Source organism: Arthrobacter sp. P1_H7, from assembly GCF_056405215.1.
The window spans coordinates 57,672-510,184 of sequence record NZ_JBFUCO010000004.1 but is presented as its reverse complement, the minus strand read 5'-3'; the positions used below and the strand labels follow the sequence as shown (position 1 = coordinate 510,184).

At 67.1% G+C, this 452,513-nt stretch carries 412 protein-coding genes, 7 tRNA genes and 5 pseudogenes (2 of these 424 cut by a window edge); 249 read left to right on the top strand and 175 right to left on the bottom strand.

Annotated elements, in window-relative coordinates:
• A protein-coding gene (locus AC1DXI_RS06110) for an ABC transporter permease (protein WP_476937859.1) crosses the window boundary here: on the top strand, positions 1-1,038 show its 3' portion. The gene continues 72 nt to the left of window position 1, outside the view; 1,038 of the gene's 1,110 nt are visible here — the last part of the coding sequence; its start codon lies off the left edge, out of view; it ends in the stop codon at positions 1,036-1,038.
• A 41-nt stretch (positions 1,039-1,079) separates the two neighbouring features.
• Complete coding sequence (locus tag AC1DXI_RS06105; RefSeq protein WP_476937858.1) at positions 1,080-1,808, top strand: ABC transporter ATP-binding protein; 729 nt, start codon at positions 1,080-1,082, stop codon at positions 1,806-1,808.
• Here the strand turns inward: AC1DXI_RS06105 and AC1DXI_RS06100 are convergent.
• The 5 genes from AC1DXI_RS06100 to AC1DXI_RS06080 form a co-directional block, all read right to left on the bottom strand.
• Positions 1,805-3,253, bottom strand: a complete 1,449-nt coding sequence (locus tag AC1DXI_RS06100; RefSeq protein WP_476937857.1) for a phytoene desaturase family protein — start codon at positions 3,251-3,253, stop codon at positions 1,805-1,807. The two genes, AC1DXI_RS06105 and AC1DXI_RS06100, sit on opposite strands and share 4 nt — an antisense overlap.
• Positions 3,250-4,728, bottom strand: coding sequence for a glycosyltransferase family 87 protein (locus AC1DXI_RS06095; protein ID WP_476937856.1), 1,479 nt, complete (start codon positions 4,726-4,728; stop codon positions 3,250-3,252). The genes AC1DXI_RS06100 and AC1DXI_RS06095 overlap by 4 nt, the downstream gene beginning before the upstream one ends.
• 232 nt (positions 4,729-4,960) lie before the next feature.
• Complete coding sequence (locus tag AC1DXI_RS06090; protein WP_275450888.1) at positions 4,961-5,095, bottom strand: hypothetical protein; 135 nt, start codon at positions 5,093-5,095, stop codon at positions 4,961-4,963.
• Between the two features lie 758 nt (positions 5,096-5,853).
• Complete coding sequence (locus AC1DXI_RS06085) at positions 5,854-6,438, bottom strand: histidine phosphatase family protein (protein ID WP_018775308.1); 585 nt, start codon at positions 6,436-6,438, stop codon at positions 5,854-5,856.
• On the bottom strand, positions 6,439-7,917 hold the full coding sequence (locus AC1DXI_RS06080; protein WP_018775307.1) for a CCA tRNA nucleotidyltransferase: 1,479 nt from the start codon (positions 7,915-7,917) through the stop codon (positions 6,439-6,441).
• Positions 7,918-8,088: 171 nt separating this feature from the next.
• On the opposite strand from AC1DXI_RS06080, the gene AC1DXI_RS06075 reads away from it, so the two are divergent.
• The 5 genes from AC1DXI_RS06075 (at position 8,089) to trxA (ending at position 14,109) form a co-directional block, all read left to right on the top strand.
• Entirely contained in the window at positions 8,089-8,637 is a 549-nt protein-coding gene (locus tag AC1DXI_RS06075; protein ID WP_476937855.1) for an NUDIX hydrolase, read from the top strand.
• A gap of 62 nt (positions 8,638-8,699) precedes the next feature.
• Positions 8,700-10,763, top strand: a complete 2,064-nt coding sequence (murJ, locus tag AC1DXI_RS06070) for a murein biosynthesis integral membrane protein MurJ (RefSeq protein WP_476937915.1) — start codon at positions 8,700-8,702, stop codon at positions 10,761-10,763.
• A gap of 171 nt (positions 10,764-10,934) precedes the next feature.
• Complete coding sequence (locus AC1DXI_RS06065; RefSeq protein ID WP_476937854.1) at positions 10,935-12,503, top strand: ABC transporter substrate-binding protein; 1,569 nt, start codon at positions 10,935-10,937, stop codon at positions 12,501-12,503.
• A gap of 285 nt (positions 12,504-12,788) precedes the next feature.
• Complete coding sequence (trxB, locus tag AC1DXI_RS06060) at positions 12,789-13,745, top strand: thioredoxin-disulfide reductase (RefSeq protein ID WP_476937853.1); 957 nt, start codon at positions 12,789-12,791, stop codon at positions 13,743-13,745.
• A gap of 37 nt (positions 13,746-13,782) precedes the next feature.
• A complete protein-coding gene (gene trxA / locus AC1DXI_RS06055; RefSeq protein ID WP_018775302.1) occupies positions 13,783-14,109 on the top strand; it encodes a thioredoxin in 327 nt (108 codons plus the stop codon).
• A 6,140-nt stretch (positions 14,110-20,249) separates the two neighbouring features.
• Here trxA and AC1DXI_RS06050 read toward each other — a convergent pair.
• The 8 genes from AC1DXI_RS06050 to rpmH all read right to left on the bottom strand — a co-directional run bounded on the left by AC1DXI_RS06050 (position 20,250) and on the right by rpmH (position 25,964).
• Positions 20,250-21,512 (bottom strand): ParB/RepB/Spo0J family partition protein, encoded by a 1,263-nt coding sequence (locus AC1DXI_RS06050; RefSeq protein ID WP_476937852.1) that lies wholly within the window; start codon positions 21,510-21,512, stop codon positions 20,250-20,252.
• Between the two features lie 68 nt (positions 21,513-21,580).
• Positions 21,581-22,648, bottom strand: coding sequence for a ParA family protein (locus AC1DXI_RS06045; RefSeq protein WP_476937851.1), 1,068 nt, complete (start codon positions 22,646-22,648; stop codon positions 21,581-21,583).
• An 87-nt stretch (positions 22,649-22,735) separates the two neighbouring features.
• The gene (rsmG, locus tag AC1DXI_RS06040; RefSeq protein ID WP_476937850.1) at positions 22,736-23,386 is read right to left on the bottom strand and encodes a 16S rRNA (guanine(527)-N(7))-methyltransferase RsmG; all 651 of its coding nucleotides are present in this window, start codon (positions 23,384-23,386) and stop codon (positions 22,736-22,738) included.
• A gap of 16 nt (positions 23,387-23,402) precedes the next feature.
• Positions 23,403-23,993, bottom strand: coding sequence for a Jag family protein (locus tag AC1DXI_RS06035; protein WP_476937849.1), 591 nt, complete (start codon positions 23,991-23,993; stop codon positions 23,403-23,405).
• On the bottom strand, positions 23,993-24,970 hold the full coding sequence (yidC, locus tag AC1DXI_RS06030; protein WP_476937848.1) for a membrane protein insertase YidC: 978 nt from the start codon (positions 24,968-24,970) through the stop codon (positions 23,993-23,995). Before yidC ends, AC1DXI_RS06035 begins: the two co-directional genes overlap by 1 nt.
• A 16-nt stretch (positions 24,971-24,986) precedes the next feature.
• A complete protein-coding gene (gene yidD, locus AC1DXI_RS06025) occupies positions 24,987-25,382 on the bottom strand; it encodes a membrane protein insertion efficiency factor YidD (RefSeq protein WP_476937847.1) in 396 nt (131 codons plus the stop codon).
• Positions 25,375-25,785, bottom strand: a complete 411-nt coding sequence (rnpA, locus tag AC1DXI_RS06020) for a ribonuclease P protein component (RefSeq protein WP_026266811.1) — start codon at positions 25,783-25,785, stop codon at positions 25,375-25,377. The genes yidD and rnpA overlap by 8 nt, the downstream gene beginning before the upstream one ends.
• 41 nt (positions 25,786-25,826) lie before the next feature.
• Positions 25,827-25,964 carry a 50S ribosomal protein L34 gene (gene rpmH / locus AC1DXI_RS06015; RefSeq protein WP_003800212.1) on the bottom strand — a complete coding sequence of 46 codons (138 nt, stop codon included), beginning with the start codon at positions 25,962-25,964 and terminating at the stop codon, positions 25,827-25,829.
• Positions 25,965-26,428: 464 nt separating this feature from the next.
• Here rpmH and dnaA point away from each other — a divergent pair, with 464 nt between their 5' ends.
• The 11 genes from dnaA (at position 26,429) to AC1DXI_RS05960 (ending at position 38,798) form a co-directional block, all read left to right on the top strand.
• Entirely contained in the window at positions 26,429-27,850 is a 1,422-nt protein-coding gene (dnaA, locus tag AC1DXI_RS06010; protein WP_018775671.1) for a chromosomal replication initiator protein DnaA, read from the top strand.
• A gap of 586 nt (positions 27,851-28,436) precedes the next feature.
• A complete protein-coding gene (gene dnaN, locus AC1DXI_RS06005; protein WP_018775670.1) occupies positions 28,437-29,561 on the top strand; it encodes a DNA polymerase III subunit beta in 1,125 nt (374 codons plus the stop codon).
• A 99-nt stretch (positions 29,562-29,660) separates the two neighbouring features.
• Positions 29,661-30,545 (top strand): phosphogluconate dehydrogenase (NAD(+)-dependent, decarboxylating), encoded by an 885-nt coding sequence (gene gnd, locus AC1DXI_RS06000; RefSeq protein ID WP_026266810.1) that lies wholly within the window; start codon positions 29,661-29,663, stop codon positions 30,543-30,545.
• Between the two features lie 45 nt (positions 30,546-30,590).
• Positions 30,591-31,817, top strand: coding sequence for a DNA replication/repair protein RecF (recF, locus tag AC1DXI_RS05995; RefSeq protein WP_476937846.1), 1,227 nt, complete (start codon positions 30,591-30,593; stop codon positions 31,815-31,817).
• Positions 31,814-32,374: a DciA family protein gene (locus tag AC1DXI_RS05990; protein WP_018775667.1), complete on the top strand. Its 561-nt coding sequence runs from the start codon at positions 31,814-31,816 to the stop codon at positions 32,372-32,374. Before recF ends, AC1DXI_RS05990 begins: the two co-directional genes overlap by 4 nt.
• A gap of 413 nt (positions 32,375-32,787) precedes the next feature.
• On the top strand, positions 32,788-34,887 hold the full coding sequence (gyrB, locus tag AC1DXI_RS05985) for a DNA topoisomerase (ATP-hydrolyzing) subunit B (protein WP_476937845.1): 2,100 nt from the start codon (positions 32,788-32,790) through the stop codon (positions 34,885-34,887).
• A gap of 61 nt (positions 34,888-34,948) precedes the next feature.
• Entirely contained in the window at positions 34,949-37,663 is a 2,715-nt protein-coding gene (gene gyrA, locus AC1DXI_RS05980; RefSeq protein WP_476937844.1) for a DNA gyrase subunit A, read from the top strand.
• Positions 37,660-38,292, top strand: coding sequence for a DUF3566 domain-containing protein (locus tag AC1DXI_RS05975; RefSeq protein ID WP_476937843.1), 633 nt, complete (start codon positions 37,660-37,662; stop codon positions 38,290-38,292). Before gyrA ends, AC1DXI_RS05975 begins: the two co-directional genes overlap by 4 nt.
• A 98-nt stretch (positions 38,293-38,390) precedes the next feature.
• Positions 38,391-38,464 (top strand) — tRNA-Ile (locus tag AC1DXI_RS05970).
• Positions 38,465-38,527: 63 nt separating this feature from the next.
• Entirely contained in the window at positions 38,528-38,650 is a 123-nt protein-coding gene (locus AC1DXI_RS05965) for a DLW-39 family protein (RefSeq protein ID WP_331271128.1), read from the top strand.
• Between the two features lie 72 nt (positions 38,651-38,722).
• Positions 38,723-38,798, top strand: a tRNA-Ala gene (locus AC1DXI_RS05960).
• Between the two features lie 58 nt (positions 38,799-38,856).
• Here the strand turns inward: AC1DXI_RS05960 and AC1DXI_RS05955 are convergent.
• Complete coding sequence (locus AC1DXI_RS05955) at positions 38,857-39,225, bottom strand: cupin domain-containing protein (protein ID WP_476937842.1); 369 nt, start codon at positions 39,223-39,225, stop codon at positions 38,857-38,859.
• A gap of 131 nt (positions 39,226-39,356) precedes the next feature.
• Here AC1DXI_RS05955 and AC1DXI_RS05950 point away from each other — a divergent pair, with 131 nt between their 5' ends.
• Positions 39,357-40,286: a DMT family transporter gene (locus AC1DXI_RS05950; protein ID WP_476937841.1), complete on the top strand. Its 930-nt coding sequence runs from the start codon at positions 39,357-39,359 to the stop codon at positions 40,284-40,286.
• A gap of 76 nt (positions 40,287-40,362) precedes the next feature.
• Here the strand turns inward: AC1DXI_RS05950 and AC1DXI_RS05945 are convergent, their stop codons facing one another.
• Positions 40,363-41,235: a glycosyltransferase family 2 protein gene (locus AC1DXI_RS05945; RefSeq protein ID WP_370116818.1), complete on the bottom strand. Its 873-nt coding sequence runs from the start codon at positions 41,233-41,235 to the stop codon at positions 40,363-40,365.
• Positions 41,236-41,424: 189 nt separating this feature from the next.
• Positions 41,425-42,423, bottom strand: coding sequence for a hypothetical protein (locus AC1DXI_RS05940; protein WP_476937840.1), 999 nt, complete (start codon positions 42,421-42,423; stop codon positions 41,425-41,427).
• Positions 42,424-42,578: 155 nt separating this feature from the next.
• Between AC1DXI_RS05940 and AC1DXI_RS05935 the strand changes: the two genes are divergently transcribed.
• Positions 42,579-43,124 (top strand): peptidylprolyl isomerase, encoded by a 546-nt coding sequence (locus tag AC1DXI_RS05935; RefSeq protein WP_476937839.1) that lies wholly within the window; start codon positions 42,579-42,581, stop codon positions 43,122-43,124.
• Between the two features lie 9 nt (positions 43,125-43,133).
• Positions 43,134-44,003, top strand: coding sequence for a rhomboid family intramembrane serine protease (locus tag AC1DXI_RS05930; protein WP_476937838.1), 870 nt, complete (start codon positions 43,134-43,136; stop codon positions 44,001-44,003).
• 1,163 nt (positions 44,004-45,166) lie between these two features.
• On the opposite strand, the gene AC1DXI_RS05925 is transcribed toward AC1DXI_RS05930, so the two are convergent.
• Both AC1DXI_RS05925 and AC1DXI_RS05920 read right to left on the bottom strand, forming a co-directional pair.
• Entirely contained in the window at positions 45,167-45,772 is a 606-nt protein-coding gene (locus tag AC1DXI_RS05925; RefSeq protein WP_476937837.1) for a DNA-3-methyladenine glycosylase I, read from the bottom strand.
• A 104-nt stretch (positions 45,773-45,876) separates the two neighbouring features.
• Positions 45,877-46,131: a cell division protein CrgA gene (locus AC1DXI_RS05920; protein ID WP_026266806.1), complete on the bottom strand. Its 255-nt coding sequence runs from the start codon at positions 46,129-46,131 to the stop codon at positions 45,877-45,879.
• A 176-nt stretch (positions 46,132-46,307) separates the two neighbouring features.
• Here AC1DXI_RS05920 and AC1DXI_RS05915 point away from each other — a divergent pair, with 176 nt between their 5' ends.
• Positions 46,308-47,075 carry a class E sortase gene (locus tag AC1DXI_RS05915; protein ID WP_476937836.1) on the top strand — a complete coding sequence of 256 codons (768 nt, stop codon included), beginning with the start codon at positions 46,308-46,310 and terminating at the stop codon, positions 47,073-47,075.
• A gap of 170 nt (positions 47,076-47,245) precedes the next feature.
• Positions 47,246-47,887, top strand: coding sequence for an anthranilate synthase component II (locus tag AC1DXI_RS05910; protein ID WP_018775653.1), 642 nt, complete (start codon positions 47,246-47,248; stop codon positions 47,885-47,887).
• A 62-nt stretch (positions 47,888-47,949) separates the two neighbouring features.
• Here the strand turns inward: AC1DXI_RS05910 and pknB are convergent, their stop codons facing one another.
• Genes pknB through AC1DXI_RS05875 form a run of 7 tightly spaced genes read right to left on the bottom strand, consistent with a single transcriptional unit; the run spans position 47,950 to position 57,682 of the window.
• Positions 47,950-49,920, bottom strand: a complete 1,971-nt coding sequence (pknB, locus tag AC1DXI_RS05905; protein ID WP_476937835.1) for a Stk1 family PASTA domain-containing Ser/Thr kinase — start codon at positions 49,918-49,920, stop codon at positions 47,950-47,952.
• A gap of 6 nt (positions 49,921-49,926) precedes the next feature.
• Positions 49,927-51,768, bottom strand: a complete 1,842-nt coding sequence (locus AC1DXI_RS05900) for a protein kinase domain-containing protein (protein ID WP_476937834.1) — start codon at positions 51,766-51,768, stop codon at positions 49,927-49,929.
• Complete coding sequence (locus AC1DXI_RS05895) at positions 51,765-53,222, bottom strand: peptidoglycan D,D-transpeptidase FtsI family protein (protein WP_476937833.1); 1,458 nt, start codon at positions 53,220-53,222, stop codon at positions 51,765-51,767. Before AC1DXI_RS05895 ends, AC1DXI_RS05900 begins: the two co-directional genes overlap by 4 nt.
• Entirely contained in the window at positions 53,219-54,664 is a 1,446-nt protein-coding gene (locus AC1DXI_RS05890) for an FtsW/RodA/SpoVE family cell cycle protein (RefSeq protein ID WP_476937832.1), read from the bottom strand. Before AC1DXI_RS05890 ends, AC1DXI_RS05895 begins: the two co-directional genes overlap by 4 nt.
• On the bottom strand, positions 54,661-56,451 hold the full coding sequence (locus tag AC1DXI_RS05885) for a PP2C family protein-serine/threonine phosphatase (protein WP_476937831.1): 1,791 nt from the start codon (positions 56,449-56,451) through the stop codon (positions 54,661-54,663). The genes AC1DXI_RS05890 and AC1DXI_RS05885 overlap by 4 nt, the downstream gene beginning before the upstream one ends.
• A 2-nt stretch (positions 56,452-56,453) precedes the next feature.
• Positions 56,454-56,936, bottom strand: a complete 483-nt coding sequence (locus AC1DXI_RS05880; protein ID WP_018775647.1) for an FHA domain-containing protein FhaB/FipA — start codon at positions 56,934-56,936, stop codon at positions 56,454-56,456.
• Positions 56,933-57,682: an FhaA domain-containing protein gene (locus AC1DXI_RS05875; RefSeq protein WP_018775646.1), complete on the bottom strand. Its 750-nt coding sequence runs from the start codon at positions 57,680-57,682 to the stop codon at positions 56,933-56,935. The genes AC1DXI_RS05880 and AC1DXI_RS05875 overlap by 4 nt, the downstream gene beginning before the upstream one ends.
• Positions 57,683-58,066: 384 nt before the next feature.
• On the opposite strand from AC1DXI_RS05875, the gene AC1DXI_RS05870 reads away from it, so the two are divergent.
• Positions 58,067-58,149 (top strand) — tRNA-Leu (locus AC1DXI_RS05870).
• A 123-nt stretch (positions 58,150-58,272) separates the two neighbouring features.
• Here the strand turns inward: AC1DXI_RS05870 and AC1DXI_RS05865 are convergent.
• Entirely contained in the window at positions 58,273-58,965 is a 693-nt protein-coding gene (locus tag AC1DXI_RS05865) for a TetR/AcrR family transcriptional regulator (protein WP_476937830.1), read from the bottom strand.
• A gap of 193 nt (positions 58,966-59,158) precedes the next feature.
• On the opposite strand from AC1DXI_RS05865, the gene AC1DXI_RS05860 reads away from it, so the two are divergent.
• The 4 genes from AC1DXI_RS05860 to AC1DXI_RS05845 all read left to right on the top strand — a co-directional run bounded on the left by AC1DXI_RS05860 (position 59,159) and on the right by AC1DXI_RS05845 (position 63,709).
• Positions 59,159-60,547, top strand: coding sequence for a flavin monoamine oxidase family protein (locus tag AC1DXI_RS05860; RefSeq protein WP_476937829.1), 1,389 nt, complete (start codon positions 59,159-59,161; stop codon positions 60,545-60,547).
• 53 nt (positions 60,548-60,600) lie between these two features.
• Complete coding sequence (locus tag AC1DXI_RS05855) at positions 60,601-61,539, top strand: universal stress protein (protein ID WP_476937828.1); 939 nt, start codon at positions 60,601-60,603, stop codon at positions 61,537-61,539.
• Positions 61,536-63,098, top strand: a complete 1,563-nt coding sequence (locus AC1DXI_RS05850) for an APC family permease (protein ID WP_476937827.1) — start codon at positions 61,536-61,538, stop codon at positions 63,096-63,098. Before AC1DXI_RS05855 ends, AC1DXI_RS05850 begins: the two co-directional genes overlap by 4 nt.
• Before the next feature lie 128 nt (positions 63,099-63,226).
• Positions 63,227-63,709 (top strand): pyridoxamine 5'-phosphate oxidase family protein, encoded by a 483-nt coding sequence (locus AC1DXI_RS05845; RefSeq protein ID WP_476937826.1) that lies wholly within the window; start codon positions 63,227-63,229, stop codon positions 63,707-63,709.
• A gap of 54 nt (positions 63,710-63,763) precedes the next feature.
• Here AC1DXI_RS05845 and AC1DXI_RS05840 read toward each other — a convergent pair whose 3' ends face one another.
• Positions 63,764-64,402, bottom strand: a complete 639-nt coding sequence (locus tag AC1DXI_RS05840; RefSeq protein WP_476937825.1) for an NADPH-dependent F420 reductase — start codon at positions 64,400-64,402, stop codon at positions 63,764-63,766.
• 52 nt (positions 64,403-64,454) lie between these two features.
• Positions 64,455-65,087, bottom strand: a complete 633-nt coding sequence (locus AC1DXI_RS05835) for a hypothetical protein (RefSeq protein ID WP_476937824.1) — start codon at positions 65,085-65,087, stop codon at positions 64,455-64,457.
• Between the two features lie 197 nt (positions 65,088-65,284).
• On the opposite strand from AC1DXI_RS05835, the gene AC1DXI_RS05830 reads away from it, so the two are divergent.
• On the top strand, positions 65,285-65,662 hold the full coding sequence (locus AC1DXI_RS05830) for a VOC family protein (protein WP_476937823.1): 378 nt from the start codon (positions 65,285-65,287) through the stop codon (positions 65,660-65,662).
• A 28-nt stretch (positions 65,663-65,690) separates the two neighbouring features.
• Here AC1DXI_RS05830 and AC1DXI_RS05825 read toward each other — a convergent pair.
• Together AC1DXI_RS05825 and AC1DXI_RS05820 are read right to left on the bottom strand one after the other, a co-directional pair.
• Positions 65,691-65,849, bottom strand: a pseudogene (locus AC1DXI_RS05825) (ACP phosphodiesterase); the annotation flags it as partial.
• A gap of 46 nt (positions 65,850-65,895) precedes the next feature.
• Entirely contained in the window at positions 65,896-66,300 is a 405-nt protein-coding gene (locus AC1DXI_RS05820) for a DUF5997 family protein (protein ID WP_018775636.1), read from the bottom strand.
• Between the two features lie 122 nt (positions 66,301-66,422).
• Here AC1DXI_RS05820 and AC1DXI_RS05815 point away from each other — a divergent pair, with 122 nt between their 5' ends.
• Complete coding sequence (locus AC1DXI_RS05815; protein ID WP_476937822.1) at positions 66,423-67,178, top strand: LysR family substrate-binding domain-containing protein; 756 nt, start codon at positions 66,423-66,425, stop codon at positions 67,176-67,178.
• A 459-nt stretch (positions 67,179-67,637) separates the two neighbouring features.
• Here AC1DXI_RS05815 and AC1DXI_RS05810 read toward each other — a convergent pair whose 3' ends face one another.
• Positions 67,638-67,907: a hypothetical protein gene (locus tag AC1DXI_RS05810; protein WP_476937919.1), complete on the bottom strand. Its 270-nt coding sequence runs from the start codon at positions 67,905-67,907 to the stop codon at positions 67,638-67,640.
• Here AC1DXI_RS05810 and AC1DXI_RS05805 point away from each other — a divergent pair.
• From AC1DXI_RS05805 to AC1DXI_RS05795, 3 genes and pseudogenes are all read left to right on the top strand, one after another.
• On the top strand, positions 67,803-68,126 hold the full coding sequence (locus AC1DXI_RS05805) for a M23 family metallopeptidase (RefSeq protein WP_476937914.1): 324 nt from the start codon (positions 67,803-67,805) through the stop codon (positions 68,124-68,126). The genes AC1DXI_RS05810 and AC1DXI_RS05805 overlap by 105 nt on opposite strands.
• A gap of 204 nt (positions 68,127-68,330) precedes the next feature.
• Positions 68,331-68,850, top strand: a pseudogene (locus AC1DXI_RS05800) (Type 1 glutamine amidotransferase-like domain-containing protein).
• Between the two features lie 93 nt (positions 68,851-68,943).
• Entirely contained in the window at positions 68,944-69,276 is a 333-nt protein-coding gene (locus AC1DXI_RS05795; protein WP_476937821.1) for a hypothetical protein, read from the top strand.
• Positions 69,277-69,384: 108 nt separating this feature from the next.
• On the opposite strand, the gene AC1DXI_RS05790 is transcribed toward AC1DXI_RS05795, so the two are convergent.
• Positions 69,385-69,798, bottom strand: coding sequence for an HAAS signaling domain-containing protein (locus AC1DXI_RS05790; RefSeq protein WP_476937820.1), 414 nt, complete (start codon positions 69,796-69,798; stop codon positions 69,385-69,387).
• Complete coding sequence (locus AC1DXI_RS05785) at positions 69,795-70,145, bottom strand: PadR family transcriptional regulator (RefSeq protein WP_476937819.1); 351 nt, start codon at positions 70,143-70,145, stop codon at positions 69,795-69,797. The genes AC1DXI_RS05790 and AC1DXI_RS05785 overlap by 4 nt, the downstream gene beginning before the upstream one ends.
• Positions 70,146-70,468: 323 nt before the next feature.
• On the opposite strand from AC1DXI_RS05785, the gene AC1DXI_RS05780 reads away from it, so the two are divergent.
• Positions 70,469-70,639, top strand: coding sequence for a hypothetical protein (locus AC1DXI_RS05780; protein ID WP_018775632.1), 171 nt, complete (start codon positions 70,469-70,471; stop codon positions 70,637-70,639).
• A gap of 104 nt (positions 70,640-70,743) precedes the next feature.
• On the opposite strand, the gene AC1DXI_RS05775 is transcribed toward AC1DXI_RS05780, so the two are convergent.
• Positions 70,744-71,079 carry a hypothetical protein gene (locus AC1DXI_RS05775; RefSeq protein ID WP_476937818.1) on the bottom strand — a complete coding sequence of 112 codons (336 nt, stop codon included), beginning with the start codon at positions 71,077-71,079 and terminating at the stop codon, positions 70,744-70,746.
• A 96-nt stretch (positions 71,080-71,175) separates the two neighbouring features.
• On the opposite strand from AC1DXI_RS05775, the gene AC1DXI_RS05770 reads away from it, so the two are divergent.
• From AC1DXI_RS05770 to AC1DXI_RS05735, 8 genes are all read left to right on the top strand, one after another.
• On the top strand, positions 71,176-71,496 hold the full coding sequence (locus AC1DXI_RS05770) for a DUF6221 family protein (protein WP_018775630.1): 321 nt from the start codon (positions 71,176-71,178) through the stop codon (positions 71,494-71,496).
• A gap of 127 nt (positions 71,497-71,623) precedes the next feature.
• Positions 71,624-71,926, top strand: a complete 303-nt coding sequence (locus tag AC1DXI_RS05765) for an urease subunit gamma (RefSeq protein WP_018775629.1) — start codon at positions 71,624-71,626, stop codon at positions 71,924-71,926.
• 8 nt (positions 71,927-71,934) lie between these two features.
• Complete coding sequence (locus AC1DXI_RS05760) at positions 71,935-72,300, top strand: urease subunit beta (RefSeq protein ID WP_476937817.1); 366 nt, start codon at positions 71,935-71,937, stop codon at positions 72,298-72,300.
• Entirely contained in the window at positions 72,297-74,072 is a 1,776-nt protein-coding gene (gene ureC / locus AC1DXI_RS05755) for an urease subunit alpha (RefSeq protein WP_476937816.1), read from the top strand. Before AC1DXI_RS05760 ends, ureC begins: the two co-directional genes overlap by 4 nt.
• 19 nt (positions 74,073-74,091) lie before the next feature.
• Entirely contained in the window at positions 74,092-74,574 is a 483-nt protein-coding gene (ureE, locus tag AC1DXI_RS05750; protein WP_018775626.1) for an urease accessory protein UreE, read from the top strand.
• A 141-nt stretch (positions 74,575-74,715) separates the two neighbouring features.
• Positions 74,716-75,381, top strand: a complete 666-nt coding sequence (locus tag AC1DXI_RS05745) for an urease accessory protein UreF (RefSeq protein WP_476937815.1) — start codon at positions 74,716-74,718, stop codon at positions 75,379-75,381.
• Positions 75,382-75,426: 45 nt separating this feature from the next.
• A complete protein-coding gene (ureG, locus tag AC1DXI_RS05740; protein WP_476937814.1) occupies positions 75,427-76,044 on the top strand; it encodes an urease accessory protein UreG in 618 nt (205 codons plus the stop codon).
• A 203-nt stretch (positions 76,045-76,247) separates the two neighbouring features.
• A complete protein-coding gene (locus tag AC1DXI_RS05735) occupies positions 76,248-77,078 on the top strand; it encodes an urease accessory protein UreD (RefSeq protein ID WP_476937813.1) in 831 nt (276 codons plus the stop codon).
• Between the two features lie 116 nt (positions 77,079-77,194).
• Here the strand turns inward: AC1DXI_RS05735 and galK are convergent, their stop codons facing one another.
• The 6 genes from galK to AC1DXI_RS05705 all read right to left on the bottom strand — a co-directional run bounded on the left by galK (position 77,195) and on the right by AC1DXI_RS05705 (position 85,157).
• Positions 77,195-78,367: a galactokinase gene (galK, locus tag AC1DXI_RS05730; RefSeq protein ID WP_476937812.1), complete on the bottom strand. Its 1,173-nt coding sequence runs from the start codon at positions 78,365-78,367 to the stop codon at positions 77,195-77,197.
• Positions 78,364-79,500 carry a galactose-1-phosphate uridylyltransferase gene (gene galT / locus AC1DXI_RS05725; RefSeq protein ID WP_476937811.1) on the bottom strand — a complete coding sequence of 379 codons (1,137 nt, stop codon included), beginning with the start codon at positions 79,498-79,500 and terminating at the stop codon, positions 78,364-78,366. Before galT ends, galK begins: the two co-directional genes overlap by 4 nt.
• Before the next feature lie 66 nt (positions 79,501-79,566).
• Positions 79,567-81,732, bottom strand: a complete 2,166-nt coding sequence (locus AC1DXI_RS05720) for an alpha-galactosidase (RefSeq protein ID WP_476937810.1) — start codon at positions 81,730-81,732, stop codon at positions 79,567-79,569.
• Between the two features lie 109 nt (positions 81,733-81,841).
• Complete coding sequence (locus tag AC1DXI_RS05715; protein WP_476937809.1) at positions 81,842-83,185, bottom strand: ABC transporter substrate-binding protein; 1,344 nt, start codon at positions 83,183-83,185, stop codon at positions 81,842-81,844.
• Between the two features lie 70 nt (positions 83,186-83,255).
• A complete protein-coding gene (locus AC1DXI_RS05710) occupies positions 83,256-84,188 on the bottom strand; it encodes a carbohydrate ABC transporter permease (RefSeq protein WP_476937808.1) in 933 nt (310 codons plus the stop codon).
• 12 nt (positions 84,189-84,200) lie between these two features.
• Positions 84,201-85,157 carry a carbohydrate ABC transporter permease gene (locus AC1DXI_RS05705; protein ID WP_476937807.1) on the bottom strand — a complete coding sequence of 319 codons (957 nt, stop codon included), beginning with the start codon at positions 85,155-85,157 and terminating at the stop codon, positions 84,201-84,203.
• A gap of 171 nt (positions 85,158-85,328) precedes the next feature.
• Between AC1DXI_RS05705 and AC1DXI_RS05700 the strand changes: the two genes are divergently transcribed.
• Together AC1DXI_RS05700 and AC1DXI_RS05695 are read left to right on the top strand one after the other, a co-directional pair.
• Positions 85,329-86,579 carry a Gfo/Idh/MocA family protein gene (locus AC1DXI_RS05700; RefSeq protein WP_476937806.1) on the top strand — a complete coding sequence of 417 codons (1,251 nt, stop codon included), beginning with the start codon at positions 85,329-85,331 and terminating at the stop codon, positions 86,577-86,579.
• A gap of 1 nt (position 86,580) precedes the next feature.
• On the top strand, positions 86,581-87,570 hold the full coding sequence (locus AC1DXI_RS05695; RefSeq protein ID WP_476937805.1) for a LacI family DNA-binding transcriptional regulator: 990 nt from the start codon (positions 86,581-86,583) through the stop codon (positions 87,568-87,570).
• 113 nt (positions 87,571-87,683) lie between these two features.
• Here AC1DXI_RS05695 and AC1DXI_RS05690 read toward each other — a convergent pair whose 3' ends face one another.
• Positions 87,684-88,376, bottom strand: coding sequence for a GntR family transcriptional regulator (locus tag AC1DXI_RS05690; protein WP_476937804.1), 693 nt, complete (start codon positions 88,374-88,376; stop codon positions 87,684-87,686).
• A gap of 106 nt (positions 88,377-88,482) precedes the next feature.
• On the opposite strand from AC1DXI_RS05690, the gene AC1DXI_RS05685 reads away from it, so the two are divergent.
• The 4 genes from AC1DXI_RS05685 to AC1DXI_RS05670 all read left to right on the top strand — a co-directional run bounded on the left by AC1DXI_RS05685 (position 88,483) and on the right by AC1DXI_RS05670 (position 94,167).
• Complete coding sequence (locus AC1DXI_RS05685; RefSeq protein ID WP_476937803.1) at positions 88,483-89,241, top strand: LamB/YcsF family protein; 759 nt, start codon at positions 88,483-88,485, stop codon at positions 89,239-89,241.
• Between the two features lie 94 nt (positions 89,242-89,335).
• Entirely contained in the window at positions 89,336-90,676 is a 1,341-nt protein-coding gene (locus AC1DXI_RS05680) for an MFS transporter (protein WP_476937802.1), read from the top strand.
• A gap of 66 nt (positions 90,677-90,742) precedes the next feature.
• On the top strand, positions 90,743-92,416 hold the full coding sequence (locus tag AC1DXI_RS05675) for a 5-oxoprolinase subunit B/C family protein (RefSeq protein WP_476937913.1): 1,674 nt from the start codon (positions 90,743-90,745) through the stop codon (positions 92,414-92,416).
• Positions 92,416-94,167 carry an acetyl/propionyl/methylcrotonyl-CoA carboxylase subunit alpha gene (locus tag AC1DXI_RS05670; protein ID WP_476937801.1) on the top strand — a complete coding sequence of 584 codons (1,752 nt, stop codon included), beginning with the start codon at positions 92,416-92,418 and terminating at the stop codon, positions 94,165-94,167. The genes AC1DXI_RS05675 and AC1DXI_RS05670 overlap by 1 nt, the downstream gene beginning before the upstream one ends.
• Before the next feature lie 77 nt (positions 94,168-94,244).
• Here AC1DXI_RS05670 and AC1DXI_RS05665 read toward each other — a convergent pair whose 3' ends face one another.
• From AC1DXI_RS05665 to AC1DXI_RS05640, 6 genes are all read right to left on the bottom strand, one after another.
• Positions 94,245-95,471: a glycosyl hydrolase gene (locus AC1DXI_RS05665; RefSeq protein ID WP_476937800.1), complete on the bottom strand. Its 1,227-nt coding sequence runs from the start codon at positions 95,469-95,471 to the stop codon at positions 94,245-94,247.
• Between the two features lie 151 nt (positions 95,472-95,622).
• A complete protein-coding gene (locus AC1DXI_RS05660) occupies positions 95,623-96,051 on the bottom strand; it encodes an ATP-binding protein (RefSeq protein WP_476937799.1) in 429 nt (142 codons plus the stop codon).
• Entirely contained in the window at positions 96,044-96,376 is a 333-nt protein-coding gene (locus AC1DXI_RS05655; protein ID WP_370116945.1) for an STAS domain-containing protein, read from the bottom strand. Before AC1DXI_RS05655 ends, AC1DXI_RS05660 begins: the two co-directional genes overlap by 8 nt.
• Entirely contained in the window at positions 96,360-98,330 is a 1,971-nt protein-coding gene (locus tag AC1DXI_RS05650; protein ID WP_476937912.1) for a glycosyltransferase family 2 protein, read from the bottom strand. The genes AC1DXI_RS05655 and AC1DXI_RS05650 overlap by 17 nt, the downstream gene beginning before the upstream one ends.
• A gap of 92 nt (positions 98,331-98,422) precedes the next feature.
• Positions 98,423-99,712, bottom strand: coding sequence for a PP2C family protein-serine/threonine phosphatase (locus AC1DXI_RS05645; RefSeq protein WP_476937798.1), 1,290 nt, complete (start codon positions 99,710-99,712; stop codon positions 98,423-98,425).
• 89 nt (positions 99,713-99,801) lie between these two features.
• Positions 99,802-101,016 carry a PP2C family protein-serine/threonine phosphatase gene (locus AC1DXI_RS05640; RefSeq protein ID WP_476937797.1) on the bottom strand — a complete coding sequence of 405 codons (1,215 nt, stop codon included), beginning with the start codon at positions 101,014-101,016 and terminating at the stop codon, positions 99,802-99,804.
• 431 nt (positions 101,017-101,447) lie between these two features.
• Between AC1DXI_RS05640 and AC1DXI_RS05635 the strand changes: the two genes are divergently transcribed.
• Complete coding sequence (locus tag AC1DXI_RS05635) at positions 101,448-103,058, top strand: CYTH and CHAD domain-containing protein (RefSeq protein WP_476937796.1); 1,611 nt, start codon at positions 101,448-101,450, stop codon at positions 103,056-103,058.
• A gap of 16 nt (positions 103,059-103,074) precedes the next feature.
• Here AC1DXI_RS05635 and AC1DXI_RS05630 read toward each other — a convergent pair whose 3' ends face one another.
• Positions 103,075-103,665, bottom strand: a complete 591-nt coding sequence (locus tag AC1DXI_RS05630) for a phosphotransferase (RefSeq protein WP_476937795.1) — start codon at positions 103,663-103,665, stop codon at positions 103,075-103,077.
• 325 nt (positions 103,666-103,990) lie between these two features.
• Here AC1DXI_RS05630 and AC1DXI_RS05625 point away from each other — a divergent pair, with 325 nt between their 5' ends.
• Entirely contained in the window at positions 103,991-104,929 is a 939-nt protein-coding gene (locus AC1DXI_RS05625; protein ID WP_476937794.1) for a 5'-3' exonuclease, read from the top strand.
• Between the two features lie 83 nt (positions 104,930-105,012).
• Here the strand turns inward: AC1DXI_RS05625 and AC1DXI_RS05620 are convergent, their stop codons facing one another.
• From AC1DXI_RS05620 to AC1DXI_RS05585, 8 genes are all read right to left on the bottom strand, one after another.
• The gene (locus AC1DXI_RS05620) at positions 105,013-105,189 is read right to left on the bottom strand and encodes a CsbD family protein (protein WP_476937793.1); all 177 of its coding nucleotides are present in this window, start codon (positions 105,187-105,189) and stop codon (positions 105,013-105,015) included.
• Between the two features lie 236 nt (positions 105,190-105,425).
• On the bottom strand, positions 105,426-106,031 hold the full coding sequence (locus tag AC1DXI_RS05615) for a PadR family transcriptional regulator (protein ID WP_476937792.1): 606 nt from the start codon (positions 106,029-106,031) through the stop codon (positions 105,426-105,428).
• A gap of 187 nt (positions 106,032-106,218) precedes the next feature.
• Entirely contained in the window at positions 106,219-107,295 is a 1,077-nt protein-coding gene (locus AC1DXI_RS05610) for a cation diffusion facilitator family transporter (protein ID WP_476937791.1), read from the bottom strand.
• Positions 107,292-107,594 carry an ArsR/SmtB family transcription factor gene (locus AC1DXI_RS05605; RefSeq protein ID WP_476937790.1) on the bottom strand — a complete coding sequence of 101 codons (303 nt, stop codon included), beginning with the start codon at positions 107,592-107,594 and terminating at the stop codon, positions 107,292-107,294. Before AC1DXI_RS05605 ends, AC1DXI_RS05610 begins: the two co-directional genes overlap by 4 nt.
• Before the next feature lie 149 nt (positions 107,595-107,743).
• On the bottom strand, positions 107,744-108,943 hold the full coding sequence (locus AC1DXI_RS05600) for a fumarylacetoacetate hydrolase family protein (protein ID WP_476937789.1): 1,200 nt from the start codon (positions 108,941-108,943) through the stop codon (positions 107,744-107,746).
• Positions 108,943-110,427, bottom strand: coding sequence for an aldehyde dehydrogenase (NADP(+)) (locus AC1DXI_RS05595; protein WP_476937788.1), 1,485 nt, complete (start codon positions 110,425-110,427; stop codon positions 108,943-108,945). The genes AC1DXI_RS05600 and AC1DXI_RS05595 overlap by 1 nt, the downstream gene beginning before the upstream one ends.
• The gene (locus AC1DXI_RS05590) at positions 110,424-111,770 is read right to left on the bottom strand and encodes an L-fuconate dehydratase (RefSeq protein ID WP_476937787.1); all 1,347 of its coding nucleotides are present in this window, start codon (positions 111,768-111,770) and stop codon (positions 110,424-110,426) included. The genes AC1DXI_RS05595 and AC1DXI_RS05590 overlap by 4 nt, the downstream gene beginning before the upstream one ends.
• Before the next feature lie 135 nt (positions 111,771-111,905).
• A complete protein-coding gene (locus AC1DXI_RS05585; protein WP_476937786.1) occupies positions 111,906-112,589 on the bottom strand; it encodes a GntR family transcriptional regulator in 684 nt (227 codons plus the stop codon).
• A 267-nt stretch (positions 112,590-112,856) separates the two neighbouring features.
• On the opposite strand from AC1DXI_RS05585, the gene AC1DXI_RS05580 reads away from it, so the two are divergent.
• Positions 112,857-114,194, top strand: coding sequence for an MFS transporter (locus AC1DXI_RS05580; protein ID WP_476937785.1), 1,338 nt, complete (start codon positions 112,857-112,859; stop codon positions 114,192-114,194).
• 111 nt (positions 114,195-114,305) lie between these two features.
• On the opposite strand, the gene AC1DXI_RS05575 is transcribed toward AC1DXI_RS05580, so the two are convergent.
• The 6 genes from AC1DXI_RS05575 to AC1DXI_RS05550 form a co-directional block, all read right to left on the bottom strand.
• The gene (locus tag AC1DXI_RS05575) at positions 114,306-114,839 is read right to left on the bottom strand and encodes a DinB family protein (protein ID WP_476937784.1); all 534 of its coding nucleotides are present in this window, start codon (positions 114,837-114,839) and stop codon (positions 114,306-114,308) included.
• A 126-nt stretch (positions 114,840-114,965) separates the two neighbouring features.
• On the bottom strand, positions 114,966-116,156 hold the full coding sequence (locus AC1DXI_RS05570; protein WP_476937783.1) for an MFS transporter: 1,191 nt from the start codon (positions 116,154-116,156) through the stop codon (positions 114,966-114,968).
• 29 nt (positions 116,157-116,185) lie between these two features.
• Positions 116,186-116,608 (bottom strand): arsenate-mycothiol transferase ArsC, encoded by a 423-nt coding sequence (locus AC1DXI_RS05565; RefSeq protein ID WP_476937782.1) that lies wholly within the window; start codon positions 116,606-116,608, stop codon positions 116,186-116,188.
• A 15-nt stretch (positions 116,609-116,623) separates the two neighbouring features.
• Positions 116,624-118,033, bottom strand: a complete 1,410-nt coding sequence (locus tag AC1DXI_RS05560) for an FAD-dependent oxidoreductase (RefSeq protein WP_476937781.1) — start codon at positions 118,031-118,033, stop codon at positions 116,624-116,626.
• A 182-nt stretch (positions 118,034-118,215) separates the two neighbouring features.
• Positions 118,216-118,638 (bottom strand): arsenate reductase ArsC, encoded by a 423-nt coding sequence (locus AC1DXI_RS05555; RefSeq protein ID WP_476937780.1) that lies wholly within the window; start codon positions 118,636-118,638, stop codon positions 118,216-118,218.
• Positions 118,639-118,808: 170 nt separating this feature from the next.
• The gene (locus AC1DXI_RS05550; protein ID WP_476937779.1) at positions 118,809-119,483 is read right to left on the bottom strand and encodes an arsenate reductase/protein-tyrosine-phosphatase family protein; all 675 of its coding nucleotides are present in this window, start codon (positions 119,481-119,483) and stop codon (positions 118,809-118,811) included.
• 45 nt (positions 119,484-119,528) lie between these two features.
• Between AC1DXI_RS05550 and AC1DXI_RS05545 the strand changes: the two genes are divergently transcribed.
• From AC1DXI_RS05545 to AC1DXI_RS05535, 3 genes are all read left to right on the top strand, one after another.
• Positions 119,529-120,269, top strand: a complete 741-nt coding sequence (locus AC1DXI_RS05545) for an aquaporin (protein ID WP_476937778.1) — start codon at positions 119,529-119,531, stop codon at positions 120,267-120,269.
• A 117-nt stretch (positions 120,270-120,386) separates the two neighbouring features.
• Positions 120,387-120,737 (top strand): ArsR/SmtB family transcription factor, encoded by a 351-nt coding sequence (locus AC1DXI_RS05540; protein ID WP_476937777.1) that lies wholly within the window; start codon positions 120,387-120,389, stop codon positions 120,735-120,737.
• 17 nt (positions 120,738-120,754) lie between these two features.
• The gene (locus AC1DXI_RS05535) at positions 120,755-121,255 is read left to right on the top strand and encodes an N-acetyltransferase family protein (protein WP_476937911.1); all 501 of its coding nucleotides are present in this window, start codon (positions 120,755-120,757) and stop codon (positions 121,253-121,255) included.
• On the opposite strand, the gene AC1DXI_RS05530 is transcribed toward AC1DXI_RS05535, so the two are convergent.
• A complete protein-coding gene (locus AC1DXI_RS05530; RefSeq protein WP_476937776.1) occupies positions 121,252-121,869 on the bottom strand; it encodes a MerR family transcriptional regulator in 618 nt (205 codons plus the stop codon). The genes AC1DXI_RS05535 and AC1DXI_RS05530 overlap by 4 nt on opposite strands.
• 71 nt (positions 121,870-121,940) lie before the next feature.
• On the opposite strand from AC1DXI_RS05530, the gene AC1DXI_RS05525 reads away from it, so the two are divergent.
• A complete protein-coding gene (locus tag AC1DXI_RS05525; protein WP_026539048.1) occupies positions 121,941-122,417 on the top strand; it encodes a DUF4188 domain-containing protein in 477 nt (158 codons plus the stop codon).
• Between the two features lie 16 nt (positions 122,418-122,433).
• Here the strand turns inward: AC1DXI_RS05525 and AC1DXI_RS05520 are convergent, their stop codons facing one another.
• Positions 122,434-122,664, bottom strand: coding sequence for a zinc-ribbon domain-containing protein (locus AC1DXI_RS05520; protein ID WP_476937775.1), 231 nt, complete (start codon positions 122,662-122,664; stop codon positions 122,434-122,436).
• Between the two features lie 28 nt (positions 122,665-122,692).
• Positions 122,693-123,406 (bottom strand): TetR/AcrR family transcriptional regulator C-terminal domain-containing protein, encoded by a 714-nt coding sequence (locus tag AC1DXI_RS05515; protein WP_476937774.1) that lies wholly within the window; start codon positions 123,404-123,406, stop codon positions 122,693-122,695.
• 274 nt (positions 123,407-123,680) lie between these two features.
• On the opposite strand from AC1DXI_RS05515, the gene AC1DXI_RS05510 reads away from it, so the two are divergent.
• The 5 genes from AC1DXI_RS05510 to AC1DXI_RS05490 all read left to right on the top strand — a co-directional run bounded on the left by AC1DXI_RS05510 (position 123,681) and on the right by AC1DXI_RS05490 (position 130,274).
• On the top strand, positions 123,681-123,938 hold the full coding sequence (locus AC1DXI_RS05510; protein WP_018775597.1) for a hypothetical protein: 258 nt from the start codon (positions 123,681-123,683) through the stop codon (positions 123,936-123,938).
• A gap of 745 nt (positions 123,939-124,683) precedes the next feature.
• Complete coding sequence (locus AC1DXI_RS05505; RefSeq protein ID WP_476937773.1) at positions 124,684-125,739, top strand: iron-containing redox enzyme family protein; 1,056 nt, start codon at positions 124,684-124,686, stop codon at positions 125,737-125,739.
• 31 nt (positions 125,740-125,770) lie between these two features.
• On the top strand, positions 125,771-126,019 hold the full coding sequence (locus AC1DXI_RS05500; protein ID WP_476937772.1) for a CDGSH iron-sulfur domain-containing protein: 249 nt from the start codon (positions 125,771-125,773) through the stop codon (positions 126,017-126,019).
• 655 nt (positions 126,020-126,674) lie between these two features.
• Positions 126,675-128,291, top strand: a complete 1,617-nt coding sequence (locus AC1DXI_RS05495; RefSeq protein WP_476937771.1) for a glycoside hydrolase family 68 protein — start codon at positions 126,675-126,677, stop codon at positions 128,289-128,291.
• A 3-nt stretch (positions 128,292-128,294) separates the two neighbouring features.
• Positions 128,295-130,274, top strand: coding sequence for a glycoside hydrolase family 32 protein (locus AC1DXI_RS05490; RefSeq protein ID WP_476937770.1), 1,980 nt, complete (start codon positions 128,295-128,297; stop codon positions 130,272-130,274).
• A gap of 245 nt (positions 130,275-130,519) precedes the next feature.
• Here AC1DXI_RS05490 and AC1DXI_RS05485 read toward each other — a convergent pair whose 3' ends face one another.
• The 4 genes from AC1DXI_RS05485 to AC1DXI_RS05470 all read right to left on the bottom strand — a co-directional run bounded on the left by AC1DXI_RS05485 (position 130,520) and on the right by AC1DXI_RS05470 (position 134,721).
• On the bottom strand, positions 130,520-131,551 hold the full coding sequence (locus AC1DXI_RS05485; RefSeq protein ID WP_476937769.1) for a carbohydrate kinase family protein: 1,032 nt from the start codon (positions 131,549-131,551) through the stop codon (positions 130,520-130,522).
• 100 nt (positions 131,552-131,651) lie between these two features.
• Positions 131,652-132,446: an ATP-binding cassette domain-containing protein gene (locus tag AC1DXI_RS05480; RefSeq protein WP_476937768.1), complete on the bottom strand. Its 795-nt coding sequence runs from the start codon at positions 132,444-132,446 to the stop codon at positions 131,652-131,654.
• Positions 132,443-133,489 (bottom strand): ABC transporter permease, encoded by a 1,047-nt coding sequence (locus tag AC1DXI_RS05475; protein WP_476937767.1) that lies wholly within the window; start codon positions 133,487-133,489, stop codon positions 132,443-132,445. Before AC1DXI_RS05475 ends, AC1DXI_RS05480 begins: the two co-directional genes overlap by 4 nt.
• A 113-nt stretch (positions 133,490-133,602) precedes the next feature.
• Positions 133,603-134,721 (bottom strand): substrate-binding domain-containing protein, encoded by a 1,119-nt coding sequence (locus tag AC1DXI_RS05470; protein ID WP_476937766.1) that lies wholly within the window; start codon positions 134,719-134,721, stop codon positions 133,603-133,605.
• A 165-nt stretch (positions 134,722-134,886) separates the two neighbouring features.
• Here AC1DXI_RS05470 and AC1DXI_RS05465 point away from each other — a divergent pair, with 165 nt between their 5' ends.
• The 3 genes from AC1DXI_RS05465 (at position 134,887) to AC1DXI_RS05455 (ending at position 139,131) form a co-directional block, all read left to right on the top strand.
• Positions 134,887-135,885 carry a LacI family DNA-binding transcriptional regulator gene (locus tag AC1DXI_RS05465; protein ID WP_476937910.1) on the top strand — a complete coding sequence of 333 codons (999 nt, stop codon included), beginning with the start codon at positions 134,887-134,889 and terminating at the stop codon, positions 135,883-135,885.
• Between the two features lie 53 nt (positions 135,886-135,938).
• Positions 135,939-136,232, top strand: a complete 294-nt coding sequence (locus AC1DXI_RS05460) for a putative quinol monooxygenase (protein ID WP_476937765.1) — start codon at positions 135,939-135,941, stop codon at positions 136,230-136,232.
• A 274-nt stretch (positions 136,233-136,506) separates the two neighbouring features.
• The gene (locus AC1DXI_RS05455) at positions 136,507-139,131 is read left to right on the top strand and encodes a GH32 C-terminal domain-containing protein (protein WP_476937764.1); all 2,625 of its coding nucleotides are present in this window, start codon (positions 136,507-136,509) and stop codon (positions 139,129-139,131) included.
• Between the two features lie 156 nt (positions 139,132-139,287).
• On the opposite strand, the gene AC1DXI_RS05450 is transcribed toward AC1DXI_RS05455, so the two are convergent.
• Together AC1DXI_RS05450 and AC1DXI_RS05445 are read right to left on the bottom strand one after the other, a co-directional pair.
• Positions 139,288-140,166, bottom strand: coding sequence for a PhzF family phenazine biosynthesis protein (locus tag AC1DXI_RS05450; protein WP_476937763.1), 879 nt, complete (start codon positions 140,164-140,166; stop codon positions 139,288-139,290).
• Positions 140,167-140,349: 183 nt separating this feature from the next.
• A complete protein-coding gene (locus AC1DXI_RS05445) occupies positions 140,350-140,811 on the bottom strand; it encodes a hypothetical protein (protein ID WP_476937762.1) in 462 nt (153 codons plus the stop codon).
• A gap of 522 nt (positions 140,812-141,333) precedes the next feature.
• Here AC1DXI_RS05445 and AC1DXI_RS05440 point away from each other — a divergent pair.
• Both AC1DXI_RS05440 and AC1DXI_RS05435 read left to right on the top strand, forming a co-directional pair.
• Entirely contained in the window at positions 141,334-141,660 is a 327-nt protein-coding gene (locus tag AC1DXI_RS05440; protein WP_476937761.1) for a hypothetical protein, read from the top strand.
• Positions 141,657-142,067, top strand: a complete 411-nt coding sequence (locus AC1DXI_RS05435; protein ID WP_476937760.1) for a hypothetical protein — start codon at positions 141,657-141,659, stop codon at positions 142,065-142,067. Before AC1DXI_RS05440 ends, AC1DXI_RS05435 begins: the two co-directional genes overlap by 4 nt.
• 57 nt (positions 142,068-142,124) lie before the next feature.
• Here AC1DXI_RS05435 and AC1DXI_RS05430 read toward each other — a convergent pair whose 3' ends face one another.
• From AC1DXI_RS05430 to glyA, 9 genes are all read right to left on the bottom strand, one after another.
• Positions 142,125-142,718, bottom strand: coding sequence for an NADPH-dependent FMN reductase (locus AC1DXI_RS05430; protein WP_476937759.1), 594 nt, complete (start codon positions 142,716-142,718; stop codon positions 142,125-142,127).
• 91 nt (positions 142,719-142,809) lie between these two features.
• Positions 142,810-144,084 (bottom strand): N-acetylglucosamine-6-phosphate deacetylase, encoded by a 1,275-nt coding sequence (locus AC1DXI_RS05425; RefSeq protein WP_476937758.1) that lies wholly within the window; start codon positions 144,082-144,084, stop codon positions 142,810-142,812.
• Between the two features lie 93 nt (positions 144,085-144,177).
• Positions 144,178-145,053: a formyltetrahydrofolate deformylase gene (gene purU, locus AC1DXI_RS05420; RefSeq protein ID WP_476937757.1), complete on the bottom strand. Its 876-nt coding sequence runs from the start codon at positions 145,051-145,053 to the stop codon at positions 144,178-144,180.
• A gap of 2 nt (positions 145,054-145,055) precedes the next feature.
• Positions 145,056-146,471 (bottom strand): L-serine ammonia-lyase, encoded by a 1,416-nt coding sequence (locus AC1DXI_RS05415; RefSeq protein ID WP_476937756.1) that lies wholly within the window; start codon positions 146,469-146,471, stop codon positions 145,056-145,058.
• Positions 146,471-147,106, bottom strand: coding sequence for a sarcosine oxidase subunit gamma (locus AC1DXI_RS05410; RefSeq protein WP_476937755.1), 636 nt, complete (start codon positions 147,104-147,106; stop codon positions 146,471-146,473). Before AC1DXI_RS05410 ends, AC1DXI_RS05415 begins: the two co-directional genes overlap by 1 nt.
• Entirely contained in the window at positions 147,099-150,065 is a 2,967-nt protein-coding gene (locus tag AC1DXI_RS05405; protein WP_476937754.1) for a 2Fe-2S iron-sulfur cluster-binding protein, read from the bottom strand. The genes AC1DXI_RS05410 and AC1DXI_RS05405 overlap by 8 nt, the downstream gene beginning before the upstream one ends.
• On the bottom strand, positions 150,062-150,406 hold the full coding sequence (locus AC1DXI_RS05400; RefSeq protein ID WP_476937753.1) for a sarcosine oxidase subunit delta: 345 nt from the start codon (positions 150,404-150,406) through the stop codon (positions 150,062-150,064). Before AC1DXI_RS05400 ends, AC1DXI_RS05405 begins: the two co-directional genes overlap by 4 nt.
• Positions 150,407-150,420: 14 nt before the next feature.
• Positions 150,421-151,641 carry a sarcosine oxidase subunit beta family protein gene (locus tag AC1DXI_RS05395; protein ID WP_277525147.1) on the bottom strand — a complete coding sequence of 407 codons (1,221 nt, stop codon included), beginning with the start codon at positions 151,639-151,641 and terminating at the stop codon, positions 150,421-150,423.
• Positions 151,638-152,978, bottom strand: coding sequence for a serine hydroxymethyltransferase (glyA, locus tag AC1DXI_RS05390; protein ID WP_476937752.1), 1,341 nt, complete (start codon positions 152,976-152,978; stop codon positions 151,638-151,640). Before glyA ends, AC1DXI_RS05395 begins: the two co-directional genes overlap by 4 nt.
• 143 nt (positions 152,979-153,121) lie before the next feature.
• On the opposite strand from glyA, the gene AC1DXI_RS05385 reads away from it, so the two are divergent.
• The 4 genes and pseudogenes from AC1DXI_RS05385 to AC1DXI_RS05370 all read left to right on the top strand — a co-directional run bounded on the left by AC1DXI_RS05385 (position 153,122) and on the right by AC1DXI_RS05370 (position 157,935).
• Complete coding sequence (locus AC1DXI_RS05385) at positions 153,122-153,793, top strand: GntR family transcriptional regulator (protein ID WP_476937751.1); 672 nt, start codon at positions 153,122-153,124, stop codon at positions 153,791-153,793.
• Between the two features lie 625 nt (positions 153,794-154,418).
• Positions 154,419-155,828 carry an MFS transporter gene (locus AC1DXI_RS05380; RefSeq protein ID WP_476937750.1) on the top strand — a complete coding sequence of 470 codons (1,410 nt, stop codon included), beginning with the start codon at positions 154,419-154,421 and terminating at the stop codon, positions 155,826-155,828.
• A gap of 61 nt (positions 155,829-155,889) precedes the next feature.
• A pseudogene (locus AC1DXI_RS05375) lies at positions 155,890-157,065 on the top strand (aminopeptidase P family protein); the annotation flags it as partial.
• A 45-nt stretch (positions 157,066-157,110) separates the two neighbouring features.
• The gene (locus AC1DXI_RS05370) at positions 157,111-157,935 is read left to right on the top strand and encodes an IclR family transcriptional regulator (protein ID WP_476937909.1); all 825 of its coding nucleotides are present in this window, start codon (positions 157,111-157,113) and stop codon (positions 157,933-157,935) included.
• Between the two features lie 30 nt (positions 157,936-157,965).
• Here AC1DXI_RS05370 and AC1DXI_RS05365 read toward each other — a convergent pair whose 3' ends face one another.
• A complete protein-coding gene (locus AC1DXI_RS05365; protein ID WP_476937749.1) occupies positions 157,966-159,510 on the bottom strand; it encodes a PucR family transcriptional regulator in 1,545 nt (514 codons plus the stop codon).
• 107 nt (positions 159,511-159,617) lie between these two features.
• Here AC1DXI_RS05365 and AC1DXI_RS05360 point away from each other — a divergent pair, with 107 nt between their 5' ends.
• Both AC1DXI_RS05360 and AC1DXI_RS05355 read left to right on the top strand, forming a co-directional pair.
• A complete protein-coding gene (locus tag AC1DXI_RS05360; RefSeq protein WP_476937748.1) occupies positions 159,618-161,144 on the top strand; it encodes a purine-cytosine permease family protein in 1,527 nt (508 codons plus the stop codon).
• Between the two features lie 15 nt (positions 161,145-161,159).
• Positions 161,160-162,131, top strand: coding sequence for a polysaccharide deacetylase family protein (locus AC1DXI_RS05355; protein ID WP_476937747.1), 972 nt, complete (start codon positions 161,160-161,162; stop codon positions 162,129-162,131).
• A gap of 106 nt (positions 162,132-162,237) precedes the next feature.
• On the opposite strand, the gene AC1DXI_RS05350 is transcribed toward AC1DXI_RS05355, so the two are convergent.
• Positions 162,238-162,714: a M28 family peptidase gene (locus tag AC1DXI_RS05350; protein ID WP_476937908.1), complete on the bottom strand. Its 477-nt coding sequence runs from the start codon at positions 162,712-162,714 to the stop codon at positions 162,238-162,240.
• The gene (locus tag AC1DXI_RS05345; protein ID WP_476937746.1) at positions 162,599-163,087 is read right to left on the bottom strand and encodes a M28 family peptidase; all 489 of its coding nucleotides are present in this window, start codon (positions 163,085-163,087) and stop codon (positions 162,599-162,601) included. Before AC1DXI_RS05345 ends, AC1DXI_RS05350 begins: the two co-directional genes overlap by 116 nt.
• 521 nt (positions 163,088-163,608) lie before the next feature.
• Here AC1DXI_RS05345 and AC1DXI_RS05340 point away from each other — a divergent pair.
• The 14 genes from AC1DXI_RS05340 (at position 163,609) to AC1DXI_RS05275 (ending at position 178,876) form a co-directional block, all read left to right on the top strand.
• Positions 163,609-164,703 (top strand): extracellular solute-binding protein, encoded by a 1,095-nt coding sequence (locus AC1DXI_RS05340; protein WP_476937745.1) that lies wholly within the window; start codon positions 163,609-163,611, stop codon positions 164,701-164,703.
• A gap of 1 nt (position 164,704) precedes the next feature.
• Entirely contained in the window at positions 164,705-165,592 is an 888-nt protein-coding gene (locus AC1DXI_RS05335) for an ABC transporter permease (RefSeq protein ID WP_476937744.1), read from the top strand.
• Entirely contained in the window at positions 165,579-166,406 is an 828-nt protein-coding gene (locus AC1DXI_RS05330; RefSeq protein ID WP_026539571.1) for an ABC transporter permease, read from the top strand. Before AC1DXI_RS05335 ends, AC1DXI_RS05330 begins: the two co-directional genes overlap by 14 nt.
• A gap of 9 nt (positions 166,407-166,415) precedes the next feature.
• On the top strand, positions 166,416-167,537 hold the full coding sequence (locus tag AC1DXI_RS05325; protein ID WP_476937743.1) for an ABC transporter ATP-binding protein: 1,122 nt from the start codon (positions 166,416-166,418) through the stop codon (positions 167,535-167,537).
• Between the two features lie 270 nt (positions 167,538-167,807).
• Positions 167,808-168,602 (top strand): IclR family transcriptional regulator, encoded by a 795-nt coding sequence (locus tag AC1DXI_RS05320; protein ID WP_476937742.1) that lies wholly within the window; start codon positions 167,808-167,810, stop codon positions 168,600-168,602.
• A gap of 153 nt (positions 168,603-168,755) precedes the next feature.
• A complete protein-coding gene (locus tag AC1DXI_RS05315) occupies positions 168,756-170,033 on the top strand; it encodes a cytochrome P450 (protein ID WP_476937741.1) in 1,278 nt (425 codons plus the stop codon).
• A 5-nt stretch (positions 170,034-170,038) separates the two neighbouring features.
• The gene (locus AC1DXI_RS05310; RefSeq protein ID WP_476937740.1) at positions 170,039-171,232 is read left to right on the top strand and encodes a PEP/pyruvate-binding domain-containing protein; all 1,194 of its coding nucleotides are present in this window, start codon (positions 170,039-170,041) and stop codon (positions 171,230-171,232) included.
• A gap of 67 nt (positions 171,233-171,299) precedes the next feature.
• Entirely contained in the window at positions 171,300-173,186 is a 1,887-nt protein-coding gene (locus AC1DXI_RS05305; RefSeq protein WP_018775005.1) for a PEP-utilizing enzyme, read from the top strand.
• 7 nt (positions 173,187-173,193) lie between these two features.
• Positions 173,194-173,982 carry an SDR family NAD(P)-dependent oxidoreductase gene (locus AC1DXI_RS05300; RefSeq protein ID WP_476937739.1) on the top strand — a complete coding sequence of 263 codons (789 nt, stop codon included), beginning with the start codon at positions 173,194-173,196 and terminating at the stop codon, positions 173,980-173,982.
• Positions 173,983-174,042: 60 nt separating this feature from the next.
• On the top strand, positions 174,043-174,363 hold the full coding sequence (locus AC1DXI_RS05295; protein WP_476937738.1) for a 2Fe-2S iron-sulfur cluster-binding protein: 321 nt from the start codon (positions 174,043-174,045) through the stop codon (positions 174,361-174,363).
• Positions 174,364-174,365: 2 nt separating this feature from the next.
• Positions 174,366-175,688: an NAD(P)/FAD-dependent oxidoreductase gene (locus AC1DXI_RS05290; protein WP_476937737.1), complete on the top strand. Its 1,323-nt coding sequence runs from the start codon at positions 174,366-174,368 to the stop codon at positions 175,686-175,688.
• A gap of 31 nt (positions 175,689-175,719) precedes the next feature.
• Complete coding sequence (locus tag AC1DXI_RS05285) at positions 175,720-176,478, top strand: HD domain-containing protein (RefSeq protein ID WP_476937736.1); 759 nt, start codon at positions 175,720-175,722, stop codon at positions 176,476-176,478.
• Complete coding sequence (locus AC1DXI_RS05280) at positions 176,475-178,055, top strand: aldehyde dehydrogenase family protein (RefSeq protein ID WP_476937735.1); 1,581 nt, start codon at positions 176,475-176,477, stop codon at positions 178,053-178,055. The genes AC1DXI_RS05285 and AC1DXI_RS05280 overlap by 4 nt, the downstream gene beginning before the upstream one ends.
• Before the next feature lie 401 nt (positions 178,056-178,456).
• Positions 178,457-178,876: a DUF7793 family protein gene (locus AC1DXI_RS05275; RefSeq protein ID WP_196802376.1), complete on the top strand. Its 420-nt coding sequence runs from the start codon at positions 178,457-178,459 to the stop codon at positions 178,874-178,876.
• Between the two features lie 19 nt (positions 178,877-178,895).
• On the opposite strand, the gene AC1DXI_RS05270 is transcribed toward AC1DXI_RS05275, so the two are convergent.
• Positions 178,896-179,792, bottom strand: a complete 897-nt coding sequence (locus AC1DXI_RS05270) for a helix-turn-helix transcriptional regulator (RefSeq protein ID WP_476937734.1) — start codon at positions 179,790-179,792, stop codon at positions 178,896-178,898.
• 143 nt (positions 179,793-179,935) lie between these two features.
• On the opposite strand from AC1DXI_RS05270, the gene AC1DXI_RS05265 reads away from it, so the two are divergent.
• Positions 179,936-180,979 carry an NAD(P)-dependent alcohol dehydrogenase gene (locus AC1DXI_RS05265; RefSeq protein ID WP_476937733.1) on the top strand — a complete coding sequence of 348 codons (1,044 nt, stop codon included), beginning with the start codon at positions 179,936-179,938 and terminating at the stop codon, positions 180,977-180,979.
• 88 nt (positions 180,980-181,067) lie between these two features.
• Positions 181,068-181,541, top strand: coding sequence for a (R)-mandelonitrile lyase (locus AC1DXI_RS05260; protein WP_476937732.1), 474 nt, complete (start codon positions 181,068-181,070; stop codon positions 181,539-181,541).
• Here AC1DXI_RS05260 and AC1DXI_RS05255 read toward each other — a convergent pair.
• Positions 181,474-181,794, bottom strand: coding sequence for a GYD domain-containing protein (locus AC1DXI_RS05255; RefSeq protein WP_018774995.1), 321 nt, complete (start codon positions 181,792-181,794; stop codon positions 181,474-181,476). The two genes, AC1DXI_RS05260 and AC1DXI_RS05255, sit on opposite strands and share 68 nt — an antisense overlap.
• 226 nt (positions 181,795-182,020) lie before the next feature.
• Between AC1DXI_RS05255 and AC1DXI_RS05250 the strand changes: the two genes are divergently transcribed.
• The gene (locus AC1DXI_RS05250) at positions 182,021-182,350 is read left to right on the top strand and encodes an antibiotic biosynthesis monooxygenase family protein (protein WP_229994887.1); all 330 of its coding nucleotides are present in this window, start codon (positions 182,021-182,023) and stop codon (positions 182,348-182,350) included.
• Between the two features lie 57 nt (positions 182,351-182,407).
• Here AC1DXI_RS05250 and AC1DXI_RS05245 read toward each other — a convergent pair whose 3' ends face one another.
• Positions 182,408-183,010, bottom strand: coding sequence for a DUF6919 domain-containing protein (locus AC1DXI_RS05245; RefSeq protein WP_476937731.1), 603 nt, complete (start codon positions 183,008-183,010; stop codon positions 182,408-182,410).
• Entirely contained in the window at positions 183,011-183,550 is a 540-nt protein-coding gene (locus AC1DXI_RS05240) for an SRPBCC family protein (protein ID WP_476937730.1), read from the bottom strand.
• A gap of 283 nt (positions 183,551-183,833) precedes the next feature.
• Here AC1DXI_RS05240 and AC1DXI_RS05235 point away from each other — a divergent pair, with 283 nt between their 5' ends.
• A complete protein-coding gene (locus AC1DXI_RS05235) occupies positions 183,834-184,817 on the top strand; it encodes an ABC transporter substrate-binding protein (RefSeq protein ID WP_476937729.1) in 984 nt (327 codons plus the stop codon).
• Between the two features lie 238 nt (positions 184,818-185,055).
• Here the strand turns inward: AC1DXI_RS05235 and AC1DXI_RS05230 are convergent, their stop codons facing one another.
• From AC1DXI_RS05230 to AC1DXI_RS05200, 7 genes are read right to left on the bottom strand one after another with little or no spacing between them, the layout of a single operon-like run.
• Positions 185,056-186,528 carry an NtaA/DmoA family FMN-dependent monooxygenase gene (locus tag AC1DXI_RS05230; protein ID WP_476937728.1) on the bottom strand — a complete coding sequence of 491 codons (1,473 nt, stop codon included), beginning with the start codon at positions 186,526-186,528 and terminating at the stop codon, positions 185,056-185,058.
• A 10-nt stretch (positions 186,529-186,538) separates the two neighbouring features.
• Entirely contained in the window at positions 186,539-187,708 is a 1,170-nt protein-coding gene (locus AC1DXI_RS05225) for an LLM class flavin-dependent oxidoreductase (RefSeq protein ID WP_476937727.1), read from the bottom strand.
• Positions 187,705-188,625: a DUF1684 domain-containing protein gene (locus AC1DXI_RS05220; RefSeq protein WP_476937726.1), complete on the bottom strand. Its 921-nt coding sequence runs from the start codon at positions 188,623-188,625 to the stop codon at positions 187,705-187,707. The genes AC1DXI_RS05225 and AC1DXI_RS05220 overlap by 4 nt, the downstream gene beginning before the upstream one ends.
• Positions 188,609-189,769: an LLM class flavin-dependent oxidoreductase gene (locus AC1DXI_RS05215; RefSeq protein WP_476937725.1), complete on the bottom strand. Its 1,161-nt coding sequence runs from the start codon at positions 189,767-189,769 to the stop codon at positions 188,609-188,611. Before AC1DXI_RS05215 ends, AC1DXI_RS05220 begins: the two co-directional genes overlap by 17 nt.
• Positions 189,766-190,803 carry an ABC transporter substrate-binding protein gene (locus AC1DXI_RS05210; RefSeq protein WP_476937724.1) on the bottom strand — a complete coding sequence of 346 codons (1,038 nt, stop codon included), beginning with the start codon at positions 190,801-190,803 and terminating at the stop codon, positions 189,766-189,768. Before AC1DXI_RS05210 ends, AC1DXI_RS05215 begins: the two co-directional genes overlap by 4 nt.
• Before the next feature lie 11 nt (positions 190,804-190,814).
• Complete coding sequence (locus tag AC1DXI_RS05205; protein WP_476937723.1) at positions 190,815-191,675, bottom strand: amino acid ABC transporter ATP-binding protein; 861 nt, start codon at positions 191,673-191,675, stop codon at positions 190,815-190,817.
• Positions 191,672-192,748: an amino acid ABC transporter permease gene (locus AC1DXI_RS05200; RefSeq protein ID WP_476937722.1), complete on the bottom strand. Its 1,077-nt coding sequence runs from the start codon at positions 192,746-192,748 to the stop codon at positions 191,672-191,674. Before AC1DXI_RS05200 ends, AC1DXI_RS05205 begins: the two co-directional genes overlap by 4 nt.
• A 240-nt stretch (positions 192,749-192,988) precedes the next feature.
• Here AC1DXI_RS05200 and AC1DXI_RS05195 point away from each other — a divergent pair, with 240 nt between their 5' ends.
• The 3 genes from AC1DXI_RS05195 (at position 192,989) to AC1DXI_RS05185 (ending at position 196,290) form a co-directional block, all read left to right on the top strand.
• A complete protein-coding gene (locus AC1DXI_RS05195) occupies positions 192,989-195,028 on the top strand; it encodes an FAD/NAD(P)-binding protein (protein WP_476937721.1) in 2,040 nt (679 codons plus the stop codon).
• On the top strand, positions 195,025-195,633 hold the full coding sequence (locus AC1DXI_RS05190) for a GNAT family N-acetyltransferase (protein WP_476937720.1): 609 nt from the start codon (positions 195,025-195,027) through the stop codon (positions 195,631-195,633). Before AC1DXI_RS05195 ends, AC1DXI_RS05190 begins: the two co-directional genes overlap by 4 nt.
• A gap of 81 nt (positions 195,634-195,714) precedes the next feature.
• On the top strand, positions 195,715-196,290 hold the full coding sequence (locus tag AC1DXI_RS05185; protein WP_476937719.1) for a LacI family DNA-binding transcriptional regulator: 576 nt from the start codon (positions 195,715-195,717) through the stop codon (positions 196,288-196,290).
• A 6-nt stretch (positions 196,291-196,296) separates the two neighbouring features.
• On the opposite strand, the gene AC1DXI_RS05180 is transcribed toward AC1DXI_RS05185, so the two are convergent.
• Positions 196,297-197,379: a bile acid:sodium symporter family protein gene (locus AC1DXI_RS05180; protein ID WP_476937718.1), complete on the bottom strand. Its 1,083-nt coding sequence runs from the start codon at positions 197,377-197,379 to the stop codon at positions 196,297-196,299.
• 228 nt (positions 197,380-197,607) lie between these two features.
• Here AC1DXI_RS05180 and AC1DXI_RS05175 point away from each other — a divergent pair, with 228 nt between their 5' ends.
• Both AC1DXI_RS05175 and AC1DXI_RS05170 read left to right on the top strand, forming a co-directional pair.
• On the top strand, positions 197,608-199,128 hold the full coding sequence (locus tag AC1DXI_RS05175) for a SulP family inorganic anion transporter (protein WP_476937717.1): 1,521 nt from the start codon (positions 197,608-197,610) through the stop codon (positions 199,126-199,128).
• 144 nt (positions 199,129-199,272) lie between these two features.
• Complete coding sequence (locus tag AC1DXI_RS05170; RefSeq protein ID WP_476937716.1) at positions 199,273-199,557, top strand: DUF1540 domain-containing protein; 285 nt, start codon at positions 199,273-199,275, stop codon at positions 199,555-199,557.
• Positions 199,558-199,733: 176 nt separating this feature from the next.
• On the opposite strand, the gene AC1DXI_RS05165 is transcribed toward AC1DXI_RS05170, so the two are convergent.
• Positions 199,734-200,840, bottom strand: a complete 1,107-nt coding sequence (locus AC1DXI_RS05165) for a GTP pyrophosphokinase (RefSeq protein WP_476937715.1) — start codon at positions 200,838-200,840, stop codon at positions 199,734-199,736.
• A 307-nt stretch (positions 200,841-201,147) separates the two neighbouring features.
• Here AC1DXI_RS05165 and AC1DXI_RS05160 point away from each other — a divergent pair, with 307 nt between their 5' ends.
• The 10 genes from AC1DXI_RS05160 (at position 201,148) to AC1DXI_RS05115 (ending at position 210,411) form a co-directional block, all read left to right on the top strand.
• On the top strand, positions 201,148-201,945 hold the full coding sequence (locus AC1DXI_RS05160) for an alpha/beta hydrolase (RefSeq protein ID WP_026539543.1): 798 nt from the start codon (positions 201,148-201,150) through the stop codon (positions 201,943-201,945).
• A 161-nt stretch (positions 201,946-202,106) separates the two neighbouring features.
• On the top strand, positions 202,107-203,480 hold the full coding sequence (gene nhaA / locus AC1DXI_RS05155) for a Na+/H+ antiporter NhaA (RefSeq protein WP_476937714.1): 1,374 nt from the start codon (positions 202,107-202,109) through the stop codon (positions 203,478-203,480).
• A 139-nt stretch (positions 203,481-203,619) separates the two neighbouring features.
• The gene (locus AC1DXI_RS05150; RefSeq protein ID WP_018774974.1) at positions 203,620-203,922 is read left to right on the top strand and encodes a rhodanese-like domain-containing protein; all 303 of its coding nucleotides are present in this window, start codon (positions 203,620-203,622) and stop codon (positions 203,920-203,922) included.
• Positions 203,923-203,953: 31 nt separating this feature from the next.
• Positions 203,954-205,315, top strand: coding sequence for an MBL fold metallo-hydrolase (locus tag AC1DXI_RS05145; protein ID WP_476937713.1), 1,362 nt, complete (start codon positions 203,954-203,956; stop codon positions 205,313-205,315).
• Positions 205,316-205,417: 102 nt separating this feature from the next.
• A complete protein-coding gene (locus tag AC1DXI_RS05140; RefSeq protein WP_476937712.1) occupies positions 205,418-206,371 on the top strand; it encodes a carbohydrate kinase family protein in 954 nt (317 codons plus the stop codon).
• 13 nt (positions 206,372-206,384) lie between these two features.
• Positions 206,385-206,897 (top strand): YbhB/YbcL family Raf kinase inhibitor-like protein, encoded by a 513-nt coding sequence (locus AC1DXI_RS05135; protein ID WP_476937711.1) that lies wholly within the window; start codon positions 206,385-206,387, stop codon positions 206,895-206,897.
• 160 nt (positions 206,898-207,057) lie between these two features.
• Positions 207,058-207,876: an HAD family hydrolase gene (locus tag AC1DXI_RS05130; RefSeq protein WP_476937710.1), complete on the top strand. Its 819-nt coding sequence runs from the start codon at positions 207,058-207,060 to the stop codon at positions 207,874-207,876.
• A gap of 181 nt (positions 207,877-208,057) precedes the next feature.
• On the top strand, positions 208,058-208,321 hold the full coding sequence (locus AC1DXI_RS05125) for a hypothetical protein (protein WP_018774969.1): 264 nt from the start codon (positions 208,058-208,060) through the stop codon (positions 208,319-208,321).
• Positions 208,322-208,443: 122 nt separating this feature from the next.
• The gene (locus AC1DXI_RS05120; RefSeq protein ID WP_476937709.1) at positions 208,444-209,238 is read left to right on the top strand and encodes a glycerophosphodiester phosphodiesterase family protein; all 795 of its coding nucleotides are present in this window, start codon (positions 208,444-208,446) and stop codon (positions 209,236-209,238) included.
• A 48-nt stretch (positions 209,239-209,286) separates the two neighbouring features.
• A complete protein-coding gene (locus AC1DXI_RS05115) occupies positions 209,287-210,411 on the top strand; it encodes a glycerate kinase (protein ID WP_476937708.1) in 1,125 nt (374 codons plus the stop codon).
• Positions 210,412-210,451: 40 nt separating this feature from the next.
• Here the strand turns inward: AC1DXI_RS05115 and AC1DXI_RS05110 are convergent, their stop codons facing one another.
• Together AC1DXI_RS05110 and AC1DXI_RS05105 are read right to left on the bottom strand one after the other, a co-directional pair.
• Complete coding sequence (locus tag AC1DXI_RS05110; protein WP_476937707.1) at positions 210,452-211,159, bottom strand: DUF6766 family protein; 708 nt, start codon at positions 211,157-211,159, stop codon at positions 210,452-210,454.
• Positions 211,156-211,656: a DUF6328 family protein gene (locus AC1DXI_RS05105; RefSeq protein WP_476937706.1), complete on the bottom strand. Its 501-nt coding sequence runs from the start codon at positions 211,654-211,656 to the stop codon at positions 211,156-211,158. The genes AC1DXI_RS05110 and AC1DXI_RS05105 overlap by 4 nt, the downstream gene beginning before the upstream one ends.
• A gap of 221 nt (positions 211,657-211,877) precedes the next feature.
• On the opposite strand from AC1DXI_RS05105, the gene AC1DXI_RS05100 reads away from it, so the two are divergent.
• Both AC1DXI_RS05100 and AC1DXI_RS05095 read left to right on the top strand, forming a co-directional pair.
• On the top strand, positions 211,878-212,789 hold the full coding sequence (locus AC1DXI_RS05100; RefSeq protein ID WP_476937705.1) for an SDR family oxidoreductase: 912 nt from the start codon (positions 211,878-211,880) through the stop codon (positions 212,787-212,789).
• A 59-nt stretch (positions 212,790-212,848) separates the two neighbouring features.
• A complete protein-coding gene (locus AC1DXI_RS05095; RefSeq protein WP_476937704.1) occupies positions 212,849-213,370 on the top strand; it encodes a hypothetical protein in 522 nt (173 codons plus the stop codon).
• A 151-nt stretch (positions 213,371-213,521) separates the two neighbouring features.
• On the opposite strand, the gene AC1DXI_RS05090 is transcribed toward AC1DXI_RS05095, so the two are convergent.
• Positions 213,522-214,877 (bottom strand): uracil-xanthine permease family protein, encoded by a 1,356-nt coding sequence (locus AC1DXI_RS05090; RefSeq protein WP_476937703.1) that lies wholly within the window; start codon positions 214,875-214,877, stop codon positions 213,522-213,524.
• Positions 214,878-215,121: 244 nt separating this feature from the next.
• On the opposite strand from AC1DXI_RS05090, the gene AC1DXI_RS05085 reads away from it, so the two are divergent.
• The 3 genes from AC1DXI_RS05085 to AC1DXI_RS05075 all read left to right on the top strand — a co-directional run bounded on the left by AC1DXI_RS05085 (position 215,122) and on the right by AC1DXI_RS05075 (position 217,886).
• Positions 215,122-215,727, top strand: a complete 606-nt coding sequence (locus AC1DXI_RS05085; protein ID WP_018774961.1) for a malonic semialdehyde reductase — start codon at positions 215,122-215,124, stop codon at positions 215,725-215,727.
• Between the two features lie 244 nt (positions 215,728-215,971).
• Entirely contained in the window at positions 215,972-216,559 is a 588-nt protein-coding gene (locus tag AC1DXI_RS05080) for a hypothetical protein (protein WP_476937702.1), read from the top strand.
• 178 nt (positions 216,560-216,737) lie between these two features.
• Complete coding sequence (locus AC1DXI_RS05075; protein WP_476937701.1) at positions 216,738-217,886, top strand: GGDEF domain-containing protein; 1,149 nt, start codon at positions 216,738-216,740, stop codon at positions 217,884-217,886.
• Position 217,887: 1 nt separating this feature from the next.
• On the opposite strand, the gene pgm is transcribed toward AC1DXI_RS05075, so the two are convergent.
• Positions 217,888-219,549 carry a phosphoglucomutase (alpha-D-glucose-1,6-bisphosphate-dependent) gene (pgm, locus tag AC1DXI_RS05070; protein WP_476937700.1) on the bottom strand — a complete coding sequence of 554 codons (1,662 nt, stop codon included), beginning with the start codon at positions 219,547-219,549 and terminating at the stop codon, positions 217,888-217,890.
• A gap of 149 nt (positions 219,550-219,698) precedes the next feature.
• Between pgm and AC1DXI_RS05065 the strand changes: the two genes are divergently transcribed.
• Positions 219,699-220,424, top strand: a complete 726-nt coding sequence (locus AC1DXI_RS05065) for a DUF4190 domain-containing protein (RefSeq protein WP_476937699.1) — start codon at positions 219,699-219,701, stop codon at positions 220,422-220,424.
• Positions 220,425-220,455: 31 nt separating this feature from the next.
• Here the strand turns inward: AC1DXI_RS05065 and AC1DXI_RS05060 are convergent, their stop codons facing one another.
• The 3 genes from AC1DXI_RS05060 to AC1DXI_RS05050 all read right to left on the bottom strand — a co-directional run bounded on the left by AC1DXI_RS05060 (position 220,456) and on the right by AC1DXI_RS05050 (position 224,127).
• On the bottom strand, positions 220,456-221,310 hold the full coding sequence (locus AC1DXI_RS05060) for a phosphotransferase (protein WP_476937698.1): 855 nt from the start codon (positions 221,308-221,310) through the stop codon (positions 220,456-220,458).
• Between the two features lie 4 nt (positions 221,311-221,314).
• A complete protein-coding gene (locus AC1DXI_RS05055; RefSeq protein WP_026539524.1) occupies positions 221,315-222,784 on the bottom strand; it encodes a peptide MFS transporter in 1,470 nt (489 codons plus the stop codon).
• Between the two features lie 173 nt (positions 222,785-222,957).
• Complete coding sequence (locus AC1DXI_RS05050) at positions 222,958-224,127, bottom strand: alcohol dehydrogenase catalytic domain-containing protein (protein ID WP_476937697.1); 1,170 nt, start codon at positions 224,125-224,127, stop codon at positions 222,958-222,960.
• A gap of 136 nt (positions 224,128-224,263) precedes the next feature.
• On the opposite strand from AC1DXI_RS05050, the gene AC1DXI_RS05045 reads away from it, so the two are divergent.
• Positions 224,264-226,429: a sialate O-acetylesterase gene (locus AC1DXI_RS05045; protein WP_476937696.1), complete on the top strand. Its 2,166-nt coding sequence runs from the start codon at positions 224,264-224,266 to the stop codon at positions 226,427-226,429.
• 315 nt (positions 226,430-226,744) lie between these two features.
• Here AC1DXI_RS05045 and AC1DXI_RS05040 read toward each other — a convergent pair whose 3' ends face one another.
• Positions 226,745-228,220 carry an amidase gene (locus AC1DXI_RS05040; protein WP_476937695.1) on the bottom strand — a complete coding sequence of 492 codons (1,476 nt, stop codon included), beginning with the start codon at positions 228,218-228,220 and terminating at the stop codon, positions 226,745-226,747.
• Positions 228,221-228,507: 287 nt separating this feature from the next.
• Between AC1DXI_RS05040 and AC1DXI_RS05035 the strand changes: the two genes are divergently transcribed.
• From AC1DXI_RS05035 to AC1DXI_RS05025, 3 genes are all read left to right on the top strand, one after another.
• The gene (locus AC1DXI_RS05035; protein WP_476937694.1) at positions 228,508-228,834 is read left to right on the top strand and encodes a rhodanese-like domain-containing protein; all 327 of its coding nucleotides are present in this window, start codon (positions 228,508-228,510) and stop codon (positions 228,832-228,834) included.
• A 31-nt stretch (positions 228,835-228,865) separates the two neighbouring features.
• The gene (gene pheA, locus AC1DXI_RS05030) at positions 228,866-229,849 is read left to right on the top strand and encodes a prephenate dehydratase (protein WP_476937693.1); all 984 of its coding nucleotides are present in this window, start codon (positions 228,866-228,868) and stop codon (positions 229,847-229,849) included.
• Positions 229,850-229,942: 93 nt separating this feature from the next.
• A complete protein-coding gene (locus AC1DXI_RS05025; protein ID WP_018774949.1) occupies positions 229,943-230,164 on the top strand; it encodes a hypothetical protein in 222 nt (73 codons plus the stop codon).
• 66 nt (positions 230,165-230,230) lie between these two features.
• On the opposite strand, the gene AC1DXI_RS05020 is transcribed toward AC1DXI_RS05025, so the two are convergent.
• The gene (locus AC1DXI_RS05020) at positions 230,231-231,295 is read right to left on the bottom strand and encodes a diacylglycerol/lipid kinase family protein (protein WP_476937692.1); all 1,065 of its coding nucleotides are present in this window, start codon (positions 231,293-231,295) and stop codon (positions 230,231-230,233) included.
• 78 nt (positions 231,296-231,373) lie between these two features.
• On the opposite strand from AC1DXI_RS05020, the gene serS reads away from it, so the two are divergent.
• Together serS and AC1DXI_RS05010 are read left to right on the top strand one after the other, a co-directional pair.
• The gene (gene serS, locus AC1DXI_RS05015) at positions 231,374-232,654 is read left to right on the top strand and encodes a serine--tRNA ligase (protein WP_476937691.1); all 1,281 of its coding nucleotides are present in this window, start codon (positions 231,374-231,376) and stop codon (positions 232,652-232,654) included.
• 146 nt (positions 232,655-232,800) lie between these two features.
• Positions 232,801-233,736, top strand: coding sequence for an HAD family hydrolase (locus AC1DXI_RS05010; protein WP_476937690.1), 936 nt, complete (start codon positions 232,801-232,803; stop codon positions 233,734-233,736).
• A 42-nt stretch (positions 233,737-233,778) separates the two neighbouring features.
• Here the strand turns inward: AC1DXI_RS05010 and AC1DXI_RS05005 are convergent, their stop codons facing one another.
• The 3 genes from AC1DXI_RS05005 to AC1DXI_RS04995 form a co-directional block, all read right to left on the bottom strand.
• Positions 233,779-234,378: a hypothetical protein gene (locus AC1DXI_RS05005; protein WP_476937907.1), complete on the bottom strand. Its 600-nt coding sequence runs from the start codon at positions 234,376-234,378 to the stop codon at positions 233,779-233,781.
• An 80-nt stretch (positions 234,379-234,458) separates the two neighbouring features.
• Positions 234,459-235,214 (bottom strand): DUF429 domain-containing protein, encoded by a 756-nt coding sequence (locus tag AC1DXI_RS05000; RefSeq protein WP_476937689.1) that lies wholly within the window; start codon positions 235,212-235,214, stop codon positions 234,459-234,461.
• A gap of 115 nt (positions 235,215-235,329) precedes the next feature.
• Positions 235,330-235,821, bottom strand: coding sequence for an inorganic diphosphatase (locus tag AC1DXI_RS04995; RefSeq protein WP_018774943.1), 492 nt, complete (start codon positions 235,819-235,821; stop codon positions 235,330-235,332).
• A 142-nt stretch (positions 235,822-235,963) separates the two neighbouring features.
• Here AC1DXI_RS04995 and dacB point away from each other — a divergent pair, with 142 nt between their 5' ends.
• The 15 genes from dacB (at position 235,964) to AC1DXI_RS04920 (ending at position 251,424) form a co-directional block, all read left to right on the top strand.
• Positions 235,964-237,457, top strand: coding sequence for a D-alanyl-D-alanine carboxypeptidase/D-alanyl-D-alanine endopeptidase (gene dacB / locus AC1DXI_RS04990; protein ID WP_476937688.1), 1,494 nt, complete (start codon positions 235,964-235,966; stop codon positions 237,455-237,457).
• Between the two features lie 140 nt (positions 237,458-237,597).
• Positions 237,598-238,749, top strand: a complete 1,152-nt coding sequence (locus AC1DXI_RS04985; protein ID WP_476937687.1) for a zinc-dependent metalloprotease — start codon at positions 237,598-237,600, stop codon at positions 238,747-238,749.
• 98 nt (positions 238,750-238,847) lie between these two features.
• Positions 238,848-239,882, top strand: a complete 1,035-nt coding sequence (gene tilS / locus AC1DXI_RS04980; protein ID WP_476937906.1) for a tRNA lysidine(34) synthetase TilS — start codon at positions 238,848-238,850, stop codon at positions 239,880-239,882.
• A 30-nt stretch (positions 239,883-239,912) separates the two neighbouring features.
• Positions 239,913-240,464: a hypoxanthine phosphoribosyltransferase gene (gene hpt, locus AC1DXI_RS04975; protein WP_018774939.1), complete on the top strand. Its 552-nt coding sequence runs from the start codon at positions 239,913-239,915 to the stop codon at positions 240,462-240,464.
• 197 nt (positions 240,465-240,661) lie between these two features.
• Positions 240,662-242,737, top strand: a complete 2,076-nt coding sequence (gene ftsH, locus AC1DXI_RS04970; RefSeq protein WP_476937686.1) for an ATP-dependent zinc metalloprotease FtsH — start codon at positions 240,662-240,664, stop codon at positions 242,735-242,737.
• 9 nt (positions 242,738-242,746) lie between these two features.
• Entirely contained in the window at positions 242,747-243,391 is a 645-nt protein-coding gene (gene folE / locus AC1DXI_RS04965; protein WP_026266692.1) for a GTP cyclohydrolase I FolE, read from the top strand.
• Between the two features lie 11 nt (positions 243,392-243,402).
• Entirely contained in the window at positions 243,403-244,353 is a 951-nt protein-coding gene (gene folP / locus AC1DXI_RS04960) for a dihydropteroate synthase (protein ID WP_476937685.1), read from the top strand.
• A 13-nt stretch (positions 244,354-244,366) separates the two neighbouring features.
• The gene (gene folB, locus AC1DXI_RS04955) at positions 244,367-244,726 is read left to right on the top strand and encodes a dihydroneopterin aldolase (RefSeq protein WP_476937684.1); all 360 of its coding nucleotides are present in this window, start codon (positions 244,367-244,369) and stop codon (positions 244,724-244,726) included.
• Positions 244,723-245,292, top strand: coding sequence for a 2-amino-4-hydroxy-6-hydroxymethyldihydropteridine diphosphokinase (folK, locus tag AC1DXI_RS04950; protein ID WP_476937683.1), 570 nt, complete (start codon positions 244,723-244,725; stop codon positions 245,290-245,292). Before folB ends, folK begins: the two co-directional genes overlap by 4 nt.
• Positions 245,289-245,816: a DUF3180 domain-containing protein gene (locus AC1DXI_RS04945; protein ID WP_018774933.1), complete on the top strand. Its 528-nt coding sequence runs from the start codon at positions 245,289-245,291 to the stop codon at positions 245,814-245,816. Before folK ends, AC1DXI_RS04945 begins: the two co-directional genes overlap by 4 nt.
• A complete protein-coding gene (locus tag AC1DXI_RS04940) occupies positions 245,797-246,309 on the top strand; it encodes a PH domain-containing protein (protein WP_476937682.1) in 513 nt (170 codons plus the stop codon). The genes AC1DXI_RS04945 and AC1DXI_RS04940 overlap by 20 nt, the downstream gene beginning before the upstream one ends.
• Before the next feature lie 18 nt (positions 246,310-246,327).
• Positions 246,328-247,926: a PH domain-containing protein gene (locus tag AC1DXI_RS04935; protein WP_476937681.1), complete on the top strand. Its 1,599-nt coding sequence runs from the start codon at positions 246,328-246,330 to the stop codon at positions 247,924-247,926.
• Positions 247,919-248,839, top strand: a complete 921-nt coding sequence (locus tag AC1DXI_RS04930; RefSeq protein ID WP_476937680.1) for a Rossmann-like and DUF2520 domain-containing protein — start codon at positions 247,919-247,921, stop codon at positions 248,837-248,839. Before AC1DXI_RS04935 ends, AC1DXI_RS04930 begins: the two co-directional genes overlap by 8 nt.
• Before the next feature lies 1 nt (position 248,840).
• Positions 248,841-249,743: a pantoate--beta-alanine ligase gene (panC, locus tag AC1DXI_RS04925; protein ID WP_476937679.1), complete on the top strand. Its 903-nt coding sequence runs from the start codon at positions 248,841-248,843 to the stop codon at positions 249,741-249,743.
• 181 nt (positions 249,744-249,924) lie between these two features.
• Complete coding sequence (locus AC1DXI_RS04920) at positions 249,925-251,424, top strand: MDR family MFS transporter (protein ID WP_476937678.1); 1,500 nt, start codon at positions 249,925-249,927, stop codon at positions 251,422-251,424.
• Positions 251,425-251,527: 103 nt separating this feature from the next.
• Here AC1DXI_RS04920 and AC1DXI_RS04915 read toward each other — a convergent pair whose 3' ends face one another.
• The 3 genes from AC1DXI_RS04915 to AC1DXI_RS04905 form a co-directional block, all read right to left on the bottom strand.
• A complete protein-coding gene (locus tag AC1DXI_RS04915) occupies positions 251,528-252,361 on the bottom strand; it encodes an alpha/beta fold hydrolase (RefSeq protein ID WP_476937677.1) in 834 nt (277 codons plus the stop codon).
• Between the two features lie 128 nt (positions 252,362-252,489).
• Positions 252,490-253,116 (bottom strand): thymidine kinase, encoded by a 627-nt coding sequence (locus AC1DXI_RS04910; protein ID WP_018774926.1) that lies wholly within the window; start codon positions 253,114-253,116, stop codon positions 252,490-252,492.
• A gap of 56 nt (positions 253,117-253,172) precedes the next feature.
• Positions 253,173-254,150: an alpha/beta fold hydrolase gene (locus AC1DXI_RS04905; protein WP_081627339.1), complete on the bottom strand. Its 978-nt coding sequence runs from the start codon at positions 254,148-254,150 to the stop codon at positions 253,173-253,175.
• A gap of 100 nt (positions 254,151-254,250) precedes the next feature.
• Between AC1DXI_RS04905 and lysS the strand changes: the two genes are divergently transcribed.
• The 10 genes from lysS to dhaM all read left to right on the top strand — a co-directional run bounded on the left by lysS (position 254,251) and on the right by dhaM (position 265,390).
• Positions 254,251-255,783: a lysine--tRNA ligase gene (lysS, locus tag AC1DXI_RS04900; RefSeq protein WP_018774924.1), complete on the top strand. Its 1,533-nt coding sequence runs from the start codon at positions 254,251-254,253 to the stop codon at positions 255,781-255,783.
• 2 nt (positions 255,784-255,785) lie between these two features.
• Positions 255,786-255,956, top strand: coding sequence for a hypothetical protein (locus tag AC1DXI_RS04895; protein ID WP_018774923.1), 171 nt, complete (start codon positions 255,786-255,788; stop codon positions 255,954-255,956).
• Positions 255,957-256,110: 154 nt separating this feature from the next.
• Complete coding sequence (locus tag AC1DXI_RS04890; protein WP_018774922.1) at positions 256,111-256,437, top strand: histone-like nucleoid-structuring protein Lsr2; 327 nt, start codon at positions 256,111-256,113, stop codon at positions 256,435-256,437.
• Positions 256,438-257,002: 565 nt separating this feature from the next.
• On the top strand, positions 257,003-259,495 hold the full coding sequence (locus tag AC1DXI_RS04885) for an ATP-dependent Clp protease ATP-binding subunit (RefSeq protein ID WP_476937676.1): 2,493 nt from the start codon (positions 257,003-257,005) through the stop codon (positions 259,493-259,495).
• Positions 259,496-259,743: 248 nt separating this feature from the next.
• Entirely contained in the window at positions 259,744-261,867 is a 2,124-nt protein-coding gene (locus AC1DXI_RS04880; protein WP_476937675.1) for a S9 family peptidase, read from the top strand.
• A 61-nt stretch (positions 261,868-261,928) separates the two neighbouring features.
• Positions 261,929-262,462 (top strand): amino-acid N-acetyltransferase, encoded by a 534-nt coding sequence (locus AC1DXI_RS04875; RefSeq protein ID WP_476937674.1) that lies wholly within the window; start codon positions 261,929-261,931, stop codon positions 262,460-262,462.
• Between the two features lie 187 nt (positions 262,463-262,649).
• Positions 262,650-262,931: a hypothetical protein gene (locus AC1DXI_RS04870; protein ID WP_476937673.1), complete on the top strand. Its 282-nt coding sequence runs from the start codon at positions 262,650-262,652 to the stop codon at positions 262,929-262,931.
• 154 nt (positions 262,932-263,085) lie between these two features.
• Positions 263,086-264,087, top strand: a complete 1,002-nt coding sequence (gene dhaK, locus AC1DXI_RS04865; RefSeq protein ID WP_476937672.1) for a dihydroxyacetone kinase subunit DhaK — start codon at positions 263,086-263,088, stop codon at positions 264,085-264,087.
• Between the two features lie 2 nt (positions 264,088-264,089).
• A complete protein-coding gene (gene dhaL / locus AC1DXI_RS04860; RefSeq protein WP_026266688.1) occupies positions 264,090-264,722 on the top strand; it encodes a dihydroxyacetone kinase subunit DhaL in 633 nt (210 codons plus the stop codon).
• The gene (dhaM, locus tag AC1DXI_RS04855) at positions 264,719-265,390 is read left to right on the top strand and encodes a dihydroxyacetone kinase phosphoryl donor subunit DhaM (RefSeq protein ID WP_476937671.1); all 672 of its coding nucleotides are present in this window, start codon (positions 264,719-264,721) and stop codon (positions 265,388-265,390) included. Before dhaL ends, dhaM begins: the two co-directional genes overlap by 4 nt.
• A gap of 3 nt (positions 265,391-265,393) precedes the next feature.
• On the opposite strand, the gene AC1DXI_RS04850 is transcribed toward dhaM, so the two are convergent.
• Positions 265,394-265,891 (bottom strand): hypothetical protein, encoded by a 498-nt coding sequence (locus AC1DXI_RS04850; protein WP_476937670.1) that lies wholly within the window; start codon positions 265,889-265,891, stop codon positions 265,394-265,396.
• Between the two features lie 16 nt (positions 265,892-265,907).
• On the bottom strand, positions 265,908-266,744 hold the full coding sequence (locus AC1DXI_RS04845; RefSeq protein ID WP_476937669.1) for an HhH-GPD family protein: 837 nt from the start codon (positions 266,742-266,744) through the stop codon (positions 265,908-265,910).
• 293 nt (positions 266,745-267,037) lie between these two features.
• Here AC1DXI_RS04845 and AC1DXI_RS04840 point away from each other — a divergent pair, with 293 nt between their 5' ends.
• Entirely contained in the window at positions 267,038-267,754 is a 717-nt protein-coding gene (locus AC1DXI_RS04840; RefSeq protein ID WP_476937668.1) for a hypothetical protein, read from the top strand.
• Positions 267,755-268,026: 272 nt separating this feature from the next.
• Here AC1DXI_RS04840 and disA read toward each other — a convergent pair whose 3' ends face one another.
• Positions 268,027-269,103: a DNA integrity scanning diadenylate cyclase DisA gene (disA, locus tag AC1DXI_RS04835; RefSeq protein WP_018774911.1), complete on the bottom strand. Its 1,077-nt coding sequence runs from the start codon at positions 269,101-269,103 to the stop codon at positions 268,027-268,029.
• Between the two features lie 376 nt (positions 269,104-269,479).
• Here disA and AC1DXI_RS04830 point away from each other — a divergent pair, with 376 nt between their 5' ends.
• Together AC1DXI_RS04830 and AC1DXI_RS04825 are read left to right on the top strand one after the other, a co-directional pair.
• On the top strand, positions 269,480-271,093 hold the full coding sequence (locus AC1DXI_RS04830) for a peptide chain release factor 3 (protein WP_018774910.1): 1,614 nt from the start codon (positions 269,480-269,482) through the stop codon (positions 271,091-271,093).
• Positions 271,094-271,269: 176 nt separating this feature from the next.
• A complete protein-coding gene (locus AC1DXI_RS04825) occupies positions 271,270-272,628 on the top strand; it encodes a protein kinase domain-containing protein (RefSeq protein WP_476937667.1) in 1,359 nt (452 codons plus the stop codon).
• Positions 272,629-272,653: 25 nt separating this feature from the next.
• On the opposite strand, the gene AC1DXI_RS04820 is transcribed toward AC1DXI_RS04825, so the two are convergent.
• The gene (locus AC1DXI_RS04820) at positions 272,654-273,862 is read right to left on the bottom strand and encodes a PucR family transcriptional regulator (protein WP_018774908.1); all 1,209 of its coding nucleotides are present in this window, start codon (positions 273,860-273,862) and stop codon (positions 272,654-272,656) included.
• A gap of 97 nt (positions 273,863-273,959) precedes the next feature.
• Between AC1DXI_RS04820 and AC1DXI_RS04815 the strand changes: the two genes are divergently transcribed.
• Together AC1DXI_RS04815 and AC1DXI_RS04810 are read left to right on the top strand one after the other, a co-directional pair.
• Positions 273,960-275,039, top strand: a complete 1,080-nt coding sequence (locus AC1DXI_RS04815; RefSeq protein ID WP_476937666.1) for a ferredoxin reductase — start codon at positions 273,960-273,962, stop codon at positions 275,037-275,039.
• Positions 275,040-275,052: 13 nt separating this feature from the next.
• Positions 275,053-276,264, top strand: a complete 1,212-nt coding sequence (locus AC1DXI_RS04810) for a fatty acid desaturase family protein (RefSeq protein ID WP_243178328.1) — start codon at positions 275,053-275,055, stop codon at positions 276,262-276,264.
• A gap of 111 nt (positions 276,265-276,375) precedes the next feature.
• Here the strand turns inward: AC1DXI_RS04810 and AC1DXI_RS04805 are convergent, their stop codons facing one another.
• The 3 genes from AC1DXI_RS04805 to AC1DXI_RS04795 all read right to left on the bottom strand — a co-directional run bounded on the left by AC1DXI_RS04805 (position 276,376) and on the right by AC1DXI_RS04795 (position 281,247).
• The gene (locus AC1DXI_RS04805; RefSeq protein ID WP_476937665.1) at positions 276,376-278,520 is read right to left on the bottom strand and encodes a copper-translocating P-type ATPase; all 2,145 of its coding nucleotides are present in this window, start codon (positions 278,518-278,520) and stop codon (positions 276,376-276,378) included.
• 149 nt (positions 278,521-278,669) lie between these two features.
• Positions 278,670-280,043 (bottom strand): DNA repair protein RadA, encoded by a 1,374-nt coding sequence (radA, locus tag AC1DXI_RS04800; protein ID WP_026266683.1) that lies wholly within the window; start codon positions 280,041-280,043, stop codon positions 278,670-278,672.
• 76 nt (positions 280,044-280,119) lie between these two features.
• Positions 280,120-281,247 (bottom strand): FUSC family protein, encoded by a 1,128-nt coding sequence (locus AC1DXI_RS04795; RefSeq protein WP_026539482.1) that lies wholly within the window; start codon positions 281,245-281,247, stop codon positions 280,120-280,122.
• A gap of 258 nt (positions 281,248-281,505) precedes the next feature.
• Between AC1DXI_RS04795 and pstS the strand changes: the two genes are divergently transcribed.
• The 4 genes from pstS (at position 281,506) to pstB (ending at position 285,705) form a co-directional block, all read left to right on the top strand.
• A complete protein-coding gene (pstS, locus tag AC1DXI_RS04790; RefSeq protein WP_476937664.1) occupies positions 281,506-282,627 on the top strand; it encodes a phosphate ABC transporter substrate-binding protein PstS in 1,122 nt (373 codons plus the stop codon).
• Positions 282,628-282,836: 209 nt separating this feature from the next.
• A complete protein-coding gene (gene pstC, locus AC1DXI_RS04785; RefSeq protein ID WP_476937663.1) occupies positions 282,837-283,769 on the top strand; it encodes a phosphate ABC transporter permease subunit PstC in 933 nt (310 codons plus the stop codon).
• Positions 283,770-284,879, top strand: coding sequence for a phosphate ABC transporter permease PstA (gene pstA / locus AC1DXI_RS04780; RefSeq protein WP_476937662.1), 1,110 nt, complete (start codon positions 283,770-283,772; stop codon positions 284,877-284,879).
• Positions 284,880-284,925: 46 nt separating this feature from the next.
• Positions 284,926-285,705 (top strand): phosphate ABC transporter ATP-binding protein PstB, encoded by a 780-nt coding sequence (gene pstB / locus AC1DXI_RS04775; protein WP_018774898.1) that lies wholly within the window; start codon positions 284,926-284,928, stop codon positions 285,703-285,705.
• Between the two features lie 72 nt (positions 285,706-285,777).
• On the opposite strand, the gene AC1DXI_RS04770 is transcribed toward pstB, so the two are convergent.
• The 3 genes from AC1DXI_RS04770 to AC1DXI_RS04760 form a co-directional block, all read right to left on the bottom strand.
• Positions 285,778-286,791: an inorganic phosphate transporter gene (locus AC1DXI_RS04770; protein WP_476937905.1), complete on the bottom strand. Its 1,014-nt coding sequence runs from the start codon at positions 286,789-286,791 to the stop codon at positions 285,778-285,780.
• A 4-nt stretch (positions 286,792-286,795) separates the two neighbouring features.
• A complete protein-coding gene (locus tag AC1DXI_RS04765) occupies positions 286,796-287,413 on the bottom strand; it encodes a DUF47 domain-containing protein (protein ID WP_476937661.1) in 618 nt (205 codons plus the stop codon).
• Positions 287,414-287,847: 434 nt separating this feature from the next.
• Positions 287,848-288,501, bottom strand: coding sequence for a hypothetical protein (locus AC1DXI_RS04760; protein WP_229995112.1), 654 nt, complete (start codon positions 288,499-288,501; stop codon positions 287,848-287,850).
• Positions 288,502-288,703: 202 nt separating this feature from the next.
• Here AC1DXI_RS04760 and AC1DXI_RS04755 point away from each other — a divergent pair.
• Positions 288,704-288,776, top strand: a tRNA-Lys gene (locus AC1DXI_RS04755).
• Between the two features lie 93 nt (positions 288,777-288,869).
• Here the strand turns inward: AC1DXI_RS04755 and AC1DXI_RS04750 are convergent.
• Both AC1DXI_RS04750 and AC1DXI_RS04745 read right to left on the bottom strand, forming a co-directional pair.
• Complete coding sequence (locus AC1DXI_RS04750; protein ID WP_476937660.1) at positions 288,870-290,123, bottom strand: tyrosine-type recombinase/integrase; 1,254 nt, start codon at positions 290,121-290,123, stop codon at positions 288,870-288,872.
• Between the two features lies 1 nt (position 290,124).
• Positions 290,125-290,712, bottom strand: coding sequence for a helix-turn-helix domain-containing protein (locus AC1DXI_RS04745; RefSeq protein WP_476937659.1), 588 nt, complete (start codon positions 290,710-290,712; stop codon positions 290,125-290,127).
• A 769-nt stretch (positions 290,713-291,481) separates the two neighbouring features.
• On the opposite strand from AC1DXI_RS04745, the gene AC1DXI_RS04740 reads away from it, so the two are divergent.
• The 4 genes from AC1DXI_RS04740 to AC1DXI_RS04725 all read left to right on the top strand — a co-directional run bounded on the left by AC1DXI_RS04740 (position 291,482) and on the right by AC1DXI_RS04725 (position 295,083).
• Positions 291,482-292,414, top strand: coding sequence for an AAA family ATPase (locus AC1DXI_RS04740; protein WP_476937658.1), 933 nt, complete (start codon positions 291,482-291,484; stop codon positions 292,412-292,414).
• A gap of 79 nt (positions 292,415-292,493) precedes the next feature.
• Positions 292,494-292,748 (top strand): hypothetical protein, encoded by a 255-nt coding sequence (locus AC1DXI_RS04735; RefSeq protein ID WP_476937657.1) that lies wholly within the window; start codon positions 292,494-292,496, stop codon positions 292,746-292,748.
• Positions 292,749-293,095: 347 nt separating this feature from the next.
• On the top strand, positions 293,096-294,274 hold the full coding sequence (locus AC1DXI_RS04730) for a phage major capsid protein (protein WP_476937656.1): 1,179 nt from the start codon (positions 293,096-293,098) through the stop codon (positions 294,272-294,274).
• 179 nt (positions 294,275-294,453) lie between these two features.
• On the top strand, positions 294,454-295,083 hold the full coding sequence (locus AC1DXI_RS04725; protein ID WP_476937655.1) for a hypothetical protein: 630 nt from the start codon (positions 294,454-294,456) through the stop codon (positions 295,081-295,083).
• Between the two features lie 189 nt (positions 295,084-295,272).
• Here AC1DXI_RS04725 and AC1DXI_RS04720 read toward each other — a convergent pair whose 3' ends face one another.
• Both AC1DXI_RS04720 and AC1DXI_RS04715 read right to left on the bottom strand, forming a co-directional pair.
• Complete coding sequence (locus tag AC1DXI_RS04720) at positions 295,273-295,458, bottom strand: hypothetical protein (RefSeq protein WP_476937654.1); 186 nt, start codon at positions 295,456-295,458, stop codon at positions 295,273-295,275.
• A 24-nt stretch (positions 295,459-295,482) separates the two neighbouring features.
• A complete protein-coding gene (locus AC1DXI_RS04715) occupies positions 295,483-296,424 on the bottom strand; it encodes a hypothetical protein (RefSeq protein WP_476937653.1) in 942 nt (313 codons plus the stop codon).
• Positions 296,425-296,534: 110 nt separating this feature from the next.
• Here AC1DXI_RS04715 and AC1DXI_RS04710 point away from each other — a divergent pair, with 110 nt between their 5' ends.
• Positions 296,535-296,924: a hypothetical protein gene (locus AC1DXI_RS04710; RefSeq protein ID WP_476937652.1), complete on the top strand. Its 390-nt coding sequence runs from the start codon at positions 296,535-296,537 to the stop codon at positions 296,922-296,924.
• 71 nt (positions 296,925-296,995) lie between these two features.
• Here AC1DXI_RS04710 and AC1DXI_RS04705 read toward each other — a convergent pair whose 3' ends face one another.
• Complete coding sequence (locus tag AC1DXI_RS04705) at positions 296,996-297,928, bottom strand: AbiTii domain-containing protein (protein WP_476937651.1); 933 nt, start codon at positions 297,926-297,928, stop codon at positions 296,996-296,998.
• Between the two features lie 616 nt (positions 297,929-298,544).
• On the opposite strand from AC1DXI_RS04705, the gene AC1DXI_RS04700 reads away from it, so the two are divergent.
• Positions 298,545-299,039, top strand: a complete 495-nt coding sequence (locus AC1DXI_RS04700; RefSeq protein WP_476937650.1) for a MarR family winged helix-turn-helix transcriptional regulator — start codon at positions 298,545-298,547, stop codon at positions 299,037-299,039.
• A gap of 64 nt (positions 299,040-299,103) precedes the next feature.
• Positions 299,104-299,421, top strand: a complete 318-nt coding sequence (locus AC1DXI_RS04695) for a hypothetical protein (RefSeq protein ID WP_476937649.1) — start codon at positions 299,104-299,106, stop codon at positions 299,419-299,421.
• 65 nt (positions 299,422-299,486) lie between these two features.
• Here the strand turns inward: AC1DXI_RS04695 and AC1DXI_RS04690 are convergent, their stop codons facing one another.
• Positions 299,487-300,587 carry a lactonase family protein gene (locus tag AC1DXI_RS04690; protein ID WP_476937648.1) on the bottom strand — a complete coding sequence of 367 codons (1,101 nt, stop codon included), beginning with the start codon at positions 300,585-300,587 and terminating at the stop codon, positions 299,487-299,489.
• 224 nt (positions 300,588-300,811) lie between these two features.
• Here AC1DXI_RS04690 and AC1DXI_RS04685 point away from each other — a divergent pair, with 224 nt between their 5' ends.
• Positions 300,812-301,642, top strand: coding sequence for a putative protein N(5)-glutamine methyltransferase (locus AC1DXI_RS04685; RefSeq protein ID WP_476937647.1), 831 nt, complete (start codon positions 300,812-300,814; stop codon positions 301,640-301,642).
• A 37-nt stretch (positions 301,643-301,679) separates the two neighbouring features.
• Here the strand turns inward: AC1DXI_RS04685 and AC1DXI_RS04680 are convergent, their stop codons facing one another.
• From AC1DXI_RS04680 to AC1DXI_RS04660, 5 genes are all read right to left on the bottom strand, one after another.
• Positions 301,680-302,111 carry a hypothetical protein gene (locus AC1DXI_RS04680; protein WP_476937646.1) on the bottom strand — a complete coding sequence of 144 codons (432 nt, stop codon included), beginning with the start codon at positions 302,109-302,111 and terminating at the stop codon, positions 301,680-301,682.
• A 169-nt stretch (positions 302,112-302,280) separates the two neighbouring features.
• Entirely contained in the window at positions 302,281-302,544 is a 264-nt protein-coding gene (locus tag AC1DXI_RS04675) for a GlsB/YeaQ/YmgE family stress response membrane protein (protein WP_018774889.1), read from the bottom strand.
• A 151-nt stretch (positions 302,545-302,695) separates the two neighbouring features.
• On the bottom strand, positions 302,696-303,667 hold the full coding sequence (locus AC1DXI_RS04670) for an aldo/keto reductase (RefSeq protein WP_476937645.1): 972 nt from the start codon (positions 303,665-303,667) through the stop codon (positions 302,696-302,698).
• Between the two features lie 100 nt (positions 303,668-303,767).
• Complete coding sequence (locus AC1DXI_RS04665; RefSeq protein WP_011690139.1) at positions 303,768-303,977, bottom strand: dodecin; 210 nt, start codon at positions 303,975-303,977, stop codon at positions 303,768-303,770.
• Positions 303,978-304,029: 52 nt separating this feature from the next.
• Positions 304,030-304,992: an SGNH/GDSL hydrolase family protein gene (locus tag AC1DXI_RS04660; RefSeq protein WP_476937644.1), complete on the bottom strand. Its 963-nt coding sequence runs from the start codon at positions 304,990-304,992 to the stop codon at positions 304,030-304,032.
• A gap of 137 nt (positions 304,993-305,129) precedes the next feature.
• Between AC1DXI_RS04660 and AC1DXI_RS04655 the strand changes: the two genes are divergently transcribed.
• Positions 305,130-305,387, top strand: coding sequence for a metal-sensitive transcriptional regulator (locus AC1DXI_RS04655; protein ID WP_018774886.1), 258 nt, complete (start codon positions 305,130-305,132; stop codon positions 305,385-305,387).
• 58 nt (positions 305,388-305,445) lie between these two features.
• On the opposite strand, the gene AC1DXI_RS04650 is transcribed toward AC1DXI_RS04655, so the two are convergent.
• Positions 305,446-306,156 (bottom strand): FadR/GntR family transcriptional regulator, encoded by a 711-nt coding sequence (locus AC1DXI_RS04650; protein ID WP_476937643.1) that lies wholly within the window; start codon positions 306,154-306,156, stop codon positions 305,446-305,448.
• 191 nt (positions 306,157-306,347) lie between these two features.
• On the opposite strand from AC1DXI_RS04650, the gene AC1DXI_RS04645 reads away from it, so the two are divergent.
• The 8 genes from AC1DXI_RS04645 (at position 306,348) to AC1DXI_RS04610 (ending at position 314,770) form a co-directional block, all read left to right on the top strand.
• On the top strand, positions 306,348-307,835 hold the full coding sequence (locus tag AC1DXI_RS04645) for a four-carbon acid sugar kinase family protein (RefSeq protein WP_476937642.1): 1,488 nt from the start codon (positions 306,348-306,350) through the stop codon (positions 307,833-307,835).
• Positions 307,836-307,887: 52 nt separating this feature from the next.
• The gene (locus AC1DXI_RS04640) at positions 307,888-308,787 is read left to right on the top strand and encodes an NAD(P)-dependent oxidoreductase (RefSeq protein ID WP_476937641.1); all 900 of its coding nucleotides are present in this window, start codon (positions 307,888-307,890) and stop codon (positions 308,785-308,787) included.
• A 130-nt stretch (positions 308,788-308,917) separates the two neighbouring features.
• Complete coding sequence (locus AC1DXI_RS04635; protein ID WP_018774882.1) at positions 308,918-310,384, top strand: GntP family transporter; 1,467 nt, start codon at positions 308,918-308,920, stop codon at positions 310,382-310,384.
• Entirely contained in the window at positions 310,384-311,280 is an 897-nt protein-coding gene (locus tag AC1DXI_RS04630) for a class II fructose-bisphosphate aldolase (RefSeq protein ID WP_476937640.1), read from the top strand. The genes AC1DXI_RS04635 and AC1DXI_RS04630 overlap by 1 nt, the downstream gene beginning before the upstream one ends.
• 110 nt (positions 311,281-311,390) lie before the next feature.
• Positions 311,391-312,731 carry an acyltransferase family protein gene (locus tag AC1DXI_RS04625; protein ID WP_476937639.1) on the top strand — a complete coding sequence of 447 codons (1,341 nt, stop codon included), beginning with the start codon at positions 311,391-311,393 and terminating at the stop codon, positions 312,729-312,731.
• Positions 312,728-313,072, top strand: coding sequence for a GNAT family N-acetyltransferase (locus AC1DXI_RS04620; protein ID WP_018774879.1), 345 nt, complete (start codon positions 312,728-312,730; stop codon positions 313,070-313,072). The genes AC1DXI_RS04625 and AC1DXI_RS04620 overlap by 4 nt, the downstream gene beginning before the upstream one ends.
• Positions 313,073-313,197: 125 nt before the next feature.
• Entirely contained in the window at positions 313,198-313,962 is a 765-nt protein-coding gene (locus AC1DXI_RS04615) for a hypothetical protein (protein ID WP_476937638.1), read from the top strand.
• A 25-nt stretch (positions 313,963-313,987) separates the two neighbouring features.
• Positions 313,988-314,770, top strand: coding sequence for an SDR family NAD(P)-dependent oxidoreductase (locus AC1DXI_RS04610; RefSeq protein ID WP_476937637.1), 783 nt, complete (start codon positions 313,988-313,990; stop codon positions 314,768-314,770).
• Between the two features lie 94 nt (positions 314,771-314,864).
• Here the strand turns inward: AC1DXI_RS04610 and AC1DXI_RS04605 are convergent, their stop codons facing one another.
• Entirely contained in the window at positions 314,865-316,355 is a 1,491-nt protein-coding gene (locus tag AC1DXI_RS04605) for a helix-turn-helix domain-containing protein (RefSeq protein ID WP_476937636.1), read from the bottom strand.
• Between the two features lie 120 nt (positions 316,356-316,475).
• Here AC1DXI_RS04605 and pxpA point away from each other — a divergent pair, with 120 nt between their 5' ends.
• From pxpA to AC1DXI_RS04575, 6 genes are all read left to right on the top strand, one after another.
• Positions 316,476-317,231 (top strand): 5-oxoprolinase subunit PxpA, encoded by a 756-nt coding sequence (gene pxpA, locus AC1DXI_RS04600; protein WP_476937635.1) that lies wholly within the window; start codon positions 316,476-316,478, stop codon positions 317,229-317,231.
• Between the two features lie 44 nt (positions 317,232-317,275).
• Positions 317,276-317,521 (top strand): acetyl-CoA carboxylase, encoded by a 246-nt coding sequence (locus tag AC1DXI_RS04595; RefSeq protein ID WP_018774875.1) that lies wholly within the window; start codon positions 317,276-317,278, stop codon positions 317,519-317,521.
• Positions 317,518-318,873 carry an acetyl-CoA carboxylase biotin carboxylase subunit gene (locus AC1DXI_RS04590; protein WP_476937634.1) on the top strand — a complete coding sequence of 452 codons (1,356 nt, stop codon included), beginning with the start codon at positions 317,518-317,520 and terminating at the stop codon, positions 318,871-318,873. Before AC1DXI_RS04595 ends, AC1DXI_RS04590 begins: the two co-directional genes overlap by 4 nt.
• The gene (locus tag AC1DXI_RS04585; RefSeq protein WP_476937633.1) at positions 318,870-319,781 is read left to right on the top strand and encodes a 5-oxoprolinase subunit B family protein; all 912 of its coding nucleotides are present in this window, start codon (positions 318,870-318,872) and stop codon (positions 319,779-319,781) included. Before AC1DXI_RS04590 ends, AC1DXI_RS04585 begins: the two co-directional genes overlap by 4 nt.
• The gene (locus AC1DXI_RS04580; RefSeq protein WP_476937632.1) at positions 319,771-320,730 is read left to right on the top strand and encodes a 5-oxoprolinase subunit C family protein; all 960 of its coding nucleotides are present in this window, start codon (positions 319,771-319,773) and stop codon (positions 320,728-320,730) included. The genes AC1DXI_RS04585 and AC1DXI_RS04580 overlap by 11 nt, the downstream gene beginning before the upstream one ends.
• Before the next feature lie 95 nt (positions 320,731-320,825).
• Positions 320,826-322,157, top strand: coding sequence for a purine-cytosine permease family protein (locus AC1DXI_RS04575; protein ID WP_476937631.1), 1,332 nt, complete (start codon positions 320,826-320,828; stop codon positions 322,155-322,157).
• 87 nt (positions 322,158-322,244) lie between these two features.
• Here AC1DXI_RS04575 and AC1DXI_RS04570 read toward each other — a convergent pair whose 3' ends face one another.
• The 3 genes from AC1DXI_RS04570 to AC1DXI_RS04560 form a co-directional block, all read right to left on the bottom strand.
• Complete coding sequence (locus tag AC1DXI_RS04570; RefSeq protein ID WP_476937630.1) at positions 322,245-323,285, bottom strand: FUSC family protein; 1,041 nt, start codon at positions 323,283-323,285, stop codon at positions 322,245-322,247.
• A gap of 218 nt (positions 323,286-323,503) precedes the next feature.
• Positions 323,504-325,105, bottom strand: a complete 1,602-nt coding sequence (locus AC1DXI_RS04565; RefSeq protein WP_476937629.1) for an MFS transporter — start codon at positions 325,103-325,105, stop codon at positions 323,504-323,506.
• 367 nt (positions 325,106-325,472) lie between these two features.
• On the bottom strand, positions 325,473-328,181 hold the full coding sequence (locus AC1DXI_RS04560) for an ATP-dependent DNA ligase (RefSeq protein ID WP_476937904.1): 2,709 nt from the start codon (positions 328,179-328,181) through the stop codon (positions 325,473-325,475).
• Positions 328,182-328,248: 67 nt separating this feature from the next.
• On the opposite strand from AC1DXI_RS04560, the gene ku reads away from it, so the two are divergent.
• Positions 328,249-329,250: a non-homologous end joining protein Ku gene (gene ku, locus AC1DXI_RS04555; protein WP_476937628.1), complete on the top strand. Its 1,002-nt coding sequence runs from the start codon at positions 328,249-328,251 to the stop codon at positions 329,248-329,250.
• A gap of 35 nt (positions 329,251-329,285) precedes the next feature.
• On the opposite strand, the gene AC1DXI_RS04550 is transcribed toward ku, so the two are convergent.
• The 6 genes from AC1DXI_RS04550 to AC1DXI_RS04525 form a co-directional block, all read right to left on the bottom strand.
• The gene (locus AC1DXI_RS04550) at positions 329,286-329,573 is read right to left on the bottom strand and encodes a DUF7218 family protein (RefSeq protein ID WP_476937627.1); all 288 of its coding nucleotides are present in this window, start codon (positions 329,571-329,573) and stop codon (positions 329,286-329,288) included.
• Between the two features lie 328 nt (positions 329,574-329,901).
• Positions 329,902-330,183, bottom strand: a complete 282-nt coding sequence (locus tag AC1DXI_RS04545) for an HPr family phosphocarrier protein (RefSeq protein WP_018774864.1) — start codon at positions 330,181-330,183, stop codon at positions 329,902-329,904.
• Between the two features lie 67 nt (positions 330,184-330,250).
• Positions 330,251-332,329: a PTS fructose transporter subunit IIABC gene (locus AC1DXI_RS04540; RefSeq protein WP_476937626.1), complete on the bottom strand. Its 2,079-nt coding sequence runs from the start codon at positions 332,327-332,329 to the stop codon at positions 330,251-330,253.
• Between the two features lie 2 nt (positions 332,330-332,331).
• On the bottom strand, positions 332,332-333,318 hold the full coding sequence (locus AC1DXI_RS04535; RefSeq protein ID WP_018774862.1) for a 1-phosphofructokinase family hexose kinase: 987 nt from the start codon (positions 333,316-333,318) through the stop codon (positions 332,332-332,334).
• The gene (locus tag AC1DXI_RS04530; RefSeq protein ID WP_476937625.1) at positions 333,315-334,133 is read right to left on the bottom strand and encodes a DeoR/GlpR family DNA-binding transcription regulator; all 819 of its coding nucleotides are present in this window, start codon (positions 334,131-334,133) and stop codon (positions 333,315-333,317) included. The genes AC1DXI_RS04535 and AC1DXI_RS04530 overlap by 4 nt, the downstream gene beginning before the upstream one ends.
• A gap of 511 nt (positions 334,134-334,644) precedes the next feature.
• Positions 334,645-334,908, bottom strand: a complete 264-nt coding sequence (locus AC1DXI_RS04525) for a DUF6458 family protein (RefSeq protein WP_018774860.1) — start codon at positions 334,906-334,908, stop codon at positions 334,645-334,647.
• Positions 334,909-335,178: 270 nt separating this feature from the next.
• Between AC1DXI_RS04525 and AC1DXI_RS04520 the strand changes: the two genes are divergently transcribed.
• The 4 genes from AC1DXI_RS04520 (at position 335,179) to AC1DXI_RS04505 (ending at position 340,297) form a co-directional block, all read left to right on the top strand.
• Positions 335,179-335,796, top strand: a complete 618-nt coding sequence (locus AC1DXI_RS04520; protein WP_476937624.1) for an alpha/beta hydrolase — start codon at positions 335,179-335,181, stop codon at positions 335,794-335,796.
• Between the two features lie 204 nt (positions 335,797-336,000).
• Positions 336,001-337,047 carry a LacI family DNA-binding transcriptional regulator gene (locus AC1DXI_RS04515; RefSeq protein WP_476937623.1) on the top strand — a complete coding sequence of 349 codons (1,047 nt, stop codon included), beginning with the start codon at positions 336,001-336,003 and terminating at the stop codon, positions 337,045-337,047.
• A gap of 118 nt (positions 337,048-337,165) precedes the next feature.
• Complete coding sequence (locus AC1DXI_RS04510; RefSeq protein WP_476937622.1) at positions 337,166-337,909, top strand: HAD family hydrolase; 744 nt, start codon at positions 337,166-337,168, stop codon at positions 337,907-337,909.
• Positions 337,910-337,966: 57 nt separating this feature from the next.
• The gene (locus AC1DXI_RS04505) at positions 337,967-340,297 is read left to right on the top strand and encodes a glycoside hydrolase family 65 protein (protein WP_476937621.1); all 2,331 of its coding nucleotides are present in this window, start codon (positions 337,967-337,969) and stop codon (positions 340,295-340,297) included.
• Positions 340,298-340,355: 58 nt separating this feature from the next.
• Here AC1DXI_RS04505 and AC1DXI_RS04500 read toward each other — a convergent pair whose 3' ends face one another.
• Entirely contained in the window at positions 340,356-341,699 is a 1,344-nt protein-coding gene (locus AC1DXI_RS04500) for an MFS transporter (protein ID WP_476937620.1), read from the bottom strand.
• Between the two features lie 126 nt (positions 341,700-341,825).
• Here AC1DXI_RS04500 and AC1DXI_RS04495 point away from each other — a divergent pair, with 126 nt between their 5' ends.
• The 7 genes from AC1DXI_RS04495 to AC1DXI_RS04465 all read left to right on the top strand — a co-directional run bounded on the left by AC1DXI_RS04495 (position 341,826) and on the right by AC1DXI_RS04465 (position 351,774).
• A complete protein-coding gene (locus AC1DXI_RS04495) occupies positions 341,826-342,731 on the top strand; it encodes a hypothetical protein (protein WP_476937619.1) in 906 nt (301 codons plus the stop codon).
• On the top strand, positions 342,722-343,471 hold the full coding sequence (locus AC1DXI_RS04490; RefSeq protein ID WP_476937618.1) for a 5-oxoprolinase subunit PxpA: 750 nt from the start codon (positions 342,722-342,724) through the stop codon (positions 343,469-343,471). Before AC1DXI_RS04495 ends, AC1DXI_RS04490 begins: the two co-directional genes overlap by 10 nt.
• A 127-nt stretch (positions 343,472-343,598) precedes the next feature.
• The gene (locus AC1DXI_RS04485) at positions 343,599-347,309 is read left to right on the top strand and encodes a nitrate reductase subunit alpha (RefSeq protein ID WP_476937617.1); all 3,711 of its coding nucleotides are present in this window, start codon (positions 343,599-343,601) and stop codon (positions 347,307-347,309) included.
• Positions 347,309-349,033 carry a nitrate reductase subunit beta gene (gene narH, locus AC1DXI_RS04480; RefSeq protein WP_476937616.1) on the top strand — a complete coding sequence of 575 codons (1,725 nt, stop codon included), beginning with the start codon at positions 347,309-347,311 and terminating at the stop codon, positions 349,031-349,033. The genes AC1DXI_RS04485 and narH overlap by 1 nt, the downstream gene beginning before the upstream one ends.
• Positions 349,030-349,650, top strand: coding sequence for a nitrate reductase molybdenum cofactor assembly chaperone (narJ, locus tag AC1DXI_RS04475; protein ID WP_476937615.1), 621 nt, complete (start codon positions 349,030-349,032; stop codon positions 349,648-349,650). The genes narH and narJ overlap by 4 nt, the downstream gene beginning before the upstream one ends.
• Before the next feature lie 2 nt (positions 349,651-349,652).
• Complete coding sequence (gene narI, locus AC1DXI_RS04470) at positions 349,653-350,489, top strand: respiratory nitrate reductase subunit gamma (protein WP_476937614.1); 837 nt, start codon at positions 349,653-349,655, stop codon at positions 350,487-350,489.
• A gap of 61 nt (positions 350,490-350,550) precedes the next feature.
• Positions 350,551-351,774 (top strand): MFS transporter, encoded by a 1,224-nt coding sequence (locus AC1DXI_RS04465; protein WP_476937613.1) that lies wholly within the window; start codon positions 350,551-350,553, stop codon positions 351,772-351,774.
• Positions 351,775-351,798: 24 nt separating this feature from the next.
• On the opposite strand, the gene AC1DXI_RS04460 is transcribed toward AC1DXI_RS04465, so the two are convergent.
• Complete coding sequence (locus AC1DXI_RS04460; RefSeq protein WP_476937612.1) at positions 351,799-353,136, bottom strand: DUF445 domain-containing protein; 1,338 nt, start codon at positions 353,134-353,136, stop codon at positions 351,799-351,801.
• Positions 353,137-353,186: 50 nt separating this feature from the next.
• Between AC1DXI_RS04460 and AC1DXI_RS04455 the strand changes: the two genes are divergently transcribed.
• The 5 genes from AC1DXI_RS04455 to AC1DXI_RS04435 all read left to right on the top strand — a co-directional run bounded on the left by AC1DXI_RS04455 (position 353,187) and on the right by AC1DXI_RS04435 (position 356,099).
• Positions 353,187-354,086: a glycerophosphodiester phosphodiesterase gene (locus AC1DXI_RS04455; protein WP_476937611.1), complete on the top strand. Its 900-nt coding sequence runs from the start codon at positions 353,187-353,189 to the stop codon at positions 354,084-354,086.
• A 96-nt stretch (positions 354,087-354,182) separates the two neighbouring features.
• Positions 354,183-354,629 (top strand): DoxX family protein, encoded by a 447-nt coding sequence (locus tag AC1DXI_RS04450; protein WP_476937610.1) that lies wholly within the window; start codon positions 354,183-354,185, stop codon positions 354,627-354,629.
• Positions 354,590-355,399, top strand: coding sequence for an AzlC family ABC transporter permease (locus AC1DXI_RS04445; RefSeq protein WP_476937609.1), 810 nt, complete (start codon positions 354,590-354,592; stop codon positions 355,397-355,399). The genes AC1DXI_RS04450 and AC1DXI_RS04445 overlap by 40 nt, the downstream gene beginning before the upstream one ends.
• The gene (locus tag AC1DXI_RS04440; protein WP_026266674.1) at positions 355,396-355,707 is read left to right on the top strand and encodes an AzlD domain-containing protein; all 312 of its coding nucleotides are present in this window, start codon (positions 355,396-355,398) and stop codon (positions 355,705-355,707) included. The genes AC1DXI_RS04445 and AC1DXI_RS04440 overlap by 4 nt, the downstream gene beginning before the upstream one ends.
• Before the next feature lie 107 nt (positions 355,708-355,814).
• On the top strand, positions 355,815-356,099 hold the full coding sequence (locus AC1DXI_RS04435; RefSeq protein WP_476937608.1) for a hypothetical protein: 285 nt from the start codon (positions 355,815-355,817) through the stop codon (positions 356,097-356,099).
• Positions 356,100-356,141: 42 nt separating this feature from the next.
• Here the strand turns inward: AC1DXI_RS04435 and AC1DXI_RS04430 are convergent, their stop codons facing one another.
• Positions 356,142-356,558: a YkvA family protein gene (locus tag AC1DXI_RS04430; protein ID WP_476937607.1), complete on the bottom strand. Its 417-nt coding sequence runs from the start codon at positions 356,556-356,558 to the stop codon at positions 356,142-356,144.
• 17 nt (positions 356,559-356,575) lie between these two features.
• On the bottom strand, positions 356,576-357,208 hold the full coding sequence (locus tag AC1DXI_RS04425) for a TetR/AcrR family transcriptional regulator (RefSeq protein ID WP_476937606.1): 633 nt from the start codon (positions 357,206-357,208) through the stop codon (positions 356,576-356,578).
• Positions 357,209-357,386: 178 nt separating this feature from the next.
• Here AC1DXI_RS04425 and AC1DXI_RS04420 point away from each other — a divergent pair, with 178 nt between their 5' ends.
• The 8 genes from AC1DXI_RS04420 (at position 357,387) to ppsA (ending at position 367,754) form a co-directional block, all read left to right on the top strand.
• The gene (locus AC1DXI_RS04420) at positions 357,387-357,752 is read left to right on the top strand and encodes a thiamine-binding protein (RefSeq protein WP_476937605.1); all 366 of its coding nucleotides are present in this window, start codon (positions 357,387-357,389) and stop codon (positions 357,750-357,752) included.
• 84 nt (positions 357,753-357,836) lie between these two features.
• Complete coding sequence (locus AC1DXI_RS04415) at positions 357,837-358,514, top strand: O-methyltransferase (protein ID WP_370117409.1); 678 nt, start codon at positions 357,837-357,839, stop codon at positions 358,512-358,514.
• Between the two features lie 216 nt (positions 358,515-358,730).
• Complete coding sequence (locus AC1DXI_RS04410) at positions 358,731-359,837, top strand: acyl-CoA dehydrogenase family protein (RefSeq protein WP_476937604.1); 1,107 nt, start codon at positions 358,731-358,733, stop codon at positions 359,835-359,837.
• A complete protein-coding gene (locus tag AC1DXI_RS04405) occupies positions 359,831-361,339 on the top strand; it encodes a PIG-L family deacetylase (protein ID WP_476937603.1) in 1,509 nt (502 codons plus the stop codon). The genes AC1DXI_RS04410 and AC1DXI_RS04405 overlap by 7 nt, the downstream gene beginning before the upstream one ends.
• Complete coding sequence (locus AC1DXI_RS04400) at positions 361,336-362,130, top strand: glycosyltransferase family 2 protein (protein WP_476937602.1); 795 nt, start codon at positions 361,336-361,338, stop codon at positions 362,128-362,130. Before AC1DXI_RS04405 ends, AC1DXI_RS04400 begins: the two co-directional genes overlap by 4 nt.
• A 42-nt stretch (positions 362,131-362,172) precedes the next feature.
• Positions 362,173-362,391: a three-helix bundle dimerization domain-containing protein gene (locus AC1DXI_RS04395; RefSeq protein ID WP_018774834.1), complete on the top strand. Its 219-nt coding sequence runs from the start codon at positions 362,173-362,175 to the stop codon at positions 362,389-362,391.
• A 175-nt stretch (positions 362,392-362,566) separates the two neighbouring features.
• Complete coding sequence (locus tag AC1DXI_RS04390) at positions 362,567-365,275, top strand: cation-translocating P-type ATPase (RefSeq protein WP_476937601.1); 2,709 nt, start codon at positions 362,567-362,569, stop codon at positions 365,273-365,275.
• Between the two features lie 58 nt (positions 365,276-365,333).
• Entirely contained in the window at positions 365,334-367,754 is a 2,421-nt protein-coding gene (ppsA, locus tag AC1DXI_RS04385) for a phosphoenolpyruvate synthase (protein ID WP_476937600.1), read from the top strand.
• A gap of 10 nt (positions 367,755-367,764) precedes the next feature.
• On the opposite strand, the gene AC1DXI_RS04380 is transcribed toward ppsA, so the two are convergent.
• Complete coding sequence (locus AC1DXI_RS04380; RefSeq protein ID WP_476937599.1) at positions 367,765-369,699, bottom strand: heavy metal translocating P-type ATPase; 1,935 nt, start codon at positions 369,697-369,699, stop codon at positions 367,765-367,767.
• A gap of 213 nt (positions 369,700-369,912) precedes the next feature.
• On the opposite strand from AC1DXI_RS04380, the gene AC1DXI_RS04375 reads away from it, so the two are divergent.
• From AC1DXI_RS04375 to AC1DXI_RS04365, 3 genes are all read left to right on the top strand, one after another.
• Entirely contained in the window at positions 369,913-371,004 is a 1,092-nt protein-coding gene (locus AC1DXI_RS04375) for an SDR family oxidoreductase (protein ID WP_476937598.1), read from the top strand.
• 76 nt (positions 371,005-371,080) lie between these two features.
• Positions 371,081-372,031 carry a polysaccharide deacetylase family protein gene (locus AC1DXI_RS04370; RefSeq protein ID WP_476937597.1) on the top strand — a complete coding sequence of 317 codons (951 nt, stop codon included), beginning with the start codon at positions 371,081-371,083 and terminating at the stop codon, positions 372,029-372,031.
• A 57-nt stretch (positions 372,032-372,088) separates the two neighbouring features.
• Positions 372,089-375,292 (top strand): HAD family hydrolase, encoded by a 3,204-nt coding sequence (locus AC1DXI_RS04365; RefSeq protein ID WP_476937596.1) that lies wholly within the window; start codon positions 372,089-372,091, stop codon positions 375,290-375,292.
• Positions 375,293-375,347: 55 nt separating this feature from the next.
• Here AC1DXI_RS04365 and AC1DXI_RS04360 read toward each other — a convergent pair whose 3' ends face one another.
• Together AC1DXI_RS04360 and AC1DXI_RS04355 are read right to left on the bottom strand one after the other, a co-directional pair.
• The gene (locus AC1DXI_RS04360) at positions 375,348-376,355 is read right to left on the bottom strand and encodes a zinc-dependent alcohol dehydrogenase family protein (protein ID WP_026266670.1); all 1,008 of its coding nucleotides are present in this window, start codon (positions 376,353-376,355) and stop codon (positions 375,348-375,350) included.
• A 55-nt stretch (positions 376,356-376,410) separates the two neighbouring features.
• The gene (locus AC1DXI_RS04355; RefSeq protein WP_476937595.1) at positions 376,411-377,322 is read right to left on the bottom strand and encodes a universal stress protein; all 912 of its coding nucleotides are present in this window, start codon (positions 377,320-377,322) and stop codon (positions 376,411-376,413) included.
• A gap of 200 nt (positions 377,323-377,522) precedes the next feature.
• On the opposite strand from AC1DXI_RS04355, the gene AC1DXI_RS04350 reads away from it, so the two are divergent.
• Positions 377,523-378,482 carry a spermidine synthase gene (locus AC1DXI_RS04350; RefSeq protein WP_476937594.1) on the top strand — a complete coding sequence of 320 codons (960 nt, stop codon included), beginning with the start codon at positions 377,523-377,525 and terminating at the stop codon, positions 378,480-378,482.
• A gap of 28 nt (positions 378,483-378,510) precedes the next feature.
• On the opposite strand, the gene AC1DXI_RS04345 is transcribed toward AC1DXI_RS04350, so the two are convergent.
• A complete protein-coding gene (locus AC1DXI_RS04345; protein WP_043423423.1) occupies positions 378,511-379,428 on the bottom strand; it encodes a LysR family transcriptional regulator in 918 nt (305 codons plus the stop codon).
• Between the two features lie 131 nt (positions 379,429-379,559).
• On the opposite strand from AC1DXI_RS04345, the gene AC1DXI_RS04340 reads away from it, so the two are divergent.
• Both AC1DXI_RS04340 and AC1DXI_RS04335 read left to right on the top strand, forming a co-directional pair.
• Positions 379,560-380,906, top strand: coding sequence for an MFS transporter (locus AC1DXI_RS04340; protein WP_476937593.1), 1,347 nt, complete (start codon positions 379,560-379,562; stop codon positions 380,904-380,906).
• Between the two features lie 16 nt (positions 380,907-380,922).
• Positions 380,923-381,615, top strand: a complete 693-nt coding sequence (locus AC1DXI_RS04335) for an SDR family NAD(P)-dependent oxidoreductase (RefSeq protein WP_476937592.1) — start codon at positions 380,923-380,925, stop codon at positions 381,613-381,615.
• A gap of 56 nt (positions 381,616-381,671) precedes the next feature.
• Here the strand turns inward: AC1DXI_RS04335 and AC1DXI_RS04330 are convergent, their stop codons facing one another.
• Positions 381,672-382,307, bottom strand: a complete 636-nt coding sequence (locus tag AC1DXI_RS04330) for a LysE family translocator (RefSeq protein WP_476937591.1) — start codon at positions 382,305-382,307, stop codon at positions 381,672-381,674.
• Between the two features lie 58 nt (positions 382,308-382,365).
• Entirely contained in the window at positions 382,366-383,862 is a 1,497-nt protein-coding gene (locus tag AC1DXI_RS04325; RefSeq protein ID WP_476937590.1) for an amino acid permease, read from the bottom strand.
• A 266-nt stretch (positions 383,863-384,128) separates the two neighbouring features.
• On the opposite strand from AC1DXI_RS04325, the gene AC1DXI_RS04320 reads away from it, so the two are divergent.
• Complete coding sequence (locus tag AC1DXI_RS04320) at positions 384,129-385,100, top strand: NAD(P)-dependent alcohol dehydrogenase (RefSeq protein WP_476937589.1); 972 nt, start codon at positions 384,129-384,131, stop codon at positions 385,098-385,100.
• Between the two features lie 62 nt (positions 385,101-385,162).
• On the opposite strand, the gene AC1DXI_RS04315 is transcribed toward AC1DXI_RS04320, so the two are convergent.
• On the bottom strand, positions 385,163-385,603 hold the full coding sequence (locus AC1DXI_RS04315) for a protein-tyrosine phosphatase family protein (RefSeq protein WP_476937588.1): 441 nt from the start codon (positions 385,601-385,603) through the stop codon (positions 385,163-385,165).
• Positions 385,604-385,899: 296 nt separating this feature from the next.
• Here AC1DXI_RS04315 and AC1DXI_RS04310 point away from each other — a divergent pair, with 296 nt between their 5' ends.
• The 5 genes from AC1DXI_RS04310 (at position 385,900) to AC1DXI_RS04290 (ending at position 392,237) form a co-directional block, all read left to right on the top strand.
• Positions 385,900-386,775, top strand: a complete 876-nt coding sequence (locus tag AC1DXI_RS04310) for an IclR family transcriptional regulator (protein ID WP_476937587.1) — start codon at positions 385,900-385,902, stop codon at positions 386,773-386,775.
• A gap of 270 nt (positions 386,776-387,045) precedes the next feature.
• Positions 387,046-388,743: a urocanate hydratase gene (gene hutU / locus AC1DXI_RS04305; protein WP_476937586.1), complete on the top strand. Its 1,698-nt coding sequence runs from the start codon at positions 387,046-387,048 to the stop codon at positions 388,741-388,743.
• A gap of 95 nt (positions 388,744-388,838) precedes the next feature.
• Positions 388,839-390,431 carry a histidine ammonia-lyase gene (gene hutH, locus AC1DXI_RS04300; protein WP_476937585.1) on the top strand — a complete coding sequence of 531 codons (1,593 nt, stop codon included), beginning with the start codon at positions 388,839-388,841 and terminating at the stop codon, positions 390,429-390,431.
• Positions 390,432-390,583: 152 nt separating this feature from the next.
• Positions 390,584-390,820 (top strand): hypothetical protein, encoded by a 237-nt coding sequence (locus AC1DXI_RS04295; RefSeq protein ID WP_018774814.1) that lies wholly within the window; start codon positions 390,584-390,586, stop codon positions 390,818-390,820.
• A 112-nt stretch (positions 390,821-390,932) separates the two neighbouring features.
• Positions 390,933-392,237 carry a cation:proton antiporter gene (locus tag AC1DXI_RS04290; RefSeq protein WP_476937584.1) on the top strand — a complete coding sequence of 435 codons (1,305 nt, stop codon included), beginning with the start codon at positions 390,933-390,935 and terminating at the stop codon, positions 392,235-392,237.
• Positions 392,238-392,268: 31 nt separating this feature from the next.
• Here AC1DXI_RS04290 and hutG read toward each other — a convergent pair whose 3' ends face one another.
• Positions 392,269-393,228 (bottom strand): formimidoylglutamase, encoded by a 960-nt coding sequence (gene hutG / locus AC1DXI_RS04285; protein WP_476937583.1) that lies wholly within the window; start codon positions 393,226-393,228, stop codon positions 392,269-392,271.
• Between the two features lie 226 nt (positions 393,229-393,454).
• Positions 393,455-394,897 carry an NCS2 family permease gene (locus AC1DXI_RS04280; RefSeq protein WP_476937903.1) on the bottom strand — a complete coding sequence of 481 codons (1,443 nt, stop codon included), beginning with the start codon at positions 394,895-394,897 and terminating at the stop codon, positions 393,455-393,457.
• Positions 394,898-395,018: 121 nt separating this feature from the next.
• Between AC1DXI_RS04280 and AC1DXI_RS04275 the strand changes: the two genes are divergently transcribed.
• Positions 395,019-395,612, top strand: coding sequence for a copper resistance CopC family protein (locus AC1DXI_RS04275; RefSeq protein ID WP_476937582.1), 594 nt, complete (start codon positions 395,019-395,021; stop codon positions 395,610-395,612).
• Between the two features lie 40 nt (positions 395,613-395,652).
• On the opposite strand, the gene AC1DXI_RS04270 is transcribed toward AC1DXI_RS04275, so the two are convergent.
• Positions 395,653-396,282 (bottom strand): NAD(P)/FAD-dependent oxidoreductase, encoded by a 630-nt coding sequence (locus tag AC1DXI_RS04270; RefSeq protein ID WP_043423421.1) that lies wholly within the window; start codon positions 396,280-396,282, stop codon positions 395,653-395,655.
• A gap of 472 nt (positions 396,283-396,754) precedes the next feature.
• Between AC1DXI_RS04270 and AC1DXI_RS04265 the strand changes: the two genes are divergently transcribed.
• From AC1DXI_RS04265 to AC1DXI_RS04240, 6 genes are all read left to right on the top strand, one after another.
• Entirely contained in the window at positions 396,755-397,792 is a 1,038-nt protein-coding gene (locus AC1DXI_RS04265) for a universal stress protein (protein WP_476937902.1), read from the top strand.
• Between the two features lie 43 nt (positions 397,793-397,835).
• Positions 397,836-400,586, top strand: a complete 2,751-nt coding sequence (locus AC1DXI_RS04260) for a PEP/pyruvate-binding domain-containing protein (protein WP_476937581.1) — start codon at positions 397,836-397,838, stop codon at positions 400,584-400,586.
• A 62-nt stretch (positions 400,587-400,648) separates the two neighbouring features.
• A complete protein-coding gene (locus AC1DXI_RS04255; protein ID WP_476937580.1) occupies positions 400,649-401,416 on the top strand; it encodes a hypothetical protein in 768 nt (255 codons plus the stop codon).
• Positions 401,417-401,525: 109 nt separating this feature from the next.
• The gene (locus tag AC1DXI_RS04250; protein WP_476937579.1) at positions 401,526-402,614 is read left to right on the top strand and encodes a LolA family protein; all 1,089 of its coding nucleotides are present in this window, start codon (positions 401,526-401,528) and stop codon (positions 402,612-402,614) included.
• Between the two features lie 40 nt (positions 402,615-402,654).
• Positions 402,655-403,731, top strand: a complete 1,077-nt coding sequence (locus AC1DXI_RS04245) for an ABC transporter ATP-binding protein (protein WP_476937578.1) — start codon at positions 402,655-402,657, stop codon at positions 403,729-403,731.
• 139 nt (positions 403,732-403,870) lie between these two features.
• Positions 403,871-404,683: an ABC transporter permease gene (locus AC1DXI_RS04240; RefSeq protein WP_476937901.1), complete on the top strand. Its 813-nt coding sequence runs from the start codon at positions 403,871-403,873 to the stop codon at positions 404,681-404,683.
• A 51-nt stretch (positions 404,684-404,734) separates the two neighbouring features.
• Here AC1DXI_RS04240 and AC1DXI_RS04235 read toward each other — a convergent pair whose 3' ends face one another.
• From AC1DXI_RS04235 to AC1DXI_RS04215, 5 genes are all read right to left on the bottom strand, one after another.
• On the bottom strand, positions 404,735-406,210 hold the full coding sequence (locus AC1DXI_RS04235) for a C40 family peptidase (protein ID WP_476937577.1): 1,476 nt from the start codon (positions 406,208-406,210) through the stop codon (positions 404,735-404,737).
• A 190-nt stretch (positions 406,211-406,400) separates the two neighbouring features.
• A complete protein-coding gene (locus AC1DXI_RS04230; protein ID WP_476937576.1) occupies positions 406,401-407,321 on the bottom strand; it encodes a cation diffusion facilitator family transporter in 921 nt (306 codons plus the stop codon).
• A 10-nt stretch (positions 407,322-407,331) separates the two neighbouring features.
• A complete protein-coding gene (locus AC1DXI_RS04225; protein ID WP_476937575.1) occupies positions 407,332-407,793 on the bottom strand; it encodes a metallopeptidase family protein in 462 nt (153 codons plus the stop codon).
• A 9-nt stretch (positions 407,794-407,802) separates the two neighbouring features.
• Entirely contained in the window at positions 407,803-408,783 is a 981-nt protein-coding gene (locus AC1DXI_RS04220) for a DMT family transporter (protein ID WP_476937574.1), read from the bottom strand.
• An 86-nt stretch (positions 408,784-408,869) separates the two neighbouring features.
• Entirely contained in the window at positions 408,870-409,751 is an 882-nt protein-coding gene (locus tag AC1DXI_RS04215) for an ArgP/LysG family DNA-binding transcriptional regulator (RefSeq protein WP_476937573.1), read from the bottom strand.
• Between the two features lie 68 nt (positions 409,752-409,819).
• On the opposite strand from AC1DXI_RS04215, the gene AC1DXI_RS04210 reads away from it, so the two are divergent.
• Positions 409,820-410,422, top strand: a complete 603-nt coding sequence (locus tag AC1DXI_RS04210; RefSeq protein ID WP_476937572.1) for a LysE/ArgO family amino acid transporter — start codon at positions 409,820-409,822, stop codon at positions 410,420-410,422.
• A 128-nt stretch (positions 410,423-410,550) separates the two neighbouring features.
• Positions 410,551-411,096, top strand: a complete 546-nt coding sequence (locus AC1DXI_RS04205; RefSeq protein WP_476937571.1) for a methyltransferase family protein — start codon at positions 410,551-410,553, stop codon at positions 411,094-411,096.
• Positions 411,097-411,106: 10 nt separating this feature from the next.
• Here the strand turns inward: AC1DXI_RS04205 and AC1DXI_RS04200 are convergent, their stop codons facing one another.
• Both AC1DXI_RS04200 and AC1DXI_RS04195 read right to left on the bottom strand, forming a co-directional pair.
• Complete coding sequence (locus AC1DXI_RS04200) at positions 411,107-412,066, bottom strand: IS481 family transposase (RefSeq protein ID WP_476937570.1); 960 nt, start codon at positions 412,064-412,066, stop codon at positions 411,107-411,109.
• 196 nt (positions 412,067-412,262) lie between these two features.
• The gene (locus AC1DXI_RS04195; protein ID WP_476937569.1) at positions 412,263-413,282 is read right to left on the bottom strand and encodes a PHP domain-containing protein; all 1,020 of its coding nucleotides are present in this window, start codon (positions 413,280-413,282) and stop codon (positions 412,263-412,265) included.
• A gap of 178 nt (positions 413,283-413,460) precedes the next feature.
• Between AC1DXI_RS04195 and AC1DXI_RS04190 the strand changes: the two genes are divergently transcribed.
• From AC1DXI_RS04190 to AC1DXI_RS04180, 3 genes are all read left to right on the top strand, one after another.
• Positions 413,461-413,533, top strand: a tRNA-Glu gene (locus tag AC1DXI_RS04190).
• Between the two features lie 105 nt (positions 413,534-413,638).
• A tRNA-Asp gene (locus AC1DXI_RS04185) sits at positions 413,639-413,712 on the top strand.
• 48 nt (positions 413,713-413,760) lie between these two features.
• Positions 413,761-413,836: transfer RNA gene (locus AC1DXI_RS04180), tRNA-Phe, on the top strand.
• Between the two features lie 390 nt (positions 413,837-414,226).
• Here the strand turns inward: AC1DXI_RS04180 and AC1DXI_RS04175 are convergent.
• Positions 414,227-415,570 (bottom strand): S8 family peptidase, encoded by a 1,344-nt coding sequence (locus tag AC1DXI_RS04175; protein WP_476937568.1) that lies wholly within the window; start codon positions 415,568-415,570, stop codon positions 414,227-414,229.
• Positions 415,571-416,468: 898 nt separating this feature from the next.
• Positions 416,469-417,191: an HNH endonuclease family protein gene (locus AC1DXI_RS04170; RefSeq protein WP_476937567.1), complete on the bottom strand. Its 723-nt coding sequence runs from the start codon at positions 417,189-417,191 to the stop codon at positions 416,469-416,471.
• 237 nt (positions 417,192-417,428) lie between these two features.
• Here AC1DXI_RS04170 and AC1DXI_RS04165 point away from each other — a divergent pair, with 237 nt between their 5' ends.
• From AC1DXI_RS04165 to AC1DXI_RS04155, 3 genes and pseudogenes are all read left to right on the top strand, one after another.
• Positions 417,429-417,608, top strand: coding sequence for a hypothetical protein (locus tag AC1DXI_RS04165; RefSeq protein WP_476937566.1), 180 nt, complete (start codon positions 417,429-417,431; stop codon positions 417,606-417,608).
• A 60-nt stretch (positions 417,609-417,668) separates the two neighbouring features.
• Positions 417,669-418,016, top strand: a complete 348-nt coding sequence (locus AC1DXI_RS04160; protein WP_476937565.1) for a hypothetical protein — start codon at positions 417,669-417,671, stop codon at positions 418,014-418,016.
• 495 nt (positions 418,017-418,511) lie between these two features.
• Positions 418,512-419,030, top strand: a pseudogene (locus AC1DXI_RS04155) (transposase); the annotation flags it as partial.
• A gap of 670 nt (positions 419,031-419,700) precedes the next feature.
• Here AC1DXI_RS04155 and AC1DXI_RS04150 read toward each other — a convergent pair.
• Together AC1DXI_RS04150 and AC1DXI_RS04145 are read right to left on the bottom strand one after the other, a co-directional pair.
• Positions 419,701-420,786: a serine hydrolase domain-containing protein gene (locus AC1DXI_RS04150; RefSeq protein ID WP_476937564.1), complete on the bottom strand. Its 1,086-nt coding sequence runs from the start codon at positions 420,784-420,786 to the stop codon at positions 419,701-419,703.
• Between the two features lie 472 nt (positions 420,787-421,258).
• Positions 421,259-422,119, bottom strand: a complete 861-nt coding sequence (locus AC1DXI_RS04145; protein ID WP_476937563.1) for an SGNH/GDSL hydrolase family protein — start codon at positions 422,117-422,119, stop codon at positions 421,259-421,261.
• 413 nt (positions 422,120-422,532) lie between these two features.
• On the opposite strand from AC1DXI_RS04145, the gene AC1DXI_RS04140 reads away from it, so the two are divergent.
• The 5 genes and pseudogenes from AC1DXI_RS04140 to AC1DXI_RS04120 all read left to right on the top strand — a co-directional run bounded on the left by AC1DXI_RS04140 (position 422,533) and on the right by AC1DXI_RS04120 (position 429,452).
• Positions 422,533-425,031 carry an ankyrin repeat domain-containing protein gene (locus AC1DXI_RS04140; protein ID WP_476937562.1) on the top strand — a complete coding sequence of 833 codons (2,499 nt, stop codon included), beginning with the start codon at positions 422,533-422,535 and terminating at the stop codon, positions 425,029-425,031.
• Positions 425,028-427,985 (top strand): leucine-rich repeat domain-containing protein, encoded by a 2,958-nt coding sequence (locus tag AC1DXI_RS04135; RefSeq protein ID WP_476937561.1) that lies wholly within the window; start codon positions 425,028-425,030, stop codon positions 427,983-427,985. Before AC1DXI_RS04140 ends, AC1DXI_RS04135 begins: the two co-directional genes overlap by 4 nt.
• A 22-nt stretch (positions 427,986-428,007) precedes the next feature.
• Complete coding sequence (locus AC1DXI_RS04130) at positions 428,008-428,307, top strand: hypothetical protein (RefSeq protein ID WP_476937560.1); 300 nt, start codon at positions 428,008-428,010, stop codon at positions 428,305-428,307.
• A 601-nt stretch (positions 428,308-428,908) separates the two neighbouring features.
• Positions 428,909-429,254 (top strand): annotated as a pseudogene (locus tag AC1DXI_RS04125) (recombinase family protein); the annotation flags it as partial.
• Positions 429,231-429,452, top strand: coding sequence for a helix-turn-helix domain-containing protein (locus tag AC1DXI_RS04120; protein WP_476937900.1), 222 nt, complete (start codon positions 429,231-429,233; stop codon positions 429,450-429,452). The pseudogene AC1DXI_RS04125 and the gene AC1DXI_RS04120, both read left to right, overlap by 24 nt.
• Positions 429,453-429,491: 39 nt before the next feature.
• On the opposite strand, the gene AC1DXI_RS04115 is transcribed toward AC1DXI_RS04120, so the two are convergent.
• Positions 429,492-430,112 carry a hypothetical protein gene (locus AC1DXI_RS04115; RefSeq protein ID WP_476937559.1) on the bottom strand — a complete coding sequence of 207 codons (621 nt, stop codon included), beginning with the start codon at positions 430,110-430,112 and terminating at the stop codon, positions 429,492-429,494.
• A gap of 830 nt (positions 430,113-430,942) precedes the next feature.
• Between AC1DXI_RS04115 and AC1DXI_RS04110 the strand changes: the two genes are divergently transcribed.
• Positions 430,943-431,473 carry a hypothetical protein gene (locus AC1DXI_RS04110; RefSeq protein WP_476937558.1) on the top strand — a complete coding sequence of 177 codons (531 nt, stop codon included), beginning with the start codon at positions 430,943-430,945 and terminating at the stop codon, positions 431,471-431,473.
• Between the two features lie 469 nt (positions 431,474-431,942).
• On the opposite strand, the gene AC1DXI_RS04105 is transcribed toward AC1DXI_RS04110, so the two are convergent.
• The gene (locus tag AC1DXI_RS04105; RefSeq protein WP_476937557.1) at positions 431,943-432,434 is read right to left on the bottom strand and encodes a hypothetical protein; all 492 of its coding nucleotides are present in this window, start codon (positions 432,432-432,434) and stop codon (positions 431,943-431,945) included.
• A gap of 118 nt (positions 432,435-432,552) precedes the next feature.
• Between AC1DXI_RS04105 and AC1DXI_RS04100 the strand changes: the two genes are divergently transcribed.
• Positions 432,553-434,286: a DUF7662 domain-containing protein gene (locus AC1DXI_RS04100; protein ID WP_476937556.1), complete on the top strand. Its 1,734-nt coding sequence runs from the start codon at positions 432,553-432,555 to the stop codon at positions 434,284-434,286.
• 194 nt (positions 434,287-434,480) lie between these two features.
• Here AC1DXI_RS04100 and AC1DXI_RS04095 read toward each other — a convergent pair whose 3' ends face one another.
• The 3 genes from AC1DXI_RS04095 to AC1DXI_RS04085 form a co-directional block, all read right to left on the bottom strand.
• Positions 434,481-435,119 (bottom strand): hypothetical protein, encoded by a 639-nt coding sequence (locus tag AC1DXI_RS04095; protein ID WP_476937555.1) that lies wholly within the window; start codon positions 435,117-435,119, stop codon positions 434,481-434,483.
• A gap of 316 nt (positions 435,120-435,435) precedes the next feature.
• On the bottom strand, positions 435,436-435,645 hold the full coding sequence (locus tag AC1DXI_RS04090; RefSeq protein WP_476937554.1) for a hypothetical protein: 210 nt from the start codon (positions 435,643-435,645) through the stop codon (positions 435,436-435,438).
• Positions 435,642-436,427, bottom strand: a complete 786-nt coding sequence (locus AC1DXI_RS04085; RefSeq protein WP_476937553.1) for a PIN domain-containing protein — start codon at positions 436,425-436,427, stop codon at positions 435,642-435,644. Before AC1DXI_RS04085 ends, AC1DXI_RS04090 begins: the two co-directional genes overlap by 4 nt.
• 885 nt (positions 436,428-437,312) lie before the next feature.
• Between AC1DXI_RS04085 and AC1DXI_RS04080 the strand changes: the two genes are divergently transcribed.
• The 12 genes from AC1DXI_RS04080 (at position 437,313) to AC1DXI_RS04025 (ending at position 446,404) form a co-directional block, all read left to right on the top strand.
• Complete coding sequence (locus tag AC1DXI_RS04080; protein WP_476937552.1) at positions 437,313-438,017, top strand: class I SAM-dependent methyltransferase; 705 nt, start codon at positions 437,313-437,315, stop codon at positions 438,015-438,017.
• Between the two features lie 457 nt (positions 438,018-438,474).
• Positions 438,475-438,918 carry a hypothetical protein gene (locus AC1DXI_RS04075; RefSeq protein WP_476937551.1) on the top strand — a complete coding sequence of 148 codons (444 nt, stop codon included), beginning with the start codon at positions 438,475-438,477 and terminating at the stop codon, positions 438,916-438,918.
• 196 nt (positions 438,919-439,114) lie between these two features.
• Positions 439,115-439,636 (top strand): Asp23/Gls24 family envelope stress response protein, encoded by a 522-nt coding sequence (locus AC1DXI_RS04070; protein WP_476937550.1) that lies wholly within the window; start codon positions 439,115-439,117, stop codon positions 439,634-439,636.
• A complete protein-coding gene (locus AC1DXI_RS04065; protein ID WP_026266861.1) occupies positions 439,633-439,824 on the top strand; it encodes a hypothetical protein in 192 nt (63 codons plus the stop codon). Before AC1DXI_RS04070 ends, AC1DXI_RS04065 begins: the two co-directional genes overlap by 4 nt.
• Positions 439,821-440,204: a hypothetical protein gene (locus tag AC1DXI_RS04060; RefSeq protein ID WP_476937549.1), complete on the top strand. Its 384-nt coding sequence runs from the start codon at positions 439,821-439,823 to the stop codon at positions 440,202-440,204. Before AC1DXI_RS04065 ends, AC1DXI_RS04060 begins: the two co-directional genes overlap by 4 nt.
• Positions 440,201-440,860, top strand: a complete 660-nt coding sequence (locus AC1DXI_RS04055) for a hypothetical protein (RefSeq protein WP_476937548.1) — start codon at positions 440,201-440,203, stop codon at positions 440,858-440,860. Before AC1DXI_RS04060 ends, AC1DXI_RS04055 begins: the two co-directional genes overlap by 4 nt.
• The gene (locus AC1DXI_RS04050) at positions 440,857-441,468 is read left to right on the top strand and encodes a hypothetical protein (RefSeq protein WP_476937547.1); all 612 of its coding nucleotides are present in this window, start codon (positions 440,857-440,859) and stop codon (positions 441,466-441,468) included. Before AC1DXI_RS04055 ends, AC1DXI_RS04050 begins: the two co-directional genes overlap by 4 nt.
• A 267-nt stretch (positions 441,469-441,735) precedes the next feature.
• The gene (locus AC1DXI_RS04045; protein WP_018775977.1) at positions 441,736-443,019 is read left to right on the top strand and encodes an ABC transporter substrate-binding protein; all 1,284 of its coding nucleotides are present in this window, start codon (positions 441,736-441,738) and stop codon (positions 443,017-443,019) included.
• Positions 443,020-443,026: 7 nt separating this feature from the next.
• Positions 443,027-444,064 carry a carbohydrate ABC transporter permease gene (locus AC1DXI_RS04040; RefSeq protein WP_026266860.1) on the top strand — a complete coding sequence of 346 codons (1,038 nt, stop codon included), beginning with the start codon at positions 443,027-443,029 and terminating at the stop codon, positions 444,062-444,064.
• Positions 444,061-444,960: a carbohydrate ABC transporter permease gene (locus AC1DXI_RS04035; RefSeq protein ID WP_476937546.1), complete on the top strand. Its 900-nt coding sequence runs from the start codon at positions 444,061-444,063 to the stop codon at positions 444,958-444,960. The genes AC1DXI_RS04040 and AC1DXI_RS04035 overlap by 4 nt, the downstream gene beginning before the upstream one ends.
• A gap of 10 nt (positions 444,961-444,970) precedes the next feature.
• The gene (locus tag AC1DXI_RS04030) at positions 444,971-445,225 is read left to right on the top strand and encodes a hypothetical protein (protein ID WP_476937545.1); all 255 of its coding nucleotides are present in this window, start codon (positions 444,971-444,973) and stop codon (positions 445,223-445,225) included.
• A gap of 111 nt (positions 445,226-445,336) precedes the next feature.
• Positions 445,337-446,404, top strand: coding sequence for a LacI family DNA-binding transcriptional regulator (locus AC1DXI_RS04025; protein ID WP_476937544.1), 1,068 nt, complete (start codon positions 445,337-445,339; stop codon positions 446,402-446,404).
• 3 nt (positions 446,405-446,407) lie between these two features.
• On the opposite strand, the gene AC1DXI_RS04020 is transcribed toward AC1DXI_RS04025, so the two are convergent.
• The gene (locus AC1DXI_RS04020) at positions 446,408-447,319 is read right to left on the bottom strand and encodes a DUF8083 family protein (RefSeq protein WP_476937543.1); all 912 of its coding nucleotides are present in this window, start codon (positions 447,317-447,319) and stop codon (positions 446,408-446,410) included.
• Between the two features lie 31 nt (positions 447,320-447,350).
• On the bottom strand, positions 447,351-448,157 hold the full coding sequence (locus AC1DXI_RS04015; RefSeq protein WP_476937542.1) for an exodeoxyribonuclease III: 807 nt from the start codon (positions 448,155-448,157) through the stop codon (positions 447,351-447,353).
• 131 nt (positions 448,158-448,288) lie between these two features.
• Here AC1DXI_RS04015 and AC1DXI_RS04010 point away from each other — a divergent pair, with 131 nt between their 5' ends.
• The 4 genes in view from AC1DXI_RS04010 to AC1DXI_RS03995 are tightly spaced (each overlapping or abutting the next) and all read left to right on the top strand, a layout consistent with a single transcriptional unit that may run on beyond the window.
• Positions 448,289-449,788: a CoA-acylating methylmalonate-semialdehyde dehydrogenase gene (locus tag AC1DXI_RS04010; protein ID WP_476937541.1), complete on the top strand. Its 1,500-nt coding sequence runs from the start codon at positions 448,289-448,291 to the stop codon at positions 449,786-449,788.
• A complete protein-coding gene (locus AC1DXI_RS04005) occupies positions 449,788-450,915 on the top strand; it encodes an enoyl-CoA hydratase/isomerase family protein (RefSeq protein WP_476937540.1) in 1,128 nt (375 codons plus the stop codon). Before AC1DXI_RS04010 ends, AC1DXI_RS04005 begins: the two co-directional genes overlap by 1 nt.
• The gene (gene mmsB / locus AC1DXI_RS04000) at positions 450,908-451,855 is read left to right on the top strand and encodes a 3-hydroxyisobutyrate dehydrogenase (RefSeq protein WP_476937539.1); all 948 of its coding nucleotides are present in this window, start codon (positions 450,908-450,910) and stop codon (positions 451,853-451,855) included. Before AC1DXI_RS04005 ends, mmsB begins: the two co-directional genes overlap by 8 nt.
• Positions 451,852-452,513, top strand: partial view of an enoyl-CoA hydratase gene (locus AC1DXI_RS03995; protein ID WP_476937538.1) — the 5' portion only. The gene runs 115 nt beyond the window's last position; only the first 662 of its 777 coding nucleotides appear in the window; its start codon is at positions 451,852-451,854; its stop codon lies off the right edge, out of view. Before mmsB ends, AC1DXI_RS03995 begins: the two co-directional genes overlap by 4 nt.

The following is a 452,513-nucleotide window of genomic DNA, read 5'->3' as shown; positions in this document are numbered from 1 at the left end:
ATTACCCTCCTGCTCGTCATGCTTTCCGGACTGACGGCCGGACTCGGGAACCAGTCGACGTCGGCCCTCGCCGCCCTCCCGGCCGACCAGCTGGTCTTCGGCGCCCCGGCCGGGAGCGTGCCCAAGGCCTCGTTTACCGAATCCGAAGTCACGCGCGCCCAACAGAGTCAATGGACGGCGCGCGAGGGCGTCGCCCGGGCCGACGCCGTAGGGATCAGCCAGAGCCGCTTCCAGGCTTTGGGCGCCGGAGGCATCCCGGCACGCACGGCCAGCGTTGCGGTGTTCGGCACCGAGCCCGGCGCCGGCCTGGCTCCGGCCCCTCTGGCCGAGGGAACCATCGCTGTCGGAGCCGGACTGGCGGAGGACCTGGAGCTCAGCATCGGCAGCCATGCCTCGGTGGGCGGTACCGACCTCGTTGTGACAGGCGTCGTGCCGGAGCAGTGGTATTCACACGCCGGAGTCGTGTGGACCACGCTGGCCGATTGGCAGAAGCTGGCACATATCCAAGACGCGGGATCCGCGGGCGCCGCGACGGTGCTGGCCGTGACGTTTGACTCCACGTCCGGAACAGAGGTGGATCTCGGTGCCGCCAACACGGCCGCGGGAACCGTCAGCACCACGATCGACGGATCCTTCCAGGCCCTGGGCTCCTACAAGAGCGAGAACGGCTCGCTGCTGCTCATGCAGGCCTTCCTCTACGGCATCTCAGCCCTCGTGATTGTGGCCTTCCTGACGGTCTGGACGGTCCAGCGCACAAGGGACATCGCCGTCCTGAAGGCACTCGGCGGGTCCGCGCGCTACATCCTCCGGGACGCCATGGCGCAGGCAGCCCTGGTCCTGCTGGCCGGCGCAACGGTGGGCGGGCTGGCCGGCGTGGCCGGCGGGGTCCTCGCGTCGCAGGCGGCGCCGTTCCTCCTTACGCCCTGGACAACGCTGCTGCCCATCGCCGGAATCGTACTCCTTGGCCTGGCCGGCGCAGCCCTCGCGGTCCGCAGCGTCGCCCGCGTCGATCCGCTCATCGCCCTCGGCGGCAACTGAACAATTCCGGCCGCCCATATATTCTCCGAAAGGCATATCTTGTGAACCATACACTCAGCAACACCGCCCTGAACCTCGTCAACGTCACCTTGGAGTACCCGGACGGAGACGGCACCCTCAAGGCCCTGGACGACGTGAGCCTCAAGGTGCACTCAGGCGAATTCGTGTCCCTGATCGGCCCCTCGGGGTCCGGTAAGTCGTCCCTGCTGGCTGTCGCCGCCACCCTCGTCCGGCCCAGCGCCGGCCTGGTGGTGGTCGACGGCGAGGACGCCGGCGGATTGCCCGACTCGGGCCGCACCACACTGCGGCGGGACAAGATCGGCATCATCTTCCAGCAGCCCAACCTCCTGCCCTCCCTCACCGCGGTGGAGCAGCTCGTGATCACCCAGCGCCTGCGCGGCGGGACGGCCCGGGCGGCCGGGGAACGCGCCGCGGGTCTGCTGGATCTTGTGGGTCTCGGGCACGCGCTGGCGAAGCGGCCCCACCAGCTCTCCGGCGGTCAGCGCCAGCGCGTCAACATTGCCCGGGCACTCATGGGAGACCCTTCCGTGCTGCTCGTGGACGAGCCGACCGCGGCCCTTGACCACCAGCGCAGCGAAGCGATCATCCGGCTGCTGCGGCGGGTCACCGACGAGTTCAGCGTGGCAACGGTCATGGTCACCCACGACACTGATTTCGTCCCGCTCACCGACGCCGTCGCGAGCATGCGCGACGGACGGCTGTCCGCCATGGCGGCGACGGGGGCCCCTGCGGCGCCGCGCGGGGGCTAGGGGGACCGGTACCCGAGGTCAGGGACGCCGAGACCGAACATGTCCTTGAGGGCATGCCGGGCGGCGTGGAAGCCGGGCATCCCGGTGACGCCGGGACCGGGCGGGGTGGATGACGAGCACAAGTACACCCCTGGCAGCGGCGTCCGCCAGGGAACCGGGCTCAGCACGGGCCGACGCAGCATGCCCCAAAGGTCCATGCGGCCGGCGCCGAAGTCCCCACCGACGTAGTTCTCGTCGTACGCCGCCAGCCCTGCGGCCGTGGTCACCTTGAACTGCAGCACCAAATCCCGGAACCCGGGCGCGAAGCGCTCCAGTTGCGCCATGACCGCATCGCTCATGTCCACGGTGGAACCGGCCGGAACGTGGCAATAGGTCCAGAGGATGTGCCGGCCGGCCGGCGCGCGGCCGGCATCGAAACGCGAGGGCTGGGAGACCAGAACGTAGGGCCGGTCCGGGTGCCGTCCCGAGGCAACCTGGCGCTCCGCTTCAGCGGTTTCCGCTCGGGTGCCGCCCACGTGCACCGTCCCGGCGTCGGCGAGGCCGTCCGCCGCCCACGGCACCGGTCCGGAGAGGATGAAGTCGACCTTGCACGAGGCATTCCCGAAGCGGAAGGACGCCAGGGCGCTCCGGTAGCGTGCCGGGAGCATGCCCTCTGCCAGGTGCAGCAGCGCGGGGGGCGCCACATCCAGCAGCGTGGCCCGGGCCGGCGGCAGTTCGGCGAACGATGTGATCCGCCTCCCCGTCTCGACCACGCCGCCATGGGCTTCGATGTCGGCGGTCAGTGCCCGGGCAATCGCGGCCGATCCGCCGCGCGGAACCGGCCAGCCGCCGGCATGGCCCAATGCGCCCAGCATCAGCCCGGCGCCGGCGGCGGTGATCGAGGGCAGCGGCGCCACGGCGTGCGCGGCGACGCCGCTCAGCAGTGCGGGAGCCAGGTCCTGGCTGAACCTCGCATTCCACAGCGGCGAGCCTTGTTCGAGCGCGCGGCGCCCGAACGCGGCGGCCGCCACGGGATCGGCCGGAATCCGCAGCAGCTGGTTCAGGGTCAGGTCCGCGACGCCCTCCACCCGCCGCACGAGGGGCTCCATGAGCCGGCGGTAGGCGGCGCCGTCCCGCCCGAGTTCCGCAACGGTGCGGTCCAGGGAACGGTAGGCCAGTGCCGCGCGGCCGCCGTCGAGCGGGGATCCGTAGGAGAGCTCGGGCACCTCCAGGGGCACGCGCCTGGACAGCTCGAACCGGCGGAAAAAGGGTGAGGCCAGAACCATGGGGTGAACGGCCGAACAGACGTCGTGGAAGTGGCCCGGTTCCATCAGTTCGGCGGTGCGCAGCCCGCCGCCGGGCGTCCCGGCCGCCTCGAACACGTGGACTTTGAGTCCGGCCCGCGCCATGGTCACCGCAGCGGCCAGCCCGTTGGGGCCGGAACCGACGACGGCGACGTCAGTCATGCGCTGTGGCCTTCCGTCACGGCACTCTTCCGCCACGGCACCAGGGACGCCGCAGGCCGGCGGAGATTAATCCTCAGCCAGTCCGGGGCACCGTCGAAGGGGCCGCCATGCGGATCATCGATGCGGTGGCGGCGGATCACGTCGGAGGACGGGTCCCAGATGTCCCAGGCGACACGCGCCATCAGGTACGCGGTGGCGAGCATGTGGGCAACCACGGCCAGGACGTAATAGGGCATGTCGATGTTGTGCTGGGTCGAGCCGCCGCTGGTTGCCTGGCCGAGGTACATCCAGATGGCGCCCCAGTGCAGCGCCTCGATGGCCTGCCAGATGACGAAGTCACGCCAGCGGGGCCGGGCGAGGGCGATCAGGGGGATCAGCCACAACACGAACTGAGGCGAGTACACCTTGTTGGTCAGGATGAATGCGGCAACGATCAGGAACGCCAGCTGCGCGATCCGCGGCCGGCGGGGTGCTGTCAGTGCCAGGACCGCAATCAGGATGCAGGCCAGGAGAAACAGGTCCAGTGCCAGGGAGTTGATGGCCTCGGCCTCAAGCGGATTCCAGCCCAGCCGGGCGGCCACCAGGTTGTAGGCGAACCAGGGCGAGCTGTAGCCCGCCGGCCGCTCCTGTGTGAACTGGTAGAAGTACTTCCAGCCGTCCGGGTTAGTCGCGGCTACCGGGACGTTGACCGCCAGCCAGGCCGCGGTTGCGGCACCGGCCGTGATAAAGAGCGCCCGGATGCGTCCGCTCCGGAGCGCCAGCAGCAGGACGGCGCCGAGGATCAACAGCGGGTAGAGCTTGGTGGCCGTGCCCAGGCCGATGAAGATTCCGGCGAGGACGAGCTTGTTCCGCGAAAAGAAGTACATGCCAAGAGCCAGCATGCACACGGCCCACATGTCCCAGTTGATGACGCCCGCCAGGACAATGCCGGGGGCGAGGGCAACCATCGCCCCGTCCCAGGACCGCCGGCGGTTCGTCCGTGCCGTGGCCAGCACCGTGATGATCCAGACGGCGGCGATCAGGGTGGCGTTGACGTCGAAGTAGCCAAGGACGCGGGGATCGTCGGTGCCGGCGCCGGGCACAAGAAGTGCGGTGGCACCCGCGATGAACCCCATCAGCACGGGGTACTCGAAGAGACTTCCCTGGGTGATGAAGGGGAAGGCGCCATCACCGAGGCCGCGGTTGCGGAACAGCTCCGGGAAGTCCGAGTAGCACGTGGCGTAGAACTGCCCGGGGGTTTCCCAGCCGTTGGTGCGGCAGAAGTTCTTGAGCAGAATCCCGGCCAGGGCGGCGACGACCGTGAGGATCACCAGAACGCGTTCCACCGTAAAGAACCCCGGCGAAACGATCCCGGGCGCCGAGCGGCGGCCCAAAGGACCGCCTACCAGTTCCGTGAAGTTTCGGAGAAAAGGGTCGCTGCGGCTCGGGATGACCAATCGGACCCGTTTGCGCTCCGGCGGCTTTGTCTCCTGCATGACCTTGAGCTTACCGGGGGCCATTGCCCCATGCCGCGCCGCGCCCTTCGCTGGCACGTCGTATCGCCGGCCGCCCCACCGGCGTGTCGTAACGGGCGGCTTTAAAAGGGGGAGCCCGTGCGGCGTCGCACGGGCTCCCAGGGATCGGTTCCAAGGTCAGGCATCAGGTCCTCCTTCGCTGCGGACAGTCCTGCCGGAAATGGAAGTGTCCGGTAGTCAGCAGATCAGGGATTCAGCGAATCAGGCCGGCCTGATGCATGGCGAGGAACGTGTCGTCCCGCCTTTGGTCCAGGAGTTGGCCGTTGAAGCGGGTTGACTCCCTGCGTGCCAGCTTTCGGAACAGGACCGTATAAAGCTTGTTCATCATGGTTCTTACCTCCCTTCGGGGACTTGACCGATGCGCCTTTGTGGCGGGTGGGGCTGTGCGGTGGGTTGGAGCGGTGGTTGCGGTGGTCACGAGGACCTTTCGTTGGTGGGGGATCGCGGCCGGCCGGGCACACCGGGTCAAACACTAGGCAGCAGGAATGGCCGGATGAAAACGGGCGGGCGCATTTTTGGGCGCGACAGATAGAGCCGTAGCCGAATTGAATTCGAATAGCCTTTTTCCGGGCACGACAATTAGCCGAGAAATCCACGGGCTTTAATTAAGCCGTAATTCCGGATAGGAAGAAGTTATTCGATGGAGAATGGCCCCTGGACGCGGTGGCGCCGAAGCCCCAACTAGAAGCTGGGTTCCGAACTATGGGGAGTCTGCGCAACCGCGTGGTTCCGCCTGTTCAGGCTGCCGTCTCTAAGCTTTCCGTTGAGGAAGCCAGCTGCCGACGTCCCCAGGATGCATTACCTGGGACGGGAAAGCGGTCAGGAAACAGTCAGTCCGACATTTGGGCGCGGCACAGCGAACGAGGCCGGGTTGGCGGTGGTGGAGTACATCCATCCGCTAGTCAAAGTAATCATCATTTTCCCAACCTCCTTTTCTGTTCTGCCGTGGCTCCGGCTGACTGGCCGGGCGACGCGCGCCGTGACCCCGGCAAGTCGCCCTGGGGTCAGAAATAAAAATACACTACGAATGCGGCAGTTGCCTACCGAATTCATAAACTTTTTTCGACTTTGTTTTAAAAACCGGTTTTAGAGTCCCCAGCGCACGATTGCCGGCGTCTTCTTATCCCATCCCAGCGTGCAGACTTTGGCAGTCCCCAACACGAAATGCCGACCCTCGTGGGGGTCCAGTCCGAGCCACCGGGCCGTCAGGATGCGGGAGAAATGCCCGTGCGCGACGATCAGCACATTGTCCAGGCCCGATTCGAGCACCCGGGCCACAATCTTGTCCGCCCGGGCGGCGACGTCGTCGAGTGCTTCACCGTTGGGCACGCCGTGCGTCCAGATCAGGTATTCGGGGTTGTCCTTGCGGATGAGGTCCGAGCTGATGCCCTCGTAGTCGCCGTAGTCCCATTCCACCGCGAGCGGCTCCAGCTGGGCGTCGGGGTAGCCGGCGAGTTCGGCGGTCCGCCGGGCGCGGCGCAGGGGTGAGGTCAGCACGAGGTCGAAGTCGACAGTCTCGAGCACCCTGCGCGCCTCTACGGCCTGCTGCTCGCCTTCCACCGTGAGGGGCATGTCCGTGAGCCCGGTGTATTGCCCGCTCTTCGACCACTCTGTTTCACCGTGCCGCAGGATCCACAGTTGGGGGCGGGGGCCGTTGGATGGTGCAATCACTTAGGACTCCTCAGTGGTGGAAAGTTCGGCGCCGGCGGGCGCCGCCTCGGGCTGTGCCGCCCACCAGTCCCGCAAGCGGGATTCGGCGACGGCGGGATCGAGCGGGCCGTGCTCCATGCGTTCTTCCAGCAGGAATTTATAGGCGCGGCCCACCACGGGACCGGGCTTGAGACCAAGCAGCGCCATGATCTGGCCACCGTCCAGGTCGGGGCGGACGGCGTCGAGGGATTCCTGCTCCCGCAGCGCCGCAATCCTGTCCTCGAGGTCGTCGTAGGCGAAGGACAGCCGGTCCGCCTTGCGCTGGTTCCGGGTGGTGACGTCGGAGCGGGTGAGCCGGTGCAGGCGCTCCAGGAGGGGCCCGGCGTCGGTGATGTAGCGGCGGACCGCGGAATCGCTCCAGCCGGCCTCACCGTAGCCGTAGAAGCGCATGTGCAGCTCCACAAGCCTGGCCACGGCCTTGATGGTGTCGTTGTCGAAGCGCAGCGCCTTCATCCGCTTGGCGGTCAGCTTGGCGCCCACCATGTCGTGGTGGCGGAAGCTCACTGCGCCGCCCGGTTCAAAGCGGCGCGTGGCCGGCTTGCCGACGTCGTGCATCAGGGCCGCGAACCGCAACACAAAGTCCGGGCCGGGAACCGGGCCGTCCGCCTTCGACTCCAGCGCCGCTGCCTGCTCCAGGACCTGCAGCGAGTGCTGGTAGACGTCCTTGTGGCGGTGGTGTTCATCGGATTCCAGGCGCAGGGCCGAGACTTCCGGCAGGACCAGGTCCGCGAGTCCGGTATCGACCAGGAGGTCCACGCCGGCCCGCGGCTGCGCGGCGCAGATGAGCTTGATCAGTTCATCGCGCACGCGTTCGGCCGAGATGATGCTGATCCGTTCCGCCATCCGGACCATGGCCTCGCGGACCTCGGCGTGCAGCGACACGCCCAGTTGGGCCGCGAACCTCGCGGCGCGCATCATGCGCAGGGGGTCGTCGGAGAAGGACGTTTCCGGCGGCCCCGGCGTGTTGAGGATTGAGGCGTGCAGGTCGCGGACGCCGCCGAAGGGATCGACGAGCTCCAGCATGGGCAGTCGCAGGGCCATGGCGTTGATCGTGAAGTCCCGCCGCAACAGGTCATCCGTCAGGGATGTTCCGAAGGCCACTACCGGCTTGCGGGACTCCGGATCGTAGGCGTCGGCCCGGTAGGTGGTGATTTCGATCTGGAAGTCGTCCTTGCGCATCCCGATGGTGCCGAAGGCGCGCCCGATCTCCCAGTAGTTGTCCGCCCATCTCTTGATCAGGGCAACCGTCTGGTCCGGAGTGGCGTCAGTAGTGAAGTCCAGGTCGGGCGAGACCCGGCCAAGAAAAAGGTCACGGACGGGCCCGCCCACCAGGGACAGCTCGTGGCCGGCGTCGACGAAGCGCTGCCCGAGCTCCAGAACCACCGGATCCACCTGGAAAGAAACGGTGTGGGAGTCAGTCTTGTGATGTGCGTGCGCCATAGTTACTTAAGCTTGTCAGAAAACCGCGCCAGCACCACACTGGAACCCTCAAGGATCCGGCGGGTTCGTCACGATCGCGCACGAACCGGCGCGGCCCAACTTTCCCGGCCGTCCACTTTCCGGCCATGTTTAGGTCATCAACAGCGGGCAAGAGTCGTTAGAGTGGACCTCATGGCCCATCCCGTACCGAGCGCTCCCGGCAGGAGGACAAACGCACCGTTGCCGTCGGCAATAGGTGCCAATGTCGCGCCTGTCCAGCACACGGGCCACGCCTCCCTGCCCACCGTGGAGGAAATCTCTGCCGGCGGCGTCGTGGTGGACATGTCCGACGCCGACCTGCGGGTAGCGATCATCGCGCGCCTGAACCGCGGCGGACGTCTCGAGTGGTGCCTGCCGAAGGGCCACCCGGAAGGCAAGGAAAGCAACGAGGAAGCCGCGGTCCGCGAGATCGCCGAGGAAACCGGGATTGAAGGCAAGATCCTGGCACCGCTGGGAAGCATCGACTACTGGTTCACCGTGAGCGGGCACCGCGTCCACAAGACCGTGCACCACTATTTGTTGCGGGCCACCGGCGGGGAACTCACCATCGAAAACGATCCGGACAAGGAAGCCGTGGACGTCGCGTGGGTTCCGATCCAGGAGCTGGCGCGCAAGCTGTCCTTCCCCAATGAACGCCGGATCGCGGATCTGGCCAGGGAAGTCCTCCCGGAAGACCGCTGAAGGCCGCCGGTGCTGCCGGTCACGTCCTTGGAAAGCGACTAATGCCCCGCGCGGGTGAGACGATGAAGACGATGTCATCAGCCAAACCCGCCCCCGTACCCTCCGGCCCCGCCGATTCCAAAGCGGCCCAATCCGGAGAAGCCCGTTCCAGCGCCATCATGGCTGCCGGAACCCTCGTTTCGCGGTTCCTTGGCTTCGCCAAGACCTGGATGCTGGCCGCCGCCCTGGGCCTGGGCTCGACGGTCAACGACACTTTCATCAACGCCAACAACCTTCCCAACCTCATTTTCCTGCTCGTGGCGGGCGGGGTGTTCAATGCCGTTCTGGTGCCGCAGATCATCAAGGCAAGCAAAGCGCCGGACAAGGGAGCGGATTACATCAGCCGGCTGCTGACGCTGGCGGTGCTGGTGCTGCTGGTGCTCACCCTGCTGGTCACCCTGCTGGCGCCGTCGGTCATTCAACTGACCACCCAGGGTTATTCGCCGCAGCAGAAGGCCCTCGCGGTGTCGTTCGCGTTCTGGTGCCTTCCGCAGATCTTCTTCTACGGCCTGTACGCCCTGCTGACCCAGGTCCTCAACGCCCACGGGGCCTTTGGGCCCGCGATGTGGGCGCCGATCATCAACAACGTCGTGGCGATCGCCGGGCTGGGCATGTTCATCGGCATCATGGGGGCCAATGCCGCCAACCCGCACACGATCGACAACTGGGGCTCGTTCCAGACCATCCTCGTCGCCGGGTTCTCCACCATCGGCGTCGTCGCCCAGACCGCCGTGCTGCTCATTCCCGTGTTCAGGCTCCGGCTGGGGCTGCGGCCGCGCTTCGGCTGGCGCGGGGTCGGGCTGGGCCATGCAGCGAAGCTGAGCGTCTGGACCCTGGCGACTGCCGCCGTCGGGCAGTTCGCGTTCCTTTACGTCATGCGCATCGCGACGATCCCGGGCGCGGAACGGCTCCGCCTTCAGCAAGCGGGGGACCCCGCGGCGACCAGCATCCCGGGCAACGCGGTGCTGGAGGTGGCCAGCCAGCTGTACCTGCTGCCACACTCCATCATTGCCCTGTCCCTGGCCACCGTGCTGTTTAACCGGATGACCCGGGCGTCCCAGGACGGAGACCGGGCTGCCCTGCGCAACGCGCTCTCCCACGGGCTGCGGACCATGGCCGTGGCAACCGTCTTCGGCGCGCTGGCGCTCTTCGCACTGGCCGGACCGCTGGGCATGTTCTTCTCCGGCGGGCAGCGCCAGGACGGTGTCATGCTGGCCCAAACCCTCACGATCCTGGCCCTCAGCACCCCGTTCATGAGCGCCAACTTCATGATGTCGCGGGTGTTCTACGCCAATGAGGACGCCCGGACGCCGTTCTTCATCCAGCTGGTCCTGGCTCTGGTGAACCTGGCGGCCGCGTTCGCGATCCAGTTCCTGCCGTTCGATCAGATCATCTTCGCCATCGCGATCCTCTACACGGCCGGCAATATCCTCTCCGTGATCGTCAGCGCGACCTTCCTGCGCCGGCTCCTGGGCCACCTCGACGGGCCCCGCATCGCCAGCTCCTACATCCGCATGGGGTACGCGGCCCTGGGGTCCGCCCTCGCCGGAGCCGTGGCGTTGTGGCTGCTGGGCAGCTACAACCCGGACGGCTACGCCTGGAGCGACCGGATCGCTGCTCTGGTGACAATCGTCGTCGTCGGTCCCGTCATGCTGGCCGCCTACTTCCTGCTGCTGAAGCTCTTCCGGGTCACCGAACTGCAGGACCTCCTGCAGCCGCTGCTTGGGCGGCTCCGGCGCCGGGCCGCCGCAGAGCCGGGCACTGAGCCGCAGGCAGGCGGCGCGGCAGAGGTGCGAAGGGCACCGGAGCGGGCCACCGTCTCGGTGGACACGGGCCTGATTCCGCGAATCTCCGGCGAGTTCGACGCCGAGTCCTTCCGTGCAGGTCCCGACATCCGGGAAGAGGATTCGTTCCCGTACGGCCGTCCGGCGGGCCCGGACGGCGGCTACCTGCCGGCCGAAGACCTCCCCAGCACCGCGCAGGGCGGCTTGGGCAAGGGCGATGTTCCCCTGCCGGGCCGCCGCACCTACCAGGGCCCGGCCGGCCACAACCCCTACTTCCCGTTCGGCGGGAAAAAGAAAAAATGAGCCCGGCCCCGTTTCTAACTGCCGTGCTCACGCGGCCCGGACAGAGCATCGGCTAGGATCGAAGACTAACAAGGGAAGTTGCGGACCAGCGGTCAACCGGCTTACCGGAGGGCACACGGTCGCTCTCGGAGCGACCACGTCGGCAGGTCCCGGACAGTCTAGGAGGAGCCCGTGTCCCACCCGATCGATGTCGGATCAGTACTCGGTGGCCGCTACAAGGTCACTGCCACCGTACTGACCTCACATGACCAGGATCTGGTGCTGGACGGTGTGGACCAGGTGCTTAACCGTCCCGTGAGCATCCTCGTCGCAGGCCCGGGCAACGCCGACCAGGTGGCCCAGAGCGCCCGCGAAGTGGCCACGGGCGAACGGCCCGGCAACGTGCAGATCCTGGATCTTGGCGTCAGCGATGCCACCACATACCTGATCACCAACCACACCTCCGCGGCGGACCTCCTGGATCTTGTGGTGTCTTCCAACCCGCCGTACGTCGAACCCTTCTTCACAGACACTCTCGGCAGCGAGATCTTTGGGCAGGCCCGCTCCCACGAACCCGAAACCTACGACGGGCTTTACGACGACGAGGAAGTCGACGCCGGGTACATCAACTATGGCCAGGCCCAGGGCACAGCCGGCCAGCCGCCGGTTTCCCCGGCGGTACCCCCCGCCGGAGTACCGTCGCGGCCCGCGTCGGCTCCTGCTGCCGCGGCMGGCGTCGCGGCAGCAGCCGGGGCGGCMGCGGCGGCCGCCAGGGCCCCCAAAGCCCCCACAACCGCGCCGCAGGAGACCGCGGCGCATTCGACGGCGCCGCAGCCCGTCCAGAACAGCGCCCCACCCCGCCAGGCCGAACCGGCCGCGCAGCAGCCGGCAACCGCCGCGGCACCCAAAGTTTCCTTGTGGTCCGACGACGACCACACCGGTGATGATCAGCGCGGCGGCGAGCACGACCGCGGCGCAGCCGCAGCCGCCGGAGTGGCCGGTGCCGGCTTCGACTCCGCGGATCGGGCTCCGGGCAACTTCCCCGCCTCCGCCCGTGCCGCCGTCGACCAGGATGAAGACGAGTACGAGTACGAAGACGAAGACGCGCCCAACCGGGAGCCGCGCTCCATGCGCTGGCTGGTGGGCGGGCTCCTGGCTGCTGTGCTGGTGGTGGGCCTGATCTTCGCGGTCACCAACCTTGGCAGCCTCTTCAAGAGCAGCCCGCAGACCAACGCCGCAACCTCCGCCTCGTCCAGCGCGCCGGAACCGTCCACCGCGCAACCGTCGTCGACCGCCACCGAAGCGCCGGCGGCCGGTCCGCCCGTCATCGAGGACGTGACGCGGCTCGGCAACTTCGATTTCGCCGGGAATTACGATTCCGACCTCGCAAAGACTTTTGACGGGAACGGCGCGAGCTTCTGGTCCGACATGGAGTTCGCCACGGACGACTGGGGAGGTCTCGCCTCCGAAGTTCCGCTCGTGGTCAAGCTGAAGGACCCTTCCAAGGTCTCCTCCGTCACCCTGAGCCAGCTGGGGGCCTCCGGTGGCAACATCAGCGTCTTCACCAATGACAGCCCGACCCTGGACGGTGCTAAGCAGATTGGCAGCAACAGCTTTACGTCACCGGACCTGACCATGCCGCTGTCTGAACCCGTCACGGCGCAATACGTGATCGTGTCCATCAAGAAGCTTCCGAAGCTGGCCGCTCCCAAGACCCGCTATGGGTACGGCCTGCGCTTGGCCGAAATCAAGGTCCAGTAGCGGATCTGCCCTGGCTCCTCTGCGCTGTAAAGCTGCCGCTGCGCTCGAAGGCTGCGGTGTAAGGATGCGCTGTAAGGATGCGGCCGTGCAGCGGCGGCCCTGCGCGCCGACGGCCCTGTAATCCGGGGCAGTCTCCGACTCCGGCCGCGGCAACCCGGTACCCTTTGTAGTGGTGTTGCTCCGTGACGCCCATTTCGGCCGGAATATTCAATGCCCGGCAATAGTTGTGCCATGTGGCCGGCCATCGAGGCGGGCGCATCGACAAAGGAAGAGGTTCACCGTTCAGTGAGCAACGCAGAAAACACTGCCTCCGAAGTACGTGATGTCATCATCGTCGGCTCCGGCCCGGCGGGCTACACCGCAGCGGTGTACACGGCGCGCGCGAACCTGAAGCCGCTGCTCTTGGCAGGCTCGGTTACGGCCGGCGGCGAACTGATGAACACCACGGACGTGGAGAACTACCCAGGCTTCCCCGACGGCATCATGGGCCCGGACCTGATGGAGAATTTCGAGAAGCAGGCCGCCCGCTTCGGCACGGAGATCCAGTTCGAGGACGTCACCGACTTGGACCTCGACGGCGACGTCAAGACCGTCACCATCGGCACGGGGGAGACCTTCAAGGCCCGTTCCATCATTCTTTCCACCGGCTCCGCCTACCGTGAGCTTGGGCTGCCGAACGAGAAGAGGCTTTCGGGCCACGGTGTGAGCTGGTGTGCAACCTGCGACGGTTTCTTCTTCAAGGACCAGGACATTGCGGTCATTGGTGGAGGCGACTCCGCCATGGAAGAGGCCCTTTTCCTCACCAAGTTCGCCAAGTCCGTCACGGTGGTTCACCGCCGCGACACCCTTCGCGCTTCAAAGATCATGGCTGACCGCGCCTTGGCCCACGAGAAGATCAACTTCGTGTGGAACACCGGTGTGGAAGACGTGTTGGGACAGGACAAAGTCACCGCATTGCGGTTGAAGAACCTGGTGGACGGCACGGAAACCGAACTGGCCGTGACCGGAGTGTTCGTGGCAATCGGCAACGATCCGCGCACCGATCTGGTCAAGGGCAAGCTCGAGCTGACCGCAGAGGGAACCATCGCTGTGGACGGCCGCACCTCGAAGACAAGCGTCCGAGGCGTCTTCGCTGCCGGCGACGTGATTGATCCGACCTACCGCCAGGCGATCACCGCATCCGGTTCCGGCTGTGTGGCGGCCCTCGACGTCGAGCACTATCTCGCAGATTTCCACGCCTAAACGGCGCGCAGCAACCAACGGAAGAGAGACAAAGGTTATGAGCAACGCAAAAGACGTAACGGACGCCAGCTTCAGCACTGATGTACTGGCCTCCGAGAAGCCCGTCATTGTCGATTTCTGGGCCGAATGGTGCGGCCCCTGCCGCAAGCTCGGTCCGATTCTTGACGAGATTTCGGTTGAGTACAGCGAGAAGGTTGACGTGGTCAAGGTGAACGTTGACGACAACCCGGCCATCGCTGCCGAGTACGGTATCACCTCCATCCCGGCCGTTTACCTGTTCCAGGGCGGCGAGGTCAAGAGCACCGTGATCGGTGCCCGGCCCAAGCAGTTCTTCGAGAAGGAATTTGCGGACGTCCTGTCTTAGGCTGACTGAAAGTGGCCCCCGCTTCTGGCGGGGGCCACTTTTTTGTTGTGATCCACGGCCGCAGCAGGGGAGTGGGACTACGTCGACCTAGCGGGAGTCTGTCAGAACTGGTATTGCAACTTTTACCGGGTGGCTACGGGTCTTATTTTCTACCTGCGGTCAAGTCACCTCTTCCGTGGACGCCCGCCGTCCGGGGGGCTCCCGTGAGCGTTGAAACAGCCGCAGTTCCCAACTTACCTGGACGCGTGTCGGGTAGCCGGTCGGTGCAGCACGTCACCGGAGACTTGTTTCACGTGAAACATGAGGCTTGCAATGCACTGCACAGTAAGTGCAATGGCTCAGTGAAAAGCACTTTTGTTGACAGGGATTTCCCGAAAGTTGCGTTGCACCGATTTCCCGTTGCGTGGGCGGATCCCGACTGGGTGTTCGTTGGAATTCCACCGACCGCGATGCTCACCTCGTGCGCACGACGTGTTTCACGTGAAACACCAACTCACGCGTGGATAGGATCTGCGGCGACGAGCCCGGACTCGAAATGCACTCGACGCGCTGTTAGGTTGGGCGGCGGAGTGATGGTGTAGGGCACACTCAAATCAGAAGGGTCGTCTTCAGAAGTGAGCTGCCCGGCGATTTCCCGTTGGCGCCGCATGCACCGCTGCTGACACGAGATCGGGCAGGGGCTGAGTGTTCCCCTCAGGGCAGCGCGCTGCGGCAGTTCCTGCACGTCCGCCGGTGGAACGGAGCGGATTAGAGCGAACCGAATCCGGGGTGACATGGGCCCAGGCGGCGGATGTCCAGGAATGCGCGAGATTGCCACATATTCGTCCACACCGCCCTCAAGCGGCGATCATGCTGCCAGTCAGCACCGTCCCCAGCGACTGGGAGTCGGATCGGAAGCTGTTTCACGTGAAACACTGCGTGTTCGCCACCTGAGCGTTAAAGGCTTGCCGGCCCAATCCGCCTTTCCATGTTTCACGTGAAACCACGACTTGGGTCGACTCGTGCAAATCAAACTGTTCGAACAAGTGACAGTAGACTATTAGATAACCTGGGGGACGCAGGTCTGAGCACAGCGCTGCCGCCGGTCGCGAGGGGTGGAGGAGGTGCGCAAGTGCGCTTCCTGACGTGCGTCTCTCCGATCGACGGCCTGAGCGGCTCCGGGCCGAGCAACCGAAAGATGCTCCGCGAACGCCAACAGCAGAAGTCCTTGCCTAACACTCGATGTGGCTGGCTGCGACTCACACTTCGCACTACAGGCGGTGCTTCACGCAGATCGCCACGACATCCGACCCGGTGGCAGCATCTCCAGGCCTACAAGTTTCACGTGAAACATGTCCGCAGACTCTGACCAGTCTGCAGCGAGGCAGTCACAAATTCCCCTGCGTAGACCCCGATGGGGGACTGCCCTCCGCCGTTAAGGACTCTGCAGGCCGGCTGCACGCGTCAGCATTCAAACCTGAGGCCCTGCTACGGCCAGCAATGGCAGCCGTTTGGGCGCAGTTGGATGTGGGTCAGCTGCCTGGGGCTGGGGGCAGAACGCCAGCTGGAGGTCTCAGGCGAACGTCCACTCCGACGGCCTATGTTGTCTGATTTGATGACCGATTTTGGGCCGCCGCGGCAGGAAGCCATCGAAAGTACTCGTCCCGCCGCAGTTACGGCCAGCACATAGCCTGCACGCCACGAGACGTCAGACGCGGGGGACAGGGCTCACAGTCCATCGCCCAACCGATCAGACAGGAGTCTTGGGACAGTTCCATCCGTTGGGCGCGAAGCTTCTTGCAGGGCGTGGCAGGTCTGGGGATCGGGCCATACGGTGTCTCCGGTCCTCAGGCCCTCACCCTACCTGAGTCGACGCTCCGCTGGTCCAGGGACCCTGTAGCACTCCCAAGGTCAGCCCGCCATACCTCTGCTGGTCGTCCCGTCAACCATCATCTCAGTTCAGTTCCTGGCATGGCCGTCTCCGTCTTGACTACTCCTGGCTGTCCCGGCCCCATCGACTGCGCGCTGACTATTGCCTGCTATCCCCGGGCGCGGTTCGGTCTCAAGCTCACTCAACCCGCATGGAGTTTGCCCAGACCTCCGTGCCGTCGGCAGCCGGTCGCGTCTTTCTGCTGAAGGGGGACTGGCATTGAGCCGGCCCTTATGTTTCCCGGTTTGGTCCAGATCGCGATGCAGGAGGATGTATTTCTTCCTCGTTGCCATCTTCGTTTCCATGCGTTGCTAGCCGGAATGCAGCGGGGTGGACTCCTCTGCGACAACGCAAGGAACGCTGCACTTGCGGCTTGTCTCCCCCGCCCCCGGCAGGCACCACCGCTGTCGGCCGGGGATGACCTTCGAGCTCTCGCGTATCCGTCCACAAATCGCCACCATATTGATGACGCGGTGCTGGTCCCACGGCCATCGCGCGCGCCGTCATGTCTGCCGCCCCAGGGCTCAGACCAAGGTCAATGGCGGCCCATATTGAGCGGTTACAGGCACTCCCAGGGGACTGTCGAATCCGGTGCTTCCTCGATATCCACCAGTTTCTCCACAGAAGTTATTCACATCGTTATCCACAGGCCCTGAGAGATTGTTCACATGCCTCTCTTCGTGAGCTGCGAAGCGCGGTTGGAGTCTCTGGCATTGGATTCCTGACCAGCTTTCCACCTTGCAGTGGATGTGCCCTGGCCAACCAATCATCATGCTCGCGCCAATCACAAGGGGGAGGCCGAATACCTTGAAAAATTAACCGTAGAGCGGCGATTTGAGACAACTTCACGAATGTTTCGGCCAGCGTCGCTGCCTGAACTGACCATGTTTCACGTGAAACGAAAAGTTGGCCCGCAAGGGAGCTTCTGGGCAGATATCACGGACGCCGTTGGAGCATGATCCTGTCGGCACGAGCTGGCTACAGTCGGCCACTAATCCACAAAGTTATCCACAGCAATATCCACCGCTCTATCCACCGCTCCGTCCACGGGCCGCTGGCTAAAGTTCGAGCTGTGGACGGCCCTGCCAACCGCGCCTGGATTCTGCCTTGACCTGCGGTGCAGCAGTCTCGGGAAGGGGTCGTCCAACAGTTGGCCGAAGCCCTAAATCCAGGTGGGCCGAACCATGTCACGTCGAGCGTCAGGGCCGGCTGGGTTAGATTGCGTCGTCTGGCCCCTCCGTCGGAGCGTGCTGTCCCACAGGGCAATGTCGGACTTCGAGACCACCAGGGGAGTGCAGCCGTTCCAGCCTTTTCGTCTCCAAGCACCGTGCCGATCATGGGATCGCCTCGTCGTGCCATGCCGCCCCGACGGCGCCACGCGTACGATGAGCTTCGCAGGGCCTCGTGAGTTTCTGGGTCGTGAGAGCTTCGGGACAGCACGTCCTCGGTGGTTCTTCCTGGATCAATCATTCTCTACTCTTATGAGCTCGCGACCGCCGCCGTGCCCGTTGGTCGGTGCATGCCCGATGTCCGACGTCGACTATGTGGTTTGCCAGGCGTTGTTTAGATTGCGACGGTACTGGATTTATCCCGGCTGAACGCATGCCGGTGGGACTGGGGGATCCGGGCAGAGGAAGCGGTCCACCCGAGGAACCGGTCGAGCCGGCACTGTACACACTCGCATGCCCGAGTCCAGAACCCAACCAGACTGACCCGGCTGCCGACGTGCCTTCTTTGTGGTTCGGTCCCCTCGGGTCGCGGTATCCACTTGCGGCTTCGGTGCGATCAGCGAATCGAAGCCTGCAGCACCCCGCGCCCGCTGCCCGCGACTCGAAGTCGCAGGTCGCACGTCGCAGGTCGCGGACTGTGATTCCCTCCCTGGGCCTTGACGAATCCGGCCGCCGGAACCACCGTGAACCGGTGTGGCCGTGCCGGGCAGGGGAGACTGTGTAGTTGGGCATGCAGCAACTTGAGCACTCTCCCGAGGATGGCGGCGGGCGCGCCCACACAGCGGCCAGCCAGATAATCCAAACCACGCTTAGTGCGCTGCAGGCGTGAACGACCCATGGTCTCAATGGACACGACACCGGCGCCTAGTTCTCACAGGCTCCACCCGACCTTCCGAGAGGGAGAGCATTGCTGGCTCGGCTCACAGTTCCTGCAGGAGGGCTCTTACAGACCTTCCGCCAGCGAGGGCCGTGGGCGTGCGGCCAAACAAGTTCAGTGCTGCTCTCTCCTAAAGCACGCTCTAGCGGGCTGACGGGTACGGCAGCAGCGTCGAACTGTGAGGGGGAGCCGTCGTGTCACGTGCCAGGCATGCCGACATGGCGCCATCTGCATCTGAATGCGGCGGCCGGATTGCGGGTGCGAGCTGTCGGGTACGGCGCGAGGGGCCAATTGTTTGCTGACCTATGAGAGGCAAGTGTCTGGTTCCGATTGCTGGGGTTCCGGCGAACTGACACGGCGTATACGGGACCTGGATGCGGAATCAGGGATGTGAGTGGAAGTTGACGGATGGGTCGAACAGCAACTTGGCGGGGGAGCCGAAGGACGCAGTGATCCGTGAAGCTAGGAAGTCTCGTTCAGCGTCGGCGATCAAACTCCCATGAGTGGCACTCTGCTGCGTGACAAAGTCCAAGTTCCTGCGGCGCCGACGCGAGTGCACAGCGCATATCGAGGCCCATGTCCATGCCCACGCGAAGGCCGCTTCCAGGCCGGCGTCGAGGTCCGCACTGCCCAGTAGCTTTGTCGAGCGCCTTGTGCAGGCCCCTACCAAACCCACATCCAGACCACGGTTCAGGGATCGCGTAGAGGCGCATGTCGAGGCCAACAGTCCACCAACCACCGCCAGACCAACGTCGAATCTCATCGCCCGAACCCACCAAACCACGGGCCTCCAGGCCAGGGGCATGAATGGTCGGCCGCGGAGCAAGCGCCCAGTGCCAAGCACCGAGCGTACAGCTTCGCCAAAGAGCCGTCACGCAATAGACGGCTTTCCACAGCAAAGCTGCGGCAGCACCTGACCACATGGGCACGATAGCTGGGTTCACCCACCCCAATGCCCCTTCATGAAGGGCGCCTCCGTGAACAAAGACCGCAAGCAGCGAGGGTGCATGACCTATCCCGGACGATGAACAGTGGCCCCCCGACGCACCTCACGGCGTCCAAGGCCTCAGCGCCCTGCAGCCTGCTTCGCGGTCACGGAACCAACTACGCGCCATCGCAACGCACCAGCGGCGCGTATGGCGCTTTGGGAGGCGTCCCAGGAGGTGGCGGCTGCCCCCACCAGCCCTGCTCGCACATGAAGCTACGGCCGCCCGGAAGATCGTCTGTTGCTGCGGCGAGCTCTCACCCTCCCAGGAACCGGCCAAGCCGTACGAGGCCGTTCTCCCTGCTTCAGGTTACGGATGGACGAATGTGCTCGAATAGCCCACAGGCAGCCTGGCCGGCCGCTGGGCAAGTGGGTTCCGGGATGACCATTGCCGACCGACCTGCAGCCGTTGACCGGATTCATCCGCCTCCATTCGTCTCCGCCTCATGGCCAGCCATCTGACCTCGCATTAGATGGGTGCCAAAGCCGAAAATTTGGCCACCCCGTTTCACGTGAAACATCGATCGAAAGCCAAGGGCAATCCGTGAACACGGGGAAGCGGGCCGCCAATTGTTTGTCCTGATAAGCGCGATCGTCGTGGCAGGACTGTAGGCGCCGTTCAGTCCGGGCGGGATCCGCTTAGCTGCTCCTTCGATCCGTGCAGGAACCGCCCTGATGGAAACCTGGGGGATGCCGACATAGCGCCCGGTGCCACCGGAATTCCGCTGGCGCCGTGGGCCAACCGGGTGGTTCATGCGATCCACAAGTTTGTCCCCGGAGGAACAGCGGGGACAGGGCGGGGACCGGAGACGTGGCGGTCACCAGGGACAGGAGTCTCCGCTTGATGCAGGGATAGCGCCCGGCCTCCCACCAACGAGTCGGGCTGCACTTACGCCCCGGTCTCGCCGAAGCCGGGCAGGAAAGGGGAGCCCTGAATCCACCAAAGAGTCGAGCGATGCCTCCATCCCACTCCCAAAGCCTCAGTACGCAAGAAGCCCGGGCCAGGACGACGGCGGGTGCGAGCCGTCCGGAAGTCGTCGCCGGCAACGCTCTCGCCGGCATCAGGGGCCGGGAGCAACAAAAAGGGAGGGCCTGTTTCACGTGAAACAGACCCTCCCGGAGAACTCAGAGAATCGCGCGCTAGCTGGGCGCACCTGGCGTCAGGACGTCCATGATGCGGTTCAGGTCCTCGACGCTGGCGAACTCGATGCTGACACGACCCTTGCGGGCACCAAGCGAGATCTTGACATTCGTATCAAGGCGGTCAGAAAGCGACGAAGCCAAGTAGTCCAGTCGCTCGTGGCGGGCTCCCGGCCGCGGGATGTTGTTCTTGGCCGGCGAGGCGGGGCTCTGATACAGAGTCACAGCCTCTTCGGTCGCCCGGACCGACATACCCTCTGAAACAATCTTCTGCGCCAGGCGCTCCATGGCCGCTGCGTCCGGAAGCGCCAACAGCGCGCGGGCGTGCCCTGCGGAGATAACGTTTGCCGCAACCCGGCGCTGCACCAGCGGGGGCAGCTTCAGCAGCCGCAGGGTGTTCGACACCTGGGGACGCGAACGTCCGATCCGATCCGCCAGCTGTTCGTGCGTAGTCCCAAAGTCCTCGAGCAGCTGCTGGTAGGCCGCCGCCTCTTCAAGCGGATTCAGCTGGCTGCGGTGCAGGTTCTCCAGCAACGCGTCGCGAAGGAGGTCGTCGTCGGTCGTGTCACGGACAATCGCGGGGATAGTTTCCAGGCCCGCGGCCTGTACTGCACGCCACCGTCGTTCACCCATGACGAGCTCATAAGGTTCGCCACCCTCTTCGGTTGAGGTACGGACCACAATTGGCTGGAGGACGCCAATTTCCCGCACGGAGTGCACCAGTTCCGCCATGTCGTCCTCATCGAAGACCGATCGGGGCTGCTTGCGGTTGGGGTGGATGTCCGTGACCGGGATTTCGGCAAACCTGACACCGGGCACCTCTACGAGTTCAACAGATCCCTCGTCGCTGTGCTCGGGTGTGGAGTCAAACGCCAGCTGTTCGCCGGGTTCGGCCGCTTTGGCAGCAGCGTGCGCCGACTTGGTGGCAGCCGACTTCCGGGCGGGAGTTTTCTTGGTCGCTGCGGGGGCAGTCACGTCGACTTTGCCGGCAGCTGTGTCGACTTCAGCTTTTGCGGCTTCCGTGGTGTCACCAGTCAGATCAGACCGACCGCCGTTGTTGACGGGTGTGGACTCCGGCTCCTTGGCCTGCGCGGCATTGGTGTCCGGGAGCGCCTCGGCGTCGGCTGTCTTTTTTCGGGCTTCAGGAAAGAAGAGGTCCACGGGCCGGGATGGGGCAGCACCGTTTCCGGAGGCGTTAGCCGCGGCGGAACTTGGAATGAGTGCGCCAAGTCCACGGCCGAGGCCGCGTCGCTTATCGCTCATGGATAAATCCCTCCAGTGGAAGAGCCGGGATTCACCTGGCTCTGGTTAGTGCAATTCTCGAAAAAATTCTAACGTTCCGCGATTTCCGCGGCGGCTTCCAGGTAGGACAGGGCACCGCTGGAAGAAGGATCATACGTCATGACAGTTTGCTGGTAGCTCGGTGCCTCGGAAATACGCACCGACCTCGGCACCACAGCGCCGAGCACCTGCTTCGGGAAGTGCTCCCGGACCTCGGCCGCCACCTGGGCAGCGAGATTCGTGCGGCCGTCATACATGGTCAGCAGAATCGTGGAGACAACCAGATCGGCGTTCAGGTGCTTCTGGATCATCTCGATGTTCTTCAGGAGCTGGCTGAGGCCTTCGAGGGCGTAGTACTCGCACTGGATCGGGATGAGAACTTCGCCGGCCGCGCAGAAAGCGTTTACCGTCAGCAGCCCGAGGCTCGGCGGGCAGTCGATGAAGATGTAGTCCAGCCGCTCCTCGCCATTCTTGGCGCGCTCCTTGGAGTACACATCGATTGCGCGGCGCAGCCGTTGCTCGCGGGCCACCAGGCTGACGAGTTCAATTTCGGCACCGGCAAGATGAATGGTGGCGGGCGCACAAATCAGGTTGTCGATGTCGGGGCACGGAGCCACGACGTCCTTCAGCGGGACATCGTTGATCAGCACATCGTAGATGCTGTCAACATCGGCGTGGTGTTCGATTCCCAGGGCGGTCGAGGCGTTGCCCTGCGGATCGATGTCGATCACGAGCACGTTCAGGCCGGCGGCCGCCAGCGCGGCGGCGATGTTCACGGTCGTCGTCGTCTTTCCGACGCCGCCCTTCTGGTTGGAAACGGTGAAGACCCGGGTTTTCTCCGGCTTGGGGAGCTGGCGGCCCAGCAACCGCTCGCGGCGCTTGTTTTCGTGCGCGAGTTCGCGGGCGATGGGGCTGGAATCGTCGATGGAATCCAGCACGTTCCCCGTGTGAGGGAGGGATGTTTCACGTGAAACACCGGCCATCCCGGTCGCCTTCGCAACCGAAGCCGTGTGATTTCCGGAGTAGTCAAAAGCTACTGCAGGAGCCGTAAACGCCCGTGCGGACCCCAGGGACACAAACGGCGGGATCCGTTGTGTGGAGGCTTCGCTACTGCTCACTATGACACGCTCACTCTCATTCGGCTCTTACTGCCGGTTACTAGCCTAACCTCTTCCCCTCAGACTCCCCGGGCACCGGGGCCGGTGCTAGGTAATCTTTTGAGGCTTGTTCACTACGATTCGCACAACGGTGGTGGGTTCCTCCAGCAGGTCTTCACCCACCACCACCACGGACGTCTGAATGCCGCCCAGTTTGCGGATAACCTTGGCGGCCTTTTCGATTTCCTCGCCGGCACTGCGTCCCTTGATGGCGACGACTTCACCCTTGCCGGCCAGGAGCGGAATGGTCAGCCCGGCGAGATTGGACAGCGCAGATACCGCGCGGGCCGTCACGACGTCGGCGTTCACGAGTCCCACCGCGAGTTCCGCACGGGTGCGCATGATCGTGACGTTCTCGAGGCCAAGATCGTCCACCACTTCCTGGAGCCAAATGACACGGCGCTCCAATGGTTCGATCAGGGTCAGTTCCAGGTCCGGCCGGGCGATGGCCAGGCACAGGCCGGGCAGGCCGGCGCCGCTGCCGACGTCGGCCACATGGCTTCCGTGGGCAATCTGGCTCTCGATGACGGCGCAGTTAAGCACGTGCCGGCTCCACAGCCGCGGCACTTCGCGGGGCCCGATCAGGCCCCGTTCGGTCCCGGACGTCGCCAGATGCCCGACGTAGCGTTTCGCCAGTTCCAGGCGGTCACCGAAGATGGACTCTGCTGCCTTGAGTTCTGGGGCGGTAATTTCAACCATCAAGCTAGTCAACGGTTCAGTCTGCGGAGACAACGATGTGCCGGTCGGCACCTTCGCCTTCGGACTCGCTCACGAGTCCCAAATCGGCGACGGCGTCGTGCACGATCTTGCGCTCGTAGGCGCTCATCGGAGCCAGGGCAACTGCCTCACCGGAATCCTTCACAGCGGCGACGGCGTCTTCCGCGATCTTCTGCAGATCGCCGGCACGCTCGGCACGGTAGCCGTTGATATCCAGCACCAGGCGGGACCGGTTCTCCGTCGCGGAGAGGACCGCGAGCCGCGTCAGCTCCTGGAGGGCCTCAAGGACCTCGCCGTCAGGGCCCACCAGGCTGTCCAGCCCGGCGGCTTCTTCTTCGGCGACGATCGAGATATAGGTGCGGCCGTTGCGGACCTCGATGTCGATGTCGCCATCGATATCCGCGATGTCCAGAAGTTCCTCGAGGTAGTCCGCAGCGACGTCGCCTTCTTCTTCGAGGCGGCTGGCGGAAACACTCTTGCCGGTGCCGGCCTCCGCACCCTCTGAGGAGTCGTCGGCTGCGTTCTGGGCGTCGTCCCGGTCGTCGTCAAACTCGGGGGAAATAGCGTGTTCGGTGCTCTCGGCGGACATTACTTCCTCTTCCTGTTCTTACGTTGCGGCTGGACGCGCTGGGTCTTGGCTTCGACGGCGGCCGCGGCCGAGGCTTCGGCTGCCTCGGCGTCGACCTTCTTGCCGCCCAGGAGGGGCAGGGCGGGCAGACCCTTGGCTGCCCTGCGGTCGGCGAGGGCCTTGGCTGCCGGCGATCCGGGCGTGGGCATCCGGCGGATCACGAAGAACTGCTGCCCCATGGTCCAGAGGTTGGTGGTGGTCCAGTAGATGAGGACACCGATGGGAAAGTTGATGCCACCCACGCCGAAGACGATCGGCAGGATGTAGAGCATCATTTTCTGCTGGCGCATGAACGGGCTCGCGAGGGCCTCTTCGGACATGTTCTTGGCCATGATCTGCTTCTGGGTGATGAACTGCGAGGCCGTCATGGCCAGGATCATCACGATGGAGAGAACCCACACCGCAACTTCGCCTCCCGCGGTGCTGCCGTGGAGCAGGGAGGCAGAGAGAGGGGCACCGAAGATGGTGGATTTATCGAACTGCTCGACCTGTTCGGCGCTCATGGCGCCGATGCCCTTGCCGCTGGTGGCCGCTGCCGTGATGCCGGAGAGGACCTGGAAGAGGGCAAAGAAGAACGGCATCTGGATCAGCATGGGCAGGCAGGCCGAGAACGGGTTGGTGCCGTGCTTCTTGTACAGGGCCATCTGCTCCTGCGCCATGGCCTGGCGGGAGAGCTGGTCGGTCTTGCCCTTGTACTTGTCCTGCAGCTTCTTCAGATCCGGCTGCAGCAGCTGCATGCCCCGCTGGGCCTTGATCTGCTTGACGAACACGGGAATCAGGGCGGCACGGATCACCAGCACCAGCCCAATGATCGACAGGGTCCACGTCCAGCCGCTCGCGGCGGGCATGCCGATGGCGCTCAGGCCATCGTGGAAGACCACCATGATGGCGGACACAAGCCACTTGAACGGAAACATGATTGTTTCAAAGAAGTCCATACGATATCCCTATTCGTTAGGCCGCAGAGCGGCCTTCTCCATCAGTCTGAGCAGCCAAGTACTTGTCCGGATTGTTCAGCACAACAATTGTGGGGGTGCGGTCTGCGGGCCACTCGCATTTGCCGGCGGGGACATGGTCCACACCACCGGCGTTCCAGGGATGGCAGCGCAACAGGCGCCTGGCAGCCAGCCAGCTTCCCTTCACCGCGCCGTGGACGGTGATCGCTTCAAGGGCATAGGCCGAGCAGCTGGGGAAGAAACGGCAAACCTGGCCGTACAGCGGTGAGATCACCTTGCGGTACGCCAGGAGCAACAGAATGAGGATATTGCGGGGCAAGTTCCAGACTGCCCGGCCCAACCATGCTGCTGCGGATTTTGCGGGAGGGACGACGGCGGCAGTTGAGTTATGCACGCGGGGTCCCTTCCTGTGTCGTCTCGTTAGAACCTGGTGAAGCAGCCTTCGGAAGGCGGTTGCCCAGCCGTTTCATGGTTGTTTCCAAAGCGGTGTCATAGTCGGCGAGCAGCTGGTCCCAGCTGGCTCCCGCCGCGGCGGGCAGTGCCCGGACCACAATGGCGAACCCGCTGCCGTATTTCTGCAACGACAATGCACCGGCTTCTCTCAGTCTCCTCTTAACGAGGTTCCTGACAACAGCGTTCCCGACACTCTTGGAAACGATGAATCCGATCCGGCTTGGTTCATCGGCAGCAATAGCTGCCGTATATAACACTACGTTCCGGCGTCCATTGCGGACACCGGAACGTACAGTTGTTGAAAAATCGGTTGATGTCCGCAGACGGTTCCTGGTGGCTAGCACCGTTCAACTCGCACAGGGATGTGGACCGACGAGTCAGTTATTTAGGCCGACAGTTCGGTGCGGCCCTTGCCACGACGGGCTGCCAGGATGGCACGGCCGGCACGGGTACGCATACGAAGGCGGAAGCCGTGCTTCTTGGCTCGACGGCGGTTATTCGGCTGAAAAGTCCGCTTGCTCACGTTAGTTACTCCAGTGGATCAAAGGTGCGCCCACCCGATCAAGGGGAAGAACTGGCCGACGCTAAGTTTTGGTATGTGCCGCTTACCTCTGTAATTCACGCAACGCGGGGCGTCAGGAGAGATTCAGATGAGGCGAAAAGCGTACACATGGGACTTCACAACGTTAGGGCTTGCCGACCTCCCGAGTCAAACCGGGGGTCGCTCCGCAGGCTATCCCCAGCTGTGGCTAACTGCTCCCGCAGCCTGTGGATGAAGTGCGTCACGCGCCCCATTTGAGAACCACAACGGTGTAATTATCCACAGGACTCAACCCAGCTATCTTCTGGCGTTTTCATCCCCTACAGTGTCTCAGTAACCCCTTATCCACGGACTGTGCATAACCCTGTGGATTGAGCCGGCCGGTGGACAGCTCCGGACCGCGCGGATGCACGTAATGCAGGCCAGCAAGTTTGAGGAACTGATTGATGACAGTAGACGAAGCCAACCAAGCCAACACTGTCGGAAGTTCCTGGCGGCGGGTAGTGAGCCTCCTGGAGAACGACCACCGTGTCTCTCCCCGGCAGCGCGGCTTCGTCATCCTCGCCCAGGCGCAGGGGCTGATTGGTTCCACCCTCCTGGTGGCCGTCCCCAACGAGCTCACCCGCGAGGTGCTGCAGACCCAGGTCAAGGAAGCCCTCGACGACGCCCTCCGCAGCGTGTTCTCCGACGAAATCCGCTGCGCGATCGACGTCGACACGGATCTGGTGCCGCTGCACACAGAGCCCGAACCCGCCGTCGAACTTTCCCTGGCCGCCGACCCGACCGTGGAGTTGAAGCCGCAGCCGATGCTGCCGAGCACCTCGCACGAATTCGGCCGCCTGAACCCGAAGTACGTCTTCGACACCTTCGTGATCGGGTCCTCCAACCGGTTCGCCCACGCAGCCGCCGTGGCTGTGGCCGAGGCGCCGGCGAAGGCCTACAACCCGCTGTTCATCTACGGCGACTCCGGACTCGGCAAGACCCACCTGCTTCACGCGATCGGCCACTATGCGCGCCGGCTCTACAGCGGGATCCGGGTCCGCTACGTCAATTCCGAGGAATTCACCAACGACTTCATCAACTCCATCCGCGACGATGAAGGCACCAGCTTCAAGACCACGTACCGCAACGTGGATGTGCTGCTGATCGACGACATCCAGTTCCTGGCAGGCAAGGACCGGACGCTGGAGGAGTTCTTCCACACGTTCAATGCCCTGCACAACAACAACAAGCAGGTGGTCATCACCTCGGACCAGCCGCCGAAACTGCTCGCCGGCTTCGAGGACCGCATGAAGTCGCGCTTCGAATGGGGCCTGCTGACCGACATCCAGCCGCCCGAACTGGAGACCCGCATCGCGATCCTCCGGAAGAAGGCCCTCAGCGAAGGCCTCTCCGCGCCGGACGATGCGCTCGAATACATCGCCTCCAAGATTTCCAGCAACATCCGCGAACTTGAGGGAGCCCTCATCCGCGTCACGGCCTTCGCCAGCCTGAACCGGCAGCCGGTGGATGTGGCCCTGGCCGAGATGGTGCTCAAGGACCTCATCACCGATGACGGTGCCCAGGAAATCACCTCGGCCCAGATCCTCACGCAGACGGCCGACTACTTCAAGCTCAGCATGGAAGAGCTCTGCAGCAAGTCGCGCACCCGCACGCTGGTGACCGCCCGGCAGATCGCGATGTACCTGTGCCGGGAACTGACGGACATGTCCCTGCCCAAGATCGGGCAGGAGCTGGGCGGCCGCGACCACACCACCGTGATCCACGCCGACCGCAAGATCCGCGAACTCATGGCCGAGCGCCGGGTCATCTACAACCAGGTGACCGAGCTGACCAACCGGATCAAGCAGCAGCAGCGTAATTCCTGAGCCATCGGCCGGCGCACTCTTACCTTATTAACAGGGCCCTGTGGACAACCCTGTGGATACTTAAGGGGACAACCGCGGTTAATGGGCTTAAAACCCTTAAGGCGCCTGTGGATTGGCCAGTCGGCCAAAAATCTTGTCCCCATCCACACCCTGTTTAAAACCTGCACCGCCCACAGTCCATGAACAGGGCTTAACCGCGGGTTCGTGCGGCAGGATCGAGTTATCCACAGTTTCCACAGCAGTTATTAACACTACTAATCCCAAGAAAATGAAATTCCCTCAAACAACAATCTCCTTCCCACCTCCGAGCAGCGCCCAGGCCCGTTCCGGACCGGCGCAGGAGACCGGCCCCGCGAACAACACTGATGTAACCCGGGGATGGGAGAAACGCTCACCTTGGGGCTAAGCTGTCTGCAGTGTGTCCGTCCCGGACATCTTTTGTGGTTCCTACCGGGCCATGGGGCCCGGGCTGGGCGGACGATTCCCTTGTTGACGGAATTCGGCGTCCCTGCCGAGGTCCGCCGCAGCTTGAGCAGTTTCAGCGATTTTCAGCACTAACAGCAGCAATGAAAGGCGGCACCCTTCCGTGAAGTTCAGAGTCGAACGGGACGTCCTGGCAGAAGCCGTGACATGGACCGCCCGGTCGTTGTCTCCGCGGCCGCCCGTTCCCGTACTTTCAGGCCTGCTCCTGAAGGCTGAAGCCGGTACCGTCAGCCTGTCGAGCTTCGATTACGAGACCTCCGCGAGGCTCGAAATCCCTGCTGACATCAGCGCTGAGGGCACGATCCTGGTATCGGGCCGCCTGCTCGCGGACATCTGCCGCAGCCTGCCCTCCGCCCCCGTCGAGGTCGAAACCGACGGCAACAAGGTCACGCTCACCTGCCGCCGCAGCAGCTTCCACCTGGCCACGATGCCCGAGGCCGAATACCCGCCGCTGCCGGCCCTGCCGACGATCAGCGGCACCGTGCCCGGCGATTCGTTCGCCCAGGCCGTATCCCAGGTGATCATCGCGGCCAGCAAGGACGACACCCTGCCGATCCTGACCGGCGTGCGGATGGAAATCGAGGACGACCTCATCACCCTCCTGGCCACCGACCGCTACCGTCTGGCCATGCGCGAAGTCCCGTGGAAGCCTGCGACTCCGGGGATCTCCACGAGCGCCTTGGTCAAGGCCAAAACCCTCAACGAAGTGGCGAAAACCCTGGGCAGCAGCGGCGACATCAACATCGCCCTCGCCGACGACGACAGCCGGCTGATCGGCTTCGAGAGCGGCGGCAGGACCACCACCTCGCTCCTGGTGGACGGCGATTACCCGAAAATCCGTTCGCTCTTCCCGGACTCAACCCCCATCCACGCCACCGTGCAGACCCAGGAACTGGTCGAAGCCGTGCGCCGCGTCTCGCTCGTGGCCGAACGCAACACGCCTGTCCGGCTCGCTTTCACCCAGGGCCAGCTGCACCTGGACGCCGGCACCGGCGAGGACGCCCAGGCCTCCGAAGAGCTCGAAGCCCAGTTGTCCGGTGAGGACATCACCGTGGCCTTCAACCCGCACTACCTGATCGAGGGCCTGAGCGTCATCGAAACCAAGTTCGTGCGCTTCTCCTTCACCACCGCACCGAAACCGGCCATGATTACGGCCCAGCAGGACGCCGAGGGCGAGGACCAGGGCGACTACCGCTACCTCGTCATGCCCGTCCGGCTGCCCAACTAGCCCGCCACCGCCGTGTTCCGGACCTCCGGAACACAGCACCTGCGGGCCGTCACGGCCGTCCTCAACGAAGCACCCCAGCGCAGAAAAGAGTTCATCTAAGTGCACATCGGACTAATCGGCCTTGGAAAAATGGGCTTCAACATGCGCGAACGGCTGCGCAACGGCGGGATCGAGGTCACTGGATTTGACCGCAACCCCGACGTTGCCGACGTCGCCACCCTGGACGAACTTATCGCCGCCGTCCCGGCGCCGCGCCTCATCTGGGTCATGGTCCCCTCGGGCGAGATTACCGACGCCGTGATCACCGAACTGGGCACCAAGCTCGACGCCGGTGACCTCGTGATCGACGGCGGCAACTCCCGCTTCACCGAAGACCAGAAGCACGGCGCCGCACTGGCCGAAAAGGGAATCCGCTTTGCGGACTGCGGCGTATCCGGCGGAGTCTGGGGCCTCCAGAACGGCTACGGCCTCATGGCGGGCGGCGATGCCGCGGATATCGAACGGGCCCTCCCCGTCTTCGACGCGCTCCGTCCCGCAGGCGACCGGGCCGACAGCTTCGTGCACGTCGGCGGCGTCGGGGCCGGGCACTACGCCAAAATGGTCCACAACGGGATCGAATATGGCCTGATGCAGGCCTATGCCGAGGGGTACGAACTCCTGGCCGCCAAGGAGATCGTCGCCGATCTTCCCGGCACATTCCGGGCCTGGCAAAAGGGGACGGTTGTCCGCTCCTGGCTCCTGGACCTCATGGTCAAGGCCCTCGACGAGGATCCCGGACTGGAATCGATCTCCGACTACGTCGAGGACTCGGGTGAAGGCCGCTGGACCGTCGAGGAGGCAATTGCCAACGCGGTGCCGGCCCCGGCCATCACGGCTGCGCTGTTCGCCAGGTTCTCCTCCCGCGAGGACAACTCGCCGGCCATGAAGATGGTCTCGGCGCTGCGCCACCAGTTCGGCGGCCACGCGACCCGGCCGGCCAAGTAATCCTGCCCGGCAAATTAATCCGTCCCGTGAAGTCCTGAATCCCGCGTGTACCTAGAAAAACTCTCGCTCACAGATTTCCGCAGCTACGCCCAGGTCGATCTCAGCCTTGAGCCCGGAGTCACCGTCCTGGTGGGCTCCAATGGCATCGGCAAGACCAACCTGATGGAAGCGATCGGGTATCTGGCCACGCTCACCTCGCACCGGGTCAGCACGGACGCGCCGCTGCTGCGGTTTGGTGCCGAGCGGGCGATGATCCGGGCCAAGCTGGTCCGTGGCGAGCAGTCCACCGTGCTGGAGCTGGAAATCAACGCGGGCCGGGCCAATCGCGGACGGATCAACCGGAGCAATCCGGTCCGTGCCCGGGACTTGCTCGGGATCTGCCAGACGGTGCTCTTCGCGCCGGAGGACCTGGCGCTGGTCAAGGGCGATCCGTCCAGCCGCCGCCGGTTCCTGGACGAGCTCCTGGTCAGCCTCATGCCGCGCCACGCCGCGACCAGGAGCGACTATGACCGGGTCCTGAAGCAGCGCAACGCGCTGCTCAAGTCGGCCCGCGCCGGAAAATTCAGCACCGGCCACGAGGCAACGCTCGATGTCTGGGACCAGCATATGGCCCGGGCCGGGGCCGAACTGCTGCACGCGCGCCTGGAGCTGGTGGACCGGCTGCAGCCGCACCTGAAAAACGCCTATGCGCAGCTGACCGACGGCTCCAAGGAGGCCACCGCGGTGTACCGTTCCACGCTGCAGGACAGCCTGGACGACGACGGCGCCACCTCAAGACCAGCGGAGTCCAGGCCGGCGGACGGAACCGCTGTCGATGAGACCGCACCGGCGGAAGACCTGCGGCTGCTCTCCGTCGAGCAGCTCACCGACCGCTATATCCAGGCCTTCGCCGCAGCCCGGCGCAAGGAACTGGAACGGGGCATCTCGCTGGTCGGGCCGCACCGCGACGAGCTTGAGCTCGTGCTTGGCTCGGCGCCGGCCAAGGGCTACGCCTCCCACGGGGAAACCTGGTCCATGTGCCTGTCACTGCGCCTGGCCTCCTACTACGTCATGCTCGACGATGCCCGCACGGGCGGCTCGCCCCCGATCCTGATCCTGGACGACGTTTTTGCCGAACTCGACGTCCAGCGGCGGCGTAAACTGGCGGCAATAGTATCCGGCGCCGAGCAAGTGCTGGTCACTGCCGCCGTCGAGGACGATATCCCGGCGGAGCTGACCGGACGGCGGGTGAAGGTCATCCCGGGAGGAATCGATGAGCAGGAAAATCGATGAATAAGGATACCGACGGCGGCCTGCAGCCCGGCCGTGACCCCGACGACATCGACGCCGCGCAGGCCGCATTGAACCGGATGCGCGACGCCGCCGCAGCCCGGGGCGAAATCCGGCGGGCGGTGCCGCGCTCCGGTGCCGGCAGCCAGAAACCCGCCCGCGCCGCCCGGGGAACCCGCGGGTTCTCCCAATTCCACGGCACCGGCAGGGATCCGCTGGGCCTCGGAAAAGTCGTGGGACGCCTCGTGGCCGAACGCGGCTGGAGCTCGCCGGTGGCCGTCGGCTCCGTCATGGCGCAGTGGGCCGTGCTGGTGGGCCCCGAGATCTCGGCGCATTGCACACCCGAGAGTTTCACCGACACCACCTTGCATGTGCGGACCGATTCCACGGCCTGGGCCACCCAGCTGCGGCTGCTCAGCAGCAGTCTGCTGGAAAAATTCCGGACCGAGCTTGGCGATGGCGTCGTCACCAGTATCCAGGTGCTCGGACCCGCCGCCCCGAGCTGGCGCAAGGGCCTCCGGACGGTCAACGGCCGGGGTCCCCGCGACACGTACGGATAGCCCCCGGCCCCCGACGGGCACCGGATCTGAAGCACTTCTTGCAAAAACCCTTGAAAAATCCGCAAGCGGCGTGTAGGGCGCTTGAACGCCCCGGAGTCGTATAGGAACCCTAGGGCTGGACCCCGAAAGCCTTGCAGGGGGAGCCAGCGCCCTCCCAGCGGCACTTTCCCGCCCGTTTGGCGCCCTGGAATGCAGGTTTGGCCCCTATAACACGATAGAATCGGTGTAGATAACTGGGCGCCGGTGAAGCGTTGACTGAGTCCGTTTCCGACGCAATTTCAGCGTGCGGCGGACGCGATCCCAAGTCAGCGGAAACACCCGGCGTCGTCAGTGACGTGCCTGTTGGCAGGAGCCTTTTCCACGGAAGGGGCAACGGCCGGCCTTCAACGAACATAGAGGAGTCGAAAGCGCCTGTGGCTAACGACAATGCAGAGATCCCGGCAGTGGAAGACGTAGCGGAAGCGGTGGAACAAGAGGCTGCGGCAGCGGCGCCGTCGGGGACCGCGACATCGCGCGAATACGGCGCCAGCGACATCACCGTACTTGAAGGCCTGGAAGCTGTCCGGAAACGTCCCGGCATGTACATCGGCTCCACCGGCCCCCGCGGTTTGCACCACCTGGTCTATGAAGTGGTGGATAACTCGGTGGACGAGGCTCTGGCCGGCTACTGCACGCACATCGAAATCGTGCTCCAGGCCGACGGCGGGGTCAAGGTGGTCGACAACGGCCGCGGCATCCCCGTGGACATGCACCCCACCGAGCTCAAGCCCACCGTGGAAGTCGTCATGACGATCCTGCACGCCGGCGGCAAGTTCGGCGGCGGCGGATATGCCGTCTCCGGCGGCCTGCACGGCGTCGGCATTTCGGTGGTCAACGCGCTCTCCAGCCGGGTCGACACCGAGGTCCGCCGCCAGGGACACGTCTGGCGAATGTCCTTCGCCGACGGCGGCAAGCCGCAAGGCGGCCTGGTCCAGGGCGAGGAAACCACCGAGACCGGCACCACCCAGACGTTCTACCCCGATGCCAGCATCTTCGAGAGCACCGACTTCGACTTCGAAACACTGCGGGCCCGCTTCCAGCAGATGGCCTTCCTCAACAAGGGCCTGCGCATCACGTTGACGGACGAGCGCCGCGCTCCGGAGGAACCGTCCGAGGATGACGACCTGGATCTGGACACCGTCCCCACCGAAGGCGAGATCCCTGCGGAATTCCACACCGTGGTCTACCAGTACGACGACGGCCTGCTGGACTACGTCAAGCACCTGAACTCGGGCAAGAAGGTTGATGTGGTCCACGAGGACGTCATCGCCTTCGAGACCGAGGACACGGAACGGCACATTGCCCTGGAAATGGCGATGCAGTGGACCAACGCGTACTCCGAGAGCGTCCACACCTACGCCAACACGATCAACACGCACGAGGGCGGTACCCACGAAGAGGGTTTCCGCGCCGCGATGACCTCGCTCATCAACCGCTATGCGCGGGAGAAGAACATCATCAAGGAAAAGGAAGACAACCTCACCGGAGACGACATCCGCGAGGGCCTGACGGCAGTCATTTCCGTGAAGCTCTCCGAGCCGCAGTTCGAGGGCCAGACGAAGACCAAGCTCGGCAACTCCGAGGTCAAGGGCTTTGTCCAGCGCGTTGTCACCGACGGCCTGGGCGACTGGCTCGAGCGCAACCCCGGCCCCGCCCGGGACGTTATCCGTAAGGCCATCTCGGCGGCCCAGGCGCGCATGGCCGCGCGGAAGGCCCGGGACAACGCCCGCCGCAAGAGTCCGCTGGAATCCTTCGGTATGCCCGGCAAGCTCTCCGACTGCTCCTCGAAGAACCCGGAAAGGTGCGAGGTCTACATCGTGGAGGGCGACTCGGCCGGCGGCTCCGCCAAGCGCGGCCGCAACCCGGAGACCCAGGCCATCCTGCCGCTGCGCGGCAAGATCCTTAACGTGGAACGGGCCCGGCTGGACAAGGCGCTCGGCAATGCCGAGGTCCAGTCCATGATCACGGCCTTCGGCACCGGCATTGGCGAGGACTTCGACATCGCCAAGCTGCGGTACCACAAGATCGTGCTCATGGCCGATGCCGACGTCGACGGCCAGCACATCACGACGCTGCTGATGACCCTGCTGTTCCGCTACATGCGCCCGCTGATCGAAAACGGCTACGTCTACCTCGCGCAGCCGCCGCTGTACCGGATCAAGTGGTCGAATGCCCCGCACGATTACGTCTACAGCGACCGCGAACGCGACGCGAAGCTGGTCTCGGGCCAGGCCGCCGGCCGCCGCATCCCCAAGGACAACGGCATCCAGCGCTACAAGGGCCTCGGCGAAATGGACTACACGGAACTGTGGGACACCACCATGGACCCGGACCACCGGACCCTGCTGCAGGTGACGATGGACGATGCCCTGGCAGCGGACCAGATCTTCTCGGTCCTGATGGGCGAGGACGTTGAATCGCGCCGAAACTTCATTCAGCAGAACGCCAAGGACGTTCGGTTCCTGGACATCTAGCGGGCCGCCACGCCCCGAATATGCCAGAGCTGATATATACCTGAAACGGAAAATATAGACTATGAGTGACGAAACACCCGAGGTGCCGGCTGGCTCCGAGCCTGTCCTTGAAGGCGCCATCCTCGACGGCGACGTACTGACCGACCGCGTCGAGCAGGTTGACCTGCAGACCGAAATGCAGCGCTCCTACCTCGACTACGCCATGGCCGTGATCGTGGGCCGTGCCCTGCCGGATGTCCGCGACGGCCTCAAGCCCGTCCACCGCCGCGTGCTCTACGCGATGTTCGACGGCGGCTACCGCCCGGACCGGTCCTTCAACAAGTGCGCCCGCGTGGTGGGCGAGGTCATGGGCCAGTACCACCCGCACGGCGACACTGCGATCTACGACGCCCTGGTCCGCCTCATCCAGGACTGGACCATGCGCTACCCGCTGGCGCTCGGCCAGGGAAACTTCGGCTCGCCCGGCAACGACGGTGCGGCCGCCCCGCGGTACACCGAAACGAAGATGGCGCCGCTCGCCATGGAGATGGTCCGGGACATCGACGAGGAAACAGTCGACTTCCAGGACAACTACGACGGGAAGAACCAGGAGCCGACCATCCTGCCGGCCCGGTTCCCCAACCTGCTGGTCAACGGCTCCTCCGGCATCGCCGTCGGCATGGCCACCAACATCCCGCCGCACAACCTCCGCGAAGTCGCCGACGGCGTCCAGTGGTACCTTGCGAACCCGACGGCCAGCCGGGAGGAACTGCTCGAAGAGCTCCTCCTGCGCATCAAGGGACCGGATTTCCCGACCGGCGCCACGATCCTAGGCCACAAGGGCATCGAGGATGCGTACCGCACCGGCCGCGGCTCCATCACCATGCGCGCCGTGGTCAGCGTCGAGGAGCTCCAGGGCCGCACATGCCTGGTGGTCACCGAACTGCCGTACCAGGCCAACCCGGACAACCTGGCCATCAAGATCGCCGAGCTGGTCAGGGACGGCAAGATCTCCGGCATCGCCGACCTCCGCGATGAGACCTCGGGCCGCACCGGCCAGCGCCTGGTGATCGTGCTCAAGCGCGACGCTGTGGCCAAGGTGGTGCTGAACAACCTCTACAAGCACACCCAGCTGCAGGACAACTTCGCCGCCAACATGCTCGCCATCGTCGACGGCGTGCCGCGCACGCTCAGCCTCGACGCCTTCATCCGCCACTGGGTCACCCACCAGATGGACGTCATCGCCCGGCGTACGCGCTACCGTTTGCGCAGGGCCGAGGAGGAAGCACACATCCTCCGCGCCCTGCTCAAGGCGCTGGACGCGCTCGACGAGGTCATCGCCCTCATCCGCGCCTCCACCACCACCCAGGCCGCTCGCGACGGGCTCATGGAACTGCTTGACATCGACGAGGTGCAGGCCGTGGCCATCCTGGACATGCAGCTGCGCCGGCTCGCCGCCCTGGAGCGCCAGAAGATCCAGGACAAACATGCCGAACTCGAGGCCCTGATCACCGAGTACAACTCGATCCTGGCCTCCGAAGAGCGCCAGCGCGAGATCATCAGCACGGAACTGGGCGAAATCGTGGCCAAGCACGGCGACGACCGCCGCACCAAGGTGCTCATGGGCTTCGACGGCGACATGTCGATGGAGGACCTGATCCCCGAAGAGGAAATGGTGGTCACCATTACCCGCGGCGGATACGTCAAGCGCACCCGCAGCGATAACTACCGCTCCCAGCAGCGTGGTGGCAAGGGCATCAAGGGCGCCCAGCTGCGCGGGGACGACGTCGTGGAGCACTTCTTCGTCACCACCACGCACCACTGGCTGCTCTTCTTCACCAACCTGGGCCGGGTCTACCGCGCCAAGGCGTACGAGCTCGCCGAGGCCGGGCGGGACGCCAAGGGCCAGCACGTGGCCAACCTGCTGGCCTTCCAGCCGGATGAGCACATCGCCCAGGTGCTGGACCTGCGCGACTACCAGCACGCCCCGTACCTGGTGCTCGCCACCAAGCGCGGCCTGGTCAAGAAGACCCGGTTGGAGGACTACGACACCAACCGGTCCGCTGGCGTGATCGCCATCAACCTGCGCGACGGCGACGAGCTCGTCTCGGCCCAGCTGGTCTCCGATACCGACGACCTCATGCTGGTCTCCCGCAAGGGCCAGTCCGTCCGCTTTACCGCGACGGACGATGCGCTGCGCCCGATGGGCCGTGCCACCTCGGGCGTGACCGGCATGAAGTTCCGCGAAGACGACGAACTGCTCGCGGCGGACGTCGTCAAGGACGGCTCGTACGTCTTCATCGTCACTGAGGGCGGCTTTGCCAAGCGGACCGCTGTGGAGGAGTACCGTCTCCAGGGCCGTGGCGGCCTTGGCATCAAGGTCGGCAAGTACCAGGAAGAACGCGGCCACCTCGTCGGAGCCCTCATTGTCAACGAGGAAGACGAAGTGCTGGTGGTCATGGAGGGCGGCAAGGTGGTGCGTTCCTCGGTGACCGGAGTCCCCGCCAAGGGCCGCGACACCATGGGCGTGATTTTCGCCAAGCCGGACAAGAACGACCGCATCATCGCGGTGGCGCGCAACAGCGAACGCGGGCTGGAAGGCGAGGAATCGACCGAAGGCGAAGCGGCGGGTGAGGACGTAGAAAATCGGGCTTCCTCCCCGGATGACGTAACGTTGGCTGAAGATGGCGGACAGCAGGACGAGTCCGCAACGGCAGAATCAGTACCGGCCCCGGAGTCAGATGAGTCATCAGGCAATGCCGAGCTGGACGAAGACAACACCGGAGGTAACGAGTGAGTAATTCCGACTCATATCCCAAGCCGAGCAGCGGCGTGCCGAGCGGGGTGCGGCAACCCGCCGCCGCGCCGCGCGTAGGCGCCCCCTCGCGTCCGCAGCAGCGCCCCGGCGTATCCGGCGCAGCAACGGGAACGGGACAGCGTCCCCCCGCACCTGGCCAGCGCCCCACGGTCCCCGGCCAGCGCCCCGCCGCCCCGGGCCAGCGCCCCGCCCAGTCTGGGGGGCAGGGCACTCCCGGGCTGATTAAGCCCGCTCCCAAGGCCAAGGTGCGCCGTGCCAGGCTGCTGGTCAGCAAGGTGGACCCCTGGTCCGTGTTGAAGATGGCCTTCCTGCTCTCCGTGGCGCTGGGAATCGTCACCGTCGTGGCGGCGATCGTGCTTTGGACCGTTTTGGACCTGACCGGGATCTTTGACCAGGTGGACAGCCTGCTCGGGACCCTCGCCGGCTCCGAGGGCGGCGGCTTTGAATTGAAGAAGGTCGCATCCCTGGGGCAGGTGGCGTCATTCGCCACCATCATCGCCGTGATCAATGTGGTGCTGCTGACGGCGCTCTCGATGCTTTCGGCGGTGCTGTACAACATTGCCGCGACGCTCGTCGGCGGCATCGGCGTGACCCTCACGGACGACTAGTTCCCGTACTTTTCCGCGGAATCCCGCGGAAAAGGGCCTCGATTTGAGATCGGGCCGGGATGTGCTGTACAGTCATATCTCGGCCCGATGAGGCATCGGGGCGTATAGCTCAGGCGGTTAGAGCGCTTCGCTGATAACGAAGAGGTCCCAGGTTCAAGTCCTGGTACGCCCACGGAACCGGTACTGGTTCTGGCAGAGGTAAGTGAAGGTTCGTCCATGACTGAACCGGAACGGGGTGCATGTGAAGAAGTTGCTGGTTATCGCAGCCACGGTCGCAGGCGTCTTCCTCTACAGGAAAGTGCAGGAATCCGAAGCCCGGAAAGTGATCTGGAGCAATTCAACCGATACGGTTGACTAGCCCGGAGCCCGGGGATGGAAGCTGGAAATCAGCTCTCCGGACCTAGGGTATGATTGTCGGGTTGCTTCTTATGGGGGCATGGCGCAATTGGTAGCGCACCTGCTTTGCAAGCAGGGGGTTCGGGGTTCGAGTCCCCGTGCCTCCACCATAGGAAAAGCCCCGGACCGCGGAAACGCGGTTCGGGGCTTTTTTGTGCCTTCCCCCACTCACTCCTTCGGCTTGGCGTAGTCCGCCATCCCTTGCCAGTCGATAAACACGTAGGGCTCGTCGCCGAGCACCCAGGCGTCGTGCCCTGGCGGAATCACGCCGAAGTCGCCGGGCCCGAATTCGAGTTCTTCGCCGTCGTCCATGACGACTTTGATGCGGCCGGAAATCGTGTAGCCGGTGTGGCTGGCCATGCAGCTGTCCGTCTTGGCGATCGGCTTGACGTGATCGGACCATTTCCACCCCGGAAGGAAGGTGGCCCGGCCAACCGGGCCGGCCTCGAGGTTGACGAGGTCCACCTGACCCATGCCCTGGGCAACAGGGCGTGTCTCTTCGGGATCGTCCAGGCTCTTGCGGATCATTGACGCCATGATGGTCTCCTTCTGCGATGATGGCGAGATCGGAACGCGAGACCGCGCCTTAAGGTTGGCACCGCGGTATCCACCGGTCAAGGAGCGGCGGCTGCAAGGGCCCCTGCGGTCCGTCCCACTAGTGTTGGAGCGTGAACTTCTTACTTGCGGCCGTAGGGGTGCTGGGGGTGGCCTCGTCGGGGCCCCTCATTGCCGCCACGCTGGGCGCCACGTCAGTCAGTGCCCTCGCCATCGCCTTCTGGCGCAATGCGATTGGCGCGGCGGTGATGGCCACTCCCGTGGCGGTCCGCAACCCCCGTCAGTTCGGCAGGGTGACCGGAGCGGAGTTCCGCTGGTCACTCGCCGCGGCGGTGGCACTGGCCCTGCACTTCGCGTGCTTCATTACCTCCCTGCAGCTGACGTCGGTCGCGGCGGCCACGGCACTGGTATGCCTGCAATCAGGCTGGATCGCGATCTTCCAGCTTTTGAGGGGAACCCGACACCGCTGGCCGGTCCTGGTGGGGCTGGGGCTCGCCTTCGGCGGCGTGGTGACAATTACCGGGTTCGATATGGGCTCCTCGCCCGGGGCGCTCATGGGCGATCTCCTGGCTGTCGCCGGCGGCGCCCTGGCGGGCATCTACACGCTCGCCGGAGGCAAGGCGCGGCAGAGCATGAGCACCGGCGTCTACACGACCCTGTGCTACGGCATGTGCGCCGCGGTTGTGGCGGTCATGGCGCTGTTGGCCAGACAGCCGCTGGGAGGATTCGAGGCAGCCGGCTGGCTGGGGATCCTCGCGATCACCGTGTGCGCACAACTGGTGGGACACTCCGCGTTCAACCACCTGCTGGCGACCATGAGCCCGCTGCTCGTGTCCATGATCATCCTGCTGGAAATCCCGGGAGCGGCGCTCCTGGCCGCAGCCTTCCTGGACGAGACGCTGCCGGCCGGGACCTACGTGGGGCTGGCGATGATCCTGGTGGGGCTCGCCGTCGTGGTCCTGGGGCAGCGAGGCTCGCGCTCCGCCCGGAGGAGGGCCGAGGGAGCCGGTGAAGAGCGGCTGGCGGAGCTCGGCACCGATTAGGCCGCTCCCGGCGGCCGCATCTCTTGACGGCCTCTTGACGGTCTCTTGACGGCCTGCTGGCCGCCGCTATCGGCCGCTATTGGCCGCCGCGGCGGGCTGGCTGGGGAACGTTGACCGTGTGGATGGCGCGGAGGAGCTTCGCCGGGAAGTAGACCGAGAAGAAGACCACCATGGGTGCCTTCAGTGCCATCTTCTTGACGTTGTGGGCCTTGTAGGTGCGGTCAAAGCGCGTCACGTAGTAGCGGTAATCGCGCGGCGAGTCCTCCAGCCGCCGGGCCGACATGCCCGAGATCATCTGCGGCCAGTACTGGATCCGGAGCTCGTGGTCTGCCAGGTGCAGCGAAAGATCGATGTCCTCGTGCATCTCGTCCCGCTCGTCGCGGCAGGTTTCTGCGCGGATGGTCTCCCAGGCCGAGCGGCGCAGAGCCATGTTGGAACCGAAGAGGAAGTGATACTGGTGCTTGGCGAGCCTGAGCATCAGCTGGCGCATTTTGTCGTCGGCCTTGAGCCCGAACCGGCGCATGGGCATGTCGTAATAGACCACCGGACCGGTCGCAGCGTGCACAGACTCGTCGGCGAAGGCTTTCTGCACCTGCTCCACCCAGTCCGGTTCCAGCACTGAATCGGCGTCGATCCGGCCGAGGATATCGCCCGTGGCGTGGTCCAGACCGAAGTTGCGCGTGGGAATGAGCCCCTGGTCGCGGTCCTGGCTGAGCAGGATGATGGGGCTCTCCGGATATTCGAGCTGCATCTGCCGCACGATCTCCGCCGTGCGGTCCTTGGACAGGTTGTCCACCACAATGATTTCGTGGGCAGGCACCGACTGGTAGACCGCGGCGATCAGGCACTGCCGGATGACGCTTTCCTCGTTGTAAGCCGGGATCACAATAGACACAGCCGGTGGCGGAGCAAGGAGCAAGGCATCCTGGGGTGATCTATGGGGTGACATCACCACAAATTTAGCACCTGGCCTGAGGTTTGAAGACGGACCGTGACGCGCCGTGGGCAGGCCGCGTCAAACAAAAGGAGGGATCCCGCACTGTGGCGGAATCCCTCCCTTGGAGAGTGCAGGACACCTGCCGGCAGCCGGCCTGCCCGGGGCAAGGTCTCGACTCAGCCGGCCTGTGCCAGCCAGGTTCTACTTGCCGGGCTTGTCTGCGCCGTTGTTCAGGCTGGCCGCGATGTTGCGTACGGCCGTTTTGGCGTCGGTGGCAACCTTGTCGGCGGCCTCAGCGGCGTTGCCGGCGGCGTCCTTGGCCGTTTCCTCGGCTTTGTCCGCCGCGGTGGCTGCGGAATCGGAAGCCTCCTTGGATGCCTCAGCCGCGGAGTCCGCTGCCGCGACGGTCGCGGAACCGGCCTTGTCGGCGGCGTCCTTCAGCGATTCGCCGACCGGGGCGGCCGTGGGGGCGGGCGTTACCGGCGTCGGTACCTTCCAGGGGTCCTCCACCGGCCTGGACGCCCGCCAGGCGGCGACACCGGCTGCAACGGCGGCAGCGATGATGCCGAAGATCAGCAGGCCGCGGTGCTTGGGCTTCTGCTGCTTGGCGAGCTTGGCATTAGCCGTCTTGGTGACCTCGTTGGCGGCCGCCTTGATGTTCTTGCCTGCCTTCTTGCCTGCCTTCTTGGCGTGTCCCTTGACTGCCTGGGCCTGCGCCTGGACGCCGGTGACAACACCGGAATCTACAAGCTTCTGTGCGACGGCGTCGACGTGGGCCGGGGCGTTTTCCAACGTGCGGTGGACGGCCACGGAAGCCTGCCCGATCTGGTCGGAAAGCCTGGGCAGGTACTCGACAACAACCCGGTCGCGTGCGTTGGCGATGACCGGGGCTGCCTTATCCACAGCTTCGTGCAGGCGCGGAGTCGCGCTGTCCGCGGCATCGTGGATCCTCGGCGCCAGCTGGGCCAGGCCATCCTGAAGACGGGGAGTGACAGTGGCAACGCTGCCCGCCAGATTGTGGGCCGCCGACTTGAGCCCCTCCTGGATTTTGGGAGAGGCGGTGTCGAGTCCGTGCTGCAGCCGCGGAACAGCCCAGTTCACGGCAGCCTCAACCCGCGGGGCCGCCCAATCCTTGGCGCTGTCCACTCCGGTGCTGACTGACTGCTCCAGGTCACGGGCAATACGATCCGTTTTCTTCACAACTACCTCCCGATTAATGTGACGGTTCTGCTGTTAGCCTACGTGTCTAGGAACGCACCGGCTATTCTTCAGACCGATTTCCAGTGGATTTCACCCAGCGCGGAACTGACTGTGCGGCCCTATGCGGGCGGAGCCGTCATGGAAGAATGGGCGCTATGACTGCCAACGCAACCGCAAAAGCCACTATCCACACGAGCCTCGGCGACATCGTCGTCAACCTCTTTGGCAACCACGCGCCGAAGACCGTCGACAACTTCGTCGGACTGGCCACCGGTGAGAAGGCCTGGACCCACCCGGAATCGGGCGAGGACAAGACCGGCACGCCGCTCTACAACGGCACCATCTTCCACCGCATCATCAAGGACTTCATGATCCAGGCCGGCGATCCCCTGGGCCGCGGCACCGGTGGACCGGGCTACAAGTTCGACGATGAGATCCACCCGGAACTGACTTTCAACGAGCCGTACAAGCTGGCCATGGCCAACGCCGGTGTCCAGATGGGCCGCGGCACCAACGGTTCGCAGTTCTTCATCACCACCATCCCCACCGGCTGGCTGCAGGGCAAGCACAGCATCTTCGGTGAGGTCGCCGATGACGAATCCAAGAAGGTCGTCGACGCTATCGAAGGCGTCCGCACCGGCATGGGAGACCGCCCCGTCGAGGATGTCACCATTAACAGCATTGACATCGAAAAGCTCTAACCCCACACCATGAGCTACGGAATTCCGGCGGCAGAGCCGTCCGCAGAGGTCCCGGTATGCCCCAGGCACCCGGACCGGCCCGCTTATGTGCGTTGCCAGCGGTGCGGGCGCCCTGCGTGCCCCGACTGCCAGCGGGCGGCCGCCGTCGGATTCCAGTGCGTTGACTGTGTCAACGAAACCAAACGCACGACGCCGGCCGTCAGGACCGTCTACGGCGGCGCCGTGACCGCCGGCAAACCCGTGGTCACGTACGTGATCATCGCGCTGTGTGCCCTTGTCTATGCGCTGCAGTGGATAGTCCCGAACGACGGGATCTACCAGCAACTGGCCTACGCCCCCGCCCTGACTGGCGTTGAACCGTGGCGGATGCTCACCTCGGCGTTCCTGCACTCGCAGGGATTCCTGCTCCACATCGTCCTGAACATGTACACGCTGTGGATTTTCGGCCAGATTCTTGAGCCGCTGCTGGGCCACGCCCGATTCCTGGCCATCTACCTGCTCTCGGCCGTCGGCGGCTCCGTAGGCTTCCTTTTGCTGACCCCGGTGTATCCGGCGAACGGCCCGGTGGGCCTCGTCGGCGCCTCCGGCGCCATCTTCGGCCTGTTCGGCGCCCTGCTGGTGGTCCAGCGTCAACGCGGCGGCGAAGTCCGCCAGCTCCTGGTCCTGATTGCCATCAACGGCGTCATCGGCTTCATGGTCCCGCAGATCGCCTGGCAGGCCCATCTCGGCGGCCTCGTCACCGGTGCCCTGAGCGCCGCCGTCATTGCCTACACCCCCCGCGGCCCCCGGCAGACCCTGCTGCAGGCCATCGGCCTCGCCGTGGTCCTGGCCCTGGTGATCTCCGTGTCCGTCGTACGGATGGCCGGCGCCGGCGTCTAGTCCGGTCCTGCCGAAGATCCAGGCCGCAAACGGCCGCCCGGGTGCCCTTCACTGTTCCCTGGTGTTTCTCTCGCTGTGTTCCTCGGCCGTTCCCCCGCTGGTCCCTCCCTCTGTGGATCTTTCCCGGTGCACACACTGTCCGAGCCACCACGTCTGAATTCACAGGCATGGATCCGAAAGTTTTCCACAGCGGTTATCCACATTGTTAATAACTTACAAGCGTGTAGTTCGCCGTGACGACCCGGGTCTGACCGCCCGGGCTGGCGATTTTCCAGCCTGCAGGCGATGCGGCGGACCAGATCTCCACACCTGTGGATAACTTCTGTGGGTTGCCCTGTGAGTAAGTGGACAACTTTGCGCGCTGAGGGCCTGTTGCCTTGCACGGGCGGCGCCAGGCCTGACCCGGCCCGCCGCCGCCCCACAGCACCCGCCGCAGTGCCCGCCGCAGGGCCCCTCCCCGAGCTCCGTCCAAGGCTCCCGAACCGGACCAGCTCTGTCGCGTTCCGGACCGGACTTCCCCTGCCGCACACCCGCGCTCTCCATGCGGCCCAGCAGCCGGCCGCCGGAGCGCTGCAAGCGCGTGCGGTGTGTCCCCGCCCGCAAGCCCGCACGCCAAGCCCGCCCGCGGCCGGGGCCGGACAAGACGGGCCGCGGGACTGCCGCGGTGTGTTTCAACAGGGTTATTCACAGTGTTAATAACTTGATGGTCTGAGCATCTGCGGGATTTAACCCGGCTCATGGCCCCGCAGCGGAGATTGCGGCTCCGAATCCCCGAACCTTATCCCCAGCTGTGGATAACTTGTGGGTAGTGGGCTGTTATTAAGTGGATAACTCGTCCGGTGCGGTAGGTGTCGGGACAGGCCACATTGTTGGGTGGCCGCCCTGCTCCAAGGCGGACGCGCGTGCGGCGTGCGGCCGGGGCCGCGGCGCCATCCGGGGCCTGTTGCCCGGACCGGTGAGCTTGTCCACAGGAAATCCACACTGTTAATAACTTACAAGGATGTAATTCAGGTCCGGCCGGAAATCTCATCAGTGGCTTTGCTCCCCGCTGTGGCCTCGGAACTCAGCCGAACCGCAGGAAGACCCGGAAACTTATGAACAATGTGGATAAGTTTCCCCAGACTTGTGCACAGCTGTGGATAAGGAGGCGGGGCGCCGTCGGGTCACTGCGGCCAGACGCCCGATGACCCGCGCCGGTGGCTGTCCAGCAGATGGGTGTCCACCATTCCGATAGCCTCCATGAGCGCGAACATCGTGGTGGGTCCGACGAAGGCGAAGCCCTTCTTGCGCAGCGCCTTGGAGAGCGCGATGGACTCGGCCGAGGTGGTGGGGACCTGGTCGAGGGAGCTCGGCCGGGGCGTGTCGGCCGGCTGGAACGCCCACACGAAGTCAACCAGGCCGCCGTCGTCCCTCAACGCCAGAGTTGCCCGGGCATTGGTGATGGTTGCCTGGATCTTCAGCCGGTTCCGGACGATCCCGGCATCGAGCATAAGCCGCTCCACATCGGCGTCCGTGAAGAGCGCTACCAGTTCCGGGTCGAAGTCCTTGAACGCCGCGCGGAAAGCGGGCCGCTTGCGCAGGATCGTCGCCCAGGACAGCCCCGCCTGGAACCCCTCGAGGCTGATGCGTTCGTAGAGGCCCTGTTCATCCCGGACGGGCATGCCCCACTCAGAGTCGTAATACTCGCGCAGCATGGGATCCACGGACGCCCACACCGGCCGCGCCAGTCCGTCGTCGCCAATGGTTGAGCCGCTTACTGCCGGGGTCATCTGGATTCCTTCGCTGGGCCGGGAATAATGCCGTGGATTAACGGCGGCGGGCCGGCACACTGTGTGTACCGGCCCGTCAGGGATGTCCGCCGCGCGGGCCTGGTTCAGGAACGCCAGCGTGTGGTCATCAGGAAGCCGATGATCGCGATTCCGAAGCCCGCGACGATGTTCATCGAGCCCCACGCCTGAACCGGGAAGGCGCCCTCGGTGATGTAGAACGTGATGATCCAGAGCAGGCCAATGATCATCAGGCCAAACATGACGGGCTTGAACCAGACCGGATTGGGCTTGTAGGCCTCCGCGGCAGAAGTCTGCGGGGCCACACGGGCAGTCCTTTTACGCGGCTTCGACTCGGGCACTGATCCTCCTTGGCGGGCTGGAACAAGAGCGGCAAACGTGGCTTGGTATCCTGCAGGAATCGAGTCCCCACCGGCCAACGCGCTCTTGGTCAAGTTTGAATTCTTTTGTCGCCCAATTCTAGCTGTAGTTCCGGCCACGCCGTGGACCCCGCAACCGCCTTGGAGGAGAACCCGCAGTGCTGGAGTTGGAGCAGGAATCCTGCCGGACGGCTCGCGGCCGCCGCGGGCCGCTCCTGCGCACCATCCAGGTCGCGGGCGAGCTGCTCATGACCGCGGGCGCCATCGTCCTGCTCTTTGTGGCGTGGCAGTTGTGGTGGACGAATGTGGCCTCCGATGCCCGGCAACGCGAGGTGGTTCGCGACTTTGCCCACGGGATTGAAGCAGCCGCTCCCGCGGCGCCCGGGCTGCCGGCGGCTGGTGCCGCGGAACCCGCCGTCGCGCCCGAACCGGCGGAGGGCGCGACTATCGGCATCCTGTATGTTCCCCGTTTCGGCGCCGAATACACGCGTCCCATCGTTCAGGGAACCACTCCGGCGGTGTTGGACACCCTGGGCATCGGACACTATCAGGGCACGGCCATGCCAGGGGCTGCGGGAAACTTCGCCGTGGCCGGGCACCGGCAGACCCACGGCGCCGTCCTGGACCATATCGACGCCCTGGTGCCCGGCGACCGGATCTACGTCCAGACCCGTGAGGGCTGCTATGTCTACGTGTTCCGGAACAGCCAGACAGTCCTCCCGTCGCGGACCGACGTCCTGTTACCGGTGCCAATGCGGCCGGGAGCGGCGCCGGCGGAGAGCTACCTGACCATGACGAGCTGCAACCCGCGGTTGGGCTCGGAGGAACGCTTTGTGGCCTACGCCCTGCTGGAGCGGTGGCAGTCCCTTTCCGCCGGCCCGCCGGCTGAAATTTCCCGGGCGGCCCGCGCGGCCGGGGCAGGCTGACGAATGTATGGCTGGCTTTTCCGCCGCCTTCCCGGGCCCTTGTGGCTCAGGATTGCGACCGCGCTGGTGCTGGTGGCCGGAGCACTGGTATTGATGGTTCAGTTCCTTTTTCCCTGGCTGGCGCAATTCACCCAGTTAACAGATTCAACGATTGGTTCAGCAAGGCACCCATGAGCACAACCAAGATCCTGGTCGTAGACAACTACGACAGCTTTGTCTACACCCTGGTCGGCTATCTGCAGGAGCTCGGTGCGGAGACCACCGTAGTTCGCAACGACGACGTCACGCTCGCCGAGGCGATCGAAATGGCCGAGGCGCGGGACGGGGTCCTCATCTCCCCCGGTCCGGGGAATCCGGCGGGGGCCGGCGTCTGCATTGAGCTGATCAAATGGTGCGGCAGCCACGAGAAGCCCATGCTGGGTGTGTGCCTGGGGCACCAGGCGCTGGCGGAGGCCTACGGCGGAACCGTGACGCACGCTCCCGAACTGATGCACGGCAAGACCTCCCTCGTCGAACACCATGGAACCAGCGTCTTTGCGGGACTCCCCTCGCCCCTCACGGCCACCCGTTACCATTCGCTGGCCGCTGTCCGCGAGAGCATCCCGGAGGTCCTGGAGATCACCGCGGAAACGGGCACCGGTGTGGTGATGGGCCTGCAGCATCGCACCGCCCCGCTGTGCGGCGTCCAGTTCCACCCGGAATCCGTCCTGACCGAAGGCGGCTACCAGATGCTCGGCAACTGGCTGGAGTCACTCGGCATGGCGGGCGCTGCCGAACGGGCAGCGGACCTGAGCCCGCTCATCAAGCACTGACCCGGCAGGCACTGCACGCGCCGGCGCGGCGGTAGCCGGTACTTTCGGTTCTCCCGGCCGGATTAGGGGAACAATCCGCCCAGGGCCGCGTCCTCTTTCGACGCGCTCTTGGTGGGCGACGGTGTGGGCGACGGCGGGGGAGGCGGCGCCGGTGCCTTCGCCACGGTCACGGTGATGGTCTTACCCTGTTCCACGAGCGAATCCGCGGCATCGGCCTGGCCTGTCACCTTGCCCGGAGCCACCTGGGAATTCTCCACTTCGGTGGCCTTGAGCAACAGGCCCTGCTCCTTCAGTTTCGCTTCCGCTTCCGCCAGCGGCAGCCCGATCAGCTGCGGCACAGCCACCTTGCCCGTGGAGACGACGATTTCGACCGCGTCCGCCACGGCCACAACCTGGCCCGGGGCCGGGTTGGTGGTGATGACAATGCCGACCGGAACCGTGGGATTGTTGGACATCTTGGTGGTGAGGGCACCTGTCAGCCCTGTTTGGTGGAGGAGATCGCGGGCTGCGGCCTCGGTCCGGCCGGGCAGGTCCGTCGGGATGGTGATCGCGCTGGGGCCTTCGGAGATGTTGAGGATGATGTCCGAGTTGGCGTCCATGGAACTCCCGGACGTCGGCACGGTGCCAATCGCGGTGCCTTTGGGGATGCTCTCGTGCTGCAGCCGTTGGAGTTGTGGCTTGAAGCCGGCGTTGTACAGCCTTTGCAGGGCCTCCGATTCCGTCAGTGACGTCACCGTGGGAACCAGCACCTTGGTTGCCTGTGGCGGGGCCTGATTCATGAGGTTGTACAGCCAGAGGCCGCCGCCGGCCAGCACCAGCAGTGTGAGGACCACGAGCGTCGCGATCCATGTGCGGCGGCGCGTCTTCTGGCGCGGGGTGTGCTCGCGTTCGACCGGCAGCGCCAGGGGCAGGCTGCCGGTGTCCGCAATGCCATAGAGTTCGGTGCCTGCCGGCTGCAGGACTTCCTCGTCGTCGGGCGTTTCTTCGGCGGGCCGCAGCCGGCCGCCGGGGGAATCGTCGAGGAACTTGGCTCCGGTCAGGGAGAAAGCCGCCGTGGGCGCCAGGGGGTCGTGCCGGGGAACCGCGTTGGTGGGGTCGGTGGGGGCCTCGCTGGCGGACGGCGCCGTCACCGGCACGCCGCTGCGCGCGGCCCGCAGGGCGCGGCGGAAGGCGGCGGCGTCCTGGAAACGGTCGGCGCGGTTCTTCTGCAGGGCCTTCATCAACACGCTGTCCAGCGCGGCGGAGACGTCGGGGTTGAGGCTGCTGGCGGGCTCGGGGATCTCGCGAACGTGCTGGTAGGCCACGGAGACGGGGCTGTCGCCGATGAACGGCGGCCGGCCGGTCAGCATCTCATAGAGAAGGCATCCTGCGGAGTACAGGTCGCTGCGCGCATCGACGGCTTCGCCCCGGGCCTGTTCCGGGGACAGGTACTGGGCGGTGCCGACGACGGCCTGCGTCTGCGTCATGGTGGCGGACGAGTCCGCCATGGCGCGGGCGATTCCGAAGTCCATGACCTTGACGCTGTTTGAATCCGGGCAAAACATGACGTTGGCGGGCTTAATGTCGCGGTGCACGATTCCGGCCTTGTGGCTGTAATCGAGCGCGGACAGCACACCCAGCGTGAAATCGATCGCCTGATCGATGGTCACGTCCTTGGCCCGCACCATGTCGCGTATGGTCTTGCCGGAAACGAACTCCATCACGATGTAGGGCACCCGGACGCTGTCGTCGTGGTCACCGGGGACCGCATGGTCCCCGGTGTCGAAGACAGCCACGATCGACGGGTGGTTGAGTGCCGCGACGGCCTGGGCCTCGCGCTTGAACCGGGCCTGGAACTGCGGGTCCCGGGCCAAGTCCGGGCGCAGCAGTTTGACGGCCACGGTGCGTCCCAGCCGGGTATCGAGGCCGCGGAAAACATCCGCCATGCCGCCACGGCCGATCAGCTCACCCAGCTCATAGCGCCCGCTGAGGACGCGCTGCGTGTTCGCCGGGCGTTCCTCCCTGTGCGACGGAGTGCGGGGTGTATTGCTCATGATCGTTTAGGGTCCGGACTTGGTAGCTGAAGGTGAAGGTGAGGTGGCCGTGGCCTTGGCGAGGTGGTAGGTCACGACGCTGCCGGCGGTCACTTTGGACCCGGCAGGAGGCTGCGAGCTCACGAAAGTGCCCGGATCTTCCTTCTTGTCCGTCGGACTGACGTCGGCTCCCTTGGCCCAGCGCAGCCCGGCGTCCTGGATGGCCTGCTGGACCGCAGACTCGCTTGCCCCTGCCTTGATGGACGGGACCTCGACCATTTCCGGGCCCTTGGAGTAGCTGACGGTGATGGTGGTGCCGGGCTGGACCGCACCGGAAGGATCGATGTTGGTGACGGTGCCCGGCGTCGCGTCGTTGACGACCTCGACACCGGTGACTTGGAGCCCCTTGCCGATCAGCTCGTTGCGGACATCGTTGTACGGACGCCCCAGGTAGGCATCCGGGATCAGGTTGATCGCTGCCGGGGTGGATTCGGTGGGTGTGGCGGAGCTGGGCGTGGGGGTGGGGGTCTCAGACGGGGAAGCGGACGATGCCGAGGGCGTGGCACTGCTCGGTTTCGCGATGCTGGATGTGGCACTGCTCGTGGCCGGACCCTGCGACGGGAAGAGACTGCCGGCCTGGCTCAGGACCACACCTACCAGGGCGAACACCACGAGCAGGATCAGCGCAATCAGGGGCCAGGTCCACGGGCTGCGTCCGCGGCGCTTCGGCTCCTCCGGTTCGTCGTAGTCTTCCTCTTCCTCTTCCTGCACCCAGCTCCGCTCGGCGGCCAGGGCATCGGCGCGGTTGAGCGCGTTGCGGGCGCCGTAGCCGCTGGCGGCGGCAGCGCCGGCTGCCAGGCCAGCGGCTGCACCTGCACCGGCGGCGCCCACGACGGGCAGCGCGGATGTCGCGGACGTGGATTTGTCCTCTGCCGCGCTGGAGCCAATGACGCTGGTGGCCGCTGTGGGGACGTCGACGGGGGCCGTGATGGGTCCGGTGGCTGCCTCGAAGAGCAGCATGCCCGGCACAGCTGCGTGTGCGGCGGCGATATCACCGTTGCGGATGGCCTCGGCTGCCTCGGAGAGCTTGATGGCGTCGGCCGGGCGGTTCTTCGGATCCTTGGCCAGCATGGACATCAGCAGGGCGCGGACGGGCCTGGGCAGCGTGTCCGGCAGCGGCGGCGGCGCGTCGTTGACCTGGGCCAGCGCGATGGCGATCTGGGATTCCCCGGAGAACGGCCGGTGGCCGGTGAGGCATTCGTAGCCGATCACACCGAGGGAGTAGATGTCCGAGGCTCCGGTGGCAGTCTGCCCCGTGGCCTGTTCCGGTGCCAGGTACTGGGCGGTGCCCATCACCTGGCCGGTCTGGGTCAGCGGAACCTGGTCGGCCAGGCGCGCGATGCCGAAGTCGGTGACCTTGACGCGGCCGTCGGGGGTGATGAGCAGGTTCCCCGGCTTGATGTCACGGTGCACGAGGCCCTGCGCGTGGGCGACGGCCAGGGCACGCGCCGTCTGCGCGATCATCGAAAGGGTGCGGTCCGGGGACAGCACCTGTTCGTGCTCGATGATGCTGCTCAGCGGCTGCCCCGGAACCAGTTCCATGACCAGGTAGGCGGAACCCTCTTCCTCGCCGTAATCGAAGACGTTGGCGATACCCACGTGGTTCAGGAGGGCGGTATGGCGTGCCTCGGCGCGGAAGCGCTGCAGGAATCCGGGGTCGCCCGTGTATTCCTCCTTAAGCACCTTGATGGCGACAATGCGGCCAAGGATCAGGTCTTTGGCTTTCCAGACTTCTCCCATGCCGCCGATCGCAATGCGCGTGGTCAGCTGGAATCTGCCGCCGAGGGTGATTCCCGAAGTAGGCCTCACTTATTCAACACCGCCTCAAAAATCTTCTTCGCGTTCGGACTGGTTAGGTTTGCGCCAGTGGTGATGTCTACGCCTTCCATGACGATGGTGACGGCCACTTGCGGGTCATTTGCCGGGGCAAACCCGGTAAACCAAGAATTGTTCAGGCCGTTGCCGAGTTCCGCGGTACCGGTCTTGCCGGCCACCTGGACACCGGGCACAGCCGCACGGTGTGCGATGCCGTCGTCGACGACGCTGACCATCCACTCGTTGATCTGCCGTGCGATCTCCGGGGTCGTTGCGGTGCGCAGGGCCTGTGGTTTCGGTTCGTTGATTGTGCGCAGGTCAGGGGCGCGTACGGCCTTGATCAGGTTCGGCTGCATCTGCACTCCGTCGTTGGCGATCGCCGCCGTCATGGTGTTGATCTGCAGTGGCGTGGCGCGGACGTCGCGCTGGCCGATCGAGGACTGCGCCAGCCCGGCGTCGTCCAGGGGTTCGCTCGGGAAGAAGCTTGGGGCGCTGTCCAGCTTGAGCTGGTCGCCGAAGTCCTGGCCGAAGCCGAATTTCCCGGCCTCGTCTCCGATGGCCTTCTGCCCCAGGTCCAGGGCGATGCTGGCGAACGGTGTGTTGCAGGACTGCTGCAGGGCAAACGCGAACGACGCCGTCGTGCGCGTGTAGCAGTTGCCGCCCGCGTAGTTGGGCAGCTTGTAGTCGATGCCGGGGAAGGACATCTCGGCCGGGTTGGGCAGGTCGCTGTCCTTGTTGTACTTGCCCGATTTCAGCGCCGCAGAGGTGTCGATGAGCTTGAACACCGATCCCGGTGCCAGCAGCTCGCCCGTGGGTCCAGAGACGTTCTGGTTCAGGTTGATCCCGGGGACCTGGTTCAGCTCGGTGTAGTTGGCCTGTTCGGCGGCAGCGTCCTGGGTGGCAATCAGGTTGGGGTCATAGGACGGCTTGGACACCATGGCCAGGACCGCGCCGGTCTTCGGGTTGGTGACCACGATGTGCCCGCGAATGCCGTCCGGGATGAGGTCGTACGCCAGCTTCTGGAGCTTGGGGTCCAGGGTCAGCTCCACGGACGCGCCCTTGGGCTGGTTGCCGAGGAACAACTGGCCCACCCGGTCCAGGAACTGCTGGTCCGAGCTGCCGGCCAGGACATCGTTCATGGACTTCTCGAGTCCGGTGAGGCCGTAGTTCTTGGAGAAGTAGCCGGTGACGCCCGCGTAGAGCTCCGGCTGGGAGTACGTCCGCTGGAATTTGCAGCTCTCCGTGGCGGGCACGGACTCTGCCACCGGGGTGCCGCCGACAATGATCGCACCGCGGTCGTTGCAGTAGTTCTGCAGGATGGCGCGCCTGTTCCAGGCATTGGCCTTAAGCTCGTCGGCGCCGACCACCTGCACATAGCTCAGCGCGCCGAAAACCAGCACGAACATCGCGATGGCGGCAATCCATGAATTGCGGATGGCCTGGTTCACAGCTGTTTCACCGCCTCGGTGGGTGCGTCGGGACTGTTTCGGGGATCCGGCGCCGGTTTGGACGGCAGCACGGGGAAGTTCTTGCGGGCACCCGGTTCCTGGCCGGGCGGCAGCGGCGTTGTATCCACCGGGCCGCGCGCGGAGTGCGAAATCATGAGCAGCAAACCCACAATGATCCAGTTCGCCAGGAGCGAGGATCCGCCGGCGGCGAGGAACGGCGTCGTAAGTCCGGTCAGCGGGATCAGGCGCGTCACACCGCCGATCACCACAAAGCACTGCAGCGCGATCGCGAACGAGAGCCCGGTGGCGAGCAGCTTGCCGAACGCGTCGCGGGTGCCCAGCGCGGCGCGGAAGCCCCGGGTGAACAGCAGCAGGTACATCAGGACGATCGCGAAGACGCCGATCAGGCCGAGTTCCTCACCAAAGGAGGCGATGATCATGTCGCTGTTGGCGAAGGGAACCAGGTTCGGCCGGCCCTGGCCGAGGCCGGTGCCGACCAGGCCGCCGTTGGCCATGCCGAACAGGCCCTCGACAATTTGGAGGCTGCCGCCGAACTGCCGGCCGTAGACCTCATCGGTGAAGGCGTTGAGCCAGCCGTCGATCCGCAGGGCCACGTGCGAGAACACGCGGGCAGCGACGAAGCCGCCGACGATAATCAGCACCAGGCCGATGATCACCCAGCTGATGCGGCTCGTGGCGACGTAGATCATGACGAGGAACAGGCCAAAGAACAGGATCGAGGACCCGAGGTCGCGCTGGAAGACCAGCACGCCGATGCTCACGAGCCAGGCGGTGATCATGGGCCCCATGTCCTTGAACCGCGGGAACTGTACCGGGCCGATCTTGCGGCCGGCCAGCAGGATCAGGTCCCGGTTCGACGACAGATACCCGGCAAAGAAGATGGCCAGCGTGATCTTGGCGATTTCACCCGGCTGGAAGGTCATGGAACCGATCTTGATCCAGACGCTCGCACCCAGGACCTCTCCCGCCGAGATGCCAGGAACCAGCGGCAGGATGAGGAGCACGGCGCTGATGGCCAGCGAAATGTACGTGAACCGGCGCAGGATCCGGTGGTCCTTGAGGAACCAAATGACCGCGATCGCGACCGCCATGGCCACCAGGGTCCAGCGCAGCTGGTTGTTGCCGGTGTCTTCGCCCACCCTGTCCAACCGGTGGATCATGGCCAGGCCCAGCCCGTTAAGGGCGACCACGAGCGGAAGTATTACCGGATCGGCATATTTTGCGCGGAGCCGCAGCACCACATGGAAGGCGAGTGCGGCCAGCGCGAGGAGTCCGGACTGGAACCAGAAGTCGGTATCGAACGCTTTCTGCCGGTCCACGCCCACGAGTGCCTGGGCGCCAATCCCTACAGCGAGGGCGAGGACCAGGAGGACGAGCTCCACGTTTCGTCGTGGCCTGGGCACGGGGTCGATGGGTGTCATTTGGCCCCCTCGCAATTCGTAGTGGGGGTGGCGGATGGCGACGGCTTGGCCGTTCCAGGGGAGGCCGCGGCACTGGGCGTCGCCGTGGAGCCCGGCTTGGCAGTCGTGCCGGGGGAGGGGGTGGCGCCGGCGGCCGTCGCTGCGGGGGACGGGGTGAGGCATTCATCGGCCGGGGCGGTCGTGCCGGTGCGTTCCAGGTTTTTGACGATCCGCTGCGCGTCGTAGAGATCGCGGGCGGGCACCGTCTGGCGCACCCGCTGCTGCGAAAATTCGGGAAGGTCGGACATCTTGATATCGGTTACCGCTTCGAGGGTGGAAAGCTGGATGGGCCCGAGACGCTGGGAGACGCCGTTGAAGATGGCCACATGCTGATCGTGTTCGCCGATGTAGTAGCGCGTCTGGGTCCAGGCGTAGCCAAGCCAGAGCCCGACGGCCAGCAGCGCGACAATCGCTGCGGCAATGGATACCGTGAGCCACCGGCGCGGCCGTCCGGCGGGCCTGAAGTCGTCGGCCTCCTCGCGGTCCTGTTCGGACTTGTGGGTGAGGACTGTGGCCGCGCGCCGGGCCACTGTGCGTCCGGCGATGGAAGGAATGGACCCTGATTCCGCTGCTGCTGCGGCGGCCCCGACAAGTTCGTGGGGGCGCATGGAGAGTTCTTCACGCAGGACTTCGGCCGAGAGGTGTTCGCCCAGATGCGGGTCGGTGGTGGTCTCGGGCTCCTTGCCCTCGGCAGCCTTCTGCGCGGAGGCGCCCGGCGGTGTACCGCCGGCCGGGGACCCTGGGGCAGGGTCGGCCGGCGGCGTGCCGGATGCTCCTGCCGCCGCGGCCGGCGCGGCGGACCCCGTGTCCTGAGCGGAGTTGTCCTTTGTTCCGGACTCGCCGGGGGTCTTCGCGGCACCGACGGTGCTGCCGGCCAGGGGTCCGGCCGGGGCGGCGGGCGCTGACGTCCCGGCGGCCGCTGCGGGCGCGGGGACGACGTCGACGGCGGCGGTCCGGACGTCATCGCGGGTCGGCTCGGCGATGTCGAGTACCACCACGGTCACGTTGTCCGGGGAGCCGGCTTCCAGCGTCAGTTCAATCAGCAGGTCGGCGCATTCGCCCAGGTCCTTCGTCTCCCGGACGGTGCGCTCCACGACGTGGCCGGCCACGTAGTTCAGGCCGTCCGAGCAGAGCAGCCAACGTTCCCCGGCCTGGACAGCCAGTGTGTCGAGATCCAGCTCCGGGCTGGCATCGACGTCCCCCAGCACGCGCATGAGGACGTTCTTGTGCGGATGCGTTTCGGCCTCTTCGGGGCGGAGCCTGCCCTCATCGATGAGGCGCTGGACGAAGGTGTGGTCGACGCTGACCTGTTCGAACTCGCCGTCGCGCAGCCGGTAGGCCCGGGAGTCGCCGATGTGGGCGAAGTGGAGCTTTCCTTCGGCGAGGAGCAGGGCCGTGACCGTGGTACCCATCCCGGCGAGCTTGGGATTGATGTGGACCAGCTCGGACAGCAGGGAGTTGGCCGTCTGGATTTCGTCGGCGAGGACGGTGCCGGCGTCGCCGTCGTAGTCATCATGGTCCAGATGGATCATGTCCAGGACGGTCGCGGCGGAGGCGACGTCGCCGCCGGCATGGCCACCCATGCCGTCGGCAACGACGGCGAGGTGCCGGCCGACGTAGGCGGAGTCGTCATTCTTGGCGCGTATTCGGCCGACGTCTGAACGCGCGGCGTAGCGCATGATGAGCGGCCGCTTCGGGGCAGGTGTTTTGCCTTCGGCCCTGTCTGCGGGAAATTCCGGGGCAGCCATGGCTACGGCCTCAATTCGATGACCGTCTTGCCGATTCTCACGGGGACGCCCAGCTCCACCGGGAGGGCCCGGGTCAGCTGCTGGTCTGCCAGATACGTGCCATTAGTGGAGCCAAGGTCCTCGATGAACCAGCGGCTGCCCTGCGGGAACAGGCGGGCATGGCGGCCCGAGGCGTAGTCGTCCTCCAGGACGAGAGTGGCTTCCTGTGCCCGGCCAAGGAGGATGGGGCTCGCCGCGAGGGCGATGGTGGTGCCCTTCAACGGTCCCTCGGTCACGATCAGCTGGCGGGCCTGCTGTTTGACGGGGGCCGGCGGCGGTTCGGCAAGGGAAGGATTCTTGCGCACCTGGCGTGCCGTGGGGGCTCCGGCCGCCGCCTTGCGGCCGATCATCAGATCGCGTCGCATGGCCGAGACAATGCTGAAGATCAGCACCCACAGGAGGATGAGGAACCCGAAACGCAGGGCCGTGATGGTCAATTCGCTCATGCGCGGCCGCCTGGGTGGGCGGGCAGTAGGCGGAAGATGATTTTGGTTCGTCCCATCATGATCGTGGCGCCGTCAGCGAGATCCGAACTGCCCACGATCTTTTGGCCGTTGACGTAGCTGCCGTTCGTGGAGCCGAGATCGATCGCCTGGGCCGTACCAGGCCCAGTCCGGATTTCCAGGTGGCGGCGCGAAACGCCGGTGTCGTCAATAAGGATGTCTGCCTCGGAGGACCGTCCGAGGACGATTGAGGGCGCGTTCAGCGAATAGCGCTGGCCGTCGATGTCCAGTACCGGCTGAAGCTGTGCCGGCTGGCGCGTCGGAGCCGCCGGTACGTTGCCGTGGACACCCGGCTGTGCCGGGACGGAAGGGGCGGAGGCTTTCTCGGTCCGCGACGTGATGTCGAAATTCCCGGCGCGCTGCTCCTCATCGCGGCGGAAACTGATCCGGACCGGGCCCTGGAGAGTGTAGCCCTGGCTCCGGACATGGTTGATGACGACGTCGCACAGTTCCTCCGCGAGCGGTGTGCCCCATTCCTGGGCGCGCTGGAAGTCGTCGCTGCTGAGGAGTACGTCAAAAACGTTGGGGGCCAGGGTACGTCCCGCGGCGATCGTGATGGCCTTGTTGTCCACCTCGGTGCGGAGGCGGCTCGCGATCTCGACAGGCTCAACCTGGGCGCGGGAACCGGTGGAGAAGACTCCGCGGACGGCCTTTTCGATGCCGCGCTCGACTTTGTCCAGCAATCCCATGGTCCTTCTCCTTTCCTGTTGGCTGCAGGGCAGCGCTCGTTCGGGAACTCGGTTTCCAACTTTTGCGAGCCCGCGCTCAGCGGACACTCCTACATCAGATACTACTGGGCGTGTCTGGGAATGGCCTCAACGGACGCCGCGGTGGCGGCGTCAAAATGAGCGGCTGCCGCGCCCTGACGTGCGCGGACACCGCCGGCCGGGCTGCCTCACCGGGTCCCCACGTGACGCCCGGCGGCCGGGCAAATGTGGCCGCCACACGACCCCAATCAGTGGGCTCTTGGGCTCGATTGGTGTTTTCCGGCAATTGTCCGTTATGCTTGATCTCGCTGCTTTTACGAGGTTGGCGGTCCGGGAAACCGGCCCTATCCGAGTGGAAGAAGTTGCGCGCGAGTGGCGGAACGGCAGACGCGCTGGCTTCAGGTGCCAGTGTCCGAAAGGGCGTGGGGGTTCAAATCCCCCCTCGCGCACGCAAATCGAAAGAACCCCGGTCATGGACCGGGGTTCTTTTGTTTAACCCCCGCGGAGGCAGCCGGCGTCGTCCGTCAAAAGTGGGGAAACTCCGCGGCGGACCAACCCCAAGGACACCCGCGCTAAGCTGCGCGCAGGGCCCCGAGCCCGGCGAGGAGTGCCTCGAGTCCCAGGCTAAAGGCGACGTCGGCCGGTTTTTCATGGCCTTCCTCGGCCAGGCGCTGGACGGCGGCGGTGAAATGCGGTGTCGACGCGGCCATGGTGCCGGAATCGAAGATGTCCGCCGGCGCCGTGACGTCGTAGGCGGAGCCAAAGATGAACGATTCGATCGCGACAATGGCCGGGACAATGCGCTCCTGCGGAAAGCCTGCGCGGCTGAAACCGGCGCTGACCGCCTCATACATGGCCAGTGTCTTGGGCGCGTCGGTCACGGGCAGCACGGCAATGACGGGGATCAGCGGGGTGTGCTTGGAAAATACGTCGCGGTAGCTCCAGGCCCAATCCCTCACGGCCTGTTCCCAGTCCCCGGCCTCGAAGGCGGTGACGTCAACGAACGAGGTCAAGTGGTCTTGGACGAGGACCAGCACATCCCGTTTGGACGAGACATGGTTGTACAGCGCCGAGGGCGCCACATTGAGGGTCCTCGCCAGGGCAGCCATGGTGAACCCGTCGTAGCCGCTCTTGCCAATCAGCTGCAGGGCCGCCGAAGTGATGCCGTTCTGGTCCAGCACGGCCGCGGCGGGCCGTCCCGCGCGGCGGCGGGGCCTGGCGGCGGGTCCGTGCGGATCGGCGGGGGCGCTGGTTGCTGCCGTCATTCCGGGCCTTTCTTTTCTGCTTGTCTACTCGGCTTGGTTGGCGGTTTCGGGGTGACCCCGTTCTGCCCTACTTTACGGGCGAAATTCATTAGGCGGAGGGTCTTCCCCGAAGGGCGCGGAAGGTCTATCATTCTAAATGAACGCCATTCATTTAGTGGTCCGCATCACTCTAGCGGCCACGGGGAGGAACATCATGCTGGAACTTGACCGCGACGTCGTCATCGTAGGAGCCGGTCCGTCAGGCTTGACCGCCGCCCGCGAGCTGAAGAAGGCCGGGCTCAGTGTGGCGGTGCTCGAGGCGCGGGACCGCGTGGGCGGCCGGACCTGGACCGACACGGTTGACGGGGCCATGCTCGAGATCGGCGGCCAGTGGGTCTCGCCGGACCAGACGGGGCTCCTGGGGCTCCTGGATGAGCTCGGGCTGCAGACCTATTCCCGCTACCGCGACGGCGAATCCGTCTACATTGGCGCGGACGGCAAGCGCACCCTGTACACCGGTGACACCTTCCCGGTCAGCGAAACCACCGCCGTCGAAATGGACAAGCTCACGGCCCTGCTGGACTCCCTGGCCGCGGAGATGACTCCCGAGGAGCCGTGGGCACACCCCAAGGCCCGCGAGCTGGACACCATCTCCTTCCACCACTGGCTACGGCAGAACTCAACAGATGAGGAAGCCTGCAACAACATCGGCCTTTTCATCGCCGGCGGCATGCTGACCAAACCGGCCCACGCCTTCTCCGCCCTGCAGGCCGTCCTCATGGCTGCCTCGGCGGGGTCCTTCACCAACCTCACGGATGAGGACTTCATCCTGGACAAGCGGGTTGTCGGCGGGATGCAGCAGGTTTCGCTGCTGCAGGCCGCGGAACTGGGCGACGACGTCGTCCTCGGCAGCCCGGTCCGCACCATCAACTGGGCCGACGACGCGAGCGGAGGCTACCGTGTCACGGCCGTCTCTGACCGGGCCACGGTGAACGCCCGTTTCGCCATTATGGCCGTGCCGCCGAACCTCTACACCCGGGTGTCCTTTAACCCGCCGTTGCCCCGCCGCCAGCACCAGATGCACCAGCACCAGTCACTTGGCCTGGTCATTAAGGTCCACGCCGTCTACAGCAGCCCGTTCTGGCGCGAAGACGGCCTGTCCGGAACCGCCTTCGGCGCCGGCGCCATAGTGCAGGAGGTCTACGACAACACGAACCACGAGGACCCGCGCGGCACACTGGTGGGCTTTGTCTCGGATGAGAAGGCCGACGCTATGTTCGAGCTCAACGCGGAGGACCGCCGCCGCACCATCCTCGAATCGATTGCGTCCTTCCTCGGCGAAAAGGCCCTGGAGCCCGAGGTCTACTACGAGTCCGACTGGGGTTCGGAGGAATGGACCCGGGGGGCCTACGCCGCCAGCTACGACCTTGGCGGACTGCACCGCTACGGCAAGGACCAGTTGACGCCGGTCGGGCCGATCTACTGGTCCTGCTCGGACCTTGCGGCCGAGGGCTACCAGCATGTTGACGGCGCCGTCCGGATGGGGCAGCTCACGGCGGCCAGGATCGTCGCAGCCGCGGACCGTGCGTCCGTCGCCTCGTAGAAATCCCACCAATTCAGTTCAATGCAGTCCAGAACAGACAGGAGAGCGGCCAGATGCGTTACGTAGTGGGGTATTCAGCCAATGCCAGAGGCCATGATGCGGTCAATCTGGCCGTCTCCCTGGCGCTCGGGCGGGGGGCGAGCCTGGACCTTGTGCTGGTGGTGCCCGAAGTGCAGCACTCCGGGCACGCCCTCGCACCGAAGGCTGGCTTCGAAAATCTGCTCAATGAGCAAGCCCAGGAGTGGCTCGACCAGGCCCTGGCGCTGGTTCCATCCAGTGTCCCGGCGCAGGCCCACATCCGCAGCCATGATTCCGACGCGCACGCACTGATCGAGGCAGCCGAGGAACTGGGCGCGGACATGCTCATCATCGGAGCCACCAGCACCGGGATCTTCAAACGGTTCACGATCGGGTCGGTGGCCAGCGCCCTGCTCCACGCCTCGACCGTTCCGGTGGCCCTGGCACCGCACGGCTACTACCGCAAGGAGGCCCTGACCCGGATCAGCTGCGGGCTCGGAACCCGGGCCGGCGCGGAGAAACTGCTCGATTTCGCCCTCGGCATGGCGTCGAACCGGGACGTGCCGCTGCGCGTGGTGTCGCTTCTGGCCCTCGACGGCGGCGATGCGGCCGATTCAGCCGACGCTGCCCGGGAGTATGCGGCCAAGTGCCTTGCCGACGCACTGTCTGCCGGCGGGCCGGAAGTCCCGGGGGAGGCGAAGGCGGAGGCCCAGGTGGAGGCGAAGACGGAAATTGTCGTCGCCCACGGGCGCAGCATCGAGGAAGCCGTGGACCGTCTGGACTGGGAAGACGGCGAGGTCCTGTTGATCGGATCCAGCCGGCTTGCCAAGAGCCGGTCCATCTTCCTCGGCAGCACAGCGGGCCGCATTCTGCGCGCCCTGCCGGTGCCGATGATCGTGGTCCCCAGCGACTATGAACTCAAGCACGTCAATCATTCAGCGTCGAGTGACACCCCCCGAGAGGCACAACAATGAGCGCAGACCATGCGATGCCCAAGCCGTCGCAGACAGGACAGCACACGGGACAGCACGCAGGACAGCACACCGAACAGCAGCACGGACTGAGTGAAAAGGGCCTGAAAGCCGGATCGGTGGGGCTCATTGGCGCCGTCGTCATCGGCATTTCCTGTATCGCCCCGGCGTACACCCTCACGGCGGCCCTGGGTCCCACCGTGGCCGAGGTCGGCGTGCAACTGCCGGCGATCTTCCTGGTGGGCTTTGTCCCCATGCTGCTGGTGGCCTTCGGTTACCGGGAGCTGAACAACGCCATGCCCGACGCCGGGACCTCCTTCACCTGGGCCTCGCGGGCGTTCGGCCCCTGGCTTGGCTGGATGGGCGGCTGGGGGCTCATCGCCGCGACCATCATCGTGCTCTCGAACCTGGCCGCCGTCGCGGTGGACTTCTTCTACCTCATGCTGGCGCAGATCTTCGGCAATCCCGAACTCGCCGACCTCACGACGAACCTGCCTCTGAATATCGCGACCACGCTGGTGTTCATCGCCCTCGCGTGCTGGATCTCCTACCGCGGCATGGAAACCACCAAGTCCGTCCAGTACGTGCTCGTGGGATTTCAGCTGCTGGTCCTCGCCTGGTTCTCGATCGCAGCGTTCAGCCACGTCGCCAGCGGAACCGCCTTTGACGCCACGGCCATCTCCCCGGACTGGTTTAACCCCTTCGCCGTGGGATCCTTCTCCGCCTTCGCCGCCGGCGTTTCGCTGTCCATCTTCATCTACTGGGGCTGGGACGTCACGCTGACCATGAACGAGGAGACCAAGAACCCGGAAAAGACCCCGGGACGTGCCGCCACGATCACCGTGCTGGTCATCGTGATCATCTACATGACGGTTGCCCTGGCCACGCTGAGCTACGCCGGCGTCGGCGACACGGGGCTGGGCGCCGGAAACCCGGAGAACCAGGGAAGCATCTTCGCCGTCCTGGCGGGACCGGTGATGGGCCCGTTCGCCATCCTGATGTCCCTGGCCATCCTGAGCAGCTCCGCCGCGTCCCTGCAGTCCACATTTGTCTCGCCGGCCCGCACCCTGCTGTCCATGGGCCATTACAAGGCCCTGCCGCAGAAGTTCGGCAGGATCAGCCCCACATACAAGTCGCCGAGCTATGCCACGATCGCCTCGGCCGTCGCGGCCGCCGCGTTCTATGTCATCACGCGGACCACGTCGGAAAATGCACTGTGGGACACCATCACGGCCCTGGGCATGATGATCTGCTTCTACTACGGCATCACCGCGTTGGCTTGTGTCTGGTTCTTCCGCGCCGAGGCGTTCAGCGGAGCGAGGGCCTTCTTCTTCAAGTTCCTCGCGCCACTCCTGGGCGGCGTCATCTTGCTGGTCATGTTCGTCAAGACCGCTTACGACTCCATGGATCCCGCGTACGGATCAGGCTCGTCGATCGGCGGTGTGGGGCTGGTCTTCATCCTGGGCATGGGCGTCATCCTGCTGGGCGTTGTGCTCATGCTGGTCATGGCCAAGCTCCGCCCCGAGTTCTTCAGGGGCAAGGTCCTGACCCGCGGGCACTGAGTCCACTGCCGTTTCAGGGAAGGTCCCGGGAAGGTCTCCGTCCGGCAGCCATTGGAAAGTAAGCACACTTACCAATAGGCTGTCCGGAGGGGGACCTTCCTCCGTTGGAACCAGAACGAGGTGAGAGCATGTCGGATGCCGAAAGCATCAGCAAGGTCACGGACATTATCAACGATTCGCACATCGGAATGTTCACCACCATCAACGAAACAGGCGCCCTCGTCAGCCGGCCGCTGGCCGTCCAGGAGGTCAAGGACGACGGCGACATGTGGTTTTTCACGTCGGCGACCACCTCTCAGGTGGCCCACATCCGCGCCAACCCGGCGGTGAACGTCTCCTTCGGCAAGCGCACCGAGTGGGTTTCGGTGGCCGGGACCGCTGAAGTGGTCACTGACCGGCAGCTGATCCACGACATGTGGAATCAGGTGGTGGAGGCCTGGTTCCCCGATGGGCCGGATACCCCGGAGGTGGTCCTGCTCCACGTCGACTCGGACTCCGCCGAGTACTGGACCAGCCCGGGCGGCACGGCGGCCACCGTGCTGCAGTGGATCAAGTCCAAGGTGACCAACAGCCGGATGAGCGTCGGCGACAGCGGAACGGTCGAGCTGTAGCGCGCTGAACCTGGTCCGTCGCGCTGAGCCGGACCGGCGTGGGCCGCTGTCTGCCTAGTCGGTGATTTTCAGGCCGGTGCCCCAGTTGAAGGTTGGGTACGCGGGGTTAGCCTGCAGCGCCATGACCAGCAGCTGGAAGCCCTCGAGTTCGCGGGCGTGGCGCAGTCCGCCCACTTGGAGCGGACGCAGCCCTGCGGCTTCGGCGAAGACCGCAACCTCGTTGCGGGCCTCTTCGGAGTCCGAGGCGATGAAGACATCCATCGGCTGGCCACCGGCCGCACCGGACCCGAGCGGGCCCGCTAAGGTGGTGTTGAAGGCTTTCACCACCCGTGCGCCGGGGAGCAGTGCGGCGATTTCTTCGGCCGCCGACGTCCCCGGGGCAACCACCAGCGAGTCGAAGGTTTCGGTGTCGATCGGATTGCAGATGTCCACGACCGTCTTGCCGCTGAGCGTGTCGCCGAAATGCGTGGCAACTTCCTTGGCCGGGCCGAAGTACAGCGCCAGGACGACGATGTCGCCCTCGGGAACCTCGCTCAGGCCGCCGGAGCTGGTGGTGCCGCCAAGTTCAGCAGCGAGCTTGGCGGCATTCTCCGGCGTCCGGTTCAGGATCTGGACGGAACGGCCGGCGGCGACAGCCCGGGTGCCGATCGCCCGTGCCATGTTTCCACTGCCGATGATCGTGATGTCAGTCATGATGGAACCTTTCGAAGGTGGCGGCGAAGTGCCGGATCGGCAATTCCGGGAATCAGCCGTGCGCGTGGTCAGGGCCAGGCAGCCCGGCGGCGCTGACACCGGCCGCGCGTTCGGCGGCAGCCAGGGCATGTTCCAGCCGTTCAACGGCCGGGGCGTAGGCGGCATCGGTGCAGGCGCGGTCCGTACGGCCGCCGAGGCCCTCGGCGGCCTTGATCGCCCGAATCAGTGCCGCGGTTTCCGGCTGCCGGGTATCGCTCATCGCGGGATAGTCAATCGAGAACCCCGGGTCCAGTTCGTACCGCTGCCACCGGGCGAGGGCGCTCCGGTGCCGTGCGGCGGCCGCCTCGTTCATGAGCCGGGTCTCCCGGCTGGCCCGGCGGGCTTCCTGCCGGCGGAGCAGCCGGGGTGTCGCTGCCAGGGCCGCCAGGGCAACCCCCGCGGCCAGCATCCCGAGCGCCAGGCCGGCCCAGGGCCATGTGGAGGAAGCCAGGACGATGGCGGGCACAATGACGGCGAGTCCGGCGAACGCGTCCCAAAACGCGCCGTCCGCGCCTTCGGAGGGTCCGTCGTCGGCCGCCAGATGTTTGCGGGCGAAATAGACCGAGGCGAACGCTGCCCCGGCAACCAGAATGGCGAGGGCCAGGAACTGCCAGGCCGCGAGGGCTCCGGATAGTGAAAGCGTCATTGCACACCTCCCCGGAACGGTCCCGGGCGGGCGCTGTTCCGCTAGTTCCATTGGAATCCCTGGCGGCGGGGCCGTCAATGCCCCGCCGGTCGAGGTGATGCCCGGCGCCGGCGCGGACGCAAACCCAGGCGCCAGGGCCAGGCGCGAAGGCCGCGTCGCGGTTCCGCCGCCGAGCCTCCCGGCGTAGCCTAGGGGCCATGCGACTGAAAATGTGCAGCATCCACGTCAAGGATCCAGCCTCGGCCCATGAGTTCTACACCGGCACGCTGGGGTTCGAAACCCTGATGGCCATGCCGGAGCACAACCTCTTCATCGTGAAGGACCCCGATGGTACCGGGGGCGCCGGACTGCTGCTGGAGCCCAGTGACAACCCGATCGGTGCGGCCTACATGAACGGCCTGCACGACGCCGGGATTCCCGCGATTGTCTTTGGCGTGCCGGACGTGCGCGCCGAATACGAGCGGCTGGCGGCCAAGGGCGTGATGTTCCAGGGGGAACCGTCCGAGGGGCCCGGCGGGACCAGCGTGGTGCTGGATGACGGCTGCGGGAACTTCGTGCAGCTGCACCAGGACTAGGTGCCGGACCACCGCAACCCGGACGGGCCTAACGGCTCACCTTGTCTTTGTCCGGGTGCTCGTCGCCGATATGGCCCGGTGCGTTGGCGGCCAGGACCCGAGCCACGAAGGAGGCATACTCCTCCATGTAGTGGCGCAGCAGACCGGCCGTGGCCTCGTCCTTGACCTCGCCGTCCTCGCCGTAGACCTGCGTCCGCGGGATGAAAAGAGGGGCCGGGAGAAAGCGCGTGCCGCTATTCGGCCTTGGCGCGGGCTTTCTTGGCGTCCTTCTTGGCGGCCTCGTCCTTGACCCGCTGGGCCTCGGCGCGGACGGCGGCGTGGGTGGCGCGCTCGGCGACCAGCCAGGCCGGGGGAGCCTGGAGCAGTGCGGTGATTTCCGCCGTCGTCAGGGCTTCCTCAACACCACCGCGGGCCAGGCCGGCGATGGAGACGTTGAGCTTCTGCGCCACCACGGGGCGCGGGTGCGGGCCGTTGCGGCGAAGTTCCGCGAGCCACTCCGGCGGGTTGGCCTGGAGATCGGCAAAATCAGCGCGGGTGATGGTTGAATCCTGGAACTCCTGGGGTGTCGCCGGCAGGTAGATGCCAAGCTTCTTGGCAACGGTGGCCGGTTTCATGGACTGGGAGTTTGCAGAGGTCATAGTCCAAGGGTATCTGGCGGGATGACCGCAGGGCACCAACCCAGTACCAAACCGGCACCGGATCAGCACGGTGCCGCCATCCCTGCGGACCCCCGCGCCACCCCGGGCGGTACTGTGAACATGTGTCCGCAGCAGAAGAAGCACCCCAGACCCCAGACGAAACCGCCGCCGTACCGGTAGAAGCTTCCGGGCGGGAGCTGCGCTTCGCGTACGTCGCCGGTGTGACGCCCGGCAAATGGATCCGCCGCTGGGAGGAACGGATGCCCGATGTTCCGCTGCACGCCTTTATGTCCGACGACGGCGCGCAGCTGTCCGTGCTCCGCGACGGTTCCGCGGACCTGAGTTTCGTCCGGCTCCCGGTGGAACGCGAGGGCCTCAGCGTGATCCCGCTCTACGAGGAGCAGCCCGTGGTGGTGGCACCGAAGGGGCACGAGGTCTCCTTGTTTGAAGAAGTGGATCTGGCGGACCTGTCCGCCGAGACGTTTCTCGATGTGCAGGAGCTCGGCGGCCCGGCGATGGCGCTGCAGGTGGTGGCGTCCGGTGCAGGGCTGGTGATCCTGCCGATGTCCGTGGCCCGGCATTTCAACGTCAAGGACACCGTGGCGCGGAAACTCACGGGGGCGCCCGGCACGGAGATCGCCCTGGCCTGGCCGAGCGACGCCACGGACGAGGTCATCGAGGAATTCATCGGTATTGTCCGCGGACGCACCGCGGCGAGTTCCCGCCAGCCCTCGGCGCAGCAGGAGAAACCCAAACGCGAGCCCAAGCCGGACCGGCGCGGCACCGGAGCCGCGAAGAAGCCCAAGGTGGCGCAGCGTTACGCTCCCAACCCGGACAAGGGCCGTGGCAAGGGATCCCGGAAAAAGGGGAAACGCTAGGCCTGTGGAGTTGGACGCTCTTTGGCGGCGTTCTGTGGTCGCTGGGTGTCTCCTTCCGGGGGACGCGCCGAGCGGCCGCCGAGGAGGCCAGAGGGTTGCGAGACGATCTGGCGTGCAGCGTTTAGGGCACCTTCACCGGGCGGTTTTGCGGGCAGGTCTGACGGGAATCGACCGACCGCGGAAACGCGGAGATCGTGATCTGGAAATTTAGGGTGGCGCTTTCGCCGGTGAGGGAACGGCTTCCGGGCGGGCGTGGTCTAGTTTTCGTGAAGTACGAGCACGAGAATGAAACGCATGATCCCGCTCCCAAATAACCACGGTCCAGTCGTGCTGAAGTACCCGCTGGCGGGCAGGTTCCGGGCGCGGAATAGCCCCGCTCGACGGGTGCCAAGTCATGGTACGGATTTGATGGGGACCACCTTCGCCATCGACTTCATCCCCGTGGACTTTCACGGGCGGTCAGCTGCGTGGACCTGGCGGGCGGTTGTAGCGACGGAACGCCCCGACAGGTTCGTCGGATTTGGTGCTGCCGTAATGGCACCTGGTACCGGCAGCGTGGTCATCACTCATGACGGCGAAGACGATCACGAAGCTCGACGATCGCAACTGACGCTCGTCGCATACATGGCGGGGCAGCCACAGCGTATCCAGCGCGGGGCGGCTGCCATAGCTGGCAATCATGTCGTAATCGCCCTGGGCTATGACGGACCGTTCGTGCTGATTGCCCACTTGCGCAAGGGGTCGGTCTGCGTCGAGGTCGGTGAAGCGGTCGAGAGCGGCCAGATAATCGGTCAGTGTGGAAACTCAGGGAACAGTACTCAACCACATGTCCATGTGCAGGTTACCGACAGCATTCAATGGTCACGAGCGAGGGGCCTGCCCATCGCGTTCGAGACCCCGACAGGTGTTGAGCTTCCATCCGAGTCACAGATCATCCGCGTGTCCTGAGCAGAAGCATCTGTACGCTGGAGGATCCCTTACCAACGTGAGGTCTGCATCCATGCCGAACTGTGGACAAAGTTTTACTGGGTTTGTACCTATTGAAGGGCCGAGCACCAGACGGGCGTGCTTACCGGATCTGTCGGTGAGTTCCAGCCCGGTCCCGCGTCTTCAGCAACATCCACCATCCGCGCGCGAACTTTGGGGGCACGTTTGAAACTCTTGCTTACATCAGGCGGCGTGACGAACCCCAGCATCCACTCCGCGCTCGTGCAGCTTCTCAACAAGCCGATCGCCCAGTGCCACGCCCTGGTCGTCCCGACAGCGCAGTGGGGTCACCCGATGTGCGGGCCGGCATCGGTGCGGGGCCTCCTGGCCGCCGCGCCCGACTTCCGTCACTTGTCCGGCCTGGGCTGGGCGTCGCTCGGCGTTCTCGAGCTCACCGCGCTGCCCACCATCGGCGCGGAGCGATGGGTCCCCTGGCTTCGGGAGGCCGACGTGCTCTTGAGCGACGGCGGCGACGCGACGTACCTGTGCCATTGGATGCGGGAGTCCGGGCTGGCCGAGCTGCTGCCGTCGCTGCCCGACACGGTGTGGGTGGGAGTGAGTGCCGGAAGCATGGTGATCCGACCTCGGCGGCCCGGCCTATGCCATCGACGAGCAGACAGCTATCAAGGTCGTCGACGGCTCCGTCGAGGTGGTTTCCGAAGGACAATGGAAGAAGTTCGGGTGATAGGTGCCCAGCATTGTTGACTCCTTCACCTAAGGCCGCAGCGCCCGGAAATGGATCCTCGACGGGGACGCTCAGTGTCACTACTCTGAGCAGGTGAATGAACGCATCATGTACGTCCAGCTGAAGACAGGCCATGGAACGGACAAAGGCCCGTCATGGATCTCGCGCGTGCGCTTCAGTAAGACCTGGCGCACCGCGTATCTTCAGGGGCGCACACTGCATCGGGTGACGGGTACCTCTCGCGCAAATTTCGACTCAAACTTCTACGACGTCGATTCGGGCGATGAATACTGGCTCTCAGGACCCAAGCGTGACCGAACTGACGGCCGCTACAGCTCGCAACAACCCATGGTGGAAGAGGATGCCCGCGAAGCGTATGAGGCATTCTTGCACGGGGCACCGCTTCCTGGACGTGAGAACGGGTAGAGCCAGACCGGTGCCAGCGTCCCGTACGAGGATCCGCCACCGGGCGCATAAGGCCGGGTTGACGAACCCACCAGGATGCTGTCGTGGATCTTCTTCCATACCCCTTTTTCAACTGTCCTGCCGGCTGAGATCCTCAGCTATCCGTTCGGGGAGCCGCCGCTGCAGCACATTGCTCCACGCGACCAGGGCAAATGTCACGAGGACGGTCGCCCCAAAATAGATCAATGTCCCGGGGAAGCCCAGGGAGATGCCGAGGACCTGGCCTGTAAAGACCTTTGCGCCGATCAGGACCATCAGCACGGCGGCAGCAAGGTAGCCGACCTTGGATCCGCGGGAAACCGTGCGCCCCTTCGGAAACCGTTCTGCGTACTCCTTGGGGCTGCCGAAAGCATCTTCAGGACGCGCACCTGTCTCCTGCAGGTGGCTCTGGAGTTCCCGGAGCAAATCGGCGACCTGGTCCTCGCTGAGCTTACGCTGGCGGAGTCCCAGCGCAAGGGCTCTAAAGTACCCCAAGGTGGTCATGCCGGGTTCCCTTCCATTGTCAGTATCGCCGCTACTCTTGCCGTGAATTCCTGCCAAGCACCGGAGGTCTCGCTTAGCCAGGTCTCCCCTTCGGGGGTGATGGTGTAAAACTTGCGGCCTGGACCTCCATTGCCTTCGCGCCATTCGGAGCGGACCCTTCCGTCGGCCTCGAGCCTGTTGAGTACCGGGTAGACGGTGCCGCCGCCGATGCCAGGCAGGCCCCGCGCGCCGAGATCCTGCACAATCTGGTAGCCGTAGGACTCGTTCCGGGTCTGGACCTGTTGCAGGATGCACGGTGCCAGGACAGCCCGGATCCAATCGCTGGGCCACCTTGGATCATCACTCATGGCTAGACGGTAACATCGTCTAGTTTGCCTGGCCATCTAGTATGGCGGTCGGGATCGCTCTCCGCGCATAGGTCACGGACGCCATTTAGCGCTGCGAAAACACCGCCATTTACTGCTGCAACTTACAAGCGTTCTGGTGCGGCACCCCATCGGCAAATCTGTTCCGCTCAGCGTTCCTCCAGCGGGACGTTTGAACGGTCTGTAGGTCGCCTTTCAACGGAACGGGGCATTGAAGCTGCTGGGAGGGGCGCAGCTGCATTCGTATGGGATTCGCGTACTAGCCACGTAGGCTACCGCGAAGACACAACCATTGGGGGTAATCAGTGAACAACATCGAAGTCTTTGGCATCTCGTACGTCCTCTATCTGATCTTCACTGCCGTGCTGATCGGCTTGGCACTGTACGTTCTGATCCTCGTGATCGTCTTTCTCCGGCTGCGTATTGCCGAGCTGAAGCGCGCCCTACCTCCCAAAGGACACGCAGAGCGGCAATGACTGAAGTCAGGCGCACTGGCCCCTCACCCTCCTCATTCCGAGACAAGGCGATCACAGATCGCCGCCACGAGGCGCCGAACTCCACACGCTAGGGGTGCTGCCCGCTACTTGGCGCAGGCGTCCTGAAGGGCCTTGACGGATTCGGCCGGAACCTGGTCGCCGGAGTCGGCGATCTGGCGCAGCGGGGTGGTGATCTCGGCGGGAGTACCCGCGGCTTCCGCGCTGGTGACAAGACCGCCCAGCAGTTCCTTGTCCTTGGCGCTGACCAGACCGTTCTCCACGATGGCGCAGGCCTGCTTCTTCACTTCATTGCCGGCCGCCGTCGCAGCCTGTGACGCCCCGTCGTTGACGGCCTTTTCGGTAGCGTCCTGCACTTGCGCACAGCCGGTCAGTCCGATCAAGAAGGCGGCAGCGGCAAGGGCGGCGAGACGTAGTTTCATCCATCCACCCTAACAAGCGCGGCTTGTGCCGCCCGAGGAAAAAGGGCAAACACCAGGCCGTAGCCGTGTGAGCACCGGCGCGCATAGGCTCGGTGAGTGGACATCGTCGAGTTCCTGACCGCACGCATTAGAGAAGACGAAGCCGCCGCCCTGAAGCTGCTCGGCGATCCCACGCTTGCCGTCTCCGGCGAGTGGTATGAACGCCGCCTGCTCCGCGAGTGCGAGGCCAAGCGCCAGCTCATCGGCATCATTGAATCCGCACGCCAGTCCGTGCTGGCCGCCTTGGTCAGCCAGGAACCCGCCGACGCCGGATGGGTGCCGGACGTCATCGAATGGACCACGCTCTCCCTGCACACCCTGGCGCTTCCGTATGCAGACCACCCCGAATTCCAGGCGCACTGGCGGATCACGGGATAGCCGTTAGCGGTTGACCCCGGAGATGTTCACGGGTCCCGGAAACCTGCAGGAAATCTCCGCGGCCTACGCTGGTCACACCGCGGCGTCTGCGGTCCGACAGCCGGCTGGTTCTTGAAGGGATACCGTCATGCACCTCTTGCCCCGTGAGCAGGAAAAGCTCATGATCGTGGTCGCGGCGGATCTCGCCCGCCGCCGCCAGGCCCGCGGACTGAAGCTGAACTTCCCCGAGGCCGTCGCGGTGATCAGCTACGAACTGATCGAGGGCGCCCGGGACGGCCGGACCGTGGCGGAGCTCATGAGCTACGGAACCACCCTCCTTGGCCGCGACGACGTGATGGAGGGCGTGCCGGAAATGATCCACGACGTCCAGATCGAAGCTACCTTCCCGGACGGCACCAAGCTCGTCACCGTCCACGACCCGATCCGCTAGGAGCTTCGATGATTCCGGGAGAATACGTTCTCAGTTCCGCGCCGCTGGTCATCAACGCCGGCCGTGAGGCGGTGGACGTCGCGGTGACCAACACCGGCGACCGTCCCGTCCAGGTGGGCTCGCATTATCACTTTGCCGAAGCCAATTCGGCGCTGCAGTTTGACCGGGCGGCCGCCTACGGCCGCCGGCTGGACATCCCGGCCGGCACCGCCGCGCGGTTCGAACCTGGGGACAGCAGGACCGTCAGGCTGATCGAGCTCGCTGGCGGCCGTGAAGTGTACGGACTCAGCAACGCCGTCAACGGCCCACTCGACGAGACCGGACTCCATGTTTCCGAACTCCACGTTTCCGAACGGAAAGGTGACGCGCAGTGAGCTTCGAGCTATCCCGCAGGCAGTATGCGGACCTCTACGGCCCGACGACGGGCGACACCATCCGCCTGGCCGACACCGACCTGTTCCTTGAGATCGAGCAAGACCTCACCGTCTACGGCGAGGAAGTGGTGTTCGGCGGCGGCAAGGTGATCCGCGACGGCATGGGCCAGAACGGCCAGCTGACCCGGGACGGTGCGGGTTCCGGCAGTATTGGTTCCGGCGGCGGAGTCCCGGACACCGTGATCACCAACGTCGTCGTGCTGGACTACACCGGCATCTACAAGGCCGACGTCGCCCTCCGGGACGGCCACATCTTCCGGATCGGCAAGGCCGGCAACCCGCAGATCACCGACGGCGTGGACATCGTGATCGGTGCCAGCACCGAGATCATTGCCGGCGAGCGGAAAATCCTGACGGCCGGCGGGGTGGACTCCCACATCCACTTCATCTCCCCGGACCAGGTCGCGGCCGCCCTGTGCAGCGGCGTGACCACGATGGTCGGCGGCGGCACCGGTCCCGCCGAGGGCACCAAAGCCACCACGGTCACCCCGGGCGCATGGCACATCGGCCGGATGCTGCAGGCCGCCGAGGGGCTCCCCATCAACATCGGGCTGTTCGGCAAGGGCCACGCGTCCGCGGTCGAACCCCTGGCCGAGCAAATCCGCGCCGGCGCGATCGGGCTCAAAGTCCACGAGGACTGGGGCTCCACCACGTCCTCCATCGACACGTCGCTGCAGGTCGCGGACCAGTACGACGTCCAGGTGGCCATCCACACCGACACCCTGAACGAGTGCGGCTTCGTGGAGGACACCATCCGGGCTATCGACGGCCGCGTGATCCACACCTTCCACACCGAAGGCGCCGGCGGCGGCCACGCCCCGGACATCATCAAGATCGCTGGGCTGCCCAACGTCCTGCCGGCCTCCACCAACCCCACCCTGCCGTACACGCGCAACACCATCGAAGAACACCTGGACATGCTCATGGTCTGCCACCACCTGAACCCGGACATCCCGGAGGACGTGGCATTCGCGGACTCCCGCATCCGCGCCGAGACCATCGCCGCCGAGGACGTCCTGCAGGATCTGGGCATCTTTGCGATCACGTCCTCGGACTCCCAGGCCATGGGCCGGGTGGGCGAAGTGGTCATCCGCACCTGGCAGGTGGCGGACAAGATGAAGAAACAGCGCGGCGTCCTCAAAGACCCCGACGGCGGCAGCCACGGCGCCGCGTCCGGCCTGGGGGCGGAGAGCGACAACTTCCGGCTGAAGCGCTACGTGGCCAAATACACGATCAACCCCGCCATCGCGCAGGGCATGGCCGACTCGATCGGCTCGGTGGAGGTCGGCAAGTTCGCGGACCTGGTGCTCTGGGACCCCGCGTTCTTCGGAGTGAAGCCGGACCTTGTGCTCAAGGGCGGCCAGATCGCCTACGCCCTCATGGGGGACGCCAACGCCTCCATCCCCACTCCGCAGCCGCGCACCATGCGGCCGATGTTCGCCGCCTACGGCAAGGCGCTCCAGCAGTCCTCTATCACCTTCCTGTCCCAGGCGGCGATCGACGCCGGGGTCCCGGCGGAGCTTGGACTGGAGAAGGTCATCCGGCCGGTGTCCGGCATCCGCAGCCTCACGAAGGCGGACCTGAAGTACAACGGCTCCACCCCTGCTATTGAGGTGGACCCGGAAACGTATCAGGTGAGCGTCGACGGCGAGGACGTCACGTGCGAGCCCTCAGACGTGCTGCCCATGGCCCAGCGCTACTTCCTTTTCTAGGCTTCCAGAGGAGACCACCATGATCATCGAAAAGGTGCTCGGCAACACCCACGACCTCCCTCCGGGTCCGGACCCCTATTTGGGGCTCCACCGGGAAAAGGTGGTGCTGCCCAGCGCCCAGCTGGTCAAACGCATCCAGCGCGTCACCACCGACCACGGGAAGGAACTCGGCATCCGCCTCCCCGCCGGTTCCGGGGACCTGCGCGACGGGGACATCCTGCACGTGGCCGACACCAACATGATCGTGGTCTCGGTGCTGGCCACCGACGTCCTGGTGATCGCCCCGCGCTCCATCCACGAGATGGGGGTGGTGGCGCACTCCCTGGGCAACCGGCACTTGCAGGCCCAGTTCTTCGACGCTTCCTCGGAGTACGGGGCGGAGGTGATGGTCTGTCAGTACGACCACACCGTGGAGGACTATCTCAAACACGTCGGAGCGCCCTACGACCGCCAGGAACGCGTGATGCCCGTCCCCTTCCGCCATGCCGAACACTCGCACTAGCCTCTGCCGTTGCGGCTGGGGCGCCGTGGGCGCTGCGGCGGGTGATAGGGGTCGTGCCCGCTTCGCGGTGCCCGCCACGCCGCGACCCCTATCACCCGCCTTCGCATGTTCGACAGCTTGCCTTGCGTCGTGGGGACCGTTATGACTTACCAGTTGGCATTGCAGCAGCTGACGGACTCGGCGCTGCCTACCGGGGCTTTTGCCCACTCGCTGGGGTTTGAGACGTATGTGGAGCGCGGCCTGGTGCGGGATGAGGCGAGCTTTGGGGTGTGGCTGGCGGCGTTCATTTCACAGCAACTGACATATTCGGACGCACTGGCCATCCGGTTCCTGTACGAGGGTGTCACTGTTGCCGAACTGGATGCGTTGCTGACCGCCCAGTTGCTGCCCCGGCAGCTGCGCGAGGCCAGTACCAAGATGGGCGGCCGGCTGCTGGAGATCGGCGCCGAGATCTTTCCGTCCGCTGAACTGGCGGAGTACCGGGAGCTGGTGGGTTCCGGCCGTGCCGCCGGGCATCAGCCGCTGGCGTTCGCCGTCGTCGCCCGGTCCCTGGGGGTCCCGCTGCCGGAGGCCCTCGCCGCTTACCTGTTCGCCGCCGTCACGTCATTGACGCAAAACGCCGTCCGGGCGATCCCGCTGGGGCAGAACGCCGGCCAGCGGCTGCTGCGGAACGCCGCCGACGACGTCGCCTCCGCGGTCGAGCGGGTCAGTCACCTCACGGCTGACGACTTCGGGGCGGTCAGCCCCGGTCTCGAAATTTCGCAGATGCGGCACGAACGCCAGCGCGCCCGCATGTTCATGAGCTAACTGATCTGTACAAAAATGCCTTACGAAATATGTCTGGAGAAGAATATGTCTGAGCCCGTCAAGATCGGCATCGGCGGCCCGGTGGGTGCCGGCAAGACCCAGCTCGTGGAGCGGCTCACCCGTCACATGAGCCGGGAGATCTCCATGGCAGCCATCACCAACGACATCTACACGATCGAGGACGCCAAGATCCTCGCCGCCAACGGGATCCTCCCCGTCGACCGGATCATCGGCGTCGAAACCGGCGGCTGCCCGCACACCGCCATCCGCGAAGACACGTCCATGAACACGGCCGCCATCGAAGAGCTGAAGCAGCGGCACCCTGACCTGCAGGTGATCTTTGTGGAATCCGGCGGCGACAACCTCTCCGCCACGTTCAGCCCCGAACTGGTGGACTTCTCGATCTACATCATCGACGTGGCCCAGGGCGAGAAAATCCCGCGCAAGGCAGGCCAGGGCATGATCAAGTCCGACCTGTTCATCATCAACAAAACCGACCTCGCGCCGCACGTCGGCGCGGACCTGGCCGTCATGGAGCGGGACTCCAAGGAATTCCGGGGCGAGAAGCCGTTCTGCTTCACGAACCTCAAGACCGACGAAGGGCTGGACCGTGTCATCGAATGGGTGCGGCGGGACGTCCTGATGCTCGACCTGGCGCCATGACGGCGACCACACCTGCTGCGGTCCCCTCTGCGGCGACAGGCCCGTCTCCGGGTGCTTCGTCGGGGATAAGGGGCCGTGCCCGTCCCCAGCCGCTCCCAACTCTCGCAAGCTCGAGTCGGGGCCCTCGCGGCAGTGGGCCCCCCGCGGTGCCCGCCACGCCGCGGCCCCTTATCCCCGACTCCGCTTCTGCTGTCGAGTCACCGATGGGGGAACTGGAACTCGTCGTCGAAAATCGGGGCGGACGTTGTGTCGCCACGCATCAGTTCCATCGCGGGGCTTTGCGGGTTCTGCGGCCGCACTACTTGGATGCGAGCGGGCAGGTTTGTTATGTGCTCGTCAATCCTGGCGGGGCCTATCTTGGCGCTGACCTGTATGTGATTGATGTGGAGGTGGCGGACGGGGCGAAGATGCTGCTCGCCACGCAGTCGGCCACCAAGATCTATCGGACTCCGGGATCCTTTGCCGAACAGCGGATGCGGCTGCGGCTCGGGGAGGGCGCACAGCTGGAGCTGGCCCCGGATCAGGTGATCGCCTACCGGGAGGCCAGCTACCGGCAGAATACGTGCGTTACGGTGCGGCCGTCCTCGAGCCTCATCATGGCTGAAATTGTGACCCCGGGGTGGTCGCCGGACGGGGCCACGTTCCGGTACGAGGAGCTGCGGCTCCGGACCGAAATCCGGGTCGAGTCCGGGGGAGCGGGCGGGCTGCTGGCCCTGGACAACGTGCTCATCCGCCCGCCCCTGGGCGATGTGACGGGGATGGCGTTCATGGAGGGCTACAGCCACCTGGGGTCGCTGATGGTGGTGGACCCGCGCGTGGACCAGGCCCTTGCCGACGAACTGCACGAGATTACGGCCGGGTACGGCGCCCATACCGGCATTTCGCTGACGGCCGCCGTGCTGGGAACGGCCGGGCTGGTGCTGAGATCGCTCTCCAACAGCACGGAGGAACTCAAACGCGTGCTCGGGGCCGCCACCGCTTTGCTGCGCAAGCGCTGGTACGGCCAGGATCCTTTGGATCTGAGGAAGTACTGAAGGCCACGACCGGGCAGAAGGCCGCGCTGCACCGGCCAAGGGCTGGTGTTCGATACCGCCACCACGATCGGGCTGTTGGTCATGGCGACGACGGCCTCGGCGACCCGCGCCGCTGATCACAGCCGGCGCGCGCCCTCTGCCGGCAGGACAGAAAAGACATCCGGTGCCCGGAGCCCGCGCGCGGCGAAGCCAGCCAGGACTGCGGTCCTGACCCGAGCGGCGTCGTTTACCGGAACCAGGGCGATGGCGGACCCGCCGAACCCGCCACCTGTCATCCGGGCCCCGATAGCCCCGCTGGCGCGCGCGGTGTCAACGGCCAGGTTCAGTTCCGGGCAGGAGATCTCGAAGTCGTCCCGCATGGAACGGTGGCTGGCGTCCAGCAGGTCCCCGATAGCCCGGGGCCCGTGGGACGTGAGCAGTTCCGCGGTCCGGGCGACCCGTTCGTTCTCGGTGACGATGTGCCGGACTCGGCGGAAGGTCACGTCGTCGAGGATGCGCTCCGCCCGGGGCAGATCGGCGGCGTCGAGATCGCGAAGGGCGCCGACGCCCAGGGCCCGGGCGCCCCGGACGCAGGAGGCCCGGCGTTCGGCATACCCGCCGGTGGCATGGGCGTGCGAGACCTTCGTGTCAATCACCAGGCAGACCAGCCCGGACTCCTCCAGTCCGAGCGGCACCGGGCGGGAGCTGAGGTCACGGCAGTCCAGGTAAACGGCGCAGTCCTTGGTGCCGAGCATCGAGGCGGACTGGTCCATGATGCCGGTGGGGGCGCCGACCACGTTGTTTTCGGCCCGCCGTCCGATGGCCGCCAGTTCGGCGCGGCCCAGGCCGGCCCCGGTGAGATCGGACAGAGCCAGGGCGACGGCGCATTCCAGGGCGGCAGAGGAGGACAGCCCGGCGCCGACCGGGACATCGGAGGACACGAACAGGTCAAAGCCCGGCACCGTGATGCCGGCGCGTTCCAGCTCCCACGCCACCCCGGCCGGGTACGCGGACCAGCCGGCCGCCTGATCCGGGACGAAGGTGTCGAGATCGAATTCGACCGGGTCAGCGCCCGCGAACGCGGAGGCCAGCCGCACGGTGCGGTCCGCCCGGACCGCCACGGCCACGGTGGTGGTGCGGTTGATGGCGAACGGCAGGACGAGGCCGTCGTTGTAGTCCGTGTGTTCGCCAATCAGGTTGACCCGTCCCGGTGCCTGCCAGACGCCGTCGGGCTCGTGGCCGAAATGGCCAGTGAAGGCGCGGGTCAGCGCGTCCGCCAGGGCCGTTCCGGTGGTGTCGGTGGTGGTCATGCCGTTCCTGTCCTGGCGTCCCGGAGCCGGGCCGCGACCTCTTCGGGAGTGGTGTCGTTGATGAAGGCGCCCATGGCGGCCTCGGAGCCGGCCAGGAACTTGAGTTTGTCCGCGGCCCGCCGCGGGGAGGTGAGCTGCAGGTGCAGGTACCCGGACCGGCGCAATACCGGGTCAAGGGGGGCCTGGTGCCAGGCGCTGATGTACGGCGTCGGGCTGCCGTAGAGCCTGTCGAGGCGGCCCAGCAAGTCCGGATACAGGACGGCGAGCTCGTCACGCTCGCCGCCGGTCAGCGCGGCGAGGTCCGGAACCTGGCGGTGCGGGACCAGATGGACTTCCAGCGGCCAGCGGGCCGCGAACGGCACGTAGGCGCTGAAGAATTCGCCCTCGAGCACCATCCGGGCGCCGTCGGCACGTTCATTCGCCAGAATGGTTCCGGTCAGGGTGGCCGTCCCGCGTGCCGCCTCATGGAACTGCCGGGCGGCCGCGGCCATGACCGCGGCCCGCGGCGTGACGTAGGGGTAGGCGTAGATCTGGCCGTGCGGGTGGTGCAGTGTCACGCCGATGTCCTGGCCGCGGTTCTCGAAGCAGAACACCTGCGCCACGCCGGGCAGGGCGCTGAGGGCCTCGGTCCGGTGCGCCCAGGCGTCGATCACGGTGCGCACGCGCCGGTTGCTGAGCGCGGAAAAGGTTCCGGTGTGCGCAGACGTGAACGCCACCACTTCGCACCGGCCGCCGGCCACCCCGCGGCTGCCCCAGCCCGGCGCTGCCGGGGCGGCAGCGAGATCCGGGCCGAGCGAGGGGAAGCGGTTTTCAAACACGGCGACGTCGTAATCCGCCGGGATCTCCGAGGGCCGCGCGTCGGTGCTCGGGCACAGCGGGCACTCGTCCGCCGGCGGAAGATGCGTCCTGTGTTGCCGGTGCGCGGCGACCGCCACCCATTCCCCGGTCAGCGCGTCGTACCGGATTTCCCCGGACGGGCCCCGCTCGGGAAGGTCACGGCGGTCCCTCGACGGGCGCTGCAGGGGATGGGCGGTGTCGTCGAAAAACAGGAGCTCGCGCCCGTCGGCGAGGCGTGTACTGGTCACCGCGGACACCGACGCCGGGGCGTCAACGCGGCTGATGATGCTGGTCATGGGGTTCCTTCGAAAGTGAGGGGACGTGCGGTGCCCGACCCCGAAGCAGGGGGCGGGGCCGGACGGTCAGAGGGCCTGGACGTGCAGGAGCAGGGCGTGCTCCGGGTTCAGGACCGGCAGGGGCAGGCCGACGTGCTGCAGGAAGGCGCCGGTGGCGACGGCCCCGTCTTCCAGCCAGGCGGGCGGCCGGATCTGGGTGAAGGTGTGCGCGTAGTCGCCGTCGAGAGGGGTGGGCAGTTCGGCCCGGACGCGGTAGTTTCGCTTCGGGTCAAGGCCCGGAAGCGAGGCCAGTCCGGGGACCTCGGCGGGGGCGGACGCCAGGGACACCGCCGCGAACAGGGCCTCGCCGGCGTCGTGCGCCACCACACCGTGGACACTCAGGGTGGGTTCGGCGGTGTCCGCGTTGACGCGCTTGCCGGAGTGGATCAGTGCGCGGTGGCGCTTGTACAGCGCAATGGCGCGGCGCAGCGTGGCCCGCTCCTCGTCCGTGGCTGCGCGGATATCCCACTCCATGCCGAAGTGGCCAAAGAGGGCGGTGATGGCGCGGAAGGAGATGTCGTGCGTGCGGGCGGTGGTGTGCGAGGTGGTGGGGCCGATATGTGATCCGACGAGTTCCGGCGGCAGGACCGACTGGGTCCACCGCTGGATGGTCTGGCGCTCCAGGGCGTCGTTGCAGTCCGACGCCCACACGCGGTCGGTTCGCTGCAGGATGCCGAGGTCCACACGGGCCCCGCCGGAGGAGCAGCTTTCGATCTCCACATCCGGGTGGGCTGCCTTGAGCGCGTCGAAGAGGCGGTAGGCGGCCAGCGTCTGCTCGTGAACGGACGGGCGGCCGCCGCGGCCGTGCTCGGTGAGGTCCCGGTTCTGGTCCCACTTGAGGTAGGCGATGGCGTTCTCTCGCAGCAGGGCGTCGAGGCGGCCGAAGATGTACTGCCAGGCCTCCGGGTTGGCGAGGTCCAGGACGTGCTGATGGCGCCAGGGGTGCGGGAGCCGGCCGCCGTCCTTGTAGGAGAGCACCGACGGGCCCACGATCCAGTCCGGGTGCTCGCGCGCGACGTCGGAGTCCAGGTTGACCATCTCCGGCTCCACCCACAGGCCGAACTCCATGCCGTGGCCGGTGACCGCGTCGATCAGCGGCGTGAGGCCCGCGGGCCACAGGCCTTCGTCGACGTACCAGTCGCCGAGGCCCGCATGGTCATCGCGGCGGCCGCGGAACCAGCCGTCGTCGAGGACGAACCGTTCCACGCCGAGCCCGGCGGCCGCTTCGGCGAGTTCGAGCAGCGGCTCGAGGCGGTGGTCGAAGTAGACCGCTTCCCAGGTGTTGAGCACCACGGGGCGGACCCGGCCGGACGTGGTGTCCACATGCTGCGGCCGGGCACGGAACCAGTCGTAGAAGGCCTCGGTGATGCCGTCCAGGCCATGGCCGGAGTAGGCGGCGAAGAGCGACGGCGTCCGGTAGCAGCCGCCGGGCGGCAGGACCACTTCGCCGGAGCCGAGCAGCTCCGCGGCGCCCAGCATCCGCCGGCCGTCGGTGAGGCTGTCGAGGTACTGCTCGTGGTTGCCGCTCCAGCCAAGATGCGTGGCCCAGACCTGGCCTGAGCGGTTGGCGAAGCCGGCGGTCCCGGCTGCCACCAGCAGCGAGGAATCGTGGCCGGTCCGGCCGTGCCGGCCGGTGCGGACCCAGGTGCCCTGCTGGACGGCGTGCCGCTGCGGGTGGTTTTCGCGGCACCAGCGTCCGGTGAGGTCGAGCAGTTCTGTGGCGTCCCGCGGCACCGGCAGCACCGTGGCGAGTTCGTCGAGCTGGTATTCGGCCGTGCCGCTGTTGGTCAGCGTGTGCGCCAGCTCCAGGAGGCCGCCCGGGTGAAGGGTGAGCTCGGATCTGACGTCGAGTCCGGCGGCGGCATCCCGGTGGATGATCAGTACGCCGCGGCCGCCGTCCTGCATCTGGGCGGACACCACCCGCAGGGCCGGCGAGAAGTCCAGGCCGGGGCCGCCGTCGGCGTTCCGGTGCCCGCGGAGGCCCGGCCGTCCGGCCCAGCCGGAGGAGGCCTGCGGGAGCAGCCCGGCGGTGACGGGGATGTCGAGGGCGGAGTGGGGTACTGGCCCGCGGAGGATCGCCAGATCGGGGAGGTTCTCCCCGAGGTCGGCGCCCCAATGGACGATCTCGGCCTCGCCGGAGTCGAAGGCCAGCAGGACGCTGGTGCCGGCAGAACGCAGGTGCACGGGGTGCATGGGGATTCGCTTTCGGTAGTGCGGAAGTCAGGTGCTGGTGCGCGGGATCCCGGCTCGGGGACCCCGCGCACCGGGCGCCGCCGCGGCGGGCGGTTGTGGCTTCGAACGCTTACTTGTTGAAGAGGGCGTTGACCTGGTCGTTGGCTTCGGTGAGGGAGCTGGCAGGCTTCTTGCCGGAGAGGACGGCGTCCATGGCCGGCTTCATGATGCCGTCCACCTTGGCTGCCTTATCCGCGATCGGGAACAGGAACGTGGTTCCTTCCTTGACGTGGGTGGTGAAGGCGGAGACGTCGGTGCCCTTGGCCTTGAACGCTTCGGCTGCCTTCTCGGAGGAGCTGGTGAGAGCGGGGAACACGACGGCCTTGGAGGCTACGACGTCCTGGCAGGCGGTGGAGGCGAGGTATTCGACCCACTTGACCGAGGCTGCCGGGTTCTTGGTGCCCGCCCAGACGGAGTCGGCCAGGCCGTTGAACATGCTGGCGCGCTTGCCTTCGGGGCCCTTCGGGGTGGGGGCGAACGCGGTCTTCACGCCCTTGTAGCTCTGGTACTGGCCGATCAGCCAGTCACCGGTGGTGTTGATGGCAGCCTTGCCGGCGCCGAAGTTGTCCGCCAGGCTGGCGCCGACGGTGGTTTCGAGCTTGGGCATGTAGCCCTTCTCGGTCAGTCCGGCCCACCAGGCGATGGTCTCCTGGAACTTGGGGTCGTCGTAGTTGAACTTGGTGCCCCAGGGGTTCTTGTCCGTGGCGGTCCAGCCGGTGGTGGCGCTGAGGAAGCTCCACTCGGTCTGGCCCTGCCCGGAGCCGCTTCCGGCCAGGCCGAGGCCGTAGACGGCCACGTTGTTCTTGTCGAAGCCTGCCTCGTCGCCGCGCACGCCCTTCTTGTCCACAGTCAGGTGCGCGATTGCCTTCTCGTAGCTGCCGCCGTCCTGCGGGTTCCAGTCCAGGTTGGCCATCTGCTCGGCGGTCAGGCCCGCGGAGTCCGTCATGGCCTTGTTGTAGAAGAGGCCTACGGTGTCCCAGTCCTTGGGTAGTCCGTAGCGCTTGCCGTCCTGGCCCACCCAGAGCTCGGGGAGTCCCTTGGTGTAGCTCTCCAGCTTGATGCCGTCCTTGGCCACTGCCTCGTCGAGGGAGAGCAGTTGCTTCTTCGCGGCGTATTCGGGGTACTTCGAGAGGTGGTTGGTGAAGACGTCGGGGGCGGTGCCGGCGACGAAGCCGTTGGTCAGCGTGGTCCAGTAGTCGTCCCAGCCGCGCTGGGTGATCTTGACCTTGATGTCCGGGTTGGCCTTGGTGAAATCGTCCGCGCACTGCTTGTAGGCCGGGAGCTGGTTGGCGTCCCACAGCCAGTAGTTGATTTCGCCCTTGGCCTCGGTGGAGGCCGGGGCGGACCCGCCACAGGCGGAGAGGGAGATGGCGATGGCTGCGGCGGCAGCGACGGCGCCTAGGGTCTTCTTCATGGTGGACCTTTCGTGGAAATGCTTCTTTGAGGGAACGCTTGTTGACGGGGGAGTGCGTGTTGGGTCGGGGCTATTTGATGCCGGAGAAGCCGATGGAGTTGACCACCCGCTTGCCGAAGGCGATGAAGAGCAGGAGGACGGGCAGGGCCGCGATCAGTGTTGCGGCCATCAGGCCGGACCAGTCGGGGGCGCCCTGCGGGGACTGGGACTTGAAGACGCCCAGGCCCACGGTTAGGACGCGGACGCTTTCGTCCTGGCCCACAAGAAGCGGCCAGAAGTACTCGTTCCACTGGCCGATGAAGGTCAGCAGCGCCAGCGTGGCCAGCGGGGCCGCGGCGTTCGGGAGCACGATTTGGAAGAAGATCCGCACGTGCTTGGCGCCGTCGAGCATGGCGGCCTCTTCCACCTCGCGGGACATGGAGAGGAAGAACTGGCGCAGGAAGAAGATGGCGAAGGGGGTCATGAACAGGAACGGCAGGGCCAGGCCGGCGAAGGTGTTGAGCAGGCCGAGGTTCTTGATCATCAGGAAGTTGGGCAGGGCTGTGAAGATCGGCGGGACCATCATGGTGGCCAGGAACAGGCCGAACACCACGTTCCGGCCCGGCCAGCGGAGCCGGGAGAAGGCGTAGGCGGCCATCGCGCTGAAGAACACCTGACCGGCGGTGGTGACGGTGGCGAAGATGACGGAGTTCCGCAGGTACAGCCAGAAGTTGATAGCGGCGCCGGAGCCGCCCTCGGCGATGGCTTCCTCGGGGCTCTGCAGCCCCAGGACCCGCTTGAAGGCGCCGAGGCTGAAGTCGGCCGGCAGCAGGTTGCTGGCGTTCGAGGCCAGGGAGGCGTTGCTGGACAGTGCGGTGCGGAGCATCCAGAGGAACGGCGCGATCGTCACGGCGACGGCGACGGCGACGAGGGCCCAGGCGCCGACGCGGCGCCAGTTGACCGGCTTCCTGGGAGTGGGAACGGTGGTGGCGGGCTTCGTGCGGGAAGGGGCGGAGGTAGTCATGGCTGGGGTTCCTTAGTCCAGATCCGATTCGTTGCCCTTGAGGAACTTCATCTGGACGAAGGCCACAAGAGCGAGAATGACGAAGAGAATGACGGACAGGGCCGAGGCGTAGCCGAAGTCGGATTCACCGAAGGCCTTCTGGTAGATGTACATCTGGATGACGCGGGAGGCATTGATCGGGCCGCCGCCCGTGGTCACTGCCACGGTGTCGAAGACCTGGAAGGAGCCGATCACGGTGACCACCAGGACCAGCACCAGCACGGGGCGCAGGAGTGGCATCGTGATGCTCCAGAAGGTCCGGGTCGGGGAGGCGCCGTCGAGCGAGGCGACCTCGTACACGTGGTTGGGGATGGACTGCAGGCCGGCGAAGATCAGCAGGGCGGTGTAGCCCATGTGGCGCCAGACGTTGACGCCGGCGATGGTGGGGATGGCCCATTGCTCGCTGCCGAAGAAGGCGATGCGCGGCAGGCCCAGCCAGTTGATGACCTCGTTGACGATTCCCAGCTGGTAGTCGAGCATCCAGAACCAGAGCAGTGCAACGATCACGTTCGCCACCAGGAAGGGCAGCAGCAGGGCGCCGCGGATGAGCGTGGACTTGGCGACGTTGTGCATCAGCAGGGCAAGTCCGAGTGCGATGGCGGTCTGGAAGCCGATGTTCAGTGCCACGTACTGGACCGTCACGGCCATGGCGTTCCAGAAGAGATCGTCCGCGAAGATCGCTGTGTAGTTCTTGGTGCCGATCCAGGTGGGATCCCCCAAAACGCTGTACTCGGTGAAGCTGAGGTAGACGCCGCGGATGCTCGGCACCAGGTAGAAGGCAACGAAGCCGAGCAAAGCCGGGGCGATGAAGAAGAGGGCGACCCTCAGGTCGCTGCGGGTTCGGCGCCGGCGGCGGGGGGCAGCGTTGCCCGTTCCCGGGCCGGCCGCCTTGCGGGCCGGGGCGGCTCCGCGGGCAGTTGTGGTGGTCATTGGTGGTTCCTCCGCAGTTACATGGATGCTGTGACGTGGATTACAACTGAGGCCTGAATCTACACGAGTAACTTTCCAATACGCAACCGTTTCTTTTATGTTTCCGGGCGGAAACTTTCTGCTCATCATCTGCTATTGACTCGAGTAGAAACTGGTGTGAAACTTGCGTGCATGACTTTCTCACTAGGCATCGTCGGCGCCGGACAGTTTGCAGGCGCCTTCGCCAAACTCTTCGACGCCCATCCCGCGATTTCAGAAGTCCATGTCACCGACGTCCTGCCGGAACGGGCCGAGGCCCTCCGGGAGCGGCTCGGCCTGGCGGGGACCTATCCCAGCTTTGAGGCCATGCTCGACGGCGACCTCGACGCTGTGGCGATCTTCACCCAGCGCTGGACGCACGGCCCGCTGGTGCTGCAGGCGCTCCGGGCGGGCAAGCATGTGTATTCGGCAGTACCGATGGCCATCAGCGAGGACGAGATCGCCCGGATCATCGAGGCTGTCCGGGAGACGGGCCTGACCTACATGATGGGCGAGACAAGCTACTACAACCCCGCCACCGTCTATGCCCGCAAGCGCAAGGCTGAAGGCGCCTTTGGCCGCATCTTCTACGCCGAGGGCGACTACGTCCACGACATGGATCTCGGCTTCTACGAGGCCTACCAGTACAGCGGCGGGGAGGACTGGAAGAGCACCGCCAGCTACCCGCCCATGCTGTACCCGACCCACTCCACCGGCGGGGTGCTGGGCGCGATCGGCGGCCATGCCGTCAGCGTCAGCTGCATTGGCGTCCCCGACGAGCGCGGGGACGGTGTGTTCGACAAGGACGTCAGCATGTTCGGCAACGACTTCTCCAATGCCACCGCGCTGTTCGAGCTTTCAACCGGCGGGTCCATGCGCATCAATGAGATGCGCCGCGTCGGCTACCCCTCCCACCTGCGCGAAAGCCGCTTCCGTTACTTCGGCACCGAAGCCAGCTTCGAGCAGCTGGCCCTGGTCAGTGTGTGGCAGGACAAGGAGTCCGTGACCGATGTCAGCGACGAACTGGCCACCCGGGCCACGCTCGCCGCGGACGATCCGGCGCTGGCGGACGTCGCGCCGGCACTGCGGGACGCCTTCAGCTCCGGGCTGGCCGCCGTGCACGACGCCGGCCGGCTTCCGGCCGAGTTCCGCGGACTTCACAACGGGCATGAGGGCAGCCACCACTTCCTGGTGGATGACTTCGCCACGGCCGTCGACACGGGAACGCTCCCGCCCGTCAACGCCTGGGAGGCCGCCCGCTACACGCTGCCGGGGATCGTGGCGCACGAGTCCGCCCTCCGCGGCGGGGAGCGGTTGCCCGTGCCGGACCACGGCGACGCCCCTGTTCGGCTGCCTATGCAGGGAACCAATGGGGAGGGCTTTGCCGGGGAACTCCGGCGGTAGCATGGTCACTGTGCCACACTCGCCCGCCTCCGCCAGGCCCACGATCACCCGCAAAGACGTGGCCAGGCTGGCGGGCGTCAGCACCGCCGTCGTCAGCTATGTGGTGAACGGCGGCCCCAAGCGGGTCTCCCCGGTGACGGCTGCGAAAGTCCGCGAGGCCATCAGCGCCCTGGGGTATCGTCCGAACGCCGCGGCGAGGGCACTGAAACTTGGCTCCAGCGAGATGCTCGGCATGGTGGTCCCGGACACCACCAACCCCTTCTTCGCCACTTTGGCCCGCGCCGTGGAGGAAGCCGCGGCGGCGCGCGGCTATGCCCTGCTGCTGGCGAACTCGGGCGGATCGGCGGCCAATGAGCGCCGCCAGGTCAGGAACCTCGCGAGCCGCCGCGTTGACGGGGTCTTCCTCTCCAGCGTGCTGTTCGAACCCGACCTGACCGAGCTGGAGCATTCGGAGATCCCCGCCGTGCTGCTCAACCACAGCACCGAGGTGCCGGGCTTCAACTCGGTCGGCGTGGAGCTGCTGGAAGGCTCCCGGCGTGCCGTCGAGCACCTGGTGGGCCACGGCCACCGCAACATCGCTCTGGTCATGGGCATGAACGCCGGCAATGATCTGGACGCCCGAGAGGTCGGCTGGCAGCAGGGCCTCGCGGAGGCAGGTCTCCCGGAAGGGCCCATTCTGCGCTGTGACTTCGACCGGCAGGGCGGCTACCGGGCCGGGCAGCGGCTGCTCGCGGCCGCGGACCGCCCCACCGCCGTGTTTGTCAGTTCCGACTTGCAGGCTGTCGGGCTGCTGCGCGCGGTGTCCGAGGCCGGGCTGCGGGTCCCCGAGGACCTGGCGGTCTTCTCCTTCGACGGCTCGGCTGAAGCGGAGTTCAGCTGGCCGCCGCTGAGCACCGTGGCGCAGCCCGTGCAGGCCATGGCCGAGGCCGCTGTCGAGGCGCTCATTGGCTTCCAAGAGGCCGACCCCGGTCGGACGTATATTGCGCCCTAATTTGTGCGGGTACCCGGTGCGCGGCTACCGGGCAGCCGACGGCGCCGTCCGATCCTCCGCGGCAGCCGCGTCGCGGGCTGGCTGCGGGTCGCGGAGCTTGCCCGGCGGCCGGCTCACTCGCCGTGGACGGCGGCCTGGCGCTCCTCGGACCGGTTTAAATAGGCCAGCAGCAGCTCGCCGGCGCGGTCCAGGTCTCCGGCTTCCAGGGCGGTGCAGATTTCCTCGTTGTCCGGCAGCCAGCCCCGGTAGAAGTGAGCATCCATAGTGGCCTTGTGGAAGAACAGCCGCATCTCGGCGAGGACCTGAGACATGATCGTGTCCAGCCGCCGGCTGCCCGCCAGGGCCACGATCGCGCCATGGAAATGCTGGTTGGCGCTGCCCAGGCCTTCCTCGTCATTGGCGGCGGCTGCGGCCTTGCCCTCTTCAACGGCGGCCCGGACCGCGGCCACTCGCTCCGGGCTCCCGCCGCCGCGGATCGCACTGACTTCAATGGCGCGGCGCACGGTATAGACGTCGTGGATGTCGCCGGCCTCGAGCCTGGCCACGAAGACGCCGCGGTTCGGGTGCCGGACCACCAGGCGCTCGGCCGCCAGTTCGGCGAAGGCCTCGCGGACCGTGTTGCGGGAGACGCCCAGGTCTTCGGCGATGGTCGACTCCGTGAGCCGGGCTCCCGGCAGGAGCAGGCCCTCCGCCAGTTGCAGGCGCAGCTCAGCCGCCACCCGGTCCGCCACGGAGGGGAGGGCCACGCGCAGCCGCGCGGCAGCTGCGCCGAGGGCGGAGCCGGCAGTCCCATCGGGAGTCGTCATAGTGCCGAATCTACACGATTGTTCCGATGTTTAATCGTCGGATTGTTGAACAATCCGACGAAGTGATGCATCCTAGTAGGGGGCTATCATGAGACGAGGATCACAAATGGCAACCATTGACCTGAACAGCGACGTTGGCGAGTCTTTCGGACGCTGGACCCTGGGCGACGACGCAGCGATGTTCCGCTCGGTTTCCAGCGCCAACGTGGCGTGCGGATTCCACGCGGGCGATCCCAGCGTCATCCGCCGGACCTGCCGCGAGGCGGTGGCCGCCGGCGTCGTGATCGGCGCCCACGTCGGCTACCGCGATCTGGGCGGGTTCGGCCGGCGCTTCCTGGACATCGATCCAATCGAACTGGCGGACGACGTCGTGTACCAGATCGGTGCGCTGCTCGCGCTGGCCGCTGCCGAGGGTGGCACGGTCAAGTATGTGAAGCCGCACGGCGGCCTCTACAACGCGATCGTCTCGCACACCGCCCAGGCAAGGGCCGTCGTCGACGCCGTGAAGTCGGTGGATCCCAACCTGCCGATCCTTGGCCTGCCGGGCTCGGAAGTGCTGCGTCTGGCCGAGGCTGCCGGGCTCAGGGCTGTCACCGAAGCTTTCGCGGACCGGGCCTACAACCCTGACGGCACCCTCGTATCCCGTTCGCTCCACGGCGCCGTGCTGGAGAACCCTGCTCTCGTCACTGAGCATGTCCTCCGGATGGCCACCGACTCCGCTGTCCGCACCATCGACGGCTCCATCCTGAAAATCCGCGCCGAAAGCATCTGCGTGCACGGTGACTCCCCGGGAGCCGTGGCCATGGCCGCCGCCGTCCGCGAAGCGCTCAACGCCGCGGGCATCACCACCGCCGCTTTCGCCTGAGCCGGAGCTCCAGCACTTCACACCCCGGCCCCACCGGGACCACCCTTACTTCAACCCAAGCAACAGGCAGCACCCGCACACCTGGAGGAAAACCATGACTGCAGCACCGCATCAGGCCACCCCGGCCGCCGGCAAGAGGAGGATCCCGCCAGGCGCCCTCAAGGCCTACATCGCGAGCCTCACCGGCACCTCGCTGGAGTACTACGACTTCGCGATCTACTCAGTGGCCTCGGCTTTGGTGTTCCCCAAGGTCTTCTTCCCGGGCAACGACGAATACGTCGGGCTGCTCCTGTCCTTCTCGACCTTTGCAGTGGGCTACCTCGCCCGTCCCATCGGCGGCGTGATCTTCGGCCGGCTCGGTGACAAGATCGGCCGCAAGCACGTCCTCGTGACCACCCTGTTGCTGATCGGCATCGCAACGGTGGTGATCGGCGTGCTCCCGGGCTACGCCACCATCGGGATAGCCGCACCCATCATCCTCGTTTTGCTGCGCCTGGCGCAGGGCATCGGCGTCGGCGGCGAGTGGGGCGGTGCCGTCCTGCTCTCGAGCGAATTCGGCGACGCCAAGCGGCGCGGCTTCTGGTCTTCCGCCGCGCAGATCGGCCCGCCTGCCGGCAACCTGATGGCCAACGGCGTCCTGGCCGTGCTCGCCGCGACCCTCAGCAACGAAGACTTCCTCTCCTGGGGCTGGCGCGTGGCCTTCCTTGCCTCGGCCTTGTTGGTGGGCTTTGGCCTGCTGATCCGGCTGAGGCTCGAGGAAACCCCCGTATTCAAGGCCATCCAGGCCCACGGCGAACAGCCCAAGGCCCCCATCAAGGAGGTTTTCACCAAGGAGCCGCGCGCCCTCGTGTCCGCCGCCCTGTCCCGCATCAGCCCGGACGTGCTGTACTCCCTGCTCACCGTCTTCATGGCCGTCTACGCCACCAAGGAACTGGGCATGAGCACCAGCAACGTACTGACCGCCATCCTGATCGGCTCCGCCTTCCAGCTGGTCCTGATCCCCGCGGCGGGCGCCCTCACGGACCGCATCAACCGCCGCCTCGTATACGGCATCGCCGCCGTCGGAACCGCCATTTACATCCCGCTGTTCTTCGTCATGATCCAGGACAAGTCGGTCCTCACCCTGACCATCGGCATCGTGATCGGGCTGGCCTTCCACGCCTTCATGTACGGCCCGCAGGCCGCTTACATCACCGAACAGTTCCCGGCCCGGCTGCGCTACGCCGGCAGCTCGCTGGCCTACACGCTGGCCGGCGTAGTCGGCGGCGCCATCGCACCTTTGGTCTTCACCGCCCTCTTCGCCGCCAGCGGCCACTGGTTCCTGATCGCCGGCTACCTGGCGGTCGCCTCGATCGTGACGGTGATCGGGCTCGCCATCGGGCGCAACCCGCATACCGACGAAGAAGAGCGGCTCCTGCAGGAAGCCCACGCCTGAGCACTTTGGATCCTATTCAGCGGATCCTGTCCACCGGCACCGGCACAATGAGTGAGGCACCTCGTGATTGAGACAGCAGGGGAACCCCCGAAGGTAGAGAACACAACAGTTCAACGGGTCCGCTCCGTGCGGGCCGTGGGAACGCGCGCGGTCCTGGCCGAGCTCTCCGGCACCCAGGACGTGCTTGCCCTGCAGGCGCTGCTGCTGGAGACGCCGCTGGCGGGCCAGCAGGACGTCCTGGCCGCGGCCGAGACCGTCCTGGTCAAGGCCGATTCCCCGGCATCGGCCCGGCGCATCGCCGCCCGGCTGCTGCAGCTCGACCTCACCGCCCCCGTGCAGCTCGACGGCGGCCTGGTTGTCATCGAGACCGTGTACGACGGCGAGGACCTCGCCGAAGTCGGGCGGCTCACCGGCCTCGGAACCGACGGCGTCATCGCCGCCCATTCCGGCCAGGTCTGGACCGTGGCCTTCGCGGGCTTCGCGCCCGGATTCGGGTACATGGTGGGGGACAACCAGCAGCTGGAAGTGCCCCGGCGCAGCTCGCCGCGCACCGCCGTCCCCGCAGGCTCCGTGGCGCTGGCCGGCAACTATTCGGCCGTGTACCCGCGCCGCTCCCCGGGCGGCTGGCAGCTGATCGGGCGCACCAACGCCAGGATGTGGGACCTGGGCCGGGAGCAGCCGGCCTTGGCCGCCCCGGGCCACCGGGTGCAGTTCCGGCCCGTCCGGGACGCGGTGCTCGTCGCGGAGCCCGCGGCTGAGCATGCGGGCACAGAGCCGGAACCGGCTGCGGGGGACGTCGCCCGCGGTCTCAGGATCGTTTCACCGGGGCTCCAGAGCCTGATCCAGGATCTCGGCCGGCATGGCCACTCCGGCCTGGGTGTTTCCGCCGCCGGCGCGCTGGACCGGGCCTCGCTGCGCCGGGCCAACCGCCTGGTCGGCAACGCCCCCGGCGCAGCCGGCATCGAGACCGTCGCGGGCGGCCTCAAGGTCCAGGCCGTGGGGGACCAGGTCCTCGCCGTCGCCGGGGCGCCGTCGGAACTGAGCATCGCCTCCGCGCCGGACGACGCCGGCGATACGTGGCAGCGCACCGTGCCGGTGGCCACTCCCTTCGCGCTGCTCGAAGGCGAAACGCTCAGCATCGGTGCGCCGCAGAGCGGCTTCCGCAGCTACCTCGCGGTCCGCGGCGGGGTGGATGCGGCCCCGGTGCTGGGCAGCCGCTCCACGGACACGATGTCCGGGATCGGCCCCTCGCACCTGGCCGCCGGGCAGGTGCTGGCCGCCGGCGGCGAGGCCGAATCCGGCGTCGTCGGGGCTCCCGAACTGCAGCCGGACTACCCGGGCACCGGGGTGACCGTCCTCGCCGTCGTCCCCGGCCCGCGCGCCGACTGGTTCGATCAGGCGGCACTGGACTCCTTCACCGCCCAGGACTGGGACGTGCTGCCGCAGTCCAACCGCGTCGGCATGCGGCTGGACGGTACACCGCTGGAGCGCAGCCGCCAGGGCGAACTGCCCAGCGAAGGCACCGTCGCCGGCGCCCTGCAGGTTCCGCCGGAGGGCCTTCCCGTGCTCTTCCTGGCCGACCATCCGATCACCGGCGGCTACCCGGTAATCGCCGTGGTGGTCGACTCCCAGCTGGACCTCGCCGCCCAGGTCCCGATCGGCGGCAGGATCCGCTTCCGCTGGGCCGAATCCGCCACCACCACCGAACACGCCACCAATAACGAAGAAGCGAGTAACTGATGCGCAAGGTCCTGATCGCCAACCGTGGAGAAATCGCGGTCCGCATAGCCCGGGCCTGTGACGACGCGCAGCTGGCGTCCGTCGCTGTCTACGCCGACATCGACGCCGACGCCCTGCACGTCTCGGCCGCGGATGAGGCGTTCAGCCTGGACGGCAACTCGCCCGCGGACACGTACCTGAACATCCCCAAGCTCCTCGCCGTAGCGGCCCAGTCCGGTGCGGACGCCGTCCATCCCGGCTACGGTTTCCTCTCCGAGAACGCCGACTTTGCCCAGGCCGTGCTCGACGCCGGGCTGACCTGGATCGGTCCGACGCCGGACGCGATCCGGCTGCTCGGCAACAAGATCACGGCCCGCGACGCGGCCGTCCGGGCCGGCGCACCCCTGGTGGCCGGCAGCGACGGTCCCGTCGACACGGCGGCCGAGGCCCGCGCCTTCGCCGAAGAGCATGGCCTGCCGATCGCCATCAAGGCCGCCTTCGGCGGCGGTGGCCGCGGCATGAAGGTGGTCCGGGTCATCGACGAGGTCGAGGAAGCCTTCGACTCCGCCGTCCGGGAAGCCGTTGCCGCCTTCGGGCGGGGCGAGTGCTTCGTGGAGCGCTACCTGGACCGTCCGCGCCACGTCGAGGCGCAGGTCCTGGCGGACGCGCACGGCAACGTCGTGGTCGTCGGAACCCGCGACTGCTCCCTGCAACGCCGGCACCAGAAGCTCCTGGAAGAGGCCCCCGCGCCGTTCCTGACCGACGAGCAGACCGCCCTGATCTACGACGCCGCCAAGGCCGTCTGCCGGGAAGCGGGCTACTCCGGCGCCGGCACGGTGGAATTCCTCGTCGCGGCGGACGGCACCGTGGCCTTCCTCGAGGTCAACACCCGGCTCCAGGTGGAGCACCCCATCACCGAGGAAACCACCGGGATCGACCTCGTCCAGGAACAGTTCCGGATCGCCTCGGGCGAGCCCCTGCGCCTGACCAAAGACCCGGCGCCGCGCGGACACGCCTTCGAATTCCGGCTCAACGCCGAGGACGTGGGCCGCGGCTTCCTGCCCTCGCCCGGCACCATCGGCGAATTCGCCGGCCCCACCGGCCCGGGCATCCGCCTCGACACCGGCGTCCGCTCCGGCTCCTTCGTCGCACCACAGTTTGATTCCCTGCTCGCGAAGCTGATCGTCACCGGCGCGGACCGCCAGCAGGCCCTGCGCCGCGCCCGCCGGGCCCTCGCCGAAATGCACATCACCGGCGTCGCCACCGTGCTGCCGTTCCACCGGGCCGTGCTGGAATCCCCGGACTTCACCTCCGAGGACGGCCTCGGCATCCACACCCGCTGGATCGAAACCGACTTCGCGGACAGCATTTCTGCCGACCCCGATTACAGCACCACCGCCCCCGACGGCGAACGCCGCACCATCACGGTCGACGTGGACGGCAGGCGCCTCGCCGTCGGCCTTCCGGCGGATTTGCTCGACGGCTGGGCCCGCGCAGGCGGTCCGCTGCCCGCGGGCGTGTCTTCGGTGTCCGACGCCGGTGCCGCCGCCGCTGCCGACCCGGGGGAGTTGCGCGCGGACATGGCCGGGACCGTGGTCAAGTGGCTTGTCGAGCCGGGAGCCGAAGTCTCGGCCGGGGACCCGGTAGTGGTCCTTGAAGCCATGAAGATGGAAACCCAGGTCTCCGCGCACCGGGACGGCACCGTCACGGACGTCCGCACCGAAGCGGGCGGGGTTGTCACCGCCGGGGCCGTGCTCGCGCTGATCGGGTAGCCGGATTCTGCAGATATTTGGCGAGTCAGTGGGCCGTTTCCGCCGCGCGGAAGCGGCCCTTTGCCCTCCGTGTTTGGCTATTTGGGCCGCGCTGCCAGGGCGGATGCCAGGGCGGTGGCCGAGCCGGGGCTGCTGTCGATCCGCCAGTCTGTTTCCTTGTTGAAGTTGAACCAGACAACTGCTGTGACGTCGGGCTGGGCAGCCAGATAGCTGATCAGTTCCGTGTTCCAGTCGGCTTTGGACCCGCCTTGTTCGGCAGATGACGTCTCTGCCACGAGCACGTGTTTGCCTGGGGCAAGTCGTCTCAGTTCGGACAGGCCCGGGCCGAAGAGCTCCGATGGCCAAAGCCAGCTGCTCCAGGCTGCTGATGTACCCCAGTTGTAACCGTCGAGGGCTACTTCATCCACGTAGGCGGAGCCCGGATACAGGCCGTCGAGCGGGGTTGACCCCCAATACGGAACGTTGGGATTCCAGACCCAGGAGATGTTGGAGGCGCCGGTTGCCGCTACGACGTCATGGACGTGCCGCCACGCCGCAGCGTAGTCGCCGGGTTCGTTGCCGTTGACTCCTTCAGACCAGGGGTACCAGTTTCCGTTCATTTCATGCCCGAAGCGCACCATCACTGGATGTCCCCAGGCCGCCAGCGCCTGGCCCCACTGCCGCAGGTAGGGGTCGAAGTTACCGGCCGTAATGCGGTCCAGGGCATAGGCCGGCTGATCGGTTCCGCCGCCCCAAGCCCATGGCTCCCAGGTCAGCAGGGTTACGGCGCCTCGGCTGCGAACAGCATCCAGCTCCGTGATGGGCGGGCCTTGATTGAAGTCCTTGTAGGACAGAATGACCGACGGCGCCTCCCCGGTGAGGGACGCGGCCCCGTCCAATTCCGCCTGGGCCAGCGGCCCGCCGGGCGTGCCGACGCCGAAGCGCAGCGGCGAGCCGTTGATGACGGGCGGCGCAGGTTCCGCCACCGGCGCGGCCGCGACGACCGTAAAGCCCGTCGACGCCTTGACGGTGCCGGATACGGCTTGGACGTCAAGGACCGGCTGGGACGTCTGCGGGATAACGACGTCGGCGGTGAAGTATCCGGAGGCACTGACCTTGAAGGCGGCGGAACTGGCTCCGGCGCTCACGGTTCCGGAGCCCTTCTTGGGAAAACCGGTGCCGGTGACGGTCACCGCGGTTCCGGCCGGGCCCTTGGCCGGGCTGAGGCTAAGGGACGGGGAGGCGGCCTGGGCGGGTACCGCCGCGAACAACAGGGCCGAGGCCGCCAGGGCAAGTATGCAGGCCAGGCTTCTCAACGGCTTCATCGTGACTCCTGGGCCGGGCCCCGGCGAAGCGGGGCATCCTGACGGGACGCAGCTTGCCTACCGGAAGCCTTAATATCCAGTGTCCGTCAGGACGGTTCCGCTCCGGGGCCAAAAAGAGCAGGAGATCCCGAGGATTGTCCAAGGATTCCGCTCAGTCGTGCAGCGGGGACTTTGACAGGATCCAGGTGTTGGTCCCGTCCTGGCGCTTGAATGTCACGGTGGTGACCAGGGCGCGAATGAGAGCGAGCCCGCGCCCTGATTCAGCCTCGCCGTCCGGCATGGCGGCGTCAGTATCAATGGGGTCGGGGCAGGCGGCATTGAAGGCACTGACCCGGGCCTCCAGCCTGACGGACGTAGCGCTGATGTCCACCCCGAGTTCCACCGGTTTCGTGGATTCGGGAACGGCGTGCTGCACCACATTGCTGGCAGCTTCGATCACGGCCGTGGCGAACGTCATGCGGTCCATGTCCGGGACGAAGGAAGCGTCTTCCCACAGTTTGTCGAGCTCGGTATGCACGGACTCAATGGCCTCCGGAAGTGCCGTCTGGCGGAGCGTCCGCCGGGCGAGAATGTCAGTCATCCCCGAAAGCTTCAGCCGCGGAGGGGTACGAAGTCAGGACTTTGTCCATGCTGGTAAGGCCCAGGACCATTTGAACCTGGGGCTGGACGGCCGCGATCCGAAGGTCGCCGCCGGCTTGCCGGGCGGCCTTGAGGCACCCGATGAGCGCTCCCAGCCCGGACGAGTCCATGAACGCTGTCGCTTCGAGGTTGATCACGATCCGGGCGGAGCCCGAAGCGACAACTTCCGCCACCAGTTCCCGCAGTTTCGGCGCCGACACCATGTTGAGCCGGCCGGCGGCTGTTATCTCGGCGTAGCTGTCTTTCACTTCATAGCTCAGGTCCACGGAGGGCCCTTTCGGTGGAGGTCTCGTTGCTGGTGTCGGGGTCATCGCCGGAACTGCCGGCAGGGTATCCGCGGTACAGGACGGCCCGCACCAGGATGCTCATGACGATCAGGTCAAACACCACCCAGAATACGTTGACGAGTGTGCCGACCGGCTCGGACATTCCGGCAACGAGCCGCCCAATCCCAACAACCGACGCGATGAACAGTACGACCGACACGGCGATCTGTGGGCGGATCAGGCTCCATCGTGGACCTCCGGACTGGCGGTCCTTCGGCGTGACGGCGAAGCCGAGGGGGTGTCCGAACCAGACATTCCGGGCCGCCGTCGTACATGCTTTGATCCAGGTGGGGAACAGGGCGAGGCTGTATTGCTGACCGCGCCAGGTGGGGATGCCCCTGCCGGCAACGGCAAAGAGGAGCTGGTTGACCACCATGAACGGAATGAATCTCAGGAAGAAGTCGGCGCTGAGGCTGGTGACGGGCAGGATCCCGAAGATCAGGTAAATGATCGGCGCGGCGAAATAGACGACGGCGGCGAAGCCGCTGAGGTAGGTCCACATCGTTGCGAAGTACATGAGCCGCTGGCCCAGCTTCAGCCCGCGCTGAAGGAGCGGGTTCTCCCGCAGGAACACCTGGATGGTGCCCTGGGCCCAGCGCAGGCGCTGGGTCAGCATGGTGCCGATGTCTTCGGGTGCCAGCCCGTAGGCCAGGACCTCGTGGTGGTAGACGCTTTGCCATCCCATGGCGTGCATGCGCATGGACGTGGCCATGTCCTCCGTCACGGAGATCGTGGCCAGCGGCATGACCGGCTGAGCCTCGTCGGTCCGTTCGACCGACAACGCGTCCAGCACCGCCTGCACGGACTCGATTGCCCCGAGCGGAGACCAGTCCCGGGCCGCCATGCGCTGCACAGCATCGTCGGTAACCACGGGTACTCCGGCGTCACCGAACTCCACCGGCGACATTGCGGCAATCTCCTCCAGGTCGGCCTGAAGGGCGGACACGTCGGCCAGCACCAGTGCCTGGACGGCCTGGTCCACCCGGCGTCGTGCCCGGTACGTGATTTCGCTGAGCGAGTCGCCGGCGTCGAGCCGGCGGCGGGCCTCTTCGGTTGCCGCTTCGACCTCGTCGAGGGTGCGCTGCATAAGCATGGACTCGCCGGTTGCCGCTTTGCGTGCCTTGCGGATGGCGGCCTGGGATGCGCTGAGGGCGCGCCGGATACTCTTCTCGGTTTCCCTGACGTACCCCAACAGTCCCAGCTGCATGAGGGCCTCCCGGCGGAGGATGGCGTTGGAGCCGCAAAAGAAGGCAGCGTTCCAGCCGTCCTTGCCCTGCTGGATGGGGCCGTAGAACAAGGGCGCCTGGCTGCCCAGGGGATCGTCGGCCGGGACGTTGCTGAAATATTGGGGCGTTTGGACGAGGGCGACTTTGCGGTTGTTGAAGTAGCCCAGCGTCCTGTCCAGAATGTCCGGTTCGGGGATCTGGTCCGCGTCGAGGATGAGCAGGAACTCGCCCTCGGTTTGCATCAGGGCGTTGTTCAGGTTCCCCGCTTTCGCGTGCCGGGGCATCCCGCTCCATTCCGCGCTTCGGGTCACGTACCCCAGTCCGCTCGCCGCGGCCAGTTGCCGGAGCGCGGGCCTGTCACCATCGTCAAGGATCCAGGTGCTGTGCGGGTGCCGGATCTTTTGGGCGGCAAGCGCCGTCGTCATCACCAGCGCCAGCGGCTCGTTGTACGTCGTTATGAAAACGTCAACTGTGGCGTCCGCGGGGGCCGGTGCGGGCGGTGTGCGGGACTTTAGCCGCCAGACTGTCATCCCGAAGAGCAGCACGTCGATCAGGCTGTAGGTCTCGGCGGCGACCAGCGGCACGGCGATCCACCACGCGTCCCAGTTCAGTGACGCGAGCCAGCGCCAGGCCACGTAGTTGACGCCGGCCAGCAACGTCAGGAGCACGAGGAGCCGTACCCCGAAGAGTTGCGCGGCGCTCCCGGAGCGTTGCTGTGGCGCGTCGGCGCCGTCGGGGTCTGGGTAGCGCGGCGTTTCGGTCACACGAGCGTCCTTTCGCGAGGGGTGAGTGGGCGTTGGCCGTCCCGCCGGACGGCGAGGATGGTGACGTCATCGGGATTGGAGGTGCCCTGTGCCCGCCGGTGCACGGAGTCCACGAGGTCTTTCGCGGACTCCGCGGCGACGCCGAGTTTTCCGATCTCGTCGACGGCGGCAAGGGTTCCGTCGTAGAGGTCCAAGACGCCGTCACTGAAGCTGACAATCATGTCTCCCGGGTTCAGCCGGGTCTCGAACGATTCCCACCGGCTGTCCGGAAGCAGGCCCACCGGCATGTTTTCCGAGGAGAGCCTCTCCCAAGTGCCATCTGTCCGGATAACCAGGGTCAAGCCGTGGCCGGCGTCCGAGAACAGGATCCGCCCGTCGGAGGCCCGGAGCCGGGCGTGGAACAGTGTCGCGAACGAGCCGGCCTGGCTCAGGTCGGTGGCAAGGCAGTCCTGCGTCAGTGTCAGCGCCGTCACAGGGTCTTCGCTGTTTTTGGCGCTGCGGATGACGGCGCGGGTGGTCGCGGCAATCATGCCGGCCCCGGCGCCCTTGCCCATGACGTCGCCGAGGGTGAACCCAAGGCCGTCCTCGATCAGGTACCAGTCGAAGAAGTCTCCGCCGACGGCCTTGGAGGGGATGCAGGCCCCGGCAGTCTGGTAACCGGGCAGGGGAGCGGCGTTCTTCGGCAGCAGAAAGCGCTGGATCTGGGCGGCCCGGCTGAGTTCCGCCGTCGCCGCGGCCGCCTGGGCCCGTGCGGAGTGCAGGCGGCGGCGTGCCCGCCGCGCCAGCTCGTTGACCACAAAGGCGCCCAGGACAAAGATGAGCGTGCTGTAGAGCCCGCGGAAAAGTTCGTTCGGGTTCGCATCGATGCTGGAGCCGAGGGCGAACGGGACCATGATCGCCACCGTGGCGCCCACAGCCGCGTAGCCAACATTGTGGCGGCCCTCCCTGGCCGCGAACCAAAGTACCGGCAGCAGGACGATCGAGGCATAGATTGAGTGGCTCTCTCCGGTGCCGTGGCGCAAAGCGCCGGCCGCCAGGAAATCCAGGGACGGTACGATCGCTGCAAATCGTGCCGGACCTGGCTGGGCCGCCGCCGCGGCGTACCCGGTCGCGGCAGCCGTCAGGGCCGCTCCGGCAACCAGGGCACCCCAGTCACTCACCGTGAGGGTCGGGATGGTGCTGCTCATGACCGCGGCCACGATGAAGAACACCAGGAATGGGACCTGCTTCCAGAACGGTGAGAGTTCGTCCACACCCGTCAGGACGGCTTCACGCGTTACAGCCACTGACTCCCCCTTGATCCGCCAAGTGTTGCCCGGCGTTCGTCCCGAAGGCATCCTACCGGGCCTCGGTGCGGCGCACACGGCGGGCGCACTTAGACGGATTCTGGTTCGCGCTGAAGCAGGACCGCCGTGATGTCGTCCAGGATGCCGCGCTTCCCCCGCCGGTCGCACAGTTTCTTCACAGCGGTGTCCGGATGATCCCGGGCCTGGCGGCTGTCCAGGGCTGCGGCGAGACGGCCGAGGTCGCCGCCGTGCAGGTCCAGGAGGCCGTCGGTCGGAATCAGGATGGCATCACCCGGGGCGAGCCTGAACGCGTGCGTGTCCCAGCTTTGACCGGGTATCAGGCCCAGTGGCGGCCCGGTCGGGGACAGGCGTTCAATCGTGTTGTCGGAACGGAGGATGTAGCTCAGTCCCTGGCCGGCGTCGGCATAATGGCCTGTGCCGGTGGCAGGGTCTATTAGCGCATGGAACACCGTCGCATAAGACCCCACACGGGCCAGGGTATCGTCGAGGCTCCCGGCCACGTCCTCGAAGATGCGGGACGGCTCGGCTTCCCAGCCGGTGTGGGCGAAGGCGGACCGAACGGTGCCGGCCACGATGCCCGGACCGATGCCTTTGCCCATGGCGTCGCCGACGGTAATGCGGAATTGGCCGGCCGCTGTCGTGCCGAGCTCGTAGAAGTCACCGCTGAGTCCGGAGGCGGGGTAGAAGCAGGTGCCCAGCGAGTAGCCGGCCGGCGCGGGGGGAGTGGGCGGAAGCAGGGCCCGTTGCACCCTGGCTCCGTTGTCGATGTCCCACGAAAGGTTCATTTCGCGCTGGATGATTTCAGTGAGGTCCTCGAGGATCTTCTGCTGCTCTGCGCTGAATGCCCGGGGCGCCTGGTCGATGATGCAGAACGTTCCGACGTGCGTCCCGCCGGGCCCGGTGAGGGGATGGCCTGCGTAGAACTGGATGTGGGGATTGCCGGTCACGAGCGGGCTCTGCCGGAAGCGTTCGTCGGTGAGGGCGTTCTCCACGATCATGGTTCCCGGGGACTTGATCGCCTCGGTGCAGAACGTGTCACGCCGCTCCGACTCGCGGGCGAGCGGACCGACGAAGGATTTCAGGAACTGCCGGTTCTCGGCGATCAGGGAGATGCTGGCCGCACTGACGCCGAAAAGCCCCTGAGCGAGCCGCGTGATCCGGTCGAAGCGCTCCTCCGAGGGTGTGTCCAGAAGGCCGGTTCTGGAAAGGTCCTCCAGCCGCGCCCACTCCGGGGCTTCAGCTCCACGGAGTCGGGATTCGGATTCGTAGCCCGTGCTTGTCATACGTCCTTCACACATCTGAGGCGATTGAGCCCAACGAGGCTGTCACGGCCGTTTGACGTGGGAGTACGCTGCCCCCGCGGCGGGCTCCCACCCTTCGATCGAGCTCATCGCCAGCCGGCGGGACCTCGGTCAGGCTACCCTACCGTCGATCGGGGCCCGGGGCGTTGTCGCGTCTTAAATGTTCGTTCCCGTGCAGTCCGCAAATACTTTGAACGGTGAAACGCCCGCCCGGGCAAGTCCAGGGCGTTCCTGTCTCACGCGGCGTGGGGGCAGCCGCAGGAGGCCTGTCCCGATGTCTTTGCCGAACGGGCCAAACAGCCGTCGACGACCGGTCTGGTCGCCGATTCGCGCAGAGCCTAGAATCGGGCTGGGCGCACCGCCAAGGCACCGGCCGGACACGCCCCCCGCAGAACCAAGGCCATGTTCCAGCGGTGCCAGTAGAGGAGGCCCGCCATGACGGTCATCAACAGGCCCATGAGTTCGCTGCCGCGGGAACGCGCGTCCCGTGGGGAGTCCTGACCGCCATGGACACCCCGGGAAAACTTGAATCGGAACAAAAGTACGACGCCGGGATCTCCGCGCCGCTGCCGGATCTGCAGGAAATCGAGGGTGTGGACCACGTCGCCGAGCCTGTGACGGATCAGCTTGAGGCTGTGTACTTCGATACGCCGGCCCTGGCCCTCGCGGCACGGCGCATGACCCTGCGGCGCCGCACGGGCGGAGCCGATGAGGGCTGGCACCTCAAGCTTCCCGCCGGAACGGACCAGCGGGAGGAGATCCATGCGCCGCTGGGCCAGCCGGAGACTGTTCCGGAAGAACTGTCCGACCATCTGCAGGTCTTCATCCGGGGCGAGGCACTCGTGCCCGTCGCCCGGCTGAGCACGCGGCGCACCACCTACCGGCTCTATGGGCCTGGCGGTGAGCACCTGGCCGACTTCGCCGACGACCACGTTCGTGCCGAGGCCCTGCGGCCGCCCGGACCCGCCGTAGATTGGCGTGAATGGGAGCTCGAACTCGTCCACGGCACAGCGGGGCTCTTCGAGGCTGCCGCCGCAACCCTGACATCTACCGGAGCCAGCCACTCCGCTTATCCTTCCAAAGTCGCCCGCGCCCTGGGCGATGCCTGGCCGGCCGAGTTCAGTCCCCGGACTCCGAAGCCCCGGAAGAAGGGACCGGCAGTCGACGTCGTGACCGCCTACTTGGACGCGCGGATCGGCGACTTCATCGCCAATGATCCGGGCGTGCGGATGGGGACACCGGATTCCGTCCACAAGATGCGGTCCGCGACCCGCCGGGCGCGGTCCGCCCTGGCCACCTATCGCAAACTCTTCAACCGGTCAGCGGTGCGGGAACTCCAGGCCGAACTGAAGTGGCTGGGCCAGGTTCTGGGTCCGGCCCGCGATGCCGAAGTCATGCTGGAGCGGCTCCGCCAGCACATCCTGGAGCTCCCCGAAGTACAGAGGTCCGGCCTGTTGACCCAGATGATCGAGCAGGAACTGGTCGCAGCCCATGACGCGGGCTACAGAAACGTCCTGAAGACCCTCCGGACCGGCCGCTATTTCCGTCTCCTGGGCGCCCTGGAGGACTTCCGGGACCACCCCCCTGCCAAGCCCCGCGCCTTCCGGCCCGCGCGCAAGGTGACGGCCAAGCTGGTGAACAAGGCCGCACAGCGGGTGGAGCGTGCCCGGAAGGCCGTCAAAGGCTCCGCCGACACGGCCGCACGCGACACGGCGCTGCATGAGGTCCGAAAAGACGCCAAACGCCTGCGCCACGCGGGCGAATCGGTCACGGAGATCCACGGCAAACGCGCCGCCAAACTCACTAAAGCGGCCGGACGGCTCCAGACAGTACTCGGCGACCATCAGGACAGCGTCATGGCGACCGACCTCCTGCACAGACTCGCGGCCACCCCGGACCGGCCCGCCGATACCGACCTCGGCTTCGAGAGCTTGCTGGCGATGGAAGAACGCATTGCCCGCAAGACGGAGACCAAAGCCCGCAAGGCAGGGAAAAAGCTTCGCGGCCTGCGGCTGCGACCCTGATCCGGGATGCGTCGAGCTACCGGACGGACAGCCTGCGGGCCATCGCGGACACTCTGCCGCGATCCTTGCGGTACATGGCGGAGTGATCGAGAAAATCCTCCCGTCCGGTAGCCGCAGCGCGGCCGTCCGTCAGCTCCGCCAGTTCGTCCAGCCTCGCCGCCAGGGTTTGGAACACTTGCCCGTGTCCGAAGCGGACACCATACGCGTCAATGAGGGCATCCAGACGGGACAGCCGCTGCTGCTCGTCCGGGGCCCCGGGGCCGCCGTTCTCTCCCAGCGGCACGAGCCGGTAGGCCAGGTAGGCAAAGTCCCAGATCCGTGGCCCCGGCGAGGCCGTGTCGAAGTCGATGAGCGCGGTCAGCCGCCCGTCGGCAAACACCATGTTGTACGGCGCAGCGTCGTTGTGGCACACGACTTCTGCGGGCTGGTGCGTGGGCAGCTGCCACGTGAGATCCGCCCGGGCCAGTCCGACGGTGGCGTCGTGGATGCGGCGGAGTAGGGCCCCGGCGTCACGCAGAAGGCAAGGTTTCCAAATCCAGTCCGGCAGCGGGTAATGTGCTGCATCGCCGTCGAGGAAGCTGAGGACCTCCCGGCCATGTTCGTCCATGCCCAGTGCCTGGGGGACCTCAGTGATGCCAGCATGCCGAAGCGTTTCGAGGAGCGAATGGACGGCTGGCGTCCACGGTCCTGCGGTCCGGCGCACTGTGTCACCGACCCGCGTGACGAGAGTCGAATTGCCTCCGGCCAGAACCTCTTCCCCATCCATCCGCCCAAATCTACCCGCGTCGACCCCGCCGCAGGCTAGGGGGCAAGGGCCCGCCCCGGCATCACAGGGCCCGGACATCGGCGTCGACTGCGTCACTTTGTGCCCCTTCCGAAGATGGAACCGGGACGGTCTGCCGCCAGCGGGCGCATCCGTGTCAGGATCAGTCATGACCGACCGCCTGATGCTCCTCGACACTGCGTCGCTGTACTTTCGTGCGTTCTACGGCGTGCCCGACACGATCCGCCGCGGGGACGGCACCCCGGTGAATGCCGTTCGCGGGCTGCTCGACATGATCGCACGGCTCACCACCGACTACGGGGCGACGCATCTCGTCGCGTGCTGGGATGATGATTGGCGCCCGCAGTGGCGGGTGGATCTCATCCCGAGCTACAAGTCGCATCGGGTCGCCGAGGCGGTGGCGGGCGCCCCCGATGTGGAGGTGGTGCCGGACGCGCTCGAGGCGCAGATTCCGATGATCCGCCGGGTGCTCGAGCTCGCCGGCATCGCCGTCGTCGGGGCTGCTGACCACGAGGCCGACGACGTCATCGGCACCTATGCCAGCCACGCCGAGCTTCCGGTCGATGTGGTGACAGGCGACCGCGACCTCTTCCAGATCGTCGACGACGCCCGTCAGGTGCGGGTAATCTACACCGCGCGCGGCATGAAGAACCTTGAAGTCCTGACCGACGTCGTCGTCGTCGGCAAGTACAGCGTGTTGCCCGGGCAGTATGCCGACTACGCGACCCTGCGCGGTGACACCTCCGACGGGCTGCCGGGCGTTGCCGGCATCGGCGAGAAAACCGCCGCGTCGCTGCTCGGCGAGTACGGCACGCTCGACGGGCTGCTCGCGGCTGCCGCGGACGCAGGGAGCGGGCTGTCCACCGCCGTGCGGTCGAAGCTCGCCGCGGCGGCCGACTACCTCACGGTCGCGCCCGCCGTCGTGAAGATCGTGCGGGACCTGGAGCTGCCGACGCTCGAGGAGGCGGGCGCGCAGCTGCACCCTGTCCCAGGCGGTTCGCGCGCCGAGCTTGAGCGTCTCGCCACAGAGTGGAACCTCGGCGGCTCGGTCCGGCGGCTCCTGGAGGCGTTCGACCTGCGTCGTTAGGGGGAGTCCCCTGGATTGTGGGGGCAAATGGCCGGGGCGGAAGTGCGATCCGGACCGCACCTCCGCCCTCCGCCGGCCTGTGTTCAGTGTTTCTTGAAGGCGTCCTTGACCTTTTCGCCGGCCTGCTTCAGGTCTGCTTTGAATTGGTGGCTTTTGCCTTCGGCCTTCATCTTCTCGTCACCGGTGGCTTTGCCTGCCGTCTCTTTGCCTTTGCCGTGGAGTTTCTCGGTGGCGTTGTGGATCTTGTCACCCAGGCCCATGATGATCCTCCTTATTTGGTCGCCCCCGCGACGTGAATGCCATGGAGGCCACACTTAATTGTAGGGACAGAACCGTGGAAAGCGGGGGCCATTTGGGGCGGTCCGGGCGCTCCTCGGCTCCAGGACAACAATCGAAATCAGGCGATCACGGGGCCGGAATGCAATTCCCGCCAGGCGGAGATATTCGGGCAGGGACCATTGGCAGGGATGGCTGCGCGCCAGCTGAAGCGGCGGTGTTAGTCGGCAAGGATGCGGTAGAGCGCGCGGCGGGTGTCATCGATTACCGTCATTGCGGCATTGCGTTGTTCCTCGGTTGCCGAGAAGCGGAATTGGTGGATGACTCCCACGAGTTTTCCGACGCTCTGGTGGAACGCAGGTCCGGATCCCTCGGGGTCGGTGTTCCAGGCGTTCCCCAGCTCCTCGGCGTGATCGGCCACGTAGGCCTTGCCGGAATCGGTGAGGGTGAACTCGGTGCGCCGGCCATCGCCTACGGGCGCAATGAGCTCTTCATCAACGAGCTGCTGGAGCGTCGGGTAGACGGACCCCGGGCTCGGCCGCCAGGCTCCCGACGTCTTTTCCGCAATGGTCTTGATCAGCCCGTAGCCGTTGGACGGTGATTCGGCCAAGAGGGAGAGAATCGCCGAACGAACATCGCCCCTGCTGGCCCGCCGTGACCCGCCGGGGCCGAAACCTGGTCCGAAACCCGGGCCGAAACCCGGCCCAAACCCGCGGCCCGGGCCGAAACCGCTGTGTCCGTGGGGTCCGCGGCGGCTCCTGCCGCGCCCGAAGCGTGCCTGGGCGGGACCGCCATCCGTGAATTTGTCGTCATGCATGCCTTTCATAGCGGCATCGACCTTCCAAATCAGGTGAAATCAATGATGGTCGCCGATCATTCGGCGATAATTAACGATATATCGGTGAATATCATCGGTCAAGGGTCGATCCACTTCGGTGTCCGTTGACTCAGGGAGGTTGCCGGCCGCCGTCGGGCACGTCCCGGAGAGAGCAGGTCTTCCGGGACGGCCGCCGTTATCCGTGGCCCGGGCGAGGCGGTGGTCCGGCCGGCGCTGCCCGGTCGAACGTGGGCACCGTTGTCACCGATCCCACGTTCGGGAGTGCGTGGCGGGTGGCGTGGTCGATTTCGTCGTGGACTGTGGCAAGTTCCCCCAGGTCGGTGATCGTGGTCAGGGGAATGGAGACCTCGACGTGAAGCCGGTGGCCGGACCAGCGCAGCCGGGATGTTGCGCCCGCGGGGGCGTGGGCGGTGACAACCGCTGCCAGGCGTTCCGTCAGGTTCGGGTCGACGCCGTCCATGAGCCTGCGCCCGATGTCGCGGATGGTTCCCCAGAGGAGCATGGCGATGGCTGCGGAAATGAGCAGTCCCACGATCGGATCCGCAAGCGGAAATCCGAGCCAGATGCCGATGACTCCGGCGACGACGGCCAGCGACGTGAAGCCGTCGGTGCGGGCGTGAATGCCATCGGCGACGAGTGCGGCGGAACCGATCCGCCGTCCCACGCGGATCCTGTAGATCGCGACAAGTTCGTTGCCGGCAAAGCCCACGAGTCCGGCGGCGAGCACCCAGCCCAGGTTCTGGACGGGCTGGGGTTCAAAGAAGCGGCGGATGGACTCGACGGCGGCCACCACGGCGGAGAGTGCGATCATCGCCACAATGAACAGTCCGGCGAGGTCCTCGGCACGGCCGAATCCGTAGGTGTACGTCCGGGTCGCGCGGCGGCGTCCGAGCAGAAAGGCGATCCACAGCGGTACGGCGGTCAGGGCATCGGAAAAATTGTGGACCGTGTCCGCCAGCAGTGCCACGGAGCCGCTGATGAGGACGATGACCAGCTGGAACAGCGACGTGGCCCCCAGTCCGAGCAGGGAGACCTTGACAGCGCGAATGCCTTGGGAGCTTGTCTCCAGGACTGAGTCGATCGAGTCGGCGGAGTCATGGGAGTGGGGCACGAAGAGCTCCTGCAGCCACCCCTTGAAGCCGGTCGCGTGGACATGACTGTCCGGCCCGTGGTGGTGGTGATGGTCGCCGTCGTGAGCATGTCCGTGCGCGTGCGGGTGGACATCGTGGCCGGGGCGCAGGGGCTGGTTCATGCGCCGGCCTCCCTCTTGAGGCTGTGCGGGGCGGTGCTGTGATGCGGAGCCGTGCCGAGCGTGTGTTCGGCCTGGTGAATGGCGTCGGCCACGAGCTGCCAGGCGTGCCCGTCCTGCAGACGGTAGTAGACTTTGGTGCCCTCCTGGCGGGTGGCGACCATGCGCGCCAGCCGCATCTTGGCCAGGTGCTGGGAAACCGCGGCCGCCGATTTCCCGGCCTTTTCGGCCAGCACGTTGACGGGCAGCTCGCCGTGGCGCAGGGCCAGGATGAGCCTGACCCGGGTGGCATCGGCCAGCATGGCAAAAACCTCCACAGCCAGTTCGACGTACTGGCTGTCCTCGGTGAGCCCCCCCCCCCCCCCCCCCCCCCCCCCCCCCCCCCCCCCCCCCCCCCCCCCCCCGCCCCTCCTAGCGGGTCGAGCCGGGACTTTCGGACGGGCGGGACATGCTACCGCCCGCCGAGGGATACGGCTTGAACATGCTGCTGGGACTGCAGATAGCCGAACAGTTGCCGCAGCCCGAACGACCATTCCGGCAGCTCTTCCGCAGCGCCCACGGGATTGATCAGGGCCCCGAGATGGCTGCTTCTGATCGTCACTCGGTCGCCCATGTGGTGGGTGAATCCCTGCCCCGGCTCGTCGCGGTCCTGGGTCGGGGCGAACAGGGTGCCGGTGAACAGCGCGAACCCGTCCGGGTACTGATGGTGCTTGCCGAACGTCGCCGCCACGAGTTCCTCGAACGGCCGGCTGATCCGGGCCACGGAGTTCCGGCCCTCGAGCGAATAGCCGTCCTGGCCCTCGACCCGCAGCAGGATCTCTTCCTGGCGCAGCGTTTCCAGGCTGAATCCGGCATCGAACAGCCGGATCAGGGGGCCCAAAGCGCTGGACGCGTTATTGTCTTTCGCCTTTCCCAGCAACAGGGCGCTCCGGCCCTCCACATCCCGGAGGTTCACGTCGTTGCCAAGTGTCGCGCCCACAACCTTGCCGGCCGAGGTGACGATCAGCACCAGTTCCGGCTCGGGGTTGTTCCATGCGGAAAAGGACGGGATCCCGATTCCCGCGCCAAGTCCCACCGAGGACAGGACCGGGGCCTTCGTGAAGACCTCGGGGTCCGGTCCGATGCCCACCTCCAGGTACTGCGACCAAAGACCCTCCGCGATCAGGACCTTTTTGGCCTGGGCCGCTGCCGGGGAGCCCGGGCGGATCGCGCCGATGCTGCCGCCGAGGGCGTTGCTCACCAGCTCCCGCACCTCGTTGGCCTTGCTGGCGTCCCCGCCGCAACGCTCCTCGATCACGCGCTCGATCATGCTGTCCACGAAGGTGACGCCGCAGGCTTTAATGACCTGGAGGTCCACCGGCGCCAGGAAGTGGGGCCGCGTTGGGTCCTGCGCCAGGGACGCATCGACCACGTCGGAAGTCTTCCAGCGCGGCGCAACCATCGCGGCGCGGACGTCCGCCACAACATCCGGGCGTTCTAGGAGTTCGGAGACCGTGCCGGCCAGCTGGTGGAGATCGAACACCCCCTCCTCCTGGACCGCGACCACCCGCGGTCCCGAGGTTTCAACGTCCCAGACGCGACCGATCAGCAATGCCTGCGCCGCATCGTCCGGGAGCACGGACGCGCCGCCGATGTTCAGGGGTGAGTTCATCACTGGGCCTCACTCTCAGGAAGTCCCTCGGAGATGACGGGACGCCGCCAGACTCCGTCCACCCGCTGCGGCACGTTCCAGCGGTTGGCGTCCTGCAGCGGTTCGGGCAGCCGCCCCTCCGGGAACGACTGGTAGGCCACGGGCCGGAGGAACCGGCGGATTGCGGCCGTTCCCACCGATGTGGTGGCGGACGTCGTGGCAGGATAGGGTCCGCCGTGGTGCTGGGCGTAGCTGACGGTGACTCCCGTGGGCCAGCCGTTCCAGAGCACCCGGCCACTGATGTCCGTCAACCGTTCGGCGAGGTCGGCGACGTCGTCGCCGGGCTCCGCCTGGAGGGTGGTGGTCAGCTGTCCCTCGAGAAGTTCCGCGATGGCTGGGAGTTCCGACTCGTCGTCGTACTCCACCACCAGGCTGGCCGGTCCGAACATTTCCTGCCGGAGGATCGACGGATCGCTGCGCACGGCAGCTGCCGTCGTGTGAAGCACAGTCGGCGCCGGAGCCTCGGCGAAGTCTCCTTCCACCAGGACATCCACGCCTGCGCTGTTCTGCAGATCGGTCACTGACTGCCGGTATCCGTCGTGCAGCCGGGAGCTCAGCAACTGGGTTGCCGCGAAGTCCGTCAGGGCGCCACCGAGGACCTGCCGGACGAGATCGGTCTGTCCGCGGGGAACAAACAGCAGCCCCGGCTTGGTGCAGAACTGGCCCATTCCCATCGTGAATGAGCCGGCGTAGCCGCTGAGGATTTCCTCGCGCCGGGACCCCCAGGCACTCTCGGTGACGAAAACGGCATTGATGCCGCCCAGTTCGCCGAAGAACGGAATGGGTTCGGGCCGGGCCGCGGCACGGTTGAACAGGGCACGTCCTCCCGCCGTCGAGCCCGTAAACCCGATGGCCTTGACCGCCGGGTGGTCCACCAGGGCCTCCGCCGCGGGTCTGCCGGTGACGAGCGAGAAAAGGCCTGACGGTGCTCCAGCCGCGTCGAGTGCGGCGATCACCGTCTCGGCCGTGCGAACCGCAAGGTTCAGGTGTCCGTCGTGTGCCTTGTGCACGACGGCGCAGCCGGCGGCCAGGGCCGAGGCGCTGTCGCCGCCCATGACGCTGAAGGCGAAGGGGAAGTTGGACGCCCCGAAAACCCCCACGACGCCGATCGGCACGTTGAGCCGGCGCAGGTCCGGTCGCGGCCCCATGCCCCAGTCCGGGTCTGCGTGGTCGATGGTGGCGTCGAGGTGCTCGCCCTGGCGGATTTCCGCCGCGAAGAGCCTGAGCTGGAAGACGGCGCGTTTCAATTCGCCCCGGAGCCGGGCCTCGCCCAGATGCGATTCCTGGTGGGCGATTTCCACCAGCGAATCCGCATCAGTTTCCAGGCCGGCGGCTGCCGCCTCCAGCCATGACGCGCGGGTGTGGGGATCGGCCGCGCGGCCCTTTTCGAACGCGGCCTGGGCCGCGTCGATGCACGCATTGAGGTCCTCAACCGTGGTTGTCATCGGACCGCCCCGGCTTCGGTCAGGGACGCGCCCGTGACGGCGGCGCGGCTTCCCACTTCCACCCACCCTGCTCCGGCGGGGAACTCCCAGCGGGAGCGGGAGGCACTGAACATTTCGGCGCCGGTGCCCGGCAGTTCCGGGGCGGCGTACCGGCCGTTGATGATGCGGACCGGCTCGGCGAAGTGCTCGTGAAGGTGGTCCACGTATTCGATCATCCGTCCTTCCTGGGTTCCGGTGATGGCCGCGTAGTCGAAGAACGAGAAGTGCTGGACGAGTTCGCACAGTCCCACACCGCCGGCGTGCGGGCAGACCGGCACGTCGAAGCGGGCGGCGAGCAGGAGGTTGGCGATGTTCTCGTTCACGCCTCCCACCCGCGTGGAATCCAGCTGGAGGACGTCAATGGCCCCGGCCTGCAGCAGCTGCTTGAAGACGATGCGGCTCGCCACGGCCTCGCCGGTGGCGACCCGCACGGGTGCAACACCCTTCCGGATCTCGGCATGGCCCAGAATGTCGTCCGTGCTCGTGGGCTCCTCGATCCAGTAGGGGTTGAACTCTGCGAGCTGGTTGACCCATTCGATGGCCTCGGAAACTTCCCACCGCTGGTTGGCGTCGATCGCGATCGGGAGATCGCCGACGGCCTCCCGGGCCAGGGCCATGCGGCGGCGGTCATCGTTGAGGTTGCCGCCCACCTTCAGCTTGATCATGGAGAAACCGTCGGCGGCTGCCTTCTTGCTCAACCTGACGAGTTTCTCGTCGCTGTAGCCGAGCCACCCGGGCGACGTGGTGTACGCGGGATATCCCTCCACTTTCAGGGCCGCGATCCGGGCAGCTTTTCCGTCTTCGCCGGCCCGCAGGATGTCCAGCGCCTGCTCCGGGCTCAGGGCGTCGCGAATATGCGTGAAATCGACGACGTCGACAATTTCCTCGGCAGGCATCTCGCTGAGGAGGAGCCACAGGGGCTTGTTTTCGCGCCGGGCGCGGATGTCCCAGAGGGCGCTGACGAGCGCACCGCAGGCCATTTGTGTGACGCCCTTTTCCGGGCCGAGCCAGCGCAGCTGGGAATCGTGGATGAGGCGCTTTGATGCGCCGCCGAGGTCGTAGATCAGTTCGTCGATGTCCCGGCCGACGAGCAGGCGGGCGTAGGCGTCGATGGCATGCGTGAGGATTTCGTTGCCGCGTCCGCAGCTGAACACAAAGCCGTGGCCCTCGTCCCCCGCATCGGTGCGGATGACGACATAGGCGGCGGAGTAGTCGGGGTCAACGTTGACCGCGTCGGAGCCATCGAGTTCCAGCGACGTGGGGAAGCGTACGTCCTGGGTGTGGATGGAGATGATGGAAGGCATGGATATCTTCTCTCAGGTCAGTTCAATGAGTGGACACGATTCCTATATGAATTTCGATAATCATATAGGAAACGTGATCCAGATCAAGTGTTCCGGAGAGAAAAGAAGCCCCGGCCAAGAGGCCGGGGCTTACCTTCAGCCGACGATGTGCGGCTTTGGTGGTCCGCTGTCCTCCAGCGGCGAGAGGGCCGTGTTGTCCTCGAAGGCCTGGGCAAAACGGGTGAAGGAGTTTCTGATGTGCTCGGCCATGGCCTCCTCGGCGCGTTCCGGTTGGCATGTCCGGATGGCCTCCCGCACGGCCGAGTGCTCGGTCACGGTGATGGCGCCGTCGACGTCTGCGGGGTAGAGGCGGAACGTGTGCAGATGGCAGTGGGTTTGCGCGAAGGCGTGCCGCACAACCGGGTTTCCAGCCGCCGCGAGGATGGTGTCATGAAAGCGGGTGTCATGGGCCACGAGGTCCTGCCGAAGGTCGCCGCTGTTCTGCATCCTGTCCCGGAACGCCGACAGCTCCTTTTCCAGGGCTGCGGCCGGATTGGCGAGCCGGTCCACGGCGGCGGACCGGGCCGCCCACGGCTCGACCAGGAGCCGGAATTCAAAAAGGGAGCGAAGCTCGGCCAGGTCCAGCAGGGGCGTGGTGCTGTAACCGCGCCCCGGCGTGTAGACCACCAGGTTGTCGCCCTCCAATCGTTGGAGCACTTCCCGGACCGGAGTCTGGGAGACGCCCATGCTGCGGGCAACGGCATCGATGTTGATCCGCGTGCCGGGTTCGATTTCGCCCGTGAGGATGGAGGCGCGCATGGCCGAGTAGACATCACTCACGGCTGCCTTGCCTCTGGTTGGATCGGACGATTGACGTGGGGGCACGCGGTTACCTCTTTGTGTGGGGTGGTGGGAGTCGCTGTGGGAATCATAAGCCACAGGGCGTCAGGGGGTGGTCTGAAAGTTTTTCCGGCGGGGGACTTGTCGTGGATCACATTCTCTATATGATTAACCAGATTCCTATATGATTTTGGCGCTGGCACTCTTGGCGTCTGACCCTCCCGGTGCCCAGGCACCCGAAGCCATGTTTATGTCAAAGGAGACCGCATGACTGCGCTCGGCAGTAAGCTCGCCCCCAAGTCATCCCTCAATTCGCCCCGCACCATGACCCGCAAACGCTGGATGATCATTTGGCTCGCCTTCATCGGGCTGAGCATCAACTATCTGGACCGGTCCAGCCTCAGCGTGGCCTTGCCGTTCATGGGCAAAGACTTTGAACTCTCGGCAACCCAACAGGGACTCATCTTCGCCGCCTTCTTTTGGGCCTACGACTTCTGCCAACTGGCAGCCGGCTGGTACGTCGACAAGGTGGGGCCGCGGAAGTCGTTCTCCCTTGCAGCGGTTTGGTGGTCCGTCTTCACCATGATCACCGCCATGTCCACGAGCTTTTGGTCCCTTTTCGCCGCCCGGTTCCTGTTGGGCGTGGGTGAAAGCCCGGCGCCGAGCACCGCGGCCAAGGTGGTGGCCACCTGGTTCCCGGTCCGCGAGCGGGCCTTTGCGACCAGCATCTGGGATTCGGGCTCCCGTGTGGGTGCGGTCATCGCCCTGCCCATCGTCACTTTGATCGTGGCGTTCACCTCGTGGCACGCGGTCTTCATCATCATCGGCATTGCCGGCCTCGTCTGGGCCGCCGTGTGGTGGAAGACGTACCGCAGCCCCGCGGAACACCCGACTGCCAATGCCGCCGAGGTGTCCTACATCCAGGAAGGTGGTGCCCGGAGCGAGGCGAACGACGACGCCGGCGCAGCGAAGCTGCCGTGGCGGTCACTCTTCAAGTACCGCACCATACTCAGCATGATGTTCGGCTTTTTCTGCCTGAACGCCGCTATCTACTTCTTCATCACGTTCTTTCCGAGCTACCTCGTGAAGGAGCGCGGGTTCGACCTGCTCAAGCTCGGGTTCTTTGGTGCCATCCCGGGCATCTGTGCCGTGGCCTTCGGCTGGCTGGCCGGCTATGTCGCCGACCGTGCGGTACAGCGCGGCGTCTCGGTGACCCGGGTCCGCAAGACCGCCATCGCCGGTGGCCTGATCGGCGGTTCGGTCATCATGTTCGCTGCCGTGGTGCCGGAGGCATGGATGGCCCTGGCGCTTCTTTCAGTAGCGTATTCCAGCCTCACTGTCGCCGCCACCGGCATCTGGTCCCTGCCGGCCGACGTCGCCCCGAGCTCCCGGCACGTAGGATCCATTGGCGGACTCCAGAACTTTGCCTCCAACCTGGCCGGCATCTTCACACCGATCCTGATCGGCGTCCTGGTGGATCAGACGGGATCCTTCGTGGCGCCGCTCGCGGTCATTGGAATCGTTTCACTGATCGGGGCCGCGAATTACCTGTTCGTCCTTGGCAAGATCGAGCCCCTGAAGGTCCCGGCAGCAGTCTCGGTGTAGGTAACTTGGGGCCGCCACTCAGTGTTTCGGGTGGCGGCCCGTCCGACGTCGGGCAGTTGGCTGGCACGGTAGCGGACGCTGGTGAACCCCGATGCTATTTCGGCTTGAACGTTAGGACTCGACCGGTGCGTCCGGATGCCGAAGACTCAACTGCCCGGCGTGAAAGTCGAAATGAAGGGAGGGGTACGCGTAAACGTCGTTGAGCGTCATCCGCGGCGTGAAGAAAGGGTCCCACCTGTCGGGGAACGGCATCGACCTCGCGAGGGATTGGGAGCTCTCGAGTTCGAGCCGGCGGGACAGTGCAGTGATGGTTTTGTCCAGTTTCCGGCCCATCCGGCGCCTGTTGTAGACCCGGGCGGCGGCCCGGGAACCCCAGTAATTCACCACATCAAACGGACCGGTGCCCGCGTTGAGGACGGCAGCGAATGCCCGGCCAACCGGGCGGGGGAGCCGGCTGACGACGTGGACGAGCGGAAGCAGGGCACGGACCACCATGTAGCCGAAGACCATGTGGAAGAGCAGCTCCTCGTTGGTCCAGCGGGTCCCGTCGCTTCTGCGGTCGAGATCCTTGGGCGCAGCGTTCTGCAGCACGGCGTCGAGGTGACGGCGGGCGTGGCTGTACCCGGCCAGGATCTCTTCCCTCATCGGCTCCACGATGTGCCCTTCGTCGTCTCTCGTCGTCAGCCGGCAGCGGCCATGAAATGGTCCGCATTCATGGACGCGTGCCTTCATTATGTCCCGCGTCGATCAGCCGCAGGCGCAGAGGATCTCTCAGCCGATCGCGGAAGGCCTGAGCTTCCGCACGCTTCCGGCGGCAGCGAGAACGGCGGCCGTGGCGGCTGAAGCGGTCATGGCGTACGCCATGCCCGCGTAAGTGCCGAGCCAGGCTGCCAGCAGTGGACCCGCGGCCGGGGCGACGGCCGTAACAGCAGTGAGCGGTGCCACGAACAGTCCCTGCAAAGTGCCAAGTCTCTGGGTTCCCCAGCGGTCAGCCACGATGGTGGCCTGCAGCAGTGTCTGGCACCCGCGGACCGCGCCGGCGAGCATTCCCGCCGCGATCAGCGCCGGCATCGGGCCGGGCAGTGCAGCGAGCAGGAAGACGGCGCAGGCCGCCGTTCCGGTGATGACCTGCAGCCGGGCGCCGGCCGGGATGGCCGCGAACAGTAGCCGGCCGCCGACCTGGCCGGCGCCCACGAGACCGAGACCGAGCGCGGCCGTGGCATAGTCGGCGCCTTTCTCTACGAGCAGCGGAATGATGTTCAGCGTCACGGTGTAGAGCCCAAGGCAGAGCAACACCATCAGCGCCTGCAGGCCCAGGAATTCCGGACTGAGCCGCACGCCCCGCACCATCACCCGTTGGTCCGTGGCGGGGATTCCGGGGGCGGCCGTGGCCCAGTTCCGGTTCAGGTATCGGGCGTGCAGCGGCACGGTGATGATTCCCATGATCCCGGCGAGGATGATGAAGGCGCCTCGCCAGCCGAACGCGGATGTCAGGGCAGCGGTGAGCGGGGCAAAAATGGTGGATGCGAACCCGGCGACAAGGGTCAGGACTGTCAGGGGCCGTACCCGGGCGCGTCCGTACCAGCGGCTGATCACCGTAAAGGCCGGCTGATACAGCACCGCGGCCTGCGCGGTCCCGGCGACGAGCCAGGCCGCAAAGAACACTGGCAGATTGGGTGCCAGTCCCACCACGACCAGGGCCAGCACTCCGAGCAGGGATCCGGCGATCATCAGCCCACGCGGCCCGGTCCTGTCCAGCATCCTGCCGACGGCGATCCCGGCCAGCGCGGAGACCAGCAGGCCGGCGGAAAAGGCTCCCGTCACGAGCGCCGGGTCCCAGCCGGTGTCCTCGCTGATGGGCCGGACTGCCGCGATCAACGAGTAGTAGAGCACGCCCCAGCCGGTGGTCTGGGTGATGCACAACGCGGCGAGGCCGCCGCGCGGTGCACCCTCCGCGACCAATGTCCTCGATATCGCCGGGGCGGGCACGGCTAGTCCCCGGTGAGCTCCGCATGCAGCTTCCGGACCCGGGCCCTGATGTCGTCCCGGACCAGGCGCATGCGCTCCAGGCCTTCGATGCCGCGTTCGGAGGGCTCGTCCGTATCCCAGACCTCGAGCCGCTTGCCCTCGCGGGGTTCGAGCTTGGCTTCGTTGCCCAGGACGATGACGACATCGACCGCGTCCAGGACCTCGTCGGTGACGGGTTTCGGGTGTTCGCCGGTGATGTCGATGCCGAGCTCTGCCAGGGAGTCCACGGACTGGGGGTTCAGCGATTCAGCGGGTTTGGTCCCGGCAGAGTGCACCGTGACGGTCCCGTTGGCGAGCTGGTTCATCAGTCCGGCGGCGAGCTGCGATTTTCCGCCGTTCTTGCTGCAGACGAACAGGACGCTGGGTGTTTTCGTGGTCTCGGTCATGCGTTCGATTCTTCCTTATCGGCGCTCGGGCTGCTGAGCTGATGCTGCCAGTGGGTCTTCGCCGGAGCGGCCGTGGGACAGGCCGGTGGGGAAGCCGACGAGCACCGGCTCGGGAGCGGCGCAGCACGAGGGCTCTGATGCGACGGCGACGGCCGCCGGAACGTCGCAGCTGGTGCCGGCGTCGGAGGAGCAGACGCCAGTCTCCGGGAGTTCCAGCTGGACGGTGTCCGCGGCCTCGCGGTCACCGGCCAGGGCGGCCGCGACGGAACGGACCTGCTCGTAACCGGTGGCCAACAGGAAGGTCGGCGCCCGGCCGTAGGACTTCATGCCGACGATGTAGAAGTCCTTTTCCGGGTGGGCCAGCAGTGCTGCGCCGTGCGGGGGGACGGTGCCGCAGGAGTGGAACTCCGGGTCGATGAGCGGACCGAGTTCGGTGGGTGCTTCGACGGCGGGGTCCAGGTTCAGCCGGAGTTCACGCAGGATGTCCAGGTCCGGGCGGAAACCGGTGCAGGGAACGACGACGTCGGCCTCGAGGGTCCGGCCGTCAACGGACTCGACGGTCACGTGCGAGGCGAGGGACTTCAGCGAGCCAATGCCGAAGCCGGTGTGCAGTTCGATGGTCCCGGCCTCGACGAGGCGGCGCAGGCGGGCCCCGAGCTGGCCGCGGGCGGGCAGCCCGTCGGCGTCGCCGCCGCCGTAGACCTTCTCGGCGGACGCGCCGCGGACCGCCCAGAGGATCCGGGTGCCCGGTTCGACCTTGGCCAGGTCCGCGAGGCTGATCAGGGTGTTGGCGGCGGAGTGGCCGGCGCCGACGACCAGGACACGGCGGCCGGCGAAAGCGCCACGGTCACGGCCCGTGACGTCAGGGAGCGGCGAGGAGATCCGGTCCGCGGCGGAGTCTTCGCCGATGGCGGGAAGCCCGGAGGTCCCCAGCGGGTTGCGAGTGGACCAGGTGCCGGAGGCGTCAATGACCCCGGCCACGGTGTGGTCGCGGATTTCGCCGTCCTCGTGCTCAACCCGGACCACGAACGGTGTGCTCTCGCGGTCACGGGTGTGGGTCTTGTCCATGCCGGCGCGGGTCGCGGCGATGACCCTGGCTCCGGTCTGCAGACGCGAGGCGATCTCGGGAAGGGCAGCCAGCGGTGTCAGGTAGTCGTCGATCAGTTCCCCGCCGTAGGGCAGGGCCGTCGGCCGAGGCGACTCCCAGCCGTCGGCTTCGAGCAGGCGGACGGCGGCGGCATCGACGTTGAACCGCCACGGCGAGAACAGCCGGATGTGGCGCCACTGCTCGATCGCGGCGCCCGCGGACGGGCCGGCTTCGAAGATCAGCGGTTCGAGTCCGCGTTCGATCAGGTGGGCCGCGGCGGCCAGGCCCACGGGGCCGGCGCCGATCACGGCAACGGGAAGGTTCTTCGCTGAATCCATGTTTGTCCTCTTTCTTATCAGTGAGTGGTTCGGGCCGGTCCGCCGGTCCCGAAAGGGGGCCGGCGTGCAGGGGCGTCAGCAGCAGTCCTGATCCTCGTCGTCGCAGCATCCGTCGCTGCAGCATCCGGTGTTCATTCAGCTCACCCCCTCTCCGTCCTCTGTCAGACGTGTGGTGCTGCCCCTTACTTGGCGGCAGGGGTCAGGGACCCGATCAGAGCCTCAATGCGGGTCTTGATTTCGTCGCGGATGGGCCGGACGGCTTCCACGCCCTGGCCCGCCGGATCCTCCAGGACCCAGTCCTCGTAGCGCTTGCCGGGGAAGTAGGGGCATTCGTCGCCGCAACCCATGGTGATCACGACGTCGGATTCCTTCACGGCCTCGGTGGTGAGGATCTTCGGGATTTCGGCGGACATGTCGATGCCGAGCTCCGCCATGGCCTCCACGGCTGCCGGGTTGACCTTGTCCGCGGGCTGGGATCCGGCGGAGCGGACCTCGATCCGACCCTCCCCGAGGGTGGTGAGGAAGGCGGCGGCCATCTGGGAGCGGCCGGCGTTGTGGACGCAGACGAAGAGGACGGAGGGCTTCTTGGCGGTTTCGGTGCTCACGGGGTTTCTCCTGGAATCAGTCGGGTGGCGGGGACTTCGCGGGCCGGTTGCGGTCCCGCGCCCGACACGTGCAGCGCTCGGCGGAACATTGATAAGGATCGATGTACAAAGTATTGGACCATAGATTGATGATTGTCAATATTTACTGTAGGAGGTTCTTTGCGCCGGACCTAGGTGGCGGTTACGCGGGGTGCAAGGTCTTTGATGCGGCGGGTGATGTCGTTGAACGCTGTGTCGAAGGCTTCCTTCGTGCCCAGGCGCAGCGGGTCCGGCACCGACCAGTGGATTCCACCCAGCCCGGGCAGTTCCTCGTGGGCCTTGTCGCAGACGGTCACGATGAAGTCGTCCTCGCCTGCCACCTGCTTCAGGAAGCGCGGGGGAAGGTCCGCAAGGTCCAGGCCGTGTCGGCGGGCGACCTCGATGGCTCCCCGGGCGATGCGGTCCGCAGGGTGGGTCCCGGCAGAGGTTGACGGAATGTCGCTGACCTGCTGCCAGAGGGCGGCGGCCAGTTGAGACCGGGCGCTGTTGTGCGTGCAGACGAACAGGACGCGGCGGGCACCGTGCTCCGCCCCGGGAGCGAGGCCGTTCAGGGCGCCGGTGGCGAGGCGGATATAGCTGCGGCGCCGGTCAGCTTCGGAGCGGCTGCGCGTTGCCAGGCCGGCATCTTCGAGCGTCCTCAGGTGGTGGGAGAGGAGATTGGACGGCATGCCCAGCTCTGCTTGCAGTTCCGTTGGGGAAAAATCCCCGAGGGTGAGCAGGTCTACGATGCGCAGCCGCGCGGGATCTGCGAGGGCAGCGTGCCTGGCTACCCGCCTTCGGAGCGAGTCAACTGCTTCAATACTCATTGGTTCAATTTTGACTGAGTTAATTCTTTGGATCAAGCTGTTGCCATGACTTCCAACCAGCCGCCGCTGTGGCGCCGCGCCGTGGCCGAACTGCTCGGCACCAACCTGCTCGTGGCCATCGTCGTCGGCTCCGGGATCGCCGCCCAGCAGCTCTCCCCCAGTGACGTTGGCCTGCAGCTGCTGCAGAACAGCACCGCTACGGTGCTGGGCCTGACGGTGCTGATCCTGATGCTCGGGCCCGTGAGCGGCGCGCACTTCAACCCCGTGGTCTCCCTCGCCGACTGGATCCTGGGCCGACGTGGCGGTACCGGCTTGACCCTGCCGGAGCTGGGCACCTACGTAGTCGCCCAGACCGTGGGCGCGGTCAGCGGCAGCATGGTCGCGAACGCCATGTTTGAGGTGGGCACCTCCATCTCGTCCAAGGAGCGCGCAACCCCGGGGCATCTCCTGGGTGAAGTTGTCGCCACTGCGGGACTGGTCCTGCTGATCTTCGCCCTGGCTGCCACAAAGCGTGGCGTCCTCGCCGCGCCGGCGGTGGGCGCCTACATCGGAGCCGCGTACTGGTTCACGTCCTCGACCTCGTTCGCGAATCCGGCAGTGACGGTGGGCCGCATCTTCAGCGACACCTTCGCCGGCATCGCACCGGCCTCCGTTCCCGGCTACGTTCTGGCGCAGCTGGTCGGCGCCGCAATAGGACTTGGCCTCCTCCTCATCCTGTTCCCCTCCGCGGCCCGCACCTCCGGCGGCGTCGTCCTGGCGCACAGTTCCGAACCGGCCCGCTCCTAGCCTTAGCCGGCGGCCAAGCAATAGGGCCTCCACATAAACAGATCTGCGCCAAGTCGCCGACCCGAGCTCTCACGGATAATATATTGATGATTGTCGATATCAGGGCATAATGGGTACATGAAATTGTTGCCTGTACTCGAGCCGGCCACGGATGAATCCTGCTGCACCCCGGCAGGGCCCCCTGCCCTGGGCGCTGAGGAGGCGAAGCAGAGGGCCCTGGTTTTCAAGGCGCTGGCCGACCCGAACCGGCTCCGGCTGCTCTCCATCGTCAAGGCCGGCGAGTCAGGGGAGGCATGCGTCTGCGACCTCACCGAGCCCCTGGACCTGGGCCAGCCCACGGTCTCCCACCACCTGAAGATCCTGGTCGAGGCCGGGCTGCTGCACCGTGAAAAGCGCGGCACGTGGGCCTACTACTCCCTGGTGCCAGGGGTGCTCGAGCAGACGGCCGGGCTCCTGGCGACGCTGTGACCGCGCAACGGTCCGCGGTGACGATCCGCTCCATGCGTGAGGACGACTGGCCGGCCGTCCAGGGGATTTACCGCGAAGGAATCGCCACCGGACACGCCACCTTTGAAGCAGACGTGCCGGACTGGGAACGCTTCACCAGCTCCCGGCTGCCCGGCCACCGTCTGGTCGCCGAGGCGCCCGAGGGCGGGATCCTTGGCTGGGCGGCTGTCTCAGCGGTGTCCGCGCGGCCCGCGTATGCCGGCGTGGTCGAACACTCCGTCTACGTCGCCGCTGAAGCCCGCGGCAGGGGAGTCGGAGCCGCCCTGCTTCAGGCCCTGGCCACATCGACCGAGCAATGCGGGATCTGGACCATCCAGGCCAGCGTCTTCCCGGAAAACGAAGCAAGCCTGAAGCTCCACCTGGCGAACGGATTCGCCGTCGTCGGCCGGCGGAGCCGCATCGCCCGCATGAGCCACGGCCCCAGCGAAGGCCAATGGCGGGATACGGTGCTGATCGAGCGGCGCTCCCCGGTCGTCTAGGACCCCGCCCCGCCAAACCGCTGGAAGGATGCGCTTTGCTGGGCAAGCCGGCGCATGGCCAGGAGCACCGGTTCCATCAGGAGCGTCCCAAGGACTACGTGCCGCATCGCGGCCTCGGAGGAATCCGTGGGAACACTTTCGACGTCGGCCTCCGCGATGTCCTGCATTGCCGCGGCGTAGCGGTCCAAGAGCGCCGCTGGCGCCTCGAATCCCGCCTCCGAGAGCCCGTGCAGGGCCTTTGCCAGGGCCGCCTGGGTATCGCGGTCGCAAGTCTCAGCGCCCCAGCCCCAACGGTCCAGGAGCTTTTGTGCTGAGGAGAGGTCGACGTCGTCCGGTGCAGTCCGGGAGACCGCATGGTGCGCGATTCCGAGCAGGTCGTGGCCCGACTCCGGCGGGTTTTCCAGGCCAAGCAGTACCTCGCGGGTGGCGCTGACGCTGAGCCCGGCGGTGCCAATGAGTGCCCGGATCAGCTTCAGCCGCCGTACGTGCGAGTCGTCGTAGCGCGCCTGGGTCGCGGAGGTCAGGACGCCGTCGTGAAGCAGTTTTTCCCGAAGGTAGTACTTGATGGTGGCCACAGGAACATCCGTGGCCGCGGCCAGCTGTGAGATGCGCAAAGTTTCTCCTTGACTTAGATAGTAGCACTCGCCAATATTGGAGAGTATAAGTATCTAGTTAGGAGGAAAGTATGGCACGCATCAATGCTGGACGTTTCACGCACCGCCATTCCGGTGACTTGGTGGTCTTCCTCATCGGCATGCGCATCAACAGTCCCTGGCGACCGGATCTGTGGCTTCCAGTCTTCTTTGCGATGCCCCGAATGCTGACCGAGCTCCTTAAGGAGCCGGGTTCCGGCCTTCTAGGCTTTCGATTTGCCCTCGGAGCCGGCGGGCCGGTCATCGTGCAGTACTGGGACTCGCTGGACAAGCTGTATGCCTACGCCAGTGCGCCCGAATCCGAGCACAGGCCGGCCTGGACTGCCTTTAACCGCCAAGCCAGGAAGGCCCCCAGGGCCGTCGGCATCTGGCATGAGACATTCCAGGTGAGCCGGGCCGAGAGCATGTACGTCTCGATGCCTACCGAAGGTCTCGCGCAAGCCACGGAGCTGGTGCCTGTCGGGCCCGGAAGCCATCACGCGAAGGATCGGCTGTCTAAGCCCCGCTGATGCGGCGCAGGCTTTCCTAGCGCAGGAGCGTGTTTTTCTGCCGCGGCTTGACGATCGAGTTCTGACCGCAGTTGGTGCAGGTGATGTCGTAGGTCCTGGAAGTCGTGAAGACGGGGATGAAAAACACGGTGAATTTGGTGGCGCGTTCCTGCAGTTGATGCTGCGCGAATTGGTGGCAGTACTGGCACGTTGCCTTCCGTTCGGGATGGCCACGCAGCACGGTCTTGAGGCTGAGGAGGACAAACATGGCGCATCCTTTCAAAGCAAGTTCCGGATCAGGGTTTGGCCGGAGCCTCCGGCAGCGGGAGGCGGGCCGCGAGCCCCGAGAGCAGGATGGTGATTCCCTCATCCAGCTCGGCCATCCCGTCGTAGTCGGCGAGAACCGGGGCGAGGGCGCGGAGGCGGGGGAATTCCTTCGGCGGCAGGCGGTGCAGGCCCAGGCGGAGTAGGGCCTCATTTTCCTCGGGGTCGACGACGAATTCCTGCAGTTCGTTGAGGATGTGCCCGTAGAGGTATCCGTAGTAGGCGCGGTAGACGTGCAGTGCGTCAACGGGGGCGAATCCGGCGTCGATCAGCAGGGACAGGATCTGCTCCAGCGGACGCAATGTTCCCAGCGGCCGCAGTCCCAGGGGCGTTGACAGGGGGCGGGTCACGAGGAGGGGCACGACGTTGGGGTGCCGGAGCGCCAGGAGCCGCAGGTCGTGGGCAATGCGCCGGAGCTGCGACTGCCAGTCGGGATCATCGGGAATGATGGCCAGTTCATTCAGTACGAGTTCTGAGACGCCGTCCAGCAGGGCTGCGCGGTTGGCGGCGTAGCGGTACAGGCTCATGGGGTCCCGCCCGAGTTCCTGCCCGAGCCTGCGCATGGTGAGGGCGTCGAGTCCTTCGGCGTCCACCAGTGCCAGTGCCGTCGACAGGACAATCTCCTGGCTGAGGCGAGCCTTCTTGCCGGGAGCCGCAGGGGGCGCCGGATGCTCTTCGGGCGACATGGTTTTCCGTTCGGGTCGATACAGGGTGGTGGCATTTTCGGGATGAAAAGCCGGTTGCTTAATGTGTAGTCTACGCATACAGTCTACATCGTAGAGTAGTTGCATTGACTGGTTTCCGCAGGATGTGGACCCCCAGCCCAGTAACGCTTTATCCCCGGATCTGCGGTGACGCAGCAGTGCGGGATCTTGCTTCATCGCCCCGTGCATGGCCTTGACGCTCAGCTGCTGTAGCCACACGGCGGCACACAATGCACCGCGAAGAAACGAGCCACTCATGGCAACTTCCCAATACGACCAATTCCTGCAGGAAGCCACCACCCGGGACCCTGCATCCGACCACGCCCTGGGCAGGGACTGCCTCTACGGGCTCTACACCAGCTGGTGTTTCCTGAGCCAGACCACGCCCCGCTCCGAAGATGCCTTCTGGGCGGCCATGAAAGAAAAGCAGGTCCATCCCAAGCGCAACGGCCTCCGCATGAAAGGACCAGCCGCGGCGGACTACATCCTGGCCAGCTACCCGGGCCTGGTCTGACCCGGATGACCATCACGTCAAGCACGTACTTGCCCCGGGATGCCCACCAGCCCCGAGGGCGCCGGCCTTGGTGTGCGACATGTGAGACCGACCGGCACCTCCTTCTGGACTCTGTCGCCACCATGAATCCTCAGCAGGAAACCCTCGCGGCCGCCATCAGCTGTACCAACTGCGGCAGCTCGCACGTGGTGGCTACGACTGCGGCGTTTCTCGCAACCATCCCGGCGCGGAACGGGAACAGCGGCGGTGCCGTGCACCGGGAGGACGCCTACCGCCACTGCCAGGAGCCGATGTCCGCAGTGGACCCCGAGCGGCGAAGTCCGCACCGGGCGGTTTCCACTCACGCCGGGAGTCCGGATTTTCTGGGCGAATATCTCCGGACGCGTGTTCTCCGGTGCCGGTGCGGGTTCCAGATGGAAATACCCCGCCCGTGACAGGCAGCACCCTCCAGGGTCTGTATCCAGCAAAGTTTTAGGGGCACACCGTTTCCAGCCACAGCACTGCCACCACCGGACCCTCCGCGGCCCACAAACAACGACCCGGGCTTATGGACATGGATCTGTCCCCGCAGGGACTCGCAGATGCCCCGGCGAATGAAGTCGACCCGGACAGCCTCGTCTACACCGGCAACAGCTGAGGGGCTGCACCCTTGGGCCCCTCCGGCCGGTACCCCGGGCCGGGCTCGCATCGACGCACTTTTCACCGGCCGCAGCCAGTATCGCTGAGGCCCACGTAGGAGAAAAACATGAAGATCCCTGACGCGCGCGGACCCATCAGCGGTGGCCTATTCCGGCTTCTGGCCGACGGGACCGGAGATGATTCTGCAGCCCAGGGCACGCTGCGCGATCTTATCGAGGGACAGCTGGCACTCACCGATGACATCATCGACGACGGCGATGTGCAATTGACCCTGTTCTGCCTGTACGAGCTGCATTACGGCGGCTTGGATGGGGTGGACAACCGCTGGGAATGGAACCCGGGGCTGATCACACTCCGGCAGCTGCTGGAGGGACCGTTCGAACTCGCGCTGCGGTCCGCGGCCCGCTCGTCCGCCGGGTCAGTCCAGCCTGCTCCTGCCGCCCGCCGGGACAGCGATGCGGTGGCGGACATTCTCTTCGGGCTCGCGGGCCAGGACGGTGGACCGGGCATGTCCCGCCATGTGGCGAAGAAGGCAACCCTCGGGCAGCTCCGTGAATTCCTGGTCCACAAATCGATCTATCAGCTCAAGGAAGCCGATCCGCACACCTGGGCGATCCCGCGGCTGACCGGGCGTGCCAAGGCTGCGCTGGTGGAGATCCAGGCTGACGAGTACGGCGGAGGCCGTCCGGACCGCATGCACAGCGCAATGTTCGCCCGGACCATGCGGGGGCTGGGGTTGGACGATGTCTACGGCGGATATGTGGACGCCGTCCCGGCCGTCTCTCTCGCCGCGGTCAACATGATGTCCCTTTTCGGCCTGAACCGCAGACTACGGGGGGCCATCGCAGGGCATCTGGCGATTTATGAGATGACGTCCTCCCGGCCGAACCAGCTCTACGGCAACGGTTTCCGGCGGCTCGGGTTCGGGGCCGATGTGACCGCGTACTTCGATGAGCACGTCGAAGCGGACGCCGTCCACGAACAGATCGCGGGCCGGGATCTCGCCGGAGGGCTCGTGGAGGCAGAACCGGACCTTCTTCCGGACGTCCTGTTCGGCGCGACGGCGGCGCTTGCCATCGACGCCCGGCTCGCCGCGCACATCATGGGGGCATGGGAAACCGGCACGTCCTCGCTGAAGCCGCCTGTCCCCGCCGGGGTCTGACCCGGGCATGAACCCCAGACAGGGAGCACGAATGAACCAAAAACAACAGGAATCCTCCAATGACGGCGCCATTGTTATTTGTCCCGACGGACCGATCCTGGTCCGCGGCGAATTTGAGATCGTCACCCCGTCCGGGGGAGCAGTGCCGCGGACGCGCAAAACAGTCGCCCTGTGCCGCTGCGGCGCGTCCGCGATCAAACCCTACTGCGACGGCACCCACAAATTGATCGGGTTCCGAACCGAATTCCCCGCCACCCCGGGGACGAAAGAAGCGACGTGAGGCACCCTGCGGGGAGTGCCCGCCACCAGCCGGGATCCTGACGGCGCCAGGACCTCTGGGGCGGCGTCCGTCTCGCCGCCGGCATGCCGGGGCTCGTGTACACGCTCGTTTCGGCACCGGGGGAATGCTGCTTCGGCGCCGGGGAATGGTTGGGGATCTGTGGCAATTATCGCCGGATTCGTGGCCTCCGTTGGGCGAAGTACCAGCGCCTTAGGCAGCCCGGCGCCTTACTCAAGGCGCGGGCGTCGTGCTCCGCAGTGGTGGGCTGGGCAAAGGGGGCCGCGGGGCAACGAACGGGTAAACAACGGGCGACGGAAAAAATAAAGCATATTTTTTAGGAAATATTTGACTCAATCTTTGAGGCGTGGCACGCGCGCGGAGAGTTTGTGCAAGCGCTTACATCGACCGGGGTGTGAGGCGTTTTGGTGCTTGAAATGTGGTTTTGATTCCTCGCCGGCACTGTCTACGGTGATGAACGTCCAGGAGGTCAGCACCCTCCCGGGCCACAGGCGGGGCCCTACCGAGGTCCCGTCCCCTCGACACGATGGCGTCCTCGATGACGCCTGCGGTGTCATTCGGGGCTGCCGGAGTTTCGAGGAATGAGGGCATAAGCCCGTCTTCCACGAATGGTCTCAACTCCGCGAGAAGAGCAAAAATGCACGAGCACCCCAATACACACCGGAAGCTGCGGTGGCGTTCTGTCGCCGCGGCACTGGCGGCGGCCGTGGCGGCCTCCGTCTTCCTTGCCGTTCCGTCAGCCCAGGCAAACACGCCCTCGGATCCGCCGAGCGGCGGGCAGATGCCGGCGCCGACACCCGGCTTCCCCCTGCCCACGAAGCACACGCAGCAGGCGTTTGATCCGGCAGCGGCCTTCACCTCCAAGTGGACGCGTGCCGATGCCAAACAGATCATGGCCCAAAGCAGCACAGCCGTGACCCCGGGCCAGAACTCCATGAGCCCGAACGTCACCATGCCGGAAATCCCCCAGGACTTCCCGGCCATGAACAACGACGTGTGGGTTTGGGACACCTGGTCCCTGACCGACGAGAACGCAAACCAGATCAGCTACAAAGGCTGGGACGTCATCTTCTCACTCGTCGCCGACCGTCACGCCGGCTACGGCTTCGACCAGCGGCACTGGAACGCCCGGATCGGCTATTTCTTCCGCAAGACCAACGCCGACCCGGCCAAGGACAAGTGGAACTACGGCGGACACCTGTTCCTGGACAACACCTCCGTCGGCAACACCGAATGGTCCGGCTCCACCCGCCTCATGCAGGGCAACCACGTCAACGTCTTCTACACGGCAACCACGTTCTACGACGTTGCCGAGCGCAACGCCGGCGGCGGCGGCATCGCCCCGGATGCCGTGATCGCCAAGGCGCTGGGCAACATCCACGCCGACCAGAACGGCGTGAGCTTCGACGGCTTCGAGCACACCAAGCTCCTGGAGCCCGACGGCGTCATGTACCAGAACAAGGCCCAGAACCCGGGCTTCGCCTTCCGGGACCCGTACACGTTCGCAGACCCGGCGCACCCGGGTAAGACCTTCATGGTCTTCGAAGGCAACACCGGCGGCAAGCGGGGCGACTACAAGTGCACGGACGGGGACCTGGGCTACCAGCCCGGCGATCCCCACGCCGAAGCCACGAGCACCGTGAACTCCACCACCGGTTCATGGTTCCAGACCGCCAACGTGGGCCTGGCCGTGGCCGACAACAAGGACCTGACCAAGTGGCACTTCCTGCCGCCGATCCTGTCCGCCAACTGCGTCAACGACCAGACCGAGCGTCCGCAGATTTTCATCCAGAACGAGGCCGGCAAGAACAAGTACTACCTTTTCACCATCAGCCACCAGTTCACCTACGCGGATGGGATGCGCGGCCCTGACGGCGTCTACGGCTTTGTCGGCGACGGCGTCCGTTCCGACTTCCAGCCCATGAACAACAGCGGCCTGGCTCTGGCATCCCCCACGGACCTCAACATGCCAGCCAATGCTCCCGAAGGGCCGGATCCCCGCCAGAACGGCCGCCAGTTCCAGGCTTACTCGCACTACGTGCAGCCGGGCGGTCTCGTGCAGTCCTTCATCGACAACGTGAACGGTGTCCGCGGCGGTTCCCTCTCGCCCACCGTGAAGATCAACTTCCGCAACGGAGTTTCGGCAGTTGACCGCACCTTCGGCCAGCGCCCGGATTCTCCGGGCGCTTCCGTCTCCCGCACCTGCAGGCCCCAGCTGAGGCGGGATAGCTTTCACCAGAACCAGGAATGTTGAATCATGAAAAACCTCGTACGCCCGCCGGCGCTGAAACACGGAAGGCCGAGCCGCCGGACGATCTGGATAGTGGTGGCAGCAGCGGCCGCGGCCGTCCTGGTCGCGCTGGCGCTGGTCCCTTCGGCGGCAACCCGTCCGGGTGCCCAGAGCCACGCCGAGCAGGCACTCCGGAGCATCGCCGACGCCCAGACCGAAGCCAAGGAATCCCGGGGGATTTACGGCTCCTATTGGCTCAGCAGCGGTGACCGCACCCTTGAGCAGCTGGCGCATCCGATCCAGACCGAGGGTGTGGCGGACGTGCGAAGCATCGCATGCCCCGACGGGTGGGTGGCAGCCGCGCGGACCGGAGATGACGTCGACGTGATGTCCAGCCAGGAGGACCGGGTGGTCCGTGCGGGATCCGGTGAGGTCGTCCGCCCGGACTGCATGACCTCCGAAGCCGTCGGGTCAATGCTCGCGGATCTGGGCGGTCCGCCGCAGATGCCGGCGGCCGCGGCTTCATCCTTCGACCGGCCCGAGGGGGCATCCGCGTTCCGGCCGGGCTATCACATCACCCCCGGGAAGAACTGGATGAATGATCCGCAGCGTCCGATCCTGCTCGACGGCGTGTGGCACTACTACTACCTCTACAACGCCGGGTACCCGGAGGAGAACGGCACCGAGTGGTACCACCTGACCAGCACAGACCTGGTGCACTGGAAGGACGAGGGGGTGGCGATCGCCAAGTACAAAAACGGGCTGGGCGACATCGAGACCGGAAGCGCCGTGGTGGACCGCGACGACTCGGCCGGCTTTGGCAAGGGAGCCGTCATCGCGGTCATGACGCAACAGGACCAGGGAATCCAGCGGCAATCGCTGTTCTATTCCACCGACAACGGATACTCATTCACCGCGTATGCGCAGAACCCGGTCATGGAAAACCCCGGCGAACCGAACTGGCGGGATCCTAAGATTATTCGCGATGAAGCCCACGGCCAATGGGTGATGGCACTGGCCGAAGGTGAAAAGATCGGCATGTATACGTCGACGGACCTGAAGAACTGGCACTACGCGTCCGGCATCGAACGCACCGGTCTTGGCACCCTCGAATGCCCGGACCTCTTCCAGTTGGATCTCGACGGTGATCCATCCCAACGGACCTGGGTCCTGGCCGCCAGCGCCAATGGCAGCGACGAGGGCTTCACCACCGGCGTTGCCTACTGGACTGGAACGTGGGACGGAACCCGGTTTACCCCGTCCGACGAGCCGCACCAGTGGCTCGACGCCGGCGCCGACTTCTACGCCGCCGTGACGTGGGATGATCCGAGGCTCACCGAAAGCCAGCGGATGTCCTCCCGGCACGCCCTCGGGTGGATGAACAACTGGGCGTACGCGCGGCAGCTGCCCACGGAGGACTGGCACGGCGGCGCCGACTCCCTTGTGCGCGACATACGGCTGGAAACAATCGCGGGAAAGCCAACCCTGGTGTCGAGCCCCTCCGCCGCCATCAAGTCTATTGAAGGTCCGGTGGAAACCACCGGGGAACGCCGAATGACGCCGGACGGCGCAGGACAGCTGCCGGCTCCGCAAGGCGGGGCATACCGGCTCGATGTGACTCTTGAGCGGACGGCGGAAGACGACGGTTCCGTTGCGAGGATCGAGCTCGGAAGCGACGCGGGAACGTTCGCGACTGTCGGATACGACTTTGCCAACGAATCGGCCTTCATCTCCCGCGAGACGGATGCTGCCGCCACCGGCAGGGCCGAACTCAGCCCGGGCTACCGGGCCGTGCGACGCGCAGCCAGCCCAGCGCGGGACGGGAAAGTGGAACTAACGATATTCGTCGACTATTGCTCGGTTGAAGTTTTCATCAACGGCGGCGAAAAGACCCTGACCTCACTCGTTTTCCCCACGGCGGGGACGCCGGGCATCAAAGCCGTCACCGCAGGCGGCACGCTGACGCTGAAGTCCTTCAGCTACCGGCGGTTGGCCTCCACCCAGTGAACAGCACTTAGGCAGCTCGTCCTTCCGGGCTTTGGCGACGACGGACGGGACTTTGCCTCCGTCGTCGGACGCCGTCACGTCCGCGAACGTAGCTGCAGCCTTTTCCGCGCCTCGCAAACCGCCAGGCCCGTCCAAAGAGCACCTTATGACCCGCCACGCACCCCTCTGCCTCGAAAAACCGGACGTGATCGTCGTCGGTGAATCGCTCATGGAGATCGTGGTGCAGACCGAGGGCTCCATCTGCTTCATTTCCCGGCCGGGGAGCAAGGTGTGGCGGTGGGGGACCATACGGGCCGCGTTAGGACTGGGCATGTGCTTCGGGAGCCGGTGTACTGGGCCAAGGGATGGGCTTCGACGGCGATGTCGAGTTCTTCCAGGGTCGGGGGGTTCGCTCCCGGGCGCTGAACGGTAATGGCCGCGGCTGCAGCTGCGGTGTGTCCAAGCTGCTCCAGGACAGCCGGGGCGAAGCCTTCGGTTCCTCGGGTGAGAAAGCCCAGGATCAGGGCGGACATGTAAGAGTCCCCGGCGCCGATGGTGTCGGCAACCTTGGACTTCACGGCAGGAATGCTGATGTTAGCGGCGGAGGTGGTGAATTGTGAGCCGTCGGCGCCCTTGGTGATGACGGTAAGTCCGGTGCCCAAACCGAGGATGTGGGCCGCGATTTCGTCCAGGCTTTTTTGGGGGTACAGCCATTGGGCGTCTTCGTCGCTGAGTTTGACGACGTCGGTTAAGGGCACGAGCTCTTCGAAGGTGGCTTTCGCTTCTGCATGGCTGCCGAGCAGGGCCGGCCTGATGTTGGGATCGTAGGTGATCATGCAGTCTCTGTGGGCCTGTTCGAGCAGTGATCTCACCGCACCGGCACCGGGTTTGAGGAAAGTGGCGATGGATCCGGTGTGCAGTATTTTCGGGAAGTAGGCGGGGGCCGTTGGGGCAAGGTCCCAGGAGATGTCGAAGTTGTATCTTGCGGAGCCGTCGGGTTCAAGGGTTGCTGTTGCCGATGCGGTCCGGCTGAGTGATTTTGATCCCGGCAGAAGTGTGACTCCTGCGCTGCGGAGATGGTTTTCGATGGAGATCCCTCGGGCGTCCGGGGCGATGGCCGTGAGCAGGCCTGTGGCTACGCCCAGGCGGCCAAGTCCGTAAGCGACATTGGCCGGTGAGCCTCCTGGGTGTTCCACTGTGTCGTGCGACGTTGTGACCACGTCAATCAGCGCTTCGCCTACCACCATGACGTCGAGCGGCTGGTGGGCGTCGTGCCGGGCTGTTTTGAGGTAATCCATGGTCTGTCTCTCGTGGGGTCTGATGGCGGGGTCTGTCCGAGGTGCATCAGTCCGCTGACCGGCAACCCGGTCAGCGGACTGATGCAGGGGCAGCAGTTGTTCAGGCGGTGGCTGCACCGGTCATGATCGCAACTGCATCGGTCATGGTGTGTGATTGCGGGGTGATGGTGGCGGCGCACTTGCCGAGGCGCTGGATGTGGATCCTGTCCGCCACGTCAAAGACGTGGGGCATGTTGTGGCTGATCAGGATGACCGGCAGGCCGCGGTCCCGGAGATCCCGGACCAGCTGCAGGACCTGGTTCGATTCCCGCACGCCGAGTGCCGCCGTCGGTTCATCCAGCACGACGACTTTGGAACCGAACGCTGCGGCGCGGGCCACGGCAACGGCCTGGCGCTGGCCGCCGGAGAGGTTCTCCACCGGCACTGTCACGTCCTGCAGGGTGGAGATGCCCAGCCGGGTCAGCTCATCCTTGGCCTTGGTGCGCATGCCTTTGGTGTCGAGCATCCGGAACACGCTTCCGAGGAGTCCCGCACGCCTTTCCTCCCGACCCAGGAACAGGTTGGAGGCGACGTCGAGGGCCGGTGAGACGGCGAGGTTCTGGTACACGGTTTCGATGCCGTGGACACGGGCGTCCTGCGGCCGCTTGAAGTGCACCGGCTGTCCTGAGACGAAGAGTTCTCCTGTGTCGGGAACTTCGGCGCCGGTGAGGCACTTGATCAGGGTTGATTTGCCTGCACCGTTGTCGCCAATGATGGCCAGGACTTCACCCGGGTACAGGTCCAGGCTGACGCCGTCCAGGCCCACGACACGGCCGAAAGTCTTGACGAGGTTCCGGGCCTGCAGGATGGGCTCGCGCGTGGCGACGTGGGGGGCTTCAAATTCAGTCATGGTCATGACTTGACCTTTCGGATCCACTGATCGACGGACACAGCAACAATGATCAGGACGCCCACGGCGAGCGTCTGGTAGAGCACGTCCAGCCCGGCGAGCGAGAGGCCGTTGCGGAAGACGCCGACGATCAGGGCGCCGAGGAGGGTTCCCCAGACGGAGCCGCGGCCGCCGAAGAGGCTGGTTCCGCCGATGACGACGGCGGTGATGGAGTCCAGGTTCAGGTCGACGCCGCCATTGGGGCTGGCTGCGTTGGTGCGTCCGATCTGGATCCAGGCGCCGACGGCCAGGACGGCGCCGGCGGCGAGGTAGACGCTCATGAGAACCCGGTTCACCGGGATGCCGGCCAGGCGGGCGGCTTCCTTGTCATCGCCCACGGCGTAGACGTGCCGGCCCCAGGCCGTCTTGCCCAGGATGAACGCGACTGCGATGTAGAGCAGGAGCATCATGACGACGCCGGTGGAGATCCTGACCGGGCCCACCGGGAAGGTGGTTCCTGTCCAGGTCAGCAGGGGCGGCATGGCCGAGCCGCGCACTGTCGCTCCGTTGGAATAGAGCAGTGTCAGGGCGATGAAGATGTTCAGCGTGCCGAGGGTGACGATGAACGGCGGGAGCCGGAACCTGGTGACCAGGAATCCGTTCAGGGCTCCGGCGGCGAGTCCGACGACCAGACCGGCGAGCAGGGCAAGAGGGGCGGGTATTCCGTTGTTGACGGCGAGCTGGGCCATGACCATGGAGGACAGGATCATCACGGCCCCGACGGAGAGGTCGATGCCTGCCGTGAGGATAATGAGGGTCTGGGCGATGGCTAGGGTGCCGACGACGGAGACCTGCTGGGTGATCAGGGAGAGGTTTTCAACCCGCAGGAACCTGTCATTGAGGAGGCTGAACACCACCACTGCGATGAGTAGCACGAGGGCGGGGCTGACGGCGGGGTAACGGTGGAGGATATTGCGTATCCGGCTGAGCGGTGTCTGGCGGTCGAGGAATTCCTCGGCCAGGTCGGCCTGCCCGGCGCTGGGCGGTCCGGCGGTCTGTTGCTGGGTCACGATTGGTCCTGATCTTCGGTGATGGTTGCTAGGGCGGAGCTAGCTCGGTATATGAAGTGCGGGGAGGCCGACAGCGAACTCCGGCCTCCCCGCCCGCAGTGACGCTGGGTGGGTTACTTTCCCCAGCAGATGTCGGAGGCTTGGGTGGTGGTGATGCTCTTGACGCCGTCGACCGGCTTGTCCGTAACGAGCTCGACGCCGGTGTTGTAGAAGTCCAGCCCCGGTGAGTTGGCCGGCTTCTGGCCGGTCTTGGCGAGGTCAACGATGGCCTTGACACCCAGTTCGGCCATCTTGACCGGGTACTGCTGGGCCGTGGCACCGATGACGCCCGACTTGACGTTGTTGACGCCCGGGCAGCCGCCGTCCACCGAAACGACCAGGACGTCTTTTTCCTTTCCGGCGGCCTTCAGTGCCTCAAAGGCGCCGGCCGCGGCGGGTTCGTTGATGGTGTAGACGACGTTGATGTTCGGGTTCTTGGACAGGAGGGTTTCCATGGCGGTGCGGCCGCCGTCCTCGGCGCCCTGGGAGGCCTGGCTGCCGACGATCTCGTAGTCGCCGCCCTTGCCGCCGGTGTACTTGCCGGTCTTGGCTTCGTCGCCGTTCTTCTTTTTGTCCGCGGTGTCGATACCGAGGCCGGTCAGGAAGCCCTGGTCCCGGTTGTAGTCCACCGAGACCACCTTGTCGTCAAAAAGATCGACGAGGGCAATAGTGGCTTTTTTCCCCTCCAGCTGAGCCGCGGTCCACTTGCCGATGAGCTCACCCGCGGCGAAGTTGTCTGTCGCGAACGTGATGTCAGCGGCATCGGCAGGGTCCGGCGGCGTGTCCAGGGCGATGACGAACAGGCCGGCATCCTTTGCCTTCTTCAGGGCATCCACGACGGACGGGCCGTTGGGGGTGATCAGGATGCCCTTGTCGCCCTTGGAGATTGCGTTCTCGATGGCCTGAATCTGGGTGTCCTCATCGCCGTCAGCCTTGCCGGCTGCCAGCTTCAGGTCCACACCCTCGGCCTCGGCTGCCTTCTTCGCGCCGTCCTGCATGGCGACGAAGAAGGGGTTGGTGGTGGTCTTGACGATCAGCGAGACGCCGACCTTTTCACCGGACGCGCTACCGGTTGATGAGGTGGACGGGGAACTTCCGCCACAGGCTGAAAGACTGAGCGCTCCCAAGGTCAGCACTGCTCCCGCAGCGAACAGGCGGGTGGCCGTTGAACGGGGTGCTTTGGAACTCAACATTGAATCTCCTGGTGTTTGAGGCCCTCACTGGCCTCGACAACGATGTCATGTACGATGTAATCAGCATCACACCGAAGAGTCAATAGATGCAACTTAGAAGGAGCGATTTTTTTGACAACGATGTCCGATCGTAGCCAGCCGGCCCTTTCCGCCAGCCGCCCGACAATGCGCCACGTGGCTGCTCTTGCCGGCGTCGGGATTAAGACCGTGTCCCGGGTGATCAACGACGAACCTGGCGTGTCGGACGCTACCCGGGAAAAGGTGCTCAGCGCTTCACGACAACTCAACTACCAGCTGGACATGGCCGCCGGCAGCCTGCGCCGCGCGGGCAGAAGAACGCTCTCCGTCGGGCTCCTGCTGCCGAGTGTTTCCAACCCGTTCAGCGGCGAGATCAACAGGGCAATAGAAGATGCGCTGGGAGCCAGGGGAATCGCGGTTTTTGCGGCCAGCCTGGATGACGACCCCGAACGGGAGCGGGCCATTGTTGCGGCGTTTCTTGGCCGGCGCGTCGATGGGCTCATCCTCACACCGATCGCCAGGAGCCAGGCGTATGTGATCCCGGAGCATTCCCGTGACCTGCCTGTGGTCTTCATCGACCGTGAACCGGTAGGAGTGGAAGCAGACGCCGTCGTGACCGACAACGCCGCAGGCTCCGCGAGGGCGGCCGCCCACCTGATCAGCCGCGGCCACACCAGGCTTGCCTACCTGGGGGACCGCACCGACATCCAGACCGCCCGCGAACGCCGTCGGGGGTTCATGGAAGAGATTGGCCGGCAGGGAATTCCCACCTCAACGGTTCCCGTCCGTGAAAACCTTCACGACGAGGAATCGGCCAGGTTGGCCGCGTTGGAACTTCTCACTGCTGCCGAACCACCGACGGCGATCTTCTCCAGCCAGAACCTCATCACATTCGGCGCCATGCGTGCTCTGAGAGAGCTCGGGCTCAGCAAACGCGTGGCCTTGATAGGGTTCGATGACTTCACGCTTGCCGACATGATGGATCCCGGCGTGACAGTCATCGCCCAGCATCCCGAGCGGATCGGGAAGCTGGCAGCAGAGCGGCTCCTGGCCAGGATCGATGGCGACCAGCAGCCCCCGCATACCTATGTTGTCCCGTCTGAGCTGATACAAAGGGGCTCCGGGGAACTCCGCCCTCCGGCCTGACGGGGTGCTTCCTGAACCATGTTTTCGAACCCATTGACCTGAAAGGGATCACGATGACCAAAACCCTCTACGCCGAATTCACCGTCAAGCCAGGCAGCGAAGCCCGTGTTGCTGAGATGATGCTCGAGCTGACCCGGCACGTCCGCCAGGAACCGGGCAACGAACTGTTCCTTCCCTATACACGGGAAGAAAATCCCCGGGAGTACTTTGTCTTCGAGGTCTACCGCGACGAAGCCGCGTTCCAGGAACACATCGGCGCCGACTACGGCGCCAGATTCAACGAGGAACTGGCCCGCCACATCGAAGGCGACGCCTCGGAGCTGACTTGGCTCCAACCGGTGCAGTAGGCCTCGGCCACGTCGTCCCCGCGGACCCAGGTTTGCGGGACCTGCCGCATCCTGCTCCCAGCACCGCGTACCGGAAAAGATCCTTCCAAGCCGTCTGTTGGTGGGGAACTTCGTGCTGCCCGTCCATCGCTTCACCTGCCTGAGCAGAGGGCTCGTTCGTTCTCAACTCGAGTCGCCAAGAACCGTTGACTTGTCTGATGGACATCACTTAGTGTCCTTCGCACTGACAACGTTGTCTACCGTAGACACGCGCGATGAAGGGCGAAACTAGCAGATGAAGAGAACGACCACCAGCAGAACGCATGCAGTTTCTGCACTGACACTCGCGGGACTGACGCTGGCCGCGGCACTGGCAGGTTCCCTGCCGGCGTCGGCCGCTACAGGCCTCGGAGACGAACCCTACCGGCCGGCCTTCCACTACACGCCCGCAAAGAACTGGATGAACGATCCCAACGGAATGGTCTTCCACAAGGGCGTCTACCACCTCTACTACCAGCACAACCCCTCCGGAAACACCTGGGGGAACATGTCCTGGGGCCACGCCACGTCCACGGACCTGACTCATTGGAAGGAGCAACCGCTGGCCATCTCCACCGATGACCAGGAAGATGTCTTCTCCGGAAGCGTGGTGGTGGACAAGGACAATTCCTCGGGGTTGGGCACTGCGGAGAACCCGCCCCTCGTGGCCATCTACACCAGCGCGTACAAGGACGCCTCTGCGCACCGCGGCCTGCAGGCGCAGTCCCTGGCCTACAGCCTGGACGACGGCCAGACGTGGACCAAGTACTCCGGCAATCCCGTGCTCAACCGGAACTCTGCCAACTTCCGCGACCCGAAGGTGGTTTGGTACGACAACCCGGCCGGCGGCGGCTACTGGGTGATGACCGCGGTCGAAGCGCAGGAGCACAAGGTGGTCCTCTACAAGTCCGCCAACCTCAAGGATTGGTCGGCGTTGAGCGAATTCGGGCCAGCCAATGCCACCGGGGGACAGTGGGAATGCCCGGACCTGTTCCCGCTCGCCGTGGACGGTGACCCCAGCAACGTCAAGTGGGTCATGGTTGTGAACATCAATCCCGGCGGCGTGGCCGGCGGATCCGCCGGCCAGTACTTCGTCGGAAACTTCGATGGCACAACCTTCACGTCCGAGTCCACCAAACCGGCCGCGGCGCTTCCTCCCGGCACGGTCCTGGCCGGGTTCAACGACGGAAACTACAACGGCTGGACCGTCAACAACGAGCCCGGCAACTGGAAGAACGGTCCCTTCGGTGACACGCCCGCCTCAGGCACCCTTCCCGGCCAGAGTCCCGTGACCGGCATTGGCGGCAGCGGTCTGATCAATTCCTTCAACGACGGCGACTGGCCGCTCGGGTCCACGCAGTCACCAACCTTTACGGTGTCCGATGACTATTTGAACTTTCTCGTGGGCGGCGGCAAGCACCCCAGCGTCTCCGACAAGCTGGATAACGCACCACCCGCGGGGGAGCTCAAGTTCGACGGCTTCGAGGGTCCTGGGGGGACAACACTGGCCGACGCCGGCTGGACCGGAACCGGTGACCTCACCCCCAACTTCCAGCCCGCCAGCAGCGGCGGGGACTTCTATATCGGGGCCAAACGGGTCAACACCTTCGAGACCGGCAGCGCGCCGGGCGATGACCGGCAGGGCACCCTGACATCACCGGAATTCCCCATCACCAAGAATTTCATGAGCATGCTGGTCGGCGGCGGCAACCGCTCCGCGGACTCCGGACAGATCCTGGCGGCCCAGTTGCTCATCAACGGCAGCGTGGTCCGCTCCCTCGCGGGAGACAATTCCGGAATCCTGAACTGGAAGGGCTGGGACGTCTCCGAATTCGCGGGACAGAATGCCCAGTTGCGGGTGGTCGACCAGGCTACCGGCGGGTGGGGACACCTGACCCTTGACCATGTCATGCTCACCGACAGCGCCGCTGTTCCCAGGTCCGACGAAGAATCCGTAAACCTGGTAGTCAACGGACAGGTGGTCCGTACGGCCACCGGAAACGACAGCGAAACGCTCGACTGGGCATCCTGGAACGTCAAAGAATTCGTTGGCCAACAGGCGCAAATCAAAGTCGTCGACAACAACCGATTCGGCTGGGGGCATATCCTCGCTGACGAGTTCATAGCGAGCTCCACAGCGGCCACAACCCGGCTGCAGTCCTATGACTGGCTGGACTACGGCCGCGACTACTACGCCGCCGTGTCGTTCGCCAACATGCCCGAAGGCAAGCGGGTCATGCTGGGCTGGATGAACAACTGGGACTACGCCAACGCCATCCCCACCAACCCGTGGCGCAGCGCCATGTCACTGCCGCGTGAAGTGAAACTGATCCAGACCCCGGCAGGTCCCCGACTCACCCAAAGCGCCGTGAAGCAGGTCGACAAGCTGGCCCAAAAGCCGCGCTACTCGACCACGAACGGCATCCGGATCGCGGAGGGGGCAGTCCCGTTGCCGGCGGCCGCCTCCGGCCAGGTCCAACGAGTCGACATCACGTTCGCTCCGGGCACGGCCAAGAAATCCGGCATCACCGTGCTGGGCGACGGGACATCATCCACCGTCATCGGCTACGACGCCACGACCGGGAAGCTCTTCGTTGACCGCACCAACTCCGGCAACAGCGCGTTCCACCCGGCCTTCGCTTCCATCGAGGACGCCCCCGTCACCCTGGACAGGAAGGGCAACATCACCCTGCGGATCTACCTCGACCGCTCTTCAGTCGAGGTGTTTGCCCAGGACGGTCTGCGGACCATCACCGACCAGGTATTCCCCAACGCCGGAGCAGACAAGATGGCCCTCTTCGCAGAAGGCGGGACCGCCCAGCTCAAATCACTCACCGTGACACCGCTGGAAAAGGCAATGTTCCTCCCCGAAAGGAAGTAACCCGGCCCACCGTCTGGCCTGCTCCCAAGGAGTTGGAACTGAAGGGACTGCGTCCGGCATTGCACCGGGCGCAGTCCCTTCAGCGTGTCCGTCACCGCAGGGGGCACGCTGACGCCCAAGTCCTCCGGCTACCGGCGGTTGGCCGCCACCCAGTAATCAGCTGTTGCCCGCGGGGCTGGGGATCCGGACGGCCCTGCCGCTGACCACTATTCCGCCGGCAGCGGGAATGTCCACAGTGAGCAGGCCCGGCCGGCCGACGTGCCTTCCCTGGTGGATGAGGACCCTGGACGGGGGAACGACCAGGCCCAGGATGCGCAGGTAGGCGCCGACCGCCGCCGCGGCGGCCCCGGTGGCGGGGTCCTCCGTGATGGCACCGACAGGGAACAGGTTCCGGGCCTCGAATTCGCCATCTGCGATCGGGTGCAGGACGGCCACCGTCGCGGCCCAGCCCTGTTTGTCCATGAGCCGGCGCACGGCCTCCGGATCGAAGGAAAAGGAGTCGAAAAGTTTGCGGTCCGCGACGACCAGCACCGGATGCCAGTTCCCCGAATACGCGATCCGCGGCGGATAGCCCGGATCGAGATCGTCCCGGCCGATGCCGAGCAGGCCAAGGAGGTCGGCCAGGACGTCGTCGTCGAAGGCGGCCAGCTGTGGTTCAACGCCCGTGAATGATGCGGTGATGTCGGCGCCGTCGCCCGCTGTTTCGATGCGGACGGGGCCGACAGGGGTCTCGAAGGTGAAGGCGCCTACCCCGTCGCGTGCGCTTAGCGCAACGGCCAGCGCAATCGTCGCATGGCCGCAGAATGGCACCTCGGCGATTGGCGAGAAGTACCGAACCCGGCTCCGGCGCGGGTCCCCGCCGACGCCGGGCTCCGTCACGAAGGCCGTTTCCGCGTACCCGACGGCGGCCGCCACCGCCAGCATCCCGGCGTCGTCCAGGTGGCGGGCATCCAGCACCAGGCCGGCAGGATTGCCGCCGGTGGGCGTCGTGGAAAAGGCCGCGTAGCGCAGGACCTCCGGGGTGGTGTTTTCCATACACCGATCCTCCCATGCCGGGTCACCACATCAGGGGCCCGCGTTGTGGCTGTCGAACAGGGTTAGTGAATCGCAGACAGGCCCGTCGGCGGGAGCCCAGTACGTGTCGGGAGGATTCGACTACGACCATTCCTGCATCTGAGGGCTCAACGGGCCCCGATTGGGACAAGACATGTCAGACCGCTAGTACTTGACCTCGGTCCTGAGGTCGCGGATCGCTGCCTCGACGTTGGAGGCTTCGTCCCGGAGGGAATCAGCGGCCTGAGCCAACGTGGCGTCGTTCGGCACCGCGGCGACGGCGGCATTGAACTTGGCTTCGGCTGCCTTAACCGCATCCGCCCGTTGTTGGGCGAGGTTCTCGCTTGCCTTGGCCAGATCCTCATAGGTCGCCGTGACCTGGTCTTGGGCGGAGTGGACCTGCTCGATGGTGGCGTCCGGCTTCAGCGTGGCCTTGAAATTCGCCAGGGCCGCGGCATGGGCATCGGCAGCAGGGCAGACTTCCGACACGCTCGCGGGCGGGCTCGAGATGGCCGCGGTGGGGCTCTGGGTGGCAGCCGGCGGACTGGTTTGGCCGCATCCGGTGAGCAGTACGACGGCGGTCGCAAGCGCGATGGATCCCACGACGATTGCGTGCGGTTTCGACATTTGGAGGCTCCTCTCCCAGCTGGGCTCGCCCCCGGGCATTGGGCACCGAAGGGCATATCCATCGTCTGCCCGGACGCCGGTGCGGACCTCATCCGCCGGGGGTGAAATGGGTGGGAGTGCACGGCCGGCACGGGCCCAAAGGCCCTTTTGGGACCGGCGGAACGCGGGTATTAATGGTTGTGCCACGGCGGGACGGGTCCTCCGCGACTGGTGTTGAAGCCGGGGCGGGCGGTCCAGGGCGGATGTCACAAACTTCCCTGGGCCGCCGCGGCGCTGATGCGGTTCGCCGCTGTTCCGGCAATAGCTTGCCGGAACAGCTCTCGGGAATAGCTCAGCGGAACAGCTCAGCGAAACAGGTCGCCGGGACAGCCCGGAACCATACCAATGCGACAGGGCCTTTGGCTTTGACAAAGACGGGGCCTTTGGCTCTGACAAATGGGAGGCGCGGCGGTGTCCGCCCGGACGTATGCTGTTTTCATCGGTTCAGCAGTGAGCTGCGTGCTTTGATTTCGAGCGTGGAACATGACCCAAGGAACTGCAAGAGACGGCCGGCAGGATCGTTATGCCTCCTTCTGGGAGCTGCACTTCAACGACCCGGATGTCGGTGCCTTCCTTAGCGAAGCCGTGAGTGAGTTTGTCGACGACATCGGTGGTCCCGGCCGTGGGATCAGCTGGGCAGTCACACTGGTCTGGTCCGCGGAGGCCCTCACGCTGACCGCGGGCAGCGCACCGGCGCGGGCCGCCGACGAGGGCGCTGGCCCGGGTACGCCAGCGCCGCCGCAGCCTTCGGGGTCCGGTCCCTCGTGTCCGTTCCACTGGTCCCGCAAGCGGTCTTCCATGCCGCAGTGAACCTGTACGCCCCGTGGCCGCACGTCTTCACCAGCGCAGACATCATCGCAGCGGCTCGACTGGCCCGCTACATCTCCCGCGCACTGCGTTTGGTCCAGGAGCTGGCGCTGCGGTCCGGGGGCGGCGCAGATCTCTCCTCGGCGCAACTCTCCCGGGCACTGGCCGGACTGGCGCTGCGGACGCTGGTGCGGGAGTACGGGTTTAGCGAAGAGGGGGCCCTTGACTACCTTCGCAGCGTTGCGGGCGGAGCCGCGCGGGAATCGTCCGGCGGCACGGTCCACGTCCTGGTGCCCGATTCCGTTCCGGCCCAGAACGTGCCCCAGCCCAGTCCCTATGCCGCGGTGCCACGCGGCGGAGACACGCCTCCCGTCCGTCGACGGCGGCGCAGGACGGGAACTCCGGCCTAGGCGGACATCGGCACGGGCCCACCGGCCCCGGCAAACCGGGCTCAGCCAGGGCAACGGTCAGGCCGCGCTGGCGTCTTCTGTCCCGTGGGCGTGGTCCGGCCGGAGGATCTTCAGTGCGCCGGCCCACGCGATCACTTGGTCAAACAGGGTCTGCAGGCTTCTTTCCGCGGCCGCCGTCGGGATGAAAGTGCGGTAATTCGCGAACTCCGTGGCCAAAGGAAGCGCCACCTGGGCCCGGACGTCGGCCATCTGCAGCTCTGCGGCCACTGCGCGGAAGTGTTCGACGGCGCGGATGCCGCCGCTGCTTCCGTAGCTGACAAACCCGGCGGCCTTGTTGTTCCACTCCTTGTAGAGGTAGTCCACAGCGTTTTTCAGCGCTCCGGGGATCGAGTGGTTGTACTCGCCCGTGACGAAGATGTAGCCGTCGAATCCGGCGACAGCTTCGGACCAGGCCTTGGTGTGCCCGAGGCTGTACCGGCCCAACGAGGGCGGCATTGGCTCGTCCAGCAGCGGAAGATCAAAATCGGCGACGTCGAGGACGTCAAAGGTGGCATCGCCGCGTTCTGATGCCCGGGCATTTACCCAGTCGGCGACGGCCTTTCCGAGGCGTCCGGGCCGGGTGCTCCCGAGCACGATAGCGATGCGGATCATGGCGGGCTCCTTTCCGGAAGTTGTGTTTGCCCACACTCAGAACAACAAAACGGGGGGCCCGAAACTTCCGCAACCGCCGCGGCCCCGGGGTTCAGGGCTTGCGCGCGGCGCGTCGATGGTCTGGCAGGATCCGTCCGCCCCGCAGGACGGTCACGAGGTCGAAGCCCGGGTCAACGGCGATGATATCGGCGCGCATACCAGCCCGGAGGCCTCCGATCTCGGTCTCCAGGCCCAGGACCCGGGCCGGAACCAGGGTGGCCGCCGCGACGGCGTCCGCCGGACTCACGCCCGCCGCGATGGTGGTGCGGACAACCTCCAGCAGGGTGGCCGTGCCCCCGGCAAGAGCACCGCCACTGCGCAGGGTGGCCACGCCGTCGTGCACCACAACATCCGCGGCGCCGAGTTCGTAGTTCCCGTCGGGCAGCCCGGTCGCCGCCATGGAGTCCGTCACCAGCGCGATGCCCCCGGCTCCGACCAGGTCAAACACCATCCGGACCGTCTCCGGGGCGAGGTGGACGCCGTCGCCGACGAGCTCGACCACGACCGTGCCGGCGGCCGCCMGCCGCAGGCACGCGGCCACCGGTCCGGGACTCCGGTGATGCAGGGGAGGCATGCCGTTGAACAGGTGGGTCACCGTGGGCCGGGCCCGCGGGCCGAAGGCCCCGGAAGCCGCGCCCGTGCCGATGAGGTCCGCGGCTTCCGCCAGCGATGCGGCGGCGACGGGGGCAGCGGCATCGGTATGGCCCAGCGAGGGGGTCACGCCGTGGTCCGTGAGAATCCGGAGGAGCTCACTCGCGCCTGGCAGTTCCGGGGCGTACGTCATGGTCCGCAGGGCGCCGCCGGCCGCCGCCACCAGCCGCCGGAGCAGTGCAGGATCGGGGTCGCGGAGCCAGCGCGGGTCCTGCGCGCCGCAGCGGGCGGCGGCGAGGAACGGCCCCTCGGAGTGGACGCCGGCGATCAGTCCCTCGGCTGCCAGGACCTTGAGTACGCCGAGCGACCGCACCAGCTCATCGTCCGGGGCGGTGACGAGGCTGGCCAGGAGCGTGGTGGTCCCGTTGCGGTGCAGGAAGTCCACGGCCGCCCGGCACGCCCTGTCATTGCCGGCCGGGAATCCGCCGCCCGCGGCGCCATGGCAGTGGAGGTCGACAAGCCCGGGAAGCAGGGAGCTGCTGGGCGGCAGTGGCAGCTCCTCCGCATCCGGGAAATGAGCGGCGTCAAAGCCGCCGCTGGGTCCCGCGTAGGCGATCCGGCCGCCTTCCACTGCCACCACGCAGTCCGGTGTGCAGGCGCCGTCCGTGATGAGGGCGCCCCGCAGGAGGTAGGCAGGAGCGGGGGCGGCGTCGCGGTCCTCGAGGGGCAGGATCATGGTGCCTGGTTTCTGTGTGGCCGGGCGTTGGCGGGCAGGTACGGCTAGTTGAAGACTAGCTTGGCAGGTTCCGGAGCCAACTCCGTGCCAGACCTAGCGCAGCACCACTGTCCTGTTGCCCTGCAGGATGACGCGTCCCTCGCAGTGCCAGCGGACGGCGTTGGAGAGTGCCCTGCATTCGGTATCGCGTCCGGCGGCCACGAGATCGTCCGGGCTGAAGGTATGGTCCACCTCCACCACTTGCTGGGAGATGATGGGCCCTTCGTCCAGCTCCGCGTTGACATAGTGGGCGGTGGCGCCGACCGTCTTCACGCCCCGGGCATGCGCCTGGTGGTACGGCTTCGCGCCCTTGAAGCTGGGCAGGAAGGAGTGGTGGATGTTGATGGCGCGGCCATCCAGCTGGCGGGTGAGGTTGTCGCTGAGGACCTGCATGTAACGGGCCAGGACCACCAGTTCCACGTCCATCCGGTCGATCAGTTCCAGGAGCCGCTGTTCGGCCGCAGGCTTGGTGTCCGGGGTGATCGGCACATGGAAGAAGGGGATGCCGTGCCATTCGACGGTCCGTCGGTGGTCGGGGTGGTTGGAGACGACGCCGACGATCTCGATGGGCAGCTCTCCGGTGCGTGCCCGGTACAGCAGATCGTTGAGGCAGTGCTCGAATTTCGAGACCATGATCAGCACCCGCCGTTTGGTCCCGTGCCGCCGCAGCTCCCAGCGCATGCCGAACTTTTCGGCGACCGGCACAAACGCATCCCGGAGCAAATCCAGCGTGGTGTGGTCTCCGGCGGACGCGAAGTGGACCCGCATGAAGAAATGGCCGTCCAGTTGAGAGTCGAACTGTTTGCTCTCCAGGATGTCGCAGCCCTGGTCCAGCAGGAAGCCGGACACGGCGTGGACAATCCCGCGCGTTTCCGGGCAGTCCAGGGTCAGGACGTGCTCCACGGTGTCGGGTGTCTGGTCCGCGGCCATGGTCAGCACTCCACGACGTTCACGGCGAGGCCCCCGCGGGAGGTTTCCTTGTACTTGGTTTTCATGTCTGCTCCTGTTTCGCGCATGGTCTTGATTGCTTTGTCCAGCGAGACTTTGTGGCTGCCGTCGCCGTGGAGGCACAGGCGGGCGGCGTTGATGGCTTTGACACTGGCGATCGCGTTGCGTTCGATGCAGGGTATCTGCACGAGCCCGCCGACGGGGTCGCAGGTCAGCCCGAGGTTGTGCTCGATCCCGACTTCGGCGGCGTTTTCCACCTGTTCCGGGGTGCCGCCCAGCACTTCGCAGAGTCCCGCCGCCGCCATGGAACACGCCGATCCGACTTCGCCCTGGCAGCCGACCTCCGCCCCGGAGATGGAGGCGTTGATCTTGAACAGGATCCCGACGGCGGCCGCCGCCAGCAGGAACCGGATGACGCCGTCGTCGTCGGCGCCCGGGACAAACTTGACGTAATAGTGCAGCACGGCCGGCACAATGCCGGCGGCGCCGTTGGTGGGAGCGGTGACGATCCTGCCGCCCGCGGCGTTTTCCTCGTTGACGGCCAGCGCGAAGAGGTTCACCCATTCCATGGCGAGCAGCGGGTCGGCAGGCACGTGGACGAGCGAAGGGTTCCGGGCATCCGCCTCGGCGCTGAGCGCGGATGCTGCCAGCGTCCGGAACAACGCCGGGGCGCGGCGTTTGACGTTCAGCCCGCCGGGCAGGATGCCCTCGGCAGCGCAGCCGTTGTCCACGCATTGGCGCATGACGGCCCACAGTGCCAGGAGTTTTTCCCGGAGGTCGGCCTCGCTGCGCCAGACGAGTTCGTTGGCCAGCATGACGTCGGAGACGGACATATTCTCGCGGTGGCATATTTCGAGGAGTTCGTCGGCTGTTGTGAACGGGTAGGGCAGCACTGTCTCGTCGGCCACCACGTGGTCAGCGCCCTGTGCGTTGCCATCGACGACGAAGCCGCCCCCAATGGAATAGAAGCTCCGCTCGCTGAGGACGTCGCCGGCGTGGTCAAGCGCCCGGAAGGTCATGCCGTTCGGATGGGCCGGCATCGACTTGCGGCGGTGCAGGACCACGTCCTCATCCCAGTTGAAATCCACCCGGTGATGGCCGGCGAGCTGCAGCTCGGCATCCAGGGCAGCGGCAGCCACCTGGTCATCAGCGGTGCCTGTGTCCACGCTCTCGGGATCCTGGCCCTGAAGGCCCAGGACGACGGCCTTGTCCGAACCGTGGCCCCGGCCGGTGGCGCCGAGAGAACCAAACAGCTCGGCCTGCACCCTCGCCGTTGAGCTCAGCTGCCCGTCGCTTTTGAGCCCGTCCGCGAACCGTTTGGCCGCCCGCATCGGGCCGACCGTGTGGGAGGAGGACGGCCCGATGCCAACAGAAAACAGGTCCAGGACGCTGAGCGCCATCAGGGAACCTCGGTGGACGCATATTCGCGCATGGCGTCGAGGAGCCAGCGGCCCAGGAACTCCGCGAAGGATGCCCGCGGGAAGATCCGGTAGGTCTCGTCCCCGGTCTTCCACAGAATGGCGGGGATGCCGCCGATTTCCGTGGACAGCGCCGTCCCGGGCTTGAAGACCCGGGGGTGCAGGTCCAGGGCGCAGCCCTTTTCCAGCACGGCACTGGCCCGCGGCCCGGAGAGCTCAAGCGTGGTGCGGTTGGCGGAGAGATCCACCACCTGGCCCTCGCCGTCGCCCAGTGCTGCGATGAGCGCCCGGGGGAGTTCGCCGCCCAGGTTTTCGTGGGATTCGGCGGGGGCCACGAGCAGGAATTCTGCCGGGCCCAGCCACAGCACCGCGGTGTCGCCGCTGCCGCGGACTTCCCCCGAAGCGGAGGGCAGCCCTCCGGTCACAGTGCCCAGCCGCTCCCCGGCCTCGCCGGCCGGATCGACCCGGAGCCCTGCCATGGTCAGAAACGGCACCTCGCGCAGCTCCACGGTGCCCGCAACGGATCCCGCTTCAAAAGCTGTCCTCAGGACCGACGCCGGACTCTTCCTAAGGGTCTGGATCTTCTTGGAATTTTCGAGTGCTGCTGTGTCAGCCATCTTTACGGGCCCCTTCAGAGTCAAAAAGTACTGTTTCTGCGACGATTACGTCAACCAGCTGGTCGCCGGCGGCGGCCACCAGGGTTTCGCCGATGCGGTTGCGCCCGTTCTTGATCAGGGCCAGCGCAAACGACCTGCCCAGCGCGGCGCTGTGGTAGCTCGAGGTCACGAACCCCTGCATCGGCACGGGGCCGTAGGCGGGGTTGACGGTGATGCCCTGTTCCACCAGCTGGGTGCCTTCGGGGAGCCGGATGGTGCCGTCCACGGGGAGGACGCTGACCAGGTGTTTCCGGTCGGTGCGTCCGGCGTCCTTGCGGGTGTAGGAACGTTTGCCGATGAAGTCCTTGACCTTGGACACCACCCATTCCATGCCGGCGTCCTGCGGAGTTACGGTCCCGTCAGTGTCCTGACCGACGATCGGATAGCCTTTCTCCGCCCGCAGCACGTGCATGGTCTCGGTGCCGTACGGGGTGATGTTGAACTCCGCGCCTGCCGCCGCCACCGCCTCCCAGGTGCTCAGCCCGTACCAGGACGGAACATTGATTTCGTAGGCCAGTTCGCCGGAGAACGAGATCCGGCAGACCCGGGCCTGGACACCGGAGGCCAGGGTGGTCTCGCGGAACGTCATGAACGGGAAAGCCTCGGCGTCCAGGCCGCCGCTGACTGCCAGTTCCGGCGCCACTTTGGCGAGCACGGCGCGGGATTTCGGTCCGACGACGGCGATGGTGGACCACTGCTCCGTGACGGAGGTGCAGTGCACATCCAGTTCAGGCCACTCGGTCTGCAGCCATTCCTCCAGCCAGTCCAGCACCTTGGCCGCGCCGCCGGTGGTGGTGGTCATGAAGTACCGGTCCTCGTCCAGGCGGAGCGTGACGCCGTCGTCGAAGATCATCCCGTCCGGGGTGCACATGACGCCGTAGCGGGCCGAACCCGGAGCGAGTTTCTTGAACGCGTTGGTGTAGATGCGGTTCAGGAACTCGCCGGCATCCTTGCCGCGGATCTCGATCTTGCCCAGGGTGGTGGCGTCCATGAAGCCCACGGATTCCCGGACGGCGGCGCATTCGCGAAGGACCGCGGTGTCCATGTCCTCGCCGTCCTGCGGGTAGTACCAGGGCCGCTTCCACTGGCCGACATCTTCGAAGAGGGCGCCCTGGTCGACGTGCCAGGGGTGGATGGAAGTGAGGCGGGCGGGGTCGAAGAGTTCACCGCGCTGGCGGCCGGCCAGGGCGGCGAACGCCACGGGCGTGAAGGGGGCACGGTACGCGGTGGTCCCGATTTCGCCGATGCTGGGTGTGCCATCGGCAGGTTCACCGCCGCCGTGTTTCAGCGCGGCAGCGATCACTCCGATCGCGTTCACCCCGGAGGTCTTGCCCTGGTCGTTCGCGGTGCTGATCGAGGTGTAGCGCTTGACGTGTTCCACCGAGCGCATGCCGGCCCCGGTGGAGCGGAGGACATCCGCCACGGACTGGTCGCGCTGGGAGTCGACGAAGTGGTGGTGCCAGTCCGCCGGACCGCCGTCCTCCCCGGGAACCAGCCACAGCTGGCGGGTCGGGGCGGCGGCGCGCGGCGGCGCGGGCGTTGAAGGCTCGACGTCGGAGTCGAAGCCCGCGGCCAGGACCGCTGCGGCCCCGGCGGAGACGCCGTCGGCCACGCAGTCGTCCAGGGCGAAGGTGCCGCGGCCGGAGCCGGCCACCTGCTGGTTGGGAACCATGCTGTTAGGGACGAAGGCGGCGAGGTCGTCGTCCCAGCGGAGCCTGCCCTGGCGCTGGGAGTGCAGGTGCACCACGGGTGACCAGCCGCCGGAGACGGCGAGCAGGTCGCAGGCGAGCTGTTCGATGCCCGAGGTGAGTTCGCCGGCGTCGTTGATGCTCCGGACGGTCACGCCGATGAGCCGGCCGTCGCCGGACGCATCGGCCGTCGTGTTGGCGACGGCGCTGCCGATCAGCACCCGCGTGCCGGCCGCGGCGGCTGCCGCGGCGGTTTCGCTCAGCTGTGCGCGGGCGTCCACGACGGCTTCGACGGCGATGCCGGCGGCGCGGAGGTCGGCGGCCAGGGCGTAGGCGCTGTCGTTGGTGGTGCTGATGACCACGCGGGAACCGGCGGCGACGGCGTAGCGGTTGAGGTAGCTTCGGACCGCGGAGGCCAGCATGATGCCGGGGCGGTCGTTGTTTTCGAAGACCAGCGGGCGCTCATGGGCACCCGGGGCCAGGATGACCTGGGCGGCGCGGATGTGCCAGATCCGTTGGCGGGACACGCCGGGTGCGGCCGGGGTGAGGAGGTGATCCGTCCGGTTCTGGGCCGCGATGACGTAGTTGGAGTCGTAGGAGCCGAAGGCGGTGGTGCGGTTCAGTACCGTGCACTCGGCTGCGGAGATCAGTTCGGCTTCAACATTGGCCACCCATTCCAGGGCGGGCTGCCCTTCGATGGTCTCCGCGAGGGCGGGATCGGTGGATCCGGACAGCAGTGATCCGCCGAGCTCGGGCTGGTCGTCAATGAGGATGACCCGGGCACCGGCGCGGACGGCTTGCCGCGCTGCGGCCAGGCCTGCGGGCCCGCCGCCGACCACGAGGACGTCGGTGTGGACGTATTTCTTGTCGTATTCGGCGTGGTCCTCGGCCGGGTCCAGTTTTCCCAGTCCGCTGAGGTACTCGGCGCTGAGGCCGTCCACGAGGGACACCGTGGTGGCGGGGAGCATGGATTCGGCCACGTGGCCCGGGAACCGGGCGGCGACCTTGACCAGGGCGTTGGATTCCTCCACCCCGGCGGACATGATGCCGCGGGGCCGTCCCTCATACAGGGAGTCACCCGCGCGGAGCCGGCCGTTGGCCAGCAGCGCGGAGGCGAGGGTGTCGCCGGGGTGGCCCGTGTACTCACGGCCGTCCAGGGTGAAACGCCAGGTGACGCTGCGGTCGATGCGGCCGCCGGTGCTAAGACGCGCGGGCTGCGGCTGAGCGGTCATTTGACTGCTCCTTCCGGGGATACGGGGCTGGTGAGGGTGGGGGCTGTGGTCCCCGTGGCTGCATTTTCCTTGTCAGGGCGCGGTTGGCCCATCGGGTAGACGGCCTGGATGTCGTAGGTGACGGTGTCGCGGAGCATGTTGAACCATTGCCGGCACCCGGTGCTGTGCAGCCAGCGTTCGGCGAAGGCGCCCTTGGTGTTGTCGCGGTAGAACAGGTACTCGGCCCATTCGCGGTCTGTGAGCTCTGCCGGGTTTTCGGGGTAGGCCACGTGGGCCTGGCCGCCGTAGTGGAATTCGGTCTCGTCGCGGGGACCGCAGTTGGGGCAGGGAATCAGGAGCATGTCCTTACCTCTTTCTAATGGGCCACGGCGGCGGCGCCGTGTTCATCGATCAGGGCGCCGGTTTCGAAGCGCTCGAGTGCAAAGGGCTGGTTGAGTTTGTGCGGTGTTCCGGTGGCGATCGTGTGGGCGAACGTCAGCCCGGCGGCCGGCGTGCCCTTGAATCCGCCGGTTCCCCACCCGCAGTTGACGAACATGTTCTCCACCGGGGTGGTGCCCACGATCGGGGAGGCATCCAAGGTGGTATCCACAATCCCGCCCCATGTCCGGAGCACGTGGGCCCGGGCAAAGATCGGGAAGAGTTCGACGGCGGCTGCCATCTGGTGCTCGATGACGTGGAATGATCCGCGCTGGCCGTAGCCGTTGTAGGAGTCCACTCCGGCGCCCATGACCAATTCACCCTTGTGCGCCTGGGAGACATAGACGTGGACGTGGTTGGACATGACCACGGTGGGGTGGACGGGCTCGTGGAGCTCGGACACCAGTGCCTGGAGGGGGTGGGACTGGATGGGGAGCCGGAACCCGGCCATTTCGGCCAGCACCGAGCTGTGTCCCGCCGCGCAGAGTCCCACCTTTTCGGTGTTGATGGTGCCGCGGTTGGTCTTGACGCCCACCACCTTGTTCCCGTCCTTGACGAAGCCGGTGACTTCGCAGTTCTGGATGATGTCCACGCCCAGCTCATCGCACTTGCGGGCGAACGCCCACGCGACGTGGTCGTGCTTGGCGATGCCGGCGCGCGGCTGGTAGGTGGCGCCCATGACCGGGTAGCGGATGTTGTCGTTGATGTTCAGGATGGGGCAGAGTTCCTTGACCTGCTGCGGGTCCAGCCACTCGGCGTCGACGCCGTTGAGTTTGTTGGCTCCGACGCGGCGGACGCTTTCGCGGACGTCGCCCAAGGTGTGGGCCAGGTTCATGACCCCGCGCTGGCTGAACAGGAAGTCGTATTCGAGTTCTTCGGGCAGGATCTCCCAGAGCTTCAGGGCGTGCTCGTAGATCGCGGCACTCTCGTCCCAGAGGTAGTTGGAGCGAATGATGGTGGTGTTCCGGGCCATGTTGCCGCCGGCGAGCCAGCCTTTTTCCAGGATGGCGATGTTGGTCATCCCGTGGTTCTTGGCCAGGTAATACGCCGTCGCCAGTCCATGTCCGCCGCCGCCGACAATCACGGCGTCGTAGGAGGACTTGGGGTCCGGGTTGCGCCAGAGGAAGTCCGGGTGCTCGGGCAGGTGTTCGGTGGTCATTGTGCTGCTCCAATCAGTTCTGCCTCAAGCCCGGTCGCCGCTGTGCTGGTGCCGAGATGCGGGTAAAGGGGGAATCGGTCCGCGAGGGCGCTGACGCGTCCGCGCAGTTCAGCGGCGGTTTGGTCGCTGAGTTCGTCCCCCGGCGCCTGCGAGATGAGGGCGGCGGCGATGATGTCCGCCACCTCGGTGAACTCCGCGGCACCGAAGCCGCGGGTGGCCAGGGCGGGGGTGCCGATCCGCAGCCCGGAGGAGACCATGGGCGGGCGGGGATCGAACGGGACGGCGTTGCGGTTGACGGTGATGCCGATCCGGTGGAGCCGGTCTTCGGCCTGCTGCCCGTCCAGTTCCGAGTCCCGCAGGTCCACCAGGACCAGGTGCACGTCGGTGCCGCCGTTGACCACGGAGATCCCGGCCGCCGCGACGTCGTCCTTCAGGAGCCGGGACGCGAGAATCCCGGCGCCTTCGAGCGTGCGCTCCTGGCGTTCCTTGAACTCGGGGGACGCCGCGATCTTGAAGGCCACGGCCTTGGCCGCGATCACGTGTTCCAGCGGGCCGCCCTGCTGGCCGGGGAACACGGCGCTGTTGATCTTGCGTGCGTACTCCTCCTTGGCCAGGATCACGCCGCCGCGCGGGCCGCCGAGGGTCTTGTGCGTGGTGGTGGTGACGACGTCGGCGTAGGGGACCGGGTTCGGGTGCAGCCCTGCGGCGACCAGGCCGGCGAAGTGGGCCATGTCCACCATGAGGTAGGCGCCCACGAGGTCGGCGATGCGGCGGAACTCGGCGAAGTCCAGCTGCCGGGAGTAGGCGGACCAGCCGGCCACGATCATCTTGGGCCGGTGCTCAAGGGCCAGGGCCTCCACTTCGGCCATGTCCACCAGGTGGTTGTGTTCGCTCACGTGGTACGGGACCACGTTGTAGAGCTTGCCGGAGAAGTTGATCTTCATCCCGTGGGTGAGGTGGCCGCCGTGCGCCAGGGCGAGTCCCATGATGGTGTCGCCCGGTTCCAGGAGGGCGAACATGGCGGCGGCGTTGGCCTGCGCGCCGGAGTGCGGCTGGACGTTGGCGTACTCGGCGCCGAACAGGGCCTTGACCCGGTCGATGGCGAGCTGTTCGATCACGTCAACGTGCTCGCAGCCGCCGTAGTAGCGCTTGCCCGGGTAGCCCTCGGCGTACTTGTTGGTCAGCACCGACCCCTGTGCCTCCATGACCCCGGCGGGGGCGAAGTTCTCGGACGCAATCATTTCCAGGGTGGACTGCTGGCGCCTCAGTTCCCTCGCCACGGCCTCTTCGACCTCGGGATCGACTACGGAAAGTCGCTCGTTCAACTGCTCAACCACGGTTGCTCCTTTGAAATACCACTATTGCTATGACTGATATATCAGTGTGAGAACAATGGTATGATTGAGATTACACCAGAGTCAATAGCCGGAAGCCGAGTGGAACCAGGCTTCCGGTTGAAATCCAGAAACGGAGCCGAGCTGTGAATGCACTCACCGTCCTGCCGCCCGCAGAGGACGAAGCCATCTCGCAGGCGGAGGCCGCGTACCGGCAGCTGCGCGACAAGCTGATCATGCTCGAAATCCGGCCGGGCGAACCCATCAATGACGGGCAGCTCGCCGCCGAGCTCGGGTTCGGCCGCACTCCCGTGCGCGAGGCGATCAAGCGGCTGGAAGTGGACCACCTGGTGGTTTCCTATCCGCGACGGGGAACCTTTGCCACCGGGGTGGACTTCACGGAACTGGCCGACGTCTCGGAAATCCGGGAACTGCTGGAACCGCTGGCGGCGCGCCGGGCGGCAACGCGGGCCAACGCCGCCATGCGCCGCGAACTGCTGGATGTCGCCAAGACCATTGCGGAACTGGCTCCGAGTCCCGCAGAGTCCCGGGAGCTGATGCGCTACGACCTGACGGTGCACCGCCTGATCTACCGGGCCGCGGCCAACCCGCACCTGGAGGACACTCTGATCCGCTACGACAACCTGGCCACGCGCATCTGGTGCCTGGTCCTGGACAAGGTCCCCTCGGTCAGCGGCCACATTAGCGAGCATGTGGAGCTGCTCAGGGCGGTGGCCGAGGGTGACGCGGACAGGGCCGGTGAACTCGCCCTGCACCACGTCACCAGCTTCGAGGAGACCATCCGCAAGGTCCTCTAGCCGCCGGCTGGCCGCGCAGGCCGAGGGCTAGTCCGACGCCCTTCGTGCCTGGCGTTGCGCAAATTACCCACCGACACCCGAACGCGGGCGAGTCGGGTATTTGCCGCGTCGCCGAACAGAATGCGCGTCGAGGCTCGGCTTTATTTCTTCCAGCGCTTCGGCCACGTCACGTTCATCAGGAGTAGTCCCAGCAGGAGCGAATCGACGGTCATGATTGCCGCCATGAGATAGGCCCACCCGGCCATCATGGCTGGACCGCCGTCCGGCGGCCGGAAGTGCCCGTGCGTACCAGAATGCCCATGACGATCTCCTGACGTGGACCCCCCAGTCACTCGATTGTCCACCCAGTTTGCCACCGCGTCGGTCGGGGCGGAACTGCCGCGCTTCCCGGCTCAAGCTTTTCCCAAGCTGACGCGCACACGTCGCAAATGTGCAACTCTGTCACGCTGAATGCAACTGTCATAGTGTCGCCCCCCGGGCATCTACCGCGCGGCTGCAGCGGCGCCTCTCTTCCAGGCGGTCGGCAAAGTAGGCAACAAAAAAGCATTGACTGTGTCATGCGTCACGCCTAATCTGGTGCAACAGCGTTGCACTGATTGCAACTCCAAAACACTTTGGTGGACACATGAGTAACGAAACTTCCTCCCCCGCCACTCTTGCGGGGCAGACCAGCCCGGAGTCGAATAACGGGCATGGCAGTACTTCCTCGGGACCAACCACGTTGAGAGGCCATGCGGCCCCTGGCGGCCACGATCCCGCAGTCAGCAGGGAAACCCGACGGCGGGTGGTCGCCGCCAGCTTCATCGGGAACTTCGTCGAATGGTTCGACTACGCCGTTTACGGCTACCTGGCCGCAACAATCGCCGCGGTCTTCTTCCCCGAGTCCAATCCCCAGACCGCGCTTTTGCTGACCTTCGCCTTGTTCGCGATCTCATTCCTGGTGCGGCCGCTTGGCGGCGTCGTCTGGGGCCACATTGGCGATCGGGTGGGGCGCCGTACCGCGCTTTCCCTGTCAATCCTGATCATGTCCGGAGCGACCTTCTGCATCGCCCTGATCCCGGGATACAACGCCATCGGCATCTGGGCACCGATCCTTCTCCTGGTGGTGCGCGTCGTCCAGGGCTTCTCCGCCTCGGGCGAATATGCCGGCGCGTCCGCCTTCCTGGTGGAGTACGCCCCCGCGAACAAGCGCGGCCTGTACGCGGCCGTGGTTCCGGCCAGCACGGCCGCGGGCCTGCTGCTCGGCTCCCTGCTCGCGGGCCTGCTGACCGTCCTGCTCAGCGCAGAGGCGATGCAGAGCTGGGGATGGCGCCTGCCGTTCCTGCTCGCCGCCCCGATGGGCCTGATCGGACGCTATATCCGCACCAAGCTCGAAGACACGCCGGTGTTCCGCGAACTGGCAGAGGAGGACCAGGCCATCAAGGCCCCGGTATCCAGCCTCTTCCGGAACCACTGGCGGTTGCTGCTGAAGGCCGTCGGAGCCGTGCTGCTCAACGCCGTCGGGTTCTACGTGATCCTGAGCTACATGCCCACGTACCTGTCCTCGGAGCTCGGTCTCGGTGCGGCCGAATCCTTCCTGGCCACCACCATCGCCCTGGTGACATACATCGGGTTCATCTTCCTGACCGGTATGCTCTCGGACCGCTACGGCCGCAAGAAGGTGCTGATCGCTGCATCCCTGAGCTTCATCCTGCTGACGGTGCCGGCCTTCGCCCTGCTGGGCACCGGGAACTTCCTGGTGATCGTCTTGGTCCAGATCCTGCTGGGCGGCATGCTGACGCTCAACGACGGCACGCTCCCGAGCTTCCTGGCGGAAATGTTCCCCACCCGCGTCCGCTACAGCGGCTTCGCCGTCAGCTTCAATCTCTCCAACGCGCTCTTCGGCGGCACTGCACCGTTCATGGCCACCCTCCTGATCGCCGCGACGGCCAATGACCTGGCGCCGGCCTGGTACCTGGCCGGCGCCGCGGCCATCTCCCTGATCGCCGTGGCGCTCTCCCGGGAAACCAGCAAAGAACCGCTGCGCCACGAGTAGTCCCGGCCGGCCCCCAAATTTTCCCCTCCAAAGAACAGCACTGCAGAAAGGCACCACCACCATGACCATCGCAACCTCCAACAACGCTTCGTCCATCGCCGAACTGGAGCGACTGAAAGTCCTGCACAACGGGCAGAAGGAAAAGCTGACCTTTTCCAACGCCGAATTTGAGCGCCGGCTCGGCGGACTGCGCCGCATCATGGCCGAGAAGGACCTGGACGCCGTCGTCCTGACCAGCTACCACTCCATCAAGTACTACTCGGACTTCCTCTTCACTTACTTCGGCCGGTCCTACGCCATGGTGGTCACCAAGGACGACACCGTGACAGTCACGGCCAACATCGACGCCGGCATGCCGTGGCGGCGCAGCTACGGCGACAACGTGGTGTACACGGACTGGCGCCGGGACAACTACATCTTCGCCATCCAGGAGGCGCTTCGCACCCGCGGAATCAACCCCCGCCGGCTCGGCGTCGAAGACGATTCGCTCCCGCTGGACAACCGGAACAAGATCCAGGCAGCCTTTGCCGGGGCCACCCTGGTGGACGTGGCCCAGGCCGCGATGCGCCAGCGGATGATCAAATCGGCCGAAGAGATCGAGGTGATCAAGCACGGGGCCCGCATCGGTGACCTGGGCGGCGAAGCCATCCGCAACGCCATCACCGCCGGCATCACCGAATATGAGGTCGCCCTGATCGGCACCGAGGCCATGGTCCACGAAATCGCCCGGACATTCCCGGATTCGGAAATTCGTGACACCTGGGTATGGTTCCAGTCCGGCATCAACACCGACGGAGCCCACAACTGGGCCACCACTCGCAAGATCCAGGAACACGACATCCTGTCCCTGAACTGTTTCCCCATGACGTCCGGGTACTACACCGCACTGGAGCGCACTTTGTTCTACGGCGAACCCGACGCCCGCTCCCTGGAGCTGTGGAACATCAACGTGGAGGTCCACAAGCGCGGACTCGAGCTCATCAAGCCGGGAGCTGTCTGCAAGGACATTGCCGCCGAGCTGAACGAGATCTACGTGGGCCACGGACTCCTTGCCAACCGGACGTTCGGCTACGGACATTCGTTCGGCGTCCTGAGCCACTACTACGGCCGCGAGGCCGGACTGGAACTCCGCGAGGACATCGATACCGTGCTCGAGCCCGGCATGGTGGTCTCCATGGAACCCATGATCACCGTCCTGGACGGCCAGCCAGGCGCCGGCGGCTACCGCGAGCACGACAGCCACGTCCACCGTGGCGCCGCTTTTGGGCCCTCATGCGGAATGATGGTAGACACCATGACCCCAGCAGAATCTCCCGGGACCACCGGAAACGGCGACACCAAGGGCACCTCCGTCATCGTCAACGCCATCGCCGTGCTGCGAACCTTCACGGCGGACGAACCGTTGCTCGGGGTCACCGAGATCGCCAACCGGGTGGGCCTGCACAAGAGCACCGTTTCCCGGATCCTGGCCACCTTCGAACAGGAACACCTGGTGGAACGCGACCCGGAAACCCGCCGCTTCCGGCTGGGGCTGGGGCTGATCGCCGTCGCCGGACCGTTGCTCGCCGAACTGGAAGAACGGCGCGTGGCGTATCCGGTCCTGCGCGAACTCACCGAACAGACCGGCGAAACCAGTGCCCTCATGGTGTGGAACGGCGCCGAGTCGATGTGCGTGGAGCAGATCGCGAGCCACCACCAGATCAAGCACACCACCCCGCTGGGAGCCCGGTACACCGACGCCATGAGCGCCTCCGTGCAGGTCTTCCTGGCCGCAGCGCCCGTCGAACGCGTCCGAACCCTCCTGCGCAGCGGAGCGATCAGCTACCCGGGACTTGATGACGCGGGCCTGGATGGCTACCAGATCAAGCTCAAGGATGTGACGGCCCGCGGCTGGGCCATCAACTACGGCGAATCCTCCATCGACGAAGTGGGCGTGGCCGCTCCCGTCCACGACCACCGCGGCAACATCGTGGCGGCCGTCCTGATCTCGGCGCCCCGGTTCCGCGTCTCACGCGAAGGACTGCAGAGCCTGGGCGAAGCGTGCACGGCTGCGGCTGATAAAATCACCAGCCGGCTGGGCGGCCGCGGGTCCCGCGGCAACGACTAACGCCGGGCCGGCAAGCAACACCCACCCGCCTCAGCTGAGCCGGGCCAGCCGCGTGGCCAAATGCAACGCCGCAAGCCGGCCCGTCCGCCGGGGGTCGCCGCCGCACAGCTCGAAGATCCGCTGCAGCCGTTGATGCATCGACTGCCGTTCCACGTGCAGCTCCCTGGCCGCCTGCGCGGTGTTGCATCCGGAATCCAGCCAGGTGGCCAGGGTATCGAGCAGCCGCGAATTGCGTTGGGCGTCATGGTCCAGGAGTGCGCCCAGCTGCTGGCGCACGAAGTTGCGCCGCTGCCTGGTCTCCAGGCTTCCCACCGCAAGGCGTTCGACGGCGAATGCCTCGGAATCGATCACGGGACAGTGCGGGCCGGTTGCCCCCGCCGGTGAATGTCCCAGCGCGTCCGCCAATTCCAGCGTGAGCTTGGCTTCCGACAGGGACCAGGGAGCTTCGGAGATCCCGGCGGCCAGCGGGCCAACGGCAACGAGCGTATCGGCCAGCGCGGGCAGCCCCCGCAGGCCGGCCAGGAGCGTATCCCGGCTTTCGCGCGGATTATCGCCCGGCAGGACGGCCACCGCCAGGAGCTCGGCGTTGTCGACGTAGGTGGCGCTCGGCTGCGCCCCCCGGGTCAGAAGGCGCTCCACCGGCGCCCGGAGCTGTTGGAGCATGTCGGAGCGGATCACGATGGCCACGAGCGCGGCGCCCGGCGGAATCCCGGCCGCGGAAGCCAGCTGCTGGAGCCGCCAGGTCTGGCTGCCCGAATCTATCGCGCGGAGCAGGGCCGCCCCGGCGACTTCCTTGAGCCCGGGAGACATCCGCTGGAGCAATGCCAGGGCCAGAATGTCCACTGAGCGGTTCCCGGCTGTCCGGGCCAGGTTCTCGTCCTCGCCGGCCGGGACCCGGAGCAACAGCTGGGCAGCGAGAATGCCGCGGATCGGCACGTCGATGTGGATCAGGCGTGCCTGCTCCTGCGGCCCAAGGGAGGAGGCGTCGGCGTCGGAAGCCTCTGCCTGCCCCGGGGTTGCGCTGGCCAGGGTCGCGCCCGCTATGGACGTCAGGGTCACCTCGGCATTGATGATGCCGGCCAGCACGGCGAGGATCCGGTCCAGGCCTCCGCCGTGCGCCAGCTCGACTGCCATGGCGTGACTGGCCTCGTCCGCCCGCCGCAATTGGGACACCGAGTCACTGACCAGCATCGAGTTTATGGCCTGCATGACGCCGACGAACGGCACCACCCCGCGAAGTTCGATCAGCGGCAGCCCGGCTGCTTCGGCGGCCGCCACCATTGAGGACGGCAGAGACGGAAGGGCCACCCCGGTTTCGATGGCTACGGCCGCCACACCCCGCTCTGCCAGTTGGCGAACGTAGTTGACCTGCCGCTCCTCGGAGGCCTGGGCGAGAGCTTCTCCGCCGGTCAGCAGCAGCTCCCCGCCGGCAAGCAGCGGCGCGATGTCGATGATTTCGCTGGAGTGGATCCACCGCAGCTGGGTCCTGGCGGCAGCCCGGGCCGCCGCCCGGATGACGGGATCGGCGGCCGCCAGCGTCGGATGGTTCAGGGCGTCTTCAAGACGAATGGACATTACACTCCGTCACGTCGCTCTACGTTTGTTTAGACACATTGTATATGGCTGAATGTGGCCTGCGACACATAATCTTGAGGAATCCCACACATCCTCGGAGGCTCCCCATGCGACAAAAATCCCCAGCGGCCCCAGCCGGCACCGCGCCGGAAGCCAGTGAAGACCACGAAGCGTGGCTCCACCCCATCCCCGAATCAGAGCGGACGCGCAAAGTGTCCGGCCAGTTCTGGATCTGGGCTGGCGCCAACCTCGCCCCGATCAACTGGGTGCTCGGAGCGCTCGGCATCCAGCTCGGCTTGGGGTTCGCGGACACGGTCACCGTCCTTGTCCTTGGCAACCTGATCGGGATGCTGCTCTTCGGATGCTTTGTCCTGCTGGGGCAAAAGACGGGGGCGACCGGCATGGTCCTGGCCCGCGCCGCCTTCGGCCGGCGCGGAAACTACCTCCCGGCGGCGATCCAGGCCCTTCTGGTGATCGGCTGGTGTGCAGTCAACACCTGGATCATCCTGGACCTGGTCATGGCACTGTTCGGAACCCTGGGGTGGGTTGATCCGGAGGCCCACAACTATGCGTGGAAGATCGCCATTGCCACCTTCATCATGGCCGCCCAGGTAACCATTGCCTGGTTCGGCTACAAGGCCATCGCCGCCTTCGAAAAATGGACCGTCCCGCCGACCATCATCATCCTGACCGTGATGTCGGCAGTGGCCTGGTTCGGCATGAAGATCAACTGGACCTACGCCGGCCCGGCAGGACACATCCTGGAAGGCTCGGAACGCATCGCTGCGATGAGCGCTGTCATGACGGCGATCGGCATCGGCTGGGGCATCACCTGGTTCACCTACGCCGCAGACTACTCGCGCTTCGTCAGCACCACGGTGCCCAAGCGCAAGGTCTACCTCGCGTCGGTGCTGGGCCAGTTCATCCCCGTCGTCTGGCTGGGCATTCTGGGGGCCAGCCTGGCCACCAACACAGGGGAAATCGACCCCGGCAAGCTCATCGTCCTTAACTTCGGCGCGCTGGCCCTGCCCGTGCTGCTCATGGTGCTGCACGGCCCCATCGCGACCAACATCCTGAACATCTACACCTTTTCCGTAGCCACACAGGCGCTGGACATCTCCATCAGCAGGCGCAAGTTGAACCTGTTCGTCGGCGTCTTCTCCCTTGCAGTCGTGATTTTCTTCATCTTCCAGGAGGACTTCGCGTCCGTGCTGGACGCATGGCTGATTGGGCTGGTCGCCTGGGTGGCTGCCTGGGGCGGAGTCATGCTGGTCCACTACTTCTGGATCGAAAAGCGCTGGCCTGGTAACCCGGCCAGGCTGTTCGACGCCGTCGGCACCAAGCGGCTGCCGGGCGTGAATCCGGCCGGCATCGCCTCGTTGATCATCGGCATCTTCGCCACCTGGCTGTTCATGTACGGGCTGGTGCCGGCAATGCAGGGACCCATAGCGGTCGCCCTGGGCGGGTGGGATTTGTCCTGGCTCGCCGGGGGACTGTCCAGCGCTGCCGCCTACGCCGTCCTCGGCCCGCGTTTCCACCGCAAGTTCCTTGATGTTCCCGACAGCGAACAGGCCGCAGATGCGCCTCACGCCAGCGACCTCGCGGTCCCGTCAACCACCCGCACCGCCCTCTAGCAGGAGACCAGCCCCGTGAACTTCCCCGCTTTCGCCGACACCGCCCATCCCATCACCTGGCCCGAAGGTCATCGGGCCGCAGCGTCCTTCACCTTCGACGTCGACGCCGAATCCTGCACCATCGCCCATGACCCGCAGAGCACCAGGCGCATGTCACTCATGACGCACCAGTCCTACGGGCCCAAGGTCGCCGTCCCGCGGATCCTGCAGATCCTCGAGCGCCAGCAGATCCAGGCGACGTTCTTCGTCCCGGGATTCACCGCCGAATGCTACCCGGACGTGGTCCGGCGGATAGCCGACGGCGGCCACGAGATTGCGCACCACGGATACCTGCACGAACACATGCAGGGCATCGACGCCGCCACGGAGGCGCGGTACCTCGACCGGGGCCTGGATGCCCTGGCCAAGGCCGCCGGCGTCCGGCCGACCGGCTACCGTGCCCCGTGGTGGGAGCTCAACTGGCATTCCGCGACGCTCCTTGCCGACCGCGGGTTCCTCTATGACTCAAGCCTGCTCGACGGCGACGCGCCGTACCGCTTCAGCGTTGCCGAGGCAGACCCCCGCGATCTCGTGGAAATCCCTGTCGACTGGGCTCTGGACGACTGGGAGCAGTATGCCTTCTATCCGGGCGTCACCGGAAGCGGCGTCATCGAAAGCCCGGCCAAGGTCCTGGAAATGTGGACGCTGGAGGCCGAGGCCCACCACGCTGCCGGGAGCTGCTTCGTCCTGACCAACCACCCCTTCATTTCCGGCCGGCCGTCCAAGGCCGTGGCACTGGAACAGCTGATGGACCGGGTCAAGTCGATGGACGGCATGTGGGTCACCACCATGGAGAAGATCGCGCAGCACACGCGCGACTCCGTCGAGGAGATCCACACCCATGCGCGCATTGCCGTGCCCGGGTTCCCGGATACCGGCGCACAGTTCACGCCGGCCGCCGTGCGGCAGCCCCAAGGAGCCCCGGCGCGGCGCGGGGCCGGAATCTAAGGCACAATTCGGCCCTTGCAAGGTCCCCGGCCCGGCCCCTCAACAGAAGGTGGTTGGGCCGGGGACCTTCCTGTGGGACGCTCCGGAGGCTGCGGCGAAGAGGTGTTTAGCCGGTCTTGGCCATCGCGTAGGCCACGGTGCCGTAGGCCAGGGCCCCGGACATCTCGGTGAGCAGTTCCGGGTTGGTGTTGGCGATGGTGTCGCAGGCCTCGTGGTAGCAGGGATCGAGGTCTTTGCCGGCCTCCCCGCCATAGGTCTGGGCCTGGGCCTGGGTCTTCCTCTTCTCATCGCCGGTGAACAGCCCACCGCCGGGAATGCCGGCCGAGAGGAAGGCGTCGTAGTCGGACCCGCCGTCAAAGGGCGTGGTCTCGGCCGGCAGCGCGTTCTCCTGGAAGTAGCGGAAGAAGATGTCCTCGATCGCCTTGGACCCGGCCGGGCCGGCGTGGCCGAAATCCGTCCCGTCCCCGTCATGGACCGAGCGCACCCCGTTGGGCGAGGCCACCATGTCCACGTTCAGGTTCGCCGCGGTCTGGCCGATCTCGGCCGCGCTGAGCTCGTCGACGTAGTGCTGTGACCCGTACAGGCCGTCCTCCTCGCCGCCCCAGAACGCGAACCCGGACCCGGTTGGCCGGCGTGATCCCGGCCTCCTTCATCCACCGCGCGGTCTCCAGGACCGCCGCGACCCCGCTGCCGTTGTCATCAATGCCCGGTCCCTCCTGCACGGAATCCAGATGCGCGCCCACCGCCACGGTGTGCTCGGCACTGCCCCCGGTGTCGGCCAGGATGTTGAAGGACTCCACCGTCTTGCCGCGCCGGCCATCCTCCTTGAACGTGAAGCTTTGCCGCACCGGCGCATGCCCGGCCGCACGCAGCTGCTCCTCAACATAGCGCCGCGACCCCGGAGGTACAGGCCGACGTCGAGAGCAGGACCAGGGCCAGGACTGAGGGAAGTACATGCTTGCGGAGAGTGATCATGCCGGGAGCCCATCACTAGTCGGTACAAGTTCGCTTGTTTCCGGCTCGACTGGTCACAACGCTCGCCACTGACACTCCAGTAAGTCGCGGCCACCATCGCCCGGCAAATACTCCTATCAGGTCGAACCATTGTCGGTCGCCCCGCTGTATCCGCAATAGCGCCTCGCTGTGAATTTCCTGTGCAAATCAGGCCCCGGTAACCGGCAGCCGGGGGACCATCCGGGGCCGAAGCCCGGGAGTTTCTTAAAGCAATACAACTGTTGACTAGTGAGCAACTTCACAGTTACAGTTGCGAAACCGAAAAGCCGCCGGAAGGCGGACTCGAGATCTCCAGGTGGAGTGGATGGCGCGCGCGAACCGCGGCCGTCACTTCTTCTTCTCACTCCACTGTTTCTTCTCATTTCACTGCGCCACACGCAATGACACGCACCGCACCCCACCACGCCCGCAATCCTGCACGCCTTCTTTTGGCGTGCCCGCGTCCATGAGAGGCACTTCCCCCATGACAGCATTCCGTTCCACTCCCTTTGACCGCAGGCAGCTCCTCAAAGCGGCAGCGCTGACGCCATTTGCGGGTCTGGCGCTGTCCGGCTGCGCGGTGAAGCCCGCCGAAAGTGCCGCCGCCAACAAGACGGTGACGGTCACGTCCTATGGTGGCTCGTACAACGACCAGCTGACCCAGACCATCCTGGACCCGTTTTCCAAGCAGTCGGGAATCCAGACGACGCTGTTGGCCAACACCTCCCTGGCCGCGCTCAAGGCCCAGGTCCAGTCCGGCGACGTGCAGTGGGACCTCGTGGAAATCACGGCGCCGGAGTATGAGGTGGCCGTGGCCGAGGGGCTGCTGGAGAAGTTCGACTATGACATCATCAGCGACAAGGGCCTGCCCGGATACGCGAAGGCTGAATACGGCATCAAGTACCTGAGCTTCCTGTTTGTCATGGCGTGGGACCAGAAGGTCATTTCTGACGCGCAGGCACCGAAAGACTGGGCCCAGTTCTTCGACCAGGGCAAGTACAACACCAAGCGCTCGGTGTACAACCAGCTCTCCGACAGCTCCGTCCTGGAAGCCGCATTGCTGGCCGACGGTGTCCCGTTCGACAAGATCTACCCGCTCGACGTCGACCGGGCCCTGAGGGTCCTGGGCCAGCACCCGGGCAAGGACCGGCTGCTGTACCACGCCGCCAACCAGGAGCCCATCCAGCAGCTCACCTCCGGTGAGGTCTCGCTCTCAACGAGCTTCAACAACCGCATTAACGCAGCCCGCAACGACGGCGCGAAACTGAACTTCTCCGCCGAAAACGCCGTCCTCGCCGGCGACTACTTCGTGGTTCCGAAGGGCGCCAAGAACAAGGAAGCGGCCTTCAAGCTGATGAACTTCATGTCCAACGACGCCGAGGCCGGCGCAGCGTTCGACAAGGTCACCAACCTGACCCTGGCCAACACTCCGGCGCTGTCCAAGCTGCCGAAGGAAATCGCCGACACGCTTCCCACCAGCCCCCGGCTCGCGGACAAGATCCTGGTCCGCGACGACAAGTGGTGGTCGCAGAACCTGAAGAAGACCGAGCAGCAGTTCAAGCTCTGGCAGGCCAGCTGACATGAGCAACGCAACTCTCGAACGTCCACGGCCGCGGGGCCGCGGGGCGCCGGCCTCCGCTGAGGCAGCACCCCGACGGCGGCGCAGCGGCTGGTGGCTGCTGCTGGCTCCGATCCTGGCCTTCGACGTCGTGCTGTTCCTGACGCCGCTGGGCAAACTGGTCGGCGCAAGCTTCGCCGACAACGCCTACCAGCGGGTCCTCGAGGACCCGTTGGTGGTGCGCGCACTGGTCAACACCCTGACCATCAGCCTGGCCAGCACCATTGTCACTGTGGTGCTGGGCTACATCATCGCCATGGTCCTGTGGCGGGCCGGCAATGTCACCCGGGTGATCCTGTTCGCCGTCGTACTCCTGCCGTTCTGGACCGGCATCCTGGTGAAGAACTTCGCCTGGGCGGTCCTGCTCCAGGACAACGGCATTGTGAACGCATTCCTGCAGGGAATCGGGCTTACAGGTGCGCCGATCCCGTTGCTGCACAACCGGTTCGCCGTGATCGTCGGCATGGTGCACTGCCTCCTGCCATACGCGGTGTTCCCGATCTTCTCCTCGCTGACATCAATTGATGACCGGCTGGGGCTCGCGGCCCGCTCGCTTGGCGCGCGGGAAGGATCCGTCTTCCGCAGGATCACGCTGCCGCTGAGCATGCCCGGCATCTCCGCGGCCGGGCTGCTGGTCTTCATCATTAGCACGGGCTTCTTCATCACCCCGGTGGTGATGGGCGGACCCGGCGACATGATGATCGCCAACCAGATCGACTACTACGCCCGACAGCTCACGGACTTCTCCGGGGCCGCTGCGCTGGCCGTCATCCTGACGGTCATGGTCAGCATCCTCGTAGCCGTCTACCAGCGCGTCCTCAAGGCAGGAGGCCAACATGAAGACAACTAATCCGCAGCACCGCCTGCTGGCGCTTCTTTCCATCCCGGCCTTCCTGTTCCTCGTCATTCCGACGGCGATTGTGGTGCCGGTCGCGCTGAACGACAGCCGCTACATCACCTTCCCGCCGGAGGGAATCTCCTTCGCCGCCGTGGCCGGATTCTTCGCCGACCGGGCCTGGACCTCCGCCCTGACGGCCAGCCTGCAGTCGGCGGCGATCGCCGTCGTGATCGGCGTGCTGCTGGGCGCCACCGCGGCGATCGGCCTGCACGGGCGCAAGTTCCCTGGCCAGCCCGCCGTGGTGGGCCTGATCCTCGCACCGATGATCGTGCCGACCGTGGTGCTGGCGCTGGCGTTCTACCAGTTCTTCATCTCGATCGGCATGGTGGGCAGCATCGTCCCCATCGGCCTGGCGCACGCCGTGATCGCGACCCCCTACGTGTACCTGACCACCCGCGCCAGCCTCGCCGGGCTCAACCCGGCCCTGGTTCGGTCGGCGCAGAGCCTCGGGGCCGGACCGCTCTCCGTCCTCCGGCACGTGTATCTGCCGATCATCCTGCCCGGCCTGATCTCCGGGGCGCTCTTCGCGTTCTCGGTCTCCATCGATGAGACGGTGATGTCCCTGTTCATGCAGTCCCCGGGGGCCACGACCTTGCCGGTGAAGATGTTCACGGATATCCAGTTCAACCTGACCCCGAAGATCGCGGTGTCTTCCGCCCTGCTGGTCAGCGTCGCCACCATCGGGCTGCTGCTCCAGGTCTTGTTTGTCCTCAAGCGCCGCTCTTCAACCCGGATGCTGCCGCTGGCCGTGTCCGCACAAACGTAAGGAAAGTCGATGACCGCATCAGTGATTTCCGCGGAGTCAATTCCCGGCACGGCCAGGGCCGCCCGGGGCGCCATTGAGCTCCGCCAGGTCAGCAAGCACTACGGCGACGTCGTTGCCGTGGACGAACTGGACCTGACAGTCCAGCCCGGGGAGTTCGTGACCCTCCTGGGCCCCAGCGGCTCGGGCAAAACGACCACCATGATGATGGTTGCGGGCTTTGAAGACCACACCGCCGGAACCGTCCTCATTGACGGCAAACCCGTGGACTCGCTGCCGCCCCGGGACCGCAATCTCGGTGTGGTGTTTCAGAACTACGCCCTGTTCCCGCACATGAGCGCGCTGGAAAACGTGGAGTTTGCGCTCCGCATGAGGAAGGTGCCGCGCGAGGAACGCCGCCAGCGCGCCGAGGAAGCCCTCGACCGGGTGGGACTGGGCAAGATGGGCGGCCGCAAGCCGCTCCAGCTCTCCGGCGGACAGCAGCAGCGGGTGGCGCTGGCCCGGGCACTGGTCTTCAACCCGGCCGCGCTGCTGCTCGATGAGCCGATGGCGGCCCTGGACAAGCGCCTCCGCGAGCAGATGCAGGAAGAGATCAAGACCCTGCAGAAGGGCCTGGGCATCTCCGTGCTGTTCGTGACGCACGACCAGGACGAGGCCATGGCCATGTCGGACCGGATCGTGGTGATGAGGGACGGGAAGATCGTGCAGTCCGGCCCGCCGGAGGAGGTGTACAACCATCCCATGACCGACTGGGTGGCCAGCTTCCTGGGCGACACGAACCTCATCCCGTGCACCATCGTGGAGCGCAACGGCGAGGAAGCCGTGGTGGACCTCGGCGGACTGGGGCTGGCGAAGGTCCGGGACCGCGGGGCAAGCGGTGAGAACTACGCCGTCTCCATCCGCCCGGAGCACCTCAAATTCAGGACACGGGCCTCCGCGGGCAACGGATGCGCCGCGACCCTGATGTCCTCCACGAATCTGGGCGCCACGGTCCGCCACCGCCTCACGGCCGGCGGCCACGAACTCCAGCTCCGTGAGCTGAGCTCGGACAGGGGCGCCGGGATCCGGCCGGACGAGGAACTGTGGGTGGGCTGGGACGCGGACAAGGCCCAGCTGCTGGTCCTGGAGTCCTGACCGCGGGACATGCCCCCCTCTGGCGCCCAGGGATGGACATAGGCCCACTATGTCCATCCCTGAGCCGCGCCGGGGGACATGTCCCCGCGGGACCCCGGGACTTGCCCACTGCCGAGGTCCGCCACGGGACATGTCCCCACGGGGCCGCGGGACATGTCCACGGCTGAGCGCCGGCAAGGTGCGGGACTTGCGGACTACACTCAATTCCGGGCGGCCACGTGGCCCTTGACGGCCAGAAACAGGTCCAGTGCCCGCGACGAGGAGGCCACCATGGCCGGCGGCAGCCGCGAACCCGGCAGGACGGTGACCTCGAAGGTCCTCTCCATCCTGGCGGCCTTCGAACAGTCCCGGGGCGCCCTCAGCCTGACCGACATCGCCGAAAAGTCCGGCCTCCCCTTGAGCACCGCCCACCGGCTGGTCAACGAGCTCACCGACTGGGGCTTCCTTTCCCGCGAGCCCAACGGCCGCTACCAGCTGGGCATCCGCCTCTGGGAGCTCGCCCAGAATACCGGCCGCCAGCTTCGTGACGCGGCCCGGCCATACGTCCAGGACCTGTTCTCCCTCACCGGCGAAACCGCGCACCTGGCCGTCCGGACCGGCCACGAAGTGCTGTACATCGACCGCGTCTACGGCTCCAAACGGGTACCTCGGGCGTCCCGCGTCGGCGGTCGGCTGCCCATGCACGCGACCGCCGTCGGGAAGGTCATCCTGGCCTTCGAGGAGGACTGGGTCCGTGACGCCTACCTGAACCGGCAGCTGGAACGGCACACCGCGCACACCCACGTGGACCCTAAAAAGCTGGCCGCGGAGCTGATCCAGATCAGGGAGCAGGGCTACGCCACCACCCTCGAGGAAGTCCGGCTGGGTTCCTGCTCCATCGCCGTTCCGGTCTTCCATACCGGCAGGATAGGTGCCTCGATCGGCCTGGTGCTGCCCACCAATCAGGCCGCCACGATGACCCGGCACCTGCCGGTCCTGCGGGGAATCGCGGCGCAGATCGAACGCGCCACTGCGCGGATCCCGCTGGAAACCCTGCTGGGCAGCCACGTCGCGGGAACGGACTAGGCCGTATCCCCGCCCCCGCAAGGGCGCTAGTAACTGGCTTCCGCTCAGTGGAAGTCAGCCCTGCCGTTCCGGGGTGAGGGGGGCCACACTGGTGAATAAGAACCCCCGGCATGCACTGGCGCTGCCGGCGGGACCGAAAACCAAGGAGCCCAGATGTCATCGTCGACTGAAACGGCCGGCCGCTGTCCCTTTGGCCACGGCGCGGACGCCCCTGCCGGGCACCACGGCTACGAGCCGTTCCAGATGAAGGATCCCTTCTCCGCCTACGCCGAACTCCGGGCCGAGCAGCCCGTCATGTTCGACGAGCGGATCGGCCTCTATGTCGTCTCCCGTTACGACGACATCAAGGCCGTCTTCGAGGACTGGGAGACCTTCTCCAGCGAAAACGCCCAGGCCCCCGTCCGCGAACGCGGCGCCGCCGCCAAGAAGATCATGGACGACGGCGGTTTCACCGCCTACTCGGGGCTCTCCGCCCGCCGGCCGCCGGAGCACACCCGCATCCGCGCCGTGGTCCAGAAGGCCTTCACGCCCCGCCGCTACAAGGCCCTGGAACCGTTCATCCGGCAGAACGTCGTCGAACTGCTCGAAAAGATGCTCGCCCGGCCGGAACGCCGCGGCGACATGGTCAAGGACCTCGCCTACGACGTCCCCACCATCACCATCCTGACCCTGATCGGCGCGGACGTCTCCCAGGTGGACACCTTCAAGCGCTGGAGCGATTCCCGAGCCGCGATGACCTGGGGCGACCTCAGCGACGAGGAACAAATCCCGCACGCCCACAACCTCGTGGAGTACTGGCAGGAATGCCTGCGCCTGGTCAGGGTTGCCCACGAGGAAGGCGGCGACAACCTCACCGCGGACCTCGTGAAGTCGCAGCAGGAAGGCGCCGAAATCTCGGACCACGAGATCGCCTCCGTCCTCTACAGCCTGCTCTTCGCCGGCCACGAGACCACCACCACCCTGATCTCCAACGCCCTCCGCGAACTCCTCGCCCGCCCCGAGCAGTGGCAGCAGCTCGTGGAGGACCCCAAGAAGATCCCCGCCGCCATCGACGAGGTCCTGCGCTACGCCGGCTCGATCGTCGGCTGGCGCCGCAAGGCCCTCAAAGACACCGAAGTCGGCGGCGTCGCCATTGCAGAGGGCTCGCAGCTGCTGCTCCTCATGGGCTCCGCCAACCGGGATGACACCAAGTTCGACGCCGGCGAGGACTTCGACATCACCCGCCCCAACGCCCGCGAGCACCTCTCCTTCGGGTACGGCATCCACTACTGCCTGGGCAATATGCTCGCCAAGCTCCAGGCCAAAATCGCCCTCGAGGAAGTGGCCCGGCTCGCCCCGGAGCTGCAGCTGGAGAACCCGGAAGCCATCGCCTTCCGCGAGAACCTCTCCTTCCGCGTCCCCGAGACCGTCCCCGTCAGCTGGAAGGCCTGAGAAATATGCACAGCAACGAATACATCCAGTTCTTCGACGGCGGCATCGAACCGAAGCTCGAAAACCTTGGCGGCAAGGGCGCCTCCCTGGTCACCATGACCTCCGCCGGCATGCCCGTCCCGCCCGGCTTCGTGGTCACGACGGCCCAGTTCGACGCCTTTATGGAGGAAGCCGGCATCACCCGGGACATCCACGAGCTCCTGGCCGGGCTGGACCCCGAGGACATGGGCCAGGTGGACAAGGTCTCCGCCGCGATCCGCGAGGACATCCGTTCCCGCCCGGTGCCGCCGGCCCTGCGCGAGCTCACCGTCACGGCCTACGAGTCCCTGATGTCCCGCTTCGACGCTCCCGTCCCGGTGGCCGTCCGCTCCAGCGCCACCGCCGAGGACCTGCCGGACGCCTCTTTCGCCGGCCAGCAGGACACCTACCTCTGGCTCGACGGCGTCAAGGCCGTCACCGAACACATCCGCCAGTGCTGGGCCTCGCTCTTCACTTCCCGCGCCATCATCTACCGGCTCAAGAACAACATCCCCAACGAAGGCCTCTCGATGGCCGTCGTGGTCCAGAAGATGGTCAACGCCCGCGTCTCCGGCGTCGCGATCACCATGGATCCCACCAACGGCGACCGCTCCAAGATCACCATCGACTCGTCCTACGGGGTGGGCGAGATGGTGGTCTCCGGCCAGGTCACCCCGGACAACATCATGCTGGACAAGGTCACCCTGACCGTCATCTCCGAACACCTCGGCGATAAGCACGCCGAACTCGTCCCGGACGCCGTCGCCGGCCGCCTGGTGGAGCGGGAGGTCGACGCCGAACGCCGCGGCCGCCGCAGCCTCAGCGACGCCGAGCTCACCGCCGTCGCGCAGATGGCCAAGCGCGCGGAGAAGCACTACAAATGCCCGCAGGACATCGAATGGGCCCTCGACACGGACCTGCCCGCCGGCGACAACCTGCTCCTGCTGCAGTCCCGTCCGGAAACCGTGCATTCCTCGAAGCCGGTTGTCCCGTCCTCGGCATCCGCCGGCGGCTACTTCAGCGGACTCAGCCCCGCAGGCTCTTCAGCCACATCCGCTTCCACGACGGCGCCGGCCAGCTCCACGCCGTCGTCCACCACGCCGTCGTCCACCAGGCCGTCGTCCTCCAGCAGCTTCAACCTTGGCAGCATCACAGCCTCCCTGCTGAAGCCCTCCTTCTAAGAAGTTTGACCCGCTAGTCCGCTGCGTCACCCAGGCTCAACGCCGAGCCCGAATTGAAAGGACCGCCATGTCCCTGAAGTCCTTCCCCAAGCCCTCCGAGCTTCCGGTTCCCGCCGGGGCCGAGGGCTGGGAAAAGATCTACCCGTACTATCTGGTCTTCCAGGACAAGCTCAAGGAGCAGGAGGACGCCAAGTTCTGGTTCTGCGACAGCCAGCACTGGCCCACCGTGTTCAAGCCCTTCGAGACCATCGGCGGCGAGTTCGCGGTCAAGTGCCTGGGCCAGTACAACGCCCGGCACCTGATGATCCCCAACGCCAACGGCATCGAGTTCCGTGTCCACCTGGGCTACCTCTACATGTCGCCCATTCCGGTACCGGAGGGCCAGATCGCGGCCCGCGTGCCCCTGTTCGAACAGCGCGTGGGCCATTACTTCCAGAACTGGGACCAGCTCCTCAAGCAGTGGCACGTCAAGGTCAAGGGCACCATCGACGAGATGGAAACCATCTCCTTCCCCAAGCTCCCGGACATGGTCCCCATGGAGGACATCCTCTCCGGCAAGGGCAAGGACGGCTCCGAGAAGCTGTTGGAAAGCTACGACCGGCTGATCCAGCTGGCCTACCAGAACTGGCAGTACCACTTCGAGTTCCTCAACCTCGGCTACATCGCCTACCTGGACTTCTTCAACTTCTGCAAGCAGGTCTTCCCCAACATCCCGGACCAGTCCATCGCCACCATGGTGCAGGGCGTGGACATGGAGCTCTTCCGCCCGGATGACGAACTCAAGCAGCTCGCCAAGCTCGCTGTCGAACTGGGGCTTCAGCCGAATTTTGGCAACACCGACGACGTCGACGTCACCCTAGGCGCCATCGCCGCAGCCCCGGGCGGGGACCGCTGGGTGGCCCAGTACGAGGGCGCCAAGGACCCATGGTTCAACTTCACGGTGGGCAACGGCTTCTACGGCCACGACAAGTACTGGAACGAACACCAGGAAATCCCGCTCGGCTACATCGCGGACTACATCCGCCGCGTGGACGAGGGCCAGGAAATCATGCGCCCGGTGGAAGCCCTGATCACCGAACGTGACCGCATCATCGAGGAATACCGGGACCTGCTGGAAGGCGAAAACCAGGCCCTCTTCGACGCCAAGCGCGGACTCGCCGCCACCGCCTACCCGTACGTGGAAAACCACAACTTCTACATTGAGCACTGGACCATGGGCGTCTTCTGGCGCAAGATCCGCGAGCTCAGCCGCATGATGCAGGCCGAGGGTTTCTGGACCGAACCGGACGACCTCCTGTACCTGGGTCGCAACGAGGTCCGCGACGCGCTGTTCGACCTCGTCACCGGCTGGGGCGTCGGCGCCAAGCCGATCGGCCCGGACTACTGGCCGGCCGAGATCGAGCGCCGCCGCGGAATCGTGGACGCGCTCAAGACCGCCCGGCCGGCCCCGGCACTGAACACCCCGCCGGAATCCATCACCGAACCCTTCACCCGGATGCTCTGGGGCATCACCACCGAGCAGGTCCAGCAGTGGCTGGGCGCCGGCGAAGCGGTGGAAGGCGGCGGCCTGCGCGGCATGGCGGCCTCTCCCGGCGTTGTCGAGGGCCTGGCCCGTGTCATCACCGACGCGGACCAGCTCTCCGAGGTGCAACAGGGGGAGATCCTGGTCGCCACCGTCACCGCGCCGTCCTGGGGCCCGATCTTCGGCAAAATCAAGGCCACGGTCACGGACATCGGCGGCATGATGAGCCACGCCGCCATCGTCTGCCGCGAATACGGCCTCCCGGCCGTGACCGGAACCGGCTCGGCCTCCACCACGATCAAGACCGGCCAGCGCCTGCGGGTGGACGGCACCAAGGGAACGGTCCAGATCCTCGACGCGCTGATTCCCGACGCCGGGGAGCCGGAGCTGCAGGTCACCGGACCCGGGGCGCACAGCCACAGCCATGTCTGATCCGAACATGCCAGCTTCAAATATGTCTGCTGCGGAATATGACGGTGCGGACCGGCCCGCCCGCACCGTCCTGATCACCGGTGCCGCCGGCGGGCTGGGCCGGGCGTTCGCGCTCGGCTTCGCCCGCCGCGGATACCGGGTGGCCGTAGCGGACGTCAACCTCGAGGGTGCGGAGGAAACCGCCAAGCTGGTCCTGGACACCGGGGCCGAGGCGGCAGCCTTCTACGCCGACGTCACCAGCGTCGACTCCACCGAGGCCCTCGCGAAAAGCTGCGCGGACTTCGGCAACGGGAGCATCGACGTCGTGCTCAATAACGCGGCGGTGTATGCGGGGGTAACCCGGAGCCCGTTCGAGGACATCGACCCGGCCGAATGGGACCTGGTGATGAACGTGAACCTCAAGGGACCCTGGCTCGTGACCCGGGCCGCAAGCCCGTACCTGCCCGAAGGCGGGCGCGTCATCAACCTCTCCAGCGCCACGATCTTCAGCGGCTCCGAACAGTGGCTGCACTACGTCGCCTCCAAAGGCGGGGTGGTGGCGCTGACCAGGGTGATGGCCAAGGAACTGGGTCGGCGGGGGATCACGGTCAACGCGATCGCCCCCGGCTTCACCCTCACCGAGGCTAGCTACGGGCTGATGGCGAACGCCGAGAACTACGGCGTGGACCGCGGTGCCATCAAGCGGGCCAGCCAGCCGGAGGACATCGTGGGCGCGGCGCTCTTCCTGGCCGGGCCGGACAGCTCCTATTACACGGGGCAGACCATGGTGGTCGACGGCGGCCGCCAGTTCATCTGACCGCTCTGTCCCACTCAACTTTCCGACTTCTACCCCGACTTCAACCCCCAAGGAGGACCAATGCCAACGGTTCATTTCACCGACGCCGAGGGCGACGTTCGCGACGTCCAGGGCAACTCCGGCGACTCCGTCATGGAGACCGCGGTGCGCAACGGCGTCCCCGGCATCGTCGCGGAGTGCGGCGGCTCGCTGTCCTGCGCCACCTGCCACGTCTTCGTCCGCGACGACTGCCTCGCGCAGCTCCCGCCGATGGAGGACATGGAGGACGAAATGCTCTACGGCACTGCAGTGGACCGCGAGGACAACTCACGGCTGTCCTGCCAGCTCCGCCTCACGGACGAGCTCGAACTGTTCGTCACCACCCCGGAAACCCAGGTGTAGCCATGAGCACCAACGCGGTTGAGCAGGCGGCACCCGCGGCGGCCGCCGAGGGCGCCGCGCCGTCGGGCACGCCGGCCCGCACCGGGCTGCTGATCATCGGGGCGAGTCAGTCCGGCGTCCAGCTCGCGGTATCCTTGCGGGCCCTCGGCTTCGCCGAGCACATCACCCTGCTCGGCGACGAGGACCACCGCCCCTACCAGCGCCCGGCCCTGTCCAAGGAGTTCCTGCAGGGCACGGTGGAGAGCGAATCGTTGATCTTCCGCTCCAACGAGTACTGGGCCGAACACAATGTGGACCTGGTCAAGGGCGAATTCATCGTCCGGATCGACAAGGACGCGGACGGCTCCGGAGTGGCACACTCCTCCGGCAGGCAGTTCCCCTTCAAACGGCTCGCCCTCACGGTCGGCGCCCGGGCCCGGAAGCTGGAGATCGAGGGCGGGGACCTCGACGGCGTGCTGTACTTGCGCAACGCCGACGACGCCCTGGCACTCAAGGCACGGGTGGGGGACGCGCACGATGTGGTGGTGATCGGCGGCGGTTTCATTGGCCTCGAAGCCGCCTCCAGCCTGCAGAAGATGGGCAAGAATGTCACGGTCCTGGAGTTCGGACCCCGCTTGGTGGGCCGCGCCGTCGGCGAGGAAACGGCCGAGTACTTCCTGCAGGCGCACCGCTCCCGCGGCCTGGACATCCGGCTCAGCACCAGCGCGGCGCGCTTTAGGGCGGACGACGGCGGCGCTGCAGTTTCCGGCGTCGAACTCCAGGACGGCACCGTGCTGCCCGCGCAGATCGTGCTGATCGGCATCGGGGTCATCCCCAACACCCAGCTGGCCGAACAGCTCGGCCTGACGGTCGACAACGGGATCGTGGTGGACCGCTTCGCGCTGGCCTCGGACGGCACCACGGTGGCGATCGGCGACTGCGCCAACATGCCCAACCCGGTGCCCGGCTCCGCGCCGGGGGAGCGGATCCGGCTGGAAAGCGTCAACAACGCGATCGAACACGCCAAGGTGGCCGCCTACTCGCTCACCGGCCGGCGCGAGGAATACGCCGGCATCCCATGGTTCTGGTCCAACCAGGCGGACCTCAAGCTGCAGATCGCCGGACTGTGCAACGGCTACGACCAGACCGTCCTCCGGCGGGACGAGGAACGCGGAAAATTCAGCGTCCTCTACTACCGCCAGGGGCAGGTCATCGCCGCGGACTGCGTCAACGCGCCGCTGGACTTCATGGCCGTCAAGAACGCCCTGGCCAAGGGCCAGAACATCCCTGCCGAGGCCGCTGCCGATCCGGCGACACCCCTCAAGACGATCACGACGGACAGCTAGCCCCGCGGCTGGCCGCCCCCGAAGGAGCATTATGACCACCCCCAAGACCCCGGTTGCCGACGCCGGCAGCGGCGCAGCCGGGACTACTGCCGCCGCCGTTGCCCACCCGGCGGCAGAAGCGTTTGCCGCAGCGTACCCGGTCCGGCCCGTTCCGGCGACGGGACCGGTGGAGACGTCCCCGATCGCGACGACACCGGCCGCGCTCGAGGAACTCGACCCGCTGTGGCGCGCCGTGGTGCACGAGACCCGCACCCGCGGCAACGACATCCACCTGCCGATCTCGCTCGCCTTCGCCGAGCGGCTCTGCCGGGCCTACCCCGACGCCGACGCAGAGCTCGTCCGCGTGGCCACGCTGTTGCATGACACCGGCTGGGCCCACGTGGACGAATCCCGGATCATCTCCGAGGGCTTCGCCGGCGACTGGCGCAAGGCCGCGATACGCTACGAACACGAAAAGCAGGGCTGCGAGGTGGCCCGCCGGGTGCTCCCCGGGCTGGGCTACTCTCCTGAGTTCGTGGAGCGCGTCTGCGACATCATCGACGGCCACGACACCCGCCCCGTGGCCCACTCGCTGGAGGACGCGCTGATGCGGGATGCGGACCGGCTGTGGCGCTTCGACCAGGCCGGGATCGCGCTGGCCTCCTCCTGGTTCGGGATGGACCCGGCCACGTACACGGACAGGCTGGCCGCGGAAATCGTGCCCGAACTCATCACCCAGGCCGCCCACGACATGGCCGTCGCGGATCTGGGCCGTTCCACCGCCCTGCTCAAGACCGCGGTGATCCGATGACCGCCACGAACCACGGAGGGACCCCCGCCGGCACGCCTGCCGGGACGCCGGCGCCGGGGAGCGCGGCGCCCCCGTCGTCCGTTCCCGCCCTGGCCGCACGCGCCGCGCTGATCCTGCCGCACACCCACGTGGACAGCCTCTTCATCGATGGAGCCTGGACGCCGGCCCGCGGCACCGGCCGCAACCCGGTCACCGACCCCGCCACCGGCGAAGTCTGGGGCTCCGTCCCGGACGGAACGCTGGAGGACGTGGATGCCGCCGTCGACTCCGCCCGGCGCGCCTTCCAAGGCGAATGGCCGCGGCTCGCGCCCTCCGAACGGGCCTCCTATCTGCTGCGCATCGCCGAGGAAGTGGAGAAACGTGCCGGGGAACTCTCCCTCACCAACACGCGGGAGAACGGCTCGCCCGTCTCCGAATCCTCCGGGGCGGCAGCGAACGCCGCGGGCATCTTCCGCTACTTCGCCACGCTCGCCGGCCACCTGGAGCGCGACGACGTGCGCGCCTTCCCGCGCGGCGGCGGTGAATCCGTAGTGCGGCGGGACCCGCTCGGCGTGTGCGCGCTGATCGCGCCCTGGAACTTCCCCATCAATCTAGTGGTCATCAAACTGGCCCCGGCCCTGCTGGCCGGCTGCACCGTGGTGATCAAACCGGCGTCCCCCACGCCGCTGTCCCTCCGGGTGATCATCGACGCCGTCGCCGCTGCCGGAGTTCCGGCCGGCGTGGTCAACCTCGTCACCGGCTCCGGCCGGCTGGGCGACGCGCTGGTGAAGCACCCCGGCGTGGACAAGGTGGCCTTCACGGGTTCAACGCCGGTGGGTCGGAAGATCGCCGCCGCCTGCGGAGAACTGCTGCGGCCCGTCACCCTGGAACTCGGCGGGAAGTCGAGCGCGATCGTGATGCCGGACGCCGATCTGGACGCCATGTCCCAGGTCCTGATCCGTTCGTCCATGCGCAACACCGGGCAGACCTGTTACATCTCCACCCGCATCCTTGCCCCGGCGAGCCGCTACGAGGAAGTGGTGGACATGGTGACCGCCACCATCGCTGCCGGAACGCAGGGCGACCCGCTGGATCCCGGAACGGTGTTCGGCCCGTGCGCCACGGAATCGCAGTACCGGACCGTGCTGGAGTACGTGGAGTCGGGACTGGCCGAAGGCGCCCGCGCCACCACCGGAGGCCGGGCGGCGACCCTGGGCGGCGGTCTCGAAGGCGGGTACTTCGTGGAACCAACCGTGTTCGCCGACGTCACGCCGGATATGAGGATTTCCCGCGAGGAGATCTTCGGCCCGGTGATCTGCATCCTGAAGTACGACGACGCCGACGGCAGTGTTGATGAGGCCGTTGCGCTGGCGAACAACACCGAGTTCGGTCTGGGCGGGCTGGTATTCGGGCAGGACCCGGCCGCGGCGCTGGCCGTCGCGGACCGGATGGACACAGGTTCGGTGGGCATCAATTTCTTTGCCTCCAACCATGCCGCACCGTTCGGCGGCCGGCACGACTCCGGCCTGGGGACCGAGTACGGCATCGAGGGCCTGAACGCCTACCTGAGCTACAAATCGATCCACCGGAAGGCCTGATCCAGAAGCCATTGGCGCCGCGACGGGACCACGGGATGACCGGGACCGCGCCGCGACGGGACCGCGGGACATGCCCTCCTCTGGTGTAGAGGGATGGACATAAGCCCACTAGGTCCATTCCTGGGCCGCGCAGTGGGGCATGTCCATTCCAGGAGGGGGACATGTCCCAGCGGGGGAAGCGGCAAGGGACATGCTCATTGCCTGGCAGCATCGGAGAGCAGGTCCGAGACAAGAAACCACGCTGCAGGGGACATGCTCATTGCCGGGCAGCGTCGGAGAGCATGTCCCGCGCGGGCGCGAGGGCGGGCGGGAGGAAGCAGGCGTCAGACTCTGTTGCGGTCCGCCACGCGCACCGGGCCACAAACCCCTGGCTTGTCAGGACCGGCCCTACAATGGTCTCGATGATGCCAGGACATATAGCAGCTGCTGACGGAAAGAACGTGCTGAGCGTCAGCGCGGGCATCATCACATCCGTCTGGCAGCCGGGCACGTTTGTTGATGTCGACGATGCCAGGGACGCGATGCTGGCCGTAGCGCAGATCAGCGGCGGAATACCGATGCCGATGCTCTCCGAAATGACGGACGTGGAGATCAGCGCGGCCGCCAGGTACGAGTTCGCGCAGACAACAGGGGTTCTGGCGATTGCCGTGCTTGGATCCAGCACAGTGGATCGCGTGATTGCGGCGGCCATGAGCCGGCACACCCGCTACCCCCACGAATTCTTCACTTCCCGGGACGACGCCATGGCATGGCTGAACAACTTCACCTCCAGCGGCGGCCAGCCCGGGGGATACACGGACGGCATTTCCGCCCTGGCGTGACAGTGCCGGCCTGCTCCGGTTAGGCCTTGTCCACCGTAGTCGTGGCGGCCTCGGCCTCCTTGACCTGCCGGTTGGTCGCGGCCCAGCTGGCCAGCAGCCGTAGCGCATCTTCCGACGCGGAGCCGGGCTCGGCGTTGTAGACCAGCAGGGACAGCCCGGCGTCGGCGGAGACGTCCATTGCCTCGTACATCAGGTGGAGATCCCCGACCACCGGGTGGTGCAAGTGCTTGAGCCCGGTGTAGTGCTGGCGCACGTTATGCGCCGCCCACATGGTGCGGAAATCCTCGCTCCGCGTCGATAGTTCACCGACCAGGTCGGTCAGCCCGCGGTCGTAGGGGTCCCGGCCGGCCTCGGTGCGCAGGATCGCGACGGTGTCGCTCGCCGCGCGGTCCCAGTCCGGGTAGAAGCTGCGCGAGCGGGCGTCCAGGAAGATGAACCGGGCATGGTTGGCCGGGCGGGCCGGACCCGCATACATGTCCGAATACAGGGCATAACCCAGCGGGTTGGCCGCAAGGACGTCCATGCGTCCGTTCCGCACAAAGGCGGGCGAGCTGGTGATGGCGTTCAGTGTCAGCTGAACGCTGCGTCGGACGGACTCCGCGGGACGGGGACGACGGCGGGTCCGGCTGCCCGGGGCCGCCGCACGGGCCAGATCAAAGAGGTGGGCCCGTTCGGCGTCGTCGAGTTGCAGGGCCTTTGCCACAGCGTCCAGAACTCCCTCCGAAACGCCGGACAGGTTTCCCCGCTCCAGCCTCGTGTAATACTCGACGCTGACGCCGGCCAGCATGGCGACCTCCCCGCGGCGCAGGCCGGGTACCCGGCGTTTCGCGCCGTACACCGGCAGTCCCGACTCCTCCGGGGTGATCTTGGCCCGGCGCGAGGCAAGGAACTCGCGGGTCGCCTCTCGATTATCCATGCCATCAACGTTAGGCCTTTGGGCTCCGTGAGGGAGGCCCTGCCAGTACCCCTATCAGCAGGGACTCCCTCACGGCTGCGATACCGGGTTTGATGGATGGTGTTCCGTTGAACAACCCCCAACGATCAACAGCAGGAGATTCATTGCTTACCGTCAACGCTTACGCATCACCGTCCGCGACCGAGCCGCTCGGCCTCACCACCATCGAGCGCCGCGACGTGGGACCGCACGATGTCCTGATCGAGATCAAGTACGCAGGGATCTGTCATTCCGATATCCACACCGTCCGCGGCGACTGGGGCCCGCAGACCTATCCGCTGGTTCCCGGGCATGAAATTGCCGGCATCGTCACCGAGGTCGGCACGGCCGTGACCAAGCACGCCGTCGGCGACAGGGTCGGCGTCGGCTGCATGGTCAATTCCTGCGGCGAGTGCGTCAACTGCCAGGCCGGCGAGGAACAGTACTGCCTCGCCGGGAACACCGGCACCTACGGCGCCGTCGACCGTGACGGCACCGTCACCCAGGGCGGCTACTCCACGCACGTCGTCGTGACCGAGGATTTCGTGGTCACCATTCCCGAGGGCCTCGAGCTCGACGTCGCCGCGCCGCTGCTGTGCGCCGGCATCACCATCTACTCGCCGCTGAACCACTGGGGCGCGGGCCCCGGCAAGAAGGTCGCGATCGTCGGACTGGGCGGGCTGGGCCACATGGCCGTCAAGATTGCGCACGCCATGGGCGCCGAGGTCACCGTCCTGTCGCAGTCGCTGAAGAAGCAGGAAGACGGGCTGAAGCTTGGCGCGGACCATTACTACGCCACGAGCGACGAGAACACCTTTACCGACCTTGCCGGCACTTTTGACCTGATCATCAACACGGTCAGCGCCGCGATCGACATCAGCGCCTACCTGCAGCTGCTGACCCTCGACGGCGCACTGGTCAACGTCGGCGCGCCCGCGGAACCGCTCCCGGTGAACGCGTTCGCCCTGATCATGGGCCGCCGTTCCTTCGCCGGCTCGATGATCGGCGGCATCCGCGAAACACAGGAAATGCTCGACTTCTGCGCCGAGCACGGCCTGGGCGCCGAGATCGAGGTCATCCCGGCCGCGAAGATCAACGACGCCTACGAGCGCGTCCTGGCTTCCGACGTCCGCTACCGCTTCGTGATCGACACCGCCACCCTGAACTAGGACGCCGCGCACGAAGAACCCTGGGATTGGGCGGACGCGGCCTCCTGTCGCGCCGCCACCCGAGAAAACACCCTGTGAGGAAATGACAGTGGAAATCCAAGCCAAGAAGCCAAGCGTCAAGGGACCGGCGCAGATGTTCACCGGCGACGTCTGGTTTGACGTCATCGCTGCCCCGCAGCCCGAACCGTCCCGCATGCGCGTCAACGCGGTGCACTTTGCCCCGTGCGCCCGCACGGCCTGGCACTCGCACGCCGTCGGGCAGACCCTGCACGTCACCGAAGGCGTCGGCCTGGTCCAGGCCCGCGGCGGCGAAGTGACAGAGATCCGGCCCGGCGACACGATTTACACGCCGCCGGGCGAATGGCACTGGCACGGCGCCGCGCCCGACAATTTCATGACGCACCTCGCGATGTGGGAAGCCCCCGCGGAGGGCGCGGAGTCTGAGTGGGGCGACCTCGTGACCCCCCGCACCGGCATGCCTGGCACCGCGCGGGCTATTGCCCCGGGGCCCGGTACGACGGCGTCTTCTTGGCTGCCGCGTCGAGATCCTCTGCTGACATGAGCGGTTTCAGGTGCAGGTTCACGGCACCGGTGGAATTGATCATCAGCGACAGGGCCACGGCGTTGGCCTGGTCGGGGATATCGAAGACCCCGACGACGTCCGTCTCGCCGAAGGCGTAGTAAAAGCTTTCGAGTGAGCCGTCCACCGACTTGAGCGCCTCGACAACAGCATCACGCCGCTTGGTGCCGCCTTCACGCATGAGTCCTTTGATGCCGTCGCCAACGTAGTTCGCTTCGAACAGATATTTGCTCATCGTTTTTCCTATCCTGTGTACGCCCAGGACATCGGCATCCGAACATGTGCCCGCTCCCAACGATGGAAGGTCCGAGGCTGGCCCCAGAGTGGGGTCTGCCCACATGCTAGGCCTTCCACTCCACCCATACAACGGTTCATTTGCGGCCACAACCGCGCTCCGGGCAATCGGCACTACCGCCGGCCGGAGGACAGGAACATAATCGGCGTATCAACCCGTACGGACAATGGAGGCGATCGACGTGTCTGTTTATACGCTCGGAATCTGGCTGGTGCATCCCGGCCGCGAGAACGATTTTGTGCAGGCCTGGCGGGATCTGGCCAGGAAGACAAAGGAAGACTTTCCCAACGCCAAAGCCGTGCTGATGCACGATCGCGACGTCAAAAACCGGTTCATCAGCACCGGCCCGTGGGAGTCCCTGGAACAGATTGAGCAGTGGCGGGACTCTGCCCTGTTCAAGCAGGGCGTCGAGGCGATGAAGGACATGCTGGAGCATTTCGAGGCGCGCACCCTGGACGAGGCCGCCAGCATCGGCTGGGACGCGACCGATATGTGAATTTCCCGGGACCGGGACCCGGGTGGCCGCCGGCTGCGCGGCGCGGGTTCCTGCCGGCTATTCGGCCTGCAGCGCCTCAAGTAGGGCAGCCAACAGGACATCGTTCCGGCCCCAGACGGGATCGAAGATTTCCACGTACCAGGCGTCCGCCAGGACCAGGGCCAAGGTCTCGTTGGTCTCTGCCGCCCAGTCCCTGAGCTGGTCTTCCCCAACGGGCCCCTCGCTGCTGCCGAGCAGGGTTGCGACGTCGTCGTCCTGTACGGTCACCGGGATGGAGACGCTGCTCGCCTCACCGGGGTCATGGACGACCGTCACCAGGCTGGTCCGAGCTGACAGCGTCAGCAGCGTCGACGCCGTATCCGGGCCGCAGAAGGCCGTCACGTAGGCGCGCTGCGCGAGGCCCCCGGCCTGAACGCCCGGCTGCGATTCCTTGGTGAAAAGCCCGTTGCGGTTGAGCCGGGCGAGGTCTCCGGCGATGGCCGCGGTCTCCTCGTCGAACCCGGGCGCGAAGACTCCCGGCTGGTACTGGCTGTTGCCCTCCAGCCAGCGGGCGGTCAGTTCGCCGGCCGCCGGGATGGTGGAGGCCTGCCGCCAGACTTCGCGGTCCGCGAGAAGCCGGCCGAAGCTGTCCCGTTCCGTCGTGAACCTGGACTCTGACATTCAGGCCTCCTTGGCTGTGGAATGCGGGGTGGACTGCGCTGTGGGGTGCGGGGTGGAGTGCGTCTGCGGAGCGTGGTGCTGCAGGAGCACGGACAACCGTTCGCAGCTGATCCGCAGCGCCTCCAGTTCACGCCGGCTGTAGTCCTCGATGATCGCACGGATCCGCTCGGTGAGGTGCTCGTCGTCGACCTCGAACTCGTGGTTCAGCGTGACCACGGAGAGCCCGTCAGCCAGCCGGATCTCCCAGTCACCGCCGAGCTCCCGGAACGGGGGTTCGAGGTTCAGCTGGTGGAACTCGGCGCGGAGGCTGGCGGTGTCAAAGACGCGCCAGCAGTGGCTTGAACTGAGTGAGCCGTTGGACACCACGGACGTGCGGAGCTCGTGGCCGGCGTCGTCGCCGCTGACGCGCTCCGAGTACACCGTCAAGCCGTCGAGGTAGGGCCAGTGCGAGGCGTCGCGCAGCATGCTGAAGACAAGGTCCGCCGGGGCGTTGATGCCGAGCCGGTCCGTGGTCCGGTGCGTTTGCTGGTGCGTGCTCACTGACAAGTTCACCCCTCCTGTGTCGTGCTGTCACCTTGCAGGTCTTCTATGCAGGCTAGGCCAGTTGCGGCCTGCCGTGAACAAATCCGTCCCGTCGCGTCACGCAGGGCAATCTTCGGTAACACAGGGCATCCGCAGGCCGCGTCCGCGGACGCCGGATGAACGGGTGTTACCGCCTGTCTCCCTTGGTTTCACCCGGTTTCACGGCGCTTTGACCGGCTTTCCCGTGCCCCGGATAGTTGCTGGCACCAGCACTAATTCAGTCCACTCTCAAGGGGAGAACATGTCCAGTCTTTCGTTTAAATCAGGCGCCGCGGTCGCGTTGGCGGCTACCACTGTCCTGGGTCTGGCGGCCTGCTCCGATCCCGGCGCTGCTGCTGCCGGCGGCCCGTCGGCGGCGCCGTCGTCCTCCACCGGTGTGAAGCAGTTCAACCTCTCTCCGCAGCAGGACCGCGTCAAGGCCACGGTGGATGCCGGGGCCGCCGCGCTCGTCCCGGAGGCCATTAAGAAGGACGGGAAGCTGACCGTGGCGGTCAGCCCGTTTGCGGCGCCGCTGGCCGTTTACGCCACCGACAACAAGACCCCGGTGGGCAACGAGGTGGATATCGCCGTCGCACTGGCCCAGTCCCTGGGTCTGGAGGCGGACATTGTCCCGACGGCCTGGGCCGACTGGCCGCTCGGCGTCGATTCCGGCAAGTACGAGGCCGTGCTGTCCAACGTCACCGTCACGGAGGAGCGCAAGCTCAAGTTCGACTTCGCCAGCTACCGTGAGGACAAGCTCGGCTTCTACGCGAAGGCGGACAGCAGCATCACCAAGGTCGAGTCGGCGCCGGACGTCGCGGGCAAGCGCGTGATCGTCGGCTCCGGCACCAACCAGGAGGCAATCCTGCTGCGCTGGGATGAGGAAAACAAGAAAAACGGCCTCAAGCCCGTGGAGTTCCAGTATTACGACGACGACTCCGCGTCCCAGCTTGCCGTCCAGTCCGGACGGGCGGACCTGACGTTCGGCCCCAACGCCACGGCAGCCTACAAGGCGGCTTCGGACGCCAAGACCAAGCTCGTGGGCCTGGTCGACGGCGGCTGGCCGCTGAAGGCCAGCATCGCCGTCACCACCAAGAAGGACAACGGGTTTGCCGCCGCGGCGCAGGCCGGACTGAACCACCTGATCCAGGACGGCAGCTACGCCAAGATCCTGGACCGCTGGGGGTTGTCCGCGGAAGCCGTCGCGAAGTCGGAGCTGAACCCGGCGGGCCTGCCGAAGAAATAGCCGCCGCCGGAAACGCCACTACCTGAAACGTCGATTGCTCCGTAACTGCCCTTCTGGGGGCTGAAAACGGCGGCTACGGAGCAACCGATGGTGCCGGGCAGAAGGAATCCCCGCCGGAACATCTCCGGCGGGGATTCTTAGTGTCTGCCTGGTGTTGCATGCCTGGATGGTCGATTGCTCCGTAACTGCCCTTCTGCGGCTCGAATAGGGCGGCTACGGAGCAACCGATGGTGATTGCCTAAGCTCGTGCCGTGACGGAACCGGCGTCGAGGCCTGCCCCGGCGCCTGCCCCGCCGGCCTCGATGCTTGCCCCGCCTGCCCCGCCGGCGTTTGCGCGCACCTGGGTGGCCAGGCCGAGGTTCTCCCGCAGCGTGCTGCCCGCGTACTCCGTGGGGTACACGCCGCGCTCCTGCAGTTCCGGCACGAGGTGGTTGACGATGTCGTCGAGGCCGGACGGGATGAGCCACGGCGAGATGTTGAAGCCGTCGACGGCGCCGGTCCGGGCGTACTCGCTGAGCCGGTCCGCGACCTCGGAGTACGAGCCGGTGAAGGTGGAGTCGCCCCGGCTGGTCTTGGCCGAGACGAACTGGCGGATGGACAGGCCCTTCTCCTTGGCCTCGGCCCGCCACTGGTCGGCCAGCTGGCGTGCCTTGGCACCGTGGAAGCCGCTGCCGCGGGTTTCGGAGGTTTCTTCCACCACGGGGTCGATGTCCGGCAGCGGGCCGTCGGGGTCGTAGCCCTGCAGCTCCCGGCCCCAGAACTGTTCGAGGTACGCGATGGCCTGCTGCGGACCGATCTGCAGGCTGCGGACCCAGGCCTTCTTCTCGAGGGCCTCCCGCGGCGTGGCGGCGAGGATGAACTCGCTTGCGGGCATGATTTTCACGTCCTGGGCGCCCCGGCCGGCCCGGAGGGTGCGCTCCACGATGTCGCGGCGGAACTCCAGGGCGTCATCGAGCTGCGGGTGCGCGGAAAAGATGACGTCCGCCTGCCGGGCGGCGAAGTCCCTGCCCTCGGGCGAATCTCCGGCCTGGAACAGCACCGGCCGGTACTGGGCGCTGCGCGGCAGCCGCGGGGTGACGTCGACGGTGTAGTGCCGGCCGGTGTGGCGCACGCGCCGGACCGCGCCCTCCGCCGACCACCGCTCGGCGGAGGCTGAGCCCGCGACGGCATCGTCGTCCCACGCGTCCCAGATCCGCTTGGCGGTTTCCACGAAGGCCTCGGCGTGGGTGTACCGGTCGGCGTGGTCCAGGTAGCCGCCGCGGCGGAAGTTGGCGCCGGTCCAGGCGTTGTCCGTGGTGACGATGTTCCAGGCCGCGCGGCCACCGGAGAGCAGATCCAGCGTGGAGAGCCGGTGCGCCAGGTCTGCGGGGTCGTTGTACGTGGTGTTCTGGGTTGCGACCAGCCCGATCCTGGTGGTCACCGCGGCCAAGGCGGCGAGGGCGGTCTGCGCGTCGGGACGGCCGGCGACGTCGAGCGCGTGCGGGCGGCCAAGATGCTCGCGCAGCCGCAGTCCTTCGCCGAGGAAGAACGCCGCGAACAGGCCGCGCTCGGCGGTTTGGGCGATGCGCCGGAACGATTCGAAGTCCGTCTGGGAGCCGGACTCGGCCGCCTTCCAGACGGTTCCGGAGTTGACGCCCTGGAAGAACACGCCCAGCTGGAGCTGACCTGACGGGGTGAAGCCGGCGGTGGCGGGGTGGTTGCTGTGGCTCATGGTGGGCTCCTTAGTTTTCCGCGCCGGGGGCAGTTGTTCCGGAGGTTATGGCGGCATATCGGCTGGCTGGCCGCGCCAGCCCCAGCCGATCGCGGAATGTGGCGTCCGGGCTGGTGGGGGCGAGGACCCCGCGCCGGCGCAGTTCGGGCAGCACCAGCCGCGTCAGTTCCTCAAGATCCGTGTCCAGCACCGCGGGGTGCAGGCGGACCCCTTCGGCCCAGGCCAGCACCTCGGTGAGCAGATCGGTAAGCCCGGCCGCCGAGCCGATGAACTGTGCGCGCGGGCTCTGCCACGGCGTGTGGCCGTTCAGCCCGGCCAGCTGCTCAGCGGCGGCCTGGCCGCGGGAGTCCAGCACGACGTCGAGCTCGGCGATCAGCGCAGGCCCATTGCCGCCGGCGGTGAGTCCTGCGTGCGTCGCCGCGAGCTCGGCGGCCAGGAGCCCGGGCGTCGGGGCCGAGACCAGGAGTGCATCGGCTGCCCCGGCCGCGATGGCCTCCGCGGGGAGGAGCCCGGCCGGGGCCAGGACAGGCAGCTGGCCCTGGGGCGGCCGCGGAATGATCGACGGACCCTTGACTGAATAGCTGCCGTTGTCGACGTCGATGTAATGCAGCTTGTCGACGTCGAGGTAGCGCCCGGTGGGGACGTCGCGGATCACGGCTTCGTCCTCCCAGGAGTCCCAGAGCCTGCGGCTGACCTCGATCGAATCGGCGGCCTCACGGGAAAGCCGGTCCCCGCGCACGGTGTCGCGTCCGACGGCGGCGGCATCGGCCGCGCTTGATGAAGCGGCTACCAGCCAGCCGGCCCGTCCGCCGGAGACGTAGTCCAGGCTGGCCAGCTGGGTTGCGATGTGAAATGGCTCGGTATAGACGGTGTCCACTTCCGGAATCAGTGCGAGTGAGCGGGTCACGGGGCCGGCGAACGCGGCGCGCTGCAGGGCGTTGAGCCGGGCCGCGGCGTCCGGGTGCCCGGCGTCCGGGTGTCCGGGGTCGGAAAACGTCACCGCGTGAAACCCGGCGGACTCGGCGGCGAGCACGGCACCGCGGAGGTGTTCCGGGCCCAGAACGGCTGCCGGTGCTGTGCGGGAAACCCGCCACGCGGCCGGATGGCTGCCGGCGCCGTCGAGCTCCAGCAGAAGGATGCCGTGTCCCAGTGGCCCGTCCTGGGCGGGATGGCTGCTCATGATGCGTCCTGTCGTTCGTAGGGGATCTGTTCGCCGGCCTCGATGGCCACCGGCAGACGGTTCTCCGCCGGCGGCAGCGGGCACGTGGCGAGGTCCGTGTAGGCGCACGGCAGGTTCACCGCCCGGTTGAAGTCGAGCCGGACCGTGCCGTCGGGGCCCGGAGCCGCCACGGTGAGCGAGCGGTTGGCCGCGTAGGTGCTCTTGCCCGACGTCGCGTCCGTGAAAAGCACCGACAGCGTGCCCGGAGCGTGGCCGTTGAACGCGGTGAGGCTCAGGTCCTCACCGCGGAGCCGGAAGCGGATTTCCCCCGGGGCCTCGTAGACGTGGTGGATTCCTTCGACGGCCGCTCCCACCGTCGTGGGCCGCGGTTCGGCGAACGGCACGAATATTCCCGAAATTGCATATTCGGTGCTGGGGGCGTAGGCGGGGGTGCCGCGGTAGCCGGTGAGCAGCGGGTTCAGGGGATGCCGCGGCCGCACGACGTAGCGGCCGCCGCGCTTGGCGAGCTCGATCACGGTATGGCCGGCGCCGGCGTCCTCGACCCGCAGGTTCAGGCCTTCGCGTTCGGGGATCGGGCCGAGGAACACGGCGGCTCCGGTCCCGTCCGGGTTCAGTTCCTGCCCGTCGCGAAGGACGCGTTCGCCTGCCCCCAAAGCCAGGCGGACGACGTCGTCCTCGACGCTCCAGATGCCCGGCGCGCCGTCCAGCCGGGCGGGTAAGGAATCCAGCCAGTGCAGGTGGGTGACGGCGAGGAAGCCGTGGGGGTCTGCGCGGTGGCGTTCGTGCGCCGCATGCCAGTCCGCCCAGGCGGCTTCGAATTCCCGTTCGGGGCGGCGGTCGGGACTGGTCCGGTGGGCCGGAACGCCGGTGCCCGGGGTGCGGCCAGCGTTCGTGGACGTTTCAGTGGGTGCGGACATAGGAGCTCCTGTGGTGGTTGTGGTCGGCTGTGACACGGGCAGCGGCGTCGGGTTCAGTGGAACCGGCGGCCTCCGGCCGGCCGGCGTACGGGTCGCCGTCGGCCCAGAGCGTGGTGGGCGCGGCGGCGCGGACGGCCGGAATGACTTCCAAGGCGAAGCGCTCCAGGATTTCCAGCTGCTGGGCGAAGGGCAGCGTGGTGGGCAGGGAGATGGACTGCAGGTCGTGGCCGTAGAGCGCGTGGTAGCTGAGGATCTTGTCGATCACCTGCTCCGGGCTGCCCACCAGGGCCGGGCCGTCAGCGACGGCGTGGTCGATGTCTCGGTAGGGGGAGTTGTTGCCGGGAACGTTCCGGCCGGTCGTGAGGGCCTCGTAGACCGGGCCGAACTGCTGCTTGGCCTCCTGCGTGGTGTCCGCGATGAACACCCCGCCCGCGCCCGATCCGGAGCCCAGGTACTGGTGCCGGGGATCGTGGCCGTGGCGGTCGTATTCCTCGCGGAAGTGGTCAATGAGCACCTTGTAGTTTTCCCGCGGCTGGATCGCGTTGGCCGTAAACAGTGGATCGCCCCACTGCGCCGCCAGTGCCGCCGAGGCCAGGCTGGTGGCGGAACCGTGCCAGACCCGCGGCGCCCCGGCGAACGGCCGCGGCGTGGTGGTGGTGGGCTCTGTCAGCGCGGTGCGGAACCTCCCGGACCACGTGACGTTTTCCTCGGACCAGAGCCGGCGGAGCAGGGCGTATTTCTCCGCGAGGAGCTCCCACTGGTCCACCAGGTCCAGGCCGAACAGCGGATACTGCAGCACCTCATTGCCCTTGCCGATCACCAGTTCCAGCCGCCCGCGGCTCAACTGGTCAATCGTGGCGTAGTCCTCCGCGACCCGCACCGGGTCCAGCACGGACAGCACCGTCACGCCGCTCTGCAGCCGGATCCTCGTAGTGACGGCGGCGATGGCGGCGAGCACCGTGGTGGGGGAGGAGGAAATGAACTCGCCCGCGTGGCGTTCGCCCACCGAGAAGCTGTCGTAGCCGAGTTCCTCTGCCCGGCGCGCGGTCTCCACCACCTGGTTGAGCCGGTCTGCGGTGGAGACGATCTCCCCGGTGACCGGGTTCTTCAGGTGCGGGATGATGTCGAGGACCTGGAACCTCACTGTGTTTTCCCTGCAGGGGCTGTCCCGAAGTTGGCCTCAGTGAAGGTCTTCGACTCGGGAAGGGCTTCCTCGGAGAGTCCCCAGCGGTCCAGGACCTTGGCGTAGGAGCCCTCCTTGATCGCGGAGTTCAGGGCGTCCGTGATGGCCGGGGCCAGGCCGTTGCCCTTGAGCGTGGTCGCCGCGACGAGGGTCTCGGACGGCCAGCCTGCATTGACCTTGCCCACCACCTTGAGGTCCTCGCGGGTATTTTCCCGGTAGGTGACGGACGGGTAGGGCGCGAGGTTCAGATCCGTGCGGCCGGAGGACAGGGCCAGGATGGTGTCGGCGTCGGAGGAGTAGTACTGCAGCACTGCGGGCGCTTTGCCCTTGGCCTCGAGCTCCTTGTTCCAGGCGATCAGGATCTTCTCCTGGTTGGTGCCCGAGCCCACGGAGATCTTCAGCCCGGAGATGTCATCGGAACCCTTGATGTTGTAGCTGGAGTTTTTCTTGGCCTCGAAGCCCATGTATGCGGCGCGGTAGCTGGAGAAGTCGAAGAGCTTCACGCGGGCGGCGTTGATGCCCACATTGGAGAACACGGCCTCGAAGTCGCCGGACTGGGTCTTCAGCGGCCAGTTCTCCCAGGAGGTCACCTGGACGTCCAGGTCCAGGCCCAGCTTGTCCGCTACCAGCTGGGCCAGGTCCACTTCGACGCCGATCGGGGTCTTGTCGTCCGTGGCGTGGAAGGACAGCGGAATGGCGCCCGCCGTCGTCGCGACGGTCAGCTTGCCGTCCTTGCCGATCAGCGCGGGGACCTTCGCGGCCAGGGCCGCGTCCTTCCCGGCCCGGATGCGCTGCTGGTCCGGCGAGGTGTTGTAGACGACGCCGTTGCGCGCCGCCGTCGTCGCCGGCTGTCCGCCGGCGGCCGCGGACGCGCCGGGATCGGAGCAGGCACTCAGCGCCATGGTGCCGGAAAGGGCGCCGATGAGGACGACGGCGGGAAGCGCCGCAGGCTTGCGCCGGGGGCCAGTACTGGGGCGGGCGGAGCTGGATGCCATGGGGGTTTTCCTTAGATGTTGAAAGCGGGTTCGATGACTTTGGAGAAGAAGCTTCGGGTGCGTTCTTCGCGCGGGTTGGTGAAGATCTCCTGGGGTGTGCCTTGCTCGACGATCTGGCCCTGGTCCATGAACACCACCGTGTCGGCGACGTCGCGGGCGAAGCCCATCTCATGCGTGACGATGATCAGCGTGGTGCCGGACTTGGCCAGCTCGCGGATGACGTCGAGGACCTCGTTGACCAGTTCCGGGTCCAGGGCCGAGGTGGGCTCGTCGAAGAGCAGGATCTTGGGGTCCAGGGCAAGAGCCCGGGCGATCGCGACGCGCTGCTGCTGGCCGCCGGACAGTTGGCGCGGGTAGGCGCCGGCGCGGTCCTTCAGGCCCACCCGGTCCAGCAGTTCCAGCCCGCGTTCGCGGGCCTCGGCCTTGGAGAGCCGGGGCTTTCCGGCCCGCGGCGCGACGATCGGTGCCTCGGTGACGTTTTCCAGCGCGGTCAGGTGCGGGAAGAGGTTGAAGTTCTGGAACACCATGCCGATCTCGGTGCGCTGCTTCAGGATTTCCTTTTCGCGCAACTCGTGGAGCCGGCGCCCGCGGACCTCGTAGCCCACCAGCGTGCCGTCGATCGCGATGAACCCGGCGTCGACCTTTTCGAGGTGGTTGATGGTGCGCAGGAGGGTGGATTTGCCGGACCCGGACGGGCCGACGATTACGGCGACACCGCCGGGCTCGACCGTCAGCGTGATGCCCTTGAGGACTTCCGCGGTGCCGAAGGACTTGCGGACCTTGGTGATCTCGACCAGGCCGCGGGTGGTTTCGGCGTCTGTGGCGGTGGCCGCGGACGGGGTTTGGGCGGCTGTGCGGAGTGCGGTGCTCATCGGGTGCCCCTTTCCTGGCTTGATTCCCGGGTGGCGGGCGTATGGATGGCGAGGAATTTGCGGGCCTTCTGCAGCGGTGTCAGGGGCAGCGTGCGGACGGCGCCCTTGGAGTAGTGGCGCTCGATGTAGTACTGGAACACGCTCAGGACCGAGGTGATGGCGACGTACCAGAGCGTGGCCACGAGCAGCAGCGGCAGGACCTGCTGGGTCCGGTTGTAGATGACCTGGACGGTGTAGAACAGCTCGGAATAGGCCAGGACGTAAACGATCGAGGTGCCCTTGACCAGGCCGATCACCTCGTTGAAGGCCGTGGGCAGGATGGCCCGCATGGCCTGGGGCAGGACGATCCTGGTGGAACGCCGCCAGGCCGGAATGCCCAGGGCGGTTGCGGCCTCGAGCTGGCCCTGGTCCACGGAGAGGATGCCGCCGCGGATGATCTCGGCGGAGTAGGCGGCCTGGTTCAGGGTCAGGCCGAGGACCGCCGCGGCGAACTGGCTGATCAGGGTGGTGGTCTGCGCCTCGAAGAAGCGCACGTCCGTGAAGGGGAGCCCTAGGCTGATTTTCTCGTAGAGGTAGCCCAGGTTGTACCAGAGCAGCATCTGCACCAGCAGCGGCGTGGACCGGAAGATCCAGGAGAAGGTCCAGGAGACGGAGACCAGCAGCGGGGACGCGGAGAGCCGCATCAGGGCCAGGATGAACCCCAGGATGAAGCCGAGCGCCCCGGAGATCGCCGTCAGCTTGAGGGTCTCCAGCAGGCCGTTCACAATCGACTGCGCGGTGAACCATTGCGCCACCACGTCCCATTCCCAGCGCGGGTTGGTGGCCAGGGACCAGGCGATGCCGGCCACGCCCACGGCGACGACGGCGGTGCCCACCCAGCGCCACGGGTGGCGGGCCGGGACCAGCCGGTAGTCGGCGTAGTCGGTTGCGGCCTTGCGGCCCGCCGAACCGGAGCCGGCGGTGCCGGCGGCCCCGGGTACGGCCCCGGCCGGTGCGGTCTCGGGTGCGGATTCGATGCCGGCGGACGCCGGCTCCGGGGCGGACTGTGCCACCGGGGTTGCTGTTGAACTCATGCGCCACCTCGCTTCTTCCAGTTGCTGTGGGGTAGTTGGCTGCCAATCTAGGGGCCGCCGAAATCGCCCTGCAAGGCGCCAGGTTGCATGCGTTCACGCGGGTTCGCACGGCGTCACACGACGAATTCTTGCCTCGATTTACGCCGCGTTACGCGGGGTGAACGGCCGTGAACGACGCCTCGACCGGCTCCAATTCGGGTGCCTAGCATGAGGGCTCCGCACCCGAGCCAGGAGACCGTCATGCCAGTGAATGCCCCATCCGTGGTCCTCGTCGGCGGCGGCCCGCGCACGGCCGGGCTGCTGGAACGCCTCGCCGCCAACCGGCCGGAGCTGCTCGCCGGCGCGCTCCAGATCCACGTCGTGGAGCCGCACACCCCGGGCGCCGGCAGGATCTGGCGCTACGAGCAGCATCCCGGGCTGATGCTCAACTCCGCCGCGGCGGACGTCACGATGTTCACGGATGCCTCTGTCCAGTGCGAGGGACCCGCGATCGACGGCCCCGGCCTGGCAGAGTGGGCCGCCGGGGTCCTGGACGGGTCCATCGCGGATGTCCCGGAACTCCCGCCGGAACTGCGGCGCCAGCTGGCCGCCCTCACCGGCGCCACCTTCCCCACCCGGCAGCTGCAAAGCGTCTACCTGGAATGGTTCTTCCGCCGTTCCGTCGCCGCCCTCGGACCGGACACCACCGTCACCGTGCACCGGGACACGGCGTCCGCCGTCGAACCTGTGCACCGTGAACGTCAACGCGAGCCGGAACAGGGACTGCACCCGTACCCCGAACGGGGTCCGGAACGCTACCGCGTCCGGCTGGCCGGCGGCGCGGTGCTGCACGCCGACGTCGTGATCGCCTCCCTGGGCCACACCGATGCGCTGCCGGACCAGGAGTCCGCCGCCTGGGCCGGTTTTGCCGCCCGGCACGGCGCGTTCCATGCGGCACCCAGCTACACCACCGACGTCGACTATTCACCCCTCGCCGCCGGCCAGGACGTGATTGTCTCCGGGATGGGCCTGGCCTTCGTGGACCTGCTGGTCCTGCTCATGGAAGGCCGCGGCGGCAGGTTCGAGGAGCTGCCCGACGGCGCCCTGCGCTACGTGCCCTCCGGAGCCGAGCCGCGGCTGTGGGCCGGGTCCCGCCGCGGCGTGCCCTACCACTCCAAGATCACATCCGCCCTGCGCGGCGAGGCCGCGGGGGATCCGGCGTTCTTCACCGCGGACGCCGTCGCGGCGCTGCTGGAGGCGCCGGGCGAACTGGACTTCCGCACCCAGCTGTGGCCCCTGATCGCCAAGGACGCCGGCTACGCGTACTACCGCGAGCTGTTCACCGGCTACCCCGGGCGGGTCCGGATCGGCTGGCAGGAATTCGCCGAACGGTTCGCCGCCGCGGACTGGTACAGCCAGGACCGCCTGCGGCTCGTCGCCGAGTCCGTCCCGGACGCAGGGCTCCACCTGGACCTCGAACGGCTGGACCATCCCTTCGCCGGCCGCGTTTTCGGGGGCCCCGCGGACTTCCAGGCCGCGGTGGCAGCGCACATTGACCGCGACCTTGAGCTGCGCACCGGACCGGACCATTCGGAGACCCTGGCCCTGTTCACTTCCCTGCTCCGGTCCTACATGGACCTGGGCCGGCTGGTGCCAGCCGAGCGGCTCAACGCGCGGTCGCAGCAGGAGGTCCAGGGCTGGTGGCACGGCTTCTTCAGCTTCGTCGACTCCGGGCCGCCGCCGCGCAGGCTGCGGGAAATACTGGCGATCCACCGGGCCGGGCTGCTGCAGTTCATTGGCCCGGGGCTGGAAATCGAGGCCGCGGAGTACTCGGGCCGGTTCGTCGCCCGCTCGGCCCAGTCCGGGATCACCGTTTCGGCGCCGGCCCTGATCGAGGCCCGGCTCCCGGCGCCGTCGGTGGCCCGTTCCGCGAACCCGCTGCTGCGCCAGCTGCACACCTCCGGGCTCGGCACGGAGCAGCAGCTCCTGACCGCCGACGGCACGCACGCGACCGGACGGCTCCTCGTGTCCGCCCGCAACGAGCTCCTCAGCCCGGTGGGCGAGCGGCGCGAGCGGCTGTTCGGCGTCGGGCCCGGCACCTCCGGCTGGGGCGCCGGCGCCTTCGCCCGGCCCCGCAGCAACGCCGCGCCGTTCCGTGAAAACGACGCCCTGGCCCGGCGCATCCTGAACCTGCTGGCGGACCCCATCAACGCTCAAGCGGACAACGGCCAGGCCAACAACGATCCAGCGGACGCCAGCCGGGCCGTGCCGCAGGCAGCCGCCGGAAAGGACCCGTCATGACCCCTTCACCACTGCACACCCCGCCCGTTGACGCCGGGTCGGCGGGCGCACCGACCTTGGACAAGTCCAGGCTGACGGTCCTGAACCTTCCCATGAGCGATCCCAGGGTCCGTCCGCTCCTGGATGAGCTCGCGCTCGAATACGACACCCGCTACGGCAACCTCTTCGGCCGGGGAGCCGCCGCGGAGGAACTCAACCGCTACCCTGCCAAGGAATTCGCCGCGCCGGGCGGTGCCCTGTTGATCGTGCGCGAGAACGGCGAGTCCGTGGCCGGCGGCGTTTTCCGCCGGCACGGCCAGCAGACCGCCGAGTTCAAGCGGATCTGGACGCATTCGGCGCATCGGCGCCGCGGACTGGCGCGGTTTGTTCTCGCCGAGCTGGAAGCACTGGCCGGCCGCCGCGGCTACCGGAAGGTCTACCTGACCACGGGCCCGCGCCAGCCGGAGGCGAAACACCTCTACCTGAGCACCGGTTACGAGGCACAGTTCGACCTCTCCGCCGACCCGGAAACCATCGGGCCACTGGCATTCACCAAGGACCTGCCCACCGCAAACCCCGCCGCGCTGCTTGGCCGCCAGGGGCCGGAGCCCGGTGCTTCGGGCTAGAGTTCACCCAGGGGGTCTGCCCTAAACCAACGTTTTCATGAGCCGCCGCGGACCCGGCGGAGAAGCAGCCGGGAGTCATCAGTGCGGCCTGGATCCAAGCCCACCATCCGCGATGTCGCGCGGACGGCCGGGGTTTCCCTGACCACCGTCTCCTACGTGCTCTCCGGCCGTTCCGGCGGCACCACCCGGATCAGCGAGGCCACCCAGGACCGGGTGCACGCCGCGGTCCGCGAACTTGGCTATGTGGCCAACCGTGCCGCCCAGGGAATGCGCCGGGGCCGGACGGAGCTGGTGGCCGTGGCCGTCGCGGACCTCGAGCAGCCCCGGGGCAGGGCCATCGCCGCGGTGCTGGCCAGGATCCTGCCGGAGCACGGCTACCAGGCGGTCATCCTGCTGGGCGGGAGTTGGCGGCAGTTCATGCTCTCCGGCGGCGCCGACGGCGTGATCCACGCCAGCGAGCCGGAGACGGACGACGATTCCGGGGCCATGGCAGAGCTCGCCGGCCGCGGCACGCCCCAAGTGCTCATCACGGACGACGCCGGGGCCGGCAGCCTCGCCGCCCGGGACGGACACGATGTGGTCCCCGCCGGAACGGAGACCCCCGAAATCCTGGCCGGTCGCGCCGTCACTTTGCTGCTCGAACAGCTGCGGGGCTAGGACCCCTTAGGCTTTCAGCGCGGCGGCCTCCGGTGCTGCGTCCTGCGGTGCCGCTTTCTGCGTTGCGGATTCCTGGGTTGCGGCCTCCCGGATCGGACGCCGGGCCAGCCACGCCGCCACGATCGCGCCGGAGACGTTGTGCCACAGGGAGAAGACGGCCGACGGCAGGGCCGCCAGCGCGCCGAAGTGAGCCGTCGCGAGGGTGGCGGCCAGGCCGGAATTCTGCATCCCGACCTCGAAGGCGAGGGCCCTGCGCGCCTTGTCATCCAGGCGCCCCAGCTTGCCGGCCAGGTAGCCCAGGCCCAGTCCGAAGCCGTTGTGGAGCACCACGGCCAGGAACACGATGCCACCCGCGGCGACGATCTTGCTGGCGCTGCCGGCCACCACAATCGCGACGATCAGGGAAATCACGACGGCGGAGGCCCACGGCAGCGCCGGCAGGACCCTGGCCACGAGCTTCTTGAGGAAGAGGCGGGCCAGCAGGCCGGCGATGACGGGCAGGAGGACGGTCTTGATGATGTCCTGGACCATGCCGCCGGCGTCGATGCTCAGGTACGAGCCGGCCAGGAACAGCACCAGTAGCGGCGTCACGATCGGGGCGATCAGGGTGGACACGGAGGCGACGGCCACGGACAGGGCGACGTCGCCCTTGGCGAGGAACGCCATCACGTTGGAGGCGGTGCCCGACGGCGCGCAGCCCACCAGGATCAGGCCCACCGCAAGTTCCGGCTCAAGGTGGAGGCCGACGGCGATCAGCCACCCGGCCCCCGGCATGATGACGTAGTGCGCCACGATTCCCAGGGCCACAGCCCAGGGGCGCTTGGCCACCGAGGCGAAATCGGGCGGCGTCAGCGTCAGGCCCATGCAGAACATGATGATGCCCAGCAGGAAGGGCACGCTGGGGGCGAGGGGTTTGAACGCCCCGGGGAGAAGGAAGCCGGTGAGCCCGGCCACCACCACCAGGATCGGGAAGACCGTCACCGCGATGCGGGCAATCTTTGCCTCGGCGGCGAGGGCGGGATTGGCCGGGACGTCGGCGGCAGCGCCCGAGTCCCGGGCGGTATTCGGAGTTTTAGTTGCCTCAAGCATCCAAGAATGGTGCCACCGGCGTCCACGGGGTGGCCACTTCGTGACCACCTGTCGGACAAATATGTCAGATTTTAGTGGCCCGTCGGGGGAGCGACTTGGGTAGGCTTTGAGGAGCGGGTGAGCTCCTCACGGCAAGCTCCCTGCCCTGCCCGGTGCGACGCAGCGCCCCCACATTCTTTGAACTCTGAAGGCGTCGTTGTGCCTTCTTGACCACGAACGGAGCCAGCAATGGCCGTCAAAACCGCCGGGGACGCTTCCGCCTTCACGCCCGAGCAACTGCAATCGGTCCGGGGCGCCTTGACGTCCCCGCGCCGGCTCAAGACCGAGGTCCTGGGCGGACTGGTCGTGGCCCTGGCCCTGATTCCTGAGGCGATCGCCTTCTCGATCATCGCCGGTGTCGATCCGCGGATCGGGCTCTTCGTGTCCTTCACGATGGCGGTGACCATTGCCTTCGTCGGCGGGCGCCCGGCGATGATCTCGGCGGCCACCGGTGCCGTCGCCCTGGTGACCGCGCCGCTGGTGAAGTCCCACGGCCTGGATTACCTTGTGGCGGCGGTGATTCTGGCCGGTATTTTCCAGATCGTCCTGGGCCTCTCCGGCGTGGCCAAACTGATGCGCTTTATCCCGCGCTCGGTGATGGTGGGCTTCGTCAACGCCCTGGCCATCCTGATCTTCATGTCGCAGGTGCCCGAGCTGATGGGCGTTCCCTGGCTGGTCTACCCGCTCACCGCGCTGGGCCTGCTGATCGTTTTCGGCCTGCCCAGGCTCACCAAAGCCGTCCCCGCACCCCTCGTGGCCATTGTGGCCCTGACGCTCATCACGGTGACGGCCGCCGTCGTCGTTCCCACGGTGGGGGACAAGGGTGCACTGCCGGACTCGCTGCCCTCATTGTCCCTTCCCAACGTGCCGAACACGTTCGAAACGCTGCAGGTCATCTTCCCGTTCGCACTGGCCATGGCCTTCGTGGGTCTGCTCGAATCCCTCATGACCGCGAAGCTCGTGGATGACATCACGGACACGCGTTCAGCCAAGACCCGCGAGGCCTGGGGGCAGGGCGTGGCAAACATCGTCACCGGATGCTTCGGCGGCATGGGCGGCTGCGCCATGATCGGCCAGACCATGATCAACGTCAAGGCCTCCGGCGCCCGCACCAGGATCTCCACGTTCCTGGCCGGCGTTTTCCTGCTCATCCTCGTGGTGGCCCTCGGAGACATTGTGTCCCTCATCCCGATGGCCGCGCTCGTGGCCGTCATGATTTTCGTCTCGGTCGCCACCTTTGACTGGCACAGCATCCGCCCGGCCACCCTCAAGGCCCTGCCCAAGAGCGAAACCACGGTCATGGCGGCGACGGTGGTGGTCACCGTTGCCACGCACAACCTGGCAGTCGGCGTCGGCGTCGGCGTACTTGTCGCGATGGTCCTGTTCGCCAGGCGGGTGGCCCATTTCGTCACGGTCGAGCGCTCCGTGACGGAGGACGACGGCGGCCGGGCCACGTATCGCGTGAATGGCGAGCTGTTCTTCGCCTCCTCCAATGACCTCTATACCCAGTTCGAGTACGCACTGGACCCGGAACGCGTCGTCATCGACATGCGCGATTCCCACCTGTGGGACGCCTCCACGATCGCCGCTTTGGACGCCATCACGGAGAAGTACCGGCAGCACGGCAAGAGCGTCGACGTCGTGGGCCTGAACCAGGCCAGCGCCCTGATGCGCGAACGCCTGGCCGGCAGGCTCGGCGCCGGGCACTAGCCATAACTCCCACGGACAACTGGCCGGCGCCCGTCCGGGCCGGTATTAGGTCATGCGTTTGGGTCTTTTTGTTTGCCTGGCTGCGGCCTACGGTGGATTTACGGCGCCGCCCGTCCGGGGTGGCCGGAGCTTGGAGGAAATCCAATGACGACGCACGTAGCCGACTGCAGCGTGAGCAATTGCTCCTTCAATGACCACTCGCACTGCAACGCGGCCGCCATTACCGTCGGCGGCGCCGCAGATCACGCCTCCTGCGCGACCTTCATCGACATCGGCGTGCACGGCGGGCTCCCCAAGGTGCTGGCCGACGTCGGCGCCTGCCAGCGTACCGAGTGCACCCACAACGACCATCTGATGTGCAAGGCGTCCGAAGTTCACGTCGGCCCGGGGGTCGACAACGCCGATTGCCTCACCTACTCCCACACGTAGGCCGCACCCGCCGTCCGCGCCCATCGAACCTCCGCTCCGTTGGCGTTGGAATCCACCACTTTTGGGGGCGGCGCCCGGCGTGTCGGGCCGAACCGCCGGCGAATCCCGGCGTCGCTGGTCCAAAGGTGGGGAGAATCGGTGGAGGCAGCGGGCATCCGCAGTTGCAGGCAGGCGCGCTAGCCCTGGGTGAGCCGGTACCGTTCGATCTGCTTGAGCCGCCGCAGGAGGCTGTCGCGCCGGGGGTGCGGGACGGCGTCGGCCGGCTCGGCGGTGAGCTCGATGTGTTCGGTGCCGTACTGCCACAGCAGCAGGTCATCGAGCAGCCGGTCCGGGCCCGGTGAGTAGCGGTGGTCCAGGGCCTTGCGGACTTCGGTGATCCTGTTGGCGCTAAGCAGCCCGGCGAGCTGCATGGTCTGGTTGAGGCCGTGTGCGGCCATGAGCTCCGCGGCCCAGCCCCAGTCGTCGTCAACCTTCCGGTCCACGTGCGGCAGCAGGGTCCGCCAGACGTCGCGGATCCGGTTGGGCGTCAGTTGCGCGGCACCCTCACCGTCCATGTCCCAGTAGCCGCGGACCTCCTCGTAGCGTTCGTGCAGGTCCGAGAACGCGCTCTCCACGGTCTCCAGCATGGCGGCCGTCGCGGTGAACTGGCGGTCGAAGTGCGGGGTCCAGGCCCGCGGGTCCTCGGCCTTGAAGCGGATGTCGTGCTCGATCTCGCTCCAGGCGTGGGCGAAGACGGTCCGGATCTGGCACTCGAAGAAGTAGCTGCCGTTCGGCGGGACGTCCGGGTTGAAGGCCAGCTGGTAGTCCTTGACGGCCTCGTTCTGGATGGTCCGCAGGATCAGGTGCCGGCTGGAGTAGCCGTATGTGCCGGACTCGATCGAGCCGATGTCCTTTTCCCGGTCCCCCCGGCAGTCAAAGAGCTGGCGCTGGCGCTTGATCAGATTCGCCACCACCGCGTTTTCCGCCGGCAGCTTCGTGATCACACGGATTCCCACCATGTCATTCAGGGTCCGGAACGGGTCCGGGAACTTCAGCACAGGTGGCCCGCCCGGCTCCAGCGGTTCCTCAATGCGGGAAATCTTCTCGCGGAAGGATTCAACGGTCTTGGTGCGTCCGGTGACGAACAACGGCGTGACTTCGGTGTCCTTGAGCATGGTCCGCAGCGTGAGCAGGACCTCCCGGGTGACCAGCTTCAGGGCAGGCCGGACCCGCTCGTACAACTCCACGTTCTCCTGCACGGAATCGCGCAGGCTCGCGTCCAAACGGTCCCAGTTGCTCGCCATGGGTCCAGCTTACGGCGCACCACCGACACCGGCCCGCAGGCGGTCACCGCCGGGCATGCCCGCGGGCATTTTCCGCACCAGCGGCACCGGACCGCAGGCGGCCGGCACCGGGCGCCGCCATGAGGCGGTGTGCGGGGGCGCCGCAGAGGCGGCATGCAACATGCTGGGCCTGCGCGGGGCCGCTTGGTGCCCAAGGTAGGCTCAGCACATGGCTGAAATGCGGCGGCGGACTATGATCGCGGCCGCAGCGGCGGTGACTTTGGGGGCAGTCTCCGCCGCCTGTTCACCGGGCCCCAAGGAGGACGCTGTGAAGAGGCACAAGTACCAATATGGCGAGGACCCCAGCCAATGGGGGGAGCTCTTCCTCCCGGAGGTTGCCGCCCCCAAAGGTGTGGTGGTGGTGATCCATGGCGGGTACTGGCGTTCGCAGTACGGCGCAGAACTGGGGGAGCCCCTTGCCAAGGACCTCGCCGCGCACGGCATGGCAGCCTGGAACCTGGAGTACCGGCGGGCCGGCAACGGCGGTGGCTGGCCCAACACGTTCGCCGACGTCCTGGCCGGAATCGACAAGCTCGGTGAACTCGCCGACGAGCACGGGCTGGGACTGGACCGCGTGGTGGCCCTGGGCCACTCGGCCGGCGGCCACCTCGCCGTCTGGGCGGCGGGACGCAGCCGGCTCGCCGGGCTCGGAGCCCCGGACGCGGACCGCCAGTTGATGCGGCGCGGCGACGACGACGGCGCGGTGCAGCTCACCGGCGTCGTCAGTCAGTCGGGAGTGCTCAACCTCGCGGCCGCCGAGCGGCTCAACCTCAGCAACGGCGCCGTCAGCAACTTCCTGGGCGGCTCGTCGGAGAAATATCCCAAACGGCATAAATTCGCGGACCCCATGAGCGCGGTGCCGCTGGGCGTGCCCGTATATGCCGTTCACGGTACGGAGGACGATACCGTCCCCGTGAGCCAGTCGGAGACCTATGCCGGCGCGGCCAAGGCTGCCGGCGCGCCCGTCCAGTTGCTCAAGGTTCCCGGCGACCACTTTGCGCTCATCGATCCGAAGGCGCCCGCGTACCGGAAATGCCGTGAACTCGTGCAGCAGCTGCTGGTCTGAAATCCGGGCGTCGCCAGGCCGGCCCGCCCGCCCCGCCCCCTCGCCCCGCCTGCCGGCGTCCCTGACGGCATCCGCTGGCCGGCGAAAGCGAATAGACTGGAGCGCAGGTGCGCCGGGAAGTCTGGTCGGCATTGTTCCGTCGACCCCATTTTGAGGATCCCATGAGCGCCCTGCCCCCTTCGCCCACACCCCCTTCACCGCATCCGCCTTCGCCGCCCCGCCTCACCATTTTCGGCCGGGGCAGCTACGCCGAGGCCCTGCGGATCGGCGAGATCCTCCGCAAGGAAACCGTGGGCGGCGCGCTGCTGGTCGCCGCGGCGATGGTGGCCCTCATCTGGGCCAACTCCCCGGCCTCGGAGAGCTACTTCGCACTGCGCGACTTCACCGTCGGCTACGCGCCCTGGCACCTTGACCTGAGCCTGGGCGCCTGGGCCGCCGACGGCCTGTTGGCCATTTTCTTCTTCCTGGTGGGGCTCGAACTCAAGCGCGAGTTTGTCGCCGGCGACCTGCGCCAGCCGAGCAAATCGGTGGTTCCGGTGGCCGCCGCCGTGGGCGGTGTGGCCGTTCCGGCACTCATCTACGCGGCCATCAACCTCTCCGGTCCCGAGACACTGCACGGCTGGGCCATTCCCACCGCCACTGACATCGCCTTCGCCGTCGCGGTGCTGGCGCTGATCGGTTCCCACCTTCCCAGTGCGCTGCGGATCTTCCTGCTGACCCTCGCCGTCGTCGACGACCTCCTGGCCATCGCCATCATCGCGATCTTCTACACCAGCGAACTCCACCCCGAGCCGTTGCTGCTGGCCCTGCTCCCGCTGGGCCTCTACACGTTCCTGGCGCACAAATACCGGCGGTTCTTCGGCACGCACGCAGCGGCAGCCTGGGTGATCCTGCTGCCGCTCGGCTTCGCAACGTGGGCACTCGTGCACGCATCAGGCATCCACGCCACCGTGGCCGGGGTCCTGCTCGGATTTGCCATTCCCGTCAAACGCTCGGAGGCCAGCGGCGGGCCCGAAGCCGGCCCGGGCCTGGCGGAGATTTTCGAACACCGGTTCCGCCCGATCTCGGCCGGGATCGCCGTCCCGGTCTTCGCGTTCTTTTCCGCCGGGGTGGTCATAGGCGGCTGGCAGGGCCTCGGCGCCGCCCTGACGGACCCCGTGGCGGTGGGCATCATCGTGGCCTTGGTTGCCGGGAAGCCGGCCGGGATCCTCGGCACCACCTGGCTCATCACCAAGGTCACGCGGGCGCGCCTGGACGGGTCCTTCAAGTGGATCGACGTCTTCGGCCTCTCGGTCCTGGCCGGCATCGGTTTCACGGTCTCGCTGCTGCTGGCCGAATTGAGCTTCGGCCAGGGCACTGCGCATGAAGACCACGCGAAGGTAGGGATCCTCGCGGCCTCCCTGCTCGCCGCGCTCCTCGCCACCACGGTGCTCCGGACACGCAACCAGCAGTACCGGCGGGCGGAGGAGGCGGAACAGGTCGACTCGGACCACGACGGCATCCCGGACGTCTACCAGCAGGACCGCCCAGACTAGGTTGGCAGGCCAGGCCGACGGGCTATATTTGGGGGTGTGGCGGGAGGGGCCGTCCGGAGGGTCGTGATACCCCAAGGGGTATCATGATTGAGCTGGAATACGCGCGCCGGGCCGTCCGGCGCCCGCGAAAGGAACAGGCATGAAGAGCATTTCCGTCAAGGACCTGGCCGCCCTGGGCGACGCCACCGAAATCATCGATGTCCGTGAGGAAGACGAATACGTCGCCGTCCGCGTTCCCGGCGCCCGGAGCATCCCGCTCTCACGGTTTGTCCAGTCCCTCGCCGAGGTTCCGGCCAGCGGCACTGTCTACGTCATGTGCGCCGCCGGGGGCCGCAGCGCCCAGGCCGCCACCTACCTGGAGGACCAGGGATACGACGCCGTCAACGTCACCGGCGGGATCATGAAGTGGCAGGACGAGGGACACCCCGTCAACCGGGGCTGACCTTAACGGGGCTGACCTCACCGGAGGGACCATGGAAGTCATCGTCATCGAGACCCCGCAGCTCGGGGACCGCAGCTACCTGGTCCACGACGGCTCGGTGGCGCTGGCGATCGACCCGCAGCGCGACACGGACCGTATCGAGGCGGCCGCCCGCGACGCCGGGGTAGCCATCACGCACGTGGCCGAAACGCACCTGCACAATGACTACATCACCGGCGGGCTGATCCTCGCCCGGGTCCACGGCGCCCGCTACCTCGTGAACGCCGCCGACGCTGTCGGGTTCGAGCGCACTCCCGTCGCCGACGGCCAAAGGGTCCGCGTGGGCTCGCTTACGGTCAGGGCGGTCGCCACGCCGGGCCACACGCATACCCACCTGTCGTTCATCGTGGACGACGGCGCGAAGCAGGCCGTCTTCTCGGGCGGCAGCCTCCTGTACGGCTCGGTGGGCCGCACGGACCTTGTTGCCGAGGCGGACACGGTTGGCCTGACCCACGACCAGTACGCCTCGGTCCGGCGCCTCGCAGCCGAGGCCGGCCCTGACGCCGCGCTGTTCCCTACCCACGGATTCGGCTCGTTCTGCTCCTCCGGACCCGCCAGCGGCGCCCGGTCCTCCACCATCGGTGAGCAGCTTGCCGCGAACCACGCCCTGACGGACCCCGATGAGGACCACTTCGTCCGCCAGCTCATCGCCAACCTCACGGACCACCCCTCCTACTACGCGCACATGAGCCCGGCCAATGTCCGGGGCCCGGGCCCTGCGGAGCTGGCCGTTCCGGCATCGCTCGATGCCGCCGAACTCACCCGGCGCCTGGACGACGGCGAGTGGGTGGTGGACCTGCGCCGGCGCGTGGCGTTCGCCAACAGCCACCTCAAGGGCAGCGTCAGTTTTGAGTATGGCTCCGGCTCCAGTTTCACCACCTATCTCGGCTGGGTGCTGCCGTGGGGCGAACCGCTGACCCTGGTGGGTTCGCGGGAAGACATTGAGAGCGCCATCCGCGACCTCTCCCGGATCGGCATCGAATCTCCCGATGCCGCCGTCGGAACCGAGCCGCACGCCCTCGCCCCGCAGGCCGGCCTTGCCTCCTACCCGCGCGTGGGCTGGGACGGCGTGCTCGCCGGCCGGGCGGCTGAGGACACCGTGCTGGACGTGCGCCGGGCCGACGAATTCGCCGCCGCCCGCGTGGTGGGGGCGGTCAACGTGCCGCTGCACGAGCTGTTGCTGCGCCTCGGGGACATTCCCGCCGGGAAACTCTGGGTGCACTGCGGTTCCGGGTACCGTGCCGGGACCGCCGCCAGCCTCCTGCAGCGGGCAGGCCGGGACGTGGTCCACATCGACGCCCGGTTTGCCCACGCCGCGTCCGCCGGGATCGCGCTGGACACCACCGCGGCTTGAGTGCCGGCGTCCCGGCATCGCCGGCAATGACGCCAGCACGTCGGATGCGGGCGGTGCGCGCAACACACGGCACCGGAGCGCATTCTCTGGCAGAGTATGGTCATGCTCACAGTTATTGGCGAGGGGCTGGTTGATGTAGTCCAGCGGTCCTCCGGCGTCCAGGCCCATGTCGGCGGCAGCCCCCTCAACGTGGCGGTGGGTCTGGCGCGGCTGGACCATCCGGTCCAGTTCATCGGCCGCTACGGCCGCGACGCCTATGGTGAGGCCCTGGCCGCGCACCTGAAGTCGAGCTCCGTGCTGCTCCCGGTGGGACCCGACGAGCTGCCCACCAGTGTGGCCGCCGCCCTGATCGACGACGCCGGCGCCGCCACCTACACGTTCGACCTCGCCTGGGAGCTTCCCGGCGTCGCGGCGCGCCTGCCGTTCCTGCTCCAGGGAACCACGCTGCTGCACACCGGTTCGATCGCCACCATGCTGGCGCCCGGCGCCGCCGAGGTGTTTGCCGCCGTCGAGCGTGCCCACCCGTCCGCCACCATCAGCTTTGACCCCAATTGCCGTCCCAGCATCATCCCGGACGTGGACTACGCCCGCGGGCAGGCCGAAAAGTTCGTGCGCCTCGCGGACGTTGTGAAAGCCTCCGACGAGGACCTCGAATGGCTCTACCCGGGGGTTGACCCACTGGACTCGGCCCGCCGCTGGCAGGCGCTGGGCGGCTCCGAAGGGCCGGCAATGGTGGTGGTGACCCGCGGCAGCAAGGGGCCATGGGGCATCAACGCCGCAGGTGAGGCGCAGTTCCCCGCCCCCGAGATCAGCGTCGCCGACACAGTCGGGGCCGGGGATTCCTTCATGGCCGCGCTGCTGTCCGCCGTGGTGGATCTGGGCCTGGACGGGGCACAAAACCGCAAGGGCCTGCGCGAACTCTCCGCCGAAAGCCTCCGCGATCTCCTCGCCCATGCCTCCCGGGCAGCGGCGGTCACCGTGTCCCGCGCCGGCGCGAACCCGCCCACGCGCGCGGAGCTGGTACGGATGGAAATGGGGGCCCAGCCCCTGCAGTGAACGAAAGGCAGCCATGACACGCCACGATGTTCCGGTGTTCCCCGTCCGCAGTGAATCCTTCGCGGACGGCCAGACGCTCCCGGCTGCCCAGCGCAGCGGCAAAATGCGCGCCGGCGGCCAGGACGAATCCCCGCAGCTGAGCTGGAGCGGCGTCCCGGCCGGCACCAAGGGCTACGCAGTGACCATGTTCGACCCCGACGCCCCGGGCCACGGCGGATTCTGGCACTGGGCCGTGCTGGACATCCCCGCCGACGTCACCTCGCTGCCGGCAGGAGCGGGCGCCGAGGGCGGCCGGCTCCTTCCCCCGGGCGCCATCCAGTTGAGGAACGACGGCGGGTTCCACGGCTACCTGGGCGCCGCGCCGCCTCCCGGACACGGACCGCACCGGTACGTCATTACCGTCCACGCGCTCGACATCGCACCGTCCGGACTCAACGAGCACACCGCTCCGGGCAGCCTGGAAGCGAAGCTGTCGCGGCACACGCTGGGCCGGGGCACGCTGACCGGCATCTTCGAACGTCACTGAGCACGCCCCCACCGGTGCCGCCGTCGCCGTCGGGCTCGCCGGAACCTCTCCAGTTCGCCGTGATTGTCCGGCGAACCCGACGCGGTCCGGCGGTCTCGGCGAACACCTCGGCGAATGCGGCCGCGAGGGCCGGCCGTCCCGGCGCACGTAGACTGGCACTATGCGGCTGGTAGCAAGTGACATTGACGGAACGATCCTCGGCCATGACGGCAAAATCAGCGGCCGGACCGTCCGCGCGTTCCACGCCTGCCGCGACGCGGGGCTGGAACTGGTGTTCGTCACCGGACGGCCGCCGCGCTGGCTCCACCCCCTGCAGGACCAGCTGGGGCACACCGGAACGGTCATCTGCTCCAACGGCGCCGTCGTGTGGGACCTCGAGGCGGACCGCCTGCTCTCGGCGCGGACACTGGAGCTCGACGCCATGTTCGAGGTCCGCCGCATCATCAAGCGGCTGCGTCCGTCCGCGCTGTTTGCCGCCGAAACCCTGACCGGCTTCCATCTGGAACCGGGCTTTATCGAAAACGGCTCGAGCGAACTGCTCGCGGAATTCACCCCTGCCCCGCTTCACACCACCCTCGCCGAGGGTGACGCCGTGGCGAAGTTCCTGGCCATTGTCCGCGAAGGGACCGCCGACGAGTTCCTGGCCGAGGTGACGCCCGCGGTCGCCCATCTGGCCGCCGCGACGCACTCGGCGCCGAACATGGCCCTCCTCGAGCTCTCCCTGCCCGGCGTGAACAAGGCCGTGGCCCTGGCTGAATATGCGGCGTCCCTCGGCATCGGCGCCGCGGACGTGGTGGCATTCGGGGACATGCCCAACGACATCGAGATGCTTCGCTGGGCCGGGCACGGCTACGCGATGGCCAGCGGCCACCCGGAAGCCATCCGGGCCGCCGGCCGGCAGGCCCCGCACTTCGACGACGACGGCGTCGCCCAGATCCTCGAGTCCAAGCTCGCCGAACTCGGCGTCCGGCTGCCCTAAAACACGTCCCTCGTCCCCGGCTCAGTTCCCCGGCCCGGCCCTCGCCCCCGGCCAGGTCCCCACGCCTGCCGGCTCAGTTCCCCGCGGACACCGGATTCCCAGCAAACGGTCAACTGGTGTTCACCTTTGCCTCCTAGGCTGGAAGCTCGCGACGAAACGTTTGACCGATTGTGGGGACATCATGGCCAGGCACCGCATCAACAACACAGACGAACAACCCCTGCACCCGGCGGAACCGGACCGGCACTGGAGGCAGTTGCGCCAGGGCGACCGCGTCAGCGTCCGGCTCGCACCGGGCTTTGAGACCGGCGGCCTTGTGGACGCCGTGACGGCGGACCACAGCGTGGTCTGGGTCGACCTCGACGGCGGCCGCGGACGCACGCTGCTCCACTGCAGCGACGGCGTCGAAATCCGCCAGCAGACTCCTGACACCCCGTCCCGCTGAGGCCCGTTAACCGGACCCGATGAGCCCGCCGGCCAACCCGGCCCAACCCCATGCCGTCAGATCGAGGCTCGGGTACGCTTCAGGAGTGACTGACCTGCACCCCTACTTCGCCCCTCGCGGCAATGGCGGCGGCGCCCCCKGGCCGGGCCCCGGGCGGCTCCCGGGCGCCGCTGGCGCTGGCCCACCGGGGTTTCTCGCTGGACGGGCTGGAGAACTCGATGGCCGCGTTCCGCGCCGCCGTCGACCTCGGGTTCCGGCATCTGGAGACGGATGTGCACACCACGGCCGACGGCGTGTTGGTGCTCTTCCACGACAAGACCCTGGACCGGATCACGGAGGGCCGGGGCCAAATCGCGGACCTTCCGGCCTCAACCGTTGCCCTGGCCAGGATCGGCGGGACCGAACCGATCCCGCGGTTCGATGAGCTGATCGCGGCCTTCCCGGACGTCCGGCTCAATATCGACGTCAAGGACTGGAACTCCGTGGGCACCCTGGCGTCGGCGATCGAACGCCACGGACTGCACGACCGCGTGCTGGTGGCCAGTTTCTCGGACCGGCGGCGCCGCGCAGTGCTGAAGCAGCTGAGCCGTCCCGCCGCCAGCTCCGCCGGCATCGTGTCCAACGCCGTGTTCGTCCTGCTGGGCCCCGTGCTGCCTGCGCCGCTGATGTCCGCCGTGGTGCGCCGGGCACTGCGCGGAGTCAACGCCCTCCAGGTCCCCGTCCGCTACGGCGCCGTGCCCGTGGTGACGCCCGGCTTCATCCGGCGGGCACACCGGCACGGGCTGCAGGTCCACGTGTGGACAGTCAACGAGCCCGCGGAAATGCACCGCCTGCTGGACCTTGGCGTCGACGGGATTGTCACGGACCGCGCGGACCTGCTCAAGGCGGTCCTCCAGGAGCGCGGGACCTGGGCCTAGGCACCGCGTCGCTGCACGCCGGCGCCACGGGACTGGCAGGATAGAACCATGCGCATCCTCATCGCCCCGGACAAGTTCAAGGGCTCCCTGACCGCCGTCGAAGCCGCCGCCGCCATTGCCGAAGGCGCCCTGCGGGTCTACCCCGACGCCGAAGCCATCCAGTTTCCGGTGGCCGACGGCGGCGAAGGGACCCTCGAGGCGGCCGTCGCAGCCGGCTACGAGGAACGGCTCAACGCGGTCGTCGGCCCCATCCTGGCCCCGATCGGTGCCGCGTGGGCCATCCGGGCGGACGCCTTCGGCGGGGCCACCGCGGTGATTGAAACGGCGCAGGCCTCAGGGCTGGCGCACATGGAGCCCACACCGGCCAATGCGCTGCGTGCCCACAGCTATGGCTGCGGCCAGCTGATCGCCGCCGCGCTGGACGCCGGTGCCACGGAAATCGTGCTGGGCGTGGGCGGCTCGGCCATGAGCGACGGCGGCAGCGGCGCCCTCCGCGCCCTCGGGCTCAAGCCGCTGGACACCGCCGGCAACGTGGTGCCCCTCGGCGGCGGATCGCTCGCCGACGTCGCGACCGTGGACATCAGCGGCCTCGACCCGCGGCTGGCCGGGGTGAAGTTCAGGATAGCCGTCGACGTCCAAAACCCGCTGTACGGCAGCGACGGCGCGGCACACGTGTTCGGGGCGCAAAAAGGCGCCGACGCCGATGCGGTGGAGCTGCTCGACGCCGGCCTGCGCAACTGGGCCTCGGTCCTGCGCGAGACGACCGGCCGGGACGTCAACGTGCCCGGCGCCGGGGCGGCCGGCGGGTTCCCCGCGTCGTTCCTGGCCTTCAGCACGGCCGCCCTGGAAGGCGGCTTCGAGCTGGTGGCGGGCCTCACCGGGCTGGACGCGAAACTCGCGGTGGCCGATTTGGTCATCACCGGAGAAGGCTCCATGGACAGCCAATCGCTGACAGGCAAGGCGCCGATCGCCCTCGCCGATGCCGCCCAGGCCCTTGGCATTCCGGTGATCGTGGTGGCCGGCCGGATCCTCGTCACCCCGGAGGACCTTGCCCGTCACGGCGTGGTGGCCGCGGCGCAGCTGCTGGACGTCGCCGGCAGCCCGCAGGACGCAGTAGCTAACGCCGCAAAGTACCTTACCTGGGTCACCAGCCAGGTCCTCGAAGGCGCCTGACGCCCCTGCTGGCCGGCTGCCCTGCCGGCCAGCTTGCCGTCTAGGCGCCAGTCTCGTAATGCGGTTCGGCCACGGGTTTGGACTCGGGGGAGCCCTTCTCGCGCAGGTAGACCGACGCGCCCACCAGAACCGCCACGGCGAGGAACTCGCTTTGCCAGTTCTGGAAGGACTCGAACCAGAATCGGCTCGTCGCCAGATAGCCCAGCACCGTCACGGTGGGCTGTCCGTGCGCCTCCTGGTCACTGTTGTAGTCGTCCGCGCCGCCAACCGCGTGCAGGATGAAGGACGCCAGGAACAGCAGGAGGAACATGATCGAGAGCGAGTGTTCATAGAGTTTGAGGACCCAGCCGCCGCGCCGCACGGGCCATGGCGTGGACTCCTTGAGCTTTGCCTCCCGGGGATCCTCGTCCTGCGGGGCGGTGTGGCCCATCGGCTTGGACTCCGAGGACCCCTTCTGGAACAGGAAGACGGTGAGGATGACGTACATGCCCATCTGCAGGAATTCCGACTCCCAGTTCTCGAAAGTCGCCTCCAGGAAGTTCCCGGTGCCAAGGTACTGCAGGACGGTCACGGCAGGTTCTCCGTGGGCCAGTTGCTCGTCGCTGTACGTGCTTGCCCCGCTCAGGACCATGCCGCCGAAAAACACGACGAACAGCCCGATGTTGGCCAGAAGCAGTCCATGCTCCTTGACCCATTTGCCGATGGTTCCCGTGCCTGCGGTGTGGCGCTCATGCGAAACGTTCGTCACAGCGGCTCCTCATTGCGGGCCTGTCGACGGATCCAGGCCGGGACAAGTACCAGCAGCAGCACCAGCACGGCCAGCAGCCCGACGCCCGCGATCACGCCCGCAGTCCGGCTGACGGTGACATCGAAGACGAGGGATGTGGTGCCCACGCTCAGCAGCCCCACGCCGGCCAACGAAAACTTGGCGATGATGTCCGCGCTGCTCACGAGCGTTTCCTTCAGCCCCTGTTGGAATAGCCGGCGGTGCACGCTCACGGGCAGCAGGATCGTGGCCGTGGTCAGGGCGGCCAGCACCACGTTGGCGAGGTACAGCCGGGTCTGGTAGTCATCCAACGTTTCGAAGCGGGACTGGAAAGGCAACGTCAGGAGGAAGCCGGCGAGAAGCTGGACACCAGTCTGGAGTACCCGCAGTTCCTGCAGCAGCTCCGCCCAGTTGCGGTCCATCCGCTCAGCTAGCGATTCGTTCCTGCCGTCGTCCTTCGGCGCTACTGGGCCGGTCATCGGTACTCCTCCGCAAATCTTGAAACCAAGGGAACCCGTCGCAGCATGCGGCCCCACCCTCAACCTAGGCTTGAGAGTAGCCAAAAACAAGTCGGTACTAAGCTTGCTGACGATATTGCGGTTAGGGTAGAAACTGACTACTTCGCTGGGATGGTTTCAGCGGCCCCGGCCACACGGGACCGATGAGCATCCCTGGAAACCGACACGTTGTTAGGTGGACTATGAGCGACTCACAGCAGGACCAGCCCAAGCAGCCCGACCAGCCGCGCGATCCCCGCGCCGGCTACCATTCCGGCCCGTTCCCGGAGCAGGTCCAGAAGCAGCCTGGCCTCACCTCACCGATGGAGCCCAAACCGGACCACGGTGAGGAGAGCTACCGCGGCAGCGGTGCCCTGGGCGGCAAGGCCGCCCTCATCACGGGCGGCGACTCCGGCATCGGCAAGGCGGTGGCGATCGCCTTCGCCCGCGAGGGGGCCGACGTCGCCATCTCCTACCTGCCGGAGGAAGAAGAAGACGCGCAGGACACCGCCGAGTGGATCCGAAAGGCCGGCCGCAAGGCCCTGTTGCTCCCCGGCGACGGCCGCAGCGAGGACTTCGCGGCGGACATCGTGAAGGCGACGCTGGCCGAATTCGGGCGCCTCGACGTCCTGGTGCTGAATGCGGCCTACCAGAAGAACCGCGAGAGCTTCGAATCACTGCCCACCGAAGAGTTTGATCGCGTTTTCAAAACCAATCTGTACTCCCTGCTCTGGACGGCCCGTGCCGCGGTCCCGCATCTGGAAGCGGGTGCGTCGATCATCACCACTGCATCGATCCAGGCCTTCAATCCTTCGCCGGGACTCATTGACTACGCCATGACCAAGGCCGCCCAGGTGGCTTTCACCAAGGCCCTGGCCCAGGAGCTCGGACCCAAGGGGATCAGAGTCAACGCCGTGGCCCCGGGTCCCATCTGGACCCCGCTGATTCCGGCCACCGAATGGCCTGACAAGCTCCCGTCGTTCGGACAGGACACGCCCCTGCAGCGGGCGGGGCAGCCGGCGGAGCTCGCGGCCGCCTATGTCCTGCTCGCCTCCGACCACGGTTCCTATATTTCCGGAGCCGTGCTTCCGGTCACCGGAGGCAAGGGCCTCTGAGCCCGCTCCGGACCCGTCCAGTGCCAGTTAGTCCCATTTCCAGTACCAGGAGGAATGACATGACTGAAAACCAGCAGGATCCCAAGACCGTCACCGAAGAAGCGGGTGGCTACGGTACGCCGACCGCCGAGCAGGAGATGGGCGGCGATGAGAAGAAATTTGCCCAGCCCCGCGAGGAGGAGGCCTTCGACGCCGCCGGGCTGAACCAGGACAGCCCCGACGGTGAGACGTATCCGGCCGGCGCGCCGGACTTGAGCCAGTTCGGTGCAGAAGACCAAGACAGTGCAGGAGAACCCGGGGCAGGACGCTTCGGAGGAGTGGAGGAACAAATGAGTTCAGAAAACGCCAGCGCAGCCCCCGGCTTCGACCCCGACGACGCGGAGAATTCCGAGGCAGCCGTGCCGTCCTCGGAAGCGGAGATGGACGGGGCCAACACGGAAGAGCCAGACGCCGGGCGGCCCTTCTCCTCCGAGTCCGGACAGGACGCGGCGGGGCTGCCGGACGGCTCCGGGACGGACCTGCCGGAGAGCAAGTCGCCGAAGGACCGCGACGATGACAAGAACGCCTTCGACGCCGGCTAGTCCGTCGCGCCGCAGGCCCCCGCCGTTGCGGGCGCTGCCGGCCCAAGGAGGGTCGTGACAGCGAAAAGGCCGGACTCCTGCCTGTGGGCGGAGYCCGGCCTCTTGCGTCTGCGGGATGGCCCGCCCGCGGCGCGCTTCCGGGCGGCGTTCTTTAGCGGCGCTTCTTGGGGGCGCGCTTGACTGCTGCCTTGACCGCGGCCGTCGAAGCCGCGGCCGGCCCGGGATCTTCGGTTTCCGGCTCGGCCACCGTGCCGCGCACCTTCGCGATCGCCTTCATGCCGTGGTAGATCACCAGGGCTGCGGCCGAGCCCAGCGCGATCCCGGTGAACTTGAGGTCGCCGATAGTCCAGGTGTAGTCGGCAATCCCGACGATCAGGGCGACGGCGGCCGTGGTCAGGTTGATTGAGTTGGAGAAGTTCACCTTGTTCTGGACCCAGATTTTCACGCCCAGCACGCCGATCATGCCGTACAGCATCGTGGCCGCGCCGCCCAGGACACCGGCGGGGACGGTGGCGATGAGCTCGCCAAACTTCGGCGAGAAGCTCAGGATCACTGCGAAGACGCCGGCCACCCAGTAGGCCGCCGTCGAATACACCTTGGTGGCAGCCATGACGCCGATGTTCTCGGCGTACGTGGTGGTCCCGGAGCCGCCGCCAAGACCGGCAAGCACAGTGGCGGCGCCGTCGGCCAACAGCGCCCGGCCGGAGACGCCGTCGAGGTTCTGCCCCGTCATGGCGGACACCGACTTCACGTGGCCGATGTTCTCTGCCACCAGCACCAGGACGACCGGCACGAATAGGCCCACGACACCGAGGTGGAATTCGGGCGTCTGGAAGTGCGGCAGGCCCACCCACGCGGCACTGTCCACCTTGGAGAAGTCCACCTCGCCCCGGGTCATCGCAACAAGGTAGCCCACCAGGACACCCACCAGGATGCTCAGCCGTCCCAGCATGCCGCGGAACAGCACGCTGACCACGATGATGACGGCCAGGGTGATGAAGGCGGTGACGGGGGCCTGGTCGAAGTTGGCCTTCGCCGCGGGCGCCAGGTTCAGGCCGATCAGCGCCACGATCGCGCCGGTCACGATCGGTGGCATGACCCGGTTGATCCAGCCGGCGCCGAACTTCTGCACCACGGCGCCGACGACGGCGAGGGTCGCGCCTGCCAGGACCACCCCGCCCAGTGCCCCGGGGACGCCGAACTGCTGCTGGGAAGCCATGATCGGCGCGATGAACGCGAAGCTGGAACCGAGGTAGCTGGGCACGCGTCCCTGCGTGATGACCAGGAACAGGAGCGTGCCGATGCCGGAGAAGAACAGGGTGGTGGCTGGCGGCATGCCCGTGATGATCGGGACCAGGAAGGTGGCACCGAACATGGCCACAACGTGCTGCATCCCGATCCCAACCGTCAAGGGCCAGGTGAGCCGCTCATCCGGCCTGACGACCTCACCGGGACGGACGGACTTGCCGTTGCCGTGGAGCTTCCATTTGGTGCCGAGCATGCTCATGCCGGGAGCCTTTCAGAGAATGTGGGGCGGGCGGGGAAGGAATCTTCCCGAGCAACTTTACCGCGCGGCATTTACCGGCCGTCCCGTCCGGCAGTCCCGTCCGGCCGGCGAGGTGCGTGCCGGACGGTGTGCCCGACGTCACAGGGCACAACGGGAAGCAGGCGCCGTCCGTTGAAGTTGCAACTATTGACAGCAGGAGACGCCGGCCACCCAAGAGCGCGCCGGCACAGCGAAAGGGACGCCAATGACACTCGCCCACGATGAAGCAGTAATCGAGGCAGCCGCCGTCGACGCCATCTTTGCCGAAGCCCGCACGGCGAACGCCTTCACCGGCGACGTCACCGACGAGCAGGCCCGCGCAATCTACGAACTGACGAAGTTCGGCCCCACGGCCTTCAACTCCCAGCCGCTGCGCGTTACGTACGTGCGCTCCGACGAAGCCCGCGCCACGCTCGTGGATGCACTGGCCGCCGGAAACCGCGCCAAGACGGCATCAGCGCCGCTCGTCGCGGTCCTGAGCTACGACACCGCCTGGCAGGACCAGTGGGACGCGTTCCTTCCCGGCTACAACGCCCCCAAGGCCATGTATGACGCCGCGCCGGATCTCGCCGCGGCCACGGGCAACAACAACGCCCACCTGCAGGCCGGCTACTTCATCCTCGCGGTCCGCACCCTGGGCCTCGCGGCCGGTCCCATGACGGGTGCCGACTTCGCCAAGATCGACGCCGCGTTCTTCCCCGACGGGAGCCAGAAGAGCTTCCTGGTGGTCAACATCGGCCAGCCCGGAGCCGACGCATGGGGCGAAGCCAAGCCGAAATTCGCCTACGAGGACGTCGTCCGTACCGTCTAACAACCCCCACGCCGCTGACCGGCGCTGCCCTTCCGCGGAGGCGCCTCCGGCACTGCCCTTCCGCGGAGGTGCCTCCGGCACCATGGGGGACAGGCCGGAGGCACGCGGGATGCGATTCTGCGGTTCAGCGCAAGGCCCACATCCAAGGCCACTTCCCATTTTAGTCCGCGCCGTCGCCGCCGGCACTGTGCCTTTTCAGCGCCCGCCCGGCCCCGGAGGCGCCGCGGCGTGGCACACTTTTTCCATGCGGAACCTGATCGCGGTGGCCTTCGTGGAACCGGTAGCCGAGGGACTCGAGTTTCCCCGGGATGACTGGCCACTGCACCTCACCCTGGTCAAGTTCGACGTGGTCAAGTTCGACGTGGTTGAGTCCGGCGACGTTGTGAAGTCCGACGTCGTCGAATCCGGCCAGGAAACCCGCGCGGAACCCGGACCGGGCACGCCGCCGGCCGCGGGCGATCCGCTCGCCGAGCACATTGCCGCCCTCATGGCGGGCCCGGTGGCCACTGCCCTGGGCAGTCGGATCAGCGTGGGCGGCGAAGCCGGGTTCGGGCGCGCAGGGTCAATCCCGGTCAACCTGATTGAACCCAGCGAAGAGCTGCAGGTCCTCCACAACGAGCTGGTCCGGATCGTGGAGCAGCTTCCCGGCAGGATCTCCACGCCCGCCTACACCCTGCAGGGGTACCGCCCGCACGTCTCGCACCACGGCGACAAACGGCTCCAGCGGGGGGACGCCTTCGCGCTTGACCGGATAGCGCTCGTGGACATGGCACCCGACGGCGGGCACGCCACGCGCCGGATCCTGAAGTTGTGGACCGACAGCCAGTCGTAGCGCCAGTACGGCCTCCTGGAAGGGCCTGGACGTCATATCCGGGACCGCCGCGGTGAATTATTGCGGACCGGTGCCATACTTGGGTCAACTTCGATAGTCACTCGACGGTAATTCGACGGTTGTTCGAAGACGAAGTGAGTATTTCGGGCAAATCACGGCGGACCGGGGGGACCACTAAATGATGCTTGACACCGCCACACTGCGGGTTGCCTTGGCGCTTGTCGACCTCACACTGCTCATGCTTTTCTACTTCATTACGTTCCGGCGCACCCGGTCGCCTTACAGCGGCTGGTGGTGCATGGCCCTGCTGCTGTTCCTGATCGGCAACGCCGCGTACCTGCTGGGCGGGACAGTGCACCAGGTCTGGGCCAACCCGGCCGGCAACGTTCTGCTGGTCGCCGCCGCCGCCAGCATCTGGGCCGGCGGGCGATCGCTCCGGGCCCCCTCCCTCCGGCCCTGGCAACTCGCCGCGGCCCCCGGTGCCACCGCCGTCGCTTCGATCCTTGACCACCCGGCCAACAACATCTGGGCGGGAGGCCCGGTGTACCTGGGGTTCATGGCCGTGTTGATCGGCATGGGATCCCGGGAGCTGTTGCTGCTCGAGCGCGACTACTCGCGGGTGCACCGTCCCCTCGCCGTGGGCGCCGGCATCCTGGCCGTCTTCTACGCGGGCCGCCTCGTCGCCTTTCTCATAGACGGGTCAGAAGGGCAGGTCTTTACGTCGGTCTTCGGCACGGCGCCCATGACCGTTTTCTCGATGGTCACGCTCGTCGTTGCGTCTTTTACGATGGCGGAGCTGAGCTACGAACAGCAGACGCAGGATCTCCGGGCACGGGCCACCGTGGACGGCCTGACGGGCCTGCTCAACCGTTCTGCGTTCCTGGACCTCGCCGAAAACGAATTGCGCCGTTTGCGCCGGACCGGAACTACGGCATCGCTCATCCTCGCGGACCTGGACCACTTCAAGGCCATCAACGACCAGTTCGGCCACTCGGCCGGGGACTCCGCACTGCAGGCGTTTGCCAGGGCCTGCGCCGGCACTGTCCGCTCCACCGACCTCGTGGGCCGCTACGGCGGCGAGGAATTCATCCTCCTGCTCCCTGGCGTCACGCCGGACCGGGCGCGGGAAATCGCTGCCGACATCAGCGTCCGGCTCCATCAATCCGGGTCTGCAGTCATTCCCCGGCTGCCCACCGTGAGCTACGGGATCGCGCCCACCGGCTCCGGACCTGGCGGCCTCGACGCCGCCGTGATCTCGGCCGACGCGGCCCTCTACCAGGCAAAGACGCTTGGCAGGGACCGCGCCGAGTTGGCCACCGGCGGCTGAACTACGAAATAACCCCGTCCACCAGCGCCTTCGCCTCGGCCTGGACCTGCTTGAGGTGCTCGGCACCCTTGAAGGACTCGGCGTAGATCTTGTAGACGTCCTCCGTGCCGGAGGGCCGGGCCGCGAACCAGGCGTTTTCGGTGACTACCTTGAGGCCGCCAATCGCGGCGCCGTTGCCCGGCGCTTCGGTCAGTTTGGCCGTGATCGTTTCGCCGGCCAGTTCGGTCGCGGTGACGTCCGACGGCGAGAGCTTGCCCAGCGCCGCTTTCTGCTCCCGGGTGGCGGCCGCGTCGATCCGGGCGTAGACGGGGTCGCCGAACTGGTCGGTGAGGCCCTTGTACAGCTGCGACGGTGACTTGCCCGTTACCGCCGTGATCTCCGAGGCCAGCAGGGCCAGCAGGATGCCGTCCTTGTCGGTGGTCCAGACGCTCCCGTCCATCTTGTTAAAGGAGGCACCGGCGGATTCCTCGCCGCCGAAGGCGCCCTCTCCGGACAGTAGCCCGGGAACGAACCACTTGAAGCCCACGGGCACTTCGACAAGCTTGCGGCCCAGGCTCTCGGCCACGCGGTCGATGATAGAGGAGGAAACCAGGGTCTTGCCGATCACGGACTGCGGGTTCCAGCCGGTCCGGTGCCGGTACAGGTAATCGATGGCGACCGCGAGGTAGTGGTTCGGGTTCATCAGCCCGCCGTCCGGGGTGACGATCCCGTGGCGGTCGGCGTCGGCGTCGTTGCCGGTGGCGACGTCGAAGGCTGCGGACCCGTCCGCACCAACAGACATGCGGTTGATCAGGGACGCCATCGCCGACGGCGAGGAGCAGTCCATCCGGATCTTCTCGTCCCAGTCAAGCGTCATGAAGGCCCACTGGGGGTCGACGGTGGGGTTAACCACGGTGAGGTTCAGGTGGTGGCGCTCACCGATCTCGCCCCAGTAGTCCACCGACGCTCCGCCCATCGGGTCGGCGCCGATCCGGACGCCCGCCTCGCGGATCGCATTGAGATCCAGTACCGACGGGAGGTCGTCCACGTAGCTGCTCAGGAAATCGAACTTGCCGGTGGTCCCGGCGGCGAGGGCCTCGGCCACCGGGATCCGCTTGACGCCGCGCAGGCCGTTTTCCAGCAGCTCGTTGGCGCGGTTGGCGATCCACCCGGTGGCGTCGGTGTCCGCGGGGCCGCCGTGCGGGGGGTTGTACTTGAACCCGCCGTCGCCCGGAGGGTTGTGGCTCGGGGTCACCACGATGCCGTCGGCCTGCGGCGCGCCCGGGGCGGCATTCCGGTTGTGCGTCAGGATGGCGTGGCTCAGGGCGGGGGTGGGGGTGTAGCCGTGGCGGGCGTCGATGAGGACATGCACGCCGTTGGCGGCCAGCACCTCAAGGGCAGAGTTTTGTGCGGGCTCGCTCAGGCCATGGGTGTCCTTGGCCACGTAGAGGGGGCCGGTGATGCCCTGGCCCGCCCGGTATTCCACGATCGCCTGCGTGATAGCCAGGATGTGGGGTTCGTTGAAGGACGCCTTCAGGCTCGATCCCCGGTGCCCGGAGGTGCCGAAGGCCACCCGCTGGCCCGGGTCCGAGAGGTCCGGCGAAAGGTCGTAGTACGCATCCAGAAGCGCAGTGAGGTCAACAAGGTCTTGGGGTTGGGCAACTGTGCCCGCGCGGCTAGCCATGGCACCAGCATGCCAGACGCGGACGGGGTGCAACACGGTTTCGCGCCAAACCCCGTTCCTGTGACGAAAGAAAACCCGCCGATAGGCCCGGTCCCAAGCCAACCGTGCGGCGGTACGCTGGATCCACAGACTTCTTGAGGGGACAAGCCATGACTGAACAGCCAAAACAAGGCAAAGACGAGACCCCGGAGGACTACCAGCCGACCCTGCGCCTCCCGGACCACCAACCCGACGTTCCGCCGGGGCAGGCGCCACCCGCCGGCCAGGACCAGGGACCGTCGGCCACGCAGCAGTTCGCGCAACCCGAATCACCGCAGCAGCCTTACACAGGCCAGCAGCCGGACGTCGGCCAACAACCCTACGCCGGCCAGCAGCCCGACACGGGTCAGCAGCCGGACGTCGGCCAGCAACCCTACGCCGGCCAGCAGCCCGACACGGGTCAGCAGCCCCATGTCGGCCAGCAGCCCTACGCCGGCCAGGCGGCCCCTGACCGCGGCCAGTACTCAAGCCCGTACCCTCCGATCTACGGCCAGCCGGCCGCGCCGTATGGCCAACCGTCGCCGTACGCCCAGCCGGGCAGTCCCAACGCCTACGGCCAGCCCGCGTACTACGGCGCGCCGCCGGCGCCCAAGAGTCTGAGCATCGCCAGCATGTGCTGCGGCATCGCCGCGCTGGTGGGCTTCGGATTCTTCCTGCTCCCGCAGCTGGCCGCCGTGATCCTGGGGCACATGGCCCTGCGGCGCGAACCGGCCGGCCGGGGCATGGCGATCGCCGGCCTGGTGATGGGTTACGTGGGCATCGCCGTGACCATCCTGGTCCTGGTGATTTTCGGGCTGGTCATCGGCACCGCGCGCAACAGCGGCTACGGCGCCTAGTCCTGCCCTGCGGCACCGGAGCCGCGCAGGCTCAGCGCGTCAGCGCAGCCACCAGCGGTTTCGCGTTGGCCTCAAGCCAGGCGCGACGGCGGTTGATTTGGCCGCCCACGCCGTCCTGCCACATCCGCGCCCAGCCGCCGCCCGGGGCCGCGGCGCTGTGCCGCATCCGTTCGTAGCTGAGGGCCGCGGCGTCGATCCCGGCGCCGGGCAGCCGGCGTCGTTCATCCTCGCTCCAGCCGTAGGCGTCGGCGAAGACGCGCAGCCGGTGGAACGGGTCCTGGTCTTCCCAGCCCGGCCACGCATCTGACGGGTCGCGGAGCGGCACCCAGTGCATGGCAGTGTTGAGCGAATCGTGCAGTGCCGTGGCGGGTCCGGCGAGGTCGAAATCCACCAGTCCGGCGGCCAGGCCGTCCCGGACCACCACGTTCTGGGGTGTCACGTCCAGATGGCAGATGAGCCCGGCGGCGTCGGTGGGGTTCGGCCGGACCGGCCGGGTCGGGAACGCGTGGGCCTGCGGCACGAAGCCGGCGGACGCGGTGTGCAGGCGCCGGACCAGGCGGGCCACCGAGGCCAGCAGGTCCCCGGACTGCACCCAGGCTTCCGGCGGCGACCCGGCGCAGTTTCCCGGCACGAAGGTCAGGACATCCCGGCCCTGCGGGTCGCGGCCGAGGAAGCGGGGGGATCCCTCAAACCCGGCGTCGTCCAGCCAGTCGAGGTACTCGGCGACGGCGAGGGATTGCGGCTGGTGCGGGCGGCGGATGGTTCCGCCAACCCGCACCACGCCGTCGGTGACATCGCCTGCCGGCATGAGTTCGACGTCGGACGCCTCGCCGGGGGCGGGGGTGTACACGCGCGAAGCAACCGGAACGCGGTGTGCGGGGCTCATCGGGTCAGCGTACGCCGCCCATGAGCTTCTTGATCGCCGGTGAGGCCACTGCCAGGCCCACAGCCAGCAGGATGGCGGTGCCGCCCACGCCGATGAAGTACGGCAGCTCGTCCTCCGGGTTGTACAGGCCTGACAGGATGCCGGCCAGTGTGGTTCCCAGGGACACGGACAGGAAGAACAGCGCCACCATCTGGGTGTGGAAGGCCTTCGGCGCCAGCTTGGTGGTGACGGAGAGCCCGATGGGGGACAGGAACAGTTCCGCCAGGGTGAACAGCAGCAGGATTCCGGCCAATGCCAGCAGCGGGGTCTTCCCGTCGCCAGAGAGCGGAATGAACGCCAGGAAGGCCAGGCCCATCACGAACAGGCCGATGGAGAATTTCAGCGCCGAACCCGGCTGCTTGCGGCCGAGCCGGGTCCAGAGGGCCGCCATGATGCCGGCGAAGATGATGATGAACACCGGGTTGATGGACTGGACCCAGGCGGCCGGCATTTCCCAACCGAACAGGTTCCGGTCCAGCTTCTCCTCCGAGTACACGGCGATGAAGGTAAACTGCTGCTGGAACAGGGCCCAGAACGCGGCGGAGGCGATGTAGAGCGGGATGAACGCTGCGACGCGTCCGCGTTCGGTGGCGGTGACCTTCTTGCTGCTGAAGATCAGGGTGAAGTAGAGAACGGAAGCGCCGATTGCGGCGTAGGCCATGGAGGTGGCCAGGTTCTCGGCGTTGACGGTGCCGGTCAGAAGCAGCACCGCGATGACCGCGGCGATCCCGGCGAAGATCAGGCCGTACTTCTTACGCTGCCCATCCGGGAGGGGGTGCGCCACCCGGTGGCTCTGGGCGGGGAGCTTGCTGCGACCCCGGGCGTACACAACCAGGCCGACGGCCATGCCGACGGCGGCAGCGCCGAAGCCCCAGTGGAAGCCCTGGCTTTCCTGCAGCCAGCCGGTGACGAGGGGGCCGATCAGTGCGCCGGCGTTGATGCCCATGTAGAAGATGGAGAACCCGGCGTCGCGGCGTTCGTCCTTCTCCCCGTACAAGGTGCCGACGAGTGCGGTCGCGTTGGCCTTCAGCCCGCCGGAACCGACGCCGACCAGCACCAGGCCGGCGATGAGCCCGGACGTGCCCGGCACGAGGGCCAGGGCGATGTGGCCACCCATGATCATGATGGCCGAGCCGAACAGCACGCGCTCGGAACCGAACAGCCGGTCCGCGAGCCACGCACCCAGGATGGTGGAGAGGTACACGCCGCCGCCGTAGGCGCCGACGAGACCGGCCGCCAGGCCCTGGTCAATTCCGAGGCCGCCCTTTTCGGCGGAGAAGTACATGTAGTAGAGCAGGATTCCCTGCATGCCGTAGAAGGAGAAGCGCTCCCACATTTCTACGGAGAAGAGGCTGGCCAGCATCTTTGGGTGGCCAAAAAACGAGGTATCGGCCGGCGTTGTAGCGGGTCGAGTGTCTAAATGAGTTGTGCTCATTTACTTAATGCTGACATTGTGAAGCGCGATTGTCACATTCGCGGCAGGCCCGGGGCAAGTATCCCGGACGGCGTTTCGCCCGATTTTCCCGGATCCCGGCGCCCTGCCCGGCCCGCCGAAAGCCGCTGCGCAGCTGGTTCGGCGGCTGGTTCGGCGGGCCTGTCAACAGGCCGTCAGGAGGTCGTGGCGGCTGCCTCGCCGGCGTGCCCGCCGGCCGCTTCCCCGGTGTCCTCGCCGGCGTCGAACATGATGACCTGCCGGATGGCGTGGCCGTCTGCCAGCTGGTCCATGGCCTGGTTGATGTCCGCCAGGGCGATGCGGTCCGAGATCAGCTCCTCGACGGGCAGTTTCCCGTCCCGCCAAAGCTGGGCGTATTTCGGGATATCCCGCGACGGGACGGCGGAACCAAGGTAGCTGCCCACGATCGTCCGGGCTTCGGCGGTGATGGTCAGCGGCGCCAGCTGGGCGCGGGCATCGGGGGAGGGCAGCCCGGCCGTGACGGTGGTGCCGCCGGGGGAGGTGGCGGCGAACGCGGTTTCGAACGCGCGCGGATTTCCCGCGCACTCGATCACGAACCTGGCTTTGACCCCGGCGTCGAGGACCTGCTGCGGGGTGTACGTTTCGTGGGCGCCGAGGCGGCGGGCGTGATCGAGTTTCTGCTCCAGCGTGTCCACAGCGACAATCCGCGAGATTCCTTGCGAGATGGCGGTGATGAGCGCCGCCATGCCCACCCCTCCGAGCCCGACGATCATGATGCTGTCCTGCGGGCGGGGCCGGGCCGCGTTGAGCACGGCGCCGCCGCCGGTCAGTACGGCGCAGCCCAGCACTGCCGCAATGTCCGCGGGGATGTCGTCGTCCACCGGCACGGCGGAAGCGCGGTCCACGACGGCGTGGGTGGCGAAGCCGGAGACGCCCAGGTGGTGGTGGACGGGCTTGCCGTCGCGGCTCAGGAGCCTGGAGCCGTGCAGCAGGGTCCCGTCGTTGTTGCTCCTGGAGCCTGCCGTGCAGGGCAGCCGGCCGTCCTCGGCGCAGTTCGCGCAGTTCTCGCAGCGGGGCAGGAAGGACATGACCACGCGCTGGCCGGGCTGCAGGTCCGTGACGCCGGAACCGACCGTCACGACGCGGCCCGCGGCCTCGTGGCCCAGCAGCATGGGTACCGGCCGGACCCGGTTGCCGTCGACAACGCTGAGGTCCGAGTGGCAGATCCCGGCGGCCTCCATTCGGACGAGGATCTCGGTGGGCCCGGGAGCCGCCAGTTCCAGCTCGGAGATGCTGATCGGCTTGGATTCCGCGAAGGGCCGCGGGCGGCCGATTTCCTCAAGTACTGCACCGGTGATCTTCATCGATCCTCTTTCGCGGCCTGGTCGGGTTTGAGTGAACGATAGCCGCCTGCCGCCGCCAGCGTCCATTTGGGGGCCGACGGCGGCCACCCCGTCGGGGGCAAGGAATTCCCAAGATGATCCGGCAAGACTGGTGACCATGGCTGGCCCGGGCAAACTTCGTCTCCCGAACTCGGCATCGCCGCCAGCGACGGCAATGCCTTCCTCATCGGCGACCTTTTTTGGCCGGCGGCCCGCACCGGCAGCCTCTATTGGCCGGCGGCGCAGGTGGCCTCGGGCCTCGGCCGCGGCAGGCGCGCCAGGGAAGCAGTCCCAGAGCCGGCGGTTCCACAGGTTCCTGGTCGGCCTGGCGGTTTGTGCCCTGATGGTCGCAGGCGTTGTGCCTGCGCATGCTGCAACGACCATCCAGACCCTTCACGTGTTTCTCGCTGTCGGGCAGTCGAACATGTCCGGGCGGGGACTTCCCATGGGTGGCACGGCAGACGCCGCGGACCCGCGCATATTTCAGTACGGAGCGAAGACCCGCACATTCCGGCCTGCCACGGTACCGCTGGACATGCACGACACCCCCAGCGGTCTTTCGCCCGCGACAACGATGGCCCGGGAGTACTTGAAAACCCAGCCCGCCGACGTCGGAGTCCTCATCATCCCCGCCGCCCACGGCGACACCTCGTTCACAAGTGCGAGCGGGAAACTGACGTGGTCCGTTGGCGCCGCATCCGCTCCGGGCTATGACCTGCCCGCGCTGGCGGTCAAGCAGACGTTGAGCGGCATTGCGGCGGCGAAGGCGGCCGGGTACGCCGTAGACCTCAAAGGGATCCTGTGGCACCAGGGCGAGAGTAACTCCGCCATGACCACCGCCATGTACAGTGCGAGCCTGGACCAACTCATTGCCTTCTTCCGCAGCCGGCTGTCCGCGCCGACGCTGCCCTTTGTCGTCGGACGCATGACGCCGGAAAGCATTGCCGGCATACCGGGCCGGGCCAATGTGGACAAAAGCCACTACCAAACCCCAGACCGCGTGGCATATACAGGATTCGCGCCCTCGATGGCCTGCGCCTTGAACCCGGGGGACACCACCCACTTCTCGCGGACGGGGGTCGAATACCTGGGCCGGGCATTCCTTGCCGCATATCGGCAAGCGATCGCGAACACCCAGGCGTCGCCCATCGCCACCCCGGCCCTCAGCGTGCCCAACTGCGCGGGCCGGGCCATTGCCATGGACCCAACACGATTCCTGGACACCAGGATTTGGCCGGGCCGGGTGGCCGCGGGCAATTCGGTGACTTTCCGCGTCGCCGGTGTCCGCGGCGTACCAGCGAATGCATCCGCGGTCGCCGTGAACCTGACGGTGACCTCGGCGACGTCGTCCGGCGCCATCACCGCCTATGCCTCCGGGACAGCCAAACCAGGCATCTCAAACCTGAACTATGTTGCGGGGCAGACCGTTTCCCACCTCGCCATGGTCCCGGTTGGCACGGACGGGCGGCTGACCCTGACGAACACCTCGTCCGGGTCCGTGCATCTGATCGCCGACGTGTCGGCGTACTTCCACGCCGGCACACCGACAGCGCCGGGCGTTTTCAGTGCCGTCAGGCCCACCCGGCTGCTGGACACGCGCTCCTCCTCCGGGGCCGTTGCCGGCGGGCGGGCGGTGTCCTTCGCAGCCGGCGGCACGACGGGTATCCCGGCCAACGCGTCGGCGGTGGTCCTGAAAATCACGGCATCCGGGACAAAGTCGCTGGGCTACCTGACCGCCTACGCCGCGGGGTCCCCGATGCCGAGCACGTCCAATTTGAACTACTCCGCGGGACAGACGGTGTCCAACGTTGTTGTGGTTCCCGTCGGGACCGACGGGAAAGTGACGGTGGCGAACACGTCGTCCGGATCGGCGCAGATCATCGCTGACGTCACCGGATACTTCCTGCCCGGCAAACCTACCCAGGTTGGCGCCCTGGGAGCCTTGGGCCCCACACGGTTCCTGGACACGCGGGTCACCTCCGGCCCCGTCGCGGCGGGCGGCTCAGTCACTATCCACGTGCGCGGCGTCAAGGGGATTCCCACCACCGTGGCCGCCGTAGTACTCAACCTGACCGTCACCGAGTCAAAATCCATCGGGTACCTCACTGCGTTCGCCTCGGGCTCGTCCATGCCGAACGCCTCGAACCTCTCCTACCAGCGTGGTCAGGCGGTTGCTAACCTCGCAGTGGTCCCGGTGGGGCCGGACGGCAACGTCAAGATCACGAACACGTCGTCCGGATCGGCGCAGATCATCGCCGACGTCGCCGGCTACTTCCGCGGGTAGGGCTGCGGTCCGTCGAGGGCGGGGTGGCTGGTTTTCTGTGCCCCACCGGAGGACATGCCCATTTTTGGCGCCCGGGGGTAGACATGATGGCATCATGCCCACCCGCCTCGGCCTCGGGCGGACATGTCCGTGATGAGCACTGGATATGTCCATTGCGCGACGTGAGCACTGGACATGTCCATTGCGCGGCGTGAGGAATGGGCAAGTCCCCAGGCGTGGAGGATGGACATGTCCCGTGCCCGATGTGAGTTCCGGACATGTCCACTGCCAGGCGTCAGGAGTGGACATGTCCCCGGGTGAGTGCCGGGTCCCTGGCTAGAAGCCCAACTGGGCGGCCACCTGCAGCAGCAGACCCTCGGAGCCCATCGGCCCGATCAGCTGGATGCCCATCGGCAGGCCGGAACCCGGGGCGCCGCCGGTCCAGTGCACCGGGATGCTGATGGCCGGCAGCCCGCAGACGTTGACCATGGATGACCACGGCGCGTATTCGCACTGTTTGCGGTAGTCGCCGTCGGCGTCGCCCGCCCATTCCGTGGCGGGCCAGTAGCCTCCGCCGTGGGTCGCGCCCGTGAACCAGCCCACCGGGCGGGGTGGCTGCGCCAGGGCCGGCGTCACTATGAGGTCCCAGCGGGCGTATTGGGCAATCGTGTCCTGCTGGAACTGCCGGAGGAACCCGAGGGATTCGTTGAGTTTGGCTGCGCTGCGCTGCTGTGCACGCCGGCGGAAAGTCCTGGTGACCGGCGTCAGGAGCGCCTCGCGCTGCGGCGAGATGCGCGCGCTGCCAATGCCGGCCGTCCAGGCTGTGGTGAAAGCCTCCGGGTAGCGGTTGTCATAGCGAATTGCGGCTTCTGAGGTCTCGTGCCCCGCCGCCTCCAGCCGCGAGACGCCGTCCGCCAGCGCGTCGAGCGCCTCACGGTCCGGGATGAAGGGAAACTTCGATTGCCACGGGCTGTCAAGGCTTACGCCGATTCGCAGCCGGCCGGGCCCCCTGGCGGTCAGTTCGAGGTAGCTGGCGTCCGCCCGCCGGGCACCGGCCGGACCGCCCGCACCGTGTCGGCCCGCACCATGGGGGTCCGGGCCCGGCACCAGGGCATCGAGCAGCAGTGCGGCGTCGGCGGCGGAGCGGGCGAGCGGTCCGGCAACTACGAGCTGGGCGGGATCGCCCGAGCTTTCCCCGGCCGGCACGAGCCCACGTCCGGGCTTCAGGCCGACCAGCCCGCACGCCGCGGCCGGGATCCGCACGGAGCCACCGCCGTCGGACCCGGGGGCGAACGGCAACAGTCCCGCGGCCACGGCGGCMGCGCTGCCGCCCGAGGAGCCGCCCGAACTGCGGCTGAATGCATGCGGATTGCGCGACGGCGGGGCGATCAGGTTCTCGCTGTAGGCGGTCAGGCCGAACTCCGGGACCTGCGTCTTGCCCAGCGAGATGACCCCGGCGGCCTTGAGCGCGGAGGGAAGTGCGCCGTCGGCCAGGGCCGGCTTGCGTTCCAGGGCGGCGCTTCCATGCGTGGTGACGACCCCTGCCACATCCGTCAGGTCCTTGAAAGCGACCGGTATTCCATGCAGTGGGGGCAAAGCGCCGCCGCTTCGGCTCCGGAGGGCGTAGCGCCGGTCGGCAGCCGTGGCGTCTTTCTGCGCCTGTTCCGCGGTGACGGTAATGAAGGCCCCGAGGTGCGGATTCTGGGCTTCAATGCGGTCCAGGAAGTGATCGGTGGCCGCCCTCGCGGACAGCTCCCCGGAACGGAGCGCATCGCGGAGCTCGACGGCGGAGAGTTCGTGGATCTCAGCCAAGGAGGCGGGACTCCGGCCGTATCCGGGGCCTGGAGGCCCGGATCCGCGGGGGACATTCCCATTCCTGGGGACTGCGGAAGGACACATTGGCATCATGCCCAGCGCTCGCGGCCAGGGGAGGGCATGTCCCGTGGCGGGGGCCGCGGACCGGCCGCTCCGCGGGGTGTTCGGCAGCCATGAGTCTCCTTTGCGGTCTCTAGAAGCGTAACGTGCCGCCAGCGGGGGTGCGCTGCCAACGCCGGGGGATACGCTGGGATCGGAGCTTGAATTCTGCGGAAAGGGTGAACATGAGCGACTTCCAGAGCGTAAGCGTGTCTGGCATCCCCGATGGTGCCAAGATCGTGGACGTCCGCGAGGACTATGAATGGGTTGCGGGCCACGCCGAGGGGGCACTGCACATTCCCATGGACCAGTTGCCGGCCCGGATCGAGGAGCTGGACCCGGACGAGGACGTCTACGTCATTTGCCGCACCGGCGGCCGCTCCTTCCGGGCCACCCAGTGGCTGGTGGGCATGGGGTATTCCGCCGTGAATGTGGCTGGCGGCATGGACCAGTGGGTCGAGACCGGCCTGCCGCTGGTGTCCGACAACGGCCTCAAACCGGTCGTCCTGTAACTGAGTCCTGTAACTGACCAAGGAAGAACTGATGCCCGCAACAACGCCCACCTACACATTCCTTGGACCCGAGGGCACCTTCACCGAGGCGGCCCTGATGCAGGTCCCCGACGCGGCGGAGGCCATTCGAATCCCGTCCTCGAACGTGAACACGGCGCTGGACAGGGTGCGGGACGGCTCCGCCGATGCGGCCATGGTGCCGATCGAAAACTCTGTCGAGGGCGGGGTCACAGCCACCCTCGACGCCATCGCCACCGGCCAGGAACTCAGGATCCTCCGGGAGGCCCTGGTGCCCATCAGCTTCGTCCTGGTGGCAAGGCCCGGCGTGGCGCTCGGGGACATCCGGCGCGTCTCCACCCACGGCCATGCCTGGGCCCAGTGCAGGCTCTGGGTGGACGCCAATATTCCCAATGCGGAATACATCCCTGGTTCTTCCACCGCCGCTGCCGCCATGGGCTTGCTGGACGGTGACGGCGCCCATTACGACGCCGCGATCTGCGCCCCGATCGTGGCCACCGAACAGCCGGGTTTGACGGTGCTGGCGGAAAACATCGGCGACAACCCCGGCGCCGTCACCCGGTTCGTGCTCGTGGGCCGTCCGGGCGAACTGCCGGCCCCCACCGGTGCGGACAAGACCACTGTCGTGGTGCCGCTGCCCGAAGACCGGCCGGGTGCGCTGATGGAGATCCTGGACCAGTTCGCCACCCGCGGCGTGAACCTGAGCCGGATCGAATCCCGGCCCACCGGGCAGTACCTGGGCCACTATTTCTTCAGCATTGACGCCGACGGCCATGTGGCCGACGCCCGGGTGGCCGACGCGCTCGCAGGTCTTCACCGGATCAGCCCGGCCACCCGCTTCCTTGGGTCCTACCAGCGTGCGGACGGCCACCGGACCAGCGTCGCGCCGCATACCTCGGACCAGGCATTCCGCGCCGCGCATGCGTGGGTGAAAGACATACTGGGCGGCGCATCTGCTGTGCCGGAATATACCCCGGGGGCTTCGCCCAGAGCGTAGGCAAATGCCATATGGCGCTATTCCACGCCCTCCCAACTGTGCGTATGCTTGCCTGATCCATATTGGGGAAATCCCCTACGGGAGGAGCGGGTCATGTCAGGCACCAGCACAGAAAATGACGGCCAGGGAATGATTGTCAATCCCAAGCCGACAGCTGAGAACCAGGACTGGGACGGCGATGACGCCGACCGCGCGGACCGCCTGCGCTTCGAAGAGGAGCAGGCAATGATCCGGGAACAGTCCGAAGCCCGGGCCGCCAAGGCTGCGGCAGAGGCGAAGAAGGCGGCAGAGGCGAAGAAGGCCGCCAGCGCCTAGGGGCGCGCTCCGCCCGCCAGCGCCTAGGGGCGCGCTCCGCCCGCCCCCGTTCCGGTCGCCGTCGGCCTAGCGGCCGACGGTGCCGTCCTTGACCCGGACCAGCAGGGAGCCCGGGTCCACCTCGACGGTGACCTGCGTGGCCTCGCCGGAAGGATCGCCGTCGACCTGGGTGGGCATAGGTTCCGGGCACCGGATGGTGATCTTGCCGCACCGGTAATACGCCATGACCGGCAGGTCCTTCTTGTGCTTCAGGACGATCTTTGTGTACATGGCCAGCCAGCCGATCGCACTGCGCGGGCTCATCACCACCACGTCCAGCATCCCGTCATCGATCATGGCCTGCGGAATGAAGTCGATTCCCCCGGGGATCAGCCCGCAGTTCGCGAACAGGACGCTGCGGATCTTCCGGGCCTGCTCCGGCTGCCCATCCAGCTCGATGGAGACCTTCTTGCGGCGCCCCAGCAGGTGCCGGGCCCCGGCTTCCGTATAGGCCAGCCAGCCCACCGCCCTCTTCAGGCCGTCAAGGGTGTCGCTGACCACCTCGGCGTCCATGCCGATGCCCGCAATCACCAGGAACGTGTGTTGCGCGGACTCCCCGGTGCGTGAATTTTCCAGGGTGAGCCGCGCCGTATCGATAAACCGCTGGTGCCCGAACAGGGCGGCCTGCACGTTGCCGGGGAGGTCGTTGACCTCCAGATGCACATTGCGGGCCAGGAGGTTCGCGGTGCCCAGCGGGATCACGCCCATGGCCGTGTCCGTCCCGGCGAGGACCTCCGCCACAACGCGCACGGTACCGTCGCCGCCGCCGGCCAGGACGACGTCGGCCCCGTAGGCCACCGCAGCCCGCGCCTGCGAGAAGCCGGGGTCCTCCGCGGTGGTTTCAAAGACGCGGGGCGCCGGCCAGCCGGCGGCCGCGCACGCCGCTTCAATCAGGCCCCGGGCCTCGGCAGACTTGGCCTTGATGGGGTTCAGGACCACGGCCACCTTCTGGAGGCCCGGGCCCGGGCTGTGGGTTTCCTCCCACACGGCACGGCGGGTGTGCTTGGCCTTCAGCCGGCGCACCCCCCACCAGCTGGAGGCGGCAAAGACCAGGACCCCAGCGATGACGAGGTAGAGCAGCCAGTCGCGCATTGTGATCCAACAGTATCCCGCCAGCGCAGGCAGGCAGGCCTGCCGGGCAACCGTGACCGGATTGGATACTCTTGTCTGGTGATCGACGTAAAAGACCTCAGCGAAAATCCGGACAAGTTCCGTGCCAGCCAGCGCGCCCGCGGCGCCGACGAATCCGCGGTGGACGCGATCATCGCTGGGGACTCGGCCCGGCGCGCAGCCCTGATCCGGTTCGAGAACCTGCGGGCCGAGCAGAATGCGTACGGCAAGAAGGTCGCGCAGGCCAAGGGCGAAGAAAAGCAGGCCCTCCTCGCCGAGGTCAAGGCTCTGGCGGCCTCCGTCAAAGCGGCATCGGCCGAGGCCGATCACGTCCAGGCCGCCCAGGACGAGCTCCTCCGCACCATCCCCAACCTGATCGAGGACGGCGTCCCGGCAGGCGGCGAGGACGACTACATTGTGGTCAAGACGGTGGGCACGCCGCGCGAATTCCCCGACTTCGAGCCGAAGGACCACCTCGAGATCGGTGAGCTGATCGGGGCCATCGACATGGAACGCGGGGCGAAGGTTTCCGGTTCACGCTTCTACTTCCTGCGCGGCGTCGGCGCCCGGCTGGAAATGGCCCTGCTCCAGATGGCCATGGAGCAGGCGATCGACGCCGGGTTCGTTCCCATGATCACGCCCACGCTGGTCCGCCCGGAAACCATGCAGGGCACCGGCTTTGACGTAAAGCACGACGCCGAGATCTACCGTCTCGCCGAAGACGACCTGTACCTCGTGGGCACCTCGGAGGTGGCCCTCGCCGGCTACCACGCCGATGAGATCCTGGACCTTTCGGGCGGCCCCATCCGTTACGCGGGCCAGAGTTCGTGCTACCGGCGCGAGGCGGGATCGCACGGCAAGGACACCCGGGGCATCATCCGGGTCCACCAGTTCAACAAGGTGGAGATGTTCATCTACACCACGGTTGAGGACGCTGCCGCCGAGCACGCCCGCCTGCTGGCGTGGGAAGAGGAGATGCTGGCCAAGTGCGAGCTTCCGTACCGCGTCATTGACACCGCCGCCGGCGATCTGGGCAATTCCGCGGCCCGGAAGTTTGACTGTGAGGCCTGGGTCCCCACCCAGGGCGCATACCGGGAGCTGACCTCGACCTCGAACTGCACGACGTTCCAGGCGCGCCGGCTGAACATCCGGGAACGGGTTGTGAATGAGGACGGTGCGCCCAAGGGCACGCGGGCAGTCGCCACGCTCAACGGCACCCTGGCCACCACCCGCTGGATCGTGGCCATCCTGGAGCACCACCAGAACCCCGACGGCTCCGTCAACGTCCCGGCCGCCCTGCAGAAGTACCTCGGCGGCATGACCGTCTTCCCCGTCCTCTAGCCCAGGTCCCAACCCCCAGCCAGGCCTCCGACGGCCGCCGGGTAAACACTCACACTGGGGACAGGCTGTGGGTGTTTACCGCGAGTTCACGCCTTGCTGTGGCGTGTGTCCTAGCGGCAGTCGGGGCTCTCTGCTCTACTTGTGAGATGACAACAATGACTGAATCCTCAGTCGCCGGCAACGATGACCGGCGCACCACTAACCAGAACACGGCAGCCCAGAACACGGCGGCCCAGAACACGGCGGACCAGGCCAGCGCGGCCCGGGTGGGAAACTCCCGGAACGGCGCCGGCGACAAGATGATGATCGCCCTGGACGTCGATGGCACCCTCGTGGACCACGACGGGCACATGTCGGTTCCTGTCCGCGAGGCCGCCCAAGCCGTCGTGGCGGCCGGCCACCACGTGATGATCGCGACCGGCCGCTCGCTCAACGCCACATTGCCCGTCATCGAACACATCGGGATCGAGAACGGTTACGCCGTGTGCTCCAACGGCGGTGTGATCCTGCGCGTTGACTCCGGCTTGCCCGAGGGCTACGAAATCCTCCACAAGGCAACGTTTGACCCCGGGCCGGTCCTTCGCGCCCTGCGCAAGCGGCTGCCCTCCGCCAAGTACGCGCTCGAGGACGAGGACGGCAAATTCCTGTCCACCGAACGCTTCCAGGACGCCAGCTTCGGCGTCGAAGCGGTCGGCGTCGACTTCCACACCATGCTGGAGGCAACCGCCGTGCGCGTCGTGGTCTTCAGCTCGGAGAACACACCCGAGGAATTCAACACCGCGATCCGCCACATCGGGCTCGCCGGCGTCACGTATTCGGTGGGCTGGACGGCGTGGCTGGACATCGCCGCTGCCGGTGTCACGAAGGCCAGCGCGCTGGAACAGCTCCGCGACCGGCTCAGCATCGAAACCCACCGCACTGTCGCCGTCGGCGACGGCCGCAACGACATCGAAATGCTGACCTGGGCGCGCCGCGGCGTGGCCATGGGCCAGGCTCCCGTTGAAGTGATTGCCGCCGCGGATGAAGTGACGAAATCGGTCTACGACGACGGCGCCGCGCACGTGCTTCGCAGCCTCCTCTAAGGCGCCGCAGGGACGGGCGGTTCCGGCCTGGTGCCGGGACGGCTAGCGGACGTCGAGGATGAGGCTCAGGAGCCGCGCCGCAGCGGGCCGGGCCGCGTGCTCCTCGTTCCACTGGGACCGGGCCACGGCTTTGCTCACGGCCTGGGTGGTGATCCCGAGTTCCTCGGCGACTGCCTTCTGCTGACCCCGCACCCCCGGGGTGAGCAGGTCCAGTACCCGCCATTCCGCGTGGCTGCGGTCGTGCACAATGTGGCCAAGAAGGCGCAGGACCGCCTCCGCCTCCGCGGCAAGATCGGCCAGCGGGCCCTCCACAGCCACCCGGACGCGATCCTTGTGGTTCCGGAGACGGTCCACTGCGCGCCGGGCATAGATCAGCCCGTGACCGGAGGCGTCCTTGATCTGGTTCGGCAGGGGTTCATTAACCGGGCCCACGCCAATGCCCACGTACCAGCTGCCGCTGCGCAGGGCGATCATGGCCGCTTCCACCGCCTGATGCGGACAGTCCACGATCCCTTGGACCTCGTCCTCGACAGAACGGTCGAAATCAAGGCGCGCCGGAATGTGCCGCAGGTCCTTGAGGAGCTGCGGCACGCGGTCGCCGTCGCGCCGGCTGTCGGTTTGATTGATGGTCAGCGTGAACATTCTGGATGACACACTACCTGCTGGCACTTGCGGGGCAAGTTGCCGGCAGCCGTGCAGTGCCGGGGCCGTAACAGTGGCGGTTACCGGGAAGCGAGACCGGAAAGCTGGCCGGAGGGCAGGTGGATCCAGCCCTCGGTCAGGGCCGCCGCGGCGTGCCCGGGCCCGGGGCGCAGCGTCCGGCCGAGGGCGACGGCCCGCGCGGACAGGGAGGCGATGAGGGCATCGAACATGTCATCGGACGCCGCAAGGTCGGCCCGGTACCCGGCCAGGTCCAGCCATGGCGCCTTCACGGCCAGATCCGCCACGGCCGAGGACAGCCTTTCCGCCTCCGGCGCCCCGCGCCCCTTGTAGCCGCGGGCATGGATCCCCCAGAGCTTCAGCGAAGCCGCCGGGTACACCTCGGCAAGCCGGCCGCTGCCGTCCCTGGCCTGCGGCCCGTACTCCCGGGCGATCTTCGCCTGGATCACCGCACAACGCATCGCCGGGTGGGCCAGCCGGTCCGCGGAGACGCTGAGCGGGATCAGGCCGGTGTGGCCGGTGACGAAACGGTCGGTGTCCCGGTAGGCCAGCAGCCGGCGGCCCGCGATCCCGTCATGGTCGAGCACCGGGTGGGGGTCGAAGTTCAGGTGCCCGGCGATGAAGGGAAGAAACGCGTCCGGCCAGCCCAAGGGGGAGTCGATCCCCGTCATTCCGCTGGTGCCGAAGAGGCGGAGGATCTCCTCGTCGCCCACGTCCAAAGACAGATGAGCCAGGCGTGCCGCGCCGTCGTCCCATTCAATGACGGCCACCGCCGTCTTCTTCGCGGCGGCAGCGAGGTCGACGCCGAGAGTCCTCATCACCGGTTTCCCGCCAATCGAAAAAACGCCAAATGAAAAAACGCGGGGTCATTCACCGCCCAATCCGGACCCCCGGATGGGCGGTGAATGACCCCGCGTTTTTGTGCAGGAACTGTCAGTGGCCGGCTGCCGGAACGTAACGCTTGATGGAAGCTGCCAGTTCGGCTTCGGCGGCGGCGCGGTCGCCCCAGCCCTCGGCCTTGACCCACTTGCCCGGCTCCAGGTCCTTGTAGCGGGTGAAGAAGTGCTCGATTTCCTTGATCAGGAACTCGCTGACATCGCTGATCTCTTTGATGTGGTCGAACCGGGCATCGGTCGGGACGCACAGCACCTTGGCGTCGCCGCCGCCGTCGTCGGTCATGTTGAACACGCCGATCGGGCGGGACTCGACGATCACGCCCGGGTAGAGGTCGAAGTCCTGCAGGAGCACCAGCGCGTCCAGCGGATCTCCATCCTCACCCAGGGTGTTCTCGAAGAAACCGTAGTGGGTGGGGTACTGCATCGACGTGAACAGGACGCGGTCCAGGCGGACGCGGCCGGTCTCGTGGTCGACTTCGTACTTGACGCGCGATCCCTTGGGGATCTCGATGGTCACGTCATGCTTCATGGAATGCTCCTTGACGAATTCAGGGGGTGCGCGGCACGTGCAAAAGGGCTGTCGGTGCCGCCGACTACTATTGAGGATATAGCGAGAGGCGCTGGTTTCAGGAACTAGTGGGGACATTTCAGGACTAAGGACCAGCAGCAGCATGAAACCGAGAACCAGCCGCGAGGGCACCCAGCCGGTGCCCGGCAGGCTTCGCGGGATGCCTGCACTGCTGCTCCAGACCCTCCTCGTGGTGGCAGTAGCATTGCCGGCCGGCATCGCCATCGCCCCGGCATTCCTCGGCCCGGACCAGCGCTCCGGCGCCTCGCAAACAGCACCGCCCTGGCAGCAGATCCCCGCCACGCTGAGCCTTCCCGGCAACGGTTCGGGAGGAGTCGGGCCCCTCAGCGCTTCCGCGCCGGTTCCGGCCGGCGCCGCCCTCGCCGCGCAGCTGAACAAGACCCTTAAGCCCGACGGCGCCGGCACCTTCACCGGCATCGTCCAGGACGCCACCACGGGGCAGGTCCTCTTCGACCGGGCTGCCGACGAGGCCCGCGTTCCGGCGTCGAACATGAAGCTCCTCACAGCCGGCGCGGCCCTCCGCGTCCTGGGACCGGACCGCCGCTTCAGCACCCGCGTGCTGGCAGGGCCCACGCCCGGCTCGGTGGTCCTGAGCGGCGGGGGCGACGTCCTCCTGGGCGCCGGGGAATCGGCCCCCGGGGCCGTTCTGGGCCGCGCCGGGCTGACCACGCTCGCGAAGGCCACTATCGATGCCCTCAAGGCCGGCGGCGTCACCGGCACGGTGAACGTCCTGCTGGATGACTCCCTCTTCAGCGGCCCGCCGCTCAGCAAGGCGTGGAGCCCAGAAGACGTCGCCGCCGGAGAGATGGCCCCGCTGTACCCGCTGGCGCTGAACTCCGCCAGGTTCGATCCCGCCAAGACCACCGGACCCCGCCCGCAGGACGCCGGCATGACCGCCGCCGAGGTGTTCGCCGCCCGGCTCACGGCGGCCGCGGCGGCCGAGGGACTGTCCGTGGCCCCCGGCATCGCCCGGGTCCAGCCCGGCGGCGCGCCGGAGGGCCGGGACGTCAAAGTCCTGGCCGAGGTCCAGTCCGCCACGGTGGGGCAGCAGGTGGACTTCATGCTGCAGACCTCGGACAACTACCTCGCCGAGGTGATGGGGCGGATGACCGCCCTCGGCGCCGGCCGGCCCGGCAGCAGCGACGACGCCATTGCCGCCGTGCTGGCGCAGGTCAAGGACATGGGCGTTCCCACTGACACCCTCCGGGCCGCGGACGTTTCCGGTCTGGCCCTGGCCAACCGGGTCTCTGCCCGGCAACTGACGGACGTGGTCCGGGCCATGACCTCGGGCACAGACCCCCGGCTGCGCGCCGCACTCACCGGGTTCCCGGTCGCCGGGCTCACCGGCACCCTGGGGGACCGCTACACGGATGCGGCCTCGGCCGCGGGCGCCGGGCTGGTCCGCGCCAAGACGGGCACGCTGAACACGGTCATTGCGCTCAGCGGTTACGTGGTCGACGCCGACCGCCGGCTCCTGGTCTTCTCCTTCGTCGGCAACGGGCTGACCCCCGGCGCCGCGAACAAGGCCGCACTGGACCGCTCCGCCGCCGTCCTCGCCGGCTGCGGCTGCCGCTGACGTCGGCGGCCGGCCAGGAACGCGCAGCCGGTAACCCGCGGCCGGTAACCCGCGGCCGGGGCCCGGGGACGGCCCCGGCCGGTTCGCCGGTCAGCGAAAATTAAGGCGGATTGTCGGGCCCCTGTGATCTGATGGACCCCATGGAGTCCTCTGCAAGCCAGACATCAAGCGAGACATCACCCAAGACGCCGAGCGGGGCATCGGCCCAGGCCCCAGATCTCATCAACTGGGAGCTCGCCGCGTCCACGGCAGCCCGGCTGACGCCGGCAGGTCCCGTCCTGGGCGCAGCGGAGATCGGCGCCGCCGTCGAAAATCTGCGGCTCATGGCGGACATGGCCGTGCCGCACGTCCACCACATCACCGGCCTGGACGCCGCACGGGACCTGCGCGACTCCGAGGTCCTCGTGGTGGACCGGGCCTCATGGGCCAAGGCCAACACGCAGAGCTTCGCCGTTATGCTCAAGCCCGCCATGGGAAAGCTGCTGGAGGGCCGCGGATCCCTCAGCCCCGGGGCTGCCGGGGTCAGCGCAGCCATCACCGGAAGCCAGCTCGGCGCCATCCTGGCCTTCCTTTCGAGCAAAGTCCTGGGCCAGTACGATCCCTTCTCCGCGCTGGCCGAAAACTCCACGGCCCCCGCTTCCGGGCGGCTGCTGCTCGTCGCGCCGAACATCATCTCCGTGGAACGCGAACTGAAAGTCGAACCCGCGGACTTCCGGCTCTGGGTCTGCCTCCACGAACAGACCCACCGGGTGCAGTTTGCCGCCGCACCGTGGCTGCGGCACCACATGCTGCAAGAGATCGAAAACCTCAGCGGACTATTGCTGGGCAATGTCGATTCCCTGATGGAACGGGCCTCGGCGGCCGCGAAATCGCTGAAGGACCGCGCGGCTCCCGGCGCCGCGCCCGGACGCGGCGCCATCCTGGACCTGCTCCAGAACCCGGAGGAAAAGGCGGCCCTGTCCCGCCTGACTGCCCTGATGAGCCTGCTCGAGGGCCACGCCAATGTGGTCATGGACGCCGTGGACGCCAGCATCGTCCCCTCGGTGAAGACCATCCGGCAACGTTTCAATGACCGCGGCCAGGACCGCGGCATGATCGAGAAATTCATCCGCAACCTGCTCGGCCTCGACGCCAAGATGCGCCAGTACAGTGACGGCGCCAAGTTCGTCCGGGAAGTGGTGGCCGCCGTCGGCATGGCAGGCTTCAACAAGGTCTGGGACTCCGCGGACCACCTCCCCAGCGAACCCGAGATCCACGACTCCAAGCTCTGGCTCGACCGGATGGGCCTCTAGCCGCCATGACTGCCCCAGACGGCGCCGGTTCGACCTCGGTTTCCAGCGGACGACGCCGGCCCGGCCGCCTCGCGCCGGTGGTCGGCACGGCGCGAAAAATGCTGCAGGACACCCTTGCCGCGGCCGGCTACCCGGACCGCGTCCTGGTCGCCTGCAGCGGCGGGCCGGACTCGCTGGCTCTCGCCGCCGTCGCCGCCTATTTCGGACGCCGGGGTCACGTGGACGGCCATCCTGTCTCTGTTGGCGCCGTCGTCGTGGACCACCAGCTTCAGCCGGGCTCGGCCGGGGTCGCCGCCACCACGGCCCGGACCCTCGAAGAGCTCGGGCTCTCTCCCGTGACGATCAGGACTGTCGACGTCGCCTCCAGCGGCGCAGGCCCCGAGGCTGCTGCCCGGGACGCCCGTCATGCGGCCCTCGAGGCCGCCGCGAACGAGGCAGGTGCAGCCGCGATCCTGCTCGGCCACACCCTCGATGACCAGGCCGAACAAGTGCTCCTGGGCCTGGCGCGAGGGTCGGGTACCCGGTCCCTCGCCGGGATGCGGCCGGCCCGTGGCCGGCTGCTGCGCCCGTTCCTGGGCCTGCGGCGTGCGGACACCCTGGAGATCTGCCGGGTGGAGGACCTGGAGCCCTGGCACGACCCGTCCAACACGGATCCCGTGTACGCGCGTTCCCGGACCCGGGTTGAGGTGCTGCCCCTGCTGGAGGACAAGCTTGGCCCCGGCGTTGCCGAATCGCTCGCCCGCACGGCCGCGATCCTGCAGCTCGACGCCGATTACCTGGAGGACGTGGCGAACGACACGTTCGAGCGCCTGCGCCAGCAGGCCGGGGAGGAGATCAGCCTTCCGGAGGCCGAACTGCGGGATCTTGCCCCGGCCGTGAGGTTCCGGGTGATCGCCAAGGCCGCCGCCGCCGTGGGCGGTCAGCAGCCCAGCTACCAGCGCCTGCTCGCGGCGGAAGCACTGCTGCGCCGGCAGGGATCGGCCGGTCCGGTGGAGCTTCCCGGCGCGGTCAGCGTCTACCGGCTCTCGCTCGCGCAGCTCCTTGCGGCGGAGCCGTCCGCCGCCGGTGTTCCCCGCGAAGCCGCCCGCTGTGGGAAGCTTGTATTCCGGCCTCAACGGCCGCCCCGAAATTAGTCGCACCCCGCATCTACACAGGAGCCATTGGTGGATTCAAACGACGTCCAGGCAGACCTCAAACACGTTCTCTACACCAAGGAACAGATCCAGCAACGGATCACCGAACTCGCGGCGCAGATCGACAAGGACTACGAGGGCCGCGACCTCCTGATCGTCGGCGTGCTCAAGGGCGCCGTCATGGTCATGGCAGATCTGGCCCGTGCACTGCACACCCACGTCTCCATGGACTGGATGGCCGTCTCCTCGTACGGCTCGGGCACGCAGTCCTCAGGCGTGGTCCGCATCCTGAAGGACCTCGACACCGACCTCATGGGCAAAGACGTCCTGATCGTAGAGGACATCATCGATTCCGGCCTCACGCTGTCCTGGCTCAAGACGAACCTCGAATCCCGCGGCACGGCGTCGGTGGAAATCTGCACCGCCTTCCGCAAGCCGACGGCCGCCAAGGTCAAGATCGACGTCAAGTACGTCGGCTATGACATCCCCAACGAGTTCGTGGTGGGCTATGGCCTGGACTATGCCGAGAAGTACCGCAACCTGGACTTCGTCGGCACCCTGGCCCCGCACGTCTACGAGTAAGTCGTTCACGCGGGGGCACCCCGTCCGGGCCCCGGACGGCCGGAGGCCCGGCCCCGCTACGCCCACAGGGAACTTTTGCCCTTTGCCGTGCGTGGGATAGTGCGACGGTGTATAGCTAGAACCTGACGCAGCACCACACGCGCGCAGATCGGTCGCCGTGCAGCACTACCAGGAGGGACGGGGCCAGCCCCGAACAGATGAAAGCTAAGAGTTTCTTCAAGGGCCCCGGCATCTGGATTGTCGTCGTGGTGGCCATGCTGCTGCTGGCATTTGCCACGCTTGCGCCGGGCGGCGCCAGCCGGATCGACACTGACAAGGGCCTTGAGCTGCTGACAGCCGGCGGCAAGGTTGAACAGGCCAAGATTTTCGACGCCGAGAACCGGGTGGACCTGGTCCTGAAGGACAACCTCCAGGTCGACGGGCAGGACAAGGGCAAGAACGTCCAGTTCTACTTCGTCAACGCCCGCGCCCAGGACGTCGTCAAGGCGGTCACGGACTCCAAACCGTCCGGCGGCTTCACCGACCAGCCGATCGAAAACAACTGGTTCTCCGGGCTCTTCTCCCTGCTGGTGCCCGTGCTGCTGCTCGGCGTCCTGTTCTGGTTCCTGCTCTCCCGGATGCAGGGCGGCGGGTCCAAGGTGATGCAGTTCGGCAAGTCCAAGGCCAAGCTGGTCAACAAGGACATGCCCCAGGTGACCTTCAGCGATGTCGCCGGCGCCGATGAGGCCGTCGAGGAACTCGAGGAGATCAAGGAATTCCTGCAGGAGCCGGCCAAGTTCCAGGCCGTCGGCGCCAAGATTCCTAAGGGCGTGCTGCTCTACGGCCCTCCGGGCACCGGCAAGACCCTCCTGGCCCGCGCGGTTGCCGGCGAGGCCGGCGTTCCCTTCTTCTCCATCTCAGGTTCCGACTTCGTGGAAATGTTCGTCGGCGTGGGCGCCTCCCGTGTCCGCGACCTCTTCGAGCAGGCCAAGTCCAACGCGCCGGCGATCATTTTCGTCGATGAGATCGACGCCGTCGGCCGGCACCGCGGCGCCGGAATCGGCGGCGGCAACGACGAGCGCGAGCAGACCCTGAACCAGCTGCTGGTGGAAATGGACGGCTTCGACGTCAAGACCAACGTCATCCTGATTGCCGCCACCAACCGCCCCGACGTCCTGGACCCCGCCCTGCTGCGCCCGGGCCGTTTCGACCGGCAAATCTCGGTGGAAGCCCCCGACCTGATCGGCCGCGACCAGATTCTGCAGGTGCACGCCAAGGGCAAACCGATGGCCGCCGGCGTCGACCTCAAGGCTGTTGCCAAGAAGACCCCCGGCTACACGGGCGCGGATCTGGCCAACGTATTGAACGAGGCCGCCCTGCTGACGGCCCGTTCCAACGCGAACCTGATCGATGACCGCGCCCTCGACGAGGCAATCGACCGCGTCATGGCCGGCCCGCAGAAGCGCAGCCGGGTGATGAAGGAACACGAACGCAAAGTCACCGCGTACCACGAGGGCGGCCACGCCCTGGTCGCGGCTGCCCTGCGGAACTCCGCCCCGGTCACCAAGATCACCATCCTGCCCCGCGGCCGTGCCCTGGGCTACACCATGGTGGTCCCGGAGAACGACAAATACTCCATCACCCGCAACGAGCTGCTCGATCAGATGGCCTACGCGATGGGCGGCCGGGTTGCCGAGGAACTCGTCTTCCACGATCCGTCCACGGGTGCGTCCAACGACATCGAGAAGGCCACCGGGATCGCCCGGAAGATGGTCACCGAGTTCGGCATGAGCGAAAGGGTCGGTTCCGTCCGCCTCGGCCAGGGCGGCGGCGAACCGTTCCTTGGCCGCGACGCCGGGCACGAGCGCAACTACTCAGACCAAATCGCCTACATCGTCGACGAAGAAGTGCGCCGCCTGATCGACGGCGCCCACGATGAGGCCTACGCCATCTTGACCGAGAACCGGGACGTCCTGGACGAGCTCGCGCTGGAACTGCTCGAACGCGAAACGCTGAACCAGGCCGAAATCGCGCAAGTTTTCACCAACATCCGCAAGCGCGACTTCCGCGACGTCTGGCTCTCCAAGGAGACCCGCCCGGTCCAGGACGCCGGCCCGGTGGAGTCGCGCCGCGAAAAGGCGGAGCGCGAAGCCCAGGAGGAAGCCACCCATGCCCGGCTCGAGGAGCCCCTGGATGCCCAGCCCCCGCATGCCCAGGGCGTCGGCGGACAGGAGTCCTTCCAAGGCGGTGTTGGCGGTGCAACGGATATCGGGACTGATGGTCATCCCGGCTAGGCTTCTTCTGTGACTTCTAACTTCGACGACGACGTTCCCGCCCCCGCTGCTGCTTCGGCGGGGGGCGGGGAAGCCCCGCATTCAAAGTCCAAAGTGGACCGGCCCAGGATTGAAGCCGCCGTGCGGGAAATCCTGCTGGCGATCGGGGAGGACCCGGACCGCGGCGGTCTCGTGGACACTCCGAAGCGGGTGGCCAAGGCCTACGTGGAAATGTTTGCCGGCCTGCACCACGACCCCGCCGAGATCCTGGCCACCACCTTCGACCTCGAGCACGAGGAACTCGTGCTGGTCAAGGACATCCCGTTCTATTCCACCTGCGAGCACCACCTGGTGCCGTTCCACGGGGTGGCGCATGTGGGCTACATCCCGTCCCACGACGGCAAGGTCACAGGCCTGAGCAAGCTGGCGCGGGTGGTGGACATGTTCGCCAAGCGCCCGCAGGTCCAGGAACGCCTGACCACCCAGATCGTCGAGGCCCTCGTCACGCACCTCAATCCGCGCGGCGCGATCGTCGTCGTCGAATGCGAACACCTGTGCATGTCCATGCGGGGAATCCGCAAGCCCGGCGCCAAGACCGTCACCAGCGCAGTGCGCGGGCAACTCCATGACCCGGCCACCCGTGCCGAAGCCATGAGCCTCATACTCGGAAGGTAAGAACACAGACTATGGACTCCCTAGCTGCAGCCCCGGGGACCGGCCCGGCCACCTCGCCACTGCCCATCCTGCGCAAACCGCGCCCGGCGGCGAAGTTCCAGGACCTGCCCACGGACCGGACACTGGTGATGGGAATCCTCAACGTCACCCCTGATTCCTTCAGCGACGGCGGAGCGTACGCGGCGCCGGACACGGCGATCGCGGCAGGGCTGCGGATGTTCTACGCCGGGGCGGACATCATCGACGTCGGCGGCGAATCCACCCGCCCGGGTGCCACGGCAGTCGGCCCTGATGAGGAACAGCGCCGGGTCCTGCCGGTCATCGAGGCCCTGGTCAAGGCCGGCGCCCTGGTCAGCATCGACACCACCCACGCCGTGACGGCTGCTGCAGCCCTGAAGGCCGGCGCCGCGATCATCAACGACGTCTCGGGCCTGACCATGGAACCTGAAATGGCCGAACTGGCCGCCCGTACCAAGGTCCCGTACATCCTGACGCACCGCCGCGGCGACGCCAGCACCATGAACTCCCTGACGGACTACCGTGACGTTGCAGGGGAAGTCGTGACGGAGCTCGCCGGCGTCCGCGACAAGCTGTACGCTGCCGGGGTCGCGCCGGAGCAGATCATTGTGGACCCGGGACTGGGCTTCGCCAAGAACGACGGCCAGAACTGGGAGCTCCTGCTGCACCTGGATGTCCTGCAGGCCATGGGCCACAAGGTCCTGGTCGCCGGCTCACGCAAACGCTTCCTCGGCAGCCTCCTGACCGTGGCCGGCAAGGCCGCCCAGCCGGTTGAACGCGACGCCGCCACCGCCGCCATAACCGCCATCAGCGCCTTCCGCGGCGCCTGGGCTGTGCGCGTGCACGACGTCGGCGCGAGCCTGGACGCCGTCAAGGTCGCCGCCCGCATGGCACCCCCGACGCCCCCGGCAGCGGCCGGTTCCGCCGCCGCCGGCAACAACTGAACCGGCCGGCACCATGGATCAGATCACGCTGAGCGGCGTCACCGCCGTCGGCCATCACGGTGTGTTCGATTTCGAGCGCCGCGACGGGCAGCCGTTCGTCGTTGACGCGGTGCTGCACCTGGACTTCAGCAAGGCGGCGGCTTCCGACGACGTCCTGGACACCGCGCATTACGGCGAGGTGGCTAACTGCATCCGGGACTGGATCACGGGTGAGCCGCTGAACCTGATCGAGGCCCTCGCGGTGCGGATCGCCGAGGACGTCCTGCAGAAATTCCCCGTCGCCGCCGTGGACGTCACCGTGCACAAGCCCAAGGCCCCAATCGAAGTCGACTTCGGCGACGTCGCCGTCAGCGTGTACCGGAGGCGGACGTGAGCCCGCTCTACACCCGTGCCGTGATCGCGCTCGGCAGCAACCTGGGGGAGCGCAGCGACACCCTGTCCGCCGCCGTCGCAGACCTCGTCGACCCGCCGGAGGTGCGCCTGCTGGCCATCTCGCCGATCGTCCAGACCAAGGCCGTGGGTGGCCCGCCGGACCAGCCCGACTTCCTGAATATGGTGATCGCCGTCGAGACGTCGCTGCCGCCGCGCGAACTTCTGGAGCACTGCCACGATGTGGAGCAGAAGCATTTGCGCGTGCGCGAGGTCCGGTGGGGGCCGCGGACCCTGGACGTGGACATCATCACGTACGGGGACGTGGCCAGCTCCGACTCCGAGCTCACCCTGCCGCACCCCCGGGCCGCGGAACGGGCGTTCGTGCTGTATCCGTGGTCGCTGATCGATCCCGCGGCGGAGCTCAACGGCGAACGCGTGGGCGACCTCGCGGCGAAAGCGGCCGATTTCGCCGACCTCGCCACCTTTGACGGCTTCCAGAACCCCGCCGCAGCGGATGTCACAGCGACGGAGACCACCGGCGCGGCCGGTGCGGCGGAGCGGCCGTGAAGCTGACCAGCCCCCTGCTCCTGCTGGCCATTTGCGTGGTCCTGGCCGTGGCCGGCTGGTTCGCCACCATGCTCTCCGGCCGCTACGGACTGGCCACCCCGGTGCTGCCCCTGACGGGGCTGGTGACCATGGGTGTGATCGTGGCCCTCACGCTGGTGCTGGGCATCCGCGTGCTCCGGTGGCGCAACGGCAAAAAGAAGAAGAAAATCCTCAACCCCATCCTGGCGGCCTGGACCCTGGTCCTCGCCCAGGCCTGCGCCTACACCGGGGCGGTCCTTTTGGGCTGGCACGCGGGAATCGTGGTGGAGCAACTGCGGCTGTGGAACCTGCGCAGCAACCAGGACATCACCTGGCAGGCCCTGGCCATGGCTGGCGGCGCGCTGATCATGGTGGTTGTCGGGCTCGTCGTCGAGCGGTTCTGCCGGATTCCGCCCGAGGACGGCGACGCCGATTCCCGCCCCGGGGTGCAGGGAAAGCGCAGCAAGCCCTCGGCAGAAGGCGAATATGCGTACCGAAGCGATTGATCCTCCAGGCATCGACTGGCTCAGGGTGTCACCGAAGTACGTCACGGTGCGGCTCGCGGGATGGGCGCTGGGAACCCTGATCACGGTGGCACTGCTCTCGCTTCCCCTGGTCCTGGTGCTGACCGGGGCGTGGACCTGGCCGCCGGTCTGGCTGGCCGTCGCCCTGCCCGCCGTCGCGCTGCTTCTTGCCCTGTGGCGGCTCGTGCTGATTCCCCGGCAGGTGCGCTCGATCGGCTACGCCGAGCGTGAAGACGACCTCCTGATCCGGCGGGGCATCTTCTTTCAGCGCACGCTCGTGGTTCCTTACGGGCGGATGCAGTACGTGGATATTGCGGTGGGCCCGGTCGAACGTCAGCTGGGCCTGTGCACACTGAAGCTGCACACCGCAGCCGCCGCGACCAGCGCCGAGATTCCCGGCCTGCCCGCGAGCGAAGGCGCCCGGCTCCGCGAACAACTGTCCGCCCGCGGCGAAGCCCGGCTGGCCGGGCTGTGACGGGAAGGCCGTGACGGGATGGCGCTGACACCGGAGGATGCCGGACGCGCCGCCGACGGAACCGCCGTCGGATCCGGCATCGGGACAAACGCCGACGCCGGCTGGTTGCGCGTGCACCCCGCGTCGCCCTTTGTCCGCGGCTGGGTGGCGCTGGCGGCACTGCTGTTCTTTTTCGGACGCGACAGTTTCGAACGGTTCCTGCAGGGCGGCCCGGTCTTTGACGAGCGGTTGGCCGGACGGGCGCCGTGGCTGCTGCTCGGCGGCGGCACCCTGCTGCTGCTGACCGTTCTCGGCTACGTCCTGAGCTGGTACTTCACCCGCTACCAGGTGGCCGGCGGCTACGTGCGCGTCAACACCGGTTTCCTGTTCAAGCAGCAGCGGCAGGCCAGGCTGGACCGGGTGCAGGCGATCGACGTCGTGCAGCCCCTGCTGGCGCGGATCTTCGGACTGGCTGAACTGCGGTTCGAAGTCGCCGACGCCGGCCAGTCCGCGGTGCGCCTGGCGTACCTGCGCGCGGACGAGGCCCGGCAGCTCCGCGCGACAATCCTGGCCCGCGCCTCCGGTGCAGCCGCCGGGACGTCGGCGCCTGGGCCGGGAGACCCGGAGTCCGGAGAGCTGGCGTCCGCCGCCGTGGAGGCCCCCGAACAGGTCGTGCTGACCGTGCCGCCGCCGCGCCTGCTGGGCTCGTTGCTCCTGAGCGAACAGAGCGCTGTGATCCTGGCTGGCGGCATTGCCTCGGTGATGCTCTCCGCTGTCACGGAAAACCGGAACTTCGCGGTCTTCCTGATCCCTGCCGCGATCGGGCTCCTCGCCTCCTACTGGTCCTCGTTCAACAAGGGCTACAACTTCACGGCCGCCGTTTCCCCGGACGGCATCCGGCTGCGCTACGGCCTGCTGGACACGCAGGCACAGACCGTGCCGCCGGGCAGGATCCAGGCGCTGAAGGTAAGCCAGCCGCCGCTGTGGCGGGTGTTCGGCTGGTACCGGATCCAGGTCAACGTGGCCGGCTACGGCCTGGCCAGCAGCGCCGGGGAAGGGTCGGCCCGGACCACGCTGCTTCCGGTGGGATCCCTCGCCGACGTCATGGAAATCCTCTCCCTGGTGCTCCCGGATCCCGGAACCCAGGATCCGGTGGGGCTGTTCACCGACGGGATCACCGGCCTCGCGGACCCCGCCGGGACCCCGGGCAGCGCAGCCGGCCGGGACGCCGACGGCGGCTTCGTCACCAGCCCACGCCGGGCCCGGTTCCTGGCGCCGTTGGGCTGGCGGCGCAACGGTTTCACGGCAACGGAGACCGCCCTGCTCCTGAGGTCGGGCCGCTGGTGGCGGAACTTCGTGGTGGTGCCGCACCAGCGCACCCAGTCCATGGCGCTCGAGCAGGGTCCGCTCGCCCGGCGGTTCCGGGTGGCGGACCTGGTCCTGCACACCACGGCGGGTCCGGTGGCCCCGCGGCTCATCCAGGCCGGCCTCGACGAAGCCCGGGCCCTGTTCGATGCCCAGTCCGCCCGTGCCCGCGCCGCGCGCAAACACCAGAAGAGCGAACACTGGCTGGAGCCGGCGGCCCAGCCGGCCGCACCACCCGCAGAAGACCCCCAGGAAGGCCCGCATCATGGCTAAACCAGGACGCCTCGGCGTCGGAATCATTGGCGCAGGGAAGGTCGGTGCCGTCCTGGGGGCGGCGCTACGCGGAGCCGAGCACGCCGTCATCGGGGCGTCCGCCGTTTCGGACGCCAGCAAAGAACGCGTCGAGACGCTTCTGCCCGGCGTCCCGATCCTGGACGTGCAGGACATCGTGGAGCGCGCCGAACTGGTCCTGCTTGCCGTCCCGGACGATGCCCTGGGCCCGCTGGTGAACGGACTGGCCAAGCTCGGCGCCTGGCAGCCCGGCCAGCTTGTGGCGCACACCTCCGGGCGCTTCGGCGTCGGGATCCTGCACCCGGTCCGCGCCGCCGGCGCCGTGCCGCTCGCGCTGCACCCGGCCATGACGTTCACGGGCATGAGCCTGGACCTCACCAGGCTCCTGGACTGCACCTTTGGCGTCACGGCTGACGCCGCGATGCTGCCGATCGCCCAGGCACTCGTTGTCGAAATGGGCGCCGAGCCCGTCGCGATCGCCGAGGCCGACCGAGTCCTGTACCACGCTGCCCTCGCGCACGGTTCGAACCATATGGTCACGCTCGTCGCGCAGGCCTCGCAGCTGCTCCGCGACGTCGGCGTCGACGCCCCGGACCGGATGCTGGGCCCGCTGCTGCGCGCCACCCTCGAGAACGCCCTCGCCTCCGGCGAAACGGCCCTGACCGGGCCCGTGGCCCGTGGCGACACCGGCACCGTGGCCGCGCACGCCGGCGCCCTCCGCGAGTACGACGGCGGCGCGGCCGGCGATATTCTTGAGGCGTACCTGGCCATGGCCCGGGCGACAGCCCGCCGGGCAGGAAGCCGCGGGCTCCTGAAGCCGGAACAACTCGACGGCATCGAACAGGCGCTCGGCGGCCCCGGCCAGAACGGGACGCCCGCCCCGGAAGGACCCTGACATGGCAATCCAACTCGTCACCACGGCTGCCCAGCTCCGCGCCGCAAGCGCCCGGCTGCTGGCGCAGAAAGGCGGCACGTCCCAGGGTCTCGTGCCCACCATGGGCGCCCTGCACGAGGGACATGCCCAGCTGGCCCGGACGGCCGTCGCCCAGAACGACGTCGTGGCCGCCACGATTTTCGTCAACCCGCTGCAGTTTGGCGAGGCCGCGGATCTGGAACGCTACCCGCGCACGCTCGATGCCGACCTCGCGCTGCTCGACGCCGAAGGGGTGGACCTGGCGTTCGCGCCGGGTGTCGAGGAGGTCTACCCCGGCGGGGCACCCCTCGTGCGGATCACGGCGGGACCCCTGGGGGAAAAATGGGAAGGCGCGTCCCGGCCCGGGCACTTCGACGGGGCGCTGACCGTCGTCGCGAAACTGCTCCACTACGGCATCCCTGGTGCCGGCCTGCCCGGTGGCGGCCAGCCCGCGTACCGCGCCTATTTCGGCCAGAAGGACGCGCAGCAGCTGGCCCTGGTCCAGCGCATGGTGGCGGACCTGAATTTCCCCGTGGAGATCGTGCCGGTGCCCATTGTGCGCTCGGCCGACGGCCTGGCGCTCTCCAGCCGCAACCGCTTCCTCTCCGAAGACCAGCGCGAGGCGGCCCTGGTGCTCTCCCGCGCGCTGCGGCTCATCGAGGAGCGCGCCAACGCCCATGAGCCGCTGGACGTCGAATCCGCGCAGGCCCTTGTCCGGTCCCAGCCGCTCGTGGAGCTGGACTATTTCGAGGTGGTGGATCCGCGCACCCTCGAGCCCCTCGCGGAGAACTGCCGGGACACCCCGTTCCGCGGCGAGGGGCTGGCGATCATCGCCGCCACGGTGGGCCCCGTCCGCCTCATCGACAACGCGCACCTGAACTCCTAACCCCACACCCCCAAGAAGCAACGCGGGGTCAAATACGGCCCATGCCGCCGCCCGTCATCGGCCGTATCTGACCCCGCGTTGATATCGCGGTGACGGGAATGCCCCCGGGCCCTAGACTGTTGCAACCTGTAGCAGCGCCGACGCTCGCCGGACCCATACCAAACTCCCTGAGGGAATTCCCATGTCAACAGACGTCTCTTCCAACGCCTCTGGCGATCCCGCACCGGGCGCTGCCCCCGCCGTCCCCGCGCAGCACCTGCCGGCGGCGCCTGTCGCGCCCACCGCGCCGGCAAAGATGTCGCGGGAGTCCGTGGCCATCATCGCCACGTTGCTGGTGGCCACCTTCGTCGTGATCCTCAACGAGACCATCATGAACGTGGCCCTGCAGCGGCTGATGGTGGACCTGAACATTGATGCGCCCACCGTGCAGTGGCTGTCCACGGGTTTTATGCTCACCATGGCCGTCGTGATCCCCACCACCGGATTCATCCTGCAGCGGCTGACCACCCGTGCCGTGTTCATGCTGGCCATGGGACTCTTTTCCGGCGGCACGCTGCTGGCGGCCCTCGCGCCGGGCTTCGAAGTCCTGCTGCTGGCCCGCATTGTCCAGGCCGGCGGCACCGCCATCATGCTGCCGCTCCTGATGACCACCATCCTCACGCTGGTGCCGCTGGAACGCCGCGGCGCCGTCATGGGCAACGTCAGCATCGCCATTTCGGTGGCGCCAGCACTGGGCCCCACGGTTTCCGGCCTGATCCTCCAGCATTTTTCATGGCGGTTCATGTTCGTCTTCGTGCTGCCGATCGCGCTCGCCGCGCTGGCCATCGGGGCCAGATACCTGACCAACATCGGTGAGACCGAGAAGACCCGGCTCGATGCCCTCTCCGTGGTGCTCACGGTCCCCGCTTTCGGCGGCCTGGTGTACGGCCTGAGCCAGATCGGCGGCGGCCAGGGCGGATCCCGCACCCCCGCCGTGGTGGCCCTGGCGGTTGGCGTGCTGGCCCTGGCCGCGTTCGTCCTGCGCCAGCTGAAGCTGCAGAAGACCGACGGCCCCCTGCTGGACCTGCGCGCCTTCACCTTCCGGATGTTCACCGTGTCCGTGCTGCTGCTGGTCGTGGCCATGATCGCCCTGTTCGGTGCGGTGATCCTGCTGCCGTTGTACCTGCAGGAGATCCGCGGCCTTACCTCACTTGAGACCGGACTGGTCCTGCTGCCCGGCGGACTGGCCATGGGCCTGCTGGGCCCCTTCATCGGCCGCGTATTCGACAGGGTCGGGCCCCTGCCGCTGACAGTGACCGGCTCGATCATGATGGTGCTGTCCCTCTGGCAGTTCTCCATGCTGGACGCCACGTCGCCGCTGGGGTGGATCATCGCCCTGCATGTGGCACTGAGCCTGGGCCTGGCGCTGTTGTTCACCCCGGCCTTCACGACGGGGCTGAACCCGCTGCCGCCGCACCTGTACTCCCACGGCTCGGCCATCATGAGCACGCTGCAGCAAGTGGCCGGCGCCGCCGGCACGGCGCTCCTGGTCTCGATCTACGCCTTCGTGGCCGTTAACTCGGGCATGGTCGCCGGCATGCATGCGGCATTCCTGACGGCGGCCGTCATAGCCGTCGCCGCCGTCGTGCTGTCCTCCATGATGCGCAAAACCGAAGGCGCGGCACACCCGGCCGCCCATTAGCCGCAATTAACAAAACAACGCGGGGTCACTTAGCGCCGGTCCGGACCTCCGGAATGGGCGCTAAGTGACCCCGCGTTGCTTGTACGGCGTTGCGTGTTGCGGGTCAGCCTGAGTAAAACGCGCTCAGCTCGGCGATCAGCTTGTCCGGCGCCTTGTTGACACCGTCGTGTCCCATGCCCGGCAGGATCGTATAGCTGGAGCCGGAGAGGACATCGTGGATCTGGGCGCAGGCCACGCCGAAGTAGGCCGGGCTCTTCTCGCCAACAATGATCAGCGTCTCCAGCGGTAGTTGCAGGAAGGGTTCGGCCGGCATGTCCGCGGCGATGATCGCCTTGATCTCGCGGACGCCGGTCTGCATGAGGTCGCGCAGCTGCTTGCCGATCGGGGTGCCCGCCGAAAGCTTGTTCGCCAGCGTCAGCATGGACAGCGGCATCCGGGACAGGGCGCTGCCGGTCTCCAGGCCCTTGAGCAGGACGGCGAGGGCGCGGTCGTCGTCGCCGGCTGCGGTCGCCCGCTCGTATTCGGGCGTCCAGTCCGCCGTGACGCTGTGGTTGACGGACACGGCGGGGTCGTACACGGCGAGCCGTTCCACCGGCAGGGTACGGGCCGCGTGCAGGGCCACCGCCCCGCCGAAGCTGTGGCCGAAGACGTCTGTGCTGGCGGTGTGCTTCATGACGGCGTCGAGGTCGTGGATGTCCACGTCGAGGGTGTAATCCTCTGGCTGCGGGGAGGACGAGCCGCGGCCGCGACGGTTGAAGGTGTGCACCGGCCGGCCCAGTGACGCACTGAGTTTCTGCGCGAAACGGGTGTAATCGGCGGCCGTCACCATCGAGGCCGGCACGACGACGATGCCCGAACCCGCCGAGGCGAGCTCGGCGCCCGTGCTCAAAAGCTCGATCGTTCCGCCGTTGGGGGTTCTGATGTTCTCGCGGGTCATGCTCCGAGCCTAGCCGAGGCCGCGCCGCGGTGCAGTACGCCGCAGTTCAGTTCAGTGCAGTATGACCGCAGTTCACTTGGGCAGTGCAGTGCAGTACGCCGCAGTGGCGCTGCGCAGGCGCGCCGGCGCTAGTTGCCCAGCCGGCCGCCGGAGACCTCGAGGTAGCAGGCGCCGCAGAGCGACTCGTACCAGACGTCCTGGCCGTCGATCGCAACCTGGTTTCCGTCGAACACCACGTGGTCCCCGATCCGGCGCGTGTTGAAGATGGCCTTCCGTCCGCAGCGGCAAATGGTCTTGAGCTCTTCGAGGGTGTGCGCGATCTCCAGCAGGCGCAGGGAACCGGGGAACGCACGGGTCCGGAAGTCGGTGCGGATGCCGTAGGCGAGGACGGGGACGTTGTCCAGGACCGCGATGCGGAAGAGGTCGTCCACCTGCTCCGGTTCCAGGAACTGGGCCTCGTCCACCAGCAGGCAGGCCACCGGCGGGGTGTCGACGTGCTGCAGCAGGGCGTCGGGATCGTCGCCGTGGGCCTGGGCGGTGAAAAGCGCGCGGGCCGACGCGCCGGCGGGGATCAGGAAGTCCACCGAACGGGTCATGCCCAGGCGGGACACGACGTCGGAGTCGCCCTTGGTGTCCACGTCCGGCTTGGCCAGCAGGACCCGCTGGCCGCGTTCCTCATAGTTGAACGCCGCCTGCAGCAGCCCCGTAGATTTGCCGGAGTTCATGGCGCCGTAGCGGAAGTAGAGCTTGGCCAAGGGGGTCCTTTCGAAAGGGTCGCCCCCGATTCTAGCGGTCGGTCGCGTTGCCGGCCTCAGCGGCCGGGCCCGCTCCGCCGCCACCGGGCCGGCACGCCCGCGGCTGCAAGGCTGCCGGCCAGGCTGACGGGCGGCGGGGCCGCAGCCCCGGGTCCGCCGCGGAGGAACCGGGCCGTGCGCAGGGCCAGCCGGCTTCCCGGCCGGATGGGGCCTTCGTGGAGCTGACCGGGGACCACGGCGAAGCTGACCGCGGGGACGGCGTCGGCAAGCTGGTGGCTCGTTTCGGCGAAGTAGCCGGGGCTCCAGCCGCCGCTGAGCATGAGGGTGGGGGTGGTGATGGCGGCAAAATCCTCAAGTTCGGCGTCGGCATCCAGTACGGCGCGCATCTCGGCGACGGCCGTGGGCAGCAGCTGCCGCATTTCGGCGCCGAGCCTGGTCCGGGCCGAGAGGATGCTGAGCATGCGCAGCGCGCCCAGGGGCAGCATGGATACCGGGCCGGCCGTCTCCAGGCCTTGCACCAAATGCGCCCAGGCGTGGTCGAGCTCGCCCGCAGCCACGGACTTTTCCAGTTCGGGCCGCCAGCGCCGGGTGAGATTCCCGGAGAGGCTCACGGCGGCGTCGTAAGTCACCATCCTGCGGATCGGCAGGCTCCGGGCGGCCTCGAGGGCCACGAACCCGCCATAGCTGTGGGCCACGACGTCGCTGGCGCCGGTCTCGCGGAGCACGGTTGCCAGGTCGGCCACCTCGGTGGCGGCGGAATAGTCGGCCGGCTGGTGCGAGGAACCGGCGCGACCCCGGCGGTTGTAGCAGTGCACCGGCTGCTCCAGCAGCCGGCAAAGTTTTCGGGCAAAGGACCGGTAGAGCGCATCGGTGATAAGTGTCCCGTGCACGACGACGATGCCGGATCCTTTGCCGCGGGCCGCCACGGCGGCGTCTGACGCTGCTGCTCTGCCCGGTGCATGCCCCGCCGGACGGATGGTGTGCAGCTCAAGGTGTCCGTTGCCGTCGTCGGTCCTCACTGTCCATGTCTCCACAACTTCGAGTCTATTCCCGCCACCCGTCCGTCTGGCTGCCGCCCGGGCAGAACCGGGCCGGGACCTTCCCGGACGCAAATCGACGGTAAACTTGGGGATTGTGACTTCCCAAAACACCCCCGCCCCGAACACCGCCGCCGAGCCGCACGACGCCAGCGAACAGACCCGCATCCGTATGGAGAAGCGCGCCAAGCTGATCGAACGCGGCGTCGAGGCATATCCGGTGGGTGTCGAACGCACGCACTCGCTCACGGAAATCCGGGAGAAATACGCCTACCTGCAGGCCGATGAAACCACCGGCGACGCCGTCGGCGTGACCGGCCGGATCGTCTTCATCCGCAATACGGGCAAACTCTGCTTCGCCACCCTCCAGGAGGGCGGACTGGACGGCAAGGCCGTACGGCTGCAGGTCATGTTGAGCCTGGCCAACATCGGTGAGGAGGCGCTCGCGGAGTGGAAGTCCCTCGTGGACCTCGGCGACCACGTCTTCATCAAGGGCGAGGTCATCTCCTCACGCCGCGGCGAACTCTCCGTCATGGCGGATTCCTGGACCATGGCCTCGAAGGCACTGCGCCCGCTGCCCGTGCTGCACGCCGGGCTGAGTGAAGAAACACGTGTCCGCCAGCGCTACGTGGACCTCATTGTCCGCGACGAAGCCCGCGAGATGGTCTACACCCGCGCCGCGATCACCCGCTCCATCCGCGAAACCCTGCACCGCCAGGGCTACGTCGAGGTGGAAACCCCCATGCTGCAGCTGGTTCACGGCGGCGCGACGGCCCGTCCCTTCGAGACGCACATGAACGCCTTCGACCAGAAAATGACGCTGCGCATCGCTACCGAGCTCTACCTCAAACGCACGGTGGTCGGCGGGATCGACCGGGTCTACGACATGGGCCGGGTATTCCGGAACGAAGGCGTGGACTCCACGCACAGCCCCGAGTTCACCACTTTGGAGTCCTACGAGGCGTGGGCGGACCAGTTCGTCATGGCGGACCGGATCAAGGAAATCATCCTGGATGCCGCCGACGCCGCCGGTGTGGGCCGCGTGCTGCAGACCGAAGCCGGGGAGATCAACCTCGACGGCGACTGGACCTGGCTGGCTGTCTACCCGGGGCTGTCCGACTTCGTGGGCCAGGAAGTAACCCCCGACACCCCGGTTGCCGAGCTGCTGGAGCTGGCTGCCAAGCACGAGGTCAAGGTCGACGCCGCCTGGGAAGCCGAGAAGCTCGTCGTCGAACTCTTCGGTGAACTGGTGGAGCCGACTTTGCTCAACCCCACCTTCGTCTACGACTATCCGCCGTCCGCGCAGCCGCTGGCCCGCCAGCACCGCGAAGACGGCCGCCTGATCGAGGCCTGGGACCTCATCATCGGCGGCATGGAGCGGGGCACGGCGTTCTCCGAACTGATTGACCCGGTGATCCAGCGCGAACGCCTCACCGAACAGTCCCGCCGTTCCGCCGCCGGTGACGTGGAGGCAATGCAGCTGGACGAAGACTTCCTCCGTGCGCTCGAGTACGGCGCACCGCCCATGGGCGGGATCGGCCTCGGCATCGACCGTCTCGTGATGCTCTTCACCGGAGCCGGCATCCGCGAAACGATTCTCTTCCCCCTGTTGAAGCCCGAAGGACACTGACCGTGGACTATATCGCCGTATTGCTGCCCCCCATCGTGGTGGGCCTGCTTTTCTGGTTTGCCATGAAATCCATATTCAATGCCGACAAATCAGAGCGGCAGGCAGAAGCCCGCGCCCATGCCGAAGCCGAAACTAGGGCCAAAGGACAGGATTCCGGGACCCCGGGAAGCTAATTGCCCGGGAAAGAAGTAATAGTTCCCTATTGCCGCCTGTAGTTTTCCTTTGGACAGAGTTTTGCGCTTTGACTCCCTGCTGTAACGCGGAGGATACTTATTCCAGATACATCCTGCTTTTCTAAACGCTCGATCTTTGGAAAGAGAGTCCTTTATGGCACAGAAAGTAAAAATCATCCTCGTTGATGATCTGGATGGGGGATCCGCGGACGAAACTGTCCGGTTTGGCCTTGACGGCGTCAGCTACGAAATAGACCTGTCGTCAAGCAATGCTTCAGAACTGCGCTCCGCGGTGGAACGATTTGTGACGCACGCGCGCAAAACGTCAAGCGGACGCGCCACGCGCACGAAAATTTCCAGCGGACGGAATCAGGACTCTGCCCAGATCCGTCAGTGGGCACGGGACAACGGCTATGCGGTAAACAGCCGCGGACGTATCCAGGCTGAAATTCAGGAAGCTTACCAAAAGGCCAATTCCTAGCAGGGACCCGCGTCGGGGCGCAGTATCGGGCCCGGCATGAGAGCGCAGTATCAAGCCGCAATCACGTTTCATGGCGCCGTAATCGAGCCTCAGTCAAATGCCAATGCCCCCGTTATCTGACGGGGGCATTGCCGTGCCGACGGCGGAGCGCCCGGCCGGCGGAGCGGCCCGCCCCGCCGCCCATGGCCCCGACCTGCATCATCCCCAGGCCGATGTCCCGCCCGAGGTGAACCATTTGCCAGAGATGGCCGCTGTGGGACCAGGTTTAGCGGCCATCTTCGCCAATCCGGCAACCGTTGCCATGCCGACGGCGGATCGGCCCGCCCGCCGGGCGGATCGGCCCGCCCGGAACGGCGGATCGGCCCGCCCGGAACGGCCGGTTGCGCCCGTCCGGAAGGCCCGGATCGGCCCGCCAGGAAGGGTTCCGGACGGTTCCTGCCTTCTGCCGGGGACACGGTCCGGGCAGGGATGCGCAACCCTCCGGTTTCCCCTGTGGCGAACAAGCCACAAATCTGGAACCCGGCCACGTAGCATCAAAGTACGTCGTAGCTAGGAGTGTGGCGAAATGTTTGAGCGATTTACGGACCGTGCCCGTCGCGTAGTTGTGCTTGCCCAAGAAGAGGCACGCATGCTGAACCACAATTACATTGGTACCGAACACATCCTCTTGGGTCTGATCCATGAGGGTGAAGGTGTTGCCGCCAAAGCCCTTGAATCCTTGAGCATTTCGCTCGACGGTGTCCGCGAACAGGTCCAGGAGATCATCGGCCAGGGCCAGCAGGCGCCCTCCGGCCACATCCCCTTTACCCCGCGCGCCAAGAAGGTTCTGGAGCTCTCGCTGCGCGAGGCCCTGCAGCTGGGCCATAACTACATTGGTACCGAGCACATCCTCCTCGGCCTCATCCGGGAGGGCGAAGGCGTTGCCGCCCAGGTGCTCGTCAAGCTCGGCGCAGACCTGAACCGGGTCCGCTCGCAGGTCATCCAGCTGCTCTCGGGTTACCAGGGCAAGGAAGCCACGGGCGCCGGTGTCGGCCCCGGACAGGCCGAGGGGACCCCGGCCGGGTCCGTTGTCCTGGACCAGTTCGGCCGCAACCTGACCCAGGCGGCGCGCGAGAACAAACTGGACCCCGTGATCGGCCGCGAGCAGGAAATGGAACGCGTCATGCAAGTCCTTTCCCGCCGCACCAAGAACAACCCCGTGCTGATCGGTGAGCCCGGCGTCGGCAAGACCGCCGTCGTCGAGGGCCTGGCCCAGGCGATCGTCCGCGGGGATGTCCCGGAGACCATCAAGGACAAGCAGCTTTACACGCTGGACCTCGGGTCCCTCGTGGCCGGCTCCCGCTACCGCGGCGACTTCGAAGAGCGCCTGAAGAAGGTCCTCAAGGAGATCCGCACCCGCGGCGACATCATCCTGTTCATCGATGAGATCCACACCCTGGTGGGTGCCGGTGCCGCCGAAGGCGCCATCGATGCGGCCTCGATCCTGAAGCCCATGCTGGCCCGCGGCGAACTCCAGACCATCGGGGCCACCACGCTGGACGAATACCGTAAGCACATCGAGAAGGATGCCGCGCTGGAGCGCCGCTTCCAGCCGATCCAGGTCAAGGAACCCTCGGTTGCGCACGCGATCGAGATCCTCAAGGGCCTCCGCGACCGGTATGAGGCACACCACCGGGTCACCATCACCGACGGCGCCCTCGCCTCGGCGGCGAGCCTTTCCGAGCGCTACATCTCGGACCGCTTCCTGCCGGACAAGGCGATCGACCTGATCGACGAGGCCGGTGCGCGGTTGCGCATCCGCCGCATGACTGCTCCGCCGGAGCTCAAGGTCATGGACGAGAAGATCGCCGCCATGAAGCTGGAGAAGGAATCCGCGATCGATGCGCAGGACTTCGAAGGTGCCGCGTCGCTGCGCGACAAGGAGCAGAAGCTCATTGCCGAGCGCGCCGAGAAGGAACGCCAGTGGAAGACCGGCGGCATGGACGACATCTCCGAAGTTGATGAGGACCTCATCGCCGAGGTGCTGGCGAACTCCACCGGCATCCCGGTCTTCAAGCTGACCGAGGAAGAGTCCTCGCGCCTGCTGAAGATGGAAGACGAGCTGCACAAGCGCGTGGTCGGCCAGAACGAGGCCATCAAGGCCCTGTCCCAGGCGATCCGGCGCACCCGTGCGGGCCTCAAGGACCCCAAGCGTCCGGGCGGTTCGTTCATCTTCGCCGGCCCCACCGGCGTCGGCAAGACCGAACTGGCCAAGGCCCTCGCCGAGTTCCTGTTCGGCGAGGAAGACGCGCTGATCACCCTGGACATGTCCGAGTACTCGGAGAAGCACACGGTGTCGCGGCTCTTCGGTGCCCCTCCGGGCTACGTGGGCTACGAGGAAGGCGGCCAGCTGACCGAGAAGGTCCGCCGTCGTCCGTTCTCCGTGGTCCTGTTCGACGAAGTGGAGAAGGCGCACGCCGATCTCTTCAACTCGCTGCTGCAGATCCTGGAAGACGGCCGCCTGACCGACTCCCAGGGCCGCGTGGTGGACTTCAAGAACACCGTGATCATCATGACCACGAACCTCGGCACCCGGGACATCTCCAAGAGCGTTGCCACCGGCTTCCAGTCGGGCACGGACACGCAGACCGGCTACAACCGGATGCGGGCCCGGGTCACGGAGGAGCTCAAGCAGCACTTCCGCCCCGAGTTCCTGAACCGTGTTGACGATGTTGTGGTCTTCCCGCAGCTGACCCAGGACGAGATCATCGAGATCGTGGACATGTTTGTCGGCCGCCTGGAGAAGCGCCTCAAGGACAAGGACATGGGCATCGAGCTCACGTCCGCGGCCAAGGTGCTCCTGGCAACCCGCGGCTACGACCCCGCCATGGGTGCCCGGCCGTTGCGCCGCACCATCCAGCGCGAGATCGAGGACCAGCTCTCCGAGAAGATCCTCTTCGGCGAGCTGCACTCCGGCGACATCGTGGTGGTGGATGTGGAAGGCGAAGGCGACGACGCGAAGTTCACCTTCGCCGGCAACGCCAAGCCGCGCATCCCGGAGATCGCTCCGAGCGTCTAAGCACCAAAAAGCCACGGCCCCGCTGCCCCGAAAGGGACAGCGGGGCCTTTGCTTTTTGCGCTGCCGTGCACCATTTGCCGGAGATGGCCGCTATGGGACCAGGCTTGGCGGCCATCTTCGGCGAATGGTGCCCGTGCTGAAGCGCTCCGATCCATCCCGCACGGTTCGGAAAGCCCGGATCTGAAAGCAGTGTTTCACTCTTAGTGAACGTTTTGTGATCGATGCCACATACGGTGTTGAATCGGTGCATGGCTGCTAAGGACTCAGAGACCCTGAGCGAACAACCCGAGACCCCCTTCCACGATCTGGACCACTACCTTGCGATCCCCAGAGTGAGCGGTTTGACGCTGAGCCCGGACGGCGCCCGGCTGGTGACCACCGTGGCGACCCTCGGCGCGAAGGGCACCGAATACTGCACCGCGCTGTGGGAGGTGGATCCGGGCGGGGTCAAACAGGCCCGCCGGATCACGCGCAGCGCCAAGGGGGAGGCGGGGGCGGTGTTTGCCGCCAGCGGCGACCTGTACTTCACCTCGGCCCGTCCCGATCCGGAGAGCCCCGAGGCCGACCCCGTCAACGCCCTCTGGATTCTCCCGTCCGACGGCGGCGAAGCCCGGGTGGCCTTGTCCCGCGCCGGCGGAATCGGCGGGATCCACGCCGCCAGGGACGCCGACACCGTGGTGGTCGCGGCCTCGGTGCTGGCCGGCTCCACGGACGAGGACAATGACGAGGAACGCCGCAAGGCGCGCAAGGACAACAAAGTCGCGGCCATCCTGCACAGCGGCTACCCCGTCCGTTACTGGGACGCGGACCTGGGCCCGGCGCAGCCGCGGCTGTTCGCCGTCGAACCCGGAGACCCGTTGGAGGCCGGAAAGCCGACCACCGTCGACGCCGCGGCGCCCCTCAAGCTCCGCAACCTGACGCCCGACGCCGGCACCCGGCTCAGGGACGCAGAATCGGTGCTCAGCCCGGACGGCAGAACCATTTACAGCAGCTTCGCGAAACCCCTCGCGAATGCCGATTCACGCTTCGTGCTGGTCGCCATCGACGTCGCCACCGGCACCCGGACGGTGTTGCTGGACACGGAAGGCCTGAGCTACTTTCCGGGCCCGGTGAGTCCGGACGGCCGGAGCCTGGTGGTGGTCAGTGAAAGCGACACCACGCCGCTGGCGGCCCCGCGGGTCTTGCTGCACCTCCTCGACGTCGCCGGCCCGGCGGCAGGGGACGGCGCCCTGACGCCGCTCGCCCATGACTGGGACCGCTGGGCCCGCCCCGCCGCGTGGCTGCCGGACGGATCGGCCCTGCTGGTCACCGCCGACGAGGATGGCGCATCGCCGGTATTCCGGATCGGTGTGGCCGGAGACCCGGGCGGGGCCGGCCAGGTGCTGCGCCTGACGGCCGACGCCGCGGCGTACACCGACGTCGTCGTCGCACCGGACGGACGCAGCGCCTACGCTCTGCGTAGCTCCTACGAATTCCCCGCGGAACCTGTACGGATCGACCTCGCCACCGGCGGCGGCGTCCGCCTGCCCGCGCCCGCGGAGCGCCCCCGCTTCAAGGGCACGCTGGAGCGCGTCGAGACGACGGCGGCCGACGGCGCCCGTGTGCCCGCGTACCTGGCCCTGCCCGAGGGCGCGTCCGCCGCAGACCCGGCTCCGCTGCTGCTGTGGATCCATGGCGGCCCGCTGGGGTCCTGGAACGCCTGGACCTGGCGCTGGAACCCGTGGCTGCTGGTGGCCCGCGGCTACGCGGTGCTGCTCCCGGACCCTGCCCTGTCCACCGGCTACGGCCAGGACCACATCCAGCGCGGCTGGGGGGAATGGGGCAAGGCTCCGTTCACCGACCTGATGGCCATCACCGACGCCGTCGTGCAGCGCCCCGATATCGACGAGACGCGCACGGCCGCCATGGGCGGCTCCTTCGGCGGGTACATGGCCAACTGGGTGGCCGGGCATACGGACCGCTTCAAGGCAATCGTCACGCACGCCAGCCTCTGGGCGCTGGACCAGTTCGGCCCCACCACCGACGCCGCGCAGTACTGGCTCAAGGAGATGACGGCAGAGATGGCGCTGGAGAACTCCCCGCATCTGCACGTGGAGAACATCCGCACTCCCGTGCTGGTCATCCATGGTGACAAGGACTACCGTGTGCCGATCGGCGAGGGGCTCCGGCTCTGGTACGAACTGCTCGCCAAGTCGCAACTGGCGGCGGACGGGAACGGCGAAACGGACCACCGTTTCCTGTACTTCCCGGACGAGAACCACTGGATCCTGCAGCCGCAGCACGCCAAGGTCTGGTACGGCGTCGTGGAGCACTTCCTGGCCAGGAACCTGCTGGACAAGGACGTTCCCGTGCCCGACGAACTCGGTCTCTGACGCCCCGGGGCCTGAGCCGGCAGGAGGCCGGCCGGGCCCGGGGCACCCGTAAGATTGGGCTGTGACTGAGACCGTGACTGAGACCGCGACGGAGACGATCCGCATCCGCCCCGCCCGCACCGACGACGTTGGCGCCATCAAGACACTCGTGGCGCCGCTGGCCGACCAGCGGATCCTCATGGCCAAGGAAACCGTGGCCTACTACGAAAGCCTGCAGGAGTTCCGGATCGCCGAATCCGGAGACGGCGAGGTGATCGGCTGCGGGGCGCTGCACGTCATGTGGGAGGACCTCGCCGAGGTCCGCACCCTCGCGGCCTCGGACGCCTGGCGCGGCAAAGGCGTGGGCCACGCGCTGGTGGAGCGTCTTCTGGAGGATGCCCGCGCGCTGGGAGTCTCCCGGGTCTTCTGCCTGACGTTCGAGGTGGAGTTCTTCAAGAAGCACGGCTTTGAAGTCATGGCCGACCAGACCGCCGTCGACCCCGTGGTGTATTCCGAGCTCCTGCGCTCGCATGACGAAGGCGTGGCCGAGTTCCTGGACCTGGCGCGGGTCAAACCGAACACGCTGGGCAACACCAGGATGATCAAGGAGCTGTAGCGGCGCCGGGTTGCGGCTGCCCCGGGCGGCGCCCGGCCGCCCCGAGGCGGAGTCCGGCCGGCGCCGGCGGCAGCCAGGAAATCGACGTCCACGCTGGGCTTCCCTTCAATAAATTTGATGGATAAACTGATGTCGGCCCAGGGGGTGGGCCGCCATACTTCCGGAGGCACAAAAATTGCACAAAGACGTGATTTTTCCCGATCTCTCCGCAATCCACAGGCCGATCGCCAGCGCTCCGGCAGGTCCGCCGGACCAGCCGCTGGAAGCGCTGCCGCCCGAACCCGCCAACCGCTCCTCGCCCGGCACCGGCGCTCCCGTGACGGGGCAAACCGCCGGTCCGGTATCTGCCGCGTCAGTACCGCCGGCCACGTCCCGCACCCGAAAGGGCCGGCTCGCGGCGCCGCCGTTCTCATGGCTGGGCGTCGACGCCTGGCCGCATTCTCCGGCGTGGGCCGACCAACAAGCCTGAAGCGCCGGAGTCCGGAACGCGCGGCCGACGCCGCCGCCCCGGGATTCGCAGCCCGCCAGGGGGCCCGGGCGGAGGAATCGGGAGCCTACCGCCGGCCGTGCCCCGGTAGTAGGGTCTAAGCAAGCAGCCAGGACACCATCCAGGGAGCACCGCCATGAAGAAACTCATCAATGATCCCAAAGCCGTGGTCGACGAGTCAGTGGAAGGGTTCGGGCTTGCTCACGCCGACCTCGTGACCGTCTTTCCGGACCCGAAATACATCGTGCGCAAGGACGCCCCCGTGCCAGGGAAAGTCGGGCTCGTCTCCGGCGGCGGCAGCGGACACGAGCCGCTGCACGGCGGGTACGTCGGCATGGGCATGCTCGACGCCGCCGTCCCGGGTGCCGTGTTCACCTCGCCCACCCCGGACCAGATCCTGCCGGCCACGCTCGCCGTAAGCTCCGGCGCCGGCGTCGTGCACATCGTGAAGAACTACACCGGTGACGTCCTGAACTTCGAAACCGCCGCCGAACTCGCGCAGGCCGAAGGCGTCGAGATCCGCACCGTGCTCGTCAACGACGACGTCGCCGTGCAGGATTCGCTGTACACGGCCGGGCGCCGGGGCGTCGGCGGCACCGTCCTGGTCGAGAAAATCGCCGGTGCGGCCGCCGAGCGGGGTGACAATCTGGACGCCGTCGCCGCGATCGGTGACCGCGTCAACCGGAACGTGCGCAGCATGGGCGTGGCGTTGTCTGCCTGCACCGTCCCGCATGCCGGGGTGCCCAGTTTCGAGCTCGAGGAAAACGAGATCGAGATCGGCATCGGCATCCACGGCGAGCCGGGACGGCACCGCATCCCGATGGAAAACGCCGACGGCATCACCGACCGCCTCCTGGACCCGGTGGTCAGCGACCTTGGCCTCGCTTCCGGGGACCAGGTGCTCCTGTTCGTCAACGGCATGGGCGGCACCCCGCAAAGCGAGCTGTACATCGTTTACCGCCGGGCCGCGCAGAAACTGGCCGAGCAGGGCGTCACCGTGGCCCGCTCCCTCGTGGGCAACTTCATCACGTCCCTCGAAATGCAGGGCTGCTCCATCACTGTCCTGCGCCTCGATGACGAGATGACAACACTCTGGGACGCTCCCGTGCACACTCCGGCCCTTCGCTGGGGCGTCTGACCGTGGGCTTGGACGTCGGCTGGGCGGTGCGGTGGCTGACGCTTTCGGCGCAGGCCATGGCGGAGCACCGGGTGGAGCTGATCGAGCTGGACCGGCCGATCGGTGACTCGGACCACGGCGAGAACATGGACCGCGGCTTCAAGGCCGTGATGGACAAGCTTGCCGAGGCGCCGCCGGAAACCCCGGCCGCGGCCCTGAAGCTGACGGCCATGACGCTGATGTCCAAGGTCGGCGGGGCTGCCGGCCCGCTCTACGGCACGGCGTTCCTGAGGGCCGCCACGGCGCTGGGTGAGGCCTCCGACGTCGACGCCGCCACTCTCGCTGCCGCGCTGCAGGCCGCCCGCGACGGGATCGTGGCCCGCGGCAAGGCCGAATCCGGGGACAAGACCATGGTGGACGCGTGGACGCCCGCGATTGAGGCGGCCGCCGCTGCGGCTGGCGACGGCGACGGCGACGTTAGAAAGGTGCTGCTTGCCGCGGCGGAGGCCGCCGAGGCCGGCGCCGTGTCCACGGATCCGATGCTCGCCCGCAAGGGACGTGCCAGCTACCTGGGGGAGCGCAGCATCGGCCACCGCGACCCCGGAGCGGTCTCCAGCGCGCTGATTCTGCGCGCCGCGGCCGGAGCGGCCGAATGACAGTCCGGCTGGTGGTCGTCTCGCACAGCTCCAAGATCGCGGACGGCGCCGCCGAGCTCGCCGCGCAGATGGCACCCGACGTCCTGATCCTCCCCGCCGGCGGCACCGACGACGGCCGCATCGGCACGAGTTTGGACAAGGTAATGGCGGCCCTGGAGCAGGCTGCCGGTGACGGAGTGGTGGTGCTCGCCGACCTCGGCTCCGCGGTGATGACGGCCGAGTCCGCTGCGGAGTTTGCAGCCGATCCAGGATCGGTGCTGATCGCCGACGCGCCCATCGTCGAAGGACTCGTCGCGGCCGCGGTGGCTGCCCAGGCAGGGGCCGAAGCGGCGGCGGTGAAGGACGCGGCGGAGGCCGTCTACCGGCCCCCGGCCCACCCCGCGGAGGCGGCGCATGTGCACCAGCAGCCGCCGGACGCCACCGGGGACTTTGAGCTCGTCAACCAGGCCGGCATGCATGCCCGGCCGGCAGCGAAGATCGCCGGAGGCCTGTCCGCCATGGACGCCGAGGTGACCGTGAACGGCGCCGATGGCGCCTCCATGACCGAGCTCATGATGCTTGCCGCCGGCAAGGGAACCGTCCTGCATGTGGAGGCCAGCGGCCCGGACGCCGCCAAGGCGGTCGGCTACCTGGAACGCCTGGTCGGCTCGGGATTCGGAGAGCCGTAGGCGCTAGGGTGCCTGGCGGAGGCCGGCCGCGTCGAGCACAACACTGGCGGTAATGAAGGTTCCGCATTGCTCACCAAACGGGTGCGCCGCCCGGGGCGTGAACGCCGCGGTCCGGGCCGGCAGCGGGTTCCCGGCGGCATCCGTGCCCGTGGCCGTTACCTCGATCCGGCTGGCGCTCAGCGTCTCCATCATCAGCATTCCGGTCAGGGTGCCGTCGGGCGAAGAAGTGGCTGAGCAGACGCCGTCGCCGCCGTAGGGGCCAGGCTCGCAGCCCTGGTCCACGGCCGTGCTTCCGGGGACCAGGTCGAGGTCCGCCTCCTTGCAGCGGCCGTCCTGGCAGGCGGCCAGGTGGATGGCCCGCACTGACGGGGCGTACTCCCGGTCCACCGTCAGCGACACAACGGGCGCCTGGGCTATCGCCGGGCAGGCGGCCTCGGGCCGGCACGAGGCAGCCAGGACTGCGGTGAGGACCAGCACGGCCGCGGCCGCCAGCTTGCGCATGCTCCAGCGTAGATCCTCAGCCCGGGAGCCGGAAGCCGCCCTGGTGCAGTTCGGCGAGGCCGTCGCCCAGCAGCCCGGCCAGCGCCCGTTCCAGCTGCTCGGGGGCCGCGTTGAGCCGGTGCAGGGCCGCGAGCGGGATGCCGATGCCCTGCGGTTCGAAGCCCAGGTCAGCGGGGGCCTGGTGGAACAGGACCGGCGCCACGGGCTCCTCGGCTGCCCGCAGGACGGCCATCACGGCGCCGCGCACCTGCCGGTCCGTGCCGTGCCAGGCCTGTCCCTTGGGCGTGTACGTTGGCGCCGGCTCGCCGGCCGCCAGCCAGGCGCAGGACTCCCGGACAGGGCACTGGCCGCACTTGGGGGCCCGTGCAGTGCAGACCAGGGCGCCGAGTTCCATGACGGCGGCGTTCCAGCGCACCGAGGCGCCGGGGCGGTCCGGGAGCAGCGACGCCGCCAGCCGCATTTCGGCGGCGGTCAGGGCCTGCGCCGGCAGGGCCGAGCCGCTGACCAGCCGCGCGTGGACCCGGCGGATGTTGGTGTCCACCACCGTTTCGCGGCGTCCGTAGGCGAACGCCGCGACGGCCGCGGCCGTGTAGCTGCCCACGCCGGGTAGATCCAGGAGTTCGGCGTAGGTGCCGGGGACGGCCCCGCCATGGCTGTCCCTGATGGCGACGGCGGCGGCATGTAGGCGCAGGGCGCGCCGCGGATACCCGAGCCGGCCCCAGGACCGGACGGCCTCCCCGGCGGGTTCGCCGGCCAGATCGGCCGGTTCGGGCCAGCGGCGCAGCCACTCCTCCCAGACTGGCAGGACCCGGACCACCGGCGTCTGCTGGAGCATCACCTCGCTGACCAGCACACCCCAGGGCGTGCACTCCGAGGCCCGCCACGGCAGTTCCCTGGCGTTGGACGCGAACCAGTCATCCAGGGCCGCATGCAGGGCAGGGAGATCGGCGGCGCGGGCGGGCGCCCCGGCAGGCAGGGGCGCCCCGGTGGGCAGGGGTGCCCGCGGTGCCGCGGCGGATACGGGGGGCGTTGGGGTTAGAGTTTCGATCCATTCAGCGTAATAGATCGGGGTAACGGATCGGGACGGCGTCAGGTACCGCGGCGTGGTCGGGCGCCATAGCCCGCGCGGTTCTCTAGGCTAGAAGTATGGTCAGGCAAGGCACTTCAGGTACGGGCGGTTCGCGGCCGAAAGCTTCGGCCCCACGACAATCCGGACGCACATCCGGACGGCCCCCGCTCCGCCGGGTCTACCGCCGCCGCCGGCTGTTTGCGGGGGTGGTCCTGCTGCTCGTCATCGCCGTGGCCTTCGGCGGCTTTGTGGCGGTCTCCAATGCCATGGGCGGCGGCCAGCCTTCCGGCGCCCAGCAGTCCGGGGCCGGAGCTACACCAGCGGCCAGCCCGCTTGCCTCTGCGTCGGGGAGTCCCACAGCGTCCGGGGAGGCGTCGGCCTCACCCACGGCCACATCGGGCGAGGGCTGCGAGCAGAATCTGATCACCGTCACGGCTTCCACCGACAAACCGGCTTACGCCGCCGGTGAGCAGCCGCTGCTGAGCCTCACGGTGACCAACAACAACAAGGTGCCGTGCGAGGTCAACCTCGGAACGTCGCAGATGGAGTACATGATCACCAGCGGCTCGGACCGGATCTTCTCCTCCAGGGACTGCCAGGCGGAGAGCGCGGACCTGATGAAGACCATTGCTCCGGGCAAGAGTGAAACGGCGAACTTCCCGTGGCAGCGCAACCGCACGGTGCAGGGCTGTGAGCCCGTCGAGGCTACCCCCGGAGCCGGCGGCGCCTATTACGTCTTCACCGCCCGGCTGGCGAACAAGAACAGCCCCAAGGCCGTGTTCCAGCTCAGCTGACCCGGTAACGCCCGTCGATTGCTCCCCACCGGCACCCTCGCCTCGCAAGCTCGGCCCGGTAACGCCCGTCGATTGCTCCCCACCTGTTCCCTCGCCTCGCAAGCTCGGCCAGGGAACCCCCGTCGATTGCTCCCCACCGGCACCCTCGCCTCGCAAGCTCGGCCAGGGAACCCTGCCGGCGTGGGCCCAGGTGCCGTTTTGGGCGCTCAAAAGGGCACGTTCGGAGCAATCGACGGGTTTTGGAGGGGGTTGGACGGGGTTTTTGGGTGTGGTTAGAGGAAGCGGTCCAGCAGGCTGGCCTCGGCCATGCGGCTCAGGCCTTCCCTGACGGTCCTGGCGCGCTGGTCACCGATCCCGTCCACGGTCATGAGGTCATCGATCGTTGCCGCCATCAGGAACTGCAGGCCGCCAAAGTGGTCGACGAGCCGGTCGGCGACGGCCTTCGGCACGGCCTTGAGTCCGGAGAGCAGACGGTAGCCGCGCGGCTGCACGACGGCGTCGAGGTTGGCCTCGCCGCCGGCGAAGCCGACGATCCCGGCGATCTTGCCCAGGTCGATCAGCTCGGTTGGGCCCAGGCTGACGAGGGCCTTGACGGCTTTGTCGATGTCCTCCGCTGTTGCGGCCGGCCCGGAGTAGTCGCGGATGATGACGTCGCTGCCCGGGCCGCGGCCGACGGTGAGCTCGTCCAGCTGCAGCGAGAGCAGGCGGCCGTCCTCGCCCAGTTCCAGGACGTACTGGGATATTTCCTCGGAGATCCTGCGCACCATTTCCTGGCGCTGCAGGGTGACCGCGACGTCACGGACCGTCACCATGGCCTCGATTTCCAGGGCGGAGAGCGAGCTGGTGACCTGGTCCAGGCGCGAGCGGTAGCGCTCCAGGGTTGCCAGTGCCTGGTTGGCACGGGCCAGGACCTTCTCGGAGCCCTCCAGGACGTGGCGCAGCCCGTGCACGTACAGCGCGATGATCTGCATTGACTGGCTGACCGAAATGACCGGGACGCCCGTCTGGATGGCCACCCGTTCCGCGGTCCGGTGCCTGGTGCCCGATTCCTGAGTTTCGATGCTCGAGTCCGGGACGAGCTGGACCGCCGCGCGCAGGATGTTGCTGGCATCCTTGTCGCAGACGATGGCGCCGTCCATCTTCGCCAGTTCCCGCAGCCGGGTGGGGGAGAAGTCGATGCCGATCTCGAAGCCGCCCGAACAGATGGACTCGATGGTCCTGTCGATGCCAAGCACGATCAGCGCGCCGGTCCGGCCGCGGAGGATGCGTTCCAGGCCGTCGCGGAGGGCTGTGCCCGGTGCCACCCTGGCCAGGGTCGCCTTGAGCGCATCTTCAGGGCTCCGAGCCATAGATTTCCCTTCAAAGGTGCAGGGACGAGCCTGCAAGTGCGCCGGATTCCAGGGTCTCCCGGCAGGATCAAAGTACTCAGTTCCCCGCTCTCCCCATGATAGGGGTAAAGCGTGGCCACTTCCGCACAGGCAAGCCTTAAAGTGGTCCATTATGGCGTGCCGCCGCGGGCCTCCGGAAGGGCTGCCCCGGGTGCCGTCCGGGACGGCATTTTGGCGCCGGAAGGCCGCCGCCTCGCGCGCCGGCCTCCGGCAGCTTCGTGCGCGGTCCGGCCGCCGCTTCGTCCGCGGTCCGCGGCCTGCGATAAACTTGGATCCTTGGGTGTACCGCGGGCTCTCCGCGCCGTGACCCGTCCACTGCCGCAGCGAAAGTAGCATCGTGTCTCAAGAAGTCCTCAGCCCCGCCCGAGTCCAGGAGATTCACAAGCAGGCGGCCCGGCGCCGGACTTTCGCGGTCATTTCGCACCCCGACGCCGGCAAATCCACGCTGACGGAGGCCCTGGCGCTGCACGCAAAGGTGATCGGCACGGCCGGCGCCTCCAGCGGAAAGGCCAACCGCAAGGAGACGGTCTCGGACTGGATGCAGATGGAAAAGGACCGCGGCATCTCCATCAGCTCCGCCGCTCTGCAGTTCGCCTACCGGGACACCGTCATCAACCTCCTGGACACCCCGGGCCACGCCGACTTCTCCGAGGACACCTACCGCGTGCTCGCGGCCGTTGACTGTGCCGTCATGCTGGTCGACGCCGCGAAGGGCCTGGAAACCCAGACCATGAAGCTCTTCGAGGTCTGCAAGCAGCGCAACCTGCCCATCATCACTGTCATCAACAAGTGGGACCGGCCCGGCCTGGACGCCCTGGCCCTGATGGACGAGATCACCGAGCGCACCGGCCTGCAGCCGATGCCGCTGACCTGGGCCGTTGGCATCTCCGGCGACTTCCGCGGCGTCTGGGACCTGCGCAATGACCGCTTCGCGCAGTTCAAGCGCAACAACGCCGGCGCCAATATCGCGCTCACCGAGTACTTCACCCCCGACGAGGCCGCCGCCAGCCAGGGTGACGACTGGTCCAACGCCGTGGACGAGGCCGGGCTGGTCATCGAATCCAACCTGGCGTTCGACGTCGAGGCCTTCCACGCCGGCAAGGCGACGCCGATCCTCTTCAGCTCGGCCGCGCTGAACTTCGGCGTCAAGGAAATCCTCGACGCCCTCGTCGACTTCGCCCCGCCCGCTGCCCCGCGGCCCGACGTCGACGGCGACCCCCGCCCCGTGGATGCCCCGTTCGCCGGATTCGTCTTCAAGGTCCAGGCCGGCATGAACAAGGCCCACCGCGACCACGTTGCCTTCATCCGTGTGTGCTCCGGCATGTTCGAGCGCGGGATGGTGGTCACCCAGACCCGTACGGGGAAGTCCTTCGCCACCAAGTACGCCCAGCAGGTCTTCGGCCGCGAACGCGAGGTGATCGACGAAGCCTTCCCGGGCGACGTGGTGGGCCTCGTGAACGCCTCCTCCCTCCGGGTGGGGGACAGCCTGTTCCTGGACCAGCCCGTGGAATTCCCGGCGATCCCGCTGTTCGCCCCGGAGCACTTCCAGGTGGCGCGCTCCAAGGACCCGAGCCGGTTCAAGCAGTTCCGCCGCGGCATCGAACAACTCGAGCACGAGGGCGTCATCCAGGTGCTCCGCTCCGACATTCGCGGTGACCAGGCGCCCGTGCTTGCCGCCGTCGGCCCCATGCAGTTCGAGGTGGTCGAAGACCGCATGGCGCATGACTTCAGCGCCCCGATGCGGCTGGAACGGCTCCCGTACTCCATGGCCCGGATTTCGACCGCCGACGCCATGCCGGCGCTGGCCAACGTCCCCGGCGCCGAGGTCCTGTTGCGCTCCGACGGGGAATACCTGGCCCTGTTCAACGACGTCTGGGCCCTGCGCCGGATCGAAAAGAACCACCCCGACCTCACCCTGGTGCCGATTGGGACCCACAACCCCGCAAAGTAGCGCAAGGCGGCGGACCGAAAGGCTCCTGGGAAGTCTTCCGTAATCCGGTTTCCGCGTTATGATAAGTAAGCTTGCTTACGATGCGGGTGCCGGGGTTTGTTTTCTCCGGCTTTGGACTGATCCGCCCGATTCCAGCGGCGGCCCCATTAGAGGGACCACGTAGACCTTTGACAACCATGGACCCCGGTTTCCTGCTCAGTGGACGCTACCGGATCGAAGAACTCATTGGCCGGGGCAGCCAGTCGAGCGTATACCGTGCCACGGACGAAGTCCTGGGACGCGAAGTGGCTGTCAAACTCTTCCGCGACGGCACTGTGGACGAAGAACGGACCCGCCGGCAAAGCGATGAAGTGCGGATCCTGGCAGGGATGGCCCACCACGCCCTCGTGACACTGTTCGACGCCGGGACTGACCTGAGCGATCCGACCCGCCGGCTCAGCTATCTGGTGATGGAACTCGTCCGCGGCCCCGACCTCCGCCGCCGCTCGGCTGAGGGCCCGCTGTCAGCAGCCCACATGGCGCTGATCGGACACGATCTCGCCGACGGTCTTGCGCATATCCACCACCACGGCATCATCCACCGGGATGTCAAGCCGGCCAACATCCTGCTCGTGGACTACAGCGTCGAGGACCGGCGCGCCCGCGCCAAGCTCAGCGACTTCGGCGTGGCCATCACCATCCGCGAAGGTCACCACGGCGACCCCGATGACAGCTCCGGCACCCCGGCCTACCTCAGCCCCGAACAGGCCGCCGGCGAACCGGCCGGGCCCGCCAGCGACGTCTATTCGCTGGGGCTGGTCCTGCTGGAAGGCCTGACCGGGAAAATGGCATACCCCGGCGCGCCGGTGCAGTCCGCCCTGGCCCGGCTGCTCCACGACCCGGACATCCCCGAAGACATCGCGCCCCTGTGGGCTGCCCTGCTGACCTCCATGCTGGACAGGGATCCCGCGGCCCGCCCGCCGGCCCGGGAAGTGTCCCTGGCCCTGCGCCAGGAAGTCATCAACGGCACGGGACGCCGCCGCCGGGACCCGGCCGAGCTGTTGACCGACGAAGAAGGGCGCATGCGGGCGGTCGAGCGGTACCGGATCCTGGACACTCCCGCGGACGGCGCGTTCGACCGGATCGCGGCGCTGGCCGCACGCATGTTCTCGGTGCCGGTGGCGATTGTCAGCGTTGTGGACCATGACCGCATCTGGTTCAAGTCCCACCACGGCACCGACGTCACGGAAATCGGCCGGGACCCCGGATTGTGCGCCTCCGCCGTCCTGCAGGGCGATGCCTGGATTGTCCGGGACGCCATCAACGATCCCCGGACGCTCTCCAACCCGCTCGTGGCAGGCGAGTTCGGCCTGCAGTTCTATGCGGGGGTGCCGCTGCGCACTCCGGACGGCTACAACCTGGGCACCTTCTGCATCCTGGACCGTGAGCCCCGCGAGTTCAGCGATGAGGACACTGCTGCGCTGGAGGATCTGGCGGCGCTCGTGATGCACGACCTGGAGCTGCGGCTCCACAGCCGGCGGGCGCTCGCCGGGTAACCTGCGGTCCGCCTGACGGGCTGGCCTACCGCCGGCCGGCGTGCAGGGCCAGTTCGAGTTCGAAGCGCGCCGTTGGATCCTCGAGGGCGTCGCCGAAGAGCTCGCGCAGCTGGGCTGCCCGGTAGCCCACGGTCTGCGGGTGGATCCCAAGTTCGGCGGCCACGGGCGCCCGCTGGCCCCAGTGGCGCAGCCAGGAGAGCAGAGTTTCGGCAAGCCGGTCGCGCTGGGCGGGCCGGAGCCCTTCCAGCGGCGCGAGCCGGCGGTTGGCGAGTTCGGTGATCGCCGAGGGTTCCGCGCCGAGAATCACCTGCGCCAGGTGCTCGTCGGCCCAGATCGGGGGATCGTCCGGCCCCTCCCGCGGAGGCAGCGCGGCGGCCGCCAGCACGGCCAGCCGCAGCGAGTCCGGAACCCTCTCCCAGCCCCCGGCCGGTCCCACGGAAGCGCCGCGCCCCTTCAGGGCACGGTCCAGGTCGTCCCGGGCGGAGCGCGAGACCCGCGCCGGCACCAGGGCCACAACATCGGTCTCGCGCTCAATGACAAGGGTGCCCGGACCCAGGCGCAGCCGCAGCCCGGCCGCCCGGTCCAGCGGCAGCGTCACCACCGCCATGCGCTGGGGCAGGGACCAGTCCGCCATCGCCGCCGTTTGGCGCAGGGCCGCCTCGTCGGCCTGGCCGAGCAGGAGCAGGTCCAGCAGTTCGGTGCGCCGCCGGTCCACCGCGCCGGCCCGTTCGGACTGTTCAAAGGCGTAGGCCTCGGCGCTGACCGCCGACAGCTCATCGATGTACGCGAGGATCGATTCGCCCAGATCCACCACGACGCCCTGGCCCAGATGGTGTTCCACTGAGACTTTGGACATCTCCCGGAAGGTCACGCGGGCGCCCATCCGGTAGGCGCTCAGGAGCGCGTCCATGCTCCGCCCCTGCCGGAACTCGCCGCTGCCCAACCCGGCCACCAGCTCCCGGCTTTCCTCGGACAACGCCGGCAGCCGGGTCCCGGGCAACTGCAGGAACCGGTCCAGCGCCGCGGCCACACCCCTGCGCAGCCCCCTGCCGAAGCGCCCCTCAATCGGCCTGGCGTACGCCGGGACGAGCTGCGGGACGGCCTCGATGATGGCCTCGACAATGCCGGGCATCCGCGGACGCAGCATGTCGCTGACCTCCCGCGGCAGGGCCAGCCAGGGAGGATCGTAGGCGGGGACGGGGCCGGCAGGCTCCCGAGCAGGGGATACGTTCATGGACAGTCCGATGAGTTGTTGCAGCGGGATAGTTTTCTCGAGTCGATCGTATGCCTTGAGTGAAGAAGTATGGCGCAATCTGACATAAGCTTGATGAATGATCCGGCTCCGTAAGCTGGCGCGCGCCGCATCTCTACTGACCACCCCACTAGCTCCAGAAGACATTCTGTCGCTTTTCAATCCTGTGTTTTCCGCCCGCCAATTGCGCGGCGTGGTCACCAGGGTGGTTCCAGAAACGGCCGATTCCGCCACCATTTTCTTCCGTCCCGGCCGCGGCTGGCAAGCACACCTTGCCGGCCAGTGGGCCCGTATTGGCGTCGAGCTCGACGGTGTCCGCCACTGGCGGTCCTACTCGCTCAGCGCCCCCGCCGGACAGGACCCGGCAATCACCGTGACCGACATGGGCGCCGTCTCCGGGGCCCTCGTACGCGGCACCAAGCCCGGCGACGTCCTGTTCCTGGCGCCCCCGCAGGGCGACTTCGTCCTTCCCGAGCATCCGCGTCCGCTGCTCATGCTCACGGCCGGCAGCGGGATCACCCCGGTGATGTCGATGATCCGCACGCTCGTTCCGCACCGCCCGGATTCCGACGTCGTCCTGATCCACACCGCCCGCACCGCCGCGGACACCATCTTCCGTGAAGAACTCGCCGAGCTCGCCGACCAGTTCCCCAACCTGCGCGTCACGCACTGGTTCACCGCGGAGAGCGGACGGCTGGACTTCACCTCGGCCGCCGACCTGGACCGGCTCTGCCCGGACTGGCGCCAGCGCGCCGCCTACGCGTGCGGCCCGGAAGGCTTCCTCAACGACGCCGAGGCGCTGTGGGAGGCCGAAGCGGAGGACGCACAGCAGGCCGCGGCCAGCTCGGGCACCCTGACCATCGAACGCTTCAGCACCAGCCTCGCCGGCGGTGCCGGGCACGACGGCGGACTGGTCACGTTCGAGGCCTCCGACCGTGAAGTCGAGGCCGACGGCGACACCCCGCTGCTCGATGTCGGCGAGGACGCCGGCATCCTGATGCCCAGCGGCTGCCGCATGGGGATCTGCCACAGCTGCCTCATCCCGCTGCGGGCCGGCCATGTCCGTGACCTTCGCACCAACGAAGTGCACGGCGAGCCCGGCCAACTAATCCAGACGTGCGTGTCGGCAGCCGCCGGCCCCGTTAACCTCGACCTCTGAGGAGTATCACCGCATGACGATTGTTTCCAACAAACCGGACCTTTCCGACGCCGACACCCCCGCCACCAGCGGTTCAGCCGACACAGCGAAGGTCGTCACGGTCGCGAAGACGCGGCCCGGCGCCCTCGCCGAGACCGGCAGCCCGCTGCTGCGTCCTCCCGCGGCCGCCCACCTCTCCGACGAGCAGGTGGCGGAGCTGGGGCGCGAACTCGACGCCATCAAGGATGACATCCTCGCCAAGCGCGGCTCCGCCGATGCCGCCTACATCCGCCGCATGATCAAGATCCAGCGCGGCCTGGAGCTCTCCGGCCGTGCCCTGCTCCTTGTCAGCAAGAAGAAGCCCGCCTGGTTCGCCGGCACCGCGCTGTTGAGCTTCGCCAAGATCCTGGAAAACATGGAACTTGGGCACAATATCCTGCACGGGCAGTGGGACTGGATGCGGGACCCGGACATCCACTCCACCACCTGGGAATGGGACTTCGTCACCCCCGCGCGCTCCTGGCAGCACACCCACAACGATCTCCACCACCGCTGGACAAATGTGGTCGGCAAGGACAACGACATCGGATACAACCTGCTGCGGATGGATCCGGACCAGAAATGGACGCCCTTCAACCTGGGCAACCCGCTGTACAACGCGCTGCTGGCACCGGTCTTCGAGTGGGGCATCGCGATCTACGACCTCGAACTGGTGGACTACAAAGAGGGCCGGAAGTCCAAGGAAGCCCTGACCAAGGACCTGAAGGCCCTCGGCCGCAAGGCACTGACGCAGTTCACCAAGGACTACGCCGCCACGCCCGCCGTCGCAATGCTGACCGGTTCCGGTAAGCAGGCCCTCTACGGCACGCTGACCGCCAACGCCGTACGCAACGTGTGGGCACACGCAGTGATCTTCTGCGGCCACTTCCCCGAAGGCACAGACACCTTCACCGAGGAAATGGTGGAGGGCGAGACCCGCGGCGACTGGTACGTGCGGCAGATGATTGGCTCGGCCAACATCTCCGGCTCCAAGTTCATGCACCTCATGACCGGCAACCTTTCGCACCAGATTGAGCACCACCTCTTCCCGGACCTGCCCTCGAACCGCTACGCGGAGGTCCAGCCGAAGGTACAGGAGATCTGCAAGCGCTACGGACTGCCGTACACCACGGGTCCGCTGCTGAAGCAGGTCGGCTCCACGTGGGCGAAGATCTTCAAGCTGGCTCTGCCTCCCAAGAAGGCCTAGCAAACCCAGGCCGGCTCAGCCGGAGCAGAATTATGAGAGGGGCGTCTGCCATCGCGGCAGGCGCCCCTCTTCGTCGTGTCGGGGCGCAGGACCCGGACCACCTCCACCAGGTCAGCTGACCGCGGCCGGGTTGAGCTTGAGCCTGCGCAGCAACTGGGCGTTCAGGGCAACCACAATGGTGGACGCCGACATCATCACGGCGCCCGCGGCGGGGGAGAGGACGATCCCCGCGAAGGCGAGGACACCGGCCGCCAGCGGCACCGAGATGATGTTGTATCCGGTGGCCCACACGAGGTTTTGCCACATCTTCCGGTAGCTCGCCCTGGACAGATCGAGCATTGACAGCACGGCCCGCGGATCGTTGCCGGCCAGGACCACTCCGGCGGATTCCACGGCCACATCCGTGCCGCCGCCAATCGCGATCCCCACCTCTGCCCGTGCCAGCGCGGGGGAGTCGTTGACGCCGTCGCCCACCATGGCCACCTTCAGCCCACGGCCCTGAAGCTCCGCCACCTTCTTGTCCTTGTCGGCGGGGAGGACCTCGGCGAACACTTCGTCGATGCCGAGTTCGGCGGCGACGGCGTGCGCCACCTGACGGGCGTCGCCGGTGACCATGGCCACCTTGATGCCGCGTGCCTGCAGGGCCCGGACGGCCTGGCGGGACTCGGGCCGCACAGCGTCCTCGAGGCTGACGGCACCCAGGACCGTGCCGCCGTCCACAACGTGGAGCACCGCCGCGCCGCGCTCCAGCCAGGCGCCGGTGGTGGCGGCCAAATCCCGCGGCTCCTGCAAACCCAGCTCCCGGAGCAGGGCCGGCCCGCCCACCTGGACCGTGCGGCCATCGACCGTGGCCCGGACTCCGCGGCCGGTCAGGGACGTGAACCCGTCCGCCGTCGGAAGCTCCAGTCCCCGTTCCCGGGCGGCGGCAACGATTGAGCGGGCCAGGGGATGTTCGCTGTCAGCCTCCACAGCGGCCGCGAGTGCCAGCACCGTATTCTGCGCGGCGTCTTGGCCGGTTGCTGTGGCGGTGTTTGTGCCGGCGGCCGCGGCGGCGGCGACCTCCTTGAGCTCCGGCTCGCCTTTGGTCAGGGTTCCGGTCTTGTCGAACAGCACGACGTCGATTGTCCGCATGCGCTCCAGTGCCATCCGGTTCTTGATCAGGACGCCCGCCCGGGCGGCCCGCTCGGTGGAGATGGCGATGACGAGCGGGATGGCAAGGCCGAGGGCATGGGGGCAGGCGATCACCAGGACCGTCACGGTGCGCGTGACCGCGTCGCTTACGCTGCCCATCAGGGTCCAGAAGATGAATGTCAGGACACCGGTGCCGGCCGCGAAGTAGAAGAGGAACGCCGCGGCCCGGTCGGCCAGGGCCTGGGCCCGGGAGGAGGACGCCTGCGCCTCGGCCACGAGGCGTCGGATCCCGGCGAGGGCCGTGTCCTCGCCGATGGCTGACACCCGGACCCGCACGGAGTTGTCCGTGGCGATGGTGCCGGCCACCACGGGATCGCCCGGGGCCCGCAGGACGGTTTTTGATTCGCCCGTGATCATGGATTCGTCGAATTCGGCCTGGCCGCCGCTGACGGTGCCGTCGGCCGGCATCCGGCCGCCGGGGCGGACCAGGATGGTGTCCCCGGTGCGGAGCTCGGAGAGGCTGACAGTCTCCGTGCCGGCGGCCGTGACGCGTTCCGCTTCGTCGGGCAGCAGCGCCGCCAGGGCATCCAGGGCGCCCTGGGCTGAGCCGAGGGCGCGCATCTCGATCCAGTGGCCCAGCAGCATGATGGGGACCAGCAGCGCCAGCTCCCACCAGAAGTCGAGATCGACACTGCCGATGCCGAGGCTGGTCGCCCAGGAGGCGATGAAGGCGACGCTGATGGCCATGGCGATCAGCAGCATCATCCCCGGCGTGCGCGTTTTCAGCTCATTGAGCCCGCCCTTGAGGAACGGACGGCCGCCGTAAAGGTAGATCGCCGTGCCGAACACCGGCGGGATCCACGCTGAGCCGGGAAAGGCGGGAGGCTCGTAGCCCAGGAGCTCCGCGAACATGGGGCTGAAGAAGACCACCGGCACGGCCAGGGCCAGTGTCAGCCAGAACCTGTTCCTGAACATTGCGACGCTGTGCCCGGCATGCTGGCCGTGGCTGTGCACCGTGTGCTCGTCCGCGGCGGGGCCCACGGCATGACTGCCGTGCGGCGTCCCGCCCGGACTGTGGTTCTCGATTCCCCGTTCCACGCCGGGGCTGCTGTGCCGGTGTTCCATGGTGCGTGCTCCTGACGGATGCTCAGTCATCTGCGGCTACGCTCAACATACCCCCGGGGGGTATCTTTGGCAAGAGTGCATTTCAGGATTCGGCGGACCTCGATAACTCGCGTCATCCCGAGGTCCCAGGTCGCCTGGCCTCCGCGGCGTCAGCTGATCAGCAGTCCCAGGGCCTCGGCCAGGTGGCCAACCTCGCGGACGGAGAAGCCCGCCGGAACCGGTCCGTGCCCGTTGGGGCTGGCCGGCACCACGGCATGGGTGAAGCCGAGCCGGTGCGCCTCCTGGATGCGCTGGTTGATGCCGGGCACCGGGCGGACTTCGCCCGCCAGGCCCACCTCGCCGAAGGCTATGAGCCGCTGGGGGAGCGGCTTCCTGGCCTTGGCCGACGCCACCGCCAGGGCCACGGCGAGGTCCGTGGCGGGTTCGCTGAGCTTGACCCCGCCGACCGTTGCCACGTAGGAGTCGTCCTTGTTCAGCAGGCAGCCGGCGCGCTGCTGCAGGACGGCCAGCAGCATCGCCACGCGCGAGCTGTCCAGTCCGCTGGTGGCGCGGCGGGGCTGGGAGCTTGCGCTTTCGGCGAGCAGCGCCTGGACCTCGGCCAGCAGCGGCCGGCGGCCCTCCAGCGTGACCGTGATGCAGGTTCCCGAGACGGGCTCCTTGGTCCGGGAGACGAACAGTCCGCTGGGATCGGCGAGGCCCTCGATGCCGTCCTCGTTCAGATCGAAGCAGCCGACGTCGTCGGTGGGCCCGTAGCGGTTCTTGACCGCGCGCAGCAGCCGCAGCCGCGAGTGCCGTTCGCCTTCGAACTGGCAGACGACGTCCACGAGGTGTTCCAGCAGCCGGGGCCCGGCGATGGAGCCGTCCTTGGTCACGTGCCCGACCAGCAGTGTGGTCATGTTCCGGCGCTTGGCCGCCGCGATCAGGGACGCCGCCACCTCGCGCACCTGGGACACCCCGCCGGCGCTGCCCTCGACGTCGGCGCTGCTAAGGGTCTGCACGGAGTCCACCACGAGCAGCCGCGGCTCCAGCTTCTCCACCTGCCCCAGGGCCTGCCCCAGGTCCGTTTCGGCGGACAGATACAGGGATTCGGCCACGGCGTCGATCCGGTCTGCGCGGAGTTTGACCTGGGCTGCGGATTCCTCGCCGGTGATGTAGAGGACGTCCTGGGCCGTCCGGGCGAACTTGGCCGCAACGTCCAGCAGCAGCGTGGACTTGCCCACCCCGGGCTCGCCCGCCAGTAGGATCACGGCGCCGGGCACCAGCCCGCCGCCGAGCACGCGGTCGAGTTCATCCACGCCGGTGGGCAGGAAGGCGGCGGTAGTGGCGTCGACGTCGGCGATCCGGCGGGCAGGTTCCAGGACCGTGGCGGCCGCCGTCGTCCGGGCGACGGCGGTGCCGGTCTCCTCCACGCTGCCCCACGCCTGGCACTCGCCGCAGCGGCCCACCCACTTGGCCGTCGTCCAGCCGCATTCGGCGCATTTATAGCCGGGCGCCTTCGGCCCCCGGGAAGTCTTCGTAGCCATTGGTCCACACTATCGGGGGCCAGCGACAATGGAGCGCGTCGGCGGGCCATCGCGCCAGGTACACCAGCTACAGAGGCTACAGCGGGGGAAGGATGTCCCGGGCTTCCTTGGAATCCAGCCCGGCGGCCTCGAGCAGGTCCACCATGAGCGGGCGGAACAGCATGACCACCGTTTCGCCCTCGAGCAGCTGGACGTCCAGCATCCGCGGATGCAGGCGGACGGCGATCTCCCGCAGCTCGGACCGGGCCGTGCGCAGGTGGGCGCGGCGGGCGCCGTCGTGCACTTCCGCCAGGCCGAGCGAGAGTTCGTCGACGGCGGCGGCCGTCTCCTGCAGGACCTCGGCGATGTTCTGGGTGGCCTCGTCCGAGAGCGCCGCATGGTTGATGGCGCTGGTCAGGCGGCGCGCAAAGACCCGGCTGTTGCGCAGCGCGAGGTCGATATAGTCCAGCGACTGCTCCATCTGGTCCAGTTCGTCCCGGTGCCGCCGGTAGGCGGGGGCCAGGGTTGCCACTTCGCCGGAGGCACGCAGCGACTGGCGCATGGCGTCGACGAGCGGCTGGCAGTTCCGGCCCCGGATGAGGGCATGCCAGGCCTGGGTGGAGTCACTGTAGCTCAGCGCCGACGCGCATTCCCGCAGCACCTCGGCGAGCTCGTGCAGGAGCTTCTTGACGTCACTGCGGGGTTCACGCCGGGGATCCTTGGGGACAAGGATGGTCACCAGGAGCGCGAACGCCCCGCCCACCACGGCGTCGATGCTGCGGGTGAACGGTCCCCCGATCGGCGCGGGCAGGAGCACCACGAGCACCGACTGCAGGCCCAGCTGGGTGGTGAAGATCGTCCCGCTGTCCAGGAACCTGGCCAGCAGGATGGAGAAAAGGAGCACGACGGCGGCCTGCCAGATTCCGGAGCCCAGCCAGTGCAGCAGCAGGTCCCCGACCACGATCCCGATCGTGCAGCCCATGCCCACCTCGATGACCCGGCGCAGCCGGGGGTCGCGGGAAAACCCGAGCGCAATCAAGGCTGACGTGGCGGCAAACAGCGGCGCGGAATGGCCCAGGACGTATTCGGCGAACGCGTAGGCGCCGACGGCGCAGGCGGTCATCTGGATGGCCGGGACGAGGGAGTTCCGGCTCCGGACAAAGCCGGTGCGGACCCGGCCGCGCAGGAATCGTGCGCTTGCGGAGAGTCCAGTCGCGGAGGCCATGCCTTCCAGTCTATTTGCTGCCCCGGGGCGGCCGTCACGGGCCGGGGCGCTGTGCGGCCGATACGACTGTGACGCACAGAACACAATGGCTACCCGGCATATGTAAGCCAATAGTCCCGCGTCGTTTACCGGCCGTTCACTTTGGTCCGCAATTCTCTTCACCTGGGCCACCTACGGTCGGTAGAGGTACAAACCGTACGCATCCCTGCGGGCCTTCTCCGGGCCCGGCACCCCCAGCCCTGGAAGGGGTACAACTCAGTGAAGGCTCTCCGCTTCGGCCGCAACGCGGCTATCGCTGTCATCGCCGTTGGCGCACTTGCGCTGACCGCCTGCGGTTCGGACAACGCAACCAACACGGCCCAGACTGCTGCGCCGTCTGCCTCTGGCCCCGCGGTCACCGGCACCCTGACCGGCATCGGTTCTTCCGCCCAGGGCGCAGCCATGGACGTCTGGAAGACCAACTTCGCCACCGCGAACCAGGGCGCCACTGTGCAGTACTCCCCGGACGGTTCCGGCGCCGGTCGCAAGGCGATCCTCGATGGCTCGGCCCAGTTCGCCGGCTCCGATGCCTACCTCAAGGATGAAGAGCTCGCCAGCTCCAAGGAAAAGTGTGGTCCCGACGGAGCCATTGACATCCCGGTCTACATTTCCCCGATCGCCGTGGCCTTCAACGTCCCTGGCATCACCGACCTGAAGCTCGACGCTCCCACCGTTGCAAAGATCTTCCGCGGCGAGGTCGCCAACTGGAACGACCCCGCCATCGCGGCCATGAACCCGGGCGTCCAGCTTCCGGATCTCAAGGTCACCCCGGTGAACCGCTCTGACGACTCCGGCACCACCACCAACTTCACCGACTACCTGTCCGCCGTTGCCCCTGAGGTTTGGACCGACAAGTCAGCCGGCGTCTGGCCCGCGAGCCTGAAGGGCGAGAACGCCAAGGGCACCTCCGGCGTCGTCAAGACTGTCACCGACACCCCCGGCGCCGTGACCTACGCCGACGACTCCGCTGTTAGCGGCAAGCTCGGCACCGCGCAGATCAAGGTCGGCGACTCCTTCACGAAGATCTCTGCCGAGGCAGCTTCCAAGGCAGTCGACCAGGGCAAGCCGATCGAGGGCCGCAACGCCAACGATCTCGCCATCAAGCTGGACCGCACCACCACGGTCGCGGGCGCCTACCCGATCGTCCTGGTCTCCTACCACATCGTCTGCACCACCTACGACACGCAGGCCACCGCTGACCTGGTCAAGGCCTTCGTCAAGTACGCCGCCTCCGACGCGGGCCAGCAGGCCGCCGCCGACGCCGCCAAGTCGGCGCCGCTGTCCAAGACCCTCCAGGACAAGGCAATGGCTGCCGTCGACTCCGTCAAGGCCAAGGCCTAGGGATACGCTGCGCCGCGAGGCGAAGTGGAAAAGGCGTAGTGGAAACACGAGCCTGATCAAGGTTCCCTGCATCATGGCGGCCGTCACCGGCGGCCGCCATGATGCAGGGAACTGACGCGTTTGTTCCATAGATCAAGATTTGCCGGGCACCGGCCGTGGAGGCCTCCGCAGCCGCCGCCCGGATCCCATCCAAACCGAAGGACCGTGAAGTGACCACCACCTCCCTGACCAAGTCCCGGGGCGCAGGCCAATCCGGTGACAAAGTCTTTTCCGCAGCCACCTTGGCAGCAGGGTGTTTGATCCTCGTCGTGCTCTTCGGCGTGGCACTGTTTCTGGTGATCCAGGCGCTGCCGGCCCTTATGGCTCCGGGGGACAAGATCCAGGGCGGCGAAGGATTCTTCACCTACATCTGGCCGCTTGTCATCGGCACGCTCATAGCCTCGGTGATCGCGCTCGTGATCGCGACGCCGATCGCGATCGGCGTCGCGCTGTTCATTTCGCACTTCGCGCCCCGCAAACTCGCCTCCGGCCTGGGCTACGTGATTGACCTCCTCGCCGCCATCCCGTCCGTTGTCTACGGCGCCTGGGGCGTTGCGTTCCTGGCCAAGGAAATCTCGCCGTCGTACAACTGGCTGGCCGGGAATATGGGCTGGCTGCCGATATTCCAAGGTCCCGCCTCCGCCACCGGCAAGACCATCCTGACGGCCGGAATCGTGCTTGCTGTCATGGTTCTGCCGATCATCACTTCCCTGACCCGCGAAATCTTCCTGCAGACCCCCAAGCTGCACGAAGAGGCCGCGCTGGCGCTCGGGGCCACCCGCTGGGAGATGATCCGGATGACCGTGCTGCCGTTCGGCCGGCCCGGAATCATCAGCGCCGTGATGCTGGGACTGGGCCGGGCCCTCGGCGAAACCATGGCCGTCGCGCTGGTGCTGTCCTCCGGGGCCCTGACCGCCAGCCTGATCCAGACCGGCAACCAGACCATCGCCGCCGAAATCGCCCTGAACTTCCCCGAGGCCAGCGGGCTCAAGGTCAACACGCTGATCGCCGCGGGCCTGGTGCTGTTCGTCATTACCCTCGGCGTGAACATGATTGCCCGGGGAATCATCACCCGGCACAAAGAATTCTCGGGAGCCAACTAAATGACCGCCACCCTGACTCCGGTACGCAAGCGCTCGGCGCTGACCAAGGGCCAACTGCCCAAGGCCGCACCGTACATTGTCCTGGCCGTTGCCTTGATCCTTGGCGCGGCGATCCTCGCGCTGATCGGCTTCAATGCCTTCGGCTGGGGAATCGTCTCCGCCATCCTCTTCGCCGTCGGCCTGGTGGGCTGGAGCCTGGTTGTGGAAGGCGTCCGCAAGGCCAAGGACAAGCTGGCCACCTGCCTGGTTGTGGGGGCCTTCCTGATTGCCTTGGTGCCGCTGTTCTCGGTGATCTGGACCGTGCTGGTCAATGGGCTCCCCGGGCTCCTGGATCCCGGTTTCCTCACCACGTCCATGAACGGGGTTACCGGCGCCTTCGACAACAAGACAGTCGAGGAAGGCGCCCCCCTGCTGGGCGGCATCTACCACGCGCTCATGGGGACCTTGCTCATCACGGTGCTCGCCACCCTCATCTCGGTCCCCGTGGGCCTGCTGACCGCGATTTACCTGGTGGAATACGGCGAGGACCGCGCACTGGCCCGGGCCATCACGTTCTTCGTGGACGTCATGACCGGCATTCCCTCGATTGTCGCCGGCCTGTTCGCCGCCGCCGCGTTCTTCGCGGTGGTCGGCCCGGGCACCAAGACAGGCGCCGTGGCCGCCGTCGCGCTGTCGGTGCTGATGATCCCGGTGGTGGTCCGCTCCAGCGAGGAAATGCTCAAGATCGTGCCAAACGAACTCCGCGAGGCCGCCTACGCCCTCGGCGTCCGCAAGTGGCGGACCATCCTCAAGGTGGTCCTCCCGACGGCGATCTCCGGCATCGCGTCCGGCATCACCCTGGCGATCGCCCGCGTGATCGGCGAAACCGCGCCGATTCTGGTCACCGCCGGATTCGCGACCACCATCAACGCCAATGTATTCAGCGGCTGGATGGCCTCGCTGCCGACATTCATCTACACCCAGATCCTGAACCCCACCTCGCCGTCGAACCCGGATCCGTCCTCTGAGCGGGCCTGGGGCGCGGCCTTGGTGCTCATCATCCTGGTGATGCTGCTCAACCTCGGCGCCCGCCTGATTGCCCGCATCTTCGCCCCCAAGACAGGCCGCTAGGCCACCCGCGCCCGCCGCCCCTACCTCCAGCAAGTGAAGGAACACCATGTCTAAGCGCATCGACGTCAAGGACCTGAACGTCTACTACAGCAAATTCCTGGCCGTCGAAGGCGTCAACATCAACATCGACGCCAAGTCCGTCACAGCCTTCATCGGCCCCTCCGGTTGCGGCAAGTCCACCTTCCTGCGCACCCTGAACCGTATGCACGAGGTCATTCCCGGTGCGCGGGTTGAAGGCGAAGTGCTGCTGGACGGGGACAACCTGTACGGACCCGGCGTCGACCCGGTCACGGTCCGGTCCCAGATCGGCATGGTGTTCCAGCGCCCCAACCCCTTCCCCACCATGTCCATCCGGGACAACGTGCTGGCCGGCGTGAAGCTGAACAATACAAAAATCTCCAAGGGCGAGGCCGATGTCCTGGTGGAGCGTTCCCTGCAAGGGGCCAACCTGTGGAACGAGGTCAAGGACCGTCTGGCCAAGCCCGGCTCCGGGCTGTCCGGCGGCCAGCAGCAGCGCCTGTGCATTGCGCGCGCGATTGCCGTTGAACCCCAGGTGATCCTCATGGACGAGCCCTGCTCCGCCCTGGACCCGATCTCGACGCTGGCCATTGAGGACCTCATCAACGAGCTCAAAGACCAGTACACGGTAGTGATCGTGACGCACAACATGCAGCAGGCGGCCCGCGTGTCGGACAAGACGGCCTTCTTCAACATTGCCGGTACCGGCAAGCCGGGCAAGCTGATCGAGTTCGGCGATACCCCGACGATCTTCAGTAACCCGACCGAGAAGGCCACCGAGGACTACGTCTCCGGCCGCTTCGGATAACCTGCTCGTCGATTGCTCCGCAGGTGCCGTTTTGAGCCCTCAAAAGGGCGCCCACGGAGCAATCGACGAGTCCTACAGGCCGGCCACCGTCGAGAGCGCCAACTGCAGGATGAACGCGGCGGCGGCGGTGGCAATCGGGGTCAGTACCCAGAACCCCAGGATGCGGATCACCAGCCGGCGGTTGGTGCCCGGGAAACACTGGTTGGCGCCGGCGCCCAAGGTTGCCGCCGTCACCGTATTGGTGGTGGAGACAGGCCAGTGCAGCCCGATCGCGCCCACCAGCAGCATCACCGCGCTGTACATCTGCGCGACGGATCCGCGCAGGGGGTCGATCCGGGTCAGCCGGTAGCCGATGGTGTAGGAAATCCGCCACCCGCCCGCCAGGGTTCCCGCCGCCAACAAGATGGCCGTCAGCAGGGCCACCCACACCGGCACTGAACCGCCGTCGGAGAGCCCGGCCGCCAGCAGCGCCAGGATCACCACCGCGCTGATGCGCTGGCCGTCCTGCAGCCCGTGCCCAAAAGCGACGGCGCCGGCGGCGACCGCCTGAGCCCGCCGGGAGCGGGTGTTGACGACGTTGGGCGGCGTGTAGCGGGCGGCCCAGCCCGCAGGCCAGACCAGCAGGAACGACCCTGCATAGGCGATCACCGGTGAGATCAGCAGCGGGAGCACCACCTGGGACAGGAGCGAGGCGTCCACGCCGGTGACGGGGTTCCCGCCGACGGCGACGCTCGCGACCCCCGCCCCGGCGAGCCCGCCGACCAGGGCATGGGTGGAGGACGCCGGGATGCCGCGCCACCACATGTAGAGGCCCCAGAGGATGGCACTCAGCAGCGCGGCGAGGAGAATCGTCAGGCCGTTCGTGCCCGTCGGCAGCGTCAGCCACACCTGGGTGACGGCCAGGGCCAGGGCGGCGCTGAGCGCGGCCCCGATGAAGTTGAACAGGCTCGCCAGCAGCACCGCCACCGTTGGCGTCAGCGACCGCGTCCGCACGGCCAGCGCCACCGACGAGGACGCGTCCCTGAAACCGTTGAGGAAGGCGAAGACCCCGGCGCAGAGCAGCACCAGGGCAAGGAAGAAGAGCATCACGTCAGGATTCCTTGACGATGATGCTGCCCACCTGGGTGGCGATCCGGCGCATGTCCTTCGTGACTTCCACGAGCTGGTTCGCGACGTCACGGTTGCGCGCGTACTGCATCGCCTTCATCTCGTGGAGCATGTCCGCGACCCAGACCCGGTGCGTGCGCTCGGCACGCTTGGCCAGGCGCAGGATCTCGATCCAGTAGTCCTCGAGATCGTCCAGGTTGTTCAGCCGCCGCATCGCATCGACTGTGAGTTCGGCCTGGCGGCTGATGATTTCCAGCTGGTCCGCGGCGCGTCTGGGCAGCCGTTCGAGCTTATAGAGGGAAACGAGCTCGGCGGCGGCATCGAGCTTCTCCATGGCCTCGTTGAGGAACCGGGACAGTGTGTACATGTCCTCGCGCGGCAGCGGGTTCACGAAGCTGGTGCGCATGTGGGTCAGGAGGGCAAAGTGCAGCTCCGCGGATTTTGCCTCGTGGTTGTGCATGTCCTCCACCAGCCGGGCATGCTCACTGGCCGGGGCGCCGAGGATCTCCGAGAGTGTTCCGGCCCCCAGCACGATCTGGTGCGCCATTTGGGAGAGCAGGTTCAGTCCGGCGGACTCCTGGGGGAACAGGCGCAGCTTCACGTGGTGTCACCGGTCTTCCTGGAGGAGGTTCGCGGGTGGGGTCGGCCAGCCGTGTGACTTGACGGAGACCGGTGCATACGCATAACTTTACCGTCCGCTGCGGGTCCGGACCGGCCCGACGCGGCGTGTGACGGGGCAGGCGAAAAACAGGCGGACAACAGGCGAAAAACAGGAAGAACCGGAGGCGAGGCAGGCGAACACCAGGCAACGAGGGCATGAAAATGGTGCCGAACCGGATACGCCTCTCGGCGGTAGGCCGCTCTAGGCGGCTAAATGTTGAAGCCCGGGGGTTTCGCGGTTCGGCACCGCTTTCAGTTTTCTACGTAGGTTCATGCAAGTCAACATTGACAGCCTGCCCACGTCGTGCGTGCCGGCCCGTCATCCGCGCCTGCCGCCCCGGCACCGGGCGCCCGCCGCCCGGGCCGGCTGGCCCTTTAGTCCAGTTCGCCCAGCCGCCACGCATTGGCGGCGTGTTCGAGGTCCTCGGCCGTCTTGACCAGCAGATGCGAGTTACGGGTGAGTTTGCTGGCGTGGTTCTCGTTGCTGTGCTCGGCGTTGTCCGCAAGTGTCGCCTGGCCCAAGGCCACCACGCGGCAGAACGCTGCGGAGCGTTCCAGTGCGACGTCGAATTCGCCGTCGAACGCCCCGGAGAGGATGGCGTCGGCCATGGATTTCATCTCATCGGCGCCGGGCGGTTCGGCGGCACCGGCCACCACATGCGAAACCTGGGCCGTGTCCTTGCCCGCCTTGAAGTAGACGGAGATCCGCTCGGGATCCTGGATGGTGGCGGCCCGCAGGGCGTACAGGCGCCACAGCGCACCGGGGAGGGAGCGGGCGGGGCTTTCGGCCCACATTTCGGCGATCGCTTCCAGGCCCTGCTCATCGGCGAGTTTGACGAGCCGTTTGGTGACTTTAGGGTCGTCGCTGTCCCGGCCGCGGCGCACGAGCGCCTGCGCGGCCAGATGGGCCGCCTCCGAGACGCGGGCAGGATCGGCCCCTCCGGCGAAGGGCTCAAAGTCGATCGGTGCGAAGGGTTTCGGCTTGTGGTGCCGCGGGGCCGGGGCGCTTGATCCTGCTTGCTCGCTCATGCCCCCACGCTACTCCAGTGCCGCAACGGAATCGAGGATCGGTGCGGGCAACTGCCGGAGACCCCGAGGCCAACGCCGCCGCTGCGGGCAACGTGAAAAAACCCGGCCCAGGTCTGGGGTACAGTGTTAACGTCCAGAAATGGACTGGGCCGAAACGCGCCGCAACAGGGGATTTTATCCGCTGGTTCGGGGCCATCGGCTGGGGCCTTTAGCTCAGTTGGTAGAGCATCGGACTTTTAATCCGTGGGTCGTGGGTTCGATCCCCACAGGGCCCACTCTTTTAGCGAAGAGTGGATACCCCCGGTTCCTTGCAGTTGCAGGGGATCGGGGGTTTTTTCGTCCGATGCCCTCCGTTCTCGCCTCTCGTGTCAGGCGGACCGTGGAGACATTCTGGAGACATGGCCCCGGGCGGCAAGAGCCGTCATCCTGGCCGCTTCTAGGGACGCGGAGACTTCATCCAGCCGGTCCGGCCAAAGGTGGCCATAGGTGTTGAGGGTTTCCGTGGCGTCCTTGTGGCCCAACATGAGCTGAACGACTTTAACGTCAGCCCCGGACCCTATCGCGGCGCTTGCTGCTGTGTGGCGAAGCTTGTGGGGGGTCACTCCTACACCGTCGAGGTCGGTGTCTCGGGCTGCGAGGTTGAACACGCGGTTCCGCCAGTTGTGGTCGTTCAGTGCCTCTCCCGTGGGCGTCTGGAAGACGTAGGCGTCCTGCGCCTGGCCGGCGGTGAGTTCCTGCAGCTCCGCGACGAGGAACCCTAGCGGTACGGCGCGCTTCTCGTGTGACTTGGGCGTTCCCAGTACTTTCTTACCTTCCCTGTCGAGTGTCCACGTGGCGTTGACGGCGGCGCGGGCCCTCATGAGGTCGAGGGCGGAGATTTTCAGCGCTAGGGCCTCATTGATCCGGAGGCCTGTGTAGGCAAGAAGCCGGACCAGAGTGCCGTCCGTGCTGCGGCCGGTTACGTCCTGGGCGGCTACTGCTAGGTCCTCCACTTGGGCGTGGCTGAGATAGACCTGTTCCGGTGCGGCCACGCGCGGCAGCCGAACACCGGCGGCCGGGTTTCGGCTGATCCGGTCCGTTTCGACCGCCCACGCGAGGACGGCGGACAAGACGGTGTGAATGTGGCCGAGGCTTGAGGGTTTCAGCGGGCCGCGCATGGGGGCAGGCTCGAACCTGGGCGGGCGGCTGCTCCGGACTTTGCTTGCAGCTTGTGCCGTCCCGGCGGCCAGGGCGCTGACCCATGCGGCGACCTCCGGTTTCGTGATGGTGCCGATTCTTCTTGATCCCCATTGTGGGAGGACGTAGGCGCGGAGGCTCCGCTCGTAGTGCAGGTACGTGGCCGGTTTGATATCCAGGCGGGTGCTGAGCCATTCGTCGGCGACGTCGGCCAGAAGGGTTTCGGCGTGTTCCGGCGGCCGGTAGGTCCCCGCACGGAGGTCGTTGTCGAGTTTGGCGGCGTACTGCTGCGCGTCGGGTTTCCGCTGGAACCTCTTAGAGCGACGGCGTCGTCCTGTCTGAGTTTCCTCCCACCAATACACCCGCCATCTACTGCCGGAACCATTCCGGGCCGTCGGCTGCCGGTTGGCGTCGAGCCACTCGTCCTGAATCCATGCGCGTGCCATGTCAGCCCTCACTGAGCTCAACGGGACGGGGAAGGAGGCGGGCTTCGCCGTCCTCGTCCCACAAGAACTGGGTCAGGTTAAAAAGCAAAAGCTGAGTCCATTCCAAGCGCACCTGATGGTCGACGTACGGCTTGAGCTTTCCTTGGAAATCGTCGGGATGACGTTCCTGCATGTATTCGGCGTACTGCTGCAACCGTTCGCTCGCCTCTCGAACCGCCTGGCCAAGGCGGCCTTCTTCTTCGCTAATTCTGTTGATTGCTTGGAACGCCGCTTGTTCTGCTCCCTCCTGTGCGGCAAGCAAGATGCTCCTTGCGGTGTCGTCATCGACCATTCGGGCGGCCATGCGCCAAGGGTCACCCTCCAGGATTTGGGCGAGCAGGATGGCCTCGTTCAGGCGGATGGGGCGTGCGAGGTTTTCGATGCGCTGTATCTGCTGCTGGAACAGCGGCAGTCCCGCCTCAGTCGCTCGTCGAGCAAGCTCGGTCTGTGACATTTCAAGATCAAGTCGACGACGGGCCAGGGACTTTGCGAAGGCTGTCTCCCAAGGGAGGGCTTCCGAACGGATCTTGGGGTTTTCTTCCTTAGTCATGTTGTTACCATACACGCTGTTGTTGTGACTTGCTACAACATGTTGTTTCTGGGTGAATACCTGTAGTTACATCGTCTTGTTGCAGTTCGCAACAAGACGAAGGGATTGGTAATGCAGATTGAGAGAAGGGCTGTGGGGATGTTGACGCCTGCTGACCTGGCGGGGCGGTGGCAGGTGCCGGCGCGGACTCTTGGGCAGTGGCGATATGAAGGCCGGGGGCCGGTGTACGTGAAGATTGGTGGTGCCGTCCGATACCGGCTTACAGACATTGAGGCTTATGAAAGCGGACACGTGGTGGGTACCCGATGAACCGGCAGGCGGGTACCCGAGGGGAGCTGTTGCCCCGGGTGGAGACACAAGAGGGCCCCCAGGCTGGACTTAATCGCCGCCGCAAGGCCTCCCAGCGTTGCCCCCCTCTTGAAGACGGGAGGCGCGACCCGCTCGACACCTCACCCGCGGGGTTCTCGGTGGCTCCGGTCGTGATGGGCCTTGCTCCCCAAGAACTGCTCGCTGAGGCCAAACGTCTTGAACGGACGGGGTGGGCGCTGTGGGAACTCCGGAAACGTCTTGGTGCGGCCTGGTGCGGGGGTGACCGCCCATGACGAACACGTTCCTGACCATGAGTAAAACGGGACATGCCCTCGTCTCGGCCTTCAATGCCAACCTCCCCGCTTCTGTTCCTCCGCTTCCGGGCCAATCGCCAGATGCCCCTGGAGCGTTCCCCGTTCCCCGGACACTGGGGGTAGGAACGCGGAACACGGTGCCAGTGGTGACTTACGGCGACGTGGCCGGACTGCTCTCCGGCACCCTGCCCGAACCTCCGGCACCGTCGTGCCTGTTGCGAAGTGATGACGCGGCGGTGTTCTATTCCGGGCAGGTCAATATGTTGTTTGGTGAGCCGGAGTCGGGCAAGACGTGGGTGGCGTTGGCTGCGGTTGCTGAGGCCCTGGGCCTTGGGCGTTCTGCCGCGGTCGTCGACCTAGACCATAACGGGATGGCGTCGACCGTCACCCGGTTGTTGGGCTTGGGGGCTCCGACTCCTGCCCTGTCTGACTTGGGATTGTTCCGTTACAAGGAACCTGAGGACAAGGCTGACCTAATGGCGACAGTGGCTGACCTGCGGCTTTGGGCTCCATCCGTCGTCGTTATGGACAGCATCGGGGAGCTATTGCCCGTCCTCAACCTGAACTCCAACAGTCCGGATGATTTCACCATCGCCCATAGTCACGCACTCAAACCACTGGCACACGCTGGCTGCTGCGTCATCGTGATCGACCATGTTGCGAAAAATCCGGAAACCAAAGGGCCGACCGGCACGGCGGCGAAACTCCGCGCCGTCGGCGGGGCATCGCTGCGGGTCAGGATCAAGGACTCCTTCGCTCCAGGCCGCGGGGGTTCCTGCTACCTGGGCATCCAGAAGGACAGACATGGCGGCCTGCGGGCGGCGACTCCAGCCGGCGAAAAGGAGCCTGTGGCAGGGGTATTCGAACTGAGGGGTGACTGTTCGTGGACGGTGTGGGCTCCAACATCCGGGGACCGTGTCCCGGATTCTGCGCCGGGAGCCGATCTCGCCAGTCTGAAGAGCCTTGCCCCTGGTCCGGTGTCAGTTCGTGACATCAAGGACCGACTTGGCTGGGGCGGCGACAGGGCAACTTTGGCCTTGAGAGTTTACCGTCAGCAACTTGAAACGGCGGGCGCGTGAGGCTGTTCCGTGTTCCTATGTAGCAGGAACGCGGAACACTCTCACAACCGGATACCCAACCCACATGAAAGGCGACAAAATGACCACCAACGCAGAACAGACGGCCAACCTTGAGGCCATCGCCATTGTCCGGCTGATCACCCGGAACGAAGGGGACGAAGCGGCAAAGATCCTGCTCACCCAGACGGAGGATCCCATGCAGCTCGCGCGCGCCGCCTGCGGCCTGGCCGGTGCCCTGCTGCTGGGCTTTGCGCCCGGCCATGAGGAGAGCATCTTGAACAGGTATACGCAGGCGGCGCTCCAAGACACGCCCGGCGGCGGGCAGGACTCCTGACGGAAGGGCCCCATAGCATTAAGCCAAGCGGAAGAGCCGGGCGCGGACGGTCAACGGACGAGGAACCTTAGCGGGTCAAGTTCGGAGGAACCAGGAAGCGCCCGGCCCCTCCCGCCAAGGGGCACGGCCAGCGGTCATACCGGTTTTCATCCGGGTCAACCCGTCCGTCTAACAGGTCCCGCCGAGGAAAGTGTGCCCACCAGCGGTATGGGCCCGGCCTCCGACGAGGGCGTGCGCGTCAAATCGGCGGGACCGGTCCTGAACCCGTCCGTAGGAGCCCGCCCGGTGTATCCATCCACCTTCGTGCGCCCACACCCGGCCCACGCTTCTGCCCAGGAGGGCCTGCCATGGAAACCACCACCCGAATCGACAACTACCGCGACGCCGCCGCTACCGCCGCCAAACAAGCCCGCGAAATCATGGAAAAGGCGGAAGCCCAAGGCCGGCAACCGGATGGCCTAATGCTGGCCGACTACGAGCGCCACATGAAGACCGCCCGCCATCACCTGGACATGCTCAAGGCAGCTAAGGCCGACCAGGACATCATGGCACAAGCCAAAGCCATCTCCAGGGAGATCAACGGACCGTCCATAGGAAGGGCGGCGTCGAGCCGTGGCCAGTGGGCGAAAACCACCGCCGACCGTATGACCAGGGCCATGATGGCAGACGTGGACGGCAGGAAGTCCCTGATAAGCGGATCGATCGGCGTCCCGGCACCCATCGAAACCGACGTGATCGCCATGTCCGAGGCCCCGAGGACCCTGCTCGAGCTAATTCCAGCCAAGGGCCTAGGCGGCGGCTTCAGCACCGGCAACAGCTTCTCCTATCTCAAGCAGACCATCCGAACCCACAACGCCACACCGGTCCCGGACGGCGAGCTCAAGCCCACATCCATCTACACCCTTGCTGAAGTGGAGGACCGGGTCAGGGTTATCGCCCACCTGTCCGAGAAGATCCCGGTTCGCTTCTTCGATGACCATTCCAACCTGGAGCAGTTCCTCCATAATGAAATGGAAGCCGGGCTGTACCAGGAGCTGGAACACCAAGTCCTCAGCGGCGACGGAACCGGGGAGAACTTCACGGGCCTGCTGAACACGTCAGGGATCGTCGTCCAGTCATTCGTCATCGACGCTCTTACCTCCGTGCGGAAGGGTCTGACGTCCCTCCAGGTGTCGGGCGTGACGCCGACGGCCTTGGTCCTCCATCCTCAGGACGCCGAGGCGTTCGACCTGCTCCGCGAGAGTGGCAGCACAGGTGGCTTTCTGCTGGGCGACCCCTCCGGGACAGGAGCGTCGAATCTGTGGAGCATTCCCCGGGTGCCGTCAGTGGCGGTCCCAGTCGGAACGGCGATCCTTGGTGACTGGAAGAATGCGGAGATCGTCGTCCGTGAAGACGCAACACTCGCCGCAGACCGCTCGGGAGACAACTTCACCCACAACCTGGTCCAACTCCGCCTCGAGGGCCGCTTCGGCTGGGCGGTCAAGCGCCCCAACGCCTTCGTCGAAATCGCGCTGGCGGCAGCCTAGTCCCACCCACGGCGTCAACCTCACTCGCGGCTATCATTTGCCCGGCCGCGGGAAGGATGGAAGACGAGCCCTTGGCATGAGGGCAATGACTCTCCCAGCGCCACAAGGTGATGGTCGGGGCAGGGACTACCTGCTCCGACCGTCCCACCCATGCCGCTCTTTGCGGATACCCTCACCTAATGGACTTACCCACACTGATCTCAACATTGCTGGCAGAGACGCCTCTGCCCACCCCCGGTCCTTCGGGCGCAAACTCTCCAGGTGACAGCAGCAGCGGGATATCGCAGTGGCTTCCGCTGGGGACTGCATTCGTGGGGGCGGCCGCGGCGATCGGAGCGTCCGCTCTTTCCCAGGTTCTTTCAGCCAGCAATGAGAGAACGCGCCGCGCAGAGCAGTACAGCCGCGAAGACATACAACGCCGTCGGGACGAACTGAAGGTCACATACAGCGACCTCATCCGCCACCTGGATGAATACCTCTTGGCGATGCACCGATTCAAAGGTAATGAGAGCCTCATTGCATCAATGGACCGGGAGAGCGAAACCAAAAGCGTTCTTAGGGTGATGGCGAAGCAGACCGAGCTCACAGAACAGATGGTCGTAACGATTTCCGCGGTTAACTCATTGCTCGGCGTCGCGGACCTGTTGGACGAAACGGCTGTGTTCGATGCGGGTCGCGCATACGTGGCCTTCATTCAAGACATGAAGCTAGACGACCGCGAGAACAAGACCAAGGGCAACCGGCTCAACTCAGCCATGAAGGACGCCATGCGTAGGTCGTTGGCGGGTGAGCCCGACCCGGTCGAGTAGCTGCTACCCCCAAGGGGCGTCGCAATCGCGCCGTGAGACGCATCTGGACCCCTTCGCCGGTAGTAGTCCGTCTCCCCCCGGGGCCAGAGGGGGGTCGCGCGCGGGATGAAGAGTCCGGAGCGTCCAGAAAATATAGAATCCAGCACCCTGCTCTTCGGAATGCTACTTGGATCCAGAAGGGCCCGAGGCCTACTTCTTCCCTTCGAAGGTGACCTTGACCTTAACGAATTTTCCGGGCTCTTGGCTCAGTCTCCGGAGCCTCCGTCCGCGCGCTTCATCCAACTCGCGCCGGAACTCATCGGCTTCCTTCTGGACCTCAACGTCAAAAGAAGTCCTTGCGCTGACGGCCTCTGTTTTTCGTACTCTGGTGCTCATGAGCGGTCTCCTTCCAGATTCACGCTAGGCTCCGGATCCGGGGATGGGTCCAAGTCTAGATGGAATTACCGTACCCACGACCTCTGACATTCCCGTGGGCTGGCCTATCTCGTGGGGTACCGACAAGCCCAGCGCCGATTCGGCTATGGCCAGCATCATCCCAAAAACTTCCAGGTACTCAATAGCGAGATCTGGGTCGATGCCGTCCGGCACCTCGGTGTTCACTGAAAGCATGCCGTGGACATGACCACCGACGGATGCCGCCACCGAGGCGTAGCAGACGTACCCGCGCTTTCGGTCCTTCTCGATAGCGAACTGATCGTTGACGGTCAGGTCATCGCAGTACTCGCTTTCGTCGTTCAGCGTTCTGCGGATGATTTCGCGGGACTCCGGCTGGTCAACAGTCAGCTTCGGTCGGCTGACATCGTAAGTTTGATCTACGACCTGAAGGAAGTAGCCCGATTCTTCCTGTCCCAGACGGTAGTAGTTGACCTTCACGGGGGTCCCGTCAGCTTCGAAGAAGCCCTTCAAGCCGCCTACAACCCCCGTTACCAGCGGGTTGTACTGCGCCAAGCGCTTGTCTTTGCTGGTTGATCCTGCGCTGATCTTCCGCAAACCCTCCAGCCGCTCCAAGTTGCGGTGGAATAGTCGCCGCATGGCAACGGCCTCCTCCGCGCGGGCAAGCGATTTCGCGGCTTTCAGTTTGCTACGGAGCCCATGAATGGTTCGGCTCTGCCCCAGGGTTCCACAGGCCGCAAGAAGTGCGCCTATGATGACGAGAACAGTAGCCCAGAATACTGTTTCGGCTTTCTCCTTGTCAGCAAAGATGGGAGGAACGGCCATCAGGCCGCTGCCCACCAGGACAGCGACAGACCCCAAGTGGCTGACGACGTAAGACCACGCAAGGCGAATTGAGCCCCAGGCTCTTTTGTACCGAGGCAGTTCATCGGAGGTGCTTGTGGTCATCCTGAGATTCTAAGCATTGATACAGCGAACCCTTGACAGGGCGGCCGACATTGCTCAAGTGGCGTCGGCTGTATTCTTCAGTCGTCACCGCTCTTGCCAATGGGGGAAAAATGAAAAAACTGGTACCAACTTTGACCGTAGTTTCGTTGCTACTGGTCGCGTGCGGCGGAACCACCATCCAAAAGGACGCCAGCTACAAAAGCGCGCTGGACCTCCGCGATGCCTACGTCGCCTCGGGTGCGGTCAAAGAGCCGGGCTGCGATGAGAAAATCACACAAGATGCTAAAGCAAAGTGGGGATGGCAAACGGTGAATTGCGGCATGAACACCGTGCTGCTTGTTGCCGATTCCCAGAGCGCGCTTGATGACCAAGTGACGCAAGATCTGAAGTATGGGACCGCAAGGCAGGCCATTCTTGTGGGTCCAAACTGGCTGGTCCGCGGTCCCGAATTTGAGGTCAAGGACGTGCAAAAGAGCCTCGGCGGGGAAATCAAAAGTTGATCCCCTGATGGATGCGAAAGGGCCCGCCGGGAGTTGATCCCCGGCGGGCCCGTCCAAAACTCAAACAGCAGTCAGGGAAGGACGACCCCGAAATGCGCCGCTATGGCCACCTTGGCCAGTGTCTCCAGCGCAGGCGTGATGACCTTACCGCCAAAGTTCAACGCACCCTCCCCAAGTCGCTTGAGGAATCGAGCAATGCCGCTGCCCGGCTTGTCACCGTCTTCCTCCAGAGCAGTAGCCAGTTCTGCCTGGCCCGAATCGTCCAAGCCCTGCTCCTTGAAGAAGTCCAATAGGGCCTGCGTGTCACCTTGCTCAATGTGGACGTGCTGCGTGATGTTTTCACCGTTGGCGACTGCGTTCGTACCGCCGTAAATGTGGTTGTTGATGTTGTAGGTCACTGCATCACGTACTTTCGGGGTGTCTGTGGTTGGTCCGTTCGGCTCCCCAGCGTCGGGAAATTCTGCCTGGACATCTAGGGCGAATAGCAGCGCCCGCGTTCGGACCGAATCAATGATGCCGTGGAGCATCGTCCGCGGAATGATCCTACGGACCGAAAGCGGGTTGAAATCGGGATAGTGCGGCGCTCGGTTCTGTTCGCACAACTTGATGTAGATTGCCAAAGCCTGGTTGGGCCAGGTTTGACTGGGGTCGATATCGGCGGCGGCAAGTCGCTCAAGTTCAGCCATCGGCTGGTAGAGCCAGGTGTGGAATTGCCACTTCCGAAAATCGTTTTCGTCCGGGAAGTCCTCTTTGTTGATGAAATATTTCTTGGAGGACTGGAAGTAGCCCGATGCGAAGACCTCAACCGGGACGAGGAGCGGACCGCGATAGGCCGGTAGTTCCGCCAGGTTGGTTTCCGGATACCCGTTGAGCTCGTTCATCGCCCAAGTAACGAGATCATCCGACTTCATCCGACGTCCCAAAGTGATGACTTGGCGGAGGAGATTACCGGTGGAAACCGTGTCGTCGCTGGCACCGTCTACGACGCGGTCTAGGAGGCTCATCCTTTGGAGTCCGGCGCGACGTAGTTGGCGAAATGGCGGGGTTCGGGTACTGCCGGGGCCTGCGGGGACGTACTCATGACTTGACCCTAGCAGGACCTCTAGCGCCTATGCGCGTGGGTACATTTTGGAGACATGCGTTCCAGAGTGCGCAAGTTTTGACTTGATCCTTGTCAGCGGCTGATGTGCCGTTTTGGGCCGGATTCTCGCGGTTTCTGGTCGTATCCAGTCGTGGGCATATCGGGGCGGATACTGGCGGATTGGATCCGTGGGTCGTGGGTTCGATCCCCACAGGGCCCACTCTTTTAGCGAAGAGTGGAAAAACCCCGGTTTCTTGGCATCAGGAAGCCGGGGTTTTTTGTGCCCGGGACCGCAGATTGTGCGATTCATAGGACCAGACGTGTGTCACTCCCGGGCATGCCGCGGGCCGTCCCGCCGGGACCCAGAGTTACCTGACTCGGGCGCCCCTGGTCTCGCCTGGCGGCTGCGGTCCGGGGGCACTTTGCCACGGACACGCCGCGAATAAGGGACCCCAGGGCCGGAATCGAGTCCAAAGGCGCCCCGTGCGGCCGCCTGGATTGTACGGCTGGCTAGTTACCAGTTCCGCTAGGCTTGGCGAATGGACTCCCACGGCGCCTCCGGATACTGGTATGGCCCCGATGACAGCCTGGATCCCCCTGCGGCGATCCTGCAGGCCCTCCGCGACTATCGAATCTCGGAGGTCGCGACCAGGCGGTCCACCCGCGATTCGATGGGGATGGGCGAGACGGACCTGCTGGCTTTGCGTTACCTGCTGCGGGCCAGCGCCACAGGCGAGCGGGTTGGCCCAAAGGATCTCAGCCGCGTCCTGGGCATCACCACCGCTTCCACAACGTCGCTGATCGACCGGCTGGTGGCCAGCGGACACGTCCGGCGTGAGCCGCACCCGACCGACCGGCGCTCACTTGTGATCGTGCCGACGGTGGCGACGGACTCCGAAGTCCGCGCCACGCTTGGACACATGCACCGGCGGATGATGGAGGTGGCCGAGTCCATGAGCGCCGAGGACGCCCGCGTGGTCATCACTTTCCTGCGCCGGATGAGCGCGGCCATCGGTGCCGAACGGCAGAACTAGCTCGTTTAACTAGTTATATGTATGCTTACTACTTGTTTTTTCGATCTCAACGAGAGTAGGCGCCGTGGCTGAATCCGCAACCCTGACCGGGGACCCTGCGACAGTTCTCCCGCCCAACGCGCCGCTGCACTGCGGCGCACCCATGCAGTGGACTTCGCCGGAGCCGGGTGCGATGCCCTCGTACTCCTTCGGGCCTGCGGACCCGTCCCTCGATCTCCCGGCCCTGTGGCGCTGCCCCTGCGGCTTCCAGCTCGACGGCGGTTTCCAGCTGGGGGAGGGGGTCCCGTTCGACGGCGGTTTCCAGGTGGAGGGCGTGCTCCAGCTCGATAGTGTCGAACAAGGTATCGATCACGGTGCTGCGGGGCTTGCCGCGGCCTGCTGACCCGGCAGCCTGCTTTCTCACCGCCTGCTCTTCACCGCGAACCGCGCCAGCCGGGCGCCGGCTCCTCACTCCCCGGGCGTCAGCCGGGGCCGCGCCGGCACCAGCGCGGTGGGGGAGTCCACCTGCAGCCGGTCCGCGGGGATACCCGGCAACCCTGATGCCGCGTCCAGGCGAAACGTCACGACGTCGCCGGAGCGTTCGTGGGCGACGTGCAGCAGGCCATCGCGGACCAGGTGGTGGCGGGGCCAGTTGCCGCCGCTGGGGACATCGGCCACCGGACGCCGCGCCGCGCCTCCGGCCTCCACCTCCAGCACGCAGACCCGGTTCGAACCGCGGACGCCCACATAGGCGTGCCTGCCGTCGGGCGCCAACGCGATCTCGGCCGCCGAATCTTCCGGCTGCGCCCCGCCGGCGGTGGCAGGTCCGACGAAGCCGAGCCGGAAGTCCCTGGAGTCTGGAGACAACCCGGCCACAGCCACCTCGATTGAATACTCGGTCACCACAAAGACGCGGCCGCCCGGGTGCTGGACCAGGTGCCGGGGGCCGCTGCCCTGCGGCAGGACCACCTCATGATCCAGGACCGGCCCCAAAGCCAGTCCCGGCCCGGAGCGGACATTCCAGATCCGCAGCAGGTCGTGGCCGAGGTCGGTGGTCATCACCCTGCCGTCGGCCAGCATGAGCGCCGCGTGGGCGCGGCTGGGCCGCTTTTCCCTGTCGGAAGGTCCGCCGTCGGGAGCCTCGCCGTACGGGTCGCGCGATTCGACGCCGGCCGTCCGGCCCACGATGCCGCCGTCGGGGTCGAGCCCGTAGAACAGCACCTGGCCGTCGCCCCAGCAGCAGACCGCGAGGAAGCGGCCGGAAGGCTCGACGGCGACATGGCAAGCCGCGTCACCGGCCGGCCACGCCGGGCCCGCGGGCTCCAGGCCAAAGGCGCCGGCCCGGCGGTAGGCCCGGACGGTACTGGCCTGCTCGGCCACGGCATAGACCACAGGGAGTGAAGGGTGGACCGCCAGGAAGGACGGCGAGTCGGCCGCCGCCGCAACACCCAGCCACCGCAGTGTGCCGTCGGCCGCCGCGGCAACCGCACCGATCCCCGTGCCGCGGCCGCCGGAATCTGCCGTGTAGGAGCCGGTCCAGATGAGATCGTGTGCGGGGATGGAGTCCATGCTGACATCCTGCCAGCCGTCGCTGCCACGGCATCCCAAGCAGGCCCGGAAACGGGCGCCACAATTCGCCGCCGCGGGCGGCTTCGGTAGCATGGGGAATCGAGCAACTGCAGCAAAGGAGGTGGGTCCCGTTCACGCAAGTCCAGAAAGGATGCCCGCCCAGCGCTGCCGGCTGCGGCCAGTTCACGGTGAGGGCGTCTGACACTCGACCGAAAGGCGCTCCCATGCCAGTAATCCGCCATGTTTCCCCGCACGAGAGACTAACCGCCAGACTCCGGGCAGCCGGCTGCGTGTTTGCCGAAGACGAGGCCCGCCTGCTGATCGACGCGGCCCCGACGCCGGAGGCGCTGGAACGGATGGCCGGCCGGAGGGTTGCCGGCCTTCCCCTTGAACACATTCTCGGTTGGGCGGAATTCTGCGGACTCCGCATCGCGGTCGACACCGGAGTCTTCGTGCCCCGTCGACGGACAGAGTTCCTCGTCCGGCAGGCCGCTGCGCTGCTGGACGCAAGCCGCCTGGCGCAGAGCGCCGGGCCGGTGCCCGTCGTTGTCGATCTCTGCTGCGGATCCGGCGCTGTCGGTGCGGCGCTTGCCGCCCTCGCCGGCCCCGCCGAGCTCCACTGCGCCGATATCGACCCCGCGGCCGTGGCCTGTGCGCGCACGAACGTCTTGCCCCAGGGCGGGGAGGTCCACGAAGGTGACCTCTATGCTCCGCTCCCGGCGGGCCTCCGGGGCCGCGTCCGGTTGCTGGCGGTCAACGCCCCCTACGTTCCCTCGGCAGACATCGAAACCATGCCACAGGAGGCGCGCGTCCACGAGCCGCGGGCCTGCCTCGACGGCGGCGCCGACGGGCTTCAGGTGCAGAGGCGGGTCGCCGCCGGCGCGCGGCAGTGGCTCGCGCCCGGCGGCCACGTGCTGATAGAGACCAGCCGCCGGCAGGCCGCACAGACGGCCGGAATCCTTCGCAGGCACGGACTGGCGGCCCGGGTGCTGCGCTCGGAGGAGCTGGGGGCCACGGTGGTGGCCGGCGCGCTGCTGCGCTCCGCCGGGCGGTAGCTGGCAGAGGCGACTACGGCGGCCCCTCAACAAACTCCTAGGGCAGTTTGTCCGGGTCCGCACTGGTGGCGGGGCCCGCCGGGGTGGCGCCGCCCTCGTCCGACCAGTCCTGGCCGTCCTTATCGCTGAGCGCCGGATCGGAACGCACGTCGGGGGCCACAGGCACGGACGTTCCCGGCGCGGTTGTTCCCTGCGTGGCCGCGGAGGTGCTCTCCTTGCTGGCGTCGCGGTGGACGGCCGAGCTGATGATCGTGCCTGCGCGCCGGGCGGCTTCACCGAGCTGCCCGGAAACCTCGGGGGCCTTTTCCTTGAGCGTCTCGGCGGCTACGGCCACCTTGTCCTGGACCGGCTTGCTCTGCCAGAGATCTGCCGACCTGGCCTTGAGCTTGTCATAGGCTGCGCGGCCTGACCGCGATCCCAGGACGTATCCTGCGGCCAGTCCGGTGGCGAAAAGAAATTTGCCCTTCATGCTGTGCTCCTGCTCCCTGACGTAGGTGGAAAGTAGATGTTGCTGAAAAGTTCCTGGACAGTGCGTGGCGGGGCCGGCTCTTGCGGCCCGCAGGCCACCCTGCTGTCAAAATATTGCAAAAAACCGGCCCCGGGAATAACCCAGGGCCGGTTTCCGGTCAGTCTCCGTGTTAGCGGGCTGAGCGCTTGCTGATCATGCCGTAAACGAGCAGGACGATGATCGCACCGCCGATGGCCAGCAGCCAGGTCGACAGCGAGAAGAACTCGTTGATGCCCACGCCGAAGAGTGCGCTGCCAATGAAGCCGCCGAGCAGGGCGCCGACGACGCCCAGGATGAGAGTGATGATGATGCCACCGCCCTGACGTCCCGGGAGGATGGCCTTAGCGATGGCTCCGGCGATGAGGCCCAGAATCAGAAATGCGAGAAAACCCATTTTTCGTTCCTTCTTCTTTCATAGAGGAGGCACCCGGATCGCCGGGTGCGCTACATCCTTCTGCCCTAATACTAATCATGCTTAGTATCAAAGAGCCACCCGGCTCCCTGCGGGTGTGTCCGGCGGGGTGCCAAAACCGCCCCCCCGCGCCCTACCACGCGTAGTCTTCCGGTGCCGTTCTGTGGCCCGGGAAAATCTCGTCGAGGCGCCTTAGCGCGTCGGCGTCGAGCTTCAATTTTTGCGCCCTGACGGAGGCTTCGAGCTGCTCAAGGGTACGCGGGCCGATGATCGGAGCGGTGACTGCCGGCTGGTGGAGCAGCCACGCGAGTGCCACGTCCGCGGGTTCCTGACCCAGTTCGGCGGAGAAGTCCTCGTATCGCCGAATCTGTTTCTGGTGCGACTTGAGCGCATCGAGGGCCCGGCCAGCGATGCGGCGGACGCCGTCGCCCTCCTTCTTCAGCACTCCGCCGAGCAGGCCGCCGTGCAACGGCGACCATGGCAGGATCCCCAGGCCATACTGCTGTGCGGCGGGGATGACTTCCAGTTCCACGTCCCGGGTCAGCAGGTTGTAAATCGACTGTTCGCTGACCAGCCCGTTGTAGTTGCGGCGGCCGGCGGTTTCCTGCGCCCGGGCGATGTGCCACCCGGCGAAGTTGCTGCTGCCGGAGTACAGGATCTTCCCTTGCTTGACGGCGACCTCGATAGCCTGCCAGATCTCATCCCAGGGCGTGTTCCGGTCCACGTGATGGAACTGGTACAGATCGATGTAGTCCGTCTGCAGCCGTTTCAGGCTGGCATCCAGCGCCCGGCGGATGTGCAGTGCCGAGAGCTTGGACTCGTTCGGCCTGTCCGTCATGGTGCCGAACAGCTTGGTGGCAAGCACCGTGCGCTCGCGGCGCTCGCCGCCTTGGGCGAACCAGCGGCCGAGGATTTCCTCCGTCCAGCCGCGGTGGCTCGACCCGCCATACACATTGGCCGTGTCGACGAAGTTGATGCCGGCGGCCTGCGCGGTGTCCAGGATGGCGAAGGCCTGCGTCTCCTCGGTCTGCGGGCCAAAGTTCATGGTGCCCAGGCAAAGGCGCGAGACTGTCAGGCCGGAGCGGCCCAGATGCGTATAGCGCATGAAGTTTTCCTCTCCGCCCTGGCCTCCTCTGCCCTGACGGGTTGCGGGTTTCTCCGGAGCGGAGCCGGCGGTGCGTGCCGTCCCGCTCCGGAGTCTGGCGTCAACGCTCCAGGCGGAACCCCAGCTTGATGGTGACCTGCCAGTCGGCGACCTGCCCGTTTTCAAGGTGCCCGCGGATCTCCTTGACTTCAAACCAGTCAAGGTTTCGGAGGGTCTTGGCGGCCTCGGCGATGCCGTTCCGGACGGCCGCATCGACGCCCTCGTTCGAGGTTCCGACAATTTCAGAAATGCTGTAAGTGTGATTAGACAACTTCGCTCCTCGTGATCGCCATCGATGCCCGGCTGTGGGCCGTTCCTGCAGACTAGCCGACCGAACCCGGCCGGACTAGGGGTTTCTGCCCGGAGTCCGGAACCCCGGGAGGCGGTCCCGGCAGCGGGCGTTTGGCCTGCCGGGGCGGGGCGTCTGCGCGCGGCCTGATCCGGCTCACCATCCAGGGCAGCATGTAGTGCGCCATCCAGGCCAGGTCACCGGCCCGGGTCTCCCGCCAGTTGCCCGGCGGCATCGGCTTGGGTTCCAGCGGGTGCAGGCGGTGTGGCACGCTGAGCGTGTCCAGGACCATGGCCGCAATGGTGTGGTGTCCGAGCGGCGAGAAGTGCAGGCGGTCCGGATCCCACATCCGCGGATCGCTCAGTTGCCGCAGGGCCCACAAATCAGCGATGACAACATCATGCCGGGCGGCGATGACCCGGATGTTCTCGTTGAATACAGCGACCTTCCCCCGGATGTGTCCGAACACGGCGGTCTCGCCCCAGTCCGGGCCGGTGAACAGGACCACCGTGGCCCCGGTGGCCGAGAGCGCCGCTACGGCGTCGTCCAGGGCCGCGGCCATCCGGTCCGGATCGCCGCGGTGGAACACGAGATCGTTCCCGCCAGCGGAGAGCGAGACGAGGTCGGGCTTCAGGTTCAGGGCCGGTTCGAGTTGCTGGTCGAGGATTTCGCGCAGCACCAGGCCGCTGATGGCAAGGTTTGCGTACCCGAATTCGCGGCGGCCCTCGCCGAGTTCCTCGGCAATGCGGTCCGCCCACCCCCGCATGCCCCCGGGGCTCAGCGGTTCCGGATCGCCGACGCCTGCCGTAAACGAGTCGCCCAAGGCGACATACCGGCTCCAGGGCCGCGAATGCGGGGCACCGGAGTGCCCGCGTGCGGAGCTCTGATCCCCTGAATGCCACGGCGCCGCGGCGGGGATGTTGACGCCGGTATGGCCGGCGTCCGGCTCGAGGAACCTGGCGGCGTTCACATCACCAGCAATACGCCGATATTCCATGCCTCGCTAGGTACTTATGCCCCTAGCGAGGCGGCGTGGGGGGCCTCGGCGGCCGCGCGAGTCAGTCCGCCACCCGGGAGGGCAAAATACTCGTGGGGGTATACTGTGGAGCCTGACGCATCGAACCGGAGGAACCCATGGAACTCGATCCCACCGACATGAAGCCCGTCATCAACCGGCTTCGCCGCGCCCAGGGGCAGCTCGCGGCAGTCACCAGGATGATCGAGGAGGGCCGTGACTGCAAAAGCGTCGTGACCCAGCTGGCGGCCGTGTCGAGCGCCCTGGACAAGGCGGGATTCTCCATCATTGCCACGGGCCTGCAACAGTGCATGCAGCAGGAAGACCCCAGCCTGGACCGGGCCGAACTCGAGAAACTCTTCCTCTCGCTCGCCTGACGCAGGACCTCTCGCTCGCCTGACGCAGGACCTCTCGCTCGCCTGGCGCAGGCCCGCGTCAGGCGGGGCCACCGGCCAGCACGAAGGTCTTCAGATCGTCGAGCGTCTGCTGCATGTGGGCGTCCATGGCGTCGCGGGCGCGGTGCGGGTCGCGGGAGGCCAGGGCGTCCGCGATGTTCTGGTGGTGCCCGATGGCGTGCTCCTGGATCTCCGGCACCTTGGAAGTTTCCGTCCGCCGTTTTTCCAGCACGCGGTGCAGCGGTTCGAACAACACGGCGACGAAGACGTTTTCCGAGGCCTGCAGGATCAGGTCGTGGAAGGCGAGGTCCTCCTCCACGAATGCCGCGAGATCATTCCTCTCGTGGGCCAGCCGCATCCGGTCGACGTGCGCGCGGAGGGCCTGGATGTCCGAATCCGACATCCGCCCGGCAGCCAGTTCGCAGGCGCCCGTCTCCAGCATCCGCCGGAGCTCAATGAGCTGGATGGCGGCCGAGGCGTCGTTTGTGCCCTCCGAGGCGGCCCGCAGCACGGCGTCCAGGGAGCCCCAGCGGTTCACCGGGTTCACGAACGTGCCCCGGCCGCGTTCCACGCTGAGAATCCGCTGGGCTTCAAGGGTTTTCATGGCCTCGCGCACGGTCATGCGGCTGACTTCGTGCCGGGAGCTGAGCTCCAGTTCGCCGGGGACGCTCGCGCCGGGCGGAAACTCGCCGCCAATAATCCGGTCCAGCAGTTCGTCGGCCACAACGCCGACCAGCGATTTCCTAGCCAATTCTCCCCGTCCAGCGACTTGTTGCCTGATGGCGTGCTCCCTGATGGCCAAGTCTACTTGCGCGTCGTTGTGCCATATGCCACACTAACATTCATATGCAAGATGTCTGACATCTTACATTTTGTCCCTGCTGCGGCTCGCGGAGAACTGCAGTTTTTCCACTGATAGATCCACACACAATGGAGTGCATAGTGCCCCTCGAAGCAGACGTGCTGGCCGCTTTCCCCGCGGAAGTACAGATCCCCGCCCGGCTGGTGGCAGACAGCGTGGCCGCCTCCTCCGAGGCATTTCCCCGAGTCCTGGTCGTACTCGACGACGACCCCACCGGCACCCAGTCCGTGGCGAACCTGCCGGTCCTCACCCGCTGGGAAGTGGCGGACTTTGCCTGGGCGTTCGCCTACGAAGTCGACGGCCAGCGCCAGCGCGCGGTCTACGTGCTGACCAACACCCGCAGCCTTGACCCTGCCGAGGCGGCTGCCCGCAACGAGGAGATCGTCCGCAACGCCCTCGCGGCCGCCGCGTCCGCTGAACCCGCGCTGCGGCTCAGCTTTGTCAGCCGGAGCGATTCCACCCTCCGCGGCCACTACCCGCTCGAGCCGGACGTCATCGCCGCCACCGTCACCGCCGTCAACGGCGAGGAGACGGACGGCGTCGTGATCGTTCCCGCGTTCCCCGACGCCGGCCGCGTGACGGTCGGCGGCGTGCACTTCACCCGCGGCACAGGCGAGGACGCCGGGCAACTCACTCCCGTGGCCGAGACCGAATTCGCCCGGGACGCCAGCTTCGGCTTCGCCAACTCGGAGATGGCCAAGTACGTCGAGGAGAAGTCGAACGGACGGTTCCCCGCGGACTCGGTGATCGTGCTGGATCTGGACATCATCCGGGCCTCCGCCGATCCGAAGATCTCCGCCAAGGCCATTGCCGATGCCATCGACGCCGCCACGGATTCGACTCCGATCGTGGCGGACATCGTCACCGAAAACGATCTGCGGGCCCTGGCCCTGGGCCTGGAAGAAGCGGAAAGCCGCGGCAAGAAGCTGCTCTACCGCGTTGGCCCGCCGTTTGTCCGGGCACGGATCGGCCAGGAAATCCGCGCCGAACTCAGCGGCGAGGAAGCCTATGCGGGCAACACCCCCTCGGAAGCCGGCGGCCTGATCGTGGTCGGCTCGCATGTCGGTGTCACCACCCGCCAGCTCAACGCCCTCACCGAGCAGCACAGCGCGGCCCGGATCGTGGAGATCGACGTCGAAAAGCTCCTCGGTGACAACGCGGGGGAGTACCTGGACGAAACCGTTGACACGGTGGTCGCTGCCCTCCGCGGCGGCGACGTGATCGTGCACACGAGCCGGCTCCTGATCAAGACCTCCGACGCCGCCGAAAGCCTGCGGATCGCCCGCACCGTCTCGGCCGCCGTCGTCGCCGTGGTCAACCGCACGCTGAAGACCTTCCCGCCCCGCTTCGTGATCGCCAAGGGCGGCATCACGTCCTCGGACGTGGCCGCACACGGACTGGAAATCCGGCACGCGATCGTCCGCGGGCCCATGCTGCCGGGCATCGTCAGCCTGTGGGAACCGGTGGACGGTCCGGCCAAGGGCATCCCGTACATCGTCTTCGCCGGCAACGTGGGCGACGACCAGTCCCTCGCCGATGTCACGCGCAAGCTCAGCAACACCTTCTGACCCCGCACGATCAACACCGCACGCCACAACACGTCATTCGATGGAGAACACCATGACCAGCAACTACACCATCACCGTCCTGGGCCTTGGCGCCATGGGCCTGCCCATGGCCACGCGCCTGGCCAGCGAGCTCACCGTCCACGGCTTCGACATCGCCGAGCCGCGCCTGAAGCTGGCCGAAGAGGCCGGCATCCGCACGTTCGCCTCCGCGCGGGAAGCCTCGGAAGGCGCCGACGCGCTGCTGCTGGCCGTGCGCAACGGTGAACAGCTCAACGATGTCCTCTTCGGCGAGAACGGCGTGGCCTCCGTGCTCAAGCCCGGCGCCGTCGTGATCCTGGGCAGCACCGTGGGCACCGAGGCCATCCCGGCCGCCGTCGGCCGACTGGCTGAATACGGCGTCGAACTGGTTGATGCTCCGCTTTCCGGCGGCCCCAAGCGTGCCGGCGAAGGCGACCTGCTGATCGTGGTGGGCGCATCGCCCGAGGCCCAGGAAAAGGCCCGCCCGGCCCTTGAGCTGCTGGCCTCCACCCTGACCGTGGTCGGCGACAAGCCCGGCGACGGCCAGGCCCTCAAGACCGTCAACCAGTTGCTGTGCGGCATCCACATCGCAGCCGCCGCCGAGGCAATGGCCCTGGCCGACGCCCTGGGCCTGGACCAGGCTAAGACCCTCGCCGCCCTCGAAGCCGGCGCGGCGGGCTCCTTCATGCTCTCCAACCGCGGCCCGCGCATCCTGGAGGCCTACACCGAGAACGGCGCCGAAGTCCTCAGCCGGCTGGACATCTTCGTCAAGGACATGGGGATCGTCGGCAAGGCCACCCGCGCAGCAGGCCTCGCCGCCCCGGTGGCCGCCGCCGCCGAGCAGCTCTACCTCCTCGGCCAGGCCCAGGGCCTCGCCGCCGCCGATGACTCCGCCGTCATCAAGGTCGTCGCGCCCACCAGGCGCACCGCCTAACCAGACTTTCCGCGCCCGACGACGGCGGTCCCCCCTCCGCCGTCGCCGGGTCCCACCCCGCCACTGTTCCCCACTTTTACCTCACGGTTGAATCGTCGGACGACATTCCTGTCAAAGGAGACACCTCTTCATGACCCCCCTGCTCAATTCCCTGATGGTGCGCGCCGCCGACGCGCCCGTCATCAAGCCGGCCGTGGAGCTGGGAACTCCGCTGCTGCTGACAATCGCGGCCGCCGGCGTCGCCCTGCTGCTGGTGATGATCATCCGCTTCAAGATCCAGGCCTTCGTGGCCCTGCTGACCGTCAGCATCCTGGTGGCCGTGGCCGCGCAGATCCCGCTCAAGGACGTCTTCACCGTGGTGGCCGCCGGGGTGGGAGGCACCATGGGCAAGGTCGCCCTCCTGATTGCGCTCGGCGCGATCCTGGGGCGGATGATCGAGGTCTCCGGCGGCGTCCAGTCCCTCGCCGACCACTTCACTGCCAAGCTCGGCGCCCGGCGGGTGGCTGTGGCCCTCACCGCAGTCGGCTTCCTGGTCGCGATTCCGGTGTTCTTCGAGGTCGGCATCATCGTCCTCGTGCCGGTCGTCTACGCCTTCGCCAAAATCGCGAACGTCCACCCGGTGAAGTTCGGCCTGCCCATGGCCGGCATCATGCTGGCCATCCACGTGGCCGTCCCCCCGCACCCGGGGATTGTCGCCGGTGCCGGCGTGCTCGGCGCCGACATCGGACTGATCGCCCTGATCTCGCTGACGATCTGCGTGCCCCTGGGCTTCCTGTCCTACTGGGTCGCATCCATCATGAACCGCAAGACCTACGAGCTGCTGCCAGCCGTCAAAACCCAGGTGGACGAGTTCGGCTCAGCAACCGTGGTCCGTGTTGGGCACGAGGGCCCGGGCAGCAAAGCCCTGGCCCCGCCCCGTCCGGGACTGATCATCTTCCTCATCGCCACCCCGATCGCGCTGATCCTCCTCGGCACCGTCGGCACCCTCGTGATCGACAAGAACGACTTCTGGTACGGCGTCGCGGCGTTCGTGGGCAACCCCGTCTTCGCCCTTCTGGTTGCCGTCGCCCTGTCCTTCTACCTGCTAGCCGTCCGCCGCCGGTGGTCGCTCGTGGAAACCGGCGAAATCTTCGAAGGCGCCCTGCCGCCGATCGCCTCCATCCTCCTGGTCGTCGCGGCAGGCGGCGTGTTCGGCAGCGTCCTGCAGGTGAGCGGAATCGGCAAGGCGCTCTCCGAATCCCTCGACACGCTCGGCGTTCCGCTGCTGCTGCTTGGCTTCATCATCTCCCTCGCGCTCCGCGCAGCCCAGGGCTCGGCCACGGTCGCGATCGTCACCACGGCCGGCCTGCTCTCCTCCGCCGTGGCCGGCGGCGGCTACACGCCGGCGCAGACCGCCGTGATCGTGATCGCCATCGGCTTCGGCGCCCTCGGCCTCTCGCACGTGACCGACGCCGGTTTCTGGGTGGTTGTGCGGTACTACGGGCTGACCGTCGCCGACGGCCTCAGGACCTGGACCGTGCTCACCACCGTGCTGGGACTGGCAGGTTTCGCCCTGACATTCGTCGCCTGGATGCTGGTGGGAGGACTGAGCGCCTGATGCGTACCCAACTCGACACCCTGGTGACCGGCGCCCTGCAGCAAGGCTCTGCCGTTCCGGCGTTCACCTGCTACGACTTCACCACCGCGCTAGCCGTGGTGGGGGCGGCCGAGGAATCCGGCCGGGGCGCCATCCTGCTGGTCGCGCCGAAGACCGCGGCAACGCCCAACGGGCTGCGGCTGATCGCCGCCCTGCGCGGACTCGCCGACGCAGCCTCCGTGCCGATTGCGGTGCAGCTGGATCATGCCACCGACCCGCAGGTGATCGCCGACGCCGTCAGCGCCGGGGCCGACTCGGTGCTGGTCGACGGGTCCTCGCTGCCGTACGAGGACAACATCGCCCTGGTCCGGAACGTCCGGGCCGCCTTGGCGGCGCAGGGCCGGGCCGACGTCGTTATTGAAGCAGAACTCGGCGGACTCGCCGGCGACGAGGACCGGGCCTTCGGGACCGACGCCGCGGATAGCGCAGGCAACGCCGCAGGCAACGTGGAGTCGGACGCCCCCGCCGGGCTCACCGACTCCGCCCAGGTGGAGGACTTCGTGGCCCGCACCGGGGCGCAGCTGCTCGCCGTGGCCGTGGGCAATGTCCATGGCAAGTACAAAGGCGAGCCCCGGCTGCGCTGGGACGTGCTGCAGGACATCGCCGTGCGGACCCGGATCCCGCTGGTCCTGCACGGTGCCTCCGGCATCCCGGCCGAGGAACTGGTCAAGGCCGCGGCGATGAACGTGGGCAAGGTCAACTTCAACACCGAGCTGCGCACCGGCGTCCTGGCGGTCCTTGAGGAACAGACCACAGCGCACCGGGCGGACGGCGAGAACCTCCAGGCGCTGCTGGGCCTGTGGAATCTCTCGGCCAGGACCTTCGCGGCCACCGCCCTGGCCACACTCTCGCGCTGACGCCCTGAACTGGCCCGCGACCGGCGCGCATCCGGGCCAAACTGCTCTGGCACTCATGGCGCCCCTCGCCGACAATGATGGCAACACAGCCTGCCTTCTCGAGGGGTGCCATGCTTGCGCAGCAGCGGCCAGCCGGCAGCCCGGCGCCGATGCCGGACCGCGACCCGGTGATCGATCTTGTCCGTTTCTTTTGCCTGGCATTGGTGGTGGTGGCCCACACCATGATGGTGAGTCCCGTGCTGCACCCGGACGGCACCGTGACCTCCGAAAACACCCTGGGCGATCAGCACTGGTTTGAACCGGTGGTGTGGGTCTTCCAGGTCATGCCGCTGTTCTTTGTGGCCGGCGGCATCACCGGGCTGCAGTCCTGGCGCCGGCTCCGCGCCAGGGGCGGCACCGCCTTCGATTTCATGCAGGGCCGCTTGTTGCGCCTGATCCGTCCGGCCGCCGTCCTGCTGGCGGTCATGTTCCTTGGCCTGTCGGCAGCCCGCCTCGCAGGGGTTGACCCCCAGGTCATCGAGCTGCTCACCAGCGGAGCCGGCATGCCGCTGTGGTTCCTTGCCGCCTACCTCGCCGCGCAACTTAACCTTCCCTGGCTGGCGGCGCTCCACGCCCGCGCGCCATGGCTGACCCTCGCCGGTCTCACCGCCCTGGTGGTGACAGTCGATTGCCTGCGGGGAGTGCTGCCGCTGCTGGCATACCTGAACATGGTGTTCCTGTGGTGCGCCGTGCAGCAGCTCGGATTCATCGTGGCAGATGGCCCGCGGCTGCTGCCGGGCCGGCCGGCGCACTTCGGCATCATGGTGGCCAGCAACATGCTGCTGGGGTTGCTGGTCCTGCTGGGGCTGTATTCCGGGAACATGCTGGTGAACCTCAATCCGCCCAATGTGACGCTGCTGCTCCTGGGCATCTCGCAGGCGGCCGCCCTCCAGCTCTTCCGGCCGGGGCTGTCCCGGATCGCGTCCACGGCCGGGGTGCGCCGGATGATGGGCGTGGCCGGCCGGCGGTCCATGACTGTCTATTTGTGGCATCTGCCGCTGCTGGCGGCAATGTCCGGGTTGCTGCTGCTGACGGATTTCCCCCAGCCGGCCGGAGGGAGCGCGGCCTGGTGGTGGGGGCGGCCCCTGGTGCTGACGGGAGTCATCGCGCTGCTGCTGCCGGTGGTGGCATTGTTTGGCAGGTTGGAGGAGCGTCCGACGGCGTCCGGACCGTCGCCGAGCCGGCCGGCGGCCGCCGTGCTGCTCGCCGCCGTCGCCGTTTTTGTCCCAGCAGTCAACGCTGCGCTCACCGGGCTCACGCCCGGGCTCCTCGGCGGGGGCGCCGCCTGCTTCGCGCTCGCCGTCGTGCTCCTGGGCCGGATTCCGGTTCGGCTCACAACGCCAGCTGACGGGCAGGGCGGATCGGAACCGCCATTGCCACGCCCGCCATTAAGTGCCAATGTCGAACCATGACGGAGAACTCGGCAACCACGGAAGATACCTTCGCCCCGGACGTCTCCACCACCCGGAACGACGAGCTGCACCGTTACGAACTCCGTGTCGGCGGCAAGCTTGCCGTCCAGGTGCGCTTCATCGACAGACCGGGGCATATCGACTTTATCCACACGGATACAGCAGAGCAGTTCCAGGGCCAAGGGCTCGCCAAAGTGCTGGCGCACTTCGCCCTCGATGACGTGGTTGCATCCGGCAAGCGGATCATCCCGAATTGCCCGTTCATGTACCGCTACCTGCGCAAACATGAGTCGTACCACCAGTATGTGGACTGGCCGGAACGGGTCCCCGAGGGAGCCTGAGCGCCTGGCCCGGGAAGCCGGAACGTCGCCGGCGGCCTGCCCGCTTGTGGGCCGGAGAACAACCTCGTAAAGTTTGACCAGAGTTATGCAGTTGGCTCTTGGACAGGTCACTTTGGAGTACCCCCATGAACCATAAACTGCGTGTGCTTGTCCGGGTGGACGTCGATCCCGCACAGGTCACCCTTGAAATTACCGGCTGCGTTACCCAGTCTGATTCAGCAGCCCTCCTGCATATCGTGCGCCGCGCCTGCCGCCTCGAACCGGGCGCCGTCGTGGTCATCGACCTCCATGGCGCCTCCCACCTGGACCCGGAAGTGCTGCTGGAGCTTCGGCGGATCGCGGATGCCGGACACCTGCCCTCTGCCGACCCCGTGTACCCCGCAGAGGCAGGGCCGCTCCGTTTCGCCCTGGACGAGCCGGCCGTGCTGCCAATCTGCCTCGTGCACGTCGGCGCCGACGCCGAAGTCCTCGCCGGACTCGACACCGACTACCGCCCGGCCCCCGTCGCCGTCGCCGGGAACGAATACAGCGAAGCAGCCGGACTGCTCGACGTCGGGCCCGGCTCCGGACCCGACTCCGGGCTGGCGGAGGCCAACAGCCCGCTGGCCGCGGAAACCGGAGGCGCCAACGACCTTGGCTCCATCAATGGGCTGGCGCTTTCGGAGTATTTCGAGGGAACGCTGGATCCTGTGGCCACGGTCCGGGCACTGTCCGACACCGCGCTGTGCCAGCTCGCCGACGCTCTCTACCGCCACCTCGACACCAGCACCCCGTCTTTCGGGGCGCACACCTGGTACGAGCTTGCGGCTGAAGAGCTTCAGAACCGCCACCTGCTCGATGGCGACGACCCGGCAGGGGACGAACTGGCGCAAGACACGGCCCTGGCCTGAGCCGGGACGAGACTAGGCTGTCGCTATGAACCCTCAAACAGCCTCTACACCCGGCAGCACCGCCCTGGTCACGGGCGCGACGGCAGGCCTTGGCGCCGAGTTCGCCCGCCAGCTTGCCGAACAGGGCCACCGCGTGGTGCTCGTGGCCCGCGACGCCGGCCGCCTCGCGGCCACGGCGGCGGAGCTGGAGAACAGCTACGGGACCGCGGCGGAGACAATCGCCGCGGACCTGACCGACGACGCCGGGATTGCGGCCGTCGTCGCGCGCCTCAGCGACCCGGACCGGCCGGTGGAGATTCTGGTCAACAACGCGGGAATCGGCCTGTTGCGACCCTTCGAGGACAACGACATTGCCGAGGAAAAGAAGCATCTGAAGCTCCATGTCGAAACCGCCATGGAGCTCAGCCATGCCGCCCTGCAGGGCATGCTCGGGCGACAGTCCGGCAGGATCATCAACGTCGCCAGCGTGGCGGCCTTCCTGCCCCGCGGCACGTACTCCGCGGCGAAGGCCTGGCTGCTGAGTTTCTCGCGCTCGGCCAACATGGCCTACGCGGCGCGCGGGGTGAAGGTCACCGCCGTGTGCCCCGGCTTCACCCACACCGAGTTCCACGACCGGATGGGGATGGACAAGACGGCGACGCCGCGCTGGATGTGGCTCGAGGCCCGGCAGGTGGTCAGCGAGGGACTGGCGGACAACGCCAAGGGCAAGGCGGTCTCGATCCCGAGCAAGCGCTACAAAGTCCTGACCTCGGTTTCGCGGGTGCTGCCCTCAAAGCTCGTCGCCGGGCCGGCGCGGCGCGCCAAGTAGCCGCCGGGCCGCGGCCACGGACAGTTCCTGGGCGGACAGGTCCGGCACGGACAGTTTCGGCAGGGCGGGGCCGGCACCGCGGTGTCGGCGGTGATCAGGGCGCAGCATCGGTGATGCGGACCGCCAGCATGCAGGTCGTGAGCCCCTCCAGGGTGTCCAGGCGGACGTTCAGCAGCCGCGACATCAGGGCCAGCCGCTTGCTGAGGGTATTCCGGTGGATATACAGCGCCTGGCAGACCCTGGATGGCTGGGCGTCGTGGTCGAGGTAGGCCCTGAGCGTGGGCAACAGCCGGCCGTTGTTGGCGCGGTCGTACTCCAGGAGCGGCGCGAGCAGATTCTCCGCAGCGGCGTGGGCGCCGCTGCCGGCCGTGGCCACCACCAGGGACTCGATGCTCATCGGGGCCGCGATGGTGGGTTCGCTGACCTGCCGGACCAGCCGCTGGGCATGGGCGAGGCCAAGCCTCAGCTCATCCACGCTGCGCAGTGGCCCCTTGATGACGAGGGGGAGCCCGGGAACGATCTGCCGGAGCGAGGCCAGCAGCCGTTCCGGAATCACTTGCCAGTCCGCCGCGGTGTCAGTCCTGGCCTGGGCGAGGGCGTAGATCGAGCCGCGATACGTGAAGACATGGGCATTGTTCAGGTGATCCTGCACGGCCAGCCGGATCCGCCATGCGTTCGGCAGCTGGGTCCTGTCCGGCTCGGCCGCCAGCAGGAATGTGGGGGCGTGCGGGTCCAGCCCCGTGGCACGGAAGGTCCGTGTCAGCTCTTTCAGTGCCACACCCTGCCAGTCCTCCAACTGGAGCATGAGCCGCTCCAGCTTCCCCTGGTGCGGGGCGCCGGCCTTGAATGCACTGTTTAGCTGCATCGCAAGAATGGAGGACGCCGGCCCGATCAGGGTTGCGAGCGGTTCCCCGGTGGTCCCGCCCCGTACCACCAGCTGAAAATGATCAGTGCCGCCGGTGGGGAGCGCGAAGCTGGACCCCGGGGCCCCGCGTCCATCCTGCCGGAGGTCCTCGGCCGTCCAGCGTGAACCGGCCGGCCAGCAGCTGACCAAGGCGCCGGTGGTGTCAAAGACCGCACATTGTCCGTCCGCCGCCGCGGCCACCTGCGCCAGCACGGCCCTGAGCGACCCGCCGGATCGCGCCGCCTTGGCGCACCTGTCGGCCAGCTCCCACGACTGCCGGGTCAGGGCAAACCGCTCGGCTTCCAGGACGCTCGTGACGAAGCGCTGCAGCTGGAGGGCCGGGACGACGCTGGGAACCTCCAACAGGGGAATCTGGTGGGCCTTGGCCGCCTCCACCAACGGCGTCGGAATCAGCCGGTGGGCTACTCCCGTCACGAATGCGATGGCGCAGACGGGGACGCCGGCCAACCGTTCGACATAGGCATCCCACGTCCGCTGGTCAAAGAAGTTGAAGCCGATCCCGTGGGTGATCAGCAGGCAGTTGGCACCCAGGAAGGGGGTGGGGTCCAGGAATTCCGCCGGCGCGCTGTAGCTGATGGACGTCGCCAGGCTCTTGGCCGTGGAAGGCGTGTGCAGCCTGAGCTGGAGTGAATCCTCCGCCAGGAGGTCCGAGACTCTCATCGTGCCCTCCCGGTGCGCCGCCGCCGTCCGAAGTCGGTGTGCATCGTGCACACTTGCTCTCTAAGTTAGTGGACATTTGCCCACTATGTAAGGGATGGGGCAGTCCCTACTGTTGAACGCATGAACAATGTTAATGTGGGCAGCGTCACAGCTGGCATCGAGATAAATTCGGACCTGGGCGAGGCCTTCGGGCTGCACAGCTTCGGCAATGACCGGGCGCTCATGGAAATCATTGACGTGGCCAACGTGGCCTGCGGTTTCCACGCCGGCGATCCGGACACCATGGAGGAAACCGTAGCCGCCGCCAAGGCACACGGCGTCCGGATCGGTGCGCACCCGGGCCTGCCGGATCTGACCGGCTTCGGGCGCCGCGAAATGAAACTGACTCCGGCCGAGGTCGAGTCCCTCATCCTGTACCAGACGGGTGCACTGGTGGGCTTCCTGAAGAAGGCCGGAGTGGAACTCAACCACATCAAACCCCACGGCTCCCTGTACGGGATGCTCTCGCGTGATCCGGAGCTGATGCGGTCCGCCGCGAAAGTCGCCGCACTGTACGGCGTCCCCATCTTCGGGCTTGCCGGCACCGCGCACGAAAGCGTCTGCGCGGAGATGGGGGTGCCGTTCATCGGCGAACTTTACGTGGACCTGAACTACAACCCCGCCGGCCAGCTGATCATCCAGCGCCGGCCTGAGGCCACGGACCCCGCCAGGGCCGCCGAACGCGTGCGCCGGGTCCTCGACGACGGTCTCGTGGAGACCTCCGACGGCTCGACCGTGGGCATCGACTTCACCAGCATCTGCGTCCACTCTGATGCCCCCAACTCGCCGGCCGTGGCGCAAGCCGTGCGGGCGGCCCTCGGCGAACGGCAGCCATGACCTGTCACGCACTGCCCACCCCACCGCAAACCGAAAGGCACACCATGTCACACCAAGTCACCTCGCCGCTTCCCGGAGTGTTCTACCGCAAGCCCGGCCCGGACAAGGATCCCTACGTGCAGGAAGGCGACGACGTCGAGGCGGGCCAGACGATCGGCGTCGTCGAAATCATGAAGCAGTTCAGCGAAGTCAAGACAGAAGTGGCCGGGAACCTGGTCAAGTTCGAGGTGTCGGATTCAGGCACGGTCAATCCGGGTGACGTGATTGCAGTGATAGAGGAAAAACCATGAAGAAACTGCTCATAGCCAACAGGGGTGAGATCGCAGTGCGGATTATCCGCACAGCACGCGAACTGGGGATTCGCACGGTGGTGGTGGCGAGCGAACCCGATGTCGACGGGCTGGCTGCCCGCCTGGCGGATGAATACGCGGTCATTGGTCCCGCCCCCGCCAGCCAAAGCTACCTGAACCACGGCGCCGTCCTGAAAGCGGCAATCGACTTCGGCTGCGACGCGGTGCACCCCGGCTACGGCTTCCTGTCCGAGAATGCGGCGTTCGCCCGGGCCGTCATGGAAGCCGGGCTCATTTGGGTGGGCCCGTCCCCGGAAGCCATCGAGCTGATGGGGGACAAGGCGCGGGCACGGCAGGCGGCTGAGGCCGCGGGCGTTCCCACCCTCCGCGGGACCCACGGGGAGGCCCCCACCGGCGACGCGTTGCTGGAGATCGCGGCCGAGATCGGCTACCCCCTGGTGGTCAAGGCGGCCGCAGGCGGCGGCGGGCGCGGAATCCGGCTCGTGACCCGCGCGGAAGACCTGGCCTCGACCGTCGACGTGGCGCAGGCCGAAGCTGCCGCCGCGTTTGGCAGTGCCGCCGTCTACCTGGAGAAGTTTGTGGAACGCGCCCGGCACGTTGAGGTCCAGGTCCTCGGGGACGGCACCAACGTCGTCCACCTCGGTGACCGGGACTGCTCCATGCAGCGGCGGCAGCAGAAAATCCTGGAGGAGGCTCCCGCCCCTGACCTGCCGGACGCCGTCCGCAAGCACATGCTGGATTCCTCGGTGGAGCTTGCCAGGCAGTGCCACTACAAGGGACTCGGCACTGTCGAATTCCTCTATGACGCGGTCAACCACGAAGTCTCCTTCATCGAGATGAACACCCGGCTCCAGGTGGAGCACCCCGTCACGGAGATGGTCACGGGCCTTGACCTGGTCCGGGAACAACTGCTGATCGCCGCCGGCGAGCCGCTTCGGATGCGCCAGGAAGACGTCGTCTTCCGCGGTCATGCCTTCGAGTTCCGGCTCAACGCCGAAGACCCGGCCAAGGGATTCATGCCCAGCCCCGGGCTGCTGGAACGCCTCGACTGGCCGGGCGGTCCCGGTGTCCGCATTGACTCCGGGTTCGTTGCCGGATCCACGGTGATGCCGTTCTACGACTCGCTCCTGGCGAAGATCATTGTCTGGGACGAAACCCGGGACGAGGCCATCGGGCGGTCCATCCGGGCGCTGGACGAGATCACGATCGAGGGCGTGTCGACCACCATCCCGCTGCTGAGCGCCGTGCTGCACCGGCCGGAACTGAAGTCGGTAGAGCATCACACCAAGTTCATCGAAACCTGCCCGGAGATCCTGGGGGACCTGTCATGAGCGACACCCTGAGCGCCGACTCGCTCAAAGGCACGGCACGCTACACCTGGGGCGGCGACGAGTTCCTGTTCGTGGAAATCTCCGAGGCCATGAGCCTGGCCGCGAACTTCAAATCCAACTCGATGGCCACCCGGCTCGGTGGCCGGGCGCTGGCCGGCGTGACCGAAATCTGCCCCGCCAACGCGTCCCTGCTGGTCCGCTTCGATCCTGACCTGCTGGACGCAGCGGACCTCGAATCCGCCATGCGGGAGATCGAAGTCGAAGTGGACAACGCCTCCCACCCCGTGCTGAACACCCGGCTGATCGAGATTCCGGTCTGGTACGACGATCCGTACACGCGGGAAACCGGTGCCCGGTTCCGCAGCGGTCACCAGCGGCCGGAGGGGACCGACCTGGACTTTGCGGCCGAGGTCAACGATCTCTCCGGTGCCGACGAGTTCATCAGGCGCCACCACAGCAGTCCATGGCTGGTCTCCATGGTCGGGTTTGTGGCCGGTCTGCCGTTCATGTTCCAGATGGTGCCGCGCGAGCAACAGCTGGAGGTGCCGAAGTACCTGAGCCCGCGCACGGATACGCCTCCGCTCACCGTCGGTCACGGCGGCTGCTTCGCCTGCATCTATTCCGTCCGCGGGGCCGGCGGCTATCAGATGTTCGGCATCGCGGCGGCTCCGATCTTCGACCCGGCGCAGTCCCTGGCCGATTTCAAGGACTTCATGGTCTTCTTCAAACCCGGCGACATCGTCAAGTTCCGCCCCGTCGCTGAGGACGAATACAAGAGCATCAAGGAACAGGTGGACGCGGGAACCTTCGTCTACAAGCAGGTGCCGGTCACCTTCGATCTGGCCGAGGCCCTCGGCGACCCCGAGAGCTACAACACCAAGCTATTGGAGAACCTCAATGACTCTTGAGATCTTGGAACCAGGCCTCTCAACGACGGTCCAGGACCGGGGAAGATTCGGCCACTACAACGTGGGAATTCCACAAGGCGGCTCCATGGACCAGCTCTCCGCGGAGATCGTCAACGCCCTGGTGGGCAACACCGCCGAGGAAGCGGTGCTCGAATGCACGTATCTGGGCCCGAAATTCCGCACCTCCGCGCCCGCGGTGATCGCCGTGGGTGGCGCGCCGGTGGAAGTGAAAGTCAACGGAGCCACCGCCCCGCAATGGGAGGCCATTGAACTGGCCGCCGGGGACGAGGTCTCGTTCGGATTCCTCCAGGGCGGCACCCGGTACTACGTGGCAGTCCGGGGCGGCATTGACGTGCCGCTGGTGCTCGGGAGCCGTTCCACGTACGCCCTTGGTGCCTTGGGCGGCTATCAGGGCCGCAAGCTCGCCGCCGGGGACCAGGTCCCTGTGGGCGATGCGGCATCCGGGGAGGTCCTGGGCGCGATCGCCCCGGAGCTGCGGCCGGCATTCCCGGCCGAAACGGAGATCCGGGTCCTTCTGGGCCTCTACGACCACCGGCTGACTGCGGCCGGACTGGCGACCCTGCTGGAGTCGACCTGGACGCTCACTCCGGTGGCCGACAGGACGGGCCTGCGCTACAGCGGGCCGGAGGTCGAATGGAAGGAACGGGAGCAGCCCTTCGGTGCCGGTTCCGATCCCTCCAACATCGTCGACGCCGGATATGCGGTGGGTTCCATCCAGATCCCCGGCGGCAAAGAACCGATCGTCCTGCACCGCGACGCTGTGTCCGGGGGAGGCTACGCCATGGTCGCAACCGTCATCAGCGCGGATATGGACTCACTTGCCCGCAGCGCACCGGGGACCAAGACGCGTTTCGTCGCGGTGAGCATGGAGGAAGCCGTCGCTGCCCGTTCGGAAGGGAAGGCCCTCCGCCGTTCCATCTGGGGATAACCAACGCACCCACAGCCCCGTGGCGCCCGCCCCAGGCTGCACAATTGCATCACTACAACACCAGAGGTGTCACTTTGTCGTACTCAAATTTAGTAATGCCCGCCGACCAGCGGGTCGGCAAATGGTCGCTGACCATGGCCTGGTGGGCCCTGTTCTCGGCTATGTTCTGGATCTACGTGGCAGTGGCCTCGGCCGGGGCCGTCGGGGTGCCCAACACCATCATCGGCATGGTCCTCACAATCGCCACGTACGGGATCATCAACCTGGTGCTCTCGCGCTACGCGGCCCGCACCGGCCTGACGGTGAGTGTCTTCTCCCGGACCCTGTTCGGACTGCTTGGATCGGCGCTCGCGTCACTGATCTTTGCGGCCACGGCCATCTACTACGCCGTCTTTGAGGGTTCCATCATCGCCGTCGCCTTCCACGAATATTTCGGCGGCGAACTCGTGCTCTGGTACGCCGCGGTGGTGGTCTACGCCGTCCCCTTGGCAGTCGGCGGTGTCCAGCACTGGCTGGACCGGCTCAATGGGTTCCTGCTCCCGTTCTACTTCGCCGGGCTCGTCGCAGTGGTCATCGCCGCGACCCTGATTCAGGGCGTGCCCACCAACTGGATCGGCGAGGCGGCTGCAAGCTCGGCACTGCCGGGCTGGCTGACGTCCTACCTGATCTACATGGGCGTCTACATCATGATGATGTACACCTTCGACTATGCCCGGATGGGCAAACGCCAGGACCGCAAATTCCTCGGCAGCGTCACGTTCGGCTGGGTGTTCTATGCCTTCACGTTCGGGCTGAACGGCCTGGTCGGCATCTACATCATGAGTGCGTGGGGCCTGGAGGCGTCCGAGACGGGCGTGGTCACGGCGTTCATATCTTCGCTGGGTGTCTGGGGGCTGCTCGTCATTTTCATCTCGCAGACCCGCATCAATACGGCCAACTACTTCCTCGCGTCGACGAACCTCTCGGCCTTCGCCCACCGGGTGTTCGGCCTCAACCTGCCACGGTATGTCTGGGTGATTGTCTCCGGAGTGCTGGCGTTCCTGCTGATGCTCACGGACGTGTTGAGCTACCTGCTGAAGGCGCTCGCCTGGCAGGGCGTCTTCGTCACGGCCTGGGTGGCGATCGCGCTGACGTACATCGCCGTGAACTGGAAAGAGGAGCGGTACTTCCCGGAAGTCCGGCCGGGCCGGCTGAAGCCGGTCACGGCCGGAGCCATCGCGTGGGTGGTTGCCTCCGCCACGGGCATCATTTTGACAGAGCAGACGGCGCTGCCCGTGGTCTCGCAGCTCACTCCGATGATCACCATGGCGCTCGCCGCCGGCTTGTACTATGCCGCATACAAGCTCTCCCCGCCCCCGGTCATGGACGGACAAAGGGACCTCTCGCCCGAGGAACATGCCGAGCTGCTGGCGGCCGAGCCGCAGTAGCCCGATCGCGTCAGGGCGGCTGCCCGCCTCTTCTCCCGCGGCAGAGGCGGGCGGCCGCATGACGTGCAGCGACGGCGGCCGGGACCGTTACCGCCGTCGGCGGATCAACACGACGACGGCGATCCCGACGGCGGCGCCCACCAATGTCTCGACGGCCCGTTCGGTCACCAGCACGCCGGGATCGGCCGGCGCGGCAAGCTGTCCGACCAGCAGGATCACCGGGGTGAAAGAGAGCATGGCGAGGCCGTAGTGCCGGGTCATGAACAGCTCGGTGCTGAACTGCAACACAATCACCAGGCAGACCAGGACGGCGGCCTCCTGACCGGGGAAGGCCAGCAGCGGTGACCCCGGCCACGGGAACAGGACCGCCGCGACCACCACGAGTCCGGCCAGTGTCCCGACGATCCGGTGGACGCCGCGGTACACGCTGCTGGGCAGGTCCGCCCCGGCAAGCGGTACCGCCGCCGCGGCCATGGCCCAGTGCGGGTGGCCGCTGCCACTGAGGACCCCCAGGGTCCCGGCGCTGCCGACGGCGGTGACGTAGCGGGCGGCATGCAGCCACGCCGCCCGGCGGCCTGCCCCGCGCAGCACCGTGACGTCCCGCCGCCGCCCGCGGTGCCAGGTGCGGCCGACAAACCAGCCGCCAAAGCCGACCAAGATCGAGAACGCGGCCGATCCCGCGGCGATGAGAACGCCCGTCTCCCAGGGGTCGGCGGCGGGAACGGAGGCGCACGCGCCCAGGGCCAGGATCCCAAAGAAGGGACCGGCGGGTTTCAGGGCCGTCCTGTCCGTGAACAGCGAGCCCACGCCGGCAAACGCGGCCTCAATGATCACCAGGGCCCACGAATGAATGTGGTGGACAGAGAGGAAGACGCCGACTCCTACGCCGGCAACCAGGAGGACAGCAGCCTGGCTTTGATGGCGGAGCCGGAGCTGGTGAGGCTCGGTGCGGCCGTACATGCCGGTCAGCGCGCCGAAAACGGCGTAGCCGGCCAGCTCGGGTCGACCGGCCGCCACGAGCGCCAGGGACGGAACGGCCACGCTGATCGCCACCCGCCAAGCCGACACGTGGTCCTTGTTGGCCGGGGCCAGGCTGTGCAGCGAACGGATGTGGTGCAACAGGGACATCTCAACTGCCTCTCGGGTTTCTCCGGTTCCCTGCTTTCGCGGGGTGCCCGGGGGCCGGGCTTTCCCGGCTGTCCCGGGAGCTCATAGTGGTTCGGACACGCCTAAGGCCTGCCCGGATGCGTCCCCCAACGGGTAAGCATCCGGAACAGGCCTCAAAGGGCGGGGCAGTCAGCTACGTAGCCTGGGCTACTGCTGCCGGTCCGGTCGGACCAGCGGGCTTAGGCGTTGGCCGGGACTTTCTCGGCTTCCCCGCGCCCTGCGGTGGAATCTACGGCCGGTGCGACCATGGGCATGTCCATGTGCTCGAGGTCGATCAGCGGGTTCTCGTCCTGCGTCGCGACCAGCTCGCGGGCCTCAGCCTGGGTGTCCACGCTCGGCATGGAGCCGGGCAGCGGCATCTGGGCGGATTCCTTCAGGAAGTAGATCGCTACTGCGCCGATCGCCGAGGTGGCCATCAGGTAGTAGGCCGGCATCATGTCGTTGCCGGTGGCGCTGATCAGGGCGGCAACGATGAACGGCGTGGTGCCGCCGAAGATGGCCACCGAGAAGTTGTACGCGATGCCCATGGCGCCGTAGCGGCTGGCCGTCGGGAACTGGGCCGGCAGGGCCGAGGCCAGGTTGGCCACGTAGAACGTCACCGGGAAGGCAATCAGGGAAAGGCCGGCCAGCGTCGACCAGATTTCACCGATGCCGATCAACAGGAAGGCGGGGGTGGCAAGGACGACGGTGCTGATGGCACCGATCCACAGCACCGGGCGGCGGCCGATCCGGTCAGAAAGCTTGCCGGTCAGCGGGATGCAGAGGCTCATGATGACCAGCACGGGGATGGTCAGCAGTGTGCCGTGCAGTTCGTCGTAGCCTTTGGACTCCGTCAGGTACGTCGGCATGTAGGAGGTCAGTGCGTAGCCGGCGGTGTTTGCTGCCGCGACCAGGATCATCGCGACGATGAGGGAGCGCCAGTACGCCTTCACGATGCCCACCGGGCCCTTGGAGGCTGCGGTGTCCGCGGCGGTTGCGTCCTTGGCGAGGTTCTCCTGGGCATCCAGGGTTGCCTGGAACTGGGGGGATTCCTCGATTTTGCTCCGGAAGTACACGGCGATCAGGCCGAGCGGGCCGGCAATGAGGAACGGGATACGCCAGCCCCACTGCTCCATGGTGTCCTGGCCGAGGGTCAGCTGCAGCACCGAAACGAGGGCTGCGCCAAGGGCGAAACCGAGGTAGCTGCCCATGTCCAGGAAGCTGGCGAAGAATCCGCGGCGCTTGTCCGGGGCATACTCGCTCACAAAGGTCGTGGCGCCGGCGTATTCACCGCCGGTAGAGAAGCCCTGGATAACTTTGAACAGGACCAGCAGGACCGCAGCCCAGATGCCGATCTGTGCGTAGCCAGGCAGGAGCCCGACGGCGAAGGTGCTGGCGGCCATGATCATCAGGGTCGCGGCGAGGACCTTCTGGCGGCCGATCTTGTCGCCCAGCCAGCCGAACACGACTCCGCCGAGGGGGCGGGCGATGAAGGTGGCGGCGAAAGTTCCGAGCAGGAACAGGGTCTGGACGGACTTGTCCGCTTCCGGCAGGAACACCGGTCCCATGGTGGTGATCAGGTAGCCGAACACGCCGACGTCGTACCACTCCATGGTGTTACCCACGATGGTGCCGCCGAGTGCCTTCTTGAGCATCGGCTGGTCGACAACGTTGACGTCGGACTCGCGGAGTCGACGGCGACGTAGCTTCGGTTTCTTCACACCCTTGGGTGCGCCTTGGTTGGTTCTGCTGGCGTCGATGACGCCTGCTGAAGAGTCGGTCGTGCTTCGGTCTATGGGCATTTGGGAAGCTCCTAGGGAGATCATTTGCTTGCGACTTGTAGCTGCCCCGCTCTGGGCAGGCTTTCAATTTTACGGGAATTCTCTGGAGTTTCCGAGTTGCGTGCCGTATGATCGCCCATTTCGGGTGCCAATTGGGGGCAATTCACCAATTTCTTTTGCCCGCTTTCGCCGCGCGGTTACTGGGAACCGGCCATCGCTGCGGCACCGCGGCCAAAATTTTCCGCGCCAGCCCTCAGCTGCGGGGATTTTCGGCCGGATTCGAGCCGGCGGAAAGTCCGACGGCGGGCGCTACAGACATCTCATCGGGGCAGTCCTACGATTGATGGACACTTCATTTCACAGCGGTTAATTACAGCGGAAAGGAAGATCAATGGCGGATCATCAGTTCGGAGAAGAAATCGAGCCCGAGGTCGCGAGCCATCTGGCGCAGTCCATGGCTGAGGCCCCCGGGCCCGAGACCCTGCATCACGCTCCCCCCGGGCCCGGCCAGGGACAGCAATGGCCGGGCCTTATCCAGGCGCCAGCCGCGCCACACCGGGTGCCGGAGCTTCCCGCTGCCGGTCCATTCCCCGAAGGTGACCTCGCCGACCAGTTTTGCGCTCACCCAGTTGGCGTCTGCGGCGTCAGCGTCCGGCACCTCCCGGAACGGGGAGGTCTTCCGTGGCAGGGCGTCGAGTTGCTGCCGGAGCTCCTTGAGTTCACGGGTGCTGAAGCCGCTGCCCACCCGGCCTACGTAGCGTAGCTTCGAGCCGTCCGGAATCCCCAGCAGCAGCGAACCCACGGATTCCCGGCGGCCGCCCTTACCGGGCCGCCAGCCGCCCACCACCACTTCCTGGGTCCGTTCAACCTTGAGCTTGAGCCAGGACCGGCTGCGCTGGCCGACATAGCGCCCGTCCGTGCGTTTGGCCATGACCCCCTCGAGCCCGAGCTCGGCGGCGCTTTCCAGGATGTGCGCGACGTCGCCGTCGATCACCCCGGAGAGCTCCACCGGGGCGGCGGAAGGGCGGAAAAACTGCTCCAGCCGGCGGCGGCGCTCACTCAGCGGCCGGCGCCGCAGGTCCTGGCCGGCGTCGAACAGCAGATCGAACAGCATCAGCCGCACGGGCGTGGATTCCTGGGCCCGGGCGACGTCGGCGGCCTTGCTCAGTTTCATGCGGCCCTGCAGCAGCCCGAAGTCGGGCCGGCCGGTGCGCCCGACGGCGATGATCTCGCCGTCGGCGACGAAGCCCTGTTCCGGCCAGCGGGACCGGTCCGTGAGTTCGGGGTAGCTCACCGACATGTCGATGCCGTTGCGGCTGATGAGCCGGATCTTCGTGGCGTCGCCGATGACCAGTGCCCGCACTCCGTCCCACTTGAGCTCGATCTGCCAGTCCAGGTCCGGAAGGTCCGCCAGGGTCCCCGACGTGGCCAGCATCGGGCTGAATCCGGAGGCGTCGGGGGCACGTTCGGCGCCGGTGCCGGTTTCCGCTCCGTCCTCGCGGCGGCCGCCGTCCCCGTCCCCATCGGCGTCGTCCGCTGCCTCGTCCGCGGCGTCGTCCTCCGCATCGTCCGCGGTGCCGGCTGGGCGCCGCGGGCCGGGGCGGCCGTGCGGGCCCGCCGGGTCCATCAGGTGGATCAGCCACTGGTCATCGGCCTGGCCGGTGTGGATCAGGGCGAACCTGCGCGGTCCGCCGAGGCCCCCGCCCTCCGCACCGGTCAGGGTGGCGATGACCTCCTTGCCCGCGATCCATTTTTCGCATTCGTAGTGTCCGTGGTCCCAGATGCTGACGGTCCCGGCGCCGTACTGGCCCTTGGGAATCGCACCCTCGAAGTCGGCGTAGTCCATCGGGTGGTCCTCGGTCTGGACCGCGAGGTGGTTCTTGGTTTTGCTGGTCGGGACGCCCTTGGGCAGTGCCCAGGACACCAGCACGCCGTCGCGTTCCAGCCGGAAGTCGTAGTGCAGCCGGCTGGCGTGGTGTTCCTGGATGACGAAATTCTCCCGGCGTGTCCCGCCCTCGTCCAAGGCGTGGTGCCGGTCCGCGGTGAAGGGCTCGGGAGTGGCCGCCCTGTCCCGTTTGGTGCGGTACTTTTCCAGCCGCGGGTCGGTGTCGCCGCCGTCGCCGGCCTGCTCGGGAGAGATTTCGGCTCGGCCGCCGAGCGGATGGTCAGGCGGATGGTCCGCCCGGTGGTCCGGCGCGTGCGGTGAGTGCGGCGCCGGGGCGCCGGCGCCATGCCGGCCGCCGGAAACCGGGGCGAACGGATCCTTGCCGGCCGCGACGCGCTTCATCACCTCCTGGAAGTCCAGCTGGTGCAGCGAGGGGGAGCTGAGTTCCCGCCACGTGCGCGGCGCGGCCACCGTGGGCCGGAGCCGGCCGCGCAGCGAGTACGGCACGATGGTGGTCTTGGCGGCGTTGTTCTGGCTCCAGTCCACCAGCACCTTGCCGGTGCGCAGGGCCTTTTTCATGTCGCTGACGGCCAGATCCGGGTGGTCGGCTTCGAGCGAGCGGGCCAGTTCGCGGGCGAAGTCGGAAATCTGGTCCGAGCTCTGCGACCCGTCCAGGGCCGCGTAGAGGTGGATGCCCTTGCTGCCGCTCGTCACCGGCACGGGATCCAGGCCGACGTCCTGCAGGATGGTGCGGGCCAGCCTGGCCACCTCCACGCACTCCGCCAGCCCCGCGCCCTCGCCCGGGTCCAGGTCCAGCACCAGCCGGTCGGGCGGCGACGCATTGCCGTGGGAGTCAACCCGCCACTGCGGCACGTGGATCTCCAAGGCTGCGATCTGGGCCAGCCAGGTGAGGGTGGCGGGATCATTGACCAAGGGATATTGGATGGTCCGGTCCTTGTGCGTGATGGAGGCGCGGGGCACCCAGCCCGGTGTTGAATGGTCCAGGTTCTTCTGGAAGAACATCTCTCCCGGGGCGTCGGCGGTCCCGACGCCGTGGACCCAGCGCTTCCGGGTGGCCGGCCGGTTGCGGGCGGCGGGGATCAGCACGGGCGCGACGGCGGCGTAGTAGGCCAGGACGTCGGCCTTGGTGGTGCCCGTAGCCGGGTACATGATTTTTTCCAGGTTGGTGAGCACCAGTTCGCGTCCGTCCACCCGGACGCGTTCCTTACCGTTGGGCAAAACCCTTCACCTCCGCGCAACTGTGATGTTCACTTGATCCATGAGAGCCATCTGGAAAGGCGCAATAGCGTTCGGGCTGGTCAACGTGCCGGTCAAGGTCTACAGCGCCACCGAGGACCACGACATCAGCCTCCACCAGGTCCACAACGCCGACGGCGGCCGGATCCGCTACCAGCGCCGTTGCGAGGTCTGCAGCAAGATCATCGACTACGAGGACATCGACAAGGCCTACGAGGACGATGGCCGCACGGTGGTCCTGACCCGCGACGAGCTCAAGTCCATCCCGGCGGAAAACAGCCACGAAATCGAAGTGGTCCAGTTCGTTCCGGTGGACCAGCTCGATCCCATGATGTTTGAAAAGAGCTACTACCTTGAACCCGACTCCAAGTCGCCCAAGGCCTATGTGCTGCTGCGGCGCGCCCTGGAGGACACGGACCTGGTGGCAATTGTGCAGTTCGCGCTCCGGGACAAGACGCGGCTTGGCGCGCTGAGGATTCGCGACGAGGTCCTGGTGCTGCAGTCGCTGCTGTGGGCCGATGAGGTCCGCGCGGCCAGCTTTCCCGCACTCGAGACTTCCGTCCGGATCTCGGCGCAGGAACGCGAGATGTCCGCCGCCCTGGTTGACTCGATGGCCTCCGACTTTGAGCCGGATCAGTTCACGGACGAGTACCAGGAGCAGCTGCGCCAGCTGATCGAGGCGAAGCTGGACAAGGGGGAGTCGTTGGACACGGAGGAGACCTTCGGTGCCCCTGCCGAGGCCGGCGAGGGCGAAGTTATCGACCTGATGGAAGCCCTCAAGCGCAGCATCGAGAAAAAGCGCGGCGGAGGGCCGGCGGAGACTCCTGCCGGGACAACCGGTTCGGCGCCCAAGGCCGCCCCGAAGGCGGGCGCCAGGGCGTCGGCAGCCAAGTCCACTGGCGCTAAATCCACAGCCACCAAGACGGCGTCCACCCGGACGGCTTCTGCCAAGACTGCGGCGGCTGCCAAGACTGAACCGGCTCCCAAAGCGACGGCCGCGAAGACGGCCCGAAAGGGTGCCTGAGCCCGGGTGCCTGCCGGTGCCGTCGTGCACGCTAATCAGGAGTTCCGCAGGGCGGAGATGAGCTCGCTCTTCTTCTTGGCCGAGTATCCCGTGAGGCCGATCTCCTTGGCGCGTGCCTTCAGCTGCGGCACTGTCCAGTCCTCGTAGTCCCCGGCCTTGCCGCCCTTGCGGCCGACTGAGGCACGGCCCCGCTTGGCGGCGGCGTTGGAGATCCTGGCGGCTTTTTGCTTGGAGGCGCCGTCCTCGAGCAACTTCTCATAGAGCTCGGGGTCCTTGATGCTGGGGCTCTCCGAGCCTTGGGGCTCGCCTTTCTTCGTTGGCATGGCTGCGCGATCATCTCCTTCGGCCGGGAACCACTTGGGCGGCGGCCCGCGGCCGGTGCCGCCGGGGATTCCAAACTAGCCGCGCCGCCGGGCCGTGACAAGCATTTGCTAAGGCCCCTTACAAAAGTTGCTCGACCCCTGACCGTCCGCCGCCAAAGCAACGCGGGGTCACTTAGCGCCCAAGTTCCCCACCGGAATGGGCGGTAAGTGACCCCGCGTTGCTTCTGATCTCTGCGGCCGGCAACGCGAAGGCCCGGCCGGCCCCTCATCGGGGGCGGCCGGGCCAACTGAAGCTGCCGGTGTTCCGGCGCGGGGCCGGAAGGTGAGGCTATTCGGCGTCGTGATCCGTCTCAAGGATCTGCACGAGGCGGTCAAGTGCGGCGTCGGCGCCTTCACCTTCGGCACGCAACACCACAACTTCGCCGTGCGATGCGCCAAGGCTCATCAGCGACAGGATGCTGGCGGCGTCCATTGCCTCGTCCTCGGGCTCGCCCAACCGGGCAATCGTGATCTCGAGGTTGTCGAACTCGCCTGCAGCCTCGGCGAAGATGGCGGCCGGACGGGCGTGCAGCCCGACGCGGCTGGCAATGGTGGCGTTACGTTCGGTCATTTCTGCTCCTTGAAGTCAGCTTGGGTGTTTGTCAGCTGTGAGTATCTGCTTGGAAAAGTGTCCTGGTTCAGGCGGCTACGGGAACAGTTTCCACCGTATCAACCGGCTTCTTGACTGCCCAGCGCTTGAGCGCGATCACGGCGAAGGCACCTACGACGGTACCGGCCGCAATGGCGATGACGAACCACAGGAACGAATCGATCGCGAAGAAGACGAAGATTCCGCCATGCGGGGCCTTCGACCCCACCCCTGCCGCCATCGAGATGGCACCGGTCACGGCGCCGCCGAGCATGCTGGCGGGGATGACGCGGAACGGGTCCGCGGCGGCGAACGGGATGGCGCCTTCGGTGATGAAGGATGCCCCCAGCAACCAGGCGGCCTTGCCGTTTTCCTGCTCCGCCAGGCTGAAGAGCCTCTTGTTCAACACGGTCGCAGCCAGTGCCATGGCCAGCGGCGGGACCATGCCGGCGGCCATGACGGCCGCCATGATCTGCCATGGGGCCTGGTTGGTGATGGACGCTGCGCCCAGGCCGGCGACGGCGAAGGAGTAGGCAACCTTGTTGACCGGACCGCCGAGGTCGAAGCACATCATCAGGCCCAGGATGATACCGAGGGCGACGGCGCTGGCGCCGGTGAGGCCGGCCAGGAAGTCGTTGAGCCCGACAGTGACCCGGGCGATGTAGGCGCCCAGGAACACGAACAACAGGCCCGACGCCGCGAGCGACGCCACGAGCGGGATGACGACCACCGGCATCAGGCCGCGCAGCCAGCGGGCCACCTTGAGCTTGCCGATCGAATGGGCCACGTAGCCGGCGATCAGGCCGCCCACGATGCCGCCGAGGAACCCGGCGCCCATGAAGACGGCGGTGGCACCGGCAACGAAACCGGGGGCGATGCCGGGCCGGTCAGCGATGGCGTAGGCAATGTAGCCGGCCAGTGCAGGCACGAGGAAGCCCAGGGACAGGGCACCGATCTTGAAGAGCACGGAACCCAGGTACGCGCCCAGCGGGCCCCAGGCCAGTTCAGGGTATTCGGTGGGCAGGTTGAAGAGGCTGTTCTGCGCCAGGATCTTGTCCGCGAAGGCGGTGATGTCGTAGCCGCCCAAGAGGAAGCCGAGGGCGATCAGCAGGCCGCCGCCGGCCACGAACGGGATCATGTAGCTGACACCGGTCAGGAGGGCCTTCTTCAGCTTCGTGCCAATGTGCTCACTCTTTTCCTCGGCGGCCATCTCAGCCTGCTCCTCGGCGCCGAAGTGGGGCACGCGGTGGGCGTGCGGGTTGTCCGCTGCGGCGAGTGCCTCGGCGACCATCTTGTCGGGTTCGTCGATGCCGCGCTTGACCGGCGCGTTGATCACCGGCATGCCGGCGAAGCGCTCCTTGCCGCGCACGTCCACGTCCACTGCAAAGATCACGGCATCGGCGGCGGCGATCACGGCGGGGTCGAGGGCCTTGGCGCCGGAGGATCCCTGGGTTTCCACCTGCAGGTCCACGCCGACTTCCTTGGCCGCGGCGACGAGCGAGTCGGCGGCCATATAGGTGTGGGCGATGCCGGTGGGGCAGGCCGTCACGGCGACGAGGCGCTTGGGCCCCTTGGCCTTCGCTGCGCCGGCACCTTCACCGGTTGCGGCCGCCGCGGCTGAGGCGGCGGCCGCGGATGCGGCGCCGGTCGCTTCGGCAGCGGTGTGGGCGGCCGGCTTGTCCGCCAGGGCGGCGTCGACGAGGTCGACAATTTCCGCCTCGGTGGTCGCGGCGCGCAGGCTGGCCGTGAAGTCCTTCTTGATCAGCGACCGCGCCAGCTTCGAAAGCAGCTTCAGGTGGTCCTGGTCCGCGCCCTCGGGAGCGGCGATGAAGAAGATGATGTCCGCGGGCCCGTCCTTGGCGCCGAAGTCGACCGGCTGGGACAGCCGCGCCATCGCCAGGGTGGGTTCGGTGACCGCCGTCGAGCGGCAGTGCGGGATCGCGATGCCTCCCGGGACGCCCGTGGCGGTCTTGGATTCGCGGGCGAAGGCGTCGGCGAAAAGCCCTTCGGCCTCGGTGGCGCGTCCGGTGGCTGCAACCCTGCCTGCCAGATGCCGGATCACGTCCTCGGGCGAGCTGCCCAGATTCTGGTCGAGCTCGACCAGTTCGGTGGTAATGAGCTGTGTCACTGTCAATCCTTCCGGAGGGCCGTGATGGTTACGGCATCAGGGGTGGTTTGGTTGACTGCCGGGACAGTGGAGCCAGGCAGGGAAGCGGCGGCGGCACCATGGGCCACCGCCTGACGGAGGCAATCGACCGGGGCGGCGCCCTGGCTGGATGCGAGCAGGTATCCGGCCAACGAGGAATCGCCGGCGCCGACAGTGCTGACCGCGGTGACCGGCGGGTGCGTGGCCAGCCACGCGCCGTCGGCCGTCACAAGAACGGCACCCTTGGAGCCGAGGGTGGCCAGTACGGCGCCCACTCCGGAGCGCACGACGGCGGAGGCGGCCGCTGCTGCAGCCTCCGGGTCCGCTTCGAGCTCCTCGGCGGACTTGTTCGTGGCGAAACCGGCTGCGGCAGCCAGTTCCACCAGTTCCTCGGCGTTGGGTTTCAAGAGGTCCGGTTTTCCCGAGGTATCGCCGGAGACCGCTGCGGCGAGGGGTTCGCCGGAGGAATCGACGGCGACCCGTGGTGCGGCCTCGCCGTCGAACAGGGAACGCAGCCGCCGGGTGACGGTTGCGTAGAAGTCGGCCGGGACCCCGGGTGGGAGCGAGCCGGCCAGGACCACCCAGGCGGCACCGCGGGCGTGGTCCAGCAGGAGGCTGATCAGGGCCTCCTGCTGGTCCTCGCTGAGGGCCGGTCCGGGTTCATTGATCTTGGTGGTGACTCCGCCGGGCTCGGTGAGGGCCACGTTGCTGCGCAGCGGCTCACCAATCGGCAGGGCCGCGAACGGAACGTCGGTCTCCCGCAGGCCGGTGAGGACAGGGTCGGCCTCGGCGCCGGGGAGAACGGCGACTGTCTTCAGCCCCGACGCGACGAGGGCGCGGGAGACGTTGACTCCCTTGCCGCCGGATTCCTGGCGGACAGAGATGGCCCGCTGAACTTCCCCGCGGAGGAGGGGGCCGGGCAGCGCCACGGTGCGGTCCAGGCTGGGGTTGGCGGTGAGGGTGACAATCACGCGACCACCACCTCCACTCCGGCTTCCGCAAGGGCGTCGGCGAGTTGCCGGCTGGGTTGCGTGTCTGTGATCACGGTGTCCAGATCTTTCAACGAGGCGAACTGGACCAGCGTTTCCGCGTCCAGCTTGGAGGAATCAGCCAGCACCACAATGCGGCGCGCTGATTGGACGAAGGCAGCCTTGACAGCGGCTTCTTCAGGATCGGGTGTGCTCAGCCCGAAGGCTGCATGGATGCCGTTGGTGCCGATGAAGGCGATGTCCGGGCGGATCCGGCGGGCGGCTTCCACCGTGGACTGGCCGACGGCGGCCTGGGTCAGGCCGCGGACCTTGCCGCCGAGCAGGTGCAGGGCGATCCCGGGGCCGCCCGACAGTCTGGACGCGATGGGCAGGGAGTGGGTGATGACGACGAGTTCGGCGTCGGACCCGGGTCCCGGCGCGGTGCCCTGCGCGGCGGCTCCCGCGGCCCGGGCAGACAGGAGTTCGGCGAGGGCTTCCGTGGTGGAGCCGGCGTCAATCAGGATGCTGCCGGTGAGGCCCTGTGGGATGAGGGCCAGGGCGGCCTCGGCGATCCGGGTCTTCTCGGGCTGCCGCTGGACGGTCCGCTCCAGGATGCTTTCTTCCGTGGTGCTGAAGCGGTCCGGAGAGACCGCGCCGCCGTGCACCCGGCGGACGCTGCCGGAGGCTTCCAGGGCGGCGAGGTCCCGGCGGATGGTTTCGGTGGTGATACTGAAGCGCTCGGCCAGGTCAGTGACGCTGGCCCGGCCGCTGGCGTAGATGAGCCCCACGATCAGCTGCTGGCGTTCTTCGGCGAACACTTACCCTCCGTTGCGTACTGCGTCTGTCCTGGTTCTTGCCTGCTGTAGTGCTGGAAATGCGCTCTGGCCGCTTCGGTGACTCCCGTCACATGAAGTGGAATTGTTTGACTTTATCTTTGTTCTTGTTGGTTTGTCAATGAAAAACCACATGAACGCAGAAAGAGTGCGTTTGCCGCGGGACATGTCCAGTGATGGGGCCAGGCTGAAGGGGGGCATGTCCAGTGGTCGGGCCGGGGAGTGGGCACTTGGGGGTTATGTCCATGGGCCGCCCCCGGGGGCCGGGCATGTGCGGCGCTTCGGGTGGTTGCGGGCCGGGCTGAAGGGGGCATGTCCAGTGGTCGGGCCGGGGAGTGGGCATTTTGGGGTTATGTCCATGGGCCGCCGCGGGGGCTGGGCATGTGCCGCGGTTGTGCGCGGGTGGGCCACATGACGGAAGCCGGGCCCGACCTCGAGGTCCGGCCCGGCTTCCGGGTCGTTGGGTTCCGCGCCGCGCAGTGGGTGCGGGGAAATCTTAGATGCCTGCGTCGCGGCTCTCATTGCGGGTGATGGTCTCGCCGGTGTTGGGGTCCACTACCGTGCGGCTTTCGCTGACCCGGCGCGTGCGGCCGCGTCCGGGGCCGGCGAGGACGAGTGAAGCGATGAGTCCAATCACGCCGACCGCCATCAGGATGTAGCCGATCATGGCCTGGTTTACGTTGGGGATCAGCCCTGGGGCGACGGCCCAGGCGAGGATGGCGCCGATGGCGATGAGGAAGATTGCGGAACCGATTCTCATAACGTGCTCCTTGATGCCCGGGGCGGGCCGATGATGGTAAGCATGCTGTCCAGCGTCACGCTACAACCCCGCCCCGGCTGTTTCAATGAAGCGCCCCCGCGCCCCGCAGGGAATTTTCCGGGAAGTTTTCGCGCCGGTTTCGGCCAGCCGCGCCCTTTTCGGACGGATGCGCCAAAGATCCGGGGGCGGAGGTCCGATTCCGCCGCGGAAACCGCGCAGCACCACCGGGCGCGGGGCGGAACGCGTGGCCGTGATGGATAGGCTGAGCCAATGGAGACGGTGATCTGGTCAAAACCCGAGCACGAACGCGGCGGCACCCCGCTGCTGGTGATGCTGCACGGCTACGGTACGGACGAATTCCGCATGTCCAAGCTGTTCGCTTCCCTGCCGCCCGAGTTCAGCTGCGCCGCACTGCGTGGACCGAAGGATATTGGAGACCACTACGGCTGGTTCCTGCTGGACTATTTCCTCACCCATGACTTTGCCGACGTCATCGCCTCCACGAACGCGGTCTTCGCCTGGATCGAGTCGGTGAAAGCCCGGCACAGCAGCGTCAGCCTGTTCGGATTTTCGCAGGGGATGGCCATGGCCAGCACGCTCCTGCGGCTCCGGCCGGAACAATTCCGCGCAGCTGTGGGTCTCTCGGGCTTTGTCCTGGACAACGAACTCCTGGCCATGAGCGAATCCTTCACCGCCCGGCCGCCGTTCTTTTGGGGCCGGGACAAGGGCGACGTCGTCATCAACGACGCAGCCACCGAGCATACCGAGGCGTGGCTGAACCGGAACACCCAGCTCACGGCCAGGACCTATCCGGGCATGGGCCACACGATCTCGAAGGCAGAACTCGTGGACGTCAGCACGTTCCTGCGGCACTACGTCCTGCGCTGACCGGGCGTCGATAAAGGTGATGACCGAGTGATGACCGGGCACTGACCCGACGCCGGGGACCCGCGCCAACCCGCGCCAACCCGCGCCAACCCGCAGCCGAAACCCCGGATCATCCACTTGCATGCCAAATATGTAAGCGCTTACAATCGACCTCGGCCATGAACACCGGGCCCACTACTTCAGGGGGAAGAAAGGGCTGAGCCCGTGCCGCAGGCCAACTCCCCGCGCGTGAGGATCCAGGACGTCGCCGCGCTCTCCGGGCTCTCCATCTGCACCGTCTCCCGAGCCCTCCGGCAGCTTCCCAACATCTCCGCACAGGCCAAGGCAAGGGTCAGTGACGCAGCGGCCCAGCTCGGCTACAAAGCATCCTCCGCGGCATCCCGGCTGGCCGGCGGCAACACCGGCTCGGTGGCCATCATCGCCCCGACGGCCACGGCATGGTTCTTTGCCCGGGCCGTGGAAGCGGCCGAGGAAGTCTTCGCCGACAGCGGCTATGACACGGTGCTGATCAGCCTCCGGAACCGGCCCAGCGTGAAGCGGAACCTCTTCGGCGACCTCGCCGGCCTGGTGCAGCGGGTGGACGGGGTACTGCTGTTCAACATCGCCCTGGATGAGGCCGAAACGGCCGCGCTCGCCGAGTCGGGTCTCGCCGTGGCCAGCGTGGGGATGCACGGCATGCCGTGGGACAACGTGGGCATCGACAACGCCGACGCCGCCCGCGCCGCCACGAACCACCTGCTGGACCTGGGGCACCGGGACCTTGCCATCCTTGCCGGCAGCGAAACCGGCGCACCCTCCCTCGTGACCGCCAGCGAGCGGCGGCGGGGCTTCGAGCAGGCCCTGGCCGGCCACGGCCTCGCCGTCGATCCAGACCTCGTGCTCGACGCCGGCTCCAGCATCGAAGGCGGCCGGCTGGCCATGGTGGAGCTCGTGGAAAAACGCAGGATGCCGTCCGCGATCTTCGCCGGTTGCGACGAGGCAGCCTTCGGCGCGCTCATGGCAATGCGGGAGTTCGGTTTGTCAGCGCCGGAAAACGTGTCCATCATAGGAATAGACGATCATCAGATGAGTTGGTTCCTGGGCCTGACCACAATTGCCCAGCCAGTTGCCGACCAGGGCGCGTTCGCGGCCAACCTGCTGATTGAAAGACTTCATCGCTCAGGACTTCCCAATCCGCCGCCTCCCAGTCCGCCGTCGAACCATCTGCTGGACACCAAATTGGTAGAGCGCACCAGCACGCGCCGGCACTGATCCGGACGGTGTCCGCCGCCGGAACGGCCCCCAACAGAGCAGCCCTGAGCTGACTGTCCTAGACCAACACTTTGACCAGACCGTCCTGCCTGCCCGTTGTCTGAAAGGACCTCGCCTCATGACTGTAGTTCCCGATACCTCCGGCCTCGCCGGTGCGCTCTCCGGTGCATCCGCCATCCTTTTTGACCTCGACGGCGTCCTGACCCCCACCGCTGTGGTGCACGAGCACGCCTGGAAGCAGCTCTTCGACGGCTTCCTGGCCTCGGTCCCCGGCGCCGCGCCGTACCGTGAGAGCGACTACTTCGACCACATCGACGGCAAGCCGCGGTTCGACGGCGTCCGGGACTTCCTGGCCTCCCGCGGGATTGTGCTGCCCGAGGGCCCGGCGGACGACGAGCCCGCGCATGACACCGTCCACGGACTCGGCAACCGCAAGAACAAGGTCTTCAACGACATCGTCGAGGCCAGCGGAGTCCAGCCCTACGAGGGCTCCGTCCGGCTGGTTGAGGCCGCGCTGGCCCGCGGGCTCAAGCTCGCCGTCGTCTCCTCATCCCGCAACGCCCCTGCCGTGCTGAAGGCCGCCGGCCTGTCCGATTACTTCCCGGTGGTGGTCGACGGCGTCGTCGCCGTCGCCGAGGGGCTGCCCGGCAAGCCCAGCCCGGCCACCTACGAATACGCCGCGCGGCTTCTGGGCCTGCCGAGCCGGGAGTGCGTCGTGGTGGAGGACGCCGTCTCCGGCGTCCAGGCCGGCAGAGCGGGAGACTTCCGCTCGGTGATCGGCGTCGACCGCGGCGCCGGCCGGCAGACCCTGCTCGACGCCGGCGCCACGGTCGTGGTCAACGACCTCGCCGAACTGCTCTAGCCCGGCCCGCTCACCCCACCGCCCAGCCCCCCTCCCGCCGAAGGAATCCCCTAAACCATGGCTCTCATCACCTCGGACCGCGCCCGGTTCCCCAACGATCCCTGGCAGCTGGTCGAGACCGTGCACCTCCCCGGCAATGCCGGCACCCTGGAGACCCTGTTCAGCCTCGGCAACGGGCACCTGGGCATCCGCGGCGCGCACTGGGGTGCCGCGGACGCCGAACTTCCGGGCAGCTTCATCAACGGCTTCCACGAGACCTGGGACATCAAGCACGCCGAAAACGCGTACGGCTTCGCCCGCACCGGCCAGCGGATCCTCTATGTCCCGGACGCCAACAACTTCACCGTCATCATCGACGGCGAGCCGCTGAGCCTGGACGAGTCCACTGTGCTGGACTACCGCCGTTCGGTGGATTTCGCCACGGGTATCTACGAGTGCCGGATCACCTGGCAGTGCCGTTCCGGTGCGACCGTGACCACCACCGAACGGCGCGCCGTCGGCTACGCGTCCCGCGGCGCGCTGGGCATCAGCCTCGAGGTGGCGGCCGACCGGGATATCTCCGCGGACGTCACGTCCTCGGTCATCAACCGCCAGGACCAGCCGGTGGAGGACCACTCCGCCCATGATCCGCGCCGCGCCGGCCGCCACGCCGGGCGCGTGCTGCTGCCCCTGCGGCTCGACGGCGGGGACGGCTCCCTGCGCCTGTCCTGGGAAGCCTCGGAATCCAAGCAGCGGCTCGGGATGGCTGTGGATCACTGGACCTCGGCCGGCGTGCAGCCGTTCGACACCCAGGTGGACCAGGACGACAGCAGCGTCCGTTACGTGCTCGCCGTCAGCGCGGACGCACCGTTCGTGCTGGAGAAGAGCGTCAGCTATGCCGTGGGCCAGGCTGCCGAGGACCTCGCCGACAGCGCCGAAGCCAGCCTCAAGCCGGTCAGCGATATCTTCGCCCAGAGCGAGGACCACTACCGCGACTACTGGAGCACGAGCGACATTGTCCTGGCGGGCCAGACCGAGCTCCAGCAGGGCGTGCGCTGGAACCTCTTCCAGCTCGCGCAGGCCACGGCCTGCGCCGATGTGGCCGGCATCCCGGCCAAGGGTGTGTCGGGCTCCGGCTACGACGGCCACTACTTCTGGGACCAGGAGGTGTACCTGCTGCCCTACCTGACCTACACCAACCCGGGCAACGCCCGCCAGGTCCTGGAATTCCGCCACGACCTCCTGCCGGAGGCGAAGATCCGCGCCAAGGAGCTCAGCGTCGACGGCGCCCTCTTCCCCTGGCGCACCATCAACGGACTCGAGGCCAGCGCCTACTACGCGGCCGGCACCGCGCAGTTCCACATCGCCGCCGCGATCGCCTTCGCGACCAACCGGTACATCTGGGCCAGCGGGGACACCGAGTTCCAGGCCACGCTGGGCTCCGATCTGCTGATCGAGACCGCACGGATGTGGGTCTCGCTCGGCTTCTTCGGCAAGGACGGGCTGTTCCACATCCACGGCGTCACGGGCCCCGACGAGTACACCGCCGTCGTCAACGACAACCTGTACACAAACGTCATGGCGCGCTTCAACCTGCGCGCCGCGGCGGCGCTGGACCACCCCGAGATCGACGACGCCGAACGCCAGCTCTGGGAGCAGGCCGCCAACCGCATGCAGCTGCCCTACGACGAGGACCTCCAGGTCCACTCCCAGGACAACGACTTCATGACCCTGGAACCGTGGGACTGGACCACGCCCCGGTCCAAGTACCCGCTCCTGCTGCACTTCCACCCGCTGGTGATTTACCGGCACCAGGTCCTGAAGCAGGCCGACACCGTGCTGGCCATGTTCCTGCAGTGGCAGGACTTCACCGCCGAGGAAAAGCGCCGCGCCTTCGATTTCTACGACCCCATCACCACCGGCGACTCCACGCTGTCCGCCTGCGTCCAGGGCATCATGGCGGCCGAGGTCGGCTACGGCAAGGCCGCGCTGGACCACTTCACCCACGCCCTGTTCATCGACCTCGACGACACCCACGGCAACACGATCGACGGCGTCCACATCGCCTCCACCGGCGGGGTGTGGAGTTCGCTGGTCAGCGGCTTCGCCGGGCTGCGGGACCAGGGCGCGGTGCCGTACTTCGATCCGCGGCTGCCTGCCGAATGGGACGGACTCGAGTTTCATCTGAAGATCCAGGGCAGGCTCCTGCACGTCGGGCTCGAGCAGGATTCGATCGGCCTGACCGTCCGTGACGGCGCGCCGCTGCAGGTCGACGTGCGCGGGGAACTGCTCACGGTCGACGGCGGCCCGGTCCGGGTCCCGCTGGCGCCGGTCACCGCCCCGGAACCGACCATCTTCCCCAGCGGCCTTCCGACGTCGTCGATCCCGGTGGTGCGCGCCGCAGTCTGAACCGCCGCCGAAGCAACGCGGGGTCACTTATCGCCCATGATCCCCACGGACATGGGCTCTAGGTGACCCCGCGTTGGTTCGAGCCGGGCTGCCCTGGCCCGGAGGATTCGGCAGGGGCCGCGGCATCCGCGAAATCTGCACCGTCGACGAGCGGATGGGCCAGTTCATCGGCCGGCATCCGCGCCACCACCATCGCGACGACGGCCATCACCGGGCACACGGTCCCGGCGACGAGGAAGATCAGCCACAGCGGCAATACCTCGGCGGCCGGCCCGGCCAGTGCCATGGAGACCGGCATGAGGGCCAGGGACACGAAGAAGTCCAGGCTCGAGACGCGGCCGAGCAGATGCGGCGGCACCCGGCGCTGGAGCAAGGTTCCCCAGATCACCATGCCCACGCCGCCGGTGGCGCCGAAGATGAAAAGGGCGGCGGCCACGGCCCAGAAACTGTCCATGATTCCTACGGCGGCGATCGGCAGGCTGCCCGCGCCCCAGGACACCATCATCACGGTGAGGTAGCGGCGCGGAAGGGGAAAAGAAGCCGTGGCCAGCGAGGCTGCGGCGCCGCCCACGCCCATGATGGCGAGCAGGAAGCCGAACATGCGCGCGTCCCCGCCGAGCTGGTCCCGGACCACGAACGGGACCAGGACCTCGATGGGGCCGATCAGGAACAGCACCGAAATGCAGGCCCAGAGCAGGGTCCACAGCAGCCAGGGCGTCCGGACGGTGTAGCTGACGCCCTCGCGGAGGTCGTGGCGCAGGGATGTCTTGGCCCGTTGGCTTTGTCCATCCTGAACTTCCGCCCCTGCCGCGGGCTGGCGGTGGAGGAGGTTCAGGATGGTGAAGGCCAGCAGGTGGCAGGCCGCAACACCGGTGACGGCGTAGGCGGGGGACAGGGCCGCCACCAGGATGCCCGCAACGGCCGGCCCGGCGGCCTGCTGCAACAGCGGCCGCATGGTCCCCTCCAGGCCGTTGGCCGCGAGCAGGTCCTCGGGCGGCAGGATCCGCGGCAGGATGGCGGAGTAGGCGGGGAAGAAGAACGCGGCCCCGACGCCGAGCACGAAGGCCCCCAGCGCCAGATGCCACAGCTCGAGCAAGCCGGCCATGGCAAGCCCGCTGACAGTGGCAACGACGGCGAGGTTGGCGCCCTCGACCGCGATGATCAGGAGCCGCTGGGGTACGCGGTCCGCGGCGATGCCGCCGGCCAGCAGAAAAATCACCAGCCCGACGCTGCCCGCCGCGGCCACGACCGAGAGCTCCAGCGGTCCGCCGCCCAGGTGGATCACCTCGTAGACCATCGCGACGGCCCACATCCCGGAACCGAAGATGGAGATGGCCAGCGCCGTGATCAGCACGCGGTACTCCCGGTGCGCGAAGGGGCGGAGGGCTCGCAGGGCGGGCATGGGCCCAGTCTAGTAGCCAGCCGCGCGGCCGGGCTGGAACACTCCGGGGTCCATCGGCGACCCGCCTGCCGGGCCGTGCCCTAGTGTTAAGTGAACTTACTTTTTTAGTTCCGACGAGAGGCGATCATGGCCAAGCGCAGCAACCCGGCAATGAAGGTTGCCCAGCAAACAGCCCACAGTGCGATGTTCGACGCCGCCGGCCGGCCCCGGCCCGGACTCCACAAGGTGCTCCTGCGGGCGGTTGAAGTCCAGCGGCCCCTGGTGCTGGCCAATATCCGCAGGCTCCAGCGCAGGCACCCGCAGGCCACGGCGGCCCAGCTCGCCGCCATCCTGGAGCGCGACTACCTGCTCGCCGTCACCGGCGGCGGTGCGCTGGTCGGCGGGGCGGCAGTGATTCCGGGCGTAGGGACTGCGGCGGCACTCGGCCTTTCGGCCGCCGCGGCCGTCGGGTTCCTCGAAGCCACTGCCCTGTATTCCACGGCGCTTGCTGAACTGCACGGCGTTCGGATGGTGGATCCGGACAGGGCCAGCACCCTGGTGATGGCGATCATGCTGGGCGAGGAAGGCACCCAGCTGCTGAGCTCGCTGAGCGGGCAAGCGGCGGCACGGGGCAGGGGGCCGTCCCAGGCCTGGACTGCGGCCTTCGCCCGGAGCATGCCCCTCGCCGGCTTCGGCACCGTGCGGGCCAAGATCCAGACGATGTTCCTGCGCTCCCTGCTCAAGACCCAGGGCACTGCCCTGCTGGGCCGTGCCCTGCCCTTCGGCGTCGGCGCGGTCGTCGGCGGAGTCGGCAACCGGGTGATGGGCCGCGCCGTCGTCGCGAACGCCAAGGAAGCGTTCGGGCCCATCCCGGACACGATCCCGGGCGAACTGCAGGCCCTGGCGGACACCACCGGGCCGGCCGCGCTCTACGACACGTCCCTGGACGCGCAGCCGGATTCAGCCCCGGACAGCGGCACTCAGGGCGGCGGCACCCGGGGCAGCGGCGCGCCGAAGACTGCAACGAAGGACGGCGGCACGTTTTGGATCTGAACACTGACCTGGGGGAGTCCTTCGGGACATGGACCAAGGGCGACGACGCCGCGATGTTTCCGCTGGTCACAAGCGCCAGCGTGGCCTGCGGAATGCACGCCGGCGACCCCGTGACCATGCTGGACACCTGCCGGGCGGCGTACGAACTCGACGTCAGCGTCGGCGCCCACATCGGTTACCCGGACCTGGCCGGCTTCGGCCTGCGCTCGCTGGACATGACCTTTGACGATCTCTTTGGCGCCGTCCTCTACCAGCTCGGAGCGCTCGACGGCGTCGCCCACGCCGTGGGCGCCTCGGTGGACTACGTCAAGCTGCACGGGGCGCTCTACGACCGCACCGTGCACGACGCCGAGCAGGCCTCCGCCGTGATCGCCGCCATCCAGGCCTACGATCCCGGGCTGCCCGTCCTCGGCTTCCCCGGCTCAGCCCTGCTGGAAATCGCCAAGGAAGCCGGGCACCCTGTTTTCTCCGAGGCCTTCGCCGACCGCGCCTACTTCCCCGACGGCACTCTCGTGCCGGGCACGGAGGAAGGGGCCCTGATCCTCGACGCCGGACAGGTTGCCGAGCGGGCGGTCAGGCTCGCCACGAAGGGCGAAGTCGAGGCCGTCGACGGCACCGTGCTCCGGATCGAGCCGCACTCGCTGTGCCTGCGGGCGGACACGCCCGGCTCCGTTGCCACAGCGGCAGCGATCCGTGCGGCGCTGGAGGCCGCCGGCGTCGAGCTGGAGTGCTTCGCCTGAACCGCGGGCGTTGAACCGCGGGCGTTGAACCGCGGGCGTCCCCCCCCCCCCCCCCCCCCCGGGCCCGGGGCTGCCCCAGTGTCCTAAGGCCCTATCCGGCCCGGAATGTGCCCCTTAGCTTGAGGGCATGACTGCCGGAGGGGCCGCGGGGTTGGACGGACCCGCCTCGGATGCAATGTTGAAGCTGGGCCGATTCTTTACGAAATGGGACCAGACCGACGACGGCAGGGCGGTGTTCCGAGAGGGTGGCCGCAAGGGCGACATCTTTTACCGGGACCGCTGGAGCCACGACAAAGTGGTCCGGTCCACACACGGGGTGAACTGCACCGGTTCCTGCTCCTGGAAGGTGTACGTCAAGGACGGCATCATCACCTGGGAATCCCAGCAGACCGACTACCCCTCCGTGGGCCCGGACAGCCCGGAATACGAGCCACGGGGCTGCCCTCGCGGCGCGGCCTTCTCCTGGTACACCTATTCGCCCACCCGGGTGCGTTTTCCGTATGCGCGGGGCGTCCTCGTCGAGATGTACCGCGAGGCCAAGGCCCGGCTGGGTGACCCGGTGCTGGCCTTTGCCGACGTCGTGGGCGACCCTGAGCGGCGCCGCCGCTACCAGCAGGCCCGCGGCAAGGGCGGCCTGGTGCGTATCTCCTGGCAGGAGGCGGTCGAAATCGCCGCCGCCGCGCACGTGAACACCATCAAGGCCTACGGCCCGGACCGCTGTGCCGGCTTCTCGCCCATCCCGGCGATGTCCATGGTCTCGCACGCCGTGGGGACCCGCTTCATCCAGCTGATCGGCGGGGTGATGACGTCCTTCTACGACTGGTACGCCGACCTCCCCGTGGCCAGCCCGCAGGTTTTCGGGGACCAGACCGACGTCCCGGAATCGGGGGACTGGTGGGACGCCCGGTATCTGATGATGTGGGGCTCCAACGTCCCCGTGACCCGCACCCCGGACGCGCACTGGATGGCCGAGGTGCGGTACCGCGGCACCAAGGTGGTCACGGTCAGCCCGGACTATGCGGACAACACGAAGTTCGCCGACGAATGGCTCCCCGCACAGGCCGGAACCGACGCCGCGCTGGCCATGGCGATGGGACACGTCATGCTCAAGGAATTCTTTGTCGACCGTGAGGTGCCGTTCTTCGCCGACTATGTCCGCCAGTACACCGACCTGCCGTTCCTGGTCCGGCTCGAACGGCGCGACGACGGCTCCCTGACCCCGGCCAAGTTCCTCACCGCCCGGGACCTCCCGGCCGCTGCCGGGGCCGAGGATGCGGCGTTCCGCACCGTCCTGTTCGACAAGAAGACCGGGCTGCCGGCGGTCCCCAACGGCTCCATGGGCTTCCGCTACTCAGACAGCGGCGAGGGCAAGTGGAACCTGGACCTCGAGGGGATTGAACCGGCCCTGTCGCTCCGCGAGGTTTCCGGGGAAAGCGCCGAGATCCTGCTGCCGTGCTTCGAGGACGCAGGCGGGGACGGCAGCGTGCTCCGGCGCGGCGTGCCCGTCCTGGAGGTGGAAGGCCAGCTGGTCACCACCGTCTTCGACCTGATGCTGGCCCAGTATGGGGTCGGCCGCGCTGGGCTCCCGGGGGACTGGGCCGCCGGCTACCAGGACGCCGCGACACCCTACACCCCGGCCTGGCAGGAGGAGATCACCTCCGTCCCGGCGCAGGCCTGCATCCGAGTGGCCCGCGAATTCGCCCGCAACGCCGAACAGTCCAAGGGCCGGTCCATGATCATCATGGGTGCCGGGATCTGCCAGTGGTTCCATGGCGACACCACCTACCGGGCGGTGCTGGCCCTGGTGATGCTGACCGGCTGCATGGGCCGCAACGGCGGCGGCTGGGCGCACTACGTCGGCCAGGAAAAGACCCGGCCGGTCACCGGCTGGCTGTCGCTGGCCAATGCCCTGGACTGGTCCCGGCCGCCGCGGACCATGATCGGCACCGGCTACTGGTACATGCACACGGACCAGTGGCGGCAGGACGGTTACTCCGCGGATGCGCTGAAGTCCCCGCTCTCCACCGGGGCCCTGGACGGCATGCACACCGCGGACGCGCTCGCCCAGTCCGCCCGGCTCGGCTGGATGCCGTTTTACCCGCAGTTCGACCGGAACCCGCTGGACCTCGCGGACGAGGCAGAGGCGGCCGTCGCCGCCGGCACCGCGACGAACGCCGCCGGCTACATCGCCGATGCCCTGAAGAGCCGCACCCTGACCCCGGCGATCGAGGACGTGGACGCCCCGGAGAACTGGCCGCGGACCCTCGTGCTGTGGCGCTCGAACCTGTTCGGCTCCTCCGCCAAGGGCAACGAGTACTTCCTGCGGAACCTGCTGGGCACACACAACAATGTCCTGGGCCAGGACCACGCCGAAGGGCTCAAACCCCGGGACGTGAAGTGGCACGATCAGGCGCCGGAAGGGAAGCTGGACCTGCTGGTCTCGGCGGACTTCCGGATGACCTCCACCACGCTGCTGTCCGACGTCGTGTTCCCGGCCGCCACCTGGTACGAGAAGCACGACCTGTCCTCCACCGACATGCACCCGTTCGTGCACGCCTTCACCCCGGCGATCGACCCGCCGTGGGAGACCAAGACGGACTTCGACATGTTCCACCTGCTGGCCCAGGAGTTCTCCCGGCAGGCCAAAACCCACCTCGGCGTGCGCCGGGACCTCGTGAGCGTGCCGCTGCAGCACGACACCCCCGGCCAGCTCGCCCAGCCCGGCGGGATCGTCCGGGACTGGCGGGACACGTCCATCCCCGCGGTCGCCGGGCAGAACATGCCCATCTTTTCCGTCGTGGAGCGGGACTACACCGCCATCGCGGACAAGCTCGCCGCCGTCGGGCCGCTGGCCGACAAACTGGGCTTCACGGTCAAGAACGTCACCTACAAACTCGCCGGAGCGTTGGACCGGCTCAGCCGCTCCAACGGCGTGATGCTCGGCGGCGCCGCGGACGGACGCCCCGCGATCGACACCGACGCGAAAATGGCCGAGGGCATCCTGGCCTTCTCCGGCACCACCAACGGCGCGCTGTCGGTGCAGGGCTTCAAGGACCTGGAACTCCGCACCGGGCGGAAACTGGCGGACCTGTCCGAGGGGTCCGAGGAAAAATTCATCACCTTCGCCCAGACCCAGGCCGGCCCCGTCCCGGTGATCACCTCCCCGGAATGGTCCGGCTCTGAGACGGGCGGGCGGCGCTACGCCCCGTTCACCATCAACGTCGAAAGGCTCAAGCCCTTCCACACCCTGACCGGCCGGATGCACTTCTTCCTCGACCACGACTGGATGATCGACATCGGCGAGGCGCTGCCGATCTACCGGCCGCCGCTGGACATGCACAAGCTCTTCGGCGAACCCCGACTCGGCCAGGACGGGGCCATGGAGGTGGTGGTCCGCTACCTGACCCCGCACTCCAAGTGGTCCATCCACTCCGAATACCAGGACAACCTGCTGATGCTCTCCCTCTCCCGCGGCGGGCCCACGGTCTGGATGAGCCCCGCCGACGCGGCGGCCATCGAGGTCAAGGACAACGACTGGGTGGAGTGCCTGAACATCAACGGCGTCCTGGTGGCCCGGGCGATCGTCAGCCACCGGATGCCGGCCGGCGTGGTCTACGTCCACCACGCGCAGGAACGCACCATCGACGTGCCGAAGTCCGAGGCCACCGGGCGGCGTGGCGGCATCCACAACTCCGTGACCCGGCTGCTGGTCAAACCCTCGCACCTGATCGGCGGCTACGCCCAGCTCGCCTACGCATTCAACTACCTCGGCCCCACCGGAAACCAGCGCGACATGGTGGCCACCGTCCGGCGTCGTTCCCAGGAGGTGCAGTACTGATGCGTGTCATGGCTCAAATGGGCATGGTCATGAACCTGGACAAATGCATCGGCTGCCACACCTGTTCCGTGACCTGCAAGCAGGCCTGGACCAACCGTGCGGGCACCGAATACGTCTGGTTCAACAACGTCGAAACCCGCCCCGGCCAAGGCTATCCGCGCCGCTACGAGGACCAGGAAAAATGGCACGGCGGCTGGGCGCTGAACAAGCGCGGCAAACTGGTGCTCAAAGCCGGCGGCCGGGTCAAGAAGCTCTTCGGGATCTTCGCCAGCCCGGTCCAGCCCGAGCTCAAGGACTACTACGAGCCCTGGACCTACGACTACAAAACCCTCGTTGACGCGCCGCTCGGTGATGACTTCCCGGTGGCCCGGCCCAAGTCCCTGATCACCGGTGAGGACACCAAGATCACCTGGTCCGCGAACTGGGACGACGACCTCGGCGGCTCCGCCGAGAACGGGCATCTGGACCCGATCGTGGAGAAGGTCCGGCGGGAATCCGAGGACAAGATCAAGTTCGCCTACGAACAAACCTTCATGTTCTATCTGCCGCGGATCTGCGAGCACTGCCTGAACCCGTCCTGCATGGCTTCCTGCCCTTCCGGCGCTATCTACAAGCGGGTGGAGGACGGGATTGTGCTGGTGGACCAGGACAAGTGCCGCGGCTGGCGCCAGTGCGTCACCGGCTGCCCGTACAAGAAGATCTACTTCAACCACAAGACCGGCAAGGCGGAGAAGTGCACCTTCTGCTACCCGCGGGTGGAGGTGGGCCTGCCGACGGTCTGCTCGGAGACCTGCGTGGGCCGGCTGCGGTACCTGGGGCTGTTTTTGTACGACGCCGACGCCGTCACCGCGGCGGCCTCGGTCACGGACCCGCAGGAACTCTACGACGCCCAGATGGACGTGCTGCTGGACCCGAAGGACCCCGCCGTCCAGGCAGAGGCCCGGGCCCAGGGCATCCCGGAGGACTGGATCGACGCCGCCGGGCGCTCGCCGGTCTACGCCCTGGCCAAGGTCTACAAGGTGGCGCTGCCGCTCCACCCGGAATACCGGACCATGCCGATGGTCTGGTACGTGCCGCCGCTCTCACCTGTGGTGGACCTGCTGCGCGACCAGGGGCACGACGGCGAGGACGCCGGCAACCTGTTCGGCGCCATCGACGCGCTGCGCATCCCGGTGGAGTACCTCGCCGAGCTCTTCACCGCCGGCGACGCGGACCGGGTCACCGCGGTGCTGAAGAAGCTCGCGGCGATGCGCTCCTTCATGCGCGGCATCAGCCTCGGCAACGACCCGGACGACGCCATCCCGGAGGCCGTGGGGATGGACAGCCAGAGCATGTATGAGATGTACCGGCTGATGGCGATCGCGAAGTACGAGGAGCGCTACGTCATCCCGAAGGCCCACGTGGAGCAGGCCCACGACCTCGAGGAGATGGGCTGTTCGCTCGATTTCGAGGGCGGGCCGGGCATGCAGTATACGGCCCACTTCGGCGAAGCCAGCGGACGGCCCGTCCCCGTGGCGGTGGAAACCTTCAACGCCCTCCGGGACCGGCAGACCTCCGGCTCCGCACCCGGCGAAACCACCCTGCGCGGCAGGGTGAACCTGCTGAACTGGGACGGCACCGGCGCACCCTCCGGGCTCTTTCCGGAGAAGGCGCCTCCGGAAAAACCGCCGCCGCCGAAACCGGCAGGGTCCGTGGACTCCCCTCCGGCGGGGGAGCAGCCATGACCCGCCGCCAGCAGGTCCTCTACCTCGCCGCGGCCTGGTGCCTGTCCTACCCGGACGAGGAGCTGACCGGCCGGGTCCCGCTGATGCGGGCGGCGCTGGCGGAGTTCCCCGGCGCCACGGCGGACTTCGTGGAGGTCCTGGACCAGCTGGAATCCACGCCGCCGATCCAGCTCCAGTCCCAGTATGTGCGCGAGTTCGACCTCGGAAAGCGCCACGCCCTGCACMTGTCCTACTGGACGGACGGGGACACCCGGCGCCGCGGGGAAGTGCTGGGCAACTTCAAGAAGACCTACCGGCAAAGCGACATCCTGGTGGACACCCACGGCGAACTGCCCGACTACCTCCCGATGGTCCTCGAATACGCCGCGCTGGTGGACCTCGCCGCCGGCCGCGGGCTGCTGACGCGCTTCCGGGCGAGCCTGGAGATGCTCCGCTTCGGACTGCTCCGGGACGGGCTGCCGCACGCCCGGATCCTGCAGGCCGTCTGCGCCACGCTGCCCGGGAAATCCCCGGCGGACGAGCAGGCGGTCATGAGAATGGCCGGCTACGGGCCGCCCACCGAGGCCGTGGGCCTGGACCCCTACGATCCGCGCCTGCTGCCGGTGAAGGGGGCCTGACCATGCTGGCATTCGAAGCGGAACCCGGATCCGCCGTCGGACTCTCCGCACTGGACATCGTGCTGTGGGGCGTGCTGCCGTACGTCATGGTGGTGGTCCTTGTCGGCGGACTCGTCTGGCGCTACAAATACGACCAGTTCGGCTGGACCACGAGGTCCTCCCAGCTCTATGAGTCCAAACTGCTGCGGATTGCGTCCCCGTTGTTCCATTTCGGCCTGCTCGCCGTGATCGCCGGACACTTCTTCGGCCTGGTCATTCCGATGGCGTGGACCCAGGCGGCCGGAATGAGCCAGGAGTTCTACCACTTCAACGCGCTGCTGGTCGGCGGCATCGCCGGGGTAGGAACGCTGGGCGGGATCCTTCTGCTGATCTACCGCCGCCGGACCACCGGACCGGTCTTCATGGCCACCACCGGGAATGACAAGACCATGTACGTGGTGCTCACCGCGGCCATTGTGTTCGGGCTGTGGACCACGCTCGCCAGTGTCTTCGAGGGCGAGCACGGGCACAACTACCGCGAGACGGTGGCCCCGTGGTTCAGATCCCTGTTCATCTTCCAACCCGACATCGCGGCCATGGCCGCGGCGCCCTTTTCCTTCCACCTGCACACCCTCGTGGGCATGGCACTGTTCGTGATCTGGCCGTTCACCCGCCTGGTCCACGCCTTTACGGCCCCGTTCCACTACCTCTTCCGCCCCTACATCGTCTACCGCTCCCGGGACCGGGACACCGGCGGGGCCGGGGCCAAAGGCACAGCCGGCGCCCGGAGCGCCACGGCCGGCGCGCGGCGGGGCTGGTCCGCCGTCGGAACCCGGGACCGGGACACCAGGAACCGGTGACCCGTGCCATAGCTGAACTGCGTTGCTGAACTGCGTTGCTGAAACGAGGAAGGAGACCACCGTGGCCGGAGCAGTGTCCCCGCCCGTCGCCGCCCCCGCGGGCCGGGCGCTCAACCTGACGCTCGCCACCTCGACCTCCGTGGTGTGCTTCTGGGCCTGGAACTCCATCGCCACGCTGAGCGCGTACTACACCCAGCACCTGCATCTCAATCCGGCCACCACCGGCGTGCTCGTGGCCATGCCCGTCTTCGTCGGTTCGCTGGGGCGGATCGTCGTCGGCACCTTGACGGACAAGTACGGCGGCCGCGCCATGTTCACTTTTGTCCTGCTGGCCTCCATCGTCCCGATCCTGCTGGTGGCCGTCGGCGGCAGCCTCGACTCCTTCGCCCTGGTGCTGGGTGCCGGCGTGCTGCTGGGGGTCGCCGGAACCGTCTTCGCCGTCGGGATCCCCTTCGTCAGCGCGTGGTACGAGCCCGCCCGGCGGGGTTTCGCCACCGGCGTCTTCGGCGCGGGCATGGGCGGAACGGCCCTGGCGGCCTTCCTGAACCCCCGGCTTGTCGCCGCAATCGGCTACTTTCCCACCCATCTGCTGATCGCCGCTATCCTGGCGGTCATGGCCGCCATCATCTGGTTCCGATTGAAGGAGGCACCGGGCTGGACCCGCAGCAACGCGCCCGTGATGCCCAAGCTGATCGACGCCGTGAAGACCCCGGTCACGTGGAAGTTGTGCTTCCTCTACGCGGTCCTCTTCGGTGGTTTCGTTTCCTTTGCCACGTATCTGCCCACGTACCTCCGGGATGTCTACAGCTTCGATCCCAGCGCGGCCGGCGCCCGCACGGCGGGGTTTGCGCTCGCCGCCGTGCTGGCGCGGCCGGTGGGCGGCGTACTCGCCGACAAGATCGGTCCCAAGCCCGTGGTGATCGTCGCGCTCGCCGGCGTCGCCGTGCTCGCTTGGGTGGTGAACCTGCAGCCCGACGGCGACGTCCCCGCCGGCCTGACGTTCGTCGCCATGGCGGCGGCGCTGGGCCTGGGCACGGGCGGGGTGTTCGCCTGGGTGGGCGTGCTCGCGCCGCAGGGGAAGGTCGGCAGTATCAGCGGGGTGGTGAGCGCGGCCGGAGGCCTGGGCGGCTACTTCCCGCCGCTGATCATGGGTGCCACCTATGACGCCGCAACGCACAGCTACTCGATCGGGCTGCTGCTGCTCGTCGTCACCGCGCTCGCGGCCCTGGCCTTCACCGTGTTCGCCATGCAGGGCCGGCCCAAGGCGAAGGTCGCGGCCGCCTAGCCGGCGCCTGTCCGCGGAGGATGGCTAGCCGAACAGCAGGGTGGCCAGCGTGAAGATGGCCAGCCCGGCCAGGGCGCCCACCACCGTGCCGTTGATCCGGATGAACTGCAGGTCCCTGCCGACCTGCAGTTCGATCTTCTGGGACGTCTCCTCGGCATCCCAGCGGGCCACGGTGTCCGTGATGACCCCCGCGATGTCCGAGCGGTAGGTCTTCACGAGGTAGCCGGCCGCGTCGCCGATCCAGGCGTTCACCTTGCCGGCGAGCTCGGGATCGACCAGCAGCCGGGTGCCGAAGTCATGCACGGCCGCCTTGAATTTGACGGTCAGTTCGCTGTGCGGGTCATCGACGGCGGTGAGCAAGGCCGTCTTGATGGTGTCCCAGGTGCGGGAGGCGAGCTCGCGGACCTCCGGGTCACCGAGCACTTGGGCCTTGATGCCCTCGGCGCGGGCGATCATGACCGGATCATGCTGCAGGTCCTGCGCGAGTTCCTTGAGGTACTTGTCGATCGAGAGGCGGACCTGGTGCCGCGGATCGGACTGCACGGCGCGGGTGAACTTGAGGATCTCCACGTACACTTTGTCGCCCACCAGCCCGTCCACGAACGACGGCACCCACGTCGGGGACCGGTCGGTGACCAGCCGGTTGACCGTCTCCTGGTTGTCCCGCACCCAGTCCACGGTGCGGTCCACCAGCAGGTCCACCAGTGCATGGTGGTGCCCGTCGTCGAAGATCCGCTCGGCGAGCCGGCCCACCGGCGGCCCCCACGGCGGGGTGAGCAGGTGTTTGCGGACCATGGACTCGATCACGGCCTGGACATCGTCGTCGTTGAGGACCTTGAACGCGCCGCGGATGACGGCGGCACCCTCCCTGGCGACCCGGTCCGGGCCGCCCGGGCTGGAGAGCCAGGCGCCGGCCTTGCGCGCAATGTCTGCGGACGCCAGCTTCTCCTGGACCACCTGCTCGGAGAGGAAATTGGTTTCCACGAATTCGCCCAGCGAGGCGCCGATCTGGTCTTTGCGGCGCGGGATGATCGCGGTGTGGGGGATCTTGATGCCCATGGGGTACTTGAACAGGGCCGTGACGGCGAACCAGTCCGCGAGGGCCCCGACCATGCCGCCCTCGGCCGCGGCACGGACGTATTCGAGCCCGGGATACTGCTTCTGCAGGGCGAACGCGATGATGAAGATCACCGCCATGACGACCAGGAGCGAGAGGGCCAGGAGCTTCATCCGGCGCAGCGCCGCGGCCTTCTCGACGTCGCTGGAGGCAGCGGGACGCTGGCCGGGGGGACCGTCCGGCCGGGCGCCGCCCGGACGTCCCGCGGCACCGGTCAGGGAAGTTGACTCAGTATTCACCTGCATGAGCCCAGCCTAGCCCGCCACGGAAACGGAGGGTCCGCTAACGTGGCACCATGACGACTGACGAGCCTGCCGCCGCCCGGCCTTTGGTCTATGCCCACCGCGGCTCCAGCGGAACTTTCGCCGAGCACACCCGGGCCGCATACCTGCAGGCAATCGCCGACGGCGCCGACGGCGTGGAATGCGATGTCCACCTGACCCGGGACCAGCATGTGGTGCTCCTGCACGATGCCACCCTGGACCGCACCTCGGACGGCACCGGCCAGGTGGCCGACCGGACCCTGCAAGAGCTCCAGGAACTCGACTTCTCCTCCTGGAAGGGAGCCCGGATCCCGGAGGCCTACGGCGCCAGGTCCGGGCAGTTCCTGACCCTGCCGGACCTGCTCGACATCCTGCGCGCGGCGGGCCGCGGGATCGGCCTGGCGATCGAGTTCAAACACCCGAGCCCGTACCAGCTCAGACTCGAGGACCGGGCCCTCGAGGTCCTGCGGGCCCAGGGCTGGGATCCGCGGACGTCGATGCTGGACAACATTACGGTTTCCTTCATGAGCTTTAGCCCCGACTCCGTAAAACACCTCCTGGAGTCCGTGCCGGCGGCGGCCGTCTGCCAGCTCGTGGACGACGTCAATGTGGCGGAAATCCGGGAGGAACTGGGCCTCGGTGCCCTGACCGGCGGGGCGCTGGCCAACGTGATGAAGGCCGCCCAGGCTGAGGGCGAAAGGATCCTGGGGGCGGCCGAGGCAGGCATTGCCGGGCCCGGAATCGGGTACGTCCGCGCGCACGGCCCGGCCGTTCAGCGCTGGCTCGCCTCGGGGTTGCGGTGCCGGGTGTGGACGGTCGACACCGAGGACGACGTCGAACGGTGCCGGCAACTCGGGATCCAAGAGATCACCACCAACTGGCCGGCCCAGGTTCTGTCCCAGCTCATGGCGGACAGCCGGCCCCCGCGGTAGCCGCCTGGCCGCTCCGCGGATCCTGGCGGACACCTTCACCTCCTTTGCGTCCCCGGCGGATTACGGCCGGCGTGGCCGCTGTGGTTGAGTTGTTGCATGCCATTTCGCCGGCCCGTCCCGGACCTCCAGACGCTGTCCGCGGCAGCGATGAGTGCGCTGCTGCTCACCAGTGCCGCCAAGCACTTCCGCGAGCCTGAATTTTTCCACCCGGTGGTTCCTGACCTCCTGTGCCGGGATGACTCCGGCGAGCAGCCGAACGGGCCCCTGGCCGTCCTGTCCCGTGAGGAATGGGTGGCAGTGAGCGGGCTGCTGGAAGCCGCCGCCGCCGTCGGGCTCCTGGTCCCGGCCACCCGGAGGGCCGCCGCCGGCTGCGTCACGGCGCTGTTCACCGCCTTCCTCTCCGGCCACGTGGACGCCCTGCGCAAGGCCTACGGGCCGGAGGGCTCGCCGCGCCGGCGACGCGTTCACACCCTGCGGCTCCCGCTCCAGGCGCCCCTCATCGCATGGGCCTGGACCCTGACGCGGCGGAACCGGCGCCCGTGAAAATCCTGCAGTCACCGGCGGTGCGGATCGGTTTGTCGATCAGCATCGCCACCGGTCTCTACGGCGTCTCCTTCGGCGCGCTGTCGGTAACCTCCGGCCTGGATTTCTGGCAGACCATGGCCCTGAGCCTGCTGCTGTTCAGTGGCGGCTCGCAGTTCGCCTTCATCGGCGTGGTGGCCGGAGGCGGGTCCGGCGTCGCCGCGATGGGCGCCGCGACGCTGCTGGGCATGCGCAACGGCATCTATGGCATGCAGATCAATGCCCTGCTGCAGCCGCGCGGGTGGCGGAAGTTTGCCGCTGCCCAGCTGACCATCGACGAGTCGACCGCCACCAGCACCGGGCAGACGGACCCCGACGAGCAGAAGCGCGGCTTCTGGACCGCCGGAATCGGTGTCTTCGTCCTCTGGAACCTGTTCACCGCCCTCGGCGCCCTGGCCGGCGGGGCACTTGGGGATCCCAAGCAGTGGGGACTCGACGGGGCAGCCGTGGCGGCCTTCCTGGGACTGCTCTGGCCGCGGCTGAAAGGCCGGGAACCTGTAGCCATCGCGGTGGTCTGCGCGCTGGCCACCGTGCTCGCCGTGCCGTTCGTGCCCCCGGGAGTGCCGATCCTCGTTGCCGCCGTGGTCGCGGCAGGGATCGGCTGGTTCAGCCACGGCCGCAGCGACGAGGGCCTGGAACCGGACGTCGATCCCTACGCGGAGGACCACGTGCACCACCACCACGACCCTGCCCGCGATCCCCGCGGCGACCGCACCGGAGACGACGCATGAACCTTTGGATGTGGCTGCTGCTCTCCTGCCTGCTCGCCTACGCCTGGAAGCTGCTCGGCTACCTGGTGCCGGCCAGCCTGCTCCGCAACCCGCGGATGTCCAGGATTGCCGGGACCATGACGATCGGGCTGCTGGCGTCCCTGACGGTGGTCAATGCCGTCGCCTCCGGCCAGTCGCTCGTCCTGGACGCCCGGCTGGGCGCACTGGCGGCGGCAGGCATCGCCTTGTGGTTCCGCGCGCCGTTCCTCGTGGTGGTGATAGCCGGCGCGGCCGCAGCCGCCGGGCTCCGGGCGCTGGGCTGGGACTGACCCGCCCGTGGGACGGCTGGCCGCGCTGGACCGCTGACCGGCTGTGGGCGCGCCGGAACGGTCTTTAGTCCCTACTTGGTGCCGGGATCGCGTGGGAGCATTCGAACATGACTGAACACGACGGCGAGCAGCCGGCTGCCGAGAACGAGGCCGCCGACGAGCAGCCCGCCGAGCAGCAGCCCGCCGACCCGGAGGCCGCCGACGAGCAGGCTGCCGACGAGCAGGCTGCGGAGCCGCGAAAGGACCAGCGCTCCAAGCAGCACGAGCCGTATGTTTCCGGCGGGGCTGAGTCCACCCGGGAAATGCGCGAAATGAGCCGCCGCCGTCGGGAGGCCGAAGAGAAGCTTCAGCAACACCTTCTCGAGGCCAAGGAAAAGCCGGCCGAAGACTAGCGCCGGGCACAAGGCTGCCGGGGCACCTGCAGGATCCGGCGCTTAGACCGGCGTCCCGAGTCCGGCGAGCCGCAGCATGACGGCCAGGCCTTCCGGGGTGCCCGGCCAGTGGCGCCGGACGGCGTCGGCCCCGGCGCGGGAGACCACCGAGCGCAGCACCAGCGCCACGATCACGACGTCGTCTGCGTACCCGATCACGGGGATGAAGTCCGGAACGAGATCGATCGGGGAGGCCAGGTAGACGAGCAGGAGTGCCAGCCGGACCCGGACCCCCACGGCCACCGACCGGTCCGCCAGCAGGCKGCGGATGAGCCGAAGCAGGTCCGGGAGCAGCCGCAAGGCGTCCTTCATGGTGACGGTCTCGGGGTGCCGTCGGGCATAGGCCCACAGCAGCAACAGGAGGACGGCATAGACCGCCAGTACGCCGCCGATGACCCCGGCAACTGTTTCCCATCCCATAGCTAGATCATATGGCCCTAGCCGAGAACGGCGTCAAACGCGGTGCCCGTCAGCGGGGCCTGCGGCGGCAACGCCCGGTCCGGCCGCTCCGTCCGGATGGCGTCCTCAACCAGCGCCACGGGCCGCCGCCACGCGTCGGAGCCCGGCTCCATGGTGTCCACGACGCCGATCAGCATGGCCAGCAGGCGGATCATGTCCGTCATGGAAATGTCGCTTCGCAGGGTGCCCTGCCCCTGGCCCCGGCCCAGCAGCACGGCGATGGATTCAATCAGGCCGCCCGTGATGCCGGTCAGCAGCCCGCGCCGGCCCGCGACAGCTCCCAGCAGGTTGGCCTCATCGCTGGCAACACGCATCGTGGCATCGATGACCCGAAAGAGCCCTGCAGCGGCGTCAGGATCGGCCAGGGCCTCATCGATGGACGGATCCACCTGCAGCCGGAGCTGCTGGTTCAGGGCAGCGAGCACCAGCTCTTCCTTGTCGGCAAAATTCCGGAATAAGGTGGCGGGACCCACCCCGGCGGTGACGGCGATGGTCTGCAGCGGAACCTCGGGGCCGTGCTCGCGGAAGCACTGGCGGGCCGCGGCGATGATTTTGTCCACGTTGCGCGCCGCGTCTGCGCGGAGCGGCCTGCGGTCTACTGCCCGGTTCATTTGCCTAGGGTAGCAATGCGAAGGGTGCGCGAACCTGTTACCGGCGGGTAGTGACTTATGTGACGACGGCGGAGGTGCGCCCGGCCGCTGCCGGGGTGAAATCACGTGAAAGACTGGTGCCGGGCAGCCCTGGAAATTTTCGCCCCGGCTGTCCTGAAAGAGTGAAGGGAACCACCACATGCTGGTCGCATTCTCCGTAGCACCCTCCGGTGACCCCGCCAACGGGCAGGCGCCCGGCGACGCGTCGGTCCACGACGCCGTCGCGGCGGCGGTGCGGATCGTCCGGGAGTCGGGCCTGCCCAACCGGACGAGTTCCATGTTCACCGAGATCGAGGGCGAGTGGGACCAAGTCATGGACGTCATCAAGCGGGCCACGGAGGCGGTGGGCGCCTACGGTTCCCGCGTCTCGCTGGTCCTCAAGGCGGACATCCGGCCGGGCTACAGCGGTGAGCTGACCGGCAAGGTGGAACGGCTGGAAAACGCCATCGACGGCCAGGGCGCCGGCGGGACCGGGCCGCAAATTCCGGTCCGGCCCGGAACCTAGGGCCGGACCGCACGCCGAAACCCGGGCGGGAAAACCGCGCCCGGAGGGGTACCGCCGGGCGCGGGCGGCTGGAACACTGGGGGCATGATCGAGCATCAGTCCACCCCCGGCTGGGTCGCCGTCGAGAACTTCCTCTCCGACGCAGTGGTCCGCCCGGACCGTTCACTCAAGCGCGCCGTCACCAGCGCCCTTGAGGCAGGCATGCCGCCCATCGAAGTGGCCCCCAACGCCGGCAAACTCCTGAAATTGCTGGTCCAGCTCTCCGGCGCCCGCCGCGTCCTGGAGATCGGCACGCTGGCCGGATTCAGCACCATCTGGCTGGCCCAGGGGCTGCCCGACGACGGCCGCCTGGTCACCTGCGAATACCTCCCCCTGCACGCCCGCGTCGCGCGCGCCAACGTTGACGACGCCGGGCTGGGCCACAAGGTGGACATCCGGGTCGGCGCGGCGCTGGACACCCTGCCCGAACTGGAAAGCGAGGCCGGGCCGCCCTTCGATTTCGTGTTCATCGATGCCGACAAGGAAAACAACCCGCACTACCTGGACTGGGCCATCCGGCTTGGCCGGCCCGGCACCACCATCGTGGTCGACAACGTCGTGTGGGAAGGTGCGGTGCTGGACGCGTCGATGGACCCTGTCAACGCCCCCGGAATCATCAGCACGCTCCAGATGATGGGCGATGACCCGCGGCTGGACGGCACCGTGATCCAGACCGTGGGTTCGAAAGGCTGGGACGGCTTCGCCCTCGCGATCGTCCGCTAGGCACAGAGAATGTCCGCCAGGGTGCATGGGCCTGCGTCAGCGGACCCGTGAAGCGCACTGCAACCCCCAAGTGCTAAGTATGCTTAGATTGCTTGTCGACGGCGCCAGCGATGGCGGCGCGGCCGCGGACGCGCAGGACTTCAGCCACGTGGCCGGGCCCGCGCCCGATCCGCACAGCCCGAATCAGCCCAGCCCGAAGGAACACAGGCAGTCGAAATGAACGGGATCCCCATCTCCCACCACCCTCTACCTGTCCGGATCAGCTCCGCGGCCGCAGACCTGGAGACGATCAGCCCCCTGCTGTCCGAGGCGCAGGCCGCCGTCGGCGATGTCCCGGCGCTGCTGGAGCTGGCCAAGTCGGCAGCGGCGGCGGCGCCCAAACCCGGGGACGGCCGGACCGCGTTCCTGTGGGAGATTCTGGCCTCTGTGACCGCCGTCGATGTCGCCGCCGGACGTGTGCTGGAACCACAACTGGACGCCGTGGCGATCCTGGCCCAGGCCGGCGACGACGCCGCACAGCACGGCCGGGACTGCCCGGATCCCGACGATACCGACTTCGAAGGGACCTGGGGAGTGTTCGCCGCCGAGGCGCCCGGCTTGCGGCTTGAAGCCAAGGAATCCGCAGACGGCTGGATCCTGCAGGGATCCAAGCCCTGGTGCTCGCTCGCCGCGCAGCTGGACCATGCCGTGCTGACGGCCCATCTGGAGGCAGGCGGCCGGGCCGCCTTCGCCGTCGACCTCCACGCGGACGGCGTGGGCTTCGCGAATCCGGAGTGGACCAGCCGGGGGTTGCGCGAGATTCCCAGCGGAACAGTCCACTTTGAGGCCGTTCCCGCCGTGCCCCTCGGCGGCGCCGGCTGGTATTACCAGCGCCCGGGTTTCGCCTGGGGCGGCATGGGCGTGGCCGCCTGCTGGCTCGGCGGCGCCGTCGCCGTGGCGCGCAGCTTCGCCGATTCCCTGCGGCACGCCGCCGACGGCGGACGGGAACCGGACCAGATTGCACTTGCCCACCTCGGTGAGATTGACCGAACGCTGGCCGCCCTGACCGCCTGTCTGGCCGGCACGGCCGCGAGGATCGACGCCGGGGAGCTCTCGGACCGCGGTGCGTGGAAGGAAGCCCTGCGTGTGCGCGGCAGCGTTGCCACCGCCGTCGAACGCGTCCAGACGCTCGTGAGCCAAAATCTCGGTCCGGCCCCGCTCGCCTTTGATGAGCGCTACGGAAAACGGATGGCCGATCTCGCCCTGTACATCCGCCAGCACCACGCGATGCGCGACGACGCGCAGCTGGGCGCCCTGGCGCTGGCCGAAAGCAACCCATGGTGACTTTCACCCACAACGATGCCGGGACGTCCGAGGCCGCCTGGGCCGGCAGCCGTGCCGCCGGGCTGCCGGACCTGCCGCTGGATGACGCGGCGCTCGCCGGCCGGGCCTTCATTGTCCTGGCCGCGCACCCGGACGACGAATCGCTCGGGGCCGGCGGGTTGCTGGCCCGGCTGCACTCCGTCGGCGCTACGGTCCGCGTGGTGCTGTGCACGGCGGGGGAAGGATCCCACCCCGACTCGCCAACGACGACGCCGGAACAGCTCGCCGCGGTCCGGCTGCAGGAGTTCGGCGACGCCCTGAAACACTTGTTTGGGGAAGGAACCGGGAACGGGGCCGGGGACACAGCGTGGCAGTGCCTGGGCCTGCCCGACGGACAGCTGGCCGGGCACCGGGAAGGGATCCGGGCCGCGGTCCGGGAGGCGGTCCGGGAGGCGACGGCCGCATGCGGGCGCGCCGCCGGCGAGGTGGTTCTCGTGGCGCCCTACCGTTCCGACGGGCACACCGACCACGACGTCCTCGGATCCGTTGCCGCCGAGCTCAGCGCCGCGGCGGGCCACGCTCTCCTCGAATACCCCATCTGGTACTGGTTGTGGGCGGCACCAGGCAAACCGGACGACGGCGACGTCCCGGCCGGACCTGACGACCCGTCCGGACCTGACGACCCGGCCGGCGGGGCATGGCGTGGCTGGTTCCGGCTGCCGCTGCGCCCGGCGGAGCTGGAGTCCAAGGCCGCCGCGATGGCGGCACATGTGTCCCAGGTGCGCCCGCTCTCCGGGCTGCCGGGCGACGAGGTGCTCCTGCCCCCGGCCTTCCTGGCGCACTTTGAGCGGACCTGGGAGACGTTTGCCTGGCACCCTGCGGGCGGGTCCCCACGGCCCTTCGCCGCGGGCGACGCGGAGCGCGTCTTCGATGCGGTCCACGCCCGGGAGGAGGACCCCTGGCAGTACACCTCGAGCTGGTACGAGCAGCGCAAACGTACCCTCACGCTCGCCGCGCTGCCCGGCAGCAGCTACGGGGCCGGGTTGGAGATCGGCTGCTCCATCGGGACCCTGAGCGTGGAACTCGCGCCGCGGTGCGGAAGCTTCCTCGCCGTCGACGCCAGCGGCACCGCCCTAGACCATGCTGCCAGGCGGCTCGAGCACCTGCCCGCGGCAACGACGCGCCACCTGACCGTCCCGAACGAGTGGCCGGACGGTTCGTTCGACCTGATCGTGGTTTCGGAGGTGGGCTACTATCTCTCGCCGGCAGAACTTGCCGGACTGTTCGACCGGATTGAAGGCTCGCTCATGCCTGGCGGGACCCTCGCGCTGTGCCACTGGCGGCACCCCATTTCCGGCTGGGAACTCGACGGCGACGCGGTCCACGCCGCGGCCCGGCGGCATCTGGGGTGGGCCGGCGGCGGGACCTACCAGGAGCGCGACTTTGTGCTCGAGGTGTTCCTTGCGCCGGACGCTGTCCCGGGTGCCGGGCCGGGCCTGGGCGGCCCCGAACGGATGCGGTGACCTCGGTGGCGGCGTTGCCGTTGCCGCGCGGGCACCGCATCGACCGGGTCGCCGTCGTCATGCCCGCAAACAACGAAGAAGACCACCTGGAGCTGGCGCTGGAGGCCGTTCAGCGGTCCGCGGACGCCCTGCGCAGGGTCCGGTCCGACGTCGACACCCGTGTGACGGTGGTGCTGGACAGTTGCACGGACGGCTCCGCCGCCGTCACGGCCGGCTTCGCAGCCTCGGACCCGCGGTTCAGCGCACTGGAGGTCAGCTACAGCAGCGCCGGCGCCAGCCGGGCCGCGGGCGTCCGGGCCTCCGGCATCGGCTTGACCCGGCGGCGGCCGCCCGGCCAGCGCTGGACGCCGCCGCCCTGGGCCGGCCGGATCTGGCTGGCCAACACCGACGCCGATTCCCGGGTGCCGGAGAACTGGCTGGTACGCCAGCTGGAGTTCGCCGAAGCCGGGGCCGACGCCGTGCTGGGATCCGTGGAACCGGACCCCGCCGGGATGGACCCTGAACTGCTCCGGCGCTGGCACGAACGCCACCCCTTCCGCGAGGACCACCCCCACATCTATGGCGCGAATTTCGGGGTCCGGGCTTCCGCCTATCTTGCCGCCGGAGGGTTCGCCCGGGTCACTTCCGAAGAAGACCGGACCCTGGTGCACAGCCTCCGCAGCCGCGCCTTTACGGTTACGGCAACGGACAGCATCAGGGTCATGACCTCCGGCCGGACCATTGCCAGGGCACCCCACGGCTTTGGCACCTACCTGCGGAGCCTGGGTCACCTGTTGCCGCCTGCGGGCTGAAGATTCATTGACGCCGGGACCGGGCCGCTCCACACTGAAGAAGTGACGGACGATGCGAAAGAACCCAGCATTGATCAGGTTGTCGAGCGTCTGGCTGCCAGGTTTCCGCACGTACCGCGGATGCACATCGCCGGGATTGTCGGCGAGGAATTCGATGCCCTGAACGCAGGCCGGATCAGGACCTACATACCCACACTCGTTGAACGCGGCGCCCGCGTGCGGCTGAAGAGCGAGTTCGGGCTCAGCGCCGCCGACGACTGACGCACGTGACGCCGCCCCCTAGCCGCGAGTTCGCCGGATACGCGCCACACCGCATCCGCGAGTTCGCCGGATACGCGCCACACCGCCGTAAAATTCCGGCGGGCCCGCAGCCTTCCGGCGATTTCGACGGGGGCCGCCGGCGGCCTGCAGTGCCCGTGAGGGGCGGAGCGCGGGGGTGAATCCCGGGCCGGGGCAGGACTCGCTGTCAGCCGTTGCCGGACTCAGCGCCGACGAAGCCGCCCGGCGGCTGAAGCAATTCGGTGCCAACAAACTGCCCGAGCCCCGTCCGGTCCCCGGCTGGCGGAGTCTCCTGGCTGAGCTGACCCACTTCTTCGCGATAATGCTCTGGGTGGCGGCCGTCTTCGCGATCATTGCCGGCATGCCGGAACTGGGCATCGCCATCGTGGCGGTGATCCTGATCAACGGGGTGTTCGCCTACATCCAGCAGGAGCGGGCCCAGCACGCCGCCGCCAAGCTCCGCGAGCTGCTCCCGGCCATGGTGTCGGTCCGCCGGGACCACCGCGTCATCAAGGTCCACTCCACCGAACTGGTGCCGGACGACGTCGTGGTGCTGGTGGCCGGCGACCGCGTTCCGGCGGACCTCCGGCTGGCCCTGGCCACCGGCTGCGAAGTCGACGAGTCGATGCTCACGGGCGAAAGCGAGGCGGTCGCCAAAAACCCGGGCGACGCCGCCTTCGGCGGGACCTTCCTGGTCAACGGGCACGCCGAAGGCGTGGTCTCGGTGACGGGCGGCCAGACCCGGCTCGCAGAGATCGCGTCCCTGACGGGCAAAGTCGAAGCCCCCACCAGCCCGCTGTCGCTGGAACTGCAAAGAATCGTCCGCATCACCGCCACCATGGCCCTGGGCATCGGCGCCCTGTTCTTCGTCCTCTCGCTCGTGGTCGGCATTTCCTGGCGCGATGCCTTCCTGTTCGCCATCGGGGTGGCCGTCGCGCTGGTCCCCGAGGGCCTGCTGCCGACCGTCACGCTCTCCCTGGCGGTCGGCGCGCAGCGGATGGCCGGGCGCAACGCCCTCGTGCGCAACCTCCAAGCCGTGGAGACCCTCGGCTCCACGACCTTCATCTGCACCGACAAGACCGGAACCCTGACGCAGAACCGGATGAACGTCGTCGAGGTCTGGACCCCGGCCGGGCTGCTGACCATCAATGGCCAGGGCTACGGCCCCGAAGCCGAGATCACGGGCGGCGGCCTTCAAGAAGCCCGGCGCCTCAGCGTCGCTGCCCGCGCCGCCTCAGTGGGGCGTGCCGTCCTCCACGAAGACCGCTGGATAGCCGAGGGGGACCCGATGGAGGCGGCCATCGACGCGCTCGCCGTCCGCCTCGCCCTTCCGGGCGAACAGCCGGAATGGCCGACGCCGTCGCACCGGTTCGCGTTCGACTCCCGCCGGCTGCGGGAGTCGGCAATCGTCGGCACCGCCCTCTTCGTGAAGGGGGCCCCGGAGTCCGTGATTCCGCTGTGCCTGGCCCCCGGCGGCGGGGCTTCGGATCCCGGCTCGAACCGGGCAATGGACATGGTCGATGAGATGGCCGCCCGTGGCCTGCGGGTACTCGCCGTCGCCCAGCGCAGCCTGCCCGGGCCGCCCGGCGCCACGTTCAAGCTGGAAGACGTCGAGGCCGGGCTGACGCTGCTGGGCCTGATGGGCCTGCACGATCCTCCCCGGACCGAGGTGAAAGTGGCACTCCAAGCCGCCCGCGACGCCGGAATCAAAGTGGCGATGGTGACCGGCGACCACGCCTTCACCGCCGCCGCCATCGCCCGGGAGACGGGGCTGCTCGGCCCCACGGAAACCGTGCTGCAGGGACCGGACCTGCCCGGGGACGACGCCGTCCTGTCCGCCCTGCTGGACCGCGACGGAGTGGTGGTCAGCCGGGTGACGCCGGAACAGAAGCTCCGCGTGGCCCGGCTCCTGCAGGGCCGCGGGCATGTCCTGGCCATGACCGGCGACGGCGTCAACGACGGCCCTGCGCTGCAGCAGGCCGACATCGGGGTCGCTATGGGACGCAGCGGCACCGACGTCGCCCGTGAGGCCGCCGACCTCGTGCTGCTGGATGACGACTTCGCCACGATCATCGCCGCGGTGGAGCAGGGCCGTGCCACCTATGCGAACATCCGGCGCTTCCTGACGTACCACCTGACGGACAACGTCGCCGAGCTCACCCCCTTCGTCATCTGGGCCTTGTCCGGCGGCCACTTCCCCCTGGCGCTGGGCGTGCTGCAGATCCTTGCCCTGGACATCGGCACCGACCTGCTGCCCGCCCTGGCCCTGGGCAGCGAGGCGCCCAGCAAGGGGACGCTGAAGCGGCCGCCCGAGCGCCGGCACCTGATGGACCGCGCCCTCATGTTCCGGGTGTTTGGGCTGCTGGGACCGGTGGAGGCGCTGATGGAAATGACGGCGTACACGGTGGTGCTGCTCGGGGCGGGGTGGCGGCCGGGCGCCGAGCTGCCGGCTAGCGACGTGCTCATGGCGGCGTCCGGCGCGGCCTTCACCACGGTTGTCCTGGCCCAGCTGGCGAACGCCTTCGCCTGCCGCAGCGCCACCGTCCCGCCCTGGCGGCTGGGCTGGTTCACCAACAGGCTGCTGCTGTGGGCCGTGCTGGCCGAGCTGGGGCTGCTGTGCGTGTTCCTGTTCCTCGGACCGTTGGCGGCGCTGCTGGGCCAGGCGCCGCCGACACCGGGCGGGCTGGCGGTGGCGGTGGCCGCCGTCCCCGCCGTCCTGCTCGCCGACTGGCTGTACAAGATCGTCCGCCACCGCCGGGCTGGTTCCCCCGGAGGCTCTCCCTCAGGAGACGCAGGACCCGGCGCCGGCGGCATTCCCTCAGGTGGCACCGGAGCCGGCGGCGGCGCGCGGGTCCAAAGCCCCTGACCCCGGGACACCGGTCCCGCGCAGTATGGGTCCACCGACAACGCACAGGAGTGCTGACATGGCTGAATCGCCCGTGATGTGGTTTGACGAGATCGGCATGGCCGACGTCCCGCGAGTCGGCGGGAAGAACGCCTCGCTCGGCGAGCTCATCCGGACCCTCCAAAGCGAGGGGGTACGGGTCCCCGACGGATTCGCCACCACGGCCGCCGCGTACCGCTCATTCGTCGCGGCCAACGGGATCGACGCCGCCATGCGATCGCGCATTGCCGACTACCGGTCCGGGGCCGCCACCCTGCGCGCCACCGGCGAGGCCGTCCGGGAGCTGTTCCTGGCCAGCGAGTTCCCCAACGACATCGCCGAAGCCATCCGCGCCCACTACCGGACCCTGGGGGACCGGGCCGGCCTGGACCGGCTCGCCGTGGCGGTGCGCAGCAGCGCGACGGCGGAGGACCTCCCGGACGCGAGCTTCGCCGGGCAGCAGGAGACCTTCCTGAACATCGCGGGTGAGCGGGAACTGCTGGACGCCTGCCGCCGCTGTTACGCCTCACTCTTCACGGACCGGGCCATCAGCTACCGCGAGGTCAAGGGCTTCGACCACATGGACGTCGCCCTCTCCATCGGCGTCCAGCGGATGGTGCGCTCCGACGTCGGGGCATCCGGGGTGATGTTCTCCATCGATACCGACTCGGGCTTTCCCCGCGCCGCCGTCATCAGCGCGGCCTGGGGCCTCGGCGAAACCGTCGTTCAGGGCACCATCAATCCGGACAAGTACCTGGTCTTCAAGCCGCTCCTGACGGAGTCCGCGGCCGCGGAGGGCATCGCCCCGATCATCGAGAAATCCCTCGGCTCCAAGGCCCGGAAAATGGTCTACAGCCGCGGCGGGAGCGCACGCACCCGGATGGTGGACACCTCGGAGGCTGAGCGCCGTGCCTTCGTGCTGGGCGACGCCGAGATTCTTGCCCTCGCCCGCTGGGCCGTCACGGTCGAAAACCACTACGGCCGGCCCATGGACATGGAATGGGCCCGCGACGGCGAGACCGGGGAACTCTTCATGGTCCAGGCCCGGCCCGAGACAGTCCAGTCGCTCCGGACCGGTCCCCGATTCACGGTCCACCACCTGCTGGAACAGGGGACGGTGCTGGCCGCCGGCTCGGCCATCGGCGACTCGATTGCGCACGGCACTGCCTGCGTCATCCGGACCGCGGCGGACATCGCGAAGTTCCGCGACGGCGCCATCCTCGTGACCGAGATGACCGACCCCGACTGGGTGCCCATCATGAAACGGGCCGCCGGGATCGTCACGGACCACGGCGGCCCCACGAGCCACGCGGCGATCGTCAGCCGCGAGCTGGGTGTGCCCGCCGTCGTCGGAACCGGCAACGCCACGGCCGTCCTGGCCGAGGGCCGGCCCGTGACGATCTCCTGCGCCGAGGGCGATCTGGGCCGCGTCTACGACGGCACCCTGGCGTTTGAAACGGAAGACGTGGACCTGGGCGCGCTGCCAGAAACCCACACTGCGGTCATGGTCAACATCGCCAGCCCGGCCGCGGCCTTCCAGTGGTGGCGGCTGCCGGCAGACGGCGTCGGGCTCGCCCGGATGGAATTCATCATCAGCAGCCTGATCCGCGTCCATCCCATGGCACTTGTCCACCCGGAACGGGTCACGGACCCCGCCGAGACGCAGCAGATCCGGGAGCTGGCGCAGGCCTATGCGGACCCGACCGAGTACTTCGTGGACGCCCTGTCGCAGGGCATCGCCAAGATCGCCGCACCGTATTATCCGCGCCCCGTGATTGTCCGGCTCAGCGACTTCAAGACCAACGAATACGCCCACCTGCTCGGCGGGGGCGCCTTCGAGGAACCGGAAGAGAATCCCATGCTTGGATTCCGCGGCGCTTCCCGGTACTACGACCCCCGTTACCGCGAGGGGTTCGCGCTCGAATGCGCCGCGCTCAAGCGTGTCCGCGAGAAGCTCGGGTTCACCAACGTCATTGTCATGGTGCCGTTTTGCCGCACGCCGCAAGAGGCGGACAAGGTCCTGGCTGTGATGGCCGAGCATGGTTTGGTCCGCGGCAGCAACGGTCTGCAGGTCTACATGATGTGCGAAATCCCGTCCAACGTGGTCCTGGCCGAGAAGTTCGCCACGCGGTTCGACGGGTTCTCGATCGGCTCCAACGACCTCACACAGCTGGTCCTGGGCGTGGACCGCGACTCCGGCCAGCTCGCGGCGCTCTTCGATGAGCGGGACGAGGCCGTGATGGCGATGATCAGCGAGGCCATCCGGAAGGCCCACGCCGGCGGCATCAAGATCGGCATTTGCGGGCAGGGACCGAGCAACCATCCGGAGTTCGCCGCGTTCCTGGTGCGGGAAGGGATCGACTCGATCTCCCTGAATCCGGACAGCTACCTCAAGACCGTGCCGCGGATCGCGGAAGCGGAGGCAGAATCAGCGAAGGCAGCGTCAGCCAAGACGGCGTAAGCCAGGAAACTCAGCCCGGTAGCGGGGCCTGCCGCGCGCTTTCCCCGGACCGCACCTTGGCGGCTGCGCCCTGGCGGCCGGGGCCGAGAGAGCGCAGGGCGTTGAGGATCGTGGCGAGATCCACCAGTTCCTGGGACAGGGCGCCGGCGATGGCCGGCACGTAGCCCGCGGCCGCGGCCAGCATGAGGGCCACGCTCAGGGCGATGCCGATCCAGATGCTCTGCAGCGCCACCTGCACGGTGCGTTGGCCGATCCGGACGGCGGTCGCCACCTTGGAGAGGTCATCGAGGATGATCACGACGTCGGCCGACTCGCCGGCCGCCGTCGAGCCGCGGGCGCCCATGGCGATTCCGACGTCGGCGACCGCCAGGACGGGGGCATCGTTGACGCCGTCGCCGACCATCATGACCGGACGGCCCGGCAGCGACCTGACGGCCTCGACCTTGTCCCGCGGCAGGCACTCGGCGCGGACATCGGTGAGCCCTGCCTCGTCCGCGATGTGCCGTGCCGTGGCGAGCGCGTCCCCGGTCAGCATGACCGTCCGGCGCACGCCCAGGTCCTTGAGCTCGCCGAGGGTGCGGCGGGCCTCTTTGCGGATGGGATCGCTCATCACCAGGGAGCCCACGAAATTTCCACTGGCACCGACGTAGATGGCGAGCTCGCCGCTGGCCAGCCCCGTCTCCACCACGCCGGACGCCCACTCCGCGACGAACGCGGGCTTGCCCACCACCACGTCCTGGCCGTCGAACCTGGCGCGCACCCCGTGGGTGGCGAATTCGGTGGCTTCGGTGGCAGCCGCGAAGGGCAGGGCCCGGTTCCGGGCGGCGTCCATCACCGAGGCGGCCAGGACATGCGAGGAATACTGCTCCGCGGACGCCGCCAACTGCAGGACCTCGTCTTCTGCGAGGGGCCCGGCGGTCCGGATATGCACCAGGGACGGGCGCCCGTACGTAAGGGTTCCCGTCTTGTCGAAGGCGGCCGTTTTGATCCGGCTCAGCTGTTCCAGCACCCCGGCGTACTTGACGATGACGCCGGAGTGCGCGGCGCGGCTCATGCCGCCGAGGAATGCCACCGGCGCGGCAATCAGCAGGGGGCACGGCGTGGCCACAACGAGGACCTCGGCGAAGCGTTCCGGGCTGCCGCTGATGATCCAGCCCACGGCGCCGAGCAAGTAGGCGAGGGCCGTGAACGGCACGGCATAGCGGTCAGCGAGCCGGACCATGGGCGCCTTGCTTTCCGCCGCCTCCTTCACGAGGGCGACGATGCGGCTGTACTGCGAATCCTCCATGCGCGCCGTGACCCGCATCCGGACCGCGGCCTCACCGTTCAGCGACCCGCTCATGAGGCCGTCCCCGGCGGTCCGCTCCACCGGCAGGCTTTCCCCGGTGAGCGAGGACTCATCGAAAGATCCGGACTCGGAGAGCAGGACGCCGTCCAGCGGGACCACCTCGCCGGGCTTGACCAGCAGGATGTCCCCGATCTCGACGTCGGCGGCCGCCACGTCCTCGTGCTGGCCCTCTGTTTGGGTTCCGGCTGTTTGGGTTCCGGCTGTGTGGGTTCCGGCGGCGGGGGAGCCGTTGCGCTCCCGGTGGGCCGTCTGGGGGACGCGTTCGAGCAACGCGGTGAGTTCGCCCTTGGCCCGGCCGGCGGCGTAGTCCTCAAGGGCAGTGCCGCCCGCGAGCATGAGTACGACGATCATCGAGGCGATGTATTCGCCCACCAGCACGGTGCTGACGATGGCGGTGACGGCCAGGATGTCGATGCCGAACTGCCCGCCCGCGAGCCGGCGGGCCATCCCGACGGCGAGGTAGGCCGCCACGGCCAGGGCATAGACGCTCGCAGCGGTGCGGGCTATGCCGTCCTGGCCTGCAGCCACAAGGACCAGCACCGCCAGCAGGACAAGGAGGGTCCCGGCCACGAGCGGATACCGGAGCACGAATTTCACGGAGGTTCCGCCTTAGCTTCGTATCAGTTTTGGCGTCTCCCTGAATCCTACTGCGCGGCTGCGACCGGCTTGCTGCGGCAGCCTCCCGGACCGTCCCCGGGCCCCGGCATGAGAGGCTGGAAGAGCATCCGTCCCGACCAAGCCGGGCCGGCGCGCAGGGACCCAACCTGTAACGGCCCGCGGCGCAGCACAGGCAATGCCAGGAGGAATGACGTGCAAAGCAGTTCAGAGACCGTCGACACCCGGACCGCCCTGGTGGTGGGGGCAAGCGGAATTGCCGGATCCGCCCTAGTGGACAGGCTCGCCGAGGAGGGCTGGGACGTGTTGGGGCTCTCCCGCAATCCCCTCCACCGCCGCGGCGTACGCCATGTGAGCGCGGACCTGACCTCCGTGGAGAACCTGCGCGAGGCCCTGGCCGGTGTTTCACCCACCCATGTGTTCTACACCGCCTGGTCCAGGCGGAAGTCCGAACAAGAGAACATCGACACAAACGCGGGCATGCTGCGGAACGTCCTCGCCAGCCTCAACGGCAAGCCTGTGAGGCACGTCGCCCTCATGACCGGGCTGAAGCACTATCTGGGCCCCTTTGAAGCGTATGCGGCCGGGGAAATGCCGGACACCCCCTTCCGGGAGAGCGAGCCGAGGCTGCCGACGCCGAACTTCTACTACGCCCAGGAAGACGAGTTGTGGGCAGCGGCCGCGAAGCAGGGCTTTGGCTGGTCCGTGCACCGGGCGCATACGGTGATCGGGCATGCAGTCGGGAACGCCATGAACATGGGACTCACGCTCGCCGTTCAGGCATCCATCTGCAAGGAACTGGGCCAACCGTTTATCTTCCCGGGTTCCGAGACGCAATGGAACAGTCTCACGGACATGACCGACAGCGGTCTGCTGGCGGACCACATGATCTGGGCGGCCACAGCGGACAACGCGAGCGACGAGGCCTACAACATCGTCAACGGCGACGTCTTCCGCTGGCGGCGCATGTGGCCTGCGCTGGCAGACTACTTCGGGGTCGAACCGGTGGGCTACATCAACGAACCCCGCCCCCTGGAGCAGCAAATGCGCGGCATGGAAGGCGTGTGGGCGGACATCGCCGCCCGCCACGGGCTGGCCGAACCCGATATGGCACGGCTGGCATCCTGGTGGCACACGGACGGCGACCTGGGCCGGAACCTCGAGGTGGTCACGGACATGAGCAAGAGCCGGCTCGCCGGCTTTACCGGGTACCGCCGCACGGAAGACGCATTCCTGCAGCTGTTCGACCGCTACCGTGCGGACCACTTGATTCCGGCGTCCTCCTAGGCTGCGACACGGCCGCGTGGGCCTTTCAGCACTGGACCGGCCGTGACCGGCGAGGCCACAGTGAACCATGCGGTCCATGGTTGCGGGCGGCCGGCGCCGGCTGATGGTGGTCGCGGCCGTCGTGGCTGCGCTGGGCCTGCTCGCCGCCGGCGCCGCGGTCCTGCTGTTGCCGGGGACGCCGACGGCGTTCCCGCCCGCATCCACGCCTGTTACCGCGACGGCATCCGAGTCCGTCCCCGCAACTGCCTCCGGGACACAGACCCCTGCCTTGACGACCGCGACATCGCCGCCCCCGGGCACCGGCCTGCCTGCTCCGGCCGTGCCGGTTCCCGTCCCGCCGCCCGCCCCGGAACCTACAGCTCCCGCGCCGGCGCCGCCCGCGGCGCCGTTCCCCGGCGCGCTCGCCGGCCGCGACCTGGAAACCATCCCGGGTGCGGGCGCCGCCGTCGCCCTGACCTTTGACGCCGGCGCCAACTCGGCCGGACTGCCCAGCATCCTGCAGAGCCTCGCCGCCGCGCGCGTGCGGGGCACGTTCTTCCTCACCGGAAGCTGGGCAGCCGCGAACCCCGGAGGGGTGGCGGCGATCGTCGCCGGCGGGCACCGGGTAGGCAACCATTCCATGACGCACCCGGCCTTCACCGGGCTTGCGGATGCCGGCATCGCGGACCAACTCCGCTCGGCCGAACAAGCCATAAGGGCGGCGGGCGCCGATCCTAGGCCACTCTTCCGCTTTCCCTTCGGTGACCGCGACGCCAGGACCATCGCCGCGGCCAACAACCTCGGCTATCTTCCGGTGCGCTGGAGCGTTGACACCCTGGGCTGGAAAGGCACCAGCGGCGGAGTGACAGCGCAGCTCGTGGCCGACCGGGTCCTGGCGGGCCTGAAACCGGGGGAAATAGTCCTGATGCATATCGGCTCCAATCCCGACGACGGGACCACCCTGGACGCTGATGCGCTGCCCCAGGTGATCAGCCGCATCCGCCAGGCCGGCTACGACTTCACCACCCTCGATGCACTCCTGGGCTGAGCGCAGCCGGGCCAAACGCCGCTGTCGCCCCGCACCGATCGCTGATAGGACTGGGCCATGACGGAGTCGCCCACAGTTGCCGCCGCGCTGGCGCCCGTCGATGCCGTGATCTTCGAGCTCGACGGAGTCGTGACAGACGCCGGCGAGCTCCGCGCCGCGGCCTGGAAACAGCTCGTGGACGACCTCATGCAGGACCCCCGGCTTCCCGCCGGCGCGCGGCGCGGGTCCCTCACGGACGACGAATTCGCACGCTGCATCGAGGGCCGGACCTTGGAGGACGGCGTGGCCGGGTTCCTGGCCTCGCGCGGCGTCGCCATTCTCCGCGGCTCGCCCGCGGACAGCCCGGCAGGGTGGACGGCGTTCGGGCTCGCGCGGCGCCAGAACAAGATATTCGAAGCCCTGTCCGCGGGCCGGCCCGTCCACGTCTTCCCCGGCACCGCCGCGCTGCTTGAACGCCTCCGGGCAGGGCGGATCCCGGTGGTCCTCGCCACGTCCGGCCTGAACGACGCCGCGATCGTTGCCGCAGCGGGCCTTGGCGATGTCTTTGACCACATCGTGGACGGCCAGGCGGCCCTGGACAACGGCGCCGCCGGAGTGTCAGCGCCGGAGCTGGCCCTGGAGGCCGCCCGCCGGCTGGAGATCACACCGGCCCGGGCCATGGTGATCGCCGGGGCCGCGGCGGGGGTGGACGCCGGGCGGCGCGGGGGATTCGGGCTCGTGGTCGGCCTTGACCGGGCCGGGCGGCGGGCCGCGCTGGAAGCCGCGGGCGCCGACGTCGTGGTTGAAGACGTCAGTGAACTGGACATCGGGCTGGTCATTACGCACCCGTGGCTGCTGGTGTACGAGGGCTTCGATCCCGCCCACGAAGGGCACCGGGAGGCGCTGACCACGCTCGGCAACGGCTACCTCGCCACCCGCGGCGCCGCCCCGGAACACCGCGCGGGGGACGCCCACTATCCCGGCAGCTACCTTGCGGGCGTCTACAACAGCCTCGCGAGCGTCGTCCAGGGCGTAGAAACCGTGGATGAGCACATGGTTAACATCCCGGACTGGCTGCCGCTGGATGTCCGGGTGGGCGACGGTGCGTGGTGGTCCGACGGCGGCCTGACGCTCCGCAGCGAGCGGCGCACTCTGGACCTCAAGCGGGCCTTGCTGAGCCGGGAAGCGCTCTTGGCGGACGACGCCGGACGGCAGCTTCAGGTACTCCAGCGCCGGCTCGTGTCCATGGCCGAGCCCCATCTGGCCGCACTGGAAACCACGCTGACCGCCGTCGGTTGGAGCGGGTCCATCAGCATCCGCAGCGGTTGCGACACCGGCGTCACCAACTCCAACGTGCCCGAGGACGCCCAACTGGCCAACCGGCACCTGACAGCGGTGGCGGTGTCCTCGTCGGTGTCTTCGTCGGAGGACGGTTCGGACGCCGCGGAGCTGACGGTTCAGGTGCAGACGTCCGGGAGCAGGATCGGGATCGCCCTGGCGCTGCGGACCCGGATTTCCGGCGGCGGAGTTCCCGGGACTGTCGGGGCCGGCTCGGTTCCCGAATCGGCCGGAGGCATGTACAGCCACCGCTTCGAGCTGCAGGTCACTGACGGCATCCCCGTCACGGTCACCAAGACAGCCGCCGTCGCCACCTCCCGGGACCACGCCGTCGCCTCGCCAATCTCGGGGGCGCTCGCGGTTCTGTCGCGCGCACCCCAGGGGTTCGACGCGCTGCTGGCGGACCACGACGCGGCATGGAGCCTGCTGCTGGCACCGTTCATCATCGAATCCGATGCCCCGTCCCAGGCCCAGCTGATCCTGAACCTGCACGTTTTCCATCTGCTGCAGACACTGACCACCCACACCGCCGAGCTCGATGCCGGGGTCCCGGCCCGGGGGCTCCACGGCGAAGGCTACCGGGGGCACATCTTCTGGGATGAACTCTTCGTCCTCCCGGTCCTGAACTCCCGGCTGCCCGCGGTGGCCCGCGAGCTGATTGACTACCGCTGGCGGCGGCTGGGAACCGCGCGGGACGCGGCCCGGAAGGCCGGGCTGCGCGGCGCGCTTTTTCCGTGGCAGAGCGGCAGCGACGGCACCGAGCAGACCCCCAAGTTCCTGTTCAACAAGCTTTCCGGGCACTGGATGCCGGACTACTCACGCCTGCAGCGGCATGTTGGACTGGCGGTCGCCTACAACGCCTGGCAGTACTTCGAAGCGACCCAGGACCGGGGCTGGCTGACCCGGCATGGCGCCGAGATTGTGGTGGACGTCGCCAGGCTGTTCGTCTCCCTGGCGGAGCACGACGCCGCCCAGGATCGGTTCCACATCAAGGGTGTCATGGGCCCGGATGAGTACCACACCGGCCATCCGGGCAACCCCGGCGGCGGGCTGGACGACAACGCCTACACCAACATCATGGCGGCCTGGGTGTTTGACCAGGCGGTCTGGATCATGCATTCAGTACGGGGTTTCGACATGGAGGAACTCCGGGCAAGGCTGGGGATCACGGGCACGGAAATCGATGCCTGGGCGCACCTGAGCCGGCGCATGTTCGTTCCCTTCCACGACGGCGGCATCATCAGCCAGTTCGACGGTTACGGCGCCCTGCGGGAACTCGACTGGAATCACTACCGCCGCGCCTACCGCAACATCGAACGGCTGGACCTGATTCTCGAAGCCGAGGGGGACAGCACCAACCACTATCGGCTGGCCAAACAGGCGGACGTCCTCATGCTCCTGTATGTCCTGGGCGAGGACCAGCTCCTGGGGTTCCTGCGCCGGATGGGCTACGACGTCGAGCCGGCGCAGATCGCGGCCACCGTGGACTTTTACCTGGCCCGGACCGCGCACGGCTCCACCCTTAGCCGGGTCACCCATGCCTCAGTGCTGGCGCAGCACGATCCGGAGCGGGCGTGGGCAACCTTCCGGGAAGCGCTGGACACGGACCTGGACGATACCCAGGGCGGCACCACGCGTGCGGGCATCCATCTGGGCGCCATGGCAGGCTCGATCGACGTGATCCAGCGCAGCTTCGCCGGGCTACGGATCACCCGGGACGCCCTGGACTTTACCCCGCGGCTGCCGGCCGAGCTGTCCCGGGTGGAGTTCCAGGTCCGCTACCGTGACCAGTTGCTGGCCGTGCACCTCGGCCCGGACCGGCTGCGGGTGTCCGCCGCCCCGGGGGACGCGTCTCCGGTGCTGGTGCGGGTGGGCCTCGAGAAGGTGCTGCTCCGGGCGGGCCAGGAACACGAGTTCCGCCGGGACGCCGGGACGCCCGGCTGACGCGCGGGGCGTGCCCTGGGCGTCTTCGCAGCGACTTGCGTGCGATGGTTCCGGGCTACGTCGCGTCCAGGTGCAGCACGGCCGCTCCGGTGATCCGGTCCTCAGCCAGGTCCCGCAGGGCCTGGTCCGCGGCCTCGAACGGGTACGCCACAGTGGTCGGGCGGAGCGGGATCTCGGCGGCGATCCGGAAGAACTCCTCGCCGTCGGCCCTGGTGTTGGCGGTGACGCTGCGCAATTGGCGCTCTTCGAAGAGCTCGTCGGCGTAGTGCAGGGACGGAATATCGCTCAGGTGGATGCCCGCGACGGCGAGCGTCCCGCCGCGGTCCAGGGCGCGGAGCGCAACCGGCACCAGTCCGCCCGCGGGGGCGAAGAGGATCGCGGCATCCAGGGGATCGGGCGGTTGCTCCTCGGCCCCGCCCACGAACGTCGCGCCCAGGTCCAGGGCCAGTGCGCGCGCCTGCGCGGACCGGGTCATGACGTACACGCGGGCACCGCGGTAGAGGGCGATTTGGGCGGCCAGATGCGCGGAGCCGCCGAACCCGTAGATGCCCAGCCGCCCGCCGATCGGCAGTTCGGCCCGGGTCAGGGCACGGTAGCCGATGATGCCTGCGCACAGGAGAGGTGCGGCCTCCTCATCGCTAAACGTCTCCGGGATCCGGTAGGCGAAGTTCTCCGCCACCGTGATGAGCTCGGCGTACCCGCCGTCGCGGTCCCAGCCGGTAAACGTGGGCGACAGGCAGAGGTTTTCCTGGCCGCGCAGGCAGAACCGGCAGGCGCCGCAGGTACCGCCCAGCCAGGCCACGCCCACCCGTTCGCCAAGGCCGAACCGGGCGGCCCCCGGGCCTTGCCCGATCACCTCGCCCACTACCTCGTGGCCCGGGATGATCCCGGGGTGCCGCGGCGGGAGGTCGCCCTCGGCCAGGTGCAAGTCCGTGCGGCACACACCGCAGACCCGCACTTTCAGCAGGACCTCTCCGCGTCCCGGCACAGGGTCCGGGTGGTCGGCGGCCACGAGGGGCCCGCTGGACATGGGCCCCGGACGTCCAACTTGCCAGGCGCGCACCGCGGCCTCCTTCTCTGCAGCCTGTGCAGGCCCGCATCGGTTACATTCGCGGCGGCTAGCGGGTGACCAGCACGTTGCAGCGCGCCTTGTGCAGCACGGCGGAGACCGTGTTGCCGGCTCCGGCCGCGGGGTTGTGGGTCCCGAGCACCAGGACGTCGGCGTCGTCCGCGGCGTCGAGGAGCTCCCGGGCGCCATGGCCCTCGCGCAGGACGCCGGAAACCTCAAGCCCTGGCGCCAGCCCGCGGGCCTCGTCGATGGCGCGGTCGAGCAGCTCCTGGCCCTGGAGCATGGCGTGGCGGCCGTGCTCTTCCCGTGCCCCGCCGCGCAGCGGTTCGACGTGGACGAGGTGCAGCGGGGCGCCCAGGACTTTGGCCAGCCGGACGGCCTCGGCCACCGTGGCCGGGCTGCGGGGCGAGGCGTCGACTCCCGCCACGACGGGGTGGGCCCGGCGGCGCGGGCGCCGGATGATCATCACCGGGCAGGGTGCCGAGCCGGCCAGATCAATGCAGACCGAGCCGGCCACCTGGCCCAGGACGGCGCCGAGACCCCGGCTGCCGACTACCAGCAGCCGTGCGTCCCGGGCAGCGTCGCGCAGCACGGGTGCCGCGAGCCCGGCCTCCATGAGCCCGTCGACGGCGGGGCCCGGGCGTTCCGGCTCATTCTCGGAAACGGTTGGCTGGAGGCCCGGCGGCGCGGCTCCGGCTGCTTCGAGGACGGCCTTGCGGGCCAGTTCAACGCCCTCGGCGAGGATGGCTTCCGCGGAGTGCCGCAGCCCGCTGCCGGCCACCCCTTTGACGGGGCCCAGGTTCTTGGTGAAGACCGGCCACACCCAGGCATGGACCACCAGGAGGTTCAGCCCGGCCGCGGCCGCGTATTCGGCCGCCCAGCGAACGGCGAGTTGGGCGGCCCCAGACCCGCCGTAGCCGACCGCCACGGTGCCGCCCTGTTGCCCTGTGGGTGCCGACATTTTCCCTCCCGGCTCGGCGGACGCACCCCTTCGCCCGGCACTATGTGCAGCCCCAGTAGAACCCTGCGGCCCGGGAATGGCTAGGGGCTTTGGTCCCGCGGGCTGCCCGCGGCCTGCGGAGCGGTGCCACCTGCCCCGGGGCCCGGGGCGGGGCTGCCGGTGAACTAGGGTTGAAGCATGCACAATGCGGGGGGAAGCTGATGGCCAAGCGGGGCAAAGGGCGGGGCGCCCAAACCGCCGGGCCGGGAGTGGTGGAAGTGCCCAAGGGTTCCCGCCCGGCCGGTCCTGTGGCCGGGGTGTATTACATCGATACCGGGGACTGCGAGCTGATCCCGGACCAGGACAATTCCACCGGCTGGCTCCTGCGCATCAACGGCGTCATGAGCTCGCACATTGACCTCGCGGACCCGTTGTTCCTGGACTTCGAGTACATGCGCTGGATCGCAGCCCTGGTGGAGTCGCGCTGGCCGCGGGAGCCTGGGCCCAGGCTGCGCGCCCTGCACCTCGGCGGGGGAGCATGCTCGCTGGCGCGCTATTTCCATGCCGCCTATCCGGACGCCCGCCAGGTGGTGGTGGAGCTGGACGGCAAGCTCGCCGACTACGTCCGGGGCTGGTTTGACCTGCCCAAGGCACCGCTGCTTCGCCTGCGCGTGGGGGAGGCCCGCGAGGTCACGGAGAGCCTGACCCCGCAGACCCGGGACCTGATCATCCGCGACGTCTTCGCCGGCTCGCTGACCCCGCGGCCGCTGACCACCCGGGAATTCATCGAGCACGCCAAGCGCGTCCTGGCGCCGGGAGGGATATATGTTGTCAACTCCGGCGACGCCCCGGACCTCAGGAATGCCCGCGAGGACGCCGCCACCATCGCCGACGCCTTTGCGTACACCGTGATCATCGCGGATCCGGCCATGCTGAAGGGCCGGCGCTACGGCAACATGGTCATGGCCGGCAGCGATGTCCCGTTCGACGACGACCCCGGCCTCGCGCGGCGCCTGCTCGGCGGTGCGGTGCCGGCCCACATCTGGAACGACGAAAAGGTGCGGGCGTTCGCGGCCGGCGCCGCCGTCCGGCATGACCCGAAGACGCCCGTTCTCGTGGAGCCGCCCGTTCTCGTGGAGCCGCCCGTCGAGCCCCGCGCAGAGACACCGACTGCTCCATAGCGGCCCTTTTGCGGCACCATAACGGCGGCTACGGAGCAATCGATGTGGTTGCTCCCCGCCCCAGCAGGGCATCACGGTGCGCGGCGGTCTGTTCCCGCAGCGCCTGCACGAGCGCGGCCACTGCCGGCCGGCGCATCGAATCGGGCCGAAGCACCATCCAGTAGGGGAGCAGCTCCGCGAATTCCTCCGGCAGGAGCCGGACGAGGTCCGGATGCAGGTCGGCCGCGAAACAGGGCAGGAACCCGATCCCGGCGCCGGCCCGGGTGGCCTCCACGTGGACGAAGACGTTGGTAGAGCTCAGCCCGTCCCGCATGGTGGGCACCAGCCGCCGCGGGGCGTCCAGATCGTCCACCTGCAGCATCGAATCGACGAAATAGACCAGCGAGTGGGCCGTCAGTTCCTCCACGGTCGCGGGGGTGCCGTACTCGGCGAGGTAGCCGCGGGAGGCATACATTCCCAACATGTACTCGCCGAGCCGCGCGGCCTCTGCCCGGTGCACCTGCGGTTCGCCGACCACCACCTCGATGTCCAGGCCGGACCGCTGCTGGAGCGCCCGGCGCGTCACGGTGATGATCTCGACGCTGAGGCCGGGATGGTCGCGGCGGAGCCGGGCCACGGCCGGGGCGGCGATGTAGGCGCTGAAACCGTCCGTCGCGGTCATCCGTACGACGCCGGTGATGGGGTCCGGCGTGTGTCCGGGCTGTTCCAGGGTGCGCACGGCACTCTCGACCTGCTCGGCCACCCGCACGGCCTCGGCACCGAGCTCGGTGAGCTCCCAGCCGCCGGAGGCGCGCGAGAGCACGCGGCCGCCCAGCGCCTTCTCCAGCGCCGCGATCCGCCGGGAGACGGTGGTGTGGTTCAGTCCGAGCGTCTGGGCCGCCGTCGTAAATTTCGCCGAACGGGACACCGCGAGCAGGACCAACAGGTCATCGGGATTGGCGTTCATATCTGCAATTCTGCACATACAGGGTGCCGGTTTGGCCATTGAATCGCCGTGGATGTGCAGCAATACTCAATGGAGCCATTTCAGTGCTGTGCGTCACAGCGCGTGTCACCGTGGACACTAAGGAGAATCAGATGAGCGTAAACGAACGCTCTGCAACAACCCCCGTAGCACCCGCATCCAAGGGTTCCGGGCTCAAGAAAATCGTCGCAGCATCGATGGTGGGAACCGTCGTCGAATGGTACGAATTCTTCCTGTACGCCACCGCCGCCACCCTGGTGTTCGGCAAGTATTTCTTCCCGGCCACGGGCAACGAACTGGACGGCATCATCCAGGCGTTCCTGACCTACGCCGTCGGTTTCGTGGCCCGCCCCCTGGGCGGCATCGTCTTCGGCCAGATCGGCGACAAGCTCGGCCGCAAGCCCACCCTGCAGCTCACCATCATCATCATCGGTGTCTCCACCTTCCTGATGGGCTGCCTCCCGGGCTTCGCCACCCTCGGCTACCTGGCGCCGGCGCTGCTGGTCTTCCTGCGCTTCATCCAGGGCTTCGCCCTCGGCGGTGAATGGGGCGGCGCAGTCCTGCTCGTCGCCGAGCACAGCCCCAACAAGTCCCGTGGCTTCTGGTCCAGCTGGCCCCAGGCCGCCGTTCCCGTGGGCAACCTGCTCGCCACCCTGGTGCTGTTCATCATGTCCAACGTGCTCAGCTCCGCCGACTTCCTCAGCTGGGGCTGGCGGGTGGCGTTCTGGCTTTCCGCCGTGATCGTGTTCGTCGGTTACTACATCCGCACCCACGTCTCCGAATCGCCCATCTTCCTCGAGGCCAAGGCCCAGCTGGAAGAGGATCAGTCCGCCAGCTACGGCGTCCGCGAAGTCATCCGCAAATACCCCAAGGGCATCCTGCAGGCCATGGGGCTCCGGTTCGCGGAAAACATCATGTACTACCTCGTGGTCAGCTTCGCGATCGTCTACCTGAAGTCCGTGCACAAGTACGACACCTCGTCGCTGCTGCTGGCCCTGCTGATCGCCCACGTCGTCCACTTCCTCGTCATCCCGCAGGTCGGGCGCCTCGTGGACAGCTGGGGCCGGAAGCCGGTCTACCTCGTCGGTGCCGTCACCGGCGCCACCTGGCCGTTCTTCGCCTTCCCGATGTTCGATACCCGCAACCCGGTAATCATCGTCCTGGCGGTCACGATCGGCCTGTGCCTGCACGCCTTCATGTATGCCGGCCAGCCAGCCCTCATGTCGGAGCTGTTCCCGACCCGGATGCGCTACGCCGGCGTCTCCCTCGGCTCGCAGGTCACCTCGATCTTCGCCGGTTCGCTGGCGCCGCTCCTGGCCACCCAGTGGCTCAAGGACACCGGCTCCTGGCTGCCGACCGCGATCTACCTGCTGGTCGCCTGCGCCATCACCACCGTGGCAGTGCTGAGCCTGAAGGGGCTCCAGCCATGCTGGAGCCGGCCGCCGCATCGAAACTTTTGACATGGAAGGCTGAGTTATGGAAAACACGCTGAACGGGCGCAAGGCCCTGGTCACCGGCGGCGCCGGCGGGATCGGCGCGGCCAGCGTCCGGGCGCTGGCAGCACGCGGGGCCAAAGTTGTGATCGCGGATATGGACGAGTCCGCAGCAGCCGCGCTCGCCGACGAGGTCGGCGGCACCGCGTGGGCCGTCAACCTGCTCGACGTCGAATCCCTCCAGACGCTCAGCCTGGACTGCGACATCCTGGTGAACAACGCCGGAATCCAGCGCATCAGCCCCATTGAGGACTTCGATCCGGCCGACTTCCGCCGCATCATCACCCTCATGCTGGAGGCGCCGTTCCTGCTGATCCGGGCCGCGTTGCCGCACATGTACGCCAACAACTTCGGCCGCATCATCAACCTGTCCTCCGTGCACGGGCTCCGGGCCTCGCCGTTCAAGAGCGCCTACGTTTCGGCCAAGCACGGGCTCGAGGGCCTGAGCAAGGTGACGGCCCTCGAAGGCGGGGCGCACGGCGTCACGTCGAACTGCATCAACCCCGGCTACGTCCGCACGCCCCTGGTCGAATCGCAGATCGCGGACCAGGCGAAGGTGCATGGCATCCCGGAGTCCGAGGTGCTCGCCAAGATCATGCTGACCGAATCAGCGGTCAAGCGGCTCGTGGAGCCCGAGGAAGTGGCGTCCCTGGTGGCCCCATTCGGAAGGCATTAATGGGCGCTAAGTGACCCCGCGTTGTGCTGCTGGAGTTGAGCCGCTGGAGCAGCGTGCTAGTTCTTGTTGCCCACCAGCGCGAGGGTGCCGCCGAGTCCGATCATCATGACGCCGCCGGTGGTGCTGAGAGCGGCGATCCGCCGGGGGGAGCGGGCAAACCAGTGCCGGGCCGTCCCGGCCGCGAGGGACCACGTGCTGTCCGAGACCAGGGCAATGAGCAGGAAGACCGCCCCCAAGGTAGCGAGCTGCACGGGAATCGCTCCGGCCGAGTAGTCCACGAACTGGGGAAGCACGGCCACGAAGAACACAATCGACTTGGGGTTGGTCGCGCCGACGATGAAGCCCTCCCGGAGCACCCGGGCAGTCGAGGTCGGGTTCGAGGACGACGCCGTCGCCGGCCCGCCGCCGCGGTGCCGGATCGCCTGGATCCCGAGGTAGACCAGATAGGCGGCGCCGGCGAATTTCACCACGCTGAACAGCAGCAGGGACTGGGCCAGCACCACGCCGACGCCCAGGGCCACGGCGGCGATCTGCACCACCTCGCCGGCCGCGTTGCCCAGGACGCTCAACAGGCCGCCCCTGCGCCCCAGGGCCAACGTCCGCCCGATCACGAACAGCACGCTGGGCCCCGGGACGGCGATGAGCACGAGGGCGGCAAGGGCAAAAGCCAGGAGGTTGGCGGCGGGAACCATGCCTGATCCTAACCCCGTGAGGGCGCGCCCGGGAGTGCCCTGTGAGGGGAGGGGACCATTACCGCCCGGCCGGAACCTGCGGGAGCTGGGCGGTCTCGTCGACCAGCTCCGCCCGCGCCCGGCCGTGGCCGCGGACCCAGAGCCGGTACGCGAGCACCAGGAGGCCGAGCCAAACGGCGCCCACGTACAGCGCCACCCGGGTGTCCTCGAATGCGCCCAGAATCACGATCACCAGGGCCATGAACGCGATGGTCAGTATGGAGGCGGCGGGCCACCACGGTGAGGGGAATTCCGACGCCGGCAGGCCCTTGCGGGAGATCTCGCGTTTCATGGCGACATGGGAGGCCAGGATCATGGCCCAGACCCACACGGTGGCGAAGGTGGCGATCGAGGCGATCAGCAGGAAGACGTCCTCCGGGATCACGGCGTTCAGCACCACGCCCACCAGCAGGATGCCGGTCATCATCACCACGGTCATCCACGGCACCCCGTGACGGGAAACCTTGCCGAAGCTCGCCGGGGCGTGGCCCTGCCGGGCCAGGCCGAAGAGGATCCGGCCGGCGCCGAAGATGTCGCTGTTGACCGCCGAGAGCGCCGCCGTGATCACCACGGCGTTGAGGATGTGCGGCGCGGCCGGGATCCCCAGGCCGCTGAAGATCTGCACGAAGGGGCTGCCGTTGCTGCCAATTTCGTCCCACGGGAACAGGCTCATCAGCACGCCCAGGGTCAGCACGTAGAACAGCAGGACCCGGACGGGGACGGTGTTGACGGCCTTGGGGATGACCGTTTTCGGATCGGCGGCTTCACCCGCGGTGATGCCGAGGGTCTCGACGCCGCCAAACGCGAACATCACCACGGCGAAGGAGGCAAGGAGCCCTTCGAACCCGTTGGGGAACAGGCCCCCGTGGTCCACGAGGTTGCCGAGCCCTGGCGCCACGGTGGCGCCGCCGGTCTGGAAGCCGAAGACGATGATCGCCGCCCCGCCCGCGATCATGGCGATGATGGCCGCAACCTTGATCAGGGAGAACCAGAATTCCAGCTCGCCGAAGACCTTGACGCTGAGCAGGTTCAGTGCCGCCAGGAAGAAGATGATGGCCAGGATCCAGACCCAGCGTTCCACGCCGGGGAACCAGAATCCCATGTAGATGCTGAACGCCGTGACGTCCGCGATGGCCACGATCGCCATCTCGAAGACATAGGTCCAGCCCGTCACGAACCCTGCCAGCGGGCCCAGGTAGCGGCTCGCGTACTGGCCGAAGGAACCGGACACCGGATGCCGCACCGCCATTTCGCCGAGGGCGCGCATCACCATGAAGACCGCGGCGCCGCCGATCATGTAGGCCAGCAGGACGGCCGGCCCGGCCTTCTGGATGGCGGAGGCGGAGCCGTAGAACAGCCCCGTGCCGATCGCCGAGCCCAGCGCCATGAAACGGATGTGGCGGACGTTGAGTCCCCGGCTGAGTACGGAGTCGACTGCCGCGCCGACGGCGGTGACGGCGTTGCCGGTGCCTGCTTCGGCGGGCGCCGGCTTCGTGGCGGTTTGGGCTTGTTGCATGCGAATACCTTCTCGTCATTGGGAGGGGGATCGCTATCCAGCAGACCATGTCCGGCCTTGCTGTGATGAGTTTCACGGCAACTTGGTGTCTTTGATTTCAGACTGTGCGGCGCCCCGCGCGGGGCGGCGGCCGCCGCCGTCGTCGAACCCCGACCGGCGGGGGAGCGGCGAAAGAGCTTGACAACATGTCAGGATTTCCTCACATTCGAGGTGTCGTCCGGCGCCTGCGGTTACACAATGGCGAGCTGACCCAGAGGAGACGCACCATGAAAGCGATCGTCCAGGATGTTTACGGTTCCGTTGAGGTGCTGGCACTGCGCGACGTCGACGCCCCCGTGCCCGGCGACGACGACGTGCTGATCCGGGTCCGGGCCGCCGGCGTCGACCAAGGCGTCTGGCACCTCATGACCGGCCTTCCGTACCTGACCCGTGTGGTTGGCTACGGGCTCAGGAAGCCGAAGACCCGCATCCGGGGGCGGGCCGTCGCCGGGCTGGTGGACGCTGTCGGCCGGAATGTCGTCGGCTTCCGGACCGGGGATGAGGTGTACGGCACCTGCGAGGGATCCTTCGCCGAATACGCGTGCGCGAAGGAAGGCCGGCTCGCGCTGAAGCCGAAAAACCTCAGCTTCGAGCAGGCCGCCGCCGTCCCGATCTCGGCCGTCACGGCCCTGCAGGCGCTCCGGAACGCCGGCAGGGTCCAGGCCGGGCAGGAAGTCCTCGTCATCGGCGCGGCCGGCGGTGTCGGCACGTACGCGGTGCAGCTTGCGAAGGCCTTCGGGGCTCAGGTGACGGGGGTGTGCAGCACCGCGAAAACCGATCTGGTCCGCTCGATCGGCGCGGACCACGTCATCGACTACAAACATGACGATTTCGCGGACGGATCCCGGCAATTCGACCTCATTGTGGACACCGCCGGCAACCGCCCGCTCACCGTCCTGCGGCGGGCGCTCAAGCCGAAGGGAACGCTCGCGATCGTCGGCGGGGAAGGCGGCGGACGGCTGGCCGGAGGCATTGGACGTTCGCTGGGCGCCGGACTGCTCTCCGTGTTTGTCGGCCAGCGGCTCACGGGCGTCATGTCCGCAGAACGGGCGGAGGACCTCCGGTTCCTGACAGGGCTGATCGAAGCCGGCGCGGTGACCCCCATTATCGGCAAGAGCTATGCCCTGGCGGACGCGCCGGCGGCCATCCGTGACCTGCGCGCCGGCCAACTCCGCGGGAAGGCCGTCGTCACCATTTGAGCCTGCGCCGTTTGGCCTGGCCTGCGCCGCCGTTTTTGGGGTGGCCTGGCCGGCGCCGCCGCCTACGGTGTCCCGGCCGGGAAGCGGGCGACGTACTGCCGCTGCCACGGGGTTTCCACAGTCCGGCGCCGGTATTGGCGGCGGACGTAGGACACCGCCTGGCCGGGCGGGACTCCGTCGAGGATCGCGATGCAGGCCAGCGCGGTGCCGGTCCTGCCGATGCCGCGCCAGCAGGCCACTTCAACCCGTTCTGCCTCGGCCCGGCGCCAGACCTCCCGGAACGCCTCGAGGGCATCCGGCTGGTCGATCGGCAGCCGAAGGTCGGGCCAGGGCACCCAGCGGGACTCCCACCCCACGGGCGGCGGCTGCTTGCCCAGCAGGTACACGCCGAACTCGGGAAACGGCCCGGCCGGAAGCGGGTAGTGCAGGCCGCGGCCACGGATGAGACGGCCGGACGGAAGGGCCATGATGCCCTCCGCGGAAGCTTCCCACGTGTGCTTCATGAACCCGATCGTAGTCCGTCCTGCCGCCCGTTGTCCGTGAACCGGAGCTGCCGGATGTCCGCCGCTGCAGGCGGCGACGGGCTGGTGCCGGTGGCCGGGGACCCGCCGGGAAGCCGGCGCCCATGTTCATCGGCACACCGGGGGCCGGGCGGGCGAGGGGGAAGGCAGGCCACCGCCTTCCGGAACTTGTCCGGCATTCCAGACAGCCGTTCCGTACGGAGGCTGTCGGTTGACCGTCGCGGGGCGCATGCTTAAGTACGGGATACCGGACACCGCCCGAACCTGAAGAAGGATCCATGCCACCCACCAGCACCGCCGTGAGCCCCGCCGCCGCGACTTTGTCCGCAGCGCCTGACGCGCCCGCGCCCAAAACCGTCCACAKGACCGCCGGCGCCAAGGCGGCGTCGAAGGTGCCGGCCGCCGAGAACACCCTGCGCATCCTCAAGCTGCTGGCCTCCCGGCGCGGGCCGATGGCGGCGTCGAACATTGCCACCGCGCTGGGACTGCCGCGCTCCAGCGTCTACCACCTGCTCGGGGTGATGGAGGCGAACGGCTTCGTGCTCCACCTGCACGAGGAGCAGCGCTACGGCCTGGGCATCAGCGCCTTCGAACTCAGCTCGGCCTATTCCCGGCAGGAGCCGCTGTCCCGGCTGGGCCGGCCGATGCTCGCCTCGCTCGTGGACGTGATCGGCGAAAGCGCGCACCTGGCGGTGCTGCACGGCCGGGACGTGCTCTACATCGTGGAGGAGCGGGCCAAGAACCGGCCGTCCCTGGTGACCGACGTCGGCGTCCGGCTGCCCAGCCATCTCACCGCCAGCGGGCGGGCCATCCTCGCCGCGCTGCCGAAGTCCCAGGTGCGGGCGCTGTACCCGAACGCTGCCGCCTTCACGGCCCGGCATGAAACCGAATCGCCCATCATGAAGTACTCCGCGCTGTCCTCGCATCTGGACCAGGTCCGGCAGCGCGGCTACGCCACCGAACACGGCGAGGTCACACCCGGATTCGGTTCGATCGCCGCCGCCGTGACCGACCACGTGGGGTGGCCCACCGCCGCCGTCGCCGTGACCTTCCTCGAGGACAAGCTGCCCGCGGACCAGTGGCCGGTCCTGGCCGCCCGGGTCCAGAAGGTCGCCGACGAACTCTCGGTCCGGATCCACGGCCGCCCCGCCTGACCGGTTGCCCCCACCACCCGCACCCCCGCCATAACCCCCAGGTTGCGCTATCACTTACGGCTGCCATTCGGCCTTTTTAGCAACCGGAAGTGATAGCGCAACGGGGGAGGGGAAGGGTCTGGAATCCCGGACAGCACCCCTTCGCTGGGTCTGTCTCCGCGGCCGCGAAGGGGCTTTAGTTGATACAGAACCTCATTCCTCCGGATACACCTGGACACCAGTCCGAACAGGCATCATCCGGCCACATATCCAGCGACAAAGGAGACCCTCATGGCACCCGCCGATTTCACCACCGGTGCCCGCCCGGTCAAAGCAGCCCGCGGCACCGAGCTCACCGCCAAGAGCTGGCAGACGGAAGCCCCGCTGCGCATGCTCATGAACAACCTCGATCCCGAGGTCGCCGAGCGCCCCGATGACCTGGTGGTCTACGGCGGCACCGGCCGCGCCGTCCGGTCGTGGGCCGCGTTCGACGCCATCACCCGCACCCTGGAAACCATGGAAAAGGACGAGACCCTGCTGGTCCAGTCCGGCAAGCCGGTCGGCGTCTTCCGCACCAACGAATGGGCACCGCGCGTGCTGCTGGCCAACTCCAACCTCGTCGGCGACTGGGCGAACTGGCCCGAGTTCCGCCGGCTCGAGGCTGAGGGCCTGATGATGTACGGCCAGATGACCGCCGGGTCCTGGATCTACATCGGCACGCAGGGCATCCTGCAGGGCACCTTCGAGACCTTCGCCGCGATCGCCCGCAAGCTCACCGGGGACGAGAACGGCACGCTCGCCGGCACCCTGACCCTCACCGGCGGCTGCGGCGGCATGGGCGGCGCCCAGCCGCTCGCCGTCACCCTGAACGACGGCGCCTGCCTGATTGTCGACGTCGACGAGACCCGCCTGCGCCGCCGCGCCGGCAAGCGCTACCTCGACGAGGTCGAAACGGATCTCGACACCGCGATCGCCAAGGTCCTCAAGGCCAAGGAAGAGCGCCGCGGCTGGTCCGTGGGCTACGTCGGCAACGCCGCCGAGGTCTTCCCCGAGATCCTGCGCCGCCACAACGCCGGCGAACTCACCGTCGACATCGTCACGGACCAGACGTCCGCGCACGACCCCCTGAGCTACCTGCCCGAGGGCATCACGGTCGAGGAATGGCACACCGAGGCCGCCGCGGATCCCGAAGGCTTCACCAAGAAGGCCCAGGCCTCGATGGCCAAGCACGTCCAGGCCATGGTCGAGTTCCAGGACGCCGGGGCCGAGGTCTTCGACTATGGCAACTCCATCCGCGACGAGGCCCGCAAGGGCGGCTACAACCGCGCCTTCGAATTCCCCGGCTTCGTCCCGGCCTACATCCGGCCGCTGTTCTGCGAGGGCCTCGGCCCGTTCCGCTGGGTGGCCCTCTCCGGCGACCCCGAGGACATCGCGGTCACGGATGCCGCCATCAAAGAGCTCTTCCCCGAGAACAAGCACCTGCACCGCTGGATCGACGCGGCGCAGGAACGGGTCGAGTTTGAAGGCCTGCCGGCCCGCATCTGCTGGCTCGGCTACGGCGAACGCGCCAAGGCCGGCCTGCTGTTCAACCAGCTCGTCAAGGAGGGCAAGGTCAAGGCGCCCATCGTGATCGGCCGCGACCACCTCGACTCCGGCTCCGTCGCCTCCCCGTACCGCGAGACCGAGGCCATGGCCGACGGCTCCGATGCGATCGCCGACTGGCCGCTGCTCAACGCCCTGCTCAACACGGCCTCGGGCGCCACCTGGGTCTCCATCCACCACGGCGGCGGCGTCGGCATCGGCCGCTCCATCCACGCCGGCCAGGTCTCCGTCGCCGACGGCACCGACCTCGCCGCGGAAAAGCTCGCGCGCCTCCTGACCAACGATCCCGGCATGGGCGTCATCCGCCACGCCGACGCCGGCTACGACCGCGCCGTCGAGGTCGCCAAGGAACGCGGCGTCCGCATCCCCATGTCAGAAACCCGCTAACCAAGGTCCCAACCCCACATCGATTGCTCCGTAACTGCCGTTTTGAGCCACCAAAAGGGCGCTTACGGAGCAGCCGATGAGATTGAAGGAACACCATGACCACCACCACCCACTCGCCGCTCACCGTCACCCTCGGCGCCAGCGGTGTCACCCCCGAAGACGTCGTCGCCGTCGCCCGCCATGACGCCCACGTCACCATTTCCCAGGACGCCCTCGACGCCGTTGCCAAGGTCCGCGCCCACATCGACGACCTCGCCCACAGCGAGGTCCCGGCCTACGGGATCTCCACCGGCTTCGGGGCGCTGGCCAACCGGCACATCCCCAACGAGCTGCGCACCCAGCTGCAGAAATCCCTGATCCGCAGCCACGCCGCCGGCATGGGCCCGGCCGTGGAACGCGAAGTGGTCCGCGGCATCATGTTCCTGCGCGCCAAGACCCTGGCCTCCGGCCGCACCGGCGTCCGCCCGGTGGTGCTGCAGACCATGGTGGACGTGCTCAACGCCGGCATCACCCCGGTGGTCCGCGAATTCGGCTCGCTCGGCTGCTCGGGCGACCTCGCGCCGCTCTCGCACTGCGCCCTGGTCCTGATGGGCGAAGGCGAAGCGACCGGCCCCGACGGCACACTGTACGGGAGCAAGGATGCCCGCCCGGTGGCTGAGCTCCTCGCCGCGCACGGCATCGAGCCCGTCACGCTGGCCGAAAAGGAAGGGCTGGCGCTCGTCAACGGCACCGAGGGCATGCTCGGCATGCTTCTGATGGCCATCGCGGACATCCGCCAGCTGCTCACGACGGCGGACATCACCGCCGCGCTCAGCGTCGAGGCGCTGCTCGGCACGGACCAGGTGTTCCTGCCGGAGCTGCACGCGGCGCTGCGCCCGCACCCGGGCCAGGCCGCCGCCGCGGAGAACATGCTCCGCGTGCTGTCCAACTCCCCGATCGTGGCCTCGCACCGGATCAACGACACCAAGGTCCAGGACGCCTACTCGCTGCGCTGCGCCCCCCAGGTGGCCGGCGCCGTCCGCGACACCGTGGACCATGCCGCCCTGGTCGCCTCCCGCGAACTGGCCGCCGCGATCGACAACCCGGTGGTCCTGCCCGACGGCCGGGTCAGCTCCAACGGCAACTTCCACGGCGCCCCGGTGGCCTACGTGCTGGACTTCCTCGCGATCGCCGTCGCGGACCTGAGCTCCATCGCCGAGCGCCGGACCGACCGGATGCTGGACCCGGCCCGCTCGCACGGGCTGCCCGCCTTCCTGGCCTCGGACCCCGGCGTCGACTCGGGTCTCATGATCGCCCAGTACACGCAGGCCGGCCTGGTTTCGGACAACAAGCGGCTGGCCGTCCCGGCGTCGGTGGACTCGATCCCGAGCTCGGCGATGCAGGAGGACCACGTCTCCATGGGCTGGCACGCGGCCCGCAAGCTCCGCCGCGCGGTGGAGAACCTGCGCCGGGTCCTGGCGATCGAACTGGTGACCTCGGCCCGGGCACTGGACATCCGCACCCAGCTCTCCGGCGGCGAACTCACGCCGGGACCTGCGGGCGCGGCCGTGATCGCCGCGCTGCGCGACGTCGTCGACGGTCCGGGTACCGACAGGTTCCTGTCGCCGGAGCTCGAAGCGGCGGATGCCTTGGTGGCGTCGGGCAAGGTCCGGGCGGCGGCCGAATCGGCCGTCGGAAATCTCGCCTGAGAAGAAACAAAATGCACGGCAGCTGAACAATTCCCGGCGTCCCCGAAATCTTTGGCGACACGGACGGCGGGGGCCCGGGAACTGTAGTACAAATGGAGAGTCCACACCAACGAAGTTGTGGCAAAGAACACATACAAAGGGGTAAAAGTTCTATGAAAGCACGCGGCACGGTACTGTCCAGGCGCCTTGCATCCGCAGCTACGGTTTCCGACTGGAGCGGCCTCCGGGTGGGCGAACGAGTCGAAATTGTCAAGCACGCTCAGGTCATTGCGGCCGGTGAGGTCGAAGAAGTCTCAGTGAGCGGAAATGTGCTCTGGCTGGTCCCCGCCGGGCCGTCCGAGACGCAGCTTTTCCTGCAGTCCGACGGCGTGCAGGTCCGCCGCAGCTAGGCTGACCGTTTTCACGCCGCACGCGAGTATCTTGGTGAGAGGGGCGCCGTTCCGCAGGGACGGTGCCCCTCTTCATCCCCGGGCATCGGGGCCCCGGCGGGAGGAATAAGCAATGTTCGAGGCTCCCAGCATCGTCTTTGCGGCGGCAGGCATTGCTGTCTTTGCCGCCGCACTCTTACCCAAGCTGCTGCGCAACGCGCCGCTGTCCATGCCGATGGTCTTCCTGGCAGCCGGCATTCTTGCCTTTTCCTTCATCCCCGGACTGCCGGACCCGGACCCCCTGCAATACGGGGAGTTCACCACCCACCTGACGGAAGTTTGCGTCATCATCTCGTTGATGGGCGCCGGCCTCGCACTCGACCGTCCCGTAGGACGACGCGAATGGTCCACCACCTGGCGGATGTTGGGGATCGCCATGCCGGTCTGCATTGTTGCCCTGACACTGCTGGGACTCTGGGCGCTGGGGCTAGGGCTCGGAGCGGCGCTGCTGGTCGCAGCCGCGCTCGCACCGACCGACCCGGTGCTGGCCTCTGAGGTGCAGGTGGGCGAGCCAGCCGACGACCAGCAAGAAACCGAGCGCGGCGAAGACGAGATCCGGTTCGGGCTCACCTCCGAGGCCGGCCTGAATGACGGGCTGGCCTTCCCGTTTGTCTACCTGGCCATCGCCATCAGCCTGTCCGGGTCCGCGCCGTCCGAGTGGTTGCTGCCCTGGTTCCTGACCGATGTCCTGTGGCGGATCGGCATGGGGCTGCTCGTCGGCTGGCTGGCAGGGAAAGCGTTGAGCCGGCTGTTCTTCTCCGCCCGTGACAGCGTCCGGCTGTCCAACCACTCCGAGGGCTTCGTGGCGCTGGCGGCGACGTTCCTCGCATACGGGGTGACGGAAATGCTGGAAGGCTACGGGTTCATCGCCGTCTTTGTATGCGCCGTGACCATTCGGGCCGCGGAACGCACGCATGGGTTTCACCGCGTCATGCACTCCTACGTGGAGCAGCTCGAACGTCTCATGACCGTGATCATCCTGGTGCTGCTGGGCGGCGCGATTGCGCGGGGCCTGCTGGCAGGCATTGGCTGGGCCGAGGTCCTCGTGGCGCTGGCGTTCCTGCTGCTCGTCCGTCCGCTGGCCGGCTGGATTGGCCTGGCCCGGGGTAAGACCGGCCCGCGGGAACGGATTGCCATTGCCTTTTTTGGCATCCGCGGCATCGGCTCGCTCTATTATCTCGCCTACGCGCTCAGCAAGGGCGACTTCAACGCCCAGGCCGAGGAATTGTGGGCGTTCATCGGCCTGGTGGTGGGAATGTCCATCGTGCTGCACGGGGCGACAACAGCTCCCGTCATGAACCGGCTGGACCGGCTCCGCGAACGGAAGGCTGCGCAGCAGCATGGCGACGAGGGTAAGGCGCCGAAAACGCCTATCTGAGGCGGCAGCGTGCCTTGCCCGCCACCGCCACCTATCCCAGCAGCGTATTGACCAGCCGGGCGGCCACTTTGGCGGTGCGGCCGTCGATATCGAACTCCGGGTTCAGCTCGGCGATATCCAGATGCAGGAGCTTCCCGCTCGCAGCCACCTGACGGCACACGGCGCTGATCACCGGCAGCGGTACTCCATAGGCGGCCGGAGCGCTCACCCCGGGGGCCACAGAGGCCGGCAGCACGTCCAGATCGATGGTCAGGTACACCGCGTCCACCTGTGCCAGGAACGCCGCCACAAAGGTGTGCGCGGCTTCCGCCGAGCAATCCTCGTCGAGCAGGTAGTCCACGCCGAGCTCCTCTGCCGTCCGGAACAGCGTACGGGTGTTGTTCGGCTCGGAGATCCCGACGACGGCGTAGCGCAGTTCGCGGCCGGCGGCGGCTTCCGCGCGGGCCATCTGGAGGAACGGGGTGCCGGAGCTGGGCACCGGCTCATCGCGGAGGTCGAAGTGAGCGTCGAGGTTCAGCACGCCGACGCGCAGGCCCTCGCGCACGGCCGCCGACCCCGCCACGCCGAGGTAGCTGGCAAAGGCGGTCTCGTGGCCGCCGCCCAGCACCACGGGAAGCCGGCCGGCGTCGAGCAAACTGGTGATTGCGAGCCCGGCACGTGCCTGCCCCGCCTCCAGGGCGTCCCCGGCCACGGTGACGTCACCGGCGTCGTGCACGGCCCGCGACAGGTGGAACGCGAGCGGCCCGAGCGCGGCCCGGATGGCGGCGGGGGCGGCCGCGGCGCCGGTCCTGCCCTTGTTGCGCCGCACCCCGGCGTCGCTGCCGAAGCCGAGGATGACGGCGGAGCGGGCAGCAGGGGAACCTGCCGGAACCGTGCGGGGAGCGTAGGGGGTCACCGCCTGCCACCAGCGCCGGTGCTCGTCGCCGTCGCCGTCGAACCTGCCGGTCCAGGGCAGGGGCGTGACATCAACGGGGAGCGCGGGAGAAACCATCCCCCTAGCTCACCGCAGCCCGGGCCGGAAAACCAGCAGCGCCGCCGTCGGACTGTCCGGAATCCCGGAAACTGGGCTTAAACGCCGCCGAGTGGGCCCACGCCCGCAGGGTTCCCTGACCGAGCTTGCGAGGTTAGGGTGCGGGCGGGGAGGCACTTCACGGCAATGTTTTCGAAAACACTGCCGCGAAGTGCCGTCTCGGCGGACGGGAAGGCGGGAGCGGGCGTTAGTGGATCCCGAGGGCGGCCTCGATCGGGCCGATCGCGAAGAAGAGCAGGAACGCGGCGGCCACGGCCCACATGAGCGGGTGCACCTCGCGGGCCCGGCCCTGGAACAGCCGGATCAGCACGAAGCTGATGAAGCCGGCGCCCAGGCCGTTGGCGATCGAGTAGGTGAACGGCATGAGGGTGAAGGTCAGGAAGGCCGGGATCGCGATGCCCCAGTCCTGCCAGTCGATCTTGCCCACCTGGGAGACCATCATGAAGCCGACGATCACGAGTGCGGGGGCCACGGCCTCGAACGGCACGAGGTTGATCAACGGGGTGAAGAACATGGCCACGAGGAACAGCAGGCCGGTGACGACGGATGCCAGGCCGGTGCGTGCTCCTTCGCCGATGCCGGCACCGGATTCGACGTAGATCTGGTTCGAGGAGACGGAGGCGCCGCCGCCGATGATCGCGCCCAGGGCGTCGACCTGCAGCACGCGGTCGACGTCGGGGATGTTGCCGTCCTTGTCGATGGTGCCGGCCTCGGTGGCCAGGCCCACCATCGTGCCCATGGCATCGAAGAAGATGCTGAGCAGGATCACGAACGCCAGCAGGGTTGCCGCGACGAAGCCGAGGTGCTCAAAGGCGCCAAAGGGGTTGGCCTTGCCGATCAGGGACAGGTCCGGGGCCGCCCACTCGGAGAACGTCGGGGCCACGAGGGACCAGCCCTGCGGGTTGTGGTTCTTGCCGTCGAAGCTGGGCCCGATGTGCAGGATGGCTTCCAGGATCACGGACAGGATGGTCGAGGCGACGATGCCGATCAGGATGGCGCCCTTGACCTTGCGGACCACCAGCGCAATGGTCAGGACCAGGCCGAAGACGAACACGAACGTGGGCCAGCCCAGGAGTTTGCCGTCGAAGCCCAGGCCGACCGGGACGGTGGTGCCGGCGACATCCGGGATGCGGCGCACGAAGCCCGCGTTGACGAGGCCGATCAGGGCGATGAACAGGCCGATGCCCACCACGATCGCGGTCTTCAGCCCCTCGGGAACGGCCTTGAACACGGCCGTCCGGAAGCCGGTGAGGACCAGGATCAGCATGGTGATGCCCGAGAGCATCACCAGGCCCATCATGTCCGGCCAGGTCAGGCCGGGGTTCGTGGCCACCGTGACGGCGACGAACGCGTTGACGCCGAGCCCGGTGGCCAGGGCGAAGGGATGCTTGGCCCACGCGCCCATGAGGATGGTGAGGATGCCGGCCACGAAGGCCGTGACGGCCGCGACGGCGGGGAAGCCGAGCGTTGCGCCCGTGGAATCAGGCCCGGAGAGGATGAGGGGATTCAGCACCACGATGTAGCTCATGGCGAAGAACGTGGCGAACCCTCCGCGGATCTCGCGTGAGACGTTCGACCCCCGCTCGGATATCTTGAAATACCGGTCGAGTGCGGAGCCTTGCTTGAGCATTAGGTCTTGCATTAGTCCTCCGGGAGTGATGTGTGTTGCCTAAATCCTATTTGGCGTCCAACGGCCAACCCTGCGTTTTCGCCTAGTCTGTAAGGAAGCCAACACTAGGAGTAGCCTGCCCATGCGCCCCATCCGACAGCTTCGCAGTGCCCTGCTGGGCGCCGTCGTCCTTGTGGCCGTCCTGCTCGGAGCCGTGAGCCCGGCGTCGGCGCACGATACGGCGGAGTCCACCAGCCCGGCCACCGGAGCAACCGTCGCGGCACCGCCGGAGCAGGTCTCGGTCACGTTCAACCATAATCCGCTCGCACTGGGCTCGCAGATCGTGGTCAACGACGCCTCTGGCGCCAACTGGTCGGACGGCCCGGTACAGATCGTGGACAACGTCGCTGCGCAGAAGCTGAAGTCCGGCGCCCCCGCGGGGCAGTACACCGTGCACTGGCGGGTGGCCAGTTCCGACGGCCACCCGATCGAGGGCAGCTTCACCTTCACCGCGACGGCGGCGGCAGCGGGCCCGACGGCGGCTGCCGGCGTCCCCACGATGGACACCGCCCAGCCGGGGACCACACCGGCGCCCGCCCCTGCGCCGGCCGGGTCGCAGCAGTTTCCCTGGAGCGTCATGGTCTTCGTCGCCGTCGGGGTCGGCATCCTGGTGGCCCTGGGCCTGATGGCCAAACGCCGCCTCACCCCGGACGAGGGCAGCGACACCGAAGGCTGAACCAAGCCAACGCGCCCCTGGCAGCGCGACTAAAGCGCTGCTAGGCGGGGGCCGCCAGGGCAAAGCCGCCAGGCAGCAGCGCGGGGATCCCGTTCGGGTGGACCTTGGCGGAGATCGCCTGTCCCACCACTTTGGCCTGGCGCAGGACTTCCTTGGGCGTCGGGGTAATGAGCTCGCCCACGCCCACGAGGTACATTCCGAGTGCATGCATCGCCGCCATGAGGTTCTGCCCGGCCGCCATGCCAAGCTCCGAGAGCATGCGGCGCAGCTGGCTGTGGGCGCAGCGGGTCAGGACAAGGTGGTCGGCCAGCAGGACCCCGCCGGGGGTCTGGACGGCCCACTTCTCCGTGGCTGAGCCGTCCGTGCCAGCCTCGAGGAGGTCCAGCTGCAGGGCCCGGATGTTGTTCCGCACGTCGAGCTTGTGGCTTGCGGCGTAGTTGCGCAGGTGCCGCAGGATTTCGTTGCGCTCCCTCAGGCTGGCGGCGTCCGCCGCATCGCAGCGCTGGAGCGATGAGGTGTTGGCCGGATGGCCGGCTCCCAGGAGGTCGAGCCCGTCCACAATGATGGACGAGACACCCCGGCGCTGGAGCTCGCTGGCCACGGCCAGGCCGGAGAGCCCCGTCCCGATGACTACGGCGGTGGTCCGCTCAATCCCGCCGTACAAAGGCATGCTCGACACTGCAGGGTACCTCCTTGAAATGGTGCGAGTCGCGGGGGAAACCCCGGACGCCAACCCAAGCCTGGTTCCACAGCCCCAGCGGCTGTTTTCTGGAATACCAGTCTCGGTTCAGCAGTGCCTCGAAGGATACCTAAGATTCCCGCCCGTGGATAGGGGAGGTAGGACATCGGCTGTGGTCCCGGATTTCGGCGGTTTCCGTGCCCGGATCCAATGGAAACCGTCCCAAAGTCCCGGGAATCCGGGACATGAAACGGCGTGTTAACTCTGCGTAAATCCTTCCGCCAAGGCCCGCCGGGGACGCCCCCGCCGCCGTCTTGAATGTTCGCAAATAACCGAGAATAGTGAGGAAAATCAGGGGTTCCTGTACGCGGATTCCGGGCCGCCTCGCCGGTGGACGCCGGGCGGCAGTACTTCTGGCAGAATAGCCGCAACATCAGGCATGAATCGCGAGGAGGCGGACCCCATGGGCCGTGAACAGGTGCATCCGGACCCGGCATGGGAGACCGGTGGCGAGCCGGCGCCGCCCCGCGGAATCGTCGTGGGAGTGGACGGCTCGGACCACAGCCACTGCGCCCTGGTCTGGGCAGCCCGCGAGGCTGAGCGCCGCCGCCGCCCGCTGCACATCGTGACCGCCTATTCCGTTCCGATCTTCGCCGCTTCCGGGCTCGACGGCGGCTACGCCACGGTGGACGACTCCGTCATCCGCGAGGGCGCCGAAGCCATCCTCAAGCACGCCATGGACAAGATCGCGTTCTACAACATCGACGTCGACGCGTCCGTCGAAAACGGGGACGCGTCCGGCGTGCTGCTGGAAATCAGCGAAACCGCGGAGCTTCTGGTCTTTGGCACCCGCGGCCGCGGTGGCTTCGTGGGCCGGCTGCTCGGCTCCGTCAGCAGCGCGCTGCCCGCCCACTCGAAGTGCCCCACCGTGACTGTGCCGCTGATCTGCTCGGACCGCCTGGGCGAAACCACAGAGGACAAGCACGTCCTCGCCGAACGGGCAAAGTCGGGCAGCCAGCCGGTCGAGAACGTCGTGGTCGTCGGCGTCGACGGCTCCGAGCAGGCCCGCGTCGCCGTGCTGGAGGCCGCAGCCCAGGCGGAGCGGCTCTCCGCCCGGCTCCGCGTGGTGTGCGCGGTGCCGCAGTACACCGGCTCGCTGGCATGGGTGCCCACCCCGATGGACCGCGACGCCCTGTTCGCCGACATCAAGGTCCAGCTCGACGCCGGCGTGGCCTGGCTGCGGAGCCACTTCCCCGCCCTGCAGGTGGAGACGCAGCTCGTGGACGGATCGCCCGTCGACATCCTCGTCGACGCCAGCCGGCACGTGGAGCTTGTGGTGGTCGGCACCCGCGGACGCGGCGGTTTCACCGGAATGCTGCTGGGCTCCACGTCCGACGGTGTTCTCCACCACGCCAAGGGGCCGGTCATGGTGGTGCCGGACCGCGACGACCCGCGGCTGGCGGACAGGGCCAGCTTCGGTCCGATGCTCGGCGACTCTTAGGATCCCGAGGCCACGGGCCCGGCGTCGGAAGGACGGATTGCGGATGGAGCACCCCGGGACGCCGGACCCTGCCGAGGGCGGGCCGGTCCTGGCCTTGGAACGCCTTGGCCCGGACATGCTGGCCACGGTCGGCGGGAAGGCGGCGAACCTGGGCGGACTGGCACGCGCCGGCCTGCCGGTGCCCGCCGGCTTCTGCCTGACCACCCGGGCCTATCTGGACGCCACGGCATCCCCGGCGCTGGCGGACGTGCACCGCGCCCTCGCCGCAACAGCCCCCGACGACCTGGCGGGGCTCGCTTCGCTTGCGGCGAAGGCCCGCGCGCTGGTGCTCGACGCCGATGTCCCCGCCGGCATCGACGCCGCCGTCCGCGCCGCCTACGCGGCGCTGGGCGCTGACACGGCAGTTGCGGTGCGGTCCTCCGCGACCGCCGAAGACCTGCCGTTCGCCAGTTTCGCCGGCCAGCAGGACACATTCCTGAACGTGGTGGGCGCGGATGCCGTGCTGGCTGCCGTCCGCCGGTGCTGGGCCTCGCTGTGGACAGACCGCGCGGTGACCTACCGCGCGGTGCAGGGGATCGAGCCCTCCGCGGTGTCCCTCGCCGTGGTGATCCAGCGCATGGTGGACGCGGCCGTGGCCGGAGTGCTGTTCACAGCCAATCCCGTGACGGGCCGGCGGCACGAGGCCGTCATCGACGCCAGCCCGGGGCTAGGGGAGGCCGTGGTGTCCGGGGCGGTCAACCCTGACCACTTCGTGATCGACGGCGCCACCGGACGGATTCTCGAGCGGCGACTCGGGGACAAGGGCATGCTCATCCGCCCCCTGCCCGGCGGCGGCACCGAGCGGGTGGCGCAACCGGACGCAGGGTTGGCGCCCAGCCTGGACGACGCCCAACTGGCCGCCCTGGAGCTCCTGGGCCGCCGCGCGGAGGTGCACTTCGGCTCGCCGCAGGACCTCGAATGGGCCATCGGCCAGGACGGTGCCGTATGGCTCACGCAGTCCAGGCCCATCACCACGCTCTATCCGACGCCGGACCGGCCTCCCTCCGGGCCGGCCCCGCGCGTGTATTTGTGCTTCAGCCTGGCCCAAGGGCTCACCCGGCCCCTCACCCCGATGGGCCTTGCCAGCATCCGGCTGATTGCGTCCTCGGTTGCGGGGGCGGCGCATTTCCCGGTGCCGGTGCCCCGTGACGGGCCCGCGCCCTACACGGAAGCCGGTCAGCGCATTTTCTTCGATCTCACGCCGGTGGTCCGGAGCCAGGCCGGGCGCACGATCGTCCCCCGCGTGTTTGACGTCATGGAGGCGCGTTCGGCCACCGTGCTGCGCAACCTTTTCGCCGATCCCAGGTTCTCCGTGACCACAAAAACCCCGTGGCGGCTCCTGCGCCACGTCGCCCCGGTGGCGGCCCGGGCGAAGGTCCCGGAGACCCTGATCCGCGCCCTCATCCGTCCCGAGGCGGCACTGCGCCGGGCAGACCGTGTGGGCGAGCAGCTCCGCGCCGCACTCGCGGTGCCCGCCGGCGCCACCGCCACGCAGCGCCTGGACCACGTCGAGCGGATCCTCGGCCTGCATGTCTTTCCCGTGGTTCCCGCGATCCTGCCGCTGCCCGCCCTGGGGTTCGCCTTGCTGGCCGCGGCCGGAAAACTCGCCGGGAACCCGGGGAACGGGGCCTTGCAGGAAGTCCTGCGGGGGCTGCCCAACAACGTGACCACCGAAATGGACCTGGATCTATGGTCGCTGGCTACTGCCATCCGCAACGACCCGGCGTCGGCGGCGGTGTTCGGCGACGCCGCATTGCCCGAGATAGCCCGGCGTTACCGGGCGGCGGACCTCCCCGGCGTCGTGCAATCCGGGCTGCGGGACTTCCTGGGCCGGTACGGCCACCGCGCCGTGGCGGAGATCGACGTCGGCATGCCCCGCTGGTCTGATGACCCGACCCACATCCTGGGGGTCCTGGCCAACTATCTGCGCATGGATGATCCTGCGCTTGCCCCGGACCGGCAGTTCGGCAAGGCGGCGCGCGAGGCGGAGGCGCAGGTAGGTCGGCTTGTGGCCGCCGCGGGGCAGCGCAGCCGCCTTCGCGGTGCACTCGTGCGGGCCGCGCTGCGGCGGACCCGGATGTTCGCCGGGCTGCGTGAGCTGCCCAAGTACCACCTCGTGGAAGCGCTCGGCGCCGTCCGGCAGCAGCTGGCGGCCGTCGGGGGTGAACTCGCCGCGGCCGGGGCCATCGATGCGGCGGACGATATCTTCTTCGTCGACCTGACCGACGCGCACCGGGGGCTCGGCGGCGCCGCTCTGCAGGGGATTGTGGCCCAGCGCCGGGACGCATATGCGGCTGAACTGGGCCGCCGGCACATTCCCCGTGTGCTGCTCTCGGACGGCACCGAGCCCGAGGCGGTGCAGACCGGTGCTGCCCAGGCCGGTGCAGTGCGAACCGCCGCCGGCGAATGGGGGCCGACGGGTTCCGACGGCGGCGCGGGGCGGCTCTCCGGCACGCCAGCCTCGGCCGGCATCATCACGGCCAGGGCCCGCGTGATCCTCGACCCCCACGGCGCGCATCTGGAGCCCGGCGAGATCCTCGTGGCGCCGTCCACCGATCCGGGCTGGACGCCGTTGTTCCTGACGGCCGGCGGCCTCGTGATGGAAATGGGCGGGCCCAACTCCCACGGCGCCGTCGTCGCACGGGAATACGGGATCCCCGCAGTGGTGGGGGTCCCGGACGCGACAGCGAGGATCACCACGGGCCACAGCATTACGGTCGACGGCGCCGCCGGCACCGTGACGCCGGCCAACTAGCGCCGTCACCCGCGGCGGCGGCCGCCGCGCCATGCGGTCGGCCGGCTCGCTACAGTGGGCCCATGAGCGAAGAGCGCGGCTCCGAGGGCCGGGAGCCCGGGACCGCCGGAATGCCCGCGGCAGGCACCCCGGCGCCTGATACCCGGCCGCCCGAAATCCCCGCGGACGGAGTCCCCGCGCCCGCGGACCAGGACGGGTGGCTGCCGGACTGGTTCGTCGGGCGTCCGCTCACGGCCGGCTGGGCGTGGGCAGGGTTCTGGGCGGTGCTGATCGTGGCCGATGAATTCCTGGATCTGGCCGGCTGGTCCTGGTATGTGCTGGTTGGCCTGGCCGCCCTGCCGACGCTGCTGGCAAGCATCGCGCTTCTGCACGCCACCCCGCGCCGTTACCTGAAGCCGCGTCGGGACTCGGTCCTGGGCCATTTCTTCGTCCGCTTCCTGGCCCTGATCGCCGCCTTCCTTGTGTGGGGCGTGTCCGTGGTCATGAGCGCCTCGATCTCCACCACCCTTCAGTCACTCGTCGGGGCGTCCGAACGCGAGGTCACCGCGGTGGGCTTCAACCTCCTGCTGGCCGCGATCCCGCTGGTGGTCTCCGTTCTGTGGCTGGCTTTCATCATTCGCTGCGCCTGGTTCCTGCGGCGGCTCCGGGGCTGGAAACAGACGCCGGAACCGGGCGCCGTGCCCAAGAAGTTCCTGCGGGACAGGCCCAGGCTGAGGCGGGTAGTGGTGGGCCTGGCCCATCCCGGCCTGCTGCTCGTGGCGGGCCTTGGCACGTCCGTGCTCGCGTTCCTGCTGGGCGCGGTGGAACTGACCATTAATGTGCTGAAGTAGGACAACCGGGCTGCCGGGGCCAGGCGTACTGTTGACCTATGAGCTGCACTGAAGCGCGCATTCCCCAGGCGCGGATAGTTGGAACATCTCTTCCCGGGGCGCGGTCACGATGACGCCCAAATGGCTGCGCTGGCTGCCCGCCGTCGCCGTTCCGGCCGTCATTGCCGCCGGCGCGCTGGCCGGATCCCTGCCCGCCAGCGCCGGGGACCCCCTGCCGCCCAAGACACCGGAGCAGGTGCTGCAGTTGATCGCCCAGCACAGCGAGCCTGCCCTCTCCGGAACCCTGGAACAGTCCTCTGAGCTCGGGCTCCCCGAGCTGCCCAGGACCGGTGCCGGCTCGGACACGTCCAGCACGGCATGGCTCGAGCTGCTCACAGGCCCGCACACCGCGCGGATATATCGCGACGGCCCGGACAACGCCCGCATCCAGGTGATGGACCGGCTGGCCGAACGCAACGCCATCCGCCACGGCAACGACGTGTGGTTCTACAACTCCAAGGACAACACAGCCGCCCATGCCCAGTTCCCGGCCGACGACGCCGGTGACACCGGCCGTCACAGCGCCGGCAGCGACATCACCGCCACCCCCGACCAGCTCGCCGCGATGCTTCTGGCCAAGATCGAACCGGGCACGGACGTGGCGGTGGGAGCCGATGTCCAGGTAGCCGGCCGGGCCGCCTACAACCTGGTGCTCACACCGAAGTCCGATGCGACGCTGGTCGGGTCCATCGCAGTAGCTGTTGACGGCCAGACCGGGCTGCCGCTGGGCGTCGAGATCAAGGCGCGCGGACAGTCGGATCCCGCCTTCCGCGTCGCCTACACCAGCCTGACCCTCGGGGCCCCCGACGCGTCGGTCTTCGCGTTCACCCCGCCGCCGGGCGCCACGGTCGAGGAGATTCCGGTAAAGGAGCACAAGCACGGCAACGACGCCGGGAACGCGACGGCCCCGGCAGCCAAGGACAGCACCCGCAAGCCGGCTGTCACCGGCTCCGGCTGGGACTCGGTTCTTGAGTTCCCGGCGGGAACGGCCGGACCGGCGTCGGACGCTACGGCCCTGCTCGAACAGGCCACCGTTCCGGTCCAGGGCGGCCGGGTCTTGTCTACCGCGCTGGTGAACGTGTTGGTGCTCGACGACGGCCGGGTCGTTGCCGGCTCCGTGCCACTGGAGCGGCTCCAGGCCGCTGCCGCAGAGAAGTGATGACGGGCGCGGTATCCGGTGACTGCCCGGTGACGGCCGCGTGAGCGCCGCCGGGCCGGCGGCCGAGCTGAGCATTGAGACCAGGGGCCTGACCAAACGGTTCGGCCAGCAGATGGCTGTCGACGGCGTCGACCTGGCCGTGCCGAAAGGCGCGGTCTTTGGTTTCTTGGGCCCGAATGGCTCGGGGAAGACCACCACCATCAGGCTCCTGCTCGGCCTGGCCACGGCCACCGGGGGCTCCCTGCGCGTGCTGGGCGAGGAGATGCCCGGGAAACTGAACGTCGTGCTGCCCCGGGTCGGGGCGCTGGTGGAAGGACCGGCGTTCTATCCGTTCCTCTCCGGTGCCGCCAATCTGCGCCGCATGGACGCCGCGGACCCCTATGGTTCGGCCGCGACGCGGCGTGCCCGCGTCCAGTCAGCCCTGGAACGGGTGGGTTTGACGCACGCCGCGGACAAACAGGTCCGGGCCTATTCACTGGGGATGAAGCAGCGGCTGKGGATCGCCAACGCCCTGCTCGCCCCGCGGGAACTGCTGGTGCTGGACGAGCCCACCAACGGGCTGGATCCACAAGGCACCCGTGAAGTGCGGAGCCTCGTGCGATCGCTCGCGGCCGACGGCGCCACGGTGTTCGTCTCCAGCCACCTGCTGGCCGAGGTCGAGCAGATCTGCACCCATGCGGCCATCATGAGCGCTGGCCGGCTTGTGGCGCAGGGAACCCTGGCGGAACTTCGCGGGGCGGGCCAGGCAAGGATCCGCGTGCTGACCCCGGATCCGGGGACCGCGGCGCAGGTGCTGGCGGGCCTGGGCCTGACCGCGACTCTGGGCGCCGACGGCCGTGCTTCCGGCGGCGATGGTTCCGGTGCCGCCGGCTCCGGGACGGACGCGGCCCTGTTCGCGTCACTGCCTGCGGCTCCGGCTGTGGCTCCGCCAGGGGCGGCCGCCCGGGAAGACGGAGGATCCGCCCGGGCCGTGGAGCGGGCGGCCGTGCAGCCGGAAGCTGTGGTGGCCGCCCTGGTGGCGGCGGGGGTCCGGGTCCGCGGCTTCGCGACCGAACAGGCCAGCCTCGAGGACCGCTTCGTGGCATTGACGGGGGAGGGGTTCGACGTTGTCCAGTAACAGCTCATCCTTGGGCGATCCGGCCGCCGGACCATCACTTGCCCCGGCGGCCGGCCGCAGCGGACCAGCCCCTGGCCGCAGTGGAGGGGCCGCAGGCCGCGACGGCGGGGCAGGCGCCCCTTCGTCCCGGCGCGGGTCCCTGACCGGCGGACTGCTGGCGTCCGAGCTCGGGGTGCTGTTCCGCCGCCGCAGGACGTGGGCCATGTTGTGCGCGCTGGCGGCCATCCCGATCCTGATCGCGGTGGCGGTGCGGGTCTCCTCGGCCGTGCCGCCGGGCCGCGGGCCGGCCTTCCTGGACCGGATCGCCCAGAACGGCCTGTTCGTGGGCGTCACGGCCATGGTGGTCTCGGTTCCGCTGTTCCTGCCCCTTACCGTCGGCGTCGTGGCCGGAGATACGATCGCCGGCGAGGCCGGGCAGGGAACCCTGCGGTACCTGCTGGTGGCTCCCGCCGGGCGGATCCGCCTGCTGATCATCAAGTATGCCGGGGCGGCCGTGTTCGTGGTCGTTGCCCCGCTTGTGGTGGCCCTGACCGGGGCCGGAATCGGTGCGGCGCTTTTCCCGGTGGGGCCGGTGACCTTGCTTTCCGGCGACACGATCGGCACGGGCGAGGCCATGATCCGGCTCCTGCTGATTGCCGCCTATCTGGCGGTTTCGCTGCTGGGGTTGTCGGCGATCGGGCTGTTCATCTCCACCCTGACGGATGTTCCGGTGGGGGCCATGGCGGCCACCGTGGTGCTCTCGGTTGTCGCGCAGGTCCTGGACGCGCTGCCGCAACTCGAATGGCTGCATCCCTGGCTTTTCAGCCACTACTGGCTGGACTTTGGCGATCTCCTCCGGCAACCGGTCTCCTGGGATTCCCTTGCCGCCAATGCCCTCCTCCAGGGCGGCTACGTCGCCGTCTTTGGCGCGCTGGCTTACGGCAGGTTCATCACCAAGGACGTGCTCTCCTAGCCGCCAGACAGGCCGTAACGGAACCCACGGAACGGTGCCCCGGAACTGGTCTCAGTAACGGGCCGCATAGCCGTACAGCTGCATCCCGGCCATGGCGGCAACATCGGTCACGGTAATGCCGGCGTCGGGGTTCAGTGCCTGGACCACGCGGCCGCCGCCGAGGTAGATCGCCACGTGGTAGAAGCCCGGTGCCGAACCCCAGACAAACAAATCGCCGGGACGCGCCTGGGAGAGCGGGACATGGACGGGGGCCTGGGCGAACTGCTGGGAGGCCGTGCGGGGCAGGTACTTGCCGGCCGCGGCGAACGCATTCTGCACCAGTCCCGAGCAGTCAAACCCACGGGTCCCGGTTCCGCCGTACTGGTAGAAGAACGGCGATCCGGTCTTGCCGAGCGCCACCGAAATCGCGGTCTGGTTTGACCCGCCGGAAATCGGCGCTGGAACCGGAACGGGTACGGGCGCAGGAATGGGCGCCGGAACGGGTGCCGGAACGGGTGCCGGAGCGGGTGCCGGGACCGGAGCGGGTGCTGGCGCGGGATCCGGCGCGGACGCGGGTGCCGGAACGGGTGCAGGAGCGGGGGCGGGCGCTGCAGCGGGGGCCGGCACGTCGACCGGAGCAGGAGCGGCTGTCTGCCCTGCAGCCGAATCGTCCCGTCCCGGTGCTGCCGGGGCAGGCTGTGAACCCGTGCCGGGCTGCGGCGCGGAGCCGGTCGCCGCGGTCAATGCTGCGAGCCGAGCCTGCTGGCGCTGGCGGTCGAGCCCGTCCACCCGGGCCGATTCCAGCGCCGCAGTGGTGTTCCTCAGGCTTGCCAGCTGGTCCACAAGCGCGCTGCGCTGCGCTTTGGCATCGGCCACGACCTGGCGCTGGGCGGCGGCGGCGCGGTCGGCGTCGGCCTTGCGGTCCTCGGCGGTCGCGGCGGCCTCGTCGGCGGCGCGGTTGGCGTCCGCTGCGGCCTCGGTCAGGGACTGCGCGGCAGTGGCCGCGTTTTCCGCGGACTCGAAGGCCCGCGCACGTCCGGCCGTTACAGCCTCCAACGTGGCGGCATCCTCCAGGGCCCGTCCGGAGCCACTGACAAAGCTGCTGAGGGCAGGGTTCAGGCCGCCGTTGCGGTACAGGTCGCCGGCCAGCTGGCCAACCTGCTTGCGGGCCTTGGCCTGTTCCGTCCCGGCGGCGGCAGCCCGGGCGGCCGCCACAGCCGCCGCGTCACGGCGTGTGGCCAGCTCCACGAGGGCCTCGCCGTACGCGTTGTTTGCTTGCAGGGATGCGGCCAGGCTGGTTTCCTGGCCTGCCGACGCGTCGGCCAGCAGCCCGTCGATCCTGGTGACCTCTGCCGCCGTCGAGCTCGCACTGGACTTGGCGGCAGCGATTTCTTCCGGTGAGGGGATCTCGGGCGAGGCCGGAACCCGGCTGGCAGCCGCCGGCGCGGAAATCGGCGGTGCGGCCTGGGCGGGGAGCGCGAGCGTTCCAAGGAGGACGACGGCGGTGCAGAGCACAGCCGTCTTGCGGCCGGAACCGGTCCAACTCATGGGCAACCTCGCTGAAGTCTCAGGCTGGAGTGAGCGAGGTCGGATTTGGCGCGTGAAAGCCCTCTGCGGATCACCCAGCAGGCATGAGGCTACGTGCCAAAGGCTACTTTGGCAACACGAGTCACATGAATAACATAAACAACACGAGTGTCATTTGGCCACGTCCGCTGCGGGTGTGTCCCGCCGCCGGTCAGGCGTGCTGGTGGGCCTCGTGCTCTGAATGCGTGGCGGGCTCGAGCTGGAATGTGCAGTGTTCGGTGTCGAAGTGGGAGCCCAGGCAGCTGGTGAGCTTGTCCAGGACCCGGTCGGCGCCCTTGGCGCCGAGCGCCGCGTCCTCCACCACCACGTGGGCGGAGAAGACGGGGACGCCGGAGGTAATGGTCCAGATGTGGATGTCATGGACGGATACCACTCCGTCCACTGCGAGGATGTGCTCGCGGATCATCTGAACGTCCACGCCCTTGGGCGTGGCCTCGAGGAGCACGTCCACGACGTCGCGCAGCAGGTGCCAGGCCCGGGGCAGGATCATGAGGGCGATGAGGATCGAGGCGATGGTGTCGGCCGCCTGGAACCCGGTGACCATGATGACCACCGCCGCCGCGATCACGGCGAAGGAGCCCAGCAGATCCCCCAGGACTTCGAGGTAGGCGCCGCGGACGTTCAGGCTGTCCTTCTGGGCGCCGCGCAGGATCAGCAGGGAAACGAGGTTGGCGACGGCGCCGAGGACCGCCGCGGCGAGCATGATGTCGGTGTGGACCTCGGGGGTGGCGCCGAGCCGGCGGATGGCCTCGGTGAAGATGACCACGGAGATGACAATCAGCACCAGGGCGTTTGCCAGGGCCGCCAATACCTCGGCGCGCTGGTAACCGTAGGTGCGCAGATCGCTGGCGGGCCGGGTGGCGATCCACGCGGCCAGCAGGGCGATGAAGACGCCGGCGGCGTCCGAGAGCATGTGCCCGGCATCGGCGAGCAGGGCCAGGGATCCGGAGACCACGGCGCCGACCGTCTGCACGAGCACCACGGCGAGCGTGATGGCCAGGACGGCGACCAGGCGCTTGCGGTGCTTCCCTGTGGCGGTAACGCCGTGCGTGTGGCTGTGGTCGTGTCCCATGCCTACAAGGCTATCCCCAGCCGAGCTCGTGCAGGCGCGCGTCGCTGATGCCGAAGTGGTGGGCGATCTCGTGCACCACGGTCACGGTGACTTCCTCGATCACGTCCTCCCGGGAGGCGCAGATATCCAGGATGGGCTGGCGGAAGATGGTGATCCGGTCGGGCAGCGAACCGGCGTCCCACCAGGAGTCCCGCTCGGTCAGGGGGACGCCCTCGTAGAGCCCCAGCAGCACGGTGTCCGGATCCTCCCCGGGCTGCGGGGTGTAGTCGTCCTCGATGAAGATCGCGACATTGCTCATGGTCTTTGCCAGATCGGGCGGGATCCGGTCCAGGGCATCACTCACGGCGGCCTCGAAATCGGCCTCGGACATCGGGAAGGGGCCGTCAGCCTGGCCGTCACCACCGTCACCATTGTCACCGCCGTCCCCGCCGCTCGGAACGATCGGCAGGCCAGGCGGCAGGGAGGAGGGCATAGGCAAACTCTAGCGGGACCGGCGCCGGGTCAGCCCCACGCCCACGAGGCAGATCGCGCCGCCCACCAGGCCCCAGATGGTCGGAATCTCGCCCAGCACCAGCCAGGAGATCAGGATTGTGGTGCCCGGGACCAGGTAGGTGGTGGCGGCGAGGCGTCCCGCATCAATCATCGAGAGCGCGTAGGCCCACGTGGTGAACGCGATCGCGGTGGGGAAGATGCCCAGATAGACCAGGCCCAGTGTGGCCGGCAGGGGAGCGGCCTGCAGCTCGGTGATCAACTGGCCGCTGAAGGGCAGGCAGCAGAGGGCGCCCACCATGATGCCGAACCAGGTGGCCTGGGCGGCCGGGAACTTGCGGAGCACCGGCTTCTGGACGATCACGCTCACCGCGGCCAGCGCGGCCGCGAGCAGGCAGAGCAGCACGCCGGCCACATCCGCCGTCGACCGCTGGCCGGAACCAAGCGCGATCACGGCCACGCCGCCGAACGCGATCAGGCTGCCGATGATGAGCCAGCGCGGAAACCCTTCTTTCAGGATCACGCCGGCCATGACGGCGACCAGGATGGGGTTGACGTTGATCAGCAGGGCGGCTGTGCCGGCGTCGAGCATATGTTCGGCGGCGTTCAGGGCCATGTTGTAGCCTCCGAACCACATGACGCCGTAGGCCAGGATGGGCCACCACTCGCGGCCCCGGGGCAGGCCCCTGAGCTTGGGCACCACCAGCAGGCCCAGCACGACGGCGGCAACCGCCAGCCGGCCGAGCGTCAGGGAACCGGGGGAGAAGCTCGGGCCCACGGCGCGGATGCCCACGAACGCGGAGGCCCACAGGACCACAGTGACGACGACGGCGGCGATGCCGAGTCTGCTGATCGTGCCCGGCTGCCCGGAAGGGGGCGGCGCAGGTTGCGGGGCGGGTGCGGGGGCAGCGTGCGGAGACCCTTCGTGGGGGCCTGCGGACGGAGTGGGGCCGGATGCGGCGGTTGTTGCCATGCTGTCAATCTAGCCGTTCCCGCCGTCGCCCGGCTGGCGGGAATCGGTCACGTCTAGTCGAGATCCTGCCAACATCCCGGATGTCCTCAGCGCAGGACGCGCGCCGCCGCCCGGACGGCGGCCGCGACGTCGGTCAGCGCCGCCGAGCCGCGCCGCCACTGCTGCCAGTAGAGGGCAACGTCCACGTGCGCCCGCGGGGCGAGCGCCTCGAGCCTGCCGGCCAACAGGTCCTCGCCGATTTCGATCTCCGGCATCATGCCCCAGCCCATGCCCCAGCGGATGGCATCGCCGAACTCCTGGGCGGCCGGGACATAGTGGCGCGGCGGCTGAAGGAGGGCGCGGCTGACCCGGCGCAGCCAGCGGTCCTGCAGATCGTCCTTGCGGTCGAAGACCACAACGGGAGCCGCGGCGAGCGTCGCGCCGGTCGCCCCGGCCCCAAACCAGCGCCGGGTGAACCTCGGAGCGCACACCGGCAGATAGCGCATGGTGCCCAGTTTGCTGGACGAACAGCCGGGCACGGGCTGGGCCGTCGCCGTGATCGCGGCAGCGGCGGCTCCGGCGCGCAGCAGGTCCAACGAGTGCTCCTGGTCTTCGCGCAGGATCTCGAGCCGGACGTTGTCACTGGCCGCCGCGAGGCCGGCCAGCGCCCAGGTGTGCAAGGAATCGCTGTTGATCACCAGCGTCAGCGGCGTCGCCCCGCGGGGTTGGTCCGGCTCCAGCTCCTCGGCCAGGTCCGCGGAGAGCAATTCCAGCTGCCGGGCGAAGCGCACCACGGCCTCGCCGGGCTCCGTGAGTCCGGGCGGACGCGCCCGGGTCAGGACCGGCCGGCCGACGGCGGTCTCGAGTGCCCGCACCCGCTGGCTGATCGCCGAAGGCGTCACGGACAGGTGCGCGGCCGCGGCGTCGAAGCTCCCGTGCGTCAGAATCGCGGCCAGTGTCCGGGCCTGCTCTGGGGTGATCTCCATCATTAGCCCATCTTACGTATCAACAGAATCTTTAACTGGTTTCATCTTTGGCGGGCGCCTACCGTGGAGTGGTGATCCTCCCCCTGTTTTCCGGTCTCTCCGCCGGACTGTCCCTCATCGTTGCCATTGGCGCGCAGAACGCTTTTGTCCTCCGGCAGGGCATCCAGCGCTCGCACGTGGTCATGGTGGTGGCCGTCTGCGCGGTCTCGGACCTCGTGCTGATTCTGCTGGGCGTCGCGGGCATCGGCATCCTCCTGGACCGGGCGCCCGCTGTCCTCATCGTGATCCGGTGGGCCGGGGCCGCGTTCCTCCTCGCCTACGGGGCGCTCGCGGCCCGGCGCGCGGTCCGCGGGGAGCAGATGGAGAATCCCGCCGGCAAGCCGGCCGCCGGCCCGGCCGCCGTCCTTGGCACCTGCCTGGCCTTCACCTGGCTGAACCCGCACGTCTACCTGGACACGGTGCTGCTGCTCGGGTCCCTCGCTGCCGCCCAGGGCGAGGCCGGGCGCTGGTGGTTCGCCGCCGGGGCCGGCCTTGGAAGCATTGCCTGGTTCACCGCCCTCGGCGCGGGGGCGCGGTTCCTGACGTCCCTGTTCCGGCGCCGGACGGCCTGGCGCGTGCTCGACGCCGGAATCGCCGTCGTGATGGTCGCCCTTGCCGTGCTGCTGCTTACCTGACACGCGCCCGCCTACCGATCCTCCCAAAGCGCGCTGCCGCAGGGTGTGGGGAAACCCAAGGCTGATCCGCCCCCCGTGGGGCCGGTGGGCCGTTGCCCGCTTAACGTGGCGGGGTCACGATTGCTGGTATGACCGCAGCCCCAGCTTCCGCCCGCGAACGGCGGCGTGCAGCCATCGGTACAGCCGCCTTCGCGGTTGCTCCCGCAACCGCCGCCGGCGTGGTGCCGTGGCTTCTGACCCGCTGGAAGGTGGAGTCCCCGGTCCCCGGCGGGGTGCCCGCGCAGGTCGCCGGCGCCCTGTTGATCGGTGCGGGCGCGGCCGTCATCGCGAACTCCTTTGTGCATTTCGCCGTCGAGGGCATCGGGACCCCCGCGCCATTTGCCCCGCCCAGGCAACTGGTGGTTGGCGGCCTTTACCGGTACGTGCGGAATCCGATGTACGTATCCATTGCGGCGGCGGTCGCAGGCCAGGGGCTCCTGCTGGGCCAGCCGAAGCTCTTCCTGGCCCTGGGCATCGGCGCCATCCCGGTGGTGGCTTTTGTCCGGCTGTACGAGGAGCCGGCGCTGACCCGGAAGTTCGGTGCGGCCTACGCGGAGTACCGCAGCAACGTCCCGCGCTGGCTGCCCAGGCCCACGCCGTGGCGGCCCGAGGGGCCGGACCAGTCCCGGGCCTAGGTGTAGTGGGTCATGAGGTTGGTGACACTCGGGTGATGGGTGTGGTTCCGATGCCGGTGTGGATTCGTTCAGTGTTGTAGTGCTCGAGCCAGGGTGCAAGGGCGGCTTGGCGGTGGTTGCTGCTGGTGAAGACCTGTCGGTAGGCCCATTCGGTTTGCAGGGTCCGGTTGAAGCGTTCGGCTTTGCCGTTGGTCCAGGGGCAGTGAGGCTTGATGAAGCGCTGGACGGCGCCGAGATCAGCGACTGCCTGGCGGAACGCTGTGGAGTTGCGGTAGGCGAAGGCGTTGTCGGTGATGACGCGTTCGATCCGGCGGATGCCGTGGCCGGCGAAGTAGCCCGCGGCGCGGGTGAGGAAGCCGGCGGCGGTGGCGCCCTTTTCGTCGGGGAGGACCTCGGCGTAGCCGATGCGGGTGTGGTCATCGATCGCGACGTGGACGTAGTCGTACCCGATGCCGCGTCCCTTGACCTGCTCCGAGCGGCCGTGGGCCCGCCAGCCGCCGCCGTCCGGGATGCGTCCGAGTTTCTTGACGTCCAGGTGGACGAGTTCCCCGGGCCGGGCCCGCTCGTACCGGTTCGCCGTGGTCCGGGCGCCGCGGATCGGGGCACCGGTCAGCGGATCGCAGTCCGCGAGCCGCGGGACCCCGTGCCTGCGCAGGATCCGGCCCACGGTCCGTGCCGGAACGCCGGTGAGCGCGGCGATCCGCAGCGGCCCGAACCGGGAGGACCGTCGGGCGTCCAGGACGGCCTGTTCGCGTTCGGGACTCGTGCGGGTGGGTGTTGATCCGGGCCGGCTCGAGCGGTCCGGGAGACCGGCCGGGCCCTCGGCCCGGAAGCGTCTGACCCACCGGTAGGCGGTCTGCCGGGACACGCCCAGCTCCGCAGCGATATGGGCGACCGGGCGGCCGGCAGCCACCCGGTCGACAATCAGGCGTCTTCCGTGAACTGTCAGGCGGGCATTAACGTGGGACATGAGGACCTCCGCGTGCAGAGTGTGTGAACTAGACAGCTCCACTTAGCCCGGAGGTCCTCCTCGTTTTCAAGCCCTACGTGTCAACAACGTCCCGGCTCAGTACACCTAGGGCATCGGGGGCATGGGTATTGGCGGGCTGGGGTCGGCCTGGGGCGGGGGAGGCCTGGGGCATGGCCCAGAACAGTTGGACCGCCCGCTATTTGCCGCCTCCGGACCATTCCAGCAGCCGATCCAGCGGCCAGGTGGTGACGATCCGCTCGGCGGGCACGCCGTTCGAGGCCGCCCGCTCGGCACCGTACTGCAGGAAATCCAGCTGGCCCGGCGCGTGGGCGTCACTGTCGATGCTGAACAGGCACCCGGCATCGAGGGCCAGCCGGATCAGTTCGTCCGGCGGATCCTGCCGTTCGGGGCGGGAATTGATTTCGACGGCCACATTATTCTCGGCGCACGCCGCGAACACGCGCCCGGCGTCGAACTCGGACTGCGGCCGGGTTCCCCTCGACCCCTGCAGCAGCCGGCCGGTGCAGTGGCCGAGGACGTTCATGTGCGGATCATTAATGGCGCCCAACATCCTCTCGGTCATGGTGCGCCGGTCGGAACGGAGCTTCGAGTGCACGCTCGCCACCACGATGTCCAAACGGTCCAGCATCTCCGGGGACTGGTCCAGGGTGCCGTCCTCCAGGATGTCCACCTCGATCCCGGCCAGGAGGCGGAAGCCCCCGCCGTCCCCGTTGATGTCCGCAACTACGTCCAGCTGTTCCCGAAGCCGTTCAGCGCTCAGCCCGTTGGCGATCTTGAGGCTGGGGGAGTGGTCCGTCAGGGCGAGGTAGTCCCGGCCCAGCGTCCGGGCGGCGTCAGCCATGAGCCCGATCGGGGACCCGCCGTCGGACCAGTCGCTGTGGCTGTGAAGGTCCCCGCGGAGGGCGGAGCGCAGTTCGGTGCCGCCGGTCGCCAGGGGTTGCTGCCCGCGTTGCCGCAGGCCCTCAAGGTAGTCGGGCACGCCGCCGTCGATCGCCTGCCGGATAACTTCGAACGTTCTGTCCCCGATGCCCTTCATGCTCTTGAGCCTGCCGTTGCGTGCCCGCGCTGCGACTTCGTCCGGGTCCAGGGCGCCGATAATCCCGGCTGCCTTGCGGAACGCCTGAATCTTGAAGGTGGGGGCCAGCTCGCGTTCCAGCCAGAACGCGATTTCATTGAGGGCATCAACGGCATCCATCAGTCCATCTTGCACCCACCTTGCCCCGGTCTTGCCCCTGCGGAGGGGGCGATTTTGGATATTCCGGGGGTCTGCCCTTATAGTTTTATAGTCCAGTTCGGAGGAACCCGAAAGGACAAAAACGACAGGCTTCGGCCCTTAATTTTTGCCCTGATATGTTTCCCCGGATGGCGTCCTGGCCCCCATCGTCTAGCGGCCTAGGACACCGCCCTTTCACGGCGGCGGCACGGGTTCGAATCCCGTTGGGGGTACGCAAGGAACTGGTCAAACCGGATGAAAAAGTCTGGTAGGCTAAAGGCCTTGAAAATTTGCGGTAGCGATACCGCGAACAGCAAGAACAAGCAGTAAACAAGCAAGGCCCTGTAGCGCAGTTGGTTAGCGCGCCGCCCTGTCACGGCGGAGGTCGCGGGTTCAAGTCCCGTCAGGGTCGCTCTGATTGCCGGAAGAAATTCCGGCCTTCAAGGTGACATGTCACCTAGGCTCTGTAGCTCAGTTGGTAGAGCGTTCGACTGAAAATCGAAAGGTCACCGGATCGACGCCGGTCGGAGCCACCAGCTAGAACCCCGCAGTTCCCCGTGCTTATAAGGGATCTGCGGGGTTTTTTGTTATTTGGGGAAGCCTCCGATTCAGTCTGAATCAGGCGGAATCAGCCAAGATCGTGGACAAACCTCTGGTATCGCTCTGGTAGAAGCCACCAAAGGTGTAGCACCGCCGCGTAGACCGAGAGCCGTGGCTCCTACAGATGCACGACCTGCCCGAGGGGTACCCCTTGGGTCGCTGAGCTTACCGCTATACGCGGACGGCCGGGGCGGGATGCCCACGGACGGCTGGAGTGCGCTCAGTTCGGCTGGTGGGGCTCACGACGGAAGAGGCTTCGGTGGTTTCACGAGCTCAAACCACCTGAAGCCTCTTCTGTCGTGGGCCCCCGGTGCAGGCCGGCTTTGTCAGGCCGGGTGATTGGTCCAGAGATCGTAGCTTCCGGCCCCACCGCTGAATTGGAATATGCGGAATCGGTAGTACGTGGCGCCTGTCCCGAGATAGGCGATGCGTTCGCGCGCGGTCAGGGTCGAGGCCGTGGCGGCTGTGACCCAGGTGGTGCCGTTCCAGCGCTCGAGGTAGAGATCCGTGTCTCGTCCCGCAGTCCCGGCAAGCCAGCCCTGGATGTAACCCGCACCGGCTTGATACCACGAGGAACCATCCGGCTGGTAGCCGCTGGTTCCGTTTGCTGCGAGGTTACCGTTCCACTTCCGCGCAAAGCGGTTTGGTGATCCGGCAGGATCGCTGACGATTCCTGTAACGGCGGTGCTCTTGATGACACCGATGACGGTTGCGGGTGACGCGAAGGGGTTGCTCTTCAGGTAGAGCGCCGCCAGTCCGGCAACGTGCGGGGCAGCCATCGATGTTCCCGAAATGGTGTTGGTCGCCGTGGTGCTTCCGATCCATGCCGAGGTGATGTTGACGCCCGGATCGAACACGTCCAGGCATGTCCCCCAGTTGGAGAAGGAAGCCCTCACATCGGTGCTCCCGCTCAGGCCGGTTGCGCCGACGGTCAGTGCTCCTGGAGTGGACGCTGGCGAGTAGTTGCAGGCGTTGGCGTTGTTATTGCCCGCTGCTACCGCGTAGGTCACCCCGCTCGAGATGGACCTGGTGACCGCGTCGTTGGTTGCCTGGTTGAAACCACCGGCGAGGCTCATATTGGCGACGGAGGGCCCGTTGTGTGTATAAGTGACCCAGTCAACCCCGGCGATGATCTTGGAGAACGACCCGAATCCGGTGCAGTCCAGTACGCGGACCGCGACCAGCGCCACGGATTTCGCCACACCGTAGGTGGATCCTCCGATGGTTCCGGCCACGTGCGTCCCGTGGCCGTTGCAGTCCTGTCCGTTGCGGCCGTCGCCCACTGCGTCGAATCCGATGCTGGCTCTTGTCCCGAACTGGGTGTGGGCGGTGTTGATGCCGGTGTCGATGACGTAGGCGGTTACTCCTGAGGCGGTGTCCGTGTAGTTATAGCCGCCATTGATTCCGGTGCGCTGGTCCACGCGGTCAATGCCCCAAGTGGCTCCCGTTTGCGTGGCTGAGGAGTTCACCCCGGGAGACACGGAGACAGGCTGGCCGGGAGCCTTGCTGGCCGCGGGATCCGGAGGAGGGGCCGATTTCGTCGCGGTAACCTCGCCATCTGGTTCCACGTAGTCGACGGCGGAGTCCTTGCGGACTTTTGCCAGATCACCCTTGGATAAGGTTGCAGCGAATCCGGATATCGCGGCCGAGTAAACAAACTTCGTCTTCACATTATTGCGGCGGGCAACCGCAGCCGCATCAGATCCGTCTTTGAGGACGACTATGTATTGATCCGGAATGACCTTGCCATGCCCCGGCTTGACCGGGGCATCCTGAGGGCGTGCCGCCTGCCCGGGGAGGGCCCCCAGGGCGAGAAAGAGGAAACTCAGGCAGGTCGCATAAACGGTCAGGCGTTGAATGGTCGGTCCGAGGGATGTTGCCTTATGGTCGTCGTTCCTCAGCAGGGACCCCAGACGCTGATTCCCGACTGCGTTCCCCTCCGATTCAGGCCCAGGTGAGATGTTCATCGAACTCCTTCATGATTTATCGGCCCCAACAAGTGATCGGCAGCCAGAACCGCCGGAACGACTGCCGGCTACCAACGGCCAGTCAACCCCCACGGAAAGGGCAGCACACGAGTGTCCGCACGGCTCTGGGCTACTTGGCCCTACTCGGCCCTACTTGGCTTCGCCTGGCACGGCGCGCGAAGACGCGGCAACCTCAATCGGCTCCCGGGCCAGCGATGTTGAGTTTGGTGCCCTTGCGCATGGCAGTGCTGCCAGAGGTGAACGAGCCTGGGTGGCCGGACACATCCCAGCCCTGGGAGCGGATACCCCAGCACGGAGGCGGACGCTGCCCCGCTGGAGCGACCACGTGGCTCACCAGCCCAAGCGGTGGACCCGTCCAGGCGCCGGAAACCCTAAGCTTGCGGGGAGGAATCCGCTCAGTGACGCCACTTCTCGGGGGCCGGGTCCATCAAAGGCTGTTTACCGTGCCGCATCAGCAAGGCGGCATCAGGGACCGGGAGAATCGCTGCCGGGGTTATCCCCGGCGGGGCGTTACTGCTCCGGCACAGCATTTGGGCAGGCCTCGGTAGGCCCAGGCAGGTGCGGGAAGGCCGTCTGCTGCTTAGGCGCGGGTGACCGTGAGGGTGATGTTGGGGCAGGAGTTTGCGTAGCGGACCAGTGCCGCTTTCTCTGTGCTGTCGACGCGCAGGCCCCAGCGGATCTTCACGGCCACCCACTGGGCGATGTACGCGCAGCGGTTCTTCGGCGGCATCCACGCCTCCGGGCCGCTGGCCTGCTTCGAGGAATTGAGCGCGGACGTCTGGGCGTTCAGGGTGCGGGTGTCGCCGAGGTCGTTGTAGGAGGCCACGCGCCGGGCCTGGGTCCAGAACCTGGCCCCGGATCCCCAGGCTTCATGAACCGGGACCGTGTGGTCGATCTGCACTGTCGAGGCGGAGGTGTGGACGCGGTTGTCCCACGATGTCACCCAGCGACCCGTGCTGGCCGTGCAACCCCGGCTGGTATAGGACACGGCAGCCCTGGACTCCTGGACCAGGACTTCCTGCCGCGTGTTCTGGCAATCCCCGTTGGTATCCCGCCAGACACCGAAATAGCGGTCCCGGTCATAGCCCGCGTTGACCTCGGCCGCGACAATGAGTCCGCGCACGGCGGTCCGCAGCGGAGCCTTGTAGACGGTTGCAGCTTCGGCTGGAACGGCAATGCCGGCCAGCAGCAGGCCTGCCGCAACCACCGATGCACCGACCGCCCGCCGCAGCCGAAGCAACGGGCTGGATTTCAGTGCCGGCAAGGCTGTGGCGCGGACATTGCTGGAGTGATGGACCTTCATGGTTCCCCCATACTCGATGAAAGTGACGTCCAAAGACGGCGTGACGCAATAGTCGCAAACCCGCCGACAGTCGCGGCGGTTCAGCAGCTCTCCGGGCGTACGAAGAGTCCGCCCGGCTTATGCGACGTCGGGATTTTCTCCGGGAATCTGCGTCTACCAGGTGCTTCGCGTGCTACGTTGGCCAGCACAGCCGCGGGCCCTTGCCGGCAGTTTCCGTACTCTAGGGGGAGAACGACGATGATCCCGAACCACCGGCAGCTCATAAGCCTCATGGCCGGCGCCGAGCCGGTGTTCCTCGCCGGGAGCTTCGCGACCGACTTCCAAATCTACTCGGGACCGGAGGGGGAGCGGGGCACTTTCCGGAATTTCACGGGCGGCTACTGGGACATCAGGATGGACGGTGTCGGGGCCTTCTAGCTGACCCCTTACGGTTCCAGGGTCGTCGAGGCTGACGGCTAGGCCGAAGACGGGCCCGTCGTGTCGAATCCGCCGCGCCGGCCGCCCCGGTCCCTCGTGCTGCCCCGCCATTCGACGTTCCTGGGCCGGGCCGAAAATGACTGGCAAATGGATGCCGGCTGGCCGATCACGGGCGACGATGGCTCGTGGACCGCTCGGCTGACGAGCCTGGAAGCGACCGGGTTCAAGGGGACGCTGACTGTGGACGCCGACGCGTACGTCAAAACGTGGGCCGACCTGGGCCACAGGGTGCAGACGCTCACTATCGACCGGACCGAACCTTCCGAAGAGGACCTGGCGGACCTGGAGTCGTTGAAGACTAGGTACGCGACCTTCCCGGACCCGGGCCCTCCGGCGTCGCCGCGGTGACCCGGAGATGAACAATCAGTAGCCGTCACGGTCCTCCCACACGACAGGCTGGCAGCACGAGTCCACGGACACCGCTTTCGGGCGTCCGCTGGCGCGGCCGACTGTGTGGTCCAGTACTGTCCGTCGCAGGGCTCCGGCCATCCCTGGCCTGTCTACGGCGTTTTTTGGCTGCTGCCCTTATGTTGTTGACGCGTAGTTTTCGCTGGCCGTTGTAGGGTCGTGGCTACCCAGGGGAGGCGGGTATGGCTTTGGCTGCTGTGCCGGACACTTTGTGTGACGGCTTGGAAGGATTGGCCACGACCAGCCTGCCAGCCAATCCCAGACCAGCCACAACCATTAGAGAGACGCGGCATGATCGCCGGATTAAGGACACGACGGCGCGGTTATCTGCTGGGTTTGACGTATCCGGCAGCGCCTGCAGGCCCAGCTGCTCGAATACTTCCCGGCTCTGGAGCGTGCCTTCGACTACAGCCGTTCCAAAGCCGCCCTGCGGCCCAGCACCTCGGAGAGCTGATCGTCGCCGCCCTCGCCCGGGAAATCCTGACCCTGAACGAGGAACTGGCCGACCTAGACGCCTTGATCAGCGAAAAAGTCACCGAACACCGGCACACCCCGTCCCTGCTCAGCATGCCCGCTTTCGGACCCGTCCTCGCCGCTGAGTTCCTCGGCGCCACCGGCGGAGACCTGACCGTCTTTGAAACCGCGGACCGGTTCGCCGGCGTCGCCGGACTCGCCCCCGCACCCAGGGACTCCGGCCGGATCACCGGCAACCACCACCGGCCCCGCCGCTACGACCGGCGGCTGCTGCGGGTGTTCTATCTCTCCGGGCTCTCGGCGCTGAAAGGCTGCCCCGCCTCGCGGACCTACTACGACCGCAAACGCACCGAAGGGAAAACCCACATCCAGGCCATGCTCTCCCTGGCCCGGCGCCGACTGAATGTCCTGTGGCCCATGCTCCGCGACGGCACCACCTACACCCCGGTCACGGGTCCGCCCGCCCGCCTGGCTGCGTGAGCCGACCCGGTACCCGGACACAAGGACGAGCACGGCGCGGAGCCACGCGCCCACGGTTTCGGCGGCCCTGACCGGGGCAGGTTCCGCAGGCACGTTGATGCCATAGACCGCCGCCGCCACCCACAGTTGGTAGCGGACTACCTCCCGGCGGGAAGATGAACCGGATTCCCCGCTGGCAGCAGCATCCCAAGTCCAAGCTCCACACTGATCCCCGTTCCGGCTGACCGCCACGGTCCTTGCCGCCGACAACAGGGCAGGGGACGGGTACGCCCGGATGGACACGCGCGAGGGCCGGCACTTTTCACGAGGTGAAGGGCTATGGGGAGTTTCACTGGCGAGGACAAGGGGGCGGGCTTAAAATGGCGTTGGCTGGGTAGGGATCGCGGGTTGCGTGGATCGTGCCGCAGATCGGAGTGCGTCATGCTGAGGACCCTGTTGTGTAAGTTGAACATGCGCCACGATTGGCACCCGGAGTTCACCGAGGATGGCGGCCGCTACAAGCGCTGCAGGCGTTGTGGTAAGGACGACGACCGTGGCGGTGGCGGGACCGGCGGGAGTGGGACTTGGGCTGGCATTGCCGGGATGGGATAAGCCGGCCAAGCGGTCTCCGGCCAAGGTCGCCGCGTTCACAACGAAAAGAGCTCCGCCCAGGCCCGGCTCCCCAACCTCTTCATTGGCAGAGGCGGTCGAGGGTTTCCTGGGCAGCCGATTCCATCTGCGTCTGGAGCAGGTCGGCGCGGCGTGCAGTTGCAGGGTCCTGCCAGGCCAGCGGCCGCAGTGCCATGGTCATCGTGATCTGGCTGCCGCCGTCGGCGCTCGTGATGGAAATACTCATGTAGCCGAATATGTGCCCTGCATGGCCGTAGCGGACGCCGCCGGAACATGCGTCAGGATACCGCTCTAGACCGAGTCCGTATTCCCAGAATTCGGTCTTCTTCTTCATTTCCTCAAGCATGGCGGGGGAAAGGAGCTGGCCGCGCAGGAGGGCCCGGTAGAAGGTGTTTAGGTCCTGCGTGGTGGAGATGACGCCGCCTGCGGGGGAGCCGACAAAGGCCTCGGGCTGGGTGACATCGACCCGTTCGCCGCCCTCAATGAGGTAGGCGTGGATGTTGTCCGGAGCCTGGCGGTCCGGTTCGGCCAGCGACGTGTGCTGAAGTCCCAGAGGTCCGAAGATGTCTTGATTAAGCACGTCGGCGACGGGCCGTCCGCGCAGCTTTTCGATCAGCTGGCCGAGAGCCAGGTAATTGGAGCTCGAGTAAGAAAAGCGGTCCACATTCTTGGCCTCCCAGGGGAGCGTGGCGGCCAGTTCGAGTCCTCGTTGCATGCTGAGCCGTGTGTTCGCAACCTGCTTCAGTGGTCCCGCCGCGTATTCTGAGTCGCCGAAATCGGGCATGCCTGAGTTATGGTTCAGCAACTGGCGGACGGTGATCGGTCCGGGCGGCCGCAGCGTGGTTCGGAAGCTCTCCAGGACACCGTTCACCGGGGCATCGAGCCCGATAAGTCCCTGGTCGACGAGTTTCAAGACTGAGACGGCGACCATCGACTTCGTGATGCTGGCAACGGATACCCGGTCCTGGGGCTGAGCCGGGTCCTTGCTAACCAGGTTTCGCACCCCGTAGGCCTTGGACCATTCGCCGCCAGGCCATCTCACCTGCACAACAAAGGCCGTCGCGCCGCCATCCATGAAGTGCTGGACCCTGCGTTCCAGAGAATCCGTCGCTGCCTGGATCGCGGCGACGCTCGGCGGAGCCGGCACGGGAGGGGCCCCCACGCAACCGCTCACAGCGAGAACCAAAGCCGCGGCGAAAGCTACGGCACCGAGCGGACGGAAAGGCGTCCGCCACCAAGCTGCCAAGGCACCCATGCCATCGTTTTACGCTCAAACGTGTCCAGTGGATAGGTCGGGCTCGTTAAGTCCCTCCCCAGACAGCCCGCTGACTATTGGATGCAGCAGCGGAGCCCCGACGCCCCGTGACTCTGCACTCAGCATCCAGCGCCGATCGCAGCTAAGGGGTCCCCGAACGGACTCTCTAGCCCGATTCCCATGGTTGTGCAGAACTTCCGCAGCGGGGACCGGCCCCACCTCGTTAAGTGCTGCCCCAAAGGACTTCGCTCCGCTCGGGCTGCACAAGCGTTTTTCTTCATTTTTGCCTGCTGCCCTGCGGATCATAGGTATCCGCTCCACCGGCTCAACCGTCCTGTGGACGGCAGCGCAGCTGCTGGGGGGGTCAGCGGCCGGTTTTGAGCGTTTCGCTTGCGAGAAGGACCTTTGTGATGGCGTCATTGCCAGCCTGGGATGGATGCGTGTAGTCAGCGGCAAGAAGAACACCGGCCGGGGAGCGCCCATCGGCCCCGTTAAATGCATGGTAGATATCGAGGCAGGCCGCCTTGATGGCCGCGGCCTCCTTACAAAGTGCAGTGTTCCAAGCATCCAGCGCGTACGCTGACTTCTCTGCAACCGCAGTGACTTTATCCGGATATTTGCTTGCGGCTTCCCATCCGATCCATGAGTTGTAGGAGTTGAGCACCCCCACGGAACTATTGGGTGACAGTTCACGGACGCGGGAAAGGATGGTCGTGGAAAGTGCACGCAACTCTTGGGTTTTGCTGTCCATGCACTCCGCAGTGGTGCCGGCCAGTCCGCTGACGAAAGCGGCGTCGTCGTCGCTTTCCTTGACGCTCTGACACGGCGAACCCCCTGAAGCGTATGGCGGCTGGTCGTTGAACCCGAAGGACAGAAGCACGACATCAGCTGTGCCCAACTCGGCTATGAGATTCTTGTCCACGCCCAGCTGCTTTGCGATGTCCTGTGTCTTGGCTCCGTCGTGACGCGACTTGTTCCGCACTGTCACTTCGCCCCTGCCCTCCGCCGCAAGCGCCTTGGCGAACGAGTCGGCGAAACCGGTGCAGCCGGGGCAGTCGTCGGGAGAGTTGAAAGGAATGGAATCGCCAATGACCAGAACTACCATCGGCTCGGTGGTGGGCGTTGGACCGCCGTCAGCGCTGCTGCTCGGTGCAGGACCGGCGCAGGAAGTCGTCGTTAGCAGAATTGCCAAGGCCATGAGGGCCGCACCCCGGATCGGACGCATGGACGAAGGGTATACCCGACGGACTCCAATGCCTAGGGCGCGAGTGACCTCCACTGGACACTCGCGACGTTCCGGCAGGCCGCATACTCCGTCAACCTTGGTCGGCAGTCGATTGCGGCCGTCTCCCTCATCTCAAATACCATCGACTAATGAGACAAGGCGGCCGCTTTCCCGGGGGCGCCAAAACTTCCCGGGCGACACGGACTGTCAATCGCCGCATAAGTGGCAAAGTTTTCGCAGCTAAGTTATGGCATTGCCGAAATCACCCAAAAGGCCCATTATGTGACCTACAGCGCGAAATTCAGAGCGGGCGGGGGCGGACATTGGTGATGCCGGGTTTCCCTTCGCTTGGCCGAGGAGATGATACGGCCGACCATCCGCGCGCCGGCCGCCCCGCGACGGAGCAGAACACCGTGGACGTTCTCGTCGATCTGGTTCTCGCTTCCCCCGGCCGCGCGGCGGCGTCCAGCGCTTTGCAGATCCTGCGCGACATGGCCAGAACCGGTGAGTTCGCCGCTATCACCGGTCTGTGTCGACTGATCGCTTCGGAGCTCGGGGTCGACCCGGGCGAAGCCGGTCTGACCGCCGCCGCGGACGTCAGCCAACTCGTCCACGCACCGGATGTGGCGCCGCTGATCCGCTTGTACGCTTTAGGTTTTCATCCTCAACTGTTGATTCTTGAGCCCGGCATCGGCGAGCTTGCCGAGCAGGCCGAGGAAACGCCGATTGACTCGTTTCAAGCCCTGGTCGAACGGCACGCCCCGATCGAATCAGAGATTCTCAAGGCATACTTGATCGCCGCCCACGTAAAAATCTACAGCGGATTCGGCGCCGACCTGTCCGCTGGCGCAAAGCTGGCCGCACTCGATCAGATCGTCAACAACGGCAAGGTTATTCCCGGCGACGCCACCGATTCGTCATTCGAGTTCGGCCGCGACGCCATCTTGTCGTGGCGGACCAACACTGGCCTGCTGTTTGTGATCTATCACGAGTTTGGCCACCACATCTTCAGTGCGTTCATGGCAGGGGACCGTGCGGACAGGGTGTCCGCGGATACCGAGACCTTGATCAAGCTCGCCCGAGCACTGCCCGCAATGCACTCCGCGGCGGTCGCCAGGGTCGGGCAACCGTTCGTGCCGGACGACTCTCGGATCCTGCGACTGCCGAACGGGCTGTCGATGATCTGCTCGGTCGAGCCGCATCCCGACGCGACCTACACTCACTATTCGCTAACCGATCGTGCGGGACCCATCGAGCGTGACACGGCCTTGGTCGTGGCGTGGTATTTGCTCACGGCAATCGGAGGGACGGCCGAACGCATCGCCGCGGCGATGTCGCCTCGTGGCGTTTTCCACTTTGGCGTAGTTGGCCTACCAGCGACGGCCCCAAGTCAGCTACTCTGGCTCCGGCTGGCCGGACGCTCGGACGCAAAAGGGCTCGATCTGGATGCCGGCGGGCGCATCGCAGCCGCCGAGCGTTGGTTCTCCGAACTCGTTGCGGCAGGCCGCATCGGTCATGCAGAGGCCGACATTCGCTATCTGCTCGGGGTGGCCAAGCGACCCACGATCTTTTACGGCGATCCCGCGGTGGTAGCGGCGGACCTCGACCTCTTGGCGGACATCGCGGACGCCGACCTGAAAGCCGTGCCGGAGGGCACCCGACTGGAACTCCTCAACGTCGGTGTCCGGTGCGGCCACCCACCAACGGTCGCCCGGCTCGGTCTGTCGGTGCCGGTCTATGACAGACACCAGCTTTCGCTCGCGGACCTGGGTGCCAGCATGCTGGTCTGGCGCGATGGCCTGACCCTCGGCCTGGTCGGTCCGGAGTCGGCTTCATTGCTCTCGGTGCTGCAGAAATTGCACGAGATGGGTTACCCGCTGGACGATGTCGTTACCGATGACGGTCAGACGCTCCTAACCGACGCCGCGGCGCGGAACGGAAGCCTGGTCGCCAGTCTGCTAAGAGTCGGCCTGGTCGTTGATCATCCGAACAGCGCCGGCCAAACGGCGCTCATGCGCGCGCTGCTGCTCAACCGGCTCGACATCGCCTGGCTTCTTCTCGACGCTGGTGCGGCGGCGACCTCCCGCGACAACATAGGCCGTCGCCCGCTGCACCATGCCGTCTGGTCTGGCAGTGTGGACGTCATCCGATTTCTGGTCAGGCACGGCGCCGACGTCAATGCTAGTAGCCACAATGGCGAAACCGCGCTGTTCTCGGCGCGATCCGCGGATACAGTCGTCGCCCTGCACGAGCTTGGCGGCCACCTCGACGCCCACGACAACAGCGGAACAACGGCGCTGATGGTCGCGGCTGGCCGCGCTGACTTGAACGTAGTTCAGGCCTTGCTCCAGGCGGGTGCCGACCCGGAGGCCGCAACCGATCTGGGCGCCGTGGCGCTGCACTTCGCTGCGCGATCCAACGAGGACGGCGCAGCCCCCGTCATCTCCGCGCTGCTGGACAGCGGAGCGAGCATCGACGAAGAAACAGACGACGGGATGACACCGTTGATGCTCGCTGCCGACGAGGCGAACACAGACGCCCTGTCCCGTTTGCTGGAGCGAGGGGCCAGCCTGGAAGGCGCCACCCGATCGGGCAACACCGCGTTGATCCTCGCCAGCGACGGCAGGACGGAGTCCGGCCGCGGAACCGCAACCGATCGAATGCTCTATTGCATTCGTAGCCTCGCCGGCGCTGGCGCAGACCTCAACGCGGTCAACGATAACGATGAGACCGCACTGCATTGGGCAGTTACCAGCTATTCCGCTGAGGCCGTCGAGGCGCTGTTGCAGCTGGGCGCAAACCCGAACGTCCGTAACAAGGATGGCAAGACCCCGCTGGGGATGGCCAGACAGCGTCAACAAGTCAAGATGATCGAGGACCTCGTCGCGGCCGGCGCAAAGGACGACGGTTGACCAGCGCGAGGCGACCAGCATCGGACAGCGACCGCATCGCCGCGGCAGTGCTGGCGCAGAACCCGTCGGCGACCGGAACCTTGCTTTTGCGCCGGCTCGGTCTGCGCGAATTGACCGACGAGCTCAAGGATCTCGCGGGCGACCTGCGACACCTGGACGTAAGCAGTAACCGTCTTGTCAAGCTGCCGGATTGGTTCCGGGAGCTTTTGAGTGGCCTAGAGACATTGGTGTTGGCTGGGAACCGGCTCCGGCAGCTGGATCCCGGAGTCGGCGGGCTGACTGGGTTGCGCGATCTCGACCTGTCCGACAACCGGCTCGACGGACTGCCCGATGAACTCGCAATGTGCGTCGCGCTACGCCGGATCGACCTGTCCGGGAACAACTTGCACGACATCGATGTCGTCTGCCAACTGCCGTCGCTCATCGCTGTCGATGCGGCCAACAACGTGATCAGTTCTTTGGACCATCTGCCCAGTCCGCACACGTTGAAGGCCTTGGACCTAAGTAATAACGATTTGTCGACGTTGCCGGACTCGTTTCAGCACGCTCGTTGCCTGCGCAGGCTCGACCTGTCGGTAAATCACTTAACCGCCGACCAGTTGCGAGCCCTGAACGGGCTGCCCCTCGTCGAACTCTATCTCGACGGTAACCTCGTCGACCGCGCACTTGACGATATCGACCTGCCCGCGCTACAGCGCTTTTCGGCACTAAATAGCCCGATCGGCCAGGTTGCACCGCCGCCAGGGAGTGTGGAGGCAACGATGACGTCCTCGGAGGCCGCCGATCTGTTGTTGGGTTCCATCCGCGGCGAGGCCGACCCCGACCGGCGCTACTACGATTCCCCGACATTCCGCACGCCGATGGAGTTGTCGGTGGCGGGAACCTCCGATGCGCGCCGGGTCCTCGACCTATACTACAAACAATTCCACGGGCTTGACGCGGCGGTGCTCTTCGGCGATGGAACCACGATTAATCTGAGAGACCTGAACCGCAGTACGGCGTTAGACTTTGTCGACCAGCTACGGTCGATCGGCGACCAATCGACGACGGTCACGCTGTCGGCTACGAAGAATCGTGACGTCGCAAACCGGGGAGCCGCGTTTCTGGCCGGAGCGATCGGCCGAGTCGGCAGCGCCCGGCTAACAGATGTCGAACTGCCGGGCCATAGCACTTCGGGTTTCGAACAGGCGGACCTTCCTCAAACAGCACGAGTCCTGAATGTCGCGCTGGGCGACAATCAACGCCGGGTGCTGCCCTCGAATCGCTGGCTCGGGCAGGGCGGTGGTTACACCGTTCGGATCGACATCGGCAAATTGGCCGACGACACCATCGTGGTTAACCCGCAACCGATCCGCGATGAGTTGCTGGACGTCGCGACCGACCATGGGTACTGGTTCGACGTCGTCGTCACCAGCACGGACATCGACGTCGCGGCCACCATTCACCGGCTCTTCCTGCCGGCGGTTGGCGATAGTTTCGTCTGCCCCTGTGACGGTCCCGAACACGTCTGCGCGCCGGCGGAACGAAGACCGTACCTTTGGGTGCCCATCCGCACCCGCGAGCAAGTGGGGCGGGCAATGCTTCGGTGCACGGTATACAACGGCAACAACGCGATTCAGTCGGTTCGCACCGAATTCATTGTGGGGCCGTACGACGTCCGCGCCAGGATCCGCGGAGTGCTGGACTATGCCCTCGCCGAGGATGCCGTGCGCGGAGTCGACCTCCCCAGCCGGGACCTGAATGTTTTAACGAACGACTACGAAGGCACCCACAAGATCCTGGTGAAGGGTGCAGACCGTGCGATCGCCGTAGACGTGACAGAGATGTCAGCGAAACAGATACTGGATCCGATTCGCGAAACGCTCAAGCTGATCACCCTGGGTTCCAGCGGGAGTAGCTCGCAGTTCGACGAAAACAACGCGAAGCGCACCGACGCCTTCGTTCTCGATCTGCGCCGGCTGGCCCAGCTGGGGGCGACGCTATGGGCGAAATTGGTGCCCGACCGTGATGACCGGCGATTTTTGCGTGAACATCTGCCCAATCAGGCCAACATTCAAATCATCAGGGTGACCTCCACGCCGTTTCCGTGGTCAGCCGTCTATGACATTCCAAGGGAGCTGCAGGCCGAGTGGAAATTGTGCCCGTTGCTTGCCGACTGGCCCACCGGTTCTGAGCTGCTCGCGGGGTATCCAGCGGCGTGTCCGTATTCCCACCTGCACATGGTTAACACGCTATGCCCGTTCGGATTCTGGGGCTTTCGGCACCTGATCGAGCAACCGCCAACCGTGCGCAAAGGCACCTTGGCGATGGGAATCAAGTTCTTGGGTCCAGCGCAGGCCGCGGTAGGGCTGAGCCGCCGGCTCGACCAGAACATCACATCCGCCCACCTCGACGACCTGACCCGATGTTTCACCAGCATGTTCAACCTGGTCGAGTGCGAATCAAAGGTGCTGCTGCGGACCGCGTTCGCCACTCCGGCCCTTCCCTTGGTGTACTTCTACTGTCACGGCCGTCGCACGCAGCAGGGCGACACCACGCTAATGGTCCCGGCACTGGAGCTCGGATGGGCGGAGCTGATCGGGCCGGGTGATTTCGGCGTTTGGGACGAGAGTGACAATTGGGGACCGGGTCATTGGGGCGTCACGGCACCGCTGGTGTTCATAAATGGCTGCGAGACCGCCGATCTGGACCCGGAGGATGTGGTGGATTTCGTGGACGCCCTTGCCGGGGTTCATGTCGCGGGTGTGATCGGCACCGAGATTCCGGTGGTGCAGTCGGTCGCGGGCGAGATCGCGCTTCGCTTCTATAAGGCATTCACGGGCGCCGATAAGGTGTCCGTCGGTACCGCGTTGCGCCGGATGCGTTTCGACATGCTTCGCAAGGGGAACGTGGCTGGCCTGGTCTACACGCCATTCTGCTCGTCGGATCTGTTCCTCGAAAAACGAGACGTTTAATAATGAAAATGGAGGGTGGCACATGAACGTAGCTGCGGTAGGCGCGGTCGTCTTCGGACTGGTGATCGGGTGGATCACGTATCGCACGCTGGTGCGACGAGCGGATGGCGTGTCGCTCTCCGACATCGCCACCGTGATCGGAGCGGTGGGCGGGGCAGCCGTAGTCGGGTTGTTCAAGGAACCGGACATGTTCGCCTGGTATTCGATTGGCCTCGCGGTCGGCTTCTTCGTCTACCTGATCCTTTTTGCCATTCTTAATGGAAAGAAAACGCTCTCGACTGTGATGGGCGACGGACAGAAGCCGGTCAAGATTGATCCGTGAGGTCGCGGGGGCGGAAGCTGCGGGCACTGCTGATGCAATTTATCTGACAGTGCTGCGGTGCTTGCGTCCATTGCAACACCTGATCTCTTGGAACGTCAGCGGTGCCAAAAGGGTGCCGCGAGGATAATTGGGCGCTTGCTGGGGCCATCCGGGCGCACCGTCATCCGGACGTGCGCCCGGGTGACGGTGCGCCGTCCGGACGTGCGTGAGGTCGCCGTGAGAGGGTCGCCCGCCGGGACATCACTTCTGGCCTTCAGCCTTTCTGGCCTGCCCTACTTATCGCTGGGCGGCTCCATTCCTGAATGACCAGACCGAGAAAATGTCCGGCGAAGTAGGACAGACGGGACACGAACTGGATTAAGTTCTAGTAACTGCTGTCTCGAAAAGGAATAGTTTTATAAGACAGTCGAGCAGGCCCAGGTCGGGAAGGCATCTCAAATACGATCGATTATTGAGACGGTCGGGCCGCTTTTGAGGTGATATGAGGAATGTCGAGGATCCCGCGGTTCGACACACCCCTCAAGAGTCTCAGAATGCCGTCCAATAACAGGTAGTCTCACAACGGCAAATTGATCGGCATTAAGAGAACACGGGGACGCCCATGGCGGTGATCGGGTACGCGAGGGTTTCCACCTCTGAACAGAACCTCGATCTGCAGCTCACTGCACTCAAGGCCGCCGGCGCAGACCTTCGCCGACAACGGCGTTAGCGGATCCACAGTCGAACGCCCTCAGCTGTCCAAAGCTCTGGACCGGCTGGAGACCGGCGACGTACTCACCGTGTGGAAGCTCGACCGCCTGGGCCGCAACACCCGTCACGTCCTGGACCTCATCGAAAGCATCAGGGAACAGGGAGCAGGTTTCCGTTCCCTCACCGAAGGACTGGACACGACCGGGCCCATGGGCACGGCGATGCTGACGATCATGGCCGCCTTCGCGCAGCTGGAGCGCGACACGATGATCGAACGCACCAGGGCCGGACTCGCAGCGGCCGCGGCCAACAACCGCCACGGCGGAAGGCCACGCAAAGTCGACGACGCTGCCGCTGCCCGGGCCAAAGAGCTCAAAGGCAAAGGCATCAGTGCCTCCGACATCGGCAAGATGCTCGGAGTCTCCCGCGCCACGGTCTACCGATACCTCTTATAGACCAAGAGGTTGTACGGATAGGGGAGATGTCAGCGGATCCTACCCAGAGAAGTGTTCGTAGGGCAGTTCTTCACCGGGCTGCTCAATGCGCCAATAGCTAGTGAAGCGCGGTATTCGTATTCTTCGGTGTGCAGCCGTGAACTCCGAGTCAATGGCATGGATGACTTCCGGGAGCTCCCAACCGGCGATAGTTTCCGGGGCCTGGTCCTTCAGCCAGGTCCGCAGGCGCTCCAGAATTGGTTGCGTTGCAAGTTCAAGAATTCCTTCCATCGCACCGATCAGGTTGGCGAAGCGTTCGGCCACGGCTAATGGCATCGATTGGATGACAGACACACCTACGACATCGACTCCTTGCCCCTCGGCATCCAGGATCGCAACAGGCAGCGGCATGACCAGATTTGATTGCGAGTGCGCAATGGTGGTGTTGCGATACTTTCGAATGATGTCGTGCACCGCTTGAAGGGCGGCCGGAACGGCTGGGATGCCCGGCATCTCGTCGAGTCGCCTGCGAACATTAGAAACGATGAAGGGGCGAATATACGCCGTGACGGCATGCGATGTAAGTGGCATCCACAGCTCTGATTCCTCACCCGCGCTTAAGGCGCATGCAAGGGCGTGCGAGGCTTCCGAAAGGTCGTTGGCGTGGCTGGTGAGGTCCACCAACAGTCTTGTATCGGCGGTGTCCGGCAGAACCGCGATGGGCGGCCGAGGGATAGTCAAGGGAGTTGCTGCTCCTCTTCTCTGGATTGATGTCGCTTTCCATAGCCCAAACAACCTGTAGAACGCCGGCAGCAGCCGTTCAGTTCTCAACGCCGCCGTCCAGCCGACTTCCTGGGACGCCCCCATCCCTATGGTCGTGAGATGTTAGTGGTGTAGCAGTGGGGCACCTTTACCGGGCAGTTTTGCGAGCAGGTCTTACGGGAGTCGACCGGCCTCGGAAACGCGGCGATCGTGATCTGAAAAATGATGGGTGGCGCTTGCGCCGATGGGGGGACCGGCTTACGGGCACTGTAATGCTCTCAGGGGACGCCGAGGGCGGTTCCTGGACAGTTACGAGGAGTTCGAACTCGACGACGGTTCGACGGGCGGCGCCGAATCGGGAAGCGCCAGGCGTCCCCCGTTGCTAGGAAGGTGTGCAGCAGGCGAGCCTGCTGAACGCCCTCTGCTTCAGTGGGCAGTGTTTTCTCGTCGCGTCAATTGCGGGCCACCGGAATCTCAACGCACCGATCCTCACCATCATTGGCGCTGTCGCGTCGGTCTTGTGTATCTGCCGATCTCGGAAATGGGACCGCTCGTAGGGAACGCTTCCTGTTGGTTGCGCGAGCGACCTGGGGCAGATCCCGCTGCACGCCGGCCACGGCAGTGGGTGCTACCCGGTCCTACAGGGTTATTCGGAGACCGTTGTATTGCATTAGCATATGAGCTAGCATGTCCTACATAAAGCTAGACAGTTGTAGTATCCCTTCTAGAACAACAAAGGACACGTTATTATGACCGAGTACACAGTCGATATCCTCAGCCGGGCACTTGCCGCTGCTGCCGAGGCGTTTCTCACTACGATACGCGGCGACGAGGACGAGGACTCCAATTCCGTGACCCGCTCCGAGGACGTTACATGGGCACCCGCGGCAGCCGAGCCGACCTTGTTCGACCCGCTGACCGACCCGCTCCCGATGAAGGCCACACCGGACCGAGAGGCGGACCAGAAGTTCCAGGACATGTGCTCGCTGGTCTATATCGGCAGCATTGGTCGGTTCTACGCCGAGACGGGCGAGGGCGCCGGCGCCGAGGAAATCCGCCGATTCGCCCTTAAGGCTGGATATAGGAACGGTCGCGCCGTGAACGGTTGGAGTTCTCGACCCGGCAGCATCCGTGCGGTGGAGGTGATAGACGGCAAGCGATATGTCAATCAGACCGCCGCGAACTGGCTTCCCAAGCTGGAACGCGCCCTCGGCGTGAAGATCAACGGCGACATCCGGTGGGTCGAGGTCGATGACGAAGGGAACGTAACCTTTCCGTAGTTCCCCGACCGCGTTCGGCCCGTGACTTCTGACACGTGGCCTCTCGTTAGCCTTCGGGGGAGAGGCGTAACGCACGGTGTCGCGCTTCAGTTCCCTGTGGATCTTGCTCAACGAGGGTGGCTTGCTTTAAGGAGCGGCGCGACCATGACGTCGCCAGGCTGCGGCAGTCTCGCCACAGGCCGTCGCGACCGAGGAGACGGCCGTCGCAACCGTTCTCACGGCCCCCGTGACCGAGTCGGGAACTCTTGAGCACCTGCTCGCCGCCTCGCCCCAGGCATCATGAACCGCAGGGTCCGGCAGAAAGCGAATCGCCCGCTTTCCGAGGGCAATGAGCGTGGTCACGTCGACCAGAGGTCGAGAAATGTAGAGGCGAGTCATGTGAACCTTTCTTCAGAGGAGTAGCCGAGAGGCAGGTTGGTCGGGCAGGTAGGTGCCGAATCGAATGTCAGCGTTGCCATCGATTGCCCGCTCAGCTAGCGGCCCGGACTTCAGTGCGGAGATCGGGGAGGTACTTCACCGTCGTCGCGGCGAAGCGAAGCGCCTTGCTGAGATGGTCGGCGTGGCTGATGACGTGGAGATTGGCGTGCGCAGCGAGCGGGATGAATGCGTGATCCCCGCTGACGACAACGATGTCCGTGCCGCCGCAGCGGATGAAATGGCGCGCTGCCTCGCAAAGAGCATTGTCGGCAGCATCGGGTTCTGTCTTGACAAGTGTCAGCCCCCAATGTTGGAGGCTGACGAGGTCCGTGTAGGGGCGCAGTACGTTGATGCCCGTTGCCACGCGAACGGGCATTCCGGAGACGTGTGTGCCGATGGCGCTCAGGAGCACCTGCATTTGGGCCTGCGAGACGTGACCATCACGCAAGATTGCGACGTTCTCAAGATCTACGATCGCGGCGAACCGCCCGTGCTCGCTCGGGAGGGACTTCAGCCTTGACCCCGTAACGTCTCTGTTCCTCATCACTGTCGCCATTAATGGCCTCTCCTTACTAGCATTCTCAATGTGCAAGATAAATCGTAAGAGCAGACTAACACGCCTTCCTTATTAGCGACACGTATGCGCAGGATAGGATGTGACCATGACACCCCATGATGTAGTTGCCGACGCTCCGCGGCTTCTCCGCTTCCAGAATGAGGTTGCCTACCTCGATCGGATGTGGCCGCCGGATGATGAGATGCGTGCGGACACCGAATTGTTGGGCTCGAAAGTGGGCACCTTGATCGTCGCCTGGCTTTGGCCAACCGAAGACTACCGACCAGATTCCGATCCGTTCGACGCCGCCTTGCGAGAGGACCAGGAGCTGTGGAAGAGAGCAATCAAAAACCAGCATTCAGCCGGTGCTGATGATGCTCTCGAAGCAGCGAGTCGCGCGGTCGATCGCTGCCGTGAAAGCCGGCGCCACATTGCCGCTAGACGCTTCGAATGGATCATTGAGTCGACAGCCCGGGAAGTCAGCTGCTCCGTGGAAGACGCCAAGACCCACCTCATGTGGTCCGTCCCCCTGTCTCAACTGGAACTGGAGCGACTGCTGGACGGGCTCACTCCCTTCCCGTTCTATGTCATTGTCAGACTTTGCGAGGCACTTCGGTTGGAGTTCACGGATGGTTGGGTCCTCGACGATCCGCGACTCTTGGCGCGTCGTATCGAACTGTCGGTGCGTGCCAGCGAGATCGCTAGTCACCTGCGTCTTCTCACGCTGGACAATCTGACAAGTGTGGAGAGAAGGCTTCCACGAGGAACCGTTGATGCTGGACAGCCGCAGGATCTTGATTCCTATCGCGCTCCAGAGCGTGGTGGCCGATACTCTTCGCTCTATGAGGTACTCGCTGCCGACGAGCGGGATCGCCCTGAGTACACGTTGGCCGAAATTGACCGACTTCTTCTTGGCGCCGGGGAGCTGGGCTTGCCCGATAGCGCGCGGAAGAGCAGATCCTGGTGGGCGGGAAGCGGCGTAAAGAGTGAAGGTCGCCCTCAGGTCAGCGCATGGTGGGGGGCTGGCTACCGGGTTGAACATGTCTCAACCGACTCCGTGACTGACGAAGTCGTGTCCATCAAATTCCAGGCGCTTCCCGGGCGGGCCGAGTGGCTTGCCGACCCGGAGCGAACCTTGCGGAGGGAGTATCGGCCCCCCGGCGACAAAGTCCGGATCTATCCGGATCTGGCGACCCTCAGAGAGGACCGCCAGGCAGACCTTGACGAGAGGGTTTCGGCACTCGCGTCTCGATTCGACTTCGAGGGCTTCCGAAAAGGGATCTCGCCGGTTCTCGAGAACCTCGCCGCCTGGCGTCGGTCGTACGTGCCTGACGATCCCGATGTGCGGGACCTAACTGCGTTCCTCGAAAGCGTCGGCGAGGCTGACCGCTTTCAGATCGAGCGCCACTTCAGTCAGGTGCGGAACGAATCCTTCGACGCGGCGTGGTTAACGAACCTACTGACGAAAGCCAGACGTCAAGGCTGGACTATCAACAAGGGCACGCGGAAGCAGCCGCGGTGGGCCGCGATCCGGTTCAGAGCCTTGCTGATAAAAGAAATCGCCAAGAATCTCAGGCTGGAGCCTCCCGCTATAGGTCCGAAGGATGCCGTTCCGGTGGAATTTCTTCGCCGTGTGGCGGTCGCGGAGACCGTCGATCTACCTTCCACGGATTCTTCTGCCGCACAGGTCGCTCGTAGGATCATTGAGTCGAAGGGTGGCGCTTGGCAACCAGGGTTCGAGTCGGCGGACGAATCTGTCACCAGTCTGGGTCTGAAGGCGGTTCAGGATGCGATCGGCATGCGAATGCCTCCTGAGGATGAGATCGTCGTCATTGCCTGACTGGCTGTTGGGCCATCAGTTTGGGGGCGGTGAGGTCACAGATTGGGGCAATCGGCAACTCCGTGGAGCAAACAGGGACGACATCATTGCGTCCGTGGGTGTGATCCAAAGGATAGGAGCTCGGATTCTAGAGCGGCTGGAATCGCTTCTGCAAGCTGGGATTCTAGTGGGCTGTGAGGCGGGAATCTAGGCGGCTAAGAAAATTGGGCATCTCGCGATAGTTCCGGGCCTCGGCCCGTACCGCCGAGCCAGTAAAGAGCTACGTCGACATCTCTGGCTGACCAATTGTGTCCGTGCCGGCTGGCAGTCGAGCGAAGGAGTTCTACTAGTTCCATGTAGCGTGAATAGCGGCCGGGTGCGGGAGAGAGGGTGTGGCCTAAGGTTTCCAGCCCGGTTTGGGCCCGTCGATCGTAGACCGCCATACGCTCGGGTGCTGCGGCCAGCAGCAGGGCCGAAGCCAGCGCGTCTCCGCGAGAGAAGCCTGGTAGCGGCGACAGTGCACTGCGGCCGGCGGCTGCCGCCATAGGTACTGGCAGTGAATCGTCGCTTACGGCGGACACAGCCTTCTTCGTTAACTCTCGTATGCCCTGCTCAGTCATGGTCATTAGACCGCGGACCCAGGTTGTGTCCGCGCGGAGGCGTTTCCAGAACAGAAGAGCGCCGATATCCGCCTTGCCGATGCTCCCCGTGACGCGGATGCGGTGTGCAACTTCATTGAGCACTTCATCGTATGCCGGAGAAGTGGCCGCCTTGTAAGCGGCATGGGCTTCACGAAGGGTTTCCCAAGCCCGCGGATCGTCCATGAATTCGGATGCTTCGCCGGTGTTGTCCATAGTTGGGAGCATGCCACAAGCCGGCACCGCCAACGGCCAACGCCACTGTCCGTTTCAACAAGGTGCTAAGGAAACAGGACTGGACGCACGTCTCGGCATGCAGCGGTCGCCGCGAAGACAACTTTGGAAAACGACACCGTCCGTACCGAAAGTTACAGCTGCGACCGGCTGATCAGGCAGAGAGTTTTAGGACAACTTAGGGGACAGCCACATTACGCGGTACCTACGGGTTCTGGATGCGCGGGCGTGTGTCCTATCCGCACCGTCCCGGTTCTAAGGAACTGGGACGACTACCTTTGGGGCCCGGGCGGAGGGCTCAGGTGTCGAGGAAGTCCCATTCCGCACCTAGGACCCACCTCAGCGCTGAGAGCTTTCCGTTGAGCATTCCCCACTCAAAATCGGTATAGGGGCCCAGGGTCTCACCGTATTCGGCTTCAATTTGCGCCATAGGGGGCCCGGTCACTTCGGTGTACCTGGCCAGGCCTTGGGTGTCCTCGGCATCCTCAAGTTCATGGATGCGGTTCAACTTCCGCTGGTACCAAATCCGGTCAAATAGTTCATGCTCCCATTTTGGATTTCAACTAGCAGACGGGGATTCTCAACAAAGTCCGACTCATCCAGCATCTCGTTCAAATCATCGCCAAAGTGACCCTGCAACGTCGACTCGAGGCCATCGAAGCCAACGGCGTACATCGACCCTTTGGGAGCGAATGCAGACTCAAGATCCTTGTGGGGTTGCCGCTTGTCGCCACTGTCCCGGGAGAAGTCGCTGGAGTTGCTCGTCACGAAGGCGTGAGGATCCTCGGCGAGATCAGCCACCTCGGTCGTGGAAATATACAGCTCGATAAGAAGTGCGTCCGCAACGCTGTTCCGCGAACGATGAAAAGGGGCCTTCTTATCCAAGCCCCTCTGGACGACTCGGCCGTTTTCAGCGCTAGTGGGTTCCAGTCGAATGCCGGCCTGAAGCAGCTCAAAGATGTCTTCGAAATTCCGGGTGGTCATGGCTCCGATGAGAGGAATATGGTGTGCCAGGCCATCGAGGGCGTTGAGGGACGGTTCCAAGTCCTCGCTGTCGTAGGTCGTTCCAATATCTGTCCGTAGGAGGCGAAAACGATCTGCTACTCGGGTCGTCATTGCTTGCTCAGCACGAGGACGATTCCGCTCAAATTCTTCTATGACCACTTCGGGTACAAGAAGCCGGAGATCGCCCTGGCGGACGAACTGACGTAAGGTGACGATCCATTTCTGGCCATCACGTCGGGCCGCGAGATCAAGCCAGGTCGAAGTATCAACGAAGAGGTTCAGCACGGCCCCACAATAGCGGTTGGGAGACCGGCAGGGGCACGCTCACCTGTGATTTTTTGTCTTCTCAGAACTCGGTCCCTGACCCTGGTTCGACTGGCTCTATTTGAGATCAATTTTCGAGATGCGCTGTAGGTGTCGACTCTCTCTCCGTCGCGAACGTTTTCACGCTGCTGCACTCCTTCTCGCCATAGCGAACGGCAGGACGGCGATTCTCGATTCGAACCCTTCTCGGAATCCTTCGTTTTGGAGAATGGTGGATTAACGGTAAACGCCGAGTGTGACCTCAACGCTCGATGGCGGCATTCTGCGATCGTCTGCCCGCAATCAGGCTTAGGGTCGTCTTAAACGGCGTCTTCGCATTGGAGCAAATGGCAGCCCTGAGCGTGGCTGGCGAAATGGATTATGCCGCCGCCGAAGTCATCCGTTGGTCGAGGGCGGCTTGGGCAACTCCCAGACCCGGGCGAATTCTTCGGCAACCTGGGGCTGGCACCAGACCAGGCGACGGCCATCCTCAACCGAGTCGATCCCATCGGCTAAGGACCCGAAGACGACGAATTCGTGTGTGATGACTCTGCCGGCCGCGTCTTTCCGCCCCAAAGGATCTGGGAACCGCAGCGCCACCTTCTCTCCGACGCGGTGGCAGACTAGCCGCATCCCGCATTTCGCCGGCCACCACCGCTTTAACGCCATCGATTGCTCCGTAACTGCCCTTCTGACGGCTCAAAAGGGCAGTTACGGAGCAATCGACGGGGGCCACTTCCTTGGATTACCCACGGTTTCTGCTCTCAAAGGGGTCGTCTGCGGCATCTGGATGCGGACTGGGCGACCAGGTTGTTAGGATCGGGCCGACCGTCCTGACCATGAGCGTTCTCCCGAGAGCGAGAATCCGTGAACCCCGACCACTATGACAGTTTCGCCGAGAGCTATTCGGCGGAGAACGAGTCCAGCCTCCTCAACGCCTACTACGAGCGGCCGGCGATGATTGGCCTCGCCGGCGACGTCGACGGCCACCGGATCCTGGACGCAGGGTGCGGCTCCGGGCCCCTGTCCGCGGCGCTGAGCGCGAGAGGCGCGATCATGACCGGCTTCGATTCCAGTCCTGCGATGCTCGAATTGGCAAGACAACGATTGGGCGCGACCGCGGACCTGCACGTGGCTGACCTCAGCAAGCCGCTCCCTTTCGCCGATGGATCCTTCGACGACGTTGTCTCGTCCCTGGTCCTGCACTATCTGGAGGACTGGTCGGCACCACTTGCCGAACTGCGGCGCGTGCTGAAGCCCGGCGGTCGCCTGATCCTCTCGGTCAACCACCCCACGGTCAGCGTGATCACCCAACCAACCGAGGACTACTTCGCCATCCGGCAGTACTCGGAGGATTACGAGTTCGATGGCGAGCCTGCGGTCCTGATCTTCTGGCACCGGCCCCTTCACGCGATGATCAACGCCTTCACGTCGGCGGGATACCGCGTAGCCACCGTGAGCGAGCCAGAGCCATCTCCAGACACACCGCACCAACTCCTTCCGCCGCGCATCCTCAACGGCGAGAAGACAGCGTTCCTGTCCTTCATCTTCTTCGTCCTCGAAGCCGGCTGAGGGTTGCGGAGGGACGTGAAAGCAGGCACCGTTCCTGCCTATCGTGGCGATGCTGATACCCGCAGAAACCACTGGCAGAGCCGCAAACACGATCGACTGCTCCGCAACTGCCCTTCTGACGGGTCACAAGGGCACTTACGGAGCAACCGACGGGGATGGGCGCCGCGCATCCACGGGAAGACGCGCCCCGCAGCCAGGGGCGTACGACGGCGGAGGGCGGCGGGCGGCGGGCGGCAGGCGGAACGGTCGACGGGGCGGGACGGTCGACGGGGCGGGCGGCAGGCGGAACGGTCGACGGGGCGGCAGCGGAGCAACCGACGGCGGCGGGTTCCGGCGACCGGTTGGGGGCCGTCCAGCCGGCCCGGCTAGACTCGCACGCTGGGGAAAGAACACCAAGGCCGCCGGCAGCCCGGTCCGGGCGGGCGGCGCAATCTCAACCGAAAAGTGATTCTGCAACGTGACTTCGAAGAATATTGCCAGCCCTCTCGCCGCAACCGCCCTCCTCGCCGCCCTGGCACTCACCGGCTGTTCGGCCCCGCAGGCCGGCAGCGCGCCGTCGTCCACTGCTTCCGCGTCCGCTGCGCCGAGCCCCAGCGAGACCTCGGGACCGTTCGGCGGCTTCAGCAGCGCCGCCGAGGCCTGCACCAAGATCTCCGAACAGGCAACCGGCGCCACGCTCCTTCCGCTGTCGGCCGCCCAGGGCAAGACGGCGGAACTGGAACAGTTCAAAACGGAGCTGGCCGAGACGGCCGAGCGCGTCCCGGACAGCCTCAAGGCCGACTTCGCCAACCTCAAGGAGGTGGCCGTTGCCGGCGTCACCGACCAGACGGTGTTCTCCAGCGGAAAGCTCCAGGCCGCGATGGCGCCGGTTACGACGTGGATCGCCACCAACTGCAAGTAGGGCGTTCGGCCAGGCCATCGCCCGCGTCGGCTCCCGGCTGACATCCCGCAGCTGACACGCGGCCGGCCCTGCCCCCGCCGCAGGTCGCCCGTTCCCGCCCCCACCTGCATGGACTGTGGGAACGGGCGCCGCAAGATTCCCCCACGCGCCCCAAGGCAGGGACTAGGGTTGTGTCAAAGAGAAGGGGGAGTGCGTTATGGAATACCAGAATTCTCAACCCGTCGCCGGTCCCGCGGCCGGTCAGCACGTTGCCGGCCTCGCGGCCGGTCAGCCCGTGGCCGGTGCTCTGGCCAGTCCTGCGGACGGTCTGTCCGCACCGGCCGGCACCGGCCGCACGGTCATAGCGGAAACCGCCGTCGCCAAGGTCGCGGGCATCGCCGCCCGATCGGTACCCGGCGTCTACTCGTTGGGATCAGGACCCTCACGCGCCCTCGGGGCCATCCGCGACGCCGTCGGCAACGCCGATCACGCCGCGGGCGTCCGCGTGGAAGTCGGCGAAACGCAGGTCGCCGTGGACATCGATCTTGTTGCGGTGTACGGCACCCCCCTGCAGGCCCTCGCGGACCAGGTCCGCGCCGCCGTCTACGCCGCCGTCGAGGAACTCGTGGGTCTCGAAGTGATCGAGGTAAATATCGAGATCAATGACGTTTATGTGCCCGGCCCGGCCAAACCGGCCGCGTCCGCCGAGGCCCGGCCAGTCAGGGAGGCTATCCAATGAGTCTGACGGTAGTGGGAATCGCCATGGGCGCCTTCGTGGCCTTCATGTCCTTCCAGTTCGGTGTCTGGGGTTTCCTCGGCGCCCTGTTCTTCATGGCCATCGGCGCCCTCCTGGGCCGGGCCGCAGAGGGGAAGCTGGACCTGCGCAGCGTGTTTGACGCCCTCACAGGCCGGCGTTCCTCCTCATGAGCATCACGGCTGAAACGCCCATTCCCGGCACCGTGATGGCCGGGCACAACCGCATCAGCACCCAGGCCCTGACGAGCGTGGCACGGGCGGCCGCGGGCGAGGCCCTGGGCGTCCCGGCGCACGACGTGCGCGCCGACTGGTCGGACGATGACGGGCTGCTCGCGCTGTCGCTTGTCATGCCCGTCGCGGTCCCAAACCTCACCGCCGTCCTCCGGGATCCCGGCCGCGTCGCCGGATTTGGCGGTTCCATCTGGGAGCGTGCCGTCGCCGCCAAGGCCCAGATCCTGCGCCGCGTGACGGAACTGACCGGAGCGCAGCTGAGCCGGGTGGACATCCGCATCAGCGGGGCAGCCGTGCGCGGGGGAGGTCGGGTGCGTTGAGCCAGGACACGCAGAACGCCGGCATCGGCTCCGGCCGGCACGACGCCGATGCGGTGCCGGGGAGCGCGCCGCTAGGGTCTGGCGCTGCGGGCATGGGCCGGATCCTGAAACGGGAGACGCACACATCGCGTGCTGTTGTGTCCGTGATCGCGGCCGGCCTGGTCATGGCGGTGTTTGGCTATGCGCTGCTTGAGACGGGTGTCCGTGCGCTCGGGCAGCCGCCGTGGCTCGTGGATCCGCAGACAGCGGCCGAGCGGGTGGTCGCGCTCCCGGCGGGAATCCCGCCGCTTCTGCTCGGCGTCACGGGCGCCGTGATCGCGATGGCCGGATTGTTCTTCTTCCTCAATGCCGTGCTGCCCGGCCGGCGGGCACGGCACCTGCTCCCGGACCGCCGGGCCGCCGTCGTGGTGGACGATGAGGTGATCGCCGCTGCCCTGGCGCGCCGTGCCCGGCTGGCTGCCAACGTGGCCAAGGAACAGGTGATGGTGGTCGTGTCGCGGAACCGGATCACGGTCAACGTCCGGCCGACCTCCGGTGTGCCGCTGCGCCCGGACGCCGTCCTGGAGGCTGTGCGCCGGGAGTTGGAGGAAATGGCCCCCTGGCCGATGCCGGAAGTGCGGATCCAGGTATCCACAGCAGGGGTGGTGGGGGCATGAACAACACTCCCCGGGTCCTGAACCGCGTACTGATCGGCATCCTTGGCATCATCCTCCTCGCCATCGGCGTCCTCCTGATGCTGCTTGCCAGCGTCCCGGTCGTGGGCGTGTGGTGGCATGAGTGGGCGGGCGGCGCCCTGAGCTTCTGGCTCGATTTGTTCGAACGGACGCAGTTCCCCCGCCGTCAGGGGAGCTGGCTGTGGCTTGCCATCTGCCTGGCGCTGGTGGTGGTCCTTGGCCTGATGGTCGCCTGGATTGCCCAGCAGGGTAAGGGCCGGACCAGCATGCTCGTGGCCGAGGAGGACCCGGGCGAGGTGCCCGGCAACGTCGGAATCGGCGGCGGCGTGGCGGAGCAGACGCTCCGCGCGGCGCTCGCGGATCGGCCCGACCTGGCCGGCGTCACGATAGCCGCCTACGAAATCAGCGGGGAGCCGGCCCTCAAGATCCGGGTGGAACCGCGCCAGGGCGTCGCCCCGCACCGGCTCGCCGCCGAAGTTTCCGCCCTGGTGGAGGCGCTCGACGCGGTGATCGGTAAGCGCACCCCGGTGCTGATCCACATCGGATCCGGCGCGCGCTCTCGGTTCGGCCGTTCCGAGCGGGTGCGATGAGCCGGCCGTGAGGCTGAGGCAGCCTTCCCGGTAGGCGCCACGGGGCCGGTCGGCGGCCAAAGCGCCCGGAATGGCGGCTGAATCGTCCGGAATGACGCCCGGGGTGGCGGCACGGCCGCCCGGGCTGGACGGCCGGCCCCGGAATCTCCTTTGCATAAAGGTTTCATGTAAACGCTTGCATTCCGGGCTGCCTGTTGATTACTGTGATGGTCGGCACACCAACAGTACGGCCGTTTTTCACAGGTACTCAGCGAGGAGCACTCCAGTATGAAAACCCGCAATTTCCTACTTCCCGTCGCCACGGCAGGCATTTTGGCTATCACCCTTTCTGCGTGTGGCGGCGGAGGTGGCGGCACTACCAGCGGCAGCGACGCCGCCTCGCAGGGCCTGGACGGGCGCGGCCCCATCACTTACGTTCAGGGCAAGGACAACAGCAACGTGGTCCGCCCGCTGATCGAGAAGTGGAACGCCGCCCACCCGAACGAGAAGGTCACCTTCAAGGAGCAGACGGACCAGGCCGACCAGCAGCACGACGACCTCGTCCAGCACTTCCAGGCCAAGGACGCCGGCTACGACGTCGCGAGCGTCGACGTCGTCTGGACCGCCGAATTCGCGGCCAAGGGCTGGCTGCAGCCGCTCAAGGACAAGATGGCGCTGGACACCTCGGCCATGCTGAAGCCGACCGTTGATGCCGCTTCCTACAAGGGCACGCTGTACGCGGCACCGGAATCATCCGACGGCGGCATCCTGTACTACCGCAAGGACCTGGTCCCCACGCCCCCGAAGACCTGGGACGAGATGATGAGCATGTGCTCCATCGCCAAGACCAACAACATCGGCTGCTACTCGGGCCAGTTCAAGAAGTACGAGGGACTGACCGTCAACGCCTCCGAGGCAATCAACTCCGCCGGCGGAGCCGTGCTGGACGAGAACGGCAAGCCCAACCTGCTCACCGCGGAGGCAAAGGCCGGCATGGCCAACCTGACCAAGGCCTACGCAGACGGCGCAATCCCGAAGGAAGCCATCACGTTCCAGGAAGAGGAAAGCCGCCAGGCGTTCCAGGACGGCAAGCTGCTGTTCCTGCGCAACTGGCCCTACGTCTACAACCTGGCCACCACCGAAGGTTCCTCGAAGGTCAAGGACGTCCTGGGCATGACCGCACTCCCCGGCAAGGACGGTCCGGGCGCTTCGTCCCTCGGCGGCCACAGCGCCGCGATCAGCGTCTACTCCAAGAACAAGGCCACCGCAGTGGACTTCCTGAAGTTCCTCACCACCGAAGAGACCCAGAAGTTCTTCGCCACGCAGGGTTCGCTCGCACCGGTGCTCGGCAAGCTCTACGACGACAAGGAACTCGTCGCCAAGCTGCCGTACCTGCCGGTCCTGAAGACCTCGATCGAGAACGCCGTGCCGCGCCCGGTCACCCCGTTCTACCCGGCCGTCACCAAGGCCATCCAGGAAAACGCGTACTCGGCCATCAAGGGTGAGAAGACCGTAGACGCGGCCCTGTCCGACATGCAGAAGTCCATCGAGTCCGCTAGCGCGGGACAGTAGGTCCATCATGGCAACTGAAGTAGGCCCGACGTCGGTCAAGGCACCGGCGTCGGGCGGGGCTCCGATCCACCACGCACCCAAGGGTGTTGGAGAGGACAACCGCATCGCGACGCAGGGGCGCTGGGCAGCATGGCTGCTGGCGCCGACTATCCTCGCATTGTCGGTCGTGATCGTGTACCCGATCATCACCGCCATTGTGATGTCATTCCAGAAGGATGCCGGTCTGGACCCCGCCACGGGTCTCTTCGTTGAGGGTGGCCCGGCCGGCTTCTCGAACTACTACAACTGGATTTTCCAGCAATGCCCGGCACCCTCCGGCGGAACCGTTGACTGCCCGCCGGGAACCCTGGGCGCGCAGTTCTGGTCCGCCACCGGAACCACATTCTTCTTCACCATCGTCACGGTGGCACTGGAGACTGTGCTCGGCTTCTGGATGGCCGTCATCATGGCACGTGCCTTCAAGGGCCGCAGCCTGGTCCGAGCCGCTGTCCTGGTGCCGTGGGCCATCCCCACCGCCGTGACGGCCAAGCTGTGGCTGTTCATCTTCGCCTTCGAAGGCATCGGCAACAAGCTCTTCAACACCACCGTCCTGTGGACCGGCAGCGAATGGCCGGCCAGGTGGGCAGTGATCATCGCGGATGTCTGGAAGACCACTCCCTTCATGGCGCTGTTGATTCTTGCCGGCCTGCAGATGATTCCCGCGGAAGTGTATGAGGCGGCCAAGGTCGATGGCGCCAGCGCCTGGCAGCGGTTCCGGATGATCACCCTGCCGCTGGTCAAGCCCGCGCTCATGGTGGCCATCCTGTTCCGCACCCTGGATGCACTGCGCATGTTCGACCTCCCGTACATCCTGACGGGCGGAGCGAACAACACCACGACGCTGTCCATCCTGGTGATCAACCAGATCAGGCAGGGCTTCAACGCGGCGGCGGCTTTGTCCACCATCACGTTCATCATCATCTTTCTGGTGGCTTTCATCTTCGTGCGCTTCCTCGGGGCGAACGTCGTGGAACAGCAGACCGGCGCAGGTAAGGGGAAGAAATGACCGCCGCGACGAGCGCCGCAACCGAGTTGCGCGCAGAGCAGGACCGGGGGCGGAAGGCCGCGCAGAACCGCGAGAAGTGGGCCCAGAGCCGCACCTACATCAGCGCGGTCGTGATTCTCTTCTGGTGCCTGGCTCCGGCCTACTGGATGGTGGTAACCGCGTTCCGCGACGTCGGCTACACCTACGACACCTCGATCCTGCCGACCCACGTGACGCTGGACAACTTCAAGACGGCGTTCGACACGTCCTTCGGCAACCACTTCGGCCAGGCCCTGCTCAACAGCCTGTTCATCGGCACCGTCGTCACCCTGGTGTCGCTGGTGATCGGTGTGTTTGCCGCCTACGCCCTGGCCCGCTTGAACTTCAAGTTCAAGTACCTGGTGCTGGGCTTCATCCTGGGGGCTTCCATGTTCCCCGGCGTCGCCCTCATCACCCCGCTGTTCCAACTCTTCACGAACATCGGATGGATGGGCACCTACCAGGCCCTGATCATCCCGAACATCTCGTTCGTGCTGCCGCTGACCGTCTACACCATGACGTCCTTCTTCCGCGAGATGCCGTGGGAGCTCGAGGAATCGGCGCGGGTGGACGGGTGCACGCAGGGACAGGCGTTCCGGAAGGTCATCATGCCGCTGGCCGCCCCGGCCATCTTCACGACCGCCATCCTGGCCTTCATCTCCTCGTGGAATGAATTCCTGATCGCCAGCCAGCTCTCGTCCGACGCAACGCAGCCGGTCACCGTGGCCATTGCAAGCTTCGCGGGTGCGCAGCCGAACCAGATTCCGTACACCGCCATCATGGCTGCGGGCACCATCGTGACCATTCCCTTGGTCATCCTGGTGCTGGTGTTCCAGCGTAAGATTGTCGCGGGCCTCACGGCCGGCGCGGTTAAGTGACTGAGGCGTGATGACTGACGAGCAGAACCAGGGCCACGTGCCGGCGACGCGCCGAAAGGTGCGCTCCGGCGAGGACTTCGACATCATCATCGGGTTCCTCGGCTTCTGGGCCGTGGTGCTGCTGGTGGTCACCGTCTGGATGGAAGTGACCGCCCAGGATGCCCTCGGCTGGGCCCTGGGTCTGCTCGCCATGCTGCTGGCCCTCTACGGGATGATCCGGCTGCGCCGGCGGTTGCCGGGCCGGACGGCCAGCCGGCGCGCCTAGCAAGGGGCCAGCCGCCAGGGGACAGGATTATTCAGCCGCCGGGGGGAGGCGGACGCAACACGTCTGCGGGCAGCCGCCAGGCTTCCACGGACCGTAAACAAGGGGGCACAGGTGGCACGGACAGAAAGGGCGCAGCGCGGCGGCCACTCCGGCGTCAGCATTGAAGATGTAGCCGCCGCCGCCGGCGTGTCCACGGCCACCGTCTCCCGGGCCGTCCGCGGACTGCCCCGTGTTTCCCCGGCGACCCGGGAAAAGATCCTCGGCATTGCCGAAACCCTGGGCTACGTCGCGTCGTCCTCGGCGTCCGGCCTGGCGACGGGCCGGACCAAAACCATCGGTGTGCTGGCCCCGTTCGTCAGCCGCTGGTTCTTCTCCAAGGCCATCGAGGGCGCCGACCGGGAACTGCACTCCCGGCAGTACAACCTGTCGCTCTTCAACCTCGGCGGGCACGGCAGCCACCGTGAGCGGCTCTTCAGCAAGACCATGGTCTACAAGCAGATCGACGCCCTGCTGGTCCTCTGCATGGCGCTGACCCACGAGGAAATCGAGCATCTGCAGAAAATCGACATCCCGCTGGTGGTGGTGGGAGGCCATGTCGAGGAGTGCCCCTACATTGGCATCGACGACTACGCCGCGGCCGCCACCGCAGTGCGCCACCTGATCGGGCTGGGCCACACGGACATCGCGCTCCTGCACGGCGACGACGAAACCGACCTCAACTTCGACGTCCCCAGGGTCCGGATCCAGGCCTTCCACGACATCATGGGCGAGGCGCGGCTGCCCGTCCGGACCGAATGGGACCTCTGGGGGGACTTCACCGTGCGCAGCGGGCAGGAGGCATTCCGCCGCCTCTGGGCCGCCGACGGTCCCAAGCCCACCGCTATTTTCTGCGCCTCCGATGAGATGGCCATGGGCATCATCTTCGAGGCCAGCAAAGCCGGTGTGCGCGTCCCGGAGGACCTGTCGGTCATCGGCATCGATGACCACGACTTCGCCGAGGCCATGGGCCTGACCACGGTCGGGCAGCGCCCGGACCAGCAGGCCGAACTCGGCACCAAAATGCTGCTGGACGAGCTCGACGGCATCGCCGGTTCCGTGCAGTCCGCCGTGGCGCCGCACCGGCTGATCGTCCGGTCGACGACGGCGCCGCCGCAGCGCCGTTCCGTGCGGCTCCGCTAGCGGCTAGGACGCGCGGGCGAGCTGGCGGATCGGCACCCAGCGCGAGGCCAGCCGGCGGTAGGCCGCGGCGGCGCCGGTCATGTCCCCCTCCGCCAGGCACTCGATGCCGAGACGCACATCCAGCGGTGAATCATCCGGATAGACTTTGTCCGCCACCCCGCCGTAATCGAGTTCCACAGCCGAATCCGGGTGGAAGAGTTCAAGCCATTCCGTGAGCTGGGTCAGGTCCTCGAGCATGTCCAGATCGGGCGCGGCGAGGGCCAGGTGCGCCACCGCGTAGCTCACCCGTTCCAGTGCCTTGCCGATGCCCGCACGGATGCGGACCGTGACAATGTGGCCCTCGGCTTCGACGACGTCGGTGGGATCCGATTCCTGGAAGAGGCAGAACCAGCTGAAGGGAATGCCCCACGTGGACGCCCTTGTGTGGACCCGGCTCAGACCATCGTGGGCCCGCGCCTCATCAATGCGTTCCTGGTGCTTGTCCCGCTGCTCTTCCGGGATCAGCAGCTGGGCCAGGGGCCCGTGGATGCCTTCCATCAGCGCATTGGCGGCCAGCCCGGCGCGGAGGACCAACTGGCTGGGGCAGTACAGCAACCGGTCGGCCTGCGCGGCGGCGGCAGCCCCGGACTCGGCGCCCTCGTGCGCTGCCCCGGACGACGCCCGCCTGGCCGGAGCCGGGACAACGCGCACCAGATCGGTCCGGCCGGTGGGAAACGGGTCCCCGTCGGGCCGGGTGATGCGGCCCAGGGACGCCAGCAGCTCGGCGTTCTCCACAGCCGCGCGGGACGCCTGGCCGGCGCCGGCGGCCCTCAGGGTATTCCGTTGCTGTTCGGGGAACGCCTCGAGGGGCTCGTAGATCCGGAGCGCGGAAGAGAACGGCAGCCCGGCCTGTCCGTGGTAGATGCTCCCCGTCATTGGATCACGACGCTTCCCTGGGCGGCAGCCATCAGTCCGCCAATTCCGCAATCACCGGGGCATGGTCCGAGGCGCCCTTGCCCTTGCGCTCCTCGCGGTCGATCATCGCACCGGTGACCCGTGCCGCCAGGGCCGGGGAGGCCAGAATGAAGTCGATCCGCATTCCCTCCTTTTTCGGGAAGCGGAGCTGCGTGTAATCCCAGTAGGTGTAGACGCCGGGCCCCGGGGTGTGCGGGCGGACGACATCCTGGAAGCCGGCCTCCTCAAAGGCGTGGAAGGCGGCCCGCTCAGGCTCACTGACGTGGGTGAGGCCCTCGGAACGGAAGTAGTCGATGTCCCAGACGTCATCATCCAGGGGTGCGATATTGAAATCGCCCATCAGCGCAATCTGCGCCTGGGGGTCCTCCTTGACCCAGGTGCCGGCGTGGGTTTTCAGGATGTCCAGCCAGTTGAGCTTGTAGGGCATGTGTTCATCGTCGAGGGCGCGGCCGTTGGGGACGTAGAGGCTCCAGACCCGGACGCCGCCGCACGTGGCGCCGATGGCGCGGGCCTCCTGGACGGCGTCCTTGCCGCTCTTGCCGAACACGGGCTGGTCCAGGAAGGTGCGTTCGACGTCGGCGAGCCCCACCCGGGAGGCGATCGCGACGCCGTTCCACTGGCTCAGGCCGAAGTGCGCCACCTCGTAGCCCATGCTCTCGAAGAGCTCCCAGGGGAAGTTCTCGTCCTTGCACTTGGTTTCCTGGATAGCCAGGACGTCGCAGTCCGTGCGCTGAAGCCAGGCCTCCACACGGTCGGCGCGGGCACGGAGCGAGTTCACATTCCAGGTAGCAATCTTCACAGTCCCTAACTTACCGAACTTGGCCCCCGGACGAAGCAGCCGGCCGGCTCCGTCCTCTGGAAATTAGTAGGAAGTCCGAGTATATTCGGCTGCAGAGATGATCTAGGTCACATGCAAAGGAGCATACGGTCATGGTTCGAGAACTATCCCATTACATTGACGGGCAGCGGGTTGACGGCACCTCGGGCCGGTTCAGCGATGTCTATGATCCCTGCACCGGCGAGGTCCAGGCCCGGCTGCCGCTGGCCAGTACCGAGGAAGTGCGCAATGTGATTGCCAGCGCCGAAAAGGGGCAGGTGGAATGGGCTGCGATGAATCCGCAGCGCCGCGGCCGGATCCTGCTCAAGTTCGTGGACCTGGTCAACGAGCACATGGACGAGCTCGCCACCCTGCTGTCCTCCGAGCACGGCAAGACCTTCCCCGACGCCAAGGGCGACATCCAGCGCGGCATCGAAGTCGTCGAATTCGCCGCCGGCGCCCCGCACCTGCTCAAGGGCGAGTTCTCGGACAACGCCGGAACCGGCGTCGACGTGCACTCGATGCGCCAGCCCCTCGGCGTCGTCGCCGGCATCACGCCGTTCAACTTCCCGGCCATGATCCCGCTCTGGAAGTCCGGGCCCGCGCTCGCCGCCGGCAACGCCTTCATCCTCAAGCCCTCCGAACGGGACCCCTCCGTGCCGCTGCGGCTGGCCGAGCTCTTCACCGAGGCGGGCCTCCCCGACGGCGTGTTCAACGTGGTCAACGGGGACAAGGAAGCGGTGGACGCGCTGCTGGAGGATCCCCGGGTCCAGGCCATCGGGTTCGTCGGCTCCACGCCCATTGCCCAGTACATCTATGCCACCGCCGCGGCGAACGGCAAGCGCGCGCAGTGCTTCGGCGGCGCCAAGAACCACATGGTGATCATGCCCGACGCGGACCTGGACATGGCCGCGGACGCCCTCATCGGGGCAGGCTTCGGCTCCGCGGGCGAGCGCTGCATGGCGATTTCGGTGGCCGTTCCGGTCGGCCGGAAGACCGCGGACGTCCTCGTGGAGAAACTGCAGGAGCGGATCGCCGGCCTCAAGGTCGGCCACAGCCTCGCCAAGGATTCCGACTTCGGCCCGGTAGTGGCGGCCTCCGCGAAGGACCGGATCGAAGGCTACATCGCTTCCGGCGTCGACGAAGGCGCCAGCCTGGTGACCGATGGCCGCGGCCTGAAGGTGGAAGGCTATGACGGCGGCTTCTGGGTTGGGCCCACGCTGTTCGACAACGTCACGAAGGACATGAAGATCTACAAGGAGGAAATCTTCGGCCCGGTCCTCAGCGTGCTCCGCGCCGAAGACTACGACGAGGCGCTCCGGCTCTGCAGCGAACACGAGTTCGGCAACGGCGTGGCCATCTTCACCCGCGACGGCGACGCCGCCCGCGATTTCGCCAGCCGGGTCCAGGTGGGCATGGTCGGGATCAACGTCCCCATCCCCGTGCCGATCGCGTACTACACCTTCGGCGGCTGGAAGGCATCCGGATTCGGCGACCTCAACCAGCACGGGGCCGACGCCTTCCGCTTCTACACGAAGACCAAGACGGTCACGAGCCGCTGGCCTTCCGGCATCCGTTCCGGCAGCAGCTTCGTCATGCCGGAAGGCAGCTGATGGGGGCGGAAGTTTCGCGGGAAGCTAACAGCGGAGCAGCGGCCGGCGAACCCTTGACCGGGGACGTGACGTTTGAACGGCGCGGCCGCCTCGGCGTCGTGACCCTCAACCGGCCCTCGGCCGTCAACGCCCTGACGGCCGGCATGGCCGCCGCGATGCTCGAACAGCTCACGCGCTGGGCCGACGACGACGCCGTCGCAGCGGTGCTGGTCCGCGGCGCCGGCGACCGGGGCCTCTGCGCCGGCGGCGACATCGTGGCCATTTACCGGGACATGCTCGACGGCGGGGACGCCACCGCGGACTTCTGGGCGGTCGAGTACCGGCTGAACCTGCTCATCTCCGAGTACCCCAAGCCGTACGTCGCGTTCATGGACGGGCTGGTGTTGGGCGGCGGCGTCGGGATCTCGGCGCACGGGTCCCTGCGGATCGTCACCGAACGCACCCGCACGGGCATGCCCGAAACGACGATCGGGTTTGTTCCCGACGTCGGCGGCACCCTGCTGCTCTCCGGCTCGCCGGGGGAGACCGGCACCCATGCGGCCCTGACCGGTGCCCACCTGAGCGGCGCGGACGCGCTGTTCCTGGGCCTCGCCGACTGCTTCGTGCCCTCCGGCCGGTTGCCGGAACTGGCGGCCGCGCTCGAAACCGAGGCGGCGGAGGCCGCCGTCGCCCGTTTCGCCGAACCGGCACCGACTTCAGTGCTGGCCGGACAGCAGGAGTGGATTGACGCCTGCTACTCCAGCGACGACGCCGAGGAGATCCTGCGCCGGCTGCGGGCCTTTGGCGGAGAGAGGGGCGGGGAGGCCGCCGCAGCCGCGGACACCATCGAGGCCAAGTCGCCGACGGCGGTCAAGGTGGCGCTGGAATCCTTGCGCCGGGTCCGCGGACTGAGCCTGGAGCAGGCGCTGGAGCAGGAGTACCGCGTCGGCCTGCGCTTCCTCGCCGGCCCCGACTTCCGCGAAGGCATCCGGGCCCAGGTGGTGGACAAGGACCGCAATCCCCGCTGGAAGCCTGCCACCCTCGCCGAGGTGACCGGGACGGACGTCGCGGCCTACTTCGCCCCGCTGGGCGGGAGCGAACTGATGCTCTCTCCGAAGGAGAAGAACAAGGAGAAGAACAATGTCTGAAGCAGGAGCCCCTGAAACCGGCACCATCGCCTTCCTCGGCCTGGGCCACATGGGCGGCCCCATGGCCGTCAACCTGGTCAAGGCCGGCTACCGGGTGACCGGCTTCGACGTCGTGCCCGCGGCCCTGGACGCCGCCCGGGAGCACGGTATTCCCACTGCCGGGACGGCTGTCGAGGCGGCGGCGGGCGCCGCCGTCGTGCTGACCATGCTGCCCAGCGGCAAGCACCTCCTTGACGCCTACCGCGGCACGGGCGGTGCGCCCGGCCTGCTCGAAGCGGCCGCCCCGGGCACCATGTTCCTGGACTGTTCCACGATTAACGTGGACGAGGCCCGCGAGGCCGCAGAACTCGCGGTCGCGGCCGGTCACCGCGCCGTCGACGCCCCCGTGTCCGGAGGCGTGGTGGGCGCCGAGGCCGGCACGCTCACGTTCATGGTCGGGGCCCTCCCCGAGGACTTCGAGGCCGTCAAGCCGCTGCTGGAAGTCATGGGCAAGCGGGTTGTCCACTGCGGCGCGCACGGTGCCGGCCAGGCGGCCAAGATCTGCAACAACATGATCCTGGGCGTCTCGATGATCGCCGTCAGTGAGGCCTTTGTGCTGGGCGAGAAGCTCGGCCTGACCCACCAGGCACTGTTCGACGTCGCTTCCGCAGCCTCGGGACAGTGCTGGGCGCTGACCACCAACTGCCCCGTGCCCGGTCCCGTCCCGACGAGCCCCGCCAACCGGGACTACCAGCCGGGCTTCGCCGGGGCGCTGATGGCCAAGGACCTGAAGCTGGCGCTCAACGCGCTCGAAAGCACCGGAGTCGCCGCCCGGCTGGGACCCCTGGCCTCCGAAATCTACGATACGTTTGCCGCGGAAGGCGGTGCCGGCCGGGACTTCTCCGGCATCATCACCGACATCCGGGACAAATCCGAGCACCAGCCGAGGGGACAGGCATGACCGAGTACACAAACATTCTGGTGGAGCGCCGCGGCCGCGTGGGCCTCGTGACGCTCAACCGGCCCGAAGCCCTCAACGCCCTGAACAAGGCCACGATGGACGAACTCGTGAAGGCCGTCGCCGGTATGGACGCGGACCCGGGGGTCGGTGCCGTGGTGGTGACCGGTTCGGCGAAGGCCTTCGCCGCCGGCGCGGACATCAAGGAAATGCAGTCCAAGGGCTACATGGACATGTACGCGGCGGACTGGTTCCGCGGCTGGGAGGATTTCACCCGGCTCCGCATCCCTGTCGTGGCAGCCGTGTCCGGCTTCGCGCTCGGCGGCGGCTGCGAGCTGGCGATGATGTGCGACTTCATCATCGCCGGGGACAACGCCAAGTTCGGCCAGCCGGAAATCAACCTTGGCGTGCTCCCCGGCATGGGCGGCTCGCAGCGCCTGACCCGCGCGGTGGGCAAGTCCAAGGCGATGGACATGATCCTGACCGGCCGCTTCATGGACGCCGAGGAGGCCGAACGCGCGGGCCTGGTCTCCCGGGTGGTCCCCGCCGCGGACGTCGTCGCGGAGGCGCTGAAGGCCGCCGAGGTGATCGCGTCCAAATCCAAGCCGGTGGCGATGGTGGCCAAGGAAGCGGTGAACGCCGCGTTTGAGACCGGGCTCGC

What these genes read in the sequence shown, in the direction of transcription:
- AC1DXI_RS04095 (WP_476937555.1), bottom strand. Translation starts at nt 435,119, where the DNA reads ATGGACAACACCGGCGAAGCATCCGAATTCATGGACGATCCGCGGGCT.
- AC1DXI_RS05490 (WP_476937770.1), top strand. Translation starts at nt 128,295, where the DNA reads ATGAAAAACCTCGTACGCCCGCCGGCGCTGAAACACGGAAGGCCGAGC.
- AC1DXI_RS04840 (WP_476937668.1), top strand. Translation starts at nt 267,038, where the DNA reads ATGGTCAGGCAAGGCACTTCAGGTACGGGCGGTTCGCGGCCGAAAGCT.
- ppsA (WP_476937600.1), top strand. Translation starts at nt 365,334, where the DNA reads ATGGCTGAATCGCCCGTGATGTGGTTTGACGAGATCGGCATGGCCGAC.
- AC1DXI_RS04815 (WP_476937666.1), top strand. Translation starts at nt 273,960, where the DNA reads ATGATCCGGCTCCGTAAGCTGGCGCGCGCCGCATCTCTACTGACCACC.
- AC1DXI_RS04435 (WP_476937608.1), top strand. Translation starts at nt 355,815, where the DNA reads ATGACTGAACACGACGGCGAGCAGCCGGCTGCCGAGAACGAGGCCGCC.
- AC1DXI_RS04610 (WP_476937637.1), top strand. Translation starts at nt 313,988, where the DNA reads ATGAACCCTCAAACAGCCTCTACACCCGGCAGCACCGCCCTGGTCACG.
- trxA (WP_018775302.1), top strand. Translation starts at nt 13,783, where the DNA reads ATGAGCAACGCAAAAGACGTAACGGACGCCAGCTTCAGCACTGATGTA.
- AC1DXI_RS05500 (WP_476937772.1), top strand. Translation starts at nt 125,771, where the DNA reads ATGAACCAAAAACAACAGGAATCCTCCAATGACGGCGCCATTGTTATT.
- AC1DXI_RS04485 (WP_476937617.1), top strand. Translation starts at nt 343,599, where the DNA reads ATGACTGCCGGAGGGGCCGCGGGGTTGGACGGACCCGCCTCGGATGCA.
- AC1DXI_RS05345 (WP_476937746.1), bottom strand. Translation starts at nt 163,087, where the DNA reads ATGTACTTCCCTCAGTCCTGGCCCTGGTCCTGCTCTCGACGTCGGCCT.
- AC1DXI_RS05140 (WP_476937712.1), top strand. Translation starts at nt 205,418, where the DNA reads ATGCTCACAGTTATTGGCGAGGGGCTGGTTGATGTAGTCCAGCGGTCC.
- AC1DXI_RS05035 (WP_476937694.1), top strand. Translation starts at nt 228,508, where the DNA reads ATGAGCGACTTCCAGAGCGTAAGCGTGTCTGGCATCCCCGATGGTGCC.
- AC1DXI_RS05615 (WP_476937792.1), bottom strand. Translation starts at nt 106,031, where the DNA reads ATGAAAGGCATGCATGACGACAAATTCACGGATGGCGGTCCCGCCCAG.
- AC1DXI_RS04915 (WP_476937677.1), bottom strand. Translation starts at nt 252,361, where the DNA reads ATGACCCGCGAGAACATCAGAACCCCCAACGGCGGAACGATCGAGCTT.
- AC1DXI_RS05050 (WP_476937697.1), bottom strand. Translation starts at nt 224,127, where the DNA reads ATGAAGATCACCGGTGCAGTACTTGAGGAAATCGGCCGCCCGCGGCCC.
- AC1DXI_RS04720 (WP_476937654.1), bottom strand. Translation starts at nt 295,458, where the DNA reads ATGAGCACCAGAGTACGAAAAACAGAGGCCGTCAGCGCAAGGACTTCT.
- AC1DXI_RS04705 (WP_476937651.1), bottom strand. Translation starts at nt 297,928, where the DNA reads ATGAGCCTCCTAGACCGCGTCGTAGACGGTGCCAGCGACGACACGGTT.
- AC1DXI_RS04040 (WP_026266860.1), top strand. Translation starts at nt 443,027, where the DNA reads ATGGCAACTGAAGTAGGCCCGACGTCGGTCAAGGCACCGGCGTCGGGC.
- AC1DXI_RS05990 (WP_018775667.1), top strand. Translation starts at nt 31,814, where the DNA reads ATGAATAAGGATACCGACGGCGGCCTGCAGCCCGGCCGTGACCCCGAC.
- AC1DXI_RS05545 (WP_476937778.1), top strand. Translation starts at nt 119,529, where the DNA reads ATGACTTCCAACCAGCCGCCGCTGTGGCGCCGCGCCGTGGCCGAACTG.
- AC1DXI_RS05600 (WP_476937789.1), bottom strand. Translation starts at nt 108,943, where the DNA reads ATGAACTCACCCCTGAACATCGGCGGCGCGTCCGTGCTCCCGGACGAT.
- AC1DXI_RS04525 (WP_018774860.1), bottom strand. Translation starts at nt 334,908, where the DNA reads ATGAGAATCGGTTCCGCAATCTTCCTCATCGCCATCGGCGCCATCCTC.
- AC1DXI_RS04405 (WP_476937603.1), top strand. Translation starts at nt 359,831, where the DNA reads ATGGTGACTTTCACCCACAACGATGCCGGGACGTCCGAGGCCGCCTGG.
- AC1DXI_RS05720 (WP_476937810.1), bottom strand. Translation starts at nt 81,732, where the DNA reads ATGCACCCCGTGCACCTGCGTTCTGCCGGCACCAGCGTCCTGCTGGCC.
- AC1DXI_RS04200 (WP_476937570.1), bottom strand. Translation starts at nt 412,066, where the DNA reads ATGTCCCACGTTAATGCCCGCCTGACAGTTCACGGAAGACGCCTGATT.
- AC1DXI_RS05575 (WP_476937784.1), bottom strand. Translation starts at nt 114,839, where the DNA reads ATGAGGGAAGAGATCCTGGCCGGGTACAGCCACGCCCGCCGTCACCTC.
- AC1DXI_RS04635 (WP_018774882.1), top strand. Translation starts at nt 308,918, where the DNA reads ATGACCCCCCTGCTCAATTCCCTGATGGTGCGCGCCGCCGACGCGCCC.
- AC1DXI_RS04660 (WP_476937644.1), bottom strand. Translation starts at nt 304,992, where the DNA reads ATGGAATATCGGCGTATTGCTGGTGATGTGAACGCCGCCAGGTTCCTC.
- AC1DXI_RS05095 (WP_476937704.1), top strand. Translation starts at nt 212,849, where the DNA reads ATGACTGAAAACCAGCAGGATCCCAAGACCGTCACCGAAGAAGCGGGT.
- AC1DXI_RS05020 (WP_476937692.1), bottom strand. Translation starts at nt 231,295, where the DNA reads ATGCGCGACTGGCTGCTCTACCTCGTCATCGCTGGGGTCCTGGTCTTT.
- pstA (WP_476937662.1), top strand. Translation starts at nt 283,770, where the DNA reads ATGACCGCCACCCTGACTCCGGTACGCAAGCGCTCGGCGCTGACCAAG.
- AC1DXI_RS05620 (WP_476937793.1), bottom strand. Translation starts at nt 105,189, where the DNA reads ATGGGCCTGGGTGACAAGATCCACAACGCCACCGAGAAACTCCACGGC.
- AC1DXI_RS04290 (WP_476937584.1), top strand. Translation starts at nt 390,933, where the DNA reads ATGTTCGAGGCTCCCAGCATCGTCTTTGCGGCGGCAGGCATTGCTGTC.
- AC1DXI_RS05220 (WP_476937726.1), bottom strand. Translation starts at nt 188,625, where the DNA reads ATGTCCGCACCCACTGAAACGTCCACGAACGCTGGCCGCACCCCGGGC.
- AC1DXI_RS04355 (WP_476937595.1), bottom strand. Translation starts at nt 377,322, where the DNA reads ATGTCGGCACCCACAGGGCAACAGGGCGGCACCGTGGCGGTCGGCTAC.
- mmsB (WP_476937539.1), top strand. Translation starts at nt 450,908, where the DNA reads ATGTCTGAAGCAGGAGCCCCTGAAACCGGCACCATCGCCTTCCTCGGC.
- AC1DXI_RS04105 (WP_476937557.1), bottom strand. Translation starts at nt 432,434, where the DNA reads ATGAGGAACAGAGACGTTACGGGGTCAAGGCTGAAGTCCCTCCCGAGC.
- AC1DXI_RS05335 (WP_476937744.1), top strand. Translation starts at nt 164,705, where the DNA reads ATGAGCAACGCAACTCTCGAACGTCCACGGCCGCGGGGCCGCGGGGCG.
- AC1DXI_RS04890 (WP_018774922.1), top strand. Translation starts at nt 256,111, where the DNA reads ATGGCACAGAAAGTAAAAATCATCCTCGTTGATGATCTGGATGGGGGA.
- pxpA (WP_476937635.1), top strand. Translation starts at nt 316,476, where the DNA reads ATGAACAATGTTAATGTGGGCAGCGTCACAGCTGGCATCGAGATAAAT.
- AC1DXI_RS04425 (WP_476937606.1), bottom strand. Translation starts at nt 357,208, where the DNA reads ATGAACCGGGCAGTAGACCGCAGGCCGCTCCGCGCAGACGCGGCGCGC.
- AC1DXI_RS04700 (WP_476937650.1), top strand. Translation starts at nt 298,545, where the DNA reads ATGGACTCCCACGGCGCCTCCGGATACTGGTATGGCCCCGATGACAGC.
- AC1DXI_RS05000 (WP_476937689.1), bottom strand. Translation starts at nt 235,214, where the DNA reads ATGAGGACTCTCGGCGTCGACCTCGCTGCCGCCGCGAAGAAGACGGCG.
- AC1DXI_RS05640 (WP_476937797.1), bottom strand. Translation starts at nt 101,016, where the DNA reads ATGACAAGCACGGGCTACGAATCCGAATCCCGACTCCGTGGAGCTGAA.
- AC1DXI_RS05510 (WP_018775597.1), top strand. Translation starts at nt 123,681, where the DNA reads ATGGCAACTTCCCAATACGACCAATTCCTGCAGGAAGCCACCACCCGG.
- AC1DXI_RS04510 (WP_476937622.1), top strand. Translation starts at nt 337,166, where the DNA reads ATGACTGTAGTTCCCGATACCTCCGGCCTCGCCGGTGCGCTCTCCGGT.
- AC1DXI_RS04715 (WP_476937653.1), bottom strand. Translation starts at nt 296,424, where the DNA reads ATGACCACAAGCACCTCCGATGAACTGCCTCGGTACAAAAGAGCCTGG.
- AC1DXI_RS05910 (WP_018775653.1), top strand. Translation starts at nt 47,246, where the DNA reads ATGAGCACAACCAAGATCCTGGTCGTAGACAACTACGACAGCTTTGTC.
- AC1DXI_RS04995 (WP_018774943.1), bottom strand. Translation starts at nt 235,821, where the DNA reads ATGAAGCATGACGTGACCATCGAGATCCCCAAGGGATCGCGCGTCAAG.
- AC1DXI_RS04165 (WP_476937566.1), top strand. Translation starts at nt 417,429, where the DNA reads ATGATCCCGAACCACCGGCAGCTCATAAGCCTCATGGCCGGCGCCGAG.
- AC1DXI_RS05225 (WP_476937727.1), bottom strand. Translation starts at nt 187,708, where the DNA reads ATGAGCAGCCATCCCGCCCAGGACGGGCCACTGGGACACGGCATCCTT.
- AC1DXI_RS05010 (WP_476937690.1), top strand. Translation starts at nt 232,801, where the DNA reads ATGACAACAATGACTGAATCCTCAGTCGCCGGCAACGATGACCGGCGC.
- folP (WP_476937685.1), top strand. Translation starts at nt 243,403, where the DNA reads ATGGACTCCCTAGCTGCAGCCCCGGGGACCGGCCCGGCCACCTCGCCA.
- narH (WP_476937616.1), top strand. Translation starts at nt 347,309, where the DNA reads ATGCGTGTCATGGCTCAAATGGGCATGGTCATGAACCTGGACAAATGC.
- AC1DXI_RS04260 (WP_476937581.1), top strand. Translation starts at nt 397,836, where the DNA reads ATGGAGCACCCCGGGACGCCGGACCCTGCCGAGGGCGGGCCGGTCCTG.
- AC1DXI_RS04565 (WP_476937629.1), bottom strand. Translation starts at nt 325,105, where the DNA reads ATGCCCATAGACCGAAGCACGACCGACTCTTCAGCAGGCGTCATCGAC.
- AC1DXI_RS05105 (WP_476937706.1), bottom strand. Translation starts at nt 211,656, where the DNA reads ATGACCGGCCCAGTAGCGCCGAAGGACGACGGCAGGAACGAATCGCTA.
- AC1DXI_RS05295 (WP_476937738.1), top strand. Translation starts at nt 174,043, where the DNA reads ATGCCAACGGTTCATTTCACCGACGCCGAGGGCGACGTTCGCGACGTC.
- AC1DXI_RS05170 (WP_476937716.1), top strand. Translation starts at nt 199,273, where the DNA reads ATGACGACGCACGTAGCCGACTGCAGCGTGAGCAATTGCTCCTTCAAT.
- nhaA (WP_476937714.1), top strand. Translation starts at nt 202,107, where the DNA reads ATGAGCGCCCTGCCCCCTTCGCCCACACCCCCTTCACCGCATCCGCCT.
- AC1DXI_RS05550 (WP_476937779.1), bottom strand. Translation starts at nt 119,483, where the DNA reads ATGAGTATTGAAGCAGTTGACTCGCTCCGAAGGCGGGTAGCCAGGCAC.
- AC1DXI_RS04295 (WP_018774814.1), top strand. Translation starts at nt 390,584, where the DNA reads ATGAAAGCACGCGGCACGGTACTGTCCAGGCGCCTTGCATCCGCAGCT.
- AC1DXI_RS05465 (WP_476937910.1), top strand. Translation starts at nt 134,887, where the DNA reads ATGCGCCACGTGGCTGCTCTTGCCGGCGTCGGGATTAAGACCGTGTCC.
- AC1DXI_RS04225 (WP_476937575.1), bottom strand. Translation starts at nt 407,793, where the DNA reads ATGCCCTCCTCCCTGCCGCCTGGCCTGCCGATCGTTCCGAGCGGCGGG.
- AC1DXI_RS04770 (WP_476937905.1), bottom strand. Translation starts at nt 286,791, where the DNA reads ATGCTCTTCTTCCTTGCCCTGGTGCTGCTCTGCGCCGGGGTCTTCGCC.
- folB (WP_476937684.1), top strand. Translation starts at nt 244,367, where the DNA reads ATGGATCAGATCACGCTGAGCGGCGTCACCGCCGTCGGCCATCACGGT.
- AC1DXI_RS04930 (WP_476937680.1), top strand. Translation starts at nt 247,919, where the DNA reads ATGGCTAAACCAGGACGCCTCGGCGTCGGAATCATTGGCGCAGGGAAG.
- AC1DXI_RS04005 (WP_476937540.1), top strand. Translation starts at nt 449,788, where the DNA reads ATGGGGGCGGAAGTTTCGCGGGAAGCTAACAGCGGAGCAGCGGCCGGC.
- AC1DXI_RS05130 (WP_476937710.1), top strand. Translation starts at nt 207,058, where the DNA reads ATGCGGCTGGTAGCAAGTGACATTGACGGAACGATCCTCGGCCATGAC.
- AC1DXI_RS04030 (WP_476937545.1), top strand. Translation starts at nt 444,971, where the DNA reads ATGACTGACGAGCAGAACCAGGGCCACGTGCCGGCGACGCGCCGAAAG.
- AC1DXI_RS04495 (WP_476937619.1), top strand. Translation starts at nt 341,826, where the DNA reads ATGGCCAAGCGCAGCAACCCGGCAATGAAGGTTGCCCAGCAAACAGCC.
- AC1DXI_RS05065 (WP_476937699.1), top strand. Translation starts at nt 219,699, where the DNA reads ATGACTGAACAGCCAAAACAAGGCAAAGACGAGACCCCGGAGGACTAC.
- AC1DXI_RS04690 (WP_476937648.1), bottom strand. Translation starts at nt 300,587, where the DNA reads ATGGACTCCATCCCCGCACACGATCTCATCTGGACCGGCTCCTACACG.
- AC1DXI_RS05460 (WP_476937765.1), top strand. Translation starts at nt 135,939, where the DNA reads ATGACCAAAACCCTCTACGCCGAATTCACCGTCAAGCCAGGCAGCGAA.
- hutH (WP_476937585.1), top strand. Translation starts at nt 388,839, where the DNA reads ATGACCACCACCACCCACTCGCCGCTCACCGTCACCCTCGGCGCCAGC.
- AC1DXI_RS05710 (WP_476937808.1), bottom strand. Translation starts at nt 84,188, where the DNA reads ATGACTACCTCCGCCCCTTCCCGCACGAAGCCCGCCACCACCGTTCCC.
- AC1DXI_RS05210 (WP_476937724.1), bottom strand. Translation starts at nt 190,803, where the DNA reads ATGGCATCCAGCTCCGCCCGCCCCAGTACTGGCCCCCGGCGCAAGCCT.
- AC1DXI_RS05150 (WP_018774974.1), top strand. Translation starts at nt 203,620, where the DNA reads ATGAAGAGCATTTCCGTCAAGGACCTGGCCGCCCTGGGCGACGCCACC.
- AC1DXI_RS05180 (WP_476937718.1), bottom strand. Translation starts at nt 197,379, where the DNA reads ATGCTTGAGGCAACTAAAACTCCGAATACCGCCCGGGACTCGGGCGCT.
- AC1DXI_RS04675 (WP_018774889.1), bottom strand. Translation starts at nt 302,544, where the DNA reads ATGGGTTTTCTCGCATTTCTGATTCTGGGCCTCATCGCCGGAGCCATC.
- AC1DXI_RS04280 (WP_476937903.1), bottom strand. Translation starts at nt 394,897, where the DNA reads ATGCTCAAGCAAGGCTCCGCACTCGACCGGTATTTCAAGATATCCGAG.
- AC1DXI_RS05075 (WP_476937701.1), top strand. Translation starts at nt 216,738, where the DNA reads ATGATGCTTGACACCGCCACACTGCGGGTTGCCTTGGCGCTTGTCGAC.
- AC1DXI_RS05080 (WP_476937702.1), top strand. Translation starts at nt 215,972, where the DNA reads ATGCGGAACCTGATCGCGGTGGCCTTCGTGGAACCGGTAGCCGAGGGA.
- AC1DXI_RS04575 (WP_476937631.1), top strand. Translation starts at nt 320,826, where the DNA reads ATGCCCGCCGACCAGCGGGTCGGCAAATGGTCGCTGACCATGGCCTGG.
- AC1DXI_RS06035 (WP_476937849.1), bottom strand. Translation starts at nt 23,993, where the DNA reads ATGTCCGCCGAGAGCACCGAACACGCTATTTCCCCCGAGTTTGACGAC.
- AC1DXI_RS04500 (WP_476937620.1), bottom strand. Translation starts at nt 341,699, where the DNA reads ATGCCCGCCCTGCGAGCCCTCCGCCCCTTCGCGCACCGGGAGTACCGC.
- AC1DXI_RS04730 (WP_476937656.1), top strand. Translation starts at nt 293,096, where the DNA reads ATGGAAACCACCACCCGAATCGACAACTACCGCGACGCCGCCGCTACC.
- AC1DXI_RS04585 (WP_476937633.1), top strand. Translation starts at nt 318,870, where the DNA reads ATGAGCGACACCCTGAGCGCCGACTCGCTCAAAGGCACGGCACGCTAC.
- radA (WP_026266683.1), bottom strand. Translation starts at nt 280,043, where the DNA reads ATGGCTACGAAGACTTCCCGGGGGCCGAAGGCGCCCGGCTATAAATGC.
- AC1DXI_RS04045 (WP_018775977.1), top strand. Translation starts at nt 441,736, where the DNA reads ATGAAAACCCGCAATTTCCTACTTCCCGTCGCCACGGCAGGCATTTTG.
- AC1DXI_RS05480 (WP_476937768.1), bottom strand. Translation starts at nt 132,446, where the DNA reads ATGACCATGACTGAATTTGAAGCCCCCCACGTCGCCACGCGCGAGCCC.
- AC1DXI_RS05135 (WP_476937711.1), top strand. Translation starts at nt 206,385, where the DNA reads ATGACACGCCACGATGTTCCGGTGTTCCCCGTCCGCAGTGAATCCTTC.
- AC1DXI_RS05395 (WP_277525147.1), bottom strand. Translation starts at nt 151,641, where the DNA reads ATGACCACCGAACACCTGCCCGAGCACCCGGACTTCCTCTGGCGCAAC.
- AC1DXI_RS05760 (WP_476937817.1), top strand. Translation starts at nt 71,935, where the DNA reads ATGATTCCGGGAGAATACGTTCTCAGTTCCGCGCCGCTGGTCATCAAC.
- AC1DXI_RS05520 (WP_476937775.1), bottom strand. Translation starts at nt 122,664, where the DNA reads ATGTTTGTCCTCCTCAGCCTCAAGACCGTGCTGCGTGGCCATCCCGAA.
- AC1DXI_RS05595 (WP_476937788.1), bottom strand. Translation starts at nt 110,427, where the DNA reads ATGACAACCACGGTTGAGGACCTCAATGCGTGCATCGACGCGGCCCAG.
- AC1DXI_RS05785 (WP_476937819.1), bottom strand. Translation starts at nt 70,145, where the DNA reads ATGAGTGATGATCCAAGGTGGCCCAGCGATTGGATCCGGGCTGTCCTG.
- dnaA (WP_018775671.1), top strand. Translation starts at nt 26,429, where the DNA reads ATGACAGTAGACGAAGCCAACCAAGCCAACACTGTCGGAAGTTCCTGG.
- AC1DXI_RS05205 (WP_476937723.1), bottom strand. Translation starts at nt 191,675, where the DNA reads ATGAGCACCGCACTCCGCACAGCCGCCCAAACCCCGTCCGCGGCCACC.
- AC1DXI_RS05885 (WP_476937831.1), bottom strand. Translation starts at nt 56,451, where the DNA reads ATGGCTGCCCCGGAATTTCCCGCAGACAGGGCCGAAGGCAAAACACCT.
- AC1DXI_RS05450 (WP_476937763.1), bottom strand. Translation starts at nt 140,166, where the DNA reads ATGGAAAACACCACCCCGGAGGTCCTGCGCTACGCGGCCTTTTCCACG.
- AC1DXI_RS05590 (WP_476937787.1), bottom strand. Translation starts at nt 111,770, where the DNA reads ATGCCTTCCATCATCTCCATCCACACCCAGGACGTACGCTTCCCCACG.
- AC1DXI_RS05285 (WP_476937736.1), top strand. Translation starts at nt 175,720, where the DNA reads ATGACCACCCCCAAGACCCCGGTTGCCGACGCCGGCAGCGGCGCAGCC.
- dhaK (WP_476937672.1), top strand. Translation starts at nt 263,086, where the DNA reads ATGAAGAAACTCATCAATGATCCCAAAGCCGTGGTCGACGAGTCAGTG.
- AC1DXI_RS04255 (WP_476937580.1), top strand. Translation starts at nt 400,649, where the DNA reads ATGAGCGAAGAGCGCGGCTCCGAGGGCCGGGAGCCCGGGACCGCCGGA.
- AC1DXI_RS05410 (WP_476937755.1), bottom strand. Translation starts at nt 147,106, where the DNA reads ATGGCTGACACAGCAGCACTCGAAAATTCCAAGAAGATCCAGACCCTT.
- AC1DXI_RS05690 (WP_476937804.1), bottom strand. Translation starts at nt 88,376, where the DNA reads ATGACGACTCCCGATGGGACTGCCGGCTCCGCCCTCGGCGCAGCTGCC.
- AC1DXI_RS05315 (WP_476937741.1), top strand. Translation starts at nt 168,756, where the DNA reads ATGTCATCGTCGACTGAAACGGCCGGCCGCTGTCCCTTTGGCCACGGC.
- AC1DXI_RS04935 (WP_476937681.1), top strand. Translation starts at nt 246,328, where the DNA reads ATGGCGCTGACACCGGAGGATGCCGGACGCGCCGCCGACGGAACCGCC.
- AC1DXI_RS05055 (WP_026539524.1), bottom strand. Translation starts at nt 222,784, where the DNA reads ATGAGCACAACTCATTTAGACACTCGACCCGCTACAACGCCGGCCGAT.
- AC1DXI_RS04460 (WP_476937612.1), bottom strand. Translation starts at nt 353,136, where the DNA reads ATGCAGGTGAATACTGAGTCAACTTCCCTGACCGGTGCCGCGGGACGT.
- AC1DXI_RS05955 (WP_476937842.1), bottom strand. Translation starts at nt 39,225, where the DNA reads ATGGCGTCAATGATCCGCAAGAGCCTGGACGATCCCGAAGAGACACGC.
- AC1DXI_RS05325 (WP_476937743.1), top strand. Translation starts at nt 166,416, where the DNA reads ATGACCGCATCAGTGATTTCCGCGGAGTCAATTCCCGGCACGGCCAGG.
- AC1DXI_RS04230 (WP_476937576.1), bottom strand. Translation starts at nt 407,321, where the DNA reads ATGGGACACGACCACAGCCACACGCACGGCGTTACCGCCACAGGGAAG.
- AC1DXI_RS05165 (WP_476937715.1), bottom strand. Translation starts at nt 200,840, where the DNA reads ATGGCGAGCAACTGGGACCGTTTGGACGCGAGCCTGCGCGATTCCGTG.
- AC1DXI_RS04170 (WP_476937567.1), bottom strand. Translation starts at nt 417,191, where the DNA reads ATGAAGGTCCATCACTCCAGCAATGTCCGCGCCACAGCCTTGCCGGCA.
- AC1DXI_RS04880 (WP_476937675.1), top strand. Translation starts at nt 259,744, where the DNA reads ATGGCTGCTAAGGACTCAGAGACCCTGAGCGAACAACCCGAGACCCCC.
- tilS (WP_476937906.1), top strand. Translation starts at nt 238,848, where the DNA reads ATGCTGCAGGACACCCTTGCCGCGGCCGGCTACCCGGACCGCGTCCTG.
- AC1DXI_RS05100 (WP_476937705.1), top strand. Translation starts at nt 211,878, where the DNA reads ATGAGCGACTCACAGCAGGACCAGCCCAAGCAGCCCGACCAGCCGCGC.
- AC1DXI_RS05470 (WP_476937766.1), bottom strand. Translation starts at nt 134,721, where the DNA reads ATGTTGAGTTCCAAAGCACCCCGTTCAACGGCCACCCGCCTGTTCGCT.
- AC1DXI_RS05280 (WP_476937735.1), top strand. Translation starts at nt 176,475, where the DNA reads ATGACCGCCACGAACCACGGAGGGACCCCCGCCGGCACGCCTGCCGGG.
- AC1DXI_RS05440 (WP_476937761.1), top strand. Translation starts at nt 141,334, where the DNA reads ATGACCCAAGGAACTGCAAGAGACGGCCGGCAGGATCGTTATGCCTCC.
- AC1DXI_RS04710 (WP_476937652.1), top strand. Translation starts at nt 296,535, where the DNA reads ATGAAAAAACTGGTACCAACTTTGACCGTAGTTTCGTTGCTACTGGTC.
- AC1DXI_RS05540 (WP_476937777.1), top strand. Translation starts at nt 120,387, where the DNA reads ATGAAATTGTTGCCTGTACTCGAGCCGGCCACGGATGAATCCTGCTGC.
- AC1DXI_RS05930 (WP_476937838.1), top strand. Translation starts at nt 43,134, where the DNA reads ATGAGCTACGGAATTCCGGCGGCAGAGCCGTCCGCAGAGGTCCCGGTA.
- AC1DXI_RS04625 (WP_476937639.1), top strand. Translation starts at nt 311,391, where the DNA reads ATGCTTGCGCAGCAGCGGCCAGCCGGCAGCCCGGCGCCGATGCCGGAC.
- AC1DXI_RS05320 (WP_476937742.1), top strand. Translation starts at nt 167,808, where the DNA reads ATGGCCGGCGGCAGCCGCGAACCCGGCAGGACGGTGACCTCGAAGGTC.
- AC1DXI_RS05850 (WP_476937827.1), top strand. Translation starts at nt 61,536, where the DNA reads ATGAGCGCAGACCATGCGATGCCCAAGCCGTCGCAGACAGGACAGCAC.
- disA (WP_018774911.1), bottom strand. Translation starts at nt 269,103, where the DNA reads ATGGCTCGGAGCCCTGAAGATGCGCTCAAGGCGACCCTGGCCAGGGTG.
- AC1DXI_RS05670 (WP_476937801.1), top strand. Translation starts at nt 92,416, where the DNA reads ATGCGCAAGGTCCTGATCGCCAACCGTGGAGAAATCGCGGTCCGCATA.
- panC (WP_476937679.1), top strand. Translation starts at nt 248,841, where the DNA reads ATGGCAATCCAACTCGTCACCACGGCTGCCCAGCTCCGCGCCGCAAGC.
- AC1DXI_RS05745 (WP_476937815.1), top strand. Translation starts at nt 74,716, where the DNA reads ATGACTTACCAGTTGGCATTGCAGCAGCTGACGGACTCGGCGCTGCCT.
- AC1DXI_RS05330 (WP_026539571.1), top strand. Translation starts at nt 165,579, where the DNA reads ATGAAGACAACTAATCCGCAGCACCGCCTGCTGGCGCTTCTTTCCATC.
- AC1DXI_RS05175 (WP_476937717.1), top strand. Translation starts at nt 197,608, where the DNA reads ATGGCCGTCAAAACCGCCGGGGACGCTTCCGCCTTCACGCCCGAGCAA.
- AC1DXI_RS04680 (WP_476937646.1), bottom strand. Translation starts at nt 302,111, where the DNA reads ATGAAGGGCAAATTTCTTTTCGCCACCGGACTGGCCGCAGGATACGTC.
- AC1DXI_RS05695 (WP_476937805.1), top strand. Translation starts at nt 86,581, where the DNA reads ATGGTCACTGTGCCACACTCGCCCGCCTCCGCCAGGCCCACGATCACC.
- ureG (WP_476937814.1), top strand. Translation starts at nt 75,427, where the DNA reads ATGTCTGAGCCCGTCAAGATCGGCATCGGCGGCCCGGTGGGTGCCGGC.
- AC1DXI_RS04850 (WP_476937670.1), bottom strand. Translation starts at nt 265,891, where the DNA reads ATGCGCAAGCTGGCGGCCGCGGCCGTGCTGGTCCTCACCGCAGTCCTG.
- AC1DXI_RS05380 (WP_476937750.1), top strand. Translation starts at nt 154,419, where the DNA reads ATGAGTAACGAAACTTCCTCCCCCGCCACTCTTGCGGGGCAGACCAGC.
- AC1DXI_RS05340 (WP_476937745.1), top strand. Translation starts at nt 163,609, where the DNA reads ATGACAGCATTCCGTTCCACTCCCTTTGACCGCAGGCAGCTCCTCAAA.
- AC1DXI_RS05195 (WP_476937721.1), top strand. Translation starts at nt 192,989, where the DNA reads ATGCCAGTGAATGCCCCATCCGTGGTCCTCGTCGGCGGCGGCCCGCGC.
- AC1DXI_RS04985 (WP_476937687.1), top strand. Translation starts at nt 237,598, where the DNA reads ATGGAGTCCTCTGCAAGCCAGACATCAAGCGAGACATCACCCAAGACG.
- AC1DXI_RS05665 (WP_476937800.1), bottom strand. Translation starts at nt 95,471, where the DNA reads ATGAAGCCGTTGAGAAGCCTGGCCTGCATACTTGCCCTGGCGGCCTCG.
- galK (WP_476937812.1), bottom strand. Translation starts at nt 78,367, where the DNA reads ATGACCACCACCGACACCACCGGAACGGCCCTGGCGGACGCGCTGACC.
- AC1DXI_RS04725 (WP_476937655.1), top strand. Translation starts at nt 294,454, where the DNA reads ATGGACTTACCCACACTGATCTCAACATTGCTGGCAGAGACGCCTCTG.
- yidC (WP_476937848.1), bottom strand. Translation starts at nt 24,970, where the DNA reads ATGGACTTCTTTGAAACAATCATGTTTCCGTTCAAGTGGCTTGTGTCC.
- AC1DXI_RS05805 (WP_476937914.1), top strand. Translation starts at nt 67,803, where the DNA reads ATGGCGGGGCAGCCACAGCGTATCCAGCGCGGGGCGGCTGCCATAGCT.
- AC1DXI_RS05405 (WP_476937754.1), bottom strand. Translation starts at nt 150,065, where the DNA reads ATGACCGCTCAGCCGCAGCCCGCGCGTCTTAGCACCGGCGGCCGCATC.
- AC1DXI_RS05290 (WP_476937737.1), top strand. Translation starts at nt 174,366, where the DNA reads ATGAGCACCAACGCGGTTGAGCAGGCGGCACCCGCGGCGGCCGCCGAG.
- AC1DXI_RS04550 (WP_476937627.1), bottom strand. Translation starts at nt 329,573, where the DNA reads ATGCCAACGAAGAAAGGCGAGCCCCAAGGCTCGGAGAGCCCCAGCATC.
- AC1DXI_RS05190 (WP_476937720.1), top strand. Translation starts at nt 195,025, where the DNA reads ATGACCCCTTCACCACTGCACACCCCGCCCGTTGACGCCGGGTCGGCG.
- AC1DXI_RS05310 (WP_476937740.1), top strand. Translation starts at nt 170,039, where the DNA reads ATGCACAGCAACGAATACATCCAGTTCTTCGACGGCGGCATCGAACCG.
- hutG (WP_476937583.1), bottom strand. Translation starts at nt 393,228, where the DNA reads ATGGTTTCTCCCGCGCTCCCCGTTGATGTCACGCCCCTGCCCTGGACC.
- pstB (WP_018774898.1), top strand. Translation starts at nt 284,926, where the DNA reads ATGTCTAAGCGCATCGACGTCAAGGACCTGAACGTCTACTACAGCAAA.
- AC1DXI_RS04315 (WP_476937588.1), bottom strand. Translation starts at nt 385,603, where the DNA reads ATGAAGCACACGTGGGAAGCTTCCGCGGAGGGCATCATGGCCCTTCCG.
- AC1DXI_RS04335 (WP_476937592.1), top strand. Translation starts at nt 380,923, where the DNA reads ATGGAAAACACGCTGAACGGGCGCAAGGCCCTGGTCACCGGCGGCGCC.
- AC1DXI_RS05735 (WP_476937813.1), top strand. Translation starts at nt 76,248, where the DNA reads ATGGGGGAACTGGAACTCGTCGTCGAAAATCGGGGCGGACGTTGTGTC.
- AC1DXI_RS05525 (WP_026539048.1), top strand. Translation starts at nt 121,941, where the DNA reads ATGGCACGCATCAATGCTGGACGTTTCACGCACCGCCATTCCGGTGAC.
- AC1DXI_RS04330 (WP_476937591.1), bottom strand. Translation starts at nt 382,307, where the DNA reads ATGGTTCCCGCCGCCAACCTCCTGGCTTTTGCCCTTGCCGCCCTCGTG.
- AC1DXI_RS04580 (WP_476937632.1), top strand. Translation starts at nt 319,771, where the DNA reads ATGACTCTTGAGATCTTGGAACCAGGCCTCTCAACGACGGTCCAGGAC.
- AC1DXI_RS04370 (WP_476937597.1), top strand. Translation starts at nt 371,081, where the DNA reads ATGGTTGCGGGCGGCCGGCGCCGGCTGATGGTGGTCGCGGCCGTCGTG.
- AC1DXI_RS05255 (WP_018774995.1), bottom strand. Translation starts at nt 181,794, where the DNA reads ATGAGCAAATATCTGTTCGAAGCGAACTACGTTGGCGACGGCATCAAA.
- pheA (WP_476937693.1), top strand. Translation starts at nt 228,866, where the DNA reads ATGCCCGCAACAACGCCCACCTACACATTCCTTGGACCCGAGGGCACC.
- AC1DXI_RS06075 (WP_476937855.1), top strand. Translation starts at nt 8,089, where the DNA reads ATGGCCCATCCCGTACCGAGCGCTCCCGGCAGGAGGACAAACGCACCG.
- AC1DXI_RS05415 (WP_476937756.1), bottom strand. Translation starts at nt 146,471, where the DNA reads ATGGCGCTCAGCGTCCTGGACCTGTTTTCTGTTGGCATCGGGCCGTCC.
- AC1DXI_RS04340 (WP_476937593.1), top strand. Translation starts at nt 379,560, where the DNA reads ATGAGCGTAAACGAACGCTCTGCAACAACCCCCGTAGCACCCGCATCC.
- AC1DXI_RS05445 (WP_476937762.1), bottom strand. Translation starts at nt 140,811, where the DNA reads ATGTCGAAACCGCACGCAATCGTCGTGGGATCCATCGCGCTTGCGACC.
- AC1DXI_RS04760 (WP_229995112.1), bottom strand. Translation starts at nt 288,501, where the DNA reads ATGAGCGAGCAAGCAGGATCAAGCGCCCCGGCCCCGCGGCACCACAAG.
- AC1DXI_RS04745 (WP_476937659.1), bottom strand. Translation starts at nt 290,712, where the DNA reads ATGACTAAGGAAGAAAACCCCAAGATCCGTTCGGAAGCCCTCCCTTGG.
- AC1DXI_RS05860 (WP_476937829.1), top strand. Translation starts at nt 59,159, where the DNA reads ATGCTGGAACTTGACCGCGACGTCGTCATCGTAGGAGCCGGTCCGTCA.
- AC1DXI_RS04350 (WP_476937594.1), top strand. Translation starts at nt 377,523, where the DNA reads ATGGCCAAGCGGGGCAAAGGGCGGGGCGCCCAAACCGCCGGGCCGGGA.
- AC1DXI_RS04220 (WP_476937574.1), bottom strand. Translation starts at nt 408,783, where the DNA reads ATGGCAACAACCGCCGCATCCGGCCCCACTCCGTCCGCAGGCCCCCAC.
- AC1DXI_RS04060 (WP_476937549.1), top strand. Translation starts at nt 439,821, where the DNA reads ATGAGCATCACGGCTGAAACGCCCATTCCCGGCACCGTGATGGCCGGG.
- AC1DXI_RS04410 (WP_476937604.1), top strand. Translation starts at nt 358,731, where the DNA reads ATGAACGGGATCCCCATCTCCCACCACCCTCTACCTGTCCGGATCAGC.
- AC1DXI_RS04570 (WP_476937630.1), bottom strand. Translation starts at nt 323,285, where the DNA reads ATGTCCCTGTTGCACCACATCCGTTCGCTGCACAGCCTGGCCCCGGCC.
- AC1DXI_RS05495 (WP_476937771.1), top strand. Translation starts at nt 126,675, where the DNA reads ATGCACGAGCACCCCAATACACACCGGAAGCTGCGGTGGCGTTCTGTC.
- AC1DXI_RS05945 (WP_370116818.1), bottom strand. Translation starts at nt 41,235, where the DNA reads ATGTCACCCCATAGATCACCCCAGGATGCCTTGCTCCTTGCTCCGCCA.
- AC1DXI_RS05820 (WP_018775636.1), bottom strand. Translation starts at nt 66,300, where the DNA reads ATGACCTCTGCAAACTCCCAGTCCATGAAACCGGCCACCGTTGCCAAG.
- AC1DXI_RS05790 (WP_476937820.1), bottom strand. Translation starts at nt 69,798, where the DNA reads ATGACCACCTTGGGGTACTTTAGAGCCCTTGCGCTGGGACTCCGCCAG.
- AC1DXI_RS04505 (WP_476937621.1), top strand. Translation starts at nt 337,967, where the DNA reads ATGGCTCTCATCACCTCGGACCGCGCCCGGTTCCCCAACGATCCCTGG.
- AC1DXI_RS05630 (WP_476937795.1), bottom strand. Translation starts at nt 103,665, where the DNA reads ATGGACGAACATGGCCGGGAGGTCCTCAGCTTCCTCGACGGCGATGCA.
- ku (WP_476937628.1), top strand. Translation starts at nt 328,249, where the DNA reads ATGAGAGCCATCTGGAAAGGCGCAATAGCGTTCGGGCTGGTCAACGTG.
- ureE (WP_018775626.1), top strand. Translation starts at nt 74,092, where the DNA reads ATGATCATCGAAAAGGTGCTCGGCAACACCCACGACCTCCCTCCGGGT.
- AC1DXI_RS04545 (WP_018774864.1), bottom strand. Translation starts at nt 330,183, where the DNA reads ATGACCGAACGTAACGCCACCATTGCCAGCCGCGTCGGGCTGCACGCC.
- AC1DXI_RS05765 (WP_018775629.1), top strand. Translation starts at nt 71,624, where the DNA reads ATGCACCTCTTGCCCCGTGAGCAGGAAAAGCTCATGATCGTGGTCGCG.
- AC1DXI_RS04685 (WP_476937647.1), top strand. Translation starts at nt 300,812, where the DNA reads ATGCCAGTAATCCGCCATGTTTCCCCGCACGAGAGACTAACCGCCAGA.
- AC1DXI_RS04445 (WP_476937609.1), top strand. Translation starts at nt 354,590, where the DNA reads ATGGGCCTGGACCCTGACGCGGCGGAACCGGCGCCCGTGAAAATCCTG.
- AC1DXI_RS05580 (WP_476937785.1), top strand. Translation starts at nt 112,857, where the DNA reads ATGACTGCGCTCGGCAGTAAGCTCGCCCCCAAGTCATCCCTCAATTCG.
- AC1DXI_RS05855 (WP_476937828.1), top strand. Translation starts at nt 60,601, where the DNA reads ATGCGTTACGTAGTGGGGTATTCAGCCAATGCCAGAGGCCATGATGCG.
- AC1DXI_RS04805 (WP_476937665.1), bottom strand. Translation starts at nt 278,520, where the DNA reads ATGGAACACCGGCACAGCAGCCCCGGCGTGGAACGGGGAATCGAGAAC.
- AC1DXI_RS05430 (WP_476937759.1), bottom strand. Translation starts at nt 142,718, where the DNA reads ATGATCCGCATCGCTATCGTGCTCGGGAGCACCCGGCCCGGACGCCTC.
- AC1DXI_RS05455 (WP_476937764.1), top strand. Translation starts at nt 136,507, where the DNA reads ATGAAGAGAACGACCACCAGCAGAACGCATGCAGTTTCTGCACTGACA.
- AC1DXI_RS04640 (WP_476937641.1), top strand. Translation starts at nt 307,888, where the DNA reads ATGACCAGCAACTACACCATCACCGTCCTGGGCCTTGGCGCCATGGGC.
- AC1DXI_RS04415 (WP_370117409.1), top strand. Translation starts at nt 357,837, where the DNA reads ATGATCGAGCATCAGTCCACCCCCGGCTGGGTCGCCGTCGAGAACTTC.
- AC1DXI_RS05775 (WP_476937818.1), bottom strand. Translation starts at nt 71,079, where the DNA reads ATGAAACTACGTCTCGCCGCCCTTGCCGCTGCCGCCTTCTTGATCGGA.
- AC1DXI_RS06050 (WP_476937852.1), bottom strand. Translation starts at nt 21,512, where the DNA reads ATGAGCGATAAGCGACGCGGCCTCGGCCGTGGACTTGGCGCACTCATT.
- AC1DXI_RS05890 (WP_476937832.1), bottom strand. Translation starts at nt 54,664, where the DNA reads ATGACACCCATCGACCCCGTGCCCAGGCCACGACGAAACGTGGAGCTC.
- pgm (WP_476937700.1), bottom strand. Translation starts at nt 219,549, where the DNA reads ATGGCTAGCCGCGCGGGCACAGTTGCCCAACCCCAAGACCTTGTTGAC.
- purU (WP_476937757.1), bottom strand. Translation starts at nt 145,053, where the DNA reads ATGGCCGCGGACCAGACACCCGACACCGTGGAGCACGTCCTGACCCTG.
- AC1DXI_RS05565 (WP_476937782.1), bottom strand. Translation starts at nt 116,608, where the DNA reads ATGACCGAGACCACGAAAACACCCAGCGTCCTGTTCGTCTGCAGCAAG.
- AC1DXI_RS04215 (WP_476937573.1), bottom strand. Translation starts at nt 409,751, where the DNA reads ATGATGGAGATCACCCCAGAGCAGGCCCGGACACTGGCCGCGATTCTG.
- AC1DXI_RS04130 (WP_476937560.1), top strand. Translation starts at nt 428,008, where the DNA reads ATGAACGTAGCTGCGGTAGGCGCGGTCGTCTTCGGACTGGTGATCGGG.
- AC1DXI_RS05305 (WP_018775005.1), top strand. Translation starts at nt 171,300, where the DNA reads ATGTCCCTGAAGTCCTTCCCCAAGCCCTCCGAGCTTCCGGTTCCCGCC.
- AC1DXI_RS04605 (WP_476937636.1), bottom strand. Translation starts at nt 316,355, where the DNA reads ATGAGAGTCTCGGACCTCCTGGCGGAGGATTCACTCCAGCTCAGGCTG.
- AC1DXI_RS05845 (WP_476937826.1), top strand. Translation starts at nt 63,227, where the DNA reads ATGTCGGATGCCGAAAGCATCAGCAAGGTCACGGACATTATCAACGAT.
- AC1DXI_RS05625 (WP_476937794.1), top strand. Translation starts at nt 103,991, where the DNA reads ATGACCGACCGCCTGATGCTCCTCGACACTGCGTCGCTGTACTTTCGT.
- AC1DXI_RS04010 (WP_476937541.1), top strand. Translation starts at nt 448,289, where the DNA reads ATGGTTCGAGAACTATCCCATTACATTGACGGGCAGCGGGTTGACGGC.
- AC1DXI_RS05505 (WP_476937773.1), top strand. Translation starts at nt 124,684, where the DNA reads ATGAAGATCCCTGACGCGCGCGGACCCATCAGCGGTGGCCTATTCCGG.
- AC1DXI_RS05705 (WP_476937807.1), bottom strand. Translation starts at nt 85,157, where the DNA reads ATGACCACCACAACTGCCCGCGGAGCCGCCCCGGCCCGCAAGGCGGCC.
- AC1DXI_RS05275 (WP_196802376.1), top strand. Translation starts at nt 178,457, where the DNA reads ATGATGCCAGGACATATAGCAGCTGCTGACGGAAAGAACGTGCTGAGC.
- AC1DXI_RS04120 (WP_476937900.1), top strand. Translation starts at nt 429,231, where the DNA reads ATGGCCGCCTTCGCGCAGCTGGAGCGCGACACGATGATCGAACGCACC.
- narI (WP_476937614.1), top strand. Translation starts at nt 349,653, where the DNA reads ATGCTGGCATTCGAAGCGGAACCCGGATCCGCCGTCGGACTCTCCGCA.
- pknB (WP_476937835.1), bottom strand. Translation starts at nt 49,920, where the DNA reads ATGAGCAATACACCCCGCACTCCGTCGCACAGGGAGGAACGCCCGGCG.
- galT (WP_476937811.1), bottom strand. Translation starts at nt 79,500, where the DNA reads ATGACCAGCATCATCAGCCGCGTTGACGCCCCGGCGTCGGTGTCCGCG.
- AC1DXI_RS04250 (WP_476937579.1), top strand. Translation starts at nt 401,526, where the DNA reads ATGACGCCCAAATGGCTGCGCTGGCTGCCCGCCGTCGCCGTTCCGGCC.
- AC1DXI_RS05560 (WP_476937781.1), bottom strand. Translation starts at nt 118,033, where the DNA reads ATGGATTCAGCGAAGAACCTTCCCGTTGCCGTGATCGGCGCCGGCCCC.
- AC1DXI_RS04595 (WP_018774875.1), top strand. Translation starts at nt 317,276, where the DNA reads ATGTCACACCAAGTCACCTCGCCGCTTCCCGGAGTGTTCTACCGCAAG.
- AC1DXI_RS04735 (WP_476937657.1), top strand. Translation starts at nt 292,494, where the DNA reads ATGACCACCAACGCAGAACAGACGGCCAACCTTGAGGCCATCGCCATT.
- AC1DXI_RS04365 (WP_476937596.1), top strand. Translation starts at nt 372,089, where the DNA reads ATGACGGAGTCGCCCACAGTTGCCGCCGCGCTGGCGCCCGTCGATGCC.
- AC1DXI_RS04940 (WP_476937682.1), top strand. Translation starts at nt 245,797, where the DNA reads ATGCGTACCGAAGCGATTGATCCTCCAGGCATCGACTGGCTCAGGGTG.
- gyrA (WP_476937844.1), top strand. Translation starts at nt 34,949, where the DNA reads ATGAGTGACGAAACACCCGAGGTGCCGGCTGGCTCCGAGCCTGTCCTT.
- AC1DXI_RS04620 (WP_018774879.1), top strand. Translation starts at nt 312,728, where the DNA reads ATGACGGAGAACTCGGCAACCACGGAAGATACCTTCGCCCCGGACGTC.
- AC1DXI_RS04100 (WP_476937556.1), top strand. Translation starts at nt 432,553, where the DNA reads ATGACACCCCATGATGTAGTTGCCGACGCTCCGCGGCTTCTCCGCTTC.
- AC1DXI_RS04270 (WP_043423421.1), bottom strand. Translation starts at nt 396,282, where the DNA reads ATGCCTTTGTACGGCGGGATTGAGCGGACCACCGCCGTAGTCATCGGG.
- AC1DXI_RS05400 (WP_476937753.1), bottom strand. Translation starts at nt 150,406, where the DNA reads ATGCTCCTGATTCCCTGCCCCAACTGCGGTCCCCGCGACGAGACCGAA.
- AC1DXI_RS05715 (WP_476937809.1), bottom strand. Translation starts at nt 83,185, where the DNA reads ATGAAGAAGACCCTAGGCGCCGTCGCTGCCGCCGCAGCCATCGCCATC.
- AC1DXI_RS05270 (WP_476937734.1), bottom strand. Translation starts at nt 179,792, where the DNA reads ATGGATAATCGAGAGGCGACCCGCGAGTTCCTTGCCTCGCGCCGGGCC.
- AC1DXI_RS05685 (WP_476937803.1), top strand. Translation starts at nt 88,483, where the DNA reads ATGGCAACCATTGACCTGAACAGCGACGTTGGCGAGTCTTTCGGACGC.
- AC1DXI_RS04035 (WP_476937546.1), top strand. Translation starts at nt 444,061, where the DNA reads ATGACCGCCGCGACGAGCGCCGCAACCGAGTTGCGCGCAGAGCAGGAC.
- AC1DXI_RS05835 (WP_476937824.1), bottom strand. Translation starts at nt 65,087, where the DNA reads ATGACGCTTTCACTATCCGGAGCCCTCGCGGCCTGGCAGTTCCTGGCC.
- AC1DXI_RS04195 (WP_476937569.1), bottom strand. Translation starts at nt 413,282, where the DNA reads ATGGATGCCGTTGATGCCCTCAATGAAATCGCGTTCTGGCTGGAACGC.
- AC1DXI_RS05250 (WP_229994887.1), top strand. Translation starts at nt 182,021, where the DNA reads ATGGAGGCGATCGACGTGTCTGTTTATACGCTCGGAATCTGGCTGGTG.
- AC1DXI_RS04275 (WP_476937582.1), top strand. Translation starts at nt 395,019, where the DNA reads ATGCGCCCCATCCGACAGCTTCGCAGTGCCCTGCTGGGCGCCGTCGTC.
- ftsH (WP_476937686.1), top strand. Translation starts at nt 240,662, where the DNA reads ATGAAAGCTAAGAGTTTCTTCAAGGGCCCCGGCATCTGGATTGTCGTC.
- AC1DXI_RS05605 (WP_476937790.1), bottom strand. Translation starts at nt 107,594, where the DNA reads ATGCTGGCCGATGCCACCCGGGTCAGGCTCATCCTGGCCCTGCGCCAC.
- AC1DXI_RS05680 (WP_476937802.1), top strand. Translation starts at nt 89,336, where the DNA reads ATGACTGCAGCACCGCATCAGGCCACCCCGGCCGCCGGCAAGAGGAGG.
- dhaM (WP_476937671.1), top strand. Translation starts at nt 264,719, where the DNA reads ATGACAGTCCGGCTGGTGGTCGTCTCGCACAGCTCCAAGATCGCGGAC.
- AC1DXI_RS05485 (WP_476937769.1), bottom strand. Translation starts at nt 131,551, where the DNA reads ATGGATTACCTCAAAACAGCCCGGCACGACGCCCACCAGCCGCTCGAC.
- AC1DXI_RS05025 (WP_018774949.1), top strand. Translation starts at nt 229,943, where the DNA reads ATGTCAGGCACCAGCACAGAAAATGACGGCCAGGGAATGATTGTCAAT.
- AC1DXI_RS04065 (WP_026266861.1), top strand. Translation starts at nt 439,633, where the DNA reads ATGAGTCTGACGGTAGTGGGAATCGCCATGGGCGCCTTCGTGGCCTTC.
- AC1DXI_RS04145 (WP_476937563.1), bottom strand. Translation starts at nt 422,119, where the DNA reads ATGCGTCCGATCCGGGGTGCGGCCCTCATGGCCTTGGCAATTCTGCTA.
- AC1DXI_RS05925 (WP_476937837.1), bottom strand. Translation starts at nt 45,772, where the DNA reads ATGACCCCGGCAGTAAGCGGCTCAACCATTGGCGACGACGGACTGGCG.
- AC1DXI_RS04795 (WP_026539482.1), bottom strand. Translation starts at nt 281,247, where the DNA reads ATGGCCTCCGCGACTGGACTCTCCGCAAGCGCACGATTCCTGCGCGGC.
- AC1DXI_RS06080 (WP_018775307.1), bottom strand. Translation starts at nt 7,917, where the DNA reads ATGGCGCACGCACATCACAAGACTGACTCCCACACCGTTTCTTTCCAG.
- AC1DXI_RS04885 (WP_476937676.1), top strand. Translation starts at nt 257,003, where the DNA reads ATGTTTGAGCGATTTACGGACCGTGCCCGTCGCGTAGTTGTGCTTGCC.
- AC1DXI_RS05660 (WP_476937799.1), bottom strand. Translation starts at nt 96,051, where the DNA reads ATGACTGACATTCTCGCCCGGCGGACGCTCCGCCAGACGGCACTTCCG.
- AC1DXI_RS04750 (WP_476937660.1), bottom strand. Translation starts at nt 290,123, where the DNA reads ATGGCACGCGCATGGATTCAGGACGAGTGGCTCGACGCCAACCGGCAG.
- AC1DXI_RS05370 (WP_476937909.1), top strand. Translation starts at nt 157,111, where the DNA reads ATGGTAGACACCATGACCCCAGCAGAATCTCCCGGGACCACCGGAAAC.
- AC1DXI_RS05005 (WP_476937907.1), bottom strand. Translation starts at nt 234,378, where the DNA reads ATGTTCACGCTGACCATCAATCAAACCGACAGCCGGCGCGACGGCGAC.
- AC1DXI_RS04920 (WP_476937678.1), top strand. Translation starts at nt 249,925, where the DNA reads ATGTCAACAGACGTCTCTTCCAACGCCTCTGGCGATCCCGCACCGGGC.
- AC1DXI_RS04630 (WP_476937640.1), top strand. Translation starts at nt 310,384, where the DNA reads ATGCGTACCCAACTCGACACCCTGGTGACCGGCGCCCTGCAGCAAGGC.
- AC1DXI_RS05235 (WP_476937729.1), top strand. Translation starts at nt 183,834, where the DNA reads ATGTCCAGTCTTTCGTTTAAATCAGGCGCCGCGGTCGCGTTGGCGGCT.
- AC1DXI_RS05230 (WP_476937728.1), bottom strand. Translation starts at nt 186,528, where the DNA reads ATGAGCCACAGCAACCACCCCGCCACCGCCGGCTTCACCCCGTCAGGT.
- AC1DXI_RS05840 (WP_476937825.1), bottom strand. Translation starts at nt 64,402, where the DNA reads ATGACTGACATCACGATCATCGGCAGTGGAAACATGGCACGGGCGATC.
- AC1DXI_RS04265 (WP_476937902.1), top strand. Translation starts at nt 396,755, where the DNA reads ATGGGCCGTGAACAGGTGCATCCGGACCCGGCATGGGAGACCGGTGGC.
- AC1DXI_RS04615 (WP_476937638.1), top strand. Translation starts at nt 313,198, where the DNA reads ATGAACCATAAACTGCGTGTGCTTGTCCGGGTGGACGTCGATCCCGCA.
- AC1DXI_RS06090 (WP_275450888.1), bottom strand. Translation starts at nt 5,095, where the DNA reads ATGATGAACAAGCTTTATACGGTCCTGTTCCGAAAGCTGGCACGCAGG.
- AC1DXI_RS04320 (WP_476937589.1), top strand. Translation starts at nt 384,129, where the DNA reads ATGAAAGCGATCGTCCAGGATGTTTACGGTTCCGTTGAGGTGCTGGCA.
- AC1DXI_RS06100 (WP_476937857.1), bottom strand. Translation starts at nt 3,253, where the DNA reads ATGACTGACGTCGCCGTCGTCGGTTCCGGCCCCAACGGGCTGGCCGCT.
- AC1DXI_RS05115 (WP_476937708.1), top strand. Translation starts at nt 209,287, where the DNA reads ATGCGCATCCTCATCGCCCCGGACAAGTTCAAGGGCTCCCTGACCGCC.
- AC1DXI_RS05865 (WP_476937830.1), bottom strand. Translation starts at nt 58,965, where the DNA reads ATGACGGCAGCAACCAGCGCCCCCGCCGATCCGCACGGACCCGCCGCC.
- AC1DXI_RS04325 (WP_476937590.1), bottom strand. Translation starts at nt 383,862, where the DNA reads ATGCAACAAGCCCAAACCGCCACGAAGCCGGCGCCCGCCGAAGCAGGC.
- dacB (WP_476937688.1), top strand. Translation starts at nt 235,964, where the DNA reads ATGAAACCGAGAACCAGCCGCGAGGGCACCCAGCCGGTGCCCGGCAGG.
- AC1DXI_RS05360 (WP_476937748.1), top strand. Translation starts at nt 159,618, where the DNA reads ATGCGACAAAAATCCCCAGCGGCCCCAGCCGGCACCGCGCCGGAAGCC.
- AC1DXI_RS04670 (WP_476937645.1), bottom strand. Translation starts at nt 303,667, where the DNA reads ATGCGCTATACGCATCTGGGCCGCTCCGGCCTGACAGTCTCGCGCCTT.
- AC1DXI_RS05515 (WP_476937774.1), bottom strand. Translation starts at nt 123,406, where the DNA reads ATGTCGCCCGAAGAGCATCCGGCGCCCCCTGCGGCTCCCGGCAAGAAG.
- AC1DXI_RS04820 (WP_018774908.1), bottom strand. Translation starts at nt 273,862, where the DNA reads ATGAACGTATCCCCTGCTCGGGAGCCTGCCGGCCCCGTCCCCGCCTAC.
- AC1DXI_RS05125 (WP_018774969.1), top strand. Translation starts at nt 208,058, where the DNA reads ATGGCCAGGCACCGCATCAACAACACAGACGAACAACCCCTGCACCCG.
- AC1DXI_RS05145 (WP_476937713.1), top strand. Translation starts at nt 203,954, where the DNA reads ATGGAAGTCATCGTCATCGAGACCCCGCAGCTCGGGGACCGCAGCTAC.
- AC1DXI_RS04235 (WP_476937577.1), bottom strand. Translation starts at nt 406,210, where the DNA reads ATGAGTTGGACCGGTTCCGGCCGCAAGACGGCTGTGCTCTGCACCGCC.
- AC1DXI_RS04590 (WP_476937634.1), top strand. Translation starts at nt 317,518, where the DNA reads ATGAAGAAACTGCTCATAGCCAACAGGGGTGAGATCGCAGTGCGGATT.
- AC1DXI_RS04110 (WP_476937558.1), top strand. Translation starts at nt 430,943, where the DNA reads ATGACCGAGTACACAGTCGATATCCTCAGCCGGGCACTTGCCGCTGCT.
- AC1DXI_RS05365 (WP_476937749.1), bottom strand. Translation starts at nt 159,510, where the DNA reads ATGTCCATTCGTCTTGAAGACGCCCTGAACCATCCGACGCTGGCGGCC.
- AC1DXI_RS04070 (WP_476937550.1), top strand. Translation starts at nt 439,115, where the DNA reads ATGGAATACCAGAATTCTCAACCCGTCGCCGGTCCCGCGGCCGGTCAG.
- AC1DXI_RS05090 (WP_476937703.1), bottom strand. Translation starts at nt 214,877, where the DNA reads ATGAGCATGCTCGGCACCAAATGGAAGCTCCACGGCAACGGCAAGTCC.
- AC1DXI_RS05085 (WP_018774961.1), top strand. Translation starts at nt 215,122, where the DNA reads ATGACACTCGCCCACGATGAAGCAGTAATCGAGGCAGCCGCCGTCGAC.
- AC1DXI_RS04455 (WP_476937611.1), top strand. Translation starts at nt 353,187, where the DNA reads ATGACGACTGACGAGCCTGCCGCCGCCCGGCCTTTGGTCTATGCCCAC.
- murJ (WP_476937915.1), top strand. Translation starts at nt 8,700, where the DNA reads ATGAAGACGATGTCATCAGCCAAACCCGCCCCCGTACCCTCCGGCCCC.
- AC1DXI_RS05875 (WP_018775646.1), bottom strand. Translation starts at nt 57,682, where the DNA reads ATGGGATTGCTGGACAAAGTCGAGCGCGGCATCGAAAAGGCCGTCCGC.
- AC1DXI_RS04020 (WP_476937543.1), bottom strand. Translation starts at nt 447,319, where the DNA reads ATGACGGGGAGCATCTACCACGGACAGGCCGGGCTGCCGTTCTCTTCC.
- AC1DXI_RS05830 (WP_476937823.1), top strand. Translation starts at nt 65,285, where the DNA reads ATGCGACTGAAAATGTGCAGCATCCACGTCAAGGATCCAGCCTCGGCC.
- AC1DXI_RS04655 (WP_018774886.1), top strand. Translation starts at nt 305,130, where the DNA reads ATGGAACTCGATCCCACCGACATGAAGCCCGTCATCAACCGGCTTCGC.
- AC1DXI_RS04450 (WP_476937610.1), top strand. Translation starts at nt 354,183, where the DNA reads ATGCCATTTCGCCGGCCCGTCCCGGACCTCCAGACGCTGTCCGCGGCA.
- AC1DXI_RS04420 (WP_476937605.1), top strand. Translation starts at nt 357,387, where the DNA reads ATGCTGGTCGCATTCTCCGTAGCACCCTCCGGTGACCCCGCCAACGGG.
- AC1DXI_RS05935 (WP_476937839.1), top strand. Translation starts at nt 42,579, where the DNA reads ATGACTGCCAACGCAACCGCAAAAGCCACTATCCACACGAGCCTCGGC.
- AC1DXI_RS05045 (WP_476937696.1), top strand. Translation starts at nt 224,264, where the DNA reads ATGGCTGGCCCGGGCAAACTTCGTCTCCCGAACTCGGCATCGCCGCCA.
- AC1DXI_RS05700 (WP_476937806.1), top strand. Translation starts at nt 85,329, where the DNA reads ATGACTTTCTCACTAGGCATCGTCGGCGCCGGACAGTTTGCAGGCGCC.
- AC1DXI_RS05300 (WP_476937739.1), top strand. Translation starts at nt 173,194, where the DNA reads ATGCCAGCTTCAAATATGTCTGCTGCGGAATATGACGGTGCGGACCGG.
- rsmG (WP_476937850.1), bottom strand. Translation starts at nt 23,386, where the DNA reads ATGGTTGAAATTACCGCCCCAGAACTCAAGGCAGCAGAGTCCATCTTC.
- AC1DXI_RS04440 (WP_026266674.1), top strand. Translation starts at nt 355,396, where the DNA reads ATGAACCTTTGGATGTGGCTGCTGCTCTCCTGCCTGCTCGCCTACGCC.
- hutU (WP_476937586.1), top strand. Translation starts at nt 387,046, where the DNA reads ATGGCACCCGCCGATTTCACCACCGGTGCCCGCCCGGTCAAAGCAGCC.
- AC1DXI_RS05060 (WP_476937698.1), bottom strand. Translation starts at nt 221,310, where the DNA reads ATGAGCCCCGCACACCGCGTTCCGGTTGCTTCGCGCGTGTACACCCCC.
- AC1DXI_RS06095 (WP_476937856.1), bottom strand. Translation starts at nt 4,728, where the DNA reads ATGCAGGAGACAAAGCCGCCGGAGCGCAAACGGGTCCGATTGGTCATC.
- AC1DXI_RS04825 (WP_476937667.1), top strand. Translation starts at nt 271,270, where the DNA reads ATGGACCCCGGTTTCCTGCTCAGTGGACGCTACCGGATCGAAGAACTC.
- AC1DXI_RS04205 (WP_476937571.1), top strand. Translation starts at nt 410,551, where the DNA reads ATGACCGCAGCCCCAGCTTCCGCCCGCGAACGGCGGCGTGCAGCCATC.
- AC1DXI_RS05610 (WP_476937791.1), bottom strand. Translation starts at nt 107,295, where the DNA reads ATGAACCAGCCCCTGCGCCCCGGCCACGATGTCCACCCGCACGCGCAC.
- AC1DXI_RS05245 (WP_476937731.1), bottom strand. Translation starts at nt 183,010, where the DNA reads ATGTCAGAGTCCAGGTTCACGACGGAACGGGACAGCTTCGGCCGGCTT.
- AC1DXI_RS05880 (WP_018775647.1), bottom strand. Translation starts at nt 56,936, where the DNA reads ATGAGCGAATTGACCATCACGGCCCTGCGTTTCGGGTTCCTCATCCTC.
- AC1DXI_RS04810 (WP_243178328.1), top strand. Translation starts at nt 275,053, where the DNA reads ATGACGATTGTTTCCAACAAACCGGACCTTTCCGACGCCGACACCCCC.
- AC1DXI_RS04520 (WP_476937624.1), top strand. Translation starts at nt 335,179, where the DNA reads ATGGAGACGGTGATCTGGTCAAAACCCGAGCACGAACGCGGCGGCACC.
- AC1DXI_RS05200 (WP_476937722.1), bottom strand. Translation starts at nt 192,748, where the DNA reads ATGAGTTCAACAGCAACCCCGGTGGCACAGTCCGCCCCGGAGCCGGCG.
- AC1DXI_RS04345 (WP_043423423.1), bottom strand. Translation starts at nt 379,428, where the DNA reads ATGAACGCCAATCCCGATGACCTGTTGGTCCTGCTCGCGGTGTCCCGT.
- AC1DXI_RS04050 (WP_476937547.1), top strand. Translation starts at nt 440,857, where the DNA reads ATGAACAACACTCCCCGGGTCCTGAACCGCGTACTGATCGGCATCCTT.